This is a genomic window from Paramesorhizobium deserti, assembly GCF_001558695.1.
GTDB classification, from domain to species: Bacteria; Pseudomonadota; Alphaproteobacteria; order Rhizobiales; family Rhizobiaceae; genus Paramesorhizobium; species Paramesorhizobium deserti.
The window spans coordinates 114,655-567,364 of sequence record NZ_LNTU01000001.1; the positions used below are offsets into that span (position 1 = coordinate 114,655).

The following is a 452,710-nucleotide window of genomic DNA, read 5'->3' on the forward strand; positions in this document are numbered from 1 at the left end:
ATCGCCTTCGCAAGATCAAGCGAATAGCGCCCAATACCACCAAGACGGCTTCCAGATTGACAACATTGAAGATCAATTGCAATGCGCATTAACGTCCACGGCCTTCTTCAGTATTGACACCAAGCTCACTAGATATCTCGTTTATTCTTTTAAGAAATATCGCGTTTCGCCGTGAGCGGAAATTGCTGTCGATAACTTCCTGACTACGCCACGCCAGCGCGCTATTCTCCGTCGAGACAGCAACGCCGGGAGGATGGTGCAAGGCAAAGCGGCGAACCTTGATATCCAGGGCCGGAATTTTTTCCAGTACGCCAAATATGACTGCTTTTGTTGCGGGGTGCTTTCTGACAAATGCGAGGGTTTTTAACGCCACTGAATGCTTCACGCTGGCAAGACCGCCTCCTTCAGCATCGCGCCCTATTATCCGTCCGATCATTCGATATGGCTTGGTAAGGCGCCAGGAACGGCTGGAGAGAATATCGTTTATGCGCTGTTCTAATGCCTCCTCACGCGCCTGCAGAAGCTGCATTTCCGATCGATGAAACTCTCGCTCGGATTCTTGATTGCGCGCGAGCTGGTCAGCCAAACGCCACCATTTCTGCTCTCTCTGCTCTGCGGCAAGTTTCGCCTCTTCGAGCTTTTCAGCTTCCAGCTTGAGCTCGTTGATATGTGTCTCTATTTTTTCTTGATCGACATGGCTTACCACATGCGCCAGTCGATAATCATCGAAAACATTGGGTCCTGGTCCAAATACGGTTTTGAGTTCAGCTCTTTCCCTATGAACATAAAACCGATTCAATCCGTCAAAATATACGAATTCATAACCCAAGCTCAGTATCAACGCTTCCCATTCCTGAGCAACGGTTTCTTTGCCAAGGGGAACGGTACTCTCCACCACGACAACCCACGGCCGGCCCTTCGAAGGCAGCCAGCTTTCGATGACGGATTTTTCCATTCCTTCGACATCGATCTTCAGCCAATGGACTTCGCGGTCACCGATCTCGTCTAGAACCGCGGACAGCGGCATAAGCGGGACTGCGGTTTCGACTATTTCGAATCCCCTGGCGCGATGCTCTTCCGCAATCTCGGGATCGCCGGTGCTCAGGCCCGTTTCCGGTATTTCGAAAAAACGGAGCTTTTCTCCACCCTTGCCGATGGCCGCCTGAAGAACCCGCTCGTCTGGCCGGTTCTCGCGCAGCTTTCCGGCATAGGTTGCGGTCGGTTCGACGTGAACGCCGCGCCAGCCTTTTTCGTAGAAACCGCGGCTGACGGAATCGACGACGGGATCCTGCGCTCCGATGTCGATATAAAAACCGTTTTCGACATGCTTCAGCGCGCGCCACAGAATGACATCTTCAAAATTCTGCGCGTATGAAATGAGCATGGTCATGCTTTCCGTTGAATCATGAATTTTGCATCGAGCCAGGTGCTCCCAATGAAGAATTCCCCATCCACATTCACCACGTCAAAGACAAGTGCATTGTCCTGCCATTCATAATTGTTCTCCAGATGCGTGTCGGAACTGACCAGTGTCGGAGAGAATGAGTAGGACCCAGGCCCCAGTGTGCAGGTGAACGGCAGGCCGTATTCTATCTTTTCACCGGCGGCGACGTTTTCGATTATTTGCTTCGTATGCCAAGTATTCGTACCCCAGATGATGTGACCGGTCCTGTCCCGCAGCATATAGCCAAGGACCAGCCGCGGGACGTTCTGGTTTGAATGCGCGACAAGCTTCAACAGGAGCTTCTGGCCGACGCGCGCGGTGTTTACCGGGTTTCCTGTCTTTTCATCGAGGAGGACTATGCTGTCGATGACGATCTCGAAGGTTCCCGACCGCGTATGCAGCCAGCCGTTCTGATTGCGCTTCTGCTCGACCGTCATCCTGGCGTTTTCCCGATCGGCGATCATGGCGTTATAATAATCCACCACCTCGTCGGGCGCACCGTCCTTCATGACGGTTCCCTTGTCGAGCAGGATGACGCGGTCGCAAAGCGCGCGCACGTCGCCCAGGCTGTGGGTGACCAGGATGATGGAGGTGCCCTCCTCCTTGAACTGCCTGATCCTGTCGAAGCTCTTGTGCTGGAAATAGCTGTCGCCGACCGACAGGACCTCGTCGACGATGAGCACATCGGGGCGTTTCGCCGTGGCGAGCGCGAATGCGAGACGCGCCTGCATGCCGCTCGAATAGACCCTTATCGGCTGGTCGAAAAATTCGCCGATCTCGGCGAAATCCTCGATTGCCGGCATGAGCTCGGTCAATTCGGCCTGAGAGAAACCCATCAGCCCGCCCGCCTGATAGATATTCTGGCGGCCGGTGAATTCCGGGTTGAAGCCCAGTCCGAGTTCCAGGATCGCGCTGATGCGCCCCGCGACGGCGACGGAGCCCGATGTCGGACGAACGGTGCCGGTGATGATCTTGAGAAGCGTGCTCTTTCCCGCGCCGTTCTGGCCGATCAGCGCCAGGGCCTCGCCCTGCCTTACCTGAAAGGAAATGTCCCGGTTCGCCCAGAATTCGCTTTCAGGCTTGATCGAGGCGCCGAACCAGTTGGCGAATCGCTGCAGATTGCTGCGATAGGCGGCATAGCATTTGCTTATATGGGAGACATCGAGAACGACGGACATCAAAGCGCATCCACGAGTTCGGGGCTGGCACGGCGGAAGACCACGAAGGACAGCGCCACCGCCACGCCGCCGACAAGGATCGCCGGCCAAAGGCTCAGCCAGGACGGCGCCTGGTTCAGGAGAAGCGCATCCTGGTAAAGGTTGACCAGCGGCGTCATCGGATTGAGCTGGATAAGGGGGCGGAACTGCTCGGGAACCACCGATTTGAGATAGACGATCGGGGTGAACCAGAACCAGAGCTGCATGAAAACGGTCATGAATTGCGCGACATCACGCACGAAAACGTTCAAAACCCCGAGAAACACGCCTATTCCGAAGGCCATGACGGAGATCAGCAGCATCCCGGGGATGAGATAGAACCATGCAAGCCCCGGAAAATGGCCGAAGAAAAGAAAGATGACGGCAATGGCCACGAGCAGCAGCACATGGTTGATGAGCGCGCTGCCCCAGATGATGACGGGCAGGCAGAGCCGCGGAAACGAGATCTTCTTCATCGCGGAGGCCTGCTCGATGAATATCCCGATGCTCCTGTTCAGGATTTCGCTGAAGAGGCCCCATGCCGCCATTCCGGAAAGGAGATAGATCGGATAGGCCGCCTGATTATCGATATCAGGCATGCGGGCCTGCATGACCTCCGCCAGCACGATCGAAAATATCAGCGCCTGCGCCAGCGGATGCAGGATGAACCAGAATGCGCCGAGGCGCGACCGCGCGAAACGCCCGCGAAGATCGCCGCGGATCGACGCCAGGATGAAATGGCGATAGCGCCATATGCTATGCAGCATGCCAATTGCCTTCCGCGAATACGAGTGGGAGATGTTCTGTGTGATGGACTGCTCTAAGCCGACCCTGCGCGTTGCCTCGCTTGCGCGCGTTGCTCCGCCTCCACGCGTTGCTTCCAATCGTCCAGCACGTCGGTCAAGGTGGTCTCGAAGGCGATTTCCGGCTTCCAGCCGAAGACATCCAGGGCTGCGCCGGCGTCTCCGGTCGCAATCGCCACTTCGCTGCCGCGCAGGCGCGCCGGGTCAACGCGGATATCGATCTTCAGACCGGACATCTCGACCAGCGCATCGAGGATGGCATGTATCTGGCGGGGCTTGCCGGATGCCAGGTTGAAGACCCGGCCAAAAGCGTCGGGCATATCGGCGAGGGCCGCATCCGCATAGGCGCGGACCACATCGCGCACATCCATGAAATCGCGCTGTGCGGCGAGATTGCCCACTTCGATCAGCGGCGGCCTCAAGCCGGCGGAGATCTCGGCAATTTGCCGGGCGAAGGCCGGCACCACGAAGGCATCCGATTGCCCAGGCCCCGTGTGATTGAACGGCCTGAAGCGGACGGATTTCAGGCCTTCGTTCGACAGCTGACCGATGAGAATATCGGCAGCCGCCTTGGTCGCGCCATAGACGCTCAGCGGCCTGAGGGCAGCCTTCTCCGTGACCGGTTTTCCTTCCGCCTCGATGAAGGATTCTCCATAGGCGTCGGCGCTCCCCGTGAAGATGAAGCGGGCGTGAGGCACATTCTCCATCACGGCCTGCGCAACGTTCAGCGTGCCTGTCACATTGATGTCCCAGGCCCGCCGATAGGCCCGGCGGGCATCGTTGGGAGCCGCCACCGCCGCCAGATGCACGATCGCGGTCGGCCGCGTTTCCCGGATCACCTCGGCGATCCCGTGATAATCGGTGATGTCGACCTGCCGGCCGGATGTGCTTCCATGCCCGAGGGGGAAGACGGTCAATCCCCCGGCGGGCGCCCTCGACGCCAGCTCACGCTGCAGCCAGGTTCCGACAAAGCCGTTCGCGCCGGTTATGAGAATGCGGTTTTCAAGCACCATTCAAGACACCATTGCCGGGCGTTCCGGCATCAGAGCTTATTTTTTCAGCCGTTTCAGATCCGCTTCGACCATCTCGACGATCATCTCCTCAAGCGGGATCTTCGGCTCCCAGCCAAACTTGTCCTTGGCCTTCTGTGGGTTACCGAGCAGCACGTCCACTTCGGCGGGGCGGAAGAGCGCGGGATCGATCACCAGATGGTCGTCGATATTGAGGCCGACATGCTCGAATGCAAGCCTGCACATCTCGCGCACAGTCGTCGTCCGCCCGGTCGCGATCACATAGTCATCCGCCTCGTCCTGCTGCAGCATCAGCCACATGGCCCGGACATAATCTTTCGAGTGGCCCCAGTCGCGCTTGGCATCGATATTGCCGAGACGCAGCTCCTTCGCCAGGCCGAGCTTGATGCGGGCGACACCGTCGGTCACCTTGCGGGTGACGAACTCGATCCCGCGCAGGGGCGATTCGTGATTGAACAGGATACCGCTCGATGCGTGCAGGCCAAAGCTCTCACGATAGTTCACCGTCAGCCAATGGCCGTAAAGCTTGGCCACGGCGTAGGGCGAACGCGGGTAGAAAGGGGTCGTCTCGGTCTGCATGGGCTCCTGAATGAGGCCGTACATCTCCGACGACGACGCCTGATAGAAGCGGGCGTCGGGCTTTTCCAGCCGCACCGCCTCCAGAACGTTGGCAACGCCGAGGCCGGTCACCTGCCCCGTCAGGATGGGCTGCTGCCAGGAGGACTTCACGAAGGACTGCGCCGCCAGGTTATAGACCTCGTCCGGGGCAACTTCCTTCATCGTCCGGATAAGCCCCGAAAGGTCGAGCAGATCGCCGTCGACGATCCTGACGTCACGGTCGATCCCGAGCCATTCAAGGCGCGTCAGATTGACATCCGACGTGCTGGAACGGCGTGCGAGACCGTGCACCTCATATCCCTTTTCGAGGAGCAACTGTGCGAGATAGGCACCATCCTGCCCCGTGATGCCCGTTACCAGCGCCTTTTTTGTCAATTCCCGTCTCCAAAAATCATTGTCTTCTGCAAGATCGGGCGCTTACCGCCCGCTCAAATCCGCCAACCCCCATCGCCGTAAGCGACGGCGGTCATTTGCGCCCGTAAACATCCTCGAAGCGCACGATATCGTCTTCCCCGAGATAATCGCCGCTCTGAACCTCGATCATCACAAGAGGCATGATTCCGGGATTTTCAAGGCGATGTCTGTTTCCACAGGGAATATATGTGGATTCGTTGGTCGCCAGGATGAGCTCGTTATCGCCATTCACCACTTTCGCCGTGCCGCTGACGACCACCCAGTGCTCGGAACGGTGATAATGCATCTGCAGGCTGAGGCTTGCGCCCGGCTTCACCTCGATGCGCTTGATCTTGAAGCGCTCGCCCTCTTCCAGAACCGTATAGGTGCCCCAAGGCCGGTGCACGGTCCTGTGCAGGCTATGCGCTTCGTGACCGGTATCCTTGAGCTGCGAGAAGAGCCGCTTGACGTTCTGCGCCTGATCCTTGTGCGCGACCAGCACCGCATCCGCCGAATCGACGATGATCAGATCCTTCACGCCGACCGCGCCGACCAGACGATCGGAACTCTGGACATAGCAATTCTCCGCCTCGTAAAGCACCGTATCGCCGTTGATCCTGTTGCCGTGATCGTCCGGCCCGGTCAGATCGGCCAGGGCGTTCCACGAGCCGATATCGCTCCAGCCGATATCGCAACCGACAACGGCGACATTGGCGGCCTTTTCCAGCACCGCATAATCGATCGATTTCTTCGGCACCTGCGAGAAATTTTCCTCGTCCAGATCGACCCGGGTGCCGCTCGCCACCTGGGATTGCCTGGCGGCAAGGAGGCTCTTGCGGCTCTGTTCCAGAATGTCCGGGCAATGCTCTTCCATCAGCTTCGTCATGGTTCCGGCGGAAAAGCAGAACATGCCCGAATTCCAATAGAAATGTCCCGATGCGACATATTCCTTTGCACGCGCCAGATCGGGCTTCTCGACAAAGCGGATCACATCCTCGCCATCGGCCTCGATATAGCCGTAGCCGGTTTCCGGATATTGCGGTGCGATGCCGAAAGTCACCAGCCGCCCGGCATCGGCCAGGGCGATGGCCTTCACCGCCGCGGCGCGGAAGGCCTCGAGATCGCGGATCATGTGATCGGCGGGAAAGAGCGTGATGATCGCGTCGTCGCCATAGACCTGCTGCACATGCAGCGAGACGATGGCCGTCGCCGCCGCCGTGTCACGCCCCAGCGGTTCCAGAAGATAGGTGCATCCGAGCCGCGGTATATCCAGCAGCTCGCGATACTCATCCTCGGTCTTGAAGAAGAGCCCGCGATTGGTGATGGTCAGCACCTCGACGACATCCGGCAGCGCCGCGGCACGCAGAAAGGCATGCTGCAGCAGGCTCTTTCCATCGGCCAGCCGGATGAAGGGCTTGGGATGGGTCTCCCGCGAAACGGGCCACAGGCGCGCGCCAGCCCCCCCGCTCATGATCGCCGGTATGATCTTCATTATCGAGAGAGCTCCCTGTCGCTCAATGCGGTTCCTGTTTTGACTGAACAGAAGGAACCGCTCTACCTATTTGTTCTAGCCGCATGATCTCATCCGAAAAGTCTACAACTTTTCGGGATCATGCTCTAAAGCGCGCCTCGCGCGCTCCAGTCCCCATGCCAGCAATTCGGCGGCGCGCTTCTTCGAGGCGGCCTCCGTATAGCAGCGCAATTCAGGCGCATTGCCCGATGCGCGATAATGCACAAGCTCGCCGCCCGACAAAACAACGCGTGTCCCATCGATACGATCGTCATCCTCTATCGAGCCGATATCGGCGAAGAAGCCTCGCAGGGCGTCGGCATTCTCGAGGCTTTTCAGGAAAGCGGCGCTCTTCTCGGCCGGCACGTGCTCCAGGCGACCGCTGGCGGTAAATCGCGCCGGCAGCCCTTCGACGAGCTTCGACAGTGACAGCCCCTCCCTCGCCGCCATTCCGAGAACGCTCAGGATCGGCAGCATGGCGTCGCGCGTCGGCAGCGCATCGAGCGGCCGCGCACCGGCTGCCGCGGAGGTGCCGAGCAGTACGCCGCCATTGGCCTCGAAGCCGACGATGCAGCGGCGGCCATCGCTGCCCGCCCTGTTCATGCCCTCGATAACATAGGGCGAGCCGACGCGGGTGCGGTAGACGTGATCGAAGAAGCCGCAATGCTCGATCGAGGTGTTGGAGGTAACCGGTGTCACCACAGCATCCGCATCGAGGAAGCGGGCGGTCAGAAGCCCGACCATATCGCCACGCAGGAAATTGCCGTTTTCATCGGCGATCAGGGGCCGGTCGGCATCGCCATCGGTCGAAACCAGCGCGTCCAGTCTCATCTCGCGGCAGGTCTTTTCGGCAAAGGCAATATCCTCGGGGCGAAGCGCTTCCGTATCGACGGGGACGAAGACATCGGAACGCCCGACGCCGATCGCCTCCGCGCCCGCTTCCTTCAGGATATCGACCATGATGTCGCGGGCGACGGAGCTGTGCTGATAAACACCGATCCTATTGCCGGCAAGCGTTCCCGGCGGCAGCAGGGAGGCGCAGCGCTCGATATAGCGGCTCAGGGCTTCTCCCGACAGCCCGGCTTCGCCACCTGCCAACGATGCAGGCTTTTCCAGATCGAGAAGCGAGAGGATTCCCGCCTCGTCCGCCTTGTCGATCTCGCCATCGGGACGATAGAATTTGAGGCCGTTTCGATCGGCGGGAATATGGCTGCCGGTCACCATGATCGCCGGAACCCGCAGGCTCAAAGCGCGCAACGCCAGGGCCGGCGTCGGCAGCGGCCCACAATTCTCCACCCGCATGCCAAAGGCCTTCGCCGCGCCGATGCAGGCGGCTGCGATGCGCGGGCTTGAGAAACGCAGATCATGGCCGACAAGCAGAAGGCCATCCGCCGGCACATCATGCCGGTTCCGCAGATGCTTCAGAAAGGCGAGCGTATAGGCCGCGCAAACGTTGTCGCCGAGTTCGGTGACAAGTCCGCGCAGGCCACTCGTTCCAAATTTCAAATCGCTCATGTTCCCAACAGATTGAATTGAAGAATTGATGGCTGGGGCGCCTGGATTCGAACCAGGGAATGACGGTACCAAAAACCGTTGCCTTACCGCTTGGCTACGCCCCATCGCTGTTACATGCATAAAAATAATAGCGGTGGGCGGCCTTATAACCGCTCGCGAAGGCTTGCGCAATGGAGGTCTTCGACAGTTCCGCGATCGCCGCAGCCGTTTCCCACAGGCTAGCGCGCGGCTGCGATCCTGATTCCGCAAACGGCGATAATTGCTTGTTTTTACAAAAGTCGTGAGGAAAAGGCCGCGCCGCATCCCTTGGAACAACGCTCCCTTCTGGACTTGTCCGTTTCATGCGGCCAATGCTAGGGCCAATCGACATTCCACAAGCTGCGAGAGCCTGAGCTCCGATGTCTTTCCTGATCATCTCGTTCCTGACAAGCGCCGCAGCGGCAGCCATGCTTCTGACGATTCTGGCGAGGGTTCTGCCATCGGGTTTTCTGGCGGCGGTGAAGAACGAGCGTTCCAACCATACGGTTTCGGCCCGGCAGATCGGCGGGCTCGCCGTCATTCCGGCGGCGCTTGCCGCGCTCCTGGTCTTCGGACCGGCGGCGGGGCTCGATATGCGCCTTCTTCTGTCATTGATGATCGCAGCGACGCTTCTCTGGCTGACGGGCTTTTTCGACGACCGACATTCGCTGCCGGTGGCCGTGAGGCTCTGCGCCCAGATCATCGCAGCCGGCCTTTGCGTCTACGGGCTGGGTCCGGATTTCCGGCTCCTGCCAAACCTTCTGCCGCAATGGCTGGAGGCGCTGCTGATGGTCTTTGCGCTTCTGTCGTTCATCAACATGACCAATTTCATGGACGGGCTCGATCTGATGACCGTCACGGGAATCGGCATTCCGCTCGTGGCGGCGGCGCTCTTCGCCCTTCTCGGCATGACCGCTCCGCAGAGCGGCTTGATCGCGGCGGCGACAGGCGGCGCCCTTCTCGGCTTCGCCTTCTTCAACACGCCGCCCGCCCGGATATTTCTCGGCGATTCCGGCAGCCTGCCGCTCGGCCTTCTCTCGGGCGTCGTGTTCCTGATGGTGGCGCGGGAGGCGGCGCTTCTCGCCGGTTTGCTCTTGCCGCTCTATTATCTATTGGAGACAGGCTCGACGCTGGTGATGCGGCTTCTTGCCGGCGAAAACGTTCTCGCCGCCCATTCGAAACACGGCTATCAGATCGCCAGACGGAGCGGCTGGCCGGTCCTCGGCATCATAGGCCGTGTTGCGGCGATCAACATCCTGCTGGCCATATGCGCGGCGAGCGTGGCGGGTATTGCCAGCCCGGCAGAGACGGCCGTCTTCACCGTCACGGGTTTCGCCGCGACGGTGGCGCTGCTCTTGCGCTTCCGCGGCATTCTGTAAAGCGGCTATCGGTTAGGCGGACAGTTTGCGCGGCTCGCTTGCCGCCTCGATCAGGCCGAAGAGAATGCGCCGCGTGCGCTCCTCGTCGCGCGCATTGACGGCGATGCGCAATCTTTCGAGCTCGGCCGGCAGGTCGGGGACGGTGAGGCCGCCATGGCGCGCCCGCATGATCTTGGGATGTTTCGTGACTTCCGCGCTCGAGGGATCGTAGAAGAGCTCCTCGTACAATTTTTCCCCGCCGCGAATGCCGACGATCTCGATCGCGATGTCGCCATCGGGGTTCTGCTCGTTGCGGACCGTCAGCCCGGCAAGCAGGATCATGTTTTCGGCAAGATCGCGGATCTTCACGGGCTCGCCCATTTCCAGAAGAACCGTATCGCCGCTCTCCGACACGGCGCCCGACTGGATGATCAGTTCGGATGCTTCCCGGATCGACATGAAATAGCGCGTCATGTCCGCATGGGTGAGCGTGACGGGACCGCCGCGGGCGATCTGCTCCTGAAAAAGCGGGACGACCGAGCCGTTCGAGCCCAGGACATTGCCGAAGCGCACCGAAGAAAAGGACTGGCTTTTGCCGCCCGCCCTAGCGATGCCGCTATAATATTGCAGGATGAACTCGGCCCAGCGCTTGGTGGCGCCCATGACATTGGTCGGCCGGACCGCCTTGTCGGACGAGATCAGCACCATGCGCTCGATCTGCGTCGCCAGGACGGCGGCGGCGACAGCCGCGGTGCCGAAGACATTGTTGCGGATACCTTCGAACGGGTTGGCCTCCACGAGGGGTACGTGCTTGTAGGCTGCGCAATGATAGACGGTATCGACGCCATATTTGCGGATGGTGCGCTCGACGAGTTCCTGGTCGAGGACGGATCCGAGGACCGGCACGATTTCGCAACCCGCCGCCTCGTCGCGAAGCTTGCGGTCGATCTGATAGAGCGCGAACTCGCTCATTTCAAAGAGAACGATGCGCGCAGGCGACCAGTGGGCAACCGTGCGGCAGAGCTGGCTGCCGATCGACCCTCCGGCGCCGGTCACCATGATGACCTTGCCCTCCACCATGCCGCGCAGGAGCGAGGCATCGGGCGGAACGGGCGACCGGCCGAGCAGGTCATCGATCTCGATATTGCGCAGGGCGCTCACCAGATATTTGCCGCGCGTCAGATCGGCGATCGGCGGCAGAATACGGGTATTGACCGGCAGCTTGCTGAGCTGCGCGATGAGCTGGCGGCGCTGCGCGCCGTCGAGCGTGGGATCGCAGACGACGACTTCGGTGATGCCATGGTTTTCGATCAGCCTCTGGATCTGCTCGGGCGGATAAACGCGCAAGCCCACAATATCCATGCCGTAGAGCGCCGGATCCTTGTCGACAAAACCGAGCACGAATGTATCGCTGTGGCTGCGCAGGGCCGTCGCCAGCTGCCGGCCGGCCTCGCCCGCCCCCACGATGAGGGCGGAATGGCTATAGGTCCTGCCGCTCTGGCCGAGCCTCAGCAGCCATTTCGCGCCGAAGCGGCTCGAGGCGATGAGGATCGTGCTTAACAGCCAATAGAGCGGCGGCACCGATCGGGGCACGCCCTCCCCGCCCGTCATCTCGGTGAGAAAGACGAGCATGACCCAGAACAGCGAGGCGATCGCCGTCGCCTGGAAAATCGGCCAGATGGCCCGCTCCGGCAGATAACGGATGATGGCCCGATAAAGTCCGAACCGCAGAAAAACCGGAATAGCGAGCACGGGGGCCGCCAGCATCAGAAGGCATTGCGCGCCGTTCGGCGTGAAAACGAAACCGAGCCGCAGGACATAAGCGAGATAGGCGCTCAGAAGCAGGATGACGAAATCGGCGGCAGCCAAAATCAGTTGCTTGGAAACCCGCGGAAGCAGCGAGAGTTTCCCACAGATACGATCGAATTTCATGCTCGCCGCAGGTTCCGTTTTTGGCACGCTTCACCATATTCCCGTAGTGGATCTCAATGAGCCGATACAAGCCCCGATTCGACCCGCTGGAATCGCTGCCACCAGCATGTCGTTATAATGGATAAAACGATCAAAGGTAACAATCTTCAGTTGAATCAATATCGTTCGCACGCATGAATCCCTCAAGAAGGATTTGCGGCTCAAATATGAATTGATGACGAAAACGGCATAAGCGGGGCGGTTGTCCCCGTGATCCACAGGGCAATGCCACGATTGAGAACCATGAAAAGCGAGCAGGGCTATCGCATTGCACGATTTGCCCCGCCCGTCCGGACCGGTCGTCCCTTGCCGCCGTTCCGGATGTCAGTCAGACATAGATGCCGACCAGGCGACACAGTCTCGTGGCGGCAAGCGCTGTCGCGGTTCCCGTGATACCCTCCGCGACAAAAAGCAGGTTGGAGTTCGAGATCGGCGATTTTTCAGTGGTGAAGACGCTCAACATTGCGGTCTGCAGGGATCCGTCGGTGTTGCTCGCGGAACCGAAGGCCGTTCCGGTTGCGCCGCTACCGGAATAGTTCATGCGGGCCGGGCCACCCACGCCCGTAACATTATTCGCGAAGAGCAGGCCGCGCTGGCGCCATACCTTGCCGTAATTGTTATACATATAATTGCTGATATCGAGGGCGATCAGTTGCAGAACATTGGTGCCGGTCGGGTTTGGATCGCCAAGCCGGATCGTCTCGCCCGCGCTCCAGCTTGCGATATCCGCCGCGTTCGCCACATTGATCTGGTTGGCCGCATTGTTCCAGTTGACCCAGGCCGACTGGGCCGGCGACTTGCTGATATTCCAGATGCGGACCATGCTCACATTGCGCATGTCGGCTGAGAATATCCCCTCGGCATGGTTACCCCTCAGGAAGATGACGGAACCATTTACCGTGGCAATGGTGTAGGTCCGTGGCGTGCCGGAAGGGGTATCCACATTGATACGCCAGATATCCTTGACCACGGCGGGGATCAGGGATGTCGTAAGCTGGCCGGAGTTGGGGTCACGAATACCGGAAGGAAATTTCGCCGTCCCGTCATCCTTGTCCACCGCGATGCCGTCGAAAAAGGTGGCGCCGTCCGGGCTCACCTTCACCTTCCAGTCGTCGTCGCCGAACAGCCCCGAGAGCGCGCGGGTCGACCAGCCGGTCTGAAAGACGAGACCGGCATCCCTTCCCGCGGCCGCCTTGTTGAGCGTGGCGTGTATATCACCGCTGCCCGGCGTCACGTCGTCATGGCTGAAGAGCACGGCATCCGATTTGACCGCCAGGCGGTTCTTCTCGTCGGCGGCGGTGTTGACGCCGATCTTGTCAGCCGCCCCGGCGGCACCGGTGGAAAGAGGAACCCACTCCATCCCGTCAAAAACCGCCAGAAAATTATCGGCAAGGATGAAGGCGACCCAGCCCGGCAAGGGCGTGTAAAAGGCCCAGCCGCCATCCCGGAAAACCGCGATCTCACGCGGATGGCCGCTCCAGGCCTCTTGCGGCTGACTTCCGACGATGTGGCGCTCGCCCTCCAGAGGATCATCAGGGGGCACCGTCGCATCGCGCCCGACGACGCTCAGCTGCACCAGCGCATCCAGCGCCCGCAGCGCCTCGTTATGGGTCACATGCTTCTGCGCCTGGCTGGGCAGGATATAGGGGAGTTTCAGATTGGCGGTGGTTTCCAAGGGGCGGATCCTTCTCGTTCGTTCCGCCCGGAATCTTAGGAGAAGACGCGAAGTGTGGGATAAGTGCGGACTACGTCAGCTCCCCCTGTAGGTCGAATAAGACCAGGCGCTGACCAGAAGCGGCACGTGGTAATTGCCGTCGGCGTCGGCGATGGCGAAGCGGATCGGGACGAGATCGAGAAATGGCGGATCGGAAAGCTCCGCCCCCTGGCCGGAGAAATATTCGGCGCAATGGAATTGCAACTCATATTGCCCGGCTTCCATTTCCCCATCGGCCAGCAGCGGCTCATCGGTGCGCCCGTCGAGATTGGTGACGGCGCGCTTGACGAGTTCCGTCTTGCCGCCACCGCGAACGCGGTAGAGCTCCAGCCGCATGGCCGCCGCCGGACGCCCATTGGCCGTATCGAGCACATGTGTGGAAAGCTTTCCCATTCCCTCTCCCCTCAAGAGATCAGATCGTCGAGGCGCAGGCGCGCTATCCGGGCAATCTGGCGCAATGCTTCGCCGATTTCGGCTTCTTCGGAGTTATCAAGCCGGGAGCGGAAAGATGCAAGGATGGAACGCGCATCGTGGGCGCGGCCATCGAAACCGCGAACGGCGAGAATGAAGGGAAAGCCGAAGCGCGCCTTATAGGCATCGTTCAGCTGGTGGAACGTCTCGAATTCGGCATCGGACCGGCGGTCAAGCCCCGCGCCTTTCTGCTCACGGGTCGATTCCGCGGTGAGCGCGCCCGCCCGCGCGGCCTTGCCCGCGAGATCGGGATGAGCGCGGATGAGGGCAAGCTGCTTCTCAAGGCCCGCCGCGCTGACCGCCTCCACCATCGCACCGTGCAGCACCTCGACGCCTGGAAAAGGGCGATTGCCGGCAACCGCCTCCGCAACCCAGGGGGAATGCTCGAAAATGCCGCCGAGTACCGCGACAAAGGTCTCGCGCGGGGCCTCGTTCAATTCATCAAGCGTCATGATCTGATATCTTCAGTTTGGTGATGGCGCGCAGCACATTCTCCGGCGTGGCCGGCGCATCGAGTTCCGGCGACACCCCCTTGCCGGCGATAGAGGCAATGGCGTCGCGGATCGCAAGCCATACCGAGACGCCCAGCATCAGCGGCGGCTCGCCGATCGCCTTGGAACGGAAGATCGTCTCCTCGCGGTTCGGCTGATCATCGAGAATGCGGACATTGAACTGCGGCGGCACATCGCGCGATCCGGGTATCTTGTAGGTCGACGGGCCGACCGTCCTGAGCCTGCCCTTTCCATCCCACCAGAGCTCCTCGCAGGTGAGCCAGCCCATGCCTTGCACGAAAGCGCCTTCGATCTGGCCGAGATCGATGGCCGGATTGAGCGGCGAGCCCACATCCTGCAATATATCGGCGCGCAGGCAGCGCGTCTCGCCGGTGAGCGTATCGACCGCGACCTCAGCCACCGCCGCGCCATAGGTGAAATAGAAGAAGGGCCGGCCCTTCATCGTCTTGCCGTCCCAATGGATCTTCGGCGTGGCGTAATGGGCGGCTTCGGAAAGCTGCACGCGCTTCGCCCAGGCCATCTTCGCCAGTTCGCCGAAGGAAATGGATTCATTGCCCGCATGGACGCGGCCCTCGCGGAAGACGATCTGCTCCTCCTCGACATCGAAATGCTCCGCGGCCACCTGCGCCATCCGCGCCTTGATGGCGCTTGCCGCCCTGAAGGCGGCCATGCCGTTGAGGTCCGATCCCGTCGAGGCGGCGGTGGCGCTGGTGTTCGGCACCTTGCCGGTGGCGGTCGAGGAGATCTTCACCATGTCGAGATCGACCTGGAAGACCTCGGCCACCACCTGCGCCACCTTGACGAAGAGGCCCTGCCCCATCTCGGTGCCGCCATGATTGAGGAAAATCGAGCCATCGAGATAGACATGGACCAGCGCGCCGGCCTGATTGAGCGAGGTGAGATTGAATGAAATGCCGAACTTGACCGGCATCATGGCCAGCCCGCGCCGGATGACCGGCGAAGCGGCATTATGCTCATCGATCTCCCGGCGGCGCTCCTGCCAGAAGGCGGAGGCGAGCACGGCGTCCGTCACCTCGATGAGCCGGTTATCCTCGACCTTCTGGCCATAGGGCGTCATGTCGCCGGTCTCATCGCCATAATAGTTGATGCGACGCACCTCGTTCGGATCGCGGCCGAGCTGGCACGCGATGGCATCGACAATCGCCTCGATGGTGAGGATGCCCTGCGGCCCGCCGAAGCCGCGGAAGGCGGTGTTGGAGACCGTATTGGTCTTGCAGGCATGGCCGACGAAACGGGCATTGGGGATGAAATAGGAATTGTCGGTGTGGGTGAGCGTGCGGGTGATGACCGCGCCCGTCAGATCCGGCAAATTTCCCGCCCGCGCCAGATATTCCACCTCGAGGCCGAGAATGCGGCCCTGATCATCCGTTCCCGCTTTCCACATGGCCACGTAATCGTGGCGCTTGCCGGTTCCGGCCATGTCGTCACGGCGCTTCAGCCGGAGCTTGCAGGGCCGGCCGGTCTTGGCGGCGACAAGTGCGGCAGCGCCGGCGATGATCGTCGCTTGGCTCTCCTTGCCGCCGAAGCCGCCGCCCATGCGCCGCACCTGGCATTCCACGGCATTGGCATGAAGCCCAAGGAGACGCGCCACATGGTGCTGCACCTCGGTCGGGTGCTGGGTTGAGGAATGAACCAGCATGTCGCCGCCCTCGCCCGGAATGGCGTAGGCGATATGGGTTTCGAGATAGAAATGATCCTGTCCGCCCATGCGAAGCTTGCCGGAGAAGACATGGCGAGCACCGGCAATCGCGCCCGCCGCATCGCCTTCGCTGACGGTCTGCGACGGCAGGACATAACTTTTCGCGCCGTGCGCCTCCTCGACATCGAGGACGGGCGGAAGCTCCTCTATGTCGAGCTTGACCAGCCGGGCCGCGCGGTAGGCGGTCTCGAAATCTTCAGCGGCGACGACGGCGATCACTCGTCCTTCATGATCGATGAGTTCCTCGGCAAAAAGCGGCTCGCCCGGAATGACCGGGCCGACGTCATTCACCCCCGGCACATCCCCGGCCGACCAGACGCCGGCGACGCTCGGTAGCGCCAGCGCGGCGCTCGCATCGATGCCCTTCAATCTGCCGTGAGCAACAGGCGACAGCACGAAGGCGGCATGCAGCGTGCCTGGCAGCTCCGGCATATCATCGATATAGACAGCCTCGCCCGCGACATGGCGCGCGGCGGAATCATGCGCGATGCCGTGCCCGACGATGCTGCGCTGGACGGTCTTGGCCTCAGGGGTTGGAACATCGATGTTCATAGCGCCATCACCTCCACCACCTCACCAGCCAGATCGCGGCGGAACCGCTCGGCGAGATTGGCCGCGACCTGGCTGCGATATTCCGCGCTGCCACGCCAGTCGCTCAGGGGCGAAAGGGCATCGCGGATGGCGGCGGCGGAGGCGCGCGTGGTTTCCTCATTGATTGGTCTGCCGACGAGCGCGGCCTCGGCCTCCCGCACCCGCTTCGGAATGGCGGCCATGCCGCCGAAGGCGATGCGGGCGGATCTAACGATGCCATCCTCGCGCACGACCGAGAATGCGCCGCAGACGGTCGAGATATCCTGGTCGTAGCGCTTGGAAATCTTGTAGACGCGGAAATCCTGCCCCGCGGCGGGCTTGGGGATGCGGAGCGACGCGATCACCTCGTCCGGTTTCAATTCGGTCTTGCGATAATCGAGGAAGAAATCCTCGAGCGGCATGGCCCGCGTGCCGTCCAGTGAAGCAAGCTCGATTTCCACGCCAAGGGCGATCAGCGCCGGCGGGCCATCGCCAATGGGGCTCGCCGTGCCGATATTGCCGCCGATCGTGCCCATGGAACGGATCTGCGTCGAGCCGAAACGGCGGATGAGGGTGGCGAAGGAGGGATAGAGCGGGGCGACATGCGCCAGCACCTCCTCCCACGTCACCGCTGCGCCGAAGCTCAAATGCGTCGGCGTCTCCCCGATATCGCGCAGTTCGCGGACATGGGCGGTGGAGATCACCTCGCCCCAATCGCCGTGGAAATCGGCAAGCGCCACGCCGAGATCGGTGCCGCCGGCGAGCAACACGGCGCGAGGTTTTTCATGGCGAAGCTGCAGGAGGTCATCCAGCGTCCGGGGCTGGTGGAACATCGCGCCCGAGGCCGCAATCTGCTGCGCCGGCTCCACCTCCGCGAAGGCCGCGACGGCGGGGCCCGGTATGGAAGCGCCGCCCTCGCCCATTACCTTGCGCGCCGCCTCGACAATCGGCCGATATCCCGTGCAGCGGCAGAGATTGCCGGCCAGCGCATCGTGGATGGCGTGATCGTCGGCTTGGCCACCACTTGCCGCCAATCCTGCAAGGGAAATCACGATGCCCGGCGTACAGAAGCCGCACTGCGAGGAGCCGTTCTCGGCCATCGCCGCCTGGATCGGGTGCAGCGTTTCGCCCTTCAACCCCTCGACCGTCACCAGCGCGCGGCCGTCGATCTGCCCCATGGTCATGATGCAGCTATTGGCGGCGTGATAGCGGATTTCGCCGTTCGAGACGTCACCCAGCAGCACCGAACAAGCGCCGCAGTCGCCCTCGGCGCAGCCTTCCTTGGTGCCGGTCAGCCGTGGCCCCAAGCGCAACCATTCGAGAACGGTGGTATCGGGGCGGACGGTGACATCCTGTTTTTGACCATTCAGAAAAAATCGGATCGAATTTGCCATGGAATTCAGCTTCCGACGGCGGGAGCGAGCCGTCAAGAGCGATGAGCGGAAAGACGGTATTTCGTCGGGTTCTCCGTCGTCCCGTCCACCCCCTATCTCGTCATCCCCGGGCTTGACCCGCGGCAACGTTCACGCACACTCGACCGCATCCAGCGAGGCATTACGTATCTGCCTTCTTGCCGTGGATCCTCGGGTCAAGCCCGAGGATGACGAGGGAAAGGCACGACGAGAAGGCGGTGGGTTGAAATTAACCCCAATGAGTCAATGATTTAGCGCCTCAATCCTGTAGACAACGCCCTCGAAGAAAAACTCTTCGAGATTGTTGCCCTCTCCCCCACGGTCGACCACCAGAAACTCGGAAGAGGCATGCAAGGCCAGCAGCGGGTGATGCCAGACGTTGCGGCGGTAGTTCACGCCCTGATGGCCCTGGGCGAGGAATGCCTGCGGCCAGCCGGGGCGCCCGCCCTCATCCTCCGCCACCACAACCAGAAAAGGCCGCCGCTCCAGCGGCATGAAGGCCTGGGAGCCGAGCGGATGGCGCTCCAGCATCGCGATATCGATCGGCGGCGCGAAGGCTTGTCCGCGGAAGATATTGACCAGCACGCGCGCGGCCCCGCCCGTCGCCTCGACATGGGCGAGATTGTGGAAACGCTCGGTGGTGCCGTTGTTGATGAGGCGCATTTCAGCGCCCTCGGTCTCGATCACCTCGCCGAAGGACGCGAAGGCTTCTTTGGTCAGCGGACGTACTTCAAGACTTTCCACCTTCACGACGTGGGCTCCGCCGGGGCATGGTTCTCGTGCCAGTGGCGGGCGATATCGACGCGCCTCGTCACCCAGACCTTGTCATGGTTCATCACGTAATCGAGAAAGCGTTCGAGCGCCGCCGCGCGGCCCGGCCGCCCGACCAACCGGCAATGCAGGCCAACCGACATCATCTTCGGCGCGCCTTCTCCCCCCTCGCGGTAGAGCACGTCAAAACTGTCCTTGAGATAGGCGAAGAACTGGTCGCCGGAATTGAAGCCCTGCGGCGTGGCGAAACGCATGTCGTTGGCGTCGAGCGTATAGGGAACGATCAGGTGCGGCCCCTTCGGCCCTTCCACCCAATAGGGCAGTTCATCCGCGTAGGAATCGGCGGAATAGAGGAAGCCGCCCTCCTCCATGACGAGCTTGAGCGTGTTGACCGAAGGCTTGCCCTGATAGATGCCGAGCGGGCGCGAGCCGGTGATCTCGGTGTGGAGCCGCACGGCTTCAAGGATATGCCGGCGCTCCTCCTCTTCCGGGAAATCCTTGTATTCAAGCCAGCGCAGGCCATGGCTGGCGATCTCCCAATCGGCCTCATTCATCGCCGCGACGGCCTCCGGATTGCGGGCCATGGCGAGCGTGACGCCATAAACCGTCACCGGCAGATTGCGCCGGGTGAAGATGCGCCAGAGCCGCCAGAAGCCGGCGCGCGCGCCATATTCGTAAAGCGATTCCATGTTGAGATTGCGTTGCCCCGGCCAGGGCTGCGCGCCGACGATTTCCGAAAGCAGGCTTTCGGACGCGGGATCGCCATCGAGAATGCAGCACTCGCCGCCCTCCTCGTAATTGACGACGAACTGCACGGCGATCCTGGCTCCATCAGGCCAGCGGGGATCGGGCGTGTGGCGGCCATAGCCGATAAGATCGCGGGGATAGGATGCCTGCATGAAGAAACCCTCTGGATTATTCTATCGCGAGGGAAGCGGGGCGGACGACTTCTTGTCAATAAAAAAGCCGGGCGCGAGGCCCGGCTTTTGTCTGTCTCTGACAGAATTCAGCGGCGCTTGAACAGCGAGCCAAGGGCCGGGATGAGGCAGGCGGCAAGCGCCAGCTTGACGAGATCGCCGATGATGAAGATGCCGAAGCCGAAGGCCAAGCCCTTTTCCAGGCCGAAGAGATAGGACATCCACAGGGCGCCCAAGACCAGGATGATCGCCTCGCCGACCAGCATGAAGCCGCCGAGGGCGAACGGGCTGCGGGCATAGCCCAGATCAGCGGCGCGGCCGACGACCCAGGCGGCGGCGAGATAGGCAAGGAGATAGCCGCCCGTCGGACCGACCATATAGGCAAGGCCGATGCCCTTCTCGGGCGTTCCGGTGAAGACCGGCAGGCCGAGCGCGCCTTCGAGGAGGTAGAGCGCCACAGTAGCGACGGCGAGACGCGAGCCATAGGCCGCGGCGATGGCAAAGAGGGCGAAGGTCTGCATCGTCACATTCACATAGACGAGATCGACCTTGATCTTGGCGGAGATGGTCAAGAGCGCGGTGCCGACCAGCGCCAGGGAGACCAGCCAGAAGGCGCGCGCGAGCTGCCCCTCGGGGAGAAAACGTTCGGCCAATGAGGCGTTTGCGGTGCGGGTTTGGGCAGGAATCATGGGCTCGTTCTCCAGAGCGCTGTTACCGTTGATCATTACCGTATATTAAGGAAACGCCCACCCGGCAATATGAACCCTGCCACAGAATGAAGAGTTCCCGGCCTAATGGCGCTCGTTTTCGACGATTCCTTCGCTCCCGATCATGGAAATGCAATCGATGTGGCGCCCGGCGTCCAGCGAATCACGGTCAATAATCCGGGTCCGTTCACCTTTCACGGCACCAATTCCTATCTCGTCGGCCGCGACACGCTGGCGATCATCGATCCGGGGCCGGAGGACGAGGCGCATTACGAAGCCCTGCTGCGCGCCATTGCGGGACGCCCGGTCAGCCATATCTTGGTCAGCCATACGCATCGCGACCATTCGCCCCTCGCCGCCAGGCTGAAGGAGACGCTCGGCGCTGTCGTGGTGGCCGAAGGCGCACATCGCTCGGCCCGCCCGCTGCACTTAGGCGAGATCAACGCGCTCGATGCCAGCGCCGACACGGATTTTTCGCCTGATATCGCCATTACCGACGGCGCGGTGATCGAGGGCGACGGCTGGGCGCTGCGGGCCGTCCACACGCCGGGCCACACCGCCAATCACTCGGGCTTCGCACTGGAGGGAACCGGCGTGCTCTTTTCCGCCGATCACGTGATGGCCTGGGCAACGACGATCGTCGCGCCGCCCGATGGTGCGATGGCGGACTACATGGCTTCGCTGGAAAAGCTCCTCGAACGCGACGATCGCATCTATCTTCCCGGCCATGGCGGGCCGGTGAAGAATCCCAAGACCTTCATACGGGGCTTGCGCACGCATCGCCGGATGCGCGAACGCGCCGTTCTGGAACGTATCCGCAAGGGCGACCGCACCATCCCCGATATGGTGAAGGCGATCTATCGCGATACCGACCCGCGGCTCCACGGCGCGGCCGGCCTCTCGGTGCTCGCCCATCTCGAAGATCTTGTCGCGCGCGGGCTGGTGGTGACGGACGGCAATCCAGCGCTGAATGGCGTGTTTTTGCCGGGGTGAGCGGCCTCACCCCTCCGGCGGGGCGCCATTGACCTGCTGGTCGAGCGCATTCATGAAATCGGTGATGAAGCGGGCGTTGAGGCCGAGGTCTCGCGGGCCGTAGCGCGAGACGGAGCGCATATCGACATAGGTCGTCTCGCCCTCATCGGTAAGGCGGATGGCGATATCGCTGGCAAAGCCGAGCAGGAAGCTGTGGGCGACCGCCTCAACGACGGTTTCGACCTGCTCGCCCGGCATGCCGAAGCGGCCGGTCGGGGTCCAGCCTTGCGCCTCGATGACGGCCATAACCGCCTCGAGGATGCGATCGGGCGATCCCTCATAGCGCCGCCCCGTCACCTGCGGATAAGCGACCATCTGCATGGCGGCACGCTGGGAGGCGTCGTCGTTTATCCGGTTCATCCCGACCTTGCGCTGGTGAATGGCGCGAAAGAACTGCGGTGGCATCGTGAGATCGGTGGAAATATCGTAAAGAGGCGGCGTGACGTAGGCGAGATATCCCGCCAAGGCAAAAGGCGCGAGCACTGCGAGCGCGAGCACCGATCCCCAGAGCGAGCGAGCGCCGCCCTTGTCGCCATTGCGCCAGAGATCAGCGAAGCCCTTGGCGGCAAGCATCAGCGCAAGAAGCGCCAGAACCGCGACCAGGGTGGCGAGAATCAGGAAATCCGGTGTCTCGATGGCCTGGAAACGATGACCCAGGGCGGAGAACAGCAAGAGGATGACGGAGAAGACCGCCAGCCGGAACGACCAGATGGCGGAACGCGATTTGCGCCTTTCATAACGCAGTTTCCTCACCGCTTCGTCACCCCCGGGGCCGCCCCTCTTCTGGCAATCATTGCACTGCTTTTATCCATCCGCGCTTTTCCGGTCAAAGCGGCCAGGCTTGGCCATCGCAAAAACGCTTTGTTTCCTACGTGAGTCAAATGTCATGGTTCATCCAAAAAGCGTCATTGCGACAATGCATTGCAAGAGGCATGATGTATATGGGGGCACCATGGATTCGGTCAGGAGTATGTGACATGAATCGAGCCCCAGTATCCGGCCTTGCGCCGGAAAAGCCACCGATTGAAAATACGGCCACGCTCGAGGCCGTCGAAGTTGAATTCGCGCTCGGTGCCCAGGATGTATTGACCGATGGTTTCGAGGGCGCGCTCGCCAAGGCGGCTAAGCTCGTCGGCGGCGAAGTTCTGTTCAACATGCCGGCGCTCGACACGAGCCGGGCGCAGCGGGTCGGCGCGATCGCCATTGCAGGCAACCCTTACGATCAGATCATCTTCGTGACGCTGCTCAATGACGGCATCACCCTGTCGCTCGCGCCGCTCGAAGGCGAGAATGCACTGTTCGAAAGCCTGGGACGCAATTACGCCGCCGTGATGCGCAAGCTCGGCAACGATCCGATTTGAGATGCTTTAATGCGTTTCCTGTTTTGATGGAAACGCTCGACCTTCAGGCCGTTCCGCACAGCCGACGCGGTGGGGAGGCGGGCACGCCCCACTGACGTCGTCATCGGACTTGATCCGATAATTCATTCCGGAACGGCCATGCAGCGCCCGCATATCAGACGATGGATTTGATTTCGACGGTCCGGTATGGATACTCGGGTCGGGGCCCGAGTATGACGCAATTTGGATGTTTTGCCCTCATCGCCCAAGGTCGCATCACCTCGATGCCTGTCGCCGGAGCATAGAAGCGGTGCTTCTGTTAAACGCTGAAATGCTCAGTAGCGGGTTCGCGGCTTGGGCTGGGCGGCTGTGGCGACATGGCGCGGTTTGGCCGGCTTTGCCATCTGAACCGGATCGAGCGTCTGTGAGGACTGGACGTCGTTCAGGCGGACAAAGCGCATGCCTTTCGCTTTCAGCGCCAGAATGCCCTTGACCACGCCCTCGCCCGCCGAGCGGGTGGGCTGGTTGATATGGGCGATGATGACGTCGCCGTCCCGGGCGGCGGCGATGCGCTTTTCCACCATCGGCGCCAGAAGCGTGGCGCCCTGATCGGCATTCAGCGAATAGCCGGCGATCTTGTAGCCCATTTTCTCGATCTGGCCGACCGCATCGAGCGAATAGCGCGCGGTCGCGTCACGATACCAGTGCGGCGTGACGCCGGCCGCCACGCGCAGGGAATCGACCCCGCCCTCCACTTCCGCCCGGATCGCCTGCGGGCTGCCCGCCGTCCTGATGCCGTACATGGTAGGCAGGCTGTCGATCGCCGGCACATGGTTCAGCCCGTGATTTTCGAGCTCGAACAGGTCTGGATGCGCCTTCATGACGCTAAGGGCCTCGGCATTGTGCTTCGTCCACCGGCCGGTGATGAAAATGGTCGCGGGTATCCTGTTCTCAATGAGCACATCGAGGATGCGCCTGTCGGTCTGCCCCATGCAGGCATCGAGCGTCAGCGCCACCTGCGGTCCCGCCGCACCGCCATCGGCAATGCGCAGCCCCGGCTCGACGATATTGCCCGCATGGGCGACGGCACTGCCCGCGAGGAGAAGCGCAAGTGCATGAGCAGAAAGGGAAAAACGCACGGATACGGCTTTCAGGAATGGTTTCGACGCCGGAAGATAGATCGAGCATCAAAGCCGAATTATGGCGGCGGTTGAAAATCGGCCGGGCTCTGCAACCTTCTTTACTTTCTTGGAAAACAAAGCGTTATAAATTGCTGAAAGTGTGGGGTATTTTTGAAATATCCCCTTTTCCTACAAGGGAAGGCGGTGCTGCGATGACCTTAATGTCCGACCGCTGGTGAGTGGCGATGTTCAGGCATGGATCCTCGGGTCAAGCCCGAGGATGACGATTGCAGGGAGGTTTTCCGCCAATCGTCAACGTTGGATCAGGCGCAAGCCTCTCAGTCCGTCATCCTCGGGCTTGACCCGAGGATCCATTCCGGAACGGTCCAAATGGGAAACCGCCTGACAGCTTTCGGCATCATGCCCAAAAACACTTCAACAAATAGAAGCGCCAACGGACCCGTTTAAAACGCGCCCCTCTATGCCACGCCAGCCGCAACGGCTTTTGCCGCTTTTGCCGGATTGGCGCGCGCCTTGCGGATCGCGGCCTGGGCTGCCGCCAGCCGGGCGATCGGCACGCGGAAAGGCGAGCAGGAGACATAATCGAGACCCGTCTCCTCGCAGAAGCCGATGGACGTTGGATCACCGCCATGCTCGCCGCAAATGCCGAGCTTGATGCCAGGGCGCGCGCTGCGGCCCCGCTCGGTGGCGAGCTTCACCAGTTCGCCGACGCCATCGAGATCGAGCGAGACGAAGGGGTCGCGCTCGATGATGCCCTTGCGCTGATAGACCGCGAGGAAGGATGCGGCATCATCCCGCGAGATGCCGAAGGTGGTCTGTGTCAGATCGTTGGTGCCGAAGGAGAAGAACTCCGCCGTTTCCGCGATCTCATGGGCGCGGATGGCGGCGCGCGGCAGCTCGATCATCGTGCCGACGAGATAATCGATTTCGACGCCGGATTCCCTGATGATCTCGGCGGCTACCGCATCGATGCGCGCCTTGACGAAATCGAGCTCCTCCTTGAGGCCGACGAGCGGCACCATGACCTCCGGCACCACCGGCGCACCGGTGTTACGGCCCGCCTCCACCGCCGCCTCGAAGATGGCGCGCGCCTGCATCTCGGCGATCTCGGGATAGGAGACCGCCAGCCGGCAGCCGCGATGGCCCAGCATCGGGTTGAACTCGTGCAGGGCCTCGGTCCGCTCACGCAGCCTGTCGGCTTCGACGCCCATGGCGCTTGCCACTTCCGCGATTTCCTCTTCCGTCTTGGGCAGGAATTCGTGCAGCGGCGGATCGAGAAGACGGATGGTGACCGGAAGCCCCTTCATGATCTCGAAGAGCTCGATGAAATCGGAGCGCTGCATCGGGAGCAGCTTGGCGAGCGCCGTCTTCCTGCCCTCCTCGGTATCGGCGAGGATCATCTCGCGCATGGCGACGATGCGCTCGCCCTCGAAGAACATATGCTCGGTACGGCAAAGGCCGATGCCCTCGGCGCCGAAGGAATGCGCCATGCGGGCATCCGCCAGGGTTTCGGCGTTGGTGCGCACCTTCATGCGCCGCGTCTTGTCGGCCCATTCCATGATGCGGCCGAAATCGCCGGAAAGCTCGGGCTGGAGCATCGGCACCTTGCCCTTGAGCACCTGGCCTGTACCGCCGTCGACGGTGACGACATCGCCCTTTTTCAGTGTGAGGCCCGCCGCCAGCATGGTTTCGTTGCGATAATCGACGCGCAGGCCGCCTGCGCCCGAAACGCAGGGCTTGCCCATGCCGCGGGCGACGACCGCCGCGTGGCTGGTCATGCCGCCACGGGTGGTGAGAATGCCTTCGGCGGCGTGCATGCCGTGGATATCCTCCGGGCTCGTCTCTACGCGCACCAGGATAACCTTGCGGCCTTCGGCTCTCGCCGTTTCGGCCTCCTCCGATGAAAACACGATCTCGCCCGTGGCCGCGCCCGGAGAGGCGGGAAGGCCGCTACCGATGATATTGCGCTCGGCCTTCGGGTCGATGGTGGGATGCAGAAGCTGATCGAGCGAAGCCGGGTCGATGCGCAGCACCGCCTCCTCCTGACTGATCAACCCTTCCTCGGCCATTTCCACCGCGATCTTCAGTGCGGCCTTGGCAGTCCGCTTGCCCGAACGGGTCTGCAGCATCCACAATTTGCCACGCTCGATGGTGAATTCGAGGTCCTGCATGTCGCAGTAGTGCTTTTCGAGCGTATCGGCGATCTTCAGGAACTCTGCGAAAGCATCTGGCATGACCTTTTCAAGCGAAGGCTTGTCGGAACCAGCGGCGATGCGCGCTTCCTCGGTGATGTTCTGCGGTGTGCGGATGCCGGCAACCACGTCCTCGCCCTGCGCATTGACGAGGAATTCGCCATAAAGCTTCTTTTCGCCCGTGGAGGGATTGCGGGTGAAGGCGACGCCTGTCGCCGAAGTCTCGCCCATATTGCCGAAGACCATGGCTTGGACGCTGACCGCCGTGCCCCAGCCGGCTGGAATGTTGTGCAGACGCCGATAGGTGATGGCGCGGGCGTTCATCCAGCTGGAAAAGACGGCGCCAATGGCGCCCCATAGCTGCTTTTCGGGCGCTTGCGGAAACGGCTCGCCAAGCTCTTCCTCGACCTTGGCCTTATAGAGCGCGATGACGCTCTTCCAGTCGTCGGCGGTCAAGGCCGTGTCGACCTCATGGCCGAGATTGGCCTTGGTATCCTCCAATATTTCCTCGAAAAAGGCGTGGTCGACGCCAAGCACGACATCGGAATACATCTGGATGAAGCGGCGATAGCTGTCATAGGCAAAGCGCTCGTCGCCCGATTCCCGCGCGATTGCCTGCACCGTCTCGTCATTGAGGCCCAAATTGAGCACGGTGTCCATCATGCCGGGCATGGAGGCGCGCGCGCCGGAGCGCACGGAGACGAGAAGCGGCTTGGCCGGATCGCCAAAGGTGCGGCCAGTCAGCGCCGCGATGTGGGCGAGCGCCTTTTTGACCTCCGCCTCCAGCTCGGCCGGATAGGTTCGGTCATGGTCGTAATAGTAGCTGCAGACCTCGGTGGTAATGGTAAAACCGGGCGGGACCGGCAGGCCAAGGCTCGCCATCTCTGCGAGATTGGCGCCTTTGCCACCGAGCAGATTGCGGTCGCCGGCGGAACCTTCCGCCTTGCCGTCGCCGAAAGTATAGACCCATTTCACCATCGAGACCTCCCTCAGCACGCCTGTCTGAATTGATGCTTAAGCGATGGAAGTCGCCTGTGCCATCACAAAATGCTGCGCTGCATAATCAAATCGATTAGAGCCAAAAACACCTCGCATCGGGGTGTAATCAAACTTTATCACCTTGAATTCCGGCCTATTTGGGAGAAGGCAGCGGCAATGCCACTTTACTGCCTCTTGCAAATTTTTCGCTACGGAAATAGAACGTAACAGGAACAAATTGGAGTGAATGTCATGCGTGTAACGGGCAAGCTGGATTATCTCGAATTGCCGGCCGGCGGCGGAACGCTGGACAAGGTCAAGAATTTCTACAGCGCGGCGTTTTCCTGGTCTTTCACCGATTACGGCCCGACCTATTCCGCTTTCGATGAGGGGCTGGATGGCGGTTTTCAGGCCGATGCGGCGGAGAAGGCGGCAAAGCCGCTGCCGGTCCTCTATTCCGAAAATCTGGAGGAAACGCTCGACGCGGTGGAAAAGGCCGGCGGCACGATCGTCAAGCCGATCTTCTCCTTCCCCGGCGGCCGCCGCTTCCATTTCACCGACCCCGCAGGCAACGAACTTGCAGTGTGGAGCGACAGGTAACGCGCGAAGCGCGTTTCGGTCGAAATAATGGTTGTGGGCGCTCGCAGTGAATGGCTTCGGCCTGCTCAGGCGAAACCGGCATAAATGTCGCTGCGCGTCTGCGGCACGGCTGAAATACCGCGCCGGCGCTTGGAGGCCAGCGTCTGGTTGATCTGGACGGTTCCCCGCTCGAACGCCAGCGCGCAACCTGCCAGATAGAGCAGCCAGAGGCGCGCCTTCGCATAGCCGATTTCCGCAACCGCCGCGTCAAAACCGGCATGAAGCCGCTCGCACCACAGACGGCATGTCCGCCCGTAATGCTCGCGCAGGTTCTCCACATCGTGAACCTCGAAACCATGGCCTTCGAGATTCTCCACCGTCATGCCGAGATGATCGAGTTCGCCGCCGGGGAAAATATATTTCACCAGTGCAAGATGCTCGGCGCTCTTGCGGCGAAAAGCCTTCTTGCTGCGCTTCATCCGGCGGGTGATCGCGTGGTGCATGTACAGCCCGCCGGGGCGCAGAAGGCGGTTTACCGCGCTGAAATATTCGTCGTAATGGGCAATGCCGACATGTTCGAACATGCCGATCGACGATATCTTGTCGAATTCGCCGTCAAGATCGGCATAGGATTTGACATGGATGGTGATCCGGTCTTCCAGACCGGCCGCCTTTATCCTTTCGCGCGCGAGCGCAGTCTGTGCTTCCGACAGGGAAACGCCGGTTCCGATGACGCCATATTTCTGCGTCGCATAGATGAGCATCGCGCCCCAGCCGCAACCGATATCCAGAAGCCGGTCGCCGGGCTTGAGGCGCAGCTTGCGGCAGATCAGTTCCAGCTTGTCCTCCTGCGCCCGGTCGATATCGTTGGCCCAGTCGGTGAAGTAGCCACAGGTGTAAACCATGCGCCTGTCGAGAAAGAGCTGATAGAATTCATTGGACACATCGTAGTGATGCGTGATCGCTTCCTTGCTCGATCCGCTGACAAACGGGGTTTTTCCCTCCATGACAGCGCCATCGGCAGGCTTTCCGGCGAATAACAGGGCCGGAAGGTCTTTCAACAGCCTCCATTTCGGCAGTTCCTTCAGCCTCTCCTTCAGGCTCCCGTCGATCTTCGCCCCGGCGAGGTCGAGGATCGTGCCGTTTTCGATGTCGATGCGGCCTGACGTCCATATATCGATCAGCGAGTCGTAATTCGGCCTGAGCATAAGCTGCCGGACGATGGTCGGGTCCTTGATCACGAGACATGGGCCGCCGAATGTCCCGATGCGGGTGCCATCCCACAATGCGATGTCAAACTGCGGACGCAGGGTTTCGACGACCGTTCTTATGACACTGACCGATCTGGATTGAGCAGCCATTCCGCGTCTCCCGTTAAGTTCATGAAGGGCGCATGCCCAGTCCGATCGCGAACCCGGCGGGATCAACTCGCCTCGAGCAGCCGCTCGGCCATCTGCAAATCGACGGAGACGAGCTGCGAGACACCCTGCTCGGCCATGGTGACGCCGAAGAGGCGGTTCATGCGGGCCATAGTGATCGGGTTATGGGTGATGACGACGAAGCGCGTCTCGGTCGAAGCCGCCATCTCGTCCATCAGATTGCAGAAGCGCTCTACATTGTGGTCGTCAAGCGGGGCGTCCACCTCGTCCAGCACGCAGATCGGCGCGGGGTTGGTGAGAAACACCGCGAAGATCAGCGCCATCGCCGTCAGCGCCTGCTCGCCGCCGGAAAGCAGCGTCATCGTCTGCGGCTTCTTGCCGGGCGGGCGGGCGAGGATTTCAAGCCCGGCATCGAGCGGATCGTCGGATTCGATCAGCTGCAACTCGGCCGTGCCGCCGCCGAAAAGATGGGTGAAGAGCCGCCGGAACTGCGCGTTGACCACGTCGAAGGCGGCAAGCAGGCGCTCGCGTCCCTCGCGGTTCAGGTTCTGGATCGCCTGGCGCAGCTTCTTGATTGCCTCGATCACGTCCTCGCGCTCGGCTACGATCGCCTCCAGGCGTTCGGCCAATTCCCGCTGTTCCTCGTCGGCGCGCAGGTTCACCGCGCCGAGGCGCTCGCGCTCGATCTTCAGCCTTTCGAGCCTCCGTTCGACCTCCTCCACATCGGGCAGCGGATCGTCGGGGCCAAGGCCGGTCATGCGCATCGCCTCATGCGGCTGGCAATTCAGGGCCTCGTGGATGCGCCGCTCCGCATCCTGCCGCCTTTCCTGCGCGGCGGCACCCCGCTCCTCGGCGCGTGCCCTCGCCTCGCGCGAGGCGGCAAGGTCCTGAATGGCCTGGGTGGCGAGCCTGTCGAGCTCAGCTTGTTTCGCTTCCGCCTCGGCCAGCTTGTCGGCGGCCTCCCGGCGCAGCGCTTCGGCCTGGGTGAGCTGCGTCAGAAGCACGCGGCGGCGCTCTTCGATTTCGTCTGGCGCATCGGCCAGGCCCTCGGCCTCGGCCGCCGTCTCGGCCCTGCGCTCGGCAAGCGCCTCGATCTGCCGGTCGGCATTCTGGGCGCGGGCGATCCAGCTCCTGCGCTCGCTGCCGATCGCCTCCAGACGCCTGAAGCGCGCCTCCGCCTCGCGGCGCAATCCTTCATAGGCCGCCCTCGCCTCAGCCAGCGCGGCGCGATCGGCCATGACCTCGGCTGTCAGCGCGGCAAGGCGGGCGCTGACCTCATCGATATCCGGCATGGAAGCCAGATGGTCCTCCGCCTCGGCAAACTGGATTTGCGTCTCCTCAAGACTATCGGCGATGCGGGCTCTCGCCTCGTCGAGCGCGGCGCGGCGACTGGAGAGCTGGCCCGCCGCACGCTCGGCCGCGGCCAGGGCCTCGCGCGCCTCGTCCAGCGCGCGCTGCGTCGCCCGCCAGTGGTCGCGCGCCATGCGCTCGCGCTCCACCGCCTCACGCACCGCAGCCTCGCCCCGCGCCACCGCCCCTTCGGCGACCTCAAGGTGCTTCTTCGCCTCGACCGCCTCCAGTTCGAGCTCGGCCAGCCGGTTTTTCTGGGCAAGGCGCTGCGCGGCGGGCGTCGGTGCGTCGGCGCTGGCCGTATAGCCGTCCCAGCGCCAAAACGCCCCGGTGCGGCTGACCAGCCGCTGACCAGGCTTCAAAAGCTTTTGCAGACGCGGGCCATCCGCATCTTCGATGACGCCGATCTGCGCCAGCCGCCGGGCGAGCTCGCGCGGCGCACTTACGAGATCGGTCAGCGCCTGTACCCCTTCCGGCAAGGCGGGATCACTTGATACATCTCCGGTTCCAGCCCAGAAGACCGGCGCGCCCGCATCGGTCGGCGCGTCGAGATCCTCGCCGAGCGCCGCGCCAAGCGCCGTCTCGAAGCCCTTCTCGACCCTGACCTCTTCGACGACGGCCGGAAACAGGTCGGAGGCATCGGCATTGATGATCTTTGCGAGCGTGCGGGCCTCGGTTTCGATCCGGTTCAGCTCGCTGCGCGCCTCGGCCAGTGGCTGGCGCAAGGCGGCTTCATCTGCGCGGGCCCCTTCGACATGCTCTTCGGCGGCGAGCGCCGCCTCCTCGGCGGCTGCGACCGCCTCCTCCGCCGCCTCGACGGCCAGGCGCTTTTCCGCCGGATCGGCGAGACCCGAAATCTGCGCGGCGATGGCGGCGATCTCACGCTCGACATCCTGCATCTGGTTCGCCAGCCGGTCGCGCCGCTCGGCCGCCTCCCGCAGCGAACGCTCGATCTGCGCGCGCTCGGCGGCTGCTTCTGCGCGCTCCGCCGTCACGCGGGCAAGAGCCGCTTCGCTTTCCCGCAGCTTGACGTCGGCGGCCTCGAATGCGGCGCGCGCCTCGATATCGCGGTCGCCCGCAGCGTCGTTGTCGGAATTGAGCGCGCGCTCCTCTTCGTCAAGACGCGTCAGGATATCGGCATTCTCGCGCACCATCTGCTCTTCGCGCACGATATCGGCGGCCAGTTGCTCCAGCCGCTTGAAGAGTTCGGAACGGCGGGCGCGGATGCGCTCGGCCTCGTCATCGAGTTGCGTGCGGGCAATCGTCAGGCGCTGCAGCGCGGCAGCAGCCTTGGCCTCTGCATCGCGCAGCTCCGGCAGGCGGTGGGCGGAGATCGCCTGTTCCTTGGCGGCAGCCATCTGCGCCTGCGCCTTTTCGGCGACAAGCACGGTCGCGCTGGAAAGAGCGCTTTGCGCCTCCGCCTCCTGTGCCTTGGAGAGCGTCCATTTCAGATGCAGCAGAATGGCCTCGGACGAGCGGATATCGGCGGAAAGCGCTTTGAACCGGTTGGCCTGGCGCGCCTGCCGCTTCAAGCTCTCAATCTGGGTTTCCAGCTCGCCGACGACGTCCTCCAGCCGTTCCAGATTGCCCTCGGCGGCGCGCAGGCGAAGCTCCGCCTCGTGGCGGCGGGTATGCAGGCCGGAGATGCCGGCCGCCTCCTCGAGGAGCGCGCGGCGCGCTTGCGGCTTGGCCTGGATCAATTCGCCGATGCGGCCCTGCCCGACCATCGAGGGCGAGCGCGCGCCGGTCGACTGGTCGGCAAAGAGAAGCTGCACGTCCTTGGCGCGGGCTTCCTTGCCGTTGATGCGGTAGACGGAGCCCGCCTCGCGCTCGATGCGGCGCGAGACCTGCAGCTCGTCCGCATCATTATAGGTCGCGGGAGCAGAACGATCCTGATTGTCGAGGAAAAGCGTGACTTCGGCGGTGTTGCGCGCGGGCCGCGTGCCGGAGCCGGAAAAGATCACATCGTCCATGCCGGAGGCGCGCATGTTCTTGTAGGAGCTCTCGCCCATCACCCAGCGCAGCGCCTCGACCAGATTGGACTTGCCGCAGCCATTCGGGCCGACGATGCCGGTCAGCCCGCTTTCGATGACGAACTCCATCGGCTCGACGAAGGATTTGAAGCCGACGAGGCGCAGCTTGGAGAAGCGCATCAGCATTCTCCATTAGAGTGCAGGTGGCGATCTTGGCGGGACAGCGCGCCCCTCTGTCCTGCCGGACATCTCTCCCGCAAGGGGGGAGATTGGCTAGCATTGACGACGGCGCCAGCCATGCAACGTCGGCGATTAGCGAAAGCAAAAATGAGAGCGTAATCTCCCCCCTTGCGGGGGAGATGGGCGGCAGCCCAGAGGGGGGCGCTTAGCACCAACGCTTCTCGGGCAGGCCACCCTTGCTGCGGGTCAGAGAAGGCCGTCGATGATTGCCGACATTTGGTCAACCGACAGTGCTCCAGCGTATTTCTTCCCGTTTATGAAAAAGGTTGGTGTAGAGGTAACGCCGAATTCTTTCTCCCCGCGCTCCCGTGACGCATTCACATCATCGAGAAGTTGCTGGTTCGTCAAGCAAGCCTGGAAGGACTCCTGTGTAAAACCGGCCAGTTTGGCGATCTGCAGCAAGGGTGTTTCCGCATCGTTGGCTGCCGCCCATTGCTGCTGTTGCTTGAAAAGAGCGTCGATCATCGGGAAATAACGGTCTTCCGGAGCACAGCGCGCCAGCATGAAAGCCGCCGCCGCGCGCGGGTCGAACGGGAATTCGCGGAATATCAACCGCGCCTTGCCGGTATCGATATATTTCTCCTTGATGGTCGGCAGCGTCGTCTCGGCGAAATGGGCGCAGTGCGGGCAGGTCATCGAGGCATATTCGACGATGGTAACAGGCGCGTCGGCCTTGCCCATCACCATGTCCTTCAGCTTACCCGGCTCGTAAAGCTTTGCGGTATCGACCGTGCCTTCGGGGGCCGGCGCGTCGGAAACGGCGCCGGTCGTCTCGGCGGCGGCCACCACCTGATCCGAGGAATCGCTGCAGGCGGCAAGTGCTGCGCCCGCGGCGGACATGGCCGCGATGGAAAGAACATTTCTACGGCTCAAAAGTGCAGCCATGCGAATCACCCGTTGTATTTATCCGTTTTCACTACCGTACCGCGTCATAGCACACACGCAACGGCAAGGCTCTAAGACCAATTCTTTAGGACAGGATAAGCGCGAAGTCTTTGACTTTTTCGTGAAGACAAGCCGCTCAGGACCGGCGTTTTGCCTTTTCGGCGATCACGCTGCGGCCGAGCCTGGCCAGGGCGGCGCGCAGACCATCGTCCTCGATATCGGCCGTCACTGCCGCAATACGCTTCTCCGCGGCGGCATCGACGATCGGCTGGCGAACGCGGCGGGATGGCCCGGCGGTCGGCACAGGCTTCTGCTCGATCTTGACGCGCCCGATCGCCGCAAAGCCCAGGAACGCATTGACGCGACTGATGATCTCGCCCGTCTCGTGCTGAATGCGGATGGCCGCGAAACCTTCGCAGGCGATCACCAGCGTCGCGGGCTGGAACGGATCATCCTCATGGGCGCGGCGCGGCCAGAGGATTTTCAGCGGGCGCGACTGATTGCCGAGCGCCGGGCCGATGATGTCTTCCCAGGATTGCAGCAGCGCCAGATTGATGCCGGCACGCTTGCGCAGCACCGGGTCCAGAACGCCCGACGCTGTATCCGCCAGCGGACGAAAGCCGCGGTATCCCTGTCCGTCGCTCATGGTTTTCCATTATCTGCCGCATGATCTTATCCAAAAAGTCTGCAACTTTTTGGGATCACGCTCCATTATAGCCGCGAAACCACTCGACAAACAAAGGAATTCCCTTTGAAAGCGGGGTAACCGGCGAGAAACCCAGATCGCGGGCGGCAAGCTCGATATCGGCATAGGTGCGCGGCACATCGGCCGGCGGCATCGGCTCGAGCTTCCTGATCGCCTCGCGGCCGGTGGCTTTTTCGATCTCGGCGATGAAATCATTGAGCGCGACCGGGCTGCTGTTGCCGAGATTATAGACCGGCGCCACGTCCGAAGGCCGGTCGAGAATACGTTTGACCGCGCCCAGAACGCCGCTGACGATATCCTCGATATAGGTGAAATCGCGCGCCATCTGGCCATTGTTGAAGACGCGGATCGGCTCGCCCTTGAGGATGGCGCTGGTGAAGAGCCAGGGCGCCATGTCGGGCCGGCCATAGGGGCCATAGACGGTGAAGAACCGCAGGCCGGTCGACGGCAGGCCATGCACCTGGCCGTAGGAATGGGCGAGCAGCTCGCCCGCCCGCTTGGTCGCGGCATAGACCGAGACCGGACGGTCGACCGCATCGCTCTCGCTGAACGGCATCTTCTCGTTCGCGCCATAGACCGAAGAGGAAGAGGCATAGACGACCGGCGGGCGCTTGGGCATGGTGAGCGCCTGCTCGAAAACCGTCACCTGCCCCTGGACATTGGCGGAAACATAGGCGGAAGGATTTTCGATCGAATAGCGCACGCCCGCCTGGGCGGCGAGATGCACGATGATATCGGCATCGTCATCGGCTCCGATGGCGGCCTTCAGGGCGGCGGGATCGGATATGTCGGCGCGGGCGAAACGAAAGTCCTCCTGCCCCTCAAGCACCGACAGGCGGGTCTCCTTCAGCGCCACCGGATAATAGGCGTTGAGATCATCGATCCCCACCACCTGCCAGCCCTCGCGCAGCAATTGCCTGGCCGTGTGGAAGCCGATGAAGCCCGCTGCCCCCGTTACGATCGCCTTCATGCCATTCCCCGTTTAATGCTGCGGCGCCGCGCCATGATGAAGCGCGATGCGGCCGCGTTAAGCGCACCGAAATAGAAGAAAATTCCCGATATCGTCACCTCATGCAGCAGCGGATTGTGCAGCATGCCGTAGGTCGTACAGATGACGATGAAATAGATGAGGCTGCGCGTCATGCCGGCGCTTGAGGAATTGCGGAAGAGATGCGCCAGGCCGAAATAAGCGCAGAGGGAGAGAAGGATCAGCCCGATCACGCCGTCATTGAGCAATTCGTCGAGAACCGTATTGTGCACATGGCGAAAGCCGTCAAGCATCGAGGCGTTCTCGCCGGCCTTGGCCCGAACCGCATCCATCTTTTCATAGGAGCCGACGCCGATAACGGGATGCTCGCTGATAACCTGCCTTGCGCCATCCCACAACGCAAAGCGGATATCGGCAGATATCTTGTCCTCCCATTTGCTCTGATCGCCCGTGTCGTAATATTCGACGATCCCCGCAAATCGCTTCGAGATGATCTCGTCGACCGGCCCGAACGAGGCGAGGCCAAGCGCGACAAGCGACAGAATGGCGTAGGACACCATCCTGAGCCTGGGGGTGAACCTGTTGACCGAGAAAAGGATCTCGATCAATGCGAAGATCGGAAGAACCACCAGCACGGCGCGGGTCTCCGAGGTGAGCACCGCGGCCGTACCGAGGATGAGGTAGACAGGGCCATTCGGCAGGAAGCGCGGCGCATTGGCGAGCGGTATCGTAGCGCTTATCGCGGCCAGCGCCGCGACGAACGCGAACACGGCCGCATTACCCCCGACCCCAATGCGCCCGCCATAGATGACGGCCATGCCGACCGCGGTCAGGAAAGCCAAAATGACGCCGACACGCGCCCCCAGCACAAAGGCACGCAGCGGATCGCGCACCAGAACCATGCCGGGCCCGGCAAAGGACAAAACGGTGAAGAGCAGGGTGTAACCGACCTGGCGGTTATCCATGATCGGCTCGCCGCGGTACAGGATCAGCCCGAGCGACCAGATGCCGTAAAGCACGGCGCAGATGTAGAAATTGCGGGCGAAAAGACGCGCCGTCCGGTGGCGTCCGCAGGTGAGATATATTCCGATGCAGGCGAAGAGAAACAGGGCGCCGGGGCCGAAGCCGATGCGGATAGGCATCGTCGCCGAGCCGACGCCAAGCACCCAGGGATCGATGCGGCGGCGCATCAGAAAGGATTTTCGGATGAACTTCATGTCTTCCTGTCCGTCAGACGTGCGGGCGCCCATGCAAACACCATGCGGCGCAGATAATCGCTCGTTCTGAAAATCAATGTGCCGATCCGTTTCCAGGCAGGCAGCTTGGTTTTGGCGTAGGCGGCCCTACCGGCAATCGTGGAATGCGCCTCCTTGGAAAAGGTCACCAGCGGCCTGTCAGCCGTAAAGATCGCATAATTCCCACTCCATCCGCGCTCCAGCGCCACGTCATAGGGAAGGCGCATCGGCCTCAGCGCCGCCAGAAGCTTTTTAGCACCCTCGCGGGTCACCACATAGGCAGCGGAGCTTCCGAGCGGCCCATGGCTGCATCGCCCGATCGAATAATCAGGGTTGACCTGCCGAAAACGGCGAAAAAGCGGCGTGCGGTGATTGACGAGCTTGACGGCGTCCCAACCGGATATCCGCGTCAGTGCCTCGACGAACGGCATGAAATCGCCGGTGAACTCGACATCGTCCTCGATGATGACCGCATGGGGCTCATCACCTCCGGCGATCTTTCCCAACACATCGAGGTGGCTGAAATAGCAGCCGATCTCGGCCGGCATGACATTCTTGCCGTGAAGCCGCCGGAATGATGCTTCATCGAGATCGCCGAGGGCGGCTTGCGGCAAAGCGCGCCCGTCCACGGCCGGAACCCGGCGAACATTTATGCCGAACCGCTTTGCGCTGTCCTTCACCGCCTTCAGCCGCTCCTCAGAACGGTCAAGATTGATGACATAGACGGGTATGGACAAATGAATCGCCTTTGCGCAGGTTCGAAGTCGCTCAACCGGTGAAACGCATGCGTGCGAAAGTCAACAGGACGAAAGGGATCGTTCCAGACGATTCTGCACATATACCAGTACCGATTGGAATTATTGTGTGATTGTGACATTCCTACCCTCCAAATTCCATTTATCCCATCCCTAAAAAAGGACATCAATGAACCGCAGGGCCGCGCAGCTACTCCAATGGTATGATGACCACCACCGTCTTTTTCCGTGGCGGGTGACGCCATCGGAGCGCGCCCGAGGCATTCTCGCGGATCCCTACCGCGTCTGGCTATCGGAGATCATGCTGCAGCAGACCACGGTCGAGGCGGTGAAGCCCTATTTCCAGGCATTCGTCGCCCGCTGGCCGACGGTCGGCGCGCTGGCTGCGGCATCGGACGACGACGTGATGCGCGCCTGGGCGGGTCTCGGCTATTATTCGCGTGCGCGGAACCTGAAGAAATGCGCCGAAATCGTCGCGAATGAATTGAATGGCGAATTTCCCTCGACGATCGAAGGGCTGAAGGCTCTGCCGGGCATCGGCGACTATACGGCGGCGGCGATCGCGGCGATCGCCTTCGACCGGCCTGCGGCGGTGGTGGACGGCAATGTCGAGCGCGTTGTGACGAGGCTTTTCGCCATATCGACGCCCCTGCCCGCGGCGAAATCAGAAATACGCGCCAAGGTCCAGGCGATCACACCGACGAACCGGCCCGGCGATTTCGCTCAAGGCATGATGGATCTGGGCGCCATGATCTGCACGCCCCGGCGGCCCGCATGCGTGCTCTGCCCGGTCAATGACGATTGCAGGGTGCTCGGAGAAGGCGATCCCGAGCTCTATCCCGTCAAGGCGCCGAAGAAGGACAGGCCGGTGCGGCAGGGCGCGGCATTCGTCGCCATATCGAGCAGCGGCTCGGTCTTCCTGCGCAAGCGCCCCGCCTCGGGCCTGCTCGGCGGCATGGCAGAGGTGCCGTGCACGGACTGGACGGCGCGGCGCGACGGCGACACATCCGCCGATGCCGCCCCCTTCCCGGCGCGGTGGAGCGCTTCCGGCAGCATCAGCCATGTCTTCACCCATTTCGAATTACGGCTTTCCGTCTACCGGGCGGAGAATGTCGCGGAAAAGATCGCGGATAATGGCTGGTGGGCATCTCCCGACGAATTGCCTGATGAGGCCTTGCCGACGGTGATGAAAAAGGCGATAGCGGCGGCGATACCCGATGCTTTTAAAGCCGCATGATCTTGTCCGAAAAGCCTGCCACTTTTTGCTGACGCTGATCTTCGGTTCGGGACCATGCTCCACGAACAAGAGGCATATCGCATGAGACAGCCCGTCAAACACATCGTCTTCGATATCGGCAAGGTGCTGATCCATTATGATCCGCATCTCGGCTACCAGGACATTATCCCGGATGAAAACGAGCGGCGCTGGTTCTTCGAGAATGTCTGCACGCATGACTGGAATGTCGAGCAGGATCGCGGCCGCACATGGGCCGAGGCCGAAGCGGTGCTGATCGAGGTCTATCCCGAGCGCACCGATCACATCCGCGCCTTCCGCAAAAGCTGGCATAAAATGGTACCGCACGCCTATGACGGCAGCGTCGCTATCCTCGAACAGCTCGTCGCCGGCGGCCACGACGTGACGATGCTGACCAATTTCGCCTCCGACACGTTGCGCGAGGCGCAAGTGCGCTATCCCTTCCTCACGGTAAGCCGCGGGGTCACTGTGTCGGGCGATATCGGCCTCCTGAAACCCGACAAGGCGATCTACGACCATCATGTCAGGGCGTTCGATCTCGAACCATCGGCGACTTTGTTCATCGACGATACGGCCGCCAATGTCGAAGGCGCCAGGGCCGCCGGCTGGCAGGCGGTGCAATTCATCGGACCGAAGCAGCTGAAGGCCGATCTGCGGCGAGCTGGAATAGAGATATAGAGATCTGGTTCTCAACCAGATCGTGTTTCAGGTCGCTCAAATCACCTTCCGGGAGGTGATTTGTCAGGGTGATGCGCTTTCGCTTTTCTTACACTGTTTATCAAATTTATATTTTCCAAATTATCACAACTTCTCTCCATGCAGCTTTATAAACCGTTAATGAAAATATACCGTGGAGAAATACGCCAGTTTTATATTTTCGTATATGTGCAATATTTAATTTACGACTTAAGAAAGAAAGGATTTAGAGTATTTCACTCAAATTTCCGCTTCCATTCTCAAATCTTCCACCTTCCAAATTTCGTCCGACACGCACGTGTATTCGGATGGTCGCCATGGAGAGAAGCATGTCCCAGCACTTGCAGTTCTACATCGACGGTCAATGGGTGAATCCGTCAAGCAGCATGACGATAGATGTGATCGAGCCCTCTACAGAAGAGCCGTTCGCAACGATCGCCCTCGGCAACGAGGCCGATGTCGCGCGAGCAGTGGCGGCCGCACGTGCGGCCTTTCCGGCCTACGCCGCCACGTCGCGGCAGGAGCGCCTAGCGATCCTCAGGCGCGTTCTGGAGGCCTATAAGGCCCGTCATGACGATTTTGCCCGCACCATTTCGCGCGAGATGGGCGCCCCCATCACCCTCGCGCAACAGCAGCAGGCGGCAAAGGGTGTCGCCCATCTGACAAAGATGATCGAAACGCTCGAACGCTTCCAGTTCGAGAACCAGCGCGGAACCTTGATGATCGCGAAGGAGCCGATCGGAGTGGTGGGCATGATCACGCCATGGAACTGGCCGATCAATCAGATCATATGCAAGGTGGCTCCGGCGCTTGCCGCCGGCTGCACGATGGTGCTTAAGCCAAGCGAGATCGCGCCGCTCAATGCCCTGCTTCTGGCGGAGGTCATGCACGAGGCCGGCGTTCCCAAGGGCGTGTTCAACCTCGTCAACGGCGACGGACCGACCGTTGGACTGGCGCTCGCCAGGCATCCTGACGTGGACATGATCTCCTTCACGGGGTCGACGCGTGCCGGCATTCTCGTGGCCAAAGCCGCCGCCGATACCGTGAAACGCGTGCACCAGGAACTGGGCGGTAAATCGGCCAACATCATTTTCGAGGATGTGGACCTGCGGCGCGCGGTGGAAATCGGGCTGCAGGGCTGCTACCGCAACAGCGGGCAATCGTGCAACGCGCCAAGCCGCATGTTCGTACCGTCAAAGCTGCAGGACGATGTGGTCGCCATCGCCCTTGAGGCGGTCAAGACCTATCGCGTGGGCGCTCCGTCCTCGCATGATACGGTGTTGGGGCCGGTTGCGAGCCGCGCCCAGTTCGACAAGGTGCAGCGGCTGATCGAGAGCGGCGTCAAGGAAGGCGCCGGGCTCGTCGCGGGCGGCCTCGGCCGCCCCGAGGAATTCAACCGAGGCTACTATGTTCGTCCCACCATTTTCGCCGATGTGCGGCAGGACATGTCGATCGCCCAAGAGGAGATCTTTGGGCCGGTGTTGTCAATCCTGCCCTATGAAAGCGAGGAGGAGGCTATCGAGCTTGCAAACGACACCCCTTATGGCCTTGCTGCCTATGTACAATCTAACGACTTAGCCCGGGCGCGTCGCGTCGCTGCCAGGATGCGGGCCGGTAGCGTCTATATCAATTATCCGGCATGGAACGGTGAGGCCGCATTCGGAGGCTACAAACAGTCGGGGAACGGCCGGGAATACGGAGAGTTCGGCCTGGACGCATTTCTGGAACTGAAGAGCGTGGTCGGCTACGAGGCAGCTTGAAGACTGCCCGACGGGCAGCTCTCCGCCGCGCTACGACGGAAACACCGAAGCGCCTGAGGAGGGGCCTCAGGCGCTTCGGGATCAGACTGTCACTGGAGGTCCGTCCGATCGCTCTCAGAGCGTAGCCCCGAATCTTGTTGATATTAGGCCCCGGCCGGCAGCATCTGCTGGCGGATCTGGCGGCGTAGCTCGTCGATCGGCTTGAGGCTGCCCGCTTCCTCATAGTGCCAGAACGTCCAGCCGTTGCAGGCGTCGAGCCCCTGCACGCGAGCGCCCATGCGATGGATCGATCCGGCGTCGCCATTGGCTGCAAGCGTGCCGTCGGCGCGCACGATCGCGGCGTGGCGGCGGCGGGCATCGGAGAGCACCGTTCCCGGACGCAGGAGGCCGGATTCGATAACGCTGACGAAGGCGACGCGCGGCTCGGCGCGTTTTCCCGTCATCACGGTGAGCTCGGCCTTGCCCAGCGGCTCGACGGCGGCGATGCGGGCCGTGGCGGCGTCGATATAGGCCTGCTCGCGCTCGACGCCGACGAAATGACGGCCGAGGCGCTTGGCCACAGCACCGGTCGTGCCTGAGCCGAAGAAGGGATCGAGCACCACGTCGCCTGGCTTGGTGGAGGCCATCAGCACGCGGGCAAGCAGGGCTTCCGGCTTCTGGGTCGGATGGACCTTGTCGCCATTCTCGTCCTTCAGCCTTTCATGGCCCGTGCAGATCGGGAAAAGCCAATCGGAGCGCATCTGAAGGTCGTCATTGGCCGCCTTCATCGCCTCGTAATTGAAGGTATAGCCCTTGGCCTTCTGGTCACGCGAGGCCCAGATCATGGTTTCATGCGCGTTCTGGAAGCGACGGCCGCGGAAATTGGGCATCGGGTTGGTCTTGCGCCAGATGACGTCGTTCAGGACCCAGAAGCCGAGGTCCTGGAGCGACGTGCCGACGCGGAAGATATTGTGATAGGAGCCGATGACCCAGATGGTGCCGTTCGGCTTCAGCACGCGGCGGCAGGCAAGCAGCCAGGCGCGGGTGAAGGCGTCATAAGCCTGGAAGCTTTCGAACTGGTCCCAGTGATCGTCGACGGCATCGACCTTGGACTGGTCGGGGCGATGCAGGTCACCTTCAAGCTGGAGATTATAGGGCGGATCGGCAAAGATCACATCGACGGAATAGTCGGGAAGCCTTTCCAGAGCCGCGACGCAATCGCCTTTGAGGATCGTGTCAAGCCAGGAGGACTGCGGGGCCGCCTGGGGCAGCTCATTCACTTTACGAACAACAGACATGAGATACTCGGCACCTTGAGAACGCTTCACTGAATTGATGCTTATGGTTACCGGACAGGGTAAATATGCCGTTAAGCGGCGCGCGGATTGTCGCCCCCCGGCCATAAAACTTTGACGCTAGGGTAATAAAAGTGTAGCTCAGGCCCCGTATTCCCCGGCTAAACGCCGGGGCATTTGTTTCTGGCTCCCCTCCTTTGACCTCAACAGGATTGCAGCGCATGACCGCACCTGAACTCATCATCTTCGACTGCGACGGCGTTCTGGTCGATTCGGAAATCATCGCGGCACGGGTCGAATCCGAGCTTCTAGCCGAAGCGGGTTATCCGATCGAGCCGGACGAGATCGCCGAGCGGTTCTCCGGCCTCACTTGGCCGAACATCCTGATGATGGTGGAACGCGAAGCGGGAATTCCGCTCTCCGCCTCGCTGATCGACAAATCCGACCGGATCCTCGACGAGCGGCTCGCACGGGAAGTCGAGGCGATCGAGGGCATCGAAAAGGCCGTTACCGCGCTGCGCTATCCCAAATGCATCTGCTCGAACTCATCGAGCAAGCGGCTGGAACTGATGCTGAAGCGGACCGGGCTCTACGATCTCTTCGAGCCCGATATCTTCGCGGCCGGCGAGGTCGGCACCAAGAAGGGCAAGCCGGCTCCCGACGTCTTTCTCCATGCGGCGGAAAAATTCGGCGTCGACCCGAAGAACGTCATCGTGCTGGAGGATTCGGTTCACGGCATCCATGGCGCGCGCGCGGCCGGCATGCGCGTCATCGGCTTCACCGGTGGGGCGCATACCTATCCAGGCCATGCCGACCGCCTGACGGACGCGGGCGCAGAGACCGTCATCAGCCGGCATCAGGACCTCCCCGCTGTCATCGAGGCGATGTCGGCCTGGTCGGAAGAGGTTTGAAGTGAGATAGGGAACAGTGAGATAGGAAGGTTTTCTACTCCCTATCTCACTACTTTCATGCGGCTGATTTCTTCCTGCCCTTCGGCGGCGCGTTGAGGACGGCGAGGGTTTCATCGGCCTCCTCCAGCGAGAGGCCGATCATCAGCTTGGTGCCCATGATGACCGGAATGCCCGTGACCGAATCAAAAATGGCCCAGGTGTCGGTCGGTTCGAGAATGCGTTCGTATCGTGGTTTCATGGCGGGGACACTAGCGCGGTCCGGTTGATAATCCACTCATGCGCAGACCGGTTTTTGAATCGAATTTTATCGAATTCCAAACGATCAGCCGGTCCCGGTCCTGCGCAAAGGCGGACGGCTTTTTCCGCGTCCCTTGCCCGGCGCGGCGATCCCGTCCTGCCGCTCCAGAAGCCTCTTCAACGTGCCGGCGGGAACGGGTTTTCCATAATACCATCCCTGTCCCATGACATGTACGGGAAGATTGCGGAAATAGGCTGCCTGCGCCTCGGTCTCGATGCCTTCCACGACGATGGCGAGATGATGCTTGATCGCCATGTCGATAATCTGCGGCACGATCGACACCGTCACGGCATCCGTTCCCACGGTGCGGGTGAAGGCGCGGTCCATTTTCAGGACATCGACTTTCAATTCGCCGAGATAGGAAAGGCTGGAATAGCCGGTGCCGAAATCGTCGATATAGACGACATGGCCGCGCGAGCGCAGCTCGGCGATGCCCTCGATGGCAGCGCTGGAATCGGCGGTGGAACGCTCGGTCAGCTCGATGCCGATCTGATAGGGTTTCAGTCCTGCGTGGCGCAGGCCCTCATCGAGCGCGGCGAAGAATTTCGGATCCTTCAGATCCGACGCGACGATATTGATGTTTACCCGGAAGTCTTCGTGCTGGCGCAGCGTCCCGCCCATCTCGTCGATCACATGATCGAGCACGTAGCGGGTGATCCGGCCGGCCATCCCCTTCTGCTCGGCAATGGCGGTGAAGATATCGGGCGGAACGAAATCGCCGTTCGACTGCCAGCGCACCAACGCCTCGGCGCCGACGATCCTGCCGTCGGCCACATTGACCACGGGCTGATAGAGCACCATCACCTCCTCCCGGGCGAGCGCCCTGGACAACCTCGCCATCAGCGACTGGTCGCGGCGGCGGAAATCGATCCCGATCAGCGCGACGAGCGCACCGAGTGCCGCGCCGAGCAGCATGATCGCATTGACGATACCATTGCTCGATGCGTCGAGATCGCGGAGACCCGCCCAGACGGTAACGCACAGGCCGGATGCCTGGTCGCAGCTGTCGCGGCGAAGCATGCCACCGGCCAGCCGCCATGTTTCGGCGGCGGTGGACAGGGGGGCGGCGGCGTCCTTGTCTCCGAATATCCTGACGAAACGGTTCCTCGCCACGTCACCGAAAAAGATGGCGTAGTGATAGGGTGAATGGTTCAGCGTATCGAAAGCCCGGGGATCGATGACGACATTGGTGCCTTCACGGCCGATGATGGTGGCCTTGGAATCCGAAACCGCCAAAGGCGTATCGGGATAGACGAGCGTTCCGTCGAAGAGAACGATCTGCGGCGCGGGCATCGGCAGCCGGTCGGCGGCAATGCCCAATATGGTGGAGCAAACGAGATGCCCGTCGCGGACGCGTCCTATGTCCTTCAGGTTGCGGGCCTCGAACAGCACATTGCGCATGAGTTCGATTTCGGGATGCGAACAGAAGGGATAAGGCGAGGCATTTGTGGCATCGATCGCGCTGGTCGCCTCGTTCATGATGTCGACGGCATGGGACAGCAATTGCCCGGCATAGCCGGTCATCTCCTCGCGATCGGAGGATATCCGCATTTGGGTTCCCAGCACATGGCCGAGCCATCCGCCGACCAGCGTCAGCACTGCCACCACCAGGACAATGGGCATGGTCTGGAAGACGGGGCGCAGGCGGTCGATCACGGGCTTTCCTGTCTGTCAGGCAAAGAGAACTTCGCAAACTCATCCGCTACGCTATCCGGGCTTTCCGAAAATCGGAATCGTTTCGCAGAAAGCCCGGATAGCGCCGCTTCAATAATTTACAGCGTCCCCTGGCGTCCTAACGGGGCGCACGGCGCTGCGGGACGAAATAAAACCATATTATCATTAAATCTTCGTAATATGTTGAAAATACCGGGACTCTGCCGAGATAAAACGGTAGCATGATCAACAATATGCTCGATTTCGGAAGAGGAACTCCTCCGAAATCACTTTGTCTTCACCCGAAAAAGGGCGCCTTACTTCCGATTCTACTTGGTATTATAGGGCCCCTCATCATAGCCCACGAAAATCTGGATGTTCTTCTGGGCGGGGGTCGGGAAGCTGATTCCCTTGTCGTTAAACACGAACTGGGTAGCGCTCGAAGGATCGGTGACGCTGACCTGATATTTATGCAGCTTGGAATAGAGGACGGAATCGCCCTGCGTGACCACAACGCGGATGGGCATTGTGATCGTGCCCTGCTTGAATTTCGGCCCCGGGACGATCTTGCCCGCCGCAGCCACATCCATGGTGGTGGTGCCTGGCGCATATTGGCAGGATCGCGTCACGTCGGTAATGGCCGCCTGGTGGATGATGCGCGCATTGTCCTTATCGCCGCCTTTTTCGTAAGTATTGAAGAAAGCGGTGCCTTCGCGCAGCGTGACATTGGGGCAGTAGGCGCGAAGCTCGGATTCGGATATCCGCTGCTCGCCGGAGGTGGAAGGCAGAGGCTGCGCACCGCCTGCAGCAGTGCCCGATCCGTCACCCTTGGTCGTGCAGCCGGCGGCGGCAAGAGCCAGCGCCATCGCAAAAACTTGATGAAACGCGGAACGATTGTATGATGCTTTATCCATGAACCGGACTTCCCTGCACTAATGAACCTGTTCTATACCAACGCCACGTAAACCGTGCGACGACGTTTTCCCGTTTTTTGACGGACAGGGCAACCCCATCGCTGGAACTGCGCCGAAAACCGGTCTGCAACGGACCCGCCATAAGGGCTAGGATGTGATGAAATATGTGAGTACCCGCGGCGAAGCGCCGGTCTTGGGATTTTCTGATGCGCTTCTGGCGGGGCTGGCGCGTGACGGCGGCCTCTATCTGCCCCAGGAATTCCCCACGTTCTCGCCCGACGAGATCCGTGCCCTGCGCGGCAAATCCTATGCCGATGTCGCCATCTGCGTGCTGACGCCCTTTACCGGCGGCGAAATCCCGCAAGCCGATTTCGAGCGCATGATCCGCGACGCCTACGCCACGTTCCGCCACGCCGCCGTCTGCCCGCTCACGCAGACCGGCGCGAACGAATTCGTCCTGGAGCTCTTCCACGGCCCCACCCTCGCCTTCAAGGACGTGGCGATGCAGTTGCTGGCGCGACTGATGGATTATGTGCTGGCCGAGCGCGGCGAGCGCGCAACGATCGTCGGCGCGACATCGGGCGACACCGGCGGCGCGGCGATCGAGGCCTTCGCAGGCCGCGACCGCACCGACATCTTCATCCTGTTTCCCCACGGCCGCGTTTCCCCTGTCCAGCAGCGGCAGATGACCTCATCGACGGCTGCGAATGTGCATACCCTCTCCGTGGAGGGAAATTTTGACGATTGTCAGGCACTCGTCAAAGGCATGTTCAACGATCTGAAGTTCCGCGACGCGCTTTCGCTCTCGGGCGTCAATTCGATCAACTGGGCGCGGATCATGCCGCAGGTGGTCTATTATTTCACCGCCGCGCTGTCGCTGGGCGCGCCGGACCGGCCGGTTTCCTTCACCGTTCCCACCGGCAATTTCGGCGATATTTTTGCCGGTTATGTCGCCAAGCGCATGGGCTTGCCGATCGACCGGCTGATCGCGGCGACCAACGACAACGACATTCTCTACCGGACGCTGCAATCTGGCGCCTATGAGACGCGGGGCGTGGTCCAGACCACCTCGCCATCGATGGATATCCAGGTCTCCTCCAATTTCGAGCGCCTGCTTTTCGAGGCGCATGGGCGCGACGCGGCAGCGGTCCGCCGGCTGATGGACGGGCTCAAGCAGTCGGGCCGCTTCGTCGTCGCCGAGGCGCCGCTCCAGCGGATCCGCGCCGAGTTCGGCGCCGGGCGCTCCACCATGCCGGAAACGGCGGAGATCATACGCTCCGTGCTTGAAGCCGACGGTTATCTTCTGGACCCGCATTCGGCCATCGGCGTCAAGGTGGCGCGCGACCATGCCGATGCCGCGCCGATGGTGGTGCTCGCAACCGCGCATCCGGCTAAATTTCCCGAAGCCGTCGCCAAGGCGAGCGGGATCACGCCCCAGTTGCCGGCATGGTTGGCGGATCTCATGGAAAGAAAAGAAAACTACACAGTGCTTCCCAACGATCTAAAAATCGTGGAAGATCATATCAGCCGCAATTCAAGAGCCGTGCGGGAGGGAGTAGTTCAGTAATGGGTGTTGAAGTAAGCCGTCTCCCCAACGGGCTGACGATCGCGACCGAGGCCATGCCGAATGTGGAAAGCGTCGCCTTGGGTATCTGGGTCAAAGCCGGCTCGCGCAACGAAGCGAACGACCAGCACGGCATTGCCCATCTTCTCGAGCACATGGCCTTCAAAGGCACGGAAAACCGCTCGGCGTGGCAGATCGCGGCGGATATCGAGAATGTCGGCGGCGAGATCAACGCCGCCACCAGCGTGGAGACGACCTCCTATTACGCGCGTGTGCTGCGCAACGACGTGTCGCTCGCCATCGATATTCTCTCGGATATCCTGACCGCGTCGAAATTCGATGCCGACGAGTTGGAGCGCGAGAAGCATGTCATCATGCAGGAGATTGGCGCGGCCCACGACACGCCTGATGATATCGTCTTCGATCGTTTCACGGAAACGGCCTTCCGCCACCAGCCGGTCGGACGCGCCATTCTCGGCGTGCCGGAGACGGTCGAATCCTTCAGCTCCGCCAATCTGCGCACCTATATGGAAGAGCAGTACAGCGCCGACCGCATGGTGGTGACGGCCGCCGGAGCCATAAACCATGACGCCTTCGTCCGCGAGGTGGAAACGCGGCTCGGCGGGTTCCGCGCCCATTCGACCGGCAGGACGCCGGAGCTTGCCCATTATGTCGGCGGCGACTTCCGCGAGCACCGCGACCTGATGGACGCGCAGGTGCTGATCGGCTTCGAGGGGCGCGCCTATCATGTGCGCGACTTCTATGCCTCGCAGATCCTGGCGATGGTGCTCGGCGGCGGCATGTCGTCTCGGCTCTTCCAGGAAGTCAGGGAAAAGCGCGGCCTGTGCTATTCGGTCTATGCCTTTCACTGGGGCTTTTCCGATACCGGCCTTTTCGGCATCCATGCCGCGACGGGCCGCGACGATCTGAGCGAGCTCGTGCCCGTTATCCTCAACGAGATGCACGAAGCAGCGCGCAACATCAGTGAGGAAGAGGTCAACCGCGCCCGCGCCCAATATCGCGCAAGCCTCCTGATGTCGCAGGAGAGCGTCGCCAGCCGTGCAGGGCAGATGGCCCGGCAGATCCTCCTTTACGGCCGGCCGGTGACGAATGACGAACTGCTGGAGCGGCTCTCGCTGATCTCCGCAGAACGGCTTACCGATCTTGCAGGCCGGCTGTTCCTGGATGCCAAGCCGACGGTCGCCGCGGTGGGACCGGTCGGGAAACTGATGCATTTCGACGGTGTCCGGGATACGCTGTCCACGCGATCGCAGCCACGCAAGATTGCAGTCTGACCAGCGGGCAAGGCAATGATCGCCCTGCCCTTCACCAGGAGCAGCCAACCTCCCCTGCGCGGCGTACGCATCTACCTGCGCGAGCCGTTGAACGGCGATTACAAGACATGGGCCAATCTGCGGGCCGAGAGCCGGGAATTCCTGACGCCATGGGAGCCGCTCTGGAATGCGGACGATCTCGAACGCAGCTCCTTTCGCCTGAGGATCAGGCGCTATCAGGAAGAAATCCAGTCAGGCACCGGCTATCCCTTCTTCATCTTCCGCAATTCCGACAACAGGCTTGTCGGAGGCATCACGCTCGGCAATATCCGGCGCGGCGTCGCGCAATGCGGCCAGATCGGCTATTGGAGCGGCGCGCCATTCGCGGGGCAAGGCTACATGACCGAGGCCATCGGGCTGGTTATCCCCTTCGCATTCGATCAGCTGCGGTTGCACAGGCTCGAGGCTGCCTGTATTCCCAATAATGCACGATCCACACGGCTTCTCGAAAAAGCCGGATTTCAGAGAGAAGGACTTCTGCGCTCCTATCTCAAAATCAACGGCATGTGGCAGGATCACTTCCTGTACTCGCTCATCGAAAGCGACAGACACACGGTCAATAGCATGGTCAACAGCAAGGTCACCCGATAGTGTCAGGATATTATAGAACCGCGCCGAAGATGCTTCTCTGCATTTTCCTGTTCGTGCTGTCCGGCGCCGGTTCTGCGTCTGCGTTCGAGCCGATCAAGATATCGAAGGAAGACACTGCGCTCGACCTTTCCCGCGCGGTGGAGATCTTCCGTGACCAGGGCGAGAGCTTCCAGGTTTCGACGGCGCCGGGTCCCGACGGCATCGTGCGACGCATCGAGGTGCAGGCGAACGACAAGCGGAGCAAGGGTGATTGGGCCGCTTTCGCCATCGCCAATCCGACCGACGAGCAGATCGACCGGCTGATCGTGGCGCCGCATTTCCGGCTCGTCGGATCCGGCTTCATCTGGCCCGACCTCGGCTCGACCCGCATCAATTCGATCACGCCCAGCGAGGGCTTCGCGCTCGACCGGCAGCCGAGCCCCGACGCCGATGTTTTTCGCATAACGCTCAATCCGGGCTCGGTGGTGACGCTGGTCGCCGAACTTGCCTCGCCAAATCTGCCGCAGGTCTATCTCTGGGAACCCGAGGCCTACAAGGACACCGTCAACTCCTATACGCTCTATCGTGGCATCCTGCTCGGCATTTCCGGCCTGCTGGCCCTGTTCCTGACCATCCTTTTCGTCGTCAAGGGCACGTCGCTTTTTCCGGCTACCGCCGCGCTCGCCTGGGCGGTGCTGGCCTATATCTGCGTCGATTTCGGTTTCTGGAACAAGCTGATGGCGATCACGCCCGGCAACGAACAGATCTGGCGTGCGGGAACCGAGGTGTCGCTTGCCGCGACGCTGGTGATCTTCCTCTTCACCTATCTCAACCTGAACCGCTGGCACGATCATTTCAGCTATGGCGCGCTGACCTGGGTTCTGGGCCTGCTGGCGCTGGCGGGCGTGGCCATCATCGACCCGCCGATCGCTTCCGGAATCGCGCGCATCTCCTTCGGGCTGACCGGCCTCGCCGGCGTGGCGATCATCGGCTATCTGACGTTCAAGGGCTATGACCGGGCGATCATGCTCATTCCCACATGGATATTGATCCTGCTGTGGCTCGCCGGCGCCTGGCTCGCTATTTCGGGCTATCTCGACAACGACATCGTGCAGCCGGCACTGGCGGGCGGCCTTGTCCTGATCGTGCTTCTGATCGGCTTCACCGTCATGCAGCACGCCTTTGCCGGCGGCGCGCTCCAGCACGGGCTCTTCTCCGACATGGAGCGGCAGGCGCTCGCCGTTATCGGCGCAGGGGACATCGTCTGGGATTGGGACGTGCCCCGCGACCGTGTGGTGACGACGCCCGACGTCGAGACCTTCCTCGGCTCCTCGGCAAGCCAGTTGCAGGGGCCGGTGCGCAACTGGCTGCCAGCGATGCACAGCGACGACCGCGATCGCTTTCGCTCGACGCTGGACGCCATTCTGGAGAACCGGCGCGGGCGCATTGCGCAGATATTCCGGCTGCGCGCCAGCGACGGTCATTACCACTGGTATGCGCTGCGTGCCCGCCCCGTCATCGGCTCCGACGGCGAGATCGTGCGCTGCGTCGGCACGCTCATCAACGTCACCGAGCAGAAGAAGGCCGAGGAGCGCCTGCTGCACGACGCCGTGCATGACAATCTGACGGGGCTGCCCAACCGCGAACTTTTCCTCGATCGGCTGAACAACGTCATCCACATGGCGCGCAGCGAGAGCAAGCTCAGGCCGACGGTCTTCGTCATCGACGTCGACCGCTTCAAGCAGGTCAATGACAGCCTCGGCATGTCGGCCGGCGACACGATCCTGCTCACCATCTCGCGCCGCCTGCACCGGCTGCTCAAGCCACAAGACACGCTGTCTCGTCTCGCCTCGGACCAGTTCGGCCTGCTTCTCACCTCCGAAAGCGACCCGGCGCGCATCGCCGCATTCGCCGAGGCGCTGAAACAGGCCGTGCGCGCGCCGATCGCCTATGCCAAGCGCGAGATCGTGCTGACCGCCTCTATCGGCCTCATCACATGGACGAGTGCTGCGGCGAACGCCGAGGATCTGGTCAAGGACGCCGAGCTCGCGATGTATCAGGCCAAGCGGCTCGGCGGCGACCGCATCGAACCCTTCCGGCCGGCCTTCCGCGCCATCGGCAGCGACAAACTGCAGATGGAATCGGACCTGCGCCGGGCGCTTGAGCGCCAGGAAATCGGCCTCGTCTACCAGCCCATCGTGCGGCTGGAGGACGGCAGCATCGCCGGTTTCGAGGCGCTGCTGCGCTGGGAACACCCGCGGCGCGGCGCGGTACCGCCGTCCGAATTTATCCCGATCGCCGAGAGCTCCGGCCTCATCGTACAGCTCGGGCTTTTCGCCATGCAACAGGCGGCTCAGGACGCCTTCAAGTGGCGCGAGACCTTCCCCGAGATGGATATCTTCGTCTCGGTCAATCTCTCAAGCACGCAGCTCATCCGCCAGGACCTCATCAATGATGTGCGCTCGGTCCTCTCGCGCACGCATATCGCGCCGGGAAGCCTCAAGCTGGAACTGACCGAATCCGTCATCATGGAGAACCCCGAACAGTCAGCGCATGTGCTGACGCGCATCAAGGCGATGGGTGTCGGGCTTTCGCTCGATGATTTCGGTACCGGCTATTCGTCCCTCTCCTACCTCACTCGCTTCCCCTTCGACATGATCAAGATCGACCGCTCCTTCGTGCGGGGCGACCAGGCCAAGAAGGCAACGCTGCTGCGCTCGATCGTCAGCATGGCCCATGATCTGGGTCTCGCGGCCGTGGCAGAGGGCGTGGAAAACGAAACCGACGCGCTGCACCTGCGCCAACTCGGCTGCGAATATGTGCAGAGCTTCATGTTCGGCGAGCCGATGTCGGCGGACGCGGCGAGCAAGCTGCTCAAGGATCAGCTGGAGCCGGCGGCTGCTTAAGGCAGGCGAACGGATACGGCACTTTCCTAAACGCTTGGGTTTTGTTATTTTAAGGTTATGCCGACCGTTTATCGCTTCGATGGCTTGCGCGTGGTCATCTACCCGAACGATCATCGTCCCGCGCACGTCCATGTCAAAGGAGCGGACGGGGAAGCCGTATTTATTCTGCATTGTCCCGATGGACCATCCGAGCTGCGCGAGAGCTACGGCTTCAGTCGCTCGGAGTTAGGGCAGATAAAGGACATGTTGGCCACGGTGCTGACTGACCTGTGCGAAGAATGGAGACATTATCATGGCCGTTACTGAACAGGAATTTGCCGAGGCCGAAGCGCGGATGCAGGCGCATCGCGAGGCAGGGCATGCCGTGAGCGCCCGCTACGACCGCCGCGCTTCGCGCGTGGTCGTGAGCCTGAATACCGGTGTCCAGTTAGCCGTGCCGGTGCGCCTCGTCGAAGGTCTTGCAGATGCTTCGCCCGAGGACTTGGGCGAAATCGAGGTCAGCCCGGCTGGTCTGGGCCTTTATTGGCCAAAGCTGGATGTGGATGTATACGTGCCCGCACTCCTACAGGGCATATTCGGCTCAAAGCGATGGATGGCCCAGCAGTTAGGTGCGATAGGTGGGCGCTCCCGCAGCCCATCGAAGATTGCCGCCTCGCAAGAGAATGGCCGCAAAGGCGGCCGTCCACGCAAGACCGCAAATCGCTAAGCCTCAAGCATGCCCCACATCGTTGACCAGACGCGACGGGTCGATGCCGATATGGCTTAGCAGCCGCTCATATTTGTTGGCGATATCGCTGTCGAACAGCAGATCCGGGGATGCCGGGCATGTCAGCCAACCGTTTCCGGCAATTTCCGCCTCCAACTGCCCTGCGCCCCAACCCGAATAGCCGAGCGTCATAAGCGCCTGCGACGGCCCGCCATTACCCGCGATGGCGCGCAGGATATCGATGGTAGCGGTGAGGCAGACGTCCTCGGAGACCGGCATGGTCGAATCCACCATGTAATCGTCGGAATGAAGCACGGAGCCGCGGGTCCGGTCGACGGGGCCGCCATTGCGGACCATGAAATGGCGCGTGGCCCTCGGCAGCCGGATCAATTCATCCTCGCCGATAACGCCGAGCTGCAACAAAAGATCAGGAAATTCCATGGGCTGCAGCTGATTGATGATGAAGCCCATGGCACCCTCGTCCGAGTGCGCGCAGACATAAATGACAGCCCGCGCAAAACGGTCGTCGCTCATGCCAGGCATGGCGATCAGGAACTGACCGTTCAAAAAACCCTTGTCTCGTTGCGCAGACTTCAAGATCTCCATGTCACTAAAGGTAACAATGGATAAAAAAATGGCAATGCGATTTGCGCAGAAGAGTTCAATTCTCCTCGTACGGCGCAAAGAATTGAACGGAAAAGCCTTTCTTGATGCCGAGGTCGTGACTTGATAACGCCACGGTTTCACGGCAATTCTTGCACATGAACAATCGAATTCTCGTCCAAACAGCCTTCATCGCCGCCCTTCTGGCCCCCGACCACACACTTGCCGAAAGTTCTCCCTGGGTCGAGACGCCAGGGGGCAAGGTCCGGCTGCTTCTCGACGTTCCGCAAGAGCCCGCCAAGACGCTGCGCGGCGCAATCGAGATCGATCTCGCCGAGGGATGGAAGACCTATTGGCAGGAGCCCGGCGATGCCGGCGTTCCGCCGCAGCTCGACCTGACAGCCAGCAGCAATATTGCAGGAAGCATGATCGCCTTTCCCGCGCCGCAGCGCTTCGACGACGGGAATACGCAATGGGCGGGATACAAGAACTCCGTGGTGCTGCCCGTCACCTTCGATCTTGAGAAGCCGGGTGCGCCGGTGCACCTCAAGGGCCATGCCTTTCTCGGAATATGCGAGACAATCTGCATTCCTGTTCAGGCCGTTTTCGATCTGACAGTGAAACCGGGGAAGGAAGACTCCCTCGCCCGCATCCTCGTCAGCACCGCCTTCGACCGGCTGCCGCAGCCGGCCTCGCCCGAATTCGGCGTTCGTGAAGCCGTTCGGAAAGACGGCAAAGCCGTTTTCGACGTCAGGCTGCCAGCCGAGGGCCAGCCGGCGGAGCTCTTCCTGTCGAGTGACGCAGCGGCATTCGCCACACCGAAATTTGAAAGTGCGGGGGAAGGAGACGGCGCCCGCTTCTCCAGCAATATCCTGCGCAGCGCTGGAGATAAGCCAGCCATGGTAGACTATACGCTCGTGCAGGGCGATCGGGCGGTTTCCGGCAAGGTGCAACTGCCTTAGGCGTCGCGCTCGCCCCTCGACTTTGGCCATGGCAGGCCATATGTCCTACGACATCCATTCATTTCCCAAGGAGAGCATTCCATGACGATCAGGGTTGGCGACAAGGTTCCGGCGGCGACGTTCAAGGTGAAGACCGCCGACGGCATCAAGGACATCACGAGCGACACGCTCTTCAGCGGCAAGAAGGTGGTTCTCTTCGGTGTCCCCGGCGCATTCACGCCGACCTGCAGCCTCAATCATCTGCCCGGCTATCTGGAGAACCACGAAGCCATCCTCGCCAAGGGCGTGGACCAGATCGCCGTCGTGTCGGTCAACGACCCGCACGTCATGCACGCCTGGGCCCAGAGCACCGGCGGCGAAGGCAAGATCCTCTATCTCTCCGACGGCAACGGCACCTTCACCAAGGCTGCCGGCCTCGATATCGATCTGTCGGCGGCGGCCCTCGGCACCCGCTCCAAGCGCTATTCGGCCATCATCGAGGACGGTGTGGTGAAAGCGCTCAATATCGAGGAAGCGCCGGGCCAGGCGGTGACATCCGGCGCGGCGGAACTGCTGACGCAGCTTTGATATTGCGAGCGAGCGGCGGGGGCGTTGGGGCTGTCACCCCGCCACCGTCGTGGAAACCCTCCCGGCCCCTCCCCGCTTGAACGGCTCCATCCCCGCCCTTGCCAGCGCGTCGGCCCGTTCGTTTTCGGGATGGCCGGCGTGGCCCTTTACCCAATGCCAGGTGACCTTGTGGCGGCGGTTGGCCTCGTCCAGCGCCTGCCACAGCTCGCCGTTCTTCACCGGCTTCTTGTCGGCGGTCTTCCAGCCGTTCTTCTTCCAGCCATGGATCCATTTGGAAATGCCGTCCATGACATATTTCGAGTCCGTGTAAAGCTGTACCTCGCAAGGCTCCTTCAGCGCTTCAAGGGCGGAAATCGCCGCCATGAGTTCCATGCGGTTGTTGGTGGTCACAGGCTCGCCGCCGGAAAGCTCCTTCTCATTGCCGTTCCAGCGCAGCACGGCACCCCAGCCGCCGGGTCCCGGATTGCCTGAGCATGCGCCATCGGTGAAAGCCTCTACCGTCTTCACGCGTCCACCCCTTTCAGGACGAGGCCATATTCAGCAGGAGAATGGATCTGTCGGTGAAAACGCATCCGGCGGACATATTCCATCGGGTCCTTCTTGACGACGAAGCTGCCGTCGGGAACGTTAAGCCAGTCATAGAGCCGGGTCAGCATGAAGCGCAACGCCGCACCGCGCGCCAAAACCGGCAACGCCCGCGCCTCCGCCATCGAGAGGGGCCGGACCGAGGTATAGCCGCGCAGGAGCGCCGTCCCCTTCGTCAGGTTGAAGGAGAAGTCTTTCTCGAAGCACCAGGCGTTCAAACAGACCGCCACGTCATAGGCGAGCAGATCGGTGCAGGCGAAATAGAAATCGATCAGCCCAGAGAGCCGCTCCCCAAGAAAAAAAACATTGTCGGGGAAGAGATCGGCATGGATGACGCCCGCGGGAATGTCGGCGGGCCAGTTCGCTTCGAGGAAGCCGAGATCGGCCTCCGTCTCGGTTGCCAAGCCGCTCTCCACTTCGTCTGCGCGATCCCTGGCGCTGTCCCAGAGCGGGCGCCAGCCCGATACCGAAAGCGCGTTTTCCCGCCGCATGGGGAAATCCAGCCCCGCCAGATGCATGCGCGCCAGCGCCTCGCCCACCGCATGGCAATGGGCGACGGTCGGACGGCGCGTCCACATGCCCTCGAGAAAGGTAATGATGGCAGCCGGCCGGCCGGCAAGCTCGCCAATCATCGCCCCGTTCTTCTGGTGGACCGGCAGCGGACAGTCGATCCCCTTCTCGGCCAGGTGCTGCATCAGCCCGAGGAAGAAAGGCAGATCGTCGCGATTCACGCGCTTCTCATAGAGCGTCAGGATGAACGAGCCCTTCTCCGTATGCAGGAGATAATTGGAGTTCTCGACGCCTTCGGCTATGCCCTTATAGGAGAGCAGGCCGCCGATATCGTATTCGGCCAGGAAGGCCGCCAGATCGATCTCGTTTATGTCGGTGTAGACTGCCATGGTGATCCGAGTGAAGTAGGGAATAGGGAGTAGGCAGTAGCAAGGTAGGCCTCTTTTTTTCCCTACTCGCTATTCCCTACTCCCTATCTCACTATCTCTCTCCATTGACGAACGCCATATCCCGCGACGTCAATTCGACATCGCGCAGTTCCCGGTTGACAAGGAAATTCTCGGTCTCGACCGTGGTTTCCGCCAATTCGATAGTGACTTCATACCGATCCGAAAAGGACTGGATGATTTCGTCCACGATGATTTCGGGCGCGGATGCGCCGGCCGACAGGCCGACGACCGAGATATCGCCGATCCGTTCCCATTCGATATCGGCGGCACGCTGCACCAGCATGGACTGGCTGGCACCGGCGCGCTCGGCAACTTCGACCAGCCGCTTGGAGTTGGACGAATTGGGCGCCCCGACGATGAGGAAGAGGTCACAGCCCGCCGCCGCAGCCTTCACCGCATCCTGGCGGTTGGTGGTGGCATAACAGATCGATTCGGCCGCGGGCGCCGTCAATTCCGGAAAGCGGCGCTGCAGGACGGCCACGATGCCAGCGGTATCGTCGACGGAAAGCGTGGTCTGGGTGACGAAGCCGAGCCGCGCCGGATCCGCCGGCTGATAGGCTTCCGCATCCTCCACCGTCTCGATGAGCGTGACGGAACCTTCCGGCAGTTGCCCCATGGTGCCGATCACCTCCGGGTGACCGGAATGGCCGATGAGAATCACATGTCGGCCGAGACGCTGATGGCGCATGGCCTGCTTGTGCACCTTGGAGACCAGCGGACAGGTGGCATCGAGATAGAAGAGGTTCTTGGCCATCGCATCCTCAGGCACCGATTTCGGCACGCCATGGGCGGAAAAAACGACCGGCTGGCTGCGGTGTTCCGGCGGGATCTCGTCCAGCTCCTCGACGAAGACCGCGCCCCGCGCCTGCAGGCCCTGGACCACATAGCGGTTATGCACGATCTCGTGGCGGACATAGATCGGCGCGCCATATTTTTTCAGCGCGAGAACGACGATCTGAATCGCCCGATCCACGCCGGCGCAGAAGCCGCGCGGTCCGCACAGACGAATGGTGAGAGGTTGTTTAGCGGTCATTACTGAACCTTGTTTCGTATATGCACCGATTTTCCTTCCCCTACCGCTTTACTGCAAGCAGGGAGAAGATTGGGACGTGGGCGGGACAGCGCCCCTTTGCCCCTACCGGGCATCTCCCCCATTCCTATTACCGTCATTCTCGGGCTTGACCCGAGAATCCACGGCAAGGAGGCGGAAGCAGTACTATCATTTGCGACGGGATCATATATCATCAAGGTCATATATTAATCTACGAACGGACGACCATTCTGTTCTAAAACACCTCTGTGCGATGGAGAGATTTGTGCCTCCTAGCCGTGGATCCTCGGGTCAAGCCCGAGGATGACGAGTGAGAGAAGACGCTCGCCGCCAGAGATACGCCCCCACGACCGCAGCCAACGCCGCTGCCAGACCATACCATGTCACGGCATATTGCAAATGATTGTTGGGCAGGTCGATGATGGTGACGCCGCCGACGGGAAGCCCGCCCGGATTGGCTGCCGTATCGGCATCGATGAAGAAGGGAACCGTCCTTGCGGGATCGAGCCCGGCATCCCTCACCATTTCCGACCAATCCTTCCAATAGAAGATATTCTTGGCCGGATCATTGTCCGGCACAAGCGAGGACGGCTTTTCGACCAGGGGGTTGCGCGCAAGCCCCGTTACCGTCACCTCACCCGCCAGCTGTCCTAGGCCCCGAGTCGCCGCATCCTTCTTCTCGTAGGGAACGAAACCGCGATTGACCAGGACGGCGCGGCCATCGGCCATCTCAAGCGGCGTATAGACATAGAAGCCCGAACTGCCCTGATGGGTGGCGAAGAAATGGCGCTCGTCCTGATGGTGGAAACGGCCGGTGACGGTCACCGGCCAGTATTCGACATCGCCGGTCTTCGCATAGATCGTCTCGATTTCAGCCAGTGGCCGCGGTGCTGAGGCGACGCGCTCGGCGATGGTCGCGAGCAGCCCTTCCTTCCACTTGAGCCGCTCGACCTGCCAGGTGCCGAGCGCGATCAGGACGCAGAACGCCGCCAGGGAGAGCAGCATGACCAGCCAGGGCATACGCCCGGCGGAAACGGCATCGCCGCCGCGCCGGTCCGTTTCGACGGTTCTCGTCATTTACTGTCGTCCAGACGCCCTTGTGCCGCCTTATTGCGGTATTGCAGCGTGATCAGGATTCCCTTGATCCAGCGTAGGAGAACAAGGCTCAGGATGATGGTGAGCGGAATCCAGAGGATGAAATGCACCCATAGCGGCGGGTTGATCGTCACTTCCATCCAGAGCGCCAGGCCGACCACGAGGAAGCCGACAATGAGGATGACGAAAGCCGCCGGACCGTCACCTGAATCGGCGAAGGAATAATCCAGCCCGCAATTGCCGCACTGCCTGGCGGTATTGATGTAACCGTCGAACAGCTTTCCCTGGCCGCAGCGCGGGCAGCGGCCCAATATACCCGCCCGAATGGGCTCGACCGGCGGGTATGTAGAGTGGTTGTTGGGCATGGGACTGTCCTGATCGGTTTCGGATTAAGATTAAAACGTCTGCGGGGCAGCGTCCCCTCTGTCCTGCCGGACATCTCCTCCTCCCATCGTCATCCTCGGGCTTGACCCGAGGATCCAGGGCAAAGGAGCGAAAGTGATACTATCATCCGCTACGGGATCATAAATCATCAAGGCGAAATATCAGCAACGCCCCGCTCACTGGAAGTCATCAATGCAGCGGTGAGACCTGTGCCTCCTTGCCGTGGATCCTCGGGTCAAGCCCGAGGATGGGGAGGAGAGGAACACAAAAGGCGGCCGTGTCTCCACAGCCGCCCCCATTCCTAAATATGTTTAGTGGCTCATCCCTCGGCCATCGGAGCGCCCCAGCCACCCCAGATATAGATCGCGAAGAACAGGAACAGCCACACCACGTCAACGAAGTGCCAGTACCAGGCGGCCGCCTCGAAGCCGAAATGGTTCTTCGGCGTGAAATCACCCCGCATCGCACGCAGCAGGCAGACGGCGAGGAAGATGGTGCCGACGATGACGTGGAAGCCATGGAAGCCGGTCGCCATGAAGAAGGTCGCGCCGTAGATGGAGTCCTTGAAGGCGAAGGGAGCGTGCATATACTCATAGGCCTGGACCGCCGAGAACAGCAGGCCGAGCGCGACCGTGATCGCCAGGCCCCAGACAAGGCCCTTGCGGTCATTGTGCAGGAGAGCATGGTGCGCCCAGGTGACTGTCGTGCCGGAGAGCAGCAGGATGACGGTGTTGTAGAGCGGCAGGTGCAGCGGATCGAGAACCTCGAGGCCCTTGGGAGGCCACTGGCCGCCGGTGAATTCCGCACGCGCGACCTGATGAACCTCGTTCGGGAAGAGGCTCGCATCGAAGAAGGCCCAGAACCAGGCGGCGAAGAACATCACCTCGGAGGCGATGAACATGATCATGCCGTAGCGCAGGTGCAGCGCGACGACGCGGGTGTGATGCCCCTCGCGGCCTTCCTTGATCGTATCAGACCACCAGCCATACATGGTGTAGAGCACGATGGCGAGGCCGACGAAGAAGATCCACGGCCCGACCAGATTGACGCCGAACAGATGCAGGTCGCTCTGGTTGAGATAACGCATATAGGCAATGCCGCCGATCGCCAGCACGAATGCGCCGACGGAGCTCAGAAACGGCCACGGACTCGGATCGATGATGTGGTAATCGTGATTTTTCTGGTGGACGTCAGCCATTTCAATCCCCAAGGTTCATCTTCATGCTTGCTTCGCCACAGGCGAGGCTGGTTTTACAAATTTCCATTGCCTTCCCCGGCCGCCGGCTTGGCGCTTTGCGCGACAGGCTGCCGCTTGTCAATGGGGAAGAACGTATAGGAAAGCGTGATCGTTTTGAGATCCTTCAGATCCGGATCGTTGACGATCTCCGGATCAACGAAGAACACAACCGGCATATCCATGTCCTCTCCCGGCTGCAATGTCGTGTCGGTGAAGCAGAAGCACTGCACCTTGTTGAAATAGGCGCCCGCGCGCTCCGGCGTCACGTTGAAGGTGGCGCGGCCCGAGGTCGGCATACTGGCCACGTTCCGGCCTTCATAGCTGATCTGCTTCGTCTCGCCGATCCTGATCGTCACCTGGCGCTGCTTGGGCTTGAAGTCCCACGGCAGCGCGCCCGACGTATTGGCGTCGAAACGGACATTGATCGTCTTGTCGAGGATTACGTCCGACATCTGCTCGACACGCTGCGTCGTGCCGCCGTAGCCCGTGACCTGGCAGAACAACCGGTAAAGCGGCACCGAGGCATAGGCCGCGCCGACCATCGCGGCGAAGAAGGCGACGCAGGCAGTGGCGACAACGCGGTTGGAGCGCTGCTTTTGACCGGTACCGTTCGAAACCGTCTGCTTTTCTTCCGTCATGGTGTCCTCACATCGGCCTGATCAGCACATTCGCGCCCAGCTTCGCCCAGGTGCCGATATAGACGAGCAGAACGAAAAGCGCGAGCGCGATGCCCAGCGCCACGGAGCGGCTGCGCTGCGCCTTCTTCTGCTTGTCGCTCTGGCTGATCGTTTCCAGATCTTTATTCGCGTCCGCCATACTCATATGCCAATCCATGTCCAAGCCCTTTGCGCGAGCGTCTCGCAGAAGAGAACCGCGAACAAGCCGAAGAGATAAAGAAGAGAGAAACCGAACAGCGCCTTCGCGCGCTTGAGCGCGGCTTCCGCGGAAGGGGCCCGCCACAGCTGCCAGGCATGCGCAACGAAAGCAAGCCCCAGAGCCGTGGAGACGACGCCATAAACCGGTCCGGCAAAACCCATCACCCAGGGCAGGACGCCGACGGGTGCAACGATCAGCGTATAGACCAGGATCTGCAGCCTGGTGGAGGCTTCGCCCCGCACATTCGGCATCATCGGAATACGCGCGGCGGCATAATCATTGGTGGTGAAGAGCGACAGAGCCCAGAAATGCGGCGGCGTCCACAGGAAGATGATGAGGAAGAGAACGACGCTCTCCCAGCTCACCATTCCCGTCGCGGCGGTCCAGCCGATCATCGGCGGAAACGCACCCGCGGCACCGCCGATGACGATGTTCTGCGGCGTGGAGCGCTTCAGCCACATCGTATAGATGACGACATAGAAGAAGATGGTGAAGGCGAGAAGCGCCCCGGAAAGCCAGTTGACGAAAAGGCCGAGCGTCATCACCGAGAATACGGAGAGGACGAGGCCGAAGACCAGGACCTCCTCGCGGGAGACGACACCCGCGGGAATAGGCCGGTTGCGGGTGCGTTTCATCACCGCGTCGATATCGGCGTCGTACCACATGTTGAGCGCGCCGGACGCACCGGCGCCGACGGCGATGCACAAGATGGCGATAACAGCCAGAACCGGGTTCATATGTCCCGGCGCCACCAGCAATCCGACGAAGCCCGTGAAGACGACAAGCGACATGACCCTCGGCTTCAAGAGCGCGATATAGTCCGACGCCCTTGCCTCGGAGAGGCGGGCGGCGTTCTCGCCGTTCCTGTTTTGCTCGACTAGGGCCATGTTACTCTACCTTTTTGAGGGAGTAGGGAGTGGGCAATAGGGAGTAGGATTTTCCCTATTCCCTATTGCCCATCTCCCTACTGCCTTACCTTATCCTCGGCAGCTGTTCCCACTGGTGGAACGGCGGCGGAGAGGAAAGCTGCCATTCCAGCGTGGTGGCACCCTCGCCCCACGGATTGGCGCCGGCCTCGCGCTTCTTGGCGAAAGCCTCGAACACGCCGTAGAGGAAGATCAGCACCGCGAAGCCGGAGATGTAGGAGCCGTAGGACGACACCAGGTTCCAGCCGGCGAACGCATCGGGATAGTCGATATAGCGGCGCGGCATGCCCGACAGTCCAAGGAAGTGCTGCGGGAAGAAAATCAGGTTCACGCCGATGAAGGTGATCCAGAAGTGCAGCTTGCCGATGAACTCGTTGTACATGTAGCCGGTCATCTTCGGGAACCAGTAGTACCAGGCCGCGAAGATGGCGAAGACGGCGCCGAGCGAAAGCACATAATGGAAGTGCGCGACGACGTAATAGGTGTCGTGCAGGGCGCGGTCGAGGCCGGCATTGGCGAGCTGAACGCCCGTCACGCCGCCGATGGTGAACAGGAAGATGAAGCCGATCGCCCAGACCATCGGGGTGCGGAAGCTCAGCGAACCGCCCCACATGGTGGCGATCCACGAGAAGATCTTCACGCCGGTCGGCACCGCGATGACCATCGTCGCGAAGACGAAGTAACGCTGCGTGTCGAGCGACAGGCCGACCGTATACATGTGGTGCGCCCACACGATGAAGCCGACGACGCCGATCGCGACCATGGCGTAGGCCATGCCGAGATAGCCGAAGATGGGCTTGCGCGAGAAGGTCGAGATGATGTGGCTGACGATGCCGAAGCCCGGCAGGATCAGGATGTAGACCTCAGGGTGGCCGAAGAACCAGAACAGATGCTGGAACAGGATCGGATCGCCACCGCCGTCAGGCGCGAAGAAGGTCGTGCCGAAATTGCGGTCGGTCAGGAGCATGGTGATACCACCAGCCAGAACCGGCAGCGAGAGCAAGAGCAGGAAGGCGGTGATGAGCACGGCCCAGGCGAAGAGCGGCATCTTGTGCAGCGTCATGCCGGGCGCGCGCATGTTGAGGATGGTGGTGATGAAATTGATCGCGCCGAGGATCGACGAGGCACCGGCGATATGGAGGCCGAGAATGACGAAATCCATCGCAGGGCCGGGCTGACCCGAGGTCGAGAACGGCGGATAGATCGTCCAGCCGCCGCCGGAACCCCAAGCACCGGCGGGGCCCGGTACGAACATGGAGATGATGACCAGAAGCAGCGCCGGCGGGAGCAGCCAGAACGAGATGTTGTTCATGCGCGGGAACGCCATATCGGGCGCGCCGATCATGAGCGGGATCATCCAGTTGGCGAAACCGCCGATCAGGGCGGGCATGACCATGAAGAAGATCATGACCAGAGCGTGCGCCGTGGTGAACACGTTGAACATGTGCTTGCCGGCATCGAGCGCCGCGTCGCCCTCGACGCCATAGACCATGGAGGCAAGGCCGTGGAAGATCTGGATCCCCGGCTCCTGGAGCTCGGCGCGCATGGCGATCGACAGCACGCCGCCGATGATGCCCGCAATGATCGCGAAGATCAGATAGAGGGTGCCGATATCCTTGTGATTGGTCGAATTGACCCAGCGGACCCAGCCATGCGGCTTGTGGTCGTCATGGGCCTCGTGAGCAGCAGTGCCTGCCATGAGATCGCTCCCGTTTCCTCTATTTCTAAGGGAGTAGGTGAGTAAGGGAATAAGGGAGTATGTTCGACAAGCCCTATTCCCCTACTCCCTTATTTCCCTATTCCCTTCATAAGGCCGGATCAGTTTCCGGCCACAGCCACGTTCTTGTCCGCCTCGACGGAGGCCATCAGCGCCTTGTTGGCGCCCTGCAGATCGGTACGCGCAGCCGCGAGCCAGGTATCGTACTGGTCCTGGCTGACGACGCGCACAGCGATCGGCATGAAGGCATGATCCTTGCCGCAAAGCTCCGAGCACTGGCCGTAGTAAAGGCCCGGCTTGTCGGCCTTGAACCAGGTCTCGTTGATACGGCCGGGAACGGCGTCCATCTTGACGCCGAAAGCCGGCATCGCCCAGGAGTGGATCACGTCGGCGCCCGTCACCAGCAGCCGGACCGTCGTGTTTATGGGAACGACGACCTCATTATCCACAGCCAAAAGACGCGGATAGACGGCGCGGTCCTCCTTGCCGGCGGCGGCACGGTCGCCATCCTGCAGCAGGAGCGAATCGAAGCTCACCGGATCGTCCACCTGATATTCATAGCCCCAATACCACTGATAGCCCGTCGCCTTCACGGTAAGGCCTGCCTCATCGGGAGAATATTGCGCCGTCAGAAGCTGGAAAGAGGGAATCGCGAGGAACAGAAGCACGATCACCGGGCCCACGGTCCAGATGACTTCGATCAGCGTGTTATGGCTTGTCCTGGACGGCTCGGGATTGGCGCTGGCGCGGTATTTGGCGATCACCCAGAGCAGGAGCAGAAGAACCAGGCCGGTGATGGGAACGATGAACCAGAGCGTGTAGCGCTCGAACCAGTGGATCTGCTCGGCAATGCCGGTGGCCGCATCCTGAAATCGCATCTCCCAAGGTTTGGGCTGATCCGCGTGAGCGGACGCGCTGGCAAACAGCACCGCGAGAGCGCTACCCAAAGCACCCATCGTCGTGACAATGTTCTTATTCACCTAGAAATCTCCCGATTGCAGGCCTTGCTTCCATGTCGTTTTGCCGGGCGCCATTCAAACCGCCCGGTTCGTCGCCGTGTTCAAACCACACATTATCCCACACCGCAAGGAAGGCGAACATGATCTCGTGCGGCATTTTTGCGCGTTTGCGATAGATCAATATCCGGATCAAGGTTTCACCCTATCCGACAGGATTTCACGACTTATCGCATCAAACCGGCCGCAATGGCGCAACAAGCAGGCGAACAGCCGCTCGAATCCCATAATCCAGCCATGTTTTCCCGGCACCAGATTGCAAAAGCCGCTGCCGTGGCCGCCTTCGTTTCGAGACCCGAAATAATGGTGAATAATGGCGGGCTTTCTGTTCTTTTCATCCCTTGAGCGGCGCGTTAACGTCTCATGTGATTCGACCTGGAGCTTTTATGACCCTTCGCACCTCTGTCCTGCGTCTCGCGGCACTTTCTTTCGGTCTTGCATCGGCTGTATCGCTGATGGCGGAGGCGCCGGCTTTCGCCCAGCAGAATCAGCAGCAAAAGCAGGCGGCCACGCCGCAGCAGAAGGGCACCATGCGTTCGCAGCATGGCGCCTGGTCCATTCTGTGCGACACGCCGGCCGGCGCCAAGACCGAACAATGCGCGCTGATCCAGAATGTGGTGGCCGCGGACCGGCCGGAACTCGGCCTGTCCGTCGTGGTGCTGAAGACCGCCGACAACAAGGCCCGCATCCTGCGCGTCCTGGCGCCGCTCGGGGTGCTGCTTCCCAACGGGCTCGGCCTCAATGTCGACGGCAAGGATATCGGCCGCGCCTATTTCGTGCGCTGCTTCGAAGACGGCTGCTATGCGGAAGTGATCCTCGAGGATCAGCTGATCCAGACGCTGCGCAACGGCAAGGCCGCGACCTTCATCGTCTTCCAGACGCCGGAGGAAGGCATTGGCATTCCGGTGGAGCTGCAGGGCTTCGGCGAAGGGTTCGATGCGCTGCCGTAATTAGGGGAATAAGGGAGTAAGGGAATAGGTGAGTAGGGAGCTAAAAAACATACTCCCCTATTCCCTTACTCCCCTATTCCCTTCCAAACGGGTTGCCCCAACTGCCCCGACACCTTACATCCGTCGTAGATTTCACAACGGATGATCCCATGAAAAACCTGATCGACAGTTTCGACGTCTCCGAAGACGAAATCCGCAGGACGGTGGCCGAGAGCCTGAAGGCCAGCGACGACGGCGAGCTCTTCGTCGAATATCGCGAAGCCGAATCGCTCGTCTTCGACAATGGACGGCTGAAGACAGGCTCATTCAACCAGGAACAGGGATTTGGCCTGCGCGCGGTCGCCGGCGAAGCCGTCGGCTATGCGCATGCGGGGGAACTCTCGCATTCCGCGCTGAAGCGGGCGGCGGATGCCGCTTCCGCCGTCGCGACGGGTCATTCCGGCGTCTATGCCGCACCGCCGCCCGGCACGAACCGCAGCCTTTACGGCGACGAGAACCCGCTTGGCAGTCCCGGCTTCGAGGCCAAGGTGAAGCTGCTGCAGGAGATCGACGCTTACCTCCGCGCCAAGGACCCAAAGGTCCGGCAGGTGTCCGTCTCGCTTGCCGGCTCGTGGCAGCATGTGGAGATATTGCGCGCCGACGGCCATTTCGTGCGCGACATCCGGCCGCTGGTCCGGCTGGCGGTTTCCGTGGTGGCGGGCAATGGCGACCGGCAGGAAACGGGCTCCTACAGCATGGGCGGGCGCAGGGGCTTCGGCGAATTCATCGCCAGCGACTCATGGCATTACGCCGCCGACGAGGCATTGCGCCAGGCGCTGGTCAATCTGGAGGCGATCCCCGCCCCCGCCGGCACGTTCGACATCGTGCTGGCCAATGGCTGGCCGGGCGTCATGCTGCACGAGGCGGTCGGCCACGGGCTGGAAGGCGATTTCAACCGTAAGAAGACATCGGCCTTTGCGGGCCTGCTCGGCCAGCAGGTCGCGGCCAAGGGCGTCACCGTGGTCGATGACGGCACGATGCCTGAGCGGCGCGGGTCGCTGACGGTCGACGACGAGGGCACGCCGTCGAACCACACGGTGCTGATCGAGGACGGCAAGCTGGTCGGCTATATGCAGGACCGCCAGAACGCACGGCTGATGGGCATGCAGCCGACCGGCAACGGGCGGCGCGAGTCCTACGCCCATGTGCCGATGCCGCGCATGACCAACACCTACATGCTCTCCGGCGACAAGACGCCGGAAGAGATCATCGCCTCGGTGAAGAAGGGCATCTACGCCGTCTCCTTCGGCGGTGGGCAGGTGGACATCACCTCGGGCAAGTTCGTGTTCGGCTGCACCGAGGCCTATATGATCGAGAACGGCAAGATCGGCGCGCCGTTGAAGGGCGCGATGCTGATCGGCAACGGCCCCGACGCCATGCACCGCGTCTCGATGATCGGCAACGACATGAAACTCGACAGCGGCACCGGCAATTGCGGCAAGGGCGGCCAATGGGTGCCCGTCGGCGTCGGCCAGCCGCATTTGCGCATGGACCAGATGACGGTAGGCGGGACGGCGGTTTAGCGTTTGCCAGAACTGGCTTGAAGCGGCGCCGCCTGGCCGTCATTCTCGGGCTTGCCCCGAGAATGACGAGGGGTGCGGAATACCGCTACCGCCCCTTCGTCAAAAGCGCCACGGCCTCGACATGCGAGGACCAGAGGAACTGGTCGATTGGAACCACCCGGTCGATGCGGTAGCCACCTTGCGTCAAGATGGAGAGATCGCGGGCGAGCGTCACTGGATTGCAGGAGATGGCGGCTATCTTCGCGACATTCGACTTGGCGATTTCCTTCGCCTGCATTTCGGCTCCCGCACGCGGTGGGTCGAAGACCAGCCCGTCGAAGCGGTTCAATTCCTTCGCCATCAGGGGGCGGCGGAAAAGGTCGCGGCGCTCCACCGTCACCGGCTTCAGGCCTTGCGTGTTGCGCGCGGCGTGGTCAAGCGCGGCCAATGCGGTGGCATCGCTTTCCACCGTGTGGACGGCCATCTTCTCGGCCATGCGGAAGGTGAAGGCGCCCGACCCGCAGAAAAGGTCAGCGGCGCGCTTTGTCTTGGCGAGATGGCTCATCACCAGCGCGGCCATGGCCTCTTCCGCTTCCACGGTCGCCTGAAGGAAACCGCCCGGCGGCACCTGCACGGCGACCCTGCCAAAGTGAATAAGCGGCTTCTTCGGCTCGAGGATGATCTCGCCTTCGCAGGTCAACCGCGCGAAACCTTTAGTCATCATGAAGGCCGTCAGCGCACGGCGCCTCGCCGCATCCGGCGCGCCACAACCGACAGCGGCGATATCGAGGCCGGAAGCGGTGGCCGTCACCGTCAGCCGGAATGGCTTGGTGTTCGATGCAACCAGCATTGCCAATTCGCGCAGATCACCCAGCCGGTCCGTAACGGCGGGTACGGTCACCACGCATTCATGTATGTCGATGATCTCATGGCTCAGGTGGCGGTTGAAGCCAAGCAGCATGCCCTGCTCCGTCCGGCGCGCGGCGAAGACGGCGCGGCGGCGTGTCTGTGGCAGGCAGGGGATGAGCGGCTCCAGTTTGAAGTCCAGTCCCCTCCCCGCCAGCGCTTCGTTGACGAGGCCGCGCTTCCACGCCTGATAGAGTTCCGCCTGCCAGTGCTGCAGCGCGCAGCCGCCGCAGGCTTCGAAATGCTCGCAGGCGGGCACGATGCGCTCGGATGACGCTTCGATGAGCGCCATCAGCGTGCCGCGGTTCTTCTCGCGCGCGATGTTCGCCACCTCGCCCGGCAGCGTGAACGGCACAAAGACCTGTCCATCGGGCAGGTTGGCGACGCCATCACCGCCCGCCCCCATGGCATTTATCGTCACACGCACCGTCATTGGTCTTTTATTCCTGCAAGAAGATATTCGCGGTTGCCATCGCCGCCTTCGATAGGGGATGGGTGGATGCCCAAAGTGCGCCAGCCGGGCTGCGTTTCCAGCCAAGCCGCCAGATTTTCAGCCACGCGCTCACCGTCGGCGGGATCGCGCAGGATGCCGCCCTTGCCGATCGCTTCTCGCCCCGCCTCGAATTGCGGTTTTACGAGAAGGATGCACCGGCTGCCCGGTTTAGCCAATGCAAGCGCGGGAGGCAGCGCGAGTTTCAGTGAGATGAAGCTGACATCGGAGACGACGAGATCGATCTTGCGCCCTTCGAGATGGCTTGCGTCAAGCGTTCGGGCGTTCAGCCCCTCGTGGTTTGTGACGCGCGGATCATTGCGCAGGCTCTCGTGTAGCTGGTCATGGCCGACATCGACGGCAATGACATGCGCCGCGCCGCGCTCCAGCAGCACCTGCGTGAAGCCGCCGGTGGAGGCGCCGATATCGAGCGCCGTGCGGCCGGTTACGTCTATGGCGAAATGATCCAGCCCGGCGATAAGTTTCAGCGCCGCCCGGGAGACATAGGCGCTCGCCGGATCATCGGCCTCAATCCGCGCATCAGCGGCAACAGGCATTCCCGGTTTCGTCGCGGGCTTATCATCGACCCGCACCGTACCACGCGCAATGGCATCCCGCGCCCGCGAGCGGGTGGGAAAAAGACCGCGATCGACCAGAAGCTGGTCGAGGCGGAGGCGGGGCAATTTAGGATTATCGTACATCGCGTCTTCATGACGGAGTGGGCGATGAAGAGCAAGCGGGGATTGTCTTGATGGAAACCCTGGCGGGACAGCGCCTCCTTCTGCCCTGCCGGCTCTACCACCCTCCCGTCGTCATCCTCGGGCTTGACCCGAGGATCCACGGATAAGGAGAGCTGGCTTTCCCGCCATCACGACGCATTCCAGCTAGCTGATACCGATCATAAGCGCACAGATGATCACGATCCAGTTGGGGGCAATAGTACCGCTTCCGCTCCCTTGCCGTGGATCCTCGGGTCAAGCTCGAGGATGACGAGGATAGGGAAGTGCCAAGCTGCCTTGAGAGACTATACCAGAGGATCAGCCCTGCGACGGCTTCCAGTCAGCCGATGGAATGACGTTGATCATCCAGGGAACGCCAAATCTGTCGATGAGCGAGCCGAAACCAGGGGACCAGAAGGTCTCGCCGAACGGCATGACCGTCTTGCCTCCCTCAGATAATTGGTCGAACCAGCGCTGGGCCTCGGCCTTGTCTTCTGTGTGCAAGGTGACGTCGAAGCCGTTCTTGGGCTTATCAATGTTGGGAGCCCATTCGACATCCATGTCGGCACCCATCAGCGCCTGGTCGCCGACCTCAAGCCAGCAATGCATCAGCCAGGTCTTGTACTTCTCGTCGGTGATCGGCATGCCCGGAGGCGCATCGCCATAGGAAAAGGCCGCGGTGATCTTTCCGCCCAGGACCTCGGCATAGAACTCAAACGCCTCGCGGCATTGGCCCCGGAAACTCAAGCTGGTCACGATCTTCATGGTCGCCTCCTCCGTATGGTTGTCACGCCCTCGATGGCGCGGCGATCTCCTCCTGGCCCAAGGCCGCAAAAACCGTACTGACGATCCCTGCGCTGTCAAGCCCGGCGCGCTTGTACATCGCCTCCGGCTTGGCATGGTCGATATAGACATCGGGCAATGTCAGGGGTCTGACGCGCAAGCCGCCATCGAGCAGCCCGTCACGGGCGAGGAAATGCAGGACATGCGAGGCGAAGCCGCCGATGGCGCCCTCCTCTACCGTCACCAGCACCTCGTGCTCGCGCGCCAGACGGCGGATCAGATCCTCGTCGAGCGGTTTGGCGAAACGGGCATCGGCGATGGTCGTGGACAGACCAGCGGCATCCAGTTCCTCGGCGGCGGCGAGGCATTCCTGCAGCCGCGTGCCGAAGGAGAGGAGCGCGACCTTGGTGCCTTGCCTGACGATACGGCCCTTGCCGATCTCCAGCACTTCGCCACGCTCCGGCATTTCGACGCCAACGCCCTCGCCGCGCGGATAGCGGAAGGAGATCGGCCCTTCGTCATACTCCGCCGCCGTGCGCACCATATGGCGCAGCTCCGCCTCGTCGGAAGCGGCCATCACCACGAAACCGGGCAGTGCGGCGAGGAAGCCTGTGTCGAACGAGCCGGCATGGGTCGCGCCATCGGCGCCGACCAGCCCGGCGCGATCGATGGGGAAGCGCACGGGCAATTGCTGCAGCGACACGTCATGCACCACCTGGTCATAACCGCGCTGCAGGAAGGTGGAATAGATCGCGGCGAAGGGTTTCAGCCCCTCGGTCGCGAGTCCCGCGGCAAAGGTGACCGCGTGCTGCTCGGCGATGCCGACATCGAAGGTGCGGTCGGGAAAGACCTCGCCGAAGAGATCGAGCCCGGTGCCGCCCGGCATCGCCGCCGTAACCGCGACGATGCGCTCGTCATGACGCGCCTCCTCTATGAGGCTCGAGGCAAAAACCTTGGTATAGGCGGGCGCGTTGGCCGGAGCCTTGGCCTGCGCGCCTGTGATCACGTCGAACTTGTTGACGCCGTGATATTTGTCGGCGGCGGCTTCCGCCGGCGGATAGCCCTTGCCCTTCTGCGTCACGACATGGATCAGAACCGGGCCGTCCACCGTGTCGCGCACATTCTTAAGCACAGGCAGCAGGTGCTCAAGATTATGACCGTCGATGGGTCCGACATAATAGAAGCCCAGTTCCTCGAAAAGCGTGCCGCCGGTCCAGAAGCCGCGCGCATATTCCTCCGAAAGTCGCGCCTTTTCCTGCAGGAATTTCGGCAGGCGCTGGGTCAGCTGCTTCGCCGTCTCGCGCAGGGTTCGATAGGTGGGGCCGGAAACGAGGCGGGCGAGATAGGCGCTCATCGCGCCGGTCGGCGGCGCGATCGACATGTCATTGTCGTTCAGGATGACGACCAGCCGCGCATCGAGCGCGCCGGCATTGTTCATCGCCTCATACGCCATGCCCGCCGACATCGCGCCATCGCCGATGACCGAGATGACATTGCGCTTGGTATGGGTTAGCTCGCTCGCCACCGCCATACCGAGGCCGGCCGAAATCGAGGTCGAGGAATGCGCCGCGCCGAAGGGGTCATATTCGCTTTCGGAGCGCTTGGTGAAGCCGGAAAGCCCGCCCTCCTGCCTGAGCGTGCGGATGCGGTCGCGCCGCCCGGTCAGGATCTTGTGCGGGTAGGCCTGATGGCCGACATCCCAGATGATGCGGTCATGCGGCGTGTCGAAGACATGGTGCAGCGCGATGGTCAGCTCGACCACGCCGAGGCCGGCGCCCAGATGCCCGCCGGTGACCGAGACGGCGTCGATCAACTCGGCGCGCAGTTCGCTCGCCAGTTGCGGCAGATCGGTTTCAGGCAGCTTGCGCAAGTCCGCCGGCGTCGGCACGCGGTCCAAGAGCGGCGTCACGGGTCTCGTCGTCAATCCAGTCTCCTCATGATTGCCCGGAGGCGTAACGCAATCGCGGCAGCGCTGCAAGATGGAAGGGAATAGGGGAATAAGGGAGTAGGGGAATATGTTTTAGTGCCTACCTACTCCCCTATTCCCTTATTTCCCTACCCGGGCAGCGGAACGAACTCTTCCTCGTCGCCCGGCACGATATCGAAGCGGCCGGTGCGCCATTCCTCCTTCGCCTGCTCGATGCGTTCCTTCGAGGAGGAGACGAAGTTCCACCAGATATAGCGTTTCGATGAAAGCGCCGCGCCGCCGAACAGCATGATATGCGCGTCGCGCTCGGCCGACACGATGATCTCGTCGCCCTGGCGGAAAGCCAGAAGCCGGTCGGATGGAAAGGTCTCGCCCGATATCTCCACCGCGCCGTCCAGAATATAGATCGCACGCTCCTCGGCGGTGGCGGGGATGAGGAAACGTCCGCCTGATGCAATCTGGATATCGGCATAGAGCGTCTCGCTATATTGCGTCACCGGCGACCCTGCCCCGTGCGGCGCGCCGATGATGATGCGCGCCTCGAAATCCCGGTCGTGGATCACCGGCAGATCGGCCGACACCGTATGATCGAAGGCTGGCGCCATTTCCTCCAGCGCATCCGGCAGGGCAAGCCAGGTCTGCAGGCCGGATATGGAGAGCGGATTGCCGCGAAGCTCCTCCGGCGAGCGCTCGGAATGGACGATGCCGCGCCCCGCCGTCATCAGATTGAGGTCGCCCGGCGCGATCACCATTTCGGTGCCGAGGCTGTCGCGGTGACGTATCCTGCCGTCGAAGAGATAGGTGACCGTCGAAAGACCGATATGCGGATGCGGCTTCACGTCGACCGCCTCGCCCGGGCGCAACAGCGCCGGCCCCATGCGGTCGAAGAAGATGAAAGGCCCCACCAGCCGCCGCTTCGCAGTGGGCAGCGCGCGGCGCACTTCCAGCCCGCCGATATCGCTGGTGCGCGGGATGATCAGCGTCTCGATGGAATCGACCGCGCATGCATCGCCCGGCTCGGGGTCCTTGCCTGGAAAAAAGCTCATGGGTAATCCGCCATTTGAGAGAGACGCCATCGCGCCGCTGTAAGGCAATTTATAGAGAAATGCCGGGCGGACAAATAACAGAAACGTATACAGAGCGTTTCACATCTGGGACCAAGCAACACCCCTCTGCCCTACCAGGCAGAGGGGTGTGTTCATTGCAAACATCCCTGTCTCAGCCCTGGAACAGCTTGGAGATGTCCTGCTGGCTCGGGACCTGACCGTTCGCCGTCAGCTTGTCGACGACGCCGGGAAGCGCCTGGGAGAGCTGCGACAGGAGATCCTGCTCATTGAGGCCCGACTGCTGGGCCAGAGAGCTGACAGTCTGCGGACCAAGCGCGGTGCCAAGTTGCGACGGCTGGATCGGCGCATTCGGACCATTGCCGACCCAGGAGCTGACCTTGTCGCTATGCCCTGCATTGCTCAGCTTGTCGAGCAGGCCGCCCAGGCCGCCGCCCTGGCTTGAATCCTGAGCGCCCGACGCGGCGGGAGATGCCGAGCTCTGGCTGCCGCCGCTCAGCATCTTGCCGACCATAAGCGCGCCAAGAGCAATCATCAAAGGCTTCGCGAGGCTACCGCCCGGAACCGCCTGGCCCGAAGCATTATCAAACATACCCATCGGAACGTCTCCTTTTAAACCAATCTAAACCAAACACCCAATTCCCTGATGGATACTCACCCAGTAAGCAGTATTTGGCAAGCACATGTTCTTGCCAATCACGTTGCAGTATGAAAATATATTTAATGTGCTTCATAGGAGAGGATTCCCATGGGTTTTTTTAGCTGGATTCTACTTGGTCTGATTGCGGGTTTCATTGGTAGCAAGATTGTAAACAAGAGCGGTCAGGGCATGTTCCTCGACATTGCTCTGGGTATTTTCGGCGCGATAGTGGGGGGCCTGGTCTTCAGCCTCTTTGGCGCGACCGGCATTACCGGCTTCAACATATATAGCCTGATCGTCGCGGTGATCGGCTCGGTGGCCGTCCTTTGGATCTACCACGCCGTGACCGGACGGAGCAGCCTCGGATAATCGGAATCTCCCGATATCCCGGCATGCCTCTAAAGCCCTATGCGCTCGTCCCAGCGCATAGGGTTTTTTATAACTACCTGATTCTGCATGCCGAATTGCGACGACACTTATTTTGGAAGCAAGGGCTTGCGGAGGCGAGCGGATTATTTCAAGTAAAGCTTAAGTAAAACATCAGGCGGGGAACCGGCTATGCACATGATCGAAACCTATATCGCCGCCTATGGTTCGATCGCGCTTTTCTTCATCATCTACTTCGAATCCCTCGGTGCGCCGGTGCCGGGCGAAAGCGGGCTCATCGCCGCCTCGCTGCTGGCGCTGCATGGCGATCTCAATCTCACCCACATGCTGATCGCCGTCTTCTGCGGCGCGGTACTGGGCGACAGCACCGGATATCTCATCGGCCGATTCGGCGGAGCGCGGCTGCTCGAACGCTATGGCTATCTGGTGCGACTGACGCCGGAAAGGCTCGAGCGATTCGAGGATGTCTTCCGGCGCAAGGGTCTCTATATCGTCGCCAGCGCCCGCTTCGTCTCGATCCTGCGGCAGTTGAACGGCATCATCGCCGGTTCGATGCAGATGCCGTGGCCGCATTTTCTCGCCGCGAATGTGGTGGGAGCGGCCGCCTGGACGCTGGTCTGGGGTGCGGGGCCCTATTTCTTCACCGATTTCTTCCACCCGATCTATGAGCACATGAAGGCACAGGGGTGGAAATGGTGAATGGTGAATGGTGAATGGTGAATGGTGAATGGTGAATGGTGAATGGTGAGGAATAGCAGCGGGCAAGCAATCGCAATCCTGCTATTCACTATTTTACCATTCACCATTCACTATTTTCTACTCACCATCCAGCGGTTCGGCGCCGACCGGCTGGCCATCGCGGCCGAGCCTGATCTTCTCGACCTTGTCCTCGGCGGCCTTTAGCAGCGTGTCGCAGTGCTTCTTCAGCGCTTCGCCGCGCTCATAGATGCGGATCGACTGCTCGAGCGGCACATCGCCCCGCTCCAGATCCTCAACGATCCGTTCGAGCTGCTCCAGCGCCTGTTCGAAGCTCATCGCGGCGATGTCGGCATTGGCGTTATCGTCGGCCATGATTCATCCTTTCATCAGCCGCGTAATATGCCTTGCTGCCGATTGGGACAAGCCCTGAAGATCATATCCACCCTCAAGGATGCTGACGAGACGGTTGCCCGAGAAGCGCTCCGCCCTGTCCATCAGCTTGCCGGTCGCCCAGTCGAAATCGCTTTCGTCCAGATTGATCTCGGCCAGCGGATCGCGGTGATGCGCGTCGAAGCCCGCCGAGATGATGATCAGATCCGGACGGAAATCATCGAGCGCCGGCAGCACGCGGCTCGTGAAGGCCTCGCGGAACTCGCGGCTGCCGGTATTCGGCGATAGCGGCGCGTTGACGATATTGCCGACGCCGGTCTCGTCCTTGGCGCCGGTGCCGGGATAGAGCGGCATCTGATGCGTCGAACAATAGAGCACCGTCGGGTCGCTCTCAAAGATGTCCTGCGTCCCGTTGCCGTGGTGCACATCCCAATCGACGATGGCGACACGCTCCGCGCCATGTCTGGCTTTCGCATGGCGGGCGGCGATGGCGACATTGTTGAAGAGGCAGAAGCCCATGGCCCGGTCGCGCTCGGCATGATGGCCGGGCGGGCGCGAGGCGACGAAGACATTATCGGCCTCGCCCTTGAAAACTGTATCGACGGCGGCGGTGGCGCCACCGATGGCGGTGAGCGCGGCTTCCCAGCTCTTCGGGCTGACGACGGTGTCGCTGTCGACCCGCGTCAGAGGCTGCGGCGCTCCCCTTTCACGGTCTTCCTCGTCGATCTCCTCGGGAATGGCCGCCCGGATACGCTCGGCATAGCTTTCGGGATGCGCATGGAGGATCGCCTCCTCCTCGCCCATCGGCGCTTCCACGCGATCGAGACTATAGAACTCATCGCCCTCCAGGACGCTGTGCAGCGCGCGCAGGCGATCCGGCCGCTCGGGATGGCCGGGCGGGGTGAGATGCTGGAGATAGATCGGATGCCAATAGAGCCGTGTTGTCATGGAAAACATCTTAGGGCGGTTCATACCTTGAGGGAATTGCCTTGATCCGATTTTTGACCGTTCTCACGGTGGAAAGGTCGAGGCATGGCAACCTATGACAAGCACTTGGATGACGACGGGTTTTGCTGTTGCGGCCAAGCTCCGACGTCTCCGCCCCCGCGAGTGGTTATCGGTATAGGGAAAGCATCTTCACCCCGTCATTCCTGCGCTTGTCACAGGTTGCCATGCCTCTACGATGCAACCTCCGCAGCACAAAAAACAAAGCTGCCATTTTCAGGCAATGGCATTGGCCGCGGATTTCAACCCTTCTTGACGCGCACTCAATCGAGCATCCCCTTCAAGGCTGCTGAAGCAGGCCCCACCGAAATGGTGATAGCGCGCGTTCCCGCAAGCATTTCCTTCCACGGCCTGTGTACCCATCGCGCGCCTTTCTCATACGCTGCGTATATTATTTGACATACGGTGCGTATGAGTTTATTTATTTCTCATACGTCGCGTATGTAATTTCCATTACCCCGTGATTCCAGGAGTGTTCCATGCCCAATCCCTATCGCGAGATCTTCAAGGCGCCGGGCGCCAAAGGCTTCGCCGCGGCTGCGTTCTTCGCCCGGCTGCCCATCGCCATGGCGCCGATCGGCATCGTCGCCATGCTGTCGCAGGCTTACGGCGAATACTGGCTGGCCGGCGCCGTCTCGGCGACTTTCGCGCTGACAAATGCAGTCGTCGCGCCGCAAATCTCCAGGGCGGTCGACCGCATCGGCCAGGCGAAGGTATTGGCGCCGGCAACGATTATCTCCGTCGCGGCCTTCCTCGTGCTCCTCGCCGCCACAAATCAGCGCTGGCCGACATGGACGCTCTTCGCATCGGCATTTTTCGCAGCGGCGATGCCAAGCATTCCCGCGATGGTGCGTGCGCGCTGGACGGAGATCTTCCGCGATCGCCCCGAGCTCAACACAGCCTTCGCCTTTGAATCGGCGGCGGATGAACTCGTCTATATCGCGGGGGCCTCCCTATCGGTGGGCCTGAGCGTCTCGCTCTTTCCCGAAGCCGGAATGCTGGTCAGCACACTGCTTCTTGCCTTTGGCTCCATTGCCTTCATCCTGCAGCGTTCGACGGAGCCAAAAATCCGGCCGATGGAGCACGGCGCGCAGGGCTCGGCCATCCGGCAACGCCCGGTGCAGATCATCACCTTCGTCCTCATCTTCATCGGCGCGACCTTCGCGACGGCCGAAGTCAGCACCGTCGCGATCACCAAGGCGCTGGGCCATCCTGACACCGCGAGCCTGGTCATCGGCGTCTATGCCGCCGGATCCTTTATCGTCGGCCTGATCGTCGGCGCGCTGAACCTCACCATGCCGCTGCAACGGCAGCTCGCAATCGCGGTCAGCGTTATCGCGCTGACGACGCTGCCATTATTGATGGTGACCACGGTGCCGATGCTGGCGCTCGCCATCTTCGTCAGCGGCGTGGCGATCTCGCCCACCTTCATCACCGCCTTCGGCCTGATCGAGCGGCGGGTGCCGGAAGCCATGCTGACGGAAGGTGTCACCTGGGTGATGACCGGCATCGGCATCGGCATGGCGCTCGGCTCGTTTGTCACCGGCTGGGTGGTCGACACGTTCGGCGCGCATAACGGCTTCTGGGTATCGGTGGCGGCCGGAACAATCTCCCTCGTGACGGTGCTGCTCGGGCAGAGGGCGCTTGGCGGCGAGAGGAGCCGGATGCCGGCGGTGCCGCAGCCGGCGGAGTGATGGGGAAGTGCGGCAAACGCCGGCGGGACAGCGCGCCCCTTCTGTCCTGCCGGACATCTCCCCCGCAAGGAGGGAGATTGGCCTGCATCGAGGGCGGAGTTTTATTCTGCGTCGCTGGTGATTGGCGAAAGCGAAACTGATAGCTAATCTCCCCCCTTGCGGGGGAGATGGGCGGCAGCCCAAAGGGGGGCGCTTGGCGATTCCGCCAAACCGTAGTCGTTTTAAAGTATCTCCGTCTTGACGATGTCGATCCCAAAGCCTTCCAGCCCGACATAATGGCGCTCGCGCGAGGACAGGAGGCGGATGGAGGTGATGCCCAGATCCTTCAGGATCTGCGCGCCGAGGCCGATCTGCCGCCATTCCTCCTCACGGGCGCGGGCTTCGGCGTGGCGTTCCCCTTCGCCGCCGATGGTGTCGCGGGCGCGGGATTCGCTCTCGCCCTGGCGGACACCCACCGACCCCTCGCGCAGATAGACGAGAACACCGCGCTTCGCCCCCGCCATGCGCTTCAGGATCGCGTCAACGCTGTGGCTTGTGCCGAACACATCGGCGAGCACATCCTCACGCTGCAGGCGGACGGGCACGTCCTCGCCGTCGCGGATATCGCCGAAGACCACGGCGACATGCTGCATCGGCTCCCAGGGAAGCTGATAGGTATAGGCCCTGGCCGGACCGGCGAGAGTTTCGATCGCGACTTCCCCCACCCGTTCGATCAGCGTCTCCTTGCGCTGGCGATAGGCGATTAGATCGGCGACCGTCACCTTGTGGAGCCCGTGCTTGCCGGCGAAATCGGCAACCTGCGGCCCGCGCATGACGGAGCCGTCATCATTGACCAGCTCGCAGATGACGCCGACCGGCGGCAGGCCGGCGAGCTTGCAGAGATCGACGGCGGCCTCGGTATGGCCGGAGCGCATCAGCACGCCGCCCTCGCGGGCAACCAGCGGGAAGATATGGCCGGGCCGGACGAAATCGGACGCGCCGGCATTGGGATTGGCGAGGTTGCGCACCGTCAGCGTGCGGTCATCGGCGGAAATGCCCGTCGTGGTGCCGTGCTTGTAATCGACCGTGACGGTGAAGGCGGTCGAATGCGGCGCGTCGTTCTCGGCGACCATCGGCGCCAGATTGAGGCGCCTGGCTTCCTCGCGCGGCATGGGAGTGCAGACGATGCCCGAGGTATGACGGACGATGAAGGCCATCTTCTCCGGTGTGCAATGCACCGCCGCGACGATCAGATCGCCTTCGTTCTCGCGGCCGTCATCATCCATGACGACAACAATCTCGCCGCGCTCGAAAGCGCGTATCGCATCGACGACCTGTTTCTGGTTGTAGCTCATGGGGACCCCTTAAATACGGCCCGTCTGGCCGCGATGTCTCAGATAATGGTCGGCGATGGCGCAGGCGACCATCGCCTCGCCGATCGGAACGGCGCGGATGCCGACGCAAGGGTCATGGCGGCCTCTGGTCATGACATCGACCTCCTTGCCGTTGGCGTCGATCGAGCGGCGCGGTGTCAGGATCGACGAGGTCGGCTTGACGGCGAAACGGGCGATAACGGGCGCGCCCGTGGCGATGCCGCCCAGGATGCCGCCGGCATTATTGGAGAGGAATATCGGCTTGCCGTCATTGCCCATGCGCATCTCGTCGGCATTCTCCTCGCCGGTCAGGCGCGCGGCCTCGAAGCCATTGCCGATCTCGACGCCCTTGACGGCGTTGACCGACATCAGATTGCTGGCGATGTCCTGGTCGAGCTTGGCATATATGGGTGCGCCGAGCCCCGCCGGCACGCCTTCGGCGACGATCTCGAGGATCGCGCCCACGGACGAGCCCGCCTTGCGCAGGCCGTCGAGATAGGCGGCGAAGGTTTCGACCGAGCCGGCATCGGGGGTGAAGAACGGGTTGTTGCCGACCTCGTTCCAGTCCCAGCGCGAACGGTCGATATCGTGAATGCCCATGGAAACGAGCGCGCCGCGAACGACCAGGCCCGGCACCACCTTGCGGGCAATGGCACCGGCGGCGACCCGTGCCGCCGTCTCGCGCGCCGAGGAGCGCCCGCCGCCGCGATAATCGCGGATGCCGTATTTGACGTCGTAGGTGTAATCGGCGTGGCCTGGGCGATATTGCCGGGCGATATCGCCATAATCCTTGGAGCGCTGGTCGGTGTTCTCGATCATCATGGAGATCGGCGTACCGGTGGAGACCATCGTCACGCCGTCGTCTTCAAGCAATACGCCGGAAAGGACACGCACCTGGTCCGGCTCGCGGCGCTGTGTGGTGTATTTCGACTGGCCGGGCTTACGCTTGTCGAGATAGGCTTGGATTTCGGCCTCGCTGAAGCGGATGCCGGGCGGGCAGCCGTCAACGACGCAGCCCAGCGCCAAGCCATGGCTCTCGCCCCACGTGGTGACGCGAAACAGGTGGCCGAACGTATTGTGGGACATGGCAAAATCCGGAAACGAGGATAGGATCGCTCAAGCAATCGGTAGAGACAATGCGGGGTTTTATTGAGGTTTTGAGCGCCGGTCAAATATGTGGCCGCACCGGCTGAAAAATTTCGCCGGTTCGGCCTTTTCCAGTAATTCTTTTGACACAATCAGGCGGATATTCTTTGCTCGCTTCACTTGCAATGCTCCCATCGGGAAAGGCATTCGTCATGCGCATTCTCATCACCCTGCTCTTCGTTCTGGGATCCCTTTTCTCGACCGTCGCCATGGCGGACGACGCGGAAGGCAAGATCGTCTCCATCGATGAGGACAGCGATACGATCACGCTCGACGACGGCAAGGCCTACAAGCTGCCGGGCGAATTCGACTACAGCGCCATCAATGAAGGCATGAAGGTGATGCTCTCCTACGACGTGGTGGACCAGGACCGGTTCATCACCAATATCGAGGAAGCGGAAGACGCGGAGTAGGCGGTCCGCCCTCGCCGCCAGGCCCAGCCCGTTCACCTGAAGATGGAACCGTTGGCGCTTCCATTTTTATGAAGTGTCTTCGAGCATGATGGCGAAACTGCACGGCGGTTTCCGTTGGGACTGCTCCGGAACATCGCCACTCCACCAGCGGCCGGCCATCAAGGCCATAGCTACCCAAAGCCCCCCCGATTCCATCAAAACAGAAACCGCTCCAAGCCGTCGTGACGATTTAAACCCAGATCAGCTTGCCGTTCTCAAGCCGCAGCAGGCGATCCTGCGGAATGGAAAGGTTGGCTGCTTCATGGCCGTTCATCTTCTCGATGAGATAGAACAGCGTGCGCATGCAGCCGCCATGGGTGACACAGACCGTCGGCCGGTCCACGCTCTCCAGCCACGCCCCGATACGCCTTGACAGGATCATGTAGCTTTCCGCCGTGTTGCCCGGTGGAACGAAATTCCATTTGTCGCGGGCGCGCGCCTCGACGAGATCGCGTCGCACCGCGGCAACGTCCTCAATCATATAGCCCTGCCAATCGCCGAAATTGACTTCCATCAGCCGCGGATCGGTGCGGTAGACATGGGGGTCGAGCCCCATGCGGGCCCGGATACGCTCCATCGTCTCGCGCGTGCGCTTGAGCGGGCTTGCGACAAAATCGAAGCCTGTGCCCTCGCCGATCAGCGATTTCAGCATGTCGCCATTGCGATCAGCCTGGGCGCGGCCACGGGGGTTTATATCGGTATCGACCTGACCCTGGATGCGCTGCGACGCGTTCCAGTCCGTCTCGCCGTGACGCGAGAAGTAGATGATTTCCCGTATCACTGCGAGATTGCTCCGTTACTCCTTGACCACGGAGATGTCCGGCGCGTCCACGGCCTTCATGCCGACCACGTGATAACCGGAATCGGCGTGATGCACCTCACCGGTCACCGAGCGCGAAAGATCGGAAAGGAAGTAGAGGCCGACATCGCCAACTTCCTCGATCGTCACGGTACGGCGCAGCGGCGCGTTATATTCGTTCCACTTCAGGATGTAACGGAAATCGCCGATGCCGGAGGCGGCAAGGGTCTTGATCGGGCCGGCGGAAATAGCATTGACGCGGATATTCTCAGGCCCGAGGTCCACGGCCAGATATTTGACGCTCGCCTCGAGCGCCGCCTTGGCAACGCCCATGACGTTATAATTCGGCATCACCTTCTCGGCGCCGTAATAGGTCAGCGTCAGAATGGAGCCGCCGTCGGTCATCAGCTTTTCGGCGCGCTTGGCGATGGCCGTCAGCGAATAGACCGAAATCAGCATGGTCTTGGAGAAATTGGCTTCCGACGTATCGACATAACGGCCGGTAAGCTCGTCCTTGTCGGAGAAGCCGATGGCATGGACGATGAAATCGAGCTTGCCCCATTTCTTCTCCAGGGCATCGAAAACGGCGTCTATGCTGGCGGCATCGGCGACATCGCAATGGCCGCAGATAAAAGCGCCCAGTTCCTCGGCGAGCGGTTCCACGCGCTTCTTCAGCGCATCGCCCTGATAGGTGAAGGCAAGCTCGGCGCCGGCCTCATGCGCGGCCTTGGCGATGCCCCAGGCGATGGAACGGTTGTTCGCGACACCAAGGATCAGGCCACGTTTTCCCTGCAACAAACCAGATTTGGCGGTCATTACCCGACCCTCGTCAAAATTGTATTGGCAATAGTGCCCTATTGCACAGGCTCGCCCGGGCTTCAAGCAAGAGCGATGAAAAAGACGGGAATTATCAAAAACTTGATGGGAGCAGGCCAAGAGGCCTGAGCTTTTCAGGTAAAAAGCATCCTCCTCTCTTGCGTTTTCTAGAATCTGTCGGAACTCAACTGAAACGCAGACAAGAGAAAGCGCATAATCCTGCCGTCATTCTCGGGCCTGTCCCGAGAATCTGCCATAGGAGAGAGATAAGCGATTACCGTCCCGACAGATTAAGCTGTGGTAGATTCTCGGGACAGGCCCGAGAATGACGGCGAGAGGGGCGCTGTTTCAAGCCAGTTCCGACAAACTCCAGAATTTTGCAAGAGAGGGACCACTACTCACAAACCCAATATGTCCTACCCCGCGCGCTGCCGCAGGAAGGCCTCCAGCTCGGGATCGCCGCCTTCGGGCAGCATGACGCGGACATGGACGAAGAGATCGGCGCGGTCGCCGGCCTTCATCGGTAATCCCTTGCCTTTCAACCGCAGGACGCGGTCGGAACTGGACCAGGGCGGAACCTTGACCGCGATGCGGCCGTCGAGCGTCTCCACCTCGATGCGGGCGCCCAGAACGGCATCGGAGAGCGAGACCGGCAGATCGAGATGCACGTCGCGGCCCTCCAGCTTGAAGCGCGGATGACGCCCGAAACGAATCGTTACTAGGGCATCGCCCGGCGTGCCGCCGAGCATCGCCTCTCCCTGCCCTTTCAGCCGGATCGTCTGGCCGTCCTCGACATATTTCGGCAGCTTGATCGACAGCCGCTTGCCATTGGGGAAGATCGCCTCGACCTTCTCCGCGCCCGCCGCCTGTTCGAGCGTGATCTCGATGGAGGCCATGAGATCGGCGCCCTTGGCCTGCTGCCTGCCGCGAGGCCTCGCGCCCGCGGCACCGCCGCCAAAGGCGCCGCCGAAGAGATCGTTCAGAATGTCTTCCGCACCCCCACCGGAGAAGCCGCCCGGGCCGGTGCGGAACTCGAAGCCGCCGCCCCTGCCGCCGGCGCCGGCCCTGCGGGCGAACTCCGCGAAAGGATCGCCGCCGGCCGCACCCGCGCCGGCTCCGGGATGGAAGCCCTGGAACGTAGGCTTGCCCTCGGCATCGATCTCGCCGCGGTCGAACTGCCCCCGACGCTCCTTGTCGCTGAGGATGTCGTAAGCCTGGGTCGCCTCGGAAAAGCGCTCCTGCGCCTTCGGATCATCCGGATTCTGGTCGGGATGATATTTCTTGGCGAGCTTGCGGTACGCCGATTTTATCTCTTCGGGCTTCGCCGTCTTGGCGACGCCCAGCACGCTATAGGGATCGCGCATCTTGTTCCTCTTCGCGGAAGAAAATTCTTAGAAATCGCCTCTCATATGCGCATTTCCCGGCGAAACTTCCAGATTTGCCGTTGAAAATCCGGCGCTTATCAATTTGATCGCATAATCTGGTCCGAAAGTCTGCAACTTCCCGGGATCATGCTTTAGAGCGGCGCAAAGGATCTGAGCATCCACGCGCCGTCCTTTTCCAGGCAGGTTTCGCCGCGATAGAGCGATACGCCGTCGAACGCCTCGCGCGAGGTCTGGAACCGGCGGCAAAGCCCGGTGTCGGTCTTCGTCTCGGCCACGGTGGTGATGGTGCCCTGGCTGCCTGTCTCGGGATTGGCCCAGGGGATGGGCGTCTCGCCCCATTTGGTGAAATCGAGCGCCGATACGATGTTGCGGATCGTCACCTGATCGGACAGCTTGCCCTCGTCGATCTCGCCCTGTTGCGCGGCCGGAACAGACCCGGTAATGGTCGTGGAGTCGGGAACGGCCTTCTCGATGCTGAACCCTTTCATGGCACAGCCGGCGAGCGCGCACAGCGCGAGAACCACAGCCAGGCGACCGCATGTTCTGGTCTTATGATTTTTCGGAATCATGCTCATGAGGGAAACGGCAGCGCGGCCGGTTGCGGACAGGTTCGCGAGGCGCGCATTTTCGGATGCCAATGCCTTTCCCTTTTGCTGTTGCTGACGAGGCGAGATTATGGGCGATACCGGGTTAACAAACACTGACTTTACGCAGGCATCGGAACCGTTTCAACTCTTCGCGCAGTGGCTTTCCGACGCAACGAAATCAGAACCCCACGACCCCAATGCGCTGGCGCTCGCCACCGTCGACGAAGACGGCATGCCCAATGTCAGAATGGTACTTCTGAAGGATTTTGACGAGAGCGGATTCGTCTTTTACACAAATTATGAAAGTAAAAAGGGGCAGGAAATACTTGCCTCGAAAAAGGCCGCCATGTGCTTTCACTGGAAGTCGCTGCGCCGGCAGGTGCGGGTGCGCGGGCCGGTGGAGGAGGTGAGCGCGGAAGAGGCGGATGCCTATTACGCCTCGCGCCCGCGCGGCAGCCGCATCGGCGCCTGGGCCTCGAAGCAGTCGCGCCCGCTCGAAAGCCGCTTCGCGCTGGAAAAGGCGGTCGCCGAATATTCGGCGCGCTATGCCATCGGCGATATCCCGCGCCCGCCCTACTGGTCAGGCTTCCGCATCCGGCCGGTTTCCATCGAGTTCTGGCACGATCGCCCCTTCCGCCTGCACGATCGGGTGCTCTTCACCCGCGCCGCGCCGGAAGGCGAATGGGAAAAGGCAAGGCTTTATCCGTGAGATAGTGAGATAGTGAGATAGTGAGATAGTGAGATAGAAAAATAGCCCTCTATCTCACTGTTCACTACTCACTATCTCACTAAACAAGCGGCTTCAGCACCACCCAGAGCGCGCCGAATACCAGCCCCAGGAAGATCAGCCAGCCGACGATATTGTTCGATTTGAAGAGCCGCAGGCATTGGTCGTGATTGTCGATGTCGAGCACGGCGATCTGGCGATAGAGATGCGCGCCGGCGGCGAGCAGGCCGGCGAGCGCCGGCATCGGCACCTCGGCGACCGCGAAGGCCCCCATGAAGAGCGCCAGCGCACCGCCATAGAGCACCAGCAGCGCCTCCTTCGTCCTTGAGCCGAAGAGCCGGGCGGTGGAGCGGACGCCGACCAGCGCATCGTCCTCCTTGTCCTGATGGGCATAGATCGTGTCATAGCCGATGGTCCACAGGATCGCGCCGGCATAAAGCAGGAGCGGAGAGAGAGCCAGACTCCCCCTATCGGCCGCCCAGCCCATGAGCGCACCCCAGGAAAAGGCCAAACCGAGAACGAATTGCGGCCAGTTGGTGATCCTCTTCATGAAGGGATAGGCGGCGACGATCACCAGCGAACTGATGCCGAGCAGGATGGTGAACGTGTTGAACTGCAGGAGCACCGCCAGGCCGACCAGCGCCTGCAGGACGAGGAAGATCTTGGCCTGTTTCCGCGTCACCTGCCCCGAAGGCAGCGGCCGCGAGCGGGTGCGGGCCACCTGGTCGTCAATATCCTGATCGACCAGATCATTATAGGTGCAGCCGGCGCCGCGCATGGCGATGGCGCCGACGAGGAACAGGACGAGATGCCATAACGAGGGAAGCACGCTCCAGGCGTCGGCGCCGGGCCTGGCCCCCGCCGCCGCGACGAGCGCCGCCGACCACCAGCAGGGCCAGCGCAGCAGTTGCCAGCCGATCGGCCTATCCCAGCGCGCCAGTTGCGCATAGGGCCACAGAGATTGCGGCAATACGCGGTATACCCAGTGACCGGAAGGCGCGTCCATGACGCGGCCGCGCGCGATGCGCGACTGGATATCCGACTTGGCATTCGGTTGCGGCATGCTGTTTCCGTTCCTGCGGCCTGGTTATTGCCGACTTTTTTGGGCAAATACCGCCAGTGCTCTTGCTCCATCGCCCTGCGGACCATAGAGACCTGAGTTCAGTAAGCACTTACTTATTTCGCGCAGATGGAGCAAGGCCCATGAAAGTCCTGTTGATCGGTTCGGGTGGACGCGAACACGCGCTGGCATGGAAGATCGCCGCTTCTCCGATGCTGGATACGCTCTATTGCGCGCCCGGCAATCCGGGCATCGCGGATGTTGCGACCTGCGTCCCGCTCGAGGTTTCGGATCATGCGGCGGTCGTCGCCTTTGCCAAGGAAAAGGGCATTGATCTCGTAGTGGTGGGACCGGAAGCGCCGCTTGTCGCCGGCATTGCCGATGATCTGCGCGCGGCGGGGATCAAGGTGTTCGGCCCCTCCAAGGCTGCGGCGCAGCTTGAGGGCTCGAAGGGCTTCACCAAGGATCTCTGCGCCCGCTTCGATATCCCGACCGGCGCCTATGGCCGCTTCAACAATGCGCCGAAGGCGAAGGCCTATATCCGCGAAATGGGCGCGCCCATCGTCGTCAAGGCGGACGGGCTTGCGGCCGGCAAGGGCGTGGTCGTCGCCATGACGCTTGATGAAGCGCTCGACGCGGTCGATGCCTGTTTCGAGGGTGTGTTCGGTCAGGCGGGCGCGGAAGTGGTGGTCGAGGAATATCTCGACGGCGAGGAGGCGAGCTTCTTCTGCCTCTGCGATGGCAAGACGGCGCTCGCCTTCGGCACGGCACAGGACCACAAGCGGGTCGGCGATGGCGACACCGGCGCCAATACCGGCGGCATGGGCGCCTATTCGCCAGCGCCTGTGATGACGCCGGAAATGATCGAGCGTACCATGCGCGAGCTGATCGAGCCGACCATGCGCGGTATGGCGGAGATCGGCGCCCCCTTCTCGGGCATCCTCTTCGCCGGGCTGATGATCACGAAAGACGGGCCGAAGCTCATCGAATACAACACCCGCTTCGGCGATCCGGAATGCCAGGTGCTGATGATGCGGCTGAAGGATGATCTGCTGCTGCTCTTGAACGCCGCCGCCGACGGCATGCTCAACCAAGTTTCGATCCGCTGGAGTGAAGACCCGGCGCTGACGGTGGTGATCGCGGCGAAGGGCTATCCCGCCGCGCCCGAAAAAGGCAGCGTCATCAAAGGCGTGGACGAGGCGACAAAGCTGCCCGACGTGCAGATCTTCCACGCCGGCACGGCGGTGAAGGACGGCGAACTCGTCGCCAATGGCGGGCGGGTGCTCAACGTCACCGCCACCGGCAAGACGGTTGTCGAGGCGCAGGAACAGGCCTACGCGGCGGTCAAGGCCATCGACTGGCCCGGCGGCTTCTACCGCTCCGACATCGGCTGGCGCGCGGTGGAGCGGGAGAAGGCGTGACGGTCCATATTTTGATGGAATTGCTCGCCATGGATATTCTGAACTGTCGTGGGAATGGAAGCGTAGAGGAATGGATCCCAGTGACAAGCACTGGGATGACGGGTTGAGGTGCCTTCGCTTTAGCGAGAACCGTTGTGGAAGCGGATATGTTGGAGATTATTCGGTGACAGCCACCCCATCCGTCATCCCAGTGCTTGTCACTGCGATCCATTCCTCAACGGTAAAGTTGCCGCTACATACGAGAAACGGAGCCTCATCACTTCAGTAAAAAAGTGAAATGCTCCAACAAGTTCAATCCTCCTCATGCAGGTCTTCAAATAATTCGCCAACGGAATCGAGCTGCTTCAAGCCGCCACGCTCGATCTCGGCAAAGGCGGGCTGCGTTTCCGCGTTTGATCCCTGACACGGGATTGCCATTTGCCGCATGATTTCGGCCGTCTCTCCGTCTGCGGGAAAAAAGGATTCAATCACGAGTTCCGAAAGCGTGATGTCGACCGCCGTTCCGAAAACGGTCGTGGTGGAGATGAACGAAAGCGTTCCTTTTTCCGTGGCAAGCATGAACGGCACCGCGATTGCGTTCAGCACCGTATCACCCCGGTAGGGCTTTGCGCCAACCGGCACCGGATAAGATTTGATCTCCTCGACAAGCTCCATCAGCGCGGCGTCAGGCAAATGGTCCATCTGGCTAACGAGACGTTCGATCACATGCGCGCGCCATTGGCGATAATTGACGATGCGGGGACCCAAGCCTTTCGGGTGAAGGCTGAGGCGCAGGACATTGACCGGCGGCGAGAGCAGCGCTGCATCAACGCCCTGGAGCAGGAAATCGACGGCGCTATTGGCCGAAACCAAATTCCACCGGCGGTCCACGGCAAGGGCCGGATGCGGCTCATGGCCTTTCAGAATGAGGTCAACCGCCCGCCTGACCGTTTCGAGTTCGGGATCATCGAGCGCACGCTCGCGATAGATCGGCGCATAGCCGGCGGCGAGCAGCAGCGCGTTGCGCTCGCGCATGGGAATATCGAGATGTTCCGCCAGATGCAGCACCATTTCCCTGCTCGGCTGCGAGCGCCCGGTTTCGACGAAGCTCAGATGCTTTTGTGAAATTCCGGCCTCGGATGCGAGGTCCAATTGGCTGAGACGCCTCGCTCGGCGCCAGGACTGGATGAGATTTCCGACGGGGGCAGATGTCTGGGTCATACACCCAGACTATCATGAATGAGCACAGTTTCTATTATCTCTGATGTAATCGACTTGCGGCGCGCTGCCGGGGATATTCGCCCCGTTCCATGAAACCAAAAGGAAGAAAATCATGACCGCATATGCCGCAGCCCTCTTGCACAACGTCAAAATGGGCGCCGATATCGTCGAATATCTCCGGAAAATCGATGAAACGCTCGCGCCTTTCGGCGGACATTACATCATCCACGGCGGCGAAAAGACCGTGCTTGAAGGCGAATGGCCGGCCGACCTGATCGTCATCGGCTTCCCTGACATGGAACGCGCCCGCGCCTGGTACGCCTCCCCTGCCTATCGGCAGATCATGCATTTGCGCACCGACAATTCGGAAGGCAGCGTCGTCCTTCTGGATGGTGTCGACGAAAACCACAAAGCCACAGATATATTGGCTTGATTGGCACAGGCGAACCAGCGGCATTATTGACGTTTACGTAATAAGCCGATAGCACTTCTCCGAGGCAGGAAAATGGATGGGCGTTCGCATCGCGAGCGCCCGACGCGCTGCGGAGGAGATCTGATGTATCGTGCGCCCGTCAATGACATCGCCCATGTGCTGAAACAGGTCGCGGGGCTGGAGGAAGCGCTTGAACAGAAGCGCTTCGGCGATCTCTCCGGCGACCTCGTCGACGCCATTCTGGAAGAGGCGGCGAAATTCGCCGCCGAGCGGGTCGCTCCCTTGCGGGAAACCGCCGACAAGCATGGCGCGACGCTGAAGGACGGCGTAGTCACCACCGCGCCGGGCTGGAAGGAGCTCTACCGCGACTGGGCGGCGGGCGGCTGGAACGCGTTGACGGGCGCGGAGGAATATGGCGGACAGGCGCTGCCGATGATGCTTTCGGCGGCCGTCTCCGAGATGTGGAATGCCGGCTCCATCGCGTTCGCGCTGGCGCCGATGCTGACGATGGGCGCCGTCGAGGCACTGGAGAAGCATGCCTCGGACGAACTGAAGGCGCTTTATTTGCCGAAGCTCATTTCCGGCGAATGGACCGGCACGATGAACCTGACGGAGCCGCAGGCGGGCTCCGATCTCGGCGCGCTGCGCACCCGGGCAACACGCAATGGCGACGGCACATACAGCCTCTTCGGCCAGAAGATCTTCATCACCTATGGCGAGCACGATATGACGGACAATATCGTCCATCTGGTGCTGGCGAGGCTGCCCGACGCGCCTGATGGCACCAAGGGCATATCGCTCTTCCTGGTGCCGAAGTTCCTGGTCAATGCCGACGGCTCGCGCGGGCGGCGCAACGAAGCGTTCTGCGCCAGCATAGAGCACAAGCTCGGCATCCACGCCTCCCCCACCTGTACCATGATCTATGGCGACGGCACGTCGGGCGAAGGCGCGACGGGCTGGCTGGTTGGCGAGGAAAACCGCGGCCTCGCCTGCATGTTCACAATGATGAACAATGCCCGGTTGCTCGTCGGCATGCAGGGCGTCGCGGTGGCGGAAGCCGCCTACCAGAAGGCGCTCGCCTTTGCCCGCGAAAGGCGGCAGGGCCGCGCGCCCGGCGCAAAACCGGGCAACGAGATGAGCCCGATCGTCGAGCATCCCGATATCCAGCGCATGCTCTTGACCATGAAAGGGCTGACGCAGGCCGCCCGCTCCATCGGCTATGCCTGCGCCCATGCGCTCGACATGGCGCGCACGGGCGACGGCGAGGAGGCGCGCCACTGGACGGACCGCGCCAATCTCCTGACGCCAGTAGCAAAGGCATTCGCCACCGATATCGGCGTCGAGGCCGCCTCGCTCGGCATCCAGATCCATGGCGGCATGGGCTTCATCGAGGAAACCGGCGCGGCGCAGCTCCTGCGCGACGCACGCATCGCGCCGATCTATGAGGGGACCAACGGCATCCAGGCGATCGACCTCGTGCAACGCAAGCTGCCGCTCGACAACGGCGAGCATGTGAAGGGCTATATCGCCGAGCTGCGTGCCATCGTCGACCAGGCCGCTGCCTCAAACTGCACCAAACTGGGTGATAGCGCCGGGTGCCTGACCTTCGCCATCGCCGATCTCGAAGAGGCGACGCTGTATCTGCAGCAGGCGCTGGCCGAGGGCCGGCAGGCCGAGGCGCTCTGCGGCGCGACGCCCTATCTCCGGCTGTTCGGCCTTGCGGCCGGCGGCGCCTATCTCGCCAAGGGCGCATTGACCAGCGAAGATGCGGGGCGCGCCGTGCTCTGCCGCTTCTATGCGGAAAACCTGCTGAAGGAGACGGCGGCACTGAAACATTGCGTCATGAACGGGGCGGACAGCCTCATCGCCGCCGGCGCGACGCTGCAGGATTGAGGCCTATCATGTCCGAGCACATCAAGATCGAACGCAGCGGTGCGGTGCAGATCATCCGCATCGCCCGACCGGAGAAGAAGAACGCCCTCACCCGCGCCATGTATGCCACGATGGCGGAGGCGCTGCGCGCGGGCGACGCCGATGAGGCGATCCGGGTTCATGTCATTCTAGGCCAACCCGGCGCTTTTTCCGCCGGCAACGACATGCAGGATTTTATGGCCGCTGCGATGGGCGGCACGATGGGCAACGAGGTACTGGATTTTCTCGGCGCTCTCTCGACGACGAAGAAGCCTGTCGTCTCCGGCGTCGACGGCCTTGCGATCGGCATCGGGACGACGATCCATCTCCATTGCGACCTGACCTTCGCCACGCCGCAATCGCTGTTCCGCACGCCCTTTGTCGATCTGGGGCTGGTGCCGGAGGCGGCGTCCAGCCTCATCGCCCCGCGCCTGATGGGCTATCAGAAGGCATTCGCACTGCTGGCGCTGGGGGAAGGGTTTTCGGCTGAAGCGGCAAGAGAAGCGGGGATCGTCCACCGCATCGTCGAGCCTGAGAAACTCGAGCCTGCTGTTTTGGAAGCAGCACAGGCAATCGCCGCTCGCCCGCCAGAGGCGATGCAACTGACAAAGGCGCTCTTACGGGCATCGGACGAGCCGGTTGGCGAGCGGATCGCACGCGAGGCGAAACACTTTGCCGAGCGCCTCACCTCACAGGAAGCGCGCGAGGCGGTGACGGCGTTTCTGACGAAGAAGAAGTGAATCTAAATGTTGGGGCATGGACCCCAGTGACAAGCACGGGGACCCATGCCTCAACGGTGCCATTGCCTCACCGTAAACAGCAAATCCAGCCCCGCCCGTTACCTCTTGCGAATCGCATAAGTCTGTGCTTATGTGTTATCCATGATGGACAATGAGATATTCCGGGCTTTGGCCGACCCAACCCGCCGCGCGATCTTCGAGAAGCTGGCGGCGGGAAGGATGAACGCAAGTGCTTTGCGGGAGGGCATGGAGATCAGCCAGCCGGCCATGTCCCAGCACCTTTCGGTTCTGCGGACTGCCGGGCTCGTGAAGGAAGAACGACAGGGACGTTTCATGAACTATGAGGTCGATCCGGAAGGGCTGGCTCTCATCGCGGAGTGGCTGGCGAAATATCGCGCCTACTGGCCGCAGCGCATCGAAGCTCTCAAGGTCTTGCTGAAGGATATGGATCAATGAACGATGGAAAGACCGTCGAGCGGAACAACCAGATCGAGATGGAGTTCGAGATCGATGAACCGCCGCATAAGGTCTGGCGCGCAATCAGCATGCCGGAGTTTCGGGAGACTTGGCTGCCGAACGATGCGCTGGCCGACCGGCAAGCGGCCGCCATCACACCCGGTGAGGAAGTCAGCTACCGGATGCGGGAGCCTGAGGCTCCCTTTACCGAAAGCCTTGTCACATTCCGGATCGCCCCGAACGGGAGTGGAGGGACCTGCCTGCGGGTCATCCATGAACTTGACGATGCAAGGACCAAACGGGTGATGACGGCCGCGGCCAACAGCAACAGCCCGCTCCTCATGCTCGCCGCCTGACGCGGCAGAAGCTTCCGCCAATTCTAGAAGATGGAGTTCGCCGATGCGCGAAGCGATGCAACTCGTCCCTATGGTCGTGGAACAATCCTCAAGAGGGGAGCGATCCTTCGATATCTATTCCCGTCTTCTTCGCGAGCGGATCATCTTCCTGAACGGTGAGGTGAACGACGCTGTTTCAGCGCTCGTTTGCGCGCAGCTTCTGTTTCTCGAAGCGGAAAACCCGAAGAAGCCGATCGGCCTCTACATCAATTCGCCGGGCGGCGTGGTGACCAGCGGTCTTGCGATGTACGACACCATGCGCCTCATCCGCGCGCCGGTGCATACGCTGTGTATGGGGACAGCCCGTTCGATGGGGTCATTCCTCTTGATGGCAGGAGAACCCGGAGAGCGTGTCGCATTGCCCAACGCCAGCATCCATGTTCACCAGCCATTGGGCGGTGCCCAGGGGCAGGCGTCCGATATCCTCATCCATGCCGAGGAAGCGTTGAAAACGAAACAGCGCATGACCCGGCTTTACGCCAAGCATTGCGGACGCTCCTATGAAGAGTTCGAGCGAGCCATGGACCGCGACTTCTTCATGACGGCGGAGGAAGCCGTGGAATGGGGGCTGGTGGATCGAGTGCTGGCGGTGCGGGAGGGTTAGAGCGCCCTCTCCGCCGTCATTCTCGGGCTTGTGTGAGGCTCAAGTGGAGGCAAGCCGCCTGCGGTTAGCCTCCACATATTCTTTTATCTCCGCGCAATGATCTCCGTGCCTGAAATCACCAGCCGCACTCCGAGATGGCCGGTCTTGCGGCGTGCGAGGAAGCGCGGACGGCGGCGGCGGGGCTGCTGTCCCTGGCGGCGCGGCTGCGGCTGGGAAACGCCGACGGGGCCCATGCTTTCCTCCAGCGGGCGGGCAACGCCATCTTCCTCCACCAGCATCATCGGCAGGTTGAAGGCGGCCGACCAGGCGCGCCAGTCGGCGGCCACATCGTCCAGATCATGGGCCACCAGAAGCGGCACCGATAGCTGCGGATCGGCATGCATCAATTCCAGCGTGACGGTGATCTGGCCGTATTCATCCTCCACGGCGCGGGCCGTGACGCCCTGAAAGGCGCGGGCCGGCAAGGCGATGGACATCGGCAGCCCGCTCGCCGGCAGAATGCGGCGGATCACTGCGCCGCGCTCGTTGATGGTGAAGGTGATATCACCTTCCTCGTCGCGCGTGGCATAGCTCACCACCTGCGGAAAATGAAACGGGTCGAGCCGCAATTCGCGGCCGGCCCACACTGGCTTAAGCCCTTGATTCATCATGTTGACGCCTCTGTCTCTCCCGAGAGCCGGTATTCCGGTCTCCCTGCCAATCGGACCGTTTTCGGCCTCGTTGAGATCAAGAATAGGCGCGCTTTGTTACCGCCGGGCTTAATTATTTCGGTTAAATTTTCCTGATTTGGCGGATGGTTATCAGAACGGAACCCGGTGTAAGACTTTAGCAAGCCGGGTAAAGAAAAGCTGAGCGATGGGGTGTGGGGAGGTGCCCCACTCTGACCTGCCGGCCATCTTCCTCCTCTGCGAACGGTTTTCCGTTTGAACCGTTCAGGCATGGATCCTCGGGTCGAGCCCGAGGATGACAATTGCAGGGATGTTTTCCGCTAATCGTCAGCGTTGGGGCCAGGCGCAAACCTCTCCAGTCCGTCATCCGCGGGCTTGACCCGAGGATCCATTCCGGAACACCGCCGCTCCAACCACCCGCCCGGCCATGCCATTCAAAGCGTCTTGCCCGGGTTCATGATGCCCGCCGGATCGAAGGCTGATTTGATCTTCTTCATCAGGGCGAGCGCCACCGGGCTCTTGAAATGCCTGAGTTCCTCGCGCTTCAACTGGCCAATGCCATGCTCGGCGGAGATCGAACCACCATAGCTCGCCACGATGGTGTGGACCCGGTGATTGACCTCGCTCCAGCGGGCGAGGAAGGCCTCTTTGTCGGCACCCACCGGCTGCGAGATGTTATAATGAAGATTGCCGTCGCCCATATGGCCGAAGCAGACGATGCGGGCGCCGGGGATCATCTCCAGAACCGCCCTGCCCGCCTCTTCAATGAAGGCGGGGATGGAGGCGACCGGTACGGAGATATCGTGCTTGATCGAGCCGCCTTCCGGCTTCTGCGCCCAGGACATCTCCTCGCGCATCTTCCAGAACATCTGCTCCTGCGCCACGCTTTCGGCAATCGCGGCATCCTGCACGAGATCGGCCTCATAGGCCTCCGTCAAGATCGTCTCGAGGATTGCGCGGGCGTCATCAGAAGACCGTGAAGAGGAAATATCGATCAGCACATACCATTCATGCGGGTTCTCCAGCGGATCGCGCGCGCCCTCGACATGTCGCACGGTGAACTCGACGCCGATGCGCGGCATCAGCTCGAAGCCGGTCAATGCCGGGCCTGCATGCTCGGTGGCGATGCCGAGGAGTTTCAGGGCATCGGCCGGGCTCTTCAACCCCGCATAGGCGACGCCCTTGCCCTTGGGCTGCGGATAGAGCTTCATCACCGCCGCGGTGATGACACCCAGCGTGCCTTCCGCGCCGATGAAGAGGTCCTTCAGATCGTAGCCGGTATTGTCCTTCTTGACGTAGCGCAGGTCGTCGAGGATTTCGCCCGTCGGCAGCACGACCTCGAGCCCCAGGCAAAGCTCACGGGTGTTGCCATAGGCGAGAACCGCCGTGCCGCCCGCGTTGGAGGAAAGATTGCCGCCGATCTGGCAGGAGCCTTCCGCGCCCAGCGACAGCGGGAAGAGCAGGCCCGCCTCCGCCGCCGCATCCTGCAGTACCTTCAGCACCACGCCGGCCTCCACCGTCGCCAGATTGCCTGCCGTATCAATCGAGCGGATGCGATTCATGCGCGACAAGGACAGGACAATGGAGCGGCCGCTTTCATCCGGCTGCTGCGCGCCGACAAGGCCTGTATTGCCGCCCTGCGGGACAACCGGCGTGCCGGTCTCGGTGGCGAGTTTGAGGATTTGCGCGACTTCTTCCGTGGAGCCGGGGCGCAGCACCATGGCGGCGCGGCCGTGATAGAGATCGCGCTGCTCGATGAGATAGGGCGCGATATCCTCGGCTGCGGTGAGCGCGTTCTTCTCGCCGACGATGGCGGCAAAGCGGTCGAGAATAGTCGGCTGGATGGTCATGGCTTCGAACCTTGTTTTAGAAACGTCAGCGGGACAGCGCCCCCCTTGCGGGGGAGATGTCCGGCAGGACAGAGGGGAGCGTCTAGAACCAACGTCTCCATCTGAAAACTCTAACTTCGCGGAGCCGCGGCGCGGGCGAGCCGGTCGTTGATCGCCTCGCCCAGCCCGTCATGCGGGATCGGCTCGACGGCAATCGTCGCCGCGCCTGTCTGGTCAAGCTTCTTCATATAATCGAAAAGATGCACCGCCGCCTCGCGCAAATTCCCCGTTTCGCTCAGGTTGAGCGTGCGCGCGGCATTTTCCGCCCCCTTCGCCCGCGAGGGCCCGAAAGCAAGCAGCGCCTCGCCGGGCGCGAGCTCGCGCGCATTAAGCCGCATGCCCGCCCGTGGCGCATAGTGGGAGGCGAGCATGCCGGGCGCCTCAATCGCGGCGCGCTGGTCGGCGCGCTTGAGCCGCTTCCCGGTCAGCGCCTCGATCTCCTCCGCCGGCAGACCGCCGGGACGGAGCAGCGATATGGCGTCGCCCTCGACCTTGATAATGGTCGATTCCAGCCCGACCGGGCACGGCCCGGCATCGAGGATCAGGTCCACCTTGCCGCCCAGATCCTCGGCCACGGCCTCGGCCGTCGTCGCGCTGATGCGGCCTGACGTGTTGGCGCTGGGGGCGGCGAGCGGCCGATCGAGCGTGGCGATCACCTCCGCCGCGGGCCCGCGCGGCATGCGCAGGGCGAGCGTGGAGAGCCCCGCCGTCACCAGCGGATGGACCTCGGCACTGCTTTTAAGAGGCAGCACCAGCGTCAGCGGCCCCGGCCAGAAAGCATCGATCAGGCGACGCGAGACGGGATCGATCTCGACGAAACGCTCGGCCATACCGGGGTTCGACACATGGCAGATCAGCGGGTTGAAACGCGGGCGGCCCTTGGCCTCGAAGATGCGCGCCACGGCCAAGCCATTGGTGGCGTCGGCGGCAAGCCCATAGACGGTCTCGGTGGGGATGGCGACGAGCCCGCCCTCGCCCAGGACTTTGGCCGCGCGGGCGACCGCCTCGTCATCTATGCCTATTATGTCGGTCAAATCCGTTCTCCTGCCGGCACTTGCCTACACAAGCGCTCCAAACGGCGCAAGCCGATCGTCGGGATCGTTAAAATTCTAGGGATCGCGGAGATGGGATCGCAAGGTCCGGGTGCTAGGACTGCCGTGCTTATTATGCGGGGGGTGAATAATGTTATCTCGATTCATCGCGATATCGCTGCTGGCGACGGTATCAGTGACGGTGGCCTATGCCGGCTCGATCGAAACGCCGGCTGCGCCGGAGCATATCCGCTCCATCGATTATGTCGGCTACGACGGCATCGACGCCGCGGGCAATCCGATCTGTAACGCTTGCGAGGCAGAGAAGGCCGCAAAGGCGGCGAAGATGGCAGCGCTCGAAGCGCGGCGCAAGCGGGCGCGGGACTATATGGCCCGCATGCAGGGCCAGGAGCCGGCGAGCGCAGTGGGTGGGGCACCGGCGGATGTGGTCAAGGTCGATACGATGCCGGTTGGGGCACTGCCGGATGAGGCGCTGGAAAAGATGGAATTGCGGGCGGGGCAGTAGCGCGCTGACACTCTCTTGACGTCGGTGCAATACTCCCTCTCTTGAATTTTCTACGACTTAGCCTGCACTCGCTTTGCTCGCTCCAGCTAAGATCGTGAAAATCCTTTCTCCCCCGCAAGGGGAGAGATACCGCTGCATCCGCACCCTGCCAATCGCCAATGTCTGCAATTCGCCGAAGCGTCGATGCCCACCCCTTATCTCCCCCTTGCGGGGGAGAAAGCGATCTCAACATCTTAAGTCGGAACGCAGTGAAACGGAGTGCAGGCTTAAGTGTTAGAAATCGCAAGAGAGGGGGCTATTAAGCGCAACGTTCACCCCGCGATCTTCGAAAAATCCGCGACCTTATCCGTTGTCTCGCGGATGCGCGCCAGAAGCGCCAGGCGATTGGCTCTTATCGATTCATCCTCGTCATTTACGAGGACTTTTTCAAAAAATGCATCAACCGGCTGGCGCAGCTTGGCGAGCGCGAGCATGGCGCCGGAAAAGTCTTCCTTTTGAATCGCTTCGGCGGCGTCCTTCTCAGCCTGATTCACCGCCACGAAAAGCGCCTTCTCCTCCTCTTCGCGGAAGAGCGCGGGATCGACGGTAGCCGCCACCCGCGTGCCCTTCTTCTCCTCGGCGGCGAGGATATTGGCGGCGCGCTTGGTGCCGGCCAGAAGGTTCTGCCCGTCCTCGGTGTTGATGAAATAGATCAGCGCTTCGACGCGGCGGGCGATGAGCAGGAGATTGTCGGCGTCGGGCGTGAGGACTGCATCGATGGCGTCATAGCGCGCGCCCTGATCGCGGAGATAGACCTTTAGGCGGTCGTGGAAGAAGGAGAGAAGGTCTTTAATAATCTCAGGGCGAGTGAACAGAATCCACGCCTGCACGTCCTTGTCTTTTGGGCAGACTCGCTCTGATGGATAAAGTTCGCTGGCAAGGTTCAAAATTTTTAGAAGATCGAGACGAAGATCATTTTCGAGAATCAAACGGATTATGCCCAGCGCTGCACGACGGAGCGCATAAGGGTCCTTCGAGCCCGTTGGCTTTTCGTCAATCAACCAGAAACCCATGAGCGTGTCGAGCTTGTCGGCGAGCGCGACGGCGATTGACACGGGATCAGTCGGTACGCGATCACTTGGGCCGAGCGGCTTGTAATGTTCCTCGATCGCGGCGGCGACAGATTCATCCTCGCCCTGCAACAGCGCGTACTTCCGGCCCATGCCGCCCTGCAATTCGGGGAACTCGCCCACCACTTCGGTCGTGAGATCAGCCTTGGCAAGAACCGCCGCGCGGTCGGCCAGCTCCGGATCGACGCCGACGAGCGGCGCGATCTCGCGCGCGAGGCGCCGGATACGCTCGACGCGCTCGCCCTGCGTGCCGAGCTTGGCATGGAAGGTGACATCAAGCGCATCGAGACGCGCCATGCGCTGGTCGAGCGGTTTTTTCAGATCAAGGCCGAATTTCTCGGCCGAGGTCTTCAGCTTGTCGACATCGGGCAGATCGGCCTGATCAGTTTTCCAGAAATAGAACGCATCGGAAAGGCGGGCGCGCACCACTTTGCCGTTGCCATAGGCGATCTCCTTGCCGCCGTCCTTCGCCTCGATATTGGAGATGAGGATGAAGCGGTTGGAGAGCGCTTCGCTTTCGCCCTGCTTGCGCGTGACGAAGCATTTCTGGTTGGCGCGGATGGTCAGGCGGATGACTTCCGGCGGGATCGCAAGGAACTCCTGCTCGAATTCGCCCATCAGCACCACCGGCCATTCGACAAGGCCGGAAACTTCCTCCAGCAGTCCCTCATCCTCGACCAGCTCAAGGCCGGAGGCAAAGGCGAGGTTGCGGGCGTCGTCGAGGATCATCTCCTTGCGGCGGTCGGCATCGAGCACGACCTTCGCCTTTTCCAGCTTGGCGACATAATCCTCGAAGCGGCGCACGGTGATCGGCTCGCCGTCGCTCATGAAGCGGTGGCCGTAGGTGACATTGCCGGAGCGGATGCCGTCGACCGCGAAATCGACCACCACCGGCTCCTCGGTCTCGGGGCCGAAGGTGCAGAGGATCGATTGCAGCGGGCGCACCCAGCGCAACGAGCCTGATTTGGCCGAGGCCGCGCCCCAGCGCATCGATTTCGGCCAAGGGAAATCGCGGATCACCCGCGGCATCAGCTCGGCGATGATCTCTTCCGCCGCGCGGCCCGGCTTGACAATATGGGCGACGTAGAAATCGCCCTTCTTCGGGTCGGTATGGACATGGGCCTCAGAGATATCGCTGAGGCCGGCGGAGCGCAGGAAGCCCTGGATCGCCTGTTCCGGCGCCTTGGTGCTGGGGCCCTTGCGCTCCTCGTGCACATCCTTCGAGCGGATGGTAAGGCCGCGGATATCGAGCGTCAGCCGGCGCGGCGTCCAGTATTCGCGCGCCGCCTCATAGGTCAGCCCCGCCTCGACCAGGCCGTCGGTGACGAGCTTCTTGAGATCACCCGCCGCTTTTCTTTGCATACGCGCGGGGATTTCCTCGGAGCGAAGTTCGAGAAGAAGGTCGGGCATGTTACGCAGCCTCGTTCTTATAGTTGAAGCCGCCCGCATCGGTCAGCAGGAAGGCCTCGCCGCATTGCCGGGCGAGATTGCGCACGCGCAGGATATAGCTCTGGCGCTCGGTGACGGAGATGACGCCGCGGGCGTCCATCAGGTTGAAGACGTGAGACGCCTTGATGCACTGGTCATAGGCCGGGAAAACGGATTTGTGCAGCGAATTCTCGCCGGTACGGCCGGCTTCCAGAATGGCCGCGCATTCGCGCTCGGCATCGATGAAGTGCTGGTGCAGCACGTCCGTGTTGGCCATCTCGAAATTATAGCGGGAATATTCCTGCTCGGCCTGCAGGAAGACCTCGCCATAGGTGACCTTCTCGTCGCCTTCGAGGCCATTGAAGTTGAGGTCGTAGACATTGTCGACGCCCTGCACATACATGGCGAGGCGCTCCAGGCCATAGGTCAGCTCGCCCGAAACCGGCGCGCATTCGATGCCGCAGACCTGCTGAAAGTAAGTGAACTGCGAGACTTCCATGCCGTCGCACCAGCATTCCCAACCGAGGCCCCAGGCGCCCAGCGTCGGGCTTTCCCAGTCGTCCTCGACGAAGCGGATGTCGTGCAGCAGCGGATCGAGGCCGATGGCCTTGAGCGAGCCGAGATAAAGCTCCTGAAGGTTCGGCGGGGATGGCTTTATGATCACCTGATACTGGTAATAATGCTGCAGCCGATTGGGGTTTTCACCGTAGCGGCCATCCTTCGGGCGGCGCGACGGCTGGACATAGGCCGCCTTCCAAGGCTTCGGCCCCAGCGAGCGCAGCGTCGTCGCGGGGTGGAAGGTGCCGGCGCCCACTTCCATGTCGTAAGGCTGCAGGATGACGCAACCGTGCTCGGCCCAATAATGATGGAGCGTCAGGATCAGCCCCTGGAAGGAGCGGGTCGGATGCATATGGTCGGGCAGCTTGACGGACACGGGGAGGCCTCGTGGAAATTCAGGATGGCCACGTCCTAGTTTGTCAGCCCCGCAGGGTCAAGCATCATGGGGCCGGTGCGCTTCATCTCACCCCCCTCTGTCCTGCCGGACAGAGGGGGGTGAGAATATGCGCGCCTACGCCCGTCTCCCGTCCTACTCCGCCGCCGCCTTGCGCGGATCGGCATCCGCCGGCAGGCCTTTCTTCAGCTTTTCTTCGATCTTCACCAGTTCTTCCGGCTCGGGCTTCGAGGCGACCGCATGGTTCCACTGGAAGGTCGCTTCCAGCTTGCGGCCGGCGCGCCAGTAGGCATCGCCGAGATGGTCGTTGATGGTGGCATCCTCTGGGCGCAGCTTCACCGCCTTTTCCAGTTCGGTGACCGCCTCGTCGTAGCGGCCGAGGCGATAATAGGCCCAGCCCAGCGAATCGACGATATAGCCGTCCTGCGGGCGCAGCTCGACCGCCTTGCGGATCATATCGAGCGCCTCGTCCAGATTGGTGTTCATGTCCACCCAGGAATAGCCGAGATAGTTCAGCACCTGCGGCTGGTCGGGATAAAGCTTGAGCGCCTCGCGGAAATTCGGCTCCGCCTTGTCCCATTCCTTCACCCGCTCATAGGCGATGCCGCGCTGGTAGAAGATCGCCCAGTCGTCGCGGGTCGGCGTGCCGATCTCCTTGACCGCTGCATCATAGGTTTCGGCGGCGTTGCGGAAATCCTTCTTCTGGGCGTAGACGCCGCCCAGCGCCAGATAGGAGCGGATATCCTTCCTGTCCTTACCAAGCAGCGTCTTGAGATGCTTGATCGACTCATCGGTCTTGCCGGTTTCCGCCAGGTTGAGGCCAAGCTGCATTTCCGCATCACGCCGGTAGACCGAATCCTTGGGCACGCGGCCGTAATATTCAATCGCCTTTTCCGGCTGCTGCAGCTTGGCGGCGATATCGCCGAGCTGGAACAGCGTGGCGTCGTGACCGGGGCGGAGCGGCAGCGACATCTGCAGGTAGAGCTTGGCGAAAGCCTCGGCGCCGCCGCGATTGATCGCCGTGCCAAGCGTATAGAGCACTTCCGCCGCGCCCTGCTGCGGCGTGGAAACCAGCGGCTTCAGCTTTTCGCCCTTGTCGAGCTTCTCACGCACCTCGCGCAGGGCAAGCCTGCCCGAGAGCTGCTCGGCCGCCTGATCGAGCAGCTCGATCGCGCCCTGCCTGTCTCCATTGCGCGCCTTGAAGGCGGCATAGGCCTCGACGATGCGCTCATAGGTATCAGGAGCCGCACCGCCGCCGGAGCGGTCGTCGATCGCCTGCTGATAGAAGTCGCTGGCGACCTCCTTCTCACCCGCCATATCCGCGATGAGGGCGGCGTTATAAGTCTTGAACAGATTGTACCATTCAGGCCCCTCGAGCTTTTCCAGCGCGTCGAAGGCATCCTTGGTCTTGCCCTCGCCGGCGATCGCCCAGGCCCTCATCAGCCCCGTGGACAGGCGGTCCATGTCCGATTGCAGCGAAAGCATCAGAAGCGGCCCGGCCTTGCGGTATTGCTTTCTGGAAATGGCGTCGATGGCGAGCGCCACGCGCGAGAAACGCTCGATCTCCGGCACGTTCTTCAGCTCTTCGGCCAGCGGCAGCGCATCCCTAAATTTGCCATCGGTCAGAAGCGCGATGAGCAGGTTCTGCTTCATCGGCTGGTTGGAGGGATCAAAGGCCAGAGCCTGACGGTAATAGGCGACGGCGGTATTGAGATCATTGTCGCCTTCGGCGACGCGCCCGGCGAGATAGGCCCCGGCGAAGGATCCCGTGCGGATCGGGTTGTCGCTGGTCTTGGCGAGCACGGTAGGCACTGGCAGCGCGACACCGGCCACCGCGGCAAGAAGCAATCCGTAAAGAGAAGCGTAGATCGGGCTGCGCCGCATTCGCTATTCCTTTTTCATCATTCGAGCGCGCCTGCGCGTGGGACAGGCAATCAAAGCAAAGAGGCACCGCAAGGATGGCCTTTTTGCGAACAGGACGCAAGAAAAGCCGCTTTCACTGAAGTAAATCGCCCTCGACGGTGAAGCCGGATCAATTCACCCGGCTGATGCAGAAATCGATCACGTCGATGAGCGCGTCCTTTTCCGGCGTGGCGGCCAAGGGGGCCAGCGCATCCCTGGCGATTTCGCCGAAATGGCGGGCGCGCTGCACCGTATCGGCGATGGCGCCGTAACGGGTCATCAGGCCGATCGCCTTTTCAAGCGCGGAATCGTCGTTGGCGCCCTCCTCGATCGACTTCTTCCAGAAGGTGCGCTCCTCCGCCGTACCCCTGCGGTAGCTCAAGAGCAGCGGCATGGTGATCTTGCCCTCGCGGAAGTCGTCACCGACATTCTTGCCGAGGTCACGCGCGCTGCCGCCATAATCGAGCGCGTCGTCGACGAGCTGGAAAGCGAGGCCGAGATTGAGGCCGTAGGAGCGCAGCGCCACCCGATCGGCGCGCGAGGCGCCGGCGATGATCGGCCCCACCTCGGCGGCGGCGGAGAAAAGCGCGGCGGTCTTGGCCTTGATGACCGCCAGATACTCATCCTCCGTCGTCTCCATGTTCTTGGCCGCGGCAAGCTGCATCACCTCGCCCTCGGCGATGATGGAGGCGGAGGTCGCCAGCACGTCGAGCGCTTCGAGCGAGCCGACATCGACCATCATCTTGAAGGCCTGACCGAGGAGGAAATCGCCGACGAGCACGCTCGCCTGATTGCCCCAAATGGTGCGCGCAGTGCTTTTGCCGCGCCTGAGATCGCTTTCATCCACCACATCGTCGTGAAGCAGGGTGGCGGTGTGCATAAACTCGACCGAGGTGGCGAGCTTGACATGCCCGTCGCCTTCGTAGCCGCACATGCGCGCACTGGCCAGCGTCAGCATCGGGCGCAGGCGCTTGCCGCCGGAGGAGATCAGATGGTTCGCCACTTCCGGTATCATCTCGACGTCCGATCCCGCCTTCGACAGGATCAGCTCGTTGACCCGGCCCATGTCGGCCTTCGTCAGATCGACCAGCGGCTGGATCGATCCTTCATGTTTTTTCTTCTCGTCGAGGCTGAGAACTACACCCAATGCCATTACTCCTCGGAACGCAGCGCCCGCCCGGACGCCAAATGACGTTCCATCCCTTTGAATTCGCGCAAGATAAGCATTAACGCTTGTCGTGCGCCACATTATTGAAGCAGACCTTCATGCTCAAGGCGCAAAATGTCCATAAACGACGGCCGGCGAACACGCCATGCTCACAATTCCGACATGGCGCAGTTGTCAACGCCCGCGCAAACTGCATTCTATGCATATGATCGAACTCATGCGAACCAACGACCTTGTGCTGATTTCCTTTGCGGAAGCGCTTCTGGCAGAGGCGGGTATCGGCTATTTCGTCGCCGATTCGAATATGAGCATCATCGAGGGGTCGCTCGGCGTGCTGCCGCGCCGCCTGATGGTGGATGCGGCAGAGGCAAAGCGTGCCCGCCAGCTTCTTATCGACGCCGGGATCGAGCACGAATTGCGGCCGCAGGTTTAATATGAGCGCCCTGCCCCAGCGAAACGGTCCCTCACCGGACGATACGGCGGAGACCCTGGATGTCTTTCACCGGGGCGCCTTCCATCTCGTGCAACCGGCGCTGAAGGGGCATCGGGCGGGCGTCGACGCCATGATCCTGGCAAGCGCGGTGTCCGACGGATTTTCCGGAAAGCTCGTCGATCTCGGCGCGGGCGCGGGCGCGGCAGGGCTTGCGGTGGCGGCGCGATGTCCTTGCGCGCATGTGACGCTGGTGGAGCGCTCCGCCTTCATGGCAGAATTTGCCCGCAAGACGCTTGCGCATCCCCTGAACGCGGATATTGCGCAGCGCGCGACGCTCGTCGAGGCTGATGTGACGCTGGCCGGGCGGGCGCGCGGCGCCGCCGGCCTTCCCGACAACGCTTTCGATTTCGCGATCATGAACCCGCCCTTCAACGCGGAGGCCGATCGCCGCACGCCGGATGCGCTGAAGGCCGAGGCGCATGTCATGCCGAAGGACATGTTCGAACAGTGGATCAGGACGGCGGCTGCGATCGTGAAACCCGGCGGCGGCATAGCCATCATCGCGCGGCCCGTCTCGATCGGCGAGATGCTCGCCGCCCTTTCCGGCCGCTTCGGCGGACTGACGCTCGTTCCCGTTCAGCCGCGCCCGGACGAGGCGGCAATCCGCATCGTGATGTGCGGGTGGCGCGGCAGCCGCGCCAAAATGACGCTCGCCCCCGCCTTAGTGCTGCATGGCGGGCGTGGTAACGCGTTTACGGAGCGCGCCGACGCCATCAATAATGGCCGAAAAGGGCTTTTATAACGGGCCAATTTTTGCGAGAAGCGGCGTACTTCAAAATCAAGTCCGCTATTTTTCCAGATTGGAACGATGAACTTATGAACGATGTCCCCAGCCTGATCCGCCCGCCGTCAGTTCTGCGCCGCTTCCTGGACAGTGAGGCATCCGGCGGTATCATATTGATGTTTGCCGCCGCGCTGGCGCTGATCGTCGCAAATTCGCCCCTCGCCGAAACCTATTTCCATGCGCTTCATATCTATATAGGCGGCCTCAGCCTCCTGCACTGGATCAATGACGGGCTGATGGTCATCTTCTTCCTGCTGGTGGGGCTGGAAATCAAACGCGAGTTCCTGGACGGACAGCTGGCGAGCTGGTCAAACCGCATGCTGCCCGGCATCGCGGCAGCCGGCGGCGTCGCGATTCCCGCGCTCATCTTCGCTTACCTGAACTTTTCCAACCCGGAGACCATCCGAGGCTGGGCGATCCCGTCGGCGACCGATATCGCCTTCGCGCTCGGCGTCATCTCGTTGCTCGGCTCACGCGTGCCCACGAGCCTCAAGGTGTTTCTGGCGACGCTCGCCATCCTGGACGATCTCGCGGCCGTCGCCATCATCGCGGTCTTCTATACCTCCGATATCGCGATGCCCTATCTGGGCGCCGCCGCCGCGGCAACGCTGGTGCTCATCGTGCTCAACCGCATGGGCGTGATGAAGCTCCTTCCCTATCTGATCGTCGGCGCGGTTCTCTGGTATCTCGTGCTGCGCTCCGGCGTGCATGCGACGGTCGCCGGCGTCATCCTGGCGATGGCCATTCCGCTGCGCCCGGCGCCGGGCAAGCCCGACGACATGACCTCGCCGCTGCATAAGCTCGAGCATGCGCTCTCCAACTGGGTGTCGTTTCTCATCGTGCCGATCTTCGGCTTCGCCAATGCCGGCGTATCCTTTGCCGGGGTGGATGCCACGGTCTTCAGGGACACGCTGACGCTCGGCATCGCGCTTGGCCTTTTCATCGGCAAGCAGGTGGGTGTCTTCGGCGCCGCATGGCTTTCCATCAAGCTTCGCCTGACCGCAAAGCCGATGGGCGCGACCTGGGCCCAGATCTATGGCGTGTCGCTGCTGTGCGGCATCGGCTTTACGATGAGCCTGTTCATCGGGCTTCTGTCATTCCCGTCCGATCATATGCAGGACGAAACCAAGATCGGCGTCCTGACCGGATCGATCCTTTCTGCCGTCTTCGGCTATCTGGTGCTGCGGTTTTGCGGAAAGCGCAAACCGGAGCAGGAAGAAGAACTGATCGGCTAAAGGGAAACATCCCGCACAGATCCACGATGTCGCATGGAAATGCCCCGCCGATCCTGTCGGCGGGGCATTGTGCTTTCATATTTCGCACCTACATGCGAAAGGCGTTTTACAGGGGTAACTTCCTGTCAGCAAAAGTAAGGTAATCCATCACGAGCAGAGCGCCCCTCATGGCGTTCCGGAAATTCTGCCTGGAGTAGCGAGTGGCCCGTTTTCTTTCCCGTTTCCTGCCGCGCCGGCTTCGATCGGACCATATCGAGATTCCCGTGGTGCGCCTGCATGGCGCAATCATGACGGGCGGCGCGCAGTTCCGCCCCACGCTTTCGCTGGCGACCACGGCCGGCGTGCTCGAAAAGGCCTTTGCCGAGAAGGATGCGCCGGCTGTGGCGCTCTCCGTCAATTCGCCGGGCGGCTCGCCGGTTCAGTCACGGCTGATCTTCCGGCGCATCCGCGACCTGGCCGAGGAGAAGAACAAGAAGGTCTATGTCTTCGTCGAGGATGTCGCGGCTTCGGGCGGCTACATGATCGCGGTCGCGGGCGACGAGATCATCGCCGATCCGTCCTCCATCCTCGGCTCGATCGGCGTCGTCTCCGCCTCCTTCGGCTTTCAGGACCTGATCAAGAAGATCGGCGTGGAGCGCCGCGTCTATACGGCAGGCAAGAACAAGGTGGCGCTCGATCCTTTCCAGCCGGAAAAGAAGAGCGATGTCGAGCACCTCAAGAGGCTGCAGCTGGAGGTGCACGAGACTTTCATCAATCTCGTCAAGGAGCGGCGCGGGGCGGCGCTCGCGGACGATCCGGATCTTTTCACGGGGCTGTTCTGGTCGGGCGAGAAGGCGCTTTCACTCGGACTTATCGACGGGCTCGGCGACATGCGCTCGCATCTGCGCCGGGAATACGGCCCGAAGACCAGGCTGAAGCTGATCCAGCAGCCGCGTGGGCTTCTGGGCTGGCGCACGCCATCCGTCGGCGGGCTTCACAAATCGGACGCATTGGCGCAAGCTGCAGCGGGTGCGACGGAAGGCCTGCTGTCTGCAATAGAGGAAAAAGCCCTATGGTCGCGCTACGGGCTTTGACAAAGACCCGGATGCCGACAGAAGGCGGGTTTGAAGGTTTGAGGCAATGCCGCAGCTTATCTTTTTCATCCTCATCGGCTTGATCGCCTGGTATGGCTACCGCTCGTTCAAGCGCGAGGCCGCTCGGGTTTCGCAGCGGGTCCGCCAGGCCGAGAAGGAAGCGAGCAACCGGGCGCACGGCACGCTGGTGCAGGACCCGAAAACGGGCGAATACCACGTGCGCGAGGATTGACCTCGTGCTATCCCGGCTTGGCATATGAACAGGCATATTTCCCCGCTCCCGGCGCACGCGAGCGTCTCCCTCCTCGCCCCCGCCAAGATCAACCTTGCCCTGCATGTCACGGGCCGGCGCGACGACGGCTATCATCTGCTCGAAAGCCTGGTGGCATTCGCCGGCTTCGGTGACCAGATCGATGTCTCGTTGTCGGCGCAGGACTGTTTCACGGTGACAGGGCCGTTCGCGCAGGCCGTACCGACGGATGCGACGAACCTGGTTCTCAGGGCACGCGACGCACTGCGCGCGCGTTTTCCGACAAAGGCGCGGCCGGTCGATATCCGCCTGGACAAGCGGCTGCCGATCGCCTCCGGCATCGGCGGCGGGTCGAGCGATGCGGCGGCCGCGCTCATCGCGCTCAACCGGCTGTGGGCGCTCGGTCTCGACATTGAGAGCCTCTGCGAGACCGGGCTTTCACTCGGCGCGGACCTGCCCATGTGCCTGCACGGCCAGCAGAAGGGCCTGCCGCTCCTCGCGCGCGGTATCGGCGAGGCGCTTCAACCCGTTCCCCGCTTTCCTTCGCTGCCGATCGTGCTGGCCAATGACGGCACAGGGCTTTCGACACCGCGTGTCTTTGAGGCGCTATCGCGCCGGGACAATCCGCCGCTCCCCTCCCCGCCTGATTTCTCGACTGTCGAAACTGTCTGCACCTATCTCCGGCAGACGCGCAACGATCTCTATGCCGCGTCGCTGACGCTCGCCCCGGCGCTTGCCGGCCTTCTCGATCTTTTTGCCGAGTCCGGAGCGCGCTTTGCGCAGATGTCCGGATCGGGAGCCACCTGCTTTGCGGTCTTCCACGACAACGCGGCGGCGGTGCGAGCGGCGGCGTTCCTCAAAGCACGCAATCCGCAATGGTTCGTGGTGGCGACGGAAACAAGGCACGCATCGGAGTGAGCGAGATGGCAAGCGAAACACGTCCCTTCATTCCCGTCGGCATCGCGGTGCTGACGGTGTCGGACACGCGTACGCTCGCCAACGACAAGTCCGGCGACACGCTGGTGGAGCGGATCGTCGAGATGGGACACAGGCTCGTATCGCGGGATATCGTCACCGACGATCAGGAGAAAATCCGCGATAAGGTCCTCTTCTGGTCCCGCGATCCCAATGTCGACGTCATCGTCACCACCGGTGGCACCGGCTTTACCGGGCGCGACGTGACGCCGGAGGCGCTCGAACCGATCTTCGAAAAGCGCATGGACGGCTTCTCGGCGGTCTTCCACCGCATCTCCTATGACAAGATCGGTACGTCGACGATCCAGTCGCGGGCGACCGGCGGCGTCGTCAACGCCACCTTTGTCTTCGTGCTGCCGGGGTCGCCCGGCGCATGCCGCGACGCCTGGGACCATATCCTGCAGTCCCAGCTCGACTATCGCCACAAGCCCTGCAATTTCGTAGAGATCATGCCGCGGCTCAGCGAGCATCTGAAGCGCCAAAAGGCCTGAGCGACTGTCGATCGCCGCAATCGTTCCGCCCTGCATCTCCTTTTGAAGCAAAGACAACAAGACGCCAGGAGAAACGCCTTGGCTGGAGGTCCATCCCCCGTTTGCGCCATCCCACCGGAACGTTGCCCCGGTGTGGCCGTTGTGAAAGGTCAGACGCTTTCAGAAGAGGAGTCCAGACATGCAACCGGCAAAAAGGCAACGGCTTCGCCTGTCCGGCGGCACGGAATTGGCCTTCGTCACGGCAGGTGAATCGTCCAATCCCGCCATTCTGCTTCAGCACGGCTTTCCGGGTTCGGCGGACTATTTTCGCAACGTCATGCCCGAGCTGTCGCAGGTCGCACATGTGATCGCGCCGGATCTACCTGGCTACGGCGCATCGGAGGTTCTGCCGGCGCCTACGTTTCCCGCCTTCGGGCGGGCCATCTCGGAGCTCCTGGACCGGCTCGCGGTCGGGCCGCGCTACATCTATCTTCATGATTTCGGCGCACCAGTGGGTTTTGACATCGCCATGCAGGCGCCGGAACAGGTCCTGGGCCTCATCGTCCAGAACGCCAACGCGCATGGGACCGGGCTCGGGCCGCCATGGGCCCCGGTGATCGCCTACTGGTCGCATCCAAACCCGGACAATGAGGCGGCCGCGACCGCGCATTTCACATTAGAGGGCACGCGCAACGGGTATCTCGGCGGGATGCCGCCGGACTTGGCGGCGCGAATCCCGGCGGAAGTCTGGGAGGAGGACTGGCGGGTGATGCAATTGCCGGGCCGGCTGGATACGCAGCGAGCGCTCGTCAGGGATTATGGGAACTATGTCGCCCGGTTCGGCGAAATCGCCGAATATCTCGCGCGTTGGCAGCCGCCTTCCCTGATGCTCTGGGCACGGCATGACCCCTTCTTCGATCTCGCCGAAATCCTGTCATGGATGAAGGCGCTGCCGAGGATGGAAGCCCATATTCTCGACGCCGGCCACAAGCTGCTCGAGACCCATTCGGCCCCTGCCGCGACGCTTATGCTCGACTTCATCCGGCATACCCGGCAGAAAGCGGAAAACCCGGAGAGCCTGGCTGAATTGAAACACTAGCAGAACGCGGCCCGCTATCCCGCTGTCAATCTCGGGTCTGTCCCGAGAATCTACCATCAGAAAAAAGAGAATGATTACAGTTCTGACAGATCAGGCCGCAGTAGATTCTCGGGACAAGCCCGAGAATGATGACCAGACGGACGCCGCTTCAAGCTAGTTCTGACAAACACTAGGCAACGCGGCCTAAGCCCTGTTCGCCGGCACGATCTCCGCCTTGAGCCGCCGCGTGGCGATGCCGCGCGCCAGATCGCCTGCCCCATGGCCTGGCTTCAGAAGCGCCATTGCCTGGCGCTTCGACATCAAAAGCCCGTCGCTCATCGGATTGTTGGTGCCGAAGACCCGCGCCAGAAAACGCGGCCTGTTGATCGAGGAACGGGAGAAACGCGCCGGTCCGGGCAGCGCCTCGATGTGATTGCGCGCGGATTCCGACCAGCCTTCGAGCAAGCGCGAGCCCGGCTCCAGGAGCAGGAGCCACTCACCACGCGCGAGCCTGACGCCATCAAGAAGCGACCCGTTTTCCAGAAAGCTGCAGCCCGCCGCATCGGCAACCTCGCGCGTGTGATCGCTCGATCCGTGGTCGACGATAACGACGTCACGCACCAGCCCTTCGACCGCTGCGTTGACCAGCCCCGCCAGCGTGCGCGCCAGGGCCTCTTCCGCGTTCTTGGTTTCGATAATAACGGACACCATGGTTCCGCTTATCGCATGGAGGCGGAAAATGCCACATTTCCTTCACATACAAAAAAGTTCTTGATTTGTTCTCATTTGCTGGATAGGAATAGATTCATCAAATGGTGATTGGTCGAGCCGGTCACCGACAGGCGGACAGATGATGCCCGCCCTATGTGAAGCGTTCCAAGAGAAGCCGGTAAGCCCGGAATATATTCCGGCGAGGAGCAAGCGAATGGATGTCATTCACCATGCCGACAGAGCTGCTTTCGGAGAAGGCCGGGCGGAGCACGCCAATGCGCTGATCGGGGAAGCCGGCCTGCGCATCAACCACGAGCGGCGGCGCGGGCGCGGCGCAGGCATCAATCCATCGGGACGTTTCGAGCCGATCTCCCGGCACGTCTTCGACGATGGCTGGAACACAATCGAGGAACTGCCGCCCTTCAAGACGGACGTGCAGGTCGAGAAGCCCCGGACGATCATCACGCGCAACGATTCACCCGATATCAGCTTCGACCGCTCGATCAATCCCTATCGCGGCTGCGAACATGGCTGCATCTATTGCTTCGCCCGTCCGACGCACAGCTATATGGGTCTTTCGGCGGGGCTAGATTTCGAATCGAAGCTCTTCGCCAAGCCGGATGCGCCGCGCCTCCTGGAGCGGGAACTGGCCAAGCCCGGCTATGTGGTGAAGACCATCGCCATCGGTACCAATACGGATCCCTATCAGCCGATCGAGAAGAAATGGCGCATCATGCGCGAAATCCTCGAAGTGCTCGAGGCGGCCAACCATCCCGTCGGGATCGTCACCAAATCCGCCATGGTGATGCGCGACCAGGATATCCTCGCCCGGATGGCCGAAAAGGGTCTCGCCAAGGTGGCGCTCTCGGTGACGACGCTCGACGCGCGGCTTGCCCGGACGATGGAACCCCGCGCCTCGACCCCGACAAGGCGGCTGCAGGCGATCCGCACGCTCGCCGATGCCGGTATTCCCGCCTCGGTGATGATGGGGCCGGTCATCCCCGGCGTCAATGATCACGAGATCGAGCGTATCCTCGATTCGGCCCATGCGATGGGCGCGCGGGAGGCGGGCTATGTCCTCCTGCGGCTGCCGCTGGAGGTGGCGCCGATCTTCAAGGACTGGCTGCTCAGGCACTATCCGGACCGCTATCGCCATGTCATGTCGCTGGTGCGCTCCATGCGCGGCGGCAAGGATTACGATGCCGAATGGGGCAAGCGCATGCGCGGCGAAGGCCCCTATGCCTGGCAGATCGGTCGGCGTTTCGAAATCGCCGCCAAGAAGCTCGGTATGAACATCCAGAGGAGGAAGCTCAGAACCGATCTTTTCGAGCCGCCGGCGAAATACGGAACCCAGCTCTCACTTTTTTGACCCCCTCGCGGAACTTTTCGCCGCAATGCGCATAGTGGGAGTATCCGGCTTCCTATGCGCGGTTCCGGCGAAGCGATTTAACTTCCATCAGGTATCCGAGCCCCTTGCCTGATGGCGACCTCACTGCCCCCGTCCCCCGGCAGGAGGTCTTGCGGAGAACCGGAAGCAATGCGATCGTCGCCGCACCATGACTCGCGTGCTTACCGATTCTCCGCTCCTATTCGACATGCCGATCAAGCCGGATTTTTCCACCGAGCTGCGGCTGCTCAAAAGAGGCGTTCGCCCTATCGCCGGCATAGACGAAGCGGGACGCGGCCCGCTGGCCGGGCCGGTGGTGGCGGCTGCGGTGGTTCTCGATGCGGAGCGCCTTCCCGAAGGTCTCGACGATTCCAAGCGGCTGACCGCGGCGATGCGGGAGAAGCTTTTCGACGCTATTCTCTCGCAGGCCCTGGCGGTTTCCGTCGCAAGCCTCTGCGCGCCCAGCATTGACCGCTCGGATATCCGCAAGGCGTCGCTGGAGGCTATGCGCCGCGCGGCCGCCGGGCTGACGCTGGCGCCTTCCCATGCGCTGGTCGACGGCTGCGACGTGCCCTGGGGGCTCTGCTGCGAGGGCAGCGCCCTCGTCAAGGGGGACCAGCGCTCCGTCTCGATCGCCGCCGCCTCCATCGTCGCCAAGGTCACCCGCGACCGCATGATGCAGCGGGCGGGCGGGCACCACCCCCATTACGGGCTCGAGGCGCATGTGGGATATGCGACCCAGCAGCACCGCTCGGCCATCGAGCTCCACGGCCCCCTCCGCGGCCTGCACCGCTATACCTTCGCGCCGATCAAGGGCCGTTTTCCGGCGGAGTGAGGGCGTTTGGGTACGGAAAAGTGCCGTTTCTGACTTCGCCTTTTTCTGTGGCAAAGCATTTTACCTGGAATGGAAACCCCTGGCGGGACAGCACCCCCTCTGCCCTGCCGGGCATCTCCCCCCGCCAAGGGCAGGCAATCGCATATGAATGCCCCTCATCTGCCTGCCGGCATCTTCTCCCCGCATGCGGGGAGAAGAAAGAGGCGGAGACGCTGGTGTCCCCTCTCCCTGTTTGCGGGAGAGGGTAAGGGTGAAGGGCAAATTGCGCCATATGCGATTGCCCTGCCCTTGCGGGAGATGGCGGGCAGGCCAGAGGGGGGCGCCTAGTGTTTGTCAGAACCAGCTTGAGTTTGTCAGAACCAGCTTGAAGCGGTGTCCGTCTGGCCGTCATTCTCGGGCTTGTCCCGAGAATCTACTGCAGCCTGATCTATCAGGACGGTAATCATTCTCTTTTTCTTATGGTAGATTCTCGGGACAAGTCCGAGAATGACGGCGAGATGGGCCGCGTTCTGCCAGCGTTTCAATAAAACCATGACAGACTAGCGATTCCATAAAAACGTGAAGCGCTCCAAAATCACACGCAAACAAAAACGCCGCCTTGCGGCGGCGTCTTAACCAGTATCGGAACCAGCGAAACGTGCCGGCTCAGTTGAGCCGCGATTTCACTTCGCCGACCGACTTCTTGAAGAGTTCGCCGGCCGTCTTCGGGTCCAGCTTGTCGGCGATGAGCCGGCCGGCCGCGGTGACCGCGATCTCGACTGCGGAGGAACGGACCTCGTTGATCGCCTCGGATTCGGCCTGCGCGATCTTCTGTTCGGCAAGCTTGTTGCGGCGGGCGACATAGTCTTCCGTCTTCGCCTTGGCCTCCTCGAGAAGCGCCTTCGCCTCGCGCTCGGCGGCGGTCAGGATATCGCCGGCTTCCTTCTCGGCTTCCTTGCGCTTGCGCTGATACTCGGCCAGGAGCTGCTGGGCCTCCTCACGCAGGCGGCGGGCCTCATCAAGCTCGTTCTTGATGCGGTCAGCGCGCTCATCCAGCGAACGGGCGAGCACTTTCGGCACCTTCATGTAGATGATGACGCCCACGAAAATAATAAGAGCGACGAGTGACCAGAATGTAGCGTCCATGTCGTCCTCCTTAGCCGCGAACGGCTTTGACTGCAGCCGAAACGGAAGCCTTGTCGACGCTTCCGCCAATAAGCTGTTTCACGATCTCGGTCGCCGTATCCTCGGCAATGGCCCCGACATCGCTCATGGCCTTGTCCTTGATCGCGGCAATGCGGCTTTCGGCCTCGTTGAGCTTCGTCTCGAGCGAAGCCTCGACAGCGGCGCGCTCGGCTTCCGCCTTGCTCTTGGCATTGTCGCGGGCTTCCTGCGCAATGCCGCCGGCCTTGAGGCGGGCCTCGGCCAGTTCCTGCTCATAGGCGGCAATGGCGCTGTCGGCATCCTGCTTCATGCGGGCGGCCTGCTCGAGATCCTGTTCGATACGATCACGGCGGGTCTCGATCACACTGCCGATGCGCGGCAGGACCACGCGCGACAGGAAGAGATAGAAAAGCCCGAAGGTGATGGCCAGCCACAGAACCTGGGATGCGTAATGGGTGGAATCGAACGGCGGAAATACGCCGGTGTGACCGGCATCATGCGGCACGCCGGTCTCGGTGTGCACGGCCTCGGCATCCCCGGCCGGGGTGCCATGATCAACCGCCGGTGTTTCAGCCGGTTGAGATTGGGTTTCGCTTTGGGCAAACGCCGCGGACACGAACATCCATCATCCCCTTTAACTCAGGCACCTGCCGCACGATCCGCAAACGGAAACCGCTGGGGAGGATCATACGCAGGTCCAAACGTCAGAGCGCTTCATACATCCTCACGACGCATGGGTGCTCTACAGCATCGCCGAAAACCGGTATCGATCTTCGGTTGCTACAGCGCTTTCATGCAACGTCCATATGGACGGGTGGCGCTGTAAAGCAAGAACCGGCCGCGATGACAGTGCCTGAAGGCACGTCCGGACGCGGCCGGCCGATTCAAGTCAGCCGATCAGACGGCGAACAGGAGCAGAAGCGCGATGAGCAGCGAGAAGATGCCCAGAGCTTCCGTCACGGCGAAGCCGAACACCAGACGGCCGAACTGGCTGTCAGCGGCGGACGGGTTGCGCAGGGCGCCGGAAAGATAGTTGCCGAAGATATTGCCGAGGCCGAGGGCCGTACCGGCCATACCGAAACAGGCGAGACCGGCGCCGATGTACTTTGCTGCTTCCGCTTCCATGTTGAACTCCTTCTGGATTGAAAACTAACTGCGGATTTCAGTTCTGGCGGAAGTCCGCCGGTGAAACTTTAGTGTCCCGGATGCACCGCATCGTTGATGTACATGCAGGTGAGAACGGTGAAGACATAGGCCTGCAGGAAGGCGACGAGGAATTCGAGCGCCGTGATCGCCACCGTCATCAGCAGCGGCAGGATGGCGCCGCCGACGCCGACTGCGCCAAGCGCGCTGAGCGAGACGACGAAGCCTGCGAAAACCTTCAGCGTGATGTGGCCGGCCAGCATGTTGGCGAAAAGACGAACCGAGAGGCTGACAGGGCGGGAGAGGAAGGAAATGACCTCGATCAGAACGACCAGCGGCACGATGATGGCCGGAACGCCGCTCGGCACGAAAAGCTTGAGAAAGCCGAAGCCATGCTTCCAGAAACCGTAGATAATGACTGTGCCGATGACGAGAACGGCCAGCGCAAAGGTGACGATGATCTGGCTCGTCACCGTATAGAAATAGGGGAACAGGCCGAGGAAATTGGCGACCAGCACGAACATGAACAGCGAGAAGACGAAGGGAAAGAACTTCATTCCCTGCGATCCGGCCGAATCTCGTAAGGCGGAGGCCACGAATTCATAGGCCATCTCCGAGACGGACTGGAGCCTGGTCGGGATCAGGCCGCGGCTCGACGAAGTAAAGAGGAGAAAGCCGGATGCCACCACGACCGTCATCACCATGAAGGCCGAAACATTGGTGAAGGACAGATCGACTCCGCCAACCTCGATAGGAATCCATCTGGAGACCTGGAACTGATGGATCGGATCGTTAGCCACCTTAACCTCGTCTGTCGTCCCATGCCCGAAGGCGTTTCAGTTTCCGGCCCGAAGGCCTAATTCCTGTTCTTATCGTCCGGCATCCGCCCGGGCTGGATGCCGGTTTGTGCGACCTGCCCCGACGAACGCAGAATATTGAGCACACCGGCAACGAAACCGAGGAGCAGGAATATGATCAAACCCCACGGCGACGTCCCAGCGAAATGGTCGATCAGCCAGCCGATCGCCGCACCCACCAAAACCCCGGCGATGAACTCGCTCGACAGTTTCATGGCCTGCGCAACACCGGCGGACGATCCCGACCGTTCTTCCGGAGCGCCTGGCTTCTTCAACGCGCCTGTCCTTGCCAATTCGGCCTCGAGACGGCGGCGACGTTCGTCCAGATCCCCCGAAAAAGGGCCGCTGTCCGCACCCTGCGCGCGGGCGGTGCGATCCGGCTGATCGGGCTTCTTCCCGGTTGCCATGACGCCTCCTCGAGCGCGTTGGTGCAAGGCTTCGGCCCCGCTTCAAAGTCGCGCGCAACATATTGACAGCCCGCCTGCTAGTCAAGGCGAAGCAATCAACACTTAAAAAGGTTTTTTATGCTTTTGAATCAATCGATTAGTCGATTTGTGGTATCAAAGTCTCCGGAATTGTCCGCCCTGGTGCGCTAATCAGGCGCAGACAATCGCTCAATCGCCCGGCTGAAGAGCGGTGGAAGCGGTCAGCTTTTCCCATGCCGCCATGGCGGATTCGGCAATCCTCAGAAGCGTCTCCCGTGTGGCGCCATCGCGCGCCTGGAGCGCCATCCCCTGCTGCACCGTCATATAGAACGCGGCGATCGCCCGGCAATCGATCCCTTCCGGCAACTCCCCCTCGTCCACGGCGCGCTCCAACCGCTGGCGCAGCGCCAGCAAATTTTCCGCACGGTGGTCGTGCAACATGCGCCAGGCGCCGTTATTGCCCTCGTCTTCATGCAGGACACCCAGCACGATCAGGCACCCGCGCGGTTTGTCTCCGGCGGTGAAGGCAAGGGCGCTCGACCGCAGCAGATGCTCAACCCCGGCTTTTGCCGTCGGCGACGCCGGTACGGCATCCCACATGACGCCGCCCCGCGCGGCGTAGAGATCGACCGCTTCGCCGAACAGCGCCTCCTTGCAGCCGAAGGCCGCATAGAGGCTTGGCGAGTTGATGCCCATGGCTTTCGTCAGATCCGTCATGGACGCGCCGTCATAGCCTTTCTCCTCGAAGACCTCCATGGCGCGCTCTAGCGCTCTCGCCCGATCAAAGCTGCGCGGCCGGCCTCTTTCCGACATGCGAAATCCTTTCTGTGCCGATCGATAAATAAATCACTTGACGGCTCCGTACAAGGCTGGAATGCTTTCTGTATCGATCAATACAGAAAGGAATCGATATGACCCGTTTGAATGGAAAGGTGGCTCTGGTGACCGGCGGAAGCCGTGGCATGGGAGCGGCGATCGCCCGAAGGCTGGCGGCAGATGGCGCCGATGTGGCGCTGACCTATGCGCGCTCGCCGGAAAAGGCCGAAGGCGTTGCGGCGGATATCGCAAAGGCCGGGCGGCGCAGCCGGGCGATCCAGGCGGACAACCGGGATGCCGCCGCCATCCAATCCGCCGTCGCCGCCACGGTGCAGGCGTTCGGCCGGCTCGACATTCTCGTCAACAATGCCGGCATCTTTTCAATGGCACCAATCGAAGAGGTGACGCTCGAGGCCTATGACGAGATGATGGCGGTTAACACGCGCGCCACCTTCGTGGCCATCAAAGCCGCCGTCCCGCACCTGCCCGAGGGCGGAAGAATCATCTCCATCGGCAGCAATCTGGCCGAACAGGTTCCGGCTGCCGGCATGAGCCTTTATGCGGCGAGCAAGGCGGCGCTCATCGGCCTCACCAAGGGCGTCGCGCGTGACCTCGGGGCGAAGAGGATTACCGTCAACCTGGTGCAACCCGGCTCGACCGATACGGACATGAACCCCGCCGACACGGACCATGCGGATGCGCAGCGCGCCCGGATGGCCATTCCAACCTATGCCACGCCGCAGGATATCGCCGGCCTTGTGGCATGGCTTGCCAGCGAGGAGGCGCGTTTCGTCACCGGCGCCACGCTGGTGATGGACAGCGGAGCCAATGTGTGACGGGCCTTTCGCTCAGCTCCAGCCGCCGCCATAGGTGCGGTAGAAGATGTGCAGCCCGATCTTCTTGACCCGCTCCATGGTGCGGGCCCAGCGCGGCTTGACGTAGGTGGCGTGATAATGGGTCGCCGACCCCACCTCCGGCAGCCAGATCTGGCCGGCGGAGACGGCCTTCGCCACGTCCTGCGCGACACGCCAATGCTTCGGCTCGGTCACGCGGTGGCGGCGGCCGTCACAGGCGAAGGAGAACTGGCAGCGATTGCGCCAGTCGTCATTCTGATAGACGACGCCGCAGACAGTCTTGGGATAGGCCGGGTTGCGGACGCGGTTGAGGATGACCTGCGCCACAGCCGCCTGTCCCTTGATCTGCTCGCCGCGCGCCTCGAAATAGATGCCCTCGGCAAGGCATTTCTGCTCCTTCGCGGTGAAGACCAGCGGCGGCAGCGGGGAAGCAGCCCAGGGGTGATCTTCCGGCCCGACCGGCGGCGTAAAGCGGCCCTTGTTCTTCTCTTCCGTCAGAATGCTCGCGAAGGGCGATACCTTGGCATAATCCGGCTCAGACGGCGCATAACCCGTCGCCAGGATGTCGGGATTGTCGTTGGTGACGAGCTTCGCCAGTTGCGTGGGCATGGCAGGCGCCGGCTTTGGTGGCTCGACCTTGTGGAAGGCGAGCGTGATGTCGATCTCCTTGCCGCGGATCGCGCGGGTGAAGGCCATGCGCACCTCCGGCTTCTCGGCCGGGCGCAGCAGCATGCTGGAGCGCTCGAGAAGCGTTCCGGCATTGAAGGATCTCGGCGGCGCCTTCGGCAACACGGAGACGACGCGACCCTGCTTCGCGGCGCGGTTGATGCGGTTCTCGTCCGGATTGGGATCGGCGATGCCGAGCTTTTCGTGGCTCCGCCCGCCGCTGAAGGCAACGCGCCCGACACCCGGCACATCAATACCGGCTGCCTTGATGCTGCCGGTCATCAGCGAGGTATCGACGAACGGTGTTTCGGCCTTGTGGATAGAGCCGGCTGGCGTCTGCAGCATGAAAGCCGCCCAGCGCTGCCCGCCGCCCTCACCCGCCGAGATAAGGCTCGCCATGTCCTGAAAGGCGACAACGGTGGGATTGAATAAATAGATCGCCGCGCCGATGATGGCGGGAGCCGCCAGGCCGTGCTTCTGATCGGAACGGCGGCGGCGGGAGGAGAGCCGCCCTGATAACAACAAGACAGAACGGGCCGGCAGGACCCGCAAAGACTCAAGACGCACGTCACACTCCACTCGAAACACGTAAAATTCGAATGGATGCGAGAATGAAGCATTAACCTTGATGGAGGGTTAACGGGAGATGAGTTTAGTGATTCATTTTTTAAGCTTATTTTAACGGTTTATCGACGCGGGTCCGCTATGATGCGCTTGGTCATTTTCCGACGCACTCATCCGGCTACCTTGAATATCGTCTGTTAATCTCTTGATGTTGTAGCCAATAGTGGCATACGTTTCCCGCAGGTTAATACTATTAGCTGCATGTGAGGATCAGTTCTTGGAACCTAACCAGACAAGACTTCTATCCCCGAACGACGCCGTAAAACTGCCCCCCGGATCCGACCACTACACAGCCTATGTCGGCCCGCCCGGACAGTGGGATTTCATGGGAGCAACGCAGTTCCGGTTACTAACGACTCTGGGATTGCGTAACCGACATAAGGTTCTGGATCTGGGCTGCGGCTCACTCCGTGCGGGACGGTTCCTGATTATGTATCTGGATCGCGGAAATTACTTCGCAATCGAACCAAACATCTGGCTAATAGAGGACGCTATAAAAAATGAGATCGGCCAAGCTCTTGTTAATTTGAAACAACCGTCCTTCAGCCACAACGATGACTTCAATACCGAAGTTTTCGGCACGAAATTCGATTTCATTGTGGCTCAATCTATTTTCTCCCATGCTGGACCCGAATTAGTCTCAACCGCCCTCCGGAGCATTCGGCAGTCGCTCGACAAAAATGGACTAGCCCTGGTGACATTCATCCACAAAGACAAACAACCTCATGCGCCGGAAGAGATGCCTGGATGGACCTATCCTGGGTGCACAACATACCGGCCCGAGCGAGTCTCCGCCCTTCTATCAGAGGCGGCGCTCTATGGCCGCGAGCTACCGTGGTATCATCCACGTCAGAATTGGTATGCTCTCGCAGTTAGCCCTGAAGTCTTGCCGGATTCCACGCTGGACAGGCACCTGTCAGGCGCAGTTCTGCGGGAGAATGAATTTCAGGGCAGTGTTGAACACAAATAGGGCTTTGGCCGATTCTTCCACGTTGCCCTCCGATCGCTGACTGCAACGGCTGGGAACCGTGACGGTTGGAAAGTCTTTTTTCTGCACGAAAGAAGAAGATGCGATGATCGGCTATACGATGATGGGAACAAACGATCTGGCGCGCTCGCTCGCCTTTTATGATCCAATCATGGAAGCGATGGGGCTCGATCCATGCTGGCGGGATCGCCTGTCGGCGTCTTGGGCAAGAAGGACGACGAGACCTTTCCGCGCTTCTTCACCGGTTATCCCTTCAATGAAAAGACCGCGCAGGCTGGCAACGGCACCATGACCGCGTTTCTCGTGGAGGACGCCGCGACGATCGATCGGCTCCATGTCCTGGCGATCAGGAATGGCGGCAGTGACGAAGGCGAGCCCGGCTTCCGCCCGCAATACGGCGAAGGGTTCTACGGCGCCTATGTCCGCGATCCCGACGGCAACAAGCTCGCCTTCGTCTGTTATGATGCCCAGTGATGAAAGACAAAAATCCGAGCGCGATCAGCGCATAGAAGAATAATATGAGTAATTATCTACACAGTGTCAGTATCTTACGGGATTTTTCTGTTTATCTGAATCAGAAAAACTATCAAATATCCCATATGAGCATCAGCAAATCCCAACGATGATAATTCTCTATTTCAAATCCGTTTAACTTTCCGGGATTCCTCCATGCAATTTGATGAGTTTATAATCCCATACCAAAAATGGCAGATAACTTCATAATGTTAATGTTTAGAATCAACCAGCCTCCAGATTGATTCTGAAAAATCTCCCAACAATTTGTTTTCTTTAAAAGTATCTTATGTAATTTTCATTCTCTTACTTACATTAAAGCACGAGAGTTACTTACCCGACGCAACCTATATCGGAAATCTTTACCCGCTCCACAGAAGCTCGATCGATCGCCCCAACAAATAATCAGAACAGGCTTTCCGTTAATGTTTAGATTCAACGGGCTTTCAAACTGATTCTGGAAAATTCCATAGATACTTGTTTTTGTATAAGTATTACAGAATAATGCTATACGCTTTTCTGAAATCCCAATGATATTTATTGTCTATATCAACGGCGTTTCTTCGCCCGGCCGGCAAAAGGATTATCCGACGTCCTGAGCGACAGGCGGATCGGCACGCCCGGCATCTGGAACTGCTCGCGCAGGCCGTTGATCAGATAGCGCACATAGGATTGCGGCATGGCTTCCGGCCTGGAGCAGGAGACGACGAAACCCGGCGGGCGGGTCTTCACCTGCGTCATGTATTTGATCTTCAGCCGGCGGCCGGAGACGGCCGGAGGCGGATGGTGCGTCACGACGCCCTCGAGCCAGCGGTTGAGCCTGCCGGTCGAGACGCGGCGGTTCCAGATCTCATGGGTGAGCGCGACATTCTCCATGAGCTGGTCAATGCCCTGCCCCGTCTCGCCGGAGATAGTGACGGCGCGAAGCCCGCGCACCTGCGGCAAGAGGCGCTCCGTCTTTTCGCGCAGATCGGCCAGAACCTCCTGCCGGTTCTCGATCAGGTCCCATTTGTTGAAGGCGATCACCGGCGCGCGGCCTTCGCGGATGACGAGATCGGCGATCTGCAGGTCCTGCTTCTCGAAGGGGATCGTGGCATCGAAAACAATGATGACGACTTCCGCGAAGCGGATGGCGCGCAGGGCGTCCGAAACCGACAGCTTCTCAAGCTTCTCCTGCACGCGCGACTTGCGACGCAGGCCAGCCGTATCGAAAAGCTTGATGCGCCGGCCGCGCCATTCCCAGTCGACCGAGATCGAGTCCCGGGTGATACCGGCTTCCGGGCCGGTCAGCAGGCGCTCCTCGCCGAGCATGGTGTTGATCAGCGTCGACTTGCCGGCATTGGGACGCCCAACAATGGCGATCCTGAGCGGCTTCGAGGCGTCATAGGCCGGGATCTCCTCGGCGTCGGGATCCTCGATATCGTCGCCGATTAACGTCGTTTCCTGCGAGGCGACGGCAGGGCGCGCTTCCGCTTCCGCCTCTTCCTCCTCGGCGAAGGCGCGTTCCTTGCCGATCGCCTCGACGATCGCGTCGCGCAGGTCAGGTATGCCCTGGCCGTGCTCGGCCGAAATCGGGCATGGCTCGCCAAGCCCCAGCCGGAAGGCATCGTACATGCCGGCCTCCGCGCCGCGGGATTCCGATTTGTTGGCGACGAGGACGACAGGCTTGCCGGACTTGCGCACCAGATCGGCGAAGGTCATGTCGGCCGGCGTGATGCCGCCTTTGGCATCGATCATAAAGAGGATCACGTCGGCCTCGGCGATCGCGATCTCGGTCTGGGCGCGCATGCGCCCTTCCAGCGTTTCGCTGCCCGTCTCTTCGAGGCCGGCGGTATCAACCACCTTAAACTTCAGATCATAGAGCTTGCCGTCATGCACGCGGCGATCGCGCGTGACACCGGGCGTATCATCGACGAGCGCCAGCTTTTGCCCGGCAAGCCGGTTGAAAAGCGTCGATTTGCCGACATTCGGACGCCCGACAATGGCAAGGGTGAAACTCATATACTTCTATTCCTAATCTCAACCCTGCGCCGCGGCGCCGGAGCTGCGGATCAGATCGAGCATCATATTGGCGCGCTGGCGGATATCGGGCGGCGCGCCATTGTCGTCGGCGATCTGCTGGAAGAGGCGCATTGCGTCATCCGTGCGCCCGGCCTTCCAGGCGGCGAGCCCCAGCGCCTCGCGCGCCGAATGGCGCATCGGGTTGCCATCTGTGGAAATCGGCTCGACGCGCTTTGCGACATCGTCGTAAGAGCCGGTATCGATCAGGATGAAGGCCGCGCGCAGCCGCGCCATGTCGCGGATGGAGGCATCCACCGAATTGTCGGCGGCGACCGCGTCGAAGGCCGAAACGGCGCCGGCGGCGTCACCCTTCTGGAAGGTCAGCGTCGCGGCGCGCATGCGCGCCAGCACGGGATAGGCGCCGTAGCCGTCCTTTTCCAGTTCGCTCAGCGCGGCGAGCGCCTCATCGTTCTTTCCCTGGCGCGCGAGATCGAGAGCGGCCAGGAACCTGTCGCCCGACTGCGAAGCCCGGGATTCGCTCCAGTATTGATAGCCGACCGTCGCGGCAGTTCCCAGGACGACAGCGACAGCGCCGCCGATCAGCAGCGGACCGAAACGCCGCCAGATCGCCTTTACCCTGTCGGAGCGGAGTTCTTCATTTACTTCGCGGATGAAGCTGTCGTCTGCCATGGACCTGCCGTCAATCGTGATCTGTTCGCCTATGCGCCTGTTGCAAGGAGCAGTTCACGCGCTTTTAGTCGGAATTGGATATATATGTAAGGCCTGATCTTTAATTTAGAGCGGTGGAACGCCGATCAGCCATTCGTGCAGCTTCCAGAAGAACAGCACATAGAGCACCAGCCCGATGATAATTGTCAGAATATCGTTGATCACCGGGCCTGAAGCAATCACGGCCACCTCTCCCGCACGCTCGCGGCGCTTGACCGAGATGCGGTCCCACACCGCCCAGGCGAGGAGGGAGAGGAACAGGACCAGCGAGGCCAGATCGCCATTGGCCAGAAGATGAGCAAAGGCCCAGATCTTGATGGCCACCAGCATGGGATGGCGAATCTTCGGCTTGAGCTTGCCTGACGGCATCAGGAACATGGCGAGGAAGATGAAGGAAAACACCATCAAGAGCAGCGTGACGTGCCTCATCCATACCGGCGGCTCGTAGAGTATGGGAGCCGTCTGGCGGGCCATGCCAAAGCCCCAGATGATCAGGATGAAGCCGATTATCGATACGACGGAATAGAGCCCCTTCCATGTCCCCTCGCCCCATTCGGCGATTTTCGCTTCGCGCCATTGCGGCGCGATGATCCGCACCGAGTGAATGCCGAGAAAAATCACAAGACCAAGGATCAGTACGAGCATGGGTTCCTCCCCCTCTTTGCCCGCAACATATCTCGGGCAAGGCGGCGTTCCAACACAGGTTTGCTGCGGCTGATTGCTGCGTGTCCGACCTTCGCCACATTCGCTCTTTAGCCGTGCGGGGCCCTCCTAATTGTCGAGTCTCCCTGGACCCATGCGTTTTTTCTCCCGTTTTGCCGCCACAGCCCTTTGCGCCCTCATCGCCCTGCAATCCGCTTCCGCCACGCAATCGGCCGGTGGCAAGGTGCCACCGCAATATGTGCTGATCTCCTTCGACGGGGCTCATGCCAACGATCTGTGGCAGCGCAGCCGCGCGCTCGGTCAGAAGACCGGGGCGCGCTTCACCTATTTCCTCTCCTGCGTCTTCCTGATGAAGCGGGCCGACCGCGCCAGCTACAAGCCGCCGCGCATGGCGGCCGGCCGCTCCAATGTCGGCTTCGCCTTCACCAAAGAGGAGATCGCCGAGCGGCTCGACAATATCTGGAATGCTCATCTCGAGGGCCATGAGATCGCAAGCCATGGCTGCGGCCATTTCGACGGCAAGGACTGGACCACCGCGGAGTGGGAGCAGGAGTTGAAGGAATTTCGCCGCATCGCCGCCGAGGGCTATGCGGCGAACGGCATTGCCGGCGAGCCGAAGGGCTGGCGCGACCTGGCGGAACACGGCATCACCGGGTTTCGCGCGCCCTATCTGGCGACGGGGAAGCCGGTGCAGAATGCACTGAAGGCCGAAGGGTTCCGCTATCAGGCAAGCGGCGTCACGCGGGGGCCGCAAGTGCCGCTGCGCTCCAGCGATCTCGCGAGCTTCGGCCTGCCGCTGATCCCCGAAGGTCCGTCGCAGCGGCCTGTGATCGCGATGGACTATAATCTTTATATCAGGCATTCGGCCGGTTTCGAGAAGCCGTCACAGTCGCAGGCCTTTGAGGAGCGCGCCTATGATGCGTTCAAGACGGCATTCGACCAGCAATATGCGGGTGAGCGCGTGCCCCTGCAACTCGGCTTCCACTTCGTGGAGATGAATGCCGGAGCCTATTGGCGAGCGCTGGAGCGCTTCGCCGGCGATGTCTGCACCAAGCCGGACGTGCAGTGCGTTACCTATAGCGACTATCTGGCGAAGACCGCACCTGAGGAACGCCACGCCGAGCAATGATCTGCCCGGCGTGGCGGCAATTGGCTCCCATCAGGCTTCGGCGCCCTGCGTTTCGAGATACCGTTTGTCGAGTTCCGGCAGCGGTTCGTCACGGATGACCGACTCGAAGGCCCGCAGGCGCTTATAGATGGACATGAGTTCAACGATCGTTGACCATGAATTGACCAGATATTGGAACGAGACCCTGACTTGCTCGAACACATTCATGATCTGAGTCATGAGGCCCAATGTCAGCTTACCGGCGACAATTGAGGGTACCAGCACGAGTGTTGGGAAAATGTTGTCCGCCTGCAGGTAGAAAATACGGGCGACATTGAAATACATGTAATGGAAATACAGGCGGAAATAATTGCGCCGCACGTTGTGGAAAAGTTCCGCCACCGTAATCGGCTCTGCCCGCTCCGGATCATCCTCACCGTAGACCAGCTCCTTGCGATAGGCCGCCTCGACGCGCTGGTTCCTGAACTCGAGCCCCGGCAGCTTGATCCCGACCAGCGCCAGGAAACCCGTACCGAAAGCCGACCAGAAAATGGCCGCAACCACCAGGGCATGCGGCACCTCACCAATGAGAGGAAGCTCCGTCACCTGATGGGAGAACGTGAACAGGACGGGCAGAAAGGCGATCAACGTCATGAGCGAACTGACCAGCTTGACGCCGAGGCTTTCCACCGTCGTGGAAAACCGCATCGTGTCTTCCTGGACACGCTGAGAGGCACCCTCGATATGGCGCAGCCTGCTCCAATTGGCCATGTAATATTCGTTCATGGCGGTGCGCCAGCGGAAGATATAATGGCTGGTGAAAAACAGGCTGAGAACGCCAACCGTCACGGCCAGGAACAGAATGCCGGCGACGCCCAGCATGCCCGTATAGAGCTGTGCGGCGGTGACCGGCGCGGTCCTTGCCAGCGCCTGCTGGATGAGATCGTAAAACGGTCCGTACCACGCATTGATCGCCACACTGACCTGCACCTGGAAATAGGTGACAAACAGGATCAGCGCAGAGCCGAGAATGGACCAGAGTTGCCATCGATGTGGAGAGAAAACGGACCAGAAGGCATAGAAAATGAGGACCACGGCCGTGAAATAGACATAGAACCACAGGAAGGGCGTGGACCAGAAGACCGACACGCCGATGATCGGCGCGGCGCCGGGCAAGGCTGGCGGCAGGCCCACGACCGCGCCGAGCTGCTCCCCACCGAAGAACCAGCCGAAGATGGCGATGAGGCTCCAGACGACAGCCGAAATGAAGAACAGCTTCGGCTTTGGAAAGAAGGAAACGAACACGGCAGCATATTCCCTGATCAATTAGGTCCCGCTTAATTGCAGGTGCCTTCGTGCCAGCAATATGGAAAATGCCGCTAACAGGAAATTAAATTACCGTAATATTCTGCCGAATGAGGCATTTATCTCGCATCATGGAAGATAATGCCGAGGGTGTGCCGCATGCCGGAGCGCACGCGGCTGACGCCATGGCGCAGATTAACCCGGTAATTGCCCTTGCTGCCCTGGACCGGCCGATTGTGGACAGCAAAGGCCACGGCATCGCCCTGCCTCAACGGCACCACCTCGGCCCGGCTCTGCATGCGCGGGCGCTGCTCGGTCAAAACGAATTCGCCGCCGGTGAAATCCCTGCCCGGCTCTGAAAGCAGGATCGCCACCTGCAGCGGAAAGGCCAGATCGCCATAGAGGTCCTGATGCAGGCAGTTGAAATCGCCAGCCACATATTGCAGCAGCAACGGCGTCGGACGGACCTGCCCCGCATCATGACAGGCCTTCAGGAAATCGGCATGGCGCGGGGGATAGCGGGTATCCATCCCCATCCGCTCGTTCCATCGATTGGCGACCGGCGCGAGGCGCGGATAGAGCGCGGTGCGAAGCCCGGCGATCAGATCCGGCAGCGGATAGCGGAAATAACGATATTCCCCCCTGCCGAAGCCATGCCGCGCCATATGGATATGGCTGCGGAAATGCTCCTCATGCGGATAAAGCGCGGCGAGCTCACGGCACTCCTCCGGCGTCACAAGCTTCTCCAGAACCGCGCAGCCATAATCATCGAAGTTCGAGGCGAGCGCCGTCCAGTCATAGCCGCCGATACGCTTCTCCGCAGCCTCAATAGCGGAAGCGCTTTCGCGGGGGCGGGAAACAGCAGAATTCATCTTGTTCGTCCTTCAGTTGCTTTGCCGCTTTCGCTATTCTATCCGCTTGCGGCAGGCACTCCGGTGCTTGCTTTCAAATCTCCTGCGAGTTCAAAATTCACCCTCATGCCATCATCTTAAACGCACGGGAGCATTGCCATGACGAGAACCGACCTCTCAGAGGTCTACCGCGCCTACATTGCCTGTCTCAATGGCCAGGATTGGACGCGGCTGGGACAGTTCGTCGATAATGAAGTCTCCCACAACGGCCGGCGGTTCGGGCTATCGGGATACCGCGCGATGCTGGAGAAGGACTTCGAGGCAATTCCGGATCTTCATTTCAACGTTCAATTGCTGGTTTCCGATCCGCCCTATATCGCAAGCAGGCTGGAATTCGATTGCACGCCGAAGGGGACATTCCTCGGCCTACCCGTTAATGGGAAGAAGGTCTCCTTTTGCGAAAACGTCTTCTACGAATTCCGGGGAGAGAAGATCGCGCAGGTCTGGTCGGTCATCGACAAGGCGGCGATCGAAGCCCAGCTCTAGGTCTCGCAACCTCAATCGCCGATCGGCTGCGGGCCGGTCTGCCCATGCACCACGGCAAGCGAGGCGCGGATGCGGCGGAGCTTTTCGAGCGCGGTCGCCGAGTTCTGCCGGGCGACCGATGCCGCCAGCGTGTCCATGACGACGAGATGGACGAGGCGGGAGGCGGTGGGCTTATAGATATCCGGGTCCTCGGGGATATCGAGGGTCAGCGCAATGTCGCAAGCCTCGGCAAGAGGGGTTGCCGGACGGGTCAGGGCGATGACGGTCGCGCCATACTGGCGGGCGATCTTGGCGCTTTCCACCAGTTCCTGCGGGTTGCCGCTGGAGGAGACGCAGAAGAGCACATCGCCCGACGACAGGGTCGCCGCCTGCATGCGCTGCTGCTGGCCATCATGAACGGCCTGTGAAGGAATGCCCAGCCGGAAGAAGCGGTTGGCCGCATCGAAGGCGACCGTCGCCGAGCCGCCGCCGACCCCGCAGAAGACGATGCGGCGGGCGCCGGCCATGGCTTCGACCGCGCGCGCCATGGTCTCATCATCCAGTTGTGCCCGCACCGCATTGGCCGTGGCGTAGAAAACGCCGAGGATCTGATCAATGCCGCTTCTCAAGCCTTCCATATCTGGACTGCTTGCGGCGAGATATTGCAGGCTGACGGCGACATTCTGGGCAAGGCGCATCTTGAAATCGCGGAAACCGGAGCAGCCGAGCGTGCGGCAAAAGCGGATGACGGTCGGCTCGCTGACATTGCAGAGCGCCGCGATCTCCGAGACGGTACGCTGCGTCGCGGTTTCGAGATTTTCCAGGACATAGGACGCCACCCGCTGCTCGCGCGCGTTGAACGAGCCGTCGAGCTGGCGCAATCGCGAGATGAGGTCGAAAGCCGCAAGTTTCGACATGCCGTTTCCTTTCGCCTCGTTTCCTCCGGTGGACAGGTTTATCCGGCCGCGAGTCGCCCTATCGGCCTATCTCCTTGTTTTCACGCATGATCCTTTCCCGGGAGCCTGTCAATGTCTGAGGGATCATGCGCTTTCCCAAGGCGATAAAATGTAGCCAGACTACATATTTTGCACATAAAAGGCAAAATATGTGAAATTTAACTAGACAAGAGCGGCAATTCCAAACAAGAATGTAGCTTAACTACAAGCGGGCAATACCGCAAAGGGGAATGAATGAGTGATCTGGCATCAAGGCTCAGTGCCGCATTGAATGCCGCCGTCGAGCGGCTCGTCGCGCTTCTCATGCTGCTTCTCGTCGTCGACGTATGGATCGGCGTCGTCGACCGCTATCTCCTGCACCTGCAACTGCCCTGGCCCGAGGTTCTCGCCAGATATTTGATGATCTGGGCGGCGCTGCTGGCCATCTCGTGCGGGATTGCCCGGCGGGAGCATATCGGCCTCTCCATCCTGCTCGACCGCATTCCGGAAAGTCTGCGCCGCATATCGCTGATGGCGATGGATATCGTTGCGCTGGCGCTGTTCCTCTATGTCTTCTGGTTCGGCATCGGCTTCGCGCTCGATGGTGCCAAGCGGCAGGCACTGATCTTCGGCCTGTCACTCGGGCCGGCTTATGCGGCGATTCCCGTTTCCGCGGCGCTGGCCGCGATCCAGCTTCTCCTCGTTCTCATGCGCGACCTTGGAGGCCAGAGGCTGGTGGACCAGACGGAGGAAGCGATCTGATGCTGGTGCTTCTCATCTTCGTCGCCCTCATCCTGCTCGGCATGCCGATCGGCTTCGCCATCGGCGCTGCCGGCGTCGCCGGTCTCGTCGATATGGGCGGGGAACGCTTTCTCGCCATTGGCCCGAGCAAGATCTTCAACGGGCTCGATATCTTCCCGTTTCTCGCCATGCCGTTCTTCATCCTGGCCGGTGAGATCATGAACCATATCGGCATCACGGCGCGGTTGGTGCAGCTCGCCAATGTGCTGGTCGGCCGGTTTCGCGGCGGGCTCGCCCATACCAACATGCTGGCTTCGGTATTCTTCGCCGGGCTGACGGGTGCTGCCACGGCGGATGCCGCCGCCTTCGGCAAGACGCTGGTGCCCGCCATGGTCAGCCAGGGCTACCGTCGTGATTACGCCTGCGCGGTGACGGCCGCCGGCTCGATCATCGGCCCGACGATTCCGCCCTCGGGGCTGATGGTGGTCTACGGATCGCTGATGGGCGTCTCGATCGGCGGCCTGTTCGCGGCCGGCATCTTGCCGGGCCTGTTGATCTGCCTGGTCTGCATGGCGGTGATCGCGCTCGGCGCCAAGCGAAACAATCTGCCGCTCGCCGCCTCCGGCGCAGGCGCGGGTGAAATCTGGAAAACCTTCAAGAGCTCCATCACCGCCCTGCTGATGCCCTTCATCATCCTGGGCGGCATTCTCGGCGGTGTGGTCACGCCGACGGAAGCGGCTTCCATCGCGGTCGCCTATACGCTGTTCCTCGGCGTCTTCGTCTATCGTTCGCTGAGTGTGGCGGATTTCTTCGGCATGCTGGTGCGCACGGCGCGGATCACCGGAATTATCTTCGTCATCATCGCCTTCGCGTCGCTCCTCGGCTGGTGGCTGAGCTTCAACCGCATCCCGCAGGAGATCGCCGGCCTCGTTATTGAATATGCGAAAAGCCCGGCGATGATCCTGCTTTTGATCATCTGCGTGCTGCTCGCCATCGGCATGATCATGGATATCACGGCAATCCTGATCATCCTCGCGCCGGTGCTGGTGCCGTTGACACAGGAGATCGGCATGCAGCCGATCCATGCCGGCATCATTTTCATCCTGGCGCTCAACATCTCGCTGATGACGCCGCCGGTCGGCGCCTGCCTGTTCGTGCTCTCCTCGGTGACGGGGGAAAAGCTCGAGCGAATCGCCGCCAAACTCTGGCCCTTCCTCATCGCCGAGATCGCCGTGCTCTTCGTCTTCGCCTTCTGGGAACGACTGGCGCTCGCGGTGCCGAGGGCGCTCGGCTTCATCTGACCATGCCTGAAACCCAAAAAAGAGAGGAACATAAAATGAAAACGAAATCAGCCGTTCTTACCGCTGTGATGGCGCTGGCGCTCGCCGCCTCGCCCGCGCTTGCCGAAACCAAGGTTCTGAAATTCGGGCACGACAACAAGGCCGACCCGTTCGAGAACCCGGCCCATGCCTGCACGGCCGTGTTCGCCAATATCGTCGAAGCCGATACCAATGGCGGCATCAAGGTGGAGGTCTATCCGTCCAACCAGCTCGGCACCGCGGCCGAACATGTCCAGATGGTGCGTGACGACGTGATCCAGGCGACGCTGACCTCCACCGGGGCTATCGCCTCCTATTATCCGCGTATCGATGTGCTCAACCTCCCCTTCGCCTTCGACAACAATGCGGCGACCTATGAAGTGTTCGACGGGCCGTTCGGCGCAGCACTTGCCGGGGATATCGAAACAACGCTCGGCGATGTGGTGGTGCTCGGCTTTCCCGACACGGGCGGTTTCTTCGAAATTACCAATTCCAAGCGCGAGATCGCCAAGGTGGAGGATTTCTCCGGCATCCGCGTGCGCACCATGACGCTGCCCTCACATCAGAAGATCGTCCAGGCGCTCGGCGCGGAAGCCTATCCGCTTGCCTGGGGCGAGGTCTACTCAGGCCTGCAGACCGGCGTGATCGACGGCCAGATGAATCCGGTACCGATCATCTCCTTCTCGAAATTCTCCGAAGTGCAGAAATATCTCACGCTCACCAACCATCTTTTCTCGCCTTATACGCTGATGATCTCCAAAACATTCTGGGATGGTCTGAGCGATAGCGAAAAACAGACGCTGCGCTATGCAGCGCAGTCCTGCGTCGCGGCGAGCCGCGGCCTGTCGCGGATCATTGAGGCTTCCGACCAGGGACTTGCTGGCCTGAAGGACAAGATGACGATCACCGCGCTTTCACCCGAGGAGCGCGAGAAGATGAAACAGGCGACGCAGCCGGTCTTCGAGGCGCTGGTGAAGGAAAGCGGAGACGCCAAGCAACTCGAACTGCTCGACCAGTTCAAGGCGGAGGTATCGAAAGCCAACGGCTCCTCCTACCTCCAATAAGTACAATCACGAGAATATCCGGCCGTCTCCGACGGCCGGACGCCATCATCAACGCTGGAAAGAACTGATATGCGCGTTTTCTGCGCCTCCATTGCCACCGAAACCAACACTTTCGCCCCGCTACGCACCGATTTCATCGAATTCCAGCAGAGTTTCTACGCCCCTCCGGGCGCGCATCCAGAAACGCCGACGCTTTGCAGCGCGGTCTTTCCGGCCCTGCGCAAGCGGGCACGGCGCGGCGAGATCGAACTGATCGAGGGCACCGCCACCTGGGCGGAACCCGGCGGGCTGGTGAATGCGAAAACCTGGGCGCGGCTTCGCGACGAGGTTCTGGATCAACTGCGCGCCGCCCTGCCCGTCGACGCCGTGGTGCTCGGCCTGCATGGCGCCATGATGGCGGATGGAACAGATGATTGCGAAGGCGAATTGCTGGAGGCGGCGCGCCGGATCGCCGGCCCTGACGCCGTCATTGGCGCTTCCTTCGATCCGCACAGCCATCTGACGGCAAAGCGCGTCGCCAATCTCGACGTGCTGACCGTATTCAAGGAATTTCCGCATACGGATTTCGTCGAGGCGGGCGAGGCCTGCGCCGATCTCGTGCTTCGCACGGCGCGCGGCGAAATCAGGCCGGCGATGTCTGTCTTCGACATCCGCATGATGGACGTGCTGCCAACCAGCCGCCAACCGATGCGCGGCTTCGTCGACCGGATCAGGGCCATGGAGGGCGAGGACGGCATATTGTCGATCTCGCTCGTCCATGGCTTCATGGCGGCCGATGTCGCCGATCTCGGCGCCAAGATCGTCGTCATCACTGACGATCGCAAGGCGGAAGGCGAGCGGCTGGCGCGGGAACTGGGCATGGAGGTCTTCTCCTTCCGCGGCCGCGCCCGTCCCGAGTTTCTGGCTCCGCGAGAAGCGCTCGCCCGTGCAGCCGCCCATGAGCGGGGACCGGTGGTAATCGCCGATGTCTGGGACAATCCGGGCGGCGGCGTGCCCGGCGATTCCACGATTATGACCCGCCTGGCGCTGGATATGGGTCTGGAAGGAGTTGCTGTCGGGCCGCTATGGGACCCGATGGCCGTCCGTCTCTGCCATGCCGCCGGCAAGGGCGCGCACTTGCAACTGCGCTTCGGCGGCAAGACCTCGGCCGTGGCGGGCGACCCGATCGATGCTGAAGTGGAAATCCTGGAAACGGTGCGGGATGCGGTCCAGAGCTTCGGCGACAGCATCGTTCCGCTGGGCGATGCGGCAGCGATCCGCGTCGGCGGCGTGGACGTCGTCCTGAACTCGAACAGGGCGCAAGGCTTCTCGCCTGATCTCTTTTCCAACCTCGGTATCGACCCGCTTTCCAAGAAGATACTGATCGTCAAATCGACCAACCATTTCTACGGCGCCTTCGCGCCGATCGCCTCGCAGGTGCTCTATGCCGAAGTCAAAGGGCCCTATCCGAGCGACCCGCGCACCAACGGCTATACGAAGCTGACGCGGCCGATCTGGCCGGTCGTGGAAAACCCGCATGCGGAGGAGAAAGTTTGAATCAGTCAAGCGGGCGGATCATCCCCTCCCCCTTGACGCGAACGGTGGGCGCATCGTCAAGCCGGGGTTCGGACTGGCTTGAGGAAATCGGCGGGCCTTCCGGCTGATCCAGCGGATGCGGGACGTGTGGGCCGCCCTCCGGCCGCATCCCGGCTTCGCCCGTTACCTCCAGCACCTCGCGCATCAGCGCCTTGGCCCTGTCGACCAGGATATCGGTCCTTTCCGCCAGATTGACGGACTCAAAATCAGTGCGGAACGGAGCAGGCAGAGTGACGGTCACGCGAGCTCCGCTCTCCGCCTGGAACTGGACGGTGCGGCCATCGAGCGCCTTCTCTGCCATTGCGCGTCCTCCTTGAACGGCTACCGCGGTTGCGCCGGTGTAACGTCTCGCCGGGCAAAGCGTTCCCTAGCCTGGAACAAGAAACGCCGAGCCGGAAGCGGTTGCTGTTTTGATGGGACCGGGTTGCTCTAGATTGCGATGGCCCTAATGGCCCCCGCTGGTGGAGCGGCGATGTTCAGGCATGGATCCTCGGGTCGAGCCCGAGGATGACGAACTGGAGAGGTTCGCGCCTGTTTCCAACGTTGGCGATTGACAGAAATATTCCGGCAATCGTCATCCTCGGGCTCGGGCTTGACCCAAGGACCCATTCCGGAACGTGCAAACGAAAAACCGCTTCGCAGTTTCGGTATCATGTTCAAAGGCACTTCGAGCAATGGCAACATCAATGTTCCCATCTTGAAATGCACGCAGAGCCAATGCCGGAGAACGCGCGCGCGAAATCAGAGCGGGCGCGGATTCATGCGGTGGATCGCCTCGATCTCTTCCAGAAGTTCCGCCGAAAGCCTGATTTCGGCCGCGCCGATATCCGCCTTCAACTGCTCCATCGTCGTCGCACCGATGATGACGGAGGTGAGGAAAGGACGCGTCAGGCTGAAAGCGATGCCGAGCTCGGCCGGTGTGATCCCGTGCCTGCGGGCGAGATCGACATAGATCCTCACCACAGGCTCGGAATGTTTATTCCTGCGCCAGAAGCCTCCACCCATGACATCGCCGCGCGAACCCGCCGGTGTCTCGCCGCTGAGATATTTGCCGGACAACAGGCCTGCGGCCAATGTCGAATAGGCGAGCAGCCCGACATGTTCATGATGGCTCACCTCCGCCATGTCGAGATCGAAATGGCGCTGCAGCAGGCCATATTCGTTCTGGATCGAGGCGACGCGCGGCAGGCCCTTTTCCTCGGAAAGGCGTAGCCATTGCATCGTGCCCCATGCCGTTTCGTTCGACAGGCCGATATGGCGGATCTTGCCCTCCTTCACCAATACGTCGAGGCTTTCGAGCACTTCAGCAATATGGGCAATGACTTCCCTGGTGTCGGTGCCGGTCGGATCGTAGGCCCAGGAACTGCCGAAATGATAATGCGGACGCGCCGGCCAGTGGATCTGGTAGAGATCGATATAATCGGTCTGCAAGCGCTTCAAGCTGCCCTCGACGGCCGTGCGCACGGAGCTTTTGCTTGGCGCGCTTCCATCGCGGATCCATGCCTGCCTGCCGCCACCGGCAATCTTGGTGGCAAGCACCAGCCTGTCGCGCTTGCCAGACTTCTTCAGCCAGTTGCCGATATAGGTTTCGGTCTTGCCGTAGCTCTCCGCGCTGATCGGCACGGCATAGGCTTCCGCGGTATCGATGAAATTGACTCCGGCATCAGTGGCGTAATCGAGCTGCGCATGCGCCTCGGCTTCGGTGTTCTGCACGCCCCAGGTCATGGTTCCCAGGCAGATTTCGGTGACGTCGATGCCGGTACGGCCAAGCGGTTTCAGTTTCACGAGTGCATTCCAGTCTTACAGTTCAAGAAGATCGAAAGCGGAAGCTTCCACGGGAGGATTCAACGGGGCGCACTTTAACGCCCCTCGCAGAAGATGCGAGCCGTTCACGGAAATTTTTCGTGTTCTCTCTTTACCGATCGGCGAAAGCGAGCTTCGCGCCGAGCGCGACAAAGGCGGCTGCGAAGGTGCGGCGCATCCAGGCGAGCACCAGCGGGCGCGAGATGACGTGGTTGCGCACAAGCGCCGCGAACACGCCATAGCCGACGAAGACGACGAATGTCAGCGCCATGAAGACGAGGCTGAGTTCCAGCATCTGCGAGAACGGGTGCGGCTCGTCGGCGCGCACGAATTGCGGCAGAAAGGCGAAGAAGAAGATGGAGAGCTTCGGGTTAAGCACATTGACGAGGATGGCATTGACGATGACTTTCGCCGCCGAGCGGGGCGCCATTTCCTCATCCACCCTCAGGGTTCCGTGCTCCTGGAGCGTCTTCCAAGCCATATAGAGGAGATAGGCGACACCCAGATATTTCAGCGTCTGGAAGGCGACCGCGCTGGTGTGCAGGAGCGCCGCCAGACCGGTGATCGCCGCCGCCATATGCGGAACGATGCCGAGTGTGCAGCCGAAGGCGGCGACAATGCTCGCCCGCGCGCCGCGCGAGAGACCGGCGGCAAGCGTGTAGAGCACGCCCGTCCCCGGCGATATGACGATGATCAGCGACGTCAGCAGAAATTCGATGCTCATGCGGCTCTCCCCTCGCGCGGAAGGATATGCAAGCGGGTGGAGGGGCGCAAGGTGGGTGAAATGCAAAGGATCGATGCCGCCATATCTCCCCCGCAAAGGGGGAGATGAAGCGGCATCCGCACGTGCGCTAGCCTGCTGCTGCCCCTTAAGCGCCGAAACGCGCCGCCGAATAAGCCGCGGGGTCCACGAAAGGCTTCTCGCCGGTCATCAGTTCGGCCAGGAGCCGGCCGGAGGCGGGGCCGAGGGTGAGGCCATGATGCGCGTGGCCGAAATTGAACCAGAGGCCGTCATGCCGGGGTGCGGCGCCGATGACGGGGCGCATGTCGGGCAGGCAGGGGCGCAGGCCGAGCCAAGGCTTCTCGTCGAGCCTCTTGCCGAGCGGCAGGATCTGCCGCGCGAAACGCTCCGCCCTGTCGAGCTGGATGGTGTTTGCGGGCGCCGCCGGCGCAGCGAACTCGATGCCGGTCGTGAGCCTTATGCCGCGCGCCATCGGCGAAAGCACATAGCCTGCCTCGGCATCGACCATCGAATGGCCGAGCTCGGTCCCCTCCTCCATCGCGTAATGCATGTGGTGGCCGCGCTTGATGGCAAGCGGTATGCGATAGCCGAGCCTTTGGAAGACGAGGGAGGATTGCGGCCCGAGCGCCACGACCACATCCTTCGCCGAAACCGGGCCGTCCGCCGTTTCCACCGTCCAGTCGTTCCCATCCTGTCTGAGCGAAGCGGCGTTGCCCCTGGCGAACTTGCCCTGTCTGGCTTCGAACAGGCCGGCATAGGCCTTCACCAGAGCAGCCGGGTCGGTGACCGTCTTCGGGTCGAGCCAGTGGATGCCGCCCTCGACGGCATCGCTGAGATTTGGCTCCAAAACGCGGAACTTTCCCTTATCCAACACCTCGAAACGAAGGCCGTAGGGCTCAATTTCGTTCAATTCGGCCACAGCCTTCTCGAACGCGGGTTGCGATCGATATGTCTCGATCCAGCCGCGTTCGCGGATCAGATCGGCGCAGCCCGCCTGCTCAACGAGAAAATCATGCTCCGTAACGCTCGCCTCGACCAGCGGCAGCATCGCCTTTGCCGCGATCGCCAGACGCTCTGGAGAGGATTCCCGCCAATAGCGAAAAAGCCAGGGCGCGATCTTCGGGAGATGGAGCGGATCGTAGCGCATGGCGGGCGAGCGGTTCAGCGCATATTTCGCCACTTTCGATATCTCACGCGGGAAGGAATAGGGGATGACGCTCGAGCGCTCTATCAGCCCGGCATTGCCGAAGCTCGTGCCCTCGCCGGGCTCGCCCCTGTCGACGAGGCAGACCGAACGCCCCCGCGCCTGCAAGTGCAGCGCCGTGGAAACGCCGACAATGCCGGCACCAAGAATGATCGTGTCGAAACGCATGAAAGCCGTGCCCGCCTCTGATAACAAATGCGCCGCAGGAGATGCGGCGCATTTGTTATAGCCTGAATCGGCGCGGCTCCAATCGCTATTATGCGACCAGCCTGCCGGCCGCCTCGGCCTGCGCATAGGCTGCGCCGAAGCGGTTTGCCAGGAAGGCATCTAGCGCGATTTCCTCCTGCCGGATGAAGCCCTTCTGCGGCAGGTCGCCCTTGGCCAGCATGTCGAGCACCGCACAGATGGCGGAGGCCGTCGTGATCTGGATAGCGCTGCGGGTCACACCTCCATCCCGGCGGCTGTAGACCTTGTTGGCGTAGGTCTCCTGCAGGAGACGACCTTGTCTGCGGCCGCTGACGGTGACGAAGATGACGACCACATCCTGCAGCGTGGCCGGCAGCGCGTTCTCCAGAATGTCCTTCAGCACCTCGCGGCGATGGCGCAGCCCGAGATCGTTCAAGAGCGCCTTCATGATCGCGGCATGGCCGGGATAGCGAATGGTGCGATAGTTGAGCGTGCGCACCTTGCCGAGCAACGTCTCGCACAGCGTGCCGAGCCCGCCCGAGGTGTTGAACGCCTCATAGGTGACGCCGTCGAGCGAGAATTCCTCGCGCTCCTCCAGCGGCGGCACTTCGATGAGTTCGCCTTCGACAATAGCTTCGCACGGCTCACAATATTCGTTGATGACGCCGTCGGTGCTCCAGGTCAGATTGTAGTTGAGAGCATTGGAAGGGTATTGCGGCAGCGCGCCAACCCGCATGCGCACGCTTTCCAGCGTATCGAAGCGTTTGGCGAGATCGTTGGCGACGATGGAGATGAAGCCCGGCGCCAGGCCACATTGCGGGATGAAGGCGGTCGAGGCGGTTGCTGCCAGCTCCTTTACCCGGCGGGTGCTCGCCACATCCTCGGTCAAATCGAGATAATGCACGCCGGCTGCGGCCGCGGCTTCCGCGATGCGCGTTGTCAAGTGAAAGGGTGCGGCGCTCAGCACGGCAAATTTACCGGAGAGAACCGCCTTCAGCGCGCTTTCATCCTCGATATCGACACGCTGCTTCCCGACAGCATCGCCAGCCCCGTTATTTTCCCGCAAGCCCGGACGGAAAACCGCTTCGCACTTTTCCTGGACTTGCTCCAACGCATCAAGCTGCGCCTGCGAGCGGTCAATGACGGTAACGGAATAATCTCCCGTATTGCCCAAGAGATCGGCAATGGTTGCCCCGATCTTTCCTGCTCCGACGACGACGATCTCTTTCATGGTGTGCCCCTTCTCGAATAATCACACCAGATTCGCCGATTTTCTCGTCGGATAGTAGCCTCTGTTGTGACGATATAGCTCTATCAATCCTTCAAAATGACGAATATATTCGGCATTATGACGACTGATGCAGATCACCAGCTTCTGGCGCTGTTGCGCGAGAACGCACGCGCTTCCACCGCCGAGCTCGCCCGCCGACTGGGCGTGTCGCGCACAACCGTGCAAAGCCGCATCGAGAGGCTGGAGCGGCGCGGCATCATCGAAGGCTATACGGTGCGGCTTGCGCCGGAACACGAGCGCAATCTGGTCAAGGCACATGTGTTGGTGACGGCGCTGCCCAAACTGGCGCCCAGGGTGGAGACTGCGCTACGCGGCATGATGGCAGTCAGGACGCTTCATTCAGTCAGCGGCAATTTCGACATGATCGTCATCGTCGAGGCGCCGTCGATCCGAGAGCTCGACGTGGTGCTGGACGCGATCGGCGCGCTCGAAGGTGTTGAGCGCACCATGTCATCGATCATATTGTCGACGCGGATAGAGAGGTAGGGCGCGTAAATTCCAATCAGCCTTGCCTAAGGAAGTCGCGTTCTATATGATGCGTGATGTTTGATGATTGATGCGAGACTGTAGGATATGCGCACAACGTTGACGATAGATGATGATGTCCTGACGGCCGCTAAAGCCATGGCGAACCAGCAGAACAAAAGCCTCGGGGAGATAATTTCCGCTCTGGCCCGTCAATCGTTGCGCCGTCCGCCCGCGCGCGGCACGCGCAACGGCATACCGCTCTTGTCGCCGCGGCCTGACGCGCCGCCCGTCACGCTTGAAACGGTCAACACGTTGCGCGACGAACTGCCGTGACCTTCCTGCTCGATGTCAATGTTCTGATTGCGCTGATCGACCCCGGCCATGTCGCACATGACGACGCACATGCGTGGTTCGGAACGGTCGGCCATATTTCCTGGGCGACCTGCCCTATGACCGAGAACGGCGTTATCCGGATCGTAGGAAACCCAAAATACCCCAACACGCCGGGCGCGCCCGGCGAAGTCGCCGCTATTGTCGCGAAACTGCGCAAATTTTCAGGCCATGTGTTCTGGGCCGATGATCTGAGCCTCGTCGGCTCAGCAGATATCGATCCGCACCGCATTCTGACCACGGCCCAAGTGACGGATACCTACCTACTAGCATTGGCGTCGGCTCATGGCGGTCAACTCGCAACCTTCGATCGCAAGCTGTCGCCGGCCGCAGTGAAGCACGGCAAAGCGGCGCTACACCTGATCGGTAGCAACGAGCACGGCCAGGGCTGAGTCTTCCGTTGCGGACGGCATAGCACCAAAGCCACATATACTCAGTTTCGAATTTTGGCCGGTTCTGCCTCGATCACGGTCTTGCCATTCTTCTTGGAAACAGCAGCCTTGTCCATTTTTATCGTCGTATCTCCGACCGTAATGACAGCATGACCGGCGGCATGAAGCACGTTCTTGCTATCAACCTTGATGGTGTCGGCTTCCACCTGCAACTTGCCCAAATCACTGTTCGCGGCGAGAGCCGTGCTGCTCAAGGCGGTCAATGACATTGCGGCTATGATCAATCTATGCATAAAAATCTCCTCTAACTAAACCCCAGGTTTAGTAAGGATCTTTTTTGTCAAATCTGTGATAGCCCGAGAGGTGCTTGAGCGAGATTTTTCGCTTGGCTGAGTCGAATTAGATCCTGAAATCGCAGCATATTCATCGATAAAATCAGAAATGTACCGGGCGAATTCTGGATATTCCGCCCGGTTTTTTTGGCGACAAACGAGAATTTAATTCAGCCCCAGCGTGCCGCGCAGGGTCGAGAGATCCTCGGCGAGCACGGTGACCGGACCGGCGAGCGCCTTGCGATCGTCGGCGGTCAGCTTGTCATAGGTTTCGAAGCCGTCGGCCGTCTTGTACTTGGCGAGAATGCCGTCGACCGTGGCGAAGTTCGCCTCCACCTTCTTGATCAGGTCAGGATTTTCCTTCTCAACCAGCGGCTTGACCAGTTCGACGATCTTCTGCGCGCCGTCGACATTGGCCTGGAAATCCCAGAGGTCGGTGTGGCTGTAGCGGTCCTCCTCGCCGGAGATCTTGCTGGCGGCAACTTCCTCCAGAAGAGCCGCCGCACCACCCACCACCTTTTCCGGCGGAACGGTCAGATCCTTGACGCGCTTCTGCAACTCCACGACATCGGCATAAAGCTTGTCGGCGATGGGGGCCAGACCTTCGGTCGTATTCTCAGCGAACAGGCCGTATTCGAGGCGGTGGAAGCCGGTGAAATCCTCTGATTTCTCGCCTTGCTCGTGGTCGTCGGCGCGCGAGTCGATCGAGGCGTCGAGATCGGCGAAGAGTTCGGCGATCGGCTCGACCTTTTCATAGGGCACACGCGAGGGCGCGTAGAGCGCCTTGGCCCTTTCGAGATCGCCCGCCTTGATGGCGTCCGTGAAAGCCTTGGTGTCCTTGACCAGAAGATTGAGGTTCTCCTGGACATAAAGCTTGTAATCGGCGATCGGCTGGACGAGATCGAGCGGCGAAACCTCAGCGCGGGCCGGACCGAAAGCGGTTACGAGCACCAGCGCGCAGGTCGAAGCTAGAAGGCGAATTTTCATATGACATCCTCTCCAATAATAATCTGACTTAACCCCGTGCGTTCTGCGGCCCGCTCGCTTCCAGAAGTGTGCGGCCGAGAAAATCCTTCTCATCCCTGACGCCGGGCAGCGCGAAGAAGAAGCCACCGCCGATCGGCTTGATATATTCCTCCAGCGGCTCGCCATCGAGCCGCTTCTGGACGGTGATGAAGCCCTTTTCGAGGTCCGCCTGGAAGGCGATGAAGAGGAGGCCCATCTCCAGCTGGCCTGATTTGCTGATGCCGTTGGAATAGTTGAACGGGCGGCGCAGGATGAGATGCTGCGCCGCGCTGGCATCACGCGGATTGGCGAGGCGGATATGGGAATCGAGCGGCGTGACCTTGCCCTCGGAATCGGCGGTATAATCAGGCACGTCGGCCTCCGTCCTGCCGCCGAAGGGCGCGCCACTATTCTTCCTGCGGCCGATAATCGCTTCCTGCTCCTGCAGCGGCGTGCGGTCCCAGCGCTCGACGAAATTGCGGATGATGCGCACCACCTGATAGGAGCCATGCGCCGCCCAATCCGGCTCGTCGCTCTCCGGCTGCACCCAGACGACGCGGTTCATCAGGGCATCGTCCGAGGCATCCGGATTGGCCGAGCCGTCGCGAAAGCCGAGAAAATTGCGCGCACTCTCCTTGGCCTTGGCCGGAGGCTGGACAGGCACCGACCCCTCCTGCTTCCAGCGCAGCATGAGCTGACCGGGGGTGTTCTTCACGATATCGCGCAGCGCGTGGATGTTGGTATCCGGCGTGTTGGAGCAGAACTGGATGAGGAGATCGCCATGGCAGAGCTCCTTTTCCAACGCATCGTTGGGAAAGCCTTCCATGCGGGTGAGGTGTTGCGGCTTCATTGGCTTGAGGCCGAAGCGATCGTCGAACACGGAAGCGCCGAGCGCCGCCGTGACGGTCAGATTGTCGGGAAAGATGTCGGGCCCGAGAATGCCGGAGTCAGCCGGCGGGAATTTCGGATCGAGCTCCGGCGCGGAGCCACCCTGCATGAGAAAGGCGATGCGCTCTGTCAGCGTGCGCAGAAGCTGCTCCAGTTCGGCTCGATCACGCGACAGAATGTCGAATGAAGCGACCATGCCGGCCGCCGGGCGCGGTGTGACGATGCCCGGCTGGTGGATGCCGTAGAAGGGCTGGCGCTCCTGCGTCCGGTCGCTTTCGGGCGCATTGGTCACGCTGTCGTTGGACAGCGCCACGGCATTATGCGGCACCATACCGCCGGCTGCGGCGATCGCGCCAGCACCGGCGCCGAGGAGAAGCTTGCGCCTGGCGGGAGAGGCCGGCGCGTTCGGATCATGCGTTTTTCTGTCGTTTGACATCAGCTTAGTCCCAGACTGTCGCGCAATTTGTCGAGGTCGGCGGCAAGCGTGGCTGCCTGTTTCTTCAGGGCAGCCTTGTCGGCATCGCCGAGCTTGTCATAGGAGACGAAGCCATCCCCTTCCCTGTGGGCGTCCATGGTCTCGCCGATCGCCACGAAATCCTTGTCGATGGCTGTCATCAGATCGCCATTGACCTTCACCGCTACCGGGCGCACGAGATCGACGATCTTGCGCACGCCCACAAGTTCGGCGAAGAAGGAATCGAGATCGGTATGGGCGTAGCGGTCCTCATCCTGGCCCGGCGCAGCGGTGGCGAAGCGGTTGATCAGCGTAGCGCCGCCGCCGATCATCTTTTCCGGCGGAATGCGCATATCGTGGATACGGCCCTGCAACGTCGCGACATCGGTGACGAGCTTGTCGGCGACCGGCGCCAACCCCTCAGTGCTGTTTTGCGCGAACAGCCCATATTCGATGCGGTGCAGGCCGCCGAAGGCCGGGTCGGCCTCGCGTTTCTCAAAATAGTCAGCGCGAGCGTCGATCGCGGTATCGAGATCGGAGAAGACCTCCGATACCGGCGCGATGCGTGCGTAAGCAGCGCGGGCGGGTTCATAAAGCCGCTTCGCCTCGTCGAGATTACCCGATTTGACGGCGGCGGCGAGATCGCCCGTGGCCTGCACGAGATCGTTCGTTCCGGCGGCGAGGTAGAGTTTGTATTCGGCGAGCGCGCCGATGAAGGCGGTCAATTGCGGGCGGGAGGCATCCGCCGAAGCAATGGCCGAAGGCGTGACGATGAGCTTGCCGCGCGGATTGCTCAGGAGGCCGCAGGTGATCGCATATTCACCCGGCTCGAGCCGGGCATTCAGCGTCTGGCTGAAACCCGGCGCGATGTTCTCGCGCTCCTCGACCACCATGACGCCATCGAGGATCTCCCATTCGACCGCCCGGTCGGATTTGTTGACGATCTCGAATGTGGCGCGGCCGGCGGGCACCGTCAGCTCGTTCGGATCGCAGGTCTTGCCGGTGATGGTGACGACGGTCGCATTGCCGCCAGCCGTCCGGCGCGCCTCGCTTGCCCGCTGCGAGGCATAATAGAACGCGACGCCCGCGCCGATGAGCAGCAGCACCGCCAGCGCCAGAGCGATGCGGATGACGAGACGGGGCATGGGATCGATGATCTTATCTCGAGACATTCCTGGCCAGAACCTTTCCTATGACCCCTGCCCTGCGCTTGCCGTCTTCGGCTGGCCCGCCGGTGAGGGCGACAGGAAGAGGATCAGCGCGGGAATGATGAACGCCACATAGGCCAGCAACTCGCTGATCGTCGGCGTGTCGATATAGCCGAACATGCCCGAGAGCAGCGAACCGAGCGGGCTGTCGAGGGGCAGCACGCCGCTCATGTCGAAGACGACGGTCTGCAGGTGGTTCCAGAGACCCGCTTCATGCAGCGCCTTGACGGAATTGGCGAGGATGCCGGCGGCGATAAGCAAGATAAAGACGCCGGTCCAGCGGAAGAAGCGGCGCAGATTGAGCTTCAACCCGCCTATATAGATGCCGTAGCCGATGGCGATGGCGGCAAGCACGCCGAGAAGCGCACCTAGCGGCGCGGCCACACCGTCGCTCTGCTGGAAGGCCGCCAGCAGAAAGAAGACCGACTCCAGCCCTTCACGCGCCACGGCAAAGAAGACCATGACGATCAGGCCCAGCCCCTTGTTGGTGGAGGTCTCGAAGGCGGCATCGATGGAATGGTGCAGCTCGGCCTTGATGGAGCGAGCCGCCTTGCGCATCCAGAAAACCATAGAGGTCAGGACGCACACGGCGATGAGGCCGATCACCGCTTCGAAAAGCTCCTGCGCCTTCTGCGGGAACTCCGCGCTCATGAATTGCAGCGCCGCGCCGACGGCAAGCGACAGGGCAAGCGCCAGCAGAATGCCGATCCAGACCACCGGCATCCAGGCGCCGCGTCCGGTCTGCCGGAGATAGCTTGCGATGATGCCGACGATCAGGGCGGCTTCGACGCCCTCGCGCAGCATGATGAGAAAAGGTACGAGCATATCGATCTGTTCCGACGGCCGCGCGGGCCAAGACCCGGGACCCTCGGTCTTACCTCGCTTCAACCGGGCTGATGCATCCTGCCCTCTAGAGGGGACGAACCCTTCGCGTTTCGGTCACCTTTAGCGGGCGCTGATTGCCGCTGCAAGAAAATTTCATATGATCCGGCTAAAATTTATAATATTCTAGAACTTCTCTAAAGTAGTGGTAAGCAATTGAATCATTTCAATACAGTAGATCATTTTCCTGTATATCAGAATCAGGATGAATAAACTTACTCAAGCACCGGAATATAGAATCGAATTAGGAGATTTCGCATTTATACTATACTGACGTTATTACAATGATTTCCTGACATTCACCATCCAGTTTATCGGCGGCGGTCATTTATAATCCCGAAACATTGCCCGATACAATCCGCCTTTTCTTTTCAGATAGTGACAATTGGTGTGCGAAATCTCTGCCCGCGCAACCATGGCCGGCGGGACGAACCGGGCCCGCGACTATTTTTGTCAGGACGGTCAAAATTTTTCGTCCGAGGGGACTTGAAGATGGCGAGATGCTCATCCATATCAGTGTCACTTGCAGGCGCGTCTCCTCCCATTGCGCGCGGCAAGTGTTCCCCTCTGGAGGTTTTGCCCGATGGGCACCTTCACAACTTGAAGCCGGGCTTTCTTGAAGTCCGGCTCTTTTTTTGTCTCGAAATACCCCCGCCTCCGGGGCTCCCCACAACGCGAATAAACCGATTTGACACAATCGTGGCAATAGCGGCTCTATTGCGCCGCAATATCCCTCGCGGATGGGTCGAAGATGGCGAAAAAATGCCCGAAAACAGAGGCATCCCAGCATTTCTTGCAAGGCAGCCATGCAAATTTGTCTCTGCACCTTTTTGCAGTGCGAGACTATATGCTGCTCGTAACAAGAACAAACGATATGTCTAGGTGAGAGAAATGAACCTGATCCGCTCCTACAACAACTGGCGCCGTTACCGCGCGACTGTGAATGAACTGAGCCGCCTGTCGGCCCGCGAACTGAACGATCTCGGCATCCTCCCCGCTGAAATCCCTTACGTCGCCCGCAAGGCCGTTTCGCGCTAATCGAGTTTTGAGAGATATCGCCGGGGTCACTCCTCCTCCCAGACCTCTGCGATAAAAGACCGGCATCTCCTCCTCCCAGCCGGTCTTTACAAATAGCACCCGCCGCACCTCCTCCCGCGGCGGGTGTTGTTTTTTGGGCGCCGGATCAATCGCCTTTTTCAATAAAAAGCCTTGAATGCTTCCGCATAATCCTTGTGCCAGCGCGACAGCGGCGGGCGGTTGAGCACGATATCATCCGCGGCCCAGCGAATGCGCTTTTCGTCGAGCGCGCGCGGCACGTCGTTGTCGGGGCACAATATGTAAAAATCGCCCTCACCCAGCCTTTGCAGCATGAACTCCACCGTCTCTTCGGGCGTCCAGGCGCCGGCGGGTTTCTCCGTGCGGCCACCAGCGGCGAGCGGCGTGAAAACAAAACCGGGGATCAGCAAATGCGCGGTCACCCGGCAATTCTCCCGGGTGCGCAATTCGTGCTGCAGCGCTTCGGTAAAGGTTTTCACGCCCGATTTGGCGACATTATAGGCCGGATCGCCCGGAGGGGTGGTGATACCTTGCTTGGACCCGGTGTTGATGACGAGGGCGGGCTCGCCATGCTCGATCATATCGGGCACGAAGATACGCGTGCCATCGATGACACCAACGAGATTGACGCGCAGCACCGCGTCCCAATTCTCCTGCGGGCCGAAGATGGCGCTGCCCGGCTGGATGCCGGCATTGTTCATCAGAACATGCACCTTGCCCCACGCATGGCGGACCCGCTCCTCCAGCGCGCGTAACGAGGCGCTGTCGCCGACGTCGGTCGCGACCGGCATGACATGCGTTGCGCCGCCCCGTGCCTCGGCCGCAACCTGATCGGCGGCTCTGGCGAGCGTTTCGACATTGCGGTCGGCAAGAACGATCTTCATGCCGAAAGCGGCAAAGCGTTTGGCCGCGGCAAGCCCGATGCCGGAAGCCGCCCCCGTGATCACCGCGACATTTCCGGGGGAAAGAGCCGCAGATATGGAAACGCCGTCCGTTGCGCTGGTCTTTGCCGTGTTCACTGTCATGACCGGTCCCGCTTCATTGATGAACTCTGGCATTGCATAGTTCCTTAAGCCGGAACTATGCAACAGCCATATCCGACCGAAAAGGCCCGTTCATTTTCCGATGTGGCGTTTCAGCTTTCGACCAGCGTCTGGAAGCCGCCAAAGATCATGCGTTTACCGTCGAACGGCATCTCGCCGCTCATCTGCATGCGCGGGTCTTCCATCACCTTCTTGTTTCCGGCATCGCGGACCTCCCGTGAAGGCCAGACGATCCAGGAGAAGACCACCACCTCATCCGGCTGGCATTTGACGGCCATGGGAAACGAGGTGACCTCGCCGTCAGGCACGTCGTCTCCCCAGCATTCCATGACGCTCAACGCGCCATGATCCCTGAAGATCACCGCCGCATCCTCGGCCAGCTTTTTAAAGGCTTCGCGATTTGCCTTCGGTACGGCCAAGACAAAACCATCGACATAGGTCATCAGAATATTCCTCCGAATGTTTGTACGCGCCCCGCCTGCGTCTTCCGCAATAGTGGGCTCAACGCCCAAAGGACGAATAAACGGATTTCGGGCCGACAGAGCCAGAGAAATTTATTTCGAGGGTGTAGACACAATTGAAGAGAACCACACCCGAGAGCTCAGGTGCGGCAAGAATTTGTACCGGACTGATCCCACGTTCAGTGCCGCGGCTGATCCGACGGCTGGGAAATGCCACTCAGGGCGGCTTTCACAGCGTCCATTCCCGAGCGAGCGAAATCAGCGAGCGAGACGATGCCGACGAGCCGCTTATTCCGATTCAGGATAGGAAGGCGGCGCACCTGATGCTCGGCCATATATTCCGCCACCTCATCCACGTCCTGATCCTCGAAGCAATAATAGACATGCTCCGACATCACCTCCCGTACGCTTGTATTGCCGGCCGGGCGGTCCTCGGCGACGGCGCGCATGGCGATATCGCGGTCTGTGACCATGCCGACGAGACGATCGTTCTCGCCGACCGGCAGCGCCCCGACATTGTCCGCGCGCATTCTGCGTGCCGCATCCCGAATGGTCGTGTTGGGATCGATGACGTCAGCGCCATGTGTCATGATTTCCTGGACCTGCATTTTACTCTCTCCCTTCTCGTGCGATATGCGGCTTTAATCGCCATGAAGCGCATAAGTTCCATTCGAAGGCGGCCGGACGGAGGTTTATCTCACGGCCCTCCGGCGACGGCGCCGACAATGGCCATGGCAAGCTCGTCCAGGTTGATCTCACCATTGGCGGTCAGTTGATCCTGATTGGCCGAAACCCGCAATTTCGAAGGGTTGGCCTCGGCTTGACGCTCAAGTTCCGCGATTATGGCTTCGCGCACCTCATCTTCCATCATGGCTTCACTCCCGATGGTTCGTGGGGCGGCGCGCCCGTTCAAATCGCCGGAACCCACTTCCAGAAAACCCCCTCCATCCGTTCCGGATAATGCTTGAATTCACATTCGAAACGCCGGCCATAGGCCTCCGCCGCGGCAAGCGCCTTGTCACTCAGCGGCCTCATGCCGGTGCCGGGCGCGAACCAGTCCTCCAGGAGATCGTCCGGAACATAGGCCCCGATCCTGAGCGGCAGATTGGCCAAAACAACGTCCATCTCTTCCGGCGGCATGGCAATCATCCCCCTGATAGTTCTTCCTTGAAGGAAATAACACCATGACTGCCGACCGGTTCCAAGCGACTTCTCCGCCGGTCCTGAACAATTCAGCGTGTGGAACGTTAGAACGGCAGAGCAACGACAACCGTTTAGAGGTGTGACATGCCCGCGAAATCAAAAAGCCAGCAGAAGGCGGCCGGCGCAGCGCTCGCGGCCAAGCGCGGTGAGATGAAGAAGAGCGAACTGAAAGGCGCTTCGAAATCGATGGTCAAGTCGATGAGCGAAAAGGAGCTGCACGACATGGCCTCGACCAAGCGCAAAGGCAAACCGGAGCACGCATCCAAATCCTGACGATTGAGGAGGGATCTAGACGTTCCCTCTGCTTGGTCAACCATACCCGAACCGGCCGGCCACCTCGGCGGTAATATCATGGATCGTATTGCGTTCCGCCGTTGTGAACGATGGTTCGTAATAGGTGGGCGGGCTGATGGTTGTGCCGGCGATCTCTATGAGACCAGCAGGCTGCAATCCGCAACGCTCCAGCACCCCGGCGAAAACCGGACCAGGATCGGCGCAGAAATCCTCGTAACGCACGATCTTCACCGCATCGGCGGTTTCGGGATCCTGCATCAGATCGGCGACATGGCCATAGACATCCGCCCATTGCGCCGCCCAGCCGGCGACCTCCTCGCCTCTTTTCCAGTGGACCGCAGCGCGGGCGGGCGCACCGTCCTGGCCGGTATTGATGGCGTGACGGTCGGGGCCGAACTCGAAATGGCCACTGCGGCGCATATGGCGCCTGACGCGCTCGTCCTCGGCGGCAGCGGTCAGGAAAAGGCGATGCTGCTTCACCAGCGAGGCGATGTGCCAGACGGGATCCCTGATAGGCACGATGAAGCGCGCGTCGGGCAGGATCTTCCTGAGATAGGCGATGCGCGTGACATTATAATTGCCCTTGGAGACATAGCGCCTGCCCCGGCGCAGGGCCAGGAGCTTGCGGATATGATCGCGATAGAACGCCTCGAAGCGGGGATGCGCGGTATCGCGGTCGAGCACGGCGCTCTTCTCCGCATCGTGCAGACCGGGGAAGAAGGCGTTCCAGAGCACCTCCTCGAAAGCTTCCGGGCTTTCGGGCGTGACGACGATGCGGTCGCGATGGGCGCGTTCGGCGGCCTGCTGTTCGACCCTGCCGGCGCGATCGATGAACCAGTTCCAGCCCCAGGGGATCGGCAGGAGCGGAAAATCGCGATAGCGGTGGGTGACGGCGTCGGGGTGGCGGGCGAGCAGTTCCAGGAGAATAGTGCTGCCGGAGCGCGCCAGACCGGCGACATAGATCGGCCGGTCGATGGCGATGTCGGCCAGACGGTCGCGCAGCATGCGCGTTTCCCAGTCGCCTGCCTTGATCATCAGGCCCGGAAACCGTTCGAGGAGACCGCCGACCCTGTCCGTCCACGGATCGACCTCCATATGGGCGGGCCGCTTTACCGTCTGATCCATCTCTTTTCCCCGGCTGTCGTCATTCTATCCGGCGGACGATCTTCAATGTCAGCGCGAAGAGAAGAAGGGACGCAAAGAAGATCGGCTCCCAACCCCGCAGCCAATCGGGACCGGAGGAAAAGAACTGCTGCTGGGGCAGAGCGATTTCCACCTGGTCGAAAGGCGCATCATCCGGCAGATAGCCGGCGGGATTACCGACGAGGATGTTCCACCATCGCAATTTGTGGACGGTTTTGACGGGCTTCGACACGGCCACCTCGGCAACCCGGTGTCCAGAGACATCCGTCACCTCGGCCTTGGGCGGGGCTCCATCGCCCGTATCGACCCAGCGGCCCTGATAGTCACCCGTTATCTGGACGCTGATCGCCTGGCCGGGCGGCGGGAAGCTCTTGCCGTAATGCGCATCGGCCCAGATGATCAGGATCAGTACAGGCAGCGAGGCAATCAGCGTCGACGGAAACACGATGAGAACGCGGCGCAAGGCAAGCGACAGCGTGCGCCGGATATAGATCCACGCCTCCTCGAACGGGCCGTCGAAATCGTTCAACTGCCGTTGGGTACGCTGCAGTTCCTGCTTGATCTCCGCAATCTGCCGCTGGGGCGACAAGAGGCGATAGAGCTCCATGGACACCAGGGCGCCCACGGCGGCCCAGAGAACAATCCTGCCGATGGGCGGGAGGACCGGCGTCAGCACGCCATCGATCAGCGACAGCACGGGCGATGGCAAGTCGAGAAGGCCAAGCATAGCCAGACCTCCTTATTTTTCCCGCCCTGTGGGTGCGACGCTTTCAACGGTATCGCCGCCCGCCTGCTGCGCAACGAACTTCCTGCGCCGGTTGCGCATCATTTTGCGGATCGGCCATGCGACGATAAAGAAAATGGCGGCGGCAACCGCTGCCAGCAGCGCCCACAGCGCGCCGAGAAGGCTAAGACCGGCGCCCGGCCCGACATAGGCGAAAGCAGCGGTGGGAACCGACAGCGTGACGAGTAGTGTGATCAAGGCAATGCACTTCTTCATGTTCGTGTCTCCTGGTCTGGCTGTCTCGTCCCGTCAGGCTTCCCCAGAAATTCGAGGTCGGAGGGGGACAGCCGTTGAGCCCACCCAAAAATCGCAATCTTGTTGTTGTCATCGCCGCCGCGCGCGGGATTGAGAAATTCCCAGACGATTTGCCCGTCCTGCGTTACCTCGACCAGGCGGCCGCCGGTCGATTCGTCGATCAGCGTGTTGCCGTTGGCGAGGCGCTGCTGCTCGCCACGGATCGGGCTTTCCAGCGGATGCTCGGCGGTTCCCGTATAGCGCCAGACGATTTCCATGGTGCGCGGATCGAATTCGATGATGCGCGTCCGCCCCTTGGGGCCACGAAAATTGCCGAAATTGTCGAACAGGAGGATGTTGCCGTTCGGCAGAATGTCGGGGTCATGCTGCCCTATCCATGGGCCGTTGGTGGCCCAGGCGATCTGCTTCGCGCCTGGATCGAGCACGGCCACCGTACCCGTGCCCAGTTCGCGGAAAGACAGCAGGATCTGCCCTTCCCTGGCGAAAGGAAAATTGGCGGCCATCTCCTTGGTTATGTAATTGACGGCATTGGCATGGAGCGGCTCGGCGACCGAAAAGCTCGATACCGAATAGCCCAGCTGCCGAAATGGGGAATCGCCCAACGCGTTCATCAGGTGAATCTTCTCCAGCTCCTCGCCATCGGGAGAGAGCACGACGAGATAATCATCGAGGCGGGGCGGCTTCAGGTGGCCATAATATTTCAGCCTCTCCTTGGAATACTCATGCGTCAGCACATAGATCTTGCCGTCGGGACCGATATCGAACTGATGGTGAGCGCGACCGGCATAGCTCCAGATCACGTTGGAGTTCTTGTCGAGCTTGACGAGGCCGTAGCCGTAGGGCGTATCGCCCGCTCCTTCGTAAAGTGCGAGGAGATCGCCATTGGGAAAGACATGAGCCTGGCGGAAATAGACGAACGGATCGGCCTGCGGCTTCGAGACGGTCTGGGCACCCGCCTGCCATAGCTTGCCGTGCGGTCCGTTCGGCCACACCGTGCTGAAGGGCCGGCGCCATTCATGCACGACCTTTCCGTTCATATCTATGAGATAGGCCGCCGGCCCGTCACCCGAGGTATAAAGCGTCAACCCGTCGTGGGCCTTGCCTGAAACATAAGTCGTCACGCCCTTTTTGGGCGAGCTCTGCGGATACCACAGATCGGTCTCATAAACGTTCTGGTAGTTGACGACCTTGTCGTAGAGCGCCCTGCCGCCCTCATAGGCCGCAGCGATTTGCGGGCCTGGAAAAATCTCGCTGGTCGTGGTTATCGCGCCTGCGATGAACAGGAGCAATGCGCAGCCCATCATGCTCACCGTTCGTAGAACCCGGTCCAACCGGGAAGAGGTTTCGCTTTCAGCCTGTTCCGACTGGGACTGATGCTCCCTGGGGCTTTCCTTCTCCATATTCACGGCAAATTCCCGAAGTGATTGTTTCCTCTGCCTAATTCCGATGACGCCTGAAAAGTTCCATTCGGCGTCCCATTGCACGCTCCTCCAAGAGGGCAATGTTGTTTCGGGCTGGCACGCGGCTAGACGGCAAAACCTGCCCCTATGCCGGAACGGGCCGTCGCAGCAACGAATTTGGATCGGCAAATGCAGTTGATCCGGCGCATAGCCATCCCGAAATTCCGACTTTGAAAGAAAAACCGGAACATCAACCGTTATACATGGGTAGAGGGCAGCTTCGTGACGCTGAAGCCATATTTTGCTTCAGCCTGTAACGCATTGTGAGCATTGGCTGATCGGCGACCGCTTGTGAAAACGCATCTCGAATAATGGATTTGGACGCAACGGCGCCGGAACAATAGGGGTTTCGCACCGTTCGTCCTTCCTGAGACGAAAACAATCATGGGAGGCAATGATGACTAGCAAACAAGTTGGCCGGCAGGTGCCGAAAATCAGCGAGACGACAGGCACGGATACCCCGCAGGAGCGCCGCAAGGCGGCTCCGACGCGGAAGGACATGCGTGATCCCAAGAAGGTCTGGAGCGGTGCGGAGACCACGCCCGAAGACGAGCCCAACGGCGGCCGCGTGGCGGATGCTGGCGATGCCGGCGGCGGCCAGCCCTCGCCCTATGACGAGGAGGTGCAGGCGGACACGGTCGGGCAGCAGACCAGACGCACGAAAGAACCGCGCGGCATCGAGAAACCGAAGCAATAACATCTTTGTGAGCGGGAGCGCCAAGAGCAACTGGAGATCTGACATGGCAGGACGACTGGACGGCAAGGTTGCAATCATCACCGGCGCTGGCACCGGCATAGGCGAGGCGATCGCGCATAAATTTGCCCGCGAGGGCGCCAGGCTGATGCTGGCGGGGTTGCGGGACGATCCCGTCGAGGACGTGGCGCGATCGATCCGGGAAAATGGCGGGGAAGTGGCAGTCTGTTCGGGCAATGTCAGCCATGAGCAAACGGCGCATGACTGCGTCGACAAGACGATCGACCATTTCGGCAGGCTTGACGTGCTGGTCAACAATGCCGGCGTCTTTCTCGAAGTCGCAGAATGCCAGGACTATTCGGTTCCGGCGTTCGACGTCACGGTTCTCAACAACGTACGATCGGTCTTCCTGATGACCAAATTCGCGCTGCCCCATCTGCAGCGGACGCGCGGCGTGGTGCTCAGCGCCGGATCCGAATCGGGCCATATGGGCGAAGGCAACAACGCGCCCTATGGCGGCACCAAGGGCTTCGTCCATGCCTTCATGAAAGGCGTCGCCTTCGAGCAGGGCAAATATGGCGTGCGCGCGAATTGCGTCTGCCCAGGCCCGATCGACACCGCATGGACCCACAAGGAAACGGGGCCGATGGACGAGCAGATGGAGCAGATGACGGTGGCAGGCACGGTGCTCGGCCGACGCGGCACGCCGGAGGAGATGGCCAATGTCTACGCCTTCCTCGCATCCGACGAGGCAAGCTATGTCACCGGCGCCCTGTGGTATGCCGATGGCGGCACCACGATCGCCAAGGGCGGCCCCGGTCGGCAGGTGCCCAGCACGATCGCCGAGCAGCCCCAGCCGACACTGCCGCTGGAGCACAGCCATGACGGCTTGAGGAACAAGCAGGCGAAGAACCGGCTGCACTGACTAGCCGCATGCCGCTCATCCGGTGCGCACCGGCGAAACGCGGCTTGTAATCACGCCGCCGGACGTCTATATAAATTCTTGTTGAACATCATGTTCGGCTCGTCCTCTGTGGGGTCGAACGAGCCTCCAGCGCAATCCTCACACAAATCATGAGCGGGAAATGGGCGGAAAAGCGCTTCGCACTTTACCTCGCCCGCTCCAACCTGACCGTCATTCCACGGTGCGCACCGCAAGCGGTTCGCCATGGACGGATTCCAGAACATGATGCGGCTCAGGGATGGCTTGCAGAACCCGAACCGAAGTCCCGGCTGAAACCATGAACGATCGCGCCCGCTTATGAAATTCTCGCATGCGGTGCTGCGCGTTATCCCGACCACCCACCATCAGATGGCGTCGGATCGGCCATTTCCATTTACATATCAAAGGAGCAAGCCATGTATGCTGGCTTGAAAACACACATGAAAAACAAACAAACGCGGCAGGCGCTGCGCTCGCCGTCCGGCGCAACGCGCAACAAGAGCAGCAATCGACCCGTGAATATTCAGGGCGCGCGAAACCAGTACACACGCTATACCGAACTGGCGCGCGCCGAAGCTCTAAACGGCAACAGCGTCGAGGCGGAAAACTACTATCAGCATGCAGAGCATTACTATCGCTGCGCCGCCGCCGAGCGCACGACTCCGGCAGGATCCTGACCCTGCATGAACGCGATTTTCCCCGCCCCCGCCGCCACCATCGACCATCGCTCCTGGCTCAAGATCCTCTCCAACTACCGAAAGCCCGATCGCCTGCGTAGCGTCTTCGAACTGGCGGTGACCATCATCCCGTTCGCCGCGCTCTGGGCGCTTTCCGGCGCGGCCGTCCATTACGGCTTCTGGTGGGGCCTGCTGCTGACCATTCCGGCGGCGGGCTTCCTGCTCAGGCTGTTCATGATCCAGCACGATTGCGGCCACGGGGCGTTTTTCGCCCATCGCCAAGCGGATGACTGGATCGGCCGGGCAATCGGCGTATTGACGCTCACGCCCTATGACTACTGGAAGCGCACGCATGCCATCCATCATGCCTCCGCCGGCAATCTCGACGAGCGCGGTGTCGGCGACATCACGACGCTGACCGTCAGCGAATATCGCGCCCTGTCACGCTGGGGCCAGCTCCAATACCGGCTTTACCGCAACCCGATCGTCATGTTCGTCATCGGGCCGGTGTGGGTTTTCCTGCTCAAGCAAAGGCTGCCCTTCGGCATGATGCGTTCAGGCACTGAGCCCTGGATCTCGACGATGGCGACCAATCTGGCCATCGCCGTTCTGGCGGCTGGCCTGATCTGGCTGATCGGGATCGGCCCATTTCTATTGGTGCATCTGCCGATCGTGCTTCTGGCAAGTACAGCCGGCATCTGGCTGTTCTACGTCCAGCACCAGTTCGAGGACACGCAATGGTCCGAAGGGACCGAATGGCAGTTCCAGCAGTCCGCCCTGCACGGTTCGTCCTATTACGATCTGCCGGGCGCGCTGCAATGGCTGACCGCCAATATCGGCATCCACCATGTCCACCATCTGTCGAGCAGGGTTCCCTATTACCGGCTTCCAGAAGTGCTCAGGGATTATCCCGAACTACGCGACATCGGCCGCATCACCATTCCAGAAAGCCTGCGCTGCGTGAGGCTCGTGCTCTGGGATGAGAAGGGCAAGCGCCTCGTCTCGTTCCGCGAGGCGCGCGCGCTGGCCTAGAGAAAGATCTGCGTCTGCTCCGGCAGGCCGTATGCCAGGCTCAGCATTTCCTGCGGATATCGGGGAGATCGTATGGTTGCACTATTTGAGAGCCGCAAATACCAGTCGGCGAGCTTCGGGCAATCAGCCGGCACCGGAACCCCGTAGAACTGATCGACGAACTCGATCAGCGCCATTGCCACGCAATCGGCGATCGTGTGCCTGCTGCCGTTCATAAAGGGGCCTACGAACTTCGCCTCTCCCACGCGAAGCTTGCTCGCAAAGCGCTCGGCTCCGATCAAGGCCGCCTCAGCGCTTGGCGTGTGACGTTCGGCGTTCACGCGACTTCCCTGCCGCGCCCATAGCCCGAAGAAGCTTGTAGCCTCGTCAAAGATGGCGACGAGCTCACGCGTCCGTGCACGGTCTTCCGAGGTTTCTCCAAGCATATTCGGAAAGGGATAGCGCTCCTCCAGATATTCGAGAATTGCGATGGACTGCCCGATCAACATCCCGTTGCCAGTGTCCAGAACGGGTAGGGAATGCGCAGGGTTCAGCTTGAAAAGGAAATTCTCGGGCCAGAGCTCCGGCTGATGCGGGAACTCCACTTCGATCTGTTCGATGTCAGTGATGCCCTTTTCGGCAAGGTACAACGCAACACGACGGGGGTACGGTCCCCAAGGAAAATTATATAGCTTCACGAGGTTCTCCTGACATCTGCGGCGGATTGCGTTCACCTCGATGGATCTCAAGCAAGATCACGCCACCTCATAAGTTACGTGATAGGGCAAAAGCCCATATCATGCAACATTCTTTGTTACGAGAAGAATGGGCGACCAGAATGGGAAGTGCTCAGGATACCAATGCCCTTGAGACGACAGAGCATTCAGGGACAGCGGAGCGGGTGGTCAACCCTTGGCATAGCCGGATCTGACAATGCCATGGCGCTGCAGCTTGTCGTAAAAGGTCTTGCGGGGGATGCCCAACGCCTCGACCGTGGCTTTGACATCGCCGCTATTCTCGGCGAGCGCTTGGCGGATCAGCTCCGCCTCAAAGCGCTCGACCCGCTGCGGCAGGGAAAGATCCTCGCCGTCGCCGCCGGCCTGTCCGACTGCCGCAGGCGTTTCGGTCAGCCCAAGGGCGAAACGTTCGGCAAAATGCGCCAGCTCCCGGACATTGCCCGGCCAGTCATGGGCGATGAGATGACGCCTGATCCCGTCGGTCACATCAGGCGGATCGACATGGAAGCGGGTTGTGGCACGGTTGAGGAAATGCGCGAAGAGCAGCGGGATGTCTTCCTTGCGCTTGCGCAAGGGCGGGATCGAAACCGTTACCACATTCAGCCGGTAATAGAGGTCCTCGCGGAAATCGCCGCGTGCGGCGGGATCGCCCAAGTCTACCTTGGAGGCGGCGACGACACGCAGGTCGAGCGGGCGCACCTCGTTGCTGCCGAGCGGAGTGATCTCGCGCTTTTCCAGAACACGCAGCAGCTTCACCTGCGCGGCAAGCGGCATGCTCTCGATCTCGTCGAGAAACAGCGTGCCGCCGCTCGAATGCTCGATACGGCCGATCCGCTTCTTCTGCGCGCCGGTGAAGGCGCCCGCCTCATGGCCGAACAATTCGCTCTCGATCACCGTTTCGGGCAACGCGCCACAATTCAAGGCGACGAAATGGCCAGTGCGCCGGCGGCTCCAGCGGTGCAGAAGATCGGCGACGACCTCCTTGCCGCTGCCGGTCTCGCCCGCCACCAGCACGTCCACATCGGCATCGGCGATCTGCCGCAGCGTGCGGCGCAGGCGCTCCATCGATGGCGTCTGGCCGATCAACGGAAGCTCGTCCTCCGCCGCTTGCGCCGCGCGGCGCAGTTCGCGGTTCTCAAGCACCAGCCGGCGCTTCTCGACAGCACGCCGCACGCTCTGGACAAGCCTCTCGGCCGGATAGGGCTTGGCGATGAAATCATAGGCGCCCTCCTGCATCGCCTCGACCGCCATGGCGATATCGCCGTGGCCGGTGATCAAGATGACGGGCAGATCGACATCAATCTCCTTCAGCTTACGGAAGAGCTGAAAGCCGTCGATGCGCGGCATGCGGATATCGGTGACGACGATGCCCTCGAAATCCGCATCGACGTGGTCGAGCGCGGCCCTCGCCCCGTCGAAGGCGAGAACTTCGAACCCGGCGAGTTCCAATGTCTGCGCGTTGGCACGGCGCAGCGTCTCGTCGTCATCGACGAAAGCGATCTTCGCGCGGGTTTCGCCGCTCATTGCATACTCCTCAGATAAATGGTGAAGCGGGTGCCCTGCCCCGGAGCGCTCTCGACCTCGAGACGGCCGCCGAATTCGGTGATGATGTCGTTGCAGATGACGTGACCGAGGCCGAGGCCACCCTTCTTTGTCGTGGTGAAGGGCGTGAACAGGCGTTCCATCACTTCGGGCGGAATGCCGGGACCGTTATCGGCGACGACAAGCTCGGTCTCGTCCCCATGTCGGCGCCAGGTGAGATCGACTCGGCCATCCGCCTGCCCTTCCATGGCCTCCATCGCGTTCTGGATGAGATTGACCAGAACCTGTTCCAGCCGCACCCGGTTACCCATGACACGGATATCCGGCGGCGGGATATCGCAGGCAAGCTCCACGCCCTGCTGGCGCAGACGGTTATTGAGCAGCAGGAAAGCGCCGTCCATGGCCTCGGCAACGCTGGTCGGTTCCACGCCGCCGGTGCCCTTGCGCGAGAACGTGCGCAAACCGTCGGCGATGGTGCCGATGCGCTCGGTGAGGGATGCGATGGTCGAAAGGTTCTCGCTGGCGGCCTCCGGCTCCTTTCGCTCCAGAAAGGTGCGGGCGTTGTCTGCATAGCTGCGGATCGCCGCGACAGGCTGGTTGATCTCATGGGTGATACCCGCCGCCACCTGCCCGAGAATGGCCAGCCGATTGGCCTGAGCCAGTTCCTCGCGCACCTCCTGCAGACGCATGACGGTCTTCTGGCGTTCCTCGACCTCGAATTCGAGGCGCTTATTGGTGGCGCTCAGCTCCGCCGTACGCTCGCTGACGCGCTGTTCCAGCTCCTCGCGCGCCGCGCGCGCCTCAGCCGCACGGCGCAGGATGCGCTGATGCCGATAGAGCAGCCACGCCGCCAGCGCCAGGACCGGGATCAGGCCCAGCACGGCGAGCGAGCGCGCCTCGCGCACGCCGGCGCGGACCTCCTGCGCGGCCGGCGCCAGCATATGCAAAGTCCAGGCGGTGGTCGGCACCGGCACGGCGACCCGAATGAAATCCGCCAACCGCGCATCCGGCAGCGTCGCCTTGACGATATCGGGCTGCTCCTCGGCGGTGTGAGGGACGACGGGAAGCGTTGCCAGCGGCGCATCGCCGAATTGCAGGCTATCGCGCAATGCCGCCTGGGATTGCGGCGGAATATCCACAAGCGACATGAAGCGCCACTGCGGAATGCTCGTCACCAGCACGACGCCGTGACCGTCGGTCACATAGGAAGCGCCTGATGCATTGCGCCAATCCGCCTCCACCTGATCGAACTCCAGCTTGACGACGATGACGCCAAGCACGCCCTGCGGCCCCTCGACCCGCCGCGAGATATAAAGGCCGGGGCGGAGACTGGCGGTGCCGAGCGCATAATATTCCGCCGCGCCCAATTTGACCGCCGTGCTGTAATAGGGCCGGAACGCATAATCATGGCCGACGAAACTCGTCGGCGTGCGCCAGTTGCTGGCGGCGACGGCAAGACCCTTCTTGTCGAGGATATAGATGACCGCCGCCCCGGTCTCGCCGATCAGGCCCTCGAGTTTCCGGTCGAGCCCGTGGAACAGCGCCGGATCGCCGGATGCAAGCGCGGTGCTCACGTCCCTATCCTGGGCAAGGACGAAAGGCACGGAGCGCTGTTTCTCCAGCACGGTGCGCAGCACGACGGCATTGAGCGTCGCCGCATTGCGCGCGCGGGCATCGAGCGTCCGGTAGGCCTGCTCCCGGCCATAATCGCCGGCAAGCCACAGGGCGGCGAGCAGAGCCGCGGCGGCAAGAAGCGCGTAAACGGTCCACTGTATCGCGGCGCGGGAGAGAGAGGCGTTCATGTTTGAGCGATCGGTCGAGAACGGGCGCACATAATGCCGCGAATGTGCAGAAATCCAGACGAAACACAAGGACAATCGTCCGAATTTTCGCACAAGCTTCCAAGCCAGCGGCGAACAGCCTTCTTCTTCTCACAATGAAATCAATTGTTTACCTATAAGGCAAAAGTTTGGCACGGCGATTGCTCCAGGGAAGCACCACGCGGGCGGTGAAACGCCCGCATGTTCAGGAATCCTGGAAATCGGCGGAGGAGCTGTCGAGCGCCGGGGTTCGTATCCACCGGAGGAACTCATGAGCCCGACACAGTTGAGCGCGGAAAGCCCGCGCGGAAAAACCCCTATCTACGGCCATCTCTACGTGCAGGTGCTGGTGGCGATCGCGGCCGGCATCGCGCTCGGCCATTTCTATCCCGATCTCGGCGCCAGCCTGAAGCCGCTCGGCGACGCCTTCATCAAGCTTGTCAAGATGATCATCGCTCCCGTCATCTTCCTGACGGTCGCGACCGGCATCGCGGGCATGTCGGACCTGCAGAAGGTCGGCCGCGTCGCCGGCAAGGCGATGCTCTATTTCCTGACCTTCTCGACGCTGGCGCTGATCGTCGGCCTGATCGTCGCCAATGTCATCCAGCCCGGCAGCGGCATGCATATCAATCCGTCCTCGCTCGACGCGAATGCCGTGGCCAACTACGCCGAGAAGGCCCATGAGCAGAGCATCACCGGCTTCCTGACCAACATCATTCCCTCGACCATCGTCGGCGCTTTCGCCTCGGGCGATATTCTGCAGGTGCTGTTCTTCTCCGTCCTATTCGGCATCGCGCTCGGCATGGTCGGCGAAAAAGGTGCGCCGGTTCTCAACTTCCTGCAGGCGCTTTCGGCCCCGATCTTCAAGCTGGTGGCGATCCTGATGAAAGCCGCTCCCATCGGCGCCTTCGGCGCGATGGCCTTCACCATTGGCAAATACGGCATCGAGTCCATCGCCAACCTGGCAATGCTGGTCGGCACCTTCTACCTGACCTCACTGCTGTTCGTGCTCGTCATCCTCGGCGCAGTGGCGCGCTATAACGGCTTCTCGATCCTGGCGCTCATCCGCTATATCAAGGAGGAGTTGCTGCTCGTGCTGGGCACCAGCTCGTCGGAAGCGGCCCTGCCCACGCTGATGGAGAAAATGGAAAAGGCGGGCTGCAAGAAGTCCGTCGTCGGCCTCGTCGTGCCGACCGGCTACTCCTTCAACCTCGACGGCACCAACATCTACATGACGCTGGCGGCCCTGTTCATCGCGCAGGCGATGGATATTCCGCTCTCGATCGGCGATCAGATCCTGCTGTTGCTCGTGGCCATGCTGAGCTCGAAGGGCGCGGCGGGCATCACCGGCGCGGGCTTCATTACGCTTGCCGCCACGCTCTCGGTCGTTCCCGCCGTTCCGGTGGCGGGCATGGCGCTGATCCTCGGTATCGACCGTTTCATGTCGGAATGCCGGGCGCTGACCAACCTCGTCGGCAACGCGGTCGCGACCATCGTCGTGGCACGCTGGGAAAAGGAGCTCGACACGGAGAAGCTCGCCGCGGCCATGAGCGGCAATCCGCTTCCGGCACCGGAGGTGCTGCAGCCCGCCGAATGATCCTGTCCGCCACAGGCCATCGATAACGGATGCCGGGCACATCGAGTGATGTGCCCGGCTTTTTTTGATCTGTCTGCATCATCGGCACCGCCAATCAGCTCTCTCTTGCAAATTCTAAGGACTTGGGCAGAGCCCAAGCCCGAGAATTTGCTTTCTCCCCCACCAAGGGGGAGATAGAGCCCGCATGAACCTGCAACCAATCATCAACTCCTGCGGTTGGCAGCAAGGGCAGCGCAGCATTATCTCTCCCCTTGCGGGAGAGAAAGTGATTTCAACATCTTAGCGAAGCTAAGTGTTAGAAATCGCAAGAGAGGGGGCATCCCATTTCCTACTCCGCCGCCTGGACGTTCGGGACCACGGGCTTGGCGAACAGCCGCCGACGGCGAATTTCACCGGGCGTGGCGAACTTGTTCTTCTTCAGCGCCGTGGTCATGTGGCTCTGGCTGGAAAAGCCGATCATCTCGGCGATGCTGGAGAGCGGCGTATCGCTCTCGCGCAGCTGCTTTTCCGCTTCGTTCAACCTCAATGTGAGGAGGTACTGATGCGGCGTCTGGCCAAAACTCTCACGAAAGGAGGTGAGGAAATGACCAGGCGAGATGCCGACCTGCGCCGCCATCTCCGCGATGGAGATCTTGTTGCAGAAATTTTCCCGGAGATAGGCCTCGATGCGGCGTGACGCCTGGTAAGAGAGCCCTCCGACTTCCTTCTTCCCGGCGCTTGTCGACATGATTGCGCAGGAGAAGCGTGGCAACCACGGTCATCAGCGCATCCAGATAACGCTCGCTGGCGGGCGCCTGCTTCTGCAATTCACCACGCAGGAGATGCGCCACCTGCAGGCATTTGGAATCGATAATGCGGCTCACCGCCGAAAAGAGCGGCTCACTCAGTTCCGCCGAGAGTTCCTCCAGCCCTTCGAGCCTCTCCGTGGACAGCATCACCGACACGCTTTCCTTGCCGGTTGGCCAGCGGAGCACCGACTGGCTTCCCGCGGGAAAGACCAGAACCATGCCGGCGGGCGCATCGAAGATCTGGGTGACGCCCGGCCCCAGCGACCATTCCATGTCGCGGATGGCCGACAAGATCACCATGGCAAGCGGCTCGGCGGGGCGGAACAAGGCGGCTCCGGCCGGGGAAACCGCGTGGATCAGCCTTCCATCCAGCGCTGTCAGACGTTCACCGGGAAAATCCGGAAATTGCATGGCGTCGTTTCCATCATCCGCAGGAAAGGCGCGTTTGGCATCAAAAATAGTATTCATTTTGTCATATCCATAAACTGCCATTGAAAAATGAAGGCTGTTGCCCTTCGCTCAATAATTTCTTCATCTGCTATGAATAATTATCTTGACGATGTTCCTTCCATTCATGGCAGGCAAACATCTCCCCCTCACGCGAAGCGCTCGTCAAAGAACACTTCTGCCAGCGGAGCAGACGCGGCTGCCCTGGTTCATCCCACGTCTTACCGGGAACGCAACTGACAATTATCGTTATTGTTGATTTACCAGTATCATCGGTCATTGCACCGATGCAACTATATGGTTAATAGAATTAAAAGAATTCAACTAAAAATTGACGATTCCGGAATTTCATGAAATCTTCGAAATGCAATAAAAACCCAATGCAGGATTTCTGGCAAGAACCGACAGATTGGAAAAGAGGAACCGCTTCATGTGCGCTGCAAGATACAGACTATCGGCGGGCCGGGAAGGATCGACACCTGTGATTCGCGTGATGATGGCTGGAAAAAGGACCAGCCAATCACCTTGCCGGGCAGAGTGATTCTCTTTTGCAGCGCCGGGAAAACATCCAATACCAGCCGCGGGCACGGCAGCGGCTTAGTCTATTTCATTGAAAAGAAAAAGGAAGGAGATATACGCAAGAACGCATCTTGATCCCAGGTCATTTGTAAGACAAAGATACCTAAAGACATTTGCAGAATCAAAATTGGATAGAGAAAAACATGGCTATACTTTCCAAACCACGCCACCACAAACGCACGGGCCTACTTGCCGCATTCGCACTGGTTGCAGCTGCGGGCGGCACGCTCCTTCTTCCCAGTCCCGCTCCGGCGCAGAGCGAAGGACCGACCGCACTTTCCGAGACATTCGGAGACTGGCTGATCAATTGCCAGACCACCACTCAGAACGATGCGAAGAAGCGCAATTGTCAGATGACCCAGGAACAGGTCGACGGCAAGTCCGGCCAAAGGGTGCTGATGATTGCTCTCGGCGCTCCCGATGCCAAGACGGGCGTCTCCAATTCGACACTCGTCCTGCCCTTCGGGCTGGATATCTCGAAAGGCGTCCAGATCAAGGTCGATGACACCGATCTGACCAAGACCAGCATCAGCACCTGCCTGCCGCAGGGCTGTATCGCGCCGCTCTCCTTCGACAGCAAGGCGATGGCTGCCCTGGCAAAAGGCAATCAGGCGGTGATCAGCATGACAGCCTTCAATGGCGGCCAGGACGTGAGCGGCAATATCTCGCTCAAAGGCTTTGCCGCCGCATCGTCGCGGCTGGCCGCGCTGACCAAATCCTGAACCAGCGGCGATTTCACCTTAAAGCGCCAGGCGTAGCAAGACGCCTGGCGCTTTTCTTATGAACTTGCATATCGCTTTGCGAATGCCGATCACCGCTTGCGGGCGGACGCCTTGCGCGCGGCCGCGTGACGCGGACTTGTCTGAGCCGGGCGAGATCCGGATTCCTGCCGGGCCCGGTCATCCATCAGCTCATACCACATGGCATTGAGGACGGCGAAGGCGACTGCCAGCGGCAATCCGAGAAGCCAGGAAAAATACCACATGTTCGGTCTCCTTGATTGGTCATCAAGGGAGTAAGGAAGCGGGGAGCAAGGGAGCATGTTTTTGCGCCAACATACTCCCCTACTCCCTTACTTCCCTATTCCCTTACTTCCCTATTCCCTTCAATAAGAATGGCTGCTCTTGTCGGTAACCTGCGCCGCGTCGACCTTGCCCCACAGCACATGATAGACCCAGCTCGTATAGGCGACGATGATCGGCAGAAAGATTACCGTCACCACCAGCATGATGAAGAGTGTCAGATGGCTGGACGAGGAATCCCACACGGTGAGGCTCGATTTCGCATCGATAGACGACGGCAGGATGAAGGGAAACATCGAGACGCCGACGGAGGAGATGATGCCGAAGATGGCGAGTTTCCCGGTCAGGAGCGGCAGGATTTCCGCCCCGCTGCGCAGGGCAAGGAAGGTTGCAATCGTGCCGATTATGCCGAGCGCGGGCGCGACAAGCAGCCAGGGATGGGCGGCATAATTGGCGAACCAGGCGCCACTCTCGGCCACCACCGTCTTGAGAAGCGGATTGGACGGCCCGGCCGGATCGATCGCGCTGGTGATCCGGTATCCGCTGATATAGGCCCACAGAATTGCCCCGGCCGCGACATAGAGCACCAGAGTAATGAGCGCGGCCACGCTGCCGTAATCCCGCGCCCGCCACGAAATCTTGCCGTCCGTCTTGAGCGCCAGCCAGGCGCTGCCGTGCATGACCAGCATCGAGACCGACAGAAGACCGCAGAGCAGTGCGAAGGGATTGAGCAGGCCGAAGAACGAGCCCTCATAGAAGATGCCCATGTCCTCGGCGAAGCGGAACGGCACGCCCTGCAGCACATTGCCGACGGCGACGCCGAAAATCAGCGCCGGAACGAAACCGCCTGTGAACAGCGCCCAATCCCAGCCGGAGCGCCAGCGCATACTGTCGCGCTTGCTGCGGTATTTGAACCCCACCGGACGCAGGATCAGCGCCGCGAGGATGAGGAACATGGCGAGATAGAAACCGGAAAAGGAGACCGCATAAAGCGGCGGCCAGGCGGCGAAGATGGCGCCGCCGCCGAGGATGAGCCAGACCTGATTGCCTTCCCAGACCGGGCCAATGGTGTTGATGACAACGCGGCGCTCGATGTCGTTCCTGCCGACGAAAGGCAGCAGCATGCCGACACCGAGATCGAAACCGTCGAGGGCGGCGAAGCCGATGAGAAGCACGCCGAGGAGAACCCACCAGATCAGGCGCAGGGTTCCGTAATCAATCAGTTCGCTGAGTATCATGTCTCTTACTCCGCCGGAGCGATCGTGGGTGAAGCGAGGATCGCTTCAGGCTCTGTATCGGGCTCGGGGCCTTGCTTTATGGCACGCAGCATCAGGCCCATCTCGATGATGATCAGCACCGTATAGATCACCACGAAGCCCACTATCGTCGTAAGAACGGTCGCCGCACCGAGATTGGAGACGGCCGCCGCCGTCGGCAGCACGCCCTCGATGATCCAGGGCTGGCGCCCGAACTCGGCGACCACCCAGCCCAGCTCGGCGGCGATCCACGGCAGCGGGATGGAGAAAACCGCCACCCGCAAGAGCCACGGATGGTGGTCGAGCGCACGGCGCGCCGAAAGGACGAAGAAGGTCGCCGTCAGCAGGATGAAGAAGAAGCCCAGGCCCACCATGATGCGGAAGGACCAGAAGAGCGGCAGCACGCCCGGCACCGTATCGTTGGCGGCAGCCTTGATCTGCGCGTCGGTCGCGGTTCGCGGATCGTCGACATAGCGCTTCAGGAGAAGCGCGTAGCCGAGCCATCGGCCATTGTCCTCGAAGGCGGTGCGCGCCTCCGCGGGAACCGCTGCTTCGCTGCCGGCGGCGCGGATCTTCTGCAGGGCATCATAGGCGACGATGCCCTTGCGGATATGATCCTCGGCGCTGGCCACGAGCTGGTTGATGCCCGGGATGGGCGTCGTCAGCGAGCGGGTGCCAATCAGGCCCATGACCATGGGGATATGGACGGCGTAATGCGTCTCGCGCGCCTCCTGATCGGGGAAACCGAATGCGGTGAAGGCGGCGGGCGCAGGCTCGGTGTTCCACATGGCCTCGATGGCGGCGAGCTTCATCTTCTGGTGTTCGGTGGAGAGATAGCCGCTTTCGTCACCAAGCACGACGACGGAAAGCGATGCGGCGAGGCCGAAGGAGGCGGCGACCGTCATCGAACGCTTGGCGAGCTCCGTGGAGCGGCCTTTGAGGAGATACCAGGCCGAGACGCCGAGCACGAAGATTGCCGCCGTGACATAGCCGGCCGATACCGTGTGGACGAATTTCGCCTGGGCGACGGGGTTCATCAGCACGGCAAAGAAATCGGTAATCTCCATACGCATGGTCTGCGGATTGAAGGCCGACCCCACGGGATTCTGCATCCAGCCATTGGCGATCAGTATCCATAGCGCCGAGAAATTGGAGCCGGCAGCGACGGCATAGGTGGCCACGAGATGGCCGAGCTTGGAGAGCTTGTCCCAGCCGAAGAAGAACAGGCCGACGAATGTCGCCTCGAGAAAGAAGGCCATCAGCCCTTCGATGGCGAGCGGCGCCCCGAAAATATCCCCGACATAGTGGCTGTAGTAACTCCAGTTCATGCCGAACTGGAATTCCATGACGATGCCGGTGGCGACCCCCATGACGAAGTTGATGCCGAAGAGCGTGCCCCAGAATTTGGTCATCTGACGCCAGATCTTGCGGCCTGTCATGACATAGACGGTTTCCATGATCGCCAGCAGAACGGAAAGGCCAAGCGTCAGCGGAACGAAAAGAAAATGGTAGAGCGCTGTTATTGCAAACTGCAGACGCGATAGTGAGACAATGTCGAATTCCATTGTTTTTCCGCCGGCGCCACCGGCGCTCCTTTCTCAACTATTCTTTCCGATACCATATGGAATCGGTTGAATTCTGCGGCTATACTTCCCGCAATCCGTTAACAATGTGCAAGAAGCCAGGATCAACATTGCCAACAGATTGGGTGATCCCGCCTTGATCCAGCACAATTATGCGGTCCGCGAGCGCGGCCTCACGCCTGGTATGGGTGGCGATCACCAGCGTCCGGCCCCGCGCCTTTCGTCCAAGACGGTCGAGCACATCGCCCGCCGTCGCCGCGTCCAGCCCCTCGGTCGGTTCGTCGAGCAGCCAGAGCGGCGTGTCGGTCAGGAAAAGCCGCGCCAGCGCCAGGCGCCGGGACTGGCCACCGGACAGGCCGAGACCGCCCTCGCCCAATTTGGCCTCTAGGCCGCCGGGCATCGCAGCGACGGTCGAAGCGAGACCGGCATCCTGGAGCGCATCCCAGAGCGCTGCATTGTCGGCAGCGGGATTGGCAAGGCGGAGGTTTTCGCGAACCGTGTCCTGAAAGAGCTCGGTACGCTGGGTCAAAAGCGTGGCTCGTGTCGCTTCAACCGTGCCGGCCTGCGGCGCGATTTCCCCGGCGAGCACGGCGAGCAGCGTGGATTTTCCAGCACCGCTCGCCCCTACGAGAGCGAGTTTCTCCCCGGCACGAAGGTCAAGGGAAACATCACAAAGCGCCGGCTTCTCCGTGCCATGGTGGCAGGCGGTGACGGAGACAAGACGCGTGGCCCCTCCCTCCTGCGGCGCATGGCGGGGTAACGGCTCGTCGGTTGCGTTCAGACGTGGCGTCAGCCGCCGCGCGGCGAGTGCTGTCCGGCCAAGCTCCATCGCGCCACGCCGCAGCGCCGCGAAGGGCTCCATAGCGGCAAGCGCAACGAGAAGGCCGAGGGCAGCGACCGGCGCGCCGAACGTTCCCGCTTGCACCAACATAGCCACCGCGACAAGCGCGCCGGCGAGCAGCAGCGCCCCCGCCGATCCGAAACCCGCGGCCAGCGCCGTATCGAGCCGGTTCAGCGCGTCATCGGCTTCCGCAAGGCGATTGGCGCCCGGCCATGACGAGTTCCGTCTGGCCGGCGACAAAATCAATGGTGCGCGCCCGCAGCGCTTCAACCGCCTTGGCGTGGCGACGCATCGGCTTTTCAGCGGCAATCGCCGCGATTGCCGGCAGGCCCAGCCCCGCCAAAAGCAGCAGGCCGGCAACCGCAAGGCCGAGCGGCGGCGACATGAGATAAAAGACCACGCCAGCGGCAAGGGCGGCGCCAAGCGCAGCGCCCGCCGGCACCAGCACCCGGAGGTAGAGCGAATCCAGCACGTCGATATCGGCCGTCAAGCGGAACAGGAGACGCGCCGGCCGCATCAGGAGATCATGCGCCGCTCCCGGCCCGGCGTGAGCCCGAAACAGCCTCTCGCGCAAGGCGGCAAGCACGGCAAGCGTCGCGTCATGGGTGACAAGCCGCTCACCATAGCGGGCGCCAGTGCGCACAATGGCAAGGAAACGAATGCCTGCGGCGGGCGCGAAGACATCGAAGACGAGCGCCGTCGCAGCGGAAAGCCCGGCGATGGCGGTGGCGGTGATGAACCAGCCGGAAAGGCCGAGCAGTGCGATACCGGCCAGCACCGTGGCTGCGGCAAGTGCCATACCGCCAAACAGCAGGCCACGGCGTTCGGCGAAAAACAGGCCCAGCACGGGGTGGAGGTGGCGGAGCATGCTCATCGCGCGGCCCTCTTCCTGGTCTCGACATGGGACGCGACACCGGCTCCGTCGAGCATGATCACCCGGTCCATGCGCTCTGCAAGCGCCCGGTCATGGGTGGCGACGATCAATAGCCGGCCCTCGGCGAGCGCCAGAAGGCTTTCGGTGATCCTTGCGGCGGTGCGGCTGTCGAGATGCGCCGTCGGCTCGTCGGCCAGGATAATGCCGGCCTCGGCATTGAGGGCGGCACGGGCCAGCGCCAGGCGCAGCGCCTCGCCGCCGGAAAGGCCGACGCCGTTTTCACCGATCAGGGCGCGGTCCTGCACCGTTTCGATTTCGCCGAGTGCGGCAAGGCCAAGCGCGGCGGCAATTCTCGCTCTATCCACGCCATCCCGGCCGAGCGTGACATTGGCATCCGCCGAGCCGGCGAAGATATGCGGCTTCTGCCCCACCCAGGCCATGCGCCGGCGCAGATCCGCCGCTGTTTCGTCCCTCAGCGGCGTGCCGCTGACGATGATCCTGCCTTCTTCGGCGGTGACGAGGCCAGCGACCAGCGCCAAGAGGCTCGACTTGCCGCAGCCGCTCGGGCCGAACAAGGCGAGATGCTCGCCCGGAGCGACGGAAAGACTGAAATCATCGAACAGCAAAGCATCGCTGCCGGCATGGCGGAAACGGATGTTGGAGAGTTGGAGGGATACCGGTTTGCGAACCGGAACCGGTGAGTGAACCTCCCCTTTACCGACCACCGGCGCGCCATCCTCCGACAGTGCCTCGAGCGCTTTCATCGCCGCCTCGCCGGCAGCACGGTCGTGCCATACGGCGGAGAGATCGCGCAGCGGCTCGAAGAAGGCCGGCGCCAGCAGCAGGATGAAGAAGCCTTCCGCGAGCGAAAGCTTGCCACCCCAGGCTCCGAAATCGAGCTGGCCGAGGAGATGGAACCCGATATAGACGGCGACCATGGCGACGCCGAGGGCGGAGAAAAGCTCGAGAACCGCCGATGACAGGAAGGCGATGCGCAGAACGGCCATGGTGCGCCGGCGGAGGCTTTCAGCATTGTCGCGCAGGCGACGGGCGGTGAGATCGACGGCGCCGAAGGCGCGGATGGTGGCGAGCCCGCGCAAGCGGTCGAGCAGGAAGCCATTCATGCCGCCGAGCTCGGCAAGCTGTGCCTCGCTCGCTGCGTTGGCCCGCCAGCCGATCAGCGCCATGAAGATCGGGATGAGCGGCGCAGCAACGAGGAGAACCAGCGCCGCCGCCCATGAGAACCAGAGAACCACGCCCAGGATGATGAGCGGCAGGATCATGACGCGCAGCCGCACCGGCTGGAAACGCGCGAGATAGGGAACGATCGCCTCCGCCTGCTCGGCGATGACGCTGGCAGCAAAGCCGGAGGCGGGACGCCCGCTGTCGAGCGGCGAGCGGCCGCCGAGTGCGGCGATCGCCCGCTGCCGCATGGAAGAAAGCGTTGCGCGGGCAACCTTGAAGGCGAGTCTGTTTCCGGCGGCATCCAGCGCAGCACGCAAAATGCCGATGCCGAAGACGGCAGCGGCGATCCAGATCATCTGCCGCAGGGCGCCATCATCGGTGATGATACCCAGCGCATAGGCGAGCAGCGCCGCCTGCGGCAGCCAGAGCAGCGCGGCGCCGGCCTGCAGCACCGCCCCTGCCCTGGCACTCGTCTTGGGAGACGATCTGGATGAGAATTTCGTACGCCTTGTCGGAGCATTGCCCGCATCGGACTTGGCGAAATTGCTGGAGACGACGGCGTTCACGCGCTTTCACCGTCCTTCTTGCCGGAGTGCCGTCCCCTGCCGAAGGAGACGATCCTGTCCTTCGTCTCCAGCAATCGGGTCACCTTGGCACCCAGCGCCAGCAGGGTTGCTAGCCTATCGGTCTCGAGCTGCTTCACATCGTCGTACCAGTTGGTCAGTTGCTCGATGAGCCCGTACATGTCCGCCATGCGGTCTTGCGCATAGCGCTCGGCCTCGCCGGTCGGACTCTGCATCAGGATCTCCCGCAGCACCGTCATGGTCGGGTCGATCTCGCGTTTCTTGCGCTCTTCGGCGAGCGTGCGCAGAATCTGCCAGATATCGTCGGGCGTGGTGAAGAAATCCCGCCGATCATCCGGCAGATGTTTCAGCACGACAAGGTTCCAGCCCTGCAATTCGCGCAGGCTCATCGACACGTTGGAACGCGAGATGCCAAGCTTCTCGACAATCTGGTCGGCGCAGAGCGGCTCCGACGAGACATAGAGCAGCGCATAGATCTGGCCGACCGTGCGGTTGATGCCCCAGCGGCTGCCCATTTCACCGAAATGCAGCACGAAGGACTGAACGATGGGTGGGAGCTCCATGGCGCAATTCCGTCCTTTTCGAAGTTTCAGTAATTTCTGAAATTTCAATAAATCTGGAATTGATCCAAATCAAGCCATGTTGGAAAGATTGGGAATGATGCGGACATTCGGTCGCATGGAGACGGTTTATTCCGACCAAGCGTGCAGGTTGGTACTTCTTCACACCCCCCTCTGCCCTGCCGGGGAGAGGGGGTGTAGCAACGCCAGCCCTTCCCGCCAGTAGAATGTCGGGAAATGGCAAAAATGATCAGTCCTGATCGCGCGAACGGGGAAGCTTGCGGCTGTCATCCGTGTGGTCGCGGTAAAGGGCGGCACGCGACAGGAGCATCAGCGTGACCGGCGTGGTCACGGTGACGAAGACGGCGATCAGTACTTCGTGCAGGACCGGTCTGGAATCGAGCACGCTGAAAAAGATGATCGAGGCGAGCACGATGCTGCCCGCGCCCAGGCTGGTGCCCATGGTTGGAGCATGAATGCGTTCGTAGAAGGTCCTGAGCCGGATGAGGCCGATGCAGCCGATCAGGGTGACCGTCGCGCCGAGCAGCAGGAAGAAGCTGGTCAGGAGCGCCGCCCACAGGGGCAGTCCGGCAGCATTCATCATTCGATCACCTCCCCGCGCATGAGGAATTTGGCGAGCGCCAGCGTGGCGACGAAGCCGAGGAGGCCGATGACGAGCGCGGCCTCGAAATAGAGCACGCTGCCCGTCCTGATGCCGAGCGTGACGAGCAGAAGCATGGCGTTCACATAGACCGTGTCGATGGCCAGGATGCGGTCCTGCGCGCGGGGGCCGCGGATCAGCCGGAAGACCGCAAGCCCCATCGCCATCACGATCAGCAATTGGGCGATCAGGACCGACCAGAAAAGAAGGACCGCGCTCATTCAAATATCTCCCTGAGGGGTCGTTCATAGCGTTGCTTGACGAGATCGCCCCAGTACTCCTCCGCTTCCGCGTCGAGTACGTGCATGAGCAGTTCCCTGCTCGTGGCATTGTATTCGATCCATGCCGTCCCCGGCATGCAGGTGAGGATACAGGCGAGCACCGCTAGTCCCGTCGGATCACGCAAGGCAAGCGGAACATGCACGAGAGCCGGCCGCGCTCGTCCGCTTCGCAGAAGAATAATGCGCGCGGCATCGAAATTGGATTTGATGATGTCGACAAAGACCCCCGCAAAGAGGATCGCGGCAACCCGCCAGCGCCTTATGCGCGGCTTCGACGGATCAAGCGCCCGCATGGCCCAGGTGGCGCCAAATGCGACGGCGGCGCCGAGCAGCAGCTGGCCGGCAGAGACCCCATTGAGCAGCAGCCACATGAGGAACAGCGAAAGAGCAAGGAGCGGATAGGGCAAAAGACGCGTCATCGGCTCTCCCCTCCCCCGCCGCCCGCTCGCGGAGCGGCCAGGACGCTTTTGATATAATTCTGGGGCGCGTGCAGGGATTGCGCCGCCGCCTCCATATAGCGCATTGCCGGCCCCGCCTGGATGGCGAGCAACAGGCAGAGCAGGAGGAGACCGGCAACGGGCAGAACCTCGATGACAAGGACGCGCGGCACCTTGCCCTCGAGCGAGGCCCAGAAGGTGCGGATGCCAGTGCGCGTCATGGCGATCAGCGCAGACAGGCCGGAAAGGATGATCAGCGCCACCAATATCCAATCCGTCGGGGATATTTCGGCGGAAGCGCCAAGTCCGGTCGGATTGAAGATCGAGGCGACCAGCAGGAATTTGGCGACAAAGCCCGAAAATGGCGGCAGGCCTGTCAGAAGAATGCCGCAAACGACAAAGCAGGCGCCGAGAATGGCGAGCGTCGCCGGAATGGCAAGGCCCACTTCCTCATCGACGGCATCCTCATATTCATCGCCATAGGCTTCCATCGTCACCGCGAGAACGGCGGCGGCGGTATCCTGGCCGCGCTCCACCAGCTCGACCAGCAGGAAGAAGGCCGATATCGTTAGCGTCGAGGAGACGAGATAGAAGAGCGCCCCGCCGGTGATCGCCGTATTGCCGATGCCGATCGCGGCGAGCAGTGTGCCCGACGATACGAGCACGCTGTAGCCGGCGAGCCGGCCCATCGCCTGCGACGCCAGCACGCCGATGAGGCCGAAAGCGATCGTCGCCATACCGCCCAGGAGCAGCCAGTCGCTGCCGAAACCCGACGACGCGCCGGCCTCAACGCCGAAGAACAGGAGCGACAGGCGCAGCAGGATATAGATGCCGACCTTGCTCAGAATGGCGAAGATCGCCGCCACCGGTGCCGCGGCGGCCGCATAGGCCGGCGGCAGCCAGAAGCTCAGCGGCCACATGCCCGCCTTGACCAGGAAGGCGATGCCGAGGATCGCGGCTCCCGCCTCGAGCAACATCCGGTCCTCCGGCGCAACCGACGGAATACGCTGCGCGAGATCGGCCATGTTGAGCGTTCCGGTGACGCCGTAGAGGAGGCTCACACCGATGAGGAACAGCGCGGACGCCGCCAGATTGAAGGCGATATAGTGCAGCCCCGCCTTGACCCGCAGCGGACCGGAGCCGTGCAGGACGAGACCGTAAGAGGAAGCGAGCAGCACCTCGAAAAAGACGAAGAGGTTGAAAAGATCGCCGGTCAGGAAGGCCCCGTTCAGCCCCATCAGCAGAAGCTGGAAGATGGTATGAAAATGCGGGCCCATGCGCTGCCAGCGCGCCATGGCGAAAACGAGCGAGGCGATGGCGAGAATACCGGTCAGCACCAGCATCAACGCCGACAGGCGGTCGAGCACCAGCACGATGCCGAAGGGCGCCGGCCAGTTGCCGAGGAGATAGACGCTCGCTCCCGGGGCGGATGCATCGGCGAGGCTCATGAGGGTGATCGCTATCCCCAGAAGAAGAATTGCGGAGACGAGGCTGATCGTCGCCTTCAGCGCGCGCCGGCGCTCGTCGAAAAGCAGCATGAACGCGCCTGCCGCCAGCGGCAGCACGACGGGTGCAATGATCAGATGATGGACCCAGCCCGCCGTCATCGCCTCTCCCTGCCGTCGACATGGTCGGTTCCGGTCAGCCCGCGCGAGGCGAGCAGCACCACGAGAAAAAGCGCCGTCATGGCGAAGCTGATGACGATGGCCGTCAGCACCAGGGCCTGCGGCAGCGGATCATCATAAAGGCCCGGATCGCCCACACCGGCATCAACGAGCACCGGCGGCGCGCCCAGCCTCAGCCTTCCCATCGCGAAGATGAACAGGTTGACCGCATAGGAGATGAGCGACAGGCCAATGATGACCTGAAAGGTGCGCGGCCGCAGCAGGAGCCAGATGCCCGAAGCGGTCAATACGCCGATGGCGAGCGCGACGATCAGTTCCATCAGGCATCCTCCTTGGGCAGTGTCGCCACGAAACGATCTGTCCGGTGACTGCGGATCGACTGGTGGGCGAGCGCGATCAGCACCAGTACGGTGGCGCCAACGACGAGCAGGAACACGCCGAGATCGAAGAGGAGCGCGCTTGCCATCGGCACCTTGCCGATCCACGGCAGTTCGGCATACTGGAAATGCGAGGTAAGGAAGGGATAGCCGAAGAACCATGATCCCGCGCCGGTGAGCGCGGCGCTCAAAAGCCCGAAGCCGATCCAGCGCAGCGGCAGAATGCGCAGATGATCCTCGACCCAGCGCGTGCCGGCCGCCAGATATTGCAGGATGAAGGCGATCGCCAGCGCCACGCCCGCCGCGAAGCCGCCGCCCGGCAGGTCGTGTCCGCGCAGGAACAGATGAATGGCAAGCACGATGATCACCGGGAACAGCCATTGCATGATGACGGCCGGCACCGAGAGATAATCGCTCAGCGTATCGCCAACCTTGCGGTCCTCCCGGGCCTCGTCATAAGCGTTCTGGATCTTCTGCTGATCGGGCGATTCGACACTGTCGGCCGCAGGGCGGAAGCGACGCAGGAGGGCAAAGACGCTCAGGCCCACGACACCGAGCACCGCCATCTCGCCGAAGGTGTCGAAACCGCGAAAATCGACCAGGATGACGTTGACGGCATTCCTGCCACCGCCCTCGGTATAGGCATATCTGACGAAATAATCGCCGAGCCGGCTCGATGCCGGGCGCGTCATGATCACATAGGCAAGGAACGCCATGCCCGCGCCGCCGACAACGGCGATCAGGAAATCGCGGTAGCGCCGGATGCGGGCGCCGATCTTCACCGGCATGGGGTCCGGGTCCGCCCAGCGCTTGGGCAGCCAGCGCAGGCCAAGCAGGATGAGAACCGTCGTCACGATCTCGACCAGGAGCTGCGTGACGGCGAGATCGGGCGCGGAGAGCCAGGCAAAGGTGATGCAGGTGACGAGGCCGGCGCCGGCGAGCAGGATCAGCGCGGAGAGGCGATGATACTTGGCGCGGACCGCTGCCCCAATCGCGCAGATGGCGCCAATGAGCCAGAGGAGGACGAAGGCGGGATCGGCGGGAATGACCGGCAGAATGCCGGCGGCGGCACCCGCACGGTAGAAGGGCAGGCTTCCGGCGATGAGCGCGACCAGCACCAGAAGCCGCAATTGCGGCTGCAGACGGCGCGTTCCAAGATGGGTCTCGGCAAGGCGCGCCCAGCGCCAGGAAAGCGTGACGAGAATGCGCTCGAAGATGCGATGGCCGCCGATCCGGCGGAACCAGGGAGGCCCCTCCTCGCTCACCGCGAGGTAATTTTTGAGCGCGAAATAGAGTGCCACGCCGCCGGTCAGCGCGATGGCACTCATCAGCAGCGGCAGGTTGAAGCCATGCCATACAGCGAGACTATAGGGCGGGGTTTCGCGGCCGAGAACACCGACCACCGCCGCATGCAGGAAAGGACCGACAGTCAGGCTCGGCACGATGCCGACGACAAGGCAGGCAAGCACCAGGAACTCGATGGGGAAGCGCATCCAGTGCGGCGGCTCGTGCGGCTTGCGCGGCAGATCGTTCGGCAGCGGCCCGAAGAAAACGCTGTGAATGAAACGCAGCGAATAGGCGACGCTCAAGAGGCCCGCCACGACCGCGAGATAAGGCGTGACGGTGTCGAGGACGGATACCATATGGGTCTCGACCGCTTCGGCAAAAAACATCTCCTTGGAAATAAAGCCGTTGAGCAGCGGCACGCCGGCCATCGCCGCACTCGCCACCATGGCAAGCGTCGCCGTATAGGGCATATAGCGGAAGAGCCCGCTTAAGCGTCGCATGTCGCGCGTGCCCGTCTCGTGATCGATGATGCCGGCCGCCATGAACAGCGACGCCTTGAACGTGGCATGATTCATCATGTGAAAGATCGCGGCAACGGCGGCAAGCGGACTGCCGAGGCTCAAGAGCACGGTGATGAGGCCGAGATGGCTGATCGTCGAATAGGCGAGCAGGCCTTTCAAGTCCTGCTGGAACAGGGCGAAGTAGGCGCCGAGAACGAGCGTCGACAGGCCGGCGACGCCGACAATCCAGAACCATTCCTGCGTACCGGCGAATACCGGCCAGAGCCGCGCCATCAAAAACACGCCGGCCTTCACCATGGTCGCCGAATGCAGATAGGCCGATACGGGCGTCGGTGCGGCCATCGCATTGGGAAGCCAGAAATGGAACGGAAACTGCGCGCTCTTCGTCAGCGCGCCCAGCAGGATGAGCAGCATCGTCGGCAGGAATAGCGGATGCTGGCGGACGATGTTGCCGGAGGCGAGCACCGTGTCCAGATCATAGCTGCCGACGATATGGCCGAGGAGGAGCATGCCGACGAGAAGCGCGAGGCCGCCGACGCCGGTGACGGTCAGCGCCATGCGCGCGCCATCACGGGCGCTGGCGTTCTGATACCAGTAGCCGATGAGTAGGAAGGAGAAGATGCTGGTCAGTTCCCAGAAGACGGCGAGCAGGATCAGATTGCCCGCCATCACCACACCGAGCATCGCGCCCATGAAGGCCAGGAAGAAGGAGAAGAACCGCGGCACCGGATCTTCCGGCGACATGTAATAGCGCGAATAGACGACGACGAGCAGGCCGATGCCCGTCACCAGCATGGCGAACATCCAGGCGAAGCCATCCATCCGCAGATTGAAATTGAGGCCATATGCCGGCAGCCACTCGATCTGGCTGCGCACCACGCCGCCATCCATCACCGATGGATAGAGCGAGATGGCGATTGCAAGCCCGGCGACTGAAACTGCGCCGGCGAACACGGCTTCCACGTTGTGGGCATTTGAGCGGAAGAGAGCAACGACGGCGCTGCCGGCAAAAGGAAGAAGCATCAGCAAGATCAGCAGCCCGCCGTCAATCTTCATCCGCCGTCACACCCTCCCTTCTATTCATCTTCGCTCATCAGCGCGAATGTCTGTTGAATATGGCTAATTCCATCCAGCACCGGCGAGATAGATCGCGCCAATTTCCTGGGTCTCGAACCAAATCTGCTGCGGCTGAAATCACGCCTGATCGCGATTCGCTCTAGGAATAACCTACATCTCTGCTCTTTGCCAACATTATGGCCATCTGCGGCGATATACATCATAATTTTTCAAGGACTTATATCCGCGTTTATTTCGCCCCGCCGAGATACACCGCACGAGGCCGAATAGCCTGTGCCGGCAGCTATAAATTCCTTGCCAGCATCTCCTCGAGCTGCCGGCGCTTTCGTTTCGAGCGGATTTGTTCGGTTCCCACCGTTTCGGAATGGAGATGCCATCGGCCGTCGCGGGAAAAGGCGACAAAGCGCCGGCGGGCGCCGACGAGGAGGTCTTCGGAGGCGTAGTCGGCGAGGACCAGGATTTCCATCGCGACGGGGCCGTTCAGGGCGCTGATTTCGACGCGTTCGCCGCCCGCCTCATCTTTGCTCTCCCCACCATGCGCAACGCGTGCGAGCAAGCTCCTGAAGCTGCCGATCTCCATATATTGCCCTGGTATGAGCGGCCCCTGATAAGTCCGCTTCTTCGGATCGTCGGCATTCTCCCCACCGTCGGACGGCTCCACATCCGTCACCGGGCGGCTCCAGTTCTGCCCGCCGGCCTCAAGCCCTGCCACGATGCTTTCGACATAGATCGGCTCGGAACTCATATTGCTGATGAAACAGCGGGCATCGAGTGCAGTGCCCGCGCCGTAATTGATGATGATCTTGGGCCGGGTCTGACGCCTGTAGCCGACAAGGAAGACCTGCAGATAAACCAGCCAGACGATCAGCATCGCCAGGCTGACGAGCAATGTCAGGCCACGATTGCTGGCGCTGATCCATTCAAGCATCTGCCGGTCCCGTAGTAGCAAAGCATGGGCTGAACGAAGCACACGGGCGGAATGTTCCGCGGCGCGATTGACATGGGGGTCATGTGCCTTAGCTTTCGCTACAGCATCGGCCTGAAAATCGGAATCGATTTTCAGAAAGCCTGATGCGTAGATTCAATAGCTTACAGCGTCCTTTGTGCGTCCCACCGGACGTACGGCGCTGTAAAGTGGCGGACCGGACGTGCGGGGCGTCTTCAGCACCAGGGAGCGAGGCGAACATATGATACCGACGAAAATGAAAGCCGTCGTGCTGACGGGACACGGCGGCATGGACAAGCTGGTCTATCGCGAGGATGCCCCCGTTCCCGCATGCGGGAGCGGCGAGGTGCTGATCGAGGTGACCGCCTGCGGCCTCAACAACACAGACGTCTGGGTCAGGCAGGGCGCCTACGGGACGGAGGACGACCCGCAGGCGATATCGACATGGCGGCGGGGGCGCTCCACCCTCTCCTTCCCGCGCATCCAGGGGGCCGATACCGTCGGCAGGGTTGTCGCGGTCGGCGCAGGCGTTCCAGAAGAACGTATCGGCGAGCGGGTGATCGTCGACGCCTCGATCTACAATCGCGACGACGATAGCCTCGCCGATATCGACTATATCGGCCACGGGCGCGACGGCGGCTATGCCGAATATACGGCGATCCCGGCGGAGAACGCCCATGCGATCGACACCAATCTTTCGGATGCGGAGCTCGCCACCTTCTGGTGCGCCTATCATACGGGCGAGCAGATGCTGGTGCGCGCCGACGTCAAGCCCGGCGAAACCGTGCTCGTCACCGGTGCCTCGGGCGGCGTCGGCTCCGCGATCGTCCAGCTCTGCCGGGCGCGCGGCGCCATCCCCTATGCCGTCGTCAGCAAGGGAAAGGAGCAGGCCGTGCGCGATCTCGGAGCGGAGGACGTCATGCTGCGCGACGGCGGCGATTTCGCGGAAGGGCTGGCGCGGATGATGAACGGTCGGCCGCTCGACGTCGCCGCCGATCTGGTCGGCGGCGAGATGTTCGGCAAATTGCTGAACGCGTTGCGGCCGGAAGGGCGATACACGACGGCGGGCGCGATCGGCGGACCGGTGGTGCAGCTCGACCTGCGCACCATGTATCTCAAGCAATTGCAGCTCAACGGCTCGTCGCAGGGGACGCGAGGGGCCTTCGCCCGGGTGCTGGACTATATCCGCAGCGGCAAGATCCGCCCGGTGCTCGCGGCGACCTATCCGCTCTCCCGCTTCCATGAGGCCCAGGAGCGCTTCATGTCGAAGAGCTTCGTCGGCAATATCGTGGTCATCCCCGACCGGCATCTTAAAGCCTGATCTTTCCGCGGAACCTTCCGCCGCCAGAAGGATTATTGGCGGAAAGGGAGGGATTGCCCCATGGACACCGGAAGAGAAGAGCAGATCAAGGCGCGGGCCTACGAGATCTGGGAACAGGAAGGCCGCCCGCAGGGGCGCGCGCGCGATCATTGGGAACAGGCCCGCCGCGAAATCGACGGCGACGCGGCGTCGCCACAGCCCAACGGGAAGGGCAAGACCGCCAGAAGAAGTAAGAGAGCCACCGCACCCAATGACAATCCGGCAGCGGCCACCCCCGGCTTCATGCCCGGCACCGGCAGCACCGGCGATGTGGGCGACGCACTGTCGCCGGTGAAGCGGCCGCGCAAATCAGGGACGACACGGAAAAAATGAGGCGGTGGCTTTCACGTCATCATTGACAATTTCCACCGATGCGATTGCGGCATTGTCGAGCTATGGATTCCAGTGACAAACACTGGAATGACGGGAGTTTGCACTTTCGACCGTTTCCGCCTGTGGGACAGTCCTCATCAGAACAAGCATTTTATTTCCGCCATTCCAGTGTTTGTCACTGGAATCCATGCCTCGCCTTCTCCATTGCCTCAGCGATGCAAATAGCGAAAGTCCGCCAGTCCTCTCACTCCGACTCCAGAACCGCGACCGGGAACTCCCTCCAGAGGTCGGAGAGAACCACCTCCCCTGCCCCGGCAATCTCTCCAGTCAGGGTCCTGAAACGTCCCGGTAGGTAGAGCTTCGTCCGGCTGAAAGCATCGCCGATCCAAGACGGATGCTCCGGCTCGCAAAGCCGCAGCACCAGGCGCGGCACGGCGACGAGGATGCGCTGATTGCCAAGGGCACGAGAGTAGGCGACGGCATGCGCCGCCCTGTCTCCGGTGATTTCAAGCGGCGCATAATCGCCGCGGTCGAAGAGGTCGGCATGGCTCCGCCGCAAATACAGCAATCGATCGAGCAGCCATAGTTTCGGCAGCCCTTCCCGCCAGCGCTGCATCGCCTCGGCCGTGGTCGCCTGCCTGACGCCCACCAACAGCCTGCGCCGGAGATCGAAATCCACCGGGCGGCGGTTGTCGGGATCGACCATGCTGAAATCGAGGAGCTCGCAGCCCTGATAGATGTCGGGGACACCGGGAAGGGTAAGCTTCAGCGCGAGCTGCGCCAGGGAATTGACGACGCCGGCGGGCTCGATCGCGGCGATCGTCGAGCGGATATCGCGCAAGAGCTCCCGGTGCCTGGGCGCGAATAGGTTACAAACATGGTTTTCCACCGCCGTCTCATAGGGCTCGTCCCGGTCGGTCCAGCTCGTCCGGCGTTTCGCCTCGCGCAGGGCCTTGATCATGAACGCGACAAGCCGTTCGGCAAGAGCCTGCAATCCCTTTTCGTCCTCAAGCGACAGATCCGCCGGCCAGGCGCCGGCGAGCGCCTGGTAGAACAGCCATTCCGCATCGGCATCGGACACATCTCCCGTCGCATCGTGCCAGCGGAAGACGGCATCAGCCCATTCCCGCGGCATCTCGCTTAGAACCGCGAGCCTGGCGCGGGCATCCTCGCCGCGCTTGGTGTCATGGGTTGCCGTGGCCGACAGGGCTCGCGGCCAGCTTTCCGCCCGCCGTTTCATCGCGGCGTGGAAGGCAGCCGGTTCGAGCCCGAAGGCGTCCGGCTCCGCGCCGACCTCGTTCAACGCGATCAGCCTGTTATAGCGGTAGAAGACGGTATCCTCGACCGCCTTGGCCATCAGCGGCCCGGTCGTCTGCTGAAAGCGAGAGATAAAGGCGGCGCGGGGCGCGGAGCCTTTGGAGGGTTCCAGCAGCAGCGAGAGGATGAAGGCGACGACGCTGTCGTCCTCGACCTCGCGCCCCTGCTTCACACGGTTGGCGGCCTCGACCAGCAGGGCACGGTCTTCATCGGAGGGGCCATCGACATCGATATAGGTGCGATAGACCGGCAGGGCGGCGGCGAGTTCGACAAGAGTGGCGCGCAACGCATCGCAACCGAAATCGCGCGTGGCGATATGCTCCATCGCTACCCCATGCGCGAGCCGGACCAGTGCCGCGAGCTCGCCGGCAAGGTTCACCGTCAGGATGCGGCGCTTGGCGTCGAGCACCTGGCGGGCGAAATCCGGATCATCACCGGTGAAGCGGCTCCAAGCTTCCGTCATCGCCTGGCGGTGGCGAGGATCGATCTGCAGCCCCGTGATCAGGCTCGCCACCTCGTAGCCGGTGGTGCCGGTACAGCGCCAATCGGAACGCAGATCCTCATTCGGCCCGAGAATCTTTTCGATCCAGATTTGATCGAGGCCCGAGACCTGATGGAGTTGCGCCAGATAGGCCTTGGGATCGGCAAGGCCGTCGATATGATCAATGCGCAGCCCATCGGCGACGCCATCGCGGACGAGTTGCAGCGGCAGCTCATGGACATCGGCGAATACATTGGCGTCTTCCACCCTGACGCCGACCAGATCGGAAATCTCGAAAAAGCGGCGATAGGTCAGCGCCTCGCGCGCCAGCCGCCAATAGGCGAGCCGCCAGACCTGCGCCTCGTGGATAAGGTGCAGGAGTTCCCTGTCCGCATTCACCCGGGCAAGCGCTTTCGGCGAAATGCCTTCCTTGCCGGGAATGAGCGTAACCGAATAGGGCGCAAGCGGCAGCGAGAGGTCGTAATAGCAGAAGACAAGCTCGTGCGTTCGTTCATCGAGCCTGAGTTCGAGCTGCCGTTTCGCCAACACGTCGCCATAGGGCTCCCCCAGCACCGGGAGAAGCAGTTTCGGCGCCTGCCAATCGATATCGAAATGATGCGCGTAACGGCTCTCGCGGCCATATTTCAGCACGTCCCGCCACCAGGGATTGGCGGTGGAGACCGCCATGTGATTGGGTACGATATCGAGGATCAGGCCCAGCCCGTGCTCCTTCAGCGTACCGGCGAGTACGGCGAAACCCTCCTCGCCGCCGAGTGTGGGGTCCAGTTGCTGATGGTCGGTCACGTCATAGCCGTGGGTGGAGCCGGGAGCGGCGGTGAAGACCGGCGAGGCGTAGAGATGGCTGATCCCGAGATCGGCGAGATAGGGCACAATCTGCGCCGCGCGCTCGAAATTCATGCCTTCGCGGAATTGCAGCCGGTAACTGGCGCGCGGGATCGTCATGAACGCGGCCTTTCCCCCGAAATCGCCTCGGCAATCGCGCAAAAAAAGGCCGAATTTTCCAGTTTTTCGATCGGAACAGGCAGTTTGCGTCGCCAGTTCGGGTGTTCATCGACGGTGCCGGGGATATTGGGCTGCTCCGTCAGGCCGAGCAGATCCTCCATCTGCGCGGCAAAGAGGCAGGAGCGCGCGCTTGCCACCAGCCGATGGATGCCGGCGGCGGCCGCTTCGTTGAATTCAACGCCCACATCGGTCGGACCGAGATCGTGAAGCGCGGCGATCGCCTGGCGTTTTTCCTTCTTCCGCCGCTGACGTTCCTTTCGCGCAACGGTCCTGTCGAACAGGCCGATCTCCTCGCGCAGATCGATGTCGCTGCCGGTCCACCAGCCGGCAAGCGTGGTCGTGTCGTGGCTGCCGACGCAGGCAAGCACAGCGCGCGGCCATTTGGAAGGCGGGAGGAAGCCCTTTTTGTCGCGCTCGAAATAGAAGATGCGATAGCCGAGCAGGTTCGCTTCGCGCATCACGTCGCGAAAGCCCTCCGGCACCACACCCAGATCTTCGCCGATGATCAGGGCTTTCGATTTCTGCGAGACTTCCGCAAGCACCCGCACCATATCAACCATGGGATAGAGCACATAAGCCCCCTCGCTTGCGGAAAAACCCGCCGGAATCCAGAAAAGCCGATAAAGGCTCATGGCGTGATCGATACGCAGCGCACCGGCATGGCGCAGGATCGCCTCATGGGCCTCCCGCATCGGCCGAAACTCCCGCTTCGTGATTTCAGTGGGAGAGATTGGCGCAAGGCCCCAGCGCTGCCCGTCGGGATTGAACATATCGGGTGGCGCGCCGATCTCGGCGCCGACGATGGTGAGCGTGCGGTCGCCCCAGGTGGCCGCGCCGTCGGAGGCGGTGCCGACGGCCAGGTCGAGATAAAGGCCTATGCGCATACCGGCATTTGTGAGCCGCTGCGCCACCATGCCAAGCTGCCGGTCGGCAAGCCATTGCAGCCAGACCAGGAATTCGATTTCCTCCGCATGCTCGCGCGCGAATTGCGAGACGGCGGGGTTCTTGGGATCGCGGACTGCTTCGGGCCAGGAAAGCCAGCCGGAACCGAAACCACGGTCCGCCATGTGGAGACTGATCGCCTCGAACAGCGCATAGCGCCAAAGCGCCTCGCCGCCGCGCGCTTTGAAGGAAGCGTCGGCCGCGCCATGCGTCCTCCGGTGGATGCGGCGCAGAACCTCAAGCTTGTGACGGGCCACGGATGCGTAATCGACCAGATCGCCGTCGCGCAGAGCCGACAATGCGGCGGCATCGAGATCCAAAGCGGGGTCGAAACCATCTACCTTATCGACGGCGATATAGAGCGGGTTGAGGAAATTGCGATCGCTGGGGGAGAAGGGGCTTGCCCTTTGCGGCTCGGCTGGAAACAGCGCGTGCAGCGGGTTCACGCCCAGAAAATCCGCGCCCCATCGCGCCGCGATTTCTCCGAGCCGGGCCAGATCCTCAAAATCGCCGATGCCCCAGTTCCGGTGCGAGCGCAGCCCGTAGAGCTGGCAGGTGACGCCCCATGCCCTGCCCTTCTCCAGAAAATCCGGCAGATAGCAGGTTGCTCCCGGCGGCGCCTCGGGCGGTGGCGGCCAAGGCTTTGATAGTGCATTGCCCGCCTCATCCGCGGCTGCGCCAAGGGCATCGAGGATCGCTCTCACCGCCTCGCCGGGAGCCTGCGAAACCGTGCCGTCCAAGGCCTGGTAAGAGCACAGGATGCCATTGGCGGCGGCGAGCCGATCGAGATCAGCCGTCATTCGCGGCCTCCGCCAGCAGAAATGCGACGCTTGCCGGCGGGGCTCTGCCCTGCGTCAGCGCGGCAAGCAGACCATCGCGGCTTTCGTAAATCGCATCGAAACCGGTGAAATCCTTCTCAATCGCCACATTCGCCGTGCCGAAATTCACAACCATGCAGAGCATGCGGCTCGCCATATGCCAGCGCACGCAAAGCGCATCGTCATCGAGACGCTCGGCCTGCCCCTGCATGGATTTCATGGCATGGAGGTACGGAACGAGATGGGTGCGGCGCAGTTCCAGCAGGCGACGGAAGAGATCGAGCCGCCGCCGACCCGGCCCCGTCTCCATGCGGTGCCAGCCGAGCATCGATGCCTCGAAAGTCGAAAGCGCATTGGGATCGGGGATTTCCTCCGCCTTTTCGTCGCTGAAATGACCGAAATCGGCGAACTCGCGCCTGCGGCCTTCCCGCACCGCCTTCGCCAGAGACCCATGGAAACCGGTGAAGAACAGGAACGGGTTGGTCTCGCCATATTCCTCGCCCATGAAGACGAGCGGTATCTGCGGATTGAGGAGCAGGACGGCTGTCAAAAGCTCCACCGTCTCCTCATCGGCCAGCACCGTCAGCCGTTCGCCGAAGGCGCGGTTGCCGATCTGGTCGTGGTTCTGCAGGAAATCGACAAAGGCCGTCGGCGGCTGGCCGGCGCTGGGCTCGCCGCGCGGCTTGCCTTGCCTCGGGGCATAAGGTTCACCCTGATAGCAGAAGCCCTCGGCGAGCGCCCGCGCCAGATGGCCTGCTGGATTGTCGGCAAAGCCCGCGTAATAGCCGGCATCCTCGCCGGTCGCGAGACAATGCGCGGCGTGGTGGAAATCGTCGTTCCACTCTGCGGTGAAGAGGATGCGGCGGTTCTCCGCATCGCAGGGATGGAGCGCAACGATGTTGCGCTCGTCTTCCGTGGTGAGATGGATGTGGCGGCCGGCGAAGCGTTCGCGGATGCCGCGCGCCATATCCTCGAGGATCGGCGTTTCGATCTGGTCGATGGCATCGAAACGCAGACCGTCGAAGCGGAATTCCTCCAGCCAGTAGACCGGGTTGTCGAGAATGAAGGCACGCACCGCCGGCTCCTCGAAGCGGATGGCCGGCCCCCACGGCGTGTGGCGATCCGGATCGAAGAAATCGGGCGCATAGGTGTGGAGATAGTTCCCGTCCGGGCCAAAATGATTATAGACGACGTCCAGGATCATCATCAGCCCGCGCTCATGCGCGGCATCGACGAGCCGTTTCAGCCCCTTGACGCCGCCATAGGCGGAATGCGGACAATAGGGCAGCACGCCGTCATAACCCCAGCCGCGATTGCCTGAGAATTGCGCGACAGGCATCAGCTCGATCGCGGTGAAGCCTGTCTCGGCCAGATGATCGAGCTTGCGGCGGATGCCGTCGAATGTGCCTTCGCTCGAAAAGGTGCCGGGGTGGAGCTCGTAGATTATCGCTTCGTCCCAGGGGCGGCCCGTCCAGTCCCTCACCTTCCAGTCGAAGGCCGGAGAGGTCAGAAGGCTCGGGCCATGCACGTCCGAGGCCTGCGCCCGGGAGGCGGGATCGGGCACTGTCATGCCGTCGGGGAGGACGAACTGGTAGGCCGCACCCTCCTCGAGATCGCCGGCCCGGAACTCGAACCAGCCTTCTGCGAGCGGCTGCATCTCATGTTCTTCTCCATCCAGCCGCAGCCGCAGATGCTCCACCGCCGGAGCCCAGAGACGGAAGACGGCGGAGCCGTCCTCCTGAAGAGATGCGCCCCAGCGGGGTGGCGGCCCTCCGCGTCTCATTTTATGTTGCCTTCGAGCACGATCAGCGAGCGATCCGCCACTTGCAATCTGTGCGGCGCACGCACCACTTCCCAAAGCGGCCATTGTCCGGTGTCGGTGCGCATCACGGTCTTCCAGCCGGGCACGCCGAGCTCGCGCGGGAGATGGAACTCCACCGGTCCGGGATGACCATTGATGAGGATGAGCATGCAGGCGCCGCGCTCGTCACAGTGCAGGAGCCCCAGCGCCTTCAACCAGGGGTCCAGCCAGTCCTCCTCGCCCATCTCCTCGCCGGTGGGGCGCAGCCAGGTGACGTCGCGGAAACTGTCGGCGATGCGCCGACCATGCAGGAAGCGCTTCAGCGTCAGCCGTGCCCGCGAACGGCGGAAGACGATCAACCGGCGCACAAATTGGAGAAAAACCTCCTCCTCGGGATCGTTCGCCTCCCAGGGAAACCAGTTGATCTCGTTGTCCTGGCAATAGGCATTGTTATTGCCGTGCTGGGTACGGCCGATCTCGTCGCCCATCAGAAGCATGGGCGTGCCCTGCGAAAGCAGGATGGTGGCAAGCGCGTTGCGCCGCATCCTGGCCCTGAGCGCCTTGATCTCGGGATCGTCCGTCGGCCCTTCGACGCCACAGTTCCAGCTGCGGTTGTCGGCATGGCCGTCGCGATTGTCCTCCTGGTTCGCCTCGTTATGACGCTCATTGTAGGAATAGAGATCGGCAAGGGTGAAGCCGTCATGAGCGGTGATGAGGTTGACGCTCGCCCAAGGCTTGCGACCGCGCCGGTCGAAGAGGCTTGCCGAACCAAGCAGTCCGCTCGCCAGATCGCGCGCCGCGTGCTCGTCGCCGCGCCAGAAGGAGCGCACCCAATCGCGGTTCGCGCCGTTCCACTCCGCCCAGCCGGGCGGAAAACTGCCGAGCTGATAGCCGTCCGGCCCGAGATCCCATGGCTCGGCGATCAGCTTGACCCGCGACAATACCGGGTCCTGACGCACCGTATCGAAAAACACCGATGACGGCTCGAAATTATCGCGCTCGCGGCCGAGCGCGGTGGCGAGATCGAAGCGGAAGCCATCGACATGGCACTCCTCGACCCAGTAGCGCAGCGAATCCATCACCATTTGCAAGACGCGCGGATGCTTGAGGTTCAGCGTGTTGCCGCAACCGGTCGTATCGTAATAATAGCGCCGGTCATCGCCGAGGATGTAATAGCTGGCATTGTCGAGGCCCCGGAATGACAGCGTCGGCCCCATTTCGCTGCCTTCGGCGGTGTGGTTATAAACCACGTCGAGGATCACCTCGATGCCCGCCTCATGCAGCTTGCGCACCATGCGCTTGAACTCGTGAACGCCGCCGCCGGGCGAGATATAGCGTGGCGCCGGCGCGAAAAAGCCGATGGTGTTATAACCCCAGTAGTTCGTCAGGCGCTTTTCCACGAGATAGCGGTCGTCGAAAAAGGCCTGCACCGGCAGGAGCTCGATGGCGGTGACACCGAGCCTGACGAGATAGTCGATGACGCGGGGGTCGGCGAGACCGCCGAACGTGCCGCGCAACTGCTCAGGTATGCGGGAGTGCAGCGCCGTCATCCCCTTCACATGCGCCTCGTAGATGATTGTCTCGGTCCACGGCCGGCGCGGCCGCACATCGTCGCCCCAGGTGGCGGCGGTGTCGGTCACCACGCATTTCGGCATGACGAAGGCGGAGTCCCGCCGGTCCATCGAGAGGTCCTGGCGCGATGAGCCGACGCGATAGCCGAAGCAGGCGTCATGCCAGCGTAGATCGCCCTGCAGCATCTTGGCATAGGGGTCGATCAGGAGCTTGTTCGGGTTGAAGCGATGGCCATTAGCCGGATCATAAGGACCGTAGGCGCGCAGGCCGTATACCTGCCCCGGCCGCAAATCAGGAAAATAGCCGTGCCAGACCTCATGCGTATATTCCGGCAGGGCCATGCGCATGATCTCGCGCTTTCCCTTGGCGTCGAACAGGCAGAGCTCGATCTTTTCGGCGTGAGCCGAGAAGACAGCGACATTCACGCCCGAGCCGTCCCAGGTTGCACCAAGTGGATATGGCAGGCCAACATCTACGCGCATGGCACCTCCCCTTTGGTCACGTCTCGCAAACCAGAACAATGGCGCCCAGGGGCGGCAGCCTCAAAGTCGCCGAGGCGGGACGCCCGTGCCATGGTTCTTCGATCGCATCGACGGACCCGTTTGTGACGCCGGAGCCGCCATATTTGCGGTGGTCGCTGTTCACGATTTCCTGCCAGCGGCCGGCGAGCGGCAGGCCGACGCGGAAGTCCTCGCGCGCGACGGGGGTGAAATTGCAGGCGACGACGACGGGACGGGCGCCGCTTCCGCCCTTGCGCAGATAGATGAAGGTGCTGAGATCGGGATTGGAGGCGTCGATCCATTCGAAGCCCTCGCTCTCGCAATCGAACGCGTGAAGCGCCTTTTCGCTGCGATAGACCGCGTTGAGATCGCGGATGAGATCGCGGACACCGGCATGCATGGGGTCGTCCAGATGGTGCCAGTCGAGCCCCCAATCATGGTTCCATTCACGCTCCTGGCCAAACTCGCCGCCCATGAACAAGAGCTTCTTGCCGGGATGCGTCCACATGAAGGTGAAATAGGCGCGCAGGTTTGCGAATTTCTGCCAGCGATCGCCTGGCATGCGGCCGATCAGCGAGCCTTTGCCGTGCACCGCCTCGTCATGGCTGAGCGGCAGGATGAAGTTTTCCGTGAAGGCATAGAGCAGGCCGAAGGTCATCTGGTCGTGATGATAGCGGCGATGGACCGGATCGCGGCTCATATAATCGAGCGTGTCATGCATCCAGCCCATGTTCCACTTGAAGCCGAAGCCCAGCCCGCCGGCATAGACGGGGCGCGACACGCCGTTGAAGGCGGTCGATTCCTCGGCGATCGAGGTCGCGCCGGGATAATCGGCAAACAGGGTGATGTTCGTCTCGCGCAGGAAAGCGATGGCTTCCAGGTTCTCGTTGCCACCGTGAATATTCGGGATCCAGTCGCCGGGCTCACGGCTGTAATCGAGATAGAGCATGGAGGCGACCGCATCGACGCGTAATGCGTCGACATGATACTGGTCGAGCCAGAAAAGCGCATTGGCGGTGAGGAAATTCGCCACCTCCCGACGGCCGAAATTATAGATCAGCGTGTTCCAGTCGCGGTGGAAGCCGAGCCTCGGGTCCTCATGCTCGTAAAGCGCGGTGCCGTCGAAACGGGCAAGGCCATGGGCGTCGCTCGGGAAATGAGCGGGAACCCAATCGATGATAACGCCGAGTCCTTCCCCGTGGCAGCGGTCGACGAAACGGGCAAAATCCTCCGGTGATCCGAAGCGGCTGGTCGGCGCATAGAGGCCGGTCGGCTGGTATCCCCACGAGCCGGAGAAAGGATGCTCACTGACCGGCATGCACTCGATATGGGTGAAGCCCAGATCCTTGACGTAAGGAATAAGCTGGTCGGCGAGTTCATCATAGGTGAGATAGCTGCCATCGTCATGCCGCCGCCAGGAGCCCAGATGCACCTCATAGACCGAGATCGGGGCCGTGCGGTCATTGGCGGCGGCGCGGCTTTCCATCCAGTTCCCGTCGTCCCAATCGATCCGGGGAAGACCGTGAACGACAGAGGCGGTCGCCGGCGGCACCTCGCTGCGAAAGCCGACAGGGTCGGCCTTGGTCGGCAGGACCTCGCCGTGCCGCCCGATGATCTCGTATTTATAGAACTGCCCCGACCGGACCTCCGGCAGGAATATCTCCCAGATGCCGACGCCGGAATGAAGCCGCATCGGATGCCGCCTGCCGTCCCAACCATTGAAATTGCCCACCACGCTGACCCGGCTGGCGTTGGGCGCCCAGACGGCGAAGCGGGTTCCCGATACACCGTCGCAATGCATCGGATGAGCGCCTAGCTTCTGGTAGAGACGGCGATGCCGGCCCTCGCCGATGAGATGCAGATCGAGTTCGCCGAAGGTGGGGGGAAAGCGGTAGGCGTCTTCTTCCTCCCAGACGTCTCCTTCGCGGGCGAAGCGCAGGCGATAACGCGGAACAGTGTTCCCATCCGCAATCAGGCCTTCGAAGAAGCCACGGGCGTGGCGGCGCAGCAGTTTGCCCAATGCCCGGCCGGTCTCGGGGTCGAACGCCTCGGCGGTTTCCGCCTCGGGATGCAGGACGCGCAGCACGATGCCGGCGGGACCCGCATGCGGTCCCAGCACGGCAAACGGATCGCTATGACGTCCGGCGACCAGAGCGCCGATCGCCTGCGGATCATCCAGCCGCCAGGGGGGCGCTTCGCCGGTGAGCGAGTTCATGCCGCCTCTCCTTCCAAAAGATCGAGAACGCCTTGCACCGGAATACCCACCCAGTCGGGGCGATTGGAAAGCTCGTAATTGATCTCGTAGAACGCCTTCTGCAGCAGGAAGAGTTCAAGCAGGCGCTGCCCTGCCTCAGGGCTCTCCGGCTGGTTGTCGGCGGCGGCTGTCACCGCGAGATAACCGTCGAGGAACTCGCTGCTCATGCGGGTGCGCCAGCTGCGGGCAAGCGCCGCGCTGTCGCGCGAATGATCTGGCAAGCGCCCGGTAACCTGCCGCACTGCCGTCCAGGCCGCGTAATCGAAGGAGCGCAGCATGCCCGCCACATCGCGCAATGGTAAGTTCTTGGCGCAGCGTTCGGTGAGCGTACGCCTGGGTTCGCCCTCGAAATCGATGATGAAGAGATCCTGTTCGGAAACCAGCACCTGACCCAGATGATAATCGCCATGGATGCGGGATTTCCTCCCCGAAGGCGGCATATTCGCCAATGTTTCCAGCCGCTCCTCAATGGTGGTGCGGCGCTCGGCCAATTGTCTCGCTAGGTCCTGCGATGTGGCCGAAAGCCGATCCCGCGCACGCTCCAGCGCCGCGTAGGCCGCAGTCACCTGCTCCCTTGTATCCTTGACCCAAGCCTCGATATCGGAGGGGGCAACAGGCTCACAGCGGAAGGCTTCCTTGTCCGTTGGGGTGGCAAAGGCGGCGTGCATCTCGCCCGTGCGCTCGCCGAGACGGCGGAGAAGATCGAGCGGATAGGTAAGGACCGGTGCTTCACCTTCATCCGGCAAAGCGGGAAAAAGGGGCTGGTGCCGCATGATGTCGTCCTCGACCTGCCGTTCGAGCGCGCGGAGAAAGGCGCTCCAGGCGTCCCCCTGGTTCTCGACAAAGGCCGAAACGCTGGCGAGCACCGTCTTCTCGCCGCCTGTTTCCTCGAATTCGACCATGCCGAGGAAGGCCGGCGTGTTCCCGAAGCCGGCATCCTCGGTCAGGAAGCGCGCCACCTCCACTTCCGGCTGATCGCCCGAGCGCAGACGGCGGAAAATCTTCAGCAGCGCCTGGCGCGCGAAGGCGACCGACACATTGCTCTGCTCGCCCGTCAGCGGGGACGGTGGTTCGGTGAATGCCATGGCCTTCAGCTTTTCATTGCCGTAGAACCTGAGAACCCCTCCGGCGACGGTTAGTTCCTGATTTTCCTGCATCCGGCGCATCAGCTCGGCGGCGAAGCGATCGTCATAGGAGCCGTCGATCAGTGCGCCTAACAGCGGACCGCGACGCGCGCGCGCCAAGGTGGCAGAGAGCTTCGGCGCGCCGAACTGCACGTTCTCCTCCCCCCAGAGCACCGTGAGCGGCAGGAGATAACGCTGCTCCCCCGATGCCGACATCCCGACATCGACCAGGGAAATCAGCCCCGCCTCGTCGCCAAGGGCGGCCAGTTCGCGGATGCTGGCCGAGCGCATTTCCTCGCCCTTGGCGCCGAACCAGCGCTGGCGCTGCATGAATTGCGGCAGTACGTCCTGTTCGAGCTGGCGGCGCTCCCTCCCCTCCAGCGCGCGCTGCAGGCGCCCGCCGATCAGCGTCAGGGTGATGAATTCGGGTAGCGGCTCGGGTACGTTGGTGTGCCAGGCAGGCGCCTGGGCCTCGCTCGCCAGCAGAAACCAGAAGGTGCCGTAACCCGAAAGGGTGAGCATATAGGGGAGATCGCCGATCGGCGGGAACGGCGACTGGCTGATCAGCTCGACGGGCACGCAGGTGCGGAAGCGCGACAGGTCGAGCTCCACCGCCTGGGCGGAACGCGAGAGGTTCACCACGCAGAGGATCGTCTCGTTGCCGTCGCTGCGCGTATAGGCGAGGATGCGCCGGTTGCTGGGATAAAGCATGGTGAAATCGCCGCGCCCGAAGGCATTGTGCTGCTTGCGCACTATGATCATGCGGCGGATCCAGTTGAGGAGCGACGAGGGATCGACCTCCTGCGCCTCGACATTGATCGTCTGATAGCCATAGACCGGGTCCATGATCGGCGGCAGGTAGAGCGCCTGCGGATTGGCGCGCGAGAAGCCGCCATTGCGGTCAGGCGACCATTGCATGGGCGTGCGCACGCCGTCGCGGTCGCCCAGATAGATGTTGTCGCCCATGCCGAGCTCGTCGCCATAATAGACCACCGGCGTGCCGGGCATGGAGAGGAGCAGCGCATTCATCAATTCGATCTTGCGCCGGTCGTTCTGCATCAATGGCGCGAGCCGGCGGCGGATGCCGAGATTGATGCGGGCGCGCATGTCCTCGGCATAGGTGCGCCAGAGATAGTCGCGCTCGCGGTCGGTGACCATTTCAAGCGTCAGCTCGTCATGATTGCGCAGAAAGATCGCCCATTGGCAGGGCTCGGGGATTTCCGGCGTCTGGCGCATGATATCGGAGATCGGGTGCCGGTCCTCCTGCGCGAGCGCCATGTAGATGCGCGGCATGAGGGGAAAGTGGAACGCCATGTGGCATTCGTCGCCCTCGCCGAAATAGGGCCGCGTGTCTTCCGGCCACTGGTTGGCCTCGGCGAGCAGCATGCGGTCGGGATATTTGTCATCCAGCGCGCGACGGATCTTCCTCAGGATCTCGTGCGTCTCGGGCAGGTTCTCATTGTTGGTGCCGTCGCGCTCGACCAGATAGGGAATGGCGTCGAGCCTGAGCCCGTCCACCCCCATGTCGAGCCAGTAATGCATGACCTTGACGACCTCTTCCAGCACCCGTGGATTGTCGAAATTGAGGTCCGGCTGGTGTGAATAGAAGCGATGCCAGAAGAACTGGCCCGCCACCGGATCCCAGGTCCAGTTCGATTTCTCGGTATCGATGAAGATGATGCGCGTTTCCTGATAGCGCTCGTCATCATCGTTCCAGACATAGTAATTGCGTGCCGCCGAGCCCTTCTTGGCGTGCCGCGCCCTCTGGAACCATGGATGCTGGTCGGAGGTGTGGTTGATGACGAGCTCGGTGATCACCTTGATGCCGCGCCGGTGCGCCTCGGTGACGAAGCGCCGGAAGTCGCGCATCGTGCCGTAGGACGGATTGATGGAGCGATAGTCGGAGATGTCGTATCCGTCGTCGCGCAATGGCGAGGGGTAGAAAGGCAGGAGCCAGATCGCGGTCACGCCCAGCCGCTCGATATAATCGAGCCGCTGCAGGAGGCCGTTGAAATCCCCGATGCCGTCGCCGCTGCCGTCCTGGAACGCCTTGATGTGCAGCTGATAGATGATGGCGTCCTTGTACCAGTCGGGCGGATTCGGGCCGGCGGGCGGTGCCGAGAGAAGCGTTTCGGAGACGCCGGGGTCGGTGGCCGTCTCGGGCGGCCTTTCCAGAGTGGTCATCGCCGGCCTCCCGGCGCCTTGAGCCGCCAGGCCATGTAAGGTCGCTGGTGTGGATCGAGATACATATGCTGGATCTTGCCGGTCCAGGCGAAGGGCTGGCCGGTGACCAGATCGTCGGCCTCAATGGTCGCGTCATCGGGCAGGCCGAACTCCCACAGGGGCACCTCGAAATGGGCGGCCTGCGGATGGTGCGGGTCCAGATTGGCGGCAAAGAGCAGGAAATCGGAGAAATCGTCGGTGAATTTGCCGTAATAAAGGATGGAATCGTTCCAGGCATTGTAGAAATTCAGATTGATGAACTGCTGGAGCGCCGGATTTTCCTGCCGCAGACGATTGATGAAGGCGATATCGGACTTGATATTGCCCGGCCGATCCCAGTCCCAGGCGCGGATCTCGTATTTCTCGGAATTGAGATATTCCTCCTTGCCCGGCATGGCGGCGGCTTCACAGAGCTCGAAGCCGCTATAGACGCCGTAATTCGCACCCAGCGTCGCCGCCAGGAAGAGCCGCACCTGAAAGCCCGGCCGGCCGCTCGTCTGGAGGTAGCTTGGGTTGATGTCGGGCGTGTTGACGAAGAAGTTCGGCCGCATGGTGTAGCGGCACTCCTCGCGGGTGAGCTCGGTGAGGTACTCCGTCAGTTCCTGCTTGGTGTTGCGCCAAGTGAAATAGGAATAGGACTGGTTGAAGCCCACCTTGGCGAGCCGCTTCATCATCTTGGGCCGGGTGAAGGCCTCGGCGAGAAAGATAACGCCGGGATCGACCTGCCGCACCTCCTCAATCAGCCATTCCCAGAAGGGCAAGGGCTTGGTGTGGGGATTGTCGACGCGGAAGATGCGCACGCCGTGCTCCAGCCAGAAGAGCACGACATCGCGCAGCGCATACCAGAGGCCGGGGATAGCATCGCGGTAGAAATGGACATTGACAATGTCCTCATATTTCTTCGGCGGGTTCTCGGCGAATTTGATGGTTCCATCCGGCCGCCAGTCGAACCATTCGGGATGCTCCCTGATCCAGGGATGGTCCGGCGAGCACTGAATGGCGAAGTCGAGCGCGATCTCCAGCCCATGCTGGCGTGCCGCCTCCACCAGGCGGCGGAAGTCATCCAATGTGCCGAGTTCGGGGTGGATGGCGTCGTGTCCGCCCTCCTCAGAGCCGATCGCATAGGGACTGCCGGGATCATCCGGCCCGGGCGTCAGGCTATTGTTGCGGCCCTTGCGGTTGGTGCGGCCGATCGGGTGAATCGGCGGGAAATAGAGAACGTCGAAGCCGAGCCCCTCCACGTAAGGAAGCCTCGCTATCACATCATCGAATGTGCCGTGCCGGTCCGGGCTGCCGGATTGGGAGCGCGGCATCAGCTCGTACCAGGCGCTGAAGGCCGCCCGCTCACGGTCGACGAAGACCGGGAAAGCGGTTTCGGTCTCGCTCAGGTTCACCCGGACAGCGAAGCGCGCCATCAGCGCCGCCATGTCGTCGCTCATCAGGACGGCCAGCCTATCGCCTTCCGACGCGGATGATCTGACTTCTTCCAGAAGCGCCTCGAGCACCGACCAGCCACCCCCTTCCCTGCCTCCGTGCGCGGCCAGCGTCTGTTCGACCAGATGCTTGCCCTCTTCCAGCTCCAGAATGATCTTCTGTCCTGCCTCGTGCTTCTTGGCGACCTCCTCCCGCCAGGAGGCAAAGAGATCGCGCCAAGCGATGATGCTGAATTCGTGGTGGCCGGGCTCGGTGAAAACGATAGCCGCGCGCCAGCGGTCGTTTACCAGCCGTCGCATCGGCGTTTCGCGCCATTGCTGATCGCCACGGCGGCGGTGAAGAAGTGCTGCGGCGATGACGTCATGGCCGTCGCAGAAGATATCCGCCTCCACCCGGAACGGCATGCCGGCGACCGCCTTTGCGGCAAACCGTCCTCCATCGATCGCGGGTTCAACCGCCTCGATGGCGACACGGCTTGCGGCAAGCTTCTGCAGAAGCGGATGGCTCGGACGGTCCATCTTTGGCTTTACCTCTCCTCCACTGGGCATTCCCCGATGCGCCCCAACGCCCGGCAGCGGGCGCAAGTTCCCGAAACGCGGCCGCGATCGTTAAATCTTTCGATAATTTTCGTCCTGAAGGAATTGCACCCACGGGAACGTTGCCGGGCGCCGAACGTTTTGCGGCCATGTAAAGGCATGATCGCAGATGGAGGAAATCATGGCGGAGATCCGGCTCGAGCACGATATCTGGCTTTTGGTGGCGGATGGGGAAAAGGCGCTTTTCCTGCGCAACGAAGGGGATGCTGCGCATCCCAACCTGAAGGTGGTGCAGGAGGTTCATGACGAGAACCCGCCTACCCGCGAGCAGGGAACAGACACGCCGGGCCGGTATTACGATGGACAGGGCACGCACAAGAGCGGCTTCGAGGAAACGGACTGGCACCGGCTGGGGAAGGAGCGTTTCGCCGACGATCTCGCCGATTGGCTCTACAAGCTCGCTCATCGCGACCGGTTCCAGAAGATCGTCCTCGTCGCCCCGCCGTTGGTTCTCGGCACCCTTCGCAAGGAGTTGCACAAGGAGGTGAGCGCGCGGGTGGCGGGCGAAATACCGAAGACGCTCACCAACCATTCGGTCACGGATATCGAGCAGATACTGGCCGCATGATCAGCAAGACAGAAATTTCCAAACAAGCCGGGAATTTTAGTTCAACGTTCCATGCTTAATCCGTAGGCATTGTGCTAACAAAAAACGCAGCTCCTATCGTTCGCTTCGGGTTTCATGTCCACTGCCATTACGTTCATCCGACGGCTCGTCCCCGCGCTTGTCCCCGTCAGCCATGTCGAGCGCCTGCGCTCCTCACTGGGCGCGCTGGTCGGCATTCTCCTGACCGGAACGGTCAGCAAGCTGGCGCTCGGTTCCGAAGTGAACCTCCCCCTTCTGATCGCACCGATGGGCGCATCGGCGGTGCTGCTCTTCGCGGTGCCGACGAGCCCGCTCGCCCAGCCCTGGTCGATCCTCGGCGGCAATATCGTATCGGCGCTGATCGGCGTCACCTCGGCGCTGTTCATCCCCGATCCGGTGCTGGCGGCGGCGATCGCGGTGGCCCTATCGATCGGAACCATGCTCTTGCTCGGCTGCCTGCACCCGCCGAGCGGCGCTGTGGCGCTGACCGCCGTCCTGGGCGGCGCCTCCATCCATGAAGCGGGATACTGGTTCGCGCTGACGCCCGTCGGCATCAATTCGGCCCTGTTGCTTATGGTAGCGCTCGCCTTCAACAATCTGACCGGACGGCGCTACCCGCACCTGGCGCCGATGGCGGGCAATCCGCATCACACGGCGGACCCGCTGCCGAGCCAGCGGATCGGCATCGTGCCGGACGATCTGCAGGCCGTGCTCGCCCAATATGACGAGATCATCAATATCAGCCCCGACGAGTTGGACGCGCTGCTGCATCAGGCGCAGATCCGCGCCTATAATCGTCGCTCGGGTGAAATCACCTGCGGCGAGATCATGTCCAGGGATGTGCTGACGGTCACGCCCGGTACCTCGCTTCGCGATGCCTGGCGGATGCTGCTCGACCATCACATCAAGGCGCTGCCGGTGATCACGGAAGACGATGGGCTGGTCGGGATCGTCACGCAGACCGATTTCATGCGCAATTCAGTGCTCACGGAAGACGGGCGCCTCAATATCAGCTTCCGCGACCGGCTGCGCACCGCTTTCGGGCGGCCGCGCCGCTCACCGCGGAACGTTTCCGAGATCATGACGCGGCGCGTCCAGTCGGCCCTGCCGGAAACGATGATCGGCAAGCTGGTGCCGCCGATGGCGGATATGGGCCTGCATCACATGCCGGTGGTGGACGATGCCAATCGGGTGGTCGGCATCGTCACGCAATCCGATCTCATCGCCGCCCTCTTCCAGGGCAAGATCGCGGGCCTGCGCGGCGCGGCGGCTCAGGCAGCCGACGCAGCCTGAGCGGCACGCGGGTCGCGACGGGCGAGCCGCGCCAGCAGATAATCCACCTCGGCACGCGCCGTAGGACTCAGCGCCGCTCCCGGCTTGCGCTGCGCGTCGGAGGTGATGATCCCGCGCCGCAACAGCACATGCTTGCGCACGGCGAGGCCGACGCCAAGCTGCTGCTCATAGCGGATGAGCGGCAGATGGGCGTCGAAGAGATCATGCGCCTCGTCGCGCCTGCCAGCCTGATGGAGGCCGATCAGCTCGACCAGCATGTCGGGGAAGCCATAGCCGGTCATGGCGCCATCGGCGCCACGCTCCGGCTCGAAATCTAGGAACATGCCGCCATTGCCGCAGAGGATCGGGAAAGGCCGGAGTTCGCCCGCCTCCTGCATGGCGCGCAGCTTCGAGATCTTCTCAAGGCCCGGCCAATCTTCATGCTTGAGCATGACGCAGGAAGGCAGAGCCGCGACGATTCTGGCGATGACGGACGGGGACATGACAACCGACAGCGTCAGCGGATAATCCTGCAGCACGAAGGGCACGTCCGCGCCGACCGCTTCCACTGCCTGCGTGAAATAACCGACGATCTGCTCGTCGGTCCTGAGTGAAGGCGTCGGCGCGATCATCACGCCGGCCGCGCCCATCTCCATCGCATCGCGCGCCAGCGAGTGCATGGCGGCGAAGCCCGGCGCGGAGACGCCGACGACCACCGGCACCCTGGCTCGCTTGACCACCTGGCGGATGATGGTGCGCGATTCATCCGGCTCGAGCTTGGGCGCCTCGCCCATGATGCCGAGGATGGTGAGGCCGCTCGCCCCGCATTCCTGATAGAAATCCGTCAGCCGATCGACCGAGGGAAGATCGAGCGAACCGTCGGGAAGGAAGGGTGTCGTGGCAATGGAATAGACGCCCTTGGCGTCGTCCGCAAAACTCATTTCCCGTCCTTCCAGGCCTTGTAGCGGGCCTTCGTCTCGTCATTCATCGGATAAAGGCCCGGCAGCGGCACGCCGCGATCGACCTCGGTCATGATCCAGGCTTCCATCCGCTCCTGCTCGGGCGCTTCGGCGAGCACGGCATCGAGGAATTTGGCGGGAATGAGCACTGCCCCGTCCTCATCGACCACGACGATATCATCGGGGAAGACGGCGACGCCGCCGCAGGCGACCGGCTGCTGCCAGGCGACGAAGGTGAGGCCCGCGACGGAGGGAGGAGCGGCGACGCCGTTGCACCAGATCGGCAGTCCCGTGCCCAGCACGCCTTCGGCATCGCGCATCACGCCATCAGTGACGAGGGCCGCCACGCCGCGCTTCTTCATGCGCGAGCAGAGGATATCGCCGAAAATGCCGGCATCGAGCACGCCCATGGCGTCCGCCACTGCGACGCAGCCCTCCGGCATCGCCTCGATCGCCGCGCGGGTGGAGATGGGCGAGGCCCAGCTTTCCGGCGTGGCGAGATCCTCGCGGGCGGGCACGAAGCGCAAGGTGAAGGCCGGGCCGACCACCCTGCCCTGGCTCGGCTGCAGCGGCTTGGTGCCGCGCATCCAGACATTGCGCAGGCCCTTCTTCAGAAGCACCGTGGTCAGCGTAGCGGTGGAAACGCCTTTCAGCGTCTCCACGATTTTCGGATCGAGAGACATAGAAACTCCTTGATATCGGCGTGGCTGGTGCCCGCGCGGGGCGCATCATGCCCGCCGCGAACGAAAATGCAATCCTGTGCTGTAGCGCAACTTCAGGGGATCGAAAGAGTTTGGGCCTGATGACGCGGTTTTGAAAAAGGCGTGCCACGACGCCCAAGCATAGGGAGAAATAATGGCTTTCGAACAGCGCTCTTCATCACGCAGGGAAAGGTTCACATTCGGCGTTCCGCTGATCGCGCGGGAGGCGGCATGCGATTGGGGGCGCGTCAACGATCTCATTTCTCTAACGCTGCGCTCGGTGCTCGCCCAGGGCGACCGCGACTTCCGCCTTATCCTTGCCGGCCACGACCTGCCGCCGTGCTGGCACGAGCTCACACGGGGCGATCCGCGCTTCCATTTTCTGCAGGCCGATTGGCCAGTTGAGCGCCCGAGCGCCGCCAATGACGATGGCGGAAGCAAGAAGTGGCGGATCAAGGAGGCGGTCAGGCGGGAGGGCGGCGGCCTGCTGATGTATCTCGATGCCGATGATCTCGTCGGGCGAAACCTGGTGGAGACGGCGCGCCGGCTGATCGGCCCGGGCCAGGTCGGTGGGGTGATCGACAAAGGATTTGTAATCGATTTCACCTCCTTATGCGCCGCCAAACTGCCTGACTCCCGCATTTTCGACGGTGATTTCCATCATCTCTGCGGGTCGAGCACCATCGCGAGGATCGAGCCGGACAGCCTCGATGCGATGCGGCGCGACCCGCATCGGGAATTGGGCTCCCATCATGTCTGGCTTGAAACGGCGGCGGAGGCGGGCGTCGATATCGTCCGTCTACCGGTGCCGGTCGGCTATCTCGTCAATACCGACGAGAACCATTCGGAAAATCACGGACCCTATGCCGGATGGCGCCGCGACTTCAACAGGGCCGTGCGAACGTTCGGCCGGCCGATCGAGGACGATATCGCCACGCGTTTCGGGCTGAGCCGCGCGCTCCTGGAAGCCAAAGCCTTCGCCCGCGCCCTGTGAACCGCCGAAAGGGCAAACCTTCTACTCAGGAACAATGAGACCGTTCAGCGGTTTGGAGGCTGCTTGATGGCTTCGGCCGCTTTTTGAGCGCCACGGCCCTCGGCAGCGAGAGATTTTCACGCAAGTCCGATGGGAAAGCGGTTCCGGCTTTTCCTGGGAAAAGCACTTCGGTTTTTCCTCGACTTGCTCTGGAGGTGGAGCATGCAGGATACGAATTTGAGAGTGGGAATCGTCGGCGTCGGCAACTGCGCATCGTCGTTCGTGCAAGGGCTCAGCCACTATAGCGGGATCAATTCGCCCGAGCCGGTGCCCGGCCTGATGAGCACGGAACTCGGCGGCTACAAGGTCGACGACATCGTCATCTCCTCGGCCTTCGACGTCAGCGCGGCCAAGGTCGGCCGCGACGTCTCGGAGGCGATCTTCGCGCCGCCCAACAACACCATGCGCTTCGCCGACGTAGCCCCGACCGGCGTCAGGGTCGAACGCGGCAGGACGCTCGACGGCATCGGGCAATATGTCCGGCACCTGGTCGAGGAATCCGACGAGCCGGAGGCGGATGTGACGGAGGTGCTCAGCCGCAGCCGCACCGACATCCTCGTCTCCTACCTGCCGGTCGGCTCGGAGCGCGCCTCGCTCTGGTATGCCGAGCGGGCGCTGGAAGCCGGCTGCGCCTTCGTCAACTGCATTCCCGTCTTCATCGCCTCGCGTCCGGAATGGCGCAAGCGCTTCGAGGAACGCGGCCTGCCGCTGATCGGCGACGACATCAAGAGCCAGGTGGGGGCGACCATTGTCCACCGCGTGCTCACCAATCTCTTCCGGGAAAGGGGCATCAGGCTCGACCGCACCTATCAGTTGAATTTCGGCGGAAACACCGATTTCCAGAACATGCTGGAGCGGGAACGGCTGGAATCGAAGAAAATCTCCAAGACACAGTCCGTGACAAGCCAGCTTGGCGTGCCAATGCCGGCGGAGAATGTGCATGTCGGCCCGAGCGACCACGTGCCGTGGCTGACCGACCGCAAATGGGCCTATATCCGCATGGAGGGCACGGCCTTCGGCGGCGTCCCCATCAATGCCGAAGTGAAGCTCGAAGTTTGGGATTCGCCCAATTCGGCGGGCGTGGTGATCGATGCGGTGCGCTGCGCGAAACTGGCGCTCGATCGCGGCATCGGCGGCGCACTGGTTGGGCCGTCGAGCTATTTCATGAAGTCGCCACCCGAACAGTTCACGGATGCGGAAGCGCGGGCGCGGACCCTCGATTTCGTTTCCGGCAAAGGTGGCCAGCCGATCAGGGTCCGACAGTGAGCACCATGTTCCACCTGTTGCGGCATGCCGATCACGGGCATGTCGGCAAAATCCTGACCGGGCGCATGCCGGGAATACATCTTTCCGAGACGGGGCACATCCAGGCCGAAGCGATGGCCAGCCGCATGGCCGCAATGGGTCTCGATGCGCTCTACAGCAGCCCGCAGCCGCGCGCGCGGGAAACGGCCGAATGCATAGCGTCGGTTACCGGACTTGAAATCGGGATAGCGGAGGAGTTGGACGAGATCGATTTCGGGCGCTGGGCGGGCCAGACATTCGATGCGCTGGAGGAAGACCCGAACTGGCGGCACTGGAACGCCGAGCGCGAGACCACCTGCACGCCAGCCGGAGAGACGATGAACGATGCCGCCGCGCGGCTGACCGGCTTGATCGACCGGCTGAGCGTGATGTTCCCCAGCGGCTCGGTCTGCCTCGTCAGCCACAGCGACGTTATCAAGGCGGGCATCTGCCGCTATCTCGGCAAATCCTTTCAGACGATCCATGATTTCGAGATCGCTCCCGCTTCCGTCGCCACGCTTCTCATCGACGAGAGGCACGAGACGATGCTGGCGCTCGACGGGAACCGCTTTCCGGAACCGAAGGAGGCAGTCCCGTGAAAATGGTGATCTTCGGCCTGACGATCTCGTCATCCTGGGGAAACGGCCACGCCACGCTGTGGCGCGGGATGGTTCGGGCGCTGGCGCGGCGGGGCTGGACAGTCGCCTTCTTCGAGCACGACGCGCCCTATTATGCCGGCACGCGCGATCTCTACGCGATCGAAAAAGGCGAGCTCATCCTTTACCAGGATTGGCAGGAGGTTCTGCCGGCCGCGCAACGGCACCTGCGCGACGCAGACGTCGCGATGGTCACCTCCTATTGCCCCGACGGCATTGCGGCTTCCGAGCTTGCTCTATCGGCCCAACGGCCGGTGAAGGTGTTCTATGATCTCGACACGCCGATGACGCTCTCGGCCCTCGAGCGGGGAGAGAGCCTCACCTATATCGGGCCGCGGGGCCTCAGGGATTTCGACCTGGTGCTGAGCTATACCGGCGGCGGCGCACTGAGCGAATTGCGCGAGCGGCTGGGCGGCCGGCGGGTGAAAGCGCTGTTCGGCCATGTAGACCCCGCCACGCACCGGCCGACGGCGGCGCGCAGGAACTATGCCGCCGATCTCTCCTATATCGGCACTTATGCCGCCGACCGGCAGCAGGCGCTGGAGGAGCTGCTGGTCGCCGCCGCCCGCCAGCGGCCGGAGGCGCGTTTCGTCATCGCGGGCGCGCAATATCCGGAAGATTTTCCCTGGGCCGACAATATCTTCTTCGTCCGCCACCTGCCGCCGGACGAACATCCCCCCTTCTATTCGTCAGCACGGCTGACGCTCAACATTACCCGGCGCGCCATGGCCGAGATGGGCTGGTGCCCCTCCGGCCGGCTGTTCGAGGCGGCAGCCTGCGGCGTGCCTGTCCTCTCGGACCGGTGGCGGGGGCTCGACCATTTCTTCGAGCCGGGCAGCGAGATCCTGGTGGCGCAAAGCACTGCCGATACGCTGGCCGCGCTCGGCCGCGACGACGCGGAGCTGAAGCGTATCGCCGCCCGCGCCCGCGAAAGGGTGCTCACGGAGCACACTTCCGACCGGCGCGCGGAGGAGCTGGAATCCTATCTCAATCAGATTTCATCCGCGAGAAGTGGCAAACCGGAACTCCAGATGCAGGAGAGTTGAACCAATGTGGGGCATCATTCCTGCCGCGGGCGCCGGCAGCCGGATCCAGCCGCTGGCATTCTCCAAGGAGCTCCTGCCTGTCGGCAGCAGACATGATGGCGGCTCCGAACGGCCCTGCGCCGTCAGCGAGTATCTATGCGAGCGCATGATCCGCGGTGGTGCGGACAAGCTCTGCTTCGTAATCGCGCCGGGCAAATCCGACATCATGGAATATTATGGCGGCGGCTACGGACCTGCCTCCGTCGCCTATGTCGTGCAGCCGCAGCCGGCGGGCCTGTGCGACGCGATCTTCTGCGTGGCGCCGCTGATTGCGCCGGACGAAGAGGTGCTTATCGGGCTGCCCGACACGATCTGGCTGCCGGTGGACGGGTTTCTGGCGCTGCCTGAAGACAAGCTGGCCTTCCTGCTCTTCCCCGTCGACAATCCCTCCGCCTTCGATGCGGTTGAAACGGACGAAGCGGGCCGGGTGCGCGAGATCCAGGTGAAAGCCGCCCGCCCCTCCACCCATTGGGTGTGGGGCGCCTTCCGGATGCCGGGGCGGATCCTGCACGACCTCAGGCAGCTCTGGATCGAGCGCCGGCGCGCCGACGAATATATGGGAACGCTCGTCAACGCCTATCTGGCGCAAGGCGGCGAGGCCGTCGGCGTCAGGGCCGGCGCGCGCTATGTCGATGTCGGCACGCTGGAGGGCTATCGCGCCGCCGGCGACCTGCTCCGCAAACCCGACACCGATCCAGCACTGGCGAACGGCTCCAACGTGACCGTCGCCACCCCGGCGGGACGACGGCTGTTCGGCCCGAGACGGATGACCAGGCCCGTTCATCCCGCATCAAGGACTGAAACACAACAGAGGTGAGAGAATGATCGAAGCTGCGATGATATGGAACGAGCCCAACAACAAGTCCCATTGGGATATCGAGATCGATCCGGACTGGTCGCTCTTCGCCGATATGGCCATCGTGGCCGCCGATGCCGTTCGCGACACCAATCCCGATGTCGTCACCGTTCTCGGCGGCATTTCGCCGATCGATCCGCTCTTTATCCAGAACATGCAGGGGCGCGGGGTGCTCGATCATGTGGACGCGATCGCCGTCCACGGGTTCCCGCTCGACTGGAATCTCTGGTCCATTCACGACTGGCCGAAAAAACTGGCTGAAATCCAGGCCGTGACCGATTTGCCGGTCTGGGTCAGCGAAGTCGGCGTCTCGACCTTCGGCGCCGAGGAGGTGCAGCTCTGGGGCTTGAAGCGAACCGCCGAACTCCTGAAGGGACGCGCCCAGCGCATCCAGTGGTACAGCCTGTTCGACCTGCCGCAGGAATGGGGCGCGACGACGCGGCACAAGGAGGCCGAGGGCTCCTCATATTATCGGCATTTCTACATGGGGCTGATCCGCGAGGACGGTACGCCAAAGCCGGCACTCCGGGAGTTCGCCCGCCACACCCCGGATCTCGGCCTCTGCCAGTGGTTCCATTTCGAGGACCCGCGCCTCGACGAGGGCGTCGCCTGGCTGAAACGGCTCGGCGTGAAATCGCTCAGGACCGGGCTTTCCTGGGCGGACAGCTTCCGCCCCAATGCGCTCGCCTGGTTCGACCGGCAGATGGAAGCGCTCGAGGATTTCGACGTGACGCTGACCTTCTGCTTCACGCCCGAACATCGCGGCATCGAACCCCATCACACCAGTCCGCCGCTGGTGAAGGAGGAATTCGCCGAGTTCTGCGCCAACATGATCGAACGCTATGCCGGCACCGGCGCGCGCCGCCTGCGAGATTTCGCATGAACTTCCATGCCGGGCAGGAGAAGCAATCCGACCGCGAAAGGTTCCTCTGCCCGGAACTCCGGCTTCCCCGATGGTTCTGACGGTCCTCAGTGTCGCCTATCCGTTTGCTCCGGTCGGCCCCGACGCGGTGGGCGGTGCCGAACAGGTGCTCTCGGCGCTGGACCATGCGCTGGTCGAACATGGACATCGCTCTCTCGTGATCGCCTGCCGGGGATCGCTCACCGCTGGCGAACTCATCGCCGTTGATACACTTGCGGAGACGGTGGACGATCAGGTCCGCGAGCGCGTCTGGGCCGCCTGGCGCGCGAGAATCCGGGAGGTATTGCGACGCGTGCCTGACGCGATCGTTCATCTGCACGGCATCGATTTTCCCGCCTATATTCCCGAATACGCTTCGACGCTGGCGACGCTGCACCTGCCGCTCGACTGGTATCCCGCGTGGATCTTCCGGCCGCGCGCCAATCTGTGGCTCAACTGCGTATCGGAGGCGCAACACGCGACGCGACCGGCCGGCGCGCAGTTGCTGGCGCCGGTTCCCAACGGCGTTTCGCACGCGCTGTTCGAGACCTCGCTGCGCAAGCGCGAGCATGCCATCATGCTGAGCCGCATCTGCCCGGAAAAGGGCGTGCATATCGCGCTTGAAGCCTGCCATATGGCCGATGCACCACTGCTGATCGGCGGCCAGGTGTTCGCTTACGAAGCGCATCGGCGCTATTTCGAGGAGAGCGTCGCACCACTGCTCGACAAGAGACGCCGTTTCCTCGGCCCGCTCGGCTTTCACGCCAAGCGCCGGCTGCTCGCATCGGCGCGCTGCGCGTTGATCCCGAGTCTCGTCGCCGAAACCAGCTCGCTGACAGCGATCGAGGCCCTCGCCTGCGGCACGCCTGTTATCGCCTTTGCCAATGGCGCGCTGCCCTCGGTCATCGAGCATGGCCGGACCGGCTTCATCGTCCATGACGCGCGGGAGATGGCGGAGGCGATCGCCGCCGCCGAGACGCTCGATCCAGCCATCTGCAAGGCCGCGGCAGCGGAGCGTTTTTCGCTGGAGAAGATGACCGGGCGATATTTCCGCGTCTATGAGCAGATGGCGAAACAGCTGCAGGCTTCAGCCTGAACATGCCCTACCCGCAAGGCGGAGGCTCGACACTTTCCGGTCGCTCGGCCCTGCGGCAGAGGTAAACCTCGCGCTCGGGATGCGCTTTGATAGCGAAGCCGGCGCTTCGGAGCATCGCTTCCACCGCCGCACGGTTGGGGATGAACCAGTTGGTGGGATCGCCGCAATAGTGATCCTCGACAAAATGGAGCTTGGGATAGGCATATCGGTCGAAGACGTCTTCATTCTCGAAGGGATAATCGCGTTCGAGAACTGGAATATCGTTGCTCCCGCGCTGCATACTCTGGAACAGGAGCAGATCGCCGGCGACATGTTCATAGATCATGTCGAGCGCCAGAAGCGGGTGGCGCAGGTGATAGAGGACGCCGGTGAAGATCACGAGATCGAATTTCCGCTTGAGCTTCGCCACGTCATAGACGGACATGCGGTGCAGTTCGAGGTCGATGCCCTCCTGCTCGGCGGCGAAAGCGGCCTGGCGCAGATAATGCGGGTCATGGTCGATACCGACGACATGGGCGGCATTGCGCCGCTTCATCTCCAGCGAGTAGAAGCCGGCATTGCAGCCGATGTCGAGCACCGTCCTGTCCGTCAGGTCCTTCGGCAGCACTTCGGCGAAGGTCTGCCATTTGCAAGCGGGGTAATTGCCGAGGAAGTGATCGGGCGCAGTCTCGATGCCGCCTATGCGCATATTGTGGAACCAGGGCCCAAGCTCCTCAATGCGCCTGCGGATCTCGCTCTTCTCGTCCACGCCTGCAACAGCCGCCGTCATCTTCGTCTCCTCAGCCTTTCGATCAACATCTTTGATGCTGCTCCTTTTCCTTCCAGAACCTTTTGCGGCAGCAAGTGTTCCCGCGCCGGTTCGCCATTCACAATCCGCCGCCTTTGCTGTAATGAGCCCTCACCGAAACCGGTCGCAGCCTACCCGGACAAAACAAGGACACAGCCATGAAGACCCTCGTCATCTGCTCCGGCGGACTGGATTCCGTCTCGCTCGCCCACAAGGTCGCGGCGGAGCATGAACTCGTCGGCCTCCTGTCGTTCGACTATGGGCAAAGGCACAAGAAGGAACTGGACTTTGCCGCGGCCTGCGCGAAGCGGCTGAAGGTGCCGCACCGGATTATCGATATCGGCGCAATCGGCCGCGCCCTGTCCGGCTCCGCACTCACCGATAATGTCGACGTGCCCGACGGGCACTATGCCGAGGAGACGATGCGCATCACCGTGGTGCCGAACCGCAATGCGATCATGCTGGCGATCGCCTTCGGTGTCGCTGCGGCGGAAAATGCCGATGCGGTGGCGGTCGCCGTTCATGGCGGCGACCATTTCATCTATCCCGACTGCCGCCCCGGTTTCATCGATGCGTTCCAGACCATGCAGCAGCACGCGCTGGACGGTTATGCCGATATCAAGCTCCTTGCGCCTTACGTGAACATCTCTAAGGCCGACATCGTCACCGACGGGGCAAAGCACGGCACGCCCTTTGCCGAGACCTGGTCCTGCTACAAGGGCGGCGAGCGCCATTGCGGGCGCTGTGGCACATGCGTCGAACGGCGCGAGGCTTTCCACCTCGCCGGAATAGAAGATCCGACCGTTTACGAGGACCACGATTACTGGCTGGAAGCGGTTCGGAAGGGGCCGGGGCCGCAGGGCGGCTAGCACGTCGCTGCCAATAAGCCCGGTACGGGAACGAAATCGCCTGCCGGATGTTCCGTCGAGGGACATCGGCAATCATGCGGGGAACGGCATGAGCAATGGCAGGGAAACGGTTCTCGTCACCGGCGGCAGCGGCTTTATCGGGCGCGCCCTGGTCGGGAAGCTTGCCGCGGCTTACAACGTCGTCGGCCTCGACCTGCAGAAGCCGGGGGAACTGCCGCCTTCAGCCGAATTCGAGAAGATCGACCTCACATCCGAGAAAAACATCCGTGACGCTCTGGAGCGCATCGGCAAGCGGCATGGCCGCCGCATCGCCTCCGTCATCCATCTCGCCGCCTATTTCGACCTCACGGGGGAGCCGAACCCGAAATATGAAGAGATTACCCTGCGCGGCACCGAAAGGCTGCTCAGCGTGCTTCAGGATTTCGAGGTGGAGCAATTCGTCTTCGCAAGCTCAATGCTGGCGCATCGCGCCACCGGACCCGGCGAAAAGATCAACGAGAATACGCCGCTTGAGCCGCAACTTCCCTATCGCAATTCGAAGATCGTGACGGAACAGGCGATCCATGAACAGCGAGGCTCTATACCGGTCGTCTATCTGCGCCCCGCCGGCGTTTACGACGACCGGGGAAGCAACGTGTTCCTCGCCAACCAGATATCGCGCATCTATGAGCGCGATCCGACGGCCCGCGTCTATCCCGGCGACCTGCGGACCGGGCAGTCCTATCTGCATCTCGATGACCTTGCCGACGCCGTCTTGAAGCTCGTGCGGCAAAGAAAGGACCTGCCGACGGAATTGCCGCTGCTGCTCGGCGAGCCGGAGGCGATCGGCTATGGCGAATTGCAACGCGAGATCGGCCGCCTCATCCATGGCGAGGAATGGCAGACCTGGGAGGTGCCGAAGCCGCTCGCCAAGGCCGGCGCCTGGGTGCAGACGGATATTCTGGGCGAGGACACCTTCATTCGCCCCTGGATGGTCGACATCGCCGACGACCATTACGACCTCGATATCTCACGGGCGCGTACGCTGCTCGGCTGGAAACCCAAACATTCGCTGCGCGCCGCCCTGCCTGAAATGATCAGGGCGCTGAAGGCCGATCCATCCGGCTGGTACCGCATCAACAAGCTCAATGCGGCCAAGGTGGCCGGGCGGGGCGGCAAGGCCCGCGCCAGGGCGGCAGGCCTTCAGGCCCGGCAGGAGAAGATGAAATCCGGGCATATGACGGATATGAAAGCGATGCACGGGCATATGCTGTGGACGCATTGTCTGGTGATCGCCCTCGGCGCATGGCTTCTCACCAGCCCGTTGCAGTTCGCCCTGTTCGACCCGGCGGGCGCGGCGATGGTGCGCGACCTCACCCTGGAGCGTTCGCTCTGGGAGCCGGCCCTGCGCAATGCGCTTACCGGCTGGAACGATATCGTCTGCGGCCTTCTCCTGATGCTCTTCGGCGCGCTCGCGCTGTCGCCGCGCTTTGCGCCCGTGCAGTGGGGCACGACGGTGGTCGGCCTGTGGCTCCTGTTCGCGCCGCTCATCTTCTGGACACCGAGTGCCGCCGCCTATGCCAACGACACCATCGTCGGCGCGCTCGCCATCGCCTTCTCCGTGCTGGTGCCGATGATGCCGGGCATGAGCCACGAAGGCATGATGGACGAAAGCACGGTGCCACCGGGCTGGAGCTATTCGCCGTCGAGCTGGCTGCAGCGCCTGCCGATCATCGCGCTCGGCTTCTTCGGCTTCCTGATCGCGCGTTATCTCACGGCTTACCAGATGGGCCAGATCGACGGCATATGGGAGCCATTCTTCTCCGGTGATGCGGCGAAGAACGGCACGGAATTCATCATCACCTCTGACGTTTCCCGCGCCTGGCCCATTCCCGATGCCGGGCTGGGCGCCACCAGCTACATGATAGAGGCGCTGATGGGGGCGATGGGCACAGCCTCACGCTGGCGCACCATGCCGTGGATGGTGACCTTCTTCTTCATCCTGGTGGTGCCGCTCGGCGGCGTCTCGATCTTCTTCATCATCATCCAGCCGATCATGATCGGCACCTATTGCACGCTCTGCCTGATCGCCGCCTTCGCCATGCTGATCATGATCCCGCTGACGCTCGACGAGGTGGTGGCGATGGGCCAGTACATGCTCCGCAGCCATCGGGCGGGACAGCCCTTCTGGCGGACATTCTTCATGGGTGGCGCGGAGCCCTCCGGCGGCAAGGACGAAAAGGACCCCGGCTTCGCCGCTCCCGTCAAAAGCCAGGCGATCGCCGCGGTGCGCGGGGTCACACTGCCATGGCCGCTCCTTGCAAGCTGCGTTATCGGCGCCTGGCTGATGTTCTCGCGTCTGATCTTCGACACGGAAGGCGCAATCGCCGACAGCGACCATCTGACGGGTGCGATGATCATCACCGTTGCCGTCTGCGCCATGGCCGAGGTGGGACGGCCTTTGCGCTTCATCAATGTGCTCTTCGGTCTCTGGCTTATCGTCGCGCCGTGGCTGCTCGCAGGAGCGGCGGCCGGGGCGATCCTGAACGACGTCGTCGCCGGTCTCCTCATCATCGCGCTCAGCCTGCCGCGCGGCGCGCGCAGCAACGAGCATTACGGGGCCTGGGACCGGTTCGTCGTCTGAGGCTTGTTTCAACTGGACAGCGCGCGAGAACGGCGTAGCATAGCATCATGGGCCGCCTTGTTCGCATTTTCGCAATCCTGCTTCTCGCCATGTTCGCCACGGGCACCATCGCGCATGCAGCGCAGACGGCGGGCATGTCGGCAACCATGTCCGCCGCGGTGATGGCCAAGATGGATATGGTGGATTGCGAAGGCTGTCCAAAGGACCACGGCAAAGCGCCGGTATGCGAACAAGGCTGTCTCATGCCTTTCGCCGGGATTACAGCAGCGGCAGGGATTCGACTTCCTGTTCTCGCGAGCGATCGAGCGGATTTCCTGCTGATAGAGACGGACGGCGATGCCAGTCCGCCTGATCTCGCCCCTCCGCGAAGCAGCATCACGCGCTGACGCCGGCAGGGTCTGCCCCGCGGGCTTCGGCTACCATATTCCATGAAAGCCACCGATACGGGATCGCGGCATGGCGGAGGTCATGCGCCGCCCAAGATCAGAATTCAGAGGAAACGAATATGTCCAATTTCGCGAAAACTTTTGCCCTCGCCTCGTTCATCCTGAGCAGCGCTCCGGCCATGGCCGGTGAAAAGGATGTCACGCTCTACAAGGACCCGTATTGCGGCTGCTGCACGGGCCATGCCGATTATCTCAAGGAAAACGGTTTCAACGTCACCGTGAAGCCCACCGACGACGTCGCGGAAATGAGCCGCAAGGCGGGCATTCCGGAAGGCGCGGAGGGATGCCACATAGCCTTCATTGATGGTTATTTCGTCAGCGGCCATGTGCCGGTCGGCGCTATCAACAAGCTGCTGACGGAACGGCCTGATATCAAGGGTATCACCTTGCCCGGCATGCCCGCGGGCTCGCCCGGAATGGGCGGCACGAAGGAAGCGCCCTTCGAGGTCATGGAAATCCGGAAGCCGGGTGAATTGGGCGGCGTCTACGCCAAGGAGTAGGAGCAGTCCAATGATGGATGGTATGAGCGGAATGATGATGTGGGGGATGGGGCTGGTCTGGCTGCTTTTCGTGCTGGTGCTTGTCCTCGGCGTCGCCGCACTCGTCAAGTATCTGTTCCGTTAGAAGCATGAGAAGGGATCTCGGCAAAACCGGACTCCCGCCCTTGACGTACGACCAAGCATAAACCTGCCGGGTGCTCAGAAGCGGCCGGCGGGTTTTAAACATACAGACTGAACACTTCTAATATTGAATCAATAAACAGGTATAATTATTTGCTTTTAAACAATATTGGAAAGCAATATTGAGACAATTCTTCATGTATAGATTCAATTACTTCATGTAACGATTCAAGCAAAGAGCCCGTCGCTGGCGCGGCGGGCTCATCTTCACTGCCTGATGGCTCAGGCATGGACGTGCGGGTTATGCCTGTAGTCCCAGACCGCCCAGGCCGACATCACCGCAGCGATTACGCCAAGGATCAGATGGGTCCATGTCGCACCGGCATTGCCCGTGAATGCGAGCACCCAGGGCGATACGATCAGCCAGAGGCCGAGGACGAGATTTGCCCATTCCTCCCATTCGGCAAATGCCGAAAGGGTGGCGATCGCCAGGCCGCCGAGAATAACGGCCACTATCCAGGCATTCCAGGCTGGGACCGTTTCGGCGGAAAAGCCGATCACCCATGGGGAAACGAACAGGCAGATTGCCAGGAGCAGATTGATCCAGTCCTGTGTTTTTCTGTTTTCCATAACAACCTCCACGAATGAAGCGTGCACGGCACACTTGCGGATCGAGGCAGTTCTGGCCGGCCGGCGGATAAGCGTTCGACCGGCTTTCCGACAGCGCGTCACCGATCTTGGCACGCATTCCGCTGTCTTCAACATTATACCGCCGGATCGCCGGAAAGCATATCGCTAAACACATACCGCACCGGCCGAGGGGTGGGGCCGGCGATCAAGGCCCTGCCTTCCCAACCAGCAGAACAATTGTTTCCACAACATGCCGGCCTGTGCTTGCGGGCTGGTATCAATTCTTGTTATAGAACTTATATATCAGATATGTCAGGGAACGACGTGCCGGAAGATCGCCCACAGGATGAACAGCACGCCGGGTCTGCGAAGGCCAGGGGCGAGTTCGGACTCGCCGGCCGCCGGAATGCCTGGTTCTCGGGCAATGCCCAGAAGATCGCGACCGCCGTGCACAAGCGGCTGCGTGACGACATCCTTGCACTGATCCTGAAACCCGGCACGGTTGTTTCGGAAAAGGAGCTGTCGGCGGCCTACGGCATCGGACGCACGCCTGTGCGAGAAGCGCTTCTGCGGCTTTCCGATGAAGGGCTGGTCGAGATCATCCCGAAATCCGGCACCAGGGTCACGCCCATTCCCACGCATCGGCTGCCCGAAGCGATCCTGGTGCGCAAATCGCTTGAAGATATCACCACCCGCGCCGCCGCCGAGCGCGCCAGCGTCAGCGATCTCATGAGCCTGCGCATGTTGATCCAGCGCCAGACCGAAGCCGCCGAGCGTGGCGACGAGGAGGCGTTTCATACCGCCGACGAGGCTTTCCACGCTGAGATAGCCCGCGTGGCGGGTTATCCCGGCATCTGGTCGCTCGTCCAGCAGGTCAAGACGCAGCTCGACCGCTATCGCCGCCTGACTTTGCCGCAGGAGGGGCGAATGGCGCGTGTGCAGAGCGATCACGAGGCCATTCTGGCGGGCATAGAAGCGCGGGACGCCGACGCCGCAGCCGCGGCAATGGCCGCCCATATCGATCAGTTGCGGCTCGATATGGCCACGATCATGAAAAACTACCCCGATTATTTCGCCGACGAAGGGGAATTCGACGGATGGCGGGAGGCAACGGGGTAGGCAACAGATGCCCGGTGGGAGCCGGGCCGGTCCAACACAGGGAGGAGACTGTCATGACCAAAAGCATCCTGAAATTCACTTTCGCCGCCATCGCGGCGGTGGCGGCGTTCGCCGCCGGTCCGTCATCGGCCGAGACCGTATTGAAATGGGCGCATGTCTACGAGACGGGCGAACCCTATCACACCCAGGCCCTGTGGGCCGGCGAGGAGATCGCCAAGCGGACGGACGGCCGATACAAGATCGAGGTCTTTCCGGCCTCGCAGCTCGGCAATGAGAACCAGATCAACGAGGCGCTGACGCTCGGCACCGTCGACATGATCTATACAGGCGTGGCCTTCGCCGGCTCCATCTACGGGCCGCTGTCGATGACCAATGCGCCCTTCATCCTGCGCGATTTCGATCATTGGAAGGCCTATCGCGATTCCCCGCTCTTCCAGGAACTGGCCAAGGGCTATGACGACAAGACGGGCCATCACGTCGTCTCGCTCACCTATTACGGCCAGCGCCACGTGACCGCCAACAAGGAGATCACGAAGCCGGAGGACATGAAGGGCATGAAGCTGCGCGTGCCGCCGGCGCCGCTGTTCCAGATGTTCACCAAATCGGTGGGCGCCAACGCCACGCCGATCGCCTTCGCCGAAGTCTACCTCGCCCTGCAGCAAGGCACCGTCGACGGCCAGGAGAACCCGCTGCCCACCATCATGGCCAAGAAATTCTACGAAGTGCAGAGCCATATCATGCTGACCGGCCATATCACAGAATCGCTCGTCAGCATCGTCGGCGGGCATGTCTGGAGCGGCATGAGCGACGAGGACAAGCAGATCTTCACGGATGTGCTGAAGGAGGCGGCGGCGCGCTGCACCGATCAGATCCGCACGCAGGAGCAGGAGCTTGCCGACAAGTTCCGCGAGTTGGGCAAAACGGTGGTCGAGGTCGATCGCGGGCCGTTCATCCAAGCCGCGCAGCCGCTGCACAACGATCCGGATTCCGGCGCGGTCTGGACCAAGGAGCAGTATGACGCGCTGCAGGCGCTGTAGCCCGAAGGAAGCGGCTTTCCACCGCCGGCCGCATCATTGCGGCCGGATGCCTCTCATCAAGGATTATCGGAAATGACTGACGACAAGCACGGTGCCGGAGCGCAGTTCGTCGTGCCGGAGGAGCCCGATCCCGTGATCGACCATCACCCGGAGGACTGGCTGGCCTTTGCGATCTTCTGGGGCATGGCGGTAATCGTGTTCCTGCAGTTCTTCACCCGGTATATCCTCAATGACTCGTTCGCCTGGACGGAGGAGATCGCGCGCTACCTGCTGATGTGGATCACCTTCATCGGCGCGGCGATCGCGATGCGGCGCGGCACGCATATCTCCGTCGAGGTGGCGCATATGTTCCTGCCCGCACGGTTCATCCCCATTCTCAATTTCACGATCGATTTCCTTGTCGTCGGCTTCGTCGGGCTTCTGTGCTGGTTTTCGATCTCGATCACCCAGCGGATGCAGATCCAGACCATGACGGTGTTTCCCTGGCCGATGAGCATCGTCTATGGCGGCGTCGCCCTCGGCTGCTTCCTGATGTTGTGGCGCGCCGTGCAGCGCTTCATCGCCGATATGCGGCGCGGCTGGCGCCCTGCCCCATCCCACCCCGAACTCCCCATCGATTGAAGCCGGACGAAACGATGCTCCTACTTTTCCTGGCCCTTTTTGCCCTGCTCCTGATCGGCGCGCCGATCTTCGTCGCGCTTGGCGGCGCTTCGCTGGTCTATACGGCGTTCCTCTCCAACATCCCGGATTTCGTGGTGCTGCACCGCATGGCGGGCGGCGTCGATTCCTTCCCGCTGCTCGCCGTGCCGTTCTTCATCCTCGCCGGCAATCTGATGAATACGGCGGGGATCACCAACCGCATCTTCGAGTTCGCTGCCGCCGCGGTCGGCTGGCTGCGCGGCGGCCTCGGCCATGTCAACGTCGTCGGCTCGATCATCTTCGCCGGCATGTCCGGCACGGCGGTGGCGGACGCCGGCGGTCTCGGCAATATCGAGATCAAGGCGATGCGCGACCATGGCTATGATCACGAATTCTCGGTCGGGGTCACCGCGGCGTCCTCCACCATCGGACCGATCATTCCGCCTTCGCTGCCGATGGTGGTGTTCGGCGTGATGGCCAATGTGTCGATCGGGCAGCTCTTCGCGGGCGGGATCATTCCAGGCCTGGTGGTGGCGCTGGCGCTGATGATCTATGTCAGCTGGTATGCGCGCCGCAACGGCGTCGGCCGCGACCAGGCGTTCAACTGGCGCATGCTCGGCACCTCCTTCCTACGTGCGGTACCGGCATTGCTGACGCCCGTCATCATCATCGGCGGCATGACCTCGGGCGCCTTCACGCCCACGGAAGCAGCGGTCGCAGCCTGCGCCTGGGCGCTGATCCTCGGCATCTTCCTCTACCGTTCGCTGAACCTGAAGCAGTTCTACCGCATCACGCTCGAAACCATCGAGACCACGGCAAGCGTGCTGATCATCGTCGGCGCCGCCTCGCTGTTCGGCTGGGTGCTGACGACGACGCGCGTGACGGAACATGTCGCCACGGCGCTTCTGTCGATCACCGAGAACCCGCTACTCCTGCTCCTGATCATCAACATCATCCTGCTGGTCATCGGCAGTTTCATGGAGACGATTGCGGCGATCTCGATCCTGGTGCCGATCCTCATGCCCGTGGTCAACCAGGTCGGCATCGACCCGGTGCAGTTCGGCATCGTCATGGTGCTCAATCTGATGATCGGCCTCCTCACCCCACCGGTCGGCATGGTGCTGTTCGTGCTGTCACGCGTTGGCAAGCTCTCCTTCGACCGCACGGTGATGGCGGTGCTGCCGTTCCTGATCCCGCTGATCCTCGTGCTGGTGCTGGTTTCCACGATCCCGGCGCTGACGCTCTATCTGCCGACGCTATGGTATCGATAAAACAAGAGGCGTCGCCCCGGCCTTAAACCGGGGCGACGGATCAACCCTGCAGCGGCCAGCGCTTGATGACGTGATATTCCGTAAGCCACAGTTTGCTGTGAACCAGTGCAAATTCATTGACGGCGAAGCGGATCGGCTCGGTTGGCTGCAAAGGAACCGGCTTTGAGCCGTAGAACAATGTTACATGGGGCACGAAATTCTCGGCTGCCCGCAAACCATTCTTCCGCATGGCGGCACCAAGGATTCTATGAAGCTCCAACAGCGGATCGCTCTCGCCCACCAGGACCAGCGGGTGTCTGCGCTGTCTGCCGGCAGCAGGCGGAGCTCCCTCGAAGCTCATGATGCGCCGGCAAGTGATCTCGAACGGGCTCATCGAAACAGCTTTTGCAGCCAGCCCTGCCGCATAAATGAACTTTTCCCGCAGGCGCGTAAAATCCCCAAGATGATGCAGCGTCATATGAAGACGGTTCGGCTGAAGTAGATACCCCTTCAAATGATTTTTCCAAACGAGCTGCTCTGCGAACTGCCGTGTGTAAATGGATGTTTCGAAATCCGGAAACAGGCCGAAGAACAGCCGCTCAGGCCGTTTTGGCCGGGGCGGTAAAACCTCTAAAAACTCAAACGCGCCTTGCATGGGACACCTTACACCTGCATGCCCCCCTCTCGCTCAAGGGCCAAGATAATAGAACATATAGTGAACACAGCGCAAGAGCCGCGCAAGCCTGACCAGCCGGCCCAGCTATCGACTTCACGTCGGATTGCCATATCTGCTGAGGTCGAAAGGATGAGAAATATGGTGCCGAGCCAAGCCTATACGCTGTTCGCCCAGGCGATGAAGGAGCGCAAGCAGATCCACTGTACCTATGATGGCTACAAACGGGCGATCTGCCCGATCATCCTGGGCCACAGCAAGGGTGAGGAGATGGCGCTGGTCTATCAGTTTGCCGGTAAGAGCAGGAGCGGCCTTCCGCCCGAAGGTCAGTGGAAATGCTTCCGGCTTGCCAAAGTGAGCCATATTCAACTGCGCGACGGCCCCTGGCATGCGGGATCCAGCCACCGGCAGGCGCAGGCCTGCGTGGAAGACGTCGATATCGACGTCAACCCGTCAAGCCCTTACAATCCACGACGGCAGGTTTAAGCCTTGTTGCCTATCGTAAATAACACCATTGCCGATTTCACGCCGTCCGCTATAAAGCGCGCTAATGCGGGATGACCTTCCACTGCCCATCGATCTCAATTTTCCCAGCAACCCGGAGGCGGCATCATGACGAAGGAGCGAGCTTACTTCGTCCTGTTCCTGAACGGTCTGTTCCTTCTGCCGGTTGGCGCGGCAATGCTTGTTCCCGCGATCGTCGACATCGTATCCGCCAGCGGTGGCGACGATGCCGTCAATTTCCTCACCAGCGCGGCAGTCGTCGGCGGGGTTGCTGCCTTGCTGGTGGCGGCATTCCGGCGGCCGGATTTCCGCCTGCCGGACCGGCGGACGGGCTATCTCGTCACCGTCTCGGCATGGCTTTCGGTCAGCATGTGCGGCGCCATACCGCTTTACGGGTCGCTCGATATCAGCTTCACGGATGCGCTTTTCGAGTCGGTTTCGGCGCTGACGACGACCGGGGCGACCGTGCTGACCGGGCTTGACGACATGCCCCAGGGACTACTGCTGTGGCGCTCGCTCCTGCAGTGGATCGGCGGCGTCGGGATCATCGTCATGGCGCTCAGCGTACTGCCTGCGCTCAGCGTCGGCGGCATGCAGTTCTTCCGCTCCGAATCATCCGACGTATCCGAAAAGCCGTTTCCGAAGGTGCGCCAGCTCGCCCAGGCCATTGCGGCGGTCTATGTCTCGCTGACGCTCGCCTGCGCCATAGCGCTCATTTTCGCCGGCATGCCGGTCTTCGATGCGATCAACCATGCCATGACCACGATTGCGACCGGCGGATTTTCCATCAAGGACGCGTCGATCGGCTTTTACAATTCGCTGCCGATCGAGCTCGTCACGGAAGTGTTCATGGTCGCCGGCGCTCTGCCGCTCGCCTTCTATGCGGTGTTTCTAACGCAGCGCGGACGCAATCGCGTCGTCGATCAGCAGATCGGCGCTTTCCTGCTCATTCTGTCGCTTGCCATCTCCCTTTGCACCGCGTGGAACATTTCGCAAGGAATGACCCCGCAAGAGGCCCTGCGGCTCTCGGCCTTCAACGTGACCTCGATCATCACCGATACGGGTTTTGCCACAACGGATTTCTCGACTTGGGGAAGCTTCGCTATCGGCCTGTTCTTTATGCTCTATCTCGTCGGCGGCTGCGCCGGCTCCACCGCCGGCGCGATCAAGATCTTCCGCTGGCAGCTCCTGTTTTCCGGATCGGTGGCGGGCCTGCGCAGAATGCTCCACCCCAATGTCGTCGTCAGCATGCGCTATCAGGAGAAGGCCGTGAGCGACGATGCGATCAGCGCCGTGCGGAACTTCTTCTTCCTGTACCTGATGACGCTTCTCGTCCTGTCCCTGCTGGTGATGGCCACCGGGCTCGATTTCCTTTCCGCCACTTCGGCGGTGGCGCAGGGCATGGCCAATGCCGGTCCGGGCCTCGGCCCCGTCGTCGGACCGGGCACGAATTTTGCCGCCATTCCCGAGACGGCAAAATGGTTAATCATGCTCGCCATGGTGCTCGGACGGCTCGAGCTCGTGACCTTCTATGTGGTGTTGCTGCCGAGCTTCTGGATGCGTTAAGCGGAGCGCCCCAGCCCGTCCAGCTCTTCGAGCGCATCGTCCGGCAGATCGAGTTCGGCCGAAGCGAGATTTTCCTTCAGATGCGCAACGGACGAAGTGCCGGGGATCAGCAGGATGTTCGGCGCGCGGCGCAAGAGCCAGGCAAGCGCCACCTGCATGGGCGTTGCGCCGAGGCGCCGGGCCACATCCGACAGGGTGGAGGACTGCAGCGGCGTGAAGCCGCCGAGCGGGAAGAACGGCACATAGGCGATGCCGTCTCGGGCTAGATCATCGATCAGCGCATCATCGGCCCGGTGCACCAGATTATACTGGTTCTGGACGCAGACGATGTCGCAGATCCGCCGCCCTTCCGCAACCTGTGCCGGCGTGACGTTGCTCAGGCCGATATGGCGCACCAATCCTTGCCGCTGGAGTTCGGCCAGAATGGTGAGCGGCGCCTCTATCGAGCCTTCGGCCGGGCCGTGCGGATCGAACATGATGCGCAAATTGACGACATCCAGCACATTCAGGCCAAGATTGTGCAGATTGTCGTGAACGGCCTGAGCGAGCTCCTCGGACGAGAAGGCCGGCAACCAGGAGGCATCCTGCCCCCGCCGAGCACCGATCTTGGTGACGATGACGAGATCGTCGGGATAGGGATGGAGTGCTTCGCGGATCAGCTGATTGGTGACGTGGGGTCCATAGAAATCGCTGGTGTCGATATGATTGACGCCGCTCTCCACCGCCTCGCGCAGCACCGCCAGGGCGGCATCGCGATCCCTGGGCGGGCCGAATACGCCGGGGCCCGCAAGCTGCATGGCGCCATAGCCGAGCCGCTTCACGGTGCGGTCGCCGAGGGTGAAGGTATCTGATAGCTCGATATTGGACATGATCTGTCTCCTTTCGTGATGCGACAGAAATATGCATTGTCCACCCTCGCGATAATCCAGTACAAACTGGACAGGCTGTACGGAAAAGCGGACAATGAAAGTCGATCTCGGTGATCTCAACGCTTTCGTCGCAGTGGCGCGGGCCGGCGGCTTTCGCGACGGAGCGCGGGCGAGCGGCATGAGCGCCTCGGGCCTCTCCGAGGCGGTGCGCCGGCTGGAGGCGCAGCTTGGCGTCAGGCTCTTCAACCGGACGACACGCAGCGTTGTCCTGACCGAAGCGGGTCAAGGGCTGATGGAGCGGCTCGGGCCGGCCCTGACCGAGATGGAAGCCGCACTCGACGTAGTCAACCGTTACCGCGACAAACCGGCGGGCGTGTTGCGCCTCAATGTGCCGGTGAGTGCAGCGCGGCTGGTGCTGCCCGATATCGTACCGCCGTTCCTAGCCGCCTATCCCGATATCCGGCTGGAGGTGATCACCGAAGAGAGCTTCGTCGACGTGCTTGCCGCGGGATGCGATGCCGGCATCCGCTATGAGGAACGGCTGGAGCAGGACATGATCGCGGTGCCGATCGGCCCACGCTTGCAACGCTACGCCACCGCCGCCTCCCCCGCCTATCTCGATGCGCGTGGACGGCCCGAGCACCCGCGAGACCTCTTGGGACACGCCTGCCTGCGCGCCCGCTTTCCGAGCGGCACAATGGCACCCTGGGAGTTTGAGCGCGAGGACGAGACGATCCTGATCGAACCCAAGGGGCCGCTGATCGTGCAGGCCGGCGAGGCGAGCAACCTTGCTGTCGACGCGGCACTCGCGGGTCTCGGCATCGTCGGGCTGTTCGAGGACTGGCTGCGTCCGCATTTCGACAGCGGCGCTCTCGAACCGGTGCTGGAACCCTGGTGGCAGCGCTTCTCCGGACCGTTCCTCTATTATCCCGGACGGCGCCTCGTGCCTGCGCCACTCCGGGCGTTCATCGATTTCATCAAGAAGCCGACCTGAGCCGCGGGACACCGCTGAGACCGCACCCCCTCTATTTGGCGTCCAGCACCTCACCGCCCTCCAGGCGATGACGGATAAGGACGAGGCCGATCAGCGTCAGGACGGCAAATGAAGCGCCGGCCAGGAACGTGCCCTGCGGCCCGACGATATCCCAAAAGGCGCCAGCAATAATGCTGGCCAGGAGAAGCGCAACGCCGGCGACGAGGTTGAAGAGACCGAAGGCCGTGCCGCGCAGCTCGGGCGGAGCCGCATCGGCGATCAGGGCGGAGAGCAGCCCCTGGGTAAAGCCCATATGCAGGCTCCAGAGCGTGACGCCGATCATGACGGCTGCCAGGCCGGATGCAAAGGCGAGCACGATATCGGCTGCGAGCAGCAGGATAAGGCCGAAAACAAGCAGCATCTTGCGGCCCAGGCTGTCGGAGAGAATGCCGACGGGATAAGCCGACAATGAATAGGCGATGTTCATAACGACCAGCACGGCGGGGATCAGCATCACAGGCAAGCCGATCGACTGGGCGCCAACGGAAAGACCGGTTTTGTAAACGCTGCGAGCCCATAGCCCAATGCGGCGAGCAGCTTGCGTTTTCCCAGCCAATCGCTCAACGCGCCGGAGAAGACCTTGACGATCGAGGCGGTCGCTTCGGCAATGCCTTCGATGATGCCCACGGCGAGGGTCGAGGTGCCGAGCACCGTCACCATATAGACCGGCAGCAGGGCGTGGATCATCTCGGAGGAGACATCCATCAGCAGCGAAACAAAGCCCAGCACCCAGATGCCAGCGGGAACGGACCGGCCCGCAGGCGTTTGCGAAATATCAGCCGCCATTCAACCGTTCCCTTCAGCGCCGTGCGATGCTGCATACCTATCGGACAGCGGTTTCACGTTCAATGCACCAAGAAAACCCAATCGCGTAGCGCCGATAGCGCGACCTGTTACTCTTTGAAACAAGCTTGGAAAACAGCCTTGACGGAGCCAGCCATGACCGATGCTTCCTTTCAATGGGATCCGCATTCTGATCAGACCTATAATGAGGACAACGACCTGCCTTTGACCGGCTCCGCAGCCAGCTTCAACAAAGATCCGGGCAAATCATTCACCATGGATGCTCCCGGACGGACACTGACGCTGCTGACGTCTTTTGGCGACGGTAAGACGGAATGGGGAGGCCTCGCCACTTCAACGGCCACTCCGCCGACCATTTTCAACATTGCGAATGGCACCCTTGTTTACGACGGAGCACAGCAGCACGCGCTCTACATGTCGCAAAACCCCCAGTCGACGATGCAATTCACCGTACAAAATCAAGCTCAATTCCGGCTCCAAAACGCAGCAGGCGCCCTGTTCGAATGGCCCCTCACCATAAACATCACGCAGAATGGCTCTTTTGAAATTTTCGACACTGAAGGTTTGGTCCTTGAAGGCAGCGACACCCATATCACCCTGACGGACGCGGCGAAGATGTCTGCGCGCGTTCGGAATGTCATGCAGCTGGGCTGGACACAAATCGACGTCAGCACATCTTCAGCATCATCGCCCAACGGCGCGTATGCACTGGATCTGGCGGCAGGCAGCAGGCTTATCACCTATAAGGCGAAGCTGAATTTTTCCGCAGCCTCGATGGTTCGCATAAGCGCGGCTTCGCTGCAAATGGACGAGGAGACGCTGATCTCCGCAAGCGAATCGGCCGTGTCGCATTTCCAGTTTGACGCTTCCTCTACCCCTCCCCCCGCCGAAGGCTCAGGTTACGTGCTTGGCCCAGGCTCGGCCAGGATGCGGTTTGACGGCTATTCCGGAAACAATCCCTTCGATATTCCCAATAAGGATTACTGGCCAAAGCTTTTCACGATCGTATCGAACGGGACCGTCAATGGCGGCAAAATCATGATCCAAAATCCCATCGGAGATGCAGGCGTCGCTTTCATGCTGCAACAAGGGCTCATTGCAATCGACGACGAGATCCAGACCGGTACGAGCCGATTGAACATCACCAACGATTCGCAAGGATACACCCATATCAGCCAGAAGAACTGAACCGCCAGTTCGGCATCGCCCGGCCGACAGCCTGAATCATTCCCACTCGATCGTGCCGGGAGGCTTCGAGGTCACGTCGTAGACGACGCGGTTGATGCCCTTGACCTCGTTGATGATGCGGGTGGCGGCGCGGCCGAGGAATTCCATGTCGTAGTGATAGAAATCCGCCGTCATGCCGTCCACCGAGGTGACGGCGCGCAGCGCACAGACGAATTCGTAGGTGCGACCATCGCCCATGACGCCAACAGTCTGCACCGGCAGCAGCACAGCGAAGGCCTGCCAGATGGCATCGTAGAGACCGGCCTTGCGGATCTCGTCGAGATAGATCGCGTCCGCCTCACGCAGGATCTCGAGCTTCTCGCGGGTGATGCCGCCGGGGCAGCGGATCGCGAGACCCGGCCCGGGGAAAGGATGACGGCCGATGAAATGCTCGGGCAGGCCGAGTTCCTTGCCCAGCACCCGCACTTCGTCCTTGAAGAGCTCGCGCAAGGGCTCGACCAGCTTCATGTTCATGCGTTCCGGCAGGCCGCCGACATTGTGGTGCGACTTGATCGTCACCGAGGGACCGCCAGTGAAGGAGACGGACTCGATCACATCAGGATAAAGCGTGCCCTGCGCCAGGAAATCCGCGCCGCCAATCTTCTTGGCTTCCGCCTCGAACACCTCGATGAACAGGCGGCCAATGGTCTTGCGCTTCTTTTCGGGATCGGTCTCGCCTTCCAGCGCGCCGATGAAGAGATCGGAGGCGTCCACATGCACCAGCGGGATGTTATAATGCTCGCGGAACATGGCGACCACTTCCGCCGCCTCGTTCTTGCGCATCAGGCCGTGGTCGACAAAAATGCAGGTGAGCTGGTCGCCGATCGCCTCGTGGATCAGCACAGCGGCGACGGAGGAATCCACGCCGCCCGAAAGCCCGCAGATGACCCGGCCCTTGCCGACCTGGCTGCGGATCGCCTCGATGGCCTGCTCCTTATAGGCCGCCATCGTCCAGTCGCCCTTGATGCCGGCGATCTTGTGGACGAAATTCTGCAGGAGCTTCGCGCCGTCGGGAGTATGCACCACTTCCGGGTGGAACTGGACGGCATAGAATTTGCGCTTCTCGTCGGCGATCGCCGCGAAGGGCGCGCCGTTCGAGGTGCCCACCACCTTGAAGCCGGGCGGCAGCGCGGTGACGCGGTCGCCATGGCTCATCCACACCTGATGGCGGGTGCCCGGCGCCCAGACGTCTTCGAAGAGCGCACAATCCTGCTCCACCTCGAGAAAGGCGCGGCCGAACTCGCGGTGGTCACTGCCCTCCACCTTGCCGCCGAGCTGGGCGCACATGGTCTGCTCGCCATAGCAGATGCCGAGCACCGGGATGCCGGCTTCGAAGACGAGATCAGGCGCGCGCGGGCTGCCGATATCGACTGTCGAGGCCGGGCTGCCGGAGAGAACCACCGCCTTCGGCTTGACGCGGTGAAAGGCTTCCTCGGCCGATTGAAAGGGAACGATCTCGGAATAGACGCCAGCCTCTCGGACACGGCGCGCGATAAGCTGCGTGACCTGGCTGCCAAAATCGATGATAAGGACTGTGTCTGGGTGTGCGGTGATGCTCATGCGGAGCCTCTAGAGAAAAAGCCGATTCGATGCAACGGCTTATACGCCGGAGCTGGCAAACTGATTCCACTTCCTGACAAACTGAGTCAGGAACCTCATACTTTTTGCGAAGAAATGGCCGGAAATTTCACAATGTCACCGCGCCGTCGACGAGTGCCTTTTCCAGCCTGCCGACGGCGAGGGCCAGCTTTTCGTCGATGATATGGAGATATTCCGTCCAGTCGTCAATGTGGTGCAGTTCGGCAGCGCCGTCGGAGATACCGCGCAGGCCGATCAGCGGCAGGCCGAAACGTTGGCAGGCGCGCAGAACGGCGAAGGTTTCCATGTCGACCATGTCGGCCGCGATGCCGTCATAGGCGGCGCCGGAAACGATGTTGCCGCCGGTCGAGAGCGATGCTTCCCGGATTTCGGGGATGGAATGGAGCAGCGGCACGACGGCGGGCAGATCGAGAAACGGCGTCCGCCCCTTCTCGAAGCCGAGCGGCGACGCATCGATGTCGCGATAGGCGACGCTCGTCGCCTGATAGACCTCCGCCTGTTCCAGGGAGCGCGAGCCGGCGGAGCCGAGCGAAACGACGAGGTCAGGCAGGCTGCCTGAAACGGCCATCGGCGCCAGGGTGGAGGAAAGCGCTACGGCGGCCTCCACCGGGCCGACACCCGTCATAAGCGGCTGGAACAGCCGGCGCAGATGCGGACCATATTCCGCCTCGACGGCCATGACAAAAAGAACGTTCCTGCCGCCGACCGGCGTCAAAGGCGCGGTCATCCCTGCAGCCCCTTGCGGTCCTGCACAACCATCAGCGTTGCGGTCATGGTGGCGATCAGCTTTGCCTCGGTATCGGCGACGGCAAAAGCCTGCCCGTCGCTGACCATGATGGTGCGGCCCGGCTTCGTCACCTCGCCACGAAACAGGAACCGCTCTCCCTTTCCCAGCGCAAGCAGATTGACCTTGAACTCGATCGTGAGAACGGCAGCGCCCTGCGGCATCAGCGAAAAGGCGGCGTAGCCGCAAGCGGCATCAAGCGCCGCCGAAATGATGCCGGCATGAAGAAAATTATGCTGCTGGGTCAGATCCTCGCGGAAAGGCAGTTCGATCTCGACGATGCCCGGTTCACACAGCGTCAGTTCGGCGCCGATCAGTTTCATCGCGGCCTGGCGCGCGAAGCTCTCCTCGACCCGCTCGCGAAAATCCGGTTCTGCTATGCGCGCCTGTGGCATGTCTTCTCCTATTCAGTCATGCCAGCATAGCGCCAGTTTTTCGCACTGCAATATCAACCGGCTCGTTGCAGGACGCTGATGTAGAAGCCGTCGGTCGACGTCCGCTCGGGGGAAAGCACCATGCCATGCGAGGGGAAGACGGGCGTGGCTTCACCGGCCGGCGCGGCTGCCTGCCAGAGGGGCCTCGCGTCAACCTCGGAATAGTCCGCATTATTCCGAAGGAAAGCCTCTATCTGCAGATTGTTTTCGGAGGCGAAGAGCGAGCAGGTGACATAGACGAGGCGGCCGCCCGGCTTGACATAGCGTTTTGCGGCGTCGAGCACCTCGCGCTGCTCGGTCTCGCGTCTTTCCAGCTGCTGCGGCGACAAGCGCCATTTCGCGTCGGGACGCCTGCGCCAGGTACCTGACCCCGTGCAGGGCGCATCGGTGAGAACCACATCCATCTGGGCTTCGAGCGGGGTCAGATCCTCCGGATTGGCGTGGACCTGCGTGTTGCGGACGCCGGCCCGCTTCAGGCGTTCGAAGATCGGCGCAAGCCGCGGCTTTTCGGCATCGAAGGCGTGGATCTGCCCACGATTCTCCATCTCGGCGGCGAGCGCCAGCGTCTTGCCGCCGGCGCCGGCGCAATAGTCCAAAACCTGCTGGCCCGGCTCAACCGCCGCAACCCGCGCGGCGATCTGCGAACCCAGATCCTGTACCTCGAACCAGCCTTTCTGAAACGCCGGTTCGGCCTGGACGTTGGGATGGCGGCCGAGCGCGCGCAGTGGTGGGACACGGACAGCGCCGGGGAGAAGCGGGGCTTCGCCCGCCCCTGCCCGCGCTAATTCCTTCAGGACCTTGGCCCGGCTCGCCTTCAAGGTGTTCACCCGCAGATCGACCGGCGGACGGGCGGCAAGGGCCGCCCCTTCGCGCACCCAATCGGCGCCGAACAGCGCCTCCAGATGCGGAGCGCACCATTCCGGCACGTCGGCACGGACATGATCGGGCGCGGCGGCCAGGTCACGGCTCTCCCAGGCGGCAAGACGGTCGGCATCGAGCGGTGCGGGGGCGAATTTGTCATCAGCGAGAGCGGCAACGATCCCCTCGGCACTCATCTCGGCATCGGAAAGAAGCGCGCCATAGGCAATGTCGCGGGCATCCGCGCTGTCCATGCGCCAGGCGATGGAGAGTTTGCGGCGCAGGACGTCATAGACGATATTGCCGATGACCGCGCGATCGCCGGCGCCGGCGAAGCGATGCGCCAGGCCCCAATCCTTCAGTGCATCGGAAGCAGGGCGCTTTCGTGTTTCGATATCGTCCAAGATTTCGATCGCCGCCTGGAGGCGTCCGCCTAGCCGCATGTCTCTTCCTTCTTTATTCCCTTGCGATCCGCATAACCTCCCCGGTGCATAAAAGAAAGCCGGGGTATGAGTTCCGGCCTCAATCACGGGGATTTATTCGGCAGTATCGCGTTTTGCGCATCAGCCGGACCAATCATGGTCGGGAACCACAACACCGGCCATCATAATTTCCAATTGAATTTCCGCTCGCTTTTGATAAGTCATTCCTATCATGTTCACCGTCAGGCAAATGCGCTATTTCGATGCGCTGGCAACCACGCTGCACTTCCGCAAGGCTGCGGAAATGGCGCATGTCTCGCAGCCCGCGCTCTCCGCCCAGATCGCCGAAATGGAGGAGATTGCCGGCGCGCAATTGTTCGAGCGGACACGGAAATCAGTCGTCCTGAGCGAGATGGGACAGCGTCTCCTGCCGCGTATCCGCAACATATTGCGCGAAATCCGCTCGCTGGAAGAGATCGCCGCCCAAAAGCGTGGGCTTCTGCACGCGCGCATCAGGCTCGGCATCATTCCGACCATCGCGCCCTATCTGGTGCCGGTGCTGATCCCGATGTTGCGCGAGCGCTATCCCACGCTGAAGACGGAGCTGAAGGAGGCGGTCACGTCGAAGCTGATCGAGGATCTGCGCGCGGGCGAGCTCGATGCCATCGTGGCGGCCCTGCCTGTCGAAGACGATATGCTGACGGTCGAGCCGGTCTTCCACGACCGTTTCCTGATCGCCACATCCGCGAACGACAATGACGTCCTTTCCTCACCCATGACGCAGGACAATATGGCGGTGGAGCGCCTGCTGCTCCTCGAAGAAGGCCATTGCCTGCGGGAGCAGGCGCTTGCGGTCTGTTCGGTGACCAGGCCGCGGCAACTCATCAATTACGGCGCAACCAGCATGGCGACGCTATTGCAGATGGTCAGCCACGGCATGGGGCTGACCTTGATCCCGGAGATCGCGGTGCGCGCCGAAGCCGGCCACACGAAAATGCGGATCGTCCCGTTCGCCGACGGCGAGCCCCGGCGCGAGATCGGCCTGATCTGGCGCAGGCAGAGCGAGCGGCAGGACGATTTTCGCGCACTGGCGCAGTGTATCAGCGAGAGCGCGGATACTTTGCGGCTTAATTCGGAGGAATTGTCGGCGTTGGCGCAATAGGCGCGTCAAAGCCGCAGCAGCCATATCACCAGCCAGACCCACAGCAGCACATTGATGACGAACCCTGCGATGAACAGCGGGCGGCGCAGCCTCAGATCATTCGAGGTAACGTGCACGGCGGCATGCAGGATGCGGGCGATGACGAAAGCCCAGGCCAGAACAACCGCCACGAGCGTCGCGCCGTTCAGCACGTAGAGCGACAGGCAGACCACGTAGAAGAGCACCGGTAGTTCGAACTGGTTCGACAGATTGCGGATCGCCGTTGCGCTCGGCGCCGGCTCCGTGAAGGGAAGCTTGTAATCCCCTGCCCGTGCGGCGCCACTCTTGACAGCCTGGAGGCGGCGGAGAGAGGTGATGAGATAAATGACGAAGATCAGCCCGGTCTGGGCAATCATCGGCCAGAAAATCGCAGTCTGCGACATGAGGTCCCCCTTAACATGACCTGGTGGCCGGGGCGCTATTGCCCCTCATCCTTACCCTCTCCCCGCAAGCGGGGCGAGGGGGATATAGACGTTGCCGTATCTTCCTTCTCCCCGCGCGCGGGGAGAAGGTACCGGCAGGCGGATGAGGGGCACGTCACGCCGCGCCGTTTTGGATCAAGCATTCCCCGGATAATTCGGGCTTTCGCGGGTGATCGTCACATCATGGGTGTGGCTCTCGCGCAGGCCGGCATTGGAGATACGCACGAAGGTCGCCTTCTCGCGGAATTCCTCAAGGTTCTTTGCGCCGACATAGCCCATCGAGGCGCGCAGACCGCCGGCAAGCTGGTGCAGCACGCCGGAGACCGGTCCCTTATATGCCACCTGGCCTTCGATGCCTTCGGGAACGAGCTTCAGCTCGTCGCGCACTTCCGCCTGGAAGTATCGATCTGCCGAACCGCGCGCCATCGCGCCGACCGAGCCCATGCCGCGATAGGCCTTGAAGGAACGGCCCTGATGCAGGTAAACCTCGCCCGGGCTTTCCTCGGTACCGGCGAGCAGCGAGCCGGCCATGGCGGCGGCAGCGCCCGCCGCGAGCGCCTTGGCGAAATCGCCGGAGAATTTGATGCCGCCATCGGCGATAACAGGAACGCCTGCTTTATGCGCGGCTTCCACCGCCGACATGATGGCCGACAATTGCGGCACGCCGACGCCCGCGACAATACGCGTGGTGCAGATCGAGCCCGGCCCGATGCCGACCTTGACGGCGTCCGCGCCGGCATCGATCAGCGCCTTTGTGCCCGCCGCCGTGGCCACATTGCCGGCGATGATGCGCACCGAATTGGAAAGCTTCTTGGCGCGGGTGACCGCATCGAGCACGCGCTGGGAGTGGCCATGCGCGGTATCGATGACGAGGACGTCGACGCCGGCATCGATCAGCCGCTCGGCGCGCTCGAACCCGTCATCGCCAACGCTGGAGGCCGCGGCGACACGCAGCCGCCCTTGGCTGTCCTTCGCCGCGTTCGGGTTCAACTGCGATTTCTCGATATCCTTGACGGTAATGAGACCGACGCAGCGGCCCTGATCGTCGACCACCAGAAGCTTCTCGATACGGTGCTGGTGCAGGAGACGCTTGGCTTCCTCCTGCTCGACATTCTCACGAACGGTGACCAGGTTCTGGCGGGTCATCAGCTCGTGGATCTTCTGCTCGGGATCGGAGGCAAAGCGCACGTCACGATTGGTCAGGATGCCGACAAGGCGACCGGGGCCGCCGGCGCTGCCTTCGACGACGGGGATGCCGGAGATACCGTGCGCCCGCATCAGCGCCTGCGCCTCGGCGAGCGTCGCATCCGGGCCGATGGTGACCGGGTTGACGACCATGCCCGATTCGAACTTCTTTACCTGGCGGACTTCCTCGGCCTGCCGCTCGGGCGTGAGGTTGCGGTGGATGACGCCGATGCCGCCAGCCTGCGCCATGGCGATGGCGAGCCGCGATTCCGTCACCGTGTCCATGGCGGCGGAAAGCAGCGGCAGGTTCAATTCGATATCGGGTGCGATCCTGGTGCGGATATCGGTCTGGCCGGGCATGACCTCGGAGTGACCGGGCTGCAGCAGCACATCATCGAAGGTGAGCGCCAGGGTTCCGGTGGGCGATTCAATGATACGTGCCATGACCAATTCCTCTAAATGAAGAAAGCGCCGCTCCCGGTGTGGGGCGACGACTCCTTTAAGCTTCGTTTGAATTGGCACGGGCTGGTAACACGGTTATGTCGAAATGGGAAGACACGAAAACGCTATACGTTGTTTTCATTCCTTTCATCCATGGTACACGAGCCGTAGGAACAGGGGGTAGACCGTGCATCCGGCTTATAAACGCGTTCGTGTGCTCAGACGTTCTCATGCGATGTGGATGTCGCCGCGTCTGTGGCGACCCCGTCTGGTCTTCTGGGCGGGCGCGATCGCGATCGGCGTCATCAGCGTGATCTTCGCCGAGGTTGCGGATATCGCCCAGCAGTTCTTCCGCAACGTCACCACCGGCAGCGGATGGCAATCGTGGCTTCCCCTGCTGATCACGCCGGTCGGCTTCACCTTCTGCGCCTGGATCGCCTATTCCTACTTCCCCAATTCCGAAGGCAGCGGCATCCCGCAAGCCATCGCGGCGCGCCACCTGACGCATGACGAGGATCGGACGCGTCTTCTGTCGCTCAGGCTCGCTTTCGGCAAAATCCTTCTGACCATCGTCGGACTGTTTTCCGGCGCCTCGATCGGCCGCGAGGGCCCGACCGTGCAGGTCGGCGCAGCCATCATGCTGCAATCGGCCCGCATTGGCGGCATGACGCAGGCGCGCGGGCTTATCCTCGCCGGGTCCGCCGCCGGCATTTCGGCGGCCTTCAACACGCCGCTCGCCGGCATCGTCTTCGCCATAGAGGAGATGGGCCGCGCCTATGCCGCCCGTACCAACGGGCTCGTGCTTTCCGCCGTCATCCTGGCGGGCCTCGCCTCGCTCGGCCTCGTCGGCAATTACACCTATTTCGGCACGACGGCGGTCATGGCTTCCAGCCATGCCGAATGGGTCCTTGTGCTCGTCTGCGGTGTTTGCGGCGGCGCAGTCGGCGCGATCTTCAGCGCAATCGTGCTCAAGGCATCGCGCCGGATCAAGCGGATGATCCAGCCGCAGCCCTTGCGCGGCATACTCGCGATCGCGGCTGGCTGCGGGTTTCTGGTGGCGCTGATCGGCCTCATTTCGGGCGGACAGACCTTCGGCACCGGCTATGAGCAGGCGCGCAGTGCCATCGAAGGCACGGCGCTGCCGCCGCTCTTCTTCCTGCAGAAATTCCTGGCAGGCCTGCTTTCGACGATCTCCGGCATTCCGGGCGGCATCTTCGCCCCCTCGCTGGCGGTCGGCGCCGGGCTCGGCAGTTCGCTGGGCCTCGTCTTCGGCGCCAGTGCAAGCCTTGCCGCCGTGCTCGGCATGGCGGGCTATTTCGCAGGCGTGGTGCAGGCGCCGATGACCGCCTTCGTCATCATCCTGGAGATGACCGGCAACCACGACAACGTCATTCCGCTAATGTGCGCCTCGATGCTCGGCTACGGCACGGCGCGGCTGATCTCGCACGAGCCGCTCTATCACGGGCTCTCGCGCGGCTATGTCGCCGAAGCGCTACGCATGAGGCGCGCCAGGGACCGGACGGAAAGCGAACCGGTCGGTACTGTGCAATCCGCGGCAAAGTAGCGGCGGAAAGCATGATATTCGAGCATATGCCCGTCTTTCTGCAAACCGCCTTCGCGAGCTATTCGAACGGGCAAATCCTGTTCCTGATGGGGTCGGCATTCATCGCCGGACTCGCACGCGGCTTTTCCGGCTTTGGTGGCGCCCTCATCTTCGTGCCGCTGGCAAGCTCCGTCATCGGCCCGAAACTAGCCGCGCCGCTGCTTCTGATCATCGATACCGTCGGCGCATTGGGATTGATTCCGGATGCCGCCAGGCGGGCCAACCGGCGGGAAGTCGTGACGATGGCCTTGGGTGCGCTGATTGGCGTTCCACTCGGCGTTCTGGCGCTGACCGCGACCGACCCGCTCATCGTGCGCTGGGCCATCGCCCTGACGGTTATCCTTTTTCTGGCGCTGCTTGTATCGGGGTGGCGCTACAAGGATCAGCCCTCGCCCTTGCTGACGGTCGGCGTTGGCAGCCTCGCGGGCTTCTTCGGCGGCGCGGCCCAGATCGCCGGCCCACCCGTCATCGCCTATTGGCTCGGCGGTGCGATACCGGTCGGTATCGTGCGTGCCAATCTCGTGCTGTATTTCGCCATTTCCACGGCTATCACCACAGTGAGCTATCTCATCGGCGGACTTTTCGTGGCGTCGGTCGTCGCCTTTGCCTTGGCGGTGGGCCCAAGCTACGCTTTTGGGCTCTATCTCGGATCGCTGCTCTTCGGTCGAGCCAGCGATCGGACCTTCCGCCGCATCTGCTACTGGATGATCGGGGCGGCGGCCCTGATCAGCCTGCCCCTTCTCGATTCATTCCTGCGATAGGCCTGTCTTAAAGCTCCATCTGATAACTCACCGGCACGAAGCGATAGCCGGTGTCGAGCTTCTCGACATAGCCCATTGCGGGGAACGGCATATGATAGCCGATGAAGGGCAGCCGGTCGGCGGCGATCATGTCGAAGACCCGCTTGCGCGTTTCCGCTCCCTGGGCCTTGTCGACATCGAACACCACGTGCCAGTCGGGCCGCTGCAGCGACGCCACATAATGGTTCGCGGTATCCGCCGTCAGCAGCAGTTGCTTGCCGCCCGATTCGAGCCGGAAGATCATGTGTCCCGGCGTATGCCCGAACGCCTCCTCGCTGGTGATGCCTGAGACGACCGCATCGCCCGGCTTGATGAAGGAGGTCTTCTCCGCCAGCGGCTTGACCTTGGCATCGACCATCTTGGCGCCGTTTTCGGCAGGCGTTCCCGCCCGGTCAGGACTGGTCCAGAAATCATATTCGATCTGGCCGGCGACATAGCGCGCATTGGGAAAGGCCGGCTTATCGCCCTCCGTCAGCCCGCCGATATGGTCGCCATGCATGTGGGTCAGGACCACGATGCTGACCTGATCGGGCGAATAGCCCGCGGCCTGCATGGTGGCGGCGAGCTGGCCGAGGCCGTTTGCGCGGCCGCCTTCGCCGAAGCCGGTGTCGAAGAGGACGAGCTCCGAACCGGTGTTGACCAGGGTGGGCGTGAAGCCGTTGACGAACTTCGTCTCGGGCAGAAAATTCTGCCGCATCAGATCGGCCATGGCTTCCTGGCTCTGATCCGCGCCGAAGGTCGGGTAAGGCCCGTCGCCGGGGCGCAGGCCGTCCAGAATGGTGGCCACCTCGAAATCGCCCAGCCTGAAGCGGTTGAAGCGCGGCAGCTCGGCATCCGAAAATGGCACGGCCGCTTCGGCGGCGCGGATCATGATCTGCGGTGTGGCCAGGCCGCCGGCAATGACGGCAGACGCCTGAAACAAGGTGCGGCGGGAGATCGTGACGGGCGGCATGGCATCCTCCTGGTCCGTTGAGATATTCCTAAGCATGAATGACGGTAGCGGGATGGCAATAGAAAGCCGATGCGTTAAGAAGGAAATCACCGGATTGTGAGATGAACTAAGAGGGGATTGCAGCGATAAGCGGGCTCGCGCGCTGCAATTTCTTCGATATTCTGTCTTCCACGATTGGATTTCAGTCTTGAACCGCATCATTCCCCTCGTCCTGGCCGTCGCGCTCTTCATGGAGCAGATGGATTCAAGCGTCATCGCCACCTCGCTTCCGGCGATCGCGGCCGACATCGGCACAAGCCCGATCGCATTGAAGCTGGCGCTGACCGCCTATCTCGTCTCGCTGGCGGTGTTCATTCCGGTAAGCGGCTGGATGGCGGACCGTTTCGGTGCGAAGAACGTCTTCCGCTGGGCGATCGCCGTTTTCATCATCGGTTCTGTGGCCTGTGCGGCATCCAACTCGCTCTTCGCCTTTGTGGTATCACGCTTCCTGCAGGGCATGGGCGGGGCGATGATGACGCCGGTCGGGCGGCTGGTGCTGGTGCGCTCGACACCGCGCCACCAGCTTGTCTCGGCCATGGCGTGGCTCTCCATTCCCGCGCTCATCGGCCCGATGGTCGGGCCGCCCGTCGGCGGCTTCATCACGACCTATTTCACCTGGCACTGGATCTTCCTGATCAACGTGCCGATCGGCCTCATCGGCATCTGGTTCGCGACGCAGTTCCTGCCGGACAATCTGGAGCGCTCGCTGCGTCCGCTCGACTGGCCGGGATTCATCCTTTCCGGCGTCGGCATGTCGGCGGTCGTCTTCGGGCTTTCCGTGGTGAGCCTGCCCTATCTGCCGCCGGTCATCGGCTTCGCGACCATCGCTGTCGGCATGGTCTCAAGCAGCCTTTACATACGGCATGCACGCAAGACGCCCAATCCGCTTCTCGACCTGTCGCTGTTCAACAACCAGGTGTTCCGCTCCGCCGTCATCGGCGGCAGCGTGTTCCGGCTGGGCATCGGCGCCATTCCGTTCCTGCTGCCCCTGATGTTCCAGATCGGCTTCGGCCTCAGCCCCTTCCAGTCGGGGATGATCACCTTCATCTCGGCGATCGGCGCGATGGGGATGAAATTCGGCGCCAACCGGGTGTTCGCCCGCTTCGGCTTCCGCAATACGCTGATGTTCGGTTCGCTGATTTCCGCAGGGTTCATCGCCATCAACGGCCTGTTCACGCCCGCCACATCCTATGCGCTCATCCTGACGCTGCTTCTGATCAGCGGTTTCCTGCGCTCGCTTTTCTTCACCGGCGTCAATGCGCTCGCCTATGCGGAAATCCCCGACGCGCAAACCAGCCAGGCGACGCCGATCACCGCCGTGGCGCAGCAGGTCTCCATCGCGCTCGGCGTGGCGTTGGCCGGCGGCATTCTCGAAGTGAGCACCGCGATCCATGGCGGATCGCTGCGCCTTGCCGACTTCCACACGGGTTTCTTCATCGTGGCGGCAGTATCGGCGCTCGCGTTCTTCATCTTTGCCAGGCTCGCGCCGGCCGCCGGCCGCGAGCTGTCGCAGAAAGAGATGGAACAGGATCCCGCGCCGAACGACGCGCCCTCCACCATGGCTGTGAAATAGATCACCCCTTGAAGTCGCGGGCCAGCAGATAGAGCTCGACGGATTCGGCCCGCGAGGCCGGTGGCTTCACGTGATGGACGGATTTGAAGTTCTGCTTCAAAAGCGTGAGCAGCTCGTTTTCAGTGCCGCCCTGGAAGGTCTTGGTGAGGAAATGGCCGCCGGGCTTTAACACGGAGATGGCGAAATCGGCGGCGACCTCGCAGAGATGCGCGGTGCGCAAATGGTCCGTGCGGCGGTGGCCGGTGGTGGGAGCCGCCATATCCGACAGCACCACATCCGGCTGACCGCCGAGCGCCTCGATCAGCTTATCCGGCGCATCCTCGTCGAGGAAATCCATCTTCAGCATGATGACGCCGGGCAAGGGATCGACATCGAGATAATCGATGCCGACGACCTGCGGGTCGTCGTTGGTCGAGCCGACGATGCCTGCCGCGATCTGGCTCCAGCCGCCGGGGGCGGCGCCGAGATCGATGATCTTCTGCCCCTTCTTCAGGATCTTGTAGCGATCGTTTATCTCGATCAGCTTGAAGGCGGCGCGCGAGCGGTAGCCCTCCTGCTTGGATTTCTGCACGTAAGGGTCGTTCAGATGACGCTCCAGCCAGCGGCGCGACGATTCCTTGATCGTTCCCGCCTTCTTCTTGACGCGCGTATGCAGGCCGCGCGTGCCTGCACCGCCCCTGCCGCCGGTTTTGGTTCCGCCCGGTTTCTTCATGATATGTGTCTGTTGTTGGAACGAGGATGGCGACGGTCGCGCCAGGCGCCGTCCCGTGACATGAGTTCTGTGAGAATGCCCTCGCGCAGGCCGCGGTCGGCGACGCGCAGCTTCTGGCTCGGCCAGACATTGCGGATGGCATCGAGGATGGCGCAGCCCGCCAGCACCAGATCGGCCCGGTCGGCGCCGATGCAGGGATTGGCGACGCGCGCATCGAAATCCCAGGAAAGGAGCCGGCTGGTCATGCTGGTCACGTCGCCCTCATCCATCCACATGCCGTCTATGCGCTTGCGGTCATAGCGCTCGAGCCCGAGATGGATGCCGGCGAGCGTCGTTACCGTGCCCGACGTGCCTATCAGATGAAAACGCGGGCTCCTCGCCAGTTCGCCGAGCTTGTGCCGGTCATTGAAGGATTCGATCAGTTCCGAGACATGGCCGACCATGGCGGCGAAGCTTTCGCGCGTCACCTCACGGCCGCCGAAGCGCTCTGCCAGCGTGACGACGCCGACGGGCAGCGAGGTCCAGGCGATGATGTGCTCGGCCAGGCGCGGCGAGCGGCGGCGCGAAACGTCGATCAGCGCGATCTCCGAAGAGCCGCCGCCGATATCGAATAGCACGATGGCATCCGTATCGCGGTCGACCAGCGTGCCGCAGCCGGAGACGGCAAGGCGGGCCTCGGTCTGGCGATCGACGATCTCGAGATCCAGTCCGGTTTCCTCGCGCACACGGCCCAGGAAATCCGCGCCGTTCTCGGCCGAGCGGCAGGCCTCGGTGGCGATCAGCCGCGATCTGCGCAGTGTTTTCGACGCGAGCTTGTCGCGGCAGATTTTGAGCGCCTCGACGGCGCGATCCATCGCCTTGTCGCCGAGCCTGCCCGTCGCGCTCAGCCCCTCGCCCAGCCGGACGATGCGCGAGAAGGCATCGACGACGCGGAACTGGCCGGGCCGCGTCGGCGCAGCGACGAGAAGCCGGCAATTGTTGGTGCCGAGGTCGAGTGCGGCATAGAGCGGCTGGAGGGCATCGCTGCGCGCGGAGAAGGGCCGTGGACGCTGCTGCTCCTGCGGGCGCGGCGTTCCGCCCTGCCCTGCCTGCAGCTCGGCCGCCTGTTTGGGCGCCGCCTGCGCGCGGGCCTGCTTGTTGCGCCTTGAACGGCGGCGACGGTTTGAGAGTTTCGATGCCGGCTTGGCGGTCGAAGGGCCTGCGGGCTGGGCATCCGTTTGCGCGGGCATGGTGGCCGCCGCCGCTGCCCCGTTTCGCAATTTGGCCTTGCCGCGTCTACGGCGGCGCGCACGCTTCTTCTGGCTGGTATCGAGGCGTCCCGAATCGGAAGCCGGTTGCGGCTCCGCCGATGCGGCTGCGGGCGGACGGTTCTCCCGTTTCCCGTTTTCGGAGGGATTACGGGCGTCTTTACGAGCCCAATTCCCACCTGACGCCCCGTCATGCGACGCGATCCTCGCGTCATCCTCGGGGTTCTTCAAAGTCTTGTCCTTCACAAGCGCCGCGCGAACCTCTGGAGGACGCTGGCAGGCGCTGTCATCTTTCACGTTGCCGCTAATGTAACAGCGCTTTGTGAAATAACCAAGGGCTTGAGCAGGATCAGGAGCAACTCGGGCGGCAAGCAAGCCGTAGCGGGAACCGACAGCGATGTTCCTAATCACCGTTGCCGTAGCGGATGACCTGCACCTTCTCGGTGGTGATCAGGCAGCTCTGGGTCATCTTCGTGATCGCGGGGATCAGTTCCTCGATCTTCTCCGGCGCATCGACGATTTCCACCACGATCGGCAGGTCCTGCGAGAGGCGCAGGATCTTGGCCGTGTGCAGGACGCTGGAACGGCCGAAGCCCATCGGCCCGCGCAGGACGGTCGCCCCGGCCATCTGCATCTCGCGCGCCTTCATGACGATTGCCTCGTAGAGCGGGGTGCCATCGGCAATCACGTCGCTTTCTCCGAAAAAGATCCGCAAAAGCATCGATTCCCTGGGAAGCGTCATGTCGTTCTTCTCCGATTACCTGTTGATCCGCATGGCACATGCATAGCCCACCCAGGCGGCGGCGAGCGAAAAGAATATCACGGCTGTGAGATAGAGCACTGCCTGAACCGGACCGCCATGCAGCGCCAGCAGGAACGCGTCGAGGCTCATGGCGGAAAAAGTGGTGAAACCGCCGCAGATACCCCCCATCACGAATTGCCGTGCCGTCGGCCCCACCATCCAGCGCCCGTCGGGGCCGGTGATGGTGGCAAAGAGCATGATGACGAAGGATCCGACGACATTCACGAAACCGGTCGCCCAGAGCGCGCCAGCGCCCATCCCGGAAACGATGAAGAAGCCCGAAACGAAGCGCAGCAGCGCGCCGAGGGCCGCGCCACACCCGACCGCCAGATAGAGCCGCAATGCTTCAGTCTTGCGCGAGGCCTGCTTCATTGCCCCTGCCCCAGCATCCCGGCGACCATGGCGAAGCCGCCGCCGACCGCAACAACGCCGAGAACGGCCGAAGCGACGATGTTGAACAGCGCCTGCCGCTGCTGCCCACCCAAGGCCAGATTGAGGCTCTGCAGGGCGTAGGACGAAATAGTCGTATAGCCGCCGAGCAGCCCGACCATCAGGAAATCGCGGACCATTTCACCGGCAAGGAAGCCCTGCGACGCCTGTGCCAGCCCGGCAACGACGCCAATGAGGAACGCACCCGTGATATTGACGACGAATGTGCCCCAGGGGAAGATTTCCCCGATCCGCCTGCCGACGAAACCCGACAGGAAAAAACGGGCGATACCGCCGATGAAGCCGCCTGCAAGCACGAGGACGCATGCTTCAAGGCTCATGGAAACACCCGGGAAAACCACGCGGACCAAGCTCGGCAATCCCGGCGGTGGATCACCGTAGACGGTTTCAGAACGGGGATTCGCAGTGAAAGAAAATCGGGCTCGGACATGACTCTACGCTTTCGCTCAACGGCAAATGAGCAGGAGTCATCAGCTTCATCGGGGAAGCGGTTCGGCCATTTCCGGCCCGGCAGAATCCATTGCCGCATCGATTACAGCCAATCGCGTACAATAACGGCGGGATTTCTGTCAATATCGACCGTACTGTCGGTCGCACAGCCGGCCGGCATCTTCTCGCGCGAATTCAGGGATTTGCCGGTCCACAAACGGCCGGAACCGGCTGATCATAATTCTGGGTGCGAAGCCGTTTCAGGGGCTTGATTGAAACGGCAAATGTGCTAGAAGGCGGCACCGAACGGGACGCGGTTCACCGAACCGCCCCCAAAAAGCGTACCCAACCCGCTTTTCCCGTTCCGTCTAAAACGTTGAAGGCATTGGCGTTTTGGGGGATAGTTTAAGGGTAGAACAGCGGACTCTGACTCCGTTAGTCTTGGTTCGAATCCAGGTCCCCCAGCCACAACAAAATCAATGACTTAGCGGCCGTTTTGCCTGATTTCCTTGTCGCAATCCTGTGAAATTCGATGCAACATAACGCATTGATTTGTAACAGGTTGCAACAAACGCAGGCAGCGGAACGCGACATGACTGCGACATGGAATCGCCTCCAGCGCACACAAAAAAACCCCGCCGACAGCGAGGTTTTCTTGGTGGTGCCGTTTATAGATGGTGCCCGTGGCAGGGATCGAACCTGCATGATCCGTTTACGGCTCACGCTTTAGAAGAGCGCGCCGGTACACGGGCAAACTTTATGCTGCGGCGAGGCGCTCCCCCTTCTCGGCAGCTAACTCTGCCCACAGGGCGCTCAGTGAATCCTCGGCCTCAGCGGCCAACGCCCTTAGAGTGCGCAGGAGCATGTTTGCCTTCCTACAATTGCCTCTCGCCTTCTCATCCAAGATTTCCAGAAGGTCAGCAACTGCGGAGATGTCCCCGAGCGCGGCGGTTAGACGATCCTCGGCACTCGATGATCCGACGTCCCCAATCTGAAACGACCTGTTAAGCATGCGGCACACTCCTCGTTGCACTTGTGTTCGATGTACGACATAATGTCCAACATCGAATTCCATGTCAACACAAAATCCAACGTTGGACTTAATGTCGATCACACCATCTCAGTGCAGGGCAGCGAGAAGCCTGATAAACTTAGATCAGAACGACCTTGCGAAGGCCGCGTCAGTATCTCGCGGCGTCATTATTGATTTTGAAAAAGAGCGGCGCACACCAGGTAAGAACAACCTAGCCGCCATTCGCGCTGCCCTCGAAAGCGCTGGGGTCATTTTTCTCGCGGACGGCGAGACAACGACGGGCGGTCCAGGGGTAAGGCTGGAGAGTTCGTAGGCACCCATGGTGGAAATCGTTTCGGACACCGTGCTGGTCATTCGACGGGAAGGCGATGACGAGTTCGACCTTGAGACGACACTCAAACTGTCGGACATGCACAACAATGTTCCCGGTTTTGGGGACAGGATTTCATTATTGCTGGACGAAGGCGGCCTCCGCTTGATGGAGGTAGTTGGTCGGCACTTTCTTGAATATGTCGAAGAGAAAACCAACGATCGGTGGCTCACCTGGTTCGTCATCGTGGAAGAAGTGGACCCGCCATACAGAGATAATCTTGACGAGTGGCTAATGGGTTATTTCAAGGACGAGTTTCGGTTTCCGGATGTGCTACATCACGGCAAACCCACGGGCGAAAGCATATTGGCAGAAGAACTGGATAGAGAGAATCGCGACCCTGCTTACTGGACGCCAAAGCGTAAAGAAATATTGCGCCAGGAGCGGGAAGCGAGGCTAGCCACGATCCGGGCCGAAGAGGAGCGAGAACGGAAGGAATGACCAAGCAAGATTCCGTCCGGCATTCCCTTAATGCACCGTTAATCCTGTACCTGACTTCACGCCGAGTGAGAGGGTGGCAATTGCACGGGCGGTCGAAGTACAGATTGGCGAAAGACGCGGTCGGGATAATCCCCAAAATTTTGGGGAATTAAAGGGAACTGAAACCTCGACTATAGCTTCCAAGAAAGCAGGTTTCGGAAATCCAGAGACCTACCGACAAGCCAAAGCAGTAGTCCAGCAAGGCGCTCCCGAGCTTGTCGCCGCAATGGAATCGAGGAGTCGCCACAATGGCGAAGTCAAACAACACGCCAGATCGCTTCACGCTCGCCACCGCGAAGTAGATGACCTCCGCGCCGAACTGATGGAGATCGACGAGAACCTAGCGCGGTCTGAGTTGTCGCCTGCCGAAGAGGCGGCGCATATTGCGAGGCGCAAGGTGATTTGGGAGGATATAAGGTCTGGTCGTATTCAATCGGGAGAAATTCTCCCGATTGAAAGCAAGCGCGAAGATGGGCGCGGACACCGTCAAAAGGAATTTGCAGCCGAAGTCGCCGCAGTTGTCGGTAATGGGCGCAATCCAGAATCGGTTAAGCGCGACGTCAATCTCAAGATAGCTCGTGCCGAAAACCTCGGCCCAGATATCAACCGCATCGTCGGCACCAGCCTTGATAAGGGCGTGGAGATGGATGCGCTTATCGCGCCGTAAAGGTCGCGTCCCTAACTGACGAAGCGAAGGAAACAGCAAAACAGCTTAGCCTAGAAAACAACCGTACTGCGCTTGACTCTCATCGTCTGCCAGAACAAAATAAGAACATCGCAGGGGCCGCGATTGAAAAAAACGGACGCAAGGGACGTTGCGCCCGCTTATGAGCGGAGACACGAATGAACACGGCTGCCCGGCAATATGACGACGAGATAGAGGAAGTGTTGGCCTATCACGGCGGTGATGCGCGCGCCGCCATCAAAGCCCTCTTGGAGGATCGCCATTTTCTCATTCGAGAGGTCGAGCTGGCTTCCCTCGCTATGTCGACGGGTTATGCCCGAGGCTGGAAACCATCGGTGTTTTCGCGATGAGCCGGTCCCGCGGCGATTGGCCGAAAACGCTGATCGATGAGAAGTACCCGTTTCAGGTGGTGATTCACCTGACGGACTGGCATCGAACGAACCTGGTCCAGTTGATCCACGATCGCCAGCGTCTCGGCGGGTATCGCCTGGATGGCTCAGCCCACCATGAAGGTCACTACTTCTCGATTGTGAGACTGCCGACAGAGGAAAGCCAGACGGAATTTATACGGCTGTATGGCGGCGTTCCTTATGATCCCACTGACAAGAAGAGCAAGCCGTGGGAAAGCTATTTTGATCGGTGAGTAGCGATCAACCCTCACGAGTTCCTATTGCCGTCCTGCAACCATTATGCAAAATGGCCGCGGGCAATCTAGGGGGCTGCAATGAGTATCAAGATTTCCGCTATCCTTGCGCCGGTCGCGTTGACCGGGTGCATGTCTGCGAACGTGAATATGTATCCGATCGAAGGACCGTACGCACAAATCGTCCCGCGTCCGGTCGTCAAAGCCGTTGCTCAAGGTGTCGAGGGTAACAGCGGCCCGATAAAGGCAACTCTTCCAGATGGGCAAACCTGCATCGGAACGTGGTCGTCAGTTGCCCCGAGAACCGGATATGTTTCGACTGGAGCGCTGTTCACGCAATATGGCGCTGTGTTCGGTTCGACGGTCACACAGGGCATTCTGCCAGGCGTCAACAAGGGGCAGGCCTTTATGACGTGCTCACGCGGAACATCTGTGGATGCCGAGTTCTTCACCGGCAGCGGAACAGCAAACGGCTATGGGATCGCTAAGGACAGCACAGGCAACGTGTACAAGATGCTGTTTTGAGGTCACCCATTCTTGGAAAGCTCCATGGACGTGGAAATCAACAATACCACCGGATTGAAACTTCTCATCGCCCGCGCGCAACTCGGTAGCGCACTATCATTGTTTATCAAAGACAGAGATCCGTTCTCCGTCCATTCCTTGGCCTGTGCAGGATGCGAGCTTATGGAAGGCATCGCGGAAAGCTCGGGAATTGGGTCGTTTTCCACCCACATCTTAGAGGAGCATCCGGCAATCGACTTAAAAACGATACGACGATTGCGTAATAAATACTGGAACGCGCTGAAGCACTTTCATGATCGTGACGGAAAGACAGCGCGCGACGACGCGGACCTGCTATCCACATTCAGCGATAAGCATAATGACGCGCCCCTGTTCATGGGGTGGCACGACTACCAAGCCGTAACGGGACGGCTTCCAGTTGAGGTGCAGGTCTTCCAGGTGTGGTGGTACGCTGTCTACGAGGACAAACTTGCTGGCGATGCAGACCTGCCGACCATCCGGGGGCTCTTTCCAAGCATCAGGTCAGTAGACAGGACGGAGCAGAAAAGGCGCCTGCGTCGTGTGATAGAAAAGTATCGGCGCCAAAAGGATCTCTTATCCGATACCCGAACCGAGGTAGCGCCACTGGTGGGCCGCATCAGATATATCGATTAGAAGAGCTAGAATGGAATCTCTTCGTCTAGATCACGACCAAAGCCGCGGCCAAAGTCTGCTTTTGAGTTCGTCTTTTTTTCTTTAATACGGGGCGGCATTAGCGCGGCGGGTTGTTCCATCGGCGGCAATTGCCGTCTCTCATCTTCGCTAAGCTTTTCCTCGCCGACTGTCTGCATTATCTGATTGATTAGTTTGAGGGATGCGTCGTATGAGCCCATTAAGGCACCAGGAGTGGCGAGAATTTCGATTGCGACCCAAGCTACAGCCACAATGTTGATTCTGCTCTTCTCCAATTCCTTCTCGAATTCATCTAAACGGGCCCTCAATCGATTGCGGGTTCGCTCATCGTAGTCTGATTTTTCAAGAGCTTCTCGTAGATGAAATAGCTTGGAACGAATTTTTGTTTTTGCGTCGTCGGACAGGCCGACGGTCTGCCTCCTGCTGGTCGAGCGGCCATCGAAAAGCATCTGCGTCATATAGTGATCTACATCGGCAATAAACTGGCGATAATCCTCGTAGGATAGGTCTCTGACCCTAGGCACCTCCATTGAGGCGAATGGTTCAATATGTAGTCGGCGAGCAGTTGCGGTAACTACATTGACGAAGCCGTGCCGGGCATCGTGGGCAACCTCGGAATCATTTTCGTCCTGCGGATCTAGCTCGCTAATTCGAGTTTGCAGCTTACGACGAGCAATGCGAACGAATTCCAAAAAAGCTGCGCTCTCATCTTCCGGAAGCTCGTCCAACTCTTCCTTACTGATAAAATCGAATATCTGCATATTGCCCACCTCTTTTCTCAATCTGGCGGGCAACGATGCTTATCGCAAGCCCAAGAAGATCAATGAGGCAGCTTTCCGCAGCAAAATGTGCGCCCGTTTTACGCTTCACAGCCCGGCAACTCGCGCTGCCGGGCACCCTCCATCAATAGCTTTCCCACCCGGTACCGTTCCAGCGCTTCCGGATCGACGCGGCGGCGTACATTTGGTCAATCCTTTGCTGGCGCACGGCGGCCGATAGCGAAGGCCATGGCGGTTCGATATAAACCCCGTTCGCCTCCAGATGATGCAAATCATCGAGCGAGCTGTAGCCCCAGTCCGAATCCCATTTGCTTGGTGGGTAGTCGTACCAATTACTTCCTTGATCGACGTAGAACTGTCGCTCCAAAACGCCGGACCCCTTGACCATCCCCCCCCATGACATCCAGCCGGTGCCAACTGAGGGGGCGCGATTTTGAAAGAATACGAGGGTGAATGTCACAGCTGCCTCCTTAGAATGGGCGCGTGCGTGGCTGCGACACACGCATATCGGCTTGCGCCCATGCGTGCGATTTGAAGTCCGAGCTATTTTTCCAGATGTTGATTCCTTGCGAAACGCCCTGCTGCACCATCGCCATGATCTCCTGATTGCCATTTGCGCCGGAGACATTGACATTGATTGTAGGGGAATTCGTCGTAGAGTTGTTCGTGGTCATGTTCGCCAAGCTTGGTATTCGCGGCGCCTGTAAGGGAGAACCTCCTGCAACCAATCCACCGTTAGCTAGAGCAATATCCTTCCCGGAATTGATTGCATTCAGAAGCTTGAGATTCTGCTTTGTCGCTGCGGCATTTACCACGAACTCCCCATCGCTGAGGCGCGCCGGTATACTGTCGCTGCGAGGGCCTCCGGGACCGCGGATCTGGCCTCCTGTAGCCGCGTGGACGATACCGCCTTTGTCGAAGCCGAGGAGTTTCAGGAAACTGAAACCTGCTCCCCCGCTGGCCTTTGTGTCAAACAGGCCGTCGAACGCCAGATCAAGCAGCTTGTCACCGATCTTCGAAAGCGCATCTGCAAATACGTCAGCTGCCTTTCGTCCCTCAATAAATCCGTCCACGATGCCGCGCGTGAGCCCCTTCTGGAACTCGGCCATTTCTTCGGCTTTTTCTGCAGCCTTGTCGATCGCAATCGATAGGTTGGCATACTCCCCCGCAAGGGTCTTCAACTGCGCCGTTTGCTCTGGCGTCAGCTTGATTCCGCGCTGTGCGGCGGCATTCAAAAGATCCTGCTCGAAGCGAAGTTTCTCCGCCTCGACCTCCGTGAGGCCAAGCGCTTGTTGTTCTACCTTCAAGGTCTCGATACGGCCGCGCGCGGCGATGACGATCTGATTGTAACTTTTGGCAAGTCTCTCAGCCGCAAGAGCGTTTTTATCGCTCTTCGAACCGCCACTACCGCCAGGCGGGAGGATGGAAGGTTTCCCCGGTTTTTCTGGATCGGCGGTCGGTAATTCAACGGCCTTCATCGAGGCCAGCGTCGTTTTGAGCCCTTCCAGCTCATCACGATAGCGGGCGATGGCGGCCGTGTTCCCCTCGAACGCGGAAGGCAAGGCGTTCGGGAACTGTGCACGCGCATCAGCTTCGAGCTTCTGCAGCCGGTCGATCTCGCTTTGAATCGTGGAAATGCGTGACTCAATCTGCTCGGCGGTACGGGCGCCGATAAGCTGAGGCGAATTGGCGAAGTCCCGCAGCGCCGCAACCACCGAAACGATAGCTCCCTTTACCTGCGTGCCAACCGTTCGTGCGATTTCGGCAAATTTGTCGTTTATCTCCTGCGCCTTGGCGATCAGTTCGTCATCCAAGACGGCACCAGCGTCTTGCGCACGCTGCATTAACGCCTCGATGCCGCCGCTTCCCTCCTTCAACAGGCCAAGAAGTTCTGGCCCGGCCGCACGGCCGAAGGCGCGCACTGCGAATTCGAGTTGTTCCTGTGGCGTGCGCGCGTTTTTTACGAGATCCGCATAGGATTTGAAAAGATCGAGCGTAGGTTTGATCTTGCCTTCTGAATCCTGGAAGGCGACGCCATTAGCCCTCAAAACCTTATAAAGTTCGCCACCCTCACCGGACGCATCGGCGAGGCCGGAGGCAAACCTCACCAGACCGGTTGTAACCGCCTCTGCGCTGCCCTTCGCCTGTTCTGCGGAGAATTGCAATGCCTGGAGTGTCGACGCTGTAACTCCGACGCGCTGCGCCTCATCACCTATTTTAGCCAGTGCTGATGCAGCTGACTGCGCACCAGAGACAATCGCGCCAAAACTCAACCCACCAGCCACGCCGGCGAGGAGGCCCTTGCCGAAATTTGACATCGATGCGGATATGGTTTTGTTGAGCTTTGAAAATCGATTTTCGATTTGCTTAGCGCGCCGGTTCGTCTCACCATTTGCTCTGGCAAGGGCGCGTTCGTAGCCTTTGATATCCGCGCTAAGCTGGACAACCAGCCGTTCGATGTCAGTTGCCATGCATGCGCTCCTCGCCCCAGACCTCCAGGAGGGCATCCGCTGCGGCATGCCTGCCGGTGGCAACCGAATATATTGCGAGCGCTTGGCAAATCAGCGTGTCGGCCACTTCTGCGGCAGGTATGCCAGCCGTCAGCATGGCACGCGTCAGCGTATGCATGGCGGTACGCGCAGTTTCTTTAATATCCATGGATTTTCCTATTGAAAAAGCCCGCACGTGGCGGGCTGAAATTCTCAATTTTGATTTATTGCTAGCTTTTGGCGGCGGGTGGTCTGCGGCCGATCAGAAAAAGTTGTCGACACACCCCCGGTGTGCGATACGCTCGACTGTAATCGGTGCTTTCCACCAGAGGTGATGAGCAATGCCCGAATGGCTGACGAAACTATTTTCACTATCTCAAGAGATCAGTTCCAAAGTGGCGCTTCCCATGTTTTTGGCCACGACTGCCATTCTATTTCTTCCCGACGAATACGCTTCGCGAATTGGCATTGACGAACTGCGCGGGCAATATCGGCTCTACATCGGATTGATATTGGTTATTGGGGGGACAGCGCTTGCGTCCAATTTACTTTGGGCGATAGGCGGCTTTATAAAACCGTATCTCAAGGAAAGGGTTTGGCTTTATCATCGTCGCAAAGTTCTATTAGATCTCACGAATGATGAAAAGGCAATACTACGCTGCTTCATCTTTGATGGTCGCTCAGAGGTACATGCGGATATATCCAACGGCACAATAAATCTGTTGGAAGGAAAAAAGATTGTCACGCGTGCGTCAAGTGTATCATCGCTTAACATGAAGTGGGCGTATTTAATACATCCATGGGCAAGAACGTACCTTAAGAAGCATCCAGAACTTCTTCATTAATTATCTAAACCCACCTTCCTGTCTGATGTTCTTCCGACGATTGCACAGCCCGTTGTAGGGCCGCCAATTGCTGCGATCTCAAAATAAGCGCATAGTACCCCGTAGGATTGTAGGCTGGTCTGCCGCAACCGCATTGCGCAGGTAATGGCCCCAACCTATTCTTCACTATTGGGATTTTCCTGCGCGAAAGCCCGCACTATGCCGTCCCAAAAACACGGTCGGCCTCGGCCATCACGGCCGGATCAAGCACGCGAACTGTCGTCGCTCGCGGACTGTTGCGGCCTTCCTGTGTCGTCTCGTAACGAACCGTATCGCCAGCCTTAGGAGTAGCGCTTTCAAGGGCGGAACGATGGAAAAACACGGCTATTGGATCTGACTGTATGAGGCCGTAGCCCTTCGTGTCATTGTATGCAATTACTCTTCCAGTCGGCATAGATTGCTCCGAATTGGGCGCGCCATAGCGTTGGGTCAGTCGAGGAGGTCATCAACTTCCTCTGGCTGCTGCATCGAGACCTTGGCAGCCGAAACTGGGGTGGCGCACATCTGGCCAAGGCACTGGCGCAGCAACTGCATGCCGGGCACGCCGAGCGTTCCCCTGGCCATCCGCGCTGATAAGACAGAGGCAATCCCCGTGATACACCGGTGGCTTTTATTGAGCCATGGAAGCCGAGAAGCAAAATCGTTCCAGGCGTCAATCTCGGCAGCTTGCAGCCATTTCGGTGGCTTCCCAAGCGGTTCTGTAACCAAGGGCTCCGCGCGGTTTCTGTAACGCTGCGGATTTTTGTTAATGGCGCCCGTCAAGCGCGCATATGCTAGGCTTTTTCGTGGGTTTGGCACTTAGACCCCCCATGTTTTGAAATGTGGATGCGTACGCGAGGGTCCCCCGCCGTTCCTGCGGGTCGACGGGTCGGTCCGTCTAGCCCACCCCCCCCCGGTGGCTTGGCGGTCAGGAGGCGTCCAGCGCTGCCATTCCGGCCCGCAGGCTGGCATTCAGCCACTCATCCATCTCGGCATTCCTGCGGTCCCTATGCGCCGCCAGCTCGTCGGCTGTGGCGCCATGGGCGCGCAGCAGTTCGAGATCACTTTCGAGCGCGGCATGCGCAATCCTAGCCAATGCCACGGCCATGGCCACGCGCTCGCGCGGCACGCCCTCTTCGGCTATGAGCCGTTCAACCGCATCTCGGTTCATGGCGCAGCCTGCGTGCCGTGGCTAGCCTCTAAGGCGTCCAGTCTCGCCGCGATCAATGCGATGCGGCTGTCCGCATAAGCAAGGGCATGGCGCGCCGCGGCAGCAATCGTGTCTAGGCTGTCGGTAAGCCAAGTGTCGATTTCCTGCCACTTTGCGTCCAACGCGGCTTCAACATCGTTGCCAGAGGCGCCAACGGCATCCAGCTTCGCGGCCTCGTCATCTAGCAACTGCTGCGCCCATCGTGCAGCGCTGACGGCGGCGATTGCCCACGCCGGTTCGTCGCCGTCGGCTATCAATTGATCTATCTCACTCATTGCTGTGCTCATCCTTTGTCTCCCAATCTGACAACGCGGCCTGTCTTCACACCACGGACAACGTGCGGATTGATCCGCGGCGGCTGTTTGTCGAGTTTAACGACACGGTCGTTTCGCAGTTTCACAACGTGAACACGCTCGATACGCGCGGTGGCCTTCCTGGCGGCTCTATCCATGGCTTTGACTGAAGTAAGCGTGGCCTCAGCGTTCGCGGGGATGGTCACACTGGATAGCTCAAGCCACTCCCATTTTGTGAATTTGACTCCAAACGATCCAGGAATAGCTTCGGTTTCCAAGCCCCTGAAGCCTATCGACAGACCTTGCACCAGCCCGGCTTTAATCAGTCTCCACGCCCGATCGATCTCTTCGGACACGTTTTTGGCAACGTGCGCGACGATCTCGATTCCGGCCGTGGTTATTTTGGCCTTGGTGACATGACCGATGGGCTCCGAATGATTGTGCTGCCAAAGCAACGGAAGCGGCAGCTTGAAAACCGCACCCTCCGGGAGGACAATATCGTCCATCCGATCTGGCGACGGGGTGGATGCAATCCCGGTAATGACGCGCTGGTCGTCGTCAATGTTTTTGATGTCTAGAAGTGAATAAGCTCGATTCATTTTGCGTCCCTTCCATCGCGGCCGGCTTTGACCATGAGTTGCCAACCATCGGACGCGCCGGGCCTCTCACCCTCCGGCACATCCTTTACCGCACACCAAGCGCTGCCGCCGTCCGTGACGACGCTGCCTTGTTTGTAGGCCATGGCCTTCTGATGAACGCCCATGTATTTCAACGCCCCGCTCGTCGCGGCAAACGACCGGTCCACATAGCCCTTGACAGCATCGCCCAGCTTGTCGAGTCCCTCCTCCAGCGCCTTCATCTGACTTGCCTTATGTGCCGCGAAGTTTTTTTCCCAGACGGCGCTCATGGCCGCGATTCTGCGCTCTACTACGCCGGCAAGATCGATGGGTGGCGTAATTCCAAGATCCTCGGGCAGACCCGCCGCAACGTTGGCGCGTTTGGTGCGCAGAATATCCACCTGTTCTTCCAATGCTTCGGCTCGCATTGAAGCGGCGCGCTGGGCGACTTCGCCCTCGTTTTCGCCGGCCTCTCTGGCGGCGGCGGTGCGCGCGTGGTCCGCCCAGAACGCCTCATCGGCGGCTTTTATTTGGCGGTCGAGTTCCGCCAGTCTCTTTGTATCCACTTAATTTCCCATTTGTTTTTTGCGTTCAGCGATCGCCGCCCACAGCGGGCCGAGCGCGATTGTCACGACCGCGTGGCCGGTCAGGTCTAGGGTGTCGCTGGGAATGAGCAGCGGCGAACGCAGGGGATCGAGCGACACGACTGCGACCAATGCGTGATCGCGGGCGCGATCGACTATCACAGGGGCCTTCTTGGCGGCTGCGTTCGGCGGCATTCCGTGGGCGACCAGCGCTTGCATCAATGCGAGGCACCGTACGTCCCGTTCCGAAAATCTGATACGTCCGCTAGCGGTACGCTGGCCGAATTCGAAAGCCGAGCGCTGGATCCAGCCCCTGATTGAGGATTCGGGTATGTCGACAAGCAACGCCGCCTGCGCGACCGTGTAGTCGGTTTTCATTTGCGACCTATGTTGAATGAGAAGAACAAAAAAGAGAACGCAGGCGCGCCGCCTGCAAGGAAAACAAGCGACGCGCGCGATCGAGCGCCGGATCGCCCCGGCGCGATGTGGAAATAGATGGCGGCGGGGAACTCCACAGAACACCGCCGCCCATTCCCGCCGAGCACATGGAACGGCGCGAAATGAAAACGGGCAGCCGAAGCCGCCCGTGAATTCATAAGACCATTATAGCATAACCATGCCGACCGACTCCTACCCCCTCTACGCCACGGCGCGGATGCTCCGCATATTGGAGTTCGCCGCTTGATTGATGAAGTCTGGAATCTCGCCGGCTTTGCGTCCGAGTGCGAATGTGTTCCGCGTCGGTAACGGTCCATCAGCCATACTGTTCGCGGCATCCTCGCGAGCAAAGGTGCGCAGATCCCAAAACACCTCTCTGGCGAAGATCAGGGCGTCGATGACCTTCTGGCGCCCCAGCTTGGCCGCATCTTCACTGTTGCCGCCATATTCGCGTCCGATGTCACCCATCTTCTTTCCAAAGACGCAGGCATCAATCAGCGGGCGCCATAGATGCATCAAACGATACCGCATCATCTGGCATGCACGATGTGCAAGAATACGGCGCTCCATGCTCACGGCATTACCCGCGTCATGACCGTACCATCGCGTAGTAATCACTGGCGCATTCGCCGTCTCGTAGCATTCTCTAACGTCTGCAGCGACCTCCCAGAGATAACCCGCAATGCGACCAGATTTGATTTCATGCTCAACGGGCAGACCTTCGCCGGCACACTTTTTGTCATGCTTCGTCGGCGCTCTGCCGGTGCGAGAAGGACCGTTGTCATTGACGGGCGCGGGCGGTGTTTTGATGTCCGGCCAGCGGACAGACGCAAAGCGGGAAACGATCTGCCTCGGGCGCTCCCGATATGGGTGGGGTTCGGATCCTGTAAAGCCCTTTCCGCGGTCCATATAACCGAGCCAGTGATTAACGTCACAGACAGGAATGTCTTTCTGATCAATCTCAGGATGGTTGTCATTCGCCGCGATCTTCCGATCCGCGAGCAGCTTCTGAAGTTTCGTCATTACAGGTACAGCTTTGGTAGCCATGGGTGTGGAGTTCCCTTCATAGTGCGCCAGCTATAGCCGGCTGTGTAGGTTAGGCCGCTTGCTCGCGCTTGGCGTTGTCGTTGCTTGGCTTCAGGTCGGGGAAAAGTTTGTAGAATTCCGTCCACGAAATACGCCGCCCGCGGTGGGCGCCGTCCAGGCGGGGGGTGGTGGTGTCGGTGGTGCTGTCGGTCATGCTTTCTCCAAAAAAATTTATACGGGTTAGCAAAGGGGGGCACCCTCATATTTTGAATTGGAAAACTCTACGCGTTTGCCCCACACCGGTCCGCCGTATGGCGCCTGCGTGGGGTAAGAGGTGCCCCGGTTAGGCTGGGCTGGCCATCATGTCACATCTCTCTGTATACCCCCATTAGACTGGTTAGACTGGTTAGACTCTTCTGAACTCTTACCGGTCTAACCAGTCTTTCCGGGGTGCATATAAAGTCCGTAGGCCACTTTGATGGCCTCGCCGTCCTTCACCATCTTAGTCAGGAGCACATTGAGGTTGCCCTTTGGCTTCCCTATTACCTTGGCAATCTCTGCCGGCGACATGGGGCTGATAGCATCGTCAAGGGCGGCAAGCACAGCGCGCCTTTCGGCGCTCCGCTTCACATCGTCAGCATCACCCAGAACCGACCACTTGCCGTTGTCGAAGCGCAGGGCTTTTTCCAGTTCCTCGATGTCTCGTCCGCGGCCGTAAAGCTTCGGCCCGTCTGTGTCACGGTTGAGCACCAGGATGCTGTCGGCCGCGCCGGTCAGGCCGTTCGTGCCGCTGATCATCTCCAGCGGGTCGCTGGCTTCCATTTTTCGGACGTGCGTAACGACCACCACGGCAACGCGATGCTCACCGGCCCATTTCTGGAGCGGGGAAAGCGCGGCGTAATCGGCTTCATAAGAATCCTGCGTCCGCTTCTTGGCGGGGCGCACCATGGCGAGCGTATCGACGACGACGAGACGGGGCTTGCTCGCCTGCATGCGCCAGGCATCGAGGCGCCCAATCAGACCGGCATCGATCTTCGGCGCTTCCGTGTCGAGTTCCAGCCGCAAGAGGTCGGGTTGTAAAGACTTCAATGGAGGCAGCAGCGTTCGCAATCGGTCCTGCAGGCGCCGCTGGTTGTCCTCTAGCGCCAAGTACAGCGCGTCTCCTTTTTCGCATTCGGCGCCAAGGACGTGCCCGCCACTTGCCACAGCGATGCACATATCCAGTGCCAGCCAGCTTTTACCCAGCTTTGGTCGACCACCCAGGATGGTCAGGCCTTCGGCTATGACGCCGGGAACCACATACACAACCGGTGGGAATTCCATCGACAGGAGATGTTGCGCGTTGACCGCAGTTGCGGGGCGATTATCGTTTGCCGCAATCGGTGCTGCACGGGGCGTCTCTCGCAATAACTTCCTGGCAGGCTCATCGCGCTGCTCGGCCTTCAAATCTCGCGCGACAATGCGAATGGCAACATTGTGATCGTGGGCGGGACCGCTAAGGGCGGTAATCACCATTTTCCCAGTGTCGCTGTCCAGGTACATTAACGCCTTCGTATCCGGATCGCATTCCGGAATATCATCGACCAGCACGCACCAGCGCATGGCATCGTCTACGTCGGTGGGATCCGCTTCGGCAGGCTTAAGCTTGTCCGCGGCCAGGGTGTAATCTTCCCAGCCTATTTCGGCCGGCCGTACCATTAGGCGCCCGTGGCATTTCTCGGCGCTAGTGCGAAAGAAGTCACCAATTCGCTCTAGGTCGCGGGTTTGAATTACCGCGAGGAGCGGACTAGGCTGCGGCTGCGTCAAAACTATCACTCCCAACGGCGGCAAGCGCCATCTCAATTATTTCGCGACGAGCCGTCGGCGACACCGAAAGCGTGTTGCCTTCCCGGCCCGGGCCGTAAAGAAGAATACGGCCGTCAGGTGCCTCAACAAGGCTGCAGTCATAGATGGTGACCTCGTCTGTCACCTGAAAATTAAACTTCGCAAGCGTGCGAAATCCCCGCGGCGACGGTGCTTGACGCACCGGCCGCGCTGATCTGATGCGCATAATAATCAATCCTAGTGGAAGTATGGGGTTAGGCCGGTTGTCCGGCTCTTGCTTGTTGGCGCCCGTGGCGCGGGGAGTGGCTAGGCGTTAGCCAGCGAAGCTCGGATGTTCGCTATGAACTGATTGTGTTTCGCAAGCTCTTCGCTGTCCATGTCTGATGTATCGACGGCAAGTTGGGTGGCGAGTTCTTTCTCCAATGCCTCGATAAGCATGAGATATAAACCTTCGGCCGCCCTCTCTCCCCGACGCTTCGCTGGCAGGGCATCGATATACCGATCTATTTGGCGGATATCGGCTTCGCTGAACTCGCTCATGCTGCCCTCCCCTCCTGCATAGATATCCAATCAATCAGCGTTGATTTCCGTGCGCAAATTATATCTCCTACTTTGAAGGTCGGGATCGCGCCAGTTGCGGCGAGATGGTAGACGCTCCTGGGCTTGAATCCGGTATAGGCAGCGATGGCGGCGGCACCCTGGAGTATGTCGAGGGCGAGTGGTTTATTGTCGTTCATTACCTGTCTCCTCTTGCTGTTAATTACACATGCATCGTAACTCACCGCATGGCGAATTGTGTTAAGGGTGTCGAAACTATTTTGGTTCGTGGAGATTGATGGATGGCCATGGGCCGGTTTAGGCAGCCCGCTTCGACGGGCGGCCGTCAGTCACATAGACCGCAATCTTCATTGTGGGCGATTAGGATGGGCCGTCAACACTGAGTTCGATTTATTTTTCCGTGCTTCTCTCCATGTCGCATGTTACGCACATTCCGTTAGTCACAACTAGGAGACTCGAATGGCTGTACGAGAACGCGTATGGACAACCAAGGGCGTCGAGAAAAAGGCATGGGTGTGCGATTACTTCGACCAGAAAGGCAAGCGTCACCTCAAGACCTTCAGGACTAAAAAAGAAGCGGATGCATTCGATTCAAAAACCCATATCGAGGTGTTGGGCCGCATCCACGTCGCGGACGCTGATACCGTCACAGTCGAGAAGGCGGGCGAACTCTGGCTGGCGGCATGCGATGGCGACCTGGAGCGCTCGACGGTCGATCAATACAAACAACATGTCGAGCTTCACATTAACCCCTTCATCGGCAAGAAGCGGCTGAACGAGATGACCGTTCCAGCCGTGCGCCACTTCCTCGATACTCTGAAGAGCGAAGGCCGTTCCGTCGCGATGGTCCGCGCGGTTCGTGTGAACCTCGGCGCTATGCTTTCCGACGCCCAGGAGCGCGGCCTTGTTGTGGTGAATGCGGTGAAGGCAAAGGGGCGCGCAAAGGGGCGTCAGCACGCAGAGGCGCGACATAAGAAGAAGGTCGAGGTAGGAATAGACATTCCCACCTCCGCCGAACTCAAAGCCATCCTCGCCGCTGCAGAGGGCAAGGCCCGTGCCTTCATTTTGACAGCCGCCATGACGGGTATGCGCGCTTCTGAGTTGCGCGGGCTGCGATGGGGCGATGTCGATTTCGTCCGCGCTGAAATCACAGTCCGGCAACGCGCTGATGCCTATCTGGAGATGGGTAGCCCTAAATCCAAGAACGGTCGCCGCACAATCCCCCTCCCCGGCCCGCTCGTCGCGGCGCTGAAGGAATGGAAGCAGGATTGCCCGAAAGGTGAACTCGGGCTTGTTTTCCCATCGGGCACGGGCGCCATTGAGTATCACAGCAACATCGTGCACCGTTGGTATCATCCGCCCCAAATCGCCGCTGGCGTATCGATCGACACCGGAAAGCGGGACAAAGACGGAAGTCCGATACTGAAACCGAAATACACTGGCCTTCATGCGCTGCGTCACTTCTACGCAAGCTGGTGCATCAATCGACCGATTGACGGCGGCCTGGGGCTACCAGCGAAAGTTGTTCAAGATAGGCTTGGGCATTCCTCGATCACGGTCACATTGGACACCTACAGCCACCTGTTCGAACGGGGGGACGATGGGTCATTGATGGACAAAGCCGCCGCCGCATTTTTGTAGCGACTGCAACATGTGTGCGACAGATCAGGATTTCGATAATGATTTCAAAGGCTATGTAAAAACTCTGACTCCGTTGGTCTTGGTTCGGCTCCAGGTCCCCCAGCCACCGCCGTCTTTGCCTGTTTTCCGCCAGCGAACAACATAACGCCTCGAATTTCGCTCCTTATTCCGGAACGGTAAGAGGCGGTTGCCGGGGGAAACACTGCAGAAAAATCAACAGGCCGGTCGCGACGAGCGCGCCAGCCTGTCGGAATATCGGTGAAACCGGCCGTGCTTACTGCGCCGCTTCCTCGATGATATCGGCAACCTTTTGCGGCTGCGAGACCATCACGACATGAGAGCCGCCTTCGATCACGACGGTGCGCTTGGAGCCGGCACGATCGGCCATGAAGCCCAGGGCTTTCGCCGGGATATTCTTGTCGCCGTCACCATAGATGAACCAGGATGGCAGCGAAGTCCACGCCGGCTTGCCCGTCTGCTCGTTGAGCGCCGCCTCGGTGATCGGGCGCTGGCCTGCGGCCATCAGCGCCGTCTGCTCGGCCGGAACGTCATGGGCGAACTGCTCGCGGAACTTTGCCTGGTCGATATAGAGGTCGACGCCGCCATCGGCGAGCTTCACCGGAGCCGCGAGCGCCGCCCCCAGGGTTCCGCCGGGAAATTTGCCGGCCAGCCCGGCCGTGGTCTCTCCCGCCTGCGGAGCGAAAGCGGCGACATAGACAAGCGACTTGACGTTGTCATGGCCGTTTGCGGCGGCGGAAATGACCGTCCCGCCGTAGGAATGGCCAACGAGGACGACCGGACCTTCGATGCTTCCCACTACGTCCGAAACATAGGCCGCGTCATTGGTAACGCTGCGCAGCGGATTGGCGGCCGCGACGACGCGGTAGCCGTCCTTCTGCAATATCTCGGTGACGCCGTTCCAGCTCGATGAATCGGCGAAGGCGCCATGGACGAGGACGACGGTCGGCTTGGCAGGCTCCGCCGTGGCAGAACCCGAAAGAAGTGCGCCGGCAATGGCGAGGGTGGCTGCGAATTTAGACATGACAATTTCCTTTCTCGGTTTGCGGTTGGGTTTTCCGGTTTGGTCACATATTAATTTGCTGGCGATTAATTTGTGCACGATTTAAATAGTACAGCCAAAACATCCTGTCAATAGCTTGCAAAACAATCGTGCACAAATTATTTTAGCGCGATAGGAGAAAGCCTATGAACCAGATGACGCAGAACGCCGATCCCGGCATCCCCGATGTCAGCGAAATGCTATGCTTTTCAATCTATTCCGCCGGGCATGCCTTTACCCAGCTATACCGGCCGCTGCTTGACGCGATCGGCCTCACCTACCCACAGTATCTCGTGATGGTGGCCCTCTGGCGCCGCGACGGGCGGACCGTGAAGGAATTGGGCGAGACGCTTTTCCTCGATTCCAGCACACTGACGCCGCTTCTCAAGCGGCTGGAGACCGCCGGTTTCATCACCCGCACCCGCAATCCGCGGGACGAGCGCCAGGTGCTGCTACACCTGACCGAGGAAGGCAGAAGGTTGAAAGAAAGCACCGCAGAAGTATCCCGCTGCGTCCAGGAGGCCGTCGGCATCGACGCCGATACGGCAAACAAGATCCAGGCGGCAATCGACGCCATCCGCGACGGCATACACAAGCGCAAACCGTGAATTGGCCACGGCTACCTGACGCGGCAGCTTTTATCAAAACAACCTTGGCGCTTTTCATCATCCCTCATGTCTGATACAGCGCGCCTGCCGGAGGCGCTCTCCGGTGCCGGTCGCAGCCTACCCGGCAAACAAAACAAGGAACGACATCATGAGAACATCCTTTGTCCGCACCGGCGGGCAGGATTCCGTTTCGCCCGTGCGCAAGGCCGTGCGGGAGAAGGCGTTTGTCGGCCTCGTTTCCCCCGAACACGAACAAGGCTGCCGTGTGGGCGCGCGGCCGCACAAGACGAAGACGGATCATGTACCGTATCACCAAGGAATTCCATTTTTCGGCCTCGCACCGGCTGACCGGCCTGCCAGAGGAACATCCCTGCGCACGCCTGCACGGGCATAACTATATGGTCGTGGTCGAACTCTCAGCGGCCGAACTCGACGCGCACGGCTTCGTCCGCGATTATCGCGAACTCGCGCCGCTGAAGCGCTACATCGACGAGGCGCTGGATCACCGCCATCTCAACGATGTCTTCGGCCATGAGCGGGTGACCGCCGAATTCCTGGCGCGGGAGCTCTATGGCTGGTGCAAAGCGCGCTGGCCGGAAGTCACGGCTGTGCGGGTGAGCGAGACGCCGAAAACCTGGGCGGAATACCGGCCATGAGCACGTTGCGCATCGCCGAGATCTTCGGCCCAACGATCCAGGGCGAAGGCGCGCTGATCGGCGAGCCGAGCGTTTTCGTGCGGGCGGGCGGCTGCGATTATCGCTGCCGCTGGTGCGACAGCCTGCATGCGGTCGACAGCGCCTTCCGCCACGAATGGGCCGCGATGGAAACCGAGGAGGTCTGGGCGCGGGTGCATGCGCTGTCGGGCGGCGTTCCGTTGACCGTGTCGCTCTCCGGCGGCAATCCGGCGATCCAGCCCTTCGGGCCGCTGATCGCGCTCGGCCGTGCGGCGGGCTATCGCTTCGCGCTGGAGACGCAGGGCTCGATCGCCCGCGACTGGTTCGCGCAACTCGACATGCTGGTGCTCAGCCCCAAGCCGCCCTCCTCGGGCGAGATGGTTGACTGGGCGACCTTCGAGGACTGCCTGATCGCGGCCGGAGACGGGCCGAAACGCGTGATGAAGATCATCATTTTTGACGAGGCGGACTATGCCTTCGCACGCGAGGCGGCGGCGCGCTATCACGCATTGCCGCTATTCCTGCAGCCGGGCAACCATACGCCGCCTCCGCCCGGCGCTGAGGATGGCGAAATCGATCTCGACGGCATCATGCAGCGGATGCACTGGCTCACCGAGCGCACGCTGGCCGACCAATGGTTCACGCCGCGCATCCTGCCGCAGCTGCATGTGCTGATGTGGGGGAACAGGCGGGGTGTTTAGACCTTCGGCCTGTCGCCACTGACTGCATCAAGATCGGCGAGAGCGGCTTCAACCTCCGCGGTCACTGCATCCGGCAATGGCTGGATGGGTTGCGGCGGTTCGCCTGCCGGAAGCCCGAGCAATCCGGCGATGACATACATCACCCGCAGGCTGCCATGGGCGCGAAACAATGTCCAAAGCCGCTGAAACGCTCCGTCGATGGCCTCGGCTTCGTCGGTGCGTCCCGCCTGTGCCGCACGCGTGAGACGCAGCGCCGGCCCCGGCAGCAGGCCCGCGACGACGCTGTACCATGCATCCGCGCCGGCCAGCAGAGCGGGCACGGCACCCCAGTCACCGCTATAGCCGACCGCAAAATCATCGGGAGTGGCGTTGCGGAGACGGGCAATCTCTCCGGCGAAATCCTCATCCGCCGGCAGAGGCATCTTCACGCCGGCAATGCGCGGATGGTGTGAAAGCCGTGCAAGCAGGTTTTCCGAGAAGGTGAAATGCGTCGTGCCCGGATTGTTGTAAATGCACAATGGCAGGCCCGTCGCGCCCGCCACGGCTTCAAAATGCGCCGCCACCTCCTCGCCAGTGAGCGGCGTATAGGACATCGGCGCGAGCAGCAGCGCATCGCCGCCCAGCCGCTCGGCGTCCTGCGCCAACGACCGCGCCCAGCTGGTGCGCAACGCGCCGACACCGACGATCAGCGGAACACGCCCACGGACGATTTCCACCGCGGCCGCGACCGCCCGCGACCGCTCCTGACGGTCGAGATAGGCATAGGTACCCGTGCTGCCGAGCAATCCGATCGAATCCACCCCGGCCGATACCAGCCGCTCGATCAGGACACCAAGCGCATCGACATCGACACGCCCCTCCGCACCGGCAGGCGTCAGGGGGAAAGCGGACAGGCCGTGGAATGGAGAGGTTGGAATCATGTTTGGCTCTAGCGGAAGCGGAGGTTTTGCCGCGTGAGCTGCTCGACCGAGGAGCAGCCCATCAGCTTCATGTCGCGCTCGATTTCGATGCGCATCAATTCCATCGCGCGCTCGACGCCGGCCTGCCCGGCCGCCGCAAGCGGAAACAAATAATAGCGGCCAAGCCCAACGGCCTTGGCGCCTAGCGACAGCGCCTTCAACACATGGGTGCCGCGCTGCACGCCGCCATCCATCATGACGTCGATGCGGTCTCCCACCGCATCGACCACGGCGGCAAGCTGATCGAACCCAGTGCAGGAGCCATCGAGCTGGCGGCCGCCATGATTGGAGAGCACGATACCGGTACAGCCGATCTCCGCCGCATGCCTGGCGTCCTCGACCGACATGACGCCCTTGAGGCAGAACTGTCCGCCCCAGTGCTCCACCATCTCGGCCACGTCATCCCACGAGAGGGAGGGCTCCAGCATCTCCGTGAAATAGCGGCTGATCGACATCACGCCGCTGCCCATGTCGACATGGCTGTCGAGCTGCGGCAACCGGAAACGTTCGTGCGTGAGATAGTTGAGCGCCCATCCCGGCTTGACCGCGAATTGCGTGACCCCGGCAAGATTCAGCTTGAACGGGATGGCAAACCCCGTCCGCTTGTCGCGCTCGCGGTTGCCGCCGGTGATGCTGTCGACCGTCAGCATCATCACCTCGATGCCGGCCTCCTTGGCGCGCGCCATCATCTCCCGGTTCAGCCCGCGATCCTTGTGGAAATAGAACTGATAGACCTGCGGGCTGCTGCTGATCTTGCGCGCCTCCTCGAGGCTGACGGTGCCGAGCGAGGAGACGCCGAACATGGTGCCGAACTTCGCCGCGGCCGCCGCCACGGCGCGCTCGCCCTGATGATGGAAGAGGCGCTGAAGCGCCGTCGGAGAACAGTAGACGGGCATCGCCAGCTTCTGGCCCATCACGGTGACAGACATATCCACATCGCTCACGCCGCGCAGGACATTGGGTATCAGGTCGCAGCTGTCGAAGGATGCGGTGTTGCGCCGGTAGGTGACTTCGTCGTCGGCTCCGCCGTCAATATAGTTGAAGATCGGGCCCGGCAGACGCTGCCTGGCCATCCGGCGGAAATCGTGAAAATTGTGGCAATCCCTTAGACGCATACGTGCCTCTGTCGCTTGAGCAGGAATCGCCAATAGCACATCGATGACCGATGTTCACGTCCGTCACGTCACGAGCTTACGCAGGTCGAGCTGCTTGCTAGAGATTGCGTTAACCATTACTCGACCTCCATGCCATAGAACTGGTACTGCGACTTCAGCGGTTGCACGGATGCGGGACGTCGCTGATCGGCATGTTGACAAGATTGGGCAAACGGAATGCGCCTTAGCCGAAGCTTCTTTTTCCTTGCGGTCTTCGCGCTGTTCTGGGTGACCACCGCACCCTTCATCGATCTTTCCAATCCCGACATATTGCGCGCCCAGGAAAGCGGAAACGCCGGTCACCAGATCGCCATCCTGCTGCTGCTGGCGATGTCGATCGGTATATGCTGGCAGAATGGAAAAGTTGCGCTTTCGGCCATATCGGGAGCGATGATCTGCGTGCTGCTGTGGCAGCTTTTCACGGTCGTCACTTCCAGCCATCCGGATCAGTCAATTCGCCGCTACATACTCAACGTCGCCGTGACAATCATCGCGCTTGCCTGGCTTCTGGCGCCCGAGAACACGACGCAATTCCGCCGCCTGCTGCGCTACGGAGCAGCCTTCGTCCTGGGACTTGCCTATTTCGGCGTGATCGTCCTGCCGAACCTCTCCATCCACAACATGGGCGACATCACGGAGCTGGTCAACGCCGGCTCTTGGCGGGGGCACTTCGCCCACAAGAACATCGCCGGACCGGCGATGGTGGTGCTGATCCTCTACTGGCTCTATTTCGCCAGGACCACCGACAAGACCATGGCCCGCATCATCTATTGGAGCCTGGCGGCGCTCTCACTGAACTTCCTCTATCACACCAACAACAAGACCTCGATCGGCCTTCTCCTGGCGATGTTCGTGCTGGCGGCCCTCATCCGACGTGTCCGTTTCCTGCCGCTGCAAATGGCGCTGGCGTTTATTCCCGTCGCGCTGATGGACCTGCTGACCCTCGGATCGGTCATCTTCAAACCGGTGGGCGAATTGGTGGCGGCGCTGATTTCAGACCCAACCTTCACCAACAGAACGGAAATCTGGCGCTTCGCGATAAATCGGCTTCAGGAGCATCCGCTGATCGGTTACGGCTTCGAAGCCTTCTGGGCGTCGTCCGACCTCCGGGGCACATTCCAGGAAACCTGGGCAGCCTCGGCCGGCCATGCCCATAACGGCCTGCTCAACGTGGCGATGTCGAGCGGTCTCATCGGCGTATTCCTAACCCTGTGGTGGGTTTATCTCAATCCCGTGCTGGACTTCAACAAGAGCCAGAAGACGGGCAACGATCCTCACCTGGCGCTGCTCTATCTGCGGATATGGATGTTCATGATGCTCTACGCCAATCTGGAGTCGCCCTTCTTCGTGGGACGAGGCCAGGTCTGGTTCACGCTCCTGGGAGCCATGCTCGGACTGCGGCTCCATGCGAGAACGCATCAGGTGGTCGAGCAGACGGCGCTGCGGCATGGCGCGGTCGACAAGCGGCCTGTCCGCCCCTATCGGAACGCATTGCCGGCGAGATAGGACGCCGCCGGCAAGGAACGCCTTCTTACCGGACATGCTCGTAAGCGCCGCGATCGATCTTGGCATCCTGGACGCGGGGATTTCCGGCGTAGTCGGCGATGCCGGCGGCGGAAACGAAACGGCCGCTATCGACGCCGGGAGATCCCGCCGCCAGGCGCAAATCCAGTTCGTCCACGTTCACGAAATCCGGATCGGCGACGATGCTGGTGCTGCTGTCGCCGCTTGCAGCCCTGAACGCGTTGAAATCGTCGGATGGGCCGCCGTCATTATAATAATTGGTATCGATCCAGAACCAGCGCACACGAGTTCCGCCCGATGTCGTATAGTAGATATTATTCCCAAGTGTGACGGAGCCGGGGTCCGCCGGGGAGAATTTCACGATCGCATAGCCCTTCTCGCCGGCGTAGAGAATGTTGTTCTCGAACACGACATCGGTCGCATTGAAGAGGATCTGCAGTTCGCCTGCGTTAATTCCCTTCACATTGCGGGTATTGTTCTGGAACAGGGTATTGTTGACGACCGTGATGTTCTCCGCACCGCCGGATTCCGCCGCGGTATACCCGCCCACCAGGATGCCGGCATTTTGGTTGAAACGGACCAGATTGTTGCGGACGGTCACATTGCTCGTATTCTTGCCGGGATGCTCGCTCAGCAGCCAGATCCCCCCTTCGGCGGCATCGACATGATTGCGTTCGATGGTGATGTTGCGACCGCCATCCACATAGATCCCGACCGCCGCCGCGACGATGGTCAGCGCCTGGTTCCCGGCGCTTGAAAGATTGAATACGGCGTTGCTGGCGATCCAGCCATTGCGGGCCCGGTCATATTCGGCGCCGTTGACGTAATATCCGATCGCATCGATCCCGATGAAATTGTTGTCGTGAACCGAGTTGCGCGTGATTTGCCACCCCTCGACATTGCCGCCGACCGTCAGGGATTCGCCCCTCCCCGTTTTCAATGCGTGAAGCTCGTTTCCATCGATGATGACATTGCGAATCGGCGTGGCTTCCGTTCCGTAGACGGCGATACCCAGACCATTCGCATTGCCATTGGAAGGCAGGTTGTTTGCCTCTATCGCATGGATGTCGTTGTTCCGGATCTCGATCCGCTCTCCGCTCCCATGCACCAGGAGCCCGATGACGATGAACTCGGAATCGGATTTGTAATTGCGGATTTCGAAGTCCTTCACCCTGAAATAGCTGACGTGATGGAGGGTGATCAGACCCCGCATGCCGGTCGGCTCCCGCACCAGCCCGGTGCCGTCGATGACGGCATTCTCGCCGGGATATTCCATCAACGTGATGAAACCGCCATCGGCCGAACCGGATTTCGTGACGGTGACGGTTTCATTATAGACACCGCCGCGAACGAGGATCGTGTCCCCCGCCTGCACATGATCGACGGCATATTGGATGTTGCGCCAGGGCGCCCCGACCGTACCGGGATTGGTGTTGGAGCCGGTGGTATCGACATAATAGGTATTGCCGGGGCGCGAATATGGCTCGTTGCACACCCGCACGTTTGCGACCTCGGTTTGATCTTCGGCGGAAACCGCAGTGACGGTTGCGTTGACGGCTTTTTCCATGTTGGCCGGCGCGGTGTAGAGGCCCTGTTCCGTAATGGTCCCGATCTCCGGGGCGCCGCCGATGACGCCGTCGACCATCCAGATGACCGCGCTTTTTGTCGCATCCCCTACGGTTGCATCGAATTGCCGGCTCTGATTTGCCTGCATGATGCCGCAGTCCGGCGCCATGTTGCTGGTAGTCGCCGAGGTTTCGTGATTCGAAATAAAGATAAAAAAGGCGGCGGCAACAGCATTCATACAGGTTCGCGCAAGCCGTTTACGATATTGAAAAGGAATTCTAAACCTGCGTGCCTTAGAATGACCATGGAAAAGCATGAAAATCCCCCTCTAGTTCTCGAATCAAGCATGGCCCTTTGCGCCGGTTTGAGAACATAGGGTTTTTTGTCGTTGTGCAATCCGAGTGGGCAGACTCGCGCTAAGCGCGTATAAAGAATAACAAAAAGTTACTCCCAACCAGTTGCGAAAACGACAGAAAATTACTAGGTGGGGCCCATATTCGCAATTATAACCAGAGGAGCCTATAGTGTCAGAAGAAAAGAACACGGCCGAGATTATTGAACTCACGACCGAAATCGTCACCGCCTATGTCGCCAACAATCCGGTTCCGGCGGGCGAGTTGTCCAGCCTGATCGCTGAAATCCACACGACACTGGCCGGCCTGCAGCCGGGTGCGGCACCCGAAGTTGCGCCAGCGGAAAAGCCGACGCCGGCGGTTCCCGTCAAGAAGTCGATCACGCCTGATTACATCATCTGCCTCGAAGACGGCAAGAAGTTCAAGTCGCTGAAGCGGCACCTGATGACCCATTACGGCCTCACCCCGGAAGAATACCGCGCGAAGTGGGATCTTTCCGCCGACTATCCGATGGTCGCGCCGAACTATGCCGCCGCCCGCTCGGCTCTCGCCAAGGAGATGGGGCTTGGACGCAAGGCCAAGGTGCCGAAGCTGGTCAAGCACAAGAAGGCTGCCTGACGCATCGCTCGTCCCTATCGGACGATCATCAAAAAGCTGTCGCCGCTCCTCGCGGCGACGGCTTTTTTTTGTTTGGGCCATGCACAGCGATTTTCGAGTAGCGAGGATTGCGCTATGAGTTGATTCTGGCGCAGCTCACGCCTCCTCCCTCCGTCCGGGAAAGCATAATTCATGCAGAGCAGTCCGATTGTCGAACCGACTGTTCGAGCGCTGTAAGCATAAGGAGGGATTGCGAAACCTGCTCGCAATAGGAGGTCATTCGATGAAGCTCTCTGCGCCCCTCTATTATCTGAAGCGCAAAGCCAGACTGTTATCCCGCAAGGAAAACATCCCACTGCACACGGCGCTTGATCATATCGCCCGCCAGGAGGGCTACAGCGGCTGGAGCCTGCTCATGGCCCGGGCATCCGCCAGCACACCAGCCGGGAAGCTGTTTTCCCTATTGGCGCCGGGCGATCTGGTGCTGGTGGGCGCGCGACCGGGCCAGGGCAAGACGCTGATGAGCCTCGAACTCGCCGTCGAAGCCATGAAGGCGGGTGATCGGGGCATGTTCTTCACCCTGGAATACACCGAAAGAGACATCCTGAATCGCTTTCACGTGATCGGGGCGGAATGGGAGCGCTTCGCCGGGCTGTTTGCGTTCGACTGCTCCGATGCGATCAGCGCCGATCACATCATGGAGCGGCTGGCGTCGGCCCCCCGCGGCACGCTGGTGGTCATAGACTATTTGCAACTGCTCGATCAAAAACGGGAAAACCCCGCCTTGGCAGTGCAGGTTCGTGCGTTGAAATCCTTTGCGCGGGATCGCGGGCTGATCATGGTCTTCATCTCGCAGATCGACCGGTCCTACGACCCGTCGAGGAAGCCCTGTCCGGATATCGGGGATGTCCGGTTGCCGAACCCGCTGGATTTGACGCTGTTCGACAAGACCTGCTTCCTGAACAATGGCGAAGCGCGATTCCAGGCTGCAAGTTGACGGAGACAATGACGGCTGGCAGCCGGTCCCCCGACCATCCTCTTTTCACGGAATATTCTCCTCTTTCACAAACGTGTGTCAGGGGGTTGCGCAATGAATAACGGTTTGTTACGTTTCGTTACCGTTCGCTAGTGATCTGCGCCGAACTTGGGCGGGGGCCCGGCGCAAGGAGGTTGAAATGAGCGATATTGTCAGAACCGCCATTTTTTATTCGATGATGATCATCACGCTCAATATGGCGCTTGCCATTGCCGTGATGGGACATGACTTCATGCTGCCCTGAGGGTAGCCAGGTTTTCCAATCATCATTTCCTGCCGCAATCGCGGGGGTCAAAGTTTGAACGGAGAAAAGCGTTCCAGAACTTCTGGAACGCTTTTTATTTTCTGGAGACTGCATATCAGCTTATGTCCCGCCGACCGCGCGGCGGTAGCTCGTTCATCTCATGCGCGAAGACGGCAGGCGGCAGCGGGTCGAGGCCGCGGATGATGTCGGCGCCCTTCTCGCCCACCATGATAGTCGGCGCATTGGTGTTGCAGGAGGGGACGCGCGGCATCACCGAGGAATCGCAGACGCGCAGGCCCTCGATCCCCCTCACCTTTAGTTCGGGATCGACCACGGCCATCGCATCCGTCCCCATCTTGCAGGTGCCGACCGGATGGTGATCCGTCTTGGCGTTTGCACAGCCATAATCGAACAAATCCTCGTCCGTCACCGCGCCCGGTCCCGGCAGGCGCTCGGCGAGCACATAGGCTTTCAGCGCCGGCTGGCTCATGATCTCGCGGGCGATCTTCAGTCCCTCGATCGACATCCTGCGGTCATGCGGATCGCTCCAGTAATTCGGGTCGATCAGCGGAGCGGCCGCCGGGTCGCTTGAGGCAAGGCGCACCGTGCCGCGTGAGCGGGGATGCAGATAGGCGGAGTTGAGTGTCACTCCGGCATTCTTCAGCCGTGCCACGCCCGCTTCGATGCCCGAACCCAGCCCCAGATGGAACTGGATATCAGGCGATCGCGCTTCGGGGTCGGCATACCAGAAGCCGCCCGTCTCGAAGAGGCTGGAGGCGACGGGACCGGTGCGGAACAGCACGTACTGGATGCCTGCCCAGAGCGTGCGGTGAAGCTTCGCCACATTGTCGTAGGTGTGATCGCCCGTGCACTCGCAGATGACGAAGAGGTCTAGATGGTCCTGCATGTTCTCGCCGACGCCGGGCAGGTCATGGACGGCAGGCACGCCGACGCTCCTCAGATGATCCGCCGGGCCGATGCCCGATTGCAGGAGCAGCTTGGGTGAGCCGATCGCGCCTGAAGAGACCAGCACCTCGCGCGAGGCGCGGATGATCTCCACGCCTCCGCCACGCGCCACCTCGACGCCGACGGCCCTGCCCTTCTCGACGACGATGCGCGTCACCCGCGCGCCGAGGCGGACGGTCAGGTTCTTCCGGTCGCGGATGGGGCCGAGATAGGCCATCGCAGCCGAAGAACGGCGCTTGTCGCGCTGGGTCAGCTGATAGAAGCCGACGCCCGCCTGCCGGCGGCCGTTGAAATCGTGATTATAGGGGATGCCCAGTTCCTGCCCGGCGCGGATATAGGCGTCGCAGATCGGCAGCGTCGCCGCCGGCATGGAGACGCCGAGCGGTCCGCCATAGGCATGATGATCGTCGGCGAAGCGCTGGTTGTCCTCGGCGCGCTTGAAATAGGGCAACACCGAACGGTAGTTCCAGCCGGCGCAGCCATCCTCCTCTTCCCACAGGTCGTAATCGGCGGCATTGCCGCGGGTATAGAGCTGGGCATTGATCGACGAGCCGCCGCCGACCACCTTGGCCTGGGTATAGCGCAGCACGCGACCCTTCATATGCTTCTGCGGCACGGTTTCCCAGCCCCAGCTCGCCACGCCCTTGGTCATCTTGGCGAAACCGGCCGGCATGTGGAAAAGCGGGTTCCAGTCGCCGCCGCCCGCCTCTAGCAGCAGCACGCGGACGGAAGGGTCTTCGCTCAACCGATTGGCGAGAACGCAGCCGGCAGGCCCGGCCCCGGTGATGATATAGTCGTATTCCATGTTTCCTCCCACCGCTTCTCCTCAAGCGGTTCATTTCCGAATAGACACGCCGGCGGGACAGAGGGGGGCGCCTAGCGATTCCATTGAACCAAGAACCGCTCTACAGCCGGCTGACCGACAAAGCGCCGTCAGCGTTGATGACCGAGCCGGTAGCAAAGGAGAACGCACCGCTCGCCAGCGCTGCGGCGATACGGCCGATATCCTCCGGCTCGCCCCAGCGTTTCACCGGGACCAGACCCTCGCCGATCAGCCTTTCATATTTCTCCGCGACGCCTGCGGTCATATCCGAGCGGATGATGCCCGGGCGGATCTCGAAACAATCAATACCGGTTCCGGCGAGCCGCAGCGCCAGCCCCTGGCTGAAGGCGGCAAGTGCTGCCTTGGTCATGCAATAGTCGAGCCTTTCGGGCGAGGTCATCTCAGCCGAGATCGAGGTGATATTGATGATCGAGCGCGGATGGTCGCCTGGCTGCGCGCCAAGCATCATGCGCAGCGCTTCCTGCGTGAAGAACACCGTGCCACGCAGATTGACCGCGACGATGGTATCAAAATTTTCCGGCTCGAGCTCGAGGAAATCGCCGCGCTGTACGGAGGCGATGCCGGCATTGTTGACGAGGCAGTCGATGCGGCCGAAATGCTCGATGATCCTCTCCACCGTTGCCGCATGGCCGCCTATGTCTGCGAGATCGGAAACGAGGAACAGCGTCTTCGCGCCCAGCGCTTCCAGCGTGGCGACAGCGGCGGAGCTTGCCTCATCCGCCTCCCGGTCAGTGATGGCGAGATCGAAGCCGGCGCCGGCCAGCGCCTTGGCGATCGCGAGGCCAATGCCGCGCCGGGCGCCGGTCACCAGTGCAACAGGCCTTGTCCTTCCGCTCATGTGCGCGCCCCCTCACCCGGCTCGCTTCGCGAGCCACCCTCTCCCCGCGGGGGAGAGGAAAAGCCGTCATTGCGACCGGCGCTCTTCTCCCCCATGGGGAGAAGATGGCCCGAAGGGCCGGATGAGGGGGACTTCGTTGCCATTGACGAGGGCATCATGCCGCGAGGTCCTTTCTCGTGATGTGATCGGCGACGCGCAGCGCCTGCGCGGCGATCGTCAGCGCCGGATTGACCGCGGCTGATGTCGGCAGAAAGCCCGCATCGACGACGAAGAGATTGGGATGATCAAAGGCGCGGCACCAGATATCGAGCGGCGCGACGGCCGGATCATTGCCTATGCGCACCGTGCCGCACTGGTGCGACGGGGTGCGCTTGTCGAAGGCGCGGGCGAGCACCAGCGGAAAGCCCGCTTTGCGCAGCACGGATTTGAGCTTCGCCACCAGTTGCTGATGCGCTTTCCAGTTGGTGCGCCGCCATTGCAGGACGATGCGCTCGCCATCGACCATGACGCGGCTTTCCGGCGACGGCAGATCCTCGCTCATGGCGTAGAAATCGATGGCATGGGCGGAGATGGCATTGAGCAGCCTTTCCGGCACGCGCGGCAGATTGCCCTTCAGGATCGCACCGGAGACGCGGCCGAGCAGTTGCACATTGCCGAGCGGCAGCCCGCCCTCCCCGTCGGAGAGATAGAAATCGTTGAAGCCGAAGGTCTTCTGATAGACGGAATCGTTGCGGTACCACGGGCTGACGGCCAGTACGGCCGAGGAATTGTGGTTCATGAAGTTCCGTCCCACCTGATCGGAGCGGTTGGCGAGGCCCGCAGGGTTGGCGTCATTGGCCGAGCGCAGAAGCAGCGCCGCCGACTGCACCGCTCCGGCCGAGAGGATCACCAGCTTCGGCCGCAGCACGCGCTCTTCGCCATTATGGGCGTAATGGACGGCGGTGATGGTGCGGCCATCGGGCGCCGTTTCGAGCCGCGTCACCCTGGAATGAACCTGCAGGCGCACATTCCCATGCTTGAGGGCGAGGGCCAGCGCCGTCGTCTCGGCATCCATCTTGCCGTCGAAGCAGTTGGGATGGGCGTCCCACGGCGTCTTGGCCTTGGCGAGCCAGCAATCGATATCGATGCCGAGCGGCAGCGAGAAGGGATGCATTCCCGCCGCCTTCAGCCGCTCGCGGACGGTGGCGATCGCCGGCTCGTCGGCGACGGGCGAAAAGGCGTAGGGTCTGGAATGGGGCGGCTCCGTCGGGTCCTCGCCAAGCGCGCCGCGCACCTGATAGAGTTCCTCCGCCCTGCAATACCAGGGCTCCAGCTCCTCATAGGGGAACGGCCAGGCGGGCGAGACGCCCTCCGGGTGCCGCATCTCTGCGAAATCCTCGCGGCGGTAGCGCGTCAGCACCGCGCCATAGAATTTCGAATTGCCACCGACATTATAGTAATTGCCAGGGTTGAAGCCTTTTCCGTCAACCTCGTACCAGGTTTCCTTCGGGCGGAAATGGCCGCGCTGAAAAATGGCGCGCTGGTCGCGATTGACTGGCAGATCCTCGATATGGCCGCCGGCTTCGAGGATGAGGATTTCCGCTCCGGAAGGCGCGAGGCCGGCGGCGATTGTCGCGCCGCCGATGCCGGAGCCGATGATGACGATATCCGGGGAGGACGTCATCAGGATCAGCCGATGCGCAACTGGCTCTTCGGGTCGAAGAACACGGCCTTGTCGAGATTGAAGGCGAGCTTGGCCTTCTGGCCGACCGCGATGTTGGCGTCGGCGCGTAGCCGCGCCACGACTTCCTTGCCGCCGAGATGGGTGACGGCGAAGGTGTCGGAACCGGCGGGCTCCACCACCTCGATCAGGCAATCGCCTTCGGCCAGCGAATGCGCCTTGCGGTCCGCGCCGTCGGGATCAGTGAGCGCCTCCGGGCGGATGCCGAAGATGACCTCCTTGCCCTTATAGGCGACGAGCTTGCTCGCCGCGCCATTGACCGGCAAGGTGAGCGGTCCGCCCTCGGGACGGTCGAGCGACACGCTGACGCCCGTCGGGCCATCCTCGATCCTGGCCGTCAGGAGATTCATGGCGGGCGAGCCCATGAAATCGGCAACGAACATGTTGGCGGGGCTGTTATAGATTTCCGCCGGCGTGCCGAACTGCTGCAGCACGCCGTCCTTCAAGACCGCGATCTTGGTGGCGAGCGTCATGGCCTCGATCTGGTCATGCGTGACATAGACGATGGTCGTCTTCATGCGGTGGTGCAGGCGCTTGATCTCAGTGCGCATGTCGACGCGGAGCTTGGCGTCCAGGTTCGACAGTGGCTCGTCGAAGAGGAAGACCTGCGGATTGCGCACCAGCGCCCGGCCCATGGCGACGCGCTGGCGCTGGCCGCCGGAGAGCTGGCTCGGCTTGCGGTCGAGCAGATGGCCGATCTGCAGCGTCTCGGCGACGGATTTGATCGCCTTCTCGCGCTCGGCCTTGGGCACGCCGCGGATCTCCATGCCGAAGCCGATGTTCCCGGCAACGGTCATGTTGGGATAGAGCGCGTAGGACTGGAAGACCATGGCGATATCGCGCTGCGAGGGATGCAGCCCCGCCACCGAGCGGCCGTTGATGAGGATTTCGCCGGATGTGATCGGCTCCAGCCCGGCGATGCAGTTGAGCAACGTGGACTTGCCGCAGCCGGAAGGGCCGACGAGGACTAGGAAGCCGCCCTCCTCGATCTCGATGTTGATATCCCTAAGGATCGGCACAGTGCCATAGGACTTGTGAAGGTTCTTGATAGCCAGAAACGACATGACTTATCCCTTGACTGCGCCGGACATCAGGCCACGCACGAAGTAGCGGCCGGCGACGATATAGACGAGAAGTGTGGGAAGGGCGGCGAGGATCGCGCCCGCGAAATGGACGTTATATTCCTTCACGCCCGTCGAGGAGTTCACCAGATTGTTGAGCGCCACCGTCATCGGCGTGCTGGTCGTATCCGAGAAGGAGGCGCCGAACAGGAAGTCGTTCCAGATATTGGTGAACTGCCAGATGACAGAGACGACGATGATCGGCCCGGAGGACGGCAGAAGGATGCGCCAGAAGATCTGGAAGAAGCTGGCGCCGTCGATCTGCGCGGCCCGCACCAGCTCGGTCGGAAACGCCGCGTAATAATTGCGGAAATAGAGCGTGGTGAAGCCGAGGCCATAGACCACATGGACCAGCACCAGGCCGGGAATGGAGCCGGCAAGGCCGAGCAGGCCAAGGATGCGGGCCATCGGGATCAGCACGATCTGGAACGGAATGAAGCAGGCGAGCAGCAGCATGCCGAACATGATGTTGGAGCCGCGGAATTCCCATTTTGTCAGGACATAGCCGTTGAGCGCGCCGAGCACGGTGGAGATGGCGACGGCCGGCACGACCATCAGGATCGAATTGATGAAATAGGGCTTCAGGCCCGTCGGCTGGACGCCGATCTGGGCGGTGGACCAGGCCGAAAGCCAGGGCGCGATGGTCCACTCATGCGGCAGCGACAGCATGCCGCCCTGGCGGATTTCGTCGAGCGGCTTCACCGAGTTGACAAGCATGACGTAGAGCGGCAGCAGGTAATAGATCGCAAAGAGGATCAGCGCCGCATAGATCAGCGCGCGGGTCAGCTTGCCGTGATTGATGACATTGTCAGGGCTTTGGGCGCTCATTTAGCGTTTCTCCCCGCGCAGTTCGGAATAAAGATAGGGAATGATGATCGAGAAGATCATCACCAGCATGATGATGGCCGATGAGGCGCCGATGCCCATCGAGTTGCGGGTGAAGGTGTAGGAATACATGAAGGTCGCCGGCAGCTCGGTCGCCTGCCCCGGACCGCCGCCGGTCAGCGCGATGATCAAATCATAGGCCTTGATCGCGAGATGGGCGAGAACGACGAAGGCGGAGAGAAAGACCGGGCGCATCAGCGGAATGATGATGCGGCGGTAGATGGTAATCGTCGAGGCGCCATCGATCTGCGCCGCCTTGATGATCTCGTTGTCGACGCCGCGCAGGCCCGCCAGGAACATCGCCATGACGAAACCCGAGGACTGCCAGACCGCGGCGATGACGACGGTGTAGATCGCCATGTGGCGGTCCTTGATCCAGTTGAAGGCGAAGCTCGTCCAGCCAAGCTGGTGCATGGTGTTCTCCAGCCCGATGCCGGGATCGAGGAACCATTTCCAGGCCGTGCCGGTGACGATGAAGGAAAGCGCCATGGGATAGAGATAGATCGGGCGCAGCAGGCCTTCGGCCCGGATCTTCTGGTCGAGCAGGATGGCGAGCCCGAGGCCGATGACGGAGGAGATCAGGATATAGAGCGAGGCGAAGATGCCGAGATTGGTGATCGCCCGCCACCAATGCGGCAGCCTCCAGAGCTTATAGTAATTCTCCAGCCCGACGAACCCGTAGGAGGGCAGCATCCGGCTGTTGGTCAGCGAGAGATAGCCCGTATAGAGGATAAACCCGTAAACGAAGATCAGGATCAGGAGGAAGCTCGGGCTCACCACGAGCTTGGGCACCCAATCCTGCAAACGGCTGCGCGTGTTCATTCGCCTCACCCCGGCGCTATCTGCGCCTTTTTCTTTTTTTAAATTTTGCAACCCACCCAGCGCAGAACCCCTGCGCGGCAGAAGGACCGCCGGTGCCCATAAGCCCCGGCGGTCCGTTCACGCTTACTTCGCGGCTTCGACGGCCGAAACCAGCTCCTCGACGGCCTGGTCGGGGGTCAGTTCGCCGTTGAACTCGCGGGTGACGACGTCATAGATGGCGTTCTTCACCGCGGCCGGATTGGCATAGCCATGGGCCATCGAGCCCATCAGGCGGCCCGACTTGTTGGCGTCGGCCACGTCGGCGATCGCCTTCTTGCCGCAAGCGTCGAAATCCGTATCCGGAACGTCCGTGCGCGCCGGGGCCGAACCCTTGACGACATTGAAGGCCGACTGGAAGGTCGGGCTCTCGATGGCCGAGGCCATCTGCAGCTGCGCCGGCACCTTGTCCTCAGCCACCTTGAACATGGCGAACATGTCGGAGTTGAAGGTCACGGCACCCTGCGTTCCGGGGTAGCGCATGCAGACGAAGTCCTTGCCCGGCTCCTTGCCGGCCTTGATGAACTCGCCCTTCGCCCAGTCGCCCATGAACTGCACGCCGGCCTTGCCCTCGATCACCATCGCCGAGGCAAGATTCCAGTCACGGCCGGAGAAATTGTCATCGACATAGGAACGCAGCTTGGTCATGCGCTCGAAGGCCTGCTTCATCGTGTCGGAGCCGAGTGTATCAGGGTCGAGATCGATGAAGGCCTTCTTGTAGAAATCATCGCCGAAGGAAAGGACGACGGCGTCAAAGATCGTGGCATCCTGCCATGGCTGGCCGCCATGGGCGACAGGCGTGATGCCCTGCTCCTTGAACTTGTCGAGCAGCGCGATCAGCTCGTCCCAGTTCTGCGGCTCCTTGCCGCCGGCCTTGTCGAGCGCTTCCTTGTTGATCCACATCCAGTTGGTCGAATGGATGTTGACCGGGGCGGCGATCCAGTGGTCGTCATATTTGGCGAAATCCTGCAGCGCAGTGGGAATGACCTTCTCCCACCCTTCCTTGTTCGCCACCTCATCTAGATTGCCGAGAGCGCCCTGCTCGGCCCAGTCGCGGATGTCGAAACCGAGCATCTGCACGGCGGTGGGCGGGTTGCCTGATGTGACGCGGGCGCGCAGCACGGTCATGGCCTCACTGCCGCCGCCGCCGGAAACCGGCATGTCGACCCAGCCGATGCCCTGCTTTTCCAGATCCTTCTTGAGAACGTCGAGCGCCGCAGCCTCGCCGCCCGAGGTCCACCAGTGGAGAACCTCGACGCTCTCCTTCTTATCCTGGGCTTGGCCGAGCGTGGCCGTTCCCGCCATCAAGGCCGCGACCGCAGCCGTTGTCCAAAATTTACGCATGACTTGCCTCCCTGTTACAAGATTCAAAAGCAGGGCCACCTCGACCCGGCTTTTTCTTCATTCCTGCGCCCGAAGCCCGCAGGAAGCTCCCGTTCTGGAACGCCGCACGTCCTCCGACGGGCGCTCCAAGTCTTCTGCCTCTGCATCAACCCTCCGAAAACCGATCTCGATTTTCGGGTGATGCATATAGACACCGTTGTCGGCGCGCCATGCGTTCGGCTGCAATCCTATCTCGGCATCCACCAGGCCGTACGCGGCCCCATATGAATATTCAACGTCTTGGTCTCGGTGTAATCCTCCACCGCGTGACGGCCAAGCTCACGCCCGAGACCGGATTGCCTGTAACCGCCGAATGGCAGTTCGGACGCCCCGTCCATGAACGTGTTCATCCAGACCGTCCCGGCTCTCACCCCGCGACCAACCTGCAGGCAGGTGTCCATATCCCTGCTCCACACGCCTGCCGATAGACCATAATCGATTGAATTGGCAATATCGATGGCATTCTCGATCGTGTCGAAAGTCAGCACCGAAAGCACCGGGCCGAACACCTCCTCGCGCGCGACCGCCATGTCGGATTTCACCTTCGAAAGGATCGTTGGGGCCATGAACTGGCCGCTCCCAAGGTCAAGCGGCGCGCCGCCATGGGCAATGTCCGCGCCGTCGCCGGCAGCGCCGCGCACATAATGATCGATCTTCGCCAAATGCTCGGGGGTGATGATCGCGCCGACCTGGGTTTTGGGGTCGAGCGGGTCGCCCACCCTCACCTTTTTCGACAATTCGGCGATGCGCGAGACGACGTCTTGGGCTACTGATTTGTGAACAATCAAACGGCTTCCGGCATTGCAGCACTCGCCGGCATTGAAATAGGCGCCGAACACCGCCGCATCGATAAATTCGTCCAGATTGGCGTCAGGAAAGACGATTTGCGGGTTTTTTCCGCCCAATTCGAGCGAAACCTTCTTCAGCGTCTGCGCCGCATTGGCCATGGTGAGCTTGCCGACTGTCGTCGATCCGGTGAACGATACCATGTCGACATCGGGATGCGTCGTCATCGGCGCGCCGACATCCGGCCCTGTGCCGACGACGATGTTGATAACGCCTGACGGCACCCCTGCTTCCATGAGAATTTCACCCAGGACGAGGGTCGAGCCGGAGGTGAGCTCGGAGGGCTTGACCACCGCCGTGCAGCCGGCGGCAAGAGCGAAGGGGAGCTTCTGGCTGACGATCAGGAAGGGAAAATTCCACGGGGTGATAATGGAAATGACACCGATAGCCTCCCGGAGCACCACACCGAGCGTTCCTTCGCCTAAAGTATTATAGCTCTCGCCATGCAGGTCGCGACCAAGGGCCGCAGCATATCGCCAGATATCCACAGCCCCGGCCAGTTCGGCACGGGCCTGCGAAATCGGCTTTCCCGACTCGATGCAGTCGAGAAATGCCAGTTCCTCCGCCCTCGAAGCGATCAGATCGGCCGCCTTCAGCAGGATATTGGACCGCTCCGCCCCCTTCATGCGCGGCCATGGCCCCTTGTCGAAGGCATGGCGGGCGGCGCGAATCGCCTGCTCGGCATCTGCCTTCGTTGCCGCCTGATAACGACTGACAACGGTGCCATGAGCCGGGCTTTTGCGCTCGATGATTCGTCCCTCGGCGCCATTCGTCCAGCGCCCGTCGATCAGCATCTGGAACTCGCGCGGCTTGAAACTCTCAAGCGCCTGCGGGCGTACCAAGACCGTCATTACCATTCTCCCTTGAACTGCGGCTCGCGTTTTCCGGCGAAGGCGGCAACGCCTTCCCTGAGATCGCCTGTCTTGGCCGCCAGAATGGAACCCAGCGCCTCGACGGCGGTGCCGTTATCCTCATGATTGGCCGATGCGATCATCATCTTGGCGATTTCCAGAGCAGCGGGACCGCGCTTTGCGACACGCGACGCATAATCACGCGCAGCAACGAGGGCGACGCCCTGCTCGACCACATGATCGACCAGGCCCAGGGCCAGCGCCTCCTCGCCCGAAAACATCTCACCGCCCAGAACCATGCGGCGCACGATCTGCGCGCCGAACCGCCTGACCAGGCGCTGCGTGCCGGACCATCCCGGCACCATGCCGAGGCTCGTCTCCGGCAGGCCGATTTTGATCCCTCTTTCGGCGAGCCGGATATCGGCGGCGGCGGCCAGCTCCAGCCCGCCGCCCAGCGTATGACCGTTGAGAGCGGCGATCACCGGTATGCGCAGCGTGGCGAGCCGCTCGAAGACGCGATGGCCGAAGCGCACCCATTCGTGGCCGAATTCGTTCGGCGCCATAGCCCCCCAGGCTTTGATATCGCCACCGGCGGAGAAGGCCTTGCCCTCCCCTGTCAGAATGGCGACGCGGATCTCCCGATTGGCCTCGACCTCGTCGCAGGCCGCCGACAGCGCCTTCAACATATCGATATCGAAGGCGTTGAGCTTGTCCGGCCGCGCAACGGTGATGGTCGCGACATGGCCGTCAAAATCGAGCCTGATGCGATCGTCAGACATGCGCCGCTCCCTCCAGCTTGCGGGCCGGCTTTTGCGGCAGCCTGAGCCCGATGGGCGCTTCCTGGAACAGCGCCGCATCCATCACCTTCAATTTGTCGGAGACGATGAGCGGGAATTCCGACTGATCGAGAATATGCATTTGCAGATCGACGCCCGGCGCGATCTCCGTCAGCACGAGACCCTCCGGCGTCAATTTCATCACGCAACGCTCGGTGACATAGGTGATGTCCTGCCCCTGCTTGATCGCCCTGCGACCGGAAAAAGTGACATGCTCGACCGCGTTGACCAGCTTCTTGAGTTTGCCTTCCTTCTCGATCACCAGCCGACCATCGGAGACGGCGAGCCTGGCGCCGGCATTGAACATGCCGGAGAAGATGATCTTCCGCGCCCGCGCGGTGATATCGACGAAGCCGCCCGCTCCCGCCGTTACATGCGGACGAAAGGAGAGCTTCGAGACATTGACCGAGCCGGTGCGGTCGATCTCGAGAAAGGAGAGGAGCGAGGCATCGAAGCCCGCCCCCTGGAAATAAGTGAACTGGTGCGGCGACGGCACGAAGGCCTCGGCGTTGGACGCGCAGCCGAAGGCGAAATCGAGGAGCGGAACACCGCCGACCGGCCCCTGCTCGATCACCCATGTCACCGCACCATGCAGCCCCTCCTCAAGCAGGATGCGCGGCACATTGGCCGAGATGCCGAAGCCGAGATTGACGGCGCTGCCGGCCTGCAATTCCCGCGCGACCCGGCGGGCAATGATCTTCTGGATATTGAATTCGGGCAGGCGGAAGCTTTCGAGCGGGCGGAAGATCTCGCCCGAGATCGCGGGGTCATAGACGGTCTGGGTCGTCTGCTTCTGATCGGGATCGACAACGATATAATCGACAAGAACGCCGGGGATGCGCACGTCGTGCGGCTTCAGCGTTCCTGATTTGGCGATGCGCTTGACCTGCGCGATGACGATGCCGCCATTGTTGCGTGCTGCCAACGCCTGGTCGAAACCACCGAGATAGGCGCCCTCGTGTTCATAGGTGAGATTGCCACGCTCGTCGGCCGTGGTGGCGCGGATGATCGCCACATCCGGCACGATCGCCCTGAAATAAAGCCACTCCTCGCCTTCGAACGCGACCTTCTTCACCAGAGGCGATGCCGCGGCGGAGGCGTTCATGGCGCAGCCCTGGTGCGCCGGGTCGACGAAGGTGTCGAGCCCGACCTTGGTCAGCACGCCCGGGCGCTTCGCCGCCGCCTCGCGGTGCATGTCGAAGAGGATGCCGGATGGGATGTTATAGGCCGCCACCTCGTCATTGCCGATCATCTGCCAGATCAGCGGTGGTTCGGCGCTCGAAGGACCTGAGGGATAGGAGCCGCCGATGATGGTTTTCAGCAGGCCCTTCCTGGCGATATGGTCGATGCCCTTGATACCGCTCATGTCGCCGGCGGCGATCGGGTGCAGCGTGGTCAGGTCGCGCGGATGGCCTGTCGTCTCGAAACGCTCGCCGATCGTCTTCAGCATCAGATCAGGACAGCCGAGACCACTCGATGACGAGACCGACACGATCGCCCCGTCCGGGATCAGGTTTGCGGCCTCAGCCGGCGTGATATGCTTGCTCATTACCGATTTGCTTTCACAGTCCTGTTTCGACGGGCGTTGCCGCCCCGGTTCTTGCGGCTTTCGCGACGGCCAGAGCCGTGGCGAGCGACCAGATACCGTCCTCGCCCGTGGCGCTGGGCACGCCCTTGCCGACGATGGCATCGTGGAAGGCGGCGAGCGCCGTCTCGTAGAGATTATGGTGGTTCAGGGTTAGCTCATGCTCGCCCTCGGCATCGCGAAGCACGACCCTTCCGACGGGCTGCTGCGTCATGACATTGCGGGCGATGAGCGAACCGTCGGTGCCATGCACCTCGAAACCCGTCTCGGCATATTGCGTCGTGAAGGCGTCGTGGAACTGGGCGATGACGCCAGATTTGAAGCGGAGCACGCCCATGACGGCGTCTTCCAGGCCGGATTTGCCCATGCCGCCCGTCTGCGTCATCGCGACGGCCTCGACCGGATCGTCACCCAGGACGAAGCGCAGCGTGTCGCTGTCATGCACCGTGATGTCGAGGATGACGCCGCCGCCGGCATCCGGCCGCTCAAGGCGCCAGCCCTGCAGGTGTACCGGCAGGTACACCGCATGGAAAACCCGCGCGGCGAGCGGCTTGCCTATCCTGCCCGACTGGATCGCATCGCGCATGGCGCGATGGCTGGCGGCATTGCGTAAGTGATGGTTGGTGCCCATCACCACGTCGGCCTCCTGCGCGGCCTTGACCATGGCATGCGCGTCATCGAGCGTCAGCGCCAGCGGCTTTTCGCAGAGCACATGCTTGCCGGCGCGGACGGCAGCGATGGCCTGGTCGCGATGCAGCTCATTGGTGGTCGAGATATAGACGGCATCGACATCCGCATCGTCCAGCAGCGCGTCGAGATCGGTCACCGATCTGGCGATGCCATTGGCCTCTGCATACAACTTGCCGCGCGCCGCGTCGCTGCTCATGACGGAGACGACATCGCCACCGTTCGAGCGGATCGCATCGATCATCCACTCCTTTGCAATGGTGCTCGCGCCGATCAGACCCCATTTGGTCATGCGTGTTCCTCCCGGTTTCGTACGTTTTTCCCGATGCCGGAGCTCTCGCGGACGACGAGGCGCACCGAAAGCAATTGCGCCTCCGGCTCGGCCCGTTCGGAATTGATCTGCTTCAGGAGAAGCTGAGCGGCGCGCTGGCCCATGCCCTGCGGGTCGACGGAGACCGTCGTCAGCGCCGGGACGGCGGTCTTCGCCTCGATCACATCGTCGAAGCCAACCACGCCGAAATCGACGCCTGGCTCCATGCGCGCGGCGCGCAGGCCATCGCAGACGCCGAACGCCACCGCATCGTTGAAGCAGACCGCCGCTGTCGGCCGCTCGGCCCGCAGCAGCATCTTCTCCACCACCGCCACGCCGCCAGCGCGCGACGGCGCGGAATTGAAGATGAAGTCATCGCCCGAAGGGAGCCCGGCCCTCATGAGCGCATCGCGATAGCCGCGCACCCGCTCCTCGAACACGGCCGTATCAGCATAGCCGCCCATGAAGGCAATGCGCCTGTGGCCAAGGCCGACGAGGTGCTCGACGGCCTGCAACGTACCGGCATAATTGTCGGAAAGGAGCGAGGAGACCTTCGCCCCCGGCAGATTGCGCACCACCAGCACCACGGGAATGCCGCTGTCGATCAACGGCTTCAGGTCGGAGATTTGCGTGCCGCGAGCCGGCGAAAGGATCAGCCCGGCGATACCATGCTCACGCATGGAGGCGATCACCTCGCGCTGCCGGTCAACACTTTCTCCCGTATTGGCGAGGAACTGCACATAGCCCGCCGACTGCACCACCATATCCATGCCGACGGCGAGCTCTGCGAAGAAGCTGTTGGTCAGATCATTGACGACGATGCCGACAATCCCTGATTTCGCCTGACGCAGATTGGCGGCGCTGCGGTTATAGACGTAGCCCAGCTCGCGGATGACTGCGCTCACTTTGGCGCGCGTCGCCTCATTGACCAGCGGACTGCCCTGCAGGACAAGCGAAACGGTCGACTTCGACACGCCGGCGGCGCGCGCGATATCGATGACCGTCGTCCTCGTCCGTTTCACTTGGGCTCCTCCCTGCCTGCCATTCCGGCATTTGCATCTAGTTAATTGGAACGTTCCAAATTTGTCAAGCGAGATTGGACGATGTAACCGGACAGGTATATTCCGGCTCTATTTCTCTGAGGATATGAGCTTTTTCTGTGAATTTTTGCCATATTTTCCGAATTCATGTAGAAATTATTGAGAATCTTCTGAATTTCAAAGTCTCCGCCGCATCTTGAAATTTGGAACGATCCAAACTATCGCTACTGGCAAGAGGGCGTCTCAAGGCGGCCCGGGAGGAGGATTCATGACGTTAAGCCTGAAACTGCCGCGCGCCGATGGAACTCGCGAGGAATACCGGCTCGTCGGCACGCCGATCGCCCGACCCGCGACACGCCCGACATTCAACCGCATCGCCTATGCGGCTGCGCATGTCGTTTCCGATCCTTTGCGCGATACGACGCCCTGGAGCAATCCGGCGATCGACTGGGATGCGACGATGGCCTTCCGGCATCATCTCTGGGGCCTCGGCTTCAAAATCGCCGAGGCGATGGATACGGCGCAGCGCGGCATGGGGTTGGACTGGACCGGGGCGCAGGAATTGATCCGCCGCTCGCTCGCCGAGGCGCGCACGGTCGATGGCGCCAATCTCGCCTGCGGCGCCGGGACGGACCAGCTCGATCCCGCCGACGCCCGGTCGCTCGACGACGTGATCAGAGCTTATGAGGAGCAGATCGGCTTCACCGAAAAGCATGGCGGGCGGGCGATCATGATGGCCAGCCGGGCCCTGGCGCGGGTGGCGAAATCGCCCGATGATTACCGCAAGGTCTATGGTCATATCCTCGACCAGACGCGGGAGAAGGTGGTCCTGCACTGGCTGGGCGAGATGTTCGACCCGCAGCTCGCCGGCTATTGGGGCGGCGGCCGCTTCCAGGACGTGCTCGAAACCGTACTCGATATCATCGGCGACAACCGTGACAAGGTCGAGGGCATCAAGATCTCACTGCTCGACAGCGCCAAGGAAGTGGCGCTGCGCGACCGCCTGCCGGAGGGAGTGCTCTGCTTCACGGGCGATGATTTCAACTATGCCGAACTGATCGAGGGCGACGGGCGGAAACACAGCCACGCGCTGCTCGGCATCTTCGATGCCGTGGCCCCCTCCGCCTCCAGGGCGCTTGCGGCGCTCGCCACCGGTGATGCGACCACCTTCCGCGGCGTCATCGAGCCGACCGTGCCGCTGTCGCGCAAGATCTTCGAGGCGCCGACGCAATATTACAAGGCCGGAGTGGTCTTCCTCGCCTGGCTCAACGGACACCAGCGCCATTTCACCATGCCCGGCGGCATGCAATCGGCGCGCGGCCTGCTCCACTATGCCGATATCTTCCGCCTCGCCGACCGGGCCAACGTGCTCGACCGGCCGGACGTCGCCGTCAGCCGGATGAGGAATTTTCTGGCGGTGCTGGGGGAGTAGCGGCAGTGTCGTCTGCCTGAATATAGGCAGGAGGAGATTGCCCCTTTTATAGAAACATTAGCGGGACAGTACCCCCCTCTGGCCTGCCTGATATCTCCCCCACAAGGGGGAGATTAGCTGTCATCGATCACACCGTATATTCTGCAGCGCAGGTGATTAGCGAAAGCGGAACTCATAGCCTAATCTCCCCCCTTGTGGGGGAGATGGCCGGCAGGCCAAAGGGGGTGTTTCGCGTTGCCTTTACAAGTTCCGTTGCTGTGACTGTGATCGAGCGCTCCACAACTACACAAAAGTCACTTGCAATGTACGAATGTTCAAATATCCTCTGAAGCCATAAAGCTCACAAAGAGCTCATATGGGAGGAAAAAATGGATGCATTGCTTGCCGGCCTGAAAGGGGCCGTCGATACGCTTGGCGCGACGGTTCTGTTGCCGATCGTCATCTTCATCATCGCATTGGTGCTGGGCGCCAAGGCGGGACGCGCCTTCCGCGCCGCCGTCACCATCGGCGTTGCCTTCATCGCCATCAATCTCGTTCTCGGGCTCATGCTCAACAGCATATCCGACGTTGCGCAGGCGATCGTGAGGAACACCGGTATCCAGCGCGACATCGTCGATGTCGGCTGGCCCTCGGCGGCAGCGATCGCCTTCGGCTCTTCGGTCGGTCTCTGGGTCATTCCCGTCGGCATCGCCGTCAATATCCTGCTGCTCGTGACGCGGCTCACCCGCACGCTCAATGTGGATGTCTGGAACTTCTGGCACTTCGCCTTCATCGGCTCGCTGACGGTCGCCGCCACCAATAATCTCGCCTATGGCATCATCGCGGCGGCGCTGATGGCCGCGCTGGCGCTGCTCTTCGCCGACTGGTCGGCCAAGGCCGTGCAGAAATTCTATGGCGTTCCCGGCGTCTCGGTGCCGCATCTCGCCTCGGCGCAGATCCTGCCGATCGCGATCGTGCTCAACTGGATCATCGACCGGATTCCGGGGATCAACAAGATCGACATCAGCACCGAGACGATCCAGAAGCGGTTCGGCGTGCTGGGCGAGCCAGTCATTCTCGGCCTCGTCATCGGCCTCGTGCTCGGCGCCATCGCTTATTATAATCTCGGCGATTTCGGCACGGCGCTGAGCAAGATCCTGCAGACCGGCATGACCCTGGCGGCGGTGATGCTGCTCCTGCCGCGCATGGTGAAAATCCTGATGGAGGGGCTCTTGCCGGTCTCGGAAGCCGCGCAGGAATTCGTCCGCAAGCGCGCCGGCGACCGGGAGCTCACCGTCGGGCTCGATTCCGCGATCCTGATCGGCCATCCGGCGGCGATCTCCTCGTCGCTGATCCTGGTGCCGATCGCCATCATCCTGTCAATCATCCTGCCAGGCAACCGCGTGATCCTCTTCGCCGACCTCGCGGTCATCCCCTTCATCGTGGCGATGACAGCGCCGCTCCTCAACGGCAATGTCTTCCGCATGGTGATCGTCGGCACGGTAACGCTGATCCTCGGCTTCTATGTCGCCAATGCGCTTGCGCCGCTCTTCACCAGCGCGGCGGTCGCCTCGGGCTTCGCGATGCCGGAGAACGCGGTGCAGATCACCAGCGTGGTCGACGGCTTCCTCTGGATCTCCTATGTCGTGGTCAAGGCGGTCGAAAGCCTGGGGATCGCCGGGCTGGCGCTGCTTCTCGTCATCATCGGCGCGGCCTTCTGGGCCTTCCGCCGCAACACGGCCGCCTGGGAGCGCGCGGCAGGTGCCGAGGACGAAGCGGAAGCGGTTCGGGCGAACTGACCTTTCGCGTGATTGCAAATCGGTCCCGGGCCGGCAACGACCCGGGACCGATCTCCCCAGAAGAGGCTATCGATTTGGCAAATCCCGTACTCACCTATCTCGATCCCGCGGCGGTGCTTCTCGACCTCGAGGCGAAAAGCAACGGCGATGTCATCCGCGCGCTCGGCGAGCGGCTAAGGCAGCTCGGCTGCGTCAGGGAAAGCTATGTCGGCGCGGTGCTTGCCCGCGAGGCAACGCTTCCGACGGGCCTGCCGCTCGGCGGCGACAATAATATCGCCGTCCCGCATACGGACCCCGAGCATGTTATCCGGCCTGCTCTGGCGCTCGGGGTGTTGAAGGCGCCGGTCACCTTCTCCAACATGGAGAACCCCGATGAGAAGCTGCCCGTGCGCGTGGTGATCCTGATGGCGCTCAACGACAAGGACCGGCAGATCGAGATGCTGCAGAAGATCGCCGAAACGACCCAGAGTCCCGAGGCGCTCGCCGCATTGCGCCGCGCGAAGACATTCGAGGATGTCTGCGCTGCATTTGCTTAGCCGCATGATCTTGTCCGAAAAGTCTGCAACTTTTCGGGATCATGCTTTGCAACCGAAAGGAACAGATATGGCCAGAGAAAAAATCATACTCGTCGCCTGCGGCACCGGCATCGCCACCTCTACGGTCGTCGCCACGGCTATCGAGGAGGAGATGAAGAACCGCGGCATCCCGGTTTCAATCCGCCAGTGCAAGGCGACCGAAGTGCCCGGGATGGTCGATGACGTCGACCTCGTGGTTTCCACGACGCCCGTGCCGCAGGGTTTGAGCAAACCCGTCATCACAACGCTGGCCTTCCTGACCGGCATGGGCAAGGCCGATGTGCTGGACAGAATAGAGGGCTATTTGAGGGATTAGTCCCTGTCATTTTCAGGTCAGTTCACGTCCGGACTGAAACGTTGGCGCTTCTATTTAGTGACCTGGAGGCGATGCCGAAAAGTGCGAAGCCGTTTTTCGGTGGACTGTTCCGGAATGGATCCTCGGGTCAAGCCCGAGGATGACGATTGCAGGGATGTTTTGCGCCAATTGCCAACGTTGGAGACAGGCAGAAACCTTTCCAATTCGTCATCCTCGGGCTTGACCCGAGGATCCATGCCTGAACAGCGCCACACCACCCAGCGGTCGGACATTAAGGCCATTGTTATTAGAGCGGCCGCGAGACCATCAAAATAAGAACCGCAGCCATAAAAACAGGCTCCCGGTTGTCCGGGAGCCTGCTCCGCAATGTCCTTTCCAATAATGGGGGGCGGTTATTGGAAGAGGACGATCGCTTTCTGGAAAGTGACCCAGACGCCCCAGAGAATGGGGAGACCGACCGCGGCCCAGGCGAGCACGGCCTTGGCGTCCAGCCCGCCGGTTCCGATGCCGAAGGAGCCGGTCGGCCCGGCGGAGGCCGCCGCGGACTTGGCCTGAAGGGCGGCGACCTCGGCATCCGACATGAACCATTTCTCGGCAAGCGGCCTGATGAACAGGTTGGCGAGGAAGCCGAGCGCCAGCATGCCGGCCAGGATATACATGGTGAAGTTATAGACCAGCTCGCGCGGCACGCCGGCATTGATCTGGAACTCGCGGATGTAGTTGACCACGACAGGGCCGACGATGCCCGCCGTCGCCCAGGCCGTCAGCAGCCGGCCATGGATGGCGCCAACGAACTGCGTGCCGAAAATATCCGCGAGATAGGCCGGAACGGTGGAGAAGCCGCCGCCATACATCGACAGGATGATGCCGAAGGCAAGGACGAACAGCGCCTTGTTGCCCATGCCGGCAAGGGTCGGCGCCAGCGCATAGAGCACGATGCCGAGCAGGAAGAACGTATAATAGGTCTTCTTGCGGCCGATCTTGTCGGAGAGCGAGGCCCAGAAGAAGCGCCCGCCGATATTGAACAGCGACAACAGGCCGGTGAAGCCCGCCGCGATGGCCGCGATGGCAGTCTTCTGCGAGGCGTCGAGCTGGGTGAAGCTCAGCTCGGGCAGGCCGATCAACTTGCCGCCGAATATCTCCTGCAGCATGGGCGAAGCCATGCCGATGACGCCGATGCCGGCCGAGACGTTGAGGCAGAGCACGGCCCAGATCAGCCAGAACTGGGTGGTCTTGTGCGCGTCGCGCAAATGCACATGCCTTGTTGTGATCATCGCCTTCTGGCTGGTGGGCGGCGTCCAGCCCTCGGGCCGCCAGCCGGCGGGCGGAATGCGGTAGCCGAAGGCGCCGCACATCATGAAGACGAAATAGATCGCCGCCATGACGATGAAGGTCTCCCACACGCCGACGGAAGTTGGTGTCCTGAAATGGTTCATCAGCATGTCGGCGAGCGGTGCGCCGATCATCGCGCCGCCGCCGAAGCCCATGATGGCCATGCCGGTGGCCATGCCGCGGCGGTCGGGGAACCATTTGATGAGGGTAGAGACCGGCGAGATATAGCCGAGGCCGAGCCCGATGCCGCCGATGACGCCGGCGCCGAGCCACATCAGCCAGAGCTGGTGCACCATGACGCCCACCGCCGCGACGAGAATGCCGCCGCACCAACAGAGCGCCGCCACGAAGCCCGCCTTACGCGGGCCGGCGCGTTCGAGCCAGCCGCCCCAGAGCGCCGCCGAACAGCCGAGCAGCACGAAGAAGAGCGTATAGATCCAGCCGAGATCGGCGACGCGCCAGTCGCAGGTGGTGGTGAAGAGAGCCGAAAGCAGGTTCAGATCGGCGCAGGTGACGGGCTGGGTGACGCCGAGCGAGCGCGTCAGCGGCAGCCAGAACACGCTGAACCCATAGGCCATGCCGATGCAAAGATGAATGGCAAGGGCAGCCGGCGGAACCAGCCAGCGGTTGAAGCCGGGCTGCGCGATGATACGCTCGCGGTCGAGTATTCCGGCGCCCGCGAGGACGCCTGCTGTGGTATCTGAAGACATGACAACAATCCTCTCCTTCCGTCCTGGTGCCCAGGCGGATTACCTCATTGTCTCAATTTCAAAACATGACCCCGAACCGAAAGTCAGCGTCAGCAAAAAGTCGCCGACTTTTCGGGTAAGAACATGTAGCTAAAACAAGGGAAAATGCCGACCTGAAGCGGTCAGACGTTCATGCGTGGCTTCAAACTATCGATCAATCGCTCCTCCCCTATCGCGTTCAATCCATCTCTGGGCGCATCATGCTCTGGAGTCTGTCAGAACCGACTAGAGGCGCCCCTCTCTCCATCGTCATTCTCTGGCTTGTCCCGAGAATCTACCGTGGCATGATCTGTTGGGACGGTAGTTATTTTCCTTCTTATGGTAGATTCTCGGGACAAGCCCGAGAATGACGACTGATAGGTTTTAGTTCACCGGCGTAGGCCGGCGGATCTGCCTGGCCGCCTCGATGACGAGTTCGTTCAGCCCCTTGCCACCCTCCTCATCCAGGATCGCAAAGAGCTGGGCGCGCATGCGCGGCTCCCAGAAATGGTTGATGTGATCGGCGATGCCGGCCACCTGCTCGTCGCGCGGCTGCGAGGCAAAGAAGGTGGCGATCTGGTTGGCCATGTAGATCAGCTTGTTATGAGTACCACTGTGGGGGGGACCACTATGCGACATGGGCGTCTGCTCCGGTCTTGATACGATCGGCATGGGTAAAGATATCGAACTCATCGCCGCGCACCAGCGCGACCAGCGTGATGCCGGCCGCCTCCGCCGTGCGGATGGCAAGGGCGGTGGGCGCCGAGACGGCGATCAGCACCGGCGCGCCTATTATCGCCGTCTTCTGCACCATCTCGATCGACACGCGGCTGGTGAGGACCACCGCGCCGCTTCTCCCGTCGACCCCCGCCCGCGCGAGCGCACCGGCCAGCTTGTCGAGCGCGTTGTGGCGGCCGACATCCTCGCGGGCGGCGGCGACGCCCTTGCCCGGAACATAGAAGCCCGCCGCGTGGACCGCGCCGGTCTCGGCATGGAGCGGCTGCCGGGCGGAAAGGAGCCGGACGGACTGCGCGATATCGCCCGCCGTCAGATGCAGGCCGGCCGGGCCGACCGAGGCAACGGGCTTCAGCGCCTGCTCGATCGATTCCACACCGCAAAGGCCGCAGCCGACCGGGCCTGCCATATAGCGGCGGCGCGCGGTGAGCGCATCGCGCTCGGTTTCGGCAAGCGTGATCTGGATATCGACGCCCTGGTCATGATCCTCGACGGCGATGGCCTCGATGTCGGAAGCTTTTGCGATGATGCCCTCCGAAAGGCTGAAACCGACGGCGAAGTCCTCGATATCGGCTGGCGTCGCCATCATCACCGCCTGGGTCGTGCCGCCATAGCTGAAGGCGACGGGCGTCTCCTCCGGCACCAGCCGGTCCGCCGACGACAGCCCGCCCTTGCGCTGGGCAATGCGGGAGACTGGATGGCGGGTGGGACGCACCACAGCCCCTACTCCGCTGCTTCCAGCTTGGCCGAGATCCGGCGGCTCTGCTTGGCCTGATCCTCATATTCGACCTGCCACTCGGTCGGGCCGTTGGAGGGCGCGATCTGCACCGCCGTCACTTTGTATTCGGGGCAGTTGGTCGCCCAGTCCGAGAAATCGGTGGTAACCACATTCGCCTGCGTCGCCGGATGGTGGAAGGTGGTGTAGACGACGCCAGGCGAAACACGGTCGGTGACCTTGGCCCGCAGCGTCGTCTCGCCGGAGCGGCTGGCGAGCTTGACCCAATCGCCGTCGCGGATGCCGCGGTTCTCGGCATCGTGCGGGTGGATCTCCAGCAAATCCTCCTCGTGCCAGACGACATTGGCGGTGCGCCTGGTCTGCGCGCCGACATTATATTGCGAGAGGATGCGCCCGGTGGTGAGCAGCAGCGGGAAGCGCGGCCCGGTCTTCTCGTCGGTCGCCACATATTCCGTGCGGATGAACTTGCCCTTGCCGCGCACGAAGCCGCCAATATGCATGACCGGCGTGCCGAGCGGAGCCTTCTCGTTGCAGGGCCACTGCACCGAGCCCTCGCGCTCGAGAAGCGCATAAGTGACGCCGGCGAAGCTCGGCGTGGTTGCGGCGATCTCGTCCATGATCTCGGAGGGATGCGTATAGTTCCAGCCAAGGCCCATGGCGTTCGCCAGGTTCTGCGTCACCTCCCAGTCGGCATAGCCATTCTTCGGCGACATCACCTTGCGCACGCGGTTGATGCGGCGCTCGGCATTGGTGAAGGTGCCGTCCTTTTCCAGGAAAGTCGATCCCGGGAGGAAGACATGGGCGTAATTGGCGGTCTCGTTCAAGAAGAGGTCGTGAACGACGACGCATTCCATCGCCGCCAGCCCCGCCGCCACATGCCTGGTATCGGGATCGGACTGAAGGATATCCTCGCCCTGGATATAGATGCCCCTGAACGTGCCGTCGACGGCGGCGTCCAGCATGTTGGGAATGCGCAGGCCCGGTTCGTCCTGAAGCGTGACGCCCCAAAGCTTCTCGAAAATATCGCGCGTCGCGTCGTCCGAGATGTGGCGGTAGCCCGGCAGCTCATGCGGGAATGAGCCCATGTCACATGAGCCCTGCACATTGTTCTGGCCGCGCAGCGGGTTCACGCCGACGCCCGGACGGCCGATATTGCCGGTGGCCATGGCGAGGTTGGCGATCGCCATCACGGTGGTCGATCCCTGGCTATGCTCGGTGACGCCGAGGCCGTAATAGATCGCGCCATTGCCTGATGTGGCGAACAGCCGCGCCGCGCCACGGATCAGATCGGCTGATACGCCGGAGAGCTTCTCGACCGTTTCCGGGCTGTGCTCCGGCAGGGAGACGAAGGAAGCCCAGTCCTGGAACTCGTCCCAATCGCAGCGCTCGCGGATGAAGGCCTCGTCGAACAGGCCTTCCGTGACGATCACATGCGCCAGCGAGGTGACGACCGCGACATTGGTGCCGGGTTTCAGCGGCAGGTGATAGGCTGCCTCCACATGCGGGGTGCGCACCAGATCAATGCGGCGCGGATCGATGACGATCAGCTTGGCGCCCTGACGGAGCCGCTTCTTCAGCCTGGAGCCAAACACCGGATGGCCGTCGGTCGGGTTGGCGCCGATGACGATGACGACATCGGTATGCTCGACGCTATCGAAATCCTGCGTGCCCGCGGAGGTGCCGAAGGTGGTCTTCAGGCCATAGCCGGTCGGCGAATGGCAGACGCGGGCGCAGGTATCGACATTGTTGTTGCCAAAACCCTGGCGCACCAGCTTCTGCACGAGGAAAGTCTCCTCATTGGTGCAGCGCGACGAGGTGATGCCGCCGATGGAATTGCGGCCATATTGATACTGGATGCGACGGAACTCGCTAGCGACATGTTTGTAAGCCTCTTCCCACGTCACCTCGCGCCAGGGGTCGGTGATCTTCTCGCGGATCATCGGGTTGAGGATACGGTCCTTGTGGGTGGCATAGCCATAAGCGAAGCGGCCCTTGACGCAGGAATGGCCGCGATTGGCCTTGCCGTCCTTGAAAGGAACCATGCGGACGAGTTCCTCGCCCCGCATCTCCGCCTTGAACGAGCAGCCGACGCCGCAATAGGCGCAGGTCGTCACCTTGGAATGCTCGGGCTGGCCGATCTCGATGACCGATTTCTCGGTCAGCGTCGCAGTCGGGCAGGCCTGCACGCAAGCGCCGCAGGAAACGCATTCGGAGGCGATGAAAGCCTCGTGCATTCCCGGCGAGACGCGCGAATTGAAGCCCCTGCCCTCGATGGTCAGCGCGAAGGTGCCCTGCACTTCCTCGCAGGCGCGCACGCAGCGCGAGCAGACGATGCATTTCGAGGGATCATAGGTGAAATAAGGGTTGGATTCATCCTTGGGCAACCACCGCGCATTCAAGGCGCCATCGGTTTTCGCCGCTGGGAAAACATGGTTTTCGCCCTCATAGCCGTAGCGCACATCGCGCAGGCCCACGGCACCCGCCATATCCTGCAATTCGCAATCTCCATTGGCGGCGCAGGTGAGGCAGTCGAGCGGATGGTCGGAGATATAGAGCTCCATCACGCCGCGGCGGATATCCTTGAGCCGGTTCGTCTGCGTGCGCACGACGAGACCTTCCATGGCGGGCGTGGTGCAGGAGGACGGCGTGCCGTTGCGGCCTTCGATCTCGACGAGGCAGAGACGGCAGGAGCCGAAGGCGTCGACCATATCCGTGGCGCAGAGCTTGGGGACCTGGATCCCAGCCTCCATCGCCGCGCGCATGATGGAGGTGCCTTCGGGAACCGTGACTTCCATGCCGTCCACGGTGAGCGTCACCATCCTTTCGGAGCGGGAGGCAGGAGTGCCGTAGTCGATTTCGTTCACCAAACTCATGACACCGCTCCTATGAAGTAAGATTTGATTAGAGCACCGACGTTTCCGCAATCTGTCATATCCATCACTCCGCCGCCTCCCTCACCGGCGCGGGCCGGAAATCCTCGGGGAAATGGTTGAGCGCGCTCATCACGGGATAGGGCGTGAAGCCACCGAGCGCGCAGAGCGAGCCGAACTTCATGGTGTTGCAGAGGTCGGCCAGCACCGTGATCTGCTTCTCCGGCTCGATGCCAGCGGCGATGCGATCCGCCAGTTCGACACCGCGCGTCGAGCCGATGCGGCAGGGCGTGCACTTGCCGCAGCTCTCCACCGCGCAGAATTCCATGGCGAAGCGCGCCTGCTTCAGCATATCCACCGTATCGTCGAAGACGACGATACCGGCATGGCCGATCAGCCCGTCCTTTGCGGCAAAGGCTTCATAATCGAACGGCGTATCGAAAAGCGCGGGCGGGAAATAAGCGCCGAGCGGCCCACCGACCTGCACCGCCCTGACCGGGCGGCCCGTCGCCGTGCCGCCACCGATCTCCTCGACCAGCTCGCCAAGCGTGACGCCGAAGGCGGTTTCGAACAGGCCGCCATGCCGGACATTGCCGGCGATCTGGATGGGAATGGTGCCGCGCGAGCGGCCCATGCCGAAATCGCGGTAGAAGGCGCCGCCCCTGTCCATGATGATCGGGACCGAGGCGAGCGAGATGACGTTGTTGATCACCGTGGGCTTGCCGAACAGGCCCTTGTGCGCCGGCAGTGGCGGCTTGGCGCGGACGATACCGCGCCGGCCTTCCAGGCTTTCGAGCAGCGCGGTCTCCTCGCCGCAGACATAGGCGCCGGCGCCAACCCGCACCTCCAGGTCGAAGGCATGGGCAGAGCTCATGACGTTTGTACCGAGAACGCCGGCTTTTTCAGCGATGGCGATCGCCTCGTTCATGATGGCGATGGCGTGCGGATATTCCGAGCGGGTATAGATGTAGCCCTTGGTCGCACCGGTGGCGATGCCGGCGATAACCATGCCCTCGATCAGCACGAAGGGATCGCCCTCCATGATCATGCGGTCGGCGAAGGTACCGCTATCGCCCTCATCGGCATTGCAGACGATGTATTTCTGCGGGGATGCCGTATCGAGCACGGTCTTCCATTTGATGCCGGTCGGGAAACCAGCACCGCCACGGCCGCGCAGGCCGGACTCGGTCACCTCAGCCACGATCTGGGCCGGCTCAAGCTTCAGCGCGTTTTCCAGGCCTTTCAGGCCGCCATGGGCGCGGTAATCCTCCAGCGATAGAGGATCAGTGATACCGCAGCGGGCGAAGGTGAGCCGCGTCTGGCGGGCGAGGAACGGGATTTCCTCGGTAAGACCGAGAGACAAGCGATGCGCGCCGCCCTGCAGCAAGCCAGCATCGAGCAGCGAGGCCACGTCCGAAGGCTTCACCGGGCCATAGGCGACACGGCCCTCACCCGTTTCCACCTCGACCATCGGCTCCAGCCAGTAGAGGCCGCGCGAGCCATTGCGCACGATCTTCACATCGAGACCGCGCGCGGCGATTTCCTTCTCAAGTGCTTTCGCAACTTTTTCCGCGCCGAGCGCCAGCGCACCGGAATCGCGGGGGATATAGATGGTCGCCGTCATAGCCGGACCTCCGTCGCGATTTCCTGCAATTGCTCGTCATCCAGCCTGCCGATCACCTCGCCGTCGAGCATGGCGGCGGGGGCGCAGGCGCAGAGGCCAAGGCAATAGACCGGCTCCAGCGTCACCGCGCCATCGGCGCTGGTCTCATGCCAGTTGACGCCGAGAAGCTCGGACGCGCGCTCGGCAAGCCGATCGCCGCCCATCGACTGGCAGGCCTCGGCCCGGCAGATCTTCAGCACATGGCGGCCGGCGGGATGATCGCGATAATCATGATAAAAGGTGAAGACGCCATGCACCTCGGCGCGCGAGATGTTCAGCGCATTGGCGACGAGCGGCAGCGTCTCGGGCGGGACATAGCCGAACTCCTCCTGCAGACCATGGAGGATCGGCAGCAGCGGCCCTTCGGCGCTTTTCAATTGATCGATAATCTCTATCGCCCTTGCGGCGATATCGGTACTTGCGGTCTGCATTTCCACGCAGCGCCCTCCCTGTTCTCCCCCTCATTGTTTAGAATGAGACCAAAAAGCTTGACTACAATCAATAGCGCAAACTCGTCGCTCGATAGAAGATTTCTATTGAACTTCGCGGAAGCCCGCGGCCAGCATCCTCGCCTCGTGCAGAAGGGCGGAAACCAGCGGCGTATAGGGCGTGCGCTCGGCGGCGACGAGCCCGACCAGATGCCGCGCATCAGGCTCGACGATGGGGATGGCGCGAATCGGCTCGGCAAATCCGAGCGTCTCCGCCAGGTTGAGCGGCATGATGCTTGCCCATTTTCCGGTGCGGATATGGGAGAAAAGCACGATCATGGAGTTCGATTCGAGCGTCGGCTGGGCTTCCATGCCCGCCTCGCGCAGATGCAGGTTGATGATGCGGCGGTTCTGCATATCGGGGGTCAAGAGGCAGAGCGGCAGGCGGCCGACCTCCGCCCAGGTGACTGTCTTACGATCCGAGAGAATATTGCCGGTCGAGGTGATCAGATGATAGCGCTCGTAATAGAGCGGCACGGTGGTCACTTTTCCGAGAGGCTCGTTCTCGATATAGGTGAAGCCGGCGTCGATCTCGAAATTCGAAAGCAGCGAGAGCACTTCCAGCGAGTTGCGCGAGAGGATCGAGAAGGTGACATCCGGGTGTTTCTCGCGGAAGGGCGTGGTGAGCCGCGAGACCATGGCGAGCGCCGTCGGGATGGCGGCGATGGTGATGTGGCCGGAAAGGCCGAGCCGCGCGGCGCGGATCTCCTCGCGCATGGTGCGGGCATCGCCGACGATGCGCCTTGCCCATTCCAGGACGCGCTGGCCCTCCGGCGTCAGCCCCTTATAGCGCGAGCCGCGCTGCACGAGCATGACGCCCAGCGTATCCTCCAGCTGGCGGATCGCCGCCGAAAGCGTCGGCTGCGTGACGCCGCATTCCTCCGCCGCGCGGCCGAAATGCTCTTCCCGGGCGAGAGCGATGAAGAATTCCAGCTTGTCGATCATATGGCGTCACTCCCCCCGATTACCCTGAAACTAGCATATTCGTTGCGGCTGCAAACCGGCATCCCCATATCCCACCCATATCGGATGAAACACCATGGTTTGATCTGGCGCGGGCAGACGTTTCATGTATTGTGCCGCCGGACAAACCGCCTGCTTCTCAAGGAAGAAATCAATGGACATTCGCCAGATCGACGACAATTATTCGGTCACCGGCCAGATCTCGCCGGATGACATCCGCGACATCGCGGCCGCAGGCTACCAGACGCTGATCTGCAACCGCCCGGACAATGAGGCGCCGGACCAGCCGGCCTTCGCCGAGATTGCCAGCGTGGCGGAGAAAGCCGGCATCCCGGTGCATTACGTGCCTGTTGTCTCGGGCATGCTGACGCAGGACGATGTCGACGCGATGGCGGCCGCCCTTGAAAATGCGGAAGGGCCTATCCTTGCCTATTGCCGCTCGGGCGCGCGCTCGACCAATATCTACGGCATCGTGCAGCAGCAGAAGCGGGGCTGATTTTTGACGCAAGTCCGCAGGAAAAGCCGTACCTGCTTTTCCCGGGAAAACCGGTTCCCACTTTTCTTGGATTTGCTTTAGACCTTCCGCGATGACGCGCCGGGCCGGCCGCCACTGCCGTTATGAAGATGCTGGAAGAACATGGCTCCGGCGCGCAGAAGCGTCGCGGCCATGCCGGCGAGAAGCAGAAGCCAGCCCAAATTGAGCAGGATGACCCAGACATCCGGCCTGCTGCCGGCGAAGGCGATGGTGACGACGCCGACCCAGATCAACGCCGCGGCGCTGCGCCAATAGACGGGGTGCAGGCGGTCGTTGAGCGCTCGCCAGAAAGAAAAGCCCAGGCAAAAGAAGAACAGCGCGCCGGCCAGCGCGACATTCACCAGTTCGACCGGCAGCCAGGGACCGTTATTCACCGCAGCATCCATCACATCCACTCCGGGCAGGCAGCTTTCCTGCATCTACCCTAGAGTGGCTATGGGTGCTTTGTGTTGAGATCGTGTTCGCCCGACGCCGCAACCGGAACTATACAATCACTTTATTTTACCCGTCTTTATCGGCGTTGCTTGGCATTTTATTGGATTTGTTTGAAGTGGAAACGCTGGCGGGACGTTTCCACCTTAAAAACCGTCCACCTCAGAAAAACGCCTGTATCCCCGTCTGCGCGCGGCCGAGGATCAGCGCGTGGACGTCGTGCGTGCCCTCATAGGTGTTGACGGTCTCCAGGTTCTGCGCGTGGCGCATGACGTGATATTCGATCTGGATGCCATTGCCGCCATGCATGTCGCGGGCGGCGCGGGCGATATCGAGCGCCTTGCCGCAATTGTTGCGCTTGACGATGGAGATCATCTCCGGCGCCATCCTGTCCTCGTCCATCAGCCGGCCGACGCGCAAGCTCGCCTGCAGGCCGAGGGCGATCTCCGTCTGCATGTCGGCGAGTTTCTTCTGGAAGAGCTGCGTGGCGGCGAGCGGCTTGCCGAACTGCTTGCGGTCGAGCCCATATTGCAAAGCGCGGTGCCAGCAATCCTCCGCCGCGCCCATCACGCCCCAGGAGATGCCGTAGCGGGCGCGGTTCAAACAGCCGAACGGCCCCTTCAGCCCCGAAACATTGGGCAGCAAATTCTCCTCCGGCACGATGACGCCGTCCATCACCACCTCGCCGGTGATCGAGGCGCGGAGCGACAGCTTGCCGCCGATCTTCGGCGCGGAAAGGCCCTTCATGCCCTTCTCAAGAATAAAGCCGCGGATCGCGCCGTCATGGGCGGCCGATTTCGCCCAGACGACGAAGACATCGGCGATGGGCGAATTGGAGATCCACATCTTGGAGCCGGTGAGGCGATAGCCATCCGCCACCTTCTCGGCGCGCGTCTGCATAGCCCCCGGATCGGAGCCGGCATCGGGCTCGGTCAGGCCGAAACAGCCGATCCACTCGCCGGAGGCGAGCTTCGGCAGGTATTTCTTCCGTTGCTCCTCAGACCCATAGGCATAGATCGGGTACATGACCAGCGAGGACTGCACGCTCATCATCGAGCGATAGCCGCTGTCGACGCGCTCGACCTCCCGCGCCACCAGCCCATAGGCGACATAGGAAGCGCCCGCCGTGCCATATTCCTCCGGCAGGGTCACGCCCAGCAGCCCCGCCTCGCCCATCAGGCGGAAAAGCGCGGGGTCCGTCTTCTCCTCGAGATAGGCCTCCTGGACGCGGGGAGCGAGCTCGCTTTCCGCAAAGGCGCGGGCGCTATCGCGGATCATCCGCTCGTCCTCGGTCAGTTGCTCCTCCAAAAGGAAAGGGTCGCTCCAGACGAAGGCGGCTTTGGCATGCGGCATGATGGTTTGCTCCCTGAATTCCAATGCCGTGCATCATAAGCGGGAATTGCGGCGGGGCAATTCGCTTGGCATGGGCAGCCATGATGATTTGTGATGGGAGGATGAGGGCGGGGAATGAGGGGGAGGACGGAATATGAGGCAGGATGCCCTTTAATCGAGTATAAAAGTCGGCTTTCCCAACAATCGAAATACAATAATCCGAGCACCATGATGCATACGATCTGATTCACTCAGACATGCATGTCCAAGCCAAACTGATTACGAAGCCAATTTTTGACTTCCTTCGGATACTCTAACCGAGCAATCACGCTATCAAGCCTTAACCTTGCATCTTCCTGAAAGGTGTTCATTGGTAAGCCACGTAAGTTATACTCTTCAATTGTGTGTGTGAACGCCGCCCAGCTCTTCATTTTGAGTTCTTGGGGAACTGTAAGTGGAGGATTGCGCCCCAGAAAAAGCTGTTGGCGAACAATCAACCCATCAAGATGATCACGCAATTGTTCAGCTGTCCAATCGGCCATGTAACGATTGCGGCGATAATAGCGTCGCCATGCTTCATGTCGCGGCATACAATCGGGAATATGATCTACTGATTCAAAATCGCCTACGTTGATTTCTGGAGCGTGCTCGCGGGGCACATCGTTCCACGCGGCCCAGCGATTTAGCAAAAGTTCTATTAATCTAGCTTTCCATGGATGATTAAACATTGGAGGACAATGCAGAGATAGTAGTGGTACGACTTGCTGATTTTCTATCAAGGCTGCATGGCGCTCCGAGATGTAGACCACACAGTCAATGTCCCGGTTTCGGACTTGCCCACCTTCTGTTTGTCGCCGAATTTCTTTCCATACCGCATACTGGACCAACTTGGGGCTGTACTCGGGGAAATCCTCGTTGATTATCATAAGGAGCCGAACGATATTTCGTCCTCCGGTGCGCATCGTGTGTTGTTTGAGCTGGTTGTTGGCCTTCGCTATAGAACGCCGAATAGCGCGGATTGCCCGTTCCGTGAGTGCTTTACTAAGCCGTTCGCGATCAGCCTCGGGCAGATTCTTTAGGAGCGCATCGCTTCCAACTCTTCCGTAGAAGATTGGCCAATCCTCTTTCTGCCTTTCCGGACCAATCACGTTTTCTATTCGTTCATCAGCACTCTCCTCAAGAGATTTGATTTCAACGGCCAAAAGGCCGCGGAGGCAGACATAATCGGGTCTCTCTTCACTGTCGCCATCATTGTCGAGCGAAACTGCGCCCATTTCTTCCTCAAGGAAGCGTTCAAATCTCGGCGTAACCCGCCTGATATGTCCCTGTCTTTCCAGTGGCATCAATTCTCCATCTCATCCGAAGCCAATCACAAAACTCTGGCTTAAACAGTGCACACAATCGCACTAAGCTGCATTTCTCTAACTTCATGAATTCTGCGCCGTAATTGGCGGATCCTTGAAGTCTGTTGCTCCTATCTCCGTAGCTCTTTCTACAAGAGCTTCGTATTTCTCAGTTGTAATACCTCCATGATTGGTTTCACGGAGCTGTCTGATAATTTTGTGCGGGTTTAGGATTACGGCATGAGCGAATCTTCCTGCCGAACCGCTCTTGGTGCGGATAAATCCAAGCTCCTCAAGAAGCTCAATACGGTCCTGCCACATGCGAACCGCGCGCTGACCAGAATATCCGGAATGGGTAGCAAGTGTCCCGGCAGCCCCTAGGGAAACATACATTTCGCTGTAGGCGCGACACCAGAGTTCGAAAAAAGTGTTGCCAGCTGGAGTCCCCTTTGTAAGGTCATCAATGATCTTGATAATGATCGGCATAGTCCGAGGAACTGGGGTATAGCCGTCATCATTGTGGCTGTTCCATAAGAGGCTTTCATCAAGCTCCGGCCAAAGGCTATCGCGGAGCTCTTCTGTCTTTTTTCCTGCACGAGACCTTCGTCTGATGGCAACCACGGCTGATCCTTTCGTTAGATGAAGATGGGGCGGCCGAGGTGTGGACCCTCGGCCTGTGGCTGTCGCCAAAACAGTGCGGGCTTGTATCCGCAGTATGGACTGGCGATCAGCAACACTCAGCCAAATATAGGAAAAATATCGTTAAAAATCAATGGTTTAAATAAATAATGCGGCATGCATTACTACTTAAAAGTCGCATATATAAATTCTCACGAGCTGGACTATATACTACAACTCGATCCACTCAATGGGATTATGGGCGATCAAATAATTCAGAAGAACAAGTAGATAGCAGGTTTTTCCCGTGATCGCTGTATCGGGTGATCTGGCTAATCAGGTGATCGGGTGATCGGGTGATCGGGTCGGAGGCAAAGCCCCTAGGCACGGTGGTGAAAGAACGCCGTCTCTCCAAAAAACTTATCCCCCATCTCCACCCCACCCTTATCCTTCCCCTCAGTTCTTCCCGCGGGAACGCGGCTCGCGACGGCGGGTCTCGCGGGGAAGGACCGGCGCTTCCGGTTGACCGCTGACGCAGTGGTGAACTGGGAGGCTTCGTCCAGGTTTCCCCTCGCGGGAAGGGCCGAGACGGGACGTGGGAGAGTGAAGCTCCCGCGACGATCCCTAGCTCTTCCCCAAGCGGAACGGACGGACATCGCCGACGGGCGGTCTTGCGGCCGCAATTGAATTTATAATGAGCGTTGGCAAGACCGCCCGTCTTCCCATTCCCGGTTCGGGGTGTTCTTCTCAATGACCAGACGCGGCAAGCGGGCGTGGTAACGGTTTCCCGCTGCCTTCCTCCTGCTGCCGGCGAAGAGCTTGAAGTCACTTCGCTTTGAGTGGAAACGCCGGCGGGACAGCGCGCCCCTCCCCGCCGATGCCCTCAAATCCGCCCGATATAATCCATCTTGCCGATCGGCACGCCCTTGTGGCGCAGGAGCGCGTAGGCGGTGGTGACGTGGAAGAAGAAATTCGGGATGGCGAAGCCGAGCACATAATCGCGGGCGGTGAAGGTTTTCGCCCCCTGGCCGGTCCGCAATTCCACCTCGGCCGCCTCGCGCCCGTCCATCGCATCGGCCGGGACGGCCTTGAGGAAGGCCACGGTTTTCGCGATGCGCGCCTGCAGGTCGTCGAAGCTCGCCTCATCGTCCTCCATCGCGACATTCTCGACCCCGCCGACGCGCACGGGCACGAATTTCGCCGTGTCGCTGGCGCGCTGGATCTGGGCGGTAAGCGGCGCCATGTCGGGGAACAGCCTGGCTTCGAGCAGTTCGGCGTGCGGCATGGCCTTCTCATCGGCGAAGGCGCGGCCTTTTTCCAGAATTTCGGTGAGGTTGGCGAAGGCCCTCAGGAACACGGGCACGCTGACATCATAAAGCGACAGGGACATGGGATCTCTTTCGATCGAGGAACCGGGACTGACGGCGCAGACCATAGGCCGGGCGGGGGCTGCGTCAAATGAATTTGCGATCACATCGCCGATACCCGCCAAAACCGCGCATATTGACCGAAAAGCTTGCGCGAGCCGGCCATTCGGTGTCATTGCGGTGCCAATCTCAAAATCTTCAGGAGTAACACCCGTGACAGATGTCAAAGGACTGACCCAGCTCGGCGCCGAGACCAGGATACCCGCCTCGCCCGAGGAAGCCGTGCTCGAGACCGTGCCCTATACGCGCGGGGAAGGGCCGGCGGCGATCGTGCGCTTCACCTGCCCGGAATTCACCTCGCTCTGCCCGATGACCGGCCAGCCGGATTTCGCCCATATCGTCGTGGACTATGCGCCCGACGCGCGGCTGGTTGAATCAAAATCGCTGAAGCTGTTCCTCTTCTCCTTCCGCAACCATGGCGCCTTCCATGAGGATTGCACGCTTCAGATCGGGCGGCGGATCGTGGAGGCGACGAAGCCGCTCTGGCTGCGCATCGGCGGCTATTGGTATCCGCGCGGCGGCATCCCGATCGACGTCTTCTGGCAGACCGGCACGCCGCCCGAGGGCGCGTGGGTGCCGGAGACCGGGGTGGCGCCTTATCGCGGGCGGGGGTAACAGAATTTGAAATGACGGCGGGACAGAGGGGCGCGCTGTCCCGCCGACAGACTGCCTTTGAAGCTTCCCTTTCCGCCCTCCCCCGAATCCGCCTATAACACCCGCATGACAATCCGGCTCTTAAGCGAAACCATCATCAACCAGATCGCGGCGGGCGAGGTGATCGAGCGGCCGGCAAGCGTGGTGAAGGAGCTTGTCGAGAACGCCATCGATGCCGGTGCCACACGGATCGAGGTGGTAACGGCGGGCGGCGGCAAGACGCTGATCCGCGTCACCGACAATGGGTCGGGCATTCCGGCGGATGAGCTGGCGCTTGCCGTCTCGCGCCACTGCACCTCGAAGCTCACCGACAACGTGCACGATATCCGCGCGCTTGGCTTTCGCGGCGAGGCGCTGCCCTCCATCGGCTCGGTGGCGCGGCTGTCGCTGAAATCGCGGGTGGCGGGTGCGGATGCCGGCTTCGAGGTAGTGGTTTCCGGCGGGCGGCTGGAAGGCCCGCGGCCGGCGGCGCTCAACCAGGGCACCATTGCCGAGGTGCGCGACCTCTTCTTCGCCACACCGGCGCGGCTCAAATTCATGAAGACGGACCGGGCCGAGGCGATGGCCGTCGGCGATGTCGTCAAGCGGGTGGCGATCGCCTTCCCGCATATCCGCTTTTCGCTCGCCGGCAGCGACCGCACGCCCATGGAACTGCCGGCGACGGGTGCGGGCGAGGACGGCATGCTGGAGCGCATCGCGCAGGTACTCGGCAAGGAATTTTCCGAGAACGCGATCGCCATCGATGCTGAGCGCGACGGCGTGCGGCTCGCCGGTTTCGCCGGCATCCCCTCCTTCAACCGGGGCAATGCGCTGCACCAGTTCGCCTATGTCAACGGGCGGCCGGTGCGCGACAAGCAGATCTGGGGCGCGATCCGCGGCGCTTATGCCGATGTGATCGCCCGCGACCGTCATGCCGTCGCCGTCCTGTTCCTGACGCTCGATCCGGAACTGGTCGATGTCAACGTGCATCCGGCGAAGGCGGATGTGCGGTTTCGCGATCCGGGGCTGGTGCGCGGGCTGATCGTCGGCGCGGTCAAGCAGGCGCTGACGCAATCCGGCATCCGCGCGGCGACGAGCGGGGCGGAGGCGATGATGCAGGCCTTCCGGGCAGAGGGGTTCGGCACGCGCCCGTCCCCTTCCCCGCAGGCGGCGGCTTACCGGGCACCTGCCTATCAAACGCGCGATTGGACAGCGCCCCGGCCGCGCACCGAATGGTCGGCGGAAACCGCGCCCTATCGGCCGCTCGACATGGATATGGGCTTCGGGGAAAGCGAGCAGGCCGCCTTCGAAAGCATGGCGACGCCGAGCGCCGATGCGCGCGCCACGATCGAGGATGCGCCGGCGGAGTTGACCGCCGCTCCGCTTGGTGCGGCACGGGCGCAGGTCCATGCCAATTACATCGTGGCGCAGACCGCCGACAGCCTCGTCATCGTCGATCAGCATGCGGCGCATGAGCGGCTGGTCTATGAGGCGTTGAAAAACGCGCTGCATTCACGCCCCCTCCCCGCGCAGATGCTCCTCATCCCCGAAATCGTCGATCTGCCGGAGGAGGACGCGGAGCGGCTCACGGTGCATGCCGAGACGCTTTCCCGTTTCGGCCTCGGCGTCGAGCGCTTCGGCCGCGGCGCGGTGGCGGTGCGCGAGACGCCGGCCATGCTGGGCGAGACGGATGTGCAGCAATTGATCCGCGACCTCGCCGATGAGATCGCCGAGCATGACACCTCCGACGGGCTCAAAGCCATGCTCGACCATGTGGCGGCGACCATGGCCTGCCATGGCTCGGTGCGCTCCGGGCGGCGGCTGAAGCCCGAAGAAATGAACGCGCTTTTGCGGCAGATGGAGGCGACGCCCGGCTCCGGCACATGCAATCACGGCCGGCCGACCTATATCGAGTTGAAGCTTGCCGATATCGAACGCCTGTTCGGGCGCAGATAATCAAAAGAGCCGGCCTTGACCCTTCGTGGGATTTGTGGCGCTGTAACGAGAAGAAAAAAGACAGGAAGAACCATGAACAGATTTGAAGGTCCACGTTCCGCAGAGGCGCGGCTGCGCTATCTCGATGGCGACTTTCAGGTTTTGAGCCCCGGCGCCTATGTGGTCTGCGCCGTGACGGGCGAACACATCCCGCTCGACGAACTGAAATATTGGAGCGTCGCGCGTCAGGAGCCTTATGCCAACGGCAATGTTTCCTATCAGCGCGAGCTCGAATGCAATCCGGAGCTGCGGAGCAGGAGCAAGGGGTAACGATCCCTGTTCTGCACAGCTGAAGCAATGGAGAGGGCGAGGCCTGGATCCCAGTGACAAGCACTGGGATGACGGTGGTTTATCTGTTTGCGGCCAATGCTTCAGCGTTTCCGCCTGCAAGCCGACCCTTCGAAAGAGTGAAACATTCCCACTCCGTCATCGCAGTGCTTGTCACTGGGACCCATGCTTCAACGGTGCAGCCATCACGACGTAGCAGAACCAGCTTTGAATTTCCGCGTATAGGTAAAAGCCGATCACCCCTTCAACCGCCGCTGGCGGTAACGCTCCTGTGCGGCCTCGATGATGCGGTTTGCCGTATCCGGCTCGTCGAAAACCAGCTCCACATCGAGAACAGCGAGCTTTTCCAGGAATTGCGGCGGCGTGCCGAGACCGGTCGCCAGGCGGACATGGTCCTTGGCGGTGGTCGCGAGGCCGAGATCGGCGGCAGCGGCTGTCTGCATCAGCTCGTCGATCTCCTCCCGGCCATAGGGGTGGTGATCGGGGAAGGTGCGGGTCAAGGCTGGAACGCCGCCCATTTCGGTGAGGCTCGCGAAAAACTTCTCGGGATTGCCGATGCCGGCGAAGGCGAGAAAGCGGCGGCCGGAAATGGCGCTCGCGGAACCAGGGGTCAGCCGCGCCTCATAAATCGACCTTGCGGCGCGTGCCGCCTGCCGGATCACCTGGTCGGCGGCGCTGCCGGTCCCGACCTTCAGGAGCGCGTCGGCCTTGCGCAGCTGGTCGATCAGCGGCGCGCGCAGCGGGCCCGCCGGGATGACCCGGCCATTGCCTATGCCGCGGGTGGAATCCACGACGATCAGCGCGTAATCGACATGGAGCCGCGCGCTCTGGAAGCCGTCATCCATGATCAGGAAATCACGGCCTTCGGCGATCAGCAGACGGGCGGCGGCGACACGATCGGGCGAGACCGCCACCGGCGCGTGGGCCGCGAGGAGCAGCGGCTCGTCACCGGTATGCTTGGCGCTGTCATGGGCGAGATCGACGAGATGGACGCCGGAGAACCCGCCGCCATAGCCGCGCGAGACGATGCCGGGCTTCAGCCCCCGCGCTTTCGCGGCTTTGGCGAAGGCGATCGCCGTCGGCGTCTTGCCCGCGCCGCCCACCGTGAAATTGCCGATGCAGAGGACCGGCGCCGGCACGCCGGGCGGAACGGCGCGCAACAGCCTGCGCCGGGCAACGGCGCCATAAAGGGCGGAGAAAGGCGAGAGCGCAAGGGCCCGCCAGTCCGGCTTTTCCCACCAGAACGGAGGCGCCTCGCTCACCATCAGCGCGACCCTTGCGTTCCCGTCAGTTGCGCCTGGACCATCAGCGGCTGGATGAAAGGCTCGAGCGCCGTCAATGTGCGCTCCAGCGAGCCGCGCATATCCTCGACCGTGCGGGCGGCGGCGGCGATCATCTCCTGGCGCTGCGGCTCGTTGTTGAAGAGGAAGTTGACCGCGCCCGCCAGCATGTCGCGGTCGCGGACGAGCTTGGCGCCGCCATTCTTGATGAGCCGCTGATAGGAATCACGGAAATTCTGGACGTTGCGGCCGGAGAGGATGGCTGCGCCGAGCATGGCCGGCTCCAGCGGGTTCTGTCCGCCCTCTCCGGTCAGCGAGCGGCCGACAAAGGCGATCTCGGCCAGCCTCAAATAGAGCCCCATCTCGCCGATCGTATCGCCGAGAAAGACGTTCGTCTCCGGCGTGATCGCATCGTCGCGGCTCCTCACCGCCACCGTGAGGCCCCGCGCTGTCATCATCGCCTCGAGCGCTGCGGCGCGGTCTGGATGGCGCGGTACGATGATCGTCAGGAGATCCTTGTGCCGGGTTTTCAGCATGTCGTGAACCTCGACGGCGATCTCCTCCTCACCCTCATGGGTGGAGATGGCCGCCCATGTCCTGCGCCGGCCGATCTGGGCCCGAAGCGCTGCGACCATCTGTTCGTCGGCGGGCGGGACGACGGCATCGACCTTCAGATTGCCCGAGACGACCACCGGGCGGGCGCCCAGCGTGCGGAACCGCTCGCCATCGACCTCCGATTGCGCCACCACCAGCGCGAGGTTCTCAAGCAGCGCCTCGGCCAGGGACGCGCGCTTCTTCCATGCGGCGAAGGAGCGATCGGAAAGCCGTCCATTGACCAGCACCTGCGGCACGCGGCGGGCGCCTAGCTCCAGGATGGTCATCGGCCAGATCTCGGATTCGCAGATCACCGCGAGGTCGGGGCACCAATGGGTGAGGAACCGGTTGACCGCGGGCTTCAGGTCGAGCGGCACATATTGATGGATCACCCGGTCCTGCAAACGCTCCGCCACGAGCCTGGCCGACGTCACCGTGCCTGTGGTCAGCACCACATGGATGCCCATCGCGACGATGCGCTCGATCAGCGGGATCACGGCGGAGGTTTCACCGACGCTTGCCGCGTGCACCCAGACCAGCGGACCGTCAGGCCGGGGAACGCTCGCCTTGCCATAGCGCTCGCGGCGACGGGCATGCTCCTCCTTGCCCCGCGAGGCGCGAAACGCGACATAGGCACCGACGGCGGGATAGGCGGCCGCACCGGCCCAGCGGTATGCGGTGAGAATCGTGCGGGCCCATTTTTCGCTCATGCGGCTTGCTCCAGGCGGGCATAAGCATCAGCCGTAACCGCGTTGAGTTTCTCGGTCAATTCCAAACGTTTGGCCTCCAGCATGGCATCATCGGCATCCGCCGGCACGATGACCGGTTCGCACGAAACCACGACGGAGCGGCCGAAGGGCAGCGGTATGGCTGTCTTGTCCCAGCTCTTTTCCAGCACCTTGCGGCGGGAGAAGGCATAGCCGATCGGCAAGATGGGGCGGCCGGAAAGCTTGCCCAGAAGGATGACACCCTGGCCGGCCTCGCGCGCCTTGCCATGGGCGATATCGGCGATGATGGCGGTCGACTTGCCCTGCTTCAAGGCATTCTTCAGCGCCAGAAGAGCACGCGCCCCGCCCTTCTCCAGGCGGCTGCGCGAGCCGCGCCCGCCGGAGCCGCGCACGGTCTGCATGCCCAGCCGCTCGGCGACCCGGGCGTTGAGCTCGGCATCGGCGCTGCGCGAAAACATGGCAACCAACTCCATGTCCGCAGGCCGCAGGAACGGCGCCATCAGATGCTGGCCATGCCAGCAGGTAACGATCAAGGGGTCATAATCACGCTGAAGCTCACGAGGATCCTTGGAGCCTTCCAGCCGCGGATTGGTGGCGTGGACGAATTTCAGATAGGCGGAGATCAGCCACACCAGCGCCGTCTTCACCACCGCCGAGCGGGCCAGCGGCCCGCGTATGCTGCGCCAGATATTTTTGACCGCGCTGCCTTTTCTCGGTCCGGGAGGCGCGGTTTCCACGTTTTCTGCCATGCTTCCTCTGAACGAGCCGACGCCCGAGGGGGGCGTCAGCCTACCTTCCCTGATGCGGCCGCGCTGGCAGTAGTGGCCGGATCGAGCAGCCTGTGCAGATGCACGATGAAGTAACGCATATGCGCGTTATCGACTGTCTGCTGGGCCTTTGCCTTCCACGCGGCTTTTGCCGATTCGTAGTCCGGATAGATGCCGACGATATCGAGTTCGTCCAGATCGCGGAACTCCGTGCCGGTCAAACTCTTCAATTCTCCGCCGAAAACGAGATGAAGCAGCTGCTTCTTGCCTTCACCGTCTGCGCTCATGATCACAAATCCCCAACCAAATGAAATGTGCGGAATGATTAGCCGAAGGCCGTTTGCGCCACAACACCCAACATCTCGTCGAGCAGTTCGCCGCTGGCCGCGACAAGCGTTCCATGCTTGTGGGTCGGACCGCCGTAACGCAGCCGTTCCGCAGCCGCAGTGACGACCTTGCCGCCGGCCTCCGCCAATATAAGGTCGGCGGCGGCCAGATCCCAGTCGTGCGAATTGGGCCGCACGAATGTTCCCGCGATCTCGCCGCGCGCCACCATGGCGATGCGATAAGCAAGCGACGGCACGTAAGGATAAGGCTCGACGCGCTCACGGAAATCTTCCGGCAGAAGCGCCAGCGCCGAGCGCGCCATGGCGATCTTCAGCCGGTTCCCGCCGGCAAGATCGGCAACCCTGATCTCCCGCCCGTTCTGGCGGGCGCCGGCGCCAAGGCTCGCCTCCACCACCTCGCGGCGGGCCGGGCAATCGAGCACGCCGGCGAGCGGCCTGCCATCCTCGACGATGCCGATGCTGACGCACCACATGTCCTTGCCGGCGATGAAGGCGCGCGTGCCGTCGATCGGATCGACCACGAAGACGCGGCGGCGCGCCATGACGGCACGGTCATCGATCGTCTCCTCGGAGATCCAGCCGTAATCGGGCCGCTCGGTCAAAAGCGCATCCTTCAAATACGCATCGACGGCCATGTCGGCCTCGCTCACGGGCGACTGGCCTTCCTTCAGCCAGACCTCCGGATTGCGGCCGAAATAGCGCATGGCGATGCGGCCTGCCTCCTCCGCCACGGCGCGGATCAGCGCCAGTTCGGCCTCGGGCGTTGCAGGTTTGTCAGCTTCCGGCAAGGGTCATGCCTTCTATCGCAAGGGTCGGCGCGGCCGTGCCGAAATTGCGGTCGATATCGTTTGCAGGCGTCAGGTTGAGGAACATGTCCTTCAGATTGGACGCGATGGTCACTTCGCTGACGGGATAGCTCAGTTCGCCATTCTCGATCCAGAAACCCGATGCGCCGCGGCTATATTGCCCCGTCACCATGTCGACGCCGTGGCCAAAGACCTCCGTCACATAGAAGCCGGTGCCGACGCCGCGGATCAAATCCTCCGGCGATGTCCCGCCCGGCTCGATGGCGAAATTGGTGGAAGCTGGCACGACCGTCGAACCCGAACGCACGCCGCGGCCATTGGTTTCAAGCCCCAGCTCCTTCGCCGTCGAGGAGGAGAGGAACCAGTGCTTCAGCACGCCGTCCTCGACCATGGCGAGCTTCCGCCCCTCGATGCCTTCGCCATCGAATGGCCGCGAGGCGGTACCGCGCATGCGCAGGGGATCGTCCGTGACGTCGATGCCTGATTTAAGGATGCGCTTTCCCATGAAATCCTTGAGAAAGCTCGTCTTGCGGGCGACCGAGGCGCCGTTGATGGCGCTTGCCAGGTGACCCGCCATGCCGCGCGCCACGCGCGGGTCGAAGACGACGGTGACGGGGCCGGTCTTCACCTTGCGTGCGCCCAGGCGGCGAACCGCGCGCTCGCCGGCCCTGCGGCCGATGGCGGCGGCGTTCTCGAGCTCGGCGAAATGCAGGCGCGAGGTGAAATCATAATCGCGCTCCATCGCCGTGCCGGTCCCGGCGATGGCGCTTGCCGACGTGCCGAAGCGCGTCACCGCATAATGCCCCTGGAAGCCGGCCGATGTGACCAGGACGAGGCCGCCCATGCCCGCCGAGGCGGACGCGCCGCCGGAGTTGGTGACGCCGTCGACGGCAAGCGCCGCCTCCTCCGCCGCGAAAGCATCCTCGGTCAATTTCGCGGCGGCAACCTCCGTCGGATCGAACAGGTCGAGATCGCGCGGATCGGCGACGAGCCGGTCAGGAGACGCCAGGCCTTCATAGGGATCTTCCGGCGAGACCTTCGCCATGGCGACGGCGCGCTCGGCGAGCCGCGCCGGATCGGCATCGGCATTCGCGGAAACGCTCGCTACCCGCCGGCCGACGAAAACCCTGAGAGCGAACTCGTCGCTTTCGGAAGCCTCCGTTCCCTCGACCTTGCCAAGCCGGACGGTGACATTGGTCGAATGCGAGCGAATGACGACCGCATCGGCCGCATCGGCGCCGGCGCGCCGCGCGGCTTCGACGAGAGAGGCGGCCTTGTCGACCAATTGTCTGGAATCTGTCGGAGCGCTCATGATTATTCCGGTTCGAGTGGGAGAATGGGATCTAACGGAAAGGATTATTTGAGACAAAACTAATTTCAGCCCATAGTCTCCCTATATGGTGCAATATTGGGTGCATCAAGGCGGTTGCCAAGAATCCTTTCCAATCAAGTTGAACCAGGGTCGCGCATGGTCTCCGAAGGCGGAACACTCTATCTCCAATCGCTGATGCTGCTCGGCGGCGCGATCGTCGCCGCGCCGCTCTTCAAGAAATTCGGGCTCGGGACGGTCCTCGGCTATCTCGCTGCGGGCATCGTCATCGGCCCGGTGGCACGGCTGATCAGCGACGGCGAGAACTTCCTGCATTTTGCGGAGCTGGGCGTCGTCTTCCTGCTCTTCATCATCGGGCTCGAACTGAAACCATCGCGCCTCTGGTCGCTCAGGCACTCGATCTTCGGCCTCGGGCTGGCGCAGGTCGTTTTAACGGGAGTGGCCCTCACCGCGCTTGCCGTCTATCTGGCGAAGCTCCCCATCGAGGCCGCGATCATCATCGGCTTCGGGCTGGCGCTCTCCTCCACCGCCTTCGCGATGCAGGTGCTGGAGGACCGCGCCGAGACGAACCAGAAGCACGGGCAGCGGGCCTTTTCGATCCTGCTCTTCCAGGACCTCGCCATCGTGCCCATCCTGGCGCTGATCCCCGTCCTTTCTCCCCAGGGAGGCTCGCAGGAGGGCGTCGGGTTCCAGTTCGCCGCCGCCATCGTCGCGATCGTGACGCTGATCGTCGCCGGCCGATACCTGCTCAACCCGATGTTCCGCATCATCGCCAATACGGGCGCGCGCGAGGTGATGATCGCGGCGGCGCTTTTCGTGGTGCTCGGCGCCGCCATGCTGATGCAGACGGCGGGGCTTTCCATGGCCATGGGCGCTTTCATCGCCGGCGTGCTGCTTGCCGAATCCTCCTACCGGCATGAGCTGGAAGCCGATATCGAGCCGTTTCGCGGCATCCTGCTCGGCCTCTTCTTCGTCGCCGTGGGCCTCTCCCTCAATCTCGGCGTGATCGTCGAGAACTGGCTCGCCATCCTGCTCGCCGTGCCCATCCTGATGGCGGTCAAGATCGCCATCGTCTATCTCCTCTGCCGCATCTTCCGCTCCAGTCATGACGATGCGATCCGCATCGCATTCCTGCTGCCGCAGGGCGGCGAATTCGGCTTCGTGCTGTTCACCGCCGCCGCGGCCGGTCTCATCACCAGTTCGCTCGCCTCGCAGCTCGTCGCCATCGTCACCATTTCCATGGCGCTGACACCGTTCTCCGTCGCGCTCGGGAACCGGCTGATCGACGGCGACAGCCAGGAAGAGATGGAGGAGGATTTCGACGGCGCGGGCGCCGATGTGCTGATGATCGGCTTTTCGCGCTACGGCCAGATCGCGGCGCAGATATTGCTGGCCGGCGGCATCGACGTCACCGTCATCGACTCATCGGCCAACCGTATCCGCGCGGCCAGCAAATTCGGTTTCCGCATCTATTTCGGCGACGGCACGCGCAAGGACGTGCTCGAGGCTTCCGGGATAAGGCGGGCGAAGATCGTCGCCGTCTGCACGCAGAAGAAGGAAGTGACCAACCGGATCGTCGACCTGATCCAGTCGGAATTTCCCGATGCCAGGCTCTTCGTGCGCTCCTATGACCGCGAGCACACATTGCAATTGCGGGCCAAGCAGGTCGATTACGAATTGCGCGAGACGTTCGAATCCGGACTTGTGTTCGGGCGCAGGACATTGGAGGAGCTCGGCGTCGGCGGCGACCTCGCCGGCCAGATCACCGAAACCGTGCGCAAACGCGACGAGGACCGGCTGCGCGTGCAGGCGACCGAGGGCATCTGGGCGGGCGGGCACCTGCTCTTCAACAAGCCGGTGACGCCGGAACCGCTGGTGAAGCCGACCCGCGAGGCCAAGCCGCTCGACAAGACGACCGAGGAGACGCTGGCGCCGGCCGCGGATATCGCGGCGCAGGCGGAGCCGGCGGAGTAGGAGTGGCGCACAAGCGTTGTGCGGTGTTTCCCCCTCTCTTGCGATTTCTAACACTTAGCTTCGCTAAGATGTTGAAACCGCTTTCTCTCCCGCAAGGGGAGAGATAAAGCGCTGCATCGCCCTCACCGCCAACCACAGAGTTGGAGATTGGCAGAAGCATTCATGCCGGCCCTATCTCCCCCTCGGCGGGGGAGATAGCAAATTCTTGGGTTTAGCGGAGCTAAGCCCTTAGAATTTGCAAGAGAGGGGGTTATTCCAGTTTCAGCAACCCTCAAGCGCTCTTGCGATTATTGGCGAAGGTCAGTGCCGCATCCATCGCGCGCTTCAATTCGTCCTTCACGCCGGTGCTTTCGCGCAGGATCTGCTCGACCCGCATGAAATCGAGAACCCGGAAGTGCGATACCTGCGGACGCAGGAAGACGACCGGCCGGGCCTGCTTGAGCTTGGTGGCGATGATCGACTGCATCATCAGTTGCGAGGCGCCGAACATGGCGTCGATGGAGGACGGCATCCGGTTGTCGTCGCCGACGGGGCCGCCGACGACATCGATGGCGACGACGATATCCGCCTTCTCCTCCAGAAGCTCGAAAGGCACGGGATTATAGATGCCGCCGTCGATCAGTATCCGCCCGTCACGCCGGATCGGCCGGAACAGGGCGGGAATGGCGGCGGAGGCGGCAAGGGCCGAAATGAGATCGCCGCTTTCAAGGATCGCTTCCTGCTGGCCATAGAAATCGGTCGCGGTGACGGCGAGCGGGATCTGGAGCTCCTCGAAGGTGGCGGGCAGCTGCTCCGGCAGGAAGGCCTTCAGGATCTTCTCGATATTGAACTGGCTGATGCGAATGCCGTCGGTCAGGATCTCGGAGAAGCTCGTCGGACGCGTCCGCCACATGCGGGCGGCGATCTCGGCGCGATTGGCGAGCGTGGCATTGCAATAGGCCCTGATCTCCCGACCGCTCATGCCGGCCGCCATGCCCGCGCCGATGATGGCGCCGATCGACGAGCCGGAGATCGCCACCGGGCGGATGCCCATCTCGTCCAGCGCCTCGATGACATTGATATGGGCGATGCCCCGCGCGCCGCCGCCGCCGAAGGCGACCGCGATGCGGGGAGTGGATTTGGAGCCAGAGAAGTTCATTATGGCTTCCCCAGGAGGATTTTACATTGAAATGCCGGCGGGACAGTACCCCCTCTGCCCTGCCGGGCATCTCCCCCACAAGGGGGAGATTACACTCTTATCAACACTGCTGCCAATCGCAGACGTTGCAGGATGAGAGCCAAAATCGATGCCAGTCAATCTCCCCCTTGAGGGGGAGATGCCCGGCAGGGCAGAGGAGGGTGGATACACACGATTCCATCTCAGAATGAATGCCCTTTGTTACATCTGCGCCGGGCCGACCATCAGGATCGCCGGATTAGCCTCCAGCAGCCGCTTCGCAACCGCTTTTACCTGATCCAGCGTTACGGAATTGATGAGGCCCGCGCGCTTGTCGATATAATCGCGGCCGAGGTCCTCCTGCTGCAGGGTCACGAGGGTACGGGCGATGCCACTCGAGGAATCGAGATTGCTGACGGCATAGGCGCCGATCACATAACTCTTGGCGTCAGCCAGTTCCTCCGCCGTCGGACCGTCGCTTGCCATACGGCCGACCTCGTCGCGGATGATCTGGAGCGTCTCCTGCGCCCGGTCCGGACGGGTGGCGGTCGATATCATCAGCGCGGAAGCGTGATCGCGATTGATCAGCGACGAGCTGACGGAATAGGCCAGACCACGCTTCTCGCGCACCTCCTTATAAAGGCGCGAGGCGAAGCCGCCGCCCAATATGTGGTTCATGAGATGGGCGGCGAAGAAATCCGGGTCCTTGCGCGCGACGCCAGGATAGACCAGCGCGAGGGACGTCTGCGGCAGCTTGTAGCTGACGCTGGTGGTGGCGCCGAGCGCCAGCTTGGCATCGGGAACGGGCGTCAGCTCGGCTTTCTCCGGCAGGCCGGCGAATACTTTGTCGAGCAGCGGCGCGAGTTCCTGCGGGGAGATGGAGCCGACGACGCCGATGGTGAGATTGTCGCGGGCGAACACCTTGCGGTGATAGGCCAGGAGATCATCGCGCGTGATCGCCATCAGCGATTTTTCCGTCCCCTTCTCACGGCGGGCATAGGGATGGCTGCCATAGAGCACTTCGGCGAATTTCTGCGAAGCGATGGTGCTCGGGTCGCGTTCCGATGCCTTGATATTGGCGATGATCTGCTGGCGGATACGGTCGACCGGCTCCTGGTCGAAGCGCGGCCTGTTGACGGCGAGCGCCAGGAGATCGAACGCGGCCTCGCGGTTTTCCGCGAGCATGCGCATGGAGCCGCCGATATCGTCGGCCGTTTCTGAGAAGCTCATCTCGGCGCCGATATTGTCGAGCCGCTCCTGATAAGCATCCGAGGGCAAATCGCCCGCCCCTTCATCGAACAGCCCGGTCATCAGATTGGCTAGCCCTTCCTCCCCCGCCGGATCCTGCGTCGAACCGCCCTTCCAGGAAAAGCGGATCGAGATCAGCGGCACGAATTCATCCTGCACCAGCCAAGCCCGGACGCCCTTGGGCGAGACGACCTCCTGGATGGTGACGGCACGAGCCGGCAGAACGAGGAAGAGAGTGAGAAACAGCGCGGCGGCTAGAGAACGCCCGCACCGACGGAGGAAAAAAGCCGACATCTTCACTGCATCACTCCCTCTGTTCCCCCGTCCGGTGCGGCGGGCTGCTGCGGCACGATCTCTTGTCCACCGGCACCTTCATCCGACTGCGCACTCTCCGGCTCGACCGCCGGTGGCAGGAGATAGCTCGTCACCGAACGCGCATTGACGAGATAACGCACGGCCGCATCCTTGATCTGCTCGGCCGTTACCGCGCGGATGCGCTTCGGCCATTCCTGTATATCCTGAACGGTTCCGCCGGTGGAAAGCGTCGAGCCATAGATGCGCGCCATGCCCATCTGATTGTCGCGCGAGAAGATGATGCTCTTCAGAAAGCGGTTGCGCGCCTGCAGGAGCTCCGTTTCGGTCACGCCATCCTTGATGATGCGGGCGATTTCGGCATCAACCGCTGCCTCGACCTCATCGAGCGTGGCCTGCCCGCGCGGCGCGCCATAGACGGAGAAGATACCGTCATCGAGCGCATCGCCGGAATAATTGGCGCCGGCAGCCGCGGCGATGCCCTTCTTGACGATCAGTTCCTGATAGAGGCGGCTGCGGATCGATCCGCCGAGGATCTCGCTCAGGAGATCCAGCGCCTCGGCGTCTCCCGGCTTGGCGTTCTCATAGGAGGGAACCACCCACATCTTGCGAAAGCTCGGCTGCGTGACGCGCGGATCGTTGAGTGTCGCGGTGCGCCTGGTGCGCTGTTCGGGCTCCTGCGGGCGGATGCGCGGGCCGGGATCGGCACGGCGCGGAACCTTGCCATAGGTCTTTTCGGCCAATGCCAGCACCGTCCCGGGATCGACGTCGCCCGAGATCACGAGCGTCGCATTGTTCGGCGTATAGAAGCGCTCATAAAAATCGGTCGCGTCCTTCAGGCTCAGCTTTTCCATCTCCTGCATCCAGCCGATAACAGGCACACGATAGGGATGGTTCAGGAAAAGCGTGGCGTTCGCCTCCTCGGCGAGGATCGCGCCCGGGTCGCCGTCGACGCGCATGCGGCGTTCCTCCAGGATGACGTCGCGCTCGGTGTCGACCACCTGTTCGGTCAGGACCAGATTCTCCATCCGGTCGGCCTCATAGGTCATCACCATCTCCAGCGCCTGGGGCGAGACCTGCTGGTAATAGGCGGTGTAATCATAGGAGGTGAAGGCGTTCTCCTGGCCGCCGATGGCCGCCACCTTGTTGGTGAATTCGCCCGCCGGATAGGTCTTGGTACCCTTGAACATCAGATGTTCCAGGAAATGCGCGATACCGGATTTGCCCGGCAACTCGTCGGCGGAGCCGACATGATACCAGATCATCTGCGTGACGACGGGCGCGCGGCGATCGGGGATGACCACGACCTCCAGCCCGTTGGCGAGCGTGAAATAGCTGACGCCGTCCGTGGTGACGATCTCCGGTTTCCCGGCCGTCATCTCCGGAGGCGCATGGGCCGGCGCCTGCGTTTGGGGCGCTTCAGCGGGCGCGGCCGTTTGCGCGCGGGCCAGCGCGAGCGGCGGCGCGCACAGCGAGGCGGCCATCATGGTCGAAAGCAGCAGATGTCGGATATTGAAGCTCGGCACAGAAAGGCGTCCTTTGAATCGATGAGGCGATGAACCCTGCGGACAGGGTATACACCGCTTCAGGTTTCAAGACGGTTCACGCAGCCCGATCAACCGGATGACGGTTCCGCCATAGTTGCGTTCGTCGTGCACCGCGAATCGATCATCGAGCGCGAGCACGGCATCCGCCTCCTCCTCAAGCACCAGAAGTGCGTCAGGATTAAGCCAACCGCCCTCGGACGCGGAAAGAAAAGCCTTTTCCCCCAAGCCTTTGCCATAGGGGGGATCGGCGAAGACGAGATCGAAGGGCTCCATGGTGCCAATCGCGCCGAGGTTGCAGGCGTCGCGGCGGAATATCTTGGTCTGGCCCTGAAGGCCGAACGCCTCGATGTTCTCGCGCAGCAATCCCCGCCCCTCCACCGATTCCTCGACGAAAAGGCAGGCGCGCGCGCCGCGCGAGATCGCTTCGAGGCCGAGCGCGCCGGTGCCGGCGAAAAGATCGAGCACGCGGGCGCCTTCCAGCTTTTCGGGAAAGCGATGCGCCAGGATGTTGAACAGGCTCTCGCGCGTCCGGTCCGTTGTCGGGCGGATCGCATTGGAAGACGGCGTCGCGAGCGCCCGCCCGCGCAGCTTACCGCCGACGATCCGCATTTCCGCCGCCGCCCCTCGATCCACCCTTCGGACCGCCCCTGGATGGTCCCTTCGGTCGATCGTTCCGGGGTCCGCCATTGCGGGGACCACCGCCGCCCGGACCCTTGCCGTGCGGCTTGCCGTCGCGATAAGGACGATCGCCGCGTTCCTCTCTCTCCCGCACCTCGGCGCGCTCGCGCTTGCCTACGCGCGGTGGACGTGTCGTTCGCTCGCCCTGGGGCCGGTCGCCTTCCGGCCTTTCCCTGCGCTGCGGTCTCGCCTCGCCTTCCCTGGCCCGCTCCGCGGACGCGGCAGGCCTCGGCCGGCGCGGCTTTTCGGCGCTTTCTTCGGGGACGGACTTCTTGCCCTGCGGCCTTGCGCCCGGCGCCATCCAGACATTGGCGCCACGCGACTTGCGCGAGGACGGTTCGGCAGGACGCTCGCCACGCTCCTTCGCCGGTCCGCGACCGCGCGGCGCGGGGCTGGTGCTCAGGCGCGACAGCGCATCGTCACGCTTTTCATCCCTCGAGCGGCGCGGGCCTTTTGCCTTGCCGGAACCACCAGGACTGCTCGAAATCCATTCCGAGGAACGACGGGCAGGACGTTCGCGCGTCTCCGCCGGCGCGCCGGCGCCGCGAACGGGAGCGTTGGAGAATTCGTTCAGGACCGGCGCATCGAAATCCGCGCCCGATTCCTCAATCAGCTTCTCGCCCAACTGGTCGCGCAAGGTGCGGCCGCGTATCTCGCGGACCGCGCCTTCCTCCAGATCGCCCAGCTGGAAAGGCCCGAAGGAGATGCGGATGAGGCGGCTGACGGTCAGGCCCAGCGCACCCAGCACATTCTTGACCTCGCGGTTCTTGCCCTCGCGCAGACCCACGGAAATCCAGACATTGGAACCCTGCTCGCGCTCCAGCTCGGCCTCGACGGCGCCGTAGAACACGCCATCGACCGCAATGCCGTTCTTCAGGCCGTCGAGCTGAGCCTGCGTGACCTTGCCATGGGCGCGGACACGATAGCGCCGGAGCCAGCCGGTCGAGGGCAGTTCCAGGATGCGCGCCAGACCGCCATCATTGGTGAGAAGCAGGAGGCCTTCGGTGTTGATGTCGAGGCGGCCGACCGAAAGGACGCGCGGCAAATCCTCAGGCAGCGCCTCGAACACGGTCGGACGGCCCTCGGGATCGCGATTGGTGGTCACCAGCCCGGCGGGCTTGTGATAGAGCCAGAGCCGTGTGCGCTCGGTCGGACGCAGCGGCTTGCCGTCGACCTCGATGCGGTCGGAGCGCAGCACGTTGACGGCGGGGCTCGCCAGGACCTTGCCGTTGACCGAGATGCGGCCCGCCGCAATCATGGTTTCGGCCTCACGGCGCGATGCGATACCGGCGCGCGCCAACCGCTTGGCGATGCGCTCGCCTTCCTCAGGCGTCGCCTGCGTCTCCTTCAGGCGCGTTCCGGGCTTATCCGGGCGCTTCCCCCCGGAAAAGGATTTGCCCTTGGCTGGATACGGGCTGTCGCCCGCCCGCCTCGTCCCGTCGGATGGACGCTTGCCAAAGGGGCGTTTGGGCCTGCCGCCCTCGTCATTATCGCTGGTCATGTGGTAATTGCCTTTCAGCGGCGGTAACTAACAAATCGGACAGCTGCACGCGAGCGAAATTTCCGGGAAAGGACATTGTCTCATAATGAAGGGAGACGTTTCAACGCAGGCGCCAGGAGCCGCCCCGATGCAGATCGCGCTTGAGGAGGCGCGGGCGGCGGCGGGGCGGGGCGAGGTGCCGGTCGGCGCGGTGCTGGTGCGCGAAGGCGAAGTGCTCGCCCGCGCCGGCAACCGGACGCGCGAATTGAACGATCCGACGGCGCATGCGGAAATCCTCGTCATCCGCGAAGCGTGCACGAAGCTCGATGACGAACGGCTCACCGGCTGCGACCTCTATGTGACGCTGGAGCCCTGCGCCATGTGCGCGGCGGCGATCTCCTTCGCCCGCATCAGACGGCTTTACTACGGCGCTTCCGACCCCAAGGGCGGCGGCGTCGAGCACGGCGCCCGCTTCTATGCCCAGCCGACCTGCCATCATGCGCCGGAGGTTTATCCGGGGTTCAGCGAGGGGGAGGCGCAGGCGCTACTGAGGGAGTTTTTCAGGATGAAAAGAGAGGGGAATAGGGGAATAGGGGAATAGGGGAATATGTCCCCTACTCACTTATTCCCTTACTCCCCTACTCCCTTACCAAGGCAGATATTCCCGCCAGCTCCTGGTGCCACGCGCGGCAGCCTTGCGCTCGCGCTCCTTCTTGGCCTCATCCTGGCCGACATCACCGACGGGCGCCGAGGCGGCGGCCTGCCTGTATTCCAGCGGCGGCTCGCTGAGATAGCGCCTGCTCGTCGGCGAACCCGTCTTGGCAAGCTGGCGCTTGCGCCGGATTTCCGCCGATTCCTGAGCCGACAGATTGGTGCCGCGGGAAGCGCGGTCGGCGGCGCGGCTGTTGGGCGAAGCCAGGTCCTTCGATGACGAGGAGGTCGCAACGGGACCATCGCCGGCAATCGGCGAGACGTAGTTCGGGTTGTCCTGATTGGCCGTCGCCTCGTCGCGCAAACGCTTGCGGCGCGCCTCGGGCGATTCCGGCCAGCTCGGGTCACCGGCGCGAGCCACGCTCTCCTGCGGCGGCGGCAAAGCGGTGGCGCGCCCCTCGGCCGGCTTCACCAGCTCCGGACGGGGCTTGTACTCAATGCGTTCCTTGTTACCGCGCGAACCGAAGGAGGCGATGTTGGACATATCGTCAAGAAGCTGCGCGCCGGCAGTCTTGTCTGTACCGTAGGTCGGGGAAGAAACGCAGCCCGAAAGCGCAAAGCCGGCGAATACCGCCCCGAAAATCAGAAACTGTCCATTAATCTTCATTATCGCCACTTCTAACCCGTATCACCAGACTGATCGTTTCAGCCGGTCCACGGCCTCTCCGGCAGCCCTGCCGTAGAAATCCGGCAACTCCATGGCAAGCCTTGTACATGACCGGAGACAAGGCGGCAATTGCGGATATATGGGTTGTTGCGGATAGATGTTTATGGATTGAACCGTGGCTCACCCCCTCTGCCCGGCAGGGCAGAGGGGGTTACTGTCCCGCCAGCGTTAACGCGAACCGCTTTACCCCGGAAGCCGCCCCAGCGCCTTCAACTCCCTCAGCGCCGCGGCATCGCGGGCCGAGACGTCGGGGAACTCCGGATCGCTGCCGACGTCGTGGGTGTAGCGCCAGGAGCGGGCGCATTTTTCGCCCGTTGCCCGCGCGGGAACGACCGACACGCCCTTCACATCGTCCAGCATGAAGGCACCAGCCGGGGCGGGCTCGTCCGTCACCTTGATGTCGCTGGTGATGCAGATCTCGGCGAAATCGAGCCCCTTGACCGCTTCCTCAAGCGAGGGATCGGTGATGTGAACGACCGGGGCCGCCTCGAGTGACGAGCCGATGCGCTTGTCGGCGCGCTCCAGCTCCAGCGCGCCTGTCACGACGCGGCGAACGTCGCGCACCTTGCGCCATTTCGCGGCCAGCGCGTCGTTGCGCCATTCGGCAGGGGTGTCGCGGAACTGCTCCAGATGCACAGACTGCGCATTCGGATAACGGTCGAGCCAGGCTTCCTCCGTGGTGAAGGGCAGCATGGGGGCGAGCCAGGTCACTATCCGGTCGAAGATGTGGCGCACGGTGGCGAGCGCCGCCTTGCGGCGGATGCTCGACGGCGCGTCGCAGTAGAGCGCATCCTTGCGGATATCGAAATAGAAGGCCGAAAGCTCGACCACCGCGAAATCCATGAGCGCGCGGGTGACGCGCTTGAAATCGAAGGCGTCGTAGCCGGCGCGCACGATCTCGTCGAGCTCGGTCAGGCGATGCAGCATCAGCTTTTCGAGTTCCGGCAGGTTGGCATAGGCGACCGCCTCGCCCTCGTCATGGGCGAGCGTGCCGAGCATCCAGCGGATGGTGTTGCGCAGCTTGCGATAGGCATCGATATTGGTCTGCAGGATGTTCTTGCCGAGGCGCTGGTCTTCCCAGTAATCGGTCGTCATCACCCAGAGGCGCAGGATATCGGCGCCCGAATCCTTGATGACATCCTGCGGCGTCACCGTGTTGCCGAGCGATTTCGACATCTTGCGGCCGTTCTCATCCATGGTGAAGCCATGGGTGATGACGGCGTCATAAGGCGCGCGGCCGCGCGTTCCGCAGGATTCCAGCAGCGAGGAGTGGAACCAGCCGCGATGCTGGTCGGAGCCTTCGAGATAGACATCCGCCGGCCATTTCATGTCCGGGCGGTCCTCCAGCGTGAAGGTGTGGGTGCTGCCTGAATCGAACCAGACGTCGAGGATGTCCTTGACCATCACCCACGGCTCGTTGGCGCGGGAGCCCAGGAAGCGCTCGCGCGCGCCTTCTGCGAACCAGGCATCGGCGCCCTCGGCCTCGAAGGCATCGAGGATGCGCTGGTTGACCGCCTCGTCCTTCAAGACATTGCCGTCCTCATCGACGAAGACGCAGATCGGCACGCCCCAGGCGCGCTGGCGCGAAAGCACCCAATCCGGGCGATCCTCGATCATGGCGCGCAGCCGCGTCTGGCCGGCGGCGGGCACGAAGCGGGTGTCGTCGATGGCCTTGAGCGCACGGGAACGCAGTGTGTCTTTTTTCTCGCTCACGGCAGTCTGCTTCGCAGACGCCTCCGCGGGGGCGGGCGAAACATCGCCCGGGGTCCGATCGGACCCTCGGCCTTCCGCCGGAAGGCCGTAGCCGCCCAGCTCCTTGTCCATATGGACGAACCATTGCGGCGTGTTGCGGAAGATGACAGGCTTCTTCGAGCGCCAGGAATGTGGATAGGAGTGCTTCAGCCGCCCACGGGCGAAGAGCATGTTCTTCTCGATCAGCGCCTCGATGACCGCCTTGTTGGCATCGCCCTTCTTGCCGTTGTCGTCGATGACGCGCGCCGCACCACCCTCGCGATCCGGCCCGAAGCCCGGCGCGTCCTTGGTGTAGAAGCCGGCATCGTCGACCGGGAACGGGATTGCGGCATCAACGCCGCGCGCTTCCAGCTCGCGCGCGTGGTCCATCCAGACGTCAAAGTCCTCGCGGCCATGGCTCGGCGCGGTATGGACGAAACCCGTGCCGGCATCGTCGGTGACGTGATCGCCGGGGATGAGGGGAACGGGGAAGTCATAACCGCCGCCGAGGCCCTTGAGGGGATGGGCGCAGACGATGGAGGCCATCTCCTCCGCCGAAATATCGCGCAAGCGCTTGTACTCAAGCTTTGCCTTGGCGAAGGACTGTTCCGCCAGCGCATCGGCGAAGATCAGCTTTTCACCGGGCTGCGGTCCGAAATCATTCTCCGCCGCCGTCACCTCATAGAGGCCATAGGCGACACGGGGCGAATAGGCGATGGCACGGTTGCCGGGGATTGTCCAGGGCGTGGTCGTCCAGATGACGACATAGGCGCCGATCAAATCATCTGGAATCCTATTGCTCCTAAGCCGATCAAGCATATCCTGATATTCGCTCGATCCACGAGTTGCTCCGCTATCGTCGATATAGGGCGCCACCGGAAACTTCACCCAGATCATGTCGCTTTCGACATCGGCGTATTCGACTTCTGCCTCGGCCAGCGCGGTGCGCTCGACCACCGACCACATCACGGGCTTGGAGCCGCGATAGAGCTGGCCGGACATGGCGAATTTCAGGAGCTCGCCGGCGATGCGGCTTTCGGCATGGAAATTCATGGTGAGATAGGGGTTGTCGAAGTCGCCCGTTACGCCGAGGCGCTTGAACTCCTCGCCCTGCACCTTGACCCACTTTTCCGCATAGGCACGACATTCACGGCGGAACTCGATCATCGCCGCCGACTCCGAGAGGTCCGGCTTCGCCTTTCCCTTGGCGCGATAGTTCTCCTCCTCGATCTTCCATTCGATCGGCAGGCCGTGGCAGTCCCAGCCCGGCACGTAATTGGAATTGAACCCGCGCATCTGGAAGGAGCGGGTGATAACGTCCTTCAAGACCTTGTTGAGCGCGTGGCCGATATGGATGTTGCCATTGGCATAGGGCGGGCCGTCATGCAGCACATAGAGCGGACGGTCCTTCGCGTCCTCGCGCAGCTTCTTATAGAGGTTCATCTCCTCCCAGCGGGCGACGAATTGCGGCTCGCGCTGGGGCAGGCCCGCGCGCATCGGAAATTCGGTCTGCGGCAAATAGAGGGTCTTCGAATAATCGATCTTGTCCGTCGTATCGGTCATGATTTCTGGCTCGTTCTCAAGCCCGCGCGGAACGCCAGGGCGGGCAGGTTCTTTTAAATAAAACAGTGGATGCCGTGAAGGCGCAGCGGTCGTTCCCGGACCTTCCCGCTCTATGCTGCTGCTCTCTCAAGCAACTGGGAAGGCCGGGCCACTAATTCGTATGACCGAAATGAAATGCCGGAACGCAAGTCTCATGGCGCTGCTTTTAGCAATGACGCGCCAAGGAATAAAGAGGCGGGTTCAAGAAACTTGGAAAGCCGCTCTTCCCGCCAAAGCGGATATCTTTCTGAACCGTTGCCTCGACGGTGCCCCCACCCGCGACATCGGAAAATGCGTCACTGCAGCGGACCGCCCTACTCCAGCGAGAAATCGAAGCGGTAGGTGGCCGAGACGCCGACGGTGAACTGGTCACGCGAGCCGCGCTCCTTGACCAGGCTGGAATCGGCCGCCGGGCCCTGCAGGCGGGCATATTCGGCGAAGAGGCTGGTGGTGACCTTCTCGGTCGTCTTCCAGGTGATCGCGCCGCCGACACCGGCGGATTTGAAGCCGCCGCCGGGCTTATACTGGCTGAGACCCGAGGCGATGGCCTCGTCGGCATCGACGCCGTAATAGGTGTCGAAATAATCCTTGGAGGCGAAGGAGGCGCGCGGGCCGCCCGATATGCGGATGGTCGGGGTCACGTCGACAAAGGCATCGGCGGCGACATCTGCCACCACGCCCTTATGGGCGCGGACGCCCTGCCGCACTTCGGCGCGGACGCGCAGCCAGTCGGTCGGATAGACTTCGGCGAAGCCACCCGCCTCGACGCCCCATTTCACGGGGTCCAGCCCCTTCAGATCGCTTGAGGTGTCCCCGTCGCGCTCGAAGAGGAGCTTGCCGGCGATACCGGCCCGGAAGGTCTCCGTGTCGATGAAGGCGAAGGACGGATTGTCGTTGCGCGAGGAAAAGCGCGTCGTCGAGCCGGCGCGTCCGAGCGAGACCATCGGCGTGGCGCTGAAGACGCGGCTGTTCGAACCTTCGAAACGCGGCGCGACGAAGCCGGCGGCGCCGACGGTCAGATACCAGTCGCCGGACCAGAAGTGCCGGCGGCTCTCCTGAGCCTGAACGAGGGAAGTGGAAGCGATATGGGCGAAAAAAACCGCGCCCGAAAGGACGCCCAAGGAATAAATACGCAAAACATAACTCCGGGAGGCTCTTGAAAAGATCGGAATGGTGAAAACCCTTGCAATGAAAACAGTAAAATTTGCTTAAATTCCCGATAAAAAAGAGTCGGGCTGGTTCATTTCTCCTCGAAGTTGAACGCCCGGTCAAGCGGCGACAGCGGGCGTACACCGGAAAGAACGGCGCGGGCCTCCTCTTCGTCCCGGCGCATCTGCACCATCAGCGCGTCGAGGCTGTCGAACTTCTCCTCGCCGCGCAGATAGGCAAAGAAGGAGACGGCACAGGTCTCGCCATAGAGATCGCCGGAGAAATCGAAAATGAAGGTTTCGAGCAGCGGCAGGCCGTCGGTGTCGACCGTCGGGCGGCGGCCGAAGCTGGCGACGCCGTCATGCAGCGAACCATCGGCACGGCGGAAGCGCACGGCATAGATGCCGTGCCTCAGATGGGTCTCGGGCGGCAATTTCATATTGGCGGTGGGAAAGCCGAGCGTGCGGCCGAGCTTCTTGCCCTCGACGACCTCGCTCTCTACCGTGTAGCGATAGCCGAGCAGCGCTGCGGCGCCCGCGACATCGCCCTCCCCCAGAAGCGCACGGATGCGGCTCGACGAGACGACCTCCCCACCCTCGTCGCGGAAGGCATCGACCAGCGTGACGTGGAACCCCAGCCGCTCGCCGGCATCCATAAGAAAGGCCGGGCCGCCCTGCCGCCCCTTGCCGAAATGGAAATCGAAGCCGGTGACGACGCGGCTTGCGCCGAGCTTTTCGACGATGATGGACTGGACGAAATCCTCCGCTGAATGTTCGGCGAAAGCGCGGGTGAACTGCTGCTCGACCACGGCGTCAAAGCCCAGCGCATCCAGCAGCTCCGCCTTTTCAACCGCGGGCGTCAGACGGTCCACGGGTTTGTCCGGCGCGAAGACGCTGCGCGGATGCGGCTCGAAGGTCAGCACCACCGCCGGCCGGCCTTCTTCCTTCGCCAGATGCAGCGCGCGCTCGAGCACCGCCTGATGGCCGCGATGCACGCCGTCGAAATTGCCGATGGCGACCACCGCGCCTCGAAGGTGCGGCGGCAGGTCGGCGGGGCTGGCGAGGCGGAGAAAGGAACGTTTGGACATAGGCGTCGTGCTGTCAGGCAAGGGCGTGCATGGTGGCAACGGGATTGCTGCCATGTTTTTTCAGAAAATCAAGCAGCCTTTCGACATCGACGATGCCCTGGTCGGCATAATCATTGGCGTGGATGCCGCCCGATATATAGAGGATGTGGAGGCCGAACTCCTCGGCGCCCTTCACATCCGTCAGAATGCCGTCTCCGATCGCCAGCACGCGGGCCTTGTCCACGTCGCCGCCGCGCACCTCACCGGCCGCGGCCAGCGCCGCCTCATAGATCGGGCGGTGCGGCTTGCCGGCGATCAGGGTGCGGCCGCCCAGCTGGCCATAGTCCCGCGCGAGCGCCCCGGCGCACCAGATCAGGCGGTTGCCGCGCTCCACCACGATATCCGGATTGGCGCAGATGAAAGGCAGATTGCGCGAGCGGAAACGCTCAAGCATTTCGGCGTAATCCTCCGGCACCTCGATCTCGTCATCGATGAGGCCGGTGCAGACGACGCCCGAGGCCTCGAACTCCTCGACCAGATCGATATCGAGCCCGTCATAAAGGGTCAAATCCCTGTCGGGACCCAAATGAAACACACGGCGCGGGCCAGCGGCGATCAAATCCCGCGTCACGTCGCCCGAGGTAACGATGCGGTCATAGGCATCTTCGGGAACGCCGAGCAGCGAAAGCTGCGCCGCGATCAGCGGCGCGGGACGCGGAGCATTGGTGATCAGAACCACCGTCAGCCCGGCCTTGCGCGCCCGTTGCAACGCGGCCTTCGCGGCGGCGAACGCATTGATGCCGTTGTGCAGCACGCCCCAGACATCGCAGAGGAGGACGTCATATCGGGGGAACAGTTCATCGAGGCGTTCGATCTTGGGAAGGTTGAACATGCACGGTCCTCTATTGTGGCGGGCGCGTATTGTGGGGCGCGACCGGATTAGCCCAAGCGACAGTGCGTGTCATCTGGTTTCGGCTTCATTCAAATTTTACCTATCATCGTGACCAAGCGTTAGCAGCCCCTCTGCTATGAGCCATGCAGAATTCTTTCTTTTGGCCGCATGATCTCATCCGAAAAGTCTGCAACTTTTCGGGATCATGCTCCAAGTGGGCACGGAAGAATCCGGGGGCGGAAATGAAAAAAGCACGCAGGCGGGCCACCGCATCGGCCGATGGGGCACGGAACTCATCCACTCATTCATCGTTTCTGGCGCGATTCAGGCGCGACGAGGACGGCAATTTCGCGATCATGACGGCGATCGTCATGGCGCCCCTGCTGCTCGGCGGCATGGCGGCCATCGACGCGGCGAACCTGATGCGCACCAGGACCAATGTGCAGCACGCCCTCGACGCGGCGTCACTGGCCGTCGGACGGCAATTCAGCGGCGGCGCATCCGAGGCGGCCATGCAGGAATACGGCCGGAAATATTTCGCCGCCAACCTGAAGGTGATGAACCCCGCCGACGTGCAGTTCAGGATCGTGCTGCCTCAGGACGGCGACGCGAACAGGCAGATTTCGGCGGTGGCCGACCTCACCTACACATCGCTTTTCGGCAAGCTCGCCAATTCGCTTGCCAAGGGCAGCGACTGGAACGGCTTCAAATACCAGATGGTCTCGGACGTGCGGGTGAAGAACACGGTCGAGGTGGCGCTGGTGCTGGATAATTCCGGGTCGATGGACTTCAAGGGAACCGGCTCGAGCAAGAAGCGGATGGATCTCCTGAAAAGCGCCGCCATCCAGCTCGTCGAGAACATGGCGGGACAGGCGACGCAGGTGACGCGGCTGGACAAGCCGGTGCAGTTTTCCGTCGTGCCCTTTGCCGGATCGGTGAATGTGGGGCCAGAAAACGAGTTTGCCACATGGATGGACAGAAACGGGCGCTCCTCCATCCATTATGAGAATTTCGATATCAGCCAGCCGATCACGATCGACGGAAATCCAAACAAGCAGATCAAGCTTGTCGACGGCCTGCTCAGAAAGGTCGGCTCCGGCTGGGGTGATCAGCAAAACACCCTCGTCACCCGTTTCAGCCTGTTCAGAGATTTGAAGGTTTCCACGGGCTGGACAGGTACGCAGCCTTACGCCAACTGGCTCGGATGCGTCGAGGCCCGGCCCGGACGCTACAATCTGGACGACACGCAGCCGACCGCCACCGTCCCCGACACGCTGTTCGTGCCGATGTTCGCACCGGATGAATATGACCCTGAATACGATAGAACGAGGTATAATTGGAAACCCTACAACAATTGGTGGCCGGATGATGAATCGTGGAACAAGGATCCCGGCGCCGTCACGAGGCAGCGAGATCTCAAAAAATATTTCACGCCGACCTCCACCCGCTCAATCGTGGGCGTCTACGACGAAGGGCCGAATGCCAGTTGCACGACCAAGCCGATCACGCCGCTGACGGATATCGCAACCACCGCCGGGCTGAACACGATCAAGAACGCCATCAACGGCATGTCGCCGCTGGGAGCGACAAACGTTCCGGAAGGGATGGCCTGGGGCTGGCGCACGATTTCGCACGGGGAACCCTTCACCGAGGGGCGCCCCGAGACCGAGCGCGGCAATGACAAGGTGGTCATCGTGCTGACCGACGGCGCCAACACATATTATACCCGCAGTTATTTCGGCAAGGACGATCAGGCAGGGAGCAGATCCTCCTACTCCGCCCTCGGCTATACGGGCCAGGTAGCGCCGGGGTATTCCAGGACCCGCATCTTCCAGAACACCAGCAAGGTCAACACCAGCCTGCACAACAACGACAATTATACCGCCGCCATGAACGAGCAGTTCGCGACGCTGTGCGACAATGTCAAGAAAGCCAATCTCATCGTCATGACGGTGGCGCTGGATCTGGATGCCACGACAGGAACCGCGGCTGAAAGAAAGCAGGTCCAGGCACAGATCGACGCCCTGAAATCCTGCTCTTCGGATTCGCGCGTCCGCCGCGACGACAGCGGCAAGCCGGCGAAGCTCTTCTGGAACACCACCGGCGGCGACCTGTCGGAGACCTTCCGGCAGATCGGCGACGAACTCTCCAACCTGCGTATCGTGGGGTAGAATGGTTCTCATTGGTTCGAGACACTTTTCACCCCCTCTGGCCGGCAGGCCAGAGGGGGTGCCTCGCGATTCCATCAAAACAGAAAACTGCTCTAACCTTCCGTTAACTCTAACCGCAGCTAAACCCGGAATCGCTCAAGGCGCTGGTTAAAAACCACCGCCGCCTTGTTTATCCCTCGGTGTCCCCCATATTCGGTGTCAAATCCGGGTCGTCCGAACACGGATGACCCTCCATTCCAGAGGATCTTCCGGCGTGTTCCGCCGTTTGCTCCCTTGACAAATCCGGCCCGGAATTCTATTTCCACCGCCATGTTAGCACTCTCCTACATAGAGTGCTAACAGCCATGAACCTGCAACGGTTCGTGCCGTCAACCATTCGCAAACATCAAGGGTTCAAACCATGGCCAACACCAAGTTCCGCCCGCTTCACGACCGCGTCGTCGTCCGCCGGGTCGAATCGGAAGAGAAGACCGCCGGTGGCATCATCATCCCCGACACCGCCAAGGAAAAGCCGCAGGAAGGCGAGATCGTCGCCGTTGGCGCAGGCGCTCGCGACGAAGCCGGCAAGCTGGTTCCGCTCGATGTCAAGGAAGGCGACCGCGTCCTGTTCGGCAAGTGGTCGGGCACCGAGGTCAAGATCGGCGGCGAAGACCTGCTGATCATGAAGGAATCCGACATTCTCGGCATCATCGGCTAATCGCCGGTTCCCCTCACTAAAAATTCTCACCATAGATCAAACCGGGTCAAACCCAGGAGAGACTTAAATGGCTGCCAAAGAAGTAAAATTCGGCCGTGACGCGCGCGAGCGCCTGTTGCGCGGCGTCAACATCCTTGCCGATGCGGTCAAGGTTACCCTTGGTCCCAAGGGCCGTAACGTCGTCATCGACAAATCCTTCGGCGCACCGCGCATCACCAAGGACGGCGTGTCCGTCGCCAAGGAAATCGAGCTGGAAGACAAGCTGGAAAACATGGGCGCGCAGATGCTGCGCGAAGTGGCTTCCAAGACCAACGACATCGCCGGTGACGGCACCACGACCGCGACCGTTCTCGGCCAGGCGATCGTGCAGGAAGGCGCCAAGGCTGTTGCCGCCGGCATGAACCCGATGGACCTGAAGCGCGGCATCGACCTCGCCGTCAACGAAGTCGTCGCAGACCTCGTCAAGAAGGCCACGAAGATCAAGACCTCGGAAGAAGTCGCCCAGGTCGGCACGATCTCGGCCAATGGCGACGCCTCGATCGGCGAGATGATCGCCCAGGCGATGCAGAAGGTCGGCAACGAGGGTGTCATCACCGTTGAGGAAGCCAAGACCGCTGAAACCGAGCTGGAAGTCGTCGAAGGCATGCAGTTCGACCGTGGCTATCTCTCGCCCTACTTCGTCACCAATCCGGAAAAGATGGTGGCCGATCTCGACGACGCCTACATCCTGCTGCACGAGAAGAAGCTCTCGAACCTGCAGGCTCTGCTGCCGGTTCTCGAAGCCGTCGTCCAGACCTCCAAGCCGCTCCTCATCGTTGCTGAAGACGTCGAAGGCGAGGCGCTTGCCACGCTCGTCGTCAACAAGCTGCGCGGCGGCCTGAAGATCGCTGCCGTGAAGGCTCCGGGTTTCGGCGACCGCCGCAAGGCCATGCTCGAGGACATCGCCATCCTCACCGGCGGCCAGGTCATCTCCGAAGACCTCGGCATCAAGCTCGAGAATGTCACGCTCGACATGCTGGGCCGCGCCAAGAAGGTGTCGATCTCCAAGGAGAACACCACCATCGTCGACGGCGCTGGCCAGAAGGCCGAGATCACCGCTCGCGTCAACCAGATCAAGCAGCAGATCGAAGAGACCACCTCTGACTACGATCGCGAGAAGCTGCAGGAGCGTCTTGCCAAGCTTGCTGGCGGTGTTGCCGTGATCCGCGTCGGCGGTGCGACGGAAGTCGAAGTGAAGGAAAAGAAGGACCGCGTCGACGACGCCCTCAACGCGACTCGCGCGGCCGTCGAGGAAGGCATCGTTGCCGGTGGCGGCACGGCTCTGCTGCGCGCCTCTGCTGCGATCACCGCCAAGGGGGTGAATGCCGATCAGGAAGCCGGCATCAACATCGTTCGCCGCGCCCTGCAGGCTCCGGCACGCCAGATCGCCTCGAATGCGGGCGACGAGGCTTCGATCGTTGTCGGCAAGATCCTTGAGAACAGCAAGGATACCTACGGCTACAACACCGCGACCGGCGAATATGGCGATCTGATCGCCCTCGGCATCGTCGATCCGGTCAAGGTCGTCCGTACGGCTCTCCAGAACGCAGCTTCCGTCGCCGGTCTGCTGATCACGACCGAGGCCATGATCGCCGAGCTTCCGAAGAAGGAAGCGGCCATGCCCGCAATGCCGGGCGGCGGCATGGGCGGCATGGGCGGCATGGATTTCTAAGAAATCCGGTCTCCGGAATGAGAAAGGCGGGCCTTGCGCCCGCCTTTTTGTTTGCAAAGGCAAATGCGCCTCTTGCATGCCACAATCACGCTTTAGCGAAGCCGCCCGCCCTCCGGCATAACGAAGCCTTAACCATAGGCCGGATGGGATGTTGAACGATCTTGTCTGTTAGAAAGTTCTGATTGACTGGCTTCCGCAAACATGGTCAACCCCTCGATAAGGGGCTTGCCCAAGGGATGGACTTCCGATTGCCCCCGCTTTAGGGAAGTCCTGTCTCAGGCAACCGGAAAGGCGGATTCTCATCCGCCTTTCCACCTTTCCTGGACCTGCGGTGCAAATCCGAAAAAGCAGCCGGGCGTCCCTCCCCCACCCATTTGATTTTACTCGGCGGCTTCGCTCATATCTCGCGATGGCCGGAACGGCTCCTGCGCGACACCATGGGCGGCATCGAACCGGCTGCGCGCCGCGAGAACCCGGTCGTGATTTACGACCGCCCAGGCGCCCAGCGCGCGAACGGGCACGAGCAGCTCGCGGCCGAGATCCGTCAGCTCATATTCGACACGCGGCGGAATGGTGGGAAATACCGTGCGCGTGACAAAGCCATCACGCTCCAGCCCGCGCAGCGTCGTCGTCAGCATCTTCTGCGAAATGCCGGCGATCGTGCGCCGCAACTCGTTGAAGCGCATGGCGCCGTTGCCGAGATAGTTGACGACCAGCACCGTCCATTTGTCGCCGACGCGCGACAGAATTTCATGCACCGCCGTGCATTGCGGGGTCACCTCGAAGTGATCCGGTTTCAAAAAAGTGCCTCCTTGCGCCACAGAAACATGGCCGACTATATACCGCTGGTTTCTTTTAGTGACCACCCCTTCATCTCCATAATGAAAGGCTCAGCACACATGGCAAAATCGAAAATCGCCGTCATCGTCGGCTCGACGCGCGGAACGCGCTTCGCTCCCACCCCTGCCAAATGGATCGCGGGACTTGCCGCCGCGCGCGACGATATCGAGGTCGAAGTGGTCGATCTCCTCGACTATCCCATGGGCTTCCTGGGCGAAGAGCGCACCACAGAGGCGCAGAACGAGACGGCGGAGCGCTGGAAGAAGAAGATGCGCGAATTCGACGGCTATATCTTCACCGTCGCCGAATACAATCACGCGCCAACCGCGGTCCTGAAGAACGCCATCGACTTGGGCGAATGGATCCAGAAGCCGTTCGGCTTCGTCGGCTATGGCGGTGTCGGCGGCGCCCGCGCAGTCGAGCATCTGCGCCTGATCGCCGTCGAGATGCAGGCCGCATCGGTCAAGACCGGCGTGCACATCCTCTTCCCGGAATATCTCGCCGTGGCGAAGAACGAAAAGCAGCTAAGCGATTATCCGCACCTCGCTGACGCGGCCACCAGCATGCTCGACCAACTCGTCTGGTGGGCGAAGGCGCTGAAGGCGGCCCGCGAGGGCTGAGAAACACAAACCTAAGCAAAACCGGGCGCCGACAAAGCGCCCGGCTTTGTTCCAGACCATTCTCGCGCTATGTAGTCTTTGTTTTAGGTTTTAGCCGCATGATCTTATCCGAAAACTCTGCAAATTTTCGGGATCACGCCTATCACCAACAGGAGACGTCCATGCGCAAGAAGCTTCCCATCTCCACCGCGCCGATGAATGGCACCAGGGTCACCGTGCTGTGGACCGACGAAGACGACCAGGAAAACGAATCGGTCGCGCGCTATCACTCGCTCCAGCAGTTGCGAGCGGGCGGCGGCGACTGGGACGAAACCGATACCGGATGGTGGACCTTCACCGACAGCCGCACACAGAAGAAGATCGATCCCACGGCCTGGCTCTCGCAGGACGATGCCGAGGGCGACGATGATGATGACGACGAGGACGAATAGGAGCGCCTGCGAAATGGCCTGAACGCGCCTATATACGTCCGAGAAACGGAGATGAGAATGGCAGGAACACGCACGGAAACCGACACTTTCGGCGGAATCGAAGTGGCTTCGGACCGGTATTGGGGCGCACAGACGGAGCGATCACTAAACAACTTCAAGATCGGCGGCGAAAGACAGCCCCTGCCCCTCATCCACGCGCTGGGCGTGGTGAAGCGCGCGGCCGCTGAAACGAATATTGCGCTCGGCAAGCTGGACCCGGTGATCGGACGTGTCATCACCGTGGCGGCGGCGGAAGTGGCGGAAGGCAAGCTCGACGACCATTTCCCGCTGGTTGTCTGGCAGACCGGTTCCGGCACGCAATCCAACATGAACGCCAATGAGGTCATCGCCAACCGGGCGATCGAACTGCTCGGCGGCGAGATGGGTTCGAAAAAGCCTGTTCACCCGAACGACCATGTCAATATGAGCCAGTCGTCGAACGACAGCTTCCCGACCGCGATCCATATCGCGACGGCTGTCGAGGCCACCAACCGGCTCTATCCCGCGCTCGACCACCTGATCGGCGCGCTGAAAGAGAAGGAAGAGGCCTTCGCCGATATCATCAAGATCGGCCGCACGCATACGCAGGACGCAACGCCGGTGACGCTCGGCCAGGAGTTCTCCGGCTATCGCGCCGCGCTCGAATACGGCCGCAAACGCATCGAGGACGCCCTTGCCGACATCTTCCTGCTCGCCCAGGGCGGCACGGCGGTCGGCACCGGCCTGAACGCGCCGCAGGGCTTCGACACCGGCTTCGCGGACTCGGTCTCCGAAATCACCGGCCTGCCGTTCAAGACGGCGCCGAACAAATTCGAGGCGCTGGCGAGCCATGGCGCCATCGTCAATTTCCACGGCAGTCTCAACGCGCTTGCCACCGATCTCTTTAAGATCGCCAATGACATCCGCTTCCTCGGCTCCGGCCCGCGATCCGGCCTCGGCGAACTGAAGCTGCCGGAAAACGAGCCGGGCTCATCGATCATGCCGGGCAAGGTCAACCCGACTCAAGCCGAAGCGCTGACGATGGTGGCGACGCAGGTCTTCGGCAATCATACCGCCGTGACGGTGGCGGGATCGCAGGGCCATTTCGAGCTCAACGTGTTCAAGCCGGTCATCGCCTTCAACGTGCTCCAGTCGATCCGGCTCCTCTCGGATGCGATGGTCTCCTTCGCCGACAATTGCATCAGCGGAATCGAGGCTGACGAGACCCGCATCAAGGACCTTCTTGAGCGCTCGCTGATGCTGGTGACCGCGCTGGCGCCCGCCATTGGCTATGACAATGCCGCGAAAATCGCCAAGACTGCGCACAGGAACGGCACGACGCTCCGCGAGGAGGCTCTTGCCAGCGGCCTCGTTTCAGCGGAAGATTATGATAGGCTTGTTCGGCCAGAGCGGATGATCGCGCCGGAATAGGCAATGACCGTCTCGTATTGGTGAACGATCTGTCGAGGATAATACGGCTTTCCTTGACGATGGCGCCTGCCTTATCTCTTGGCAACGCAACCGGAGAACAATGTCATGTCTGCCACCGCCTATTCCAGCAATGCCTATGCCAGCAATCCATACGGCAATCTCATCGGCCGTATCCTTCTTTCCTCGCTCTTCATTCCCGCCGGTTTCAGCAAGCTGACCGCCATCGGCGGCACCGCCGGCTATTTCGGCAGCATGGGCCTTCCCGCGCCGACCGTCGTCGCGGTGCTCGTCGGCCTGCTTGAGCTCTTCGGCGGCCTTGCCGTTCTCGTCGGCTTCAAGACCCGCATCGCGGCCATCGCGCTCGGCCTCTTCTCCATCGCGTCGGCTTTGATCGCCCACACCAACTTCGCCGACATGATGCAGATGATCAATTTCCAGAAGAACATCGCCATCGCCGGCGGCTTCTTCGTGCTCGCGGCGGCCGGCGCCGGCGCGCTGTCGATCGACGCCAAGCGCGGCTGAACGATAAAGACGCAAACAAAAGGCCGCGGCTCGTCCGCGGCCTTTTGCATTTCTGGAACTGCTCCTGTTTTAACGGGAATCGCGAGGCACCCCTCTGGCCTGCCGGCCAGAGGGGTGCCTCGCAAGCGTTTCTATTCTAAACTAACCCAAAGCCGCGAAGGCCGGGGCGTAGTCTACCCTGCCGCGCTCGGCGGGCATTTCCCCGTTGAGGGGCAGCGCCATGAAATATGGCCCGGAATAGGGCGAGGCAAAGCCGACCGCCAGGGCAGGATCGAAGCCGAAACGGCTGTAATATTCAGGTTCACCCAGCACGAATACGACCCGGCAACCCTGGCTTTCCGCCTGTTTCAGCCCCTCGCGGATGAGCATGCCGCCGATCCCCTGTCCCTGCCTCCCGGGCAAAACGGCCACGGGCGCCAGCCCGAGCGCCGGAAAGGGAGCTGACATTGTCGGCAAGAGAATGGGCGAAAAGAGAACGTGCCCTACGATCTCGCCATCGTCCTCCGCGACAAGCGAAATCACGGCGTCTCCATCGGCACGAAGCCGGTCGACCAAATCGGCTTCCATGGACTGCTGAAAAGCGGCCTCCACCACGTGGTGGATCGCGGCGATATCGGCTGGCTCTTCATTTCTGATGATCACCGGCATGATCTCCTCCGGCTCAGGCTTTGAGGCTTTCGCGAATGCGGGCGGTGATTTCCGCCACTTTGGCATTGCCGCGGCTGCGGCGGGCCGAGACGAGACAGGCCTGCGAGCGAAGAATGACGCCGTCCTCCAGCACCTTCAGGCGATTGGCCTTCAGCGTCGAGCCCGTCGAGGTGATGTCGACGATGATGTCGGCGGAACCGGCGGCGGGGGCGCCTTCCGTCGCACCCAGGCTTTCCACGATGCGATAGACCTGGATGCCATGCATCTGCGAGAAGAATTGCTGCGTCAGGCGCCAATATTTGGTGGCGATGCGCAGGCGGCGGCCATGGCGCTGGCGGAAATCGGCAGCGACATCGTCGAGATCGGCCATGGTCGTCACATCGTGCCAGACCTCGGGCACCGCAACCACGACATCGGCATGGCCGAAGCCGAGCGGCGTTTCGATGGCCACACGCTCATCGGCATGGCTCAGCGTCTCGCGGATCAGATCCTCGCCGGTGACGCCGAGATCAACGCCGCCATAACCCAGTTCCCGGGCGATCTCCGATGCAGAGAGGAAGAGGATATCAACGCCTTCCAGCCCTTCGATCCGCGCGCGGTAATTGCGCTCATCCCGCGGCAGGACGACCTGCAGCCCGGCCTGCCGCAAAATCTCGAGCGCCTGTTCCTTGAGGCGGCCCTTGGAGGGAAGCGCCAGCGTCACTGCCCCGGTCATCACGCCCTCCCCGCTTTGTCACCCTTCGGCGCATCGCCGGCAAGTTCCTCCAGCCGGTCGAGCCAGATGGAAAAGCCGACGCCGGGAATGGGCTGGGCCGCGCCGAGCAGCGTCAGCAGCCGGTCATAACGGCCGCCACCGACGATCGCGCCACCGCCCGAGGCTGAGCGGATCTCATAGACGAGGCCGGTATAATAATCGAGCGGGCGGCCGAACGCGGCATCGTACTGGACCTGCCCCAAATCGATGCCCTGGGCCGCGATCGCCTCGGCGCGAGCCGAAAAAGCCTTCAGCGCACCGCTAAGATCGAATCGGTTTTTCGCGGCGAACTCGCGGAGGCGCTGCGGCGCCTCATCGAGCGGCGCGCGGATCGCCAGAAAGGCTTCGAGCGCGGCGAAGGCCTGCCCGGGAAGCCTGATGGAGGCGAGGTTTTCCTTCTCGATCAGGCGGCGGGCGATCTCCGGCGGCGTGCGGCCGGCAACGGGCGAAATGCCAGCCTTCCGCATATCCGCCTCGAGAAACTGGCCAAGCGCGGCTTCATCGCCCGAGCTGACCAAGCCCGCGAGCGGCTCCGGCAGCGCGCCGTTCTCACGCGGCGCGGAAAGGCCGGCGAGCAGGCCCTTCAGTTGCTCATGGTTGCCGAAGGTGCGCGCCAGCCTCTTCTGCCAGCCGCGCGGCAGGCCAAGGGCGGCAAGGACGGCCTCGAACATCGCCTGGTCGCCCAGCACGATCTCAAGAGCTGCATCGGGCGCGACGGAGCGCACACAGGCAAGCCCATCGGCCAGCGAGCGGGCATCGGCCCGCGCCTCTTCCGGCTCGCCCAGATCCTCGATGCCCGCCTGATAGAACTCGGTGCCGCCCTCGCGGCGCTGGCGGAAGACTTCGCCGAGATAAGCATAGCGCTTCGGCGTCGCGGCGTTGAGCGCGATATGGTTGCGGCAGACCGGGATGGTGAATTCCGGGCGCAGGCAGAGGCTGTCGCCGTTTTCGTTCTCGGTCAGAAAGATGCGGCGGCGCAGATCCTCGCCCGCCATGTCGAGGAACGGATCGGCGGGCTGGATGACCGGGATATCGACCATCTCCGTCCCGCGTGCGACCAGGAGGGCGGCGAGGTCCTCGGCGAAGGCTGGGATGCGGGAGGTGGTCATGCCGCGGCGACCTGATCGACCGGGGTTGGTGCAATGACACCCCCCTCTGCCCTGCCGGGCATCTCCCCCTCCAGGGGGGAGATTGGCTGACACGACTTCCCGCCTTTGCCCTGCGACATTTGCGATTGGTGCCGAGCGTTGATGAAGGCGTAATCTCCCCCCTTGTGGGGGAGATGGCCGGCAGGCCAGAGGGGGGTGAACGACGGCGAAGCAAGCATAAGCATTTATGCTCCCCGTTCCCGATCCTGCTTCTGCTGATCGAGCATCTTCTTTACCTCGGCGACGAGGTCGGCTTCCTTCACCGTCACCTGCGCGGGGCGGCTGGCGCGCCATTCCTCATTGCTTTCGATTTCCTCGGAAAGGCGCTTGCCCTCGATCAGGTCCTTGATCTGGACCTCGCCATTCGCCCGCTCGTCCGCGCCCTGGATGATGGCGAGCGGCGCGCCGCGGCGGTCGGCATATTTCAGCTGGTTGCCGAATTTCTTCCAGTTGCCCTGATACATCTCGGCGCGGATGCCGGCGGCGCGGAGCCTTTGGGTGAAATCCTGATATTTCCCCATGGCTTCCATGTCACCGTCCATCACCGTGACGAGCACCGGAGCGAGCACGTCGCCCTCGCCGAGCTTGCCCAGATTCTTCAGCGCCGTCATCAGACGCGACACGCCGATGGAGAAGCCCGTCGCCGGAACCGGCTGGCCACGGAAGCGCGAGACGAGGCCGTCATAACGCCCGCCACCGCCGACCGAGCCGAAGCGCACGATCTCGCCCTTCTCATTGGGGATCTCGGCGGTGAGTTCGACCTCGAAGACGGGGCCGGTGTAATATTCAAGACCGCGGACGACGGAGGGCGAAATCAGGATGCGCCGCGCGCCATAACCAGCAGAGGCAGCCATCACCGCAATGGTTTCGAGTTCATCGAGCCCTTCCATTGCAAGTGGGCTATGGCCAAACTTTTCCTTCAAGCGACGAATGGTTTCGATATTGTCGACCTTGCCATAACGCACGGGACCGTCTTCCACCGCGCGAAGATAATTGTCGTCCGCCGGATCAGGATCGGAAATGAGGGGTCCGGCACCCGCACCGGACGCTGCAACATAACTCAGCACCTGATCGATTTGCTCTTCGCGAAGCCCCGCGCCCTTGGTGAAATCGCCGCTCTCGTCCTTGCGGCCGGCACCGAGCAGTTCACGAACGCCATCCGTGCCAAATTTGTCGAGCTTGTCGACGGCGCGCAGGATGGTGAGCTTCTGCACCTCATCAGTGACGCCGATGGCCGCCATCACGCCATCCAGCACCTTGCGGTTATTGACGCGCACGACGTAATCGCCGCGCTTGATGCCCAGCGCTTCCATGACATCGGCCATCATCATGCACATCTCGGCATCCGCCGCGACGGAGGGTGCGCCGACCGTATCGGCGTCGAACTGCATGAACTGGCGGAAGCGGCCGGGGCCGGGCTTCTCGTTGCGGAAGACATAGCCCGCGCGGTAGGTGCGGTAGGGAAGCTGGATCTCGTTGAAATTTTCCGCGACATGGCGGGCGAGCGGCGCGGTCAGGTCATAGCGCAGCGACAGCCACTGCTCGTCATCGTCCTGCAAAGAGAACACGCCCTCGTTCGGCCGATCCTGATCGGGCAGGAACTTGCCGAGCGCGTCAGTGTATTCCAGCATCGGCGTCTCGACGGGATCGAAGCCGTAGCGCTCATAGACCTCGCGGATCGCCGCCAGCATCTTGTCGGTGGCGCGAATGTCGGCGGCATGGCGGTCGACAAGCCCGCGCGGAAGCCGTGCCTTCACCTTGTCAGCCTTGTTCGCCATGATGTTCGTCCGATATCTGGAATTGTGGTGTAACGTTCGCGTCACTTAAAGTGTAGTGCTACTACACAAGTGACACGCGCGCTTCCTAGCCGATCAAATCCAGCCGGGCAAGGGCGGAGAGGATGCCCCTCTCACCCTTACCCTCTCCCCGCATGCGGGGAGAAGATGCCGGCAGGCAGATGAGGGGCATTCACACCAGCCCCGCAGGAAAGGAAATCCTACCGCGTCGCTATAGCCGCCGCCGCACCCGCCATCATGGTGGCGCTGGTGCGGTTGGCGATGCGCATGGCGCGCGCGCTCCTGAGGAAGCGCCTGGCCTGTGCGGCGAGCACGATCCAGAACAGATCGACGGTGATCAGCACCAGCACCATGACGCAGATCAGCTCCGCCCAGCCGAGGATGGTGACATGGCCGAGATCGATGATGGTCGGCAGGAGCGCCATATAGAACATCATGATCTTGGGGTTGCCGAGCGTCACGGCGAGGCCTGTCACGAACAGCTTGCCGGCCGAATTCTCGTTGGGCAGATCGCTGTCGCCAATCGCGACGGGCGCCGTCCACATCTTCCAGGCGAGATAAAGAAGATAGGCGACGCCGACATATTTGATGATGGTGAAGACGAGATGGAAGGTCTGCGCCACGACGGCGAGGCCCCAGACGGCGAGCGAAAGCCAGATCGCCTCGCCGATCCACATGGCAAGAAGGAAAGGCAGGACATCCCTGTAGCCGCGGCTGATAACGCGGGCGACCAGCGCGCCGATGCTCGGCCCCGGCGAACCCGCCGCGACAATCAATGCGCCGGCGAAGATCAGCAGCGATGTGACGTCCATGGAACTCTCCTGAAAATTTCCGGCAATGTCGCAGGTTTTGCGGCCCGTGCAAAGCCTAACGCGGCCTTTTGAAATTCCGCCGCATCTCTTCGACTTCCGCGCGGCAGCAGCAGCCCTCGATATGATCATTGACGAGGCCCATGGCCTGCATATGCGCATACATCGTCGTCGGCCCGACGAAGCTCCAGCCGCGTTTCTTCAGATCCTTCGACAGACGGATGGAGGTCGGGCTGGTCGGATTGGCCCTCAGCGTCTGATAATCCATGACTGCCGGCCGTTCCGCCGCATCAGGCTCGAATGACCAGAAATAGGCGGCGAGCGAGCCCTTTTCCATCGCCAGATCGATGGCGCGTTTGGCATTGTTGATGGCCGAGGTGATCTTGCCGCGGTGGCGGATGATCCCGGCATTGCCCAGGAGCCGCTCGATATCCTTCTCGCCGAAGCGGGCGACACGCTCGAAATCGAAGCCCTCAAAAGCCTCGCGGAAATTCTCCCGCTTGCGCAGGATCGTCAGCCAGGAGAGGCCGGACTGGAAACCTTCCAGGCAGATCTTCTCGAAGAGACGCCGGTCGTCGGCAACGGGCCGGCCCCATTCATGATCGTGATAATGGAGATAATCCGGCAGATTGCCGTGCCAGAAGCAGCGCATCTTGCCATCGGGGCCTTCGACGAGGCCTGTTTTGACGGTCGTTTCCTCGGTCATGATGCGTAATCCACCTCTTTTTGGTCCGTTCAGGCGATGTTAACCAGCGATTGAAACCGGGCGCTAACCACAAGAAACAGTTCTGGAAAAGAATCGCATTTTATTGATTTCGATTCACTTTTCCGACTCTGAAGCTCGGCCACAATCCTCCCATCGACACTGTCACGCCCACTCCTGACAGCATTATGTCAGGAGCAGAGGGCGGGCTGCACAAGGGCAATGGGCAAGATCATGAAACCTCGCCACCTTCTTCTCATCACCGCCGTGACGGCGATCACCATCTCCGCCATCTCCGCGACAGGCGCATGGGCCAACGACCGCTATGCCACCAGGGCTCCGGTTGTGATGAGCCCCGACCTCACAGCACCTTGGGTGACGCAGCTGCAGCAGCAGCGCCCACGCTATTATTACCCGGCGCCGTCCTTCACCCGGCAGCGCTATTATGCCCCCTCCAACACGACCCGCCGCGTGGTGACGCGCCGTGCGCCGATGACGGCGGATCAGCCGCCGCGCTATCGCGACGTGGGCTACCGGCGCCCGGTCCAGCGTGCGACCCGTCGCCCGACCGGAGAACAGCCGCAGCGGCAGATGAACCCGATCTACCTGCCGCAGACGGTCGCCTATAAAGGTTCGCACAAACCCGGCACGATCGTCGTCGATACGACGAAGCGGTTTCTCTATCTCGTCGAGGCGAACGGCAAGGCAAGGCGCTATGGCGTCGGCGTCGGCAAGGAAGGCTTCGAGTGGAAAGGCACCAACCGGATTTCGCGCAAGGCTCAATGGCCGGACTGGCGCCCGCCGGCGGAAATGATCGCACGCGAAAAGGAGAAGGGCCGCATCCTGCCCGTCCACATGGAGGGCGGGCCGGCCAACCCGCTCGGCGCCCGCGCGCTTTATCTCGGCTCCACACTCTATCGCATCCACGGCACCAACGCGCCCTGGACCATCGGCCAGGCGGTGTCATCCGGCTGTATCCGCATGCGCAACCAGGACGTCGAGGATCTCTATGAGCGCGTGAAGATCGGCACCAGGGTCGTGGTGATGTAGCCAATACCTCAGGAGAGAGGGGATGCCCGCAAGGGCGTCACAACTGGGCAGCGGAGCGAACGCCGCTGCCCTTTTTCTTTTCGCCGGAAACGCCATATCAGTGATGCAGGCGCTCTTGTCCCGCGCCTGTTTTTCCGATGATATTCCAGCGAGCAGATATTGCATGCAAAGGATAAGCCATGACCGCACCCGCAATAAAACTGAACGACGGCAACGCGATACCGCAGCTCGGCTTCGGCGTCTGGCAGGTCGGCAATGACGAGGCCACCGCGGTTGTCGAAAAAGCACTGGAGACGGGGTACCGGCATATCGATACCGCTGCGATCTACGGCAATGAGGAAGGCGTCGGCAAGGCGCTCAAAACTTCCGGCGTGGCGCGCGGCGACATCTTCCTGACGACCAAGCTCTGGAATGCCGATCAGGGATATGATTCAACGTTCAGGGCCTTCGACGCGAGCCTGAAGCGGCTCGGCACGGACTATGTCGATCTCTACCTGATCCATTGGCCGGCGCCGGCGCAGGACCGCTTTCTCGACACCTGGCGCGCCTTCATCAAGCTCAGGGAGGATGGCCTGATAAAATCGATCGGCGTATCGAATTTCCGGATCGCGGACCTCGAACGCATCATCTCGGAAACGGGCGTGACGCCGGTGCTGAACCAGATCGAACTGCATCCGCAGTTCCAGCAGAACGAACTGCGCGTCTTCCACGAGAAGAAGGGGATCGCCACGGAAGCCTGGAGCCCGCTCGGCCAGGGCAAGATACTGGAGCACCCGACCCTCAGGCAGATCGCCGAAAAGCACGGCAAGACCGTGGCGCAGATCATCCTGCGCTGGCATCTCGACATCGGTAACATCGTCATCCCGAAATCGGTAACGCCGGCGCGCATCGAGGGGAATTTTGACGTCTTCGGCTTCAAGCTCACCTCGGGCGATCACGATGCCATCTCCCCCCTCAACGGCCATAACGGCCGGATCGGGCCTCATCCGGATAGTGTGTGAGGAGGCCTTCAGGCCGCGTCTTTCTTCACCATTGCCAACTCGGCAGGCTTTGGCCCGCCATAGGCCCAGTCGAGAAGCTCGACGGTGTGAACAACAGGTAGCTTCGAGCCCGATGCTATCTGGGTGATGCAGCCGATATTGCCGGTGGCGATCAGATCGGCGCGCGTCGCCTCGATATTCCTGACCTTGCGGTCACGCAGGCGTTCCGCGATCTCCGATTGCATGATGTTGTAGGTGCCGGCCGAGCCGCAGCAGAGATGCCCTTCCGCCGACTCCTTGACGGTGAAGCCCGCCCGCGCCAGAAGCGCCTTCGGCTGGCGCGTGATCTTCTGGCCGTGCTGCATCGAGCAGGCGGAATGATAGGCGACGGTGAGGCCGGCGGGCCTTTCCGGCGCGGGCAGATCGAGATCGGCCAGATATTCGGTGATGTCCTTGGCGAGCGCCGAAACCTTTGCAGCCTTGTCCTTATAGGCGAGGTCAAGGCGCAGCATATAGCCGTAGTCCTTGATCGTCGTGCCGCAGCCGGACGCCGTGACGATGATCGCGTCGAGGCCGCCATTCTCGATCTCGCGGGTCCAGACATCAACATTGCGCCTGGCCTCATCAAGCGCCTGTTCCTCGCGCCCCATGTGATGCACCAGCGAGCCGCAGCAGCCCTCGCCCTTCGGCACCACCACCTCTATGCCGAACCGGGTCAAGAGCCGGGTCGTCGCTTCGTTGATGCCGGGTTTCAGCACCGGCTGGGCACAGCCGGTCAATATGGCAATACGGCCGCGCTGGACGGTATCGGGCTTGTGCGTGCCGGGCTCGGCAAGGGCCGATCGGGCCGGAAGGGCACGCGGCGCGAGGTCGAGCATGGCGGCCACCGGTTTCAGGCCCGGAACGGCACGAAACAGGCTCGCGAAAGGACGCCCCAGTTTCGCCGCCGAGAGAGCCGCGCGGAACCGTGCGGGATAAGGCAGCACGGCAGCAAGCAGCGCCCGTGTCAGCCGGTTCATCAACGGCCGGCGGTAGGTTTTTTCGATATGGGCGCGGGCATGGTCGACCAGATGCATGTAATTGACGCCGGACGGGCATGTGGTCATGCAGGCAAGGCAGGAGAGGCAGCGGTCAATGTGCTTGACGATCTCCTTGTCCGCCGGCCGGCCGTTCTCCAGCATGTCCTTGATCAGATAGATGCGGCCGCGCGGGCTGTCGAGTTCGTTGCCAAGCGTCACATAGGTCGGGCAGGTCGCCGTGCAGAAGCCGCAATGGACGCAGTTGCGCAGGATCTTCTCCGATTCCGCAACGCCCGGATCGCGCAATTGCTCAGGGGTGAAATTGGTCTGCACGGCTTGTTCCTAGCTCCAGAATGATCTCTAAACGATCCAGCTTTGCGGGTTCTTCAACGCTTCGCCGCGGCTGACCGCCTGCAGGCCGACGATGCAGCGCACGATCAGCCAGATGACGACGACCGGGATAAGCAGGAAACCGATGCCGACCACCATCAGCAGCACGGCGATGAAGGTGTAGAAGACGCCGATCCAGAAGGTGCGGATCGCCCAGTCATAATGCGTTTCGATCCAGCCGCCGGTCTTGCCGCGATTGAGATAAGCGATGACGATGCCGATGAGTGGCGTGATGCCGATCGCCAGGCCGATCAGATAGAGGAAATAGATCAGCTGGACGTTCTGCGGTCCAGGCTCGAGCCAGCCGTCGGTCTTGCGCCCCTGGCCATTGTCAGCGGGTTGTTCAGGCATGATGTCCTCCGTCATTGTACCGATGCCATCCTACCACGGGTTGCGCCTTATGCCGCCGCCATGCGGCCGGGATTGAGAATGCCCTTGGGGTCGAACTGGTGTTTCAACCGCTGCGACAGGCCGGCCAGCGCCGTCGGCTGCGGTTCGAACACGTCGACAGCGGCGCGCGTTGCCACGGGCGCGCGCACCAGCGTCGCATGGCCACCGCCGAAATGGGTGATCAGCCGACGCAGCGCCTGAGGCTCGGGATCGGCCTCCATGCGCAGCCAGGCAAGCCCGCCCTGCCAGTCGTAGAAGGCGTCGACGCCGGCCCCGAGGCGCAGATTGGCAACCATCTTGTGGGCCTCCATCGGCGCCATCGAGACGCGCCAGATGCAGCGCTCGGTATTATCCGCAAAAGGCAGGCAATCGCGTATCTCGCGCCAGAGACGGCGCGACTGCGCCTCTGCAATCTCGTCGATCTCACCGGCGGGCTGTAGATATGCCTTCAGCTTCGCCGTGCGGTCCCTGACCGAGGGGGCGAAGCCCTCAAGCCGCAAGAGCGTCGATGATTTGCCCGACAGGGCGCCATCGATCACCTTGCCCGTCACCGTAACGGGCAGATGCGCGGCAGCCGAAACCTCGCCGCTCGACCCGAGGGCGATGGCCATGGCGCGCGCCGCCTCCTCGTCATCGAGACCGCGAATGGCGAGCGTCGTCTCGGTCTCGGGGGCGGGCAGCACCTTGAAAGTCACCTCGGTGGCGATGCCGAGCGTGCCCCAGGAGCCGGCCATGCCCTTGGAAAGGTCATAGCCGGTGACGTTCTTCACCACGCGGCCGCCCGACTTGAAGAGTTCGCCGCGGCCGGAGACGACGCGCACGCCCAGGATGTGATCGCGGGCAGCACCCGATTTGAGCCGGCGCGGACCGCTCAGGTTTGCGGCGAGAACGCCGCCGATCGTCCCCCGGCCGGGTTCGCCGCCGAGAAGCGGGCCGTAATTCATCGGCTCGAACTGCAGGCATTGGCCCCGTTCGGCCAGCAGCGCCTCGATTTCAGCAACCGGCGTCCCCGCTTTTGCCGAAAGCACAAGCTCCTCCGGCTCATAGAGCGTGACGCCGGAAAGCCCTGAAAGATCGATCGCATGCTCGGTCTGCATCGGCCGGCCGATGGCGCGCTTGGAGCCCTGCCCCAGCACCTCCACCGGCACTTCTTCCGACAGCACCCATTGCACGGCTTCGAGGACCTCTTCCTCGGTTTTAGGGGTGAAGGTTGTCATCAAAACCTCGGAATATCCGGAAACGCCAATTGCCCGCGGTGGATGTGCATCCGCCCCAACTCGGCGCAGCGGTGGAGCTGCGGAAAGACCTTGCCGGGGTTGAGCAGATGCTTCTCGTCGAAGGCGCATTTGACGCGGATCTGCTGGTTCAGGTCCGTCTCGTTGAACATCTCGGGCATCAGCTCGCGCTTTTCGACGCCGACGCCATGCTCGCCGGTCAGGACGCCGCCGACCTGCACACAAAGCCTGAGAATGTCCGCGCCGAAGGCTTCCGCCTTTTCCAGTTCGCCGGGAATATTCGCATCATAGAGAATGAGCGGGTGCAGATTGCCGTCTCCCGCGTGGAAGACATTGGCGACGCGCAGGCCATATTTCTCGGAAAGCTCGCGCATGCCGGCCAGCACCTTCGGCAGTTCCTTACGGGGGATGGTGCCGTCCATGCAGTAATAGTCGGGCGAGATGCGGCCGACCGCCGGAAAGGCCGCCTTGCGCCCGGCCCAGAACGCCATGCGCTCTTCTTCCGATTGCGAGACGATGCAGGTGGTCGCGCCGTTCCGCCGCGCGATCTCCTCGACCATCGCGATCAGGTGATCGACCTCGATCTCGGGGCCGTCCAGCTCGACGATCAGCAGCGCCTCGACATCGAGCGGATAGCCGGCATGGACGAAATCCTCCGCCGCGTGGATGGCCGGCCGGTCCATCATCTCCATGCCGCCGGGGATGATGCCGGCGCCGATGATATCGGCGACGCATTGCCCGGCCTCCTCGCTCGAAGGGAAGCCGACGAGGACGGCGCGCGCCGTATCCGGCTTCTGCAGGATGCGGACGGTGACCTCCGTGACGACCCCGAGCAGTCCCTCCGAACCGGTCATCAGGCCCAGCAGGTCATAGCCTCCGCTATCGAGATGCTTGCCGCCGAGGCGGATCACCTCGCCATTGATCAGCGCCATTTCGATGCCGAGGACATTGTTGGCGGTGAGGCCGTATTTCAGGCAATGCACGCCGCCGGAATTCTCCGCTACATTGCCGCCGATCGAGCAGGCGATCTGCGAGGACGGATCGGGCGCGTAGTAAAAGCCCTCATGCTCGACGGCGCGGGTGATGCCGAGATTGGTGACGCCCGGCTGCACCACCGCGACCCGGTTGGCATAATCGATTTCCAGGATGCGGTTGAAGCGCGACATGACCAGGAGAACGGCATCGCCCAGCGGCAGCGCGCCGCCGGAAAGCGAAGTGCCGGAGCCGCGCGGCACGACACGGATATCGTGCTCATGGCAATATTTGAGGATGCGCGAGACCTGCGCCACGGTTTCGGGCAGGACGACGACCAGCGGCAATTGCCGATAGGCGGTGAGCCCATCGGATTCGAAGGCGCGCATCTCGTTGACCGCATCGACGACGCCCTCGCCCGGCACGATATCGCGCAGATCGGCGACGATCTCGGCACGTCGCGCCAGCGTGGCGCCATGCGCTTCAGGCAACGTCAGTCCGGACATGGCTTCTCCCGCACGAACAAAGTGGTAAAATCAATTTACCAGTTAGCGATCGCATTTGTAAATGCTCCAAACCGGCGCAGCGGCGTTGATGCCATTTTTCCCAGCCGGAATAAATGAACGGCGCGAGAGACCGCAAACAAGCAGCGTTTCCATGGACGGCGCTGCTGTAGTAGGAACATCGGGTTAAATTCCGGAATGGGCCCGACACGCACATGATGAGCAATCTGGCAGATATGGAGATCTTCGCCCGGGTGGTGTCAAGCGGCAGCATGTCCGCCGCCGGGCGGGAGCTCGGGCTCTCCCCCGCGGTCGTCTCGAAACGGCTGCGGCGACTGGAGGACCGCCTCGGCACCAGGCTTCTCCAGCGCACGACGCGGCAGATCGCCCTGACCGAGGCCGGCCAGGGCTATTACGAACGCGTGCTGGCGATTCTCACGGGCGTCGAGGAAGCGGAGAACTTCGTCTCCCGCCGCTCGGCCGATGCGCGCGGCACGCTGAAAATCTCCGCGCCGACCACCTTCGGCCGCATGCATATCGCGCCCTATCTCGAACCGTTCATGCGGGCCAATGCCGATCTCGCGATCAACATGATGCTGACGGACGAGATCGTCGACATCGTCGGCGAAGGCTATGATCTGGCGATCCGCATCGCCGAGCTTTCCGATTCAAGCCTGGTGGCAAGGCGGCTCGCGCCGGTGCGGCGCATCCTAGTGGCCGCGCCGCGCTATATCGCGGAGCACGGAAGCCCCAAGAATTTCACTGACCTGGAAAACCATGTCTGCCTTGCCCCGCACAACAACGACCCGTGGCGGCTCGAAGGGCCGGACGGGCCGGTGACATTGCGCCCCGCCGGGCCGCTGCAGACCAATTCCAGCGAGGTGGTGCGCGAGGCGGTGCTGGGCGGGCTCGGCATCGCTCAGCGCTCAACCTGGGATATCGGCCCGGAGCTGGCGGCGGGCAAGCTCGTCCAGGTGTTGCCGGACTATGCCGCCACGCGCAAGGTGGCGATCCATGCCGTCTATCCCTCGCGCCAGTTCCTGCCCGCCAAGGTGCGGCTTTTCATCGACTATCTCGCCGATCTCTACGGCCCGGCGCCCTATTGGGAAAAGGGGGCGGAAGGCTCATAAACTGGACAAATCAATTGACCAGTTTTGCCCGAAACCGTTACTCTGCCAGTGCATGAAACCGGTGGCATGAATTCGATGGGCGAGCAGATATTTTCCAGGATCGAGCCTTCGCGCACGGCGGACGATGTCGTGAGCCAGATCGAGCTCCTGATCCTGGAAGGCATATTGCGGGTGGGTGACCGCCTGCCGGGCGAACGAGAGCTGGCGCGGCAGTTCGACATCTCCAGGCCGATCCTGCGCGAAGCGCTGAAGCGGCTGGAGGGCCGCGGCCTGCTCGTCACCCGCCATGGCGGCGGAACTTTCGTCGCCGACGTTATCGGGCAGATCTTCACCCGGCCGGTCATCGAACTGATCGCCAGCCACCGCAAGGCGACCGCCGACTATCTCGAATATCGCCGCGAGATCGAGGGGATTGCCGCCGAATTCGCGGCAAGGCGTGCGACTGTGGCCGACAAGGCGCTGCTGACCGGGATCATGGAGGCCATGGAAGCCGCCCATGGCAAGGACGATTTCGCGGAAGAAGCCCATCTCGACGTCGAGTTCCACAATGCCATCGGCGAATGCGCGCACAACATCGTGCTGTTGCACACGCTGCGCTCCTGCTACCGGCTTCTGGCCGACGGCGTGTTCTACAACCGCGCCCTGATCTATGGTTTTCCCGGTGCCCGTGAGATCCTGCTGGCGCAGCATCGCGCGATCTTCGACGCAGTGATCGCCGGCGACCCGAAGGCCGCGCGCAAGGCGGTGGAGGCGCATATCAGCTATATCGAGCGCGCCATGCACGAGGCCGAGCGCAGCGATTCATGGCAGCAGGTCTCGCGCCTGCGGCTTACCCAGCGCAATTCCGCTCCCAATCACGCCAGCACAAGCCAGGACTCATGAAATCAGTCACCTTTCCGGAAGCGGCAGGGCCGGAGGGCCTGCGCCTTTATGCCATCGGCGACGTGCACGGGCGGGCGGACCTCTTGACGAGGCTGCATGGGCTGATCCGCGCCGATCTCGCAAACAATCCGGCTCACGACTGGCGCATCATCCATCTGGGCGATTATGTCGACCGCGGCCCCGCTTCAAAAGAGGTCCTGGATTTCCTGATCGAGGCGCGGGAGAAGGACGAGCGCAACCTGGTGCTCATGGGCAATCACGATGTGAGCTTCCTCGATTTCCTGGCGCTCGCCGAGCCGGACGGCGTCTTCGCCAACAATGGCGGGCGCGAGACGGCGCTCTCCTATGGCGTCGAGATCGATTTCAGAGATCCGAAATCGGTCGATGAGGGCTATGTCGCGCTGGTCAGTGCCGTGCCGCAGGCGCATGTCGAATTCATCAGGCACATGCCGCGCGCGTTCACCTTCGGCGATTTCTTCTTCTGCCATGCCGGCATCCGGCCGGGCGTACCGCTCGACCATCAGGACCCGGAGGACCTGATCTGGATAAGACGCCCCTTTCTCGACTGGACGGAGCCGTTCGAGAAGGTCGTCATCCACGGCCATACGCCGCTTGAAGAAATCGAGGTGAAGCTCAACCGCGTCGATGTCGACACCTTCGCCTGGCACTCGGGCCAGCTCAGCGCCATCGTCATCGACGGCGCAACCAAGCGCTTCATCCAAACGCTGCCGTAACCGAAAAAATCAGGAAGAATTTCGGAGAATCAGCGGAAGTCCGACGAGATGCCGTATCCGTCGTTCGAGGCCTGATGATTGCCCGCATCGACGGAAAAGATGCCGATGGACATGAAAAGGATTGCGGAGATCATGAGAACGGTAAGGAGCGTGGCGCTCTTGGCAGTCATTTTCTAACGTCTCCACGGACTTCGGCATTGATATTTCCGGCGAGGAAAGCGCCCGGTTGATATCCGGATCGTCGGTCGCCGTCGGTGCGTGCGCCAAGTACACCTGCAATTTCTTTCAGACAACTAAACGGCGATGCCGGGATTTTAGATTTCCACAAATTAGGCTGCTTTGATCGCCCTCTGTGGCAGGAGAGCAACGTTTCCCAATAGGGCTAAACCTGCCGCACCCAGGCGCGGGCGAGCGTCATGCCGGCGGCATCGGCAACGGGGCCGATCGCCGCCGCCGCTTGAGCATAGTTTTCCAGCCAGCCGGGTTGTGATTCCCTGATCTGTTCACCGAACATGACGTTCCATTCGCCGACGAGCTTTCGGTCCGCCTCGAAATGGAACTGGATGCCATAGACGGCGCGGCCGATGCGGAAGGCCTGGTTGGGCGTCCTGTCGCTGGAAGCCAGATGCTGCGCGCCCTGCGGCAGCGTGAAGGTATCGCAATGCCAGTGGAAGATCGGGAAAGCCGGAGGGACCGCGGAGAGCACGGGATCCGCAGCTGCCGCTTGCGTGGTGCGCACCTCATGCCAGCCGAACTCCAGCGGGCGGTCGAGGACATTGTCGCCGCCATAGGCGCGCGCAACGAGCTGGCTGCCGAGACAGATGCCGAGAACCGCCTTGCCGGCATCGCCGAAGTCGCGGATCAACCCGGTGAGCGCTGGGAAATAGGGATATTCGTCGTCCGCGAGCGCGTTCTGCTCGCCGCCCAACACGATCAGCGCATCATGGCCATCATGGGATTGCGGCAGCGGCTCGCCCAGATAGGGCGCGCGCAGATCGATGTCGGCGCCCGCCTCAGCCAGCGCCTCGCCAACCTGCCCTAGGCCGGTGCCTCTATAGTTCTGAACGGCGAGAACCCGCATTTCCTGCCCCCTTATTGCCGATATTGATCCGAGCGATAACACGGCGCGGGCCGGCCCAAAAGAGGCGTGACTTGACCGCATGCCCTCTGCTCTGCCATCGGTGATGCCATGCGCGCGAATTACAGAATGCAGAGACTGTTCATCGATGCCCCGCTCGGCACGGGCGGACATGTCGAGCCGCCGGCCGAGGCCGCCCATTATCTCGCCAATGTGCTCCGGATGAAGGATGGCGACGAGGTTCTCCTCTTCAACGGCCGCGACGGCGAGTGGAAGGCGCAGCTTCGCTTCGAGGGCAAAAAACGCATCACGCTGGATGTCACGGAAGAGACGCGGCCGCAGCCGCAGCAGCCCGACCTTGTCTATTGCTTTGCGCCCTTGAAGCAGGGGCGGCTCGACTATCTCGTGCAGAAGGCGGTGGAGATGGGGGCCGGCGTGCTGCAACCCGTCATCACCCAGCACACGCAGGTTCCGAAAATCGGCATCGAGCGCATCCGCGCCAATGCGGTGGAAGCCGCCGAGCAGTGCGGCGTGCTGAACCTTCCCGAATGCCGCGAGGCGGTGAAGCTCGACCGGCTGCTCGACCAGTGGGACCCCGCCCGGCGCCTGATCTTCTGCGACGAGGGGCATGAGACGAACAATCCCCTGCCCCTCCTCCAGGCGCTTGGACCGGGGCCGCTCGGCCTCATCATCGGGCCGGAAGGCGGATTCTCCGAGGAGGAGCGCGGCCTCATGCACCGCCTGCCCTTCGTCACCGCCATCCCGCTCGGCCCGCGGATCCTGCGGGCCGACACGGCGGCCGTGGCTGCACTGGCGCTGGTGCAGGCGACGGTGGGCGACTGGACATCACAGGGGAGTAAGGGAATAGGGGAATAGGGGACAGCAAGACGCGCCTTCTACTCACTTATTCCCTTATTCCCCTACTTCCCTATCAATCAATTTGCCTTGATCGGCGCATAAATGGAATTCACTTGCGCGATTTGACAAAACCGTACAATCACGAACCAAAGAGTCTGGGGCTAAGAGAAACGGCAAGGCATGGCGCGCGATACAACGGACGAAACGTCGATCACCTCAACGGACGAGCTGGTAGCCTATCTGGCGGCTGGCGCCAAGCCGGCCGAGCAATGGCGCATCGGCACGGAGCACGAGAAATTTCCGTTCTACGCCGCCGACAACAGCCCCGTTCCCTATGACGGTCCGCGTGGCATCCGCGCCATTCTGGAAGGGATGAAGGTCAAGCTTGGCTGGGACCCGATCATCGATGAGGGCAATATCATCGGGTTGGTTGAGCCGACCGGACAGGGGGCGATCTCGCTGGAGCCGGGCGGGCAATTCGAGCTCTCCGGCGCGCCGCTCTCGACCATCCACCAGACCTGCCGCGAGATGAACGCCCATCTGGCGCAGGTGCGTGAGATCGCCGACCCGCTCGGCATCCGCTTCCTCGGCGTGGGCGGCAGCCCGAAATGGACGCTTGCCGAAACGCCCCGCATGCCGAAATCGCGCTATTCGATCATGACGAACTATATGCCCAAGGTCGGGCATGAGGGGCTCGACATGATGTACCGGACCTGCACCATCCAGGTTAATCTCGACTTCGCGTCGGAAACCGACATGCGCCGCAAGATGCAGGTGTCGATGAAGCTGCAATCGATCGCCACGGCGCTGTTCGCAAGCTCGCCATTTACGGAGAGCAAGCCGAACGGCCTTCTCTCCTGGCGCTCCAACATCTGGCGCGATACGGACAACCAGCGGTCGGGCGTGCTGCCCTTCGTCTTCTCGCCTGATTTCGGCTTCGCCGATTATGTCGAATGGGCGCTCGACGTGCCGATGTATTTCGTTCTGCGCGGCGGGCATTATTACGACGCCACCCATGTCACCTTCCGGCAATTCATGAACGGCGCGCTGCGCAACGAAGTGCCCGATGGCATGCCCAATATGGGCGACTGGGCCAATCATCTCTCGACGCTTTTTCCCGAAGTGCGGCTGAAGCGCTTCCTCGAAATGCGCGGCGCGGATGGCGGCCCGTGGCGGCGCATCTGTGCGCTTCCCGCCTATTGGGTGGGCCTGCTCTATGATGCAGAAGCGCTCGATGCCGCCGAGGAACTGACCCGCGACTGGCAATATGGCGAAGTGCAGGAGCTGCGCGACGCGGTGCCGGCCAAGGCGCTCAATGCCGTTTTCCGCAATCGCACCGTGCGCGACATCGCCCGCGAGACGCTCGACATCTCGCGCATGGGCCTGAAGAACCGCCATCGGCTGAACAGCGACGGCTTCGATGAGACGCATTATCTCGCTCCGCTGGAAGAGATCGTGGCGCGCGGTTCCACGGATGCGGAAAAGATGCTCGGCCAGTATTACAGCATCTGGGGCGGCTCCATCGAGCCGATCTTCCTCGAATACGCCTATTGAAAGCGTCGCCGGCGAACGGAAATATCCTTCATGCAGGATTTCCTGTAGGATGCGGGAAATACGGAGGAGGAGATTGCCATGTCGCTGATCGATCTATTCCTGAATGCGCAGGGCGGGCAGAATGCCGCCGCGCTGGCGCGGCAATTCGGCCTGTCGCAGCAGCAGACGGTTGCGGCGCTCGAAGCGCTTCTGCCGGCCTTTTCGCAGGGGTTGAAACGTAACGCCGCCGATCCCTACGGCATCGGCTCCTTCCTGCAGGCGCTGGCGAATGGCGATCACGCGAAATACGCGGCCGATCCAGCCCGAGCCTTCGATCCTGCCGGCCTCCAGGACGGCAACGGCATTCTCGGCCATCTGTTCGGCTCGAAGGAACTGTCGCGGGCGGTCGCCGACCATGCCGCGCGGATGACCGGCATCGGCGCGGAAACGCTGAAACAGATGCTGCCCGTCATCGCCAGCATGATGATGGGCGGCCTTGCCCAGCAGACATTCGGTCGGGGCAACCAGAACGCAGAACAGCAGCGCACGCAGACACAGGCCGAAAATCCGTTCGGCCCGTTCGGGCAGATCCTCGAAAGCATGTTCAGCGAAGGTCCGGCGCAGCAGAGGCAGGCAAGCGCCGGCAATCCCTTCGGCGACACGCCCTGGGGCAAGATGCTGGAGCAAATGCAGAGCGGAGGCGCGGCCGCCAGCGTCGGCAACGCCCAGCAGCAAAATCCGTTCAGGGACAGCCCGTTTGCAAAGATCTTCGAGGAGACGCTGCGCGGCGGAACCGGTGCCGCACCTCAGGAGCCGCCTTCGCCGCAGCCTGACCATGGTGCCCCGCCCGCTTCAGGCAATCCCCTGCAGGACATCTTCAGCCAGATGTTCGAAACAGGCCGCCAGACGCAGGAAAAATATCAGAAGGATGTCGAATCGATCTTCGACCAGTATCTGCACGGCATGGACCGGCATCGCTGATGTGGCTCATTTTCAATGATATGTTCCAAGGTGCAGCTGTGGCACCGTTGAGGCATGGATCCCAGTGACAAGCACTGGGATCCATGCCTCTACCTATCCACCGCAACAATAGTTCCGAACGGTGCACGCCGGTGATTCCACCGATGCAGGAACCGCTCTAAAATAAAAAAAGCCCGGCCGTGAAAGCACGGCCGGGCAGGTAGCAGGCGAGCCGGGAGGGGATCCGGCTTGTGAATGGGGTGGCGCCTGCTTGGGAACCTGGGGCGGGTCGATGCCCTTCGGCTTCATCCCGCCCTGAAATCAAAAGATGCCGCGGGCCGCCTGTTGCCGGGCGCGGGCTTCGACGATCACTCTGAGTTCGCTGCTTGGATCATCCAGATAGGGACGGCCAAGGACCCGGTGCAGGTCGGAACGGCTGACGCCGATATCCTTCAGCATATAATCGTCGAGATCGCCAAGTCGCAGGATCGCCGTACGATTTCGGCGCACGACGAAGAACTTTACCACCGTATTGAAGGCGCGCGTGGTCCACTGCGTCATCGTCGCAGCAAAGCCAGTTGCGGGCAACTTCACGGTCGTCGTCTTTATCGTCGTCATCGCCGTTCTCCTTGGGGCGTGAAGCACAAGAAAATCCATCGCGCGGAAGGAATTTCCGCACGTCTTTTACGCAGCTCTTTCCGGGGACTGCGCGGCCTTTTGTGAACATGGATGTTATGAGGCAGGCTTATTGATTATTCAAACGAATGTTTCTAATGTTATTCTTCAAAATTGATGATGGATTGATGGGGAATGTCATGACCGCACCGCTCGATCTCGACCAGTTGCAGACCTTCATCGCCATTGCGGATACGGGCAGCTTCACGAGGGCGGCGGACACCGTATTCAAGACGCAGTCTGCCGTCTCCATGCAGATGCGGCGGCTGGAGGAGCGGATCGGCAAGCCGTTGTTCGAGCGAGACGGGCGCACCAACCGGCTGACGGAGGATGGCGAACGGCTGCTGATCTATGCCCGGCGGATGATCCATCTCAACAGCGAAACCATCGCCGCCTTCGACGATACGCAACTCGAGGGCCATGTCCGCATCGGCACGCCGGACGATTACGCCGATCGTTTTCTGCCGGAGATCATGGCGCGGTTTGCCCGCTCCAACCCCCGGGTCGAGCTCTCCATCGTCTGTGAGCCGACCGTTAATCTGGACGAAATGATCCGGAAAGGAACGCTCGATATCGCGCTCGTCACCCAGGTCGACGAGAGGCGCCGTTCGGAAGTAGTCCGCAGCGAACCGCTGCTCTGGGTAACTTCAGCCAATCACGCCGTGCATGAGGAGCCGGTGCTGCCACTAGCCGTGGGACGGCCGAACTGCATCTGGCGGAGCGCGGCGCTCGATGTGCTGAACGATATGGATCGAGCCCACCGCATTCTCTTCACCAGCTGGTCGGCGACCGTGCTGGCGGCGGCTGTGCTCGCCGGCCTTGCGGTCTCGGTCCTGCCGGAATGCGCGCTGCGCCCCGGCATGCGGGTTCTGGGGGAAGCGGAAGGCTTCGGCAAATTGCCGGAATTCGGCATCGGCATACTGCGCGGCCACTCGAAGCAGACCGCCATCATCGATGCGCTGGCGCAGCATATCGTGGAAAGCCTAGACAACATCTCCTCGCCCGCACCCGCAGGCCTTGCCACCGCCGATATCACGCAGCTCACGACCAGCGTGCGCACGCGGCGGGTGCGTTCGAGCGAGCTCGTTCCGGGGTGGTAGTCCGGCTTTCCTGAGCCCGCCTATTTCTTCCCACGGATAACAAAGAGATTGCCCGCGAGCACCAGCGCCAGACCGACGATGGCGAGCACCGTCCATTGATAGCCCTCCAGCACTGTCGAGACGATCAGCGCGAAGACCGGAAACATCACCGTGGCATAGCCGGCGCGGGCGGAGCCAATGCGGCCGAGAAGCGTCAGATAGGCGAAGAAGGCGAGCACGGTCGAGACGACTGACAGGAAGATCAACGAGCCTAGATATTCAGCGGTCCAGGCGACGGTGAAGTGCTTGCCGAAAACGAAGGCGAGAAATGCGGCCCAGAGCGTGCCGTAGACCATGCCCCAGGCGTTCATCGAGACGAGCGGCAGGCTGCGCTTCTGCAGGCGTGCGGAGATCAGGTTGCCCGTGCAGAAGCAGAGCGTTCCGGCAACGCAGAGGCCAAGGCCGACGAGCGTCTTGCCGGTGAAGCCGTGGGCCTGCATTTCCGGCAGAAACATCAGCGCGATGCCGCCGAAGCCCATCAGGCCGCCGATCAGCGTCCGCGATGATGGCGGCTCGCGCATGATCACGGTCGAGAGCACGAGATTGACGATGGAGGCGAGCGAGAAGACGACCGAGAGAAGGCCGCTGACCAGATATTGCGCGCCATAATAAAAGAGCAGGAAATTCGAGGAAAAGAGCAGGACACCGAGCCCGGCGAAGCCCAGATGATCGCGCAGGGTGAATTTCAAACGCTGCTTCGAGACCACCGCCCAGACAAGCATGATCACCGCCGCAATGAGAAAGCGCCAGACGATGTTGACCTCGTTGGCGACGCCGCTTCCGGCCTGAACGCTAAGCGCATACCAGGAAAGGCTCCAAGCAAAGACCGTCATCGCATAGAGCCCGTAATCGAAGGGCTCGAATGCGCGATCCTGCGGGCGGGTGGCTGGCTTCAAATTCAATGAATCTGCTGTCGTATCTGTCGGCATATATTCCCTATCGCGCGATGATCTCATCACGTCCATTGAATTCAAGTGAAGATTGCATCAATGTCAGTGATGTGGCTCTCTTTTCGCGCAAGTCCGCTGGGCAAGCGGTTCCCGCTTGTCCCGGGAAAACCGCTTCACACTTTTCCTGGACTTGCTCTGGCTATTGACCTTCACGGACGGGAAAGCCCCTATAAGAATATGAGTAACGTCCCCGATTCGACCTCAAATGTCGCCGAATATACCGTTTCGGAAATTTCCGGCGCGCTGAAACGCACCGTCGAGGATGCGTTCGGCCATGTCAGGGTGCGCGGCGAAATCTCCGGCTATCGCGGCCCGCATTCCTCCGGCCACGCCTATTTCTCGCTGAAAGACGATCGGGCGCGCATCGAGGCGGTGATCTGGCGCGGCAGCATGAGCCGGCTGCGCTTCCTGCCCGAGGAAGGCATGGAGGTGATCGCCACCGGCAAGCTCACCACCTATCCCGGCTCGTCGAAATACCAGATCGTCATCGAGCAGATGGAGCCGGCGGGCGCGGGCGCGCTGATGGCGCTTCTCGAAGAGCGCAAGCGCAAGCTCGCGGCCGAAGGACTGTTCGACCCTGCCACCAAGCAGCTTCTGCCCTATATGCCTCGCGTCATCGGCGTCGTCACATCGCCCACCGGCGCTGTCATCCGCGACATCATCCACCGCATTACCGATCGCTTTCCCCTGCACATCATCGTCTGGCCGGTGCGGGTGCAGGGCGAGACCAGCGGGCCGGAGGTTGCGGCCGCCGTCAACGGCTTCAATGCGCTAGCACCGGATGGTCCGTTGCCCCGCCCCGACGTGCTGATCGTCGCGCGCGGCGGCGGCAGCCTGGAGGATCTCTGGGGCTTCAACGACGAAGTGGTGGTGCGGGCGGTCGCCGCCTCCGACATTCCCGTCATCTCGGCCGTGGGACATGAAACGGACTGGACGCTGATCGATCTCGCCGCCGACAGGCGCGCGCCGACGCCAACGGGTGCCGCCGAAATGGCGGTCCCGGTGAAGGCCGATCTGCAGGCGACGGTGGCCTCGCTGGCGGCGCGGCTCTCATCGGGCATGTCGCGCTATCTCGGTCAGCGCCGGCAGACGCAGCGCGCGCTCTCGCGCGCCCTTCCCTCCGCCGACCAGCTTCTGGCCCTGCCGCGCCGGCGGTTCGACGAAGCCGCCGCGCGCCTGGGCAGAGCACTGCAGGCAAACACACAGAAGAAGCGCGCGAGCTTCGACGGTCATGCAAGGCAATTATCGCCGCGCCTCCTGCAGCGGCGCATCATCGAGCGGCGGCGCCATACGGAAACCATGGCGGCCCGCCTGCCGCGCTGCCTCGAAGCCTTTCTGCGCGAGCGGCGCAGCCGCTTTTCGGGACCCGCCGGGCGGCTCTCGCCCGAACCGATCCGCCGCCATGCGGAACGCGCATCCCATATGCTCGCCCAGTTCGACCGCAGGCGCGACCAGGCTGTGGGGCTTATACTCGAAAGACGAAAGCGCAGAAGCGGCGAACTGGAACGCCTGATGCGGACGCTCTCCTACGAAAGCGTGCTGGAACGCGGCTTCGCGGTCGTCTTCGATGCTTCGGGCAATCCGGTGAAGCAGGCGGCGGCCGTTCATTCCGGCGACGCGCTGGCGCTCCGCTTCCGCGACGGCGACGTCCAGGCAGTGGCAACGGGAGGGGGAAGCCGGCCGAAGCCAAAGGCGCAGCCGAAGCCGGCCAAGGCTGGCGGTGGTCAGGGATCGTTATTCTAGAGCAATTGTCCGCGTCGGCTTTATTGCCATTCTACCCCTGTATTTTGCCATCGCCTGACGACTGGCGGAAAAGGGTTGAAAGCGGGGTGTAGAGGGTTGTGGTCTGAAGAGGTGCGGCCACGGTCCAAAAAATCCGAGAGCCTGTGTCGGATTGGCCATTCCTCTTTCGTCCTTGGATCGTAGATCGGCAATTTCAGTCATGAGGATAAGCAAATATGCCTAGCACCATACGTCTGCACCGTGTTCTGGCGACCAGCCCGGAGAAGGTCTATCGCGCGTTTCTCGAAGCGGATGCGCTTGCAAAATGGCTTCCGCCCAACGGCTTCACCTGCACCGTGCATCATTTCGAGCCAAAGGTCGGCGGCACGTTCAAAATGTCGTTTCGGAACTTCACGACGGGCGAAAGCCACTCGTTCGGTGGTGAATATATCGAGCTCGTTCCGGGTGAAAGCCTGCGCTATACCGACAAGTTCGACGATCCCAATCTGCCAGGCGAGATGCAGGTGACGGTGACACTGAAGAAAGTTTCGGTGGGCACGGAGGTGGATATCGTCCAGGCGGGCGTGCCGGATGTCATTCCGCCGGAGGCCTGCTATCTCGGTTGGCAGGAGTCGCTGCGAAACCTCGCAAGGCTCATCGAACCCGAGATCAATCAATAGCAGATCATCCGGAAGGGAGAGAATGGTACGGTCGGTAGGAGTTGAACCTACGACCTCAGGAGCCACAATCCTGCGCTCTAACCAACTGAGCTACGACCGCATACCATGTATCGGCGGGGTCCGTGAGGCCCCGACATCCGATAGGGGTCACATACGGAGAATCGAAACGATTTGCAAGTCTTTACCGCCCCATCCCCATTAAAGAAAAAGGCCGGGCGAGGAACCCGGCCTTTTCGAGAAGGAGACCGAACGGGAGGAGATGTCCGGTCTCTTAATTTCCAGCGGACGGGAGGAGGAATGCCGCTGGAAAAAGCCTTATCTATCAATCCCGCCTGAAGAGATCAGGCAGCCTTGACGTCCTTCGCGTCCTTGACCGCCTTTTCCATGGCCGTCTTGGCAGGCTTCACCATGGTCTCGACGGCCTTCGTCGCCGCGGACTGGAATTCCTTGGCCTGCTCGACGGCGAGCTCGGTCTGCTTGCGCATAAACATGGTCTGCAACTCGACGGCATCGGCGAACGTCTTGACGCCGAAAAGCGCTTCAAGATGCGTGAAGCCGGCGTCGGCATTGGCGCGCAGCGCGGAAATCGCCTTCAGCGACAGTTCGGTGCCCGTGGACTGGGCGGCTTCGAACGTCGTTTCGATGGTCTTCTGCGCAGCTTCCGCCTGATCCTTGAACTTGGCATAGGCTTCCTTGGACTGCGCAATGCTGCCTTCAGTGAACTCGCGCACACGGTCGGTCACGGCACTGGCGTCGAATCCGGGGAATGCGAATATGTCTGCTTCTGGTTTCTTGCTCATTTCGAGACCCTTTCGCTGTCCGAAGATGGTTTCGGATAGGTTTCCTCACCTATGACGATTTTTATAGCATTGTTCATTGTGCAGCGCAATATGATTTTGCAACGCACAATCAACCAAAGCGCGAGACGGGCCTTTCAGCCTGGGGACATTAACTAACCGTTCAGAAAAAGCGTTGCCATGTCGCGCGCTTTTGTAGACGCTGGGATGACTACGCCTTATTAACGGGATATTAAGCAAAACGCTTGGTTTTGAGCGGATAAGAAAGCTCGTGTTAGGGCCAATCGACAGGACAAACGGGTAACGACTGGCATGCCGGGGACCTATCCCTTCATTGATGTTGCCGTTCTCGACGGCATCCACGAACGCTTCGTGCGTGGCGACGCGCTTGTCGTGATTTCGCCCGACCTCACATCCGTCATCTGGGCGAACGGGCCAGGCGCGGCGATGTTCGGTTTCGACAGGATCGACGATATCCTCGGCAATGATCCGGGTTTCGCCGTGCAGACCAAGCGCCAGATCATGGCGCTCGACGGATCGCAGGCGGGCAGCACGCGGACCGTCTCGGTGCGCCTTGCATCCGGCCTCACCTCGCGGCTGGCGAGCTTCCAGATTTTCGATATTAAACTGCCCGACGGCACGCCGGCGCGCGTCCTCGCCGCGGACGGGCAGTCTGCCGCTATCGAAGCGACAATCTCCGGGCTCGGCGACGAGAGCACCCATGTGGCGCTTCTCGACGAAGCCGGCGCGGTTCTCGCCAGATCAGCCCATTTCGACGCACTCGGCATCTTGCCGACGACGTTGAACGACCTGGTCATCGAGGTGCGCGACGAGGAGAGCCGCATGGTCAAGCGCCGCGTACGCGCCGGTACGCGCAGCGTACCGGCCGGTATCGCGCGCCTTGCCGACGATCCGTACCGCCATTTGCTGTTCGTCATCGCAGAGGGACAGGTGGAGAAGCCGGTTGTTACCGGCGAGGAAACTCCAAGCCCGAACGCGGAAGTTCCTTCGCCGGAGATTGTCGGGGATATTCGCCCTTCCCTTCCGCAAGATCAGGATGAAAAGAAGGGTGAAGCGGAGATTTCCGTCTCTCCCCAGACGACTTCCCTTCGGGAAGCCCTCATTCGAGAAGGGTTGCTTCGAACGACCGAAGGTCAGGAAAAGGATGAGGCGAGCCCGCTTACTCCCCTATCTTCCGCGCCTGAATCTATCGCAGAGCATGACGAAGAAGAACGGGATGAGGTTGAGGAGCCGTTAGAAGGCAAAGCCGAGGAACCCATCGTCGTTGCCGCAACCGATGAGGTGAGCGCAACAGATGAGGCGGAAGCCCAGCCCGCCGCCTTCACCTTCGATCCGGATGCATCCCCTGCCCGCTTCGTCTGGAAGGTGGATGCGGATACGGTCTTCAGCGAGATGTCGCCGGAATTCGCCACCGCCGTCGGTCCACAGGCAGCCGATGTGATCGGCCGCCGCTTCGCCGATGTCGCCCGGGTTTTCGGCCTCGATGAGGACGGCGCGATCGCCAGGCTTCTGGAAGGGCGCGACACCTGGTCCGGACGCACCGTATTCTGGCCGATCCAGGGAACATCGCTTCGCGCGCCTGTCGATCTCGCCGCTCTCCCCGTCTATTCGCGCGAGCGGACGTTCCTCGGCTTTCGCGGTTTCGGCGTGGTCCGCACCGGCGAGGCTGAGGCCGACCCGGAGACGATCGGCCTGGCGCTCGTCGCCGGTCCGGCGACGCCGACCGAACTGGCGGAAGCGCCCGCGCCGCAGGGCGACACAGCGCCCGCGGGGGTCGTCGATCTTGGTGAGAAGCTTTCGCAAAAGCTGGAAGCGGCTGCGGATTCCCCGGCTGAAAGCGAGGATCCGTTCCAGGGCGAAAAGCCGGCGCTGCACCTGACATCGACCGCCGGGCGGCGCATCCACGACAAGATCATCCGTCTGGAGGAGCACCGTGCACCCCGCACGGAGGGCGGACTGACGCCGACGGAGCGCAACGCCTTCCGCGAGATCGCCGACCGGCTGCGGCGCGAGGGCATCGGCATCACCAGGAAGGACGTGCCGTCCGCAGAATCCCGCCAGGAAACGCAGGCGGAACCGGACAAGAACGTGCCCGGCGAGGACGCGACGCCGGTGGCGGCCGATGCGCCGGTGAAGGTGCCGGATGCAGAGCCCGTGCCCGATCCGCGCGCGCCGATGAGCGCTGCCCCGAAAGTGGAAACGACGCCGCAGGCGGCAGTCGGGACCCGGAAAGGGATTGCGCAAGACAACACCGCTTCTGTTTTCGGTATCGAAATGGTGCAGCCTGCAGCATCGGAGCCGGTTTCGCACGAGGCGCAAGAGGCAAAGCCCGCCGAGATTGCGGAAGAAAAAGACGATGACGACACCTCCATCGTCGCCCGGCTTCCCCTCCCCGTTTTGATCCATTCCGGAGATCTCGTGCATTATGCCAACCAGGCGCTGCTCGACCTCACCGGCTATGAAACGACTGAAAAACTCATCGGAGCGGGCGGGCTCGAGGCGCTGTTTGCGGAACGGCATGTGGATGAGGACGGCAAGCCAAGCGCCATGGCTCTGCGCCGCGCCGATGGCGGCGAGCAGGCGGTGGAAGCGCATCTGCAGTCAGTGTCATGGAAAGGTGGCCGCGCGCTGATGCTGAGCCTCATGCCGCAGCTGAATGCGGTGCAGGCTGAGGAGCCGCAACAGACCGGAGCGGCGGAGCTATCGGATGAAGAGATGCGGGCGCTCCAGACCCGTATTGACGAGCTGACCGGCATTCTTGATACGGCGACGGACGGCGTCGTCATCATCGGGCCGGACGGCCTGATCCGTTCGATGAACCATTCGGCGGCCGCGCTCTTCGGCTATGAGCCGGGTGAGATCAAGGGTAAATCCTTCTCCATGCTCTTCGCCATCGAGAGCCAGCGCGCCGCGCTCGACTATCTCGACGGGCTTTCGCAGAACGGCGTGGCGAGCGTGCTCAATGACGGGCGCGAGGTGATCGGCCGCGAGGCGCAGGGTCGCTTCATCCCGATGTTCATGACCATCGGCAAGCTTGCCGCCTCCAACAGCTATTGCGCGGTCTTGCGCGATATCACGCATTGGAAACGCGCCGAGGAGGAACTGACCAATGCGCGGCGCGAGGCGGAGCGGGCTTCCAGCCAGAAGACGGAGTTCCTGGCGCGCATCAGCCATGAGATCCGTACGCCGCTCAACGCCATCATCGGCTTTTCCGAACTGATGTCAGACGAGAAATTCGGGCCGATCGGCAATGAGCGCTACCGGGACTACCTGCGCGACATCAACCGCTCGGGCAACCATGTGCTGGCGCTGGTCAACGACCTCCTCGACATTTCCAAGATCGAGGCGGGCGGGCTCGACATGCAGTTCGAAGCGGTATCGCTCAACGACGCCATCGCGGAGGCGGTGGCGATCATGCAGCCGCAGGCGAATCGCGAGCGCGTCATCATCCGCTCGAGCTTTCCGGCGAACCTGCCCGACATCGTCGCCGATGCGCGCTCGATCAAGCAGATCGCGCTCAATCTCCTCTCCAACGCCGTGCGCTTCACCGCGCCGGGCGGACAGGTCATCGTCTCGACCAGCTATGAGGCGAATGGCGGCGTGGTAATGCGGGTGCGCGACACCGGCGTCGGCATGAGTGCCGCGGAGATCGAGCAGGCGCTGAAGCCGTTCAAGCAGGTCAGCACGCTGAAGCGCAACCCGGCGGACGGGCGCACCGACTGGCGCCAAGACGGCACCGGCCTCGGCCTGCCGCTGACCAAGGCGATGGTCGAAGCCAACCGGGCCATGTTCTCGATCGAATCGACGCCGGGCAACGGCACCATGGTGGAGATTTCCTTTCCCTCGACGCGTGTGCTGGCGGATTGAAGGAAATAGGGGAGTTGAAATCCGACTCTCCCGGTCGCTTCTACTGTTATTCCTTACTGCCTTACTGCCCTATTCCCTTACTCCCCTAATCAAAAAAAACGCCGGACGAAGCCGGCGCATGAAAGCTGTACAACAGAGAAAAGGGGCACAAAAGCAAAGGCGTGGGACCGATGGCGGCCTCAGCATTACCAGTGTGTTAAAGCCCTTATCGCGCGAAGTTCCCTAACAAGTCCTTAATGGATCGCCAAAATCTTTACGAAAAAATATCGCCCCGTAAAAATGCGGTAAACATCGCCGCAATCCTTTATCAAGCATATCTCTTCACGACGTGAGCTCGGCGATATCACGATAGAGTTCCAGCGCCTGCGGATTGGCGAGCGCCTCCTTGTTCTTGACCTCGCGGCCATGCACGACATCGCGAACGGCGAGCTCGGTGATCTTGCCCGATTTGGTGCGGGGAATGTCGGCCACGGCGACGATCTTCGCCGGCACATGGCGCGGCGTGGCGCCGGTACGGATCTTGTTTTTGATCGCGGCAATCAGCCTCTCGTCGAGCACGGCACCATCGGCCAACCGCACGAAGAGCACAACGCGGACATCGCCCTCCCAATCCTGGCCGATGCAGAGCGCCTCGACGATCTCCGGCATCTGCTCGACCTGATTGTAGATCTCCGCCGTGCCGATCCGCACCCCGCCAGGATTGAGCGTGGCATCGGAGCGGCCATGGATGATGATGCCACCATGCTCCGTCCATTCGGCGAAATCGCCATGGCACCAGACATTGTCGAAACGCTCGAAATAGGCAGCACGGTATTTCGCCTCATCAGGATCGTTCCAGAACATGAGCGGCATCGAGGGAAACGCCCGTGTGCAAACCAGTTCGCCCTTTTCGCCCCTGACCGGCCTGCCATCGTCGTTCCAGACGTCGACCGCCATGCCCAATCCCGGCCCCTGGATCTCGCCGGACCAGACAGGCTTGACCGGCACGCCGAGCACGAAGCAGGCCATGATATCGGTGCCGCCGGAAATGGAGGCGAGATGCACATCCCGCTTGATCCCGTCATAGACGAATTGAAAACACTCCGGCGAGAGCGGCGAGCCGGTCGAGGAGATGGTGCGCACCGTCGAAAGATCGTGCGTCTCGATCGGCTTCAACCCGGCCTTGCGGACGGCATCGATGAATTTCGCCGAGGTGCCGAAATAGGTCATTGCTTCCGCATCGGCATAGTCGAAGAGCACGTTGCCATCGGGATAGAAGGGCGAGCCGTCATAGAGAAGCAGCGTCGCGCCATAGGCGAGGCCCGAGACCAGCCAGTTCCACATCATCCAGCCGCAGGTGGTGAAATAGAACACCCGGTCGCCCGGTTTGGCACCGCCGTGCAGGCGGTGTTCCTTGACATGCTGGAGGAGCGCGCCGCCAGCCGTGTGGACGATACATTTCGGGATGCCCGTCGTCCCCGACGAGAACAGGATATAGAGCGGGTGATTGAACGACAGACGGTCGTAACTGATCTCGCCGGCCGTGAAAGGCGCGATGGCCGCGCCGAGCGAAACGCCGTTGGGAACGCCCTTCGCGACCTCGTCGGCCTCGCTCAGATAATCAACGACCAACACCTTGCGCACGGAAGGCAGTTGCCGGGCGACGGCGGCGATCTTCTCCGCCACCTCTATCCGCTTGCCATTATACCAGTAGCCGTCGCAGGCGATGAAGATTGACGGCTCGATCTGGCTGAAACGGTCGAGCACACCGCGCTCGCCGAAATCGGGCGAACAGGACGACCAGATCGCGCCGAGCGACGCGGTGGCCAGCATGGCGGCGATCGTCTCCGGCATGTTCGGCATCATCGCCGCGACGCGGTCGCCGCGCCGGACACCGGCGGCGCGCAGAAACTGCTGGAGCCTCGATACCAGCGCCCGCAGTTCATCCCAGGACAGGCGGCGCTCCACCTTGTCCTCGCCACGGAAGACCAGCGCGTCCCCGTCCCCGCCGTGGCGCAACAGGTTTTCCGCGAAGTTCAATTTCGCATCGGGAAAGAATTGCGCGCCAGGCATGCGATCGCCGTCGACGAGAATTCTCTCACCCTTCTCGCCGACGATCCCGCTCCAGTCCCAAAGGAGCGACCAGAAGCCCTCCCTGTCCTCCACGGACCATGCGTGCAAGGCATCGTAGTCGGGGATCGCCCGTCCGCTTGCCGCCCGCGCGGCTTTCATGAACGCGGTCAGCGGACTTGCGGCAATCGCGGAATCGTCCGGCGCCCACAACGGTCTTTTTATTGTCATATGCTCCTCCTCAGACTGGCGGCATGTTGCACCGCACCACGAAGCGGCGGCAAGCCGAAAAATGCGATCCGACTGAAATTTCAGCCAATTTTATGGAATAACATCAGCAAAGCCTTGAATTGCCGCATAGCTGGTTTAAACGGAATGGCGAACATTTCATTGGTGGACTGCGCCTGATGTCCTGGCCTCGACTGCTGCGCCCCATTCTGGCGATCATTGTGCTTGCGGCGGCGGCCGTGGCGGCAGTCATCGCGGCGTTGCCTTTCATCGTCTCCACCGACGCGATCCGCATCAGGCTGGCACAGGAAATCAGCGCATGGACGGGATATAGCGTCGAGCTGCGCCAGCCGCCGCGGCTGACCGTCTTTCCGGTTTTCCAGGCGTCGCTGAGTGATGTCACCCTGAGCAAGCTCGGCCAGAGCGGCCAACAGCCGGTGATGAGCGCCGATCGCATAGACGTGCAGCTTTCGCCGCTCGAAGCCCTGATGGGGCATATCTCGTTTTCTGAAACGCGCATCGTCCATCCGCGCTTCAGGCTGAACGAGCCGATAACCGACCTGCCGCAATTGTTTACGGCAGCGGCCAATTCGCAAGGGCGGCTCGGCCTGGTCATCCGCACCGCCAAAAGGCTGGTGGCCGACAATCCCAACGAGCCGAAGGTGGATCAACTTGCCTCGCAGCCCTTCGGCCGTATCGTCATCGAGAACGGATCGCTTGCCTATCGCCGCTTCGGATCGCCGCTCGAAGAGCAGGTCTCCGACATCAACGGCACGCTTGACTGGCCGCAAACATCCAGCCCAGCGAGTTTTCGCGGCCGCGCCAACTGGCGCGGAGAAGCGGCGGAGATCAATTTCACGGCAAATCAGGCGCTGGTCCTGCTCGCCAACGGGATGAGCGCGATTACCGCAAGCGTGACATCGAAGCCGCTGACATTCACATTCGACGGCAAGGCCAACATCTCGCAGAACATGTTCTTCGAGGGAGCGATGACGGCAAAATCCCCCTCCCTCGGCGAGACGATGCGCTGGGCCGGACGGAGCTCCTCCGGCGGATCATCGATGATCGGCGCAGTCGAACTCGCCGCGAATGTCACGCTTACGCCGAAGCGGGCGAAATTCAGCGACGTGGCGCTGACGACGGACAGTCAATCCGCCAAGGGCGTGATCGAGATCGGGCTGGAACAGCCGGTGCCGGCGGTCAACGGAACGCTCGCCTTCGAAACGCTCGACCTGCGCTCGCTGATCTCCGCCTTCATTCCGCTGCCACGTGACGGCGTCAATGACGACATCGATGCGCGCTTCATCAATCAGCTCGATCTTGACCTCAGGCTCTCTGCCCAGAATGCCACGGCCGGACCGGTCAGCCTCGCCGGTCTCGCCGCCGCGGTGCAGGTGAAGGGCGGGCGGGCCATCTTCGACATCGGCGATGCCAAGGCATTCAACGGATCGGTTCAGGCCAGTATCCAGATCGCGGGAAACGCCGACAACGCCAATGGCGAGTTGCGCTTCAACGGAACCGATCTCGACAGCGCGGCCTTCGCTTCAGCGCTCGGCGTGAAACAACCCTTCCTGAGCGGCAAGGGCACGGTATCGCTCCTGATGAAAAGCCCGCTGGCGAAATGGTCTTCGCTGCCCGAAAGCGCCAATGGCACGATCTCGCTCGATCTGGGCCAAGGTCAGATGAAGGGCTTCGATTTCGATGATTTCATCAACAAGGCACGCACCGATCGCTTCTTTGCCCTCGAGCGCAAGCAGGACGCTTCCCTCGGCTTCAACCGGCTCACTGTGAAGGCGGCTATCGCGGAAGGCATCGCCACGCTCGAAAATGCCCGTGTCGAGACCGGCAACGGCGTCCTGACGCTCGCAGGGATCGTTCCCTTCCTCGATAAGAGCCTGGCGCTATCGGGCGAAATCGCGTTTCCCGCAGCGCAGGGTCAGAACCAGGGTCAGGATCAGAATGCCGCGGCGCCGCAAGCGCCGCAGCCGATCAATTTCTTCGTCGGCGGCTCCTGGGACCGGCCGTTCATCTCACCGACGACCAGGAGAATAGGGCAGTAGGTTTTGCCCTGCTTCCCTAAATCCGGAATGCCGCCTGCTCGTCGCGGATGCGCTGGACCTCGCGCCGCTTGTTGATGAGCGAGGCGATGATGACGCCCGTCGCGACGATGGCGATCAGGATGGTGCAGATCGCGTTGATCTCGGGCGTCACGCCAAGCCGCACCTGGCTGTAGATCTTCATCGGCAAAGTGGTCGCGCCCGGCCCGGAGGTGAAGCTCGCTATCACCAGATCGTCGAGCGACAGCGTGAAGGCGAGCATCCAGCCGGAGATGACGGCCGGCAGGATGACGGGAAGCGTGATCTTGAAAAAGGTGGTGACGGGCGGCGCGCCGAGATCCATCGCCGCTTCCTCCAGCGACCGGTCGAAGGTGACGAGGCGGGACTGGACGACCACTGCGACGAAGCACATCGAAAAGGTGATATGCGCCAACGTCACGGTCCAGAAGCCGCGGTCGAAATTGACTGCCACGAAAAGCAGGAGCAGCGACAGGCCGGTGATCACCTCCGGCATGACGAGCGGCGCATAGATCATGCCGGAGAACAGGAGGCGGCCGCGAAACCGCGTATAGCGTGTGAGCGCGATCGCCGCGAGCGTTCCCAGCACCGTGGCGATGCTTGCCGAAAGGACGCCGACGCGGGCGGTGACCCAGGCGGCATCCATCAGGCCGCGATTGTTGAAGAGCGCGAAATACCATTTCGTCGAAAAACCGGCCCAGACAGTGACGAGGCGGGATTCGTTGAAGGAATAGATCACCAGGAGCACGATGGGCAGATAGAGGAATGCGAAGCCCAAAACGACCGAGGCGATGTTGAAACGCGACCAGGTGGTGTTCATCGTGCATCCCTTTGACGTGGAAACGCTGGCGGGACAGCGTCCCCCTCTGCCCTGCCGGGCATCTCCCCCGCATGGGGGGAGATCACGCCGTCATCGGCGTTCGGCACCAATCGCAAACGTTGCGGAATGGGCGCGGAGAGTAGCGGCAGCCAATCTCCCCCCTTGCGGGGGAGATGGCCGGCAGGCCAGAGGGGGGCGCCTAATGCTGTCATCGAAACTGTTCCCCTCCTATTTCCCGCTTTCCTGCGCGCGCGCCTGCGCACGCTGGAACAGCACGATCGGCACGATCAGGATGACGAGCAGCACCACGGCAACGGCGGAGGAAACCGGCCAGTCGCGGTTGGAGAAGAATTCGCTCCACAGCGTCTTGCCGATCATCAGCGTCTGCGATCCACCGAGGAGATCGGGAATGACGAACTCGCCCACCGCCGGGATGAAGACGAGGAAGCAACCGGCGACGACGCCGGGGATCGAAAGCGGGAAGGTGATCTTCCAGAAAGCGGTGAAAGACGGGCAGCCGAGATCCTGCGCCGCCTCGATCAGCGAATAATCCATCTTCTCGAGCGATGCATAGATCGGCAGCACCATGAACGGCAGATAGGAATAGACAATGCCGATGAAGACGGCGGTGTTGGTATTGAGAATGGTGAGCGGTGTGTCGATGACATGCGCCCACATCAGGAACTGATTGAGGAGGCCTTCCGGCTTCAATATGCCGATCCAGGCATAGACGCGGATCAGGAAGCTCGTCCAGAACGGCAGGATCACCAGCATCAGCAAAGTCGGGCGCAGCGTCGATGGCGCGCGCGCCATGCCATAGGCCAGGGGATAGCCGACAAGGAGCGTCAGAACAGTCGAAACGGCGGCGATGGTAAGGCTCGACACATAGGCCTTGAAATAAAGCGCGTCGTCGAGAAGCCATTGGTAATTATCGAGGGAAAGTTTCTTAAGCTTTTCGAAATTGGCCGCAAGGCCTTGCGACAGGTCGAAGGCCGGCTGATAGGCGGGAATGGCCATAGCCACTTCGGAAAACGATATCTTCAAAACAATGAAGAACGGGACGAGGAAGAAGAGAAGGAGCCAGAGATAGGGCACCACGATGACGAGCCGCCCAGCAATGGCCGTGATGAGCTTCTGCATGGCCGCGTTCCCCCTCATGCCGTCAAGACCAGCCCGGCGTCGGTATCGAAGCTGACCCAGACGCGATCGTCATAGGTCAGGGGGTTCTCGACCTTGCGCACGGCATTGAGGCTCGACGCCTTGATCAGGTCGCCATTGTCGAGCCGGACGTGAAACACCGTCATATCGCCGAAATAGGCGATGTCCCACAATTCGCCCTCGACCGCATTGAAAGAGGCATCTACCGGCTTCTCGCGGCCGATACGGATCTTCTCAGGCCTGATGGCAAACCAGACGTTCTGGCCCGACGAGAGCGCCTTGCTGGTATCGGCGCGGATGGTGAGGCCCTGTGTCGCCGCCGCGATCTCGACCTCGCCGCTTCCGGCTTTCTCGACCGCGCCCTCCAGAAGGTTCACATTGCCGATAAAATCGGCGACGAATTTGGAAGCGGGCGCCTCGTAGACCTCGGCCGGGGTCGCCACCTGCATGATGCGGCCGTGGTCCATGACCGCGATGCGGTCGGCCATGGTCATCGCCTCCTCCTGATCGTGCGTGACGACCATGAAGGTGAGACCGAGCTTATACTGCAGGTCCATCAGTTCGAACTGCGTCTCCTCGCGCAGCTTCTTGTCGAGCGCACCGAGCGGCTCATCCAGGAGGAGCACCTTCGGACGCTTGGCGACCGCGCGGGCGAGCGCCACGCGCTGGCGCTGGCCGCCCGACAATTGATGCGGCTTGCGCTTGGCGAATTGTTCGAGCTTCACGAGCTTCAGCATTTCGCCGACGCGGGCATCGATCTCGGACTTCGCCATGCCGTCCTGCTTCAGGCCGAAGGCGATGTTGCCCTCCACCGTCATGTGCGGAAACAGCGCGTAGGACTGGAACATCATGTTGACCGGGCGACGGTAAGGCGGGATACCGCGCAAATCCTGCCCATCGAGCAGGATGCGGCCGGACGTCGGCTCCTCGAAACCCGCCAGCATGCGCAGGAGCGTGGACTTGCCGCAGCCCGAGGCGCCAAGCAGCGCGAAGAACTCGCGATTGAAGACATCGAGTGAAAGATCGTTTACGGCAGTGAAATCGCCGAAGGTCTTGGTGACGTTCTCGAACCGTATGTAAGGCTTTGCCGCCGGATCATCCCAAGGCGCGAATTTGCGGCGAAAACTACCAAAGGATTCCATCCGGTTCCCCACTCAATTCCAAATAGGCAGCGCCTGATATGGCGTTTTCGAAGGATGTGTGACGTTCCAACGATCGACCGCCTTCGCTCACCCCTGCCCTCCTCAGCTTGTCGAAGAGCGGACCTTCCCATCCACCAACGTCATCCTCGGGCTTGACCCGAGGATCCATGGCAAGGGGGAACCAAACCTTCCCACTGCATCGTCGCACTCCAGCAAGCGGCAACCCAATATCTCACTTGATGATCACACGATCCAGAAGCGGATGATAATATCGTCTTCGCTTCTTTGCCGTGGATCCTCCGGTCAAGCCCGAGGATGACGATAATAGAGAGGAAATGCCGCCGACCCTTACCTCACTGCCCGGTCACGATCTTCGTCCAGGCCCTCGTCGCCAGGCGCTGCGTCTTGGTGTCGTAAGGCAGCGGCACGAAGAGCTTGGCCATCGTCGCCTCGTCGGGATAGATCGCCGGATCATCGATCACGTCCTTGTCGAGAAGCGGCTGGGAGGCCTTGTTGCCATTGGCGTAGAAGACATAGTTGGACGCCTTGGCGATGACCTCCGGGCGCATGATGTAGTTCAGGAATTCATGCGCTTCCTCGACATGCTTGGCGTCGGCAGGAATAGCCATCTGGTCGAACCACATCAGCGCCCCCTCCTTCGGAATCGAATAGCCGATCTCGATGCCCTGACCCGCCTCCTCGGCACGGTCGCGCGCCTGGAAGATATCGCCGGAATAGCCGATCGCCATGCAGATATCGCCATTGGCGAGCGCATTGATATATTCGGACGAGTGGAACTTACGAATATTGGGGCGGATCTTCAGATAAAGCTCCTCCGCCTTGGCGAAATCTTCCGCCTTGGGCGAGTTGGGATCGAGACCGAGATAGTTGAGCGCCGGGCGCAGCATCTCGCTGGCGGAATCCAGCACATAGATGCCGCAATCCTTCAGCTTCGCCGATTTCTCGGGATCGAACAGCACATCCCAGGAATTGATCTCGTCAGTGCCGAGCGCTTCCTTTATCTTCGCCTTGTTGTACCCGATGCCGGTCGTGCCCCACATGTAATTGATGGAGTATTCATTGCCCGGATCGTAGACGGCGGTGCGCTCCTGGATCACGTCCCACATGTTCTTGAGGTTGGGCAGCTTCGCCTTGTCGAGCTTCTGGAAGACGCCCGCGGGGATCTGCCGGCCGAGGAACTCGCCTGACGGCACGACGATGTCATAGCCGGAGCCGCCGGCAAGCAGCTTCGTCTCGACGATCTCGTTGGAATCGAAGACGTCGTAGACCACCTTGATGCCGGTTTCCTTGGTGAAGTCCGCCAGAATGGACTCGTCGATATAATCCGACCAGTTGTAGACATTGACCACCCGTTCCTGCGCGCCCGACGGGGCCACGGCCGCCGCCAGAGCCAGGCAGGTCGTCAGGAAAAGCGATTTGATCCTCATCCGGAAAACTCCCATTTTCATACCCCGGCGGCCATACAAGAAAATGCCCCCGCTCTTCCGCACTTTTTTAGATTGGGAGGATTTCGTCAACTGGTCTTGCGGGCTTTATTTTATTGAAAATCAAACGCACTCAGGCCCGTCACCATCTCGTCGAGACCAAGCGGGCGCGTCAATGGCGGCTCGGCACGGGCAAGGCAGCCCTGCCTTTCGCAAAGACGGCAGGCGGGGCCGATGGGTGTAGGCGCTCTTGCAGGCAACGCCGCGCCGTAGACAATTCCATCCTTGAAGCCGATATCGCAGCCAAGCAGGATGGCCGTGCGGCGCGGGCGTTCGTCGAAAGCGCCTTGCGGCCCTTCGAGCGTGCGCGCAATGGTGAGAAATGCCGCGCCATCCGGCATCTCGACGGCCTCGACCAGGATCTGCGAGGGCTGAGCGAAGGCGGCATAGATCGCCAGCTTCGGGCATTGCCCGCCGAAACGCGCCTGTGGAAAGCCCTGAGCACCCGCCCTGCGGAAGCGATTTCCCGCATGATCCGCCTCCAGCATGAAGAAGGGAACGCCCGCCGCATCCTGCCTTTGCAATGTGGTGAGCCGGTTTGCGGCCTGCTCGAACGAGACACCGAAACGAGAACGCAGCACATCGATATCGTAGCGCGCCCGCTGCGCCGCCGACCGGAAGGCGTGATAGGGCATCATCAGCGCATGAGCCGCATAGCGGCCAAGCTCGAAACGGGCGATGCGGCGGGCCTCGCTGGACGAAAGCTTCAGTTTCTCGATCTCGGCGGCAATCGCCACCTGCATGCGGATCAGGACCGCCTCCATCGCCACTTCGCGCAACTGGTCGAAAGGCGACAGCCTTTCCGACAGGAACAGCCGCTGCGAATGCCGGTCGTAGCGCCGCCGCCAGTTGGGCATGGTGGCAACGGGCAGCACACGCACGGCAATGCCATGCTCCGTGCGAAGCCAGCTCTTCAACGCGCCCATCAGATCGTCGCTCGGTTTCAGGAGTGTCGTGAAACTTTCCGCTTCCTCCTCGATCAACGGGAAATGGTTGGGACGCCGCTCCAGCACGTCATGCACTTCGTCGAGCGGCAGGCGCGCAGCCGACAGCGAGGTCTCACGCCCCTCCTGCGCCAGGAGATCTGAGAGGTCGGAAAGCCGCTCGAGTTGCTCGCGATAGGCGCGGTAGAGCTTGACGATGCCGGTGGCGGCATTGGGCGCCGCCTCGCCAACCTCGATCAGTTCCTGGTCGCCCGGCAGCTCGCCGGCGAGCAGCGGATCGGAGAAGACCTCCTTCAGCCCGGCGATTGTGGCGCCGCTTTCGGCCTGGAGAGCGCCAAGTTCCAGCTTGTAGACGGAAGCGAGTTTGAGGAGGAGCTGCACCGTCAGCGGACGCTGGTTGCGCTCGATCAGGTTGAGATAGGATGGCGAAATGCCGAGCGCCTCGGCCATCGCGGTCTGTGTGAGGCCGCGCTCGTTGCGGATGCGCCGGATACGCGGGCCCGCGAAGATCTTCTGCTCAGCCATCCCGCTTCCTTTGACAGCATTTTTACAATTCCACTCATCATGCCTTAAACGAAGGAACATTACAATATTTACAAATTGACAGAGCCGCTCTGTCAAAGCCTCGACAGCGTTACCCGTATTTCTCGCCGAATTTCCTGAATTTCCTCGCCTGTTTTGCAGCGCAATGTAAATCTCGTCATACGCAGAAGGCGCTGAACGTCTCTGATTTTTGAACGGAAGCATTGAGGAAGCCAGACTATGACTGATTTTTACAATCTCATCCCCACCGCCCCGAACGGCCGTTTCGACGGTATTGAGCGCCCCTATACGGCGGAGGATGTGAAGCGGCTGCGCGGTTCGGTCGAGATCAAATATTCGCTGGCCGAGATGGGCGCGAACCGGCTGTGGAAGCTCATCCACGAGGATGATTTCGTCAATGCCCTCGGCGCGCTTTCCGGCAATCAGGCGATGCAGATGGTGCGCGCCGGGCTGAAGGCGATCTATCTCTCCGGCTGGCAGGTGGCGGCAGACGCCAACACCGCCTCGGCGATGTATCCCGACCAGTCGCTCTATCCGGCCAATGCCGCGCCGGAACTGGCGAAGCGCATCAACCGGACGCTACAGCGCGCCGACCAGATCGAGACGGCGGAAGGCGGGGGGCTCTCGGTCGACACCTGGTTCGCGCCGATCGTCGCCGACGCCGAAGCCGGTTTCGGCGGCCCGCTCAATGCGTTCGAGATCATGAAGGCGTTTATCGAGGCGGGCGCGGCTGGCGTCCATTATGAGGATCAGCTGGCGTCGGAAAAGAAGTGCGGCCATCTCGGCGGCAAGGTGCTTATCCCGACCGCCGCGCATATCCGCAATCTCAACGCAGCGCGGCTGGCGGCCGATGTCATGGGCGTGCCGACGCTGGTCATCGCGCGTACCGATGCGGAAGCGGCGAAGCTTCTGACCTCGGATATCGACGAGCGTGACCGGCCCTTCGTCGACTATGATGCGGGGCGCACGGCGGAAGGCTTCTATCAGGTGAAAAACGGCATCGAGCCGTGCATCGCGCGAGCAATCGCCTACGCGCCGCATGCCGATCTCATCTGGTGCGAAACCTCGAAACCGGATCTCGAGCAGGCCCGCCGCTTCGCCGAAGGCGTGCACAAGGCGCATCCGGGCAAGCTGCTCGCCTACAATTGTTCTCCTTCCTTCAACTGGAAGAAGAACCTGGACGACGCGACGATCGCGAAATTCCAGAGGGAGCTGGGTGCGATGGGCTACAAGTTCCAGTTCATCACGCTCGCCGGCTTCCACCAGCTCAATCACGGCATGTTCGAGCTGGCGCGCGGCTACAAGGAGCGGCAAATGGCGGCTTATTCCGAGCTGCAGGAAGCGGAATTCGCATCCGAAGCCAACGGCTACACAGCCACCAAGCACCAGCGCGAAGTGGGCACCGGCTATTTCGACGCCGTGTCGCTCGCCATCACCGGCGGCCAGTCCTCGACGACCGCCATGAAGGAATCGACCGAAGCAGCGCAGTTCCGTCCGGCTGCCGAATGATGAAGATTTAAAGGAGAACGACAATGGCATCCATTACACGCGTCAAGGAAAGGGCGGAGGAACAATCCTCCGCCATGACCACCGACCAGCAGAGCCTCATCCGCATGCTGGCCAATGATCTGCACCGCCTCAACCAGTCGGTCATGAAGGCCGTGGAGGCCGGCGTTTCGGTCGAGCTCGTCCGCTCGGCCCGCCATCATGGCGGCGACGGCAACTGGGGAGACCTGCTCATCCCGGTGATCGTCACCAACGGGCGCTAACAGCACGCCGCCATGGTCCTTGCTTTTGCGTGCCTGCGGCAACGCGGGCAGGCGACGGCAACTGGGGAGATCTGCTCATCCCGGTGATCGTCACCAACGGACGTTGAGCCCCTCACCGGCACTTGCAATACCCGACTTCCAGCCACTCTCCGCAGCCCTCTGCGGAGAGTTTTTCGTTCAAAAAAATGCAGAATAAAAGCCGCCATCACCGGGCATTACTAAACATCAACTAAATATTGCGATGTCATGCTTCTGTCATTGCTTGCATGGCAGAGATGACGCATTCTTTACCCTCAATCTGAGCTTCGCGAGGAAAGTTATGGCTATACAGACTCTCATCGACAACGTCGCTGTCAAGGCCAATATCGAACCGCAGGTCGCGGAGAAGGTCGCAGGGATCGTCCTGTCGGTGCTTCAGCATGAATCGCCGCAGATCTCGGCGCAGATCTTCGCCAATATGCCCGGCGCGCAGCAGCTGGCCACGGCCAATGACGTGATGGCGCAGGGACAGTCGAGTGGCGGCGGAATTATCGGCACCATCTCCCATCTGCTCGGCGGCGCTACAGGTGAAAAGGTCGGCGCGCTGGTCAACGGCGTGGCAGCGTTGGAGGCAAGCGGGCTGACCGCCGCGCAGATCAATGCAGCCGGATCGCAGGTGATCGCCGAGGCGCGCCAGACCGATCCGCAACTGGTCGATGAACTGGTTCAGGCGGTGCCCGAGCTTAAGGGCCATTTCGGCCTGTAAATCAGGCCTTCCAATATCCGTCGCATGCATCCCGAAAACCGATTTGGGTTTTCGGGCCGATGCTATATCATGGCGCGACGAAACAATTTTCTGGTGATTGATGCCTGCTGATATGCCCGAGAAGAGACCGGCGCGCCCGACCAAGCGCCGCCGGACGCCTGCCTATGTCAAATCGCTTCGTGGCGTGAAGAATTGGCGTGAAGCATCGGAATGGCTGGCCTGGCGCGATATCGAGGACATCGAGTGCATCACTCCCGATCAGGCGGGCGTGGCGCGCGGCAAGATGATGCCCTCGAAGAAGTTCACCTCCAACACATCGCTCGCGCTGCCTTCGGCGGTTTTCATGGCGACGATCTCCGGCGGATATCCGGAAGACGGCGGCGGCTTTTCCTATCCTGAAGACGATGGCGACTTGAAGCTGGTGCCCGATCTCACGACACTTTCCGTCGTGCCGTGGGAGAGCGATCCGACGGCACAGGTTATCTGTGACCTCGTCCATCAGGACGGACGGGCGGTGGAGTTCACGCCGCGCAACGTGTTGCGCCGCGTCATCGGCGCGTATAACAAGCTCGGCCTGCGCCCGGTGGTGGCGCCGGAGATCGAATTTTATCTGGTGCGCAAGAATCCCGATCCCGACTATCCGCTGGCGCCACCGGTCGGGCGCTCGGGCCGGCCTATCGGCGGTGGTCAAGGCTATTCCATCGCCGGCGTCAACGAGTTCGACGAGCTGATCGACGACATCTATCATTTCTCCGAAGCCCAGGGGCTGGAGATCGATACGCTGATTCACGAGGAGGGCGCGGGGCAGCTCGAGATCAATCTGCGCCACGGCGATCCGATCGAGCTCGCCGACCAGGTCTTCATGTTCAAGCGCACCATCCGCGAGGCAGCGCTGAAGCACGAGATGTATGCGACCTTCATGGCCAAGCCCATCCAGGGGCAGCCGGGCTCGGCGATGCACATTCACCAGTCGATCATCGACAAGAAGACCGGACGCAACATATTCACCAAGGATGACGGCAGCGAAAGCGACGCTTTCCATCATTTCATCGGCGGCATGCAGAAGCATGTGCCGAACGCGCTGGTGATGTTTGCGCCTTATGTGAATTCCTACCGCCGTCTGACTCAGGGCGCCTCGGCGCCGGTCAATGTCAAATGGGGCTATGACAACCGGACGACCGCCTTTCGCGTACCGCGCTCGGACCCCAACCAGCGCCGCGTCGAAAACCGCATACCGTCATCCGATGCCAACCCGTATCTCGCGCTCGCCGCGTCACTGGCCTGCGGGCTGATCGGGCTCCTGGAGAAAATCGAACCGGACGCGCCGGCCGGCACCACGGTCAACGAGGACGAGATCGACCTGCCCCGCGGCCTGCTCGACGCGGTCTCGCTTTTCGAGGAGGACGAGCCGCTGAGGGATATACTGGGCCAATCCTTCGCGACCACCTACGCCGCAATCAAGCGGGCGGAGTTCGAAACCTTCATGGAGGTCATCAGCCCGTGGGAGCGGGAGTATCTGTTGCTCAATGTTTAGGGGAGTAGGGGAGTAGGGGAGTAGGGGAATAGGGGAATAGGGGAATAGGGGAATAGGGGAATAGGGGAATTATGCGGGGGCGCGGCTATGGCAATCAATTCTTATCGGGATATTTTGGCTTGGCAGCAGGCCATGGAACTGGCGACGACGATATATAAATCTACCGAGTCTTGGCCGCGTGAAGAGATTTACGGGCTAACGGGGCAGGTACGCCGCGCCGCCGTTTCCATACCGGCCAATATCGCAGAAGGATATGGCCGGGAAACACGCAAGACCTACCAACAATTCTTGCGCATAGCACAAGGCTCGTTGAAGGAAGTAGAAACACATTTGCTTCTGGCCGAGAGACTGGGTTTTAGCCCCAAGGAGGCGATCGATCCAATAATGGTAAGGAGCGAAAGCGTCGGAAAGTTGCTGAGGCTTCTTATCCGCAAACTATCCGAACCATAACATACTCCCCTATTCCCTTATTCCCCTACTCCCTTAAGCCGGAGCCGCCATGTCCTACCAATCCCCCATCTCGCCTGGCATTTCCTGGTACGAGGCGAGCTTGTCCGAGCGCCCCGAGCATCCGGCGCTCGACGGCTCGCGGCAGGCGGATATCGTCATCATCGGCGGCGGCTATACCGGGCTTTCGGCCGCCTATCATCTGGCCGCTTCCGGCGTGGATGTGGTGCTGCTCGATGCCGCGCGGTTCGGCGATGGCGCTTCGGGGCGCAATGGCGGCCAGCTCAACACCGGCCAACGCGCATGGGCGGAAGATATGGAGGCCGAATATGGCTTCACCCGCGCCAAGGCGCTGTTCGATATCGCCGAGGAGGCCAAGGCGCATCTCCTGCAATTCGCCGAGACGCACGGGATCGATATCGACTATAGGCCGGGCCAGATGTCGGTGGTGCACAAGCCGCGTTATCTCAAGCACTACCAGGCCCATGCCGAACTGATGGCATCACGCTTCGGCTATCCGGATATCCATTTCATGGACGCGAAGGAGACGGCGGAGCGGCTCGGCTCGAAACGCTATCTCGGCGGTACCTATGACAAGGGAACCGGCCATATCCACCCGCTGAAGCTCGTCGTCGGAACGGCCAAGGCCGCGGCGAATGCCGGAGCACATCTCTTCGAGAATACGCAAGCGACCGGCATAAGCTCAGAAAACAGCCGCGTGACGGTGACCACGCCGAAAGGGACCGTGACGGCCGCCAAGGGGCTGATCGCGGTAAACGCCTATGGCGGGTCGCTCGAACCCGTCAGCGCCGCCCATGTCATGCCGATCCGCTCCTTCATCGGCGCGACCGTGCCGCTCGGCAAGGACAGCCCGGTGCTGCCGGGCGGCGAATCCGTCGACGATTCACGTTTCGTGGTTCGCTATTTTCGCCGCTCGGCCGACGGGCGGCTCCTGTTCGGCGGGCGGGAGGCCTATACCGCCGACAACCCGCGCGATATCAGCAGCCATATCCGCCGGCAGGTCGCCGAGATCTATCCCGCGCTCGCCGATATCGAGATCACCCATGCATGGGGCGGCTCCGTCGGCATCACCCTGCCGCGCAAGCCCTTCGTGCGGGAAGTGATGCCCAATGTCATCTCGGCCGGCGGCTATTCCGGCCATGGCGTGATGCTCGCCCATTTCATGGGCAAGCTCTATGCGGAAACGGTCGCCGGCAACCGCGAGCGGCTGAAGCTCTTTGAGGATCTCAACATCCCGCCCTTCCCCGGTGGGCGCAGCTTGCGCGCGCCGCTGCTTTTCCTGGCGCTCTCCTGGTATGCGCTGGTCGACAGGATTTAGACGCTGTAGCCGCCATCCACTTCCAGCGCCGTCCCGGTGACGAAGGACGCCTCATCCGAAGCAAGCCAGAGCGCGGCATTGGCGATATCGAGCGGCGTGGAAAAACGCCCGAGCGGGATCGATTCCTTCAGGGCCGTTCGCCGCTCCGGCGTATCCTCTTCGAGAAAAAGCTTCAGCATCTCGGTATCGCCCTCGACGGGGCAGAGGCAATTGGCGCGGATATTCTTCGCCGCGAGTTCCAGCGCCATCGATTTCGTCGCGCTCAGCACCCAGCCCTTGGAGGCATTGTACCAGGCAAGCCCCTCGCGCGGCCGCAGCGCCGTCGTCGACGCCGTGTTGATGATCGAGCCACCGCCCTGCCCTTCCATGATCGGAACGACGGCGAGGGCGGAAAAATAAAGCGCCTTCATGTTGACGGCGAAGATCAGATCGAAATTGTCCTCGCTCACCTCGGTGAGCGGCATGTTGCGATGGGTAAACCCGGCATTGTTGACCATGATGTCGATGCGGCCGAAGCGATCCATCGCCGATGCGACCAGGCCGTCGATATCCTCCTTGCGCGAGACATCGGCCTGCACGGCAATGGCCGTATCGCCGATCGCGCCCGCAATGCCGTTCGCCCGCTTGAGATTGATATCGGCCAGAACGACTTTGGCCCCTTCCTCGGCGAAGCGCTTCGCGATGCCCGCACCGAAACCGGAGCCTGCGCCGGTGATGATGGCGACCTTGCCATTCAAACGTCCCATACGTGTTTCCTTAATTTCTTGCATCCCTTGAAATCACCTCAAGTCTTCGTAACCTGCCAGATATGCTCACGGGGGCGATTTGTCATGCGTCGGAGAAGGTTATTTTATCCAATGCCCCATCCACCCGCGTCATACAGCCACGATCACCGAAATGATACTGGCGTATTTAAATCGATTAGATTATACCCCGCTCCTGAGATGGAGCATCCTCGGGCTTCCCGCCCATCAATGGAAGAGACTAGCTCATGACCAGCCAGACCATACCGGTAGCGCCCTTCGACTGCGTCGTCTTCGGCGGCACCGGCGACCTTGCGGAACGCAAGCTGATCCCCGCGCTCTACCAGCGCCAGCGCGCGGGGCAGCTGAGCGATCCGACACGCATCATCGGCGCTTCACGCTCCCCCATGACCGATGAAGAATACCGGGCCTTTGCCCGCGCGGCCATCAAGGAGCACGTCAAGGCGGAGGAGATCGACAAGAAGGAGGTCGAAATCTTCCTCGCGCGCCTCTCCTATGTCGCAGTGGACGTGAAGGCCGAAAGCGGCTGGGGAGCGCTGAAAAAGCTCATCGAGGAAAAGCCCGAGAAGATCCGCGCCTTCTATCTGGCCGTCAGCCCCTCGCTTTTCGGCGATATCGCCAGCCATCTCGATGCCAACGGCCTGATCACGCCGGATACGCGCATCATCGTGGAGAAGCCGATCGGGCGCGACCTGAAATCGGCGATGGCGCTCAATGATATCATCGGCAAGGTCTTTCGCGAGGATCAGATCTTCCGCATCGATCATTATCTCGGCAAGGAGACGGTGCAGAACCTGATGGTGCTGCGCTTCGCCAACGCGCTTTATGAGCCCTTGTGGAACTCCGCCCATGTCGACCATGTGCAGATCACGGTGGCGGAAGCGGTCGGGCTGGAGGGCCGCGCCGGTTACTACGACAAGGCCGGCGCGCTGCGCGACATGGTCCAGAACCACATGCTTCAGCTTCTCTGCCTTGTCGCGATGGAAGCGCCGCCCTCGATGGACGCCGACAGCGTGCGCGACGAAAAACTGAAAGTCCTGCGCTCGCTGAGCCCGATCACCAGCCAGAATGTCGAGGAACTCACGGTGCGCGGCCAATACCGGGCCGGCGCTTCGGCGGGCGGCCCGGTCAAGGGCTATATCGAGGAACTGGAGGGACAGGCGAGCAATACCGAGACCTTCGTCGCCATCAAGACGGAAATCGCCAATTGGCGCTGGGCGGGCGTCCCCTTCTACCTGCGCACGGGAAAAAGGCTTGCCACACGCGTTTCCGAGATCGTGGTGACCTTCAAGCCGATCCCGCATTCGATCTTCGGCGAGGGTGCCGGACGCGTCATCGCCAATCAGCTCGTCATCCGCCTGCAGCCGGACGAGGGCGTCAAGCAATGGCTGATGATCAAGGATCCCGGCCCGGGCGGCATGCGCCTGCGCCACGTGCCGCTGGACATGAGCTTTGCCCAGTCCTTCCAGGAGCGCAACCCGGATGCCTATGAGCGGCTCATCATGGACGTGGTGCGCGGCAACCAGACGCTGTTCATGCGCCGCGACGAAGTGGAAGCGGCGTGGCGCTGGATCGACCCGATGCTCCAGGGCTGGGAGGAAACCGGCCAGCAGGCGCAGGGCTATACCGCGGGCACATGGGGGCCATCGGGGGCGATCGCGCTCATCGAGCGCGACGGCCGCACATGGCACGACAGCCTGTGAGCATGGACAAGGTGACGATGGCGATTGAATGGCATGACTTCGCGAGCGGCGCCGATCTGGCGGCTGCACTCGCCTCGCAGATTGCGGCGCGGCTGTCGGAAGCCGTTCGCGCGAACGGACAGGCGGTGCTCGCCGTTTCCGGCGGCACGACGCCGGTCCAGCTGTTCGAGGCCCTGTCGCAGCACGATGTCGACTGGGCTTGCGTGACGGTGACGCTGGTGGACGAACGTTTCGTACCGCCCGAAAACGGCCGCTCCAACGAGCGGCTGGTCCATACGCATCTGTTGAAGGACAATGCCGGCAAGGCGAAATTCATCGGCCTCTACAATCCGGCGCTGGTAGCCGAAACGGCCGCGATTGCGGCGGCGAACCGCATCGACGCGCTTCCCCGGCCGTTCGACGTCGTCATTCTCGGCATGGGAACGGATGGGCACACGGCATCGTTCTTTCCCGACGGGGACCGGCTCGATCAGGCGATCGACGCGCAAGGCAAGGCGCTGGTCCTGCCGATGCTGGCCGAAGGCGCCGGCGAACCGCGCCTGACGCTGACACTGCCGGTGATCGCGGAAGCCCGTTTCATCGTCCTGCACATCGAGGGCGAAGCCAAACGGGAAGTGCTCGCCCGCGCCCTGGAAGGGGGAGAGGAAACGGAAATGCCGATCCGCGCCGTCTTCAACCATGCACAGACGCCCGTGCATGTGTTCCGGGCTTGATGATGCGCCACCTTCCCTTGATGGGGGAAGGTAAGAAGCGAACCGCTCTTGGAGAGTACAATGTCCGCCGACAAGCGAATTCTCGAAATCACCGACCGCATTCGCGAACGCTCGAAGCCCACGCGTGAAGCATATCTGGAGCGCGTGCGGCAGGCAGCTTCCAACAAGCCGAAGCGCTCGCTGCTCGGCTGCGGCAACCTCGCCCATGGTTTCGCCGCCTGCGGCCCGGCTGAGAAGGCGGATCTGGCCGGTGACGTGGTGCCCAATCTCGGCATCATCACCTCCTATAACGACATGCTGTCGGCTCACCAGCCTTACGAGACCTTCCCGCAGTTGATCAAGCAGGCGGCGCGGGAGGCGGGCGGTGTGGCGCAAGTGGCGAGCGGTGTGCCCGCCATGTGCGATGGCGTGACCCAAGGCTTCGCGGGCATGGAGCTGTCGCTCTTCTCGCGCGACGTGATCGCGATGGCGACCGCCGTTGGCCTTTCGCATGACATGTTCGACGCCGCCGTCTATCTCGGCGTCTGCGACAAGATTGTGCCGGGCCTGATGATCGGCGCGCTGACCTTCGGCCATCTCCCAGCCGTCTTCATCCCGGCGGGACCGATGACCACCGGGCTCCCCAATGACGAGAAAGCGCGCATCCGCCAGCTTTATGCCGAGGGAAAGGTGGGCCGCGCCGAACTGCTGGAAGCGGAGTCGAAATCCTATCATGGGCCGGGAACCTGCACCTTCTATGGCACGGCCAATTCCAACCAGATGCTGATGGAGATCATGGGCCTGCATCTGCCCGGCGCTTCCTTCATCAATCCGGGCACACCGCTGCGCGACGCGCTGACCAAGGAGGCGGCGAAGCGCGCACTCGCCATCACCGCGCTCGGCAATGAATATACGCCTGTCGGCGAGATGATCGACGAGCGCTCCATCGTCAACGGCGTCGTCGGCCTCAACGCCACCGGCGGCTCAACCAACCACACCATTCACCTGATCGCCATGGCGGCCGCGGCGGGAATCGCGCTTACCTGGCGCGATATCGCGGAAATTTCCGATCTGGTGCCGCTGCTGGCGCGCGTCTACCCGAACGGCCTTGCCGACGTGAACCACTTCCACGCGGCGGGTGGCATGGGCTTCCTGATCCGTGAGCTGCTCGACGCCGGACTGCTGCATGAGGATGTGCGCACCGTCTGGGGCGAAGGGCTGCGTCCCTATGCCATCGAGCCGATGCTGGACGATGCGGGCAACGTGGCACGGCAGCCCGCACCGGAAAAGAGCGGCGACGAAAAGGTGCTCGCGCCCGCGACCCAGGCCTTCCAGCCGACGGGTGGCATCCGGGTGCTGACCGGGAATATCGGCAACGCCATCATCAAGATTTCCGCAGTCAAGCCGGAGCGGCATGTCGTCGAGGCCCCTGCCCTTGTCTTCGACAGCCAGGCCGCGCTGCATGAGGCCTTCAAGGCGGGCAAGCTTGATCGCGATTTTATCGCCATCATCCGTTTCCAGGGGCCGAAGGCGAACGGCATGCCGGAACTGCACAAACTGACGACAGTGCTCGGCATCCTGCAGGACCGCGGCCATCGCGTCGCGCTCGTCACCGACGGGCGCATGTCGGGCGCCTCGGGCAAGGTGCCGTCAGCCATCCATGTGACACCGGAGGCACTCGACGGCGGACCAATCGGCAAGATCAGGGACGGCGATATCGTGCGGCTCGATGCGAGGGCGGGGACGCTGGAAGTGCTGATCAGCGCGGCGGAACTGGCGGGCCGCGAGATGGACAAGGTCGATCTTTCGGGCAACCAGTTCGGCACGGGACGGGAACTCTTCGCCGCCTTCCGCCAGTTTGCCGGGCGGGCGGATCAGGGGGCATCGGTGTTTTAGGGGCCTTCCGTCGTCATCCTCGGGCTTGTCCCGAGGATCTGCCGTAAGAAAATAAGTGAGAGCCGGCAGAGACTTGTCCCTGCGGCACCAGTGAAAAGATCAGCCTCTACCGGCAGTAGATTCTCGGGACAAGCCCGAGAATGACGGGGAAGAGGGCCTAAAACCTCGGCGCTGCCTTCCCCGCGGCTCGATAGGCTGATTTGGCGGTGTTGGCCATCAGCATGGCGATGGTCATCGGGCCGACGCCGCCTGGAACCGGCGTTATCGCCCCGGCAACCTTCTCGGCCTCGGCATAATCCACATCGCCGACGAGGCGCGTCTTGCCCTCGCCCTTCTCGGGCGCCGCGATGCGGTTGATGCCGACATCGATGACCGTCGCGCCCGGCTTCACCCAATCGCCCTTGACCATCTGCGTGCGTCCGACGGCGGCCACCAGAATATCAGCGGTGCGGCAGAGGATGGGGAGATCCTTGGTGCGGCTGTGAGCAATGGTCACCGTCGCATTGGCATTCAGCAGCAATTGCGCCATCGGCTTGCCAAAGAGGTTCGAGCGGCCGATGACCACTGCGTTCAGGCCCGAGAGATCTTCGCCATGGATGCGGCGGACAAACACCATGGCGCCTGCCGGGGTGCAGGACACCAGACCCGTCTCCAGATCGCCCGTGGCGAGCTTGCCGGCATTAACCACATGGAGGCCGTCGACATCCTTTTGCGGCAAGATCGACTGGATGACCGGTTCGGATTTCAGATGCTTCGGCAGCGGCAACTGGACAAGAATGCCGTGAATCGAGGGGTCTTCATTCAGCGAAGCGACGAGCGCCTCCAGCTCTTCCTGCGTCGTCTCGGCGGGCAAGGTGTGCTGAACGGATTTGAACCCGCATTCCTTCGCCATCCGGCTTTTGGAATTGACATAGACATGACTGGCCGGATCGTCGCCGACGATGATCACGGCGAGGCCGGGAGTGACGCCCGTTTCGGCGACGAGCTTCGACGTCGCCTGCTTCACCTGGCTTACAACGTCCCCGGCAACAAGCTTGCCGTCAATCACCTGCGTCATTCAGAGCTCCCGTGGTTGGCCGTCATCATGCAGCGCATAACGGGGTGACGCCTGCATGACAATAACCAAAAGCGACTTCCAGGATTAAAGAAGCGCCTCAGCGGCGATAACGCGCCATGGCGTGACGGATATCCGCGATTGCCTCGCGGATTTCGTCGATTTCGCTGCGCCGCTGATGCGGGAACGGTATCAGCCGGTCTTCGTCCGGGGTGGCGATGTCTTCCGAGACATCATAGGCGTTAGGCACCTCCGTCTCGTCTTCGGCGCGGCCTTCTCGGGCCCGCCGCACCGCCGCCGCAAGGCGGGTTTCTCCCTGTTCGGATTGCATTTCGCGCTCCGGCGCTGACGAACGGCGTGGTGTGTTGCCGCCGCCCATCGGCGCGGGCGGCTGTGGATCGAAATCGGGACGTCGGGATGCGGGGGCGTAGACCGGCGCGGCCGGGGTGCCGACAAGGCTCGCATAGATGCCGCGCATGACGGCGATGCCAAGACCGGCGAAAAGGCCGAGCAGCAAACCCGCCAGCACGATGTTGCGGCGCGACGGACCGGCCGATTCCAGCGCCGGGCGCGCCGCCGAAATCACGCGGACATTGGCCGTATTGATGCCCTCCTGCTCGCCGGTTTCGCGCGTGCGCAACAGAAAGGCCTCATAGACCGAGCGCTTGGCGCTCGCCTCGCGCTCCAGCTCCCGCAGCTTGACCAGCTCCTCATTGTTGCCGGCGTGCTGGACCTTCAACTGCGCCAGGCGCGCCGCCAGATCCTGCTCCTGCTGCACGGAACGCCTGAGATCGACCTGGATCGAAGTGCGGATGCGGTTGAGCTCCGCCTCGATTTCGCGACGTAGACCCTCGGCCTCAGACTGGAGCTGGATCAACTGCGGGTGGCGGGGGCCCAGCTTGGTCGCCAGCCCATCCGCCTGCTGCCTGGCGGCGGCGTATTGCGAGCGCAGCGCGGTGATGGCGCCGGAGCGCAGCCCTTCGGGCAGACCGCTGGTGAAAAGGCTTTCCGCCGTCATGCCCTTGAGAGATTCCGCACGGGCGTTCAGCCGGATCGTCTCGGCGCGCGCGGCGCTCAGCTGGTTGTTGAGGTTGGCGATATCGTCATCGGTGATGAGCTTTCCCTCGATGTTGACCAGATCATGATCAGCCTTGAACTTCGCCACCGCGCTTTCGGCTTTCTCGACGCCGGCCCGCAGATCGGCAAGACGGGCGGACAAGGTATCAGTGGTGCGCTTGGCCGCATCGGACTGGATCGAGCCCAGCTGCTGCTGGAAGACATCGCCGATCGTATTGGCGATATAGGCCGACTTTTCCGGATCGCGCGTCTTTACCGAGATCGAGAAGATGAAGCTCTTGGCATCGCGGGAAATGGTCAGGCTCTTGCGGAGATTGTTGAGGACCCTGGTTTCAAGCGTCGTCGCGTCTTCCGTACCATCACCCGATACCACGTTTCTGATCGAGGCGAAGAAGCCCGCGATGCCGCTGGGCTTCAGCGTGCCGTTGAATTCGGGATCCTGGAGAAGTCCCGCGCGATCGATGACTTTGGTCAGCACGCTACTGGAATCGACAAGGCGCGCCTGACTTTCGGCAATGGCAAGCGAAGCATCGGTCGGCAGCTGGCCCGGCGTCAGATCGCTCTGGACCACCTTGATGTCGCGGGGATCGACCAGAATATCGGCAGTCGACACATATGTCTTGGAAACCGAGAGCGCATAGGCGACGCCCAGCGCCAAGCCAAGAACCGTCGTCGCCAGAATGAGGTTTCTGGAGCGGCGAACAGAACCGAAGACCGCGCGCGGATCGACGAGCGGCTTCCATTCCTCGTCACGGTATTCGCCGTCCGGAACTCGATCGTTACCGGCGGGTTCGGCATGGCTGTAACCGGCAGGCGTTTCCTCGGCATGATATGCGGCTGTTGCGGGCGGTGGTGGCGGTGGCGGAGGATTGTCCTCGCCCGACTGGAGCCTTGCGCGCAATTCGGCCTCGACGGCGGCCATCTCCTCGCGGATGCGCGCTTCCTGATCGCTTCGGGCGGTATCCGCGTTGCGGAGGGTGTCTTCCAGAACAGGCGGCTCGGGTTCGGGTTCGGTCTCGGCAATGTGGCGCTCGCGTTCCGCCATGCGCCTTGCATGGGCGAGGCGATGACGCTCTGCCTCGTCATCCCAGAGTGTATGGGCGACAGGCGGACGACGGCCTTCCCTCGGTCCTTCCGGATCGGGCTTGCCTGCAAACGACAGAAGCGGCCGCGCTGCCCGCTTCTTATGTTCGTCTTCCGGACCGTTCATCCGCTATTGCCCATCCTCGAAACGCAACGCCGCCTTTGGTTAAGCCAAACTAAATTTGCATGGAAAAGAAATCGTTAAAAAATACGGCGGATAAGGATTATTCCTGCGGCCTTGGCCGGACACGCCGCTCTTGACTTTGCGGGTCCATACAGGGTGTTAAACTTTTGTCGCTAGATTGAGCGGCGGTCATTCTCTGCGAGAAGCGGGGCCAGCAGCGGGACGTCTCCTTGATCTTAAGCCAGTTGAAACAGCAAGCCGGTCTCATCCGCGACTATTTCTCTGTCATCAGCGGATCGGCGGGGCGGGTCATCGTCTCGCTTGCCTATTTCGTGGCGCTCGCCAACACGCTCTCCATCGCCGATTTCGGCGTTTTCGCGACCGCCTCCGCCACCGGCGTTGTTCTCTCGCGGCTCGTATCGTTCGGCTTCGTATCGCCGCTCTACCGCATCGCCACCGTCAAGCCGCAGCTGATCGGCGCCTATACAGGCGGCTATCTCGCGGCTATCGCGCTCTCCCTGCCCTTCCTCGCCATCGCGGCATGGGCGGTGCATGCAATCTTCTTCGGCCGCGATGTGACTTTCAGCGTCTTTGCGCTGATCATCGTGGCGGAAGCGCTCTTCTGGCGCTCGGCCGAGGTCATCATCATCGTCAATAACGGCCTCAACCGTTTCGGCAAGGCGGCTGTTCTCGTCATCTTCGGCACGGTGACGCGGGCGGTGGCGGCCGTCCTCTTCGCCTTTTCGGCGCATAGTGACCTCGCCCACTGGGCATGGTGGTATCTCGCCGCCAACGGCGTCTCGCTGCTCGTCGCGCTGTGGTTCTACCCGCGCGTGCGGCTGCGCTTCGTGCCGGCGCTCTACAAGCGCCGCATCGCCGATGCGCTGGCTGTGGCCGGCGCCGAAATCCTGTTCTATGTCCAGATGGAGCTCGACAAGCTTCTGGTGCTCTCGATCGGCGGACCACGCATCGCCGGCATCTACGCCATCCTGATGCGGCTCGTCGACCTGACCGCCCTGCCGATCCGCTCGTTCAACATGATGCTCGTGCAGAAGCTGATGCGCACGCCCGACATGCTGCGCTCGCTGAAGATAAAGGCCGGGCTTGAGGGCGGCGTGTTCCTCGTCTCGACCGCCGCCCTCGCCGGCCTGGCGCTGTTCCTCTATTTCTTTCCGCATGCACTCGGCTCGAATGTCGCCGGCGTCGTGGCGCTCCTGCCGCTGGTCATTCTCGTGCCCGGTTTCCGCAACCTCGTCGAATATCAGGCGGAGCTGCTCTATGCGCGCGGCCAATCCGGCCTGCGCACGCTGAACCTTGCTATCCTGGCGGGCGCGAAGGCGCTGCTCGTCTGGCCCCTCTTCACCCATTTCGGCGCCGACGATGCCTGGGTTGTCTGGCTGAACGCGGTCTTCGCGGCGCTCTATCTTCTGTCACTGGTGCTGACTTATCGCGGCCTGCGGCTGCCGGCAAAACGTGTTTAGTTAGCAGCCGATCAGCCTGCGGATGTGATCCGTATCGACGCCGATGAAGGACTGCATTCCGATCGCCACCTGCTCCGGCTTCATCTCGGCCACGAAAGCGCGGAATTCCTCATCGGTCGGCGCCGGCGCGAACCAAAAGACCCGGCACAGATCCTTGCCATCGTGGAAATGGCCCCTGCCATCCAGTATCTCGTCGGCATAGCGGCCATAGATCATGCATTCGGAGAAGCGCCTGACACGGCCCATCACCTCGACCCAATGGCTATGATGGACAGCCTCGATGCGCTTGCACATGGAGATAAGCGCATCGCGCCGCCAGGCGATCAGCGTGCCGATATAGTCATGCGGCGATTTCCGCGCGGGATCGATGCCGAGCAACGCCCCCGCATTGGCCGACCACATCAGCTGATCGCCCGGTACAGGCCGCAACAGCGCATCCTCATGGCGCAGCAGCCTCAGGTCTTCGCCCCGCCAGAGCGTTCCAACATCGAAGGAGCGAAGAAAGGCCACATCGGAATCGGCATAGAAGATTGCATCGTCATCGATATGGGCGGCAAGCGCGATGCGCCGCATCTGCTGCACATGCCAGCCCCGCAAGGGGAGGATACGTGGCGAAAACCAGATGCGGCGCCTGCCGCGGGTCAAAGGATCCGGCCACGCCTTCAGCCATGCGGGCAGAAGATCGCGCTCGTCCACGACCACGCGATGCGCATTTTCCAGCTGCCGGAAAAGACCGACATCGCCACTTTCAACGAGGAGATAGTGCTTGGTGAAGCCTGTGACATGAGCATCGAGCGTCTCGCAGAGCAGCTTGCAGCGCTCGAAATCACCGGCATAGCTCGCGGTGGCAATGGCGGTCTTCATGCTTCGCCGTCAATATTGGAATTGGTGGACGTAGTGGTTCGCCTGGATATCCGCGCCCAGACGAGGCGGGTGACAAACAGGAAATTGCCGATGATATAGCGGCGCCAGAGACGGCCCGGCTCCTGCCAGAGGCGATAAAGCCACTCAACGCGCAACTTCCGTATCCAGAGAGGCGCACGCGGGACGGTGCCGGTCTGAAGATCGAACAGAGCGCCAACGGCGAAGGCGGCCGTGCAGTGATGCTTCGTCAGCTTGTCGGCGATAAAGAGCTCCTGGCGCGGCACGCCCATGGCAACCAGCAGGATATCCGGATGAAAATCAGCGAGCTTCTTCAGGATACCCTCCTCCTGTTCAGGCACAAAGTAACCGTCGGAGATCATCCTGACCTCGTGCTGCGGCGCGAGGCCCGCAAAAAAGGTGACTGCCTTCTCCGTCACCTCAGGCCGGGCGCCGAGAAGGCCGATGCGCAGCGGCGTCTTGATATGCCTGATGAGGGCGGGCGTGAAATCGGTGCCGTTGAGATTGGCCGGAAATTTCTTGCCGTGCCAGAGGGAGGCAGCCAGATCGACGCCCAGCCCGTCGGGCAGGACGAGAAAATCGTTCAGCGCGGCGCGATAGCGCGGCGTCTGCCAGGCGATATTGGCGCAATGCGCGTTGAGCCAGGCGACGCGCAGAAATTCGCCTCGTTTGATGCGGCCGGCAACGAGATCAAGCGCTTCCTGCCAGCCGAGCGCGGCAACGGGAATGCCGAGCACGTCATACGCCGGCGCCAATCCGGGCGTCATGCGGCGGCTCGATCCGCCGGCAACAGGCTTCCTTTTATCCGGCGTCATCCGGCGACCTTCCGCTTTCCCGATGCCAGACGGTCCAGCCCGCGGCGGATGGCGGCGTCGAGCTTCTGCAACTGGCTGGCATGGAAGGCCCTGCCGTCGAGCCGCTGGCGATCGCCATTTCGCACGCCGGCGATCATGGCGCTGACGGCGGCGGCGAATGCGACGGGCTCGTCGGCCACGACGCAATTGGCCGGCAGCGATGCAATGCCGCGCACCGAGCGCGATGTCGCCACGCTTGGCATGCCCAGTTCGAATGTCTCGATGGTCTTCAACTGGACGCCGGTGCCGGCGCGGCTGACCAGCGGTATGACCGCCGAGCTTTCGACGAAGGCCGTGGCATCAGGCACCCTGCCTGCGAAGGCCACGCCCGGCCATGCTGAGCGCAGATCGGCGGGCGTGCCGCCCGCGACGGCGATGCCGATGCCGGGATCGAGCAACGGCTTGACCTCACGCAGAAACCATTCCAGGCCGATGCGGTTCGGAGCCCAGGTCCAGGTGCCGATCAGGCCGAGATCATGGGCGACGGGGAGCAAAGGTCGCGGCCTTATCTCCTTGCGCGTCACCAGCGGCAGTGCCGCAAAGCGCTCCGGCGGAAGACCGAAGGTTTTGCCGTCGTCCTCCGCCAGGGTATAGACGAAATCCGCCCGGTCGCAGAGCCGGGCTTCCAGCCCGCGAAGGAGCCGCGCCTCGCGCGCGAAGAGCGCTTTCTGGACAAGGCTTCCGGCCGCAGCCGCGTTTTCCTGCGCCGAGCGGTATTCGACGTTATGGGCCACGAAGATCGACGGCTTGTCGCGGAAAACATGCTCGAAGGCGCCGGCAAGCGGCACGCCATTCAGGACATAGGCATCGAACGGTCCGGCCGAGGCGATTGCCGCGCGCAACCTGGCTTCCGGTATCACACGCAATTTGACTGAAGAGACGGTTAGCCCCGCGGCGACCGCCCGGCGCAACCACAGGAGCTTTTGCGCTAGCCCGGCGGTATCAGTGCGCACATCCACCTCGCCCAGGAGGATCGTATTTTCCGGATCTGAAGGCTGCTTGCCCGGCCAGGTGAAGCCCAATACCGTCACGCGTGCGCCGGCCCGGCGAAGGCCGTCAATGATCGCCGCATTGGCGATCTCGTAACCGGTGGTCGGCTCACCATCGGGAACAAGCGACGTGACGAATAAGAGGTGCATCGGCCCTACTGGAAGTCGAAATGCAAGACAGGCAATTGCCTGCCATGGGAGCATAAGCGGGCGAAATGAAGGCTTGATTAATCGATATGGCGTGTTGCCGGCTCGCGCCGCCGTTAATCGAACTCTAAGATCGCAGCGCTAAGCATGGACTGCCCATTGGAACCACCGGAATGAAGCAGCGACTGCCCGATAATATCACCATCCTTGCCCAGTCGCCGCAATTGCGCCCCGACGCGATCGAGGTGGTCGTGACGATACCGACCTTCCGGCGCCCGGAGCATCTCATCAGGACGCTCCAATCCGTCAAGGCGCAGATGACCGAACGCCGCTTCGCCATCATCGTCATGGAGAACGATGCCGAGGGGCAGGAAGGGGCGAAGGCCGTCCGTCCGCTCTTCGAGGACGGCACGTTCAAAGGCATCCTGCTCGTCGCGCATGATCGGGGCAATTGCAACGCCTACAATGCCGGCTGGCTGACCGCGCTCACACAGTTCAAGCACTTCGCCTCGCTTCTCGTGATAGACGACGACGAGATCGCCGATCCGCACTGGCTCGAAAACATGTGCCGGGCACGGGAGACCTACGCCGCCGATATCGTCGGCGGGCCGCAGATACCGGTGTTCGAACGGCCGGAGCAGCAGAAATGGGCAAAGCATCCCGTCTTCGCCGCGCCCTATGAGCAGAGCGGCCCCGTGCCGGTGGTCTATTCCTCCGGCAATCTGCTCGTCTCGCGGCGGGTGCTGGAGGCGATGCCCTACCCCTTCCTTGACCTCATGTTCAATTTCATGGGGGGCGGCGATTCCGATTTCATCAGCCGGAGCATCCAGAAGGGTTTCAAGGTCGCCTGGTGCGCGGAAGCGCCGATCCGCGAAACCATCCCGAGCCGCCGGCTGGAGCGCGACTGGATTCGGGCGCGCGGCCTGCGCAACGGCGTGATCTCGACCCTCGTCGAAAAGCGCAAGCGCGCCGACGAACCTTTGGGCAAACCCCGCGTCGTCGCCAAGAGCCTGGCGCTGCTCGCCTTCTCGCCCTTCAAGGCCATTGCCAAAACGCTGAAATCCGGGTCGCCCTCCTCCGGTCTTTACTATATCCATGTGGGTCTCGGCCGCGTTCTGGCCGAATTCGGATATGCCAATGAGCAATACCGCCAGCCTGAGAAGAACTGACAGCCGCGCACGGCCCGCCATTTCGATGCGGATGGCGGCGATCGTGCTGGCGACGCTGATCCTGTCGGTTCTTCTGATCTCCTTCCGGCCCTATCAGCCCGCCGGTGGAACGGAGGGCGAGGGTGGCGACCTGATCAACCAGCTCGGCTTCGGCGGGCTCGGCGGTCTGGCCATCCTTTCGGTGCTGATGCTGGCGAAGCCGCGCACCATCGCCGCGATGGCGAGCCCGCTCTGGCTCCTGATGCTCGGTTTCGTGGTGCTGTCATCACGCGTCTCGCCAGACCCTCAGGCGGCGTTGCGCGCCGTCATATTCACCATGATCGGCATGATCTGCGTCATCTCGGTCCTGTGCCTGCCGCGCGATGGTGACGGCTTCTCGATGACGCTGACCGTCTCGGCGGCGCTGGTGCTGATGCTTTCCTATGCCGGGCTGGTGCTCGTGCCCGATCTCGCGACGCACGGCTATGACGCGCTGGAGCCGCAGAATTCCTATCTCTGGCGCGGCGTCTTTTCGCACAAGAACGTCGCCGCTCCGGTGATGGCGGCGTTCTTCTTCGCCGGTATCTATCTGATGCGGCGGCGATGGTTCATCTCGGGCGCGCTCGTTGCCATTGGCGCGCTCGTCTTCGTCACCCAGACCGGATCGAAGACCTCGACCGCGCTCGTGCCGCTGGTCGCGCTCATGGTGGCCCTGCCAGGCATTCTGGGCCTGCGGCCACTGGCAGCGGCAGGCGTCTTCGCGGCGCAGATCGTCTTTTTCTGCTTCACCATCGGCACAGTGCTCTTTCCACCCTTTGCGCGGATCGTCGAGAGCCTGGTTTCGGACCCGACATTCACCGGGCGCACCTCGATCTGGCGGTTTGTGCTGGAAAAGCTCGCTGAGAGACCCTGGACCGGCTACGGCTTCGAAAGTTTCTGGTCGACGCCCGTCGTCATGGAGGCGGCCAATCCCTATTATCTCGACTGGGACGTGCGCGGCATCGTGCATGGGCACAACGGCTATCTGGACATAGCGGTGACGATGGGAATTCCGGCCCTCATCTGCGCCGTCATCGTCATCATTCTCATGCCGCTCGTCGATTATGTCCGCTGCCGGCGCAACCGCGAGAACGTGCTTCTCGCCGATTTCTTCATGATGATCCTGACCTTCTCGACGCTCAACGCCTTTCTGGAGAGCTTCTTCTTCCGGCGTGTCGATCCGGTCTGGCTGATGCTGGTTCTCGCCATTTTCGGCCTGCGGATGACCGCCCGGGTGGCGCTCTCGCCACGCGAGAAATAAAGCTGCGGAGGCAGTTGACCGCAAGCCGGACCCTCGCCAAAGTGCCGCGCGAAATCGGTGGTCAGAGGTGGAAAGATGAGCGACAGGGTGGTTCTGGTCGGATGCGGTAATATGGGTTTCGCCATGCTGAAGGGCTGGATCGATTCCGGCGCTCTGCAGCCGGAGAACGTCCATGTGGTGGAGCCGGCGGAGGCTTTGCGTGAACGCGCGGGCGCGCTTGGCGTCCGCGCCGTTGCCGAGGCAAGCGCCCTTCCCGCCGACCTCAAGCCGCGCATGGTGCTCGTCGCCGTCAAGCCGCAGGTGATGGCGCAAATCATTCCCGCTTATGCGCGCTTCGCCGGCGAGGCGACGTTCGTCAGCGTCGCCGCCGGCATTCCGGTGGCGCTTTTCGAAAAACATCTCGGCGACAAGGCGGCCGTCATCCGCTGCATGCCGAACACGCCCGCGGCCATCGGCAAGGGGATGCTGGTGACCTACAGGAACGCCAATGTGAAGGACGAGGACATGGCCTTCGTCACCGAACTCCTGAAAACGAGCGGTCAGGTCGCCAGCATCGCCGACGAGGGGCTGATGGATGCGGTGACGGCGGTTTCCGGCTCGGGCCCGGCCTATGTCTTCCATTTCATCGAATGCCTGACGGATGCGGGCGTCACGGCCGGGCTGGAGCGGGATACAGCGGCGCTGCTCGCCATGCAGACCGTCCATGGCGCGGGGGCGCTTGCCGCACACAGCAGCGACACCCCATCAAGACTGCGCGAACAGGTGACGAGCCCCAACGGGACGACCGCAGCGGCGCTCGACGTGCTGATGGGCGAGAACCGCCTGAAGAACCTAGTCGAAGAAGCGGTGGAGGCGGCGAAACAACGTTCCATCGAGCTCGGGAAAGGTTGACGCTTGCTTGCGGCGCCAAAAAAGTGAATGCGAATATTCTTCCACAAAGCCGCTATTTTCAGACGGAAATTACTCAAAACCCCGCGTTCTCCGCAAGAACGGCAGCCACTCTGCTCCTGAAGCTGAATGTTCCACCATTCCACCTGGATGGATGACGCATGTTTTCTTGCAATCCGTCACAAAACACCTGTACCCTGTGATCTCATCGCCGACGGCCTTGAGTACGGTCATGGGCAATCTTCAGGCCAATAACCGAGAGTGAGGAAACAGACATGACGAGTTTGCTCCCCCCGCTTTATGAAGGTCATGCGCCGATTTATCTGCACAACGCATTCCAGGATGCGGTGGATGCATATGAGGACTGGATTGCAGGCGCCGATGAGCCTGCCGTCGATGTCAATGGCAAGCATACGCGCATCAGCGTGGTGTTTCGCCGCCTGTGGAGCTGCACGGACGTGATTCCGATGCGAACGCTCGATGCCCTGCGCGATCTGGTGCCGGAAGCATCGTTGCAATCGGGTGAAAGCGGCACGACCTATGCGCAGGCCGCACGGGCCATGCGCTCGCTTTGCGAGCAGCGCCAGAAGCGGAAACTGCCGGTCATCCTCCCCTGAACATCCGGCAGAACGAACAGACAGACGGCCCTTTCGAGGGCCGTTTTCATTTCGGGAGGACCCGCCTTATCGCAGGAGATAGGCGAGAACCGGCGCCGCCAGCACATTCGCCATGCCGACCATCACCATGACCAGCCCGGCGATCGAGCCTTCCTCAAGGCCGATCTGACGGGCCTTAACGACGCCTGCGCCATGGGCGCCCATGCCGAAGAGTGCGCCGCGCGCCAGCGTCGAGCGCAAGGGCAGCCAATGCAGCATCACCTCGCCGAGTGCAGCGCCGAAGACGCCAGTGAAGGCAACGAACACGGCCGTCAGCGACGGCACGCCGCCGATATCGCCCGAAACTGTCATGGCGAAGGGCGTGCTCATGGAGCGCGGCAGGAGGCTCAGCCGCAATGTCTCGTTGAGGCCGAGCAGGCTGGCGAGGCCCCAAGCGGTGAGCATCGCCGTAGTGCTGCCGACCAGGACGCCGGCGAGCAGAACCGGCCAGTGGCGGCGGATAATCGCACGCTGCTGATAGATGGGAATAGCGAAAGCGACGGTCGCGGGCCCAAGGAGCGCCAGCAGCCAATGGGTGCTGCCGATATAGACCCGGTAATCGCTGTGCAGCATCAGGACGATGGCGATCAGCAAAGCCGGCGTGACCGCCAGCGGCGTCAGCCACCAGCGTGGCCAGCGCCGATAAAGGCTCTTGGCCGCGAGATAGAGGAGGATCGTCGCGAGCGACCAGAATATCGTCTGGAAGATGGGATCATTCGACCACATGGCGAGACGTCCAGCGATAGCAGAGATCGACCGTCAGTGCGGTGACGCCCATCACCGTCAGCGTGCCGACGAGGATGACCGCCAGCACCTTGAGCCCGAGCAGGCCGATGAACTCGCGGTGGTCGAGCACGGCAAGCACGGCGGGCACGAAGAACAGGAGCATCTCCGCGAGGAACCACTCGGCCCCGCGCTTCATGCTGAACAGGCTGATGCGCCCGCTGACAAGCAGGCCCAGCACCAGCAGCATGCCGACGATGCCGCCGGGGACAGGCAGACCAAGAACGCGCACGACAGCCTCGCCCACCAGCCAGAAGCCGAACAGAAGTCCGATCTGCAAAAGGCGGCTGTGATGTACCGTGTGGCGGGAAAGCGTGAGAAGCCGGTGCGTTGTCATGTGGTTGATCTCCGTGGGCGCAATATAGGAGGCAAAGGGCCATGAATAAATTGAATTGATTGCATCGCAGCTATTCTGATATGGAATGGCTATGAACTTCCGAGCACTCCATGCATTCGTGGAGGTGGTCAGGCAGGGAGGCTTTTCCCAGGCCGCCAAAACCATCCACGCCACGCAGTCCACCGTCAGCAAGGCGGTCAAGCAGCTCGAAGACGAGCTCGGCGCCGTGCTTCTCGACCGCAGCGACAGGAACACGCTGACGGCAGCGGGGGAAATCGTCTATCGCCGGGCGCTGGCGATGCTCGCCGAGCGGGATGATCTCGTAGCCGAGCTCAACGAGTTGCGGGGGCTGAAACGGGGCGTTCTCAGGCTGGGCCTGCCGCCGATCGGCAGCAGCATTCTCTTCGCACCCGTGTTCGCCGCCTACAGGAACCTGCATCCCGATATCGACATCCGCCTTATCGAGCACGGCAGCAAGCGGCTCGAGGAGCTTCTGCTTGCCGGCGAACTGGAAATCATCGCCTCGCTGCTTCCCGTGGCCGAGGATTTCGAATGGCAGGATGTGCGGCGCGAGCCGATCGTCGCGCTGCTTCCCCTCTCCCATCCCGCCACGGACGGGAGCGCAGCGGCGCTTAGCGACCTCACTACCCTTCCCTTCATCCTGTTCGAGAGCGGGTTTGCGCTCAACCAGATCATCCTCGACGCCTGCGACCGCCGGGGTTTCACGCCCGAGATCGCCGTGCGCAGCAGCCAGATCGATTTCATCGTCGAGCTGGCCGCCACCGGCATGGGCGTCGGCTTCCTGCCGCGGATGATCGCCGAACAGCGCAGGCATCCCGCCGTTCGCCTCATACCGATCGACGATGAGCAGATGGAATGGCACATGGCGCTGGTCTGGCGGCGCGGCGCCTATCTCTCCCATGCCGCGAAGGCATGGCTGGAGCTTGCCCGCTCGCCCGGTGCGGCACTTCCGAAATAGGCGACAGGCGCCCGCCTTCATCATCTACTTTGACGTTCCGGGCTTGATCTGCAGGATTTTGGGCTTAACTTTTATAGATCAACGCATCCAAAGGAGGTTCCGATGGAAGGGCAGGTTGTTTTCTACAAGGGCGACCGGATTTTGTACCGGCACCGGATCGAAGTGCGCGACGATGATTTCTCGAAAGGCGTCAACGACGCGATCATCGCATTCCAGCGCAACTATTCCGGCTTTGATCTGGCCGATGAGGACGTGCATATCCGCGTGAAAAAGCCAGGCGAGACCTGATCGGAACCGGTTTTTCGGTTCAGTTTTGCTTCAATTAGAACCTGGCCCGTCGCGTGCGACGCGGTGGGCGTCGGGAATGCGATGCCGATATCCATGAGATCGCGGCCCTGAAGCTCTTATCGGCTGATGCGATAATGCTTCCAGCAGCCGCGGCCATAATGGCATCTTCATTCCGGTGAGAAGCCTTCATACCACATGGCAGTATTGCCGTGGTTGCGGCCCGATTTACCCGTTGAGTATTTCGGCGTTTGGACTAAAAACGGGCTTCATGCCTCGTTTCCGAGGGATATCCCATCTGGAAAGCCCGAAATGTCCTCCTCACGCAAGAAACTCGTCATCGTCGGAAACGGCGCCCTGCCCCGCGATCTCTCGGCTGAAATCGATGCCGCGCAATTCGCCCTCCGGTTCAACGAACCGAAGGCTTCGATCGGCATGAGCGGCACGCGCACCGACCTTCTGATGATGGCCAATTCCAGCAAGCCCATGCAGAGGCGGCTCGATGACCCCGATTTCCCCCATTCGCCGATCTTTGTCGCGGCGAAGGAGATCATGCTGGCCTATCACCCGCGCATCATCGAGAAATATTTCATCAAGCCGAACATTCTTTCACGCCTGAAGGGCCGGCGCGTGGACTGGACCTGGCGGGCGATCGACGAGTTCGGCGCCGCCGGCAAGGAAATCCGGGTCATGCCACCCCAATTCTATCTCGCCGGCTGTCAGGAGCTTGGGCTTCCCGAAGCAAAGATGCATGAAGTGTTTCCAAGCACCGGCTATTTCGGTATCTGGTACATCCTGCAGCATTTCCCCAGGGAGGCGTGGGACATCAGGCTCTGCGGGTTCAGTTGGGAGGGATGGAAACGTCACGCCTGGGCAGATGAGCGCAAATGGGTCGCGGACAAAGTCGAGAACGGACGCATAACCCTGCTCGAATAACCCAATTTTCTTCGCAATTGGGCTGCATCAGCGCGAAGGTATATTTAGCAGAAGGAGATTTGGAATGCACGAACCGCTTAAGATATTCATCGGTTGGGATTCCCGTGAGCCTATCGCTTATGAGGTGGCGAAACACTCGGCGCTGAAACATTCGTCAATCCCGCTCGAAATCATTCCGATCAAGCTGCAGGAACTGGTCGACAGGGGCGTCTATACACGCGAGGTCGATCCGCTCGCTTCCACCGAGTTCACCTATTCCCGCTTCTTCACGCCATGGCTCGCCGATTACAAGGGCTGGGCGCTGTTCTGCGATTGCGATTTCCTGTTTCTGGGTGATCTGGCCGACTTGAAGCAATACCAAGACCCGTCGAAAGCCGTGCTTTGCGCCCAGCACGATTATCAACCGAAGGACAGCGTGAAGATGGATGGCAAGGTGCAGACCAGCTATCCGCGCAAGAACTGGTCGTCCTTCATGCTGTTCAATTGCGAGCATCCCTCGACCAGGACGCTGACGCCTGACGTGATCAACAAAGAGACCGGCGCCTATCTCCACCGGATGCAATGGGCCAAGGACGAGGAGATCGGCTCGCTGCCGATCAACTGGAACTGGCTGGAAGGCTGGAACGAGAAGCCGGAAAAGGGCCTTCCCAACGCCGTGCACTACACGCGCGGTGGCCCCTGGTTCAAGGATTGGCAGAATGTCGATTATGGCGACCTCTGGCGTGCCGAGGCGACGACGATCGATCCGTCCTGGAAGCCCATGTGATCTGCAAGTGAAAGCTCCGCGGATACTGGTCAAACTGCATGCCCTGGGCTAGAGCAGTTGCAAACCGTATCCGCGAGAGCCATTCATGAGCGACACCATACAGACCGATCTTCCCGCCTTCGCCCGAAACCGCATCAACCTCGCTTCCGCCGGGCTTGGCGCCGTCGGCCTTTCGGCGAGCGACGAATTCTTCGCACCGCTGGAGCGGATGCTGAGCGATGCGCCGGCGATCTTCTATCCTGACCGTTATGACGACAACGGCAAATGGATGGATGGATGGGAGAGCCGCCGCAAGCGCGGACCGGGTCATGACCATGCAATCATCCGCCTGGCAGTGCCGGGGGTGATCTATGGCTTCGATGTCGATACCAGCCACTTCACCGGCAATTATCCGCCGGCCTTTTCCATCGAGGGCTGCCGGACCGAGGGCGACCCGGACGAGACGACCGAATGGATCGAAATCCAGCCGCAGGCGGCGCTCGGGCCATCGAGCCATCATTTCTTTCCCTGCGACAATGGCCTCGTCTGGACGCATCTGCGGCTGAATATCTACCCCGATGGCGGCATCGCACGGCTGCGCGTCTATGGCGAGCCGTGGCGCGACTGGTCGAAAGTCGCGCCGGGCGAAGAGGTGGACCTTGCCTCCGCACTGAACGGCGGGCGGGTGGTGGCGTTTTCCGACGCGCATTACGGCTCGCTGCACCGCGTGCTGGCCCCGGGACGCGGCGTCAATATGGGCGATGGATGGGAGACGCGGCGGCGGCGCGAGCCGGGCAATGACTGGCTGATCGTGCAGCTCGGCCATCCCGGGATCATCAAGCGTATCGTGGTCGATACCGCCCATTACAAGGGCAATTACCCCGACCGCTGCTCGCTCGATGGGGCCGATCTCGGCAATGCGGCGGGTGATCTCTCGCAGATGATCGTGACATCCTCGATGTTCTGGTCGGAAATCCTGCCCCAGCACAAGCTTTCCATGGATGCCGTGCATGATTTCGGCGCGGCTGATATCGCCCAATCGGCCGAATTGGCGGGCCGGGTCAGCCATGTCAGGCTCAACATATATCCAGATGGCGGGGTCAGCCGGCTGCGTATTTTCGGGACTATCCGTTAACGATTTCCGCGAGAATTTGCGCCTGATCAACGTATCCCGCCTGATAAATGTTACCCTACCTGGACCCGTGGCAAATTGCCTCCGCTTTCAGTGATGGACGCAAAAGGTTAAAAGCGGTAGGAAAAATATGCATATCAGGAGCGTTTAATGGACTATCGCCGTTTTTTCGAGGATGCGATCGACCAGTTGCACGCCGAGAAGCGTTACCGCGTCTTTGCCAATCTGGAACGAATCGTGGGCCGGTTCCCCCGTGCGCTGTGGCGCGCCAATGGAACCGCCCGCGAAATCACCGTATGGTGCTCCAACGATTATCTCGGCATGGGCCAGCACCCGGACGTGATCGCGGCACTTTGCGATGCGGCGGGACGGCTTGGATCGGGCGCCGGTGGCACGCGCAACATCTCCGGTAACAACCATCCGCTGGTCGAACTCGAAGCCGAACTGGCCGATCTGCACGGCAAGGAAGCCGGTCTCGTCTTCACCTCCGGTTTCGTCTCCAACGAGGCCGCCATTTCGACTATCGGCAAGCTCCTGCCGGATTGCCTTATCCTTTCCGATGAGCTCAATCACGCATCGATGATCGAGGGCGTACGCCGCTCAGGCGCGGAAAAGAAAATCTTCAGGCACAATGATGTCGAGCATCTCGAAAGCCTGCTGAAGGCCGCGGGACGCAGCCGCGCCAAGATCATCGTCTTCGAATCCGTCTATTCGATGGATGGCGATATCGCCCCGATCGAAAGGATCGCCGATCTCGCCGACGAATATAACGCCATGACCTATATTGACGAGGTGCATGCGGTCGGCATGTATGGGACGCGCGGCGGCGGCATCACCGACCGCGATGGCCTCGCTCATCGCATCGACATCATCGAGGGAACGCTCGCCAAGGCATTCGGCGCGCTTGGCGGCTATATCACCGGCTCGCGCTCGGTCATCGACGCGGTGCGTTCCTATGCGCCGGGCTTCATCTTCACCACGGCGCTGCCGCCGGCGATCGCCTCGGCGGCGACAGCCTCGATCCGGCACCTGAAGACCTCGCAGGAAGAGCGCCGGCAGCACCAGCGCCAGGCGCAGATGGCCAAGGACGTGCTGGCGGCCGCCGGCCTGCCGGTCATGCCGTCTGAAACGCATATCGTGCCTATCCTGGTCGGCAATCCGGAGCTCTGCAAGATGGCGAGCGACCGGCTGCTTGACGTACATGGCATCTATATCCAGCCGATCAACTATCCGACCGTACCGCGCGGTACGGAACGTCTGCGCATCACGCCGACGCCGTTCCACAGCGACGCGCTGGTGCTCGAGCTCAGGGACGCGCTGCTGGAGGTCTGGAACACGCTCGGCATTCCGTTCGCCGAGAATAACGTGCCGGCGGTCGCGAAATCAGACCGCGTCGTTCCGCTGATGGTCTCGAAGGCCGGCGGATAACCTCCGTTCAAAGGGAATAAGGGGAGTATGTTTTGCTCGAACATATTCCCCTGTTCACTTACTCCCCTATTGCCTTACTCCCTTCCTTCCTGTTCAGCCAGCGCGCCAGAAACGGCACCGTGACGGCGATCATGATGAAGCGCGCCACATGGTGCGAGGCGACATAGGCCGGATCGACGCCGAGCGAGAAGGCGATGACGGTCAGCGCCTCGAGCGCGCCCGGCGCGAAGGCAAGCGCGATCTGCGCCGGATGTATATCGAAGACCAGCCAAACGACTGCGCCCGTGGCGAAGGCGGCGGATGTGCCGATGGCGAAGGCGAGAAGGGCCGCCGGCAGATAACGCAGAATATGCCGGCGATGGCCGGCATTGATGCGCGAGCCGATCAGAACGCCGAGTACAATCGTGCCGATATCGGAAATGCTGCGCGGCAGGCTGGCGGCCACCGTCGACGTTCCATGCAGGAGCGCGCTCGCCAGCAGGGCGCCGAGCATCATGCCTCCAGGTATGCGGCTGTAATGGCCGATCACGGCTCCGATCAAGCAACCGGCGAAGAGGATGGCGGCGGATTGGAGCGTCAACTCGTGGGTAACGGCGAGATCCACATGCGGCGCATTCCTGCTGAGGACGGCGAGCAGCGGTGCGAGAAAGCCGATCAGCAGCAGCAGGCGCGTGGTCTGGATGATGGTGATCTTGACCATGTCGGCGCGCGTATCGCTCGCCGCCGCAAGGACGAAGGAGAGTGCGCCCGGCAGGGCGGAGAACAGCGCCGTCTGGCCATCCCAGCCGAACCCCTTGCGCAGCAGCAGATAGGTGAGCCCCGTCACCAGGATGAGCGTGACAAAAAGCATGACGAAGCTGCCCGGCCATGCCGCCAGTTGATCGAACGTTTCAGGCCGCACGCCGGACCCAGCCTGCAGCCCGAGCAGGAAGAAGACGACATTGCGCAGCCAGTTGGGCAGATAAATCCGCATACCGGCGAGCGATGCGGCCGTTACGGCAATGACAGAACCCAGAAGAAACGGAATGGGAAGACCGATCCAGAACGCCAGCACGGCGCCGACCGACGCGATGGCAAGCGACACGACCATCGCGATCGCCTTGGCCCAGACGTCGTCTTTTTTACGTATCAGAGGTTTTTGATCCATTCCACCAGTCGGTCCGCCGTTTCCTCGACCTGATCCGGCCGGCGGGCGAAGCACAACCGAAAATAGGCTTCGCCTCCTTGGCCGAAAGCGGTTCCCGGCGCAAGCCCCACCCTGGCCTGATCAACAATATCGAAGGCGACCTGGAATGTTTCTTGATCCCGTCAACGCCGACGAACACATAAGGAAGTCGGCGTCGGCAGATCGCCCTCACCGGCCCACAACAAGGACCTGGGTCCTATCAATTCAGCGTGATGAGATCACGCCTTCTGCTGTTTCGCGAGAAGATCGCGGATTTCGGTAAGCAGCACCTGGTCCCGCGGCAATTCGGGCGCCGGCGCTTCTTCCTGCTTCCTTTTCAGGCTGTTCATCAACTTGATCACCATGAACAGCACCCATGCGATGATGAGGAAATTGATGAGAAGCGTGAGGAAATTTCCGTAGGCGATGGTCGCCCCCGCCTCACGCGCGGCATTAAGCGTCGGCTGCGGCTGGCCGGAGAGCTGGACGAACATGTTGGAGAAATCGATGCCGCCGGTAATGAGGCCGATGATCGGCGTGATGATATCCTTGACGATCGAATTGACGAGACCGCCGAAAGCGGCGCCGATTATGACACCGACCGCCAGATCGACCATATTTCCCTTAAGGGCAAATTCCTTGAATTCCTGAAGCATGCCGTATCCTCTCCATAAATCCTGAAGCCTCGATCCGCCTCCCCGGTAATATTTCTACAGCATCGGCCTGAAAATCGGAATCGATTTTCAGAAAGCTTGGATAGCGTAGATTCAATAACTTACAGCGTCCTTTGTGCGTCCTAACGGACGCACGGCGCTGTAGGCGAAAACGAGATGAGCGGAAGGAAAAAACATCCCGGACAGGCTTTCAATACCATCTTGCACGCAATAGCCGAACGTGATTGCTTCATATCGTGAACACATAACAGCATCAGAACAGGCGTTCACGACTTGATAAATGTGGGAGGCTGGATACCCCATGCAGGGTTGGGGCATCATCGGTATCGCGTTTCTCTATCTGCTCCTGCTCTTCGGGGTGGCGAGCGTGGGGGACAGACGCGCCCAGCGCTGGGGAAGCCAGCCGCGCCCCTATGTCTATGCACTCAGCCTCGCCGTCTATTGCACCTCATGGACCTTTTTCGGCTCGGTCGGCGTCGCATCCGAGCGAGGGCTGGAGTTCCTCGGCATCTATATCGGCCCGATCCTGGTCTTCACGCTCGGACACAGGCTGGTGCGCCATATCGTGCGGCTTGCCAAGGCGGAGCGCATCACCTCGATCGCCGATTTCCTTGCTGCCCGCTACGGCAAGAGTTTTGCCGTCGCATCGCTCGCAACCTGCATCGCCACCGTGGGCGCCCTGCCCTATATCGCGCTACAGTTGAAGGCCGTATCCGGCACCGTCGACCTGGTGGTTTCGCATTACGGCCAGTCTTTCGATCCGATCGACTACATCTTCAGCGATGTCTCGCTGCCGGTGGCCTGCGTATTGGCGGTCTTCGCCATTCTGTTCGGCACGCGGCATACCGATGCCACGGAGCATCAGGACGGCCTCATTCTCGCCGTTGCGCTCGAGTCGGTCATCAAGCTCTGCGCGTTTCTGGCGGTCGGCTTTGCCTGCACCTTCTACCTCTTCGGCAATCCCTTCGATCTCGCAGATGCCGTGGCGCAGAATGCAGCGGCTTCAAAGGCCCTGAACTACCAGACATCGGTGGGCACCTGGATCGTGCAGACCCTGCTCAGCGCGACGGCGATCCTGATGCTGCCGCGCCAGTTCCATGTCGCGGTCGTCGAGAACAGGAGCGAGGAGGAACTGCGCACTGCGATCTGGCTCTTTCCGGCCTATCTCGTGCTCATCAATCTTTTCGTCCTGCCGATCGCCCTTGCCGGCGTCGTCACGCTCGGCGAAGGAACCAATGCCGATCTCTACGTGCTGGCGCTGCCGCTTGCCGCCGACTCGCATCTCCTGGCGCTGATCGCCTTCGTCGGCGGGCTGTCGGCGGCAACGGCGATGGTCATCGTCGCCTGCGTGGCGCTCTCGGTCATGATCTCCAATCACCTGCTGCTGCCGCTGTTCATCAAGCACTTCATCCATGACAACAATACCGAAAGCCAGGACCTGACACGCGTCATCCTCTATACGCGACGCGCCACGATCATCGTCATCCTCTTCATCTCCTTCATTTATTATCGCGGGGCGGCGAACGATATCCGCCTGTCTTCGATCGGCCTCATCTCATTCGCGGCGATCGCCCAGTTTGCCCCCGCCCTTCTCGGAGGCCTGATCTGGCGCGGCGCGAATGCGCGCGGCGCCGTGCTGGGCATGACCTCCGGCTTCGCCGTCTGGGCCTATACGCTGCTCCTGCCGACATTGGCGCCACCCGATGCGGCCATATTGCGCGATGGACTGTTCGGCATCGCGGCGCTCCGCCCACAGGCGCTTTTCGGAACGGACGCGTTCCCGTTGACCAATGGCGTCATCTGGAGCCTTGCCACAAACACGCTGTTCTACATCCTCGGCTCGCTCTCCAGGCATGCAACGCCGCTCGAGCGCATCCAGGCGACCGTGTTCATGCCGCGTGACATCATGGCGGTGCCGACGCTCCGACGCTTCCGCACGACGGTCACCGTCGACGAACTGAAAGCGACGATCGCGCGCTATCTCGGCGCGGAGCGGGTGGAGCGCTCGTTCCACAGTTTCGAACTGCGCGAAAACCGGACGCTGGTGGGCAACGCACCCGCCGACATGGGGGTCATCCGCTATGCCGAGCAATTGCTCGGCAGCGCCGTCGGCTCGTCTTCCGCGCGCCTCGTGCTTTCACTTCTCCTGCAGCGCAACGACAGTACGACGCGCAGCGCCCTGCGCCTTCTCGACGATGCCTCCGAAGCGCTGCAGCAGAACCGCGGCCTGTTGCAGATCGCGCTCGACCAGATGGAACAGGGCATCACGGTTCTCGACAAGGATTTCCGGCTCACCTGCTGGAACCGGCAGTTCCGCCTGCTCACCGACCTGCCGGACGAATTCGGGCAGGTGGGCACGCCGCTTTCGGAGATCATCGAGCATCTTGCCCGGCGCGGCGATATCGCGACAGGCAATGTTGCCAATATCATGCGCAACTTCACCACGTTCCGGCAGCCATGGCGCATCGACCTGAAATCGAGCGGTCGCATCCTCGAGATCCGCTCCAACCCCATGCCCGACGGCGGGATCGTCGCCACCTATACGGACATCACCATCGCCGTCGAGGCGGCCAATGCGCTGAAGCGGATCAATGAGACGCTGGAACAGCGCGTGTCGGAGCGCACGGTGGAGCTGACGCATGTCAACAGCGAGCTCGCCAAGGCCCGCGCCGTCGCCGAGGAGGCCAATCTGGGCAAGACGCGCTTTCTCGCGGCGGTCGGGCACGATATCCTGCAGCCGCTCAACGCGGCACGCCTCTATAGTTCCGCCCTGACGGAACGGCTGAGACGCTCCGAGGCGAGCGGCCTTGCCCGGAACATCGATTCATCACTTGAATCGGTCGAAGCCATTCTCGGCGCCGTTCTCGACATATCGCGTCTCGACACGGGCGCTTTGAAGCCGCACATCTCGGTATTCCGGCTCGACGAGCTGATGAAGCAGATCGCCACCGATTTCGAACCATTGGCCATGAAAAAGGGGCTGAAGCTTCGCGTCGTGCCGAGCAGCGTCGTGGTGGAGACGGACCGCAACCTCCTGCGCCGGCTGGTGCAGAACCTGGTGTCGAACTCCATCAAATACAGCCGCAGCGGCAGCGTGCTCCTGGGTGTGAGGCGGCGCGGCGACGCAGTCGACCTGCAGGTGATCGATACCGGCATCGGCATTCCGGCCAACAAGCTGCAATCGGTGTTCCGCGAGTTCACCCGGCTCGACGAAGGTATTCGGGAAGCCGAGGGGCTGGGATTGGGGCTTTCCATCGTCGACCGGATTGCCAGGGTGCTGGCTCTGCCGCTGAATCTCGGCTCCGTGCCCGGCAAGGGGACGCGTTTCTCCGTTCACCTACCGGTCCTACAGCAGCCCCTGCCTGCTTCGGCTTCGCAGGCGCGGCCGGGACCCGGCCGCTCGAACGAGCTCAACGGGATCACGGTTCTCTGCATCGATAATGACGAGCGCATCCTCTCCGGCATGGAGATATTGCTCGGCGGCTGGGGATGCCATGTGGCAACCGCCCGCGGCGGCGCGGAACTCAAGGCCTTCTGCTCCGGCGCGGCCATGGCTCCAGATATCATCCTCGCCGACTACCATCTCAACGGGGAAAACGGCCTCGACATGATCGGCTACGCCCGTGAATATTTCAAAGAGAAAGTGCCGGCTGTCCTCGTCACGGCGGACCGATCCAACGAGGTGCGGCTGCGCGCTCAGGAGGATGGCGTGGCAGTGCTCCACAAGCCGGTGAAGCCGGCAGCGCTGCGCACGCTCCTGTCGCACCATCATGGGCAGGCGCGAGCAGCGGCGGAGTAGTGAAAATCAGCTGAGTGCCTGAAAGCTGTCGCTGCCGATCTTCGACAGGCGGATGACGGCTTGCGTGCGGCTGTCGACGCCGAGCTTTTGCAGGACCGCCGACACGTGCGCCTTGATGGTCGCCTCCGAGACGCTCAGCTCATAGGCGATCTGCTTGTTGAGAAGCCCTTCGGCCAGCATCGACAGGACGCGGGTCTGCTGCGGCGTCAGCGTGCGAATGCGGCTGATCAGATCCGATATCTCGGGATCGGGCTCGCTTCCCAGATCGATCTCCTGCGGCGCCCATATGTCGCCGGCCAGAACGGCGCTGACCGCCTTGTTGATGGTTTCCATACTGGCGGATTTGGAAATGAAACCGGAAGCGCCGAGTTCGAGAGCACGCCTGATCGTCGCCGGATCATCCGTCGCCGAAACGATCATGATCGGAAGAGCCGGCTGGATCGCCTTCAGCGTGACCAGACCCGAAAGGCCGCTCACCCCCGGCATGGTGAGGTCGAGCAGGAGAAGATCGATATCGCCTGCTTCAAGAATGAGCTTCTTGACGGTGTCGAAATCGCCCGCCTCGACGATATCCGCTTTCCTGGACTTTTGGGTCAGCGCCTGCCGCAATGCGCCGCGGAACAACGGATGATCATCCGCGATAATGAATTTCAATTCCATGGCACCGCGCTTCTCCCCAGCAGATTGCGGCAAACCCTCTTCGAAGCGACTAGATTGTTTTTGTCTACGTTTTTCAAGCCGGCTATCGAAAAGAGCGTTATAAACAGGCCGGTCAAATCGACCTGCCGCCGTCTGGCCTTATTGTGCTATAGGAATGGCCATGATGGAAACACCTTTGTTTCCTGAAAAAACGATAAAAAGGTCCCGAATGACGACGTTTAACACGCTTTATCCCGAGATTTCGGCCCACCGTGACGAGATGCTTCCCGTCTCCGATCTGCACACCATCCATATCGAGGAATGCGGCAACCCGGACGGCAAGCCCGTGATCATGGTCCATGGGGGCCCGGGCGGCGGCATCACCCCGGCCATGCGCCGCCTGCACGATCCCGAGCGGTATCGCATCATCCTGTTCGACCAGCGCGGCTGCGGCCGCTCGACGCCGCATGCGGAGCTGCGCGAGAACACGACCTGGGACCTGGTGGCCGACATGGAGCGCATCCGCGAGCATCTCGGCGTCGACAAATGGCAGGTCTTCGGCGGCTCATGGGGCTCTACGCTGGCGCTCGCCTATGCACAGACGCATCCCGACCGCGTCAGCGAACTCATCCTGCGCGGCATCTTCATGATCCGCCGGTTCGAGATCGACTGGTTCTATTCCAACGGCGCGAGCATCGTCTATCCCGACCGTTTCGAGGCCTATCAGGAACATATCCCAGAGGCGGAACGTGGCGACATGATCGCCGCCTATTACAAGCGCCTGACCGACCCCGATCCCAAGGTGCAGATCGAGGCGGCGCGCAAATGGGCGCGCTGGGAAGGCTCCGCCCTGTCACTGCTGCCCGATCCCGAGCGCGAGAATGCCTTCGGCGAGGACAATTACGCCATCGCCTTCGCCCGCATCGAATGTCACTATTTCCAGAATCGCGGCTTCTTCGACAGCGACGACCATCTCCTGCGCAACGTCGAGCGCATCCGCCATATCCCCGGCGTGATCGTGCATGGCCGCTACGACATGTGCACGCCGTTCATCAATGCCTGGCAGTTGAAGAAGGTATGGCCGGAGGCCGAGCTGCACATCGTCGAAGATGCCGGCCATGCGGTCACCGAACCCGGCATCGTGCACGAGCTGGTCGAGGCGACGCGGCGGTTTGCTTAAGGGAGTAAGGGAGTAAGGGAGTAAGGGAGTAAGGGAGTAAGGGAGTAAGGGAACAGAACCTGATTCCTCCGAGGAGGTCCACCCTATTCCCCTATTCCTTACTCCCCTCCATCACGTCCTGTCCGGCACCGGATCGTTCGCTCCGTCCGATCCGCCGTCGAAGCTTTTCACGATATCCATGAAGCGACGGAAAAAGCGCTCCATATAGCTCATGGTCTTCTCGAATTCCTCCTCGGAGGGGAGTGTGTCGCGCACCACCGGCGGCAGCTTGCCATAGGCGGCCACCTGCTCCTCTAGCTTCTTCACCCGCTCATTGAGCGAGGCGAGGTCGTCTTCATAGGCGCGGCGGTCGTCGGCCGCCATTTTGCACACCATCTGACCCGACTGCTCGGCGCAAACCGAGACATCGCCGGTCCTGGTGTCGAGCCGGACATACCCCTTGTCCGTCTTCTCCATAGTGTAGCGCCCGGCCTCCTGTGAATTGGCGACGTCAGGCCCGACCAGCAAGGCCGCCAGAGCCATCATCGGCAGGCAAGATTTCAGCGCTGTCATAGCAGTTACTCCCGTGCAATCGACTTTCTTTCTCTTATTATGCCGGAATCCCGTCGGATATGTGAAAATCATGTGCGCCGGCGGATGTTTTGCTTTTCGTATCCGGCGTTTCCCACTAGAGCATGGGCATGGCAACAATCTACAAGATCGCGCCCCGCGCATTGTGGCGGGCGGCTGAAAAGGCAGGCACCTTCACCGGCGCGCCCGTCGATATCGCCGATGGCTTCATCCATTTTTCAACCGCCGAGCAGGTGCGTGAAACGGCGGCCAAGCATTTCGCCGGCCAGGACGATCTGCTTCTTGTCGCCATTGATGCGGAGCGGCTTGGCGATGCGCTTAAATATGAGGTTTCGCGCGGCGGAGCGCTGTTCCCGCATCTCTACGGCGACCTGCCGCTTGCCGCGGTGCGCTGGACAAAGCCGCTGCCGCTCGGACCCGATGGTACGCACCAGTTTCCGGAGCTGGAGCAATGAGCGGGCTTTTCGAGACATTCGGCCGCCGTGCCCTCTTCACGCTTGACCCCGAGCAGGCGCATGGGCTCTCGATCGCGGCGCTGAAGAGCGGGATATTCTCATGCGGCAGCAACAGCGATCCGGTGCTGGCCGTGACGGTTGCCGGCCTCACCTTCCCCAATCCGCTCGGCATGGCCGCGGGTTATGACAAGAATGCCGAAATCCCGGACGAACTCCTGAAGCTTGGCTTCGGCTTTGCCGAGGTGGGCACGCTGACTCCGCTGCCGCAGAGCGGCAATCAGCGTCCGCGCATCTTCCGGCTGATAGAGGACCGGGCGGTGATCAACCGTCTCGGCTTCAACAATGAAGGCCATGAGGCGGCGTTCGAGCGGCTTGTCCGTCGGAGCAAGAAGGCTGGGATCGTCGGGGTCAATATCGGCGCGAACAAGGACTCGGCTGACCGTATCGCCGATTATGTCGCCGGCATCCGCCGGTTTTATCCGCTCGCCAGCTATTTCACCGCCAATATCTCCTCGCCCAATACGCCGGGCCTGCGCGACCTGCAGGCGCGGGAAAGCCTGCGCGAGCTGCTCGCCCAGGTGCTGAAGGCTCGAGACGACGAGGCGGCGAAATCCAGCATCGTGCGGCCCGTCTTCCTGAAGATCGCCCCCGACCTGACGGAGGAAGGGCTGGACGATATCGCGGCAGAGGTGAAGGCGCATCCGCTCGACGGGCTGATCATCTCCAACACCACGCTGTCGCGAACGGGGCTCAAGAGCACGAAGAATACCGGCGAGACCGGCGGCCTTTCCGGCTCACCGCTCTTCGAGCGTTCGACCATCGTGCTCGCCAAGATGCGCAAGAAAATCGGCCCCGACCTGCCTCTTATCGGCGTCGGTGGCATCGACAGCGCCGATACCACGCTTGCCAAGATCCGGGCCGGCGCTGACCTCGTCCAGCTCTATACGGGTCTGATCTATCGCGGTCCGGGACTGCCCGGCGAAATCATCAAAGATCTGTCGCAGCGGCTTAAGCGCGAAGGCGTGAAGAACATCCGCGAATTGCGCGACCGCGATATGGAGCAATGGGCGGCAAAGCCTATCCCCGCCTAATATCCAAATTCCGTCCTCAGCCGGCGCGGCAGCATGGCGAGAAGCGTGACGCCGCGGATCGACAGGAAGAAATTGATCGCAAGCCATAATCCGTGGTTGTCCATGGGCTTTACGGCATAAAGCACGGCAAAGAAGGCGATGAGCGACAGCACCATCATATTGCGCATGTCGCGAGACCATGTGGCGCCGATATAGACCCCATCCATATGAAAGGCGAGAAGCCCGGTCAGCGCCGTCAGTGCAGCCCAGGGCAGATAGGCGGCCGCCACCTCGCGGACATCGGCGGCGTTGGTCATGAGCCGCACGATCGGATTGCCGAGCACCGTGAAAAACAGGGCGACACAGGCAGCCAGCAACACGCCCCACAAGAAGGTGAGCTTTGCCCCGCGCATGAATGCCGGACGGTAGCGCGCACCGACCGCACGGCCGGAAATCTGCTCCGCCGCTGCGGCGATGCCATCGAGGAAAAAGCCCGCCACCAGAAAGAAATTCATCAGGACGGCGTTGGCGGCAAGCACGACCGGGCCCAGTTCCGCGCTCGCACGGGTGAAGAAGGAGAACGCCGTCAGGAGCAGGATGGAGCGGATCATGATGTCGCGATTGACGGCGAACATGCGGATCATGCCCGCTGTATCGAAAATGCGGCCACGGCCGGGCAGCGGTGCGGTGCGGAATTTCCTGATCACGATGACCATGCCGACCAGGGCGGCGATGGTCTCTCCCGTCACGGTGCCCCAGGCAACGCCGGCGACGCCCCATCCGAGCAAGAGGCCGAGGGTGATCGACATGGCGATGTTGATCCCGTTCAACAGGAATTGCAGGGCGAGGCCGAGCACTCCTTCGCCACGTCCCAGCACCAGGCCGAGAATGGCATAATTGATGAGCGCCACCGGTGCCGAAACCATGCGGATCACGACATAGGTGGTCATCGCCTCGGCGATGGCCGGTTCCGGGTCCATGAACCAGATTGCGCCCTTGACGACCAGCGGCAGGCACAGGAGCATTAGCAGGCCGGTCGCAACGGCGATGATGAAAGCCCGCCAGAAGACCGCCTGCTCCTCCTTCAAATCGCCCCGCCCCATCGCCTGGGCGACGAGGCCGGTGGTGCCGGAGCGCAGGAAATTGAAGGTCGACAGCAGGAAATCGAAAACCAACGCACCGATGGCGAGACCGCCAATCAGTTCCGCCCTGCCATACTGGCCGATGACCGCCGTGTCGACGACGCCGAGCAGCGGTGTCGTCACCGCCGCCAGCGTCATGGGGATGGCGATCGCCATCACCATGCGATGCGTCACATCGAACGGACGCGGGCGCGCCGTAGCGTTATGTTCCTGGGGACCATGCATGAAGGAAGCGCTCGCAAGTTCCGATCGCAGAACCTATGCCACCAACGCCGGCGAGCGCCAAGCGGTTTCGCCGATAGGCCAAAAGCCTGCTGACAAACCGCTAAAGGCCCAGCACCATGGCCCAATAGATATAGCGCGGCTTGTCGGCGGGCGTCGCCCAGGCGAGGCCGTAGTGGCGGAATTCCCGATCGAGCATGTTCTTGCGATGGCCCGGCGATTTCATCCAGGCATCGAAGACCTCCGTCGTGCTGCGCTGGCCGGCCGCAACGTTTTCCGCCGCGGGGCCGCGAATCCCGGCCTGTCGCAGCCGCGCGACGAAGCCATTGCCCCAGCCGACGCTGTGGCCGATCTTGCCGCGGCTCGCCATGCGCTTCGCCTGGTAGAGCGCGGCCTGTTCCAGCCTCGCATCGGTATCGACCGGCGGCAGCCCGTGCTGCTTACGGATGACGTTGAAGAGCGCCGTCGGGTCTTCAGCAGCCTCCGCTTCGGATGCGAACAACAGCGAGGGCGCGGCGGCAAAGACCAACGCCCCGCCAGCGAGCATCAGAAACTTCCGCCGGCTTAAATCAGAACCATGCATCGTCATCGTGCTTCCGGACATTGTGCGCAAAGAGCAATGTTCAGCGTCGATAGCTTATGATTCTGAGCAAAATGAAGGCGGGAATGACGACCGCTGCACCAAGCAACAGGTAATCGGCGAAGCGCACGATCGCAGAGAAACCCATGTTCCAGAGCTGCAGGAAGAAATCGCGGACGCCCCACAATAGGTCGTAGGGCGACCAGTCGAACGTATGCATGACGACGCCGACGACCAGCGAAACGAGAACGAGCTTCACGATCACGCGAGCAGGCGTATCGCCGAGAAAACGGTTGATTCTGTCAGACATGCGCATCTCCTGATCTGGAAAGGCAGAGATATGCGTTGAAACCAGCGTATGCAAGGCGGAAACACGTTCGACGAGCGCCGGGGCGATCTCAGCTTCGATTGTTGCGATAGGTCTTGGGCGGGTTCTGTTTCTGGCGGAGGAAAGAACGATTCATGCTGCGCGTATCGGTGAACCCGCTGGCGATCGCCGCATCGAGCAGCGACATGTCCGTGGTTGCCAGCAGCTCCTTTGCCCGTTTCACCCGCAGTTCCTCCCGCACCTGAAATGCGGTTTTGCCGATTGCGTTGCGAAACGTCCGCTCCATCTGGCGGGCGGAGACTCCGAGACGGCGGGCCACTTCGGTCATCGGCACCGGATCTTCCAGCGTCTCCTCGAAAACGCGGATCGCCTTGCGGATCAGCGGCGAGCGGACGCCGTTGAAACTGAGCGCCGGCTGCTCCGAAGTGAGCAGCTCATAGGGGAACATCAGGATCGAAGCGCTTTTGCGCGCCAGTTCCTCGGAAATTTCCGCCTGGATGATGGAGAGGGCAAGCGATGCGGCGCCCAGCCCACCGGCGCAGGTGAAATGCCTGCCGCTTCGATGGAAAAGGCTGGTCGTATCGGCCAGGAAGCCGTCGAACAGCTCCATGAAATCGTCCCTGTGAAACCAGTTGACGCAGCAATTGCGGTCGGCCAGCAGCCCAGCCTCGGCAACGATGAAGGCCGCCGTGCACAAGCCGATGACAGTCCTGCCGCGCCGGTCGGCTCGCTTAAGCAGTTCGATCAGCGTGTTCTGACCGGGACGATAATGCGGCAGCACACCGCCCACCACGACTAGATAATCGCATTCATCGAGCGCGCCGAGCGGCGCCGTCGGCTCGACCGCAACGCCCGAGCTCGAAAGCACGGGATCGCCGGTCAGGGTACAGATCTTCCAGGCGCAGCGAATCTGGCGGCTCTTGTCGCGATCGTCGGCAGCGAGGCGGAACGGATCGAGAAACAGGCTCAGCGCGGAGAGCGTGAACCCCGGCAGGACGATGATGCCGACGCTCAAGCGCCTGTTGATTGCGCTGATCTCCGCCATATCGGCCGGCTTGCTATCCCGTTTCATGCAGGTCCTGCTGCAGCGGCAATTGGAGCGGGTAGCGGGAATCGAACCCGCGCGTTCAGCTTGGGAAGCTGACAGGCTACCATTACATCATACCCGCGTCGCGCACGCTAAGCGCTGTCTAGATCGCCCCACGGCCCTGCCATTGTCAAGCGGCGTAACGCAAGGTTCGGTGCGCTCTCAACGAAAATGTTTCGAGAGCTTCAGCCCCTGCGCCTGATAATGCGAGCCGAGATCGGCGCCGTAGAGCGCTTTGGGGCGTTCCAGCATGTGCTCATAGACCAACCGCCCGACGATCTGGCCATGCTCCAGGATGAACGGCACCTCATGGCTGCGCACTTCCAGCACCGCGCGGCTGCCCGTGCCGCCGGCCGCCGTGTGGCCGAAGCCCGGATCGAAAAAACCGGCATAATGGACGCGGAACTCGCCGACGAGCGGATCGAAGGGGGTCATCTCGGCCGCATAAAGCGGCGGCACGTGCACCGCCTCGCGCGAGACGAGGATATAGAATTCATCGGGGTCGAGCACCAGTTCGCCACTGCCGCGATCATAGAGCGGCTCCCAGAAATCCAGCACATCATGCGCTGCGCGCTTGTCGACATCGATGACCGCCGTGTGATGCTTGCCGCGATAGCCGACGAGCCCGTCCTTGCCGCCCGTCAAATCGATGGAAAGCGCGATGCCGCCGCCGGTGATATTCGGCGTTTCGGATGCCACCAGCGTTTCCGCCACATGGAGCGCGGCAAGTTCGTCCTCGCCGAGCTGGGCGCGGCCCTTGCGGAAACGGATCTGCGACAGGCGCGAGCCGGTGCGCGCGACGATGGGGAATGTCCTGGGACTGACTTCGAGATAGAGCGGGCCGTGATAGCCCGCCGGCACCTTGTCGAATTCCTGCGCCCCGTCGGCGATGACGCGGGTGAAGATGTCGAGCCGCCCGGTGGAGCTTTTCGGATTAGCTGAAGCCGAGAGATCGGCAGGCAGCGCAAGCGCTTCCAGAAGCGGCACGATATAGACGCAGCCGGTTTCAAGAACCGCCCCCGCCGTCAGGTCGATCTCGTGCAGCTTCAGCCGGTCGAGTTTTTCAATGACGGGCGTGCCGGGCCCAGGCATGAAGGACGCGCGGACGCGGTAGGCCTTGGCCCCAAGTCGCAAATCGAGGCTCGCCGGCTGTATCTGGTCCGGATCGAGCGCCTTGGGAGCGGCAAGCGCACCGCTTTCGAACAATGCCGCTATATCCGCGTCGGCCAATATTCCCGCTTCACGTCTTGTCATGCCTAGCCTCAAAAATTTCGGTAAACGTTTAACGCGCCCGGCGATTGACGCAAGCGGAGAAGAGGACTAAAGCATCCTTATCCCGTGGTGATTTGGCCGGCCGGCTTGCAGCCACGTTAAAGAATTCGCTAAAAGAGGCCGCGGTCCCGGACCGGCCTTTTGCGTTTTCGCAGGGCCGGTTTTTTATTGGCTGGCTGGTCACGGACCGAGCAGGCCAAATTTTGGCAGGTGGACAGATGACGAAGAAGACGACACGCAATTTCCGCCCCGCAACGCAACTCGTCCATGGCGGCACGCTGCGCTCGCCCTTCGGCGAGACATCCGAGGCGATCTTCCTGACGCAGGGCTTTGTCTATGACTCGGCGGAAGCGGCGGAGGCGCGCTTCAAGGGCGAGGAGCCAGGCTTCATCTATTCGCGCTATGCCAACCCGACCACCGACATGTTCGAAAAGCGCATGTGCGTGCTCGAAGGCGCGGAAGATGCGCGTGCTACCGCCTCCGGCATGGCCGCGGTCGCGGCCGCCATATTGTGCCAGGTCAGGGCGGGCGATCACGTGCTCGCCGCCCGCGCCCTCTTCGGCTCCTGCCGCTACGTCATTGAAACCCTTTTGCCGAAATACGGCGTCGATTTCACACTGATCGACGGCTCCAAGATCGAGAACTGGGAACAGGCGATCCGCCCCAACACGAAGGCGCTTTTCCTGGAAAGCCCGACCAATCCGACGCTTGAGGTGGTGGATATCGCCAAGGTGGCCGCGATCGCCAATTCGGTTGGTGCGAAGCTGATCGTCGACAATGTCTTCGCCACGCCGCTCTTCCAGAAGCCGCTGGAACTCGGCGCCCACATCGTCGTCTATTCCGCGACCAAGCACATAGACGGCCAGGGCCGCTGCCTCGGCGGCGTGATCCTTTCCGATAAGGAATGGATCGACGAAAACCTGCATGATTATTTCCGCCACACCGGCCCGGGCTTGAGCCCGTTCAACGCGTGGACGCTTCTCAAGGGCCTCGAAACCCTGCCGCTACGCGTGCACCAGCAGACCGACAGCGCAGGCAAGCTCGCCGATTTCCTGGCCGAGCATCCCAATGTGGCCCGCGTGATCTATCCCGGGCGGGCCGACCATCCGCAGGCCGACATTATCGCAAAGCAGATGAGCGGCGGATCGACACTCATCGCTTTCGACCTGAAAGGCGGGAAAAAAGCGGCTTTTGCCTTTGAAAATGCGCTGCAAGTGATCCTGATTTCCAACAATCTTGGCGATTCCAAGAGCCTCATCACCCATCCGGCGACGACCACGCACAAGAACCTTTCCGATGAAGGTCGCGCGGAAGCAGGCATCACCGACGGGATGCTGCGGCTTTCAGTGGGGCTCGAGGACGTCAACGATCTCATCGAGGATATCGAGGTGGCACTGAAGGCCGCGGGTTGACGAATCCGCGCTGCTTCGCAATATCTGCGGAAGACAGCCAGGGCCAGAGGTTCCATGTATCGCGCAGTCACGCGGCAGATCGAAGTGTTGGTCGAACCGTTCTATCTGGAGGACCAGTCCGATCCGGAAGAAAACCGCTATGTCTGGGGCTATCGGGTGACGATCGCCAATAATTCGCAGGAAACAGTGCAGTTGCGGTCGCGTTATTGGCAGATCACCGACCAGAACGGGCATATCGAGGAAGTGCGCGGTCCCGGTGTCGTCGGCGAACAGCCGATCCTCGATCCCGGCGATTCCTTCCAATATTCCTCGGGCTGCCCGCTGACCACGCCGTCCGGCGTCATGGTCGGGCGCTATCAGATGCAAGGTGAAGGCGGCAGGGCCTTCGAGATTGACATCCCCGCCTTTTCGCTCGACCTGCCGGACCAGCACCGGACGCTGAACTGATCGTCCATGCCCATTGCCGACACGATCATGGGCAGCATCAGGCTGGTGCTCTCCCACGCTTGAACATGCGCCAGGCACGGCCATCGACGGCCGCAAGACCGATTGCGATCAACGTCATTCCCGCGACGTGCCTGCTTTCCAGCCTTTCGCCGAGCAGCAGCACGCCGAGGAAGATTGCGCTCACAGGAATCAGGAAGGTGACCAGCGCGATGTTGGTTGCCCCGGCGGTGGCGAGAATGCGGAAATAGAGGATGTAGGCGAGCGCGGTCGAGAGAAGGGCAAGCCCTATCACGGCGGCTGCGGCATTGGCCGAAGGCCAGGAGAGCGCCCAGGGCCTGTCCACAATGAGCATCAAGGGCAGGAGCATAAGGCTCGATGCCGTCACCTGACCAGTCGCGGTGACAAGCGGCGCGATCCCCATCGCACGAAAACGGCGTCCGAAAACACCGGCGAAGGCATAGGACAAGGCAGCCGCCAATATGCCCAATTGCGCCAGCACGCCGAGCCCCGAGGCGTTCAGCGCCGCGCCGCCGATCATAATCGCAACCCCTGTAAATCCGGCCAGCACGCCGAAAAGGCGTCCGCCGGTCATCTTCTCGTCGGCAGTCAGACAATGGGCCACGACGACCGTGAAAAGCGGCGTGGTGGCATTGAGGATGGAGGCGACACCGCTGGCGATATGGGTCTGGCCCCATACGATGAGGCAAAAGGGGACAACATTGTTGAGAAGGCCCATGCCAAGGAATGCAGCCCATACCTCTCGCGTCCTGGGCAGGCGCATCCCCATGACGCGAATGACGAGGTGAAGCGCCAAAGCGGCAAGGGCAACGCGCGAGACGACGATCGTCAACGGCGGCAATTCCTTCACGGCCACCCCGACGAAGAAGAACGACCCGCCCCAAAGAACGGAAAGAACGAGAAGCAGGGCCCATTCGAACGCGGTCATGGGCCGATTGACCGGAGCAGCAGCGGCCATGGCGAACTCCAAAGATGGAACGCCAGGACCGTCGCGGAAGATTGTTGAAGGTGCAACCGGTTTCTTGCTTTCGAACCGCTATTTCTTCTCGAATTCCTTTGAAGCGGCACCGGGCGCTCGGAAGCGAGGCGGTTACAACGGGAGCCGGATTTCCGCCTTCATGAAGGTGACGGCCTGCCCCGTGATCAGCACACGGCCGCCCGCCAGTTCACATGAAAGATGCCCACCTCGCGCGGAGGCTTGAAACGCCGAAAGACGGTGTTTGCCCAGTCTGACTGCCCAGTAAGGCACGAGCGTCGCATGGATCGATCCGGTCACGGGATCTTCCGGTATACCCGCGCCGGGCACGAAATACCGCGAGACGAAATCATGGGCATCGCCCTTGGCGGTGATGACCAGTCCCAGAGGATGGATGCCGGAAATCCTCAAGAGATCGGGAATGAAGGCACGGACGGCCTGTTCGTCCGGTAATTCAACGAAGATGTTCTCGAAATTCCGGAAGCCCGTTACCTGTTGGTCGGCAAAGCCTTTGGCAATGGCTACGGGAAGCTCGTGCAGTGGCTCCGGCGGAAAGCTGGGGAGGTCAAGGCGATATCCTCCATCGACCGGGCGAACGCGGAGTTCGCCAACATGTGTTCGGAATGCCATTTCCCGGTCGATGCCGTATTCGGTCACCAAAATATGCGCCGTCGCGAGGGTGGCATGGCCGCAGAAATCCACTTCATGGACCGGTGTGAACCAACGGAGTTCCCAGCCAGCCCCATCGGGGCGGGCGAACGCCGTTTCAGCCAGATTGTTCTCGCTGGCTATGGCCTGCATCACGCCCTCAGGCAGCCAGTCATCGAGGACCAGCACGGCGGCCGGATTGCCGGCAAATACCTGGTCGGTAAAGGCGTCCACCTGATACATCGTGAGCGTCGACGCCATATTCCTCCCGCTCCGCCTGCCAAAGACCGTTATTTCTTCTCGAATTCCTTCGGGTCGAATTCGTATAGCGTCGAGCAGAACTCGCAGGTCACGGCTATCTTGCCATCCTCGATGCTGTCCTTGATCTCCTCGGCGGTGAAGCCGGAGAGCACGTCGCGGATCTTTTCGCGCGAACAGGAGCAATCGTCGATGACAGGCACCGACTGGAAAACACGCACACCGCGCTCATGGAAGAGGCGGTAGAGCAGCCGTTCGGTGCCGACCTGCGGATCGGTCAGCTCCGAGCTTTCGATGGTGCCGACCAGCGATTTCACCTCCAGCCAGTCATCATCCTCGAACTGCGCCTCATCGACATCTGCATCCTCGCCGTCGCCATTGGGGGCGTCACCGCCGGGAAGATCCCGTTGCCGCATGCGGACTTCGGATTCCGGCAGGAACTGCACGATCAGTCCGCCGGCGCGCCATTGCTCGACCGGCTTGCCGTTCTCGCCACGCTCGATGAGCTTGGCGACGGACAAGCGCAGATCAGTCGGGATCTGTTCCGACTGACGGAAATAGGTGCGGGCGATATCCTCGAGGCTGGAGCCATCGAGGGCGACGATGCCCTGGTAGCGCTGCATATAGGCGCCCTGGTCGATGGTCAGCGCCATCGTGCCGCGGCCCAGAAGCTCCTCCGGCGAGATATTGCCCGCGTCGATCGCCTCCGCCAGCGTTTCCTCGTCATAGCGCGCATAGGCGCGCACGGATTTCGGCGTGCGGAAATCGACCACCAGCATGTCGACCGGCCCGTCCGACTGTGTCTGCAGGATGAACTTGCCCTCGAATTTCAGTGACGTGCCGAGCAGGACCGTGAGCACGATGGCCTCGGCCAGGAGCCGGGCCACCTCTTCGGGGTAATCATGCCGTTCGAGAATATCGTTAAGAACGGAGCCGAGCTGGACGGCACGGCCGCGCGCATCCAGCGCCTCGACCTGAAACGGCACGACGGCATTGTCGCCGGCGAAATGGAAATCGCCCAGCCTGGCCCTCCCCGCATCCTCTCCGCTACCGAAAATCTCAACCACGCGCTTCTGCTCCTTCCAGGCACCAGGCCAGAATGGCTTTTTGTGCATGAAGGCGGTTTTCCGCCTCGTCGAAGACGACCGAATGGGGACCATCGATCACATCGTCGGTCACTTCCTCGCCGCGATGAGCGGGGAGACAATGCATGAACAACGCGTCCGATTTGGCATGGTTCATCAGACGCTGATTGACCTGATACGGCATGAAGACATTGTGACCGCGCGCGCGGTCCTCCTGCCCCATCGAAACCCAGGTATCGGTGACGATGCAATCGGCGCCCGACACGGCCTTTACCGGATCGGCGGTCGACATGATGCAGCCGCCATGGGCCTTGGCCCAGTCGAGATAGCCGCCGGCCGGCTCGCTGCCCTCGGGCGTTGCGATATTCAGGTTGAAATCGAACCGCGCCGACGCCTCGATCAGGGAATGAAGCACATTGTTGCCGTCGCCGGTCCAGGCGAAGGTTCGCCCTTTCACCGGGCCGCGATGCTCCTCATAGGTCATGACATCGGCCATGATCTGGCAGGGATGCGTGTCGTCGGTCAGCCCGTTAATGACCGGGACAGTCGCGTTCTCGGCCAGCTCGATCATGCGGTCATGCGTGGTGGTGCGGATCATGATGATGTCGACATAGCGCGACAGCACCTTCGCGGTATCAGCGATCGTCTCGCTGCGGCCGAGCTGCATTTCCGACCCGGTCAACATGATCGTCTCGCCACCGAGCTGGCGCATGGCGACATCGAAGGAAACGCGCGTGCGCGTCGACGGCTTGTCGAAGATCATCGCCAGCACCTTGCCGGCGAAGGGCTTCTCGGTCCCGCCTGCCTTGAGGCGCTCCTTGCGCAGCCGCGCATCGTCGAGGATGAGCCGCAGCTCCTCCGCGGAAACAGCGGAAAGATCGGTGAAATGCCTGAGATCGTGTTTCATAGCCATGTCCGTCACGCTGATTTCTGCTTGTTGGCGACGGAAAGCCGCTCGCAGGCGGTTTCGATACGGGCAAGGCCTTCGCGGGCCTCGTCCTCCGTAACGATCAGGGGCGGCAGGAGGCGCAGCACATTGTCGCCGGCACCGACGCTCAAAAGATGCTCGTCGCGCAGCGCCTGAATGAGCGCGGTGTTCGGGACGACGCATTTCAGCCCGATGAGCAGCCCGCGTCCGCGCACCTCCGACACCACGTCGGGATAGCGGTCAACGATCGAGGCAAGCCCCTGTTTGAAATGGAGTGCAATCTGGCGCACATGATCGAGGAAACCGTCAGCCAAAACCACATCGAGCACCGCATTGCCGACCGCCATGGCCAGCGGATTGCCGCCATAGGTCGTGCCGTGCACGCCGGCGGTCATGCCCTTGGCGGCTTCGGCGGTCGCAAGACAAGCGCCCATCGGAAAGCCGCCGCCGATGCCTTTGGCAACGGCCACGATATCAGGTGTGACGCCCGCCCATTCATGGGCGAAGAACTTGCCGGTCCGGCCGACACCACACTGCACCTCGTCGAGGATGAGCAGGAGACCGTTGTCATCGCAGATCTTGCGCAGCGCGCGAAGGCTCTCCTCCGGCACCGGGCGCAGGCCACCCTCGCCCTGCACCGGCTCGATCAGGATGGCCGCCGTCTCCGGCGTGATCGCCGCCTTCAGCGCCTTTTCATCGCCAAACGGCACTTGGTCGAAACCCTCGACCTTGGGTCCGAAACCCTCGAGATATTTCGCCTGACCACCGGCCGCGATCGTCGCCAGCGTGCGGCCATGGAAGGCGCCCTCGAAGGTGATGATGCGATAACGCTCGGGATGGCCGTTGACATAGTGATAGCGGCGCGCAGTCTTGATGGCGCATTCGAGCGCTTCCGCTCCGGAATTGGTGAAGAACACCTTGTCGGCAAAAGTGTTATCGACCAACCTCTGGCCCAGTCTGTCCTGATCGGGAATCTCATAGACGTTGGACACATGCCAGAGCTTATCGGCCTGAGTCTTCAGCGCGTTCACCAGATGGGGATGCGCATGGCCGAGCGAGTTGACGGCGATGCCCGCAGCAAAATCGAGATAGCGGTCGCCCTGGTCCGTGATCAGCCAAACGCCCTCGCCTCGCTCGAAGCGCAACGCGGCACGATTATAGGTATCGTAAAGCGGTTGCGCGGTTGCATGGGTCATGCCAGTCGGGCCTCCATCAGCCTGTTATCGGTAAAGCGGATCGCATCTTCCAGGCGCAACCCGCACGGACTAAATCAAAAAGCCGCCCTCAGGGCGGCTCAAGGCCTCCAATATCGTGCGTGAATGCCTAAATGTCAATTGAAGCGGGCTTGGTGGAAACGGGGTTCTGGCGCGGTCACATTCTCTTCAATTGGAGATAGCACCAAAACCCTGTGGTTAACATCCAAGTTGGGGAAAACCTGAAAAAGCAAATCACTGTGGCTGCCGGACTCTTGTCACGGAGTCACCCATTAATGTAGTTTCCCCCTTAGCAAAAACTAGATTTCGTGCGGCGGACCTAGTCATCCGGATAGATGTAGTAGTTTTGTCTGGGGCAATCCGGACAGGATGATGGATTCCGGTGAGAATGAAAGATTGGAGCCCAGGACAATGAACTGGACAGACGAGCGCGTCGAACTGCTTAAGAAGTTGTGGAGCGAAGGTCTCAGCGCCAGCCAGATCGCGGCGCAGCTTGGCGGCGTCAGCCGCAATGCGGTCATCGGCAAGGTGCATCGGCTGAAGCTTTCCGGCCGCGGCAAAACGTCTACGACCCAGACGCGCAGCAAGAAGGTCAGCACGAACAGCGCTGCCCGCAACGGTAATGTGCATTCAGGCGCAAGCCAGACGGTGGTTCGCACCAGCGTCACCAAGAGCGTCGGCGCAACGGCCCTGCAGACTGAATATGCGGTGGAAGCGGTGGCGCACACCGTGATCAAGCCCGCGGCCGATGTCGTGGTACCGATCTCGCGCCGGCTTTCGCTTCTGCAGCTGAGCGAGCGGACCTGCAAATGGCCGATCGGCGATCCGCTGAATGAGGATTTCCACTTCTGCGGCAATGATTCCGGCGAAAGCAGCCCCTATTGCACCTATCACTCCAAGCTTGCCTTCCAGCCGGTCTCGGAGCGCCGCCGCGCCCGCTGAAGCGGGGTTGCGGGCTGGCGTGATTTCTGGATCCGGTCGAGGGTGACGGAGATGTCTCCGCTCCTCCAGTCGCTATTATATAGACATATCGGCCCATGGCGTGATGGTCGTTTGAAGATGCCCCGCCGTCAGGCCTGAGGGTGAGATTTGGAAAGGCCGGGTGGAATTCGACGTTTCGGAACGGCAGAAGCGGCCGTTCCGGAACCTTCTCCCGAAAAACTTATCCCACAGTTCGCGTCCTGCCCTTATCCTTCCCCTCAGTTCTTCCCGCGGGAACGCGGCTCGCGACGGCGGGTCTCGCGGGGAAGAACCGGCGCCTCCGACGGCGGGAAAACGTATCTCGTCGTCCGGGGAGGCTCCGTCCAAGGGTTCCCCTGCCGGGACTACGCCCGGTGTGTGCTGGACGAGCACTTAAGGGGAGGGCCGAGACGGGACGTGGGGGCCGCAAGGCTGCCGCGACGATCCCCAGCCTTTCCCGAAGCGGAACGGGCGGAGACGGAAATCGCCGGACGGGCGGTCCTGTGACCGCATTCAAACTCACTACCAAAGATCGAGCGTTCGCATGACCGCCCGTCTTCCCATTCCCGGTTCGGGTGTTCTTTCTCAATGGCCAGACGGAGGCATCCGGGTGTGGTGATGATCGCCGCTGCCAGCAGGGAGCCAATTCAGCTCTTCATCTCCGGCGCTGTGAAGCGAACGATGAAGGTCGAGCCCTCACCAACCTGCGAGCGGATGACCAGCCTTCCCCTGTGGCGGGTCAGGATGTGCTTGACGATGGCAAGACCGAGGCCCGTGCCCTTCTGGGCCCGGCTGGTCTCAACATCGACGCGGTAGAACCGCTCGGTGAGGCGCGGCAGGTGCTCGGAGGGAATACCTGGCCCGAAATCCTGGATCGAGGCGGCGATCTCCCTGCCGGCGGAGCCTTCTTCCTCTTCCAGGCGCACGATGACGCGCTTGCCGGACTGCCCGTATTTGCAGGCATTCTCCAGAAGGTTCTGGAACACCTGGATCAGTTCGTCGCGGTCGCCCATCACCTTGACCGGATGCGGCGGTATCCGGCGCTCGATGGTCATCTCCAATTCGTTCGCCAGCGGTGACAGCGTATCGGCAACATGGTTCAGGACATTTGCCAGATCGACGCTTTCGGTGACCGCGATATGCGCCTTCATTTCGAGACGCGACAGCGAAAGCAGATCATCGATCAGCCGCGCCATGCGGTCAGCCTGCTTCTGCATGATCTGGAGGAACCTTTCGCGCGCCGCCGCGTCATTGCGGGCAGGCCCCTGCAGGGTCTCGATGAAACCGCGCAGCGATGCGAGCGGCGTGCGCAGCTCATGGCTGGCATTGGCGATGAAGTCCGACCGCATCCGGTCGATCCTGCGCATCTCGGTCTGATCACGGAAAAGAAGCGCGAAGGACGCCCGTTCGCCGGCACCGGCATCGAGCGCCATGGCCATGACCTTGTACCAGCGGTCCAGCGGCAGGCGTTCGAAATAATCGATGGCGCGCGGCTCGGCATCGGCGATCACCCCCTGGATCAACCCATGCATTTCGGGCGCCCGAAAGCGCAGATAAAGCACGGTATCCTCGCTCAGGGGCTGGAATGCATCGCGCGCCGCCTTATTGGCGTAAAGCACCATGCCGCCGCTGTCGAAAAGGATCATCGGATCGGGAAGCTGCTCGGCAAGACGCTCGCCGGAAATGCGCGAGAGGCCGGTTTCCGCTCCTTCGCTGCGCGCCGACCGCACTTCTTCTGCTGCCTGTCCCGGCGCGAAGGCAGCCACCGCCAACAGCAGGATAGCCCCGAGGAACAAAAGAACCGGAAGCGAAACACCCGATACGAGAACCAGGGCCAGCGCCAAGACCGCTGCGGCAAGAACGTAACGCGCACGCACGATGCGCTCGGCGACCTGCCCTGCCAGGCTGCCGGTCTTCTGCGTGGTACCTTTATCGACTTCGCTCATCCTGTCCTGTTCCACCTGCCAGCGCGACTCATATTTCGACAGCTCGCAGCATCTCTTAAAGGATATATGGCGCTGCAAGTTCCGGTAAGCATGTTCCGATGAAGCGCAGGGCTGCCTCTGGACGCCGGATCAATGCCCCCATACCATGAATTCATTTAAATGAAAGGAATCCGCCTTGCGTGACGGTTCTGCGACAAAGACCAAAAAGAAGGGGAAAACCGGCAACGGCGGCATTGCGCTGACGATCGGTGGCCAGGAGCGGATATTCGATATCGATGCGAAGAAACTTCCGAGCTGGGTCAAGGACAATGTGCTGACGGCGGGCGGCTATCCCTACGACAAGCGCATGCCGAAGGACGACTATGAAGACACGCTCGAGAAACTGCAGATCGAGCTGGTGAAGCTGCAATCCTGGATGCAGGAAACCGGCGAACGCGTCCTCGCCGTTTTCGAGGGGCGCGACACCGCCGGCAAGGGCGGCGCGATCCAGAGGCTCAGGCAATATATGAACCCACGCGCTGCGCGCTATGTGGCCCTGCCCAAGCCAACGGATGGCGAGCGCGGGCAATGGTATTTCCAGCGCTATGTCGCGCATCTGCCGGGAGCGGGCGAATTCGTCACCTTCGACCGCTCCTGGTACAACCGTGCCGGCGTCGAACCGGTGATGGGCTTCTGCACGCCCGCGCAGACCGAGGCGTTTCTTGACGAAGCCCCCGACTTCGAGCGCATGATCGTCGCCGATGGCATCTATTTCTTCAAATTCTGGCTCAATATCGGACAGGAAACGCAACTGGAGCGTTTTCATGCGCGCCGACATAGCCTGCTCAAGAGCTGGAAATTCTCGCCCATCGATATCGCCGGCATCAGCCGCTGGCAGGACTATACCGACGCGCGCGACAAGATGCTCCAGCGTACCCATACGGCCCATGCGCCGTGGACCGTCATACGCGCCAACGACAAGCGGCGGGCAAGGCTCGCCATCATCAGGCGGGTGCTTTTGTCGCTACCCTACAAGGGGCGCGACCTTGAGGCGATCGGCAGTGAAGACGAGCTTATCATCGGCTCGGGGCCGGCGTTTCTGATGCCCGGCGACTGAGCCGCCGGCTCGTATTACGGATAGCCCTGACCGGTTCCCACGGCAGGTGGCGAATGCACTGCTTGGACGGTGCGGCGTCTTCTCCCAGAGATGCGGCGCCCGGAACAATTGCCACAGGGCGCGCCATGCGGAAAACGACATCAGCAGCCAGTATGCGGGTATCCAGCAGAAATACCGACCGGCCCTGCGCTCCTCGCGGCCGAGCGTCTTCAATCCCAGGACATAATAGCTGAAATAGGCAAGCAGGATATTCATGACATCGATGCAAAGCAGGTAGAACGACCAGAAGGAGTTCTGCCCCGCGATCGACACCGTAACCAGCAGGATCACCGTCAGCAACATGAAGGGGTAGATGAGCGCTGACAGGATCAGGCCCGTCATATAGAGCAGGCTCATGGCGAACCGGCCCGGGCCAAGCTCGCGGCAGGTGCGCAGAGGATTGCGCATATGGACGAGCCAGGTCTGCATCCAGCCCTTCAGCCAACGCGTCCGCTGGTTCTTCCAGTCCTTATAGTATTCAGGCGCGTCTTCCCATGTGCCGCGTGTGATCACGCCGATGCGGTAGCCGAAACGCGCGAGCCTTATGCCCAGATCGGCATCTTCCGTCACATTGTGACTGTCCCAGCCGCCCACCGTTTCCAGGCATTTGCGGCGCAAGTGATTGGAAGTTCCGCCGAGCGGGATGACCAGATTCCTGCTCGCGAGCCAAGGCAACAGCCCGCGAAACAGCGCGGCATACTCGAAGGCGAACATCCGGGTGAGCCAGTTGGAACGAAAATTCGAAATCAACAGAGGCGCCTGCAGGCAGGCGAGATCCTCGCCACCCCCGGCAAATGCGCTCCAGGCTTCGAGCAACTGGTCGGGATGCGGCCTGTCTTCGGCGTCATAGACGACGACGAATTCGCCGCGCGCAAATTGCAAGGCGTAGTTCAGGGCCTTCGGCTTGGTGCGCGGGCCCAGCCCCGGAACTTTGACGATTTCGAAGCAGGGCGGCAGTGCATGCTCGCCAATCGCCGCGATCGTCGCGGCATCGTCGGCTTCGCAGACGAGCTTTATATCGAGCTTGGATGCGGGCCAGCGCAGCCGCGACAGCGCCTCGAGTAACTGTCCGACAATCTCCGCCTCCTTATAGAGCGGCACCAAGATCGTGTAGATCGGCATGTCCTTCGCCGGAGCGGCCCTTGTCGCCAGCAAACAAGGCACCCGCGCCACGCGGGCGGCGAGCAGCCGCATCATCACACAGCCAAAAAAAAACAGTGTCAGGCCGATATGCAGCATGACGGCCGTTTCCAGCGGTCGGAACAGAAAAAACCCGAACAGAAAAAAGATCATCTCAGCCAGCATGAAGGCCTGCCAGCCATGCATCACCAGCGCGGCCGAGAAATGCGGCGGCGTCATTTCCTGCGCCCACCGCGCCAATTGCCGCTCCTGCCTCAGGCGCATCATCTCCGTCAGGGTTGAAGGCGGGCATATGCGCAGCCGCTCAGCCAGGGCGGGAGACTGGGAAAGGCATCGCTTGAGAACGATCAGGTCACTGATCGTCGGTGCGATATAAAGCAGCGTACGTCCTTCACCATGCGCAACGAGAGCATGACGGATGGCGCGCAGGTTTTGCGGCACGTCATCCTCGCGCAAAAGGATACGCGATGAGACGATGCGATCTTCGAAGCGCACGCCCAATTCATCGGCGATCGCCCCATAGAGCTGATCCTGGCCAATTCCGGCGGAGATCAAGACTTCATCCGTAAACGAAGTCTTGTTTGTCATTGCCGCGGCAAATGCCTGCACAATCGCATTGCGCTCCGCCCCGTCGAGGCAGAGTCTTGCTGCTATGGCCGAACAAACCAAAATTTCGGCGCGATATCGCTTCGGCAGCCAAACCGCTTCCGCGGCTCGACGCCCTTCAGAGCCCCCGATTGTCGACATGGCTATTTCAATGCAGTTTTGGAAAAGAACTTTTCCATAAGACTCGAAACAGATGTACTTTTACACGACATTTTCTGCCCCTTTCGAAAATGAATGCTTTATTAATACTTGCAAATTTGCAGAATACAACACATTTTTGATTCGCAAGCTTTTCATTATTTTATAATACTTTATAGTTATACTTTATAATATTCTGAAGTTCCGATGGAGCCATATTTGCGGATGGGATTCGCATGGAGGCCGCTTCATGATAAGAGCTTCTGACTATCGGGGTTCGCGCACGAACAAGCTCAATGAAATCTTCAGCTTTCATCTCCTCACTGATTTTGTCTGCAGGCTTTGTGATCGGCGTTCCAGCTCTGCCGGTGACCGCGGGACAGCCGAATATCCCGACATTCTGGGATCCACACGAGCGCATCGCCAAGCCGGATATCTCCAGGCTGCGAAGGCTGCGGTTTCTGACGAGCGTCAATTTTCCGCCTTTCAACTTCATCGATAGCGGCGGCAAGCTGGCTGGCTACAATATCGATCTGGCGCGCGCCATTTGCGACGAGCTGGCCATTAGCGACATCTGCCAGATCGAGGCGATGCCCTGGAGCGAATTGCGCGACAGGCTGAAAGCCGGCGACGGCGAGGCGATCATCGCCGGCCTGGAGCCGACGGCGGAAGGCCGCGCCGAATTCGCATTCTCACGGCCCTACCTTGGCCTGCCGGCCCGCTTTGTCACGCAGCACACGGCCACGCTGAACGAGCCTCTCGGTCAAAATCTCAGGGGCAAGCGCACGGGCGTCGTAACCGGGACGGCACATGAAGCGATGCTGCGCCGCTATTTTCCCGATGCCGATATCGTAGGTTACACCCAGAGAGATCAGCTCCTCGCCGATCTCAAGGCCGGAAAACTCGATGCCGTCTTTGGAGATGGCATGACGCTTTCCTTCTGGCTCGACGGCAATGCGTCGGAAGGCTGCTGCGCGTTTTCCGGCGGCCCCTATCTCAGCCCGCAATTCCTCGGCGAGGGCATGACCATCGCCGTTGCAGGCGACAACCCGCAACTTGCGGCGGCGTTTGACTATGCGCTCAAGGCCCTAGAGGAAAAGGGCGTGATGACGGAACTCTATCTCAGATATTTTCCCGTCGGCTTCTATTGAAGCAGCGGTCAGGTGAGCTTGCGGAAGCGCACCCGGGCGCTGCGCTCAATGGCAGCGACCGTCAGTTCGTCGAGGTTCCAGCGGTCGCGCAGCATCTGCAGGAATTGAAGCTCTTCCTGCTCCACATGGAGATCGGCGGCCGCGACCTCGACCGCCAGCGCATAGGCAGTGTCGTAGAGCCGCTCGGGCAGCGCGTCATGGGCGATGTCGAGGATGCGGTCGAGACCGTCCTCATCTTCCAGCAGCGAATAGCAGCGGGCCGCGAGATCGGCGAGCCGACTCGCATCGAAGCTGCGGAACACGGGAAGGCGGGTGACGATATTGCCGATGGAGGAAAGCTCCGCATCGGTCATCCTGGTATCCGCCGCCGAGGTCGTGACCATGATGTAAACAAGCGCGTCCTGCGGCGAAATCTTCGACATCTCTTTTCCTCGTGTCTTATGCAAATCACTGGCGAACCTAGGAAGCCGGAAGCCAGCGCGCAAGGAAATTCCGGTGCAGAGATTGACGCAGAACGGCCATCGCCATAGAGCAGGAAAAATCACCTTTATAGAGAATGATCACTATAAAGGTGATTTTCCAAAACGCGCATAAACGCAAAGTTTCGACATCAGGACCTCAAAATGACCACAAACCGCCTTCCCGACATTGCGATGACGCCCGAGCTGATTGCGGCGGCAAGGGAAGCGAAAGCGTGGCCGTTCGAGGAAGCGCGGAAAATTCTCAAGCGCTACGAGAAGACCGGCCTTCCTGAAACCGTGCTTTTCGAGACCGGTTATGGCCCCTCCGGTCTGCCGCATATCGGCACGTTCGGTGAGGTGGCGCGCACCTCAATGGTGCGCCACGCCTTCCGGGTGCTGACCGAAGACAAGGTGAAGACGCGGCTCATCTGCTTTTCCGATGACATGGACGGGATGCGCAAGATCCCGGACAATGTGCCTGATAAGGCGGCGCTGGAGCCTTATCTGCAATTGCCGCTTTCTTCCGTGCCGAATCCGTTCGGCGGCGATTACGGGAGCTTCGCCGCGCATAACAATGCGATGCTCTGCCGTTTCCTTGATACGTTCGGCTTCGACTACGAATTCGCGAGCGCCACGGAGTATTACAAGTCCGGCAAGTTCGACGCGGTGCTCCTGAAGGCTGTCGAGCGCTATGACGACATCATGAAGGTGATGCTGCCGACGCTGGGCGAAGAGCGGCAGGCGACCTACAGCCCCTTCCTGCCGATCTCGCCCAAGTCGGGCCGCGTACTCTACGTGCCGATGAAAAAGGTCGACGCGAAGAGCGGCACGATTACTTTCGACGATGAGGACGGTACCGAGACGACGCTCTCCGTCACCGGCGGTAATGTGAAGCTGCAATGGAAGCCGGATTTCGGCATGCGCTGGGCGGCGCTCGGCATCGATTTCGAGATGTTCGGCAAGGATCACCAGACCAATGCGGCGCTCTACGATCGTATCTGCGAAATCCTGGGCGGGCGGGCGCCAGAGCATTTCGTCTATGAGCTTTTCCTCGACCAGCTCGGCCAGAAGATCTCCAAATCCAAGGGCAACGGCATCGCAATCGACGAGTGGCTGGCTTATGCGCCGACCGAGAGCCTGGCGCTTTATAATTTCCAGAAGCCCAAGACCGCGAAGAAGCTCTATTTCGATGTGATCCCGAAGGCGGTGGACGAATATTTCACCTATCTTTCCGCCTATCAGCGGCAGGATTGGAAGGAGCGGCTGAACAATCCGGTCTGGTACATCCATTACGGCAATCCGCCGCAGGAAGGCCTGCCGGTGCCGTTTGCGCTGCTGCTCAATCTGGTGAGCGCCTCGAACGCGGAAAACCCTGGTGTGCTCTGGGGCTTCATCTCGCGTCATGTGCCGGGTGTCTCGCCGGAGAATAATCCGGCATTGGATGCGCTGGTCGGCTATGCGATCCGCTATTTCAACGATTTCGTGAAGCCGACGAAGAAATTCCGGGCGCCCGACGAGGTGGAACGGCAGGCGCTCGAAGCGCTCGAAACCAAGCTCGGCACACTGCCTGCCGATGCGGACGGTAGCACCATCCAGAACACCATTCTCGATGTCGCCCGCGCCATCGAGCGCTATCAGGACCACTCCAAGAAAAGCCCTGAAGGCGGTCCGGGTGTTTCAATCGCTTTCTTCCAGATGCTCTACGAGGTCTTGATCGGGCAGGAGCGCGGCCCGCGCTTCGGCTCCTTCGTCGCGCTCTACGGGATCGAGGAAACCCGGTCGCTCATCCGCAAGGCGCTGGCTGGCGAACTGGTCTGAAACCAGTCTTCTTACTGGAGTGGTTCAGCCTCAGCGGGGGCAGGCGCCGAGGCGCTGATTGCCGGCGATACGCCCTCGGGCCGCTGGCCGAAAATGCCGAGATGCGCTTCCTCGGCCTTGCGGGCGCGCTCGGCATAAGGGCTGCCCGCCTTGGCTCTCGCCCAGCCATTGTCCACCAGCCATGCGGCGACATCCTCACCGCCGAGGGTGCAATCGGTGGCGGTCGCCTCGCCGGACGGGGCTGCCGGCAGGCGGCACATGACGGCCCTGGCACGCAGCCAGGCGCGGAAGGCGGTGCGGGCCTGCATGCCGCAGGGCCAGCTTGCGCCTGCCGGATCGGTGCATGTTTCATCCAGTGAAGGAATGTCGATCCCCTCCACCTCGATCACATGTCCATCGGCCTCGATGCGACCGGCGGCGGTGGCGACCGGCTGGTGCAGAAGGCGGTACCTGATTTCACCGGGAGCCGAGGTGGGCGGCGGAGGCGGCAGCGCCAGGCTCAATTCACTCAATGGCGCGCGCGGTTCAATCCGCTCCAGCGGACCATCATCGAGCGGAAGCGCGAAGCCGGGTACTGCCTGCCGGGCGGCCAGCTTTTCGTTCGCACCGGCATTGCCGGGCCGGCTGCCGATCGACTGCGTTTCTTCCTCGTCCTGGGGCAACTCGAAATCTTCGGTCACAATCGGCGACGCAGCTTGCGTCCCGCCGGCGCCGTCGAGCACGCCATAGCTCGGCGCGACGAATACGGTAATGAGAACGCAGGCGACGAACACGGCCAGCACGAGTGGCGCCAGTTGCCGCACCGCCATCGTTACTGGCTCGCCCAGATGATGCGGGCGATCCATTCGACTTCCGACGTGTCGAAAGTGCGGTGGGGATGCTCGGGGTTCATCGACAGGAGCTCGATGGTGCGCGGCGTCTGGCGATGCAGTATCTTGGCCATGACCTCCCCTTCCCTCGTCTTCAGCACCACGCGGTCGCCGCGGCGCACGGAAGCGCCGGGAGCGACAATCAGCGTATCGCCATCGCGGTAGAGCGGCAACATGGAATCGCCGGAAACCTCAAGCGCGTAGGTCGCCTCGGCGGGACCGGAGGGAAACTCCACCACATCCCAGCCCTGGCCGACGGGAAAGCCGCCATCATCGAAGAAGCCGCCCGCGCCGGCCTGCGCCAGGCCCAGAAGCGGGATCGAGCGCGAGGAAGCGGAGGCGGTGGAAGTCGCGCCGGAGAAAGGGCCCGCCTCTCCACGCACCAGCGCCATGAATTCATCAAGCGATGCGCCGGTGGCCTCCATCACCTTGGCAAGCGATTCCGTCGACGGCCAGCGTGCGCGTCCATCCGCGGCATAGCGCTTGGATTTGTTGAAGGTGGTGGGATCGAGGCCCGCACGGCGGGCAAGACCGGAGGTCGTCAGCGAGTATCGCTCGGCCAGCGCGTCGATAGCAGCCCATACGCGGTCGTGAGACAACATGTCGGTCTTCCTGAAAGGGACAGGAAAAAATACCTCTTTTCTGTGCCCGGAGCAAGTCCAAGAAATTTGGAAACCCGGCTTTTGCCTGGATTGTCGACCAATTATAGGAAAAAAAGCGGGCCTAAGCCCGCTTTTTCACGTCGTCCAATCACTTAACGAGCGATCACGCGGCCTTCTTCTGCGCTTCCCCCTTATAGGGATCGAAGCGCTGGTAGAAGGTTTCGCCGCTTTCCGCCATGTCGGTGAGCAGCTTCGGCGCCTTGAACTGGGCTCCGTACTTCTTCTGCAACTCCCTGGCGCGCTTGACGAATTTTTTCGCACCCATGCCGTCGATATAGGAGAGCGTACCGCCGGTATAGGGCGCGAAACCGAAGGCGAGGATGGAGCCCACATCGGCCTCGCGCGGATCGGTGACGATGCCTTCTTCCATGACACGGGCCGCTTCCAGCGCGATCACGAACAGGAAGCGCTGCTTCAGTTCCTCGACATCCACCTTGTCGGGGTCCTGTTGCGGATAGAGCGTCTTCAATTCCGGCCACAGATGCTTCTTGGCGGGCTTCGGCGGATAATCATAGAAGCCCTTGCCGTTCTTGCGGCCCTTGCGGTCATATTTGTCGACCAGCGTATCGACCAGCTCGACATGCCGCGGATCGACAGCCTTCGGTCCCAGATCGGCCAGCGCCGCCTTCAGGATCTTCTGCGACAGGTCGATCGCCGTCTCGTCATTGAGCGCCAGCGGGCCGACCGGCATGCCGGCCATGCGCGCGGCGTTCTCGATCATCGCCGGCGGGACGCCCTCGATCAGCATATTGTAGGCTTCCGACATGTAGCGCAGCACGCAGCGATTAACGTAGAAGCCGCGCGTGTCGTTGACGACGATCGGCGTCTTCTTGATGGCGCGCACATAATCGAGCGCCACGGCCAGCGCCTTGTCGGAGGTCTTTTTGCCGAGGATGACCTCCACCAGCATCATCTTGTCGACGGGCGAGAAGAAATGGATGCCGATGAAGTTCTTCGGGCGCTGGGAGACCTTGGCGAGGCCTGATATCGGCAGGGTGGAGGTGTTGGAAGCGAAGATGGCCGAAGACTTCAGCGCCGCTTCCGCCCTCTCCGTCGCCTGGCGCTTGACCTCGCGGTCCTCGAATACGGCCTCGATCACCAGATCGGCGCCTTCGAGATCGGCATAGTCTGCCGATGCAGTGATGAGCGAGAGAAGCTTCTGCTTGTCCTCCTCGGTCGCCCTGCCCCTCTGCATCTCCTTGGCGATGAGATCGGCGGAATGGGCCTTGCCCTTCTCCGCAGATTCAAGATCCCGGTCGATCAGCACCACGGGGATGCCGGCCTTGGCGGTGACATAGGCAATGCCTGCGCCCATGAAGCCCGCGCCGATGACGCCCACCTTGGTGAATTTCGTCGGCTTCACATCGGCCGGGCGGCGCGCGCCCTTGTTCAGTTCCTGCAGCGAGACGAACAGCGAGCGGATCATCATGCCCGCCTCGGTGGTCTGGAGGATTTGCGTGAAATAGCGCTGCTCGATCTTCAACCCCGTGTCGAACGGCACGAGCAGGCCTTCATAGACGCATTTGAGGATAGCAGTCGCGGCGGGATAGTTGCCATAGGTTTCGCGGCGCAGGATGGCGCTCGCGGCAGGCCAGAGATTGGCGCCGGCCGCCGAATAGATCGGCCCGCCCGGCAGCTTGAAGCCTTTTTCGTCCCACGGCTGCACGGGCTTAAGACCGCCCTTGATCAGCTTCTTCGCTGTCTCTACCAGCTTCTTGGCCGGCGCGATTTCGGTGACGAGCCCCATCGCCTTGGCGCGCTGCGCCGTCAGGCTGGAGCCTGATGTCATCATCTGCAGGGCGTCCTGCTGGTTAGTGAGGCGCGGAACGCGCTGCGTGCCGCCGGCGCCAGGAAACAGGCCCACCTTCACCTCCGGCAACGCCATTTTCACATCAGGCGCGTCGGAGGCGACACGGCCATGGCAGGCGAGCGACATCTCGAACGCGCCGCCCATGCAGGTGCCGTTGATGGCCGAAACCCATGGCTTGCCGCAGGTTTCGAGCTTGCGGAACAGGCCGCCCATCTTGCCGACATTGTCGAACAGCGTCTGGACAGCGCCCTCCGGGTCTTTCGCCTTCTGCTTGTGGAATTGCTTGAACATGCCTTCCAGCATGGTCAGGTCCGCGCCGCCGGAGAACGAGTCCTTGCCCGAGGTGATGACGACGCCCTTGATCTTCTCGTCGGCGGCAACCGCATCGATGATCGCGTTCAGTTCCTGCATCGCTTCGACGGTAAAAACGTTCATCGATTTGTCGGGCATGTCCCAGGTGACGAGCGCAATGCCGTCCGCGTCGACATCGAATTTGAAATTCTTGTAGGTCATTCTGCTTCCTCCCCGGTCAGACGCGTTCGATGATGGTGGCGGTGCCCATGCCCGCGCCGATGCACAGCGTGACGAGCGCGGTGTTCAGATCGCGGCGTTCAAGCTCGTCGAGCACAGTGCCGAGGATCATCGCGCCCGTCGCGCCGAGCGGATGGCCCATGGCAATCGCGCCGCCATTGACGTTGATCCTGTCGTGCGGAATGTCGAAGGCCTGCATATAGCGCAGCACCACGGCGGCGAAGGCCTCGTTCAGCTCGAAGAGATCGATGTCGGACAGCTTCATCTTCGAGCGCTTCAGCAGCTTTTCCGTGACATCGACAGGGCCGGTCAGCATCAGCGCCGGCTCGGAGCCTATATTGGCGAAGGTGCGGATGCGCGCGCGTGGTTTCAGGCCAAGCGTCTTGCCCGCCTTCCTGGAGCCGAGCAGCACGCCCGCCGCGCCATCCACGATGCCGGACGAATTGCCGGCGTGATGAACATGGTTCACCGCCTCGACATCGGGATGCGCCTGGATGCCGACGGCATCGAAGCCGCCCATCTCGCCGGGCATGACGAAGGACGGATTGAGCGCAGCCAGCGCCTGCATGTCGGTTCCCGGCCGGATCGTCTCGTCACGGTCGAGAATGGTCAGGCCGTTCTGGTCCTTGACCGGAATGACCGAGTTCTTGAAATAGCCCTTCTCCCAGGCCTTTGCCGCGCGTTTCTGGCTTTCCACCGCGTAGGCATCGACGTCATCACGGGAGAAGCCGTATTTGGTGGCAATCAGATCAGCGGAGACGCCCTGCGGCATGAAATAGCCGGGCAGGCCCACCGACGGGTCCATGTACCAGGCGCCGCCCGACATGCCCATGCCGACGCGGGACATGCTCTCCACGCCGCCGGCGATGACGATATCATCCGCACCCTGCGCGATCTTGGCGGCGGCGAAATTGACGGCATCGAGACCGGAAGCGCAGAAGCGCGAGATCTGCATGCCTGGCGCCTTGAAATCATAGCCCGCCTCGAAGGCGGAGGAACGCGGAATCACCGCGCCCGCCTCACCGACCGGATCGACGCAGCCGTAAATGATGTCATCGACCTGCGAAGTGTCGAGCCCATTGCGATCGCGCAGCGCCTCCAGCACCTTGGCGCCGAGGCGCACGGCAGGCACTTCGTGCAGGCTACCGTCCTTCTTGCCGCGCCCGCGCGGGGTGCGGACATGATCATAAATATAGGCTTCGGCCATTCATCTTCTCCCTTAGAGACTTATGTTGGAGACGCTGGCGCTCTACGTCGCCTCCCTCTGCCCTGCGGGACAGAGGGAGCAACATAGAGCGCCGATGTTTCCATCAAAACAAACCCAACCTTAAAACGCCTCAGCCGGCAGCGCCATCAGTGTGTCCGCGCCGGTCTGGATACGGGCGAGGTGCGCCGCAGTCTCTGGCATGACACGCTCCATGAAGTAGCGCGCGGTGGCGAGCTTGGCTTCGAAATAGGCGGTCTTTTCGCCGGCTCCGGCATCAAGCTTCTCCTGCGCGACCTTGGCCATCTGCGCCCACATATAGCCCAGCGCCACTAGGCCGAAGAGGTGCATGTAATCGGTCGAGGCAGCACCGGCATTGTCGGGCTTGGCCATCGCGTTCTGCATCAGCCACATGGTGGCGGCCTGCAGGTCGTTCAAGCCTTTCTTCAGATGCTTGGTGAAGAAGGAGAGCTTGTCATTAGCGCGGTTATCCTCGCAGAAGTCGCCGACCTCCTTGAAGAAGGCCATGACGGCGCGCCCGCCATTGGCGCCGAGCTTGCGGCCGACGAGATCGAGCGCCTGGATGCCGTTGGCGCCCTCATAGATCATGGCGATGCGCGCATCGCGCACATACTGGCTCATGCCATGCTCCTCGATATAGCCATGGCCGCCGAAGACCTGCTGCGCCATGACCGCATGGTCGAAGCCCTTGTCGGTCAAGACGCCCTTCAGCACAGGCGTCATCAGGCCGATGAGATCGTCCGCCGCCTGGCGCTCCGCCTCGTCGGGCGAACGGTGGGCGATATCAGCCTTGAGCGCGGTCCACAGCAGCAGCGCCCGGCCTGCCTCGTTGAAGGAGCGGATCGTCATCAGCGACCGGCGGATATCGGGATGGACGATGATCGGATCAGCTTTCTTCTCCGGCTCGGCGGCGCCGGAAAGCGCGCGGCCCTGCAGGCGCTCGCGGGCATAGATCGCGGCGTTCTGGTAAGCGGTTTCGGCAACCGAAAGCCCCTGCAGCGCGACGCCGAGGCGGGCTTCGTTCATCATGGTGAACATGGCGCGCAGGCCCTTGTTCTCGCCGCCGATGAGATAGCCGGTCGCCTCGTCATAATTCATGACGCAGGTGGCATTGCCGTGAATGCCCATCTTCTCCTCGATCGAACCGCAGGAAACGCCATTGCGTTTTCCCGGATTGCCGTTTCCGTCGAGCTCATATTTCGGAACGATGAAGAGCGATATGCCCTTGGTGCCTTCCGGCGCACCCTCGATGCGGGCGAGAACCAGATGGATGATATTCTCAGACATGTCGTGCTCGCCGGCGGAGATGAAGATCTTCTGCCCGGAAATCTTGTAGGAGCCGTTACCATCAGGCACGGCCTTGGTGCGCAGAAGGCCGAGATCGGTGCCACAATGCGGCTCGGTCAGGTTCATGGTGCCGGTCCACACACCCTCCACCATCTTCGGCAGATAGGCCTGCTTCTGCTCCTCTGTCCCGTGGGTGAGGATCGCCGCGATCGCGCCCTGGGTCAGGCCCGGATACATCATCAGCGCCATGTTGGCCGACGACATATATTCACCCGCCGCCACATGCAGCGCGTAAGGCAGCCCCTGCCCGCCATATTCGGCGGGAACGGCAAGACCCAGCCAGCCGCCCTGGCAATAGAGATCGTAGCCCTGCTTGAAACCTTTGGGGGTGGTCACCGAGCCGTCGTCGTGGCGCTCGCAGCCTTCGTGGTCGCCGATCTGATTAAGCGGAAACAGCGTATTCTCCGCCAGCTTGGCGCCTTCCTGAAGAATGGCCTCGACCACATCGGGCGAGGCATCGGCAAAGCCGGGAAGATTGTTGTAGCGCTCGTATCCCAGGACATCGTTGAGAACGAAAAGCGTATCTTCGACAGGCGCGCGGTAGCTCGGCATCAATTTCCTCCATCAGATGAAAGGCCGGGACCGGATCAGCCATGGCTCTGCAAACCCGGAAAGGCCATTCTCGCGGCGAACCCTACCGAATTTTGACGTTTGCGTAAACGTCAAAATCGCGTGATGCAAAAATTCCGCATGGAGAGGCATGCGGCGGCAGGGTTTTGTATGGACGGCGCTTTGGCGCGCCGCCAAGGCGTTTCACGTTTTGATGGAATCCCTCGACCTTCAGGCCTTTCCGCACAGCCGACGCGGTAGGGAGGCGGGCACGCCCCCAACTGACGTCATCATCGGACCTGATCCGGGATCCATTCCGGACAGGCAATGCAGCGCCCGCATATCAGACGATGGATGCGGTTTCGACGGTCAGGGATGGATACTCTGATCGGGGCCGAGTATGACGGAATTGCGATGAATTGCCCCGCCGGAGCATAGAAACGCTGCTTCTCTTAAACACCGAAACGCTTTCGGGCGGACAACTGAATGAATTCAATTGCCGGGTAGCTGAGGCGTCGGCCAGCCGTGTCTGGCGCAGCGCAGGGCTATCAGGAGATCGCCGCCTGCGCCGCAAGACCCATTCGGCCGAGAATATAATCGACGACATCGCGCAATTCGGCGATCGACTCGTCGAGCGCCGTACGCTGTTGCTCCAGCCGGGTCAGTTGCCGTGTGGATTTATCCAGGACGGCCCGCATCTGACGCATATTGGAGCCTTCCGGCTCGTAGAGATCGATCAGATGCTTCAATTCGCGGAGCGTAAAGCCGACCTTGCGTCCGAACAGGACGAGGCGGAGCCGCTTGCGGTCGCTGCGCGTATAAATCCGCGTGTTTCCGGCGCGGCGCGGGCTGAGCAAGCCCTTGTCCTCATAGAAACGCAAAGTCCTCAGCGAAACGCCGAATTCGCTGGCCAGATCGCCAATGCGGAAGGTCTTGTCTTCCGGTATCTCGTGCTGCTCGTCCATGAACAGCATTATGGCAGGACCGCCCACGACGTTGTGGTCGTTCATATTGTCGTTTTCCAGTTTTGAGCTCCGGAAGGATCCTGCGCTCCCCCCCCCCTCGAACCCTCATCGAAGAAGGCTTTCGGACATAGGAAAGCACGGGGCCAGCCAAGGCTGTCATTCCCAAATCGTATCCAACATCGAAGCGCAGTTTTTCAACGTTGGCGGGTGGACGCACACGCCAACATAAATTTTTTGCACCTATCTGGCGCATAACGAAATCGTTTCGGGAATGCAAGCGCGCCTCCCAATTTATTTGGAGGCAAGAGAATATTTTCATGTGCCGGATTCAGGGGGCACACCCCACCCGTCGGGGCCGAAACAGCAGCAAGAGGAGCGGGAATATCTGTCGCCGGCCGCACCGAGACAGGAAGCCCCGCAACGCCAGATGGAAGCCACCCCGAGGATTGATAAAATCGGATTATTCTGGTTGGGCGGCGTCGGATTAACGGCTTGTTTACCACGTTTTGACAAAGGTGCTGAGGTCGGTGATCCGTATTACAGATTCTTTAGTTTTTCACGGAGGGACGGCTCGGGTCGCGCAAGGGCGTGCGGCCAGACGGACCAACCGGCAGCAGGTTCCGGCGCGCTCCCGGCAGGGGCGCTGAACGATTGCAAAGCGGGCATTTTGATGAAGAACCAGCGTTCCCCACTCGATGATCTCAACGCGCAGCGCATACGCCGGATGCCTTCGCCACTGGACGAATTGAACAGGACGCTCGAAGGACTGGAGAACAGGCTGAACGGCCTCGACGCATCGCGGACGCCCAACCGGCCCGGCGCCTATCCTTCTGAAGATGACACCCTTTCCAGATACGCGGCGATGCGCGAGCCGCATGGCGGCCATGGCCGGAAGAGCGATGCGCGGCACCGGCAGGAAGATGCCGACGGGCTCTCGATCATTGCCGGGGAGCTGAAGCAGCTCCGCGGTGAACTGCGCCAGGAAATGTCGTCGACCATGCGTCATGACATGCAGCGGCTGCGCCAGTCGGCACTGGAAGATGGATATTCGGCGCAATTGGGTGAGGAACTCTCGCGCATCTCGGAAAACATGCGCACCCTTTCCGCGCGCTCCGATAGCGAGACCGCGCACGAACTGCGCCGGGAGCTCGAAGAATTGAAACGCACGGTGCAGACGCTGGCGCGTGAGGAATCGCTGCGCCGTCTCAGCCATCGCTGGGACGAATTCGACGAGCGTTTCGACGCTTTCGAGCAGCGCCAGAGCGCCCGCGACAATGCCAGCGTTCCAGCCAGCGAAGCCCTGACTGCGCGTCTGGAGCAGATCCGCCACGCCATCGACACGCTGCCCCAGTCGCAGTCGCACTCGATCCGCAATCTCGAGGACAGGATCCAGACCCTGGCAGCCGCGATCGAAAAGATGTCGCGGCCGCAAGGTCCGGCAGTGCCGCCGCAATTCATGCAGCAGATGGACGAGCGGCTGGACGAGATCAGCCGGGCGATCCTCTCCTCCAGCCTTTCGCGCGCACCGGACCAGGACGAAACAAGGCGCCTGGAGCGCATCGAGGCGCGGCTCGCGGCCCTGGCCAGCCAGATCGAAGCCGCCGAGCACCGCGCCGCCGCGCCCGACCCCGCTTTCATCCGGGAGATCGACCGCCGTTTCGAAGAACTGGCACAGCGCCTCGACGACCAGTACGCTGCGGGAAGCGGCTATGATTTGCGGCTGATCGAAAATCTCGAAGGCAGGCTGGAGGACATCTCACAGCAGCTTTCGGTCAATGCCGCCGCGCAGGCGAGCGCCCATTCGGGCTTTCCGGGACATGAGGTCTTCCGCAACCTCGAGGCGCAGGTGGCAGAGATCGCCCGGCACCTGTCGCAACCGAGCCCGCGCGTGCCGGCACTCGAGGAGATCCAGCCGCGGCTCGATTCCATCGAGCGGTCGCTGATATCCAGCCGCGAGACCATGCTGGACGCGGCGCGGCAGGCGGCGGAAGACGCGATCCGGCATGTGATGAAAAACGGCTCGGCGGGCGACGCGGTGATTGCGCACCAGCTCGCCAGCGATCTGAAATCGCTCGAGCAGCTCACCCGCGGATCGGACGAGCGCAGTACCAGAACGTTCGAGGCCATCCACGACACGCTGATGAAGATCGTCGACCGGCTGGGGAAACTCGAGCAGGAAGTCGCGAAGCCCGGCAAAGCCACGGGCAAGCAGGGCGCGGTGGTGGAAACCGGCAAGAGCGCGATCGGCAAAGCGCCCTCGCTGCAGTTCGAGGCCGAACCCGACCTCGTGCATTCCTCCACGCCGCGTTCGCCGGCGGCGGCCGCTGCCGAAGCAGCGCTGGCCGCGATCAAGAGCGATGGGCAGACAACAACGAAGACGCCAGACGAACACGGAAGAAAGAAATCCTCCATGTTCGGCGGGCTGGCGAAGGCCGTCAAAAACCGCGGCAAGAACGATCCTGTGGCTAAGCCTGCCGCGCAGGCGAAGGCTGAGCCGAGCTTTGCATCCACGTCCAAGGGGGCGGATATCGCCGAACCGCTGGAAGCGGTCGATCCCAAGGTTGCCAATCAGCCGCTCGAGCCAGGCTCGGGCACGCCCGATCTCAACACCATCATGAAGCGGGTGCGTGACGAGCGCCGGGAACGCGGCAACGAACCCGCCGGTGAAATCGGCAAGGCGGATTTCATCATCGCGGCGCGCAGGGCCGCACAGGCGGCCGCCGCCGAATCCGAACTCCTAAAAAAGAGCGCCGAAAAGCCTGCCTCGAAGAAGCGCTCGGCGCTCGGCGGCATACTCCACCGCCAGCGCAAGCCCATCCTCATGGCAATCGGCGCGATCATGCTTGCCATGGCCGGTCTTCAGATCGGTACAGCCTTCCTTTCCCCCGGCGAGAGGGAGAATATTTTCGGCAATGCCGCCGATATGACCGATACGCCCGCCGCAGTGCCGGAGATCGACACGAACAGCACCTCCGCCGTGCCGCAGGCGGAGCCGGAGCAACCGAGCGCAGCCCAAGCACCGATGCCGGAAGCCAACGCGATGCCGCCGGCTGCACCCGCAGAGGAGCCAGCCGCGGCCATGCCTAGTTCGCCGCATGCCGAGGCTGCGCCCGAAACCCAGCCGGAGGCGCCAGCTCCGGCGGAAGCCGCCGAAAGCAATCCGCAGCCCACCATTCCCACCGTCCCGACCGAGGCCGGCTCGGCCGCGTTGCGCGAAGCGGCGGCCAATGGCGACCCAAAGGCGCTTTTCGAAATCGGCAACCGCTACACCGACGGACGCGGCGTGCAGAGCGATTACGCCAAGGCGGCGCAATGGTACGAACTCTCAGCCGCGCTGGGTTTCGCTCCGGCGCAATACCGCCTCGGCAATTTCAACGAAAAGGGCTTGGGGCTGCCGCGCGACACGGCCAAGGCCAAGACCTGGTATCAACTCGCCGCCGAGCAGGGCAATGCGAGCGCCATGCACAATCTCGCCGTGCTTTTCGCTATGGGCCCCGACGGCACGCCGGACAACGAGTCCGCCGCCCGATGGTTCGGCAAGGCGGCGGAACTCGGCGTGAAGGACAGCCAGTTCAATCTCGGTATCCTTTCCGCCAAGGGTCTCGGCACGCCGCGAAACCTCGAGGAAAGCTACAAATGGTTCGCACTCGCCGCCCTGTCGGGCGACAAGGACGCCGAGCAGAAGCGCGAAGCGGTAGCCAAGGTGCTGCAGCCGGAGCAGCTTGAGCGCGCCAAGGCGGCGGTGGAACTTTGGAAAGCAAAGCCACTCAACGAGGCTGCCAATTCCACCGACATACCGGACGCCTGGCAGGAAGAAAAGCCGGTAGCCACCGGCTCGGTGGACATGAAGAAAGCCGTGCGCAATATCCAGCTCATCCTGACCAAGAGCGGCTATGACCCGGGTGCCCCCGACGGGATGATGGGCGCCAAGACGCGCGAGGCCATTGCCGCCTTCCAGAAGGCCCATGGCCTGAAACCGACCGGCGAGGTCGACCAGCCGCTGGTGGAAGCACTTCTCAAGCAGAACGAACAGGTTTCTGCAGCAGCAAAACAATAGCGGAACGTCGAAGCGAGTCGCGGTCAGATGTGATCATTCTGCCGCACGTTGCCCTAAAATGACGGGCGGCGTGAATCCGCCATTTTTCAGACGTCATTATACGGGTAACCCTTTCCTCAATCCGGGTTTGACTTCGCCTTCGTGAGAGCGCAAGACACCTAGGGAATTCAGTACCGTCGGGGGCTCCGGCGGATCGCGTTTCGCTTGGCTTCACCGGGATCGGAATTGGGTATCTATCTCCCCATCGCGGAACTATCAGTCAACATGCTGGTCATACTCGGCATGGGGGCCGCGGTCGGCTTTCTCTCGGGGATGTTCGGTGTCAGCGGCGGCTTTCTCATCACGCCTCTCCTGATCTTCTACAACATCCCGCCGGCCGTCGCCGTCGCGACCGGGGTCAATCAGGTCATCGCCTCCTCGGTTTCCGGTGCACTCGCCCATTTCAAACGCCGGACGCTTGACATCAAGCTCGGCCTGCTTCTGGTGGTGGGGGGCCTCATCGGCTCGCTGCTTGGCATCTATCTGTTCTCGCTCTTGCGCGATCTGGGCCAGCTCGACCTGATCGTCTCGCTGCTCTACGTGCTGCTGCTCGGCACCGTCGGCACCTTGATGCTGATCGAGAGCTGGCGGGCCTTGCAGCGCGTGCGCCAGGGCCAGCCCGTTAACCTGAAGCGGCCGGGCCAGCATAACTGGATCCACCGCCTGCCGCTGAAGATGCGGTTCCGCGCGTCGAAGATCTATGTCAGCATCATACCGGTGCTCGGCATCGGCTTTTTCATCGGCGTTCTCGCCGCGATCATGGGCGTCGGCGGCGGCTTCATCATGGTGCCGGCGCTGATCTATCTCCTGCGCGTGCCGACCAATGTTGTCATCGGAACGTCGCTGTTCCAGGTCACCTTCGTCACCGCCTTCGCGACCGTCATGCAGGCCACCACCAACCACTCGGTGGATATCGTCCTTGCCATGCTGCTGATGGTCGGCGGCGTGATCGGCGCGCAATATGGCACGCGGGTCGGCCAAAGGCTTCGCGGTGAGCAGTTGCGGCTGCTCCTGGCTCTGCTGGTGCTCGCGGTCGCCTTGCGCCTGGCCTTCGACCTCTTCGTCAGGCCCGACAATATTTTTTCGATCGCCATAGCGGATGGGTGACACCGTGATCCCTCGCCGCGCCCCTTTTCTGTTCCTCCGCGCTGCACTTGCCGCAGGCACCATGCTCGCCGCCGCTTCGCCCACCCTGCCCCAGACGACACAACCGAACAAGACGCGTGAGCAACCCGCAGCGCCGACGGAAACCATCGAGATCGGCCTATCGACGGAAACCATCGCCATCACGTCGAATTTCGGGGGCACGAACCTCACCATTTTCGGCGCGCTCGACAATGCCGATCCGCTGATAAGACGGCAGGGGCGCTATGACATCATTGTCGTGCTCCAAGGGCCGGAACGCGATCTCGTGGTGCGCAAAAAGGAACGCTATCTCGGCGTCTGGGTAAACGCGGAATCCCAAACTTTCCTCGGCGTGCCGCTTTCCTATTCGCTGGCCTCGACCCGCAGTCTCCAGGACATCGCGGATCCGAAGATCTTTCGCCAGCTCTCCATCGGTGTCGACAATTTCTATCTCGCACCGGAAGCCGCCGATAAATCCGACGCCAATATCCCGGAGTTCGGCAAGGAGCTGCGCGAGATCAAGATGCGCCAGGGGCTCTACAGCCAGCGCATCGGCGACGTGGAATTCATCTCGCCTACGCTGTTCCGCGCCACGCTCTCGCTGCCGACGAATGTCCCCGTGGGGCGGCACAGGGCGCGGGCGCTCCTCTTCCGTAGCGGAACTTTCGTGCGGGAGGCCAATACCAGCCTGCAGATCGTCAAGGCCGGCCTCGAATACCGGATCTATGAGGCTGCGCAGAATTACAGCCTACTCTACGGTCTTTTCGCCGTTTTCCTCGCCGTTCTCACCGGCTGGTTCGGGCGGCTGCTATTCAGGAAGGATTAGGGCGGTTCACATCAATAGAAAGGTCGGCGGGACAGCGTTTCAATTTTCACCCCGGAAACAGCATCCGCCGTCCGATCGTGTAAACCCGATCCGCGCCCAGCATGAAAGCCAATAACTGTTCCTCGGCGAAGAGCCCGCGGAACGCCCGGTCGAGCACGTTGAGCGCGCCGGTGTAAGCGCCGAAGGCGGGCATGATCAGCCGTTCGCCGTCGCTCGCAAAGCAGGAGCGGCGCACGGAGCGTCCACGGCGGACGATCTTTGCCGCCGGGTGCAGGTGCCCGGCGATCTCGCCCGGCGCGCTGCCCGATTGCGGCTCATGACGGAAGACAAGTGGCCCGAGCGCCAGCTCGCCGGCGACATCGCCCGGCAGATGAACCGGCCGATGCGGATCATGATTGCCCGTGATCCATATCCACTCGCGCCCGGCCATCAGCCCGCGCAGGCGTATTGCATAGAGAGCCGGCAGGCGGGCCGAGGCTTCCGGATCATGGAAACTGTCACCGAGGCTGATCACCGTTGCAGGGTGATAGCGAGCGATGACAGCGGCCAAAAGGTCGAGCGTGACGCCGGTATCATAGGGCGGCAGCAGCATGCCGCGCCGCGCAAAGGAGGAGCCCTTCTCCATATGAAGGTCGGAAACCGCGAGCAGCCGCATCTCGGGAAAATAGAGCGCGCCCGCCGGGTCGCAGACAGCCTCGACGCCGGCGATGACGGTCTTGACCGTGCCGCCATGGGGCTCCCCGAGCCGATGGTCTCCCGAATGCATCGCTAAAGTCATTTCTCTCCCATCACTTCACGGATCAGCTCGTCGGCTGCTTCAGCCAGGAGCACGTCATTAGCCTCACCGGCAACGGACTCCTTGCCGATATCGAGCATCACCGGCAGAGAAAGTGGCGAAATCTGCTCCAAATTCTTGTGCACGATTCGCCCCTTGATGCGCGAGAGCATATCGGCCAGGCGGCGAATGTCGAGAAGACCGGTTGCGGCATCGGCGCGCGTAGCCTGCAGGAGGATATGGTCCGGTTCGTGGGTGCGCAGCACGTCGTAGATCAGATCGGTCGAAACCGTCACCTGACGGCCGGTCTTCTCCTGACCGGGATGACGCCTCTCGATCAACCCTGAGATCACCGCGCAATTGCGGAAGGTACGCTTCAAGAGATAACTCTCGTCGAGCCAAGCTTCGAGGTCATCACCGAGCATATCCTCATCGAACAATGCCCCAAGGGGCAGTTCGCCGGTGCGGAACATCCGCCCCATATCGCGCAGGGCCCAGACGCCGATGGAATAATCCGTGGCAACGAAGCCGAGCGGCCGCGCCTTTGCCCGCTCCAGCCGCCGCGTCAGCAGCATGCCGAGCGTCTGGTGGGCCAGCCTGCCCTCGAACGGATAGGCCACCATGTAATAGCGGTTGCCGCGCGGAAAGGTCTCGACCAGAAGCTCGCCCGCCTTGGGCAGAATGGATTTCTGCCGCTGGATCTCCAGCCATTCATGCACCTGATCCGGCAGTGCACCCCAGCGGGCGGGATCGGCCAGGATGGCGCGGACCTCGCCCGCCAGATAGGTGGAAAGCGGGAATTTGCCGCCGGCATAGACCGGGACTTTTGCATCCTGTCCGGCGGCGTTGGAGGCGATGCATTCGTTATCGCGGATGCCCTCGAAGCGCAGCACCTTGCCGGCAAAGAGGAAGGTATCGCCCGGGGCCATGGTTTCGAGGAAATATTCCTCGATCTTGCCGAGGACGCGGCCGCCATAGGCCTTGCCGCGCCCGGATCTGGTCAGGCGCACGTTCAGTTCCGGCGCTTCGACGATAGTGCCGATGTTGAGCCTATATTGCTGCGCGATGCGCGGATGGCTGACGCGCCATGTGCCGTCCGCGGTCTTGCGGATTTTGGCGAAGCGCTCATAGCTTTTCAGCGCATAGCCCCCGGTCGCCACGAAATCGAGGATATGGTCGAAGGTCTCGCGCGGCAGAGCGGCATAGGGTGCGGCGGTGCGGATTTCCGCATAGAGCATATCGGCGTTGAACGGCGCGGCGCAGGCCATTCCCAGCACATGCTGCGCCAGCACGTCGAGCGCTCCTTCGATAAGCGGCGGCGTGTCCTGCGCGCCCAGGTAATTGGCATCGAGCGCGGCGCGGCACTCCATCACCTCGAAGCGGTTGGCGGGCACGAGAATGGCGCGGCTCGGCTCGTCCATGCGGTGATTGGCGCGGCCGATGCGCTGGGCAAGACGGCTTGCGCCCTTCGGCGCGCCGACATGGATGACCAGATCGACATCGCCCCAATCGATACCGAGATCCAGTGTTGAGGTGGCGACCACGGCTCGGAGGGTGTTTCCGGCCATGGCCTGCTCGACCTTGCGGCGCTGACCGGCATCGAGCGAGCCGTGGTGGAGGGCGATGGGGAGCGTATCCTCATTGATGCGCCAGAGTTCCTGGAACAGCATCTCCGCCTGGCTGCGGGTATTGACAAAGAGCAGGGTCGTGCGGTGGGCACGGATCGCCTCGTAGATATCGGGCAGCGCATAGCGGGCCGAATGCCCCGCCCAAGGGATGTGCTCAGCAGATTCAAGGATGGAAATCTCCGGTTTCGCCCCTCCCTCGACGGTGATTACCCCTGCCATACCTCCGGTTTCCCCCTGTCCGACCAGCCAGCGGCGCAATTCGTCCGGCTCGGCGACCGTCGCCGACAGGCCGATGGTCTGCAGATTGGGCTGCAATTGCCGGAGCCGCGCCAGCCCCAGCGACAGGAGATGGCCGCGCTTGGAAATGACCAGCGAGTGAAGCTCGTCCAGCACGACATAGCGAAGATCGGCAAAGAAGCGCTCCGCATCCCTGGAGGCGATCAGGAGAGCCAGTTGCTCAGGCGTCGTCAGCAGGATGTCCGGCGGGGCCAGTTTCTGGCGCTGTCGCTTGTGCGCAGGGGTGTCGCCGGTGCGGGTTTCGATGGTGATGGGGAGTTGCATCTCCTCGACGGGGATGCCGAGATTGCGATGGATATCGACCGCCAACGCCTTCAGGGGCGAGATATAGAGCGTGTGGATGCCCCGTGACGCCATACCCGGTTTTCGTTTCGTCCGTCTTGTCAGATCGACCAGCGAAGGCAGGAAGCCAGCCAGCGTCTTGCCTGCCCCTGTCGGTGCGATCAAGAGCATAGAGCGGCCCTGCTCGGCCTCGGCCAAAAGTTCGAGCTGATGCGGACGCGGCCGCCATCCCTTCGCGCGGAACCATTCCAGGAACGGCTCCGGCAGGGGGAATGTCATCTCGGTGGTTTCGGGCTTCGCGTTCAGGGTCACGCGACGAAACTAATGCGCCGCCGCGCCGCCGCCAAGCAGTTTGTTCACTTTTGTTCTCGTTTTTGGTGCAGCCTCAGTTCGGCCGCTCCTCCAGCGCGATTGGCTCGTCATGACCGCCTGCAACCGCAAGGGGGGCAGCGCGGCGGGCGACGGTTACGATGCCTGTCAGCGGCTCACCACGATCATAACGGATCACGACCTTGCTCATTTCGAGCGGCTCGAAGCCATGGCACTCAAGAAGGCGACGGATATAGGAGGCGGAATGGGTGAAGCGCAGCGAGGGCTGCAGGACGAGTTCGTCTTCGGTCTCATGTGTTTCGGTCGAAAAGGCGAACAGGCCCCCCGGCTCCAGCATCGCCGCGATATTGGCGAAGGCGCGGTCGAGATTGCCGACATAAATGAACACATCGGCCGCGACCACGAGGTCGACCGGAACTTCGGGCTTTTCCAGCAGGTTGACGTCGCCTCTCGCGAGGCGATCATAGATGCGCTTCTCCTGGGCTTTGCGCAGCATGGCATCGGAGAGATCGATGCCTTCGAGAAAGCTCGCCGAGCGGCGCAGCCTCTCCCCCATCAGGCCGGTGCCGCAGCCTAGATCGACGGCGTGGCGATAGCGGC

Annotated in this window: 424 protein-coding genes, 5 tRNA genes, 6 pseudogenes and 2 riboswitches (2 of these 437 running past the window's edge); of the genes and pseudogenes, 169 read left to right on the forward strand and 266 right to left on the reverse strand. The window is 61.8% G+C overall.

Going from position 1 to position 452,710, the window contains the following annotated elements; translation table 11 throughout:
• The 9 genes from ATN84_RS00505 to ATN84_RS00550 all read right to left on the reverse strand — a co-directional run.
• A protein-coding gene (locus tag ATN84_RS00505; RefSeq protein WP_082766031.1) for a glycosyltransferase crosses the window boundary here: on the reverse strand, window positions 1–89 show its 5' portion. 2,422 nt of this gene lie to the left of the window's left edge; the window shows 89 of its 2,511 coding nt (coding positions 1–89); the start codon lies at window positions 87–89; the stop codon falls past the left edge of the window.
• Window positions 89–1,390 carry an FkbM family methyltransferase gene (locus tag ATN84_RS00515; protein ID WP_201026298.1) on the reverse strand — a complete coding sequence of 434 codons (1,302 nt, stop codon included), beginning with the start codon at window positions 1,388–1,390 and terminating at the stop codon, window positions 89–91. Before ATN84_RS00515 ends, ATN84_RS00505 begins: the two co-directional genes overlap by 1 nt.
• A complete protein-coding gene (locus ATN84_RS00520) occupies window positions 1,387–2,622 on the reverse strand; it encodes an ABC transporter ATP-binding protein (RefSeq protein WP_068879593.1) in 1,236 nt (411 codons plus the stop codon). Before ATN84_RS00520 ends, ATN84_RS00515 begins: the two co-directional genes overlap by 4 nt.
• Window positions 2,622–3,407, reverse strand: a complete 786-nt coding sequence (locus tag ATN84_RS00525) for an ABC transporter permease (protein ID WP_068879594.1) — start codon at window positions 3,405–3,407, stop codon at window positions 2,622–2,624. The genes ATN84_RS00520 and ATN84_RS00525 overlap by 1 nt, the downstream gene beginning before the upstream one ends.
• A gap of 53 nt (window positions 3,408–3,460) precedes the next feature.
• Window positions 3,461–4,456: a GDP-mannose 4,6-dehydratase gene (locus ATN84_RS00530; protein ID WP_068879595.1), complete on the reverse strand. Its 996-nt coding sequence runs from the start codon at window positions 4,454–4,456 to the stop codon at window positions 3,461–3,463.
• A 36-nt stretch (window positions 4,457–4,492) separates the two neighbouring features.
• On the reverse strand, window positions 4,493–5,467 hold the full coding sequence (gene gmd / locus ATN84_RS00535) for a GDP-mannose 4,6-dehydratase (protein WP_068879596.1): 975 nt from the start codon (window positions 5,465–5,467) through the stop codon (window positions 4,493–4,495).
• A gap of 91 nt (window positions 5,468–5,558) precedes the next feature.
• The gene (locus ATN84_RS00540) at window positions 5,559–6,977 is read right to left on the reverse strand and encodes a mannose-1-phosphate guanylyltransferase/mannose-6-phosphate isomerase (RefSeq protein ID WP_068879597.1); all 1,419 of its coding nucleotides are present in this window, start codon (window positions 6,975–6,977) and stop codon (window positions 5,559–5,561) included.
• 102 nt (window positions 6,978–7,079) lie between these two features.
• On the reverse strand, window positions 7,080–8,510 hold the full coding sequence (locus ATN84_RS00545) for a phosphomannomutase (RefSeq protein ID WP_068879598.1): 1,431 nt from the start codon (window positions 8,508–8,510) through the stop codon (window positions 7,080–7,082).
• Window positions 8,511–8,539: 29 nt separating this feature from the next.
• Window positions 8,540–8,614: transfer RNA gene (locus ATN84_RS00550), tRNA-Gln, on the reverse strand.
• A 294-nt stretch (window positions 8,615–8,908) separates the two neighbouring features.
• Between ATN84_RS00550 and ATN84_RS00555 the strand changes: the two genes are divergently transcribed.
• The gene (locus ATN84_RS00555; RefSeq protein ID WP_068879599.1) at window positions 8,909–9,907 is read left to right on the forward strand and encodes an MraY family glycosyltransferase; all 999 of its coding nucleotides are present in this window, start codon (window positions 8,909–8,911) and stop codon (window positions 9,905–9,907) included.
• 12 nt (window positions 9,908–9,919) lie between these two features.
• Here ATN84_RS00555 and ATN84_RS00560 read toward each other — a convergent pair whose 3' ends face one another.
• The 9 genes from ATN84_RS00560 to ATN84_RS00600 all read right to left on the reverse strand — a co-directional run bounded on the left by ATN84_RS00560 (window position 9,920) and on the right by ATN84_RS00600 (window position 20,633).
• Entirely contained in the window at window positions 9,920–11,818 is a 1,899-nt protein-coding gene (locus ATN84_RS00560; protein WP_068879600.1) for a polysaccharide biosynthesis protein, read from the reverse strand.
• 367 nt (window positions 11,819–12,185) lie between these two features.
• Window positions 12,186–13,532, reverse strand: coding sequence for a DUF2793 domain-containing protein (locus tag ATN84_RS00565; RefSeq protein ID WP_068879601.1), 1,347 nt, complete (start codon window positions 13,530–13,532; stop codon window positions 12,186–12,188).
• 75 nt (window positions 13,533–13,607) lie between these two features.
• Window positions 13,608–13,964, reverse strand: coding sequence for a hydroxyisourate hydrolase (gene uraH / locus ATN84_RS00570; protein WP_068879602.1), 357 nt, complete (start codon window positions 13,962–13,964; stop codon window positions 13,608–13,610).
• Between the two features lie 11 nt (window positions 13,965–13,975).
• A complete protein-coding gene (gene uraD, locus ATN84_RS00575) occupies window positions 13,976–14,494 on the reverse strand; it encodes a 2-oxo-4-hydroxy-4-carboxy-5-ureidoimidazoline decarboxylase (protein ID WP_068879603.1) in 519 nt (172 codons plus the stop codon).
• A complete protein-coding gene (gene xdhB, locus ATN84_RS00580) occupies window positions 14,484–16,826 on the reverse strand; it encodes a xanthine dehydrogenase molybdopterin binding subunit (RefSeq protein WP_068879604.1) in 2,343 nt (780 codons plus the stop codon). The genes uraD and xdhB overlap by 11 nt, the downstream gene beginning before the upstream one ends.
• Entirely contained in the window at window positions 16,823–18,238 is a 1,416-nt protein-coding gene (gene xdhA, locus ATN84_RS00585; protein WP_068879605.1) for a xanthine dehydrogenase small subunit, read from the reverse strand. Before xdhA ends, xdhB begins: the two co-directional genes overlap by 4 nt.
• A gap of 261 nt (window positions 18,239–18,499) precedes the next feature.
• Window positions 18,500–19,006, reverse strand: coding sequence for an ureidoglycolate lyase (locus ATN84_RS00590; protein WP_068879606.1), 507 nt, complete (start codon window positions 19,004–19,006; stop codon window positions 18,500–18,502).
• Window positions 19,003–19,926 (reverse strand): allantoinase PuuE, encoded by a 924-nt coding sequence (gene puuE, locus ATN84_RS00595; protein WP_068879607.1) that lies wholly within the window; start codon window positions 19,924–19,926, stop codon window positions 19,003–19,005. Before puuE ends, ATN84_RS00590 begins: the two co-directional genes overlap by 4 nt.
• 107 nt (window positions 19,927–20,033) lie before the next feature.
• Window positions 20,034–20,633: a biotin transporter BioY gene (locus tag ATN84_RS00600; protein ID WP_153020054.1), complete on the reverse strand. Its 600-nt coding sequence runs from the start codon at window positions 20,631–20,633 to the stop codon at window positions 20,034–20,036.
• Window positions 20,634–20,738: 105 nt separating this feature from the next.
• Here ATN84_RS00600 and ATN84_RS00605 point away from each other — a divergent pair, with 105 nt between their 5' ends.
• Window positions 20,739–21,644 carry an MBL fold metallo-hydrolase gene (locus ATN84_RS00605; protein ID WP_068879608.1) on the forward strand — a complete coding sequence of 302 codons (906 nt, stop codon included), beginning with the start codon at window positions 20,739–20,741 and terminating at the stop codon, window positions 21,642–21,644.
• A 6-nt stretch (window positions 21,645–21,650) separates the two neighbouring features.
• Here the strand turns inward: ATN84_RS00605 and ATN84_RS00610 are convergent, their stop codons facing one another.
• Window positions 21,651–22,436, reverse strand: a complete 786-nt coding sequence (locus ATN84_RS00610; protein ID WP_068879609.1) for a DUF1499 domain-containing protein — start codon at window positions 22,434–22,436, stop codon at window positions 21,651–21,653.
• Between the two features lie 224 nt (window positions 22,437–22,660).
• On the opposite strand from ATN84_RS00610, the gene ATN84_RS27390 reads away from it, so the two are divergent.
• Window positions 22,661–23,044, forward strand: coding sequence for a hypothetical protein (locus tag ATN84_RS27390; RefSeq protein ID WP_068879610.1), 384 nt, complete (start codon window positions 22,661–22,663; stop codon window positions 23,042–23,044).
• A 314-nt stretch (window positions 23,045–23,358) separates the two neighbouring features.
• Here the strand turns inward: ATN84_RS27390 and ATN84_RS00620 are convergent, their stop codons facing one another.
• A complete protein-coding gene (locus tag ATN84_RS00620; protein WP_244490992.1) occupies window positions 23,359–24,090 on the reverse strand; it encodes a polysaccharide deacetylase family protein in 732 nt (243 codons plus the stop codon).
• A 44-nt stretch (window positions 24,091–24,134) separates the two neighbouring features.
• Here ATN84_RS00620 and ATN84_RS26565 point away from each other — a divergent pair, with 44 nt between their 5' ends.
• Window positions 24,135–24,383 (forward strand): hypothetical protein, encoded by a 249-nt coding sequence (locus ATN84_RS26565; RefSeq protein WP_153020055.1) that lies wholly within the window; start codon window positions 24,135–24,137, stop codon window positions 24,381–24,383.
• Window positions 24,384–24,623: 240 nt separating this feature from the next.
• Here ATN84_RS26565 and ppdK read toward each other — a convergent pair whose 3' ends face one another.
• A complete protein-coding gene (gene ppdK, locus ATN84_RS00625; RefSeq protein ID WP_068879612.1) occupies window positions 24,624–27,335 on the reverse strand; it encodes a pyruvate, phosphate dikinase in 2,712 nt (903 codons plus the stop codon).
• A gap of 252 nt (window positions 27,336–27,587) precedes the next feature.
• On the opposite strand from ppdK, the gene ATN84_RS00630 reads away from it, so the two are divergent.
• Complete coding sequence (locus tag ATN84_RS00630; protein WP_068879613.1) at window positions 27,588–27,935, forward strand: VOC family protein; 348 nt, start codon at window positions 27,588–27,590, stop codon at window positions 27,933–27,935.
• A 65-nt stretch (window positions 27,936–28,000) separates the two neighbouring features.
• On the opposite strand, the gene ATN84_RS00635 is transcribed toward ATN84_RS00630, so the two are convergent.
• The 7 genes from ATN84_RS00635 to ATN84_RS00665 all read right to left on the reverse strand — a co-directional run bounded on the left by ATN84_RS00635 (window position 28,001) and on the right by ATN84_RS00665 (window position 37,407).
• Entirely contained in the window at window positions 28,001–29,275 is a 1,275-nt protein-coding gene (locus tag ATN84_RS00635) for an SAM-dependent methyltransferase (RefSeq protein ID WP_068879614.1), read from the reverse strand.
• Window positions 29,276–29,337: 62 nt separating this feature from the next.
• Window positions 29,338–32,796, reverse strand: coding sequence for a chromosome segregation protein SMC (gene smc / locus ATN84_RS00640; RefSeq protein ID WP_068879615.1), 3,459 nt, complete (start codon window positions 32,794–32,796; stop codon window positions 29,338–29,340).
• A gap of 246 nt (window positions 32,797–33,042) precedes the next feature.
• Window positions 33,043–33,741: a DsbA family protein gene (locus tag ATN84_RS00645; protein WP_068879616.1), complete on the reverse strand. Its 699-nt coding sequence runs from the start codon at window positions 33,739–33,741 to the stop codon at window positions 33,043–33,045.
• A gap of 136 nt (window positions 33,742–33,877) precedes the next feature.
• Window positions 33,878–34,387, reverse strand: coding sequence for a DUF721 domain-containing protein (locus ATN84_RS00650; protein WP_068879617.1), 510 nt, complete (start codon window positions 34,385–34,387; stop codon window positions 33,878–33,880).
• A gap of 55 nt (window positions 34,388–34,442) precedes the next feature.
• Window positions 34,443–35,417 (reverse strand): SDR family NAD(P)-dependent oxidoreductase, encoded by a 975-nt coding sequence (locus tag ATN84_RS00655; protein WP_068879618.1) that lies wholly within the window; start codon window positions 35,415–35,417, stop codon window positions 34,443–34,445.
• Window positions 35,414–36,652, reverse strand: coding sequence for an O-antigen ligase family protein (locus ATN84_RS00660; RefSeq protein WP_068879619.1), 1,239 nt, complete (start codon window positions 36,650–36,652; stop codon window positions 35,414–35,416). Before ATN84_RS00660 ends, ATN84_RS00655 begins: the two co-directional genes overlap by 4 nt.
• Window positions 36,649–37,407 carry a glycosyltransferase family 25 protein gene (locus tag ATN84_RS00665; protein WP_068879620.1) on the reverse strand — a complete coding sequence of 253 codons (759 nt, stop codon included), beginning with the start codon at window positions 37,405–37,407 and terminating at the stop codon, window positions 36,649–36,651. Before ATN84_RS00665 ends, ATN84_RS00660 begins: the two co-directional genes overlap by 4 nt.
• A 187-nt stretch (window positions 37,408–37,594) precedes the next feature.
• Here ATN84_RS00665 and mutY point away from each other — a divergent pair, with 187 nt between their 5' ends.
• From mutY to ATN84_RS00680, 3 genes are all read left to right on the forward strand, one after another.
• A complete protein-coding gene (mutY, locus tag ATN84_RS00670) occupies window positions 37,595–38,662 on the forward strand; it encodes an A/G-specific adenine glycosylase (RefSeq protein ID WP_068879621.1) in 1,068 nt (355 codons plus the stop codon).
• A gap of 81 nt (window positions 38,663–38,743) precedes the next feature.
• Window positions 38,744–39,358 carry an HAD family hydrolase gene (locus ATN84_RS00675; RefSeq protein WP_068879622.1) on the forward strand — a complete coding sequence of 205 codons (615 nt, stop codon included), beginning with the start codon at window positions 38,744–38,746 and terminating at the stop codon, window positions 39,356–39,358.
• Window positions 39,359–39,705: 347 nt separating this feature from the next.
• Window positions 39,706–41,136: an aldehyde dehydrogenase family protein gene (locus tag ATN84_RS00680; RefSeq protein ID WP_068879623.1), complete on the forward strand. Its 1,431-nt coding sequence runs from the start codon at window positions 39,706–39,708 to the stop codon at window positions 41,134–41,136.
• A gap of 143 nt (window positions 41,137–41,279) precedes the next feature.
• Here the strand turns inward: ATN84_RS00680 and ATN84_RS00685 are convergent, their stop codons facing one another.
• Complete coding sequence (locus ATN84_RS00685) at window positions 41,280–42,413, reverse strand: site-specific DNA-methyltransferase (protein ID WP_068879624.1); 1,134 nt, start codon at window positions 42,411–42,413, stop codon at window positions 41,280–41,282.
• A 218-nt stretch (window positions 42,414–42,631) separates the two neighbouring features.
• On the opposite strand from ATN84_RS00685, the gene ATN84_RS00690 reads away from it, so the two are divergent.
• Entirely contained in the window at window positions 42,632–43,321 is a 690-nt protein-coding gene (locus ATN84_RS00690) for an HAD family hydrolase (RefSeq protein WP_068879625.1), read from the forward strand.
• 55 nt (window positions 43,322–43,376) lie between these two features.
• On the opposite strand, the gene ATN84_RS00695 is transcribed toward ATN84_RS00690, so the two are convergent.
• The 3 genes from ATN84_RS00695 to ATN84_RS00705 all read right to left on the reverse strand — a co-directional run bounded on the left by ATN84_RS00695 (window position 43,377) and on the right by ATN84_RS00705 (window position 46,186).
• A complete protein-coding gene (locus tag ATN84_RS00695) occupies window positions 43,377–43,559 on the reverse strand; it encodes a hypothetical protein (RefSeq protein WP_068879626.1) in 183 nt (60 codons plus the stop codon).
• Window positions 43,560–43,643: 84 nt separating this feature from the next.
• Entirely contained in the window at window positions 43,644–45,275 is a 1,632-nt protein-coding gene (locus tag ATN84_RS00700; protein WP_068879627.1) for an EAL domain-containing protein, read from the reverse strand.
• A 326-nt stretch (window positions 45,276–45,601) separates the two neighbouring features.
• On the reverse strand, window positions 45,602–46,186 hold the full coding sequence (locus ATN84_RS00705) for a hypothetical protein (protein ID WP_068879628.1): 585 nt from the start codon (window positions 46,184–46,186) through the stop codon (window positions 45,602–45,604).
• A gap of 157 nt (window positions 46,187–46,343) precedes the next feature.
• Here ATN84_RS00705 and thrC point away from each other — a divergent pair, with 157 nt between their 5' ends.
• From thrC to ATN84_RS00730, 6 genes and pseudogenes are all read left to right on the forward strand, one after another.
• Window positions 46,344–47,753: a threonine synthase gene (gene thrC, locus ATN84_RS00710; RefSeq protein WP_068879629.1), complete on the forward strand. Its 1,410-nt coding sequence runs from the start codon at window positions 46,344–46,346 to the stop codon at window positions 47,751–47,753.
• Window positions 47,753–49,045, forward strand: a complete 1,293-nt coding sequence (locus ATN84_RS00715; RefSeq protein WP_068879630.1) for a M16 family metallopeptidase — start codon at window positions 47,753–47,755, stop codon at window positions 49,043–49,045. Before thrC ends, ATN84_RS00715 begins: the two co-directional genes overlap by 1 nt.
• Window positions 49,046–49,060: 15 nt before the next feature.
• Entirely contained in the window at window positions 49,061–49,675 is a 615-nt protein-coding gene (locus tag ATN84_RS00720; RefSeq protein ID WP_068879631.1) for a GNAT family N-acetyltransferase, read from the forward strand.
• Between the two features lie 65 nt (window positions 49,676–49,740).
• Window positions 49,741–52,560: pseudogene (locus tag ATN84_RS00725) on the forward strand (EAL domain-containing protein); the annotation flags it as partial.
• A gap of 57 nt (window positions 52,561–52,617) precedes the next feature.
• Window positions 52,618–52,866 (forward strand): DUF4160 domain-containing protein, encoded by a 249-nt coding sequence (locus ATN84_RS25770; RefSeq protein ID WP_082766033.1) that lies wholly within the window; start codon window positions 52,618–52,620, stop codon window positions 52,864–52,866.
• Complete coding sequence (locus ATN84_RS00730; protein ID WP_068879633.1) at window positions 52,853–53,266, forward strand: DUF2442 domain-containing protein; 414 nt, start codon at window positions 52,853–52,855, stop codon at window positions 53,264–53,266. The genes ATN84_RS25770 and ATN84_RS00730 overlap by 14 nt, the downstream gene beginning before the upstream one ends.
• Window positions 53,267–53,269: 3 nt before the next feature.
• Here the strand turns inward: ATN84_RS00730 and ATN84_RS00735 are convergent, their stop codons facing one another.
• Complete coding sequence (locus tag ATN84_RS00735) at window positions 53,270–53,872, reverse strand: YqgE/AlgH family protein (protein ID WP_068879634.1); 603 nt, start codon at window positions 53,870–53,872, stop codon at window positions 53,270–53,272.
• Between the two features lie 155 nt (window positions 53,873–54,027).
• Between ATN84_RS00735 and ATN84_RS00740 the strand changes: the two genes are divergently transcribed.
• Complete coding sequence (locus ATN84_RS00740) at window positions 54,028–54,831, forward strand: protein-disulfide reductase DsbD domain-containing protein (protein ID WP_068879635.1); 804 nt, start codon at window positions 54,028–54,030, stop codon at window positions 54,829–54,831.
• 81 nt (window positions 54,832–54,912) lie between these two features.
• The gene (locus ATN84_RS00745; protein WP_068879636.1) at window positions 54,913–55,398 is read left to right on the forward strand and encodes a peroxiredoxin; all 486 of its coding nucleotides are present in this window, start codon (window positions 54,913–54,915) and stop codon (window positions 55,396–55,398) included.
• Window positions 55,399–55,431: 33 nt separating this feature from the next.
• On the opposite strand, the gene rnhA is transcribed toward ATN84_RS00745, so the two are convergent.
• The 12 genes from rnhA to ATN84_RS00805 form a co-directional block, all read right to left on the reverse strand.
• Window positions 55,432–55,905 (reverse strand): ribonuclease HI, encoded by a 474-nt coding sequence (gene rnhA, locus ATN84_RS00750; protein ID WP_068879637.1) that lies wholly within the window; start codon window positions 55,903–55,905, stop codon window positions 55,432–55,434.
• Window positions 55,902–56,882, reverse strand: a complete 981-nt coding sequence (locus tag ATN84_RS00755) for a homoserine kinase (RefSeq protein ID WP_068879638.1) — start codon at window positions 56,880–56,882, stop codon at window positions 55,902–55,904. The genes rnhA and ATN84_RS00755 overlap by 4 nt, the downstream gene beginning before the upstream one ends.
• Window positions 56,883–56,973: 91 nt before the next feature.
• Window positions 56,974–57,975 (reverse strand): 4-hydroxy-3-methylbut-2-enyl diphosphate reductase, encoded by a 1,002-nt coding sequence (gene ispH, locus ATN84_RS00760; protein ID WP_068879639.1) that lies wholly within the window; start codon window positions 57,973–57,975, stop codon window positions 56,974–56,976.
• 309 nt (window positions 57,976–58,284) lie between these two features.
• Window positions 58,285–59,070, reverse strand: coding sequence for an SURF1 family protein (locus ATN84_RS00765; RefSeq protein WP_082766034.1), 786 nt, complete (start codon window positions 59,068–59,070; stop codon window positions 58,285–58,287).
• Window positions 59,067–59,453 (reverse strand): DUF983 domain-containing protein, encoded by a 387-nt coding sequence (locus ATN84_RS00770; RefSeq protein WP_068879640.1) that lies wholly within the window; start codon window positions 59,451–59,453, stop codon window positions 59,067–59,069. Before ATN84_RS00770 ends, ATN84_RS00765 begins: the two co-directional genes overlap by 4 nt.
• A 338-nt stretch (window positions 59,454–59,791) precedes the next feature.
• Complete coding sequence (locus ATN84_RS00775) at window positions 59,792–60,670, reverse strand: cytochrome c oxidase subunit 3 (RefSeq protein WP_068879641.1); 879 nt, start codon at window positions 60,668–60,670, stop codon at window positions 59,792–59,794.
• A gap of 53 nt (window positions 60,671–60,723) precedes the next feature.
• Window positions 60,724–61,347, reverse strand: a complete 624-nt coding sequence (locus tag ATN84_RS00780; RefSeq protein WP_068879642.1) for a cytochrome c oxidase assembly protein — start codon at window positions 61,345–61,347, stop codon at window positions 60,724–60,726.
• Between the two features lie 7 nt (window positions 61,348–61,354).
• Window positions 61,355–61,531 (reverse strand): hypothetical protein, encoded by a 177-nt coding sequence (locus ATN84_RS27395; RefSeq protein WP_201026299.1) that lies wholly within the window; start codon window positions 61,529–61,531, stop codon window positions 61,355–61,357.
• A complete protein-coding gene (locus tag ATN84_RS00790) occupies window positions 61,528–62,472 on the reverse strand; it encodes a heme o synthase (protein ID WP_068879644.1) in 945 nt (314 codons plus the stop codon). Before ATN84_RS00790 ends, ATN84_RS27395 begins: the two co-directional genes overlap by 4 nt.
• 85 nt (window positions 62,473–62,557) lie before the next feature.
• Entirely contained in the window at window positions 62,558–64,210 is a 1,653-nt protein-coding gene (gene ctaD, locus ATN84_RS00795) for a cytochrome c oxidase subunit I (protein WP_068879645.1), read from the reverse strand.
• Window positions 64,211–64,329: 119 nt separating this feature from the next.
• Window positions 64,330–65,184: a cytochrome c oxidase subunit II gene (gene coxB / locus ATN84_RS00800; protein WP_483140687.1), complete on the reverse strand. Its 855-nt coding sequence runs from the start codon at window positions 65,182–65,184 to the stop codon at window positions 64,330–64,332.
• 16 nt (window positions 65,185–65,200) lie between these two features.
• A complete protein-coding gene (locus ATN84_RS00805; protein WP_068879647.1) occupies window positions 65,201–65,380 on the reverse strand; it encodes a hypothetical protein in 180 nt (59 codons plus the stop codon).
• Between the two features lie 250 nt (window positions 65,381–65,630).
• Between ATN84_RS00805 and ATN84_RS00810 the strand changes: the two genes are divergently transcribed.
• Window positions 65,631–66,194, forward strand: coding sequence for an invasion associated locus B family protein (locus ATN84_RS00810; protein WP_068879648.1), 564 nt, complete (start codon window positions 65,631–65,633; stop codon window positions 66,192–66,194).
• Between the two features lie 149 nt (window positions 66,195–66,343).
• Window positions 66,344–67,756, forward strand: coding sequence for a metalloprotease TldD (tldD, locus tag ATN84_RS00815; RefSeq protein ID WP_068879649.1), 1,413 nt, complete (start codon window positions 66,344–66,346; stop codon window positions 67,754–67,756).
• Window positions 67,757–67,841: 85 nt separating this feature from the next.
• On the opposite strand, the gene ATN84_RS00820 is transcribed toward tldD, so the two are convergent.
• The 6 genes from ATN84_RS00820 to ATN84_RS00845 all read right to left on the reverse strand — a co-directional run bounded on the left by ATN84_RS00820 (window position 67,842) and on the right by ATN84_RS00845 (window position 74,222).
• Window positions 67,842–69,074, reverse strand: coding sequence for a class I SAM-dependent RNA methyltransferase (locus ATN84_RS00820; protein ID WP_068879650.1), 1,233 nt, complete (start codon window positions 69,072–69,074; stop codon window positions 67,842–67,844).
• Window positions 69,071–69,814: a TlyA family RNA methyltransferase gene (locus tag ATN84_RS00825; RefSeq protein WP_244490959.1), complete on the reverse strand. Its 744-nt coding sequence runs from the start codon at window positions 69,812–69,814 to the stop codon at window positions 69,071–69,073. The genes ATN84_RS00820 and ATN84_RS00825 overlap by 4 nt, the downstream gene beginning before the upstream one ends.
• A 354-nt stretch (window positions 69,815–70,168) precedes the next feature.
• Entirely contained in the window at window positions 70,169–70,615 is a 447-nt protein-coding gene (locus ATN84_RS00830) for a VOC family protein (RefSeq protein ID WP_068879652.1), read from the reverse strand.
• A 22-nt stretch (window positions 70,616–70,637) separates the two neighbouring features.
• Window positions 70,638–72,557 (reverse strand): 1-deoxy-D-xylulose-5-phosphate synthase, encoded by a 1,920-nt coding sequence (dxs, locus tag ATN84_RS00835; RefSeq protein ID WP_068879653.1) that lies wholly within the window; start codon window positions 72,555–72,557, stop codon window positions 70,638–70,640.
• Window positions 72,558–72,688: 131 nt separating this feature from the next.
• Complete coding sequence (locus ATN84_RS00840) at window positions 72,689–73,606, reverse strand: pirin family protein (RefSeq protein ID WP_068879654.1); 918 nt, start codon at window positions 73,604–73,606, stop codon at window positions 72,689–72,691.
• Between the two features lie 172 nt (window positions 73,607–73,778).
• Entirely contained in the window at window positions 73,779–74,222 is a 444-nt protein-coding gene (locus ATN84_RS00845) for a YidB family protein (protein ID WP_068879655.1), read from the reverse strand.
• Between the two features lie 150 nt (window positions 74,223–74,372).
• On the opposite strand from ATN84_RS00845, the gene ATN84_RS00850 reads away from it, so the two are divergent.
• Both ATN84_RS00850 and ATN84_RS00855 read left to right on the forward strand, forming a co-directional pair.
• Complete coding sequence (locus tag ATN84_RS00850; protein ID WP_068879656.1) at window positions 74,373–74,633, forward strand: GlsB/YeaQ/YmgE family stress response membrane protein; 261 nt, start codon at window positions 74,373–74,375, stop codon at window positions 74,631–74,633.
• Between the two features lie 189 nt (window positions 74,634–74,822).
• A complete protein-coding gene (locus ATN84_RS00855; protein WP_068879657.1) occupies window positions 74,823–75,350 on the forward strand; it encodes a DedA family protein in 528 nt (175 codons plus the stop codon).
• Between the two features lie 117 nt (window positions 75,351–75,467).
• Here the strand turns inward: ATN84_RS00855 and ATN84_RS00860 are convergent, their stop codons facing one another.
• Window positions 75,468–75,722: an exodeoxyribonuclease VII small subunit gene (locus tag ATN84_RS00860; protein WP_068879658.1), complete on the reverse strand. Its 255-nt coding sequence runs from the start codon at window positions 75,720–75,722 to the stop codon at window positions 75,468–75,470.
• A 3-nt stretch (window positions 75,723–75,725) separates the two neighbouring features.
• A complete protein-coding gene (locus ATN84_RS00865; protein WP_068880801.1) occupies window positions 75,726–76,688 on the reverse strand; it encodes a histone deacetylase family protein in 963 nt (320 codons plus the stop codon).
• Window positions 76,689–77,224: 536 nt separating this feature from the next.
• On the opposite strand from ATN84_RS00865, the gene ATN84_RS00870 reads away from it, so the two are divergent.
• Window positions 77,225–78,439 carry an MFS transporter gene (locus ATN84_RS00870; RefSeq protein WP_068879659.1) on the forward strand — a complete coding sequence of 405 codons (1,215 nt, stop codon included), beginning with the start codon at window positions 77,225–77,227 and terminating at the stop codon, window positions 78,437–78,439.
• A 221-nt stretch (window positions 78,440–78,660) separates the two neighbouring features.
• Here ATN84_RS00870 and ribB read toward each other — a convergent pair whose 3' ends face one another.
• Window positions 78,661–79,773, reverse strand: a complete 1,113-nt coding sequence (ribB, locus tag ATN84_RS00875; RefSeq protein ID WP_068879660.1) for a 3,4-dihydroxy-2-butanone-4-phosphate synthase — start codon at window positions 79,771–79,773, stop codon at window positions 78,661–78,663.
• Window positions 79,774–79,782: 9 nt separating this feature from the next.
• Window positions 79,783–80,877: a chorismate synthase gene (aroC, locus tag ATN84_RS00880; protein WP_068879661.1), complete on the reverse strand. Its 1,095-nt coding sequence runs from the start codon at window positions 80,875–80,877 to the stop codon at window positions 79,783–79,785.
• A 212-nt stretch (window positions 80,878–81,089) separates the two neighbouring features.
• Between aroC and ATN84_RS00885 the strand changes: the two genes are divergently transcribed.
• Complete coding sequence (locus tag ATN84_RS00885) at window positions 81,090–81,350, forward strand: DUF1344 domain-containing protein (RefSeq protein WP_068880802.1); 261 nt, start codon at window positions 81,090–81,092, stop codon at window positions 81,348–81,350.
• Between the two features lie 229 nt (window positions 81,351–81,579).
• Here ATN84_RS00885 and ATN84_RS00890 read toward each other — a convergent pair whose 3' ends face one another.
• From ATN84_RS00890 to ATN84_RS00905, 4 genes are all read right to left on the reverse strand, one after another.
• Window positions 81,580–82,170 carry a histidine phosphatase family protein gene (locus tag ATN84_RS00890; protein ID WP_068879662.1) on the reverse strand — a complete coding sequence of 197 codons (591 nt, stop codon included), beginning with the start codon at window positions 82,168–82,170 and terminating at the stop codon, window positions 81,580–81,582.
• A gap of 15 nt (window positions 82,171–82,185) precedes the next feature.
• Window positions 82,186–83,004 carry an enoyl-ACP reductase FabI gene (gene fabI, locus ATN84_RS00895; RefSeq protein WP_068879663.1) on the reverse strand — a complete coding sequence of 273 codons (819 nt, stop codon included), beginning with the start codon at window positions 83,002–83,004 and terminating at the stop codon, window positions 82,186–82,188.
• 416 nt (window positions 83,005–83,420) lie between these two features.
• A complete protein-coding gene (locus tag ATN84_RS00900) occupies window positions 83,421–84,368 on the reverse strand; it encodes a DnaJ C-terminal domain-containing protein (protein WP_068879664.1) in 948 nt (315 codons plus the stop codon).
• A gap of 152 nt (window positions 84,369–84,520) precedes the next feature.
• On the reverse strand, window positions 84,521–84,964 hold the full coding sequence (locus tag ATN84_RS00905) for an RT0821/Lpp0805 family surface protein (RefSeq protein WP_425287371.1): 444 nt from the start codon (window positions 84,962–84,964) through the stop codon (window positions 84,521–84,523).
• A gap of 100 nt (window positions 84,965–85,064) precedes the next feature.
• Here ATN84_RS00905 and pdxH point away from each other — a divergent pair, with 100 nt between their 5' ends.
• Complete coding sequence (pdxH, locus tag ATN84_RS00910; protein WP_068879665.1) at window positions 85,065–85,685, forward strand: pyridoxamine 5'-phosphate oxidase; 621 nt, start codon at window positions 85,065–85,067, stop codon at window positions 85,683–85,685.
• Between the two features lie 79 nt (window positions 85,686–85,764).
• Here pdxH and ubiA read toward each other — a convergent pair whose 3' ends face one another.
• Window positions 85,765–86,766, reverse strand: coding sequence for a 4-hydroxybenzoate octaprenyltransferase (gene ubiA / locus ATN84_RS00915; protein WP_068879666.1), 1,002 nt, complete (start codon window positions 86,764–86,766; stop codon window positions 85,765–85,767).
• Between the two features lie 140 nt (window positions 86,767–86,906).
• Between ubiA and purD the strand changes: the two genes are divergently transcribed.
• Window positions 86,907–88,184 carry a phosphoribosylamine--glycine ligase gene (gene purD / locus ATN84_RS00920; RefSeq protein ID WP_068879667.1) on the forward strand — a complete coding sequence of 426 codons (1,278 nt, stop codon included), beginning with the start codon at window positions 86,907–86,909 and terminating at the stop codon, window positions 88,182–88,184.
• Window positions 88,185–88,592: 408 nt separating this feature from the next.
• Here purD and ATN84_RS00925 read toward each other — a convergent pair.
• Window positions 88,593–89,384 (reverse strand): annotated as a pseudogene (locus ATN84_RS00925) (helix-turn-helix domain-containing protein); the annotation flags it as partial.
• Window positions 89,385–89,496: 112 nt separating this feature from the next.
• On the opposite strand from ATN84_RS00925, the gene ATN84_RS00930 reads away from it, so the two are divergent.
• The 6 genes from ATN84_RS00930 to ATN84_RS00955 all read left to right on the forward strand — a co-directional run bounded on the left by ATN84_RS00930 (window position 89,497) and on the right by ATN84_RS00955 (window position 93,923).
• On the forward strand, window positions 89,497–89,817 hold the full coding sequence (locus ATN84_RS00930) for a DUF1330 domain-containing protein (protein ID WP_068879668.1): 321 nt from the start codon (window positions 89,497–89,499) through the stop codon (window positions 89,815–89,817).
• Between the two features lie 123 nt (window positions 89,818–89,940).
• The gene (locus ATN84_RS00935) at window positions 89,941–91,710 is read left to right on the forward strand and encodes an acyl-CoA dehydrogenase family protein (protein WP_068879669.1); all 1,770 of its coding nucleotides are present in this window, start codon (window positions 89,941–89,943) and stop codon (window positions 91,708–91,710) included.
• A gap of 8 nt (window positions 91,711–91,718) precedes the next feature.
• Window positions 91,719–92,468 (forward strand): crotonase/enoyl-CoA hydratase family protein, encoded by a 750-nt coding sequence (locus tag ATN84_RS00940; RefSeq protein ID WP_068879670.1) that lies wholly within the window; start codon window positions 91,719–91,721, stop codon window positions 92,466–92,468.
• 141 nt (window positions 92,469–92,609) lie between these two features.
• Window positions 92,610–92,924 carry an ArsR/SmtB family transcription factor gene (locus ATN84_RS00945; RefSeq protein WP_068879671.1) on the forward strand — a complete coding sequence of 105 codons (315 nt, stop codon included), beginning with the start codon at window positions 92,610–92,612 and terminating at the stop codon, window positions 92,922–92,924.
• Window positions 92,921–93,280, forward strand: a complete 360-nt coding sequence (locus tag ATN84_RS00950; protein ID WP_068879672.1) for an SRPBCC family protein — start codon at window positions 92,921–92,923, stop codon at window positions 93,278–93,280. The genes ATN84_RS00945 and ATN84_RS00950 overlap by 4 nt, the downstream gene beginning before the upstream one ends.
• Window positions 93,281–93,323: 43 nt before the next feature.
• Window positions 93,324–93,923: an ATP-dependent Clp protease proteolytic subunit gene (locus ATN84_RS00955; RefSeq protein WP_068879673.1), complete on the forward strand. Its 600-nt coding sequence runs from the start codon at window positions 93,324–93,326 to the stop codon at window positions 93,921–93,923.
• An 83-nt stretch (window positions 93,924–94,006) separates the two neighbouring features.
• On the opposite strand, the gene ATN84_RS00960 is transcribed toward ATN84_RS00955, so the two are convergent.
• The 3 genes from ATN84_RS00960 to ATN84_RS00970 all read right to left on the reverse strand — a co-directional run bounded on the left by ATN84_RS00960 (window position 94,007) and on the right by ATN84_RS00970 (window position 97,514).
• Complete coding sequence (locus ATN84_RS00960) at window positions 94,007–94,573, reverse strand: DUF6101 family protein (RefSeq protein WP_068879674.1); 567 nt, start codon at window positions 94,571–94,573, stop codon at window positions 94,007–94,009.
• A 452-nt stretch (window positions 94,574–95,025) separates the two neighbouring features.
• Window positions 95,026–96,441, reverse strand: coding sequence for an FAD-binding oxidoreductase (locus ATN84_RS00965; RefSeq protein WP_068879675.1), 1,416 nt, complete (start codon window positions 96,439–96,441; stop codon window positions 95,026–95,028).
• A gap of 110 nt (window positions 96,442–96,551) precedes the next feature.
• Window positions 96,552–97,514 carry an L-threonylcarbamoyladenylate synthase gene (locus tag ATN84_RS00970; protein ID WP_068879676.1) on the reverse strand — a complete coding sequence of 321 codons (963 nt, stop codon included), beginning with the start codon at window positions 97,512–97,514 and terminating at the stop codon, window positions 96,552–96,554.
• Between the two features lie 148 nt (window positions 97,515–97,662).
• Here ATN84_RS00970 and ATN84_RS00975 point away from each other — a divergent pair, with 148 nt between their 5' ends.
• The gene (locus ATN84_RS00975) at window positions 97,663–98,037 is read left to right on the forward strand and encodes a hypothetical protein (RefSeq protein WP_068879677.1); all 375 of its coding nucleotides are present in this window, start codon (window positions 97,663–97,665) and stop codon (window positions 98,035–98,037) included.
• A 311-nt stretch (window positions 98,038–98,348) separates the two neighbouring features.
• On the opposite strand, the gene glyS is transcribed toward ATN84_RS00975, so the two are convergent.
• The 4 genes from glyS to ATN84_RS00995 form a co-directional block, all read right to left on the reverse strand.
• A complete protein-coding gene (gene glyS, locus ATN84_RS00980) occupies window positions 98,349–100,595 on the reverse strand; it encodes a glycine--tRNA ligase subunit beta (RefSeq protein ID WP_425287360.1) in 2,247 nt (748 codons plus the stop codon).
• Entirely contained in the window at window positions 100,558–101,484 is a 927-nt protein-coding gene (locus ATN84_RS00985) for a glycine--tRNA ligase subunit alpha (protein WP_068880804.1), read from the reverse strand. The genes glyS and ATN84_RS00985 overlap by 38 nt, the downstream gene beginning before the upstream one ends.
• 177 nt (window positions 101,485–101,661) lie before the next feature.
• Entirely contained in the window at window positions 101,662–103,410 is a 1,749-nt protein-coding gene (locus ATN84_RS00990; RefSeq protein ID WP_068879679.1) for a tetratricopeptide repeat protein, read from the reverse strand.
• A gap of 148 nt (window positions 103,411–103,558) precedes the next feature.
• Window positions 103,559–104,575 (reverse strand): polyprenyl synthetase family protein, encoded by a 1,017-nt coding sequence (locus tag ATN84_RS00995; protein WP_068880805.1) that lies wholly within the window; start codon window positions 104,573–104,575, stop codon window positions 103,559–103,561.
• 226 nt (window positions 104,576–104,801) lie between these two features.
• Here ATN84_RS00995 and ATN84_RS01000 point away from each other — a divergent pair, with 226 nt between their 5' ends.
• From ATN84_RS01000 to ATN84_RS01035, 8 genes are all read left to right on the forward strand, one after another.
• Window positions 104,802–105,029, forward strand: a complete 228-nt coding sequence (locus tag ATN84_RS01000) for a putative signal transducing protein (protein ID WP_068880806.1) — start codon at window positions 104,802–104,804, stop codon at window positions 105,027–105,029.
• Between the two features lies 1 nt (window position 105,030).
• Window positions 105,031–105,831 (forward strand): tRNA1(Val) (adenine(37)-N6)-methyltransferase, encoded by an 801-nt coding sequence (locus tag ATN84_RS01005; RefSeq protein WP_068879680.1) that lies wholly within the window; start codon window positions 105,031–105,033, stop codon window positions 105,829–105,831.
• Window positions 105,832–105,905: 74 nt separating this feature from the next.
• On the forward strand, window positions 105,906–107,108 hold the full coding sequence (gene nhaA, locus ATN84_RS01010; protein ID WP_068879681.1) for a Na+/H+ antiporter NhaA: 1,203 nt from the start codon (window positions 105,906–105,908) through the stop codon (window positions 107,106–107,108).
• 200 nt (window positions 107,109–107,308) lie between these two features.
• Window positions 107,309–108,181, forward strand: a complete 873-nt coding sequence (locus tag ATN84_RS01015; RefSeq protein WP_068879682.1) for a S49 family peptidase — start codon at window positions 107,309–107,311, stop codon at window positions 108,179–108,181.
• A 46-nt stretch (window positions 108,182–108,227) separates the two neighbouring features.
• Window positions 108,228–108,413 carry a LapA family protein gene (locus ATN84_RS01020; RefSeq protein WP_068879683.1) on the forward strand — a complete coding sequence of 62 codons (186 nt, stop codon included), beginning with the start codon at window positions 108,228–108,230 and terminating at the stop codon, window positions 108,411–108,413.
• Between the two features lie 24 nt (window positions 108,414–108,437).
• Window positions 108,438–109,349 (forward strand): 4-(cytidine 5'-diphospho)-2-C-methyl-D-erythritol kinase, encoded by a 912-nt coding sequence (locus ATN84_RS01025; protein WP_068879684.1) that lies wholly within the window; start codon window positions 108,438–108,440, stop codon window positions 109,347–109,349.
• A gap of 5 nt (window positions 109,350–109,354) precedes the next feature.
• Entirely contained in the window at window positions 109,355–109,897 is a 543-nt protein-coding gene (gene moaB / locus ATN84_RS01030) for a molybdenum cofactor biosynthesis protein B (protein WP_068879685.1), read from the forward strand.
• Between the two features lie 178 nt (window positions 109,898–110,075).
• Window positions 110,076–110,975, forward strand: coding sequence for an alpha/beta fold hydrolase (locus ATN84_RS01035; protein ID WP_068879686.1), 900 nt, complete (start codon window positions 110,076–110,078; stop codon window positions 110,973–110,975).
• 183 nt (window positions 110,976–111,158) lie between these two features.
• On the opposite strand, the gene ATN84_RS01040 is transcribed toward ATN84_RS01035, so the two are convergent.
• Window positions 111,159–111,665: a glycosyltransferase gene (locus ATN84_RS01040; protein WP_068879687.1), complete on the reverse strand. Its 507-nt coding sequence runs from the start codon at window positions 111,663–111,665 to the stop codon at window positions 111,159–111,161.
• 214 nt (window positions 111,666–111,879) lie between these two features.
• Here ATN84_RS01040 and ATN84_RS01045 point away from each other — a divergent pair, with 214 nt between their 5' ends.
• Window positions 111,880–113,034: a PA0069 family radical SAM protein gene (locus tag ATN84_RS01045; RefSeq protein WP_068879688.1), complete on the forward strand. Its 1,155-nt coding sequence runs from the start codon at window positions 111,880–111,882 to the stop codon at window positions 113,032–113,034.
• A 187-nt stretch (window positions 113,035–113,221) separates the two neighbouring features.
• The gene (locus tag ATN84_RS01050) at window positions 113,222–113,887 is read left to right on the forward strand and encodes a ribonuclease HII (RefSeq protein WP_068879689.1); all 666 of its coding nucleotides are present in this window, start codon (window positions 113,222–113,224) and stop codon (window positions 113,885–113,887) included.
• Between the two features lie 645 nt (window positions 113,888–114,532).
• On the opposite strand, the gene ATN84_RS01060 is transcribed toward ATN84_RS01050, so the two are convergent.
• The 6 genes from ATN84_RS01060 to ATN84_RS01085 all read right to left on the reverse strand — a co-directional run bounded on the left by ATN84_RS01060 (window position 114,533) and on the right by ATN84_RS01085 (window position 118,268).
• The gene (locus ATN84_RS01060; protein ID WP_068879691.1) at window positions 114,533–115,012 is read right to left on the reverse strand and encodes a F0F1 ATP synthase subunit B; all 480 of its coding nucleotides are present in this window, start codon (window positions 115,010–115,012) and stop codon (window positions 114,533–114,535) included.
• Between the two features lie 10 nt (window positions 115,013–115,022).
• Complete coding sequence (locus ATN84_RS01065) at window positions 115,023–115,652, reverse strand: F0F1 ATP synthase subunit B (protein WP_068879692.1); 630 nt, start codon at window positions 115,650–115,652, stop codon at window positions 115,023–115,025.
• A 275-nt stretch (window positions 115,653–115,927) separates the two neighbouring features.
• Window positions 115,928–116,155, reverse strand: coding sequence for a F0F1 ATP synthase subunit C (locus ATN84_RS01070; protein WP_006466154.1), 228 nt, complete (start codon window positions 116,153–116,155; stop codon window positions 115,928–115,930).
• Between the two features lie 68 nt (window positions 116,156–116,223).
• The gene (locus tag ATN84_RS01075) at window positions 116,224–116,973 is read right to left on the reverse strand and encodes a F0F1 ATP synthase subunit A (RefSeq protein ID WP_068879693.1); all 750 of its coding nucleotides are present in this window, start codon (window positions 116,971–116,973) and stop codon (window positions 116,224–116,226) included.
• A gap of 56 nt (window positions 116,974–117,029) precedes the next feature.
• Entirely contained in the window at window positions 117,030–117,437 is a 408-nt protein-coding gene (locus tag ATN84_RS01080; RefSeq protein WP_068879694.1) for an AtpZ/AtpI family protein, read from the reverse strand.
• 207 nt (window positions 117,438–117,644) lie between these two features.
• On the reverse strand, window positions 117,645–118,268 hold the full coding sequence (locus ATN84_RS01085; RefSeq protein ID WP_068879695.1) for a TetR/AcrR family transcriptional regulator: 624 nt from the start codon (window positions 118,266–118,268) through the stop codon (window positions 117,645–117,647).
• A 92-nt stretch (window positions 118,269–118,360) separates the two neighbouring features.
• On the opposite strand from ATN84_RS01085, the gene ATN84_RS01090 reads away from it, so the two are divergent.
• A complete protein-coding gene (locus tag ATN84_RS01090) occupies window positions 118,361–119,107 on the forward strand; it encodes an SDR family NAD(P)-dependent oxidoreductase (RefSeq protein ID WP_425287372.1) in 747 nt (248 codons plus the stop codon).
• Window positions 119,108–119,119: 12 nt separating this feature from the next.
• Here the strand turns inward: ATN84_RS01090 and ATN84_RS01095 are convergent, their stop codons facing one another.
• Window positions 119,120–120,259, reverse strand: coding sequence for a cell wall hydrolase (locus ATN84_RS01095; RefSeq protein ID WP_068880807.1), 1,140 nt, complete (start codon window positions 120,257–120,259; stop codon window positions 119,120–119,122).
• Window positions 120,260–120,632: 373 nt separating this feature from the next.
• Between ATN84_RS01095 and ATN84_RS01100 the strand changes: the two genes are divergently transcribed.
• Complete coding sequence (locus tag ATN84_RS01100; RefSeq protein WP_068879697.1) at window positions 120,633–121,385, forward strand: class I SAM-dependent methyltransferase; 753 nt, start codon at window positions 120,633–120,635, stop codon at window positions 121,383–121,385.
• Between the two features lie 192 nt (window positions 121,386–121,577).
• The gene (locus ATN84_RS01105) at window positions 121,578–121,877 is read left to right on the forward strand and encodes a VOC family protein (protein WP_244490960.1); all 300 of its coding nucleotides are present in this window, start codon (window positions 121,578–121,580) and stop codon (window positions 121,875–121,877) included.
• Window positions 121,878–122,465: 588 nt separating this feature from the next.
• Here ATN84_RS01105 and der read toward each other — a convergent pair.
• The 3 genes from der to ATN84_RS01120 form a co-directional block, all read right to left on the reverse strand.
• Window positions 122,466–123,917 (reverse strand): ribosome biogenesis GTPase Der, encoded by a 1,452-nt coding sequence (der, locus tag ATN84_RS01110; RefSeq protein WP_068879698.1) that lies wholly within the window; start codon window positions 123,915–123,917, stop codon window positions 122,466–122,468.
• Between the two features lie 18 nt (window positions 123,918–123,935).
• Window positions 123,936–124,607, reverse strand: a complete 672-nt coding sequence (locus ATN84_RS01115; protein ID WP_068879699.1) for a tetratricopeptide repeat protein — start codon at window positions 124,605–124,607, stop codon at window positions 123,936–123,938.
• A gap of 105 nt (window positions 124,608–124,712) precedes the next feature.
• Complete coding sequence (locus ATN84_RS01120) at window positions 124,713–125,291, reverse strand: NnrU family protein (RefSeq protein ID WP_068879700.1); 579 nt, start codon at window positions 125,289–125,291, stop codon at window positions 124,713–124,715.
• Window positions 125,292–125,442: 151 nt separating this feature from the next.
• Between ATN84_RS01120 and ATN84_RS01125 the strand changes: the two genes are divergently transcribed.
• The gene (locus ATN84_RS01125) at window positions 125,443–126,438 is read left to right on the forward strand and encodes a polysaccharide deacetylase family protein (protein ID WP_068879701.1); all 996 of its coding nucleotides are present in this window, start codon (window positions 125,443–125,445) and stop codon (window positions 126,436–126,438) included.
• A gap of 30 nt (window positions 126,439–126,468) precedes the next feature.
• Here ATN84_RS01125 and bacA read toward each other — a convergent pair whose 3' ends face one another.
• Together bacA and ATN84_RS01135 are read right to left on the reverse strand one after the other, a co-directional pair.
• Window positions 126,469–127,722 (reverse strand): bacteroid development protein BacA, encoded by a 1,254-nt coding sequence (gene bacA / locus ATN84_RS01130; RefSeq protein ID WP_068879702.1) that lies wholly within the window; start codon window positions 127,720–127,722, stop codon window positions 126,469–126,471.
• 119 nt (window positions 127,723–127,841) lie between these two features.
• Complete coding sequence (locus tag ATN84_RS01135) at window positions 127,842–128,594, reverse strand: 2OG-Fe(II) oxygenase (RefSeq protein WP_068879703.1); 753 nt, start codon at window positions 128,592–128,594, stop codon at window positions 127,842–127,844.
• Between the two features lie 138 nt (window positions 128,595–128,732).
• On the opposite strand from ATN84_RS01135, the gene ATN84_RS01140 reads away from it, so the two are divergent.
• Window positions 128,733–129,119: an ester cyclase gene (locus ATN84_RS01140; RefSeq protein ID WP_068879704.1), complete on the forward strand. Its 387-nt coding sequence runs from the start codon at window positions 128,733–128,735 to the stop codon at window positions 129,117–129,119.
• A gap of 11 nt (window positions 129,120–129,130) precedes the next feature.
• Here the strand turns inward: ATN84_RS01140 and ATN84_RS01145 are convergent, their stop codons facing one another.
• Window positions 129,131–130,015 (reverse strand): MurR/RpiR family transcriptional regulator, encoded by an 885-nt coding sequence (locus tag ATN84_RS01145; RefSeq protein ID WP_068879705.1) that lies wholly within the window; start codon window positions 130,013–130,015, stop codon window positions 129,131–129,133.
• A gap of 273 nt (window positions 130,016–130,288) precedes the next feature.
• On the opposite strand from ATN84_RS01145, the gene ATN84_RS01150 reads away from it, so the two are divergent.
• From ATN84_RS01150 to ATN84_RS01165, 4 genes are all read left to right on the forward strand, one after another.
• Window positions 130,289–130,795, forward strand: coding sequence for a TRAP transporter small permease (locus tag ATN84_RS01150; protein WP_068879706.1), 507 nt, complete (start codon window positions 130,289–130,291; stop codon window positions 130,793–130,795).
• Window positions 130,795–132,075: a TRAP transporter large permease gene (locus ATN84_RS01155; RefSeq protein WP_068879707.1), complete on the forward strand. Its 1,281-nt coding sequence runs from the start codon at window positions 130,795–130,797 to the stop codon at window positions 132,073–132,075. Before ATN84_RS01150 ends, ATN84_RS01155 begins: the two co-directional genes overlap by 1 nt.
• A gap of 35 nt (window positions 132,076–132,110) precedes the next feature.
• The gene (locus ATN84_RS01160; protein WP_068879708.1) at window positions 132,111–133,157 is read left to right on the forward strand and encodes a TRAP transporter substrate-binding protein; all 1,047 of its coding nucleotides are present in this window, start codon (window positions 132,111–132,113) and stop codon (window positions 133,155–133,157) included.
• 69 nt (window positions 133,158–133,226) lie between these two features.
• On the forward strand, window positions 133,227–134,693 hold the full coding sequence (locus ATN84_RS01165; protein ID WP_068879709.1) for a M81 family metallopeptidase: 1,467 nt from the start codon (window positions 133,227–133,229) through the stop codon (window positions 134,691–134,693).
• Between the two features lies 1 nt (window position 134,694).
• On the opposite strand, the gene ATN84_RS01170 is transcribed toward ATN84_RS01165, so the two are convergent.
• The 5 genes from ATN84_RS01170 to ATN84_RS01190 form a co-directional block, all read right to left on the reverse strand.
• A complete protein-coding gene (locus ATN84_RS01170) occupies window positions 134,695–135,033 on the reverse strand; it encodes a hypothetical protein (RefSeq protein WP_068879710.1) in 339 nt (112 codons plus the stop codon).
• A 440-nt stretch (window positions 135,034–135,473) separates the two neighbouring features.
• Window positions 135,474–136,517, reverse strand: coding sequence for an aldo/keto reductase (locus ATN84_RS01175; RefSeq protein ID WP_068879711.1), 1,044 nt, complete (start codon window positions 136,515–136,517; stop codon window positions 135,474–135,476).
• A 130-nt stretch (window positions 136,518–136,647) separates the two neighbouring features.
• Window positions 136,648–137,259: a LysE family translocator gene (locus tag ATN84_RS01180; protein ID WP_068879712.1), complete on the reverse strand. Its 612-nt coding sequence runs from the start codon at window positions 137,257–137,259 to the stop codon at window positions 136,648–136,650.
• 145 nt (window positions 137,260–137,404) lie between these two features.
• Complete coding sequence (locus tag ATN84_RS01185) at window positions 137,405–138,649, reverse strand: NAD(P)/FAD-dependent oxidoreductase (RefSeq protein WP_068880808.1); 1,245 nt, start codon at window positions 138,647–138,649, stop codon at window positions 137,405–137,407.
• 88 nt (window positions 138,650–138,737) lie between these two features.
• Entirely contained in the window at window positions 138,738–139,898 is a 1,161-nt protein-coding gene (locus ATN84_RS01190; RefSeq protein WP_068879713.1) for a saccharopine dehydrogenase family protein, read from the reverse strand.
• Between the two features lie 117 nt (window positions 139,899–140,015).
• Here ATN84_RS01190 and ATN84_RS01195 point away from each other — a divergent pair, with 117 nt between their 5' ends.
• The 3 genes from ATN84_RS01195 (at window position 140,016) to ATN84_RS01205 (ending at window position 141,208) form a co-directional block, all read left to right on the forward strand.
• Complete coding sequence (locus ATN84_RS01195) at window positions 140,016–140,444, forward strand: Lrp/AsnC family transcriptional regulator (RefSeq protein ID WP_068880809.1); 429 nt, start codon at window positions 140,016–140,018, stop codon at window positions 140,442–140,444.
• Between the two features lie 87 nt (window positions 140,445–140,531).
• The gene (locus tag ATN84_RS01200) at window positions 140,532–140,759 is read left to right on the forward strand and encodes a DUF6364 family protein (RefSeq protein WP_068879714.1); all 228 of its coding nucleotides are present in this window, start codon (window positions 140,532–140,534) and stop codon (window positions 140,757–140,759) included.
• Complete coding sequence (locus ATN84_RS01205; protein ID WP_068879715.1) at window positions 140,756–141,208, forward strand: TA system VapC family ribonuclease toxin; 453 nt, start codon at window positions 140,756–140,758, stop codon at window positions 141,206–141,208. The genes ATN84_RS01200 and ATN84_RS01205 overlap by 4 nt, the downstream gene beginning before the upstream one ends.
• 41 nt (window positions 141,209–141,249) lie before the next feature.
• Here the strand turns inward: ATN84_RS01205 and ATN84_RS01210 are convergent, their stop codons facing one another.
• The 5 genes from ATN84_RS01210 to efeU form a co-directional block, all read right to left on the reverse strand.
• On the reverse strand, window positions 141,250–141,501 hold the full coding sequence (locus tag ATN84_RS01210; RefSeq protein ID WP_153020056.1) for a hypothetical protein: 252 nt from the start codon (window positions 141,499–141,501) through the stop codon (window positions 141,250–141,252).
• Window positions 141,502–141,705: 204 nt separating this feature from the next.
• Window positions 141,706–142,527 carry an iron uptake system protein EfeO gene (gene efeO, locus ATN84_RS01215; RefSeq protein WP_068879717.1) on the reverse strand — a complete coding sequence of 274 codons (822 nt, stop codon included), beginning with the start codon at window positions 142,525–142,527 and terminating at the stop codon, window positions 141,706–141,708.
• 28 nt (window positions 142,528–142,555) lie between these two features.
• Window positions 142,556–143,869 (reverse strand): iron uptake transporter deferrochelatase/peroxidase subunit, encoded by a 1,314-nt coding sequence (gene efeB / locus ATN84_RS01220; RefSeq protein WP_068879718.1) that lies wholly within the window; start codon window positions 143,867–143,869, stop codon window positions 142,556–142,558.
• The gene (gene efeO / locus ATN84_RS01225; protein WP_068879719.1) at window positions 143,869–145,059 is read right to left on the reverse strand and encodes an iron uptake system protein EfeO; all 1,191 of its coding nucleotides are present in this window, start codon (window positions 145,057–145,059) and stop codon (window positions 143,869–143,871) included. The genes efeB and efeO (ATN84_RS01225) overlap by 1 nt, the downstream gene beginning before the upstream one ends.
• Window positions 145,060–145,077: 18 nt before the next feature.
• Window positions 145,078–145,920 carry an iron uptake transporter permease EfeU gene (gene efeU, locus ATN84_RS01230; protein ID WP_068879720.1) on the reverse strand — a complete coding sequence of 281 codons (843 nt, stop codon included), beginning with the start codon at window positions 145,918–145,920 and terminating at the stop codon, window positions 145,078–145,080.
• Between the two features lie 948 nt (window positions 145,921–146,868).
• Here efeU and ATN84_RS25775 point away from each other — a divergent pair.
• Window positions 146,869–147,015 (forward strand): DUF1127 domain-containing protein, encoded by a 147-nt coding sequence (locus ATN84_RS25775; RefSeq protein ID WP_082766036.1) that lies wholly within the window; start codon window positions 146,869–146,871, stop codon window positions 147,013–147,015.
• 158 nt (window positions 147,016–147,173) lie between these two features.
• On the opposite strand, the gene ATN84_RS01235 is transcribed toward ATN84_RS25775, so the two are convergent.
• From ATN84_RS01235 to ATN84_RS01250, 5 genes are all read right to left on the reverse strand, one after another.
• Complete coding sequence (locus ATN84_RS01235; protein ID WP_068880810.1) at window positions 147,174–148,058, reverse strand: SDR family NAD(P)-dependent oxidoreductase; 885 nt, start codon at window positions 148,056–148,058, stop codon at window positions 147,174–147,176.
• Window positions 148,059–148,168: 110 nt separating this feature from the next.
• On the reverse strand, window positions 148,169–148,519 hold the full coding sequence (locus tag ATN84_RS01240; protein ID WP_068879721.1) for a DUF1428 domain-containing protein: 351 nt from the start codon (window positions 148,517–148,519) through the stop codon (window positions 148,169–148,171).
• Window positions 148,520–148,716: 197 nt separating this feature from the next.
• Entirely contained in the window at window positions 148,717–149,145 is a 429-nt protein-coding gene (locus ATN84_RS01245; RefSeq protein ID WP_068879722.1) for a CBS domain-containing protein, read from the reverse strand.
• A gap of 89 nt (window positions 149,146–149,234) precedes the next feature.
• Window positions 149,235–149,408, reverse strand: coding sequence for a hypothetical protein (locus ATN84_RS27400; RefSeq protein WP_201026300.1), 174 nt, complete (start codon window positions 149,406–149,408; stop codon window positions 149,235–149,237).
• Between the two features lie 38 nt (window positions 149,409–149,446).
• On the reverse strand, window positions 149,447–149,677 hold the full coding sequence (locus ATN84_RS01250) for a hypothetical protein (RefSeq protein WP_068880811.1): 231 nt from the start codon (window positions 149,675–149,677) through the stop codon (window positions 149,447–149,449).
• 147 nt (window positions 149,678–149,824) lie between these two features.
• On the opposite strand from ATN84_RS01250, the gene ATN84_RS01255 reads away from it, so the two are divergent.
• A complete protein-coding gene (locus ATN84_RS01255) occupies window positions 149,825–150,013 on the forward strand; it encodes a DUF3008 family protein (RefSeq protein ID WP_068879723.1) in 189 nt (62 codons plus the stop codon).
• A gap of 36 nt (window positions 150,014–150,049) precedes the next feature.
• On the opposite strand, the gene ATN84_RS01260 is transcribed toward ATN84_RS01255, so the two are convergent.
• The 4 genes from ATN84_RS01260 to ATN84_RS01275 are packed head-to-tail and all read right to left on the reverse strand — an operon-like array spanning window position 150,050 to window position 153,616.
• Complete coding sequence (locus ATN84_RS01260; protein WP_068879724.1) at window positions 150,050–151,159, reverse strand: sulfotransferase; 1,110 nt, start codon at window positions 151,157–151,159, stop codon at window positions 150,050–150,052.
• A gap of 19 nt (window positions 151,160–151,178) precedes the next feature.
• Entirely contained in the window at window positions 151,179–151,904 is a 726-nt protein-coding gene (locus ATN84_RS01265; protein ID WP_068879725.1) for a hypothetical protein, read from the reverse strand.
• Between the two features lie 12 nt (window positions 151,905–151,916).
• Window positions 151,917–152,177 carry a hypothetical protein gene (locus tag ATN84_RS01270; RefSeq protein WP_068879726.1) on the reverse strand — a complete coding sequence of 87 codons (261 nt, stop codon included), beginning with the start codon at window positions 152,175–152,177 and terminating at the stop codon, window positions 151,917–151,919.
• Window positions 152,174–153,616 carry an arylsulfotransferase family protein gene (locus ATN84_RS01275; protein ID WP_082766037.1) on the reverse strand — a complete coding sequence of 481 codons (1,443 nt, stop codon included), beginning with the start codon at window positions 153,614–153,616 and terminating at the stop codon, window positions 152,174–152,176. The genes ATN84_RS01270 and ATN84_RS01275 overlap by 4 nt, the downstream gene beginning before the upstream one ends.
• Window positions 153,617–154,073: 457 nt before the next feature.
• On the opposite strand from ATN84_RS01275, the gene ATN84_RS01280 reads away from it, so the two are divergent.
• The 4 genes from ATN84_RS01280 to ATN84_RS01295 all read left to right on the forward strand — a co-directional run bounded on the left by ATN84_RS01280 (window position 154,074) and on the right by ATN84_RS01295 (window position 157,022).
• Window positions 154,074–154,373: a hypothetical protein gene (locus ATN84_RS01280; protein WP_153020057.1), complete on the forward strand. Its 300-nt coding sequence runs from the start codon at window positions 154,074–154,076 to the stop codon at window positions 154,371–154,373.
• Window positions 154,374–154,416: 43 nt separating this feature from the next.
• Window positions 154,417–155,295 carry an SDR family NAD(P)-dependent oxidoreductase gene (locus tag ATN84_RS01285; RefSeq protein WP_068879728.1) on the forward strand — a complete coding sequence of 293 codons (879 nt, stop codon included), beginning with the start codon at window positions 154,417–154,419 and terminating at the stop codon, window positions 155,293–155,295.
• Between the two features lie 434 nt (window positions 155,296–155,729).
• Complete coding sequence (locus ATN84_RS01290; RefSeq protein WP_082766038.1) at window positions 155,730–155,990, forward strand: DUF4167 domain-containing protein; 261 nt, start codon at window positions 155,730–155,732, stop codon at window positions 155,988–155,990.
• 6 nt (window positions 155,991–155,996) lie between these two features.
• Complete coding sequence (locus ATN84_RS01295; protein WP_068879730.1) at window positions 155,997–157,022, forward strand: fatty acid desaturase; 1,026 nt, start codon at window positions 155,997–155,999, stop codon at window positions 157,020–157,022.
• On the opposite strand, the gene ATN84_RS01300 is transcribed toward ATN84_RS01295, so the two are convergent.
• The 3 genes from ATN84_RS01300 to ATN84_RS01310 all read right to left on the reverse strand — a co-directional run bounded on the left by ATN84_RS01300 (window position 157,019) and on the right by ATN84_RS01310 (window position 161,082).
• Window positions 157,019–157,735: a glutathione S-transferase family protein gene (locus ATN84_RS01300; protein ID WP_161939546.1), complete on the reverse strand. Its 717-nt coding sequence runs from the start codon at window positions 157,733–157,735 to the stop codon at window positions 157,019–157,021. The genes ATN84_RS01295 and ATN84_RS01300 overlap by 4 nt on opposite strands.
• A 171-nt stretch (window positions 157,736–157,906) precedes the next feature.
• Window positions 157,907–159,262 (reverse strand): sigma-54-dependent transcriptional regulator, encoded by a 1,356-nt coding sequence (locus ATN84_RS01305; protein ID WP_068879732.1) that lies wholly within the window; start codon window positions 159,260–159,262, stop codon window positions 157,907–157,909.
• Window positions 159,259–161,082, reverse strand: a complete 1,824-nt coding sequence (locus tag ATN84_RS01310; RefSeq protein ID WP_068880813.1) for an ATP-binding protein — start codon at window positions 161,080–161,082, stop codon at window positions 159,259–159,261. The genes ATN84_RS01305 and ATN84_RS01310 overlap by 4 nt, the downstream gene beginning before the upstream one ends.
• A 289-nt stretch (window positions 161,083–161,371) precedes the next feature.
• On the opposite strand from ATN84_RS01310, the gene ATN84_RS01315 reads away from it, so the two are divergent.
• Window positions 161,372–162,697, forward strand: coding sequence for a dicarboxylate/amino acid:cation symporter (locus tag ATN84_RS01315; RefSeq protein ID WP_068879733.1), 1,326 nt, complete (start codon window positions 161,372–161,374; stop codon window positions 162,695–162,697).
• 328 nt (window positions 162,698–163,025) lie between these two features.
• On the opposite strand, the gene ATN84_RS01320 is transcribed toward ATN84_RS01315, so the two are convergent.
• Together ATN84_RS01320 and ATN84_RS27650 are read right to left on the reverse strand one after the other, a co-directional pair.
• A complete protein-coding gene (locus ATN84_RS01320; RefSeq protein WP_068879734.1) occupies window positions 163,026–163,313 on the reverse strand; it encodes a helix-turn-helix domain-containing protein in 288 nt (95 codons plus the stop codon).
• Window positions 163,261–163,953, reverse strand: a complete 693-nt coding sequence (locus tag ATN84_RS27650) for a hypothetical protein (RefSeq protein WP_068879735.1) — start codon at window positions 163,951–163,953, stop codon at window positions 163,261–163,263. Before ATN84_RS27650 ends, ATN84_RS01320 begins: the two co-directional genes overlap by 53 nt.
• Before the next feature lie 411 nt (window positions 163,954–164,364).
• Between ATN84_RS27650 and ATN84_RS01330 the strand changes: the two genes are divergently transcribed.
• A complete protein-coding gene (locus tag ATN84_RS01330) occupies window positions 164,365–164,586 on the forward strand; it encodes a hypothetical protein (RefSeq protein WP_068879736.1) in 222 nt (73 codons plus the stop codon).
• A 68-nt stretch (window positions 164,587–164,654) separates the two neighbouring features.
• Window positions 164,655–165,233: an invasion associated locus B family protein gene (locus ATN84_RS01335; protein WP_068879737.1), complete on the forward strand. Its 579-nt coding sequence runs from the start codon at window positions 164,655–164,657 to the stop codon at window positions 165,231–165,233.
• Between the two features lie 89 nt (window positions 165,234–165,322).
• Here ATN84_RS01335 and cydX read toward each other — a convergent pair whose 3' ends face one another.
• From cydX to ATN84_RS01400, 13 genes and pseudogenes are all read right to left on the reverse strand, one after another.
• Window positions 165,323–165,496 carry a cytochrome bd-I oxidase subunit CydX gene (cydX, locus tag ATN84_RS25785; protein WP_082766042.1) on the reverse strand — a complete coding sequence of 58 codons (174 nt, stop codon included), beginning with the start codon at window positions 165,494–165,496 and terminating at the stop codon, window positions 165,323–165,325.
• A 120-nt stretch (window positions 165,497–165,616) separates the two neighbouring features.
• Window positions 165,617–166,771 carry a cytochrome d ubiquinol oxidase subunit II gene (gene cydB / locus ATN84_RS01340; RefSeq protein WP_068879738.1) on the reverse strand — a complete coding sequence of 385 codons (1,155 nt, stop codon included), beginning with the start codon at window positions 166,769–166,771 and terminating at the stop codon, window positions 165,617–165,619.
• 5 nt (window positions 166,772–166,776) lie between these two features.
• Entirely contained in the window at window positions 166,777–168,354 is a 1,578-nt protein-coding gene (locus ATN84_RS01345) for a cytochrome ubiquinol oxidase subunit I (protein WP_068879739.1), read from the reverse strand.
• 79 nt (window positions 168,355–168,433) lie between these two features.
• Window positions 168,434–170,087, reverse strand: a pseudogene (locus ATN84_RS01350) (amino acid ABC transporter ATP-binding/permease protein).
• On the reverse strand, window positions 170,084–171,724 hold the full coding sequence (gene cydD / locus ATN84_RS01355; RefSeq protein ID WP_082766121.1) for a thiol reductant ABC exporter subunit CydD: 1,641 nt from the start codon (window positions 171,722–171,724) through the stop codon (window positions 170,084–170,086). The pseudogene ATN84_RS01350 and the gene cydD overlap by 4 nt, the downstream one beginning before the upstream one ends.
• Before the next feature lie 110 nt (window positions 171,725–171,834).
• Window positions 171,835–172,419 (reverse strand): GbsR/MarR family transcriptional regulator, encoded by a 585-nt coding sequence (locus ATN84_RS01360; protein ID WP_068879741.1) that lies wholly within the window; start codon window positions 172,417–172,419, stop codon window positions 171,835–171,837.
• Between the two features lie 247 nt (window positions 172,420–172,666).
• Complete coding sequence (mnhG, locus tag ATN84_RS01365; RefSeq protein ID WP_068879742.1) at window positions 172,667–173,020, reverse strand: monovalent cation/H(+) antiporter subunit G; 354 nt, start codon at window positions 173,018–173,020, stop codon at window positions 172,667–172,669.
• Window positions 173,017–173,298, reverse strand: a complete 282-nt coding sequence (locus ATN84_RS01370) for a K+/H+ antiporter subunit F (RefSeq protein ID WP_068879743.1) — start codon at window positions 173,296–173,298, stop codon at window positions 173,017–173,019. The genes mnhG and ATN84_RS01370 overlap by 4 nt, the downstream gene beginning before the upstream one ends.
• Window positions 173,295–173,777, reverse strand: coding sequence for a Na+/H+ antiporter subunit E (locus ATN84_RS01375; protein WP_068879744.1), 483 nt, complete (start codon window positions 173,775–173,777; stop codon window positions 173,295–173,297). Before ATN84_RS01375 ends, ATN84_RS01370 begins: the two co-directional genes overlap by 4 nt.
• Window positions 173,774–175,402 carry a monovalent cation/H+ antiporter subunit D gene (locus ATN84_RS01380; protein WP_068879745.1) on the reverse strand — a complete coding sequence of 543 codons (1,629 nt, stop codon included), beginning with the start codon at window positions 175,400–175,402 and terminating at the stop codon, window positions 173,774–173,776. The genes ATN84_RS01375 and ATN84_RS01380 overlap by 4 nt, the downstream gene beginning before the upstream one ends.
• Entirely contained in the window at window positions 175,399–175,740 is a 342-nt protein-coding gene (locus ATN84_RS01385; RefSeq protein ID WP_068879746.1) for a Na+/H+ antiporter subunit C, read from the reverse strand. The genes ATN84_RS01380 and ATN84_RS01385 overlap by 4 nt, the downstream gene beginning before the upstream one ends.
• Window positions 175,740–178,661 (reverse strand): monovalent cation/H+ antiporter subunit A, encoded by a 2,922-nt coding sequence (locus tag ATN84_RS01390; protein ID WP_068879747.1) that lies wholly within the window; start codon window positions 178,659–178,661, stop codon window positions 175,740–175,742. Before ATN84_RS01390 ends, ATN84_RS01385 begins: the two co-directional genes overlap by 1 nt.
• 304 nt (window positions 178,662–178,965) lie before the next feature.
• Window positions 178,966–179,610, reverse strand: coding sequence for a hypothetical protein (locus tag ATN84_RS01400; protein ID WP_068879749.1), 645 nt, complete (start codon window positions 179,608–179,610; stop codon window positions 178,966–178,968).
• 259 nt (window positions 179,611–179,869) lie between these two features.
• On the opposite strand from ATN84_RS01400, the gene ATN84_RS01405 reads away from it, so the two are divergent.
• Window positions 179,870–180,949, forward strand: a complete 1,080-nt coding sequence (locus tag ATN84_RS01405) for an alcohol dehydrogenase family protein (protein WP_068879750.1) — start codon at window positions 179,870–179,872, stop codon at window positions 180,947–180,949.
• 60 nt (window positions 180,950–181,009) lie between these two features.
• Complete coding sequence (locus tag ATN84_RS01410; protein WP_082766043.1) at window positions 181,010–181,321, forward strand: DUF2934 domain-containing protein; 312 nt, start codon at window positions 181,010–181,012, stop codon at window positions 181,319–181,321.
• A 244-nt stretch (window positions 181,322–181,565) separates the two neighbouring features.
• Here the strand turns inward: ATN84_RS01410 and treY are convergent, their stop codons facing one another.
• Genes treY through ATN84_RS01445 form a run of 7 tightly spaced genes read right to left on the reverse strand, consistent with a single transcriptional unit; the run spans window position 181,566 to window position 197,328 of the window.
• A complete protein-coding gene (gene treY, locus ATN84_RS01415) occupies window positions 181,566–184,082 on the reverse strand; it encodes a malto-oligosyltrehalose synthase (protein ID WP_068879751.1) in 2,517 nt (838 codons plus the stop codon).
• Window positions 184,079–185,884 (reverse strand): 4-alpha-glucanotransferase, encoded by a 1,806-nt coding sequence (gene malQ, locus ATN84_RS01420; protein WP_068879752.1) that lies wholly within the window; start codon window positions 185,882–185,884, stop codon window positions 184,079–184,081. The genes treY and malQ overlap by 4 nt, the downstream gene beginning before the upstream one ends.
• A complete protein-coding gene (treZ, locus tag ATN84_RS01425) occupies window positions 185,874–187,685 on the reverse strand; it encodes a malto-oligosyltrehalose trehalohydrolase (protein WP_068879753.1) in 1,812 nt (603 codons plus the stop codon). Before treZ ends, malQ begins: the two co-directional genes overlap by 11 nt.
• A complete protein-coding gene (gene glgX, locus ATN84_RS01430) occupies window positions 187,682–189,757 on the reverse strand; it encodes a glycogen debranching protein GlgX (protein ID WP_068879754.1) in 2,076 nt (691 codons plus the stop codon). Before glgX ends, treZ begins: the two co-directional genes overlap by 4 nt.
• A gap of 16 nt (window positions 189,758–189,773) precedes the next feature.
• Window positions 189,774–191,990 (reverse strand): 1,4-alpha-glucan branching protein GlgB, encoded by a 2,217-nt coding sequence (gene glgB / locus ATN84_RS01435; protein WP_068879755.1) that lies wholly within the window; start codon window positions 191,988–191,990, stop codon window positions 189,774–189,776.
• On the reverse strand, window positions 191,987–195,337 hold the full coding sequence (gene treS, locus ATN84_RS01440) for a maltose alpha-D-glucosyltransferase (RefSeq protein WP_068879756.1): 3,351 nt from the start codon (window positions 195,335–195,337) through the stop codon (window positions 191,987–191,989). The genes glgB and treS overlap by 4 nt, the downstream gene beginning before the upstream one ends.
• Window positions 195,334–197,328: an alpha-1,4-glucan--maltose-1-phosphate maltosyltransferase gene (locus tag ATN84_RS01445; RefSeq protein ID WP_068879757.1), complete on the reverse strand. Its 1,995-nt coding sequence runs from the start codon at window positions 197,326–197,328 to the stop codon at window positions 195,334–195,336. The genes treS and ATN84_RS01445 overlap by 4 nt, the downstream gene beginning before the upstream one ends.
• A gap of 199 nt (window positions 197,329–197,527) precedes the next feature.
• On the opposite strand from ATN84_RS01445, the gene ATN84_RS01450 reads away from it, so the two are divergent.
• On the forward strand, window positions 197,528–197,974 hold the full coding sequence (locus tag ATN84_RS01450; protein ID WP_068880814.1) for a baeRF12 domain-containing protein: 447 nt from the start codon (window positions 197,528–197,530) through the stop codon (window positions 197,972–197,974).
• 114 nt (window positions 197,975–198,088) lie between these two features.
• Window positions 198,089–199,285 (forward strand): HPP family protein, encoded by a 1,197-nt coding sequence (locus tag ATN84_RS01455; RefSeq protein WP_068879758.1) that lies wholly within the window; start codon window positions 198,089–198,091, stop codon window positions 199,283–199,285.
• Here the strand turns inward: ATN84_RS01455 and ATN84_RS01460 are convergent.
• Both ATN84_RS01460 and ATN84_RS01465 read right to left on the reverse strand, forming a co-directional pair.
• Entirely contained in the window at window positions 199,264–200,205 is a 942-nt protein-coding gene (locus ATN84_RS01460) for a dihydrodipicolinate synthase family protein (protein ID WP_068879759.1), read from the reverse strand. The genes ATN84_RS01455 and ATN84_RS01460 overlap by 22 nt on opposite strands.
• Window positions 200,202–200,906 carry a ribonuclease activity regulator RraA gene (locus ATN84_RS01465; protein WP_068879760.1) on the reverse strand — a complete coding sequence of 235 codons (705 nt, stop codon included), beginning with the start codon at window positions 200,904–200,906 and terminating at the stop codon, window positions 200,202–200,204. The genes ATN84_RS01460 and ATN84_RS01465 overlap by 4 nt, the downstream gene beginning before the upstream one ends.
• Before the next feature lie 172 nt (window positions 200,907–201,078).
• On the opposite strand from ATN84_RS01465, the gene ATN84_RS01470 reads away from it, so the two are divergent.
• The 7 genes from ATN84_RS01470 (at window position 201,079) to ATN84_RS01500 (ending at window position 207,835) form a co-directional block, all read left to right on the forward strand.
• On the forward strand, window positions 201,079–201,918 hold the full coding sequence (locus tag ATN84_RS01470) for a hypothetical protein (protein ID WP_068879761.1): 840 nt from the start codon (window positions 201,079–201,081) through the stop codon (window positions 201,916–201,918).
• 201 nt (window positions 201,919–202,119) lie between these two features.
• Window positions 202,120–203,223 carry an inositol-3-phosphate synthase gene (locus ATN84_RS01475; RefSeq protein ID WP_068879762.1) on the forward strand — a complete coding sequence of 368 codons (1,104 nt, stop codon included), beginning with the start codon at window positions 202,120–202,122 and terminating at the stop codon, window positions 203,221–203,223.
• A 5-nt stretch (window positions 203,224–203,228) separates the two neighbouring features.
• A complete protein-coding gene (locus ATN84_RS01480; protein ID WP_068879763.1) occupies window positions 203,229–203,840 on the forward strand; it encodes a histidine phosphatase family protein in 612 nt (203 codons plus the stop codon).
• Window positions 203,837–204,943 carry a CgeB family protein gene (locus ATN84_RS01485; RefSeq protein ID WP_068879764.1) on the forward strand — a complete coding sequence of 369 codons (1,107 nt, stop codon included), beginning with the start codon at window positions 203,837–203,839 and terminating at the stop codon, window positions 204,941–204,943. The genes ATN84_RS01480 and ATN84_RS01485 overlap by 4 nt, the downstream gene beginning before the upstream one ends.
• A 4-nt stretch (window positions 204,944–204,947) precedes the next feature.
• The gene (locus ATN84_RS01490; RefSeq protein ID WP_068879765.1) at window positions 204,948–205,799 is read left to right on the forward strand and encodes a nucleotidyltransferase family protein; all 852 of its coding nucleotides are present in this window, start codon (window positions 204,948–204,950) and stop codon (window positions 205,797–205,799) included.
• A 4-nt stretch (window positions 205,800–205,803) separates the two neighbouring features.
• The gene (locus tag ATN84_RS01495; protein ID WP_068879766.1) at window positions 205,804–206,721 is read left to right on the forward strand and encodes a glycoside hydrolase 5 family protein; all 918 of its coding nucleotides are present in this window, start codon (window positions 205,804–205,806) and stop codon (window positions 206,719–206,721) included.
• Between the two features lie 70 nt (window positions 206,722–206,791).
• On the forward strand, window positions 206,792–207,835 hold the full coding sequence (locus tag ATN84_RS01500) for a glycosyltransferase (protein WP_068879767.1): 1,044 nt from the start codon (window positions 206,792–206,794) through the stop codon (window positions 207,833–207,835).
• A 7-nt stretch (window positions 207,836–207,842) separates the two neighbouring features.
• Here the strand turns inward: ATN84_RS01500 and ATN84_RS01505 are convergent, their stop codons facing one another.
• Entirely contained in the window at window positions 207,843–208,604 is a 762-nt protein-coding gene (locus ATN84_RS01505) for a TIGR04290 family methyltransferase (protein WP_068879768.1), read from the reverse strand.
• A gap of 176 nt (window positions 208,605–208,780) precedes the next feature.
• On the opposite strand from ATN84_RS01505, the gene queC reads away from it, so the two are divergent.
• The 4 genes from queC (at window position 208,781) to ATN84_RS01525 (ending at window position 213,060) form a co-directional block, all read left to right on the forward strand.
• Window positions 208,781–209,491: a 7-cyano-7-deazaguanine synthase QueC gene (gene queC, locus ATN84_RS01510; RefSeq protein ID WP_068879769.1), complete on the forward strand. Its 711-nt coding sequence runs from the start codon at window positions 208,781–208,783 to the stop codon at window positions 209,489–209,491.
• An 88-nt stretch (window positions 209,492–209,579) separates the two neighbouring features.
• On the forward strand, window positions 209,580–212,114 hold the full coding sequence (locus ATN84_RS01515) for an NAD-dependent epimerase/dehydratase family protein (protein ID WP_068879770.1): 2,535 nt from the start codon (window positions 209,580–209,582) through the stop codon (window positions 212,112–212,114).
• Window positions 212,115–212,161: 47 nt separating this feature from the next.
• Complete coding sequence (locus tag ATN84_RS01520; RefSeq protein WP_068879771.1) at window positions 212,162–212,500, forward strand: hypothetical protein; 339 nt, start codon at window positions 212,162–212,164, stop codon at window positions 212,498–212,500.
• Window positions 212,501–212,619: 119 nt separating this feature from the next.
• Complete coding sequence (locus ATN84_RS01525) at window positions 212,620–213,060, forward strand: DUF411 domain-containing protein (protein ID WP_068879772.1); 441 nt, start codon at window positions 212,620–212,622, stop codon at window positions 213,058–213,060.
• Between the two features lie 402 nt (window positions 213,061–213,462).
• On the opposite strand, the gene ATN84_RS01530 is transcribed toward ATN84_RS01525, so the two are convergent.
• Complete coding sequence (locus tag ATN84_RS01530) at window positions 213,463–213,810, reverse strand: SPW repeat protein (protein ID WP_068879773.1); 348 nt, start codon at window positions 213,808–213,810, stop codon at window positions 213,463–213,465.
• A 324-nt stretch (window positions 213,811–214,134) separates the two neighbouring features.
• Here ATN84_RS01530 and ATN84_RS01535 point away from each other — a divergent pair, with 324 nt between their 5' ends.
• The 4 genes from ATN84_RS01535 to ATN84_RS01550 all read left to right on the forward strand — a co-directional run bounded on the left by ATN84_RS01535 (window position 214,135) and on the right by ATN84_RS01550 (window position 217,876).
• Complete coding sequence (locus ATN84_RS01535; protein WP_244490961.1) at window positions 214,135–214,929, forward strand: GntR family transcriptional regulator; 795 nt, start codon at window positions 214,135–214,137, stop codon at window positions 214,927–214,929.
• A 53-nt stretch (window positions 214,930–214,982) separates the two neighbouring features.
• Complete coding sequence (locus ATN84_RS01540) at window positions 214,983–215,966, forward strand: sialic acid TRAP transporter substrate-binding protein SiaP (RefSeq protein WP_068879774.1); 984 nt, start codon at window positions 214,983–214,985, stop codon at window positions 215,964–215,966.
• Window positions 215,967–216,038: 72 nt separating this feature from the next.
• Window positions 216,039–216,587, forward strand: a complete 549-nt coding sequence (locus ATN84_RS01545; protein WP_068879775.1) for a TRAP transporter small permease — start codon at window positions 216,039–216,041, stop codon at window positions 216,585–216,587.
• Between the two features lie 14 nt (window positions 216,588–216,601).
• Window positions 216,602–217,876: a TRAP transporter large permease gene (locus ATN84_RS01550; protein ID WP_068880816.1), complete on the forward strand. Its 1,275-nt coding sequence runs from the start codon at window positions 216,602–216,604 to the stop codon at window positions 217,874–217,876.
• A 40-nt stretch (window positions 217,877–217,916) separates the two neighbouring features.
• Here ATN84_RS01550 and ATN84_RS01555 read toward each other — a convergent pair whose 3' ends face one another.
• Window positions 217,917–218,510, reverse strand: coding sequence for a 2'-5' RNA ligase family protein (locus tag ATN84_RS01555; protein WP_153020059.1), 594 nt, complete (start codon window positions 218,508–218,510; stop codon window positions 217,917–217,919).
• Between the two features lie 159 nt (window positions 218,511–218,669).
• On the opposite strand from ATN84_RS01555, the gene ATN84_RS01560 reads away from it, so the two are divergent.
• Complete coding sequence (locus tag ATN84_RS01560; RefSeq protein WP_153020060.1) at window positions 218,670–219,014, forward strand: hypothetical protein; 345 nt, start codon at window positions 218,670–218,672, stop codon at window positions 219,012–219,014.
• A 126-nt stretch (window positions 219,015–219,140) separates the two neighbouring features.
• The gene (locus ATN84_RS01565; protein ID WP_068879777.1) at window positions 219,141–220,598 is read left to right on the forward strand and encodes a TrkH family potassium uptake protein; all 1,458 of its coding nucleotides are present in this window, start codon (window positions 219,141–219,143) and stop codon (window positions 220,596–220,598) included.
• Here the strand turns inward: ATN84_RS01565 and ATN84_RS01570 are convergent.
• A complete protein-coding gene (locus ATN84_RS01570) occupies window positions 220,595–221,467 on the reverse strand; it encodes an aldo/keto reductase family oxidoreductase (protein WP_068879778.1) in 873 nt (290 codons plus the stop codon). The two genes, ATN84_RS01565 and ATN84_RS01570, sit on opposite strands and share 4 nt — an antisense overlap.
• A 94-nt stretch (window positions 221,468–221,561) precedes the next feature.
• Between ATN84_RS01570 and ATN84_RS01575 the strand changes: the two genes are divergently transcribed.
• The gene (locus tag ATN84_RS01575; RefSeq protein WP_068879779.1) at window positions 221,562–222,461 is read left to right on the forward strand and encodes a LysR family transcriptional regulator; all 900 of its coding nucleotides are present in this window, start codon (window positions 221,562–221,564) and stop codon (window positions 222,459–222,461) included.
• Between the two features lie 31 nt (window positions 222,462–222,492).
• Here the strand turns inward: ATN84_RS01575 and ATN84_RS25790 are convergent.
• Window positions 222,493–223,286, reverse strand: a pseudogene (locus ATN84_RS25790) (MFS transporter).
• A 153-nt stretch (window positions 223,287–223,439) separates the two neighbouring features.
• Here ATN84_RS25790 and ATN84_RS01590 point away from each other — a divergent pair.
• A complete protein-coding gene (locus ATN84_RS01590; protein WP_068879782.1) occupies window positions 223,440–224,492 on the forward strand; it encodes an AsmA family protein in 1,053 nt (350 codons plus the stop codon).
• A gap of 36 nt (window positions 224,493–224,528) precedes the next feature.
• Here ATN84_RS01590 and guaA read toward each other — a convergent pair whose 3' ends face one another.
• The 4 genes from guaA to ATN84_RS01610 form a co-directional block, all read right to left on the reverse strand.
• Window positions 224,529–226,091, reverse strand: a complete 1,563-nt coding sequence (guaA, locus tag ATN84_RS01595; protein WP_068879783.1) for a glutamine-hydrolyzing GMP synthase — start codon at window positions 226,089–226,091, stop codon at window positions 224,529–224,531.
• 127 nt (window positions 226,092–226,218) lie between these two features.
• A complete protein-coding gene (locus tag ATN84_RS01600) occupies window positions 226,219–226,857 on the reverse strand; it encodes a 5'-methylthioadenosine/S-adenosylhomocysteine nucleosidase (RefSeq protein ID WP_068879784.1) in 639 nt (212 codons plus the stop codon).
• Entirely contained in the window at window positions 226,854–227,309 is a 456-nt protein-coding gene (locus ATN84_RS01605) for a PaaI family thioesterase (protein ID WP_068879785.1), read from the reverse strand. Before ATN84_RS01605 ends, ATN84_RS01600 begins: the two co-directional genes overlap by 4 nt.
• A gap of 53 nt (window positions 227,310–227,362) precedes the next feature.
• Window positions 227,363–228,649: an RsmB/NOP family class I SAM-dependent RNA methyltransferase gene (locus ATN84_RS01610; RefSeq protein WP_068879786.1), complete on the reverse strand. Its 1,287-nt coding sequence runs from the start codon at window positions 228,647–228,649 to the stop codon at window positions 227,363–227,365.
• Window positions 228,650–228,860: 211 nt separating this feature from the next.
• Between ATN84_RS01610 and ATN84_RS01615 the strand changes: the two genes are divergently transcribed.
• Entirely contained in the window at window positions 228,861–229,790 is a 930-nt protein-coding gene (locus tag ATN84_RS01615) for a hydrogen peroxide-inducible genes activator (RefSeq protein ID WP_068879787.1), read from the forward strand.
• A 5-nt stretch (window positions 229,791–229,795) separates the two neighbouring features.
• On the opposite strand, the gene ATN84_RS01620 is transcribed toward ATN84_RS01615, so the two are convergent.
• Window positions 229,796–230,212: an MAPEG family protein gene (locus ATN84_RS01620; protein ID WP_068879788.1), complete on the reverse strand. Its 417-nt coding sequence runs from the start codon at window positions 230,210–230,212 to the stop codon at window positions 229,796–229,798.
• A gap of 174 nt (window positions 230,213–230,386) precedes the next feature.
• The gene (guaB, locus tag ATN84_RS01625; protein WP_068879789.1) at window positions 230,387–231,880 is read right to left on the reverse strand and encodes an IMP dehydrogenase; all 1,494 of its coding nucleotides are present in this window, start codon (window positions 231,878–231,880) and stop codon (window positions 230,387–230,389) included.
• Between the two features lie 184 nt (window positions 231,881–232,064).
• Between guaB and ATN84_RS01630 the strand changes: the two genes are divergently transcribed.
• Window positions 232,065–233,441: a chloride channel protein gene (locus tag ATN84_RS01630; RefSeq protein WP_161939547.1), complete on the forward strand. Its 1,377-nt coding sequence runs from the start codon at window positions 232,065–232,067 to the stop codon at window positions 233,439–233,441.
• A gap of 11 nt (window positions 233,442–233,452) precedes the next feature.
• Entirely contained in the window at window positions 233,453–234,241 is a 789-nt protein-coding gene (locus ATN84_RS01635) for a sulfite exporter TauE/SafE family protein (RefSeq protein ID WP_068879791.1), read from the forward strand.
• A gap of 7 nt (window positions 234,242–234,248) precedes the next feature.
• Here the strand turns inward: ATN84_RS01635 and ATN84_RS01640 are convergent, their stop codons facing one another.
• A complete protein-coding gene (locus ATN84_RS01640; protein WP_068879792.1) occupies window positions 234,249–235,232 on the reverse strand; it encodes an MBL fold metallo-hydrolase in 984 nt (327 codons plus the stop codon).
• A 187-nt stretch (window positions 235,233–235,419) separates the two neighbouring features.
• Between ATN84_RS01640 and ATN84_RS01645 the strand changes: the two genes are divergently transcribed.
• A complete protein-coding gene (locus tag ATN84_RS01645) occupies window positions 235,420–236,844 on the forward strand; it encodes a DHA2 family efflux MFS transporter permease subunit (protein WP_068879793.1) in 1,425 nt (474 codons plus the stop codon).
• Window position 236,845: 1 nt separating this feature from the next.
• Here the strand turns inward: ATN84_RS01645 and ATN84_RS01650 are convergent, their stop codons facing one another.
• The 5 genes from ATN84_RS01650 to crcB (ATN84_RS01670) all read right to left on the reverse strand — a co-directional run bounded on the left by ATN84_RS01650 (window position 236,846) and on the right by crcB (ATN84_RS01670) (window position 240,375).
• Window positions 236,846–237,556: an RlmE family RNA methyltransferase gene (locus tag ATN84_RS01650; protein ID WP_068879794.1), complete on the reverse strand. Its 711-nt coding sequence runs from the start codon at window positions 237,554–237,556 to the stop codon at window positions 236,846–236,848.
• Window positions 237,553–239,034, reverse strand: coding sequence for a Ppx/GppA phosphatase family protein (locus tag ATN84_RS01655; protein WP_068879795.1), 1,482 nt, complete (start codon window positions 239,032–239,034; stop codon window positions 237,553–237,555). The genes ATN84_RS01650 and ATN84_RS01655 overlap by 4 nt, the downstream gene beginning before the upstream one ends.
• 172 nt (window positions 239,035–239,206) lie before the next feature.
• Window positions 239,207–239,545 (reverse strand): DUF190 domain-containing protein, encoded by a 339-nt coding sequence (locus ATN84_RS01660; RefSeq protein ID WP_068879796.1) that lies wholly within the window; start codon window positions 239,543–239,545, stop codon window positions 239,207–239,209.
• A 15-nt stretch (window positions 239,546–239,560) separates the two neighbouring features.
• Window positions 239,561–239,977, reverse strand: a complete 417-nt coding sequence (crcB, locus tag ATN84_RS01665; RefSeq protein ID WP_068879797.1) for a fluoride efflux transporter CrcB — start codon at window positions 239,975–239,977, stop codon at window positions 239,561–239,563.
• Complete coding sequence (gene crcB / locus ATN84_RS01670; RefSeq protein WP_068880818.1) at window positions 239,974–240,375, reverse strand: fluoride efflux transporter CrcB; 402 nt, start codon at window positions 240,373–240,375, stop codon at window positions 239,974–239,976. Before crcB (ATN84_RS01670) ends, crcB (ATN84_RS01665) begins: the two co-directional genes overlap by 4 nt.
• A 134-nt stretch (window positions 240,376–240,509) precedes the next feature.
• A riboswitch (Fluoride riboswitch) is annotated at window positions 240,510–240,589 on the reverse strand.
• A 289-nt stretch (window positions 240,590–240,878) separates the two neighbouring features.
• Here crcB (ATN84_RS01670) and ATN84_RS01675 point away from each other — a divergent pair.
• Window positions 240,879–240,952: transfer RNA gene (locus ATN84_RS01675), tRNA-Gln, on the forward strand.
• A 207-nt stretch (window positions 240,953–241,159) separates the two neighbouring features.
• On the opposite strand, the gene ATN84_RS01680 is transcribed toward ATN84_RS01675, so the two are convergent.
• Window positions 241,160–241,236 (reverse strand) — tRNA-OTHER (locus ATN84_RS01680).
• Between the two features lie 351 nt (window positions 241,237–241,587).
• Between ATN84_RS01680 and ATN84_RS28055 the strand changes: the two genes are divergently transcribed.
• The 7 genes from ATN84_RS28055 (at window position 241,588) to ATN84_RS01715 (ending at window position 244,874) form a co-directional block, all read left to right on the forward strand.
• Window positions 241,588–241,830, forward strand: coding sequence for a helix-turn-helix domain-containing protein (locus ATN84_RS28055; protein ID WP_082766046.1), 243 nt, complete (start codon window positions 241,588–241,590; stop codon window positions 241,828–241,830).
• A gap of 6 nt (window positions 241,831–241,836) precedes the next feature.
• The gene (locus tag ATN84_RS01690) at window positions 241,837–242,328 is read left to right on the forward strand and encodes a hypothetical protein (protein ID WP_068879799.1); all 492 of its coding nucleotides are present in this window, start codon (window positions 241,837–241,839) and stop codon (window positions 242,326–242,328) included.
• 73 nt (window positions 242,329–242,401) lie between these two features.
• Window positions 242,402–243,034, forward strand: coding sequence for a hypothetical protein (locus ATN84_RS26570; protein WP_153020061.1), 633 nt, complete (start codon window positions 242,402–242,404; stop codon window positions 243,032–243,034).
• Between the two features lie 176 nt (window positions 243,035–243,210).
• Complete coding sequence (locus ATN84_RS01700; protein ID WP_068879801.1) at window positions 243,211–243,402, forward strand: hypothetical protein; 192 nt, start codon at window positions 243,211–243,213, stop codon at window positions 243,400–243,402.
• Window positions 243,399–243,695 (forward strand): hypothetical protein, encoded by a 297-nt coding sequence (locus tag ATN84_RS01705; protein WP_068879802.1) that lies wholly within the window; start codon window positions 243,399–243,401, stop codon window positions 243,693–243,695. The genes ATN84_RS01700 and ATN84_RS01705 overlap by 4 nt, the downstream gene beginning before the upstream one ends.
• 81 nt (window positions 243,696–243,776) lie before the next feature.
• Entirely contained in the window at window positions 243,777–244,220 is a 444-nt protein-coding gene (locus ATN84_RS01710; RefSeq protein WP_068879803.1) for a hypothetical protein, read from the forward strand.
• Window positions 244,221–244,244: 24 nt separating this feature from the next.
• Window positions 244,245–244,874 carry a hypothetical protein gene (locus tag ATN84_RS01715; RefSeq protein WP_068879804.1) on the forward strand — a complete coding sequence of 210 codons (630 nt, stop codon included), beginning with the start codon at window positions 244,245–244,247 and terminating at the stop codon, window positions 244,872–244,874.
• 5 nt (window positions 244,875–244,879) lie between these two features.
• Here the strand turns inward: ATN84_RS01715 and ATN84_RS01720 are convergent, their stop codons facing one another.
• The 4 genes from ATN84_RS01720 to ATN84_RS01735 form a co-directional block, all read right to left on the reverse strand.
• Complete coding sequence (locus ATN84_RS01720; protein ID WP_068879805.1) at window positions 244,880–245,653, reverse strand: hypothetical protein; 774 nt, start codon at window positions 245,651–245,653, stop codon at window positions 244,880–244,882.
• Window positions 245,654–245,795: 142 nt separating this feature from the next.
• Complete coding sequence (locus tag ATN84_RS01725; protein WP_153020062.1) at window positions 245,796–246,131, reverse strand: hypothetical protein; 336 nt, start codon at window positions 246,129–246,131, stop codon at window positions 245,796–245,798.
• A gap of 10 nt (window positions 246,132–246,141) precedes the next feature.
• On the reverse strand, window positions 246,142–248,142 hold the full coding sequence (locus tag ATN84_RS01730; protein WP_068879807.1) for a phage tail tape measure protein: 2,001 nt from the start codon (window positions 248,140–248,142) through the stop codon (window positions 246,142–246,144).
• Window positions 248,132–248,329 (reverse strand): hypothetical protein, encoded by a 198-nt coding sequence (locus tag ATN84_RS01735; RefSeq protein ID WP_068879808.1) that lies wholly within the window; start codon window positions 248,327–248,329, stop codon window positions 248,132–248,134. The genes ATN84_RS01730 and ATN84_RS01735 overlap by 11 nt, the downstream gene beginning before the upstream one ends.
• Before the next feature lie 172 nt (window positions 248,330–248,501).
• On the opposite strand from ATN84_RS01735, the gene ATN84_RS01740 reads away from it, so the two are divergent.
• Window positions 248,502–249,005, forward strand: coding sequence for a superinfection exclusion B family protein (locus tag ATN84_RS01740; protein WP_068879809.1), 504 nt, complete (start codon window positions 248,502–248,504; stop codon window positions 249,003–249,005).
• Window positions 249,006–249,201: 196 nt separating this feature from the next.
• Here ATN84_RS01740 and ATN84_RS28110 read toward each other — a convergent pair whose 3' ends face one another.
• The 13 genes from ATN84_RS28110 to ATN84_RS01790 all read right to left on the reverse strand — a co-directional run bounded on the left by ATN84_RS28110 (window position 249,202) and on the right by ATN84_RS01790 (window position 255,752).
• Window positions 249,202–249,438, reverse strand: a complete 237-nt coding sequence (locus ATN84_RS28110) for a cold-shock protein (RefSeq protein WP_082766047.1) — start codon at window positions 249,436–249,438, stop codon at window positions 249,202–249,204.
• 35 nt (window positions 249,439–249,473) lie between these two features.
• On the reverse strand, window positions 249,474–249,806 hold the full coding sequence (locus ATN84_RS01745) for a hypothetical protein (protein ID WP_244490962.1): 333 nt from the start codon (window positions 249,804–249,806) through the stop codon (window positions 249,474–249,476).
• Window positions 249,807–249,951: 145 nt separating this feature from the next.
• Window positions 249,952–250,194, reverse strand: coding sequence for a hypothetical protein (locus ATN84_RS01750; RefSeq protein WP_068879811.1), 243 nt, complete (start codon window positions 250,192–250,194; stop codon window positions 249,952–249,954).
• Window positions 250,191–250,520: a hypothetical protein gene (locus ATN84_RS01755; protein ID WP_068879812.1), complete on the reverse strand. Its 330-nt coding sequence runs from the start codon at window positions 250,518–250,520 to the stop codon at window positions 250,191–250,193. The genes ATN84_RS01750 and ATN84_RS01755 overlap by 4 nt, the downstream gene beginning before the upstream one ends.
• A complete protein-coding gene (locus tag ATN84_RS01760) occupies window positions 250,517–251,125 on the reverse strand; it encodes an HK97 family phage prohead protease (protein WP_068879813.1) in 609 nt (202 codons plus the stop codon). The genes ATN84_RS01755 and ATN84_RS01760 overlap by 4 nt, the downstream gene beginning before the upstream one ends.
• Entirely contained in the window at window positions 251,122–251,709 is a 588-nt protein-coding gene (locus tag ATN84_RS01765; protein WP_068879814.1) for a hypothetical protein, read from the reverse strand. Before ATN84_RS01765 ends, ATN84_RS01760 begins: the two co-directional genes overlap by 4 nt.
• On the reverse strand, window positions 251,710–252,105 hold the full coding sequence (locus tag ATN84_RS01770) for a MerR family transcriptional regulator (RefSeq protein WP_068879815.1): 396 nt from the start codon (window positions 252,103–252,105) through the stop codon (window positions 251,710–251,712). It abuts the gene before it with no gap.
• Window positions 252,106–252,366: 261 nt separating this feature from the next.
• Window positions 252,367–253,212 (reverse strand): hypothetical protein, encoded by an 846-nt coding sequence (locus tag ATN84_RS01775; RefSeq protein WP_153020063.1) that lies wholly within the window; start codon window positions 253,210–253,212, stop codon window positions 252,367–252,369.
• A gap of 49 nt (window positions 253,213–253,261) precedes the next feature.
• Window positions 253,262–253,405 (reverse strand): hypothetical protein, encoded by a 144-nt coding sequence (locus ATN84_RS27205; protein ID WP_161939548.1) that lies wholly within the window; start codon window positions 253,403–253,405, stop codon window positions 253,262–253,264.
• Window positions 253,406–253,623: 218 nt separating this feature from the next.
• Entirely contained in the window at window positions 253,624–254,889 is a 1,266-nt protein-coding gene (locus ATN84_RS01780; protein WP_244490963.1) for an AAA family ATPase, read from the reverse strand.
• 88 nt (window positions 254,890–254,977) lie between these two features.
• Window positions 254,978–255,241, reverse strand: coding sequence for a hypothetical protein (locus ATN84_RS26575; protein ID WP_153020064.1), 264 nt, complete (start codon window positions 255,239–255,241; stop codon window positions 254,978–254,980).
• Between the two features lie 80 nt (window positions 255,242–255,321).
• The gene (locus ATN84_RS01785) at window positions 255,322–255,555 is read right to left on the reverse strand and encodes a hypothetical protein (RefSeq protein WP_068879817.1); all 234 of its coding nucleotides are present in this window, start codon (window positions 255,553–255,555) and stop codon (window positions 255,322–255,324) included.
• Window positions 255,552–255,752: a MerR family transcriptional regulator gene (locus tag ATN84_RS01790; RefSeq protein WP_068879818.1), complete on the reverse strand. Its 201-nt coding sequence runs from the start codon at window positions 255,750–255,752 to the stop codon at window positions 255,552–255,554. Before ATN84_RS01790 ends, ATN84_RS01785 begins: the two co-directional genes overlap by 4 nt.
• 280 nt (window positions 255,753–256,032) lie before the next feature.
• On the opposite strand from ATN84_RS01790, the gene ATN84_RS01795 reads away from it, so the two are divergent.
• Entirely contained in the window at window positions 256,033–257,214 is a 1,182-nt protein-coding gene (locus ATN84_RS01795) for a tyrosine-type recombinase/integrase (RefSeq protein ID WP_068879819.1), read from the forward strand.
• A gap of 274 nt (window positions 257,215–257,488) precedes the next feature.
• On the opposite strand, the gene ATN84_RS01800 is transcribed toward ATN84_RS01795, so the two are convergent.
• Window positions 257,489–258,256, reverse strand: coding sequence for an alpha/beta fold hydrolase (locus ATN84_RS01800; RefSeq protein ID WP_068879820.1), 768 nt, complete (start codon window positions 258,254–258,256; stop codon window positions 257,489–257,491).
• Between the two features lie 164 nt (window positions 258,257–258,420).
• On the opposite strand from ATN84_RS01800, the gene ATN84_RS01805 reads away from it, so the two are divergent.
• From ATN84_RS01805 to queE, 3 genes are all read left to right on the forward strand, one after another.
• Window positions 258,421–258,882 (forward strand): MarR family winged helix-turn-helix transcriptional regulator, encoded by a 462-nt coding sequence (locus ATN84_RS01805; RefSeq protein ID WP_068879821.1) that lies wholly within the window; start codon window positions 258,421–258,423, stop codon window positions 258,880–258,882.
• A gap of 299 nt (window positions 258,883–259,181) precedes the next feature.
• Entirely contained in the window at window positions 259,182–259,538 is a 357-nt protein-coding gene (gene queD, locus ATN84_RS01810; RefSeq protein WP_068879822.1) for a 6-carboxytetrahydropterin synthase QueD, read from the forward strand.
• The gene (gene queE / locus ATN84_RS01815; protein WP_068879823.1) at window positions 259,535–260,257 is read left to right on the forward strand and encodes a 7-carboxy-7-deazaguanine synthase QueE; all 723 of its coding nucleotides are present in this window, start codon (window positions 259,535–259,537) and stop codon (window positions 260,255–260,257) included. Before queD ends, queE begins: the two co-directional genes overlap by 4 nt.
• Here the strand turns inward: queE and ATN84_RS01820 are convergent.
• Entirely contained in the window at window positions 260,254–261,177 is a 924-nt protein-coding gene (locus tag ATN84_RS01820) for a dihydrodipicolinate synthase family protein (RefSeq protein ID WP_068879824.1), read from the reverse strand. The two genes, queE and ATN84_RS01820, sit on opposite strands and share 4 nt — an antisense overlap.
• An 8-nt stretch (window positions 261,178–261,185) precedes the next feature.
• On the reverse strand, window positions 261,186–262,331 hold the full coding sequence (locus tag ATN84_RS01825; protein WP_068879825.1) for an alpha-hydroxy acid oxidase: 1,146 nt from the start codon (window positions 262,329–262,331) through the stop codon (window positions 261,186–261,188).
• Between the two features lie 216 nt (window positions 262,332–262,547).
• On the opposite strand from ATN84_RS01825, the gene ATN84_RS01830 reads away from it, so the two are divergent.
• Window positions 262,548–263,876 carry an O-antigen ligase family protein gene (locus tag ATN84_RS01830; protein WP_068879826.1) on the forward strand — a complete coding sequence of 443 codons (1,329 nt, stop codon included), beginning with the start codon at window positions 262,548–262,550 and terminating at the stop codon, window positions 263,874–263,876.
• Window positions 263,877–263,901: 25 nt separating this feature from the next.
• Here the strand turns inward: ATN84_RS01830 and ATN84_RS01835 are convergent, their stop codons facing one another.
• Window positions 263,902–265,608 carry a right-handed parallel beta-helix repeat-containing protein gene (locus ATN84_RS01835; protein WP_161939549.1) on the reverse strand — a complete coding sequence of 569 codons (1,707 nt, stop codon included), beginning with the start codon at window positions 265,606–265,608 and terminating at the stop codon, window positions 263,902–263,904.
• A 376-nt stretch (window positions 265,609–265,984) separates the two neighbouring features.
• Here ATN84_RS01835 and ATN84_RS01840 point away from each other — a divergent pair, with 376 nt between their 5' ends.
• Both ATN84_RS01840 and ATN84_RS01845 read left to right on the forward strand, forming a co-directional pair.
• Entirely contained in the window at window positions 265,985–266,431 is a 447-nt protein-coding gene (locus ATN84_RS01840; protein WP_068879828.1) for a Ros/MucR family transcriptional regulator, read from the forward strand.
• A gap of 262 nt (window positions 266,432–266,693) precedes the next feature.
• Window positions 266,694–267,407 carry a DNA helicase gene (locus ATN84_RS01845; protein ID WP_068879829.1) on the forward strand — a complete coding sequence of 238 codons (714 nt, stop codon included), beginning with the start codon at window positions 266,694–266,696 and terminating at the stop codon, window positions 267,405–267,407.
• 398 nt (window positions 267,408–267,805) lie between these two features.
• On the opposite strand, the gene ATN84_RS01850 is transcribed toward ATN84_RS01845, so the two are convergent.
• From ATN84_RS01850 to ATN84_RS01905, 12 genes are all read right to left on the reverse strand, one after another.
• The gene (locus tag ATN84_RS01850) at window positions 267,806–269,461 is read right to left on the reverse strand and encodes a GMC family oxidoreductase (RefSeq protein ID WP_068879830.1); all 1,656 of its coding nucleotides are present in this window, start codon (window positions 269,459–269,461) and stop codon (window positions 267,806–267,808) included.
• 100 nt (window positions 269,462–269,561) lie between these two features.
• On the reverse strand, window positions 269,562–270,338 hold the full coding sequence (locus ATN84_RS01855) for a 3-ketoacyl-ACP reductase (RefSeq protein WP_068879831.1): 777 nt from the start codon (window positions 270,336–270,338) through the stop codon (window positions 269,562–269,564).
• Between the two features lie 154 nt (window positions 270,339–270,492).
• The gene (locus tag ATN84_RS01860) at window positions 270,493–272,001 is read right to left on the reverse strand and encodes a GMC oxidoreductase (protein ID WP_068879832.1); all 1,509 of its coding nucleotides are present in this window, start codon (window positions 271,999–272,001) and stop codon (window positions 270,493–270,495) included.
• A gap of 5 nt (window positions 272,002–272,006) precedes the next feature.
• On the reverse strand, window positions 272,007–273,122 hold the full coding sequence (locus ATN84_RS01865) for an ABC transporter ATP-binding protein (RefSeq protein ID WP_068879833.1): 1,116 nt from the start codon (window positions 273,120–273,122) through the stop codon (window positions 272,007–272,009).
• A gap of 3 nt (window positions 273,123–273,125) precedes the next feature.
• The gene (locus ATN84_RS01870) at window positions 273,126–274,007 is read right to left on the reverse strand and encodes a carbohydrate ABC transporter permease (protein WP_068879834.1); all 882 of its coding nucleotides are present in this window, start codon (window positions 274,005–274,007) and stop codon (window positions 273,126–273,128) included.
• A complete protein-coding gene (locus ATN84_RS01875; RefSeq protein WP_068879835.1) occupies window positions 274,008–274,886 on the reverse strand; it encodes a carbohydrate ABC transporter permease in 879 nt (292 codons plus the stop codon). It lies immediately after the preceding gene.
• Window positions 274,887–275,009: 123 nt separating this feature from the next.
• Entirely contained in the window at window positions 275,010–276,266 is a 1,257-nt protein-coding gene (locus ATN84_RS01880; protein ID WP_068879836.1) for an ABC transporter substrate-binding protein, read from the reverse strand.
• A gap of 227 nt (window positions 276,267–276,493) precedes the next feature.
• The gene (locus tag ATN84_RS01885) at window positions 276,494–278,002 is read right to left on the reverse strand and encodes an aldehyde dehydrogenase family protein (protein WP_068879837.1); all 1,509 of its coding nucleotides are present in this window, start codon (window positions 278,000–278,002) and stop codon (window positions 276,494–276,496) included.
• Entirely contained in the window at window positions 278,002–278,781 is a 780-nt protein-coding gene (locus tag ATN84_RS01890) for an enoyl-CoA hydratase/isomerase family protein (RefSeq protein ID WP_068879838.1), read from the reverse strand. The genes ATN84_RS01885 and ATN84_RS01890 overlap by 1 nt, the downstream gene beginning before the upstream one ends.
• Complete coding sequence (locus ATN84_RS01895) at window positions 278,774–280,387, reverse strand: acyl CoA:acetate/3-ketoacid CoA transferase (RefSeq protein ID WP_068879839.1); 1,614 nt, start codon at window positions 280,385–280,387, stop codon at window positions 278,774–278,776. Before ATN84_RS01895 ends, ATN84_RS01890 begins: the two co-directional genes overlap by 8 nt.
• Before the next feature lie 13 nt (window positions 280,388–280,400).
• A complete protein-coding gene (locus ATN84_RS01900) occupies window positions 280,401–281,402 on the reverse strand; it encodes a Gfo/Idh/MocA family protein (protein ID WP_068879840.1) in 1,002 nt (333 codons plus the stop codon).
• Window positions 281,399–282,442: a LacI family DNA-binding transcriptional regulator gene (locus ATN84_RS01905; RefSeq protein ID WP_068879841.1), complete on the reverse strand. Its 1,044-nt coding sequence runs from the start codon at window positions 282,440–282,442 to the stop codon at window positions 281,399–281,401. The genes ATN84_RS01900 and ATN84_RS01905 overlap by 4 nt, the downstream gene beginning before the upstream one ends.
• 286 nt (window positions 282,443–282,728) lie before the next feature.
• On the opposite strand from ATN84_RS01905, the gene ATN84_RS01910 reads away from it, so the two are divergent.
• From ATN84_RS01910 to ATN84_RS01925, 4 genes are all read left to right on the forward strand, one after another.
• The gene (locus ATN84_RS01910; protein ID WP_068879842.1) at window positions 282,729–283,892 is read left to right on the forward strand and encodes a dihydrodipicolinate synthase family protein; all 1,164 of its coding nucleotides are present in this window, start codon (window positions 282,729–282,731) and stop codon (window positions 283,890–283,892) included.
• Window positions 283,893–284,260: 368 nt separating this feature from the next.
• Entirely contained in the window at window positions 284,261–285,670 is a 1,410-nt protein-coding gene (locus ATN84_RS01915) for a PTS galactitol transporter subunit IIC (RefSeq protein ID WP_068879843.1), read from the forward strand.
• A 74-nt stretch (window positions 285,671–285,744) separates the two neighbouring features.
• The gene (locus tag ATN84_RS01920) at window positions 285,745–286,206 is read left to right on the forward strand and encodes a PTS sugar transporter subunit IIA (RefSeq protein WP_068880820.1); all 462 of its coding nucleotides are present in this window, start codon (window positions 285,745–285,747) and stop codon (window positions 286,204–286,206) included.
• Between the two features lie 67 nt (window positions 286,207–286,273).
• Window positions 286,274–286,561 (forward strand): PTS sugar transporter subunit IIB, encoded by a 288-nt coding sequence (locus tag ATN84_RS01925; RefSeq protein ID WP_068879844.1) that lies wholly within the window; start codon window positions 286,274–286,276, stop codon window positions 286,559–286,561.
• Window positions 286,562–286,953: 392 nt separating this feature from the next.
• Here the strand turns inward: ATN84_RS01925 and ATN84_RS01930 are convergent, their stop codons facing one another.
• From ATN84_RS01930 to ATN84_RS01960, 7 genes are all read right to left on the reverse strand, one after another.
• The gene (locus ATN84_RS01930) at window positions 286,954–288,603 is read right to left on the reverse strand and encodes an OFA family MFS transporter (RefSeq protein WP_068879845.1); all 1,650 of its coding nucleotides are present in this window, start codon (window positions 288,601–288,603) and stop codon (window positions 286,954–286,956) included.
• 402 nt (window positions 288,604–289,005) lie between these two features.
• Window positions 289,006–289,260, reverse strand: coding sequence for a formate dehydrogenase subunit delta (locus ATN84_RS01935; protein WP_068879846.1), 255 nt, complete (start codon window positions 289,258–289,260; stop codon window positions 289,006–289,008).
• On the reverse strand, window positions 289,250–290,074 hold the full coding sequence (fdhD, locus tag ATN84_RS01940) for a formate dehydrogenase accessory sulfurtransferase FdhD (RefSeq protein WP_068879847.1): 825 nt from the start codon (window positions 290,072–290,074) through the stop codon (window positions 289,250–289,252). Before fdhD ends, ATN84_RS01935 begins: the two co-directional genes overlap by 11 nt.
• Window positions 290,075–290,079: 5 nt before the next feature.
• Window positions 290,080–292,965: a formate dehydrogenase subunit alpha gene (gene fdhF / locus ATN84_RS01945; protein WP_068879848.1), complete on the reverse strand. Its 2,886-nt coding sequence runs from the start codon at window positions 292,963–292,965 to the stop codon at window positions 290,080–290,082.
• A gap of 64 nt (window positions 292,966–293,029) precedes the next feature.
• A complete protein-coding gene (locus ATN84_RS01950; RefSeq protein WP_068879849.1) occupies window positions 293,030–294,586 on the reverse strand; it encodes a formate dehydrogenase beta subunit in 1,557 nt (518 codons plus the stop codon).
• Complete coding sequence (locus tag ATN84_RS01955) at window positions 294,583–295,062, reverse strand: formate dehydrogenase subunit gamma (RefSeq protein ID WP_244490964.1); 480 nt, start codon at window positions 295,060–295,062, stop codon at window positions 294,583–294,585. The genes ATN84_RS01950 and ATN84_RS01955 overlap by 4 nt, the downstream gene beginning before the upstream one ends.
• Window positions 295,063–295,158: 96 nt before the next feature.
• Window positions 295,159–296,058 (reverse strand): LysR family transcriptional regulator, encoded by a 900-nt coding sequence (locus tag ATN84_RS01960; RefSeq protein WP_068879851.1) that lies wholly within the window; start codon window positions 296,056–296,058, stop codon window positions 295,159–295,161.
• A 172-nt stretch (window positions 296,059–296,230) separates the two neighbouring features.
• Between ATN84_RS01960 and ATN84_RS01965 the strand changes: the two genes are divergently transcribed.
• Window positions 296,231–296,572, forward strand: a complete 342-nt coding sequence (locus ATN84_RS01965) for a protein tyrosine phosphatase family protein (protein WP_068879852.1) — start codon at window positions 296,231–296,233, stop codon at window positions 296,570–296,572.
• A gap of 77 nt (window positions 296,573–296,649) precedes the next feature.
• On the opposite strand, the gene ATN84_RS01970 is transcribed toward ATN84_RS01965, so the two are convergent.
• The 5 genes from ATN84_RS01970 to ATN84_RS01990 form a co-directional block, all read right to left on the reverse strand.
• Complete coding sequence (locus tag ATN84_RS01970) at window positions 296,650–296,997, reverse strand: hypothetical protein (protein ID WP_068879853.1); 348 nt, start codon at window positions 296,995–296,997, stop codon at window positions 296,650–296,652.
• Between the two features lie 208 nt (window positions 296,998–297,205).
• A complete protein-coding gene (locus ATN84_RS01975) occupies window positions 297,206–298,396 on the reverse strand; it encodes an acyl-CoA dehydrogenase (protein ID WP_068879854.1) in 1,191 nt (396 codons plus the stop codon).
• Between the two features lie 230 nt (window positions 298,397–298,626).
• Window positions 298,627–299,718 (reverse strand): hypothetical protein, encoded by a 1,092-nt coding sequence (locus ATN84_RS01980; protein ID WP_068879855.1) that lies wholly within the window; start codon window positions 299,716–299,718, stop codon window positions 298,627–298,629.
• A gap of 84 nt (window positions 299,719–299,802) precedes the next feature.
• Window positions 299,803–300,339: a hypothetical protein gene (locus tag ATN84_RS01985; protein ID WP_153020066.1), complete on the reverse strand. Its 537-nt coding sequence runs from the start codon at window positions 300,337–300,339 to the stop codon at window positions 299,803–299,805.
• Window positions 300,340–301,219: 880 nt separating this feature from the next.
• Complete coding sequence (locus ATN84_RS01990; RefSeq protein WP_068880821.1) at window positions 301,220–301,726, reverse strand: DUF1993 domain-containing protein; 507 nt, start codon at window positions 301,724–301,726, stop codon at window positions 301,220–301,222.
• Window positions 301,727–301,916: 190 nt separating this feature from the next.
• Between ATN84_RS01990 and queF the strand changes: the two genes are divergently transcribed.
• From queF to ATN84_RS02005, 3 genes are all read left to right on the forward strand, one after another.
• On the forward strand, window positions 301,917–302,378 hold the full coding sequence (queF, locus tag ATN84_RS01995; protein ID WP_068879857.1) for a preQ(1) synthase: 462 nt from the start codon (window positions 301,917–301,919) through the stop codon (window positions 302,376–302,378).
• A gap of 105 nt (window positions 302,379–302,483) precedes the next feature.
• Window positions 302,484–304,352, forward strand: a complete 1,869-nt coding sequence (gene mutL / locus ATN84_RS02000) for a DNA mismatch repair endonuclease MutL (protein WP_068880822.1) — start codon at window positions 302,484–302,486, stop codon at window positions 304,350–304,352.
• Window positions 304,353–304,424: 72 nt separating this feature from the next.
• Window positions 304,425–304,661: a DUF2093 domain-containing protein gene (locus ATN84_RS02005; RefSeq protein WP_068879858.1), complete on the forward strand. Its 237-nt coding sequence runs from the start codon at window positions 304,425–304,427 to the stop codon at window positions 304,659–304,661.
• A gap of 254 nt (window positions 304,662–304,915) precedes the next feature.
• On the opposite strand, the gene lpxK is transcribed toward ATN84_RS02005, so the two are convergent.
• The 6 genes from lpxK to ATN84_RS02035 are packed head-to-tail and all read right to left on the reverse strand — an operon-like array spanning window position 304,916 to window position 310,513.
• Window positions 304,916–305,944 carry a tetraacyldisaccharide 4'-kinase gene (lpxK, locus tag ATN84_RS02010; protein ID WP_068879859.1) on the reverse strand — a complete coding sequence of 343 codons (1,029 nt, stop codon included), beginning with the start codon at window positions 305,942–305,944 and terminating at the stop codon, window positions 304,916–304,918.
• Window positions 305,944–307,263, reverse strand: a complete 1,320-nt coding sequence (waaA, locus tag ATN84_RS02015; protein WP_068879860.1) for a lipid IV(A) 3-deoxy-D-manno-octulosonic acid transferase — start codon at window positions 307,261–307,263, stop codon at window positions 305,944–305,946. The genes lpxK and waaA overlap by 1 nt, the downstream gene beginning before the upstream one ends.
• Window positions 307,260–308,030: a lysophospholipid acyltransferase family protein gene (locus ATN84_RS02020; protein ID WP_068879861.1), complete on the reverse strand. Its 771-nt coding sequence runs from the start codon at window positions 308,028–308,030 to the stop codon at window positions 307,260–307,262. The genes waaA and ATN84_RS02020 overlap by 4 nt, the downstream gene beginning before the upstream one ends.
• Window positions 308,031–308,065: 35 nt before the next feature.
• Window positions 308,066–308,335 (reverse strand): DUF4170 domain-containing protein, encoded by a 270-nt coding sequence (locus tag ATN84_RS02025; protein ID WP_068879862.1) that lies wholly within the window; start codon window positions 308,333–308,335, stop codon window positions 308,066–308,068.
• Window positions 308,336–308,373: 38 nt separating this feature from the next.
• On the reverse strand, window positions 308,374–309,183 hold the full coding sequence (locus tag ATN84_RS02030; protein WP_068879863.1) for a 3'(2'),5'-bisphosphate nucleotidase CysQ: 810 nt from the start codon (window positions 309,181–309,183) through the stop codon (window positions 308,374–308,376).
• Complete coding sequence (locus tag ATN84_RS02035; protein WP_068879864.1) at window positions 309,170–310,513, reverse strand: TldD/PmbA family protein; 1,344 nt, start codon at window positions 310,511–310,513, stop codon at window positions 309,170–309,172. The genes ATN84_RS02030 and ATN84_RS02035 overlap by 14 nt, the downstream gene beginning before the upstream one ends.
• Before the next feature lie 156 nt (window positions 310,514–310,669).
• On the opposite strand from ATN84_RS02035, the gene ATN84_RS02040 reads away from it, so the two are divergent.
• Window positions 310,670–312,505 carry a monovalent cation:proton antiporter-2 (CPA2) family protein gene (locus ATN84_RS02040; RefSeq protein WP_068879865.1) on the forward strand — a complete coding sequence of 612 codons (1,836 nt, stop codon included), beginning with the start codon at window positions 310,670–310,672 and terminating at the stop codon, window positions 312,503–312,505.
• 271 nt (window positions 312,506–312,776) lie between these two features.
• On the opposite strand, the gene ATN84_RS02045 is transcribed toward ATN84_RS02040, so the two are convergent.
• From ATN84_RS02045 to ATN84_RS02065, 5 genes are all read right to left on the reverse strand, one after another.
• On the reverse strand, window positions 312,777–313,643 hold the full coding sequence (locus tag ATN84_RS02045) for a patatin-like phospholipase family protein (RefSeq protein ID WP_068879866.1): 867 nt from the start codon (window positions 313,641–313,643) through the stop codon (window positions 312,777–312,779).
• A 240-nt stretch (window positions 313,644–313,883) separates the two neighbouring features.
• Window positions 313,884–315,203 (reverse strand): M16 family metallopeptidase, encoded by a 1,320-nt coding sequence (locus tag ATN84_RS02050; protein ID WP_068879867.1) that lies wholly within the window; start codon window positions 315,201–315,203, stop codon window positions 313,884–313,886.
• 2 nt (window positions 315,204–315,205) lie between these two features.
• The gene (locus ATN84_RS02055) at window positions 315,206–316,708 is read right to left on the reverse strand and encodes a M16 family metallopeptidase (protein ID WP_082766125.1); all 1,503 of its coding nucleotides are present in this window, start codon (window positions 316,706–316,708) and stop codon (window positions 315,206–315,208) included.
• Between the two features lie 105 nt (window positions 316,709–316,813).
• Window positions 316,814–317,377 carry a 16S rRNA (guanine(966)-N(2))-methyltransferase RsmD gene (gene rsmD, locus ATN84_RS02060; RefSeq protein ID WP_068879868.1) on the reverse strand — a complete coding sequence of 188 codons (564 nt, stop codon included), beginning with the start codon at window positions 317,375–317,377 and terminating at the stop codon, window positions 316,814–316,816.
• On the reverse strand, window positions 317,358–318,947 hold the full coding sequence (locus ATN84_RS02065; RefSeq protein WP_068879869.1) for a pseudouridine synthase: 1,590 nt from the start codon (window positions 318,945–318,947) through the stop codon (window positions 317,358–317,360). Before ATN84_RS02065 ends, rsmD begins: the two co-directional genes overlap by 20 nt.
• Window positions 318,948–319,032: 85 nt before the next feature.
• On the opposite strand from ATN84_RS02065, the gene ATN84_RS02070 reads away from it, so the two are divergent.
• The gene (locus tag ATN84_RS02070; protein ID WP_068879870.1) at window positions 319,033–319,527 is read left to right on the forward strand and encodes a nucleoside deaminase; all 495 of its coding nucleotides are present in this window, start codon (window positions 319,033–319,035) and stop codon (window positions 319,525–319,527) included.
• Window positions 319,528–319,572: 45 nt separating this feature from the next.
• Here ATN84_RS02070 and ATN84_RS02075 read toward each other — a convergent pair whose 3' ends face one another.
• The 5 genes from ATN84_RS02075 to ATN84_RS02095 all read right to left on the reverse strand — a co-directional run bounded on the left by ATN84_RS02075 (window position 319,573) and on the right by ATN84_RS02095 (window position 326,744).
• Entirely contained in the window at window positions 319,573–320,244 is a 672-nt protein-coding gene (locus tag ATN84_RS02075) for a hypothetical protein (RefSeq protein WP_068879871.1), read from the reverse strand.
• Between the two features lie 243 nt (window positions 320,245–320,487).
• Window positions 320,488–323,598 carry an isoleucine--tRNA ligase gene (gene ileS / locus ATN84_RS02080; RefSeq protein ID WP_068879872.1) on the reverse strand — a complete coding sequence of 1,037 codons (3,111 nt, stop codon included), beginning with the start codon at window positions 323,596–323,598 and terminating at the stop codon, window positions 320,488–320,490.
• Between the two features lie 353 nt (window positions 323,599–323,951).
• Complete coding sequence (locus tag ATN84_RS02085; RefSeq protein WP_244490994.1) at window positions 323,952–324,722, reverse strand: MipA/OmpV family protein; 771 nt, start codon at window positions 324,720–324,722, stop codon at window positions 323,952–323,954.
• Between the two features lie 155 nt (window positions 324,723–324,877).
• Window positions 324,878–325,873, reverse strand: coding sequence for a bifunctional riboflavin kinase/FAD synthetase (locus ATN84_RS02090; RefSeq protein ID WP_068879873.1), 996 nt, complete (start codon window positions 325,871–325,873; stop codon window positions 324,878–324,880).
• 13 nt (window positions 325,874–325,886) lie between these two features.
• Window positions 325,887–326,744, reverse strand: a complete 858-nt coding sequence (locus ATN84_RS02095; protein ID WP_068879874.1) for a TIGR01459 family HAD-type hydrolase — start codon at window positions 326,742–326,744, stop codon at window positions 325,887–325,889.
• A gap of 242 nt (window positions 326,745–326,986) precedes the next feature.
• Here ATN84_RS02095 and ATN84_RS02100 point away from each other — a divergent pair, with 242 nt between their 5' ends.
• The 3 genes from ATN84_RS02100 to groL all read left to right on the forward strand — a co-directional run bounded on the left by ATN84_RS02100 (window position 326,987) and on the right by groL (window position 331,323).
• Window positions 326,987–328,915, forward strand: a complete 1,929-nt coding sequence (locus tag ATN84_RS02100; RefSeq protein ID WP_082766051.1) for a TadE/TadG family type IV pilus assembly protein — start codon at window positions 326,987–326,989, stop codon at window positions 328,913–328,915.
• A 400-nt stretch (window positions 328,916–329,315) separates the two neighbouring features.
• Window positions 329,316–329,612, forward strand: a complete 297-nt coding sequence (groES, locus tag ATN84_RS02105) for a co-chaperone GroES (protein ID WP_068879875.1) — start codon at window positions 329,316–329,318, stop codon at window positions 329,610–329,612.
• Window positions 329,613–329,679: 67 nt separating this feature from the next.
• A complete protein-coding gene (gene groL, locus ATN84_RS02110) occupies window positions 329,680–331,323 on the forward strand; it encodes a chaperonin GroEL (RefSeq protein ID WP_068879876.1) in 1,644 nt (547 codons plus the stop codon).
• Window positions 331,324–331,703: 380 nt separating this feature from the next.
• On the opposite strand, the gene ATN84_RS02115 is transcribed toward groL, so the two are convergent.
• Window positions 331,704–332,123, reverse strand: coding sequence for a winged helix-turn-helix transcriptional regulator (locus ATN84_RS02115; protein WP_068879877.1), 420 nt, complete (start codon window positions 332,121–332,123; stop codon window positions 331,704–331,706).
• A 99-nt stretch (window positions 332,124–332,222) separates the two neighbouring features.
• Here ATN84_RS02115 and ATN84_RS02120 point away from each other — a divergent pair, with 99 nt between their 5' ends.
• From ATN84_RS02120 to ATN84_RS02135, 4 genes are all read left to right on the forward strand, one after another.
• Window positions 332,223–332,783, forward strand: a complete 561-nt coding sequence (locus tag ATN84_RS02120) for an NADPH-dependent FMN reductase (protein ID WP_068879878.1) — start codon at window positions 332,223–332,225, stop codon at window positions 332,781–332,783.
• Window positions 332,784–332,944: 161 nt separating this feature from the next.
• Window positions 332,945–333,214, forward strand: coding sequence for a hypothetical protein (locus ATN84_RS02125; protein WP_068879879.1), 270 nt, complete (start codon window positions 332,945–332,947; stop codon window positions 333,212–333,214).
• Between the two features lie 57 nt (window positions 333,215–333,271).
• Window positions 333,272–334,663, forward strand: a complete 1,392-nt coding sequence (gene fumC, locus ATN84_RS02130) for a class II fumarate hydratase (RefSeq protein WP_068879880.1) — start codon at window positions 333,272–333,274, stop codon at window positions 334,661–334,663.
• Between the two features lie 105 nt (window positions 334,664–334,768).
• Entirely contained in the window at window positions 334,769–335,185 is a 417-nt protein-coding gene (locus ATN84_RS02135) for a DoxX family protein (RefSeq protein ID WP_068879881.1), read from the forward strand.
• Window positions 335,186–335,326: 141 nt separating this feature from the next.
• Here the strand turns inward: ATN84_RS02135 and ATN84_RS02140 are convergent, their stop codons facing one another.
• The 6 genes from ATN84_RS02140 to ATN84_RS02170 all read right to left on the reverse strand — a co-directional run bounded on the left by ATN84_RS02140 (window position 335,327) and on the right by ATN84_RS02170 (window position 341,046).
• Complete coding sequence (locus ATN84_RS02140; RefSeq protein WP_153020067.1) at window positions 335,327–335,833, reverse strand: GNAT family N-acetyltransferase; 507 nt, start codon at window positions 335,831–335,833, stop codon at window positions 335,327–335,329.
• A 13-nt stretch (window positions 335,834–335,846) separates the two neighbouring features.
• Window positions 335,847–336,548, reverse strand: a complete 702-nt coding sequence (gene hisG, locus ATN84_RS02145; RefSeq protein ID WP_068879882.1) for an ATP phosphoribosyltransferase — start codon at window positions 336,546–336,548, stop codon at window positions 335,847–335,849.
• Window positions 336,548–337,696 carry an ATP phosphoribosyltransferase regulatory subunit gene (locus ATN84_RS02150; protein ID WP_068879883.1) on the reverse strand — a complete coding sequence of 383 codons (1,149 nt, stop codon included), beginning with the start codon at window positions 337,694–337,696 and terminating at the stop codon, window positions 336,548–336,550. Before ATN84_RS02150 ends, hisG begins: the two co-directional genes overlap by 1 nt.
• 224 nt (window positions 337,697–337,920) lie before the next feature.
• Window positions 337,921–339,513 carry a histidine--tRNA ligase gene (gene hisS, locus ATN84_RS02160; RefSeq protein WP_068879884.1) on the reverse strand — a complete coding sequence of 531 codons (1,593 nt, stop codon included), beginning with the start codon at window positions 339,511–339,513 and terminating at the stop codon, window positions 337,921–337,923.
• A gap of 218 nt (window positions 339,514–339,731) precedes the next feature.
• Window positions 339,732–340,343 carry a LysE family translocator gene (locus ATN84_RS02165; RefSeq protein WP_068879885.1) on the reverse strand — a complete coding sequence of 204 codons (612 nt, stop codon included), beginning with the start codon at window positions 340,341–340,343 and terminating at the stop codon, window positions 339,732–339,734.
• Window positions 340,344–340,398: 55 nt separating this feature from the next.
• Window positions 340,399–341,046 (reverse strand): DNA-3-methyladenine glycosylase I, encoded by a 648-nt coding sequence (locus ATN84_RS02170; RefSeq protein ID WP_068879886.1) that lies wholly within the window; start codon window positions 341,044–341,046, stop codon window positions 340,399–340,401.
• Between the two features lie 231 nt (window positions 341,047–341,277).
• On the opposite strand from ATN84_RS02170, the gene ATN84_RS02175 reads away from it, so the two are divergent.
• Both ATN84_RS02175 and ATN84_RS02180 read left to right on the forward strand, forming a co-directional pair.
• Window positions 341,278–342,093, forward strand: coding sequence for a L,D-transpeptidase (locus tag ATN84_RS02175; protein ID WP_068880827.1), 816 nt, complete (start codon window positions 341,278–341,280; stop codon window positions 342,091–342,093).
• A 179-nt stretch (window positions 342,094–342,272) separates the two neighbouring features.
• On the forward strand, window positions 342,273–343,094 hold the full coding sequence (locus ATN84_RS02180) for an aldo/keto reductase (protein WP_068879887.1): 822 nt from the start codon (window positions 342,273–342,275) through the stop codon (window positions 343,092–343,094).
• Between the two features lie 8 nt (window positions 343,095–343,102).
• On the opposite strand, the gene glcF is transcribed toward ATN84_RS02180, so the two are convergent.
• Genes glcF through ATN84_RS02200 form a run of 4 tightly spaced genes read right to left on the reverse strand, consistent with a single transcriptional unit; the run spans window position 343,103 to window position 347,585 of the window.
• Window positions 343,103–344,425, reverse strand: a complete 1,323-nt coding sequence (gene glcF, locus ATN84_RS02185) for a glycolate oxidase subunit GlcF (protein WP_068879888.1) — start codon at window positions 344,423–344,425, stop codon at window positions 343,103–343,105.
• Between the two features lie 27 nt (window positions 344,426–344,452).
• Window positions 344,453–344,833, reverse strand: coding sequence for a DUF4870 family protein (locus ATN84_RS02190; protein WP_068880828.1), 381 nt, complete (start codon window positions 344,831–344,833; stop codon window positions 344,453–344,455).
• 47 nt (window positions 344,834–344,880) lie between these two features.
• Complete coding sequence (glcE, locus tag ATN84_RS02195) at window positions 344,881–346,089, reverse strand: glycolate oxidase subunit GlcE (protein WP_068879889.1); 1,209 nt, start codon at window positions 346,087–346,089, stop codon at window positions 344,881–344,883.
• The gene (locus ATN84_RS02200; RefSeq protein WP_068879890.1) at window positions 346,089–347,585 is read right to left on the reverse strand and encodes an FAD-linked oxidase C-terminal domain-containing protein; all 1,497 of its coding nucleotides are present in this window, start codon (window positions 347,583–347,585) and stop codon (window positions 346,089–346,091) included. Before ATN84_RS02200 ends, glcE begins: the two co-directional genes overlap by 1 nt.
• A gap of 212 nt (window positions 347,586–347,797) precedes the next feature.
• Between ATN84_RS02200 and ATN84_RS02205 the strand changes: the two genes are divergently transcribed.
• From ATN84_RS02205 to ATN84_RS02215, 3 genes are all read left to right on the forward strand, one after another.
• Window positions 347,798–348,712 carry a LysR family transcriptional regulator gene (locus ATN84_RS02205; RefSeq protein WP_068879891.1) on the forward strand — a complete coding sequence of 305 codons (915 nt, stop codon included), beginning with the start codon at window positions 347,798–347,800 and terminating at the stop codon, window positions 348,710–348,712.
• A gap of 75 nt (window positions 348,713–348,787) precedes the next feature.
• Entirely contained in the window at window positions 348,788–349,594 is an 807-nt protein-coding gene (locus ATN84_RS02210; protein WP_068880829.1) for an FCD domain-containing protein, read from the forward strand.
• Entirely contained in the window at window positions 349,591–350,328 is a 738-nt protein-coding gene (locus tag ATN84_RS02215; RefSeq protein ID WP_068879892.1) for a metallophosphoesterase, read from the forward strand. Before ATN84_RS02210 ends, ATN84_RS02215 begins: the two co-directional genes overlap by 4 nt.
• 29 nt (window positions 350,329–350,357) lie before the next feature.
• On the opposite strand, the gene ATN84_RS27405 is transcribed toward ATN84_RS02215, so the two are convergent.
• Both ATN84_RS27405 and ATN84_RS02220 read right to left on the reverse strand, forming a co-directional pair.
• Window positions 350,358–350,498, reverse strand: coding sequence for a hypothetical protein (locus ATN84_RS27405; RefSeq protein WP_201026301.1), 141 nt, complete (start codon window positions 350,496–350,498; stop codon window positions 350,358–350,360).
• A gap of 212 nt (window positions 350,499–350,710) precedes the next feature.
• A complete protein-coding gene (locus ATN84_RS02220; RefSeq protein WP_068879893.1) occupies window positions 350,711–351,409 on the reverse strand; it encodes a type 1 glutamine amidotransferase in 699 nt (232 codons plus the stop codon).
• 108 nt (window positions 351,410–351,517) lie between these two features.
• On the opposite strand from ATN84_RS02220, the gene ATN84_RS02225 reads away from it, so the two are divergent.
• The 3 genes from ATN84_RS02225 (at window position 351,518) to ATN84_RS02235 (ending at window position 354,778) form a co-directional block, all read left to right on the forward strand.
• A complete protein-coding gene (locus tag ATN84_RS02225; protein WP_068879894.1) occupies window positions 351,518–352,282 on the forward strand; it encodes a 16S rRNA (uracil(1498)-N(3))-methyltransferase in 765 nt (254 codons plus the stop codon).
• 162 nt (window positions 352,283–352,444) lie between these two features.
• Window positions 352,445–353,818, forward strand: coding sequence for a glutamate--cysteine ligase (locus tag ATN84_RS02230; protein WP_068879895.1), 1,374 nt, complete (start codon window positions 352,445–352,447; stop codon window positions 353,816–353,818).
• A 78-nt stretch (window positions 353,819–353,896) separates the two neighbouring features.
• Entirely contained in the window at window positions 353,897–354,778 is an 882-nt protein-coding gene (locus tag ATN84_RS02235) for a DUF937 domain-containing protein (RefSeq protein ID WP_068879896.1), read from the forward strand.
• A gap of 300 nt (window positions 354,779–355,078) precedes the next feature.
• On the opposite strand, the gene ATN84_RS02240 is transcribed toward ATN84_RS02235, so the two are convergent.
• A complete protein-coding gene (locus tag ATN84_RS02240) occupies window positions 355,079–355,375 on the reverse strand; it encodes a DUF1127 domain-containing protein (RefSeq protein WP_068879897.1) in 297 nt (98 codons plus the stop codon).
• A 197-nt stretch (window positions 355,376–355,572) separates the two neighbouring features.
• Here ATN84_RS02240 and ATN84_RS02245 point away from each other — a divergent pair, with 197 nt between their 5' ends.
• Complete coding sequence (locus ATN84_RS02245) at window positions 355,573–356,532, forward strand: LysR substrate-binding domain-containing protein (RefSeq protein ID WP_068880830.1); 960 nt, start codon at window positions 355,573–355,575, stop codon at window positions 356,530–356,532.
• Window positions 356,533–356,552: 20 nt separating this feature from the next.
• Here the strand turns inward: ATN84_RS02245 and ATN84_RS02250 are convergent, their stop codons facing one another.
• Window positions 356,553–357,473, reverse strand: coding sequence for a DMT family transporter (locus ATN84_RS02250; protein ID WP_068880831.1), 921 nt, complete (start codon window positions 357,471–357,473; stop codon window positions 356,553–356,555).
• Between the two features lie 225 nt (window positions 357,474–357,698).
• On the opposite strand from ATN84_RS02250, the gene xseA reads away from it, so the two are divergent.
• Both xseA and ATN84_RS02260 read left to right on the forward strand, forming a co-directional pair.
• Window positions 357,699–359,264: an exodeoxyribonuclease VII large subunit gene (xseA, locus tag ATN84_RS02255; RefSeq protein ID WP_068879898.1), complete on the forward strand. Its 1,566-nt coding sequence runs from the start codon at window positions 357,699–357,701 to the stop codon at window positions 359,262–359,264.
• A 215-nt stretch (window positions 359,265–359,479) separates the two neighbouring features.
• The gene (locus tag ATN84_RS02260) at window positions 359,480–359,923 is read left to right on the forward strand and encodes an SRPBCC family protein (protein ID WP_068879899.1); all 444 of its coding nucleotides are present in this window, start codon (window positions 359,480–359,482) and stop codon (window positions 359,921–359,923) included.
• Between the two features lie 23 nt (window positions 359,924–359,946).
• On the opposite strand, the gene ATN84_RS02265 is transcribed toward ATN84_RS02260, so the two are convergent.
• Together ATN84_RS02265 and ATN84_RS02270 are read right to left on the reverse strand one after the other, a co-directional pair.
• Window positions 359,947–360,023: transfer RNA gene (locus ATN84_RS02265), tRNA-His, on the reverse strand.
• 241 nt (window positions 360,024–360,264) lie between these two features.
• Entirely contained in the window at window positions 360,265–360,723 is a 459-nt protein-coding gene (locus ATN84_RS02270) for a phasin (RefSeq protein ID WP_068879900.1), read from the reverse strand.
• A gap of 309 nt (window positions 360,724–361,032) precedes the next feature.
• Here ATN84_RS02270 and ATN84_RS02275 point away from each other — a divergent pair, with 309 nt between their 5' ends.
• Window positions 361,033–364,608, forward strand: coding sequence for a histidine kinase dimerization/phospho-acceptor domain-containing protein (locus ATN84_RS02275; protein WP_068879901.1), 3,576 nt, complete (start codon window positions 361,033–361,035; stop codon window positions 364,606–364,608).
• Window positions 364,609–364,929: 321 nt separating this feature from the next.
• Here the strand turns inward: ATN84_RS02275 and ATN84_RS02280 are convergent, their stop codons facing one another.
• The gene (locus tag ATN84_RS02280) at window positions 364,930–366,888 is read right to left on the reverse strand and encodes an acetoacetate--CoA ligase (protein ID WP_068879902.1); all 1,959 of its coding nucleotides are present in this window, start codon (window positions 366,886–366,888) and stop codon (window positions 364,930–364,932) included.
• Between the two features lie 176 nt (window positions 366,889–367,064).
• Here ATN84_RS02280 and ATN84_RS02285 point away from each other — a divergent pair, with 176 nt between their 5' ends.
• Entirely contained in the window at window positions 367,065–368,945 is a 1,881-nt protein-coding gene (locus tag ATN84_RS02285; protein WP_068879903.1) for an AsmA family protein, read from the forward strand.
• A gap of 16 nt (window positions 368,946–368,961) precedes the next feature.
• Here ATN84_RS02285 and ATN84_RS02290 read toward each other — a convergent pair whose 3' ends face one another.
• The 5 genes from ATN84_RS02290 to ATN84_RS02310 all read right to left on the reverse strand — a co-directional run bounded on the left by ATN84_RS02290 (window position 368,962) and on the right by ATN84_RS02310 (window position 375,054).
• The gene (locus tag ATN84_RS02290) at window positions 368,962–369,780 is read right to left on the reverse strand and encodes an ABC transporter permease (RefSeq protein WP_068879904.1); all 819 of its coding nucleotides are present in this window, start codon (window positions 369,778–369,780) and stop codon (window positions 368,962–368,964) included.
• A gap of 228 nt (window positions 369,781–370,008) precedes the next feature.
• Window positions 370,009–370,920: an ABC transporter permease subunit gene (locus ATN84_RS02295; protein ID WP_068879905.1), complete on the reverse strand. Its 912-nt coding sequence runs from the start codon at window positions 370,918–370,920 to the stop codon at window positions 370,009–370,011.
• 14 nt (window positions 370,921–370,934) lie between these two features.
• Window positions 370,935–372,080 carry an ABC transporter ATP-binding protein gene (locus tag ATN84_RS02300; RefSeq protein WP_068879906.1) on the reverse strand — a complete coding sequence of 382 codons (1,146 nt, stop codon included), beginning with the start codon at window positions 372,078–372,080 and terminating at the stop codon, window positions 370,935–370,937.
• A gap of 353 nt (window positions 372,081–372,433) precedes the next feature.
• Window positions 372,434–373,528 carry a polyamine ABC transporter substrate-binding protein gene (locus ATN84_RS02305; protein ID WP_068879907.1) on the reverse strand — a complete coding sequence of 365 codons (1,095 nt, stop codon included), beginning with the start codon at window positions 373,526–373,528 and terminating at the stop codon, window positions 372,434–372,436.
• Between the two features lie 110 nt (window positions 373,529–373,638).
• Window positions 373,639–375,054, reverse strand: a complete 1,416-nt coding sequence (locus tag ATN84_RS02310; protein WP_068879908.1) for a helix-turn-helix domain-containing protein — start codon at window positions 375,052–375,054, stop codon at window positions 373,639–373,641.
• A 237-nt stretch (window positions 375,055–375,291) separates the two neighbouring features.
• Here ATN84_RS02310 and aceA point away from each other — a divergent pair, with 237 nt between their 5' ends.
• The 6 genes from aceA (at window position 375,292) to ATN84_RS02340 (ending at window position 380,906) form a co-directional block, all read left to right on the forward strand.
• Entirely contained in the window at window positions 375,292–376,581 is a 1,290-nt protein-coding gene (gene aceA / locus ATN84_RS02315; protein ID WP_068879909.1) for an isocitrate lyase, read from the forward strand.
• A 23-nt stretch (window positions 376,582–376,604) separates the two neighbouring features.
• Window positions 376,605–376,841: an SMc00767 family acetate metabolism repressor gene (locus tag ATN84_RS02320; protein ID WP_068879910.1), complete on the forward strand. Its 237-nt coding sequence runs from the start codon at window positions 376,605–376,607 to the stop codon at window positions 376,839–376,841.
• A gap of 319 nt (window positions 376,842–377,160) precedes the next feature.
• A complete protein-coding gene (locus tag ATN84_RS02325) occupies window positions 377,161–377,586 on the forward strand; it encodes a hypothetical protein (protein ID WP_068879911.1) in 426 nt (141 codons plus the stop codon).
• Between the two features lie 100 nt (window positions 377,587–377,686).
• On the forward strand, window positions 377,687–379,120 hold the full coding sequence (locus tag ATN84_RS02330; RefSeq protein WP_068879912.1) for a glutamine synthetase family protein: 1,434 nt from the start codon (window positions 377,687–377,689) through the stop codon (window positions 379,118–379,120).
• A gap of 87 nt (window positions 379,121–379,207) precedes the next feature.
• Window positions 379,208–379,570, forward strand: coding sequence for a four helix bundle protein (locus ATN84_RS02335; protein WP_068879913.1), 363 nt, complete (start codon window positions 379,208–379,210; stop codon window positions 379,568–379,570).
• Window positions 379,571–379,619: 49 nt separating this feature from the next.
• On the forward strand, window positions 379,620–380,906 hold the full coding sequence (locus ATN84_RS02340; protein ID WP_068879914.1) for an NAD(P)/FAD-dependent oxidoreductase: 1,287 nt from the start codon (window positions 379,620–379,622) through the stop codon (window positions 380,904–380,906).
• On the opposite strand, the gene ATN84_RS02345 is transcribed toward ATN84_RS02340, so the two are convergent.
• Window positions 380,903–381,652 carry an SDR family oxidoreductase gene (locus tag ATN84_RS02345; protein WP_068879915.1) on the reverse strand — a complete coding sequence of 250 codons (750 nt, stop codon included), beginning with the start codon at window positions 381,650–381,652 and terminating at the stop codon, window positions 380,903–380,905. The genes ATN84_RS02340 and ATN84_RS02345 overlap by 4 nt on opposite strands.
• Window positions 381,653–381,897: 245 nt before the next feature.
• On the opposite strand from ATN84_RS02345, the gene zwf reads away from it, so the two are divergent.
• The 3 genes from zwf to edd are packed head-to-tail and all read left to right on the forward strand — an operon-like array spanning window position 381,898 to window position 385,961.
• Window positions 381,898–383,373 carry a glucose-6-phosphate dehydrogenase gene (gene zwf / locus ATN84_RS02350; RefSeq protein WP_068879916.1) on the forward strand — a complete coding sequence of 492 codons (1,476 nt, stop codon included), beginning with the start codon at window positions 381,898–381,900 and terminating at the stop codon, window positions 383,371–383,373.
• A gap of 17 nt (window positions 383,374–383,390) precedes the next feature.
• Window positions 383,391–384,086, forward strand: a complete 696-nt coding sequence (gene pgl, locus ATN84_RS02355) for a 6-phosphogluconolactonase (protein ID WP_068880832.1) — start codon at window positions 383,391–383,393, stop codon at window positions 384,084–384,086.
• Window positions 384,087–384,146: 60 nt separating this feature from the next.
• Window positions 384,147–385,961 carry a phosphogluconate dehydratase gene (gene edd / locus ATN84_RS02360; protein WP_068879917.1) on the forward strand — a complete coding sequence of 605 codons (1,815 nt, stop codon included), beginning with the start codon at window positions 384,147–384,149 and terminating at the stop codon, window positions 385,959–385,961.
• Between the two features lie 157 nt (window positions 385,962–386,118).
• Here the strand turns inward: edd and folD are convergent, their stop codons facing one another.
• Window positions 386,119–387,018: a bifunctional methylenetetrahydrofolate dehydrogenase/methenyltetrahydrofolate cyclohydrolase FolD gene (folD, locus tag ATN84_RS02365; RefSeq protein WP_068879918.1), complete on the reverse strand. Its 900-nt coding sequence runs from the start codon at window positions 387,016–387,018 to the stop codon at window positions 386,119–386,121.
• A gap of 469 nt (window positions 387,019–387,487) precedes the next feature.
• Window positions 387,488–389,302, reverse strand: a pseudogene (locus ATN84_RS02370) (GumC family protein); the annotation flags it as partial.
• Between the two features lie 227 nt (window positions 389,303–389,529).
• Between ATN84_RS02370 and ATN84_RS02375 the strand changes: the two are divergent.
• Window positions 389,530–390,780: a lipopolysaccharide biosynthesis protein gene (locus ATN84_RS02375; protein WP_068879919.1), complete on the forward strand. Its 1,251-nt coding sequence runs from the start codon at window positions 389,530–389,532 to the stop codon at window positions 390,778–390,780.
• Here the strand turns inward: ATN84_RS02375 and ATN84_RS02380 are convergent, their stop codons facing one another.
• Genes ATN84_RS02380 through ATN84_RS02390 form a run of 3 tightly spaced genes read right to left on the reverse strand, consistent with a single transcriptional unit; the run spans window position 390,781 to window position 393,655 of the window.
• On the reverse strand, window positions 390,781–391,644 hold the full coding sequence (locus ATN84_RS02380) for a DUF6492 family protein (protein ID WP_068879920.1): 864 nt from the start codon (window positions 391,642–391,644) through the stop codon (window positions 390,781–390,783).
• Window positions 391,641–392,429 (reverse strand): WecB/TagA/CpsF family glycosyltransferase, encoded by a 789-nt coding sequence (locus tag ATN84_RS02385; RefSeq protein WP_068880833.1) that lies wholly within the window; start codon window positions 392,427–392,429, stop codon window positions 391,641–391,643. The genes ATN84_RS02380 and ATN84_RS02385 overlap by 4 nt, the downstream gene beginning before the upstream one ends.
• A gap of 44 nt (window positions 392,430–392,473) precedes the next feature.
• Window positions 392,474–393,655 carry a glycosyltransferase gene (locus tag ATN84_RS02390; protein WP_068879921.1) on the reverse strand — a complete coding sequence of 394 codons (1,182 nt, stop codon included), beginning with the start codon at window positions 393,653–393,655 and terminating at the stop codon, window positions 392,474–392,476.
• A gap of 170 nt (window positions 393,656–393,825) precedes the next feature.
• Between ATN84_RS02390 and ATN84_RS02395 the strand changes: the two genes are divergently transcribed.
• From ATN84_RS02395 to ATN84_RS02410, 4 genes are all read left to right on the forward strand, one after another.
• A complete protein-coding gene (locus ATN84_RS02395) occupies window positions 393,826–394,821 on the forward strand; it encodes a glycosyltransferase family 2 protein (RefSeq protein ID WP_068879922.1) in 996 nt (331 codons plus the stop codon).
• Window positions 394,790–396,100, forward strand: coding sequence for an O-antigen ligase family protein (locus ATN84_RS02400; protein WP_068879923.1), 1,311 nt, complete (start codon window positions 394,790–394,792; stop codon window positions 396,098–396,100). The genes ATN84_RS02395 and ATN84_RS02400 overlap by 32 nt, the downstream gene beginning before the upstream one ends.
• Before the next feature lie 75 nt (window positions 396,101–396,175).
• Window positions 396,176–396,991, forward strand: coding sequence for a pyrroline-5-carboxylate reductase (gene proC / locus ATN84_RS02405; protein WP_068879924.1), 816 nt, complete (start codon window positions 396,176–396,178; stop codon window positions 396,989–396,991).
• 272 nt (window positions 396,992–397,263) lie between these two features.
• Window positions 397,264–397,605 (forward strand): BRA0787 family protein, encoded by a 342-nt coding sequence (locus ATN84_RS02410; protein ID WP_068879925.1) that lies wholly within the window; start codon window positions 397,264–397,266, stop codon window positions 397,603–397,605.
• 66 nt (window positions 397,606–397,671) lie between these two features.
• On the opposite strand, the gene ATN84_RS02415 is transcribed toward ATN84_RS02410, so the two are convergent.
• Window positions 397,672–398,370: an LrgB family protein gene (locus tag ATN84_RS02415; RefSeq protein WP_068879926.1), complete on the reverse strand. Its 699-nt coding sequence runs from the start codon at window positions 398,368–398,370 to the stop codon at window positions 397,672–397,674.
• Complete coding sequence (locus ATN84_RS02420; protein ID WP_068879927.1) at window positions 398,357–398,764, reverse strand: CidA/LrgA family protein; 408 nt, start codon at window positions 398,762–398,764, stop codon at window positions 398,357–398,359. The genes ATN84_RS02415 and ATN84_RS02420 overlap by 14 nt, the downstream gene beginning before the upstream one ends.
• Before the next feature lie 91 nt (window positions 398,765–398,855).
• Between ATN84_RS02420 and ATN84_RS02425 the strand changes: the two genes are divergently transcribed.
• The 6 genes from ATN84_RS02425 to hemA all read left to right on the forward strand — a co-directional run bounded on the left by ATN84_RS02425 (window position 398,856) and on the right by hemA (window position 404,269).
• Entirely contained in the window at window positions 398,856–399,743 is an 888-nt protein-coding gene (locus ATN84_RS02425) for a LysR family transcriptional regulator (RefSeq protein ID WP_068879928.1), read from the forward strand.
• A gap of 102 nt (window positions 399,744–399,845) precedes the next feature.
• The gene (locus ATN84_RS02430; RefSeq protein ID WP_068879929.1) at window positions 399,846–400,031 is read left to right on the forward strand and encodes a hypothetical protein; all 186 of its coding nucleotides are present in this window, start codon (window positions 399,846–399,848) and stop codon (window positions 400,029–400,031) included.
• Between the two features lie 309 nt (window positions 400,032–400,340).
• On the forward strand, window positions 400,341–400,964 hold the full coding sequence (locus tag ATN84_RS02435) for a glycosyltransferase family 29 protein (protein ID WP_068879930.1): 624 nt from the start codon (window positions 400,341–400,343) through the stop codon (window positions 400,962–400,964).
• Between the two features lie 64 nt (window positions 400,965–401,028).
• Complete coding sequence (locus ATN84_RS02440) at window positions 401,029–401,730, forward strand: glycosyltransferase (protein ID WP_068879931.1); 702 nt, start codon at window positions 401,029–401,031, stop codon at window positions 401,728–401,730.
• 85 nt (window positions 401,731–401,815) lie between these two features.
• Window positions 401,816–402,844 carry an allantoicase gene (gene alc, locus ATN84_RS02445; RefSeq protein ID WP_068879932.1) on the forward strand — a complete coding sequence of 343 codons (1,029 nt, stop codon included), beginning with the start codon at window positions 401,816–401,818 and terminating at the stop codon, window positions 402,842–402,844.
• Between the two features lie 147 nt (window positions 402,845–402,991).
• Complete coding sequence (gene hemA, locus ATN84_RS02450; RefSeq protein WP_068879933.1) at window positions 402,992–404,269, forward strand: 5-aminolevulinate synthase; 1,278 nt, start codon at window positions 402,992–402,994, stop codon at window positions 404,267–404,269.
• A gap of 58 nt (window positions 404,270–404,327) precedes the next feature.
• Here hemA and ATN84_RS02455 read toward each other — a convergent pair whose 3' ends face one another.
• The 3 genes and pseudogenes from ATN84_RS02455 to mscL form a co-directional block, all read right to left on the reverse strand.
• Window positions 404,328–405,416 (reverse strand): AbrB family transcriptional regulator, encoded by a 1,089-nt coding sequence (locus ATN84_RS02455; protein ID WP_068879934.1) that lies wholly within the window; start codon window positions 405,414–405,416, stop codon window positions 404,328–404,330.
• Window positions 405,398–405,597 (reverse strand): annotated as a pseudogene (locus ATN84_RS27655) (pyridoxal phosphate-dependent aminotransferase); the annotation flags it as partial. The pseudogene ATN84_RS27655 and the gene ATN84_RS02455, both read right to left, overlap by 19 nt.
• Before the next feature lie 76 nt (window positions 405,598–405,673).
• Complete coding sequence (mscL, locus tag ATN84_RS02460; RefSeq protein WP_068879935.1) at window positions 405,674–406,090, reverse strand: large conductance mechanosensitive channel protein MscL; 417 nt, start codon at window positions 406,088–406,090, stop codon at window positions 405,674–405,676.
• A gap of 319 nt (window positions 406,091–406,409) precedes the next feature.
• On the opposite strand from mscL, the gene ATN84_RS02465 reads away from it, so the two are divergent.
• Complete coding sequence (locus ATN84_RS02465; protein ID WP_068879936.1) at window positions 406,410–409,907, forward strand: PAS domain-containing hybrid sensor histidine kinase/response regulator; 3,498 nt, start codon at window positions 406,410–406,412, stop codon at window positions 409,905–409,907.
• Window positions 409,908–409,913: 6 nt separating this feature from the next.
• On the opposite strand, the gene ATN84_RS02470 is transcribed toward ATN84_RS02465, so the two are convergent.
• On the reverse strand, window positions 409,914–410,561 hold the full coding sequence (locus tag ATN84_RS02470; protein ID WP_068880834.1) for a response regulator transcription factor: 648 nt from the start codon (window positions 410,559–410,561) through the stop codon (window positions 409,914–409,916).
• Between the two features lie 214 nt (window positions 410,562–410,775).
• Between ATN84_RS02470 and pip the strand changes: the two genes are divergently transcribed.
• Entirely contained in the window at window positions 410,776–411,726 is a 951-nt protein-coding gene (gene pip, locus ATN84_RS02475; RefSeq protein WP_068879937.1) for a prolyl aminopeptidase, read from the forward strand.
• Between the two features lie 111 nt (window positions 411,727–411,837).
• On the opposite strand, the gene ATN84_RS02480 is transcribed toward pip, so the two are convergent.
• Window positions 411,838–412,251 carry a hypothetical protein gene (locus ATN84_RS02480; RefSeq protein WP_425287373.1) on the reverse strand — a complete coding sequence of 138 codons (414 nt, stop codon included), beginning with the start codon at window positions 412,249–412,251 and terminating at the stop codon, window positions 411,838–411,840.
• A gap of 155 nt (window positions 412,252–412,406) precedes the next feature.
• Here ATN84_RS02480 and ATN84_RS02485 point away from each other — a divergent pair, with 155 nt between their 5' ends.
• A complete protein-coding gene (locus ATN84_RS02485; RefSeq protein ID WP_153020070.1) occupies window positions 412,407–412,751 on the forward strand; it encodes a DUF952 domain-containing protein in 345 nt (114 codons plus the stop codon).
• Entirely contained in the window at window positions 412,748–413,842 is a 1,095-nt protein-coding gene (locus tag ATN84_RS02490) for a quinone-dependent dihydroorotate dehydrogenase (RefSeq protein ID WP_068879940.1), read from the forward strand. Before ATN84_RS02485 ends, ATN84_RS02490 begins: the two co-directional genes overlap by 4 nt.
• Here the strand turns inward: ATN84_RS02490 and ATN84_RS02495 are convergent.
• From ATN84_RS02495 to ATN84_RS02520, 6 genes are all read right to left on the reverse strand, one after another.
• On the reverse strand, window positions 413,839–415,188 hold the full coding sequence (locus ATN84_RS02495; RefSeq protein ID WP_068879941.1) for an MATE family efflux transporter: 1,350 nt from the start codon (window positions 415,186–415,188) through the stop codon (window positions 413,839–413,841). The genes ATN84_RS02490 and ATN84_RS02495 overlap by 4 nt on opposite strands.
• Before the next feature lie 100 nt (window positions 415,189–415,288).
• Complete coding sequence (locus ATN84_RS02500) at window positions 415,289–415,774, reverse strand: CAP domain-containing protein (RefSeq protein ID WP_425287361.1); 486 nt, start codon at window positions 415,772–415,774, stop codon at window positions 415,289–415,291.
• Window positions 415,775–415,808: 34 nt separating this feature from the next.
• The gene (locus ATN84_RS02505) at window positions 415,809–416,075 is read right to left on the reverse strand and encodes a DUF6460 domain-containing protein (protein ID WP_068879943.1); all 267 of its coding nucleotides are present in this window, start codon (window positions 416,073–416,075) and stop codon (window positions 415,809–415,811) included.
• Window positions 416,076–416,163: 88 nt separating this feature from the next.
• Entirely contained in the window at window positions 416,164–417,165 is a 1,002-nt protein-coding gene (locus ATN84_RS02510) for a GlxA family transcriptional regulator (protein ID WP_068879944.1), read from the reverse strand.
• A gap of 23 nt (window positions 417,166–417,188) precedes the next feature.
• Window positions 417,189–417,262, reverse strand: a tRNA-Gly gene (locus ATN84_RS02515).
• An 80-nt stretch (window positions 417,263–417,342) separates the two neighbouring features.
• A complete protein-coding gene (locus ATN84_RS02520) occupies window positions 417,343–418,434 on the reverse strand; it encodes a 2'-deoxycytidine 5'-triphosphate deaminase (protein ID WP_068879945.1) in 1,092 nt (363 codons plus the stop codon).
• Between the two features lie 74 nt (window positions 418,435–418,508).
• Window positions 418,509–418,588, forward strand: a riboswitch (SAM riboswitch).
• Window positions 418,589–418,670: 82 nt separating this feature from the next.
• On the opposite strand from ATN84_RS02520, the gene ATN84_RS02525 reads away from it, so the two are divergent.
• Both ATN84_RS02525 and apaG read left to right on the forward strand, forming a co-directional pair.
• Entirely contained in the window at window positions 418,671–419,864 is a 1,194-nt protein-coding gene (locus ATN84_RS02525; protein ID WP_068879946.1) for an O-succinylhomoserine sulfhydrylase, read from the forward strand.
• 54 nt (window positions 419,865–419,918) lie between these two features.
• Window positions 419,919–420,311, forward strand: a complete 393-nt coding sequence (apaG, locus tag ATN84_RS02530; RefSeq protein WP_068879947.1) for a Co2+/Mg2+ efflux protein ApaG — start codon at window positions 419,919–419,921, stop codon at window positions 420,309–420,311.
• A gap of 37 nt (window positions 420,312–420,348) precedes the next feature.
• On the opposite strand, the gene ATN84_RS02535 is transcribed toward apaG, so the two are convergent.
• The 5 genes from ATN84_RS02535 to ATN84_RS02555 form a co-directional block, all read right to left on the reverse strand.
• Entirely contained in the window at window positions 420,349–421,287 is a 939-nt protein-coding gene (locus ATN84_RS02535) for a DMT family transporter (protein ID WP_068879948.1), read from the reverse strand.
• Between the two features lie 132 nt (window positions 421,288–421,419).
• Window positions 421,420–422,214, reverse strand: a complete 795-nt coding sequence (locus ATN84_RS02540) for a PhzF family phenazine biosynthesis protein (RefSeq protein ID WP_068879949.1) — start codon at window positions 422,212–422,214, stop codon at window positions 421,420–421,422.
• A 29-nt stretch (window positions 422,215–422,243) separates the two neighbouring features.
• Window positions 422,244–423,278 carry an Hsp33 family molecular chaperone gene (locus ATN84_RS02545; protein WP_068880836.1) on the reverse strand — a complete coding sequence of 345 codons (1,035 nt, stop codon included), beginning with the start codon at window positions 423,276–423,278 and terminating at the stop codon, window positions 422,244–422,246.
• The gene (gene argF / locus ATN84_RS02550; RefSeq protein WP_068880835.1) at window positions 423,271–424,209 is read right to left on the reverse strand and encodes an ornithine carbamoyltransferase; all 939 of its coding nucleotides are present in this window, start codon (window positions 424,207–424,209) and stop codon (window positions 423,271–423,273) included. Before argF ends, ATN84_RS02545 begins: the two co-directional genes overlap by 8 nt.
• 5 nt (window positions 424,210–424,214) lie before the next feature.
• On the reverse strand, window positions 424,215–425,420 hold the full coding sequence (locus tag ATN84_RS02555) for an aspartate aminotransferase family protein (RefSeq protein ID WP_068879950.1): 1,206 nt from the start codon (window positions 425,418–425,420) through the stop codon (window positions 424,215–424,217).
• Between the two features lie 429 nt (window positions 425,421–425,849).
• On the opposite strand from ATN84_RS02555, the gene ATN84_RS02560 reads away from it, so the two are divergent.
• The gene (locus ATN84_RS02560; protein ID WP_068879951.1) at window positions 425,850–426,380 is read left to right on the forward strand and encodes a GcrA family cell cycle regulator; all 531 of its coding nucleotides are present in this window, start codon (window positions 425,850–425,852) and stop codon (window positions 426,378–426,380) included.
• 665 nt (window positions 426,381–427,045) lie between these two features.
• On the opposite strand, the gene ATN84_RS02565 is transcribed toward ATN84_RS02560, so the two are convergent.
• Entirely contained in the window at window positions 427,046–428,344 is a 1,299-nt protein-coding gene (locus ATN84_RS02565; protein ID WP_068879952.1) for an ATP-binding protein, read from the reverse strand.
• 175 nt (window positions 428,345–428,519) lie between these two features.
• Here ATN84_RS02565 and ppk2 point away from each other — a divergent pair, with 175 nt between their 5' ends.
• Window positions 428,520–429,440, forward strand: coding sequence for a polyphosphate kinase 2 (ppk2, locus tag ATN84_RS02570; protein ID WP_068879953.1), 921 nt, complete (start codon window positions 428,520–428,522; stop codon window positions 429,438–429,440).
• Here ppk2 and ATN84_RS02575 read toward each other — a convergent pair.
• Window positions 429,348–431,207 carry a glycosyltransferase family 2 protein gene (locus tag ATN84_RS02575; protein ID WP_244490966.1) on the reverse strand — a complete coding sequence of 620 codons (1,860 nt, stop codon included), beginning with the start codon at window positions 431,205–431,207 and terminating at the stop codon, window positions 429,348–429,350. The two genes, ppk2 and ATN84_RS02575, sit on opposite strands and share 93 nt — an antisense overlap.
• Before the next feature lie 452 nt (window positions 431,208–431,659).
• Between ATN84_RS02575 and ATN84_RS02580 the strand changes: the two genes are divergently transcribed.
• A complete protein-coding gene (locus ATN84_RS02580; protein ID WP_068879955.1) occupies window positions 431,660–432,514 on the forward strand; it encodes a transporter substrate-binding domain-containing protein in 855 nt (284 codons plus the stop codon).
• 8 nt (window positions 432,515–432,522) lie between these two features.
• Here the strand turns inward: ATN84_RS02580 and ATN84_RS02585 are convergent, their stop codons facing one another.
• A complete protein-coding gene (locus ATN84_RS02585; protein ID WP_068879956.1) occupies window positions 432,523–432,936 on the reverse strand; it encodes a tellurite resistance TerB family protein in 414 nt (137 codons plus the stop codon).
• Between the two features lie 201 nt (window positions 432,937–433,137).
• Here ATN84_RS02585 and ATN84_RS02590 point away from each other — a divergent pair, with 201 nt between their 5' ends.
• Window positions 433,138–434,793, forward strand: a complete 1,656-nt coding sequence (locus tag ATN84_RS02590; protein WP_068879957.1) for a lysine--tRNA ligase — start codon at window positions 433,138–433,140, stop codon at window positions 434,791–434,793.
• Between the two features lie 11 nt (window positions 434,794–434,804).
• Here the strand turns inward: ATN84_RS02590 and ATN84_RS02595 are convergent, their stop codons facing one another.
• The 6 genes from ATN84_RS02595 to ATN84_RS02625 all read right to left on the reverse strand — a co-directional run bounded on the left by ATN84_RS02595 (window position 434,805) and on the right by ATN84_RS02625 (window position 442,796).
• The gene (locus tag ATN84_RS02595; protein ID WP_068879958.1) at window positions 434,805–435,638 is read right to left on the reverse strand and encodes a thermonuclease family protein; all 834 of its coding nucleotides are present in this window, start codon (window positions 435,636–435,638) and stop codon (window positions 434,805–434,807) included.
• Window positions 435,605–436,264 (reverse strand): S24 family peptidase, encoded by a 660-nt coding sequence (locus ATN84_RS02600; RefSeq protein ID WP_068879959.1) that lies wholly within the window; start codon window positions 436,262–436,264, stop codon window positions 435,605–435,607. Before ATN84_RS02600 ends, ATN84_RS02595 begins: the two co-directional genes overlap by 34 nt.
• A gap of 163 nt (window positions 436,265–436,427) precedes the next feature.
• Window positions 436,428–438,647: an FAD-dependent oxidoreductase gene (locus tag ATN84_RS02605; protein ID WP_068879960.1), complete on the reverse strand. Its 2,220-nt coding sequence runs from the start codon at window positions 438,645–438,647 to the stop codon at window positions 436,428–436,430.
• A 16-nt stretch (window positions 438,648–438,663) separates the two neighbouring features.
• On the reverse strand, window positions 438,664–439,872 hold the full coding sequence (locus ATN84_RS02610) for an acetyl-CoA C-acetyltransferase (RefSeq protein WP_068879961.1): 1,209 nt from the start codon (window positions 439,870–439,872) through the stop codon (window positions 438,664–438,666).
• Window positions 439,873–439,992: 120 nt separating this feature from the next.
• Window positions 439,993–441,789, reverse strand: coding sequence for an acyl-CoA dehydrogenase C-terminal domain-containing protein (locus ATN84_RS02615; protein ID WP_068879962.1), 1,797 nt, complete (start codon window positions 441,787–441,789; stop codon window positions 439,993–439,995).
• A gap of 545 nt (window positions 441,790–442,334) precedes the next feature.
• Window positions 442,335–442,796: a MerR family transcriptional regulator gene (locus ATN84_RS02625; protein WP_342027656.1), complete on the reverse strand. Its 462-nt coding sequence runs from the start codon at window positions 442,794–442,796 to the stop codon at window positions 442,335–442,337.
• A 625-nt stretch (window positions 442,797–443,421) separates the two neighbouring features.
• Here ATN84_RS02625 and ATN84_RS02630 point away from each other — a divergent pair.
• From ATN84_RS02630 to ATN84_RS02640, 3 genes are all read left to right on the forward strand, one after another.
• Window positions 443,422–446,808 (forward strand): peptidoglycan-binding protein, encoded by a 3,387-nt coding sequence (locus ATN84_RS02630; RefSeq protein ID WP_082766057.1) that lies wholly within the window; start codon window positions 443,422–443,424, stop codon window positions 446,806–446,808.
• Between the two features lie 264 nt (window positions 446,809–447,072).
• Window positions 447,073–447,954, forward strand: coding sequence for a sulfite exporter TauE/SafE family protein (locus tag ATN84_RS02635; RefSeq protein ID WP_201026326.1), 882 nt, complete (start codon window positions 447,073–447,075; stop codon window positions 447,952–447,954).
• A gap of 4 nt (window positions 447,955–447,958) precedes the next feature.
• Entirely contained in the window at window positions 447,959–448,798 is an 840-nt protein-coding gene (locus ATN84_RS02640) for a TIGR02186 family protein (protein ID WP_342027657.1), read from the forward strand.
• A 46-nt stretch (window positions 448,799–448,844) separates the two neighbouring features.
• Here ATN84_RS02640 and pdeM read toward each other — a convergent pair whose 3' ends face one another.
• From pdeM to ATN84_RS02655, 3 genes are all read right to left on the reverse strand, one after another.
• The gene (gene pdeM / locus ATN84_RS02645; protein WP_068879965.1) at window positions 448,845–449,564 is read right to left on the reverse strand and encodes a ligase-associated DNA damage response endonuclease PdeM; all 720 of its coding nucleotides are present in this window, start codon (window positions 449,562–449,564) and stop codon (window positions 448,845–448,847) included.
• Between the two features lie 8 nt (window positions 449,565–449,572).
• Window positions 449,573–452,092, reverse strand: coding sequence for a ligase-associated DNA damage response DEXH box helicase (locus ATN84_RS02650; RefSeq protein WP_068879966.1), 2,520 nt, complete (start codon window positions 452,090–452,092; stop codon window positions 449,573–449,575).
• A gap of 73 nt (window positions 452,093–452,165) precedes the next feature.
• Window positions 452,166–452,710: the 3' portion of a class I SAM-dependent DNA methyltransferase gene (locus ATN84_RS02655; protein WP_068879967.1), read on the reverse strand. 427 nt of this gene lie beyond the right edge of the window; the window shows 545 of its 972 coding nt (coding positions 428–972); its start codon lies beyond the right edge, outside the window; its stop codon occupies window positions 452,166–452,168.

What these genes read in the sequence shown, in the direction of transcription:
- ATN84_RS02390 (WP_068879921.1), bottom strand. Translation starts at nt 393,655, where the DNA reads ATGCACCTCTTATTCGTCACGTCGCTTGTTCCCGATGGTGAGCCGACC.
- ATN84_RS02340 (WP_068879914.1), top strand. Translation starts at nt 379,620, where the DNA reads ATGTCCTACCAATCCCCCATCTCGCCTGGCATTTCCTGGTACGAGGCG.
- hisS (WP_068879884.1), bottom strand. Translation starts at nt 339,513, where the DNA reads ATGGCGAACAAGGCTGACAAGGTGAAGGCACGGCTTCCGCGCGGGCTT.
- ATN84_RS02070 (WP_068879870.1), top strand. Translation starts at nt 319,033, where the DNA reads ATGAAGGGAGACGTTTCAACGCAGGCGCCAGGAGCCGCCCCGATGCAG.
- ATN84_RS01970 (WP_068879853.1), bottom strand. Translation starts at nt 296,997, where the DNA reads ATGGATGCTGCGGTGAATAACGGTCCCTGGCTGCCGGTCGAACTGGTG.
- ATN84_RS02520 (WP_068879945.1), bottom strand. Translation starts at nt 418,434, where the DNA reads ATGACAAGACGTGAAGCGGGAATATTGGCCGACGCGGATATAGCGGCA.
- ATN84_RS01080 (WP_068879694.1), bottom strand. Translation starts at nt 117,437, where the DNA reads ATGGCAACCGGGAAGAAGCCCGATCAGCCGGATCGCACCGCCCGCGCG.
- ATN84_RS02585 (WP_068879956.1), bottom strand. Translation starts at nt 432,936, where the DNA reads ATGTCGAAGATTTCGCCGCAGGACGCGCTTGTTTACATCATGGTCACG.
- xdhB (WP_068879604.1), bottom strand. Translation starts at nt 16,826, where the DNA reads ATGAACATCGATGTTCCAACCCCTGAGGCCAAGACCGTCCAGCGCAGC.
- lpxK (WP_068879859.1), bottom strand. Translation starts at nt 305,944, where the DNA reads ATGGTGAGCGAGGCGCCTCCGTTCTGGTGGGAAAAGCCGGACTGGCGG.
- efeB (WP_068879718.1), bottom strand. Translation starts at nt 143,869, where the DNA reads ATGTCAAACGACAGAAAAACGCATGATCCGAACGCGCCGGCCTCTCCC.
- ATN84_RS01000 (WP_068880806.1), top strand. Translation starts at nt 104,802, where the DNA reads ATGATCGAACTCATGCGAACCAACGACCTTGTGCTGATTTCCTTTGCG.
- ATN84_RS01505 (WP_068879768.1), bottom strand. Translation starts at nt 208,604, where the DNA reads ATGACGGCGGCTGTTGCAGGCGTGGACGAGAAGAGCGAGATCCGCAGG.
- ATN84_RS02560 (WP_068879951.1), top strand. Translation starts at nt 425,850, where the DNA reads ATGAACTGGACAGACGAGCGCGTCGAACTGCTTAAGAAGTTGTGGAGC.
- ATN84_RS01880 (WP_068879836.1), bottom strand. Translation starts at nt 276,266, where the DNA reads ATGCGTAAATTTTGGACAACGGCTGCGGTCGCGGCCTTGATGGCGGGA.
- alc (WP_068879932.1), top strand. Translation starts at nt 401,816, where the DNA reads ATGAGCGACACCATACAGACCGATCTTCCCGCCTTCGCCCGAAACCGC.
- ATN84_RS01160 (WP_068879708.1), top strand. Translation starts at nt 132,111, where the DNA reads ATGAAAACGAAATCAGCCGTTCTTACCGCTGTGATGGCGCTGGCGCTC.
- queC (WP_068879769.1), top strand. Translation starts at nt 208,781, where the DNA reads ATGAAGACCCTCGTCATCTGCTCCGGCGGACTGGATTCCGTCTCGCTC.
- ATN84_RS01450 (WP_068880814.1), top strand. Translation starts at nt 197,528, where the DNA reads ATGGCGGAGATCCGGCTCGAGCACGATATCTGGCTTTTGGTGGCGGAT.
- ATN84_RS00730 (WP_068879633.1), top strand. Translation starts at nt 52,853, where the DNA reads ATGGCCGTTACTGAACAGGAATTTGCCGAGGCCGAAGCGCGGATGCAG.
- ATN84_RS02225 (WP_068879894.1), top strand. Translation starts at nt 351,518, where the DNA reads ATGCGCGCGAATTACAGAATGCAGAGACTGTTCATCGATGCCCCGCTC.
- ATN84_RS01145 (WP_068879705.1), bottom strand. Translation starts at nt 130,015, where the DNA reads ATGTCGAAACTTGCGGCTTTCGACCTCATCTCGCGATTGCGCCAGCTC.
- hemA (WP_068879933.1), top strand. Translation starts at nt 402,992, where the DNA reads ATGGACTATCGCCGTTTTTTCGAGGATGCGATCGACCAGTTGCACGCC.
- ATN84_RS01925 (WP_068879844.1), top strand. Translation starts at nt 286,274, where the DNA reads ATGGCCAGAGAAAAAATCATACTCGTCGCCTGCGGCACCGGCATCGCC.
- ATN84_RS00560 (WP_068879600.1), bottom strand. Translation starts at nt 11,818, where the DNA reads ATGAAATTCGATCGTATCTGTGGGAAACTCTCGCTGCTTCCGCGGGTT.
- ATN84_RS01860 (WP_068879832.1), bottom strand. Translation starts at nt 272,001, where the DNA reads ATGACGTCCTCCCCGGATATCGTCATCATCGGCTCCGGCATCGGCGGC.
- ATN84_RS01260 (WP_068879724.1), bottom strand. Translation starts at nt 151,159, where the DNA reads ATGGATCAGACGGTAAAGCGGCCCGCCCATATGGAGGTCGATCCGTGG.
- ATN84_RS01705 (WP_068879802.1), top strand. Translation starts at nt 243,399, where the DNA reads ATGAGCCGGTCCCGCGGCGATTGGCCGAAAACGCTGATCGATGAGAAG.
- ATN84_RS01210 (WP_153020056.1), bottom strand. Translation starts at nt 141,501, where the DNA reads ATGCATAGATTGATCATAGCCGCAATGTCATTGACCGCCTTGAGCAGC.
- ATN84_RS01380 (WP_068879745.1), bottom strand. Translation starts at nt 175,402, where the DNA reads ATGACGGCGGGCTGGGTCCATCATCTGATCATTGCACCCGTCGTGCTG.
- ATN84_RS01870 (WP_068879834.1), bottom strand. Translation starts at nt 274,007, where the DNA reads ATGAGCGCCCAAAGCCCTGACAATGTCATCAATCACGGCAAGCTGACC.
- ATN84_RS01825 (WP_068879825.1), bottom strand. Translation starts at nt 262,331, where the DNA reads ATGCGTCTAAGGGATTGCCACAATTTTCACGATTTCCGCCGGATGGCC.
- ATN84_RS01865 (WP_068879833.1), bottom strand. Translation starts at nt 273,122, where the DNA reads ATGTCGTTTCTGGCTATCAAGAACCTTCACAAGTCCTATGGCACTGTG.
- ATN84_RS00780 (WP_068879642.1), bottom strand. Translation starts at nt 61,347, where the DNA reads ATGACGGAAGAAAAGCAGACGGTTTCGAACGGTACCGGTCAAAAGCAG.
- ATN84_RS00900 (WP_068879664.1), bottom strand. Translation starts at nt 84,368, where the DNA reads ATGCGCGATCCCTATAGCGTGCTGGGCGTCGCCAAGACGGCGAAGCCC.
- ATN84_RS00765 (WP_082766034.1), bottom strand. Translation starts at nt 59,070, where the DNA reads ATGACGAGAACCGTCGAAACGGACCGGCGCGGCGGCGATGCCGTTTCC.
- ATN84_RS02590 (WP_068879957.1), top strand. Translation starts at nt 433,138, where the DNA reads ATGACCACAAACCGCCTTCCCGACATTGCGATGACGCCCGAGCTGATT.
- groES (WP_068879875.1), top strand. Translation starts at nt 329,316, where the DNA reads ATGGCCAACACCAAGTTCCGCCCGCTTCACGACCGCGTCGTCGTCCGC.
- ATN84_RS02275 (WP_068879901.1), top strand. Translation starts at nt 361,033, where the DNA reads ATGCCGGGGACCTATCCCTTCATTGATGTTGCCGTTCTCGACGGCATC.
- ATN84_RS00545 (WP_068879598.1), bottom strand. Translation starts at nt 8,510, where the DNA reads ATGAGCGATTTGAAATTTGGAACGAGTGGCCTGCGCGGACTTGTCACC.
- ATN84_RS01820 (WP_068879824.1), bottom strand. Translation starts at nt 261,177, where the DNA reads ATGATTCCAACCTCTCCATTCCACGGCCTGTCCGCTTTCCCCCTGACG.
- ATN84_RS01565 (WP_068879777.1), top strand. Translation starts at nt 219,141, where the DNA reads ATGACGAAGGAGCGAGCTTACTTCGTCCTGTTCCTGAACGGTCTGTTC.
- ATN84_RS02605 (WP_068879960.1), bottom strand. Translation starts at nt 438,647, where the DNA reads ATGACCTACAAGAATTTCAAATTCGATGTCGACGCGGACGGCATTGCG.
- ATN84_RS00520 (WP_068879593.1), bottom strand. Translation starts at nt 2,622, where the DNA reads ATGTCCGTCGTTCTCGATGTCTCCCATATAAGCAAATGCTATGCCGCC.
- ATN84_RS02035 (WP_068879864.1), bottom strand. Translation starts at nt 310,513, where the DNA reads ATGAGCGCTCCGACAGATTCCAGACAATTGGTCGACAAGGCCGCCTCT.
- ATN84_RS28110 (WP_082766047.1), bottom strand. Translation starts at nt 249,438, where the DNA reads ATGCCGACTGGAAGAGTAATTGCATACAATGACACGAAGGGCTACGGC.
- ATN84_RS01375 (WP_068879744.1), bottom strand. Translation starts at nt 173,777, where the DNA reads ATGACGCGTCTTTTGCCCTATCCGCTCCTTGCTCTTTCGCTGTTCCTC.
- ATN84_RS27650 (WP_068879735.1), bottom strand. Translation starts at nt 163,953, where the DNA reads ATGAATACTATTTTTGATGCCAAACGCGCCTTTCCTGCGGATGATGGA.
- ATN84_RS02045 (WP_068879866.1), bottom strand. Translation starts at nt 313,643, where the DNA reads ATGAACTTCTCTGGCTCCAAATCCACTCCCCGCATCGCGGTCGCCTTC.
- ATN84_RS01400 (WP_068879749.1), bottom strand. Translation starts at nt 179,610, where the DNA reads ATGCTTGAATGGATCAGCGCCAGCAATCGTGGCCTGACATTGCTCGTC.
- ATN84_RS00675 (WP_068879622.1), top strand. Translation starts at nt 38,744, where the DNA reads ATGAGACAGCCCGTCAAACACATCGTCTTCGATATCGGCAAGGTGCTG.
- ATN84_RS01490 (WP_068879765.1), top strand. Translation starts at nt 204,948, where the DNA reads ATGTGGGGCATCATTCCTGCCGCGGGCGCCGGCAGCCGGATCCAGCCG.
- ATN84_RS01600 (WP_068879784.1), bottom strand. Translation starts at nt 226,857, where the DNA reads ATGACCGCGCCTTTGACGCCGGTCGGCGGCAGGAACGTTCTTTTTGTC.
- ATN84_RS01125 (WP_068879701.1), top strand. Translation starts at nt 125,443, where the DNA reads ATGCGTTTTTTCTCCCGTTTTGCCGCCACAGCCCTTTGCGCCCTCATC.
- ATN84_RS00745 (WP_068879636.1), top strand. Translation starts at nt 54,913, where the DNA reads ATGACGATCAGGGTTGGCGACAAGGTTCCGGCGGCGACGTTCAAGGTG.
- smc (WP_068879615.1), bottom strand. Translation starts at nt 32,796, where the DNA reads ATGCGCTTCTCCAAGCTGCGCCTCGTCGGCTTCAAATCCTTCGTCGAG.
- ATN84_RS01470 (WP_068879761.1), top strand. Translation starts at nt 201,079, where the DNA reads ATGGCTTTCGAACAGCGCTCTTCATCACGCAGGGAAAGGTTCACATTC.
- ATN84_RS01410 (WP_082766043.1), top strand. Translation starts at nt 181,010, where the DNA reads ATGGACACCGGAAGAGAAGAGCAGATCAAGGCGCGGGCCTACGAGATC.
- treY (WP_068879751.1), bottom strand. Translation starts at nt 184,082, where the DNA reads ATGACGATCCCGCGCGCCAGTTACCGGCTGCAATTCCGCGAAGGCATG.
- ATN84_RS01975 (WP_068879854.1), bottom strand. Translation starts at nt 298,396, where the DNA reads ATGCCGCATGCCAAAGCCGCCTTCGTCTGGAGCGACCCTTTCCTTTTG.
- ATN84_RS00735 (WP_068879634.1), bottom strand. Translation starts at nt 53,872, where the DNA reads ATGGAGATCTTGAAGTCTGCGCAACGAGACAAGGGTTTTTTGAACGGT.
- cydB (WP_068879738.1), bottom strand. Translation starts at nt 166,771, where the DNA reads ATGATACTCAGCGAACTGATTGATTACGGAACCCTGCGCCTGATCTGG.
- ATN84_RS01460 (WP_068879759.1), bottom strand. Translation starts at nt 200,205, where the DNA reads ATGAGTTTTGCGGACGACGCCAAGGGCGTCTATTCCATTGCCACGACA.
- argF (WP_068880835.1), bottom strand. Translation starts at nt 424,209, where the DNA reads ATGGCTATGAAACACGATCTCAGGCATTTCACCGATCTTTCCGCTGTT.
- pdxH (WP_068879665.1), top strand. Translation starts at nt 85,065, where the DNA reads ATGGGCGATACCGGGTTAACAAACACTGACTTTACGCAGGCATCGGAA.
- ATN84_RS01285 (WP_068879728.1), top strand. Translation starts at nt 154,417, where the DNA reads ATGGCAGGACGACTGGACGGCAAGGTTGCAATCATCACCGGCGCTGGC.
- ATN84_RS01785 (WP_068879817.1), bottom strand. Translation starts at nt 255,555, where the DNA reads ATGAGCGAGTTCAGCGAAGCCGATATCCGCCAAATAGATCGGTATATC.
- ATN84_RS02205 (WP_068879891.1), top strand. Translation starts at nt 347,798, where the DNA reads ATGATGAGCAATCTGGCAGATATGGAGATCTTCGCCCGGGTGGTGTCA.
- treS (WP_068879756.1), bottom strand. Translation starts at nt 195,337, where the DNA reads ATGACCACTCTGGAAAGGCCGCCCGAGACGGCCACCGACCCCGGCGTC.
- ATN84_RS02210 (WP_068880829.1), top strand. Translation starts at nt 348,788, where the DNA reads ATGGGCGAGCAGATATTTTCCAGGATCGAGCCTTCGCGCACGGCGGAC.
- ATN84_RS02180 (WP_068879887.1), top strand. Translation starts at nt 342,273, where the DNA reads ATGACCGCACCCGCAATAAAACTGAACGACGGCAACGCGATACCGCAG.
- ATN84_RS01465 (WP_068879760.1), bottom strand. Translation starts at nt 200,906, where the DNA reads ATGTCTCTCGATCCGAAAATCGTGGAGACGCTGAAAGGCGTTTCCACC.
- queE (WP_068879823.1), top strand. Translation starts at nt 259,535, where the DNA reads ATGAGCACGTTGCGCATCGCCGAGATCTTCGGCCCAACGATCCAGGGC.
- ATN84_RS02005 (WP_068879858.1), top strand. Translation starts at nt 304,425, where the DNA reads ATGAACAGATTTGAAGGTCCACGTTCCGCAGAGGCGCGGCTGCGCTAT.
- ATN84_RS01550 (WP_068880816.1), top strand. Translation starts at nt 216,602, where the DNA reads ATGCTCCTACTTTTCCTGGCCCTTTTTGCCCTGCTCCTGATCGGCGCG.
- glcE (WP_068879889.1), bottom strand. Translation starts at nt 346,089, where the DNA reads ATGACAACCTTCACCCCTAAAACCGAGGAAGAGGTCCTCGAAGCCGTG.
- ATN84_RS02555 (WP_068879950.1), bottom strand. Translation starts at nt 425,420, where the DNA reads ATGACCCATGCAACCGCGCAACCGCTTTACGATACCTATAATCGTGCC.
- ATN84_RS02615 (WP_068879962.1), bottom strand. Translation starts at nt 441,789, where the DNA reads ATGCCGAGCTACCGCGCGCCTGTCGAAGATACGCTTTTCGTTCTCAAC.
- tldD (WP_068879649.1), top strand. Translation starts at nt 66,344, where the DNA reads ATGAAAAACCTGATCGACAGTTTCGACGTCTCCGAAGACGAAATCCGC.
- ATN84_RS25770 (WP_082766033.1), top strand. Translation starts at nt 52,618, where the DNA reads ATGCCGACCGTTTATCGCTTCGATGGCTTGCGCGTGGTCATCTACCCG.
- uraD (WP_068879603.1), bottom strand. Translation starts at nt 14,494, where the DNA reads ATGACGCTTGATGAATTGAACGAGGCCCCGCGCGAGACCTTTGTCGCG.
- ATN84_RS00790 (WP_068879644.1), bottom strand. Translation starts at nt 62,472, where the DNA reads ATGGCCCTAGTCGAGCAAAACAGGAACGGCGAGAACGCCGCCCGCCTC.
- ATN84_RS00770 (WP_068879640.1), bottom strand. Translation starts at nt 59,453, where the DNA reads ATGCCCAACAACCACTCTACATACCCGCCGGTCGAGCCCATTCGGGCG.
- ATN84_RS02625 (WP_342027656.1), bottom strand. Translation starts at nt 442,796, where the DNA reads ATGAACGACCACAACGTCGTGGGCGGTCCTGCCATAATGCTGTTCATG.
- ATN84_RS02440 (WP_068879931.1), top strand. Translation starts at nt 401,029, where the DNA reads ATGCACGAACCGCTTAAGATATTCATCGGTTGGGATTCCCGTGAGCCT.
- ATN84_RS02480 (WP_425287373.1), bottom strand. Translation starts at nt 412,251, where the DNA reads ATGATGGCTCTGGCGGCCTTGCTGGTCGGGCCTGACGTCGCCAATTCA.
- ATN84_RS27405 (WP_201026301.1), bottom strand. Translation starts at nt 350,498, where the DNA reads ATGACTGCCAAGAGCGCCACGCTCCTTACCGTTCTCATGATCTCCGCA.
- ATN84_RS01735 (WP_068879808.1), bottom strand. Translation starts at nt 248,329, where the DNA reads ATGGATATTAAAGAAACTGCGCGTACCGCCATGCATACGCTGACGCGT.
- glyS (WP_425287360.1), bottom strand. Translation starts at nt 100,595, where the DNA reads ATGCGGGCGGCTTCAACTATAAGAACGAGGCTGCGTAACATGCCCGAC.
- ATN84_RS02100 (WP_082766051.1), top strand. Translation starts at nt 326,987, where the DNA reads ATGAAAAAAGCACGCAGGCGGGCCACCGCATCGGCCGATGGGGCACGG.
- edd (WP_068879917.1), top strand. Translation starts at nt 384,147, where the DNA reads ATGTCCGCCGACAAGCGAATTCTCGAAATCACCGACCGCATTCGCGAA.
- crcB (WP_068879797.1), bottom strand. Translation starts at nt 239,977, where the DNA reads ATGAAGCAGGCCTCGCGCAAGACTGAAGCATTGCGGCTCTATCTGGCG.
- ATN84_RS00720 (WP_068879631.1), top strand. Translation starts at nt 49,061, where the DNA reads ATGATCGCCCTGCCCTTCACCAGGAGCAGCCAACCTCCCCTGCGCGGC.
- ATN84_RS26575 (WP_153020064.1), bottom strand. Translation starts at nt 255,241, where the DNA reads ATGCGCATCAGATCAGCGCGGCCGGTGCGTCAAGCACCGTCGCCGCGG.
- ATN84_RS02230 (WP_068879895.1), top strand. Translation starts at nt 352,445, where the DNA reads ATGGCGCGCGATACAACGGACGAAACGTCGATCACCTCAACGGACGAG.
- ATN84_RS02305 (WP_068879907.1), bottom strand. Translation starts at nt 373,528, where the DNA reads ATGAGGATCAAATCGCTTTTCCTGACGACCTGCCTGGCTCTGGCGGCG.
- aroC (WP_068879661.1), bottom strand. Translation starts at nt 80,877, where the DNA reads ATGTCCCACAATACGTTCGGCCACCTGTTTCGCGTCACCACGTGGGGC.
- ATN84_RS00635 (WP_068879614.1), bottom strand. Translation starts at nt 29,275, where the DNA reads ATGGCTGCTCAATCCAGATCGGTCAGTGTCATAAGAACGGTCGTCGAA.
- ATN84_RS01690 (WP_068879799.1), top strand. Translation starts at nt 241,837, where the DNA reads ATGGTGGAAATCGTTTCGGACACCGTGCTGGTCATTCGACGGGAAGGC.
- ATN84_RS01320 (WP_068879734.1), bottom strand. Translation starts at nt 163,313, where the DNA reads ATGGCGGCGCAGGTCGGCATCTCGCCTGGTCATTTCCTCACCTCCTTT.
- ATN84_RS00830 (WP_068879652.1), bottom strand. Translation starts at nt 70,615, where the DNA reads ATGAAGATCGTGACCAGCTTGAGTTTCCGGGGCCAATGCCGCGAGGCG.
- coxB (WP_483140687.1), bottom strand. Translation starts at nt 65,184, where the DNA reads ATGGGTGCTTTGGGTAGCGCTCTCGCGGTGCTGTTTGCCAGCGCGTCC.
- ATN84_RS01770 (WP_068879815.1), bottom strand. Translation starts at nt 252,105, where the DNA reads ATGAAAACCGACTACACGGTCGCGCAGGCGGCGTTGCTTGTCGACATA.
- ATN84_RS02430 (WP_068879929.1), top strand. Translation starts at nt 399,846, where the DNA reads ATGGAAGGGCAGGTTGTTTTCTACAAGGGCGACCGGATTTTGTACCGG.
- ATN84_RS01475 (WP_068879762.1), top strand. Translation starts at nt 202,120, where the DNA reads ATGCAGGATACGAATTTGAGAGTGGGAATCGTCGGCGTCGGCAACTGC.
- ATN84_RS02330 (WP_068879912.1), top strand. Translation starts at nt 377,687, where the DNA reads ATGCCTGCTGATATGCCCGAGAAGAGACCGGCGCGCCCGACCAAGCGC.
- ATN84_RS02320 (WP_068879910.1), top strand. Translation starts at nt 376,605, where the DNA reads ATGGCATCCATTACACGCGTCAAGGAAAGGGCGGAGGAACAATCCTCC.
- ATN84_RS00950 (WP_068879672.1), top strand. Translation starts at nt 92,921, where the DNA reads ATGAACGATGGAAAGACCGTCGAGCGGAACAACCAGATCGAGATGGAG.
- apaG (WP_068879947.1), top strand. Translation starts at nt 419,919, where the DNA reads ATGTATCGCGCAGTCACGCGGCAGATCGAAGTGTTGGTCGAACCGTTC.
- ATN84_RS01560 (WP_153020060.1), top strand. Translation starts at nt 218,670, where the DNA reads ATGGTGCCGAGCCAAGCCTATACGCTGTTCGCCCAGGCGATGAAGGAG.
- ATN84_RS02600 (WP_068879959.1), bottom strand. Translation starts at nt 436,264, where the DNA reads ATGTTGTCTCACGACCGCGTATGGGCTGCTATCGACGCGCTGGCCGAG.
- ATN84_RS01295 (WP_068879730.1), top strand. Translation starts at nt 155,997, where the DNA reads ATGAACGCGATTTTCCCCGCCCCCGCCGCCACCATCGACCATCGCTCC.
- ATN84_RS02175 (WP_068880827.1), top strand. Translation starts at nt 341,278, where the DNA reads ATGAAACCTCGCCACCTTCTTCTCATCACCGCCGTGACGGCGATCACC.
- ATN84_RS00945 (WP_068879671.1), top strand. Translation starts at nt 92,610, where the DNA reads ATGATGGACAATGAGATATTCCGGGCTTTGGCCGACCCAACCCGCCGC.
- ATN84_RS27395 (WP_201026299.1), bottom strand. Translation starts at nt 61,531, where the DNA reads ATGAGTATGGCGGACGCGAATAAAGATCTGGAAACGATCAGCCAGAGC.
- ATN84_RS01185 (WP_068880808.1), bottom strand. Translation starts at nt 138,649, where the DNA reads ATGCGTTTCGACACGATCATTCTTGGTGCCGGCATTGTCGGCGTTTCC.
- ATN84_RS02455 (WP_068879934.1), bottom strand. Translation starts at nt 405,416, where the DNA reads ATGGATCAAAAACCTCTGATACGTAAAAAAGACGACGTCTGGGCCAAG.
- ATN84_RS01615 (WP_068879787.1), top strand. Translation starts at nt 228,861, where the DNA reads ATGTTCACCGTCAGGCAAATGCGCTATTTCGATGCGCTGGCAACCACG.
- ATN84_RS01885 (WP_068879837.1), bottom strand. Translation starts at nt 278,002, where the DNA reads ATGACGGTCTTGGTACGCCCGCAGGCGCTTGAGAGTTTCAAGCCGCGC.
- ATN84_RS02120 (WP_068879878.1), top strand. Translation starts at nt 332,223, where the DNA reads ATGGCAAAATCGAAAATCGCCGTCATCGTCGGCTCGACGCGCGGAACG.
- ATN84_RS02535 (WP_068879948.1), bottom strand. Translation starts at nt 421,287, where the DNA reads ATGGCCGCTGCTGCTCCGGTCAATCGGCCCATGACCGCGTTCGAATGG.
- ATN84_RS01035 (WP_068879686.1), top strand. Translation starts at nt 110,076, where the DNA reads ATGCAACCGGCAAAAAGGCAACGGCTTCGCCTGTCCGGCGGCACGGAA.
- ATN84_RS01270 (WP_068879726.1), bottom strand. Translation starts at nt 152,177, where the DNA reads ATGAAGAAGTGCATTGCCTTGATCACACTACTCGTCACGCTGTCGGTT.
- fdhF (WP_068879848.1), bottom strand. Translation starts at nt 292,965, where the DNA reads ATGAGTTTGGTGAACGAAATCGACTACGGCACTCCTGCCTCCCGCTCC.
- ATN84_RS02495 (WP_068879941.1), bottom strand. Translation starts at nt 415,188, where the DNA reads ATGCATGGTCCCCAGGAACATAACGCTACGGCGCGCCCGCGTCCGTTC.
- ATN84_RS01710 (WP_068879803.1), top strand. Translation starts at nt 243,777, where the DNA reads ATGAGTATCAAGATTTCCGCTATCCTTGCGCCGGTCGCGTTGACCGGG.
- ATN84_RS02540 (WP_068879949.1), bottom strand. Translation starts at nt 422,214, where the DNA reads ATGGCGTCGACGCTCACGATGTATCAGGTGGACGCCTTTACCGACCAG.
- fumC (WP_068879880.1), top strand. Translation starts at nt 333,272, where the DNA reads ATGGCAGGAACACGCACGGAAACCGACACTTTCGGCGGAATCGAAGTG.
- ATN84_RS01740 (WP_068879809.1), top strand. Translation starts at nt 248,502, where the DNA reads ATGCCCGAATGGCTGACGAAACTATTTTCACTATCTCAAGAGATCAGT.
- ATN84_RS01715 (WP_068879804.1), top strand. Translation starts at nt 244,245, where the DNA reads ATGGACGTGGAAATCAACAATACCACCGGATTGAAACTTCTCATCGCC.
- ATN84_RS02435 (WP_068879930.1), top strand. Translation starts at nt 400,341, where the DNA reads ATGTCCTCCTCACGCAAGAAACTCGTCATCGTCGGAAACGGCGCCCTG.
- ATN84_RS01525 (WP_068879772.1), top strand. Translation starts at nt 212,620, where the DNA reads ATGTCCAATTTCGCGAAAACTTTTGCCCTCGCCTCGTTCATCCTGAGC.
- ATN84_RS01805 (WP_068879821.1), top strand. Translation starts at nt 258,421, where the DNA reads ATGAACCAGATGACGCAGAACGCCGATCCCGGCATCCCCGATGTCAGC.
- ATN84_RS02510 (WP_068879944.1), bottom strand. Translation starts at nt 417,165, where the DNA reads ATGAAACGGGATAGCAAGCCGGCCGATATGGCGGAGATCAGCGCAATC.
- ATN84_RS00690 (WP_068879625.1), top strand. Translation starts at nt 42,632, where the DNA reads ATGACCGCACCTGAACTCATCATCTTCGACTGCGACGGCGTTCTGGTC.
- ATN84_RS01635 (WP_068879791.1), top strand. Translation starts at nt 233,453, where the DNA reads ATGATATTCGAGCATATGCCCGTCTTTCTGCAAACCGCCTTCGCGAGC.
- ATN84_RS00885 (WP_068880802.1), top strand. Translation starts at nt 81,090, where the DNA reads ATGCGCATTCTCATCACCCTGCTCTTCGTTCTGGGATCCCTTTTCTCG.
- ATN84_RS02020 (WP_068879861.1), bottom strand. Translation starts at nt 308,030, where the DNA reads ATGGCAGAAAACGTGGAAACCGCGCCTCCCGGACCGAGAAAAGGCAGC.
- ATN84_RS01520 (WP_068879771.1), top strand. Translation starts at nt 212,162, where the DNA reads ATGGGCCGCCTTGTTCGCATTTTCGCAATCCTGCTTCTCGCCATGTTC.
- guaA (WP_068879783.1), bottom strand. Translation starts at nt 226,091, where the DNA reads ATGAGCATCACCGCACACCCAGACACAGTCCTTATCATCGATTTTGGC.
- ATN84_RS01545 (WP_068879775.1), top strand. Translation starts at nt 216,039, where the DNA reads ATGACTGACGACAAGCACGGTGCCGGAGCGCAGTTCGTCGTGCCGGAG.
- ATN84_RS01140 (WP_068879704.1), top strand. Translation starts at nt 128,733, where the DNA reads ATGACGAGAACCGACCTCTCAGAGGTCTACCGCGCCTACATTGCCTGT.
- ATN84_RS02385 (WP_068880833.1), bottom strand. Translation starts at nt 392,429, where the DNA reads ATGACGCCCGGATTGGCGCCGGCGTATGACGTGCTCGGCATTCCCGTT.
- ATN84_RS01730 (WP_068879807.1), bottom strand. Translation starts at nt 248,142, where the DNA reads ATGGCAACTGACATCGAACGGCTGGTTGTCCAGCTTAGCGCGGATATC.
- malQ (WP_068879752.1), bottom strand. Translation starts at nt 185,884, where the DNA reads ATGACGGCTGATCTCGATCGGCTCGCCGCCGCCAATGGCATCCTGTGC.
- efeU (WP_068879720.1), bottom strand. Translation starts at nt 145,920, where the DNA reads ATGCTCGTACCTTTTCTCATCATGCTGCGCGAGGGCGTCGAAGCCGCC.
- ATN84_RS00850 (WP_068879656.1), top strand. Translation starts at nt 74,373, where the DNA reads ATGGGTTTTTTTAGCTGGATTCTACTTGGTCTGATTGCGGGTTTCATT.
- ATN84_RS00975 (WP_068879677.1), top strand. Translation starts at nt 97,663, where the DNA reads ATGTTATCTCGATTCATCGCGATATCGCTGCTGGCGACGGTATCAGTG.
- ATN84_RS01760 (WP_068879813.1), bottom strand. Translation starts at nt 251,125, where the DNA reads ATGAATCGAGCTTATTCACTTCTAGACATCAAAAACATTGACGACGAC.
- ATN84_RS01960 (WP_068879851.1), bottom strand. Translation starts at nt 296,058, where the DNA reads ATGATCGACAAGCTGGAATTCTTCATCGCTCTCGCCCGGGAAGAGCAT.
- ATN84_RS02485 (WP_153020070.1), top strand. Translation starts at nt 412,407, where the DNA reads ATGGCAACAATCTACAAGATCGCGCCCCGCGCATTGTGGCGGGCGGCT.
- ATN84_RS02165 (WP_068879885.1), bottom strand. Translation starts at nt 340,343, where the DNA reads ATGGACGTCACATCGCTGCTGATCTTCGCCGGCGCATTGATTGTCGCG.
- ATN84_RS00755 (WP_068879638.1), bottom strand. Translation starts at nt 56,882, where the DNA reads ATGGCAGTCTACACCGACATAAACGAGATCGATCTGGCGGCCTTCCTG.
- ATN84_RS01795 (WP_068879819.1), top strand. Translation starts at nt 256,033, where the DNA reads ATGGCTGTACGAGAACGCGTATGGACAACCAAGGGCGTCGAGAAAAAG.
- ATN84_RS00605 (WP_068879608.1), top strand. Translation starts at nt 20,739, where the DNA reads ATGGCGCTCGTTTTCGACGATTCCTTCGCTCCCGATCATGGAAATGCA.
- ATN84_RS00845 (WP_068879655.1), bottom strand. Translation starts at nt 74,222, where the DNA reads ATGGGTATGTTTGATAATGCTTCGGGCCAGGCGGTTCCGGGCGGTAGC.
- ATN84_RS02235 (WP_068879896.1), top strand. Translation starts at nt 353,897, where the DNA reads ATGTCGCTGATCGATCTATTCCTGAATGCGCAGGGCGGGCAGAATGCC.
- ATN84_RS01900 (WP_068879840.1), bottom strand. Translation starts at nt 281,402, where the DNA reads ATGACCAAATGGGGTCTGATCGGCGCGAGCACCATTGCAAAGGAGTGG.
- ATN84_RS01025 (WP_068879684.1), top strand. Translation starts at nt 108,438, where the DNA reads ATGAACAGGCATATTTCCCCGCTCCCGGCGCACGCGAGCGTCTCCCTC.
- ATN84_RS01040 (WP_068879687.1), bottom strand. Translation starts at nt 111,665, where the DNA reads ATGGTGTCCGTTATTATCGAAACCAAGAACGCGGAAGAGGCCCTGGCG.
- glgX (WP_068879754.1), bottom strand. Translation starts at nt 189,757, where the DNA reads ATGCGCGTAGATGTTGGCCTGCCATATCCACTTGGTGCAACCTGGGAC.
- ATN84_RS01850 (WP_068879830.1), bottom strand. Translation starts at nt 269,461, where the DNA reads ATGGAATACGACTATATCATCACCGGGGCCGGGCCTGCCGGCTGCGTT.
- ATN84_RS02260 (WP_068879899.1), top strand. Translation starts at nt 359,480, where the DNA reads ATGCCTAGCACCATACGTCTGCACCGTGTTCTGGCGACCAGCCCGGAG.
- ATN84_RS01980 (WP_068879855.1), bottom strand. Translation starts at nt 299,718, where the DNA reads ATGCCACTGGAAAGACAGGGACATATCAGGCGGGTTACGCCGAGATTT.
- ATN84_RS00775 (WP_068879641.1), bottom strand. Translation starts at nt 60,670, where the DNA reads ATGGCTGACGTCCACCAGAAAAATCACGATTACCACATCATCGATCCG.
- ATN84_RS01385 (WP_068879746.1), bottom strand. Translation starts at nt 175,740, where the DNA reads ATGGAACTGATCGTCGCGCTCGCCATCGGCGTATTGACCGCTTCGGGC.
- ATN84_RS01750 (WP_068879811.1), bottom strand. Translation starts at nt 250,194, where the DNA reads ATGAACCGAGATGCGGTTGAACGGCTCATAGCCGAAGAGGGCGTGCCG.
- ATN84_RS00600 (WP_153020054.1), bottom strand. Translation starts at nt 20,633, where the DNA reads ATGATTCCTGCCCAAACCCGCACCGCAAACGCCTCATTGGCCGAACGT.
- ATN84_RS01780 (WP_244490963.1), bottom strand. Translation starts at nt 254,889, where the DNA reads ATGGTACGGCCGGCCGAAATAGGCTGGGAAGATTACACCCTGGCCGCG.
- ATN84_RS01515 (WP_068879770.1), top strand. Translation starts at nt 209,580, where the DNA reads ATGAGCAATGGCAGGGAAACGGTTCTCGTCACCGGCGGCAGCGGCTTT.
- ATN84_RS01590 (WP_068879782.1), top strand. Translation starts at nt 223,440, where the DNA reads ATGACCGATGCTTCCTTTCAATGGGATCCGCATTCTGATCAGACCTAT.
- ATN84_RS01060 (WP_068879691.1), bottom strand. Translation starts at nt 115,012, where the DNA reads ATGGACGCTACATTCTGGTCACTCGTCGCTCTTATTATTTTCGTGGGC.
- ATN84_RS01310 (WP_068880813.1), bottom strand. Translation starts at nt 161,082, where the DNA reads ATGAACGCCTCTCTCTCCCGCGCCGCGATACAGTGGACCGTTTACGCG.
- ATN84_RS02580 (WP_068879955.1), top strand. Translation starts at nt 431,660, where the DNA reads ATGAAATCTTCAGCTTTCATCTCCTCACTGATTTTGTCTGCAGGCTTT.
- ATN84_RS01935 (WP_068879846.1), bottom strand. Translation starts at nt 289,260, where the DNA reads ATGTCGCATAGTGGTCCCCCCCACAGTGGTACTCATAACAAGCTGATC.
- ATN84_RS01640 (WP_068879792.1), bottom strand. Translation starts at nt 235,232, where the DNA reads ATGCCGCCCGTCACGATCTCCCGCCGCACCTTGTTTCAGGCGTCTGCC.
- queD (WP_068879822.1), top strand. Translation starts at nt 259,182, where the DNA reads ATGTACCGTATCACCAAGGAATTCCATTTTTCGGCCTCGCACCGGCTG.
- ATN84_RS01105 (WP_244490960.1), top strand. Translation starts at nt 121,578, where the DNA reads ATGCTGGCGGGATCGCCTGTCGGCGTCTTGGGCAAGAAGGACGACGAG.
- ATN84_RS00685 (WP_068879624.1), bottom strand. Translation starts at nt 42,413, where the DNA reads ATGTCTGTTGTTCGTAAAGTGAATGAGCTGCCCCAGGCGGCCCCGCAG.
- nhaA (WP_068879681.1), top strand. Translation starts at nt 105,906, where the DNA reads ATGAACGATGTCCCCAGCCTGATCCGCCCGCCGTCAGTTCTGCGCCGC.
- ATN84_RS02400 (WP_068879923.1), top strand. Translation starts at nt 394,790, where the DNA reads ATGAGCAATACCGCCAGCCTGAGAAGAACTGACAGCCGCGCACGGCCC.
- ATN84_RS02525 (WP_068879946.1), top strand. Translation starts at nt 418,671, where the DNA reads ATGACGAAGAAGACGACACGCAATTTCCGCCCCGCAACGCAACTCGTC.
- ATN84_RS01455 (WP_068879758.1), top strand. Translation starts at nt 198,089, where the DNA reads ATGTCCACTGCCATTACGTTCATCCGACGGCTCGTCCCCGCGCTTGTC.
- ATN84_RS00660 (WP_068879619.1), bottom strand. Translation starts at nt 36,652, where the DNA reads ATGAAGTTCATCCGAAAATCCTTTCTGATGCGCCGCCGCATCGATCCC.
- guaB (WP_068879789.1), bottom strand. Translation starts at nt 231,880, where the DNA reads ATGGCACGTATCATTGAATCGCCCACCGGAACCCTGGCGCTCACCTTC.
- ATN84_RS01800 (WP_068879820.1), bottom strand. Translation starts at nt 258,256, where the DNA reads ATGTCTAAATTCGCAGCCACCCTCGCCATTGCCGGCGCACTTCTTTCG.
- xseA (WP_068879898.1), top strand. Translation starts at nt 357,699, where the DNA reads ATGAGTAACGTCCCCGATTCGACCTCAAATGTCGCCGAATATACCGTT.
- ATN84_RS00935 (WP_068879669.1), top strand. Translation starts at nt 89,941, where the DNA reads ATGTATCGTGCGCCCGTCAATGACATCGCCCATGTGCTGAAACAGGTC.
- ATN84_RS02050 (WP_068879867.1), bottom strand. Translation starts at nt 315,203, where the DNA reads ATGTCGGCTTTTTTCCTCCGTCGGTGCGGGCGTTCTCTAGCCGCCGCG.
- ATN84_RS00855 (WP_068879657.1), top strand. Translation starts at nt 74,823, where the DNA reads ATGCACATGATCGAAACCTATATCGCCGCCTATGGTTCGATCGCGCTT.
- ATN84_RS02310 (WP_068879908.1), bottom strand. Translation starts at nt 375,054, where the DNA reads ATGGCTGAGCAGAAGATCTTCGCGGGCCCGCGTATCCGGCGCATCCGC.
- ATN84_RS01045 (WP_068879688.1), top strand. Translation starts at nt 111,880, where the DNA reads ATGGATGTCATTCACCATGCCGACAGAGCTGCTTTCGGAGAAGGCCGG.
- ATN84_RS01135 (WP_068879703.1), bottom strand. Translation starts at nt 128,594, where the DNA reads ATGAATTCTGCTGTTTCCCGCCCCCGCGAAAGCGCTTCCGCTATTGAG.
- ATN84_RS01555 (WP_153020059.1), bottom strand. Translation starts at nt 218,510, where the DNA reads ATGCAAGGCGCGTTTGAGTTTTTAGAGGTTTTACCGCCCCGGCCAAAA.
- ATN84_RS00705 (WP_068879628.1), bottom strand. Translation starts at nt 46,186, where the DNA reads ATGGATAAAGCATCATACAATCGTTCCGCGTTTCATCAAGTTTTTGCG.
- ATN84_RS02380 (WP_068879920.1), bottom strand. Translation starts at nt 391,644, where the DNA reads ATGAAGACCGCCATTGCCACCGCGAGCTATGCCGGTGATTTCGAGCGC.
- ATN84_RS02635 (WP_201026326.1), top strand. Translation starts at nt 447,073, where the DNA reads ATGCTGGTCATACTCGGCATGGGGGCCGCGGTCGGCTTTCTCTCGGGG.
- ATN84_RS01755 (WP_068879812.1), bottom strand. Translation starts at nt 250,520, where the DNA reads ATGAGCACAGCAATGAGTGAGATAGATCAATTGATAGCCGACGGCGAC.
- ctaD (WP_068879645.1), bottom strand. Translation starts at nt 64,210, where the DNA reads ATGGCAGGCACTGCTGCTCACGAGGCCCATGACGACCACAAGCCGCAT.
- ATN84_RS02095 (WP_068879874.1), bottom strand. Translation starts at nt 326,744, where the DNA reads ATGTTCAACCTTCCCAAGATCGAACGCCTCGATGAACTGTTCCCCCGA.
- ATN84_RS01170 (WP_068879710.1), bottom strand. Translation starts at nt 135,033, where the DNA reads ATGGCAGAGAAGGCGCTCGATGGCCGCACCGTCCAGTTCCAGGCGGAG.
- ATN84_RS02125 (WP_068879879.1), top strand. Translation starts at nt 332,945, where the DNA reads ATGCGCAAGAAGCTTCCCATCTCCACCGCGCCGATGAATGGCACCAGG.
- ATN84_RS00530 (WP_068879595.1), bottom strand. Translation starts at nt 4,456, where the DNA reads ATGGTGCTTGAAAACCGCATTCTCATAACCGGCGCGAACGGCTTTGTC.
- ATN84_RS02335 (WP_068879913.1), top strand. Translation starts at nt 379,208, where the DNA reads ATGGCAATCAATTCTTATCGGGATATTTTGGCTTGGCAGCAGGCCATG.
- ATN84_RS01315 (WP_068879733.1), top strand. Translation starts at nt 161,372, where the DNA reads ATGAGCCCGACACAGTTGAGCGCGGAAAGCCCGCGCGGAAAAACCCCT.
- mutL (WP_068880822.1), top strand. Translation starts at nt 302,484, where the DNA reads ATGACAATCCGGCTCTTAAGCGAAACCATCATCAACCAGATCGCGGCG.
- ATN84_RS02410 (WP_068879925.1), top strand. Translation starts at nt 397,264, where the DNA reads ATGACGAGTTTGCTCCCCCCGCTTTATGAAGGTCATGCGCCGATTTAT.
- ATN84_RS02190 (WP_068880828.1), bottom strand. Translation starts at nt 344,833, where the DNA reads ATGCCTGAACAACCCGCTGACAATGGCCAGGGGCGCAAGACCGACGGC.
- ATN84_RS02465 (WP_068879936.1), top strand. Translation starts at nt 406,410, where the DNA reads ATGCAGGGTTGGGGCATCATCGGTATCGCGTTTCTCTATCTGCTCCTG.
- ATN84_RS00655 (WP_068879618.1), bottom strand. Translation starts at nt 35,417, where the DNA reads ATGAAGGCGATCGTAACGGGGGCAGCGGGCTTCATCGGCTTCCACACG.
- ATN84_RS00865 (WP_068880801.1), bottom strand. Translation starts at nt 76,688, where the DNA reads ATGACAACACGGCTCTATTGGCATCCGATCTATCTCCAGCATCTCACC.
- ATN84_RS00960 (WP_068879674.1), bottom strand. Translation starts at nt 94,573, where the DNA reads ATGATGAATCAAGGGCTTAAGCCAGTGTGGGCCGGCCGCGAATTGCGG.
- ATN84_RS01275 (WP_082766037.1), bottom strand. Translation starts at nt 153,616, where the DNA reads ATGGAGAAGGAAAGCCCCAGGGAGCATCAGTCCCAGTCGGAACAGGCT.
- ppdK (WP_068879612.1), bottom strand. Translation starts at nt 27,335, where the DNA reads ATGGTGAAATGGGTCTATACTTTCGGCGACGGCAAGGCGGAAGGTTCC.
- ATN84_RS00965 (WP_068879675.1), bottom strand. Translation starts at nt 96,441, where the DNA reads ATGACCATCCAGCCGACTATTCTCGACCGCTTTGCCGCCATCGTCGGC.
- ribB (WP_068879660.1), bottom strand. Translation starts at nt 79,773, where the DNA reads ATGAGCTACAACCAGAAACAGGTCGTCGATGCGATACGCGCTTTCGAG.
- ATN84_RS00630 (WP_068879613.1), top strand. Translation starts at nt 27,588, where the DNA reads ATGCGTGTAACGGGCAAGCTGGATTATCTCGAATTGCCGGCCGGCGGC.
- glgB (WP_068879755.1), bottom strand. Translation starts at nt 191,990, where the DNA reads ATGAACTCGCTCACCGGCGAAGCGCCCCCCTGGCGGCTGGATGATCCG.
- ATN84_RS01650 (WP_068879794.1), bottom strand. Translation starts at nt 237,556, where the DNA reads ATGAAGAAACCGGGCGGAACCAAAACCGGCGGCAGGGGCGGTGCAGGC.
- hisG (WP_068879882.1), bottom strand. Translation starts at nt 336,548, where the DNA reads ATGACCGGGGCAGTGACGCTGGCGCTTCCCTCCAAGGGCCGCCTCAAG.
- cydX (WP_082766042.1), bottom strand. Translation starts at nt 165,496, where the DNA reads ATGTGGTATTTTTCCTGGCTTCTCGGATTGCCGCTGGCAGTCGCCTTC.
- puuE (WP_068879607.1), bottom strand. Translation starts at nt 19,926, where the DNA reads ATGCAGGCATCCTATCCCCGCGATCTTATCGGCTATGGCCGCCACACG.
- ATN84_RS00930 (WP_068879668.1), top strand. Translation starts at nt 89,497, where the DNA reads ATGACCGCATATGCCGCAGCCCTCTTGCACAACGTCAAAATGGGCGCC.
- rsmD (WP_068879868.1), bottom strand. Translation starts at nt 317,377, where the DNA reads ATGCGGATCGTCGGCGGTAAGCTGCGCGGGCGGGCGCTCGCGACGCCG.
- ATN84_RS01085 (WP_068879695.1), bottom strand. Translation starts at nt 118,268, where the DNA reads ATGTCGGAAAGAGGCCGGCCGCGCAGCTTTGATCGGGCGAGAGCGCTA.
- ATN84_RS01240 (WP_068879721.1), bottom strand. Translation starts at nt 148,519, where the DNA reads ATGACCTATGTCGATGGTTTTGTCTTGGCCGTACCGAAGGCAAATCGC.
- ATN84_RS01915 (WP_068879843.1), top strand. Translation starts at nt 284,261, where the DNA reads ATGGATGCATTGCTTGCCGGCCTGAAAGGGGCCGTCGATACGCTTGGC.
- ATN84_RS01855 (WP_068879831.1), bottom strand. Translation starts at nt 270,338, where the DNA reads ATGAGCGGAAGGACAAGGCCTGTTGCACTGGTGACCGGCGCCCGGCGC.
- ATN84_RS00650 (WP_068879617.1), bottom strand. Translation starts at nt 34,387, where the DNA reads ATGAGCGACGGACAGGGATACCGCGGCTTTCGTCCGCTGGCGGATACA.
- ATN84_RS00715 (WP_068879630.1), top strand. Translation starts at nt 47,753, where the DNA reads ATGGGTGTTGAAGTAAGCCGTCTCCCCAACGGGCTGACGATCGCGACC.
- ATN84_RS01150 (WP_068879706.1), top strand. Translation starts at nt 130,289, where the DNA reads ATGAGTGATCTGGCATCAAGGCTCAGTGCCGCATTGAATGCCGCCGTC.
- ATN84_RS27400 (WP_201026300.1), bottom strand. Translation starts at nt 149,408, where the DNA reads ATGATGGAAGATGAGGTGCGCGAAGCCATAATCGCGGAACTTGAGCGT.
- ATN84_RS01155 (WP_068879707.1), top strand. Translation starts at nt 130,795, where the DNA reads ATGCTGGTGCTTCTCATCTTCGTCGCCCTCATCCTGCTCGGCATGCCG.
- ATN84_RS00740 (WP_068879635.1), top strand. Translation starts at nt 54,028, where the DNA reads ATGAACAATCGAATTCTCGTCCAAACAGCCTTCATCGCCGCCCTTCTG.
- ATN84_RS02090 (WP_068879873.1), bottom strand. Translation starts at nt 325,873, where the DNA reads ATGTCCAAACGTTCCTTTCTCCGCCTCGCCAGCCCCGCCGACCTGCCG.
- ATN84_RS01305 (WP_068879732.1), bottom strand. Translation starts at nt 159,262, where the DNA reads ATGAGCGGCGAAACCCGCGCGAAGATCGCTTTCGTCGATGACGACGAG.
- ATN84_RS01120 (WP_068879700.1), bottom strand. Translation starts at nt 125,291, where the DNA reads ATGCTCGTACTGATCCTTGGTCTTGTGATTTTTCTCGGCATTCACTCG.
- mnhG (WP_068879742.1), bottom strand. Translation starts at nt 173,020, where the DNA reads ATGATGAATGCTGCCGGACTGCCCCTGTGGGCGGCGCTCCTGACCAGC.
- pdeM (WP_068879965.1), bottom strand. Translation starts at nt 449,564, where the DNA reads ATGCATTCGGGAGACCATCGGCTCGGGGAGCCCCATGGCGGCACGGTC.
- efeO (WP_068879717.1), bottom strand. Translation starts at nt 142,527, where the DNA reads ATGAAAATTCGCCTTCTAGCTTCGACCTGCGCGCTGGTGCTCGTAACC.
- ATN84_RS02490 (WP_068879940.1), top strand. Translation starts at nt 412,748, where the DNA reads ATGAGCGGGCTTTTCGAGACATTCGGCCGCCGTGCCCTCTTCACGCTT.
- ATN84_RS00680 (WP_068879623.1), top strand. Translation starts at nt 39,706, where the DNA reads ATGTCCCAGCACTTGCAGTTCTACATCGACGGTCAATGGGTGAATCCG.
- ATN84_RS01370 (WP_068879743.1), bottom strand. Translation starts at nt 173,298, where the DNA reads ATGAGCGCGGTCCTTCTTTTCTGGTCGGTCCTGATCGCCCAATTGCTG.
- ATN84_RS02140 (WP_153020067.1), bottom strand. Translation starts at nt 335,833, where the DNA reads ATGCCGGTGATCATCAGAAATGAAGAGCCAGCCGATATCGCCGCGATC.
- purD (WP_068879667.1), top strand. Translation starts at nt 86,907, where the DNA reads ATGAAAGTCCTGTTGATCGGTTCGGGTGGACGCGAACACGCGCTGGCA.
- ATN84_RS00810 (WP_068879648.1), top strand. Translation starts at nt 65,631, where the DNA reads ATGACCCTTCGCACCTCTGTCCTGCGTCTCGCGGCACTTTCTTTCGGT.
- folD (WP_068879918.1), bottom strand. Translation starts at nt 387,018, where the DNA reads ATGACGCAGGTGATTGACGGCAAGCTTGTTGCCGGGGACGTTGTAAGC.
- ATN84_RS01265 (WP_068879725.1), bottom strand. Translation starts at nt 151,904, where the DNA reads ATGCTTGGCCTTCTCGACTTGCCATCGCCCGTGCTGTCGCTGATCGAT.
- ATN84_RS01360 (WP_068879741.1), bottom strand. Translation starts at nt 172,419, where the DNA reads ATGGAGCTCCCACCCATCGTTCAGTCCTTCGTGCTGCATTTCGGTGAA.
- ATN84_RS00955 (WP_068879673.1), top strand. Translation starts at nt 93,324, where the DNA reads ATGCGCGAAGCGATGCAACTCGTCCCTATGGTCGTGGAACAATCCTCA.
- ATN84_RS00860 (WP_068879658.1), bottom strand. Translation starts at nt 75,722, where the DNA reads ATGGCCGACGATAACGCCAATGCCGACATCGCCGCGATGAGCTTCGAA.
- ATN84_RS27205 (WP_161939548.1), bottom strand. Translation starts at nt 253,405, where the DNA reads ATGACCGACAGCACCACCGACACCACCACCCCCCGCCTGGACGGCGCC.
- ATN84_RS01335 (WP_068879737.1), top strand. Translation starts at nt 164,655, where the DNA reads ATGGCTATACTTTCCAAACCACGCCACCACAAACGCACGGGCCTACTT.
- ATN84_RS00540 (WP_068879597.1), bottom strand. Translation starts at nt 6,977, where the DNA reads ATGAAGATCATACCGGCGATCATGAGCGGGGGGGCTGGCGCGCGCCTG.
- ATN84_RS02415 (WP_068879926.1), bottom strand. Translation starts at nt 398,370, where the DNA reads ATGTGGTCGAATGATCCCATCTTCCAGACGATATTCTGGTCGCTCGCG.
- ATN84_RS01245 (WP_068879722.1), bottom strand. Translation starts at nt 149,145, where the DNA reads ATGCAGGTCCAGGAAATCATGACACATGGCGCTGACGTCATCGATCCC.
- proC (WP_068879924.1), top strand. Translation starts at nt 396,176, where the DNA reads ATGAGCGACAGGGTGGTTCTGGTCGGATGCGGTAATATGGGTTTCGCC.
- mutY (WP_068879621.1), top strand. Translation starts at nt 37,595, where the DNA reads ATGAACCGCAGGGCCGCGCAGCTACTCCAATGGTATGATGACCACCAC.
- ATN84_RS02040 (WP_068879865.1), top strand. Translation starts at nt 310,670, where the DNA reads ATGGTCTCCGAAGGCGGAACACTCTATCTCCAATCGCTGATGCTGCTC.
- ATN84_RS00515 (WP_201026298.1), bottom strand. Translation starts at nt 1,390, where the DNA reads ATGACCATGCTCATTTCATACGCGCAGAATTTTGAAGATGTCATTCTG.
- ATN84_RS27390 (WP_068879610.1), top strand. Translation starts at nt 22,661, where the DNA reads ATGAATCGAGCCCCAGTATCCGGCCTTGCGCCGGAAAAGCCACCGATT.
- ATN84_RS01965 (WP_068879852.1), top strand. Translation starts at nt 296,231, where the DNA reads ATGGACATTCGCCAGATCGACGACAATTATTCGGTCACCGGCCAGATC.
- ATN84_RS02200 (WP_068879890.1), bottom strand. Translation starts at nt 347,585, where the DNA reads ATGTCCGGACTGACGTTGCCTGAAGCGCATGGCGCCACGCTGGCGCGA.
- ATN84_RS01405 (WP_068879750.1), top strand. Translation starts at nt 179,870, where the DNA reads ATGATACCGACGAAAATGAAAGCCGTCGTGCTGACGGGACACGGCGGC.
- ATN84_RS00940 (WP_068879670.1), top strand. Translation starts at nt 91,719, where the DNA reads ATGTCCGAGCACATCAAGATCGAACGCAGCGGTGCGGTGCAGATCATC.
- ATN84_RS01950 (WP_068879849.1), bottom strand. Translation starts at nt 294,586, where the DNA reads ATGACGGCGACCATCTATATCCCCCGCGATTCCGGTGCGCTGGCGCTC.
- ATN84_RS02170 (WP_068879886.1), bottom strand. Translation starts at nt 341,046, where the DNA reads ATGACCGAGGAAACGACCGTCAAAACAGGCCTCGTCGAAGGCCCCGAT.
- crcB (WP_068880818.1), bottom strand. Translation starts at nt 240,375, where the DNA reads ATGAGCCTTGAAGCATGCGTCCTCGTGCTTGCAGGCGGCTTCATCGGC.
- xdhA (WP_068879605.1), bottom strand. Translation starts at nt 18,238, where the DNA reads ATGGCAAATTCGATCCGATTTTTTCTGAATGGTCAAAAACAGGATGTC.
- ATN84_RS02505 (WP_068879943.1), bottom strand. Translation starts at nt 416,075, where the DNA reads ATGTCTGACAGAATCAACCGTTTTCTCGGCGATACGCCTGCTCGCGTG.
- ATN84_RS01190 (WP_068879713.1), bottom strand. Translation starts at nt 139,898, where the DNA reads ATGAAAGAGATCGTCGTCGTCGGAGCAGGAAAGATCGGGGCAACCATT.
- ATN84_RS02420 (WP_068879927.1), bottom strand. Translation starts at nt 398,764, where the DNA reads ATGACAACGCACCGGCTTCTCACGCTTTCCCGCCACACGGTACATCAC.
- fabI (WP_068879663.1), bottom strand. Translation starts at nt 83,004, where the DNA reads ATGACCGCCAAATCTGGTTTGTTGCAGGGAAAACGTGGCCTGATCCTT.
- ATN84_RS01895 (WP_068879839.1), bottom strand. Translation starts at nt 280,387, where the DNA reads ATGAGCAAGCATATCACGCCGGCTGAGGCCGCAAACCTGATCCCGGAC.
- ATN84_RS01235 (WP_068880810.1), bottom strand. Translation starts at nt 148,058, where the DNA reads ATGACAGTGAACACGGCAAAGACCAGCGCAACGGACGGCGTTTCCATA.
- ATN84_RS01445 (WP_068879757.1), bottom strand. Translation starts at nt 197,328, where the DNA reads ATGGACCGTCCGAGCCATCCGCTTCTGCAGAAGCTTGCCGCAAGCCGT.
- ATN84_RS01575 (WP_068879779.1), top strand. Translation starts at nt 221,562, where the DNA reads ATGAAAGTCGATCTCGGTGATCTCAACGCTTTCGTCGCAGTGGCGCGG.
- ubiA (WP_068879666.1), bottom strand. Translation starts at nt 86,766, where the DNA reads ATGCCGCAACCGAATGCCAAGTCGGATATCCAGTCGCGCATCGCGCGC.
- ATN84_RS02565 (WP_068879952.1), bottom strand. Translation starts at nt 428,344, where the DNA reads ATGAGCGAAGTCGATAAAGGTACCACGCAGAAGACCGGCAGCCTGGCA.
- ATN84_RS01390 (WP_068879747.1), bottom strand. Translation starts at nt 178,661, where the DNA reads ATGAAGATTGACGGCGGGCTGCTGATCTTGCTGATGCTTCTTCCTTTT.
- ATN84_RS02500 (WP_425287361.1), bottom strand. Translation starts at nt 415,774, where the DNA reads ATGACGATGCATGGTTCTGATTTAAGCCGGCGGAAGTTTCTGATGCTC.
- ATN84_RS00525 (WP_068879594.1), bottom strand. Translation starts at nt 3,407, where the DNA reads ATGCTGCATAGCATATGGCGCTATCGCCATTTCATCCTGGCGTCGATC.
- ATN84_RS01200 (WP_068879714.1), top strand. Translation starts at nt 140,532, where the DNA reads ATGCGCACAACGTTGACGATAGATGATGATGTCCTGACGGCCGCTAAA.
- ATN84_RS02595 (WP_068879958.1), bottom strand. Translation starts at nt 435,638, where the DNA reads ATGGATCGCCCGCATCATCTGGGCGAGCCAGTAACGATGGCGGTGCGG.
- ATN84_RS01280 (WP_153020057.1), top strand. Translation starts at nt 154,074, where the DNA reads ATGACTAGCAAACAAGTTGGCCGGCAGGTGCCGAAAATCAGCGAGACG.
- ATN84_RS01890 (WP_068879838.1), bottom strand. Translation starts at nt 278,781, where the DNA reads ATGTCTGACGATCGCATCAGGCTCGATTTTGACGGCCATGTCGCGACC.
- ATN84_RS00645 (WP_068879616.1), bottom strand. Translation starts at nt 33,741, where the DNA reads ATGGCTGCACTTTTGAGCCGTAGAAATGTTCTTTCCATCGCGGCCATG.
- der (WP_068879698.1), bottom strand. Translation starts at nt 123,917, where the DNA reads ATGAGTTTCACCCTTGCCATTGTCGGGCGTCCGAATGTCGGCAAATCG.
- ATN84_RS02280 (WP_068879902.1), bottom strand. Translation starts at nt 366,888, where the DNA reads ATGACAATAAAAAGACCGTTGTGGGCGCCGGACGATTCCGCGATTGCC.
- thrC (WP_068879629.1), top strand. Translation starts at nt 46,344, where the DNA reads ATGAAATATGTGAGTACCCGCGGCGAAGCGCCGGTCTTGGGATTTTCT.
- aceA (WP_068879909.1), top strand. Translation starts at nt 375,292, where the DNA reads ATGACTGATTTTTACAATCTCATCCCCACCGCCCCGAACGGCCGTTTC.
- ATN84_RS28055 (WP_082766046.1), top strand. Translation starts at nt 241,588, where the DNA reads ATGTCGATCACACCATCTCAGTGCAGGGCAGCGAGAAGCCTGATAAAC.
- ATN84_RS01250 (WP_068880811.1), bottom strand. Translation starts at nt 149,677, where the DNA reads ATGCCGCCGGAAGAGATGGACGTTGTTTTGGCCAATCTGCCGCTCAGG.
- groL (WP_068879876.1), top strand. Translation starts at nt 329,680, where the DNA reads ATGGCTGCCAAAGAAGTAAAATTCGGCCGTGACGCGCGCGAGCGCCTG.
- ATN84_RS01255 (WP_068879723.1), top strand. Translation starts at nt 149,825, where the DNA reads ATGCCCGCGAAATCAAAAAGCCAGCAGAAGGCGGCCGGCGCAGCGCTC.
- ATN84_RS01005 (WP_068879680.1), top strand. Translation starts at nt 105,031, where the DNA reads ATGAGCGCCCTGCCCCAGCGAAACGGTCCCTCACCGGACGATACGGCG.
- ATN84_RS02425 (WP_068879928.1), top strand. Translation starts at nt 398,856, where the DNA reads ATGAACTTCCGAGCACTCCATGCATTCGTGGAGGTGGTCAGGCAGGGA.
- uraH (WP_068879602.1), bottom strand. Translation starts at nt 13,964, where the DNA reads ATGGGAAAGCTTTCCACACATGTGCTCGATACGGCCAATGGGCGTCCG.
- ATN84_RS02395 (WP_068879922.1), top strand. Translation starts at nt 393,826, where the DNA reads ATGAAGCAGCGACTGCCCGATAATATCACCATCCTTGCCCAGTCGCCG.
- ATN84_RS01345 (WP_068879739.1), bottom strand. Translation starts at nt 168,354, where the DNA reads ATGGAATTCGACATTGTCTCACTATCGCGTCTGCAGTTTGCAATAACA.
- ATN84_RS02630 (WP_082766057.1), top strand. Translation starts at nt 443,422, where the DNA reads ATGAAGAACCAGCGTTCCCCACTCGATGATCTCAACGCGCAGCGCATA.
- ATN84_RS01195 (WP_068880809.1), top strand. Translation starts at nt 140,016, where the DNA reads ATGACGACTGATGCAGATCACCAGCTTCTGGCGCTGTTGCGCGAGAAC.
- ATN84_RS01620 (WP_068879788.1), bottom strand. Translation starts at nt 230,212, where the DNA reads ATGTCGCAGACTGCGATTTTCTGGCCGATGATTGCCCAGACCGGGCTG.
- ispH (WP_068879639.1), bottom strand. Translation starts at nt 57,975, where the DNA reads ATGACCGCTAAACAACCTCTCACCATTCGTCTGTGCGGACCGCGCGGC.
- ATN84_RS02025 (WP_068879862.1), bottom strand. Translation starts at nt 308,335, where the DNA reads ATGAGCGCAGACGGTGAAGGCAAGAAGCAGCTGCTTCATCTCGTTTTC.
- ATN84_RS01070 (WP_006466154.1), bottom strand. Translation starts at nt 116,155, where the DNA reads ATGGAAGCGGAAGCAGCAAAGTACATCGGCGCCGGTCTCGCCTGTTTC.
- ATN84_RS01605 (WP_068879785.1), bottom strand. Translation starts at nt 227,309, where the DNA reads ATGCCACAGGCGCGCATAGCAGAACCGGATTTTCGCGAGCGGGTCGAG.
- ATN84_RS01115 (WP_068879699.1), bottom strand. Translation starts at nt 124,607, where the DNA reads ATGGCAGACGACAGCTTCATCCGCGAAGTAAATGAAGAACTCCGCTCC.
- ATN84_RS02215 (WP_068879892.1), top strand. Translation starts at nt 349,591, where the DNA reads ATGAAATCAGTCACCTTTCCGGAAGCGGCAGGGCCGGAGGGCCTGCGC.
- ATN84_RS01910 (WP_068879842.1), top strand. Translation starts at nt 282,729, where the DNA reads ATGACGTTAAGCCTGAAACTGCCGCGCGCCGATGGAACTCGCGAGGAA.
- moaB (WP_068879685.1), top strand. Translation starts at nt 109,355, where the DNA reads ATGGCAAGCGAAACACGTCCCTTCATTCCCGTCGGCATCGCGGTGCTG.
- ATN84_RS00905 (WP_425287371.1), bottom strand. Translation starts at nt 84,964, where the DNA reads ATGAGCATGATTCCGAAAAATCATAAGACCAGAACATGCGGTCGCCTG.
- ATN84_RS02135 (WP_068879881.1), top strand. Translation starts at nt 334,769, where the DNA reads ATGTCTGCCACCGCCTATTCCAGCAATGCCTATGCCAGCAATCCATAC.
- ATN84_RS02610 (WP_068879961.1), bottom strand. Translation starts at nt 439,872, where the DNA reads ATGGCCGAAGCCTATATTTATGATCATGTCCGCACCCCGCGCGGGCGC.
- ATN84_RS02325 (WP_068879911.1), top strand. Translation starts at nt 377,161, where the DNA reads ATGGCTATACAGACTCTCATCGACAACGTCGCTGTCAAGGCCAATATC.
- ATN84_RS01290 (WP_082766038.1), top strand. Translation starts at nt 155,730, where the DNA reads ATGTATGCTGGCTTGAAAACACACATGAAAAACAAACAAACGCGGCAG.
- ATN84_RS25775 (WP_082766036.1), top strand. Translation starts at nt 146,869, where the DNA reads ATGAACCTGATCCGCTCCTACAACAACTGGCGCCGTTACCGCGCGACT.
- ATN84_RS01500 (WP_068879767.1), top strand. Translation starts at nt 206,792, where the DNA reads ATGGTTCTGACGGTCCTCAGTGTCGCCTATCCGTTTGCTCCGGTCGGC.
- ATN84_RS00985 (WP_068880804.1), bottom strand. Translation starts at nt 101,484, where the DNA reads ATGCATCCGACCCGCTCCTTCCAGGGGCTGATCCTGACGCTCCATCAT.
- ATN84_RS01480 (WP_068879763.1), top strand. Translation starts at nt 203,229, where the DNA reads ATGTTCCACCTGTTGCGGCATGCCGATCACGGGCATGTCGGCAAAATC.
- ATN84_RS02220 (WP_068879893.1), bottom strand. Translation starts at nt 351,409, where the DNA reads ATGCGGGTTCTCGCCGTTCAGAACTATAGAGGCACCGGCCTAGGGCAG.
- ATN84_RS01660 (WP_068879796.1), bottom strand. Translation starts at nt 239,545, where the DNA reads ATGACGCTTCCCAGGGAATCGATGCTTTTGCGGATCTTTTTCGGAGAA.
- ATN84_RS02290 (WP_068879904.1), bottom strand. Translation starts at nt 369,780, where the DNA reads ATGAACACCACCTGGTCGCGTTTCAACATCGCCTCGGTCGTTTTGGGC.
- ATN84_RS00555 (WP_068879599.1), top strand. Translation starts at nt 8,909, where the DNA reads ATGTCTTTCCTGATCATCTCGTTCCTGACAAGCGCCGCAGCGGCAGCC.
- ATN84_RS02240 (WP_068879897.1), bottom strand. Translation starts at nt 355,375, where the DNA reads ATGACGACGATAAAGACGACGACCGTGAAGTTGCCCGCAACTGGCTTT.
- zwf (WP_068879916.1), top strand. Translation starts at nt 381,898, where the DNA reads ATGACCAGCCAGACCATACCGGTAGCGCCCTTCGACTGCGTCGTCTTC.
- ATN84_RS01990 (WP_068880821.1), bottom strand. Translation starts at nt 301,726, where the DNA reads ATGTCCCTGTCGCTTTATGATGTCAGCGTGCCCGTGTTCCTGAGGGCC.
- pip (WP_068879937.1), top strand. Translation starts at nt 410,776, where the DNA reads ATGACGACGTTTAACACGCTTTATCCCGAGATTTCGGCCCACCGTGAC.
- ATN84_RS01020 (WP_068879683.1), top strand. Translation starts at nt 108,228, where the DNA reads ATGCCGCAGCTTATCTTTTTCATCCTCATCGGCTTGATCGCCTGGTAT.
- ATN84_RS00695 (WP_068879626.1), bottom strand. Translation starts at nt 43,559, where the DNA reads ATGAAACCACGATACGAACGCATTCTCGAACCGACCGACACCTGGGCC.
- ATN84_RS02285 (WP_068879903.1), top strand. Translation starts at nt 367,065, where the DNA reads ATGTCCTGGCCTCGACTGCTGCGCCCCATTCTGGCGATCATTGTGCTT.
- ATN84_RS02075 (WP_068879871.1), bottom strand. Translation starts at nt 320,244, where the DNA reads ATGAAGATTAATGGACAGTTTCTGATTTTCGGGGCGGTATTCGCCGGC.
- ATN84_RS01610 (WP_068879786.1), bottom strand. Translation starts at nt 228,649, where the DNA reads ATGCGGCTAGGCGGACGCCTCCAGGCGGCGATCGAAATCTTGGACGAT.
- treZ (WP_068879753.1), bottom strand. Translation starts at nt 187,685, where the DNA reads ATGAGACGCGGAGGGCCGCCACCCCGCTGGGGCGCATCTCTTCAGGAG.
- ATN84_RS00840 (WP_068879654.1), bottom strand. Translation starts at nt 73,606, where the DNA reads ATGAGCTTTTTTCCAGGCAAGGACCCCGAGCCGGGCGATGCATGCGCG.
- ATN84_RS01540 (WP_068879774.1), top strand. Translation starts at nt 214,983, where the DNA reads ATGACCAAAAGCATCCTGAAATTCACTTTCGCCGCCATCGCGGCGGTG.
- ATN84_RS01065 (WP_068879692.1), bottom strand. Translation starts at nt 115,652, where the DNA reads ATGTTCGTGTCCGCGGCGTTTGCCCAAAGCGAAACCCAATCTCAACCG.
- ATN84_RS01495 (WP_068879766.1), top strand. Translation starts at nt 205,804, where the DNA reads ATGATCGAAGCTGCGATGATATGGAACGAGCCCAACAACAAGTCCCAT.
- ileS (WP_068879872.1), bottom strand. Translation starts at nt 323,598, where the DNA reads ATGACCGATACGACGGACAAGATCGATTATTCGAAGACCCTCTATTTG.
- ATN84_RS01570 (WP_068879778.1), bottom strand. Translation starts at nt 221,467, where the DNA reads ATGTCCAATATCGAGCTATCAGATACCTTCACCCTCGGCGACCGCACC.
- pgl (WP_068880832.1), top strand. Translation starts at nt 383,391, where the DNA reads ATGGCGATTGAATGGCATGACTTCGCGAGCGGCGCCGATCTGGCGGCT.
- ATN84_RS02295 (WP_068879905.1), bottom strand. Translation starts at nt 370,920, where the DNA reads ATGCAGAAGCTCATCACGGCCATTGCTGGGCGGCTCGTCATCGTGGTG.
- ATN84_RS01180 (WP_068879712.1), bottom strand. Translation starts at nt 137,259, where the DNA reads ATGAGCATCGAATTTCTGCTGACGTCGCTGATCATCGTCATATCGCCG.
- ATN84_RS01700 (WP_068879801.1), top strand. Translation starts at nt 243,211, where the DNA reads ATGAACACGGCTGCCCGGCAATATGACGACGAGATAGAGGAAGTGTTG.
- ATN84_RS02065 (WP_068879869.1), bottom strand. Translation starts at nt 318,947, where the DNA reads ATGACCAGCGATAATGACGAGGGCGGCAGGCCCAAACGCCCCTTTGGC.
- ATN84_RS01050 (WP_068879689.1), top strand. Translation starts at nt 113,222, where the DNA reads ATGACTCGCGTGCTTACCGATTCTCCGCTCCTATTCGACATGCCGATC.
- ATN84_RS00990 (WP_068879679.1), bottom strand. Translation starts at nt 103,410, where the DNA reads ATGCGGCGCAGCCCGATCTACGCTTCTCTTTACGGATTGCTTCTTGCC.
- ATN84_RS01830 (WP_068879826.1), top strand. Translation starts at nt 262,548, where the DNA reads ATGCGCCTTAGCCGAAGCTTCTTTTTCCTTGCGGTCTTCGCGCTGTTC.
- ATN84_RS01165 (WP_068879709.1), top strand. Translation starts at nt 133,227, where the DNA reads ATGCGCGTTTTCTGCGCCTCCATTGCCACCGAAACCAACACTTTCGCC.
- ATN84_RS01720 (WP_068879805.1), bottom strand. Translation starts at nt 245,653, where the DNA reads ATGCAGATATTCGATTTTATCAGTAAGGAAGAGTTGGACGAGCTTCCG.
- ATN84_RS02270 (WP_068879900.1), bottom strand. Translation starts at nt 360,723, where the DNA reads ATGAGCAAGAAACCAGAAGCAGACATATTCGCATTCCCCGGATTCGAC.
- ATN84_RS00820 (WP_068879650.1), bottom strand. Translation starts at nt 69,074, where the DNA reads ATGACGGTGCGTGTGACGATAAATGCCATGGGGGCGGGCGGTGATGGC.
- ATN84_RS01790 (WP_068879818.1), bottom strand. Translation starts at nt 255,752, where the DNA reads ATGAACGACAATAAACCACTCGCCCTCGACATACTCCAGGGTGCCGCC.
- ATN84_RS00870 (WP_068879659.1), top strand. Translation starts at nt 77,225, where the DNA reads ATGCCCAATCCCTATCGCGAGATCTTCAAGGCGCCGGGCGCCAAAGGC.
- ATN84_RS02055 (WP_082766125.1), bottom strand. Translation starts at nt 316,708, where the DNA reads ATGATGGCCGCCTCGCTGTGCGCGCCGCCGCTCGCGCTGGCCCGCGCG.
- ATN84_RS01845 (WP_068879829.1), top strand. Translation starts at nt 266,694, where the DNA reads ATGAAGCTCTCTGCGCCCCTCTATTATCTGAAGCGCAAAGCCAGACTG.
- ATN84_RS01530 (WP_068879773.1), bottom strand. Translation starts at nt 213,810, where the DNA reads ATGGAAAACAGAAAAACACAGGACTGGATCAATCTGCTCCTGGCAATC.
- ATN84_RS02575 (WP_244490966.1), bottom strand. Translation starts at nt 431,207, where the DNA reads ATGACAAACAAGACTTCGTTTACGGATGAAGTCTTGATCTCCGCCGGA.
- ATN84_RS02345 (WP_068879915.1), bottom strand. Translation starts at nt 381,652, where the DNA reads ATGGGACGTTTGAATGGCAAGGTCGCCATCATCACCGGCGCAGGCTCC.
- ATN84_RS01775 (WP_153020063.1), bottom strand. Translation starts at nt 253,212, where the DNA reads ATGGCTACCAAAGCTGTACCTGTAATGACGAAACTTCAGAAGCTGCTC.
- ATN84_RS02245 (WP_068880830.1), top strand. Translation starts at nt 355,573, where the DNA reads ATGACCGCACCGCTCGATCTCGACCAGTTGCAGACCTTCATCGCCATT.
- ATN84_RS01875 (WP_068879835.1), bottom strand. Translation starts at nt 274,886, where the DNA reads ATGAACACGCGCAGCCGTTTGCAGGATTGGGTGCCCAAGCTCGTGGTG.
- mscL (WP_068879935.1), bottom strand. Translation starts at nt 406,090, where the DNA reads ATGCTTCAGGAATTCAAGGAATTTGCCCTTAAGGGAAATATGGTCGAT.
- ATN84_RS02300 (WP_068879906.1), bottom strand. Translation starts at nt 372,080, where the DNA reads ATGGAATCCTTTGGTAGTTTTCGCCGCAAATTCGCGCCTTGGGATGAT.
- waaA (WP_068879860.1), bottom strand. Translation starts at nt 307,263, where the DNA reads ATGAGCGAAAAATGGGCCCGCACGATTCTCACCGCATACCGCTGGGCC.
- ATN84_RS02150 (WP_068879883.1), bottom strand. Translation starts at nt 337,696, where the DNA reads ATGACCACCTCCCGCATCCCAGCCTTCGCCGAGGACCTCGCCGCCCTC.
- efeO (WP_068879719.1), bottom strand. Translation starts at nt 145,059, where the DNA reads ATGTCTCGAGATAAGATCATCGATCCCATGCCCCGTCTCGTCATCCGC.
- ATN84_RS01930 (WP_068879845.1), bottom strand. Translation starts at nt 288,603, where the DNA reads ATGTCTTCAGATACCACAGCAGGCGTCCTCGCGGGCGCCGGAATACTC.
- ATN84_RS01835 (WP_161939549.1), bottom strand. Translation starts at nt 265,608, where the DNA reads ATGCAGGCAAATCAGAGCCGGCAATTCGATGCAACCGTAGGGGATGCG.